This window comes from Williamsia herbipolensis (genome assembly GCF_036153515.1).
Taxonomy (GTDB): Bacteria; Actinomycetota; Actinomycetes; order Mycobacteriales; family Mycobacteriaceae; genus Williamsia_A; species Williamsia_A herbipolensis.
In genome coordinates, this window is record NZ_CP108021.1 from 3668897 (window position 1) to 4126007 (window position 457111).

The 457111-nt window shown below is 68.6% G+C and carries 448 protein-coding genes, 4 tRNA genes, 2 pseudogenes and 1 riboswitch (2 of these 455 cut by a window edge); of the genes and pseudogenes, 267 read left to right on the forward strand and 187 right to left on the reverse strand.

Translation table 11 applies throughout. From position 1 onward, the window contains the following. Window positions 1-164, reverse strand: the 5' end (the start) of a protein-coding gene (locus tag OG579_RS16960; protein WP_328856885.1) for a hypothetical protein. Its footprint begins 172 nt before the window's first position; 164 of the gene's 336 nt are visible here — the first part of the coding sequence; the start codon lies at window positions 162-164; its stop codon lies beyond the left edge, outside the window. Then, window positions 161-634 (reverse strand): hypothetical protein, encoded by a 474-nt coding sequence (locus OG579_RS16965; RefSeq protein ID WP_328856886.1) that lies wholly within the window; start codon window positions 632-634, stop codon window positions 161-163. Before OG579_RS16965 ends, OG579_RS16960 begins: the two co-directional genes overlap by 4 nt. Before the next feature lie 117 nt (window positions 635-751). Between OG579_RS16965 and OG579_RS16970 the strand changes: the two genes are divergently transcribed. From OG579_RS16970 to OG579_RS17085, 24 genes are all read left to right on the forward strand, one after another. Continuing rightward, window positions 752-1237: a hypothetical protein gene (locus OG579_RS16970; RefSeq protein WP_328856887.1), complete on the forward strand. Its 486-nt coding sequence runs from the start codon at window positions 752-754 to the stop codon at window positions 1235-1237. Next, window positions 1234-2817: a terminase large subunit domain-containing protein gene (locus OG579_RS16975; protein ID WP_328856888.1), complete on the forward strand. Its 1584-nt coding sequence runs from the start codon at window positions 1234-1236 to the stop codon at window positions 2815-2817. Before OG579_RS16970 ends, OG579_RS16975 begins: the two co-directional genes overlap by 4 nt. A gap of 93 nt (window positions 2818-2910) precedes the next feature. Next, window positions 2911-3039, forward strand: a complete 129-nt coding sequence (locus OG579_RS16980) for a hypothetical protein (RefSeq protein WP_328856889.1) — start codon at window positions 2911-2913, stop codon at window positions 3037-3039. Between the two features lie 8 nt (window positions 3040-3047). Further along, window positions 3048-3515: a hypothetical protein gene (locus OG579_RS16985; RefSeq protein WP_328856890.1), complete on the forward strand. Its 468-nt coding sequence runs from the start codon at window positions 3048-3050 to the stop codon at window positions 3513-3515. A gap of 85 nt (window positions 3516-3600) precedes the next feature. Continuing rightward, entirely contained in the window at window positions 3601-3732 is a 132-nt protein-coding gene (locus OG579_RS16990; protein WP_328856891.1) for a hypothetical protein, read from the forward strand. Then, window positions 3729-3890, forward strand: coding sequence for a hypothetical protein (locus tag OG579_RS16995; protein WP_328856892.1), 162 nt, complete (start codon window positions 3729-3731; stop codon window positions 3888-3890). The genes OG579_RS16990 and OG579_RS16995 overlap by 4 nt, the downstream gene beginning before the upstream one ends. 127 nt (window positions 3891-4017) lie before the next feature. Next, a complete protein-coding gene (locus OG579_RS17000) occupies window positions 4018-4392 on the forward strand; it encodes a hypothetical protein (protein WP_328856893.1) in 375 nt (124 codons plus the stop codon). 6 nt (window positions 4393-4398) lie between these two features. Beyond that, complete coding sequence (locus OG579_RS17005; protein WP_328856894.1) at window positions 4399-5277, forward strand: DUF2303 family protein; 879 nt, start codon at window positions 4399-4401, stop codon at window positions 5275-5277. Beyond that, complete coding sequence (locus OG579_RS17010; RefSeq protein WP_328856895.1) at window positions 5274-5480, forward strand: hypothetical protein; 207 nt, start codon at window positions 5274-5276, stop codon at window positions 5478-5480. Before OG579_RS17005 ends, OG579_RS17010 begins: the two co-directional genes overlap by 4 nt. Before the next feature lie 5 nt (window positions 5481-5485). Next, the gene (locus OG579_RS17015; protein ID WP_328856896.1) at window positions 5486-5878 is read left to right on the forward strand and encodes a hypothetical protein; all 393 of its coding nucleotides are present in this window, start codon (window positions 5486-5488) and stop codon (window positions 5876-5878) included. Beyond that, window positions 5875-6150 carry a hypothetical protein gene (locus OG579_RS17020; RefSeq protein WP_328856897.1) on the forward strand — a complete coding sequence of 92 codons (276 nt, stop codon included), beginning with the start codon at window positions 5875-5877 and terminating at the stop codon, window positions 6148-6150. The genes OG579_RS17015 and OG579_RS17020 overlap by 4 nt, the downstream gene beginning before the upstream one ends. Window positions 6151-6169: 19 nt before the next feature. Further along, window positions 6170-6583 carry a hypothetical protein gene (locus OG579_RS17025; RefSeq protein WP_328856898.1) on the forward strand — a complete coding sequence of 138 codons (414 nt, stop codon included), beginning with the start codon at window positions 6170-6172 and terminating at the stop codon, window positions 6581-6583. Window positions 6584-6801: 218 nt separating this feature from the next. Further along, window positions 6802-7110: a hypothetical protein gene (locus tag OG579_RS17030; RefSeq protein WP_328856899.1), complete on the forward strand. Its 309-nt coding sequence runs from the start codon at window positions 6802-6804 to the stop codon at window positions 7108-7110. After that, complete coding sequence (locus OG579_RS17035) at window positions 7110-8681, forward strand: hypothetical protein (RefSeq protein ID WP_328856900.1); 1572 nt, start codon at window positions 7110-7112, stop codon at window positions 8679-8681. The genes OG579_RS17030 and OG579_RS17035 overlap by 1 nt, the downstream gene beginning before the upstream one ends. Continuing rightward, window positions 8678-9040, forward strand: coding sequence for a hypothetical protein (locus tag OG579_RS17040; protein WP_328856901.1), 363 nt, complete (start codon window positions 8678-8680; stop codon window positions 9038-9040). The genes OG579_RS17035 and OG579_RS17040 overlap by 4 nt, the downstream gene beginning before the upstream one ends. Next, the gene (locus tag OG579_RS17045) at window positions 9027-11093 is read left to right on the forward strand and encodes a phage minor head protein (protein ID WP_328856902.1); all 2067 of its coding nucleotides are present in this window, start codon (window positions 9027-9029) and stop codon (window positions 11091-11093) included. Before OG579_RS17040 ends, OG579_RS17045 begins: the two co-directional genes overlap by 14 nt. Next, entirely contained in the window at window positions 11090-11281 is a 192-nt protein-coding gene (locus OG579_RS17050; RefSeq protein ID WP_328856903.1) for a hypothetical protein, read from the forward strand. Before OG579_RS17045 ends, OG579_RS17050 begins: the two co-directional genes overlap by 4 nt. A 93-nt stretch (window positions 11282-11374) precedes the next feature. Further along, the gene (locus OG579_RS17055) at window positions 11375-13645 is read left to right on the forward strand and encodes a 2'-5' RNA ligase family protein (RefSeq protein ID WP_328856904.1); all 2271 of its coding nucleotides are present in this window, start codon (window positions 11375-11377) and stop codon (window positions 13643-13645) included. 258 nt (window positions 13646-13903) lie between these two features. Further along, window positions 13904-15721 (forward strand): major capsid protein, encoded by a 1818-nt coding sequence (locus OG579_RS17060; RefSeq protein ID WP_328856905.1) that lies wholly within the window; start codon window positions 13904-13906, stop codon window positions 15719-15721. 87 nt (window positions 15722-15808) lie between these two features. Beyond that, window positions 15809-16639, forward strand: a complete 831-nt coding sequence (locus OG579_RS17065) for a hypothetical protein (RefSeq protein ID WP_328856906.1) — start codon at window positions 15809-15811, stop codon at window positions 16637-16639. Window positions 16640-16652: 13 nt separating this feature from the next. Then, a complete protein-coding gene (locus OG579_RS17070) occupies window positions 16653-17081 on the forward strand; it encodes a hypothetical protein (RefSeq protein WP_328856907.1) in 429 nt (142 codons plus the stop codon). A 61-nt stretch (window positions 17082-17142) separates the two neighbouring features. After that, complete coding sequence (locus OG579_RS17075; RefSeq protein WP_328856908.1) at window positions 17143-17826, forward strand: hypothetical protein; 684 nt, start codon at window positions 17143-17145, stop codon at window positions 17824-17826. A gap of 61 nt (window positions 17827-17887) precedes the next feature. Then, complete coding sequence (locus tag OG579_RS17080) at window positions 17888-18457, forward strand: hypothetical protein (RefSeq protein ID WP_328856909.1); 570 nt, start codon at window positions 17888-17890, stop codon at window positions 18455-18457. Further along, window positions 18457-20244, forward strand: coding sequence for a hypothetical protein (locus tag OG579_RS17085; RefSeq protein WP_328856910.1), 1788 nt, complete (start codon window positions 18457-18459; stop codon window positions 20242-20244). The genes OG579_RS17080 and OG579_RS17085 overlap by 1 nt, the downstream gene beginning before the upstream one ends. On the opposite strand, the gene OG579_RS17090 is transcribed toward OG579_RS17085, so the two are convergent. Together OG579_RS17090 and OG579_RS17095 are read right to left on the reverse strand one after the other, a co-directional pair. After that, complete coding sequence (locus OG579_RS17090) at window positions 20237-20887, reverse strand: CatB-related O-acetyltransferase (protein ID WP_328856911.1); 651 nt, start codon at window positions 20885-20887, stop codon at window positions 20237-20239. The genes OG579_RS17085 and OG579_RS17090 overlap by 8 nt on opposite strands. A gap of 4 nt (window positions 20888-20891) precedes the next feature. Further along, window positions 20892-21431, reverse strand: coding sequence for an SGNH/GDSL hydrolase family protein (locus OG579_RS17095; RefSeq protein ID WP_328856912.1), 540 nt, complete (start codon window positions 21429-21431; stop codon window positions 20892-20894). Window positions 21432-21734: 303 nt separating this feature from the next. Between OG579_RS17095 and OG579_RS17100 the strand changes: the two genes are divergently transcribed. The 20 genes from OG579_RS17100 (at window position 21735) to OG579_RS17195 (ending at window position 39373) form a co-directional block, all read left to right on the forward strand. Further along, window positions 21735-21866 (forward strand): hypothetical protein, encoded by a 132-nt coding sequence (locus OG579_RS17100; protein WP_328856913.1) that lies wholly within the window; start codon window positions 21735-21737, stop codon window positions 21864-21866. Between the two features lie 267 nt (window positions 21867-22133). Further along, window positions 22134-22874 (forward strand): hypothetical protein, encoded by a 741-nt coding sequence (locus OG579_RS17105; protein WP_328856914.1) that lies wholly within the window; start codon window positions 22134-22136, stop codon window positions 22872-22874. Then, window positions 22871-23425 (forward strand): hypothetical protein, encoded by a 555-nt coding sequence (locus OG579_RS17110; RefSeq protein WP_328856915.1) that lies wholly within the window; start codon window positions 22871-22873, stop codon window positions 23423-23425. Before OG579_RS17105 ends, OG579_RS17110 begins: the two co-directional genes overlap by 4 nt. 31 nt (window positions 23426-23456) lie before the next feature. Beyond that, on the forward strand, window positions 23457-23801 hold the full coding sequence (locus OG579_RS17115) for a hypothetical protein (RefSeq protein ID WP_328856916.1): 345 nt from the start codon (window positions 23457-23459) through the stop codon (window positions 23799-23801). 18 nt (window positions 23802-23819) lie between these two features. After that, the gene (locus OG579_RS17120; protein ID WP_328856917.1) at window positions 23820-24275 is read left to right on the forward strand and encodes a hypothetical protein; all 456 of its coding nucleotides are present in this window, start codon (window positions 23820-23822) and stop codon (window positions 24273-24275) included. A gap of 11 nt (window positions 24276-24286) precedes the next feature. Next, entirely contained in the window at window positions 24287-24937 is a 651-nt protein-coding gene (locus OG579_RS17125) for a hypothetical protein (protein ID WP_328856918.1), read from the forward strand. A gap of 72 nt (window positions 24938-25009) precedes the next feature. Further along, the gene (locus OG579_RS17130) at window positions 25010-25564 is read left to right on the forward strand and encodes a hypothetical protein (RefSeq protein WP_328856919.1); all 555 of its coding nucleotides are present in this window, start codon (window positions 25010-25012) and stop codon (window positions 25562-25564) included. A 72-nt stretch (window positions 25565-25636) separates the two neighbouring features. Continuing rightward, on the forward strand, window positions 25637-29929 hold the full coding sequence (locus tag OG579_RS17135; RefSeq protein WP_328856920.1) for a phage tail protein: 4293 nt from the start codon (window positions 25637-25639) through the stop codon (window positions 29927-29929). Window positions 29930-29932: 3 nt separating this feature from the next. Then, entirely contained in the window at window positions 29933-30991 is a 1059-nt protein-coding gene (locus OG579_RS17140) for a hypothetical protein (RefSeq protein ID WP_328856921.1), read from the forward strand. Further along, entirely contained in the window at window positions 30988-32697 is a 1710-nt protein-coding gene (locus OG579_RS17145; RefSeq protein ID WP_328856922.1) for a Gp37-like protein, read from the forward strand. Before OG579_RS17140 ends, OG579_RS17145 begins: the two co-directional genes overlap by 4 nt. An 88-nt stretch (window positions 32698-32785) precedes the next feature. Continuing rightward, entirely contained in the window at window positions 32786-33376 is a 591-nt protein-coding gene (locus tag OG579_RS17150) for a hypothetical protein (protein ID WP_328856923.1), read from the forward strand. Continuing rightward, window positions 33373-34599 carry a hypothetical protein gene (locus OG579_RS17155; protein WP_328856924.1) on the forward strand — a complete coding sequence of 409 codons (1227 nt, stop codon included), beginning with the start codon at window positions 33373-33375 and terminating at the stop codon, window positions 34597-34599. Before OG579_RS17150 ends, OG579_RS17155 begins: the two co-directional genes overlap by 4 nt. Beyond that, entirely contained in the window at window positions 34596-34913 is a 318-nt protein-coding gene (locus OG579_RS17160) for a hypothetical protein (RefSeq protein ID WP_328856925.1), read from the forward strand. The genes OG579_RS17155 and OG579_RS17160 overlap by 4 nt, the downstream gene beginning before the upstream one ends. Then, entirely contained in the window at window positions 34910-35095 is a 186-nt protein-coding gene (locus OG579_RS17165) for a hypothetical protein (protein ID WP_328856926.1), read from the forward strand. The genes OG579_RS17160 and OG579_RS17165 overlap by 4 nt, the downstream gene beginning before the upstream one ends. Before the next feature lie 70 nt (window positions 35096-35165). Beyond that, a complete protein-coding gene (locus OG579_RS17170) occupies window positions 35166-36197 on the forward strand; it encodes an LGFP repeat-containing protein (RefSeq protein WP_328856927.1) in 1032 nt (343 codons plus the stop codon). Window positions 36198-36215: 18 nt separating this feature from the next. Beyond that, window positions 36216-36782: a hypothetical protein gene (locus tag OG579_RS17175; RefSeq protein WP_328856928.1), complete on the forward strand. Its 567-nt coding sequence runs from the start codon at window positions 36216-36218 to the stop codon at window positions 36780-36782. Further along, window positions 36782-37405, forward strand: a complete 624-nt coding sequence (locus tag OG579_RS17180) for a hypothetical protein (protein WP_328856929.1) — start codon at window positions 36782-36784, stop codon at window positions 37403-37405. Before OG579_RS17175 ends, OG579_RS17180 begins: the two co-directional genes overlap by 1 nt. Next, window positions 37402-37830, forward strand: coding sequence for a hypothetical protein (locus OG579_RS17185; protein WP_328856930.1), 429 nt, complete (start codon window positions 37402-37404; stop codon window positions 37828-37830). The genes OG579_RS17180 and OG579_RS17185 overlap by 4 nt, the downstream gene beginning before the upstream one ends. Next, on the forward strand, window positions 37827-38477 hold the full coding sequence (locus OG579_RS17190) for a hypothetical protein (RefSeq protein WP_328856931.1): 651 nt from the start codon (window positions 37827-37829) through the stop codon (window positions 38475-38477). Before OG579_RS17185 ends, OG579_RS17190 begins: the two co-directional genes overlap by 4 nt. Window positions 38478-38527: 50 nt before the next feature. Continuing rightward, window positions 38528-39373 (forward strand): hypothetical protein, encoded by an 846-nt coding sequence (locus tag OG579_RS17195; RefSeq protein WP_328856932.1) that lies wholly within the window; start codon window positions 38528-38530, stop codon window positions 39371-39373. Window positions 39374-39376: 3 nt separating this feature from the next. Here OG579_RS17195 and OG579_RS17200 read toward each other — a convergent pair whose 3' ends face one another. After that, window positions 39377-39745, reverse strand: coding sequence for a DUF2510 domain-containing protein (locus tag OG579_RS17200; RefSeq protein WP_328856933.1), 369 nt, complete (start codon window positions 39743-39745; stop codon window positions 39377-39379). A 60-nt stretch (window positions 39746-39805) separates the two neighbouring features. Continuing rightward, window positions 39806-40633 carry a tyrosine-type recombinase/integrase gene (locus OG579_RS17205; protein ID WP_328856934.1) on the reverse strand — a complete coding sequence of 276 codons (828 nt, stop codon included), beginning with the start codon at window positions 40631-40633 and terminating at the stop codon, window positions 39806-39808. 481 nt (window positions 40634-41114) lie between these two features. On the opposite strand from OG579_RS17205, the gene OG579_RS17210 reads away from it, so the two are divergent. The 3 genes from OG579_RS17210 (at window position 41115) to OG579_RS17220 (ending at window position 42901) form a co-directional block, all read left to right on the forward strand. Continuing rightward, window positions 41115-42185, forward strand: coding sequence for an XdhC family protein (locus OG579_RS17210; protein WP_328856935.1), 1071 nt, complete (start codon window positions 41115-41117; stop codon window positions 42183-42185). Window positions 42186-42306: 121 nt separating this feature from the next. Next, on the forward strand, window positions 42307-42477 hold the full coding sequence (locus tag OG579_RS17215; RefSeq protein WP_045821745.1) for a CsbD family protein: 171 nt from the start codon (window positions 42307-42309) through the stop codon (window positions 42475-42477). 145 nt (window positions 42478-42622) lie between these two features. Next, window positions 42623-42901: a LapA family protein gene (locus OG579_RS17220; protein ID WP_045821746.1), complete on the forward strand. Its 279-nt coding sequence runs from the start codon at window positions 42623-42625 to the stop codon at window positions 42899-42901. A 72-nt stretch (window positions 42902-42973) separates the two neighbouring features. On the opposite strand, the gene OG579_RS17225 is transcribed toward OG579_RS17220, so the two are convergent. Beyond that, a complete protein-coding gene (locus tag OG579_RS17225; protein WP_045821747.1) occupies window positions 42974-43831 on the reverse strand; it encodes a formate/nitrite transporter family protein in 858 nt (285 codons plus the stop codon). 118 nt (window positions 43832-43949) lie between these two features. Here OG579_RS17225 and OG579_RS17230 point away from each other — a divergent pair, with 118 nt between their 5' ends. The 10 genes from OG579_RS17230 to OG579_RS17275 all read left to right on the forward strand — a co-directional run bounded on the left by OG579_RS17230 (window position 43950) and on the right by OG579_RS17275 (window position 53896). Beyond that, entirely contained in the window at window positions 43950-44351 is a 402-nt protein-coding gene (locus OG579_RS17230; RefSeq protein WP_328856936.1) for a RidA family protein, read from the forward strand. 19 nt (window positions 44352-44370) lie between these two features. After that, window positions 44371-45558, forward strand: coding sequence for a winged helix DNA-binding domain-containing protein (locus tag OG579_RS17235; protein ID WP_328856937.1), 1188 nt, complete (start codon window positions 44371-44373; stop codon window positions 45556-45558). After that, window positions 45555-46094: a methylated-DNA--[protein]-cysteine S-methyltransferase gene (locus tag OG579_RS17240; RefSeq protein WP_328856938.1), complete on the forward strand. Its 540-nt coding sequence runs from the start codon at window positions 45555-45557 to the stop codon at window positions 46092-46094. Before OG579_RS17235 ends, OG579_RS17240 begins: the two co-directional genes overlap by 4 nt. A gap of 117 nt (window positions 46095-46211) precedes the next feature. Continuing rightward, a complete protein-coding gene (locus OG579_RS17245; protein WP_045821838.1) occupies window positions 46212-46910 on the forward strand; it encodes a response regulator transcription factor in 699 nt (232 codons plus the stop codon). After that, window positions 46907-48397, forward strand: coding sequence for a sensor histidine kinase (locus OG579_RS17250; protein ID WP_328856939.1), 1491 nt, complete (start codon window positions 46907-46909; stop codon window positions 48395-48397). The genes OG579_RS17245 and OG579_RS17250 overlap by 4 nt, the downstream gene beginning before the upstream one ends. A gap of 103 nt (window positions 48398-48500) precedes the next feature. Continuing rightward, on the forward strand, window positions 48501-48926 hold the full coding sequence (locus OG579_RS17255) for an HIT family protein (RefSeq protein ID WP_328856940.1): 426 nt from the start codon (window positions 48501-48503) through the stop codon (window positions 48924-48926). Window position 48927: 1 nt separating this feature from the next. Next, complete coding sequence (locus OG579_RS17260; RefSeq protein ID WP_328856941.1) at window positions 48928-49734, forward strand: hypothetical protein; 807 nt, start codon at window positions 48928-48930, stop codon at window positions 49732-49734. Between the two features lie 78 nt (window positions 49735-49812). Beyond that, window positions 49813-51117, forward strand: coding sequence for a glycosyltransferase (locus OG579_RS17265; protein WP_408068695.1), 1305 nt, complete (start codon window positions 49813-49815; stop codon window positions 51115-51117). After that, the gene (locus OG579_RS17270) at window positions 51114-53279 is read left to right on the forward strand and encodes an ArnT family glycosyltransferase (RefSeq protein ID WP_328856942.1); all 2166 of its coding nucleotides are present in this window, start codon (window positions 51114-51116) and stop codon (window positions 53277-53279) included. Before OG579_RS17265 ends, OG579_RS17270 begins: the two co-directional genes overlap by 4 nt. A 128-nt stretch (window positions 53280-53407) precedes the next feature. Then, the gene (locus OG579_RS17275; protein WP_055786164.1) at window positions 53408-53896 is read left to right on the forward strand and encodes an FBP domain-containing protein; all 489 of its coding nucleotides are present in this window, start codon (window positions 53408-53410) and stop codon (window positions 53894-53896) included. Window positions 53897-53909: 13 nt separating this feature from the next. On the opposite strand, the gene pip is transcribed toward OG579_RS17275, so the two are convergent. Continuing rightward, window positions 53910-54881: a prolyl aminopeptidase gene (gene pip / locus OG579_RS17280; RefSeq protein WP_328856943.1), complete on the reverse strand. Its 972-nt coding sequence runs from the start codon at window positions 54879-54881 to the stop codon at window positions 53910-53912. Between the two features lie 95 nt (window positions 54882-54976). On the opposite strand from pip, the gene OG579_RS17285 reads away from it, so the two are divergent. Together OG579_RS17285 and purD are read left to right on the forward strand one after the other, a co-directional pair. Further along, window positions 54977-56257, forward strand: a complete 1281-nt coding sequence (locus OG579_RS17285; protein ID WP_328856944.1) for a low temperature requirement protein A — start codon at window positions 54977-54979, stop codon at window positions 56255-56257. Window positions 56258-56318: 61 nt separating this feature from the next. Then, a complete protein-coding gene (purD, locus tag OG579_RS17290) occupies window positions 56319-57578 on the forward strand; it encodes a phosphoribosylamine--glycine ligase (RefSeq protein ID WP_328856945.1) in 1260 nt (419 codons plus the stop codon). A gap of 11 nt (window positions 57579-57589) precedes the next feature. Here the strand turns inward: purD and OG579_RS17295 are convergent, their stop codons facing one another. Beyond that, complete coding sequence (locus OG579_RS17295; protein WP_328856946.1) at window positions 57590-58513, reverse strand: alpha/beta hydrolase; 924 nt, start codon at window positions 58511-58513, stop codon at window positions 57590-57592. Between the two features lie 120 nt (window positions 58514-58633). Here OG579_RS17295 and OG579_RS17300 point away from each other — a divergent pair, with 120 nt between their 5' ends. The 4 genes from OG579_RS17300 to purB all read left to right on the forward strand — a co-directional run bounded on the left by OG579_RS17300 (window position 58634) and on the right by purB (window position 63265). Beyond that, the gene (locus tag OG579_RS17300) at window positions 58634-59842 is read left to right on the forward strand and encodes an aminotransferase class I/II-fold pyridoxal phosphate-dependent enzyme (RefSeq protein ID WP_328856947.1); all 1209 of its coding nucleotides are present in this window, start codon (window positions 58634-58636) and stop codon (window positions 59840-59842) included. Between the two features lie 77 nt (window positions 59843-59919). Next, entirely contained in the window at window positions 59920-60540 is a 621-nt protein-coding gene (locus OG579_RS17305) for a TetR/AcrR family transcriptional regulator (protein WP_045821765.1), read from the forward strand. Between the two features lie 78 nt (window positions 60541-60618). Next, entirely contained in the window at window positions 60619-61671 is a 1053-nt protein-coding gene (locus OG579_RS17310) for a glycerophosphodiester phosphodiesterase family protein (RefSeq protein WP_408068829.1), read from the forward strand. Window positions 61672-61834: 163 nt separating this feature from the next. Next, a complete protein-coding gene (purB, locus tag OG579_RS17315) occupies window positions 61835-63265 on the forward strand; it encodes an adenylosuccinate lyase (RefSeq protein WP_408068696.1) in 1431 nt (476 codons plus the stop codon). Between the two features lie 11 nt (window positions 63266-63276). Here purB and OG579_RS17320 read toward each other — a convergent pair whose 3' ends face one another. Then, window positions 63277-64911, reverse strand: coding sequence for a GMC oxidoreductase (locus OG579_RS17320; protein ID WP_328856950.1), 1635 nt, complete (start codon window positions 64909-64911; stop codon window positions 63277-63279). 212 nt (window positions 64912-65123) lie between these two features. Continuing rightward, the gene (locus OG579_RS17325) at window positions 65124-65651 is read right to left on the reverse strand and encodes a mycothiol transferase (RefSeq protein WP_328856951.1); all 528 of its coding nucleotides are present in this window, start codon (window positions 65649-65651) and stop codon (window positions 65124-65126) included. Between the two features lie 112 nt (window positions 65652-65763). Between OG579_RS17325 and OG579_RS17330 the strand changes: the two genes are divergently transcribed. Beyond that, window positions 65764-66657, forward strand: coding sequence for a phosphoribosylaminoimidazolesuccinocarboxamide synthase (locus OG579_RS17330; RefSeq protein WP_328856952.1), 894 nt, complete (start codon window positions 65764-65766; stop codon window positions 66655-66657). Then, complete coding sequence (locus OG579_RS17335; protein WP_328856953.1) at window positions 66654-68762, forward strand: S9 family peptidase; 2109 nt, start codon at window positions 66654-66656, stop codon at window positions 68760-68762. The genes OG579_RS17330 and OG579_RS17335 overlap by 4 nt, the downstream gene beginning before the upstream one ends. Window positions 68763-68821: 59 nt before the next feature. Here OG579_RS17335 and OG579_RS17340 read toward each other — a convergent pair whose 3' ends face one another. The 3 genes from OG579_RS17340 to OG579_RS17350 form a co-directional block, all read right to left on the reverse strand. Next, the gene (locus tag OG579_RS17340) at window positions 68822-69508 is read right to left on the reverse strand and encodes a hypothetical protein (protein ID WP_328856954.1); all 687 of its coding nucleotides are present in this window, start codon (window positions 69506-69508) and stop codon (window positions 68822-68824) included. Between the two features lie 450 nt (window positions 69509-69958). Further along, on the reverse strand, window positions 69959-71434 hold the full coding sequence (locus tag OG579_RS17345) for a DHA2 family efflux MFS transporter permease subunit (protein ID WP_328856955.1): 1476 nt from the start codon (window positions 71432-71434) through the stop codon (window positions 69959-69961). Next, complete coding sequence (locus OG579_RS17350) at window positions 71434-71949, reverse strand: MarR family winged helix-turn-helix transcriptional regulator (protein ID WP_328856956.1); 516 nt, start codon at window positions 71947-71949, stop codon at window positions 71434-71436. Before OG579_RS17350 ends, OG579_RS17345 begins: the two co-directional genes overlap by 1 nt. Window positions 71950-72077: 128 nt before the next feature. Between OG579_RS17350 and OG579_RS17355 the strand changes: the two genes are divergently transcribed. The 5 genes from OG579_RS17355 to OG579_RS17375 all read left to right on the forward strand — a co-directional run bounded on the left by OG579_RS17355 (window position 72078) and on the right by OG579_RS17375 (window position 75612). After that, window positions 72078-72563, forward strand: a complete 486-nt coding sequence (locus tag OG579_RS17355) for a glutathione peroxidase (protein ID WP_045821771.1) — start codon at window positions 72078-72080, stop codon at window positions 72561-72563. Window positions 72564-72627: 64 nt separating this feature from the next. Beyond that, window positions 72628-73335 (forward strand): DUF2334 domain-containing protein, encoded by a 708-nt coding sequence (locus OG579_RS17360; protein WP_045821772.1) that lies wholly within the window; start codon window positions 72628-72630, stop codon window positions 73333-73335. A gap of 71 nt (window positions 73336-73406) precedes the next feature. Next, window positions 73407-73646: a phosphoribosylformylglycinamidine synthase subunit PurS gene (gene purS / locus OG579_RS17365; protein ID WP_045821773.1), complete on the forward strand. Its 240-nt coding sequence runs from the start codon at window positions 73407-73409 to the stop codon at window positions 73644-73646. After that, window positions 73643-74323 carry a phosphoribosylformylglycinamidine synthase subunit PurQ gene (gene purQ / locus OG579_RS17370; RefSeq protein ID WP_328856957.1) on the forward strand — a complete coding sequence of 227 codons (681 nt, stop codon included), beginning with the start codon at window positions 73643-73645 and terminating at the stop codon, window positions 74321-74323. Before purS ends, purQ begins: the two co-directional genes overlap by 4 nt. Window positions 74324-74328: 5 nt before the next feature. Continuing rightward, the gene (locus tag OG579_RS17375; protein WP_328856958.1) at window positions 74329-75612 is read left to right on the forward strand and encodes a M18 family aminopeptidase; all 1284 of its coding nucleotides are present in this window, start codon (window positions 74329-74331) and stop codon (window positions 75610-75612) included. On the opposite strand, the gene OG579_RS17380 is transcribed toward OG579_RS17375, so the two are convergent. Continuing rightward, entirely contained in the window at window positions 75601-76170 is a 570-nt protein-coding gene (locus OG579_RS17380) for a TetR/AcrR family transcriptional regulator (protein ID WP_328856959.1), read from the reverse strand. The two genes, OG579_RS17375 and OG579_RS17380, sit on opposite strands and share 12 nt — an antisense overlap. Before the next feature lie 73 nt (window positions 76171-76243). Between OG579_RS17380 and OG579_RS17385 the strand changes: the two genes are divergently transcribed. The 6 genes from OG579_RS17385 to OG579_RS17410 are packed head-to-tail and all read left to right on the forward strand — an operon-like array spanning window position 76244 to window position 80762. Next, on the forward strand, window positions 76244-76648 hold the full coding sequence (locus OG579_RS17385; RefSeq protein WP_328856960.1) for an SCP2 sterol-binding domain-containing protein: 405 nt from the start codon (window positions 76244-76246) through the stop codon (window positions 76646-76648). A gap of 38 nt (window positions 76649-76686) precedes the next feature. Then, window positions 76687-77943 (forward strand): cytochrome P450, encoded by a 1257-nt coding sequence (locus tag OG579_RS17390; protein ID WP_045821778.1) that lies wholly within the window; start codon window positions 76687-76689, stop codon window positions 77941-77943. A 2-nt stretch (window positions 77944-77945) separates the two neighbouring features. Continuing rightward, window positions 77946-78737, forward strand: a complete 792-nt coding sequence (locus OG579_RS17395) for a coniferyl-alcohol dehydrogenase (RefSeq protein WP_328859282.1) — start codon at window positions 77946-77948, stop codon at window positions 78735-78737. A gap of 12 nt (window positions 78738-78749) precedes the next feature. Beyond that, entirely contained in the window at window positions 78750-80153 is a 1404-nt protein-coding gene (locus OG579_RS17400) for an aldehyde dehydrogenase family protein (RefSeq protein WP_328856961.1), read from the forward strand. A gap of 13 nt (window positions 80154-80166) precedes the next feature. Further along, the gene (locus OG579_RS17405) at window positions 80167-80355 is read left to right on the forward strand and encodes a ferredoxin (RefSeq protein ID WP_045821780.1); all 189 of its coding nucleotides are present in this window, start codon (window positions 80167-80169) and stop codon (window positions 80353-80355) included. A gap of 38 nt (window positions 80356-80393) precedes the next feature. Further along, a complete protein-coding gene (locus OG579_RS17410; protein WP_328856962.1) occupies window positions 80394-80762 on the forward strand; it encodes a VOC family protein in 369 nt (122 codons plus the stop codon). Here the strand turns inward: OG579_RS17410 and OG579_RS17415 are convergent. Together OG579_RS17415 and OG579_RS17420 are read right to left on the reverse strand one after the other, a co-directional pair. Beyond that, a complete protein-coding gene (locus tag OG579_RS17415) occupies window positions 80759-82033 on the reverse strand; it encodes a VOC family protein (protein WP_328856963.1) in 1275 nt (424 codons plus the stop codon). The genes OG579_RS17410 and OG579_RS17415 overlap by 4 nt on opposite strands. Beyond that, window positions 82030-82542: an RNA polymerase sigma factor gene (locus OG579_RS17420; protein ID WP_328856964.1), complete on the reverse strand. Its 513-nt coding sequence runs from the start codon at window positions 82540-82542 to the stop codon at window positions 82030-82032. Before OG579_RS17420 ends, OG579_RS17415 begins: the two co-directional genes overlap by 4 nt. A 66-nt stretch (window positions 82543-82608) precedes the next feature. Between OG579_RS17420 and OG579_RS17425 the strand changes: the two genes are divergently transcribed. The 5 genes from OG579_RS17425 to OG579_RS17445 all read left to right on the forward strand — a co-directional run bounded on the left by OG579_RS17425 (window position 82609) and on the right by OG579_RS17445 (window position 87383). Next, a complete protein-coding gene (locus OG579_RS17425; RefSeq protein WP_328856965.1) occupies window positions 82609-83625 on the forward strand; it encodes an esterase/lipase family protein in 1017 nt (338 codons plus the stop codon). Continuing rightward, window positions 83595-84539: an esterase/lipase family protein gene (locus OG579_RS17430; protein WP_328856966.1), complete on the forward strand. Its 945-nt coding sequence runs from the start codon at window positions 83595-83597 to the stop codon at window positions 84537-84539. The genes OG579_RS17425 and OG579_RS17430 overlap by 31 nt, the downstream gene beginning before the upstream one ends. A gap of 37 nt (window positions 84540-84576) precedes the next feature. After that, window positions 84577-85338, forward strand: a complete 762-nt coding sequence (locus tag OG579_RS17435) for a VOC family protein (RefSeq protein ID WP_328856967.1) — start codon at window positions 84577-84579, stop codon at window positions 85336-85338. Window positions 85339-85390: 52 nt separating this feature from the next. After that, window positions 85391-86359, forward strand: a complete 969-nt coding sequence (locus OG579_RS17440; RefSeq protein ID WP_328859283.1) for an arsenic resistance protein — start codon at window positions 85391-85393, stop codon at window positions 86357-86359. A 70-nt stretch (window positions 86360-86429) separates the two neighbouring features. After that, window positions 86430-87383 (forward strand): SGNH/GDSL hydrolase family protein, encoded by a 954-nt coding sequence (locus OG579_RS17445; RefSeq protein WP_328856968.1) that lies wholly within the window; start codon window positions 86430-86432, stop codon window positions 87381-87383. Window positions 87384-87393: 10 nt separating this feature from the next. Here OG579_RS17445 and OG579_RS17450 read toward each other — a convergent pair whose 3' ends face one another. Beyond that, window positions 87394-88815 carry an acyltransferase gene (locus tag OG579_RS17450; protein ID WP_328856969.1) on the reverse strand — a complete coding sequence of 474 codons (1422 nt, stop codon included), beginning with the start codon at window positions 88813-88815 and terminating at the stop codon, window positions 87394-87396. A 53-nt stretch (window positions 88816-88868) separates the two neighbouring features. Then, window positions 88869-89810: an AraC family transcriptional regulator gene (locus tag OG579_RS17455; protein WP_328856970.1), complete on the reverse strand. Its 942-nt coding sequence runs from the start codon at window positions 89808-89810 to the stop codon at window positions 88869-88871. 72 nt (window positions 89811-89882) lie between these two features. On the opposite strand from OG579_RS17455, the gene OG579_RS17460 reads away from it, so the two are divergent. From OG579_RS17460 to OG579_RS17475, 4 genes are all read left to right on the forward strand, one after another. After that, the gene (locus OG579_RS17460) at window positions 89883-90362 is read left to right on the forward strand and encodes an anthrone oxygenase family protein (RefSeq protein ID WP_328856971.1); all 480 of its coding nucleotides are present in this window, start codon (window positions 89883-89885) and stop codon (window positions 90360-90362) included. 7 nt (window positions 90363-90369) lie between these two features. Then, entirely contained in the window at window positions 90370-91257 is an 888-nt protein-coding gene (locus tag OG579_RS17465; RefSeq protein WP_328856972.1) for an alpha/beta fold hydrolase, read from the forward strand. A gap of 5 nt (window positions 91258-91262) precedes the next feature. Beyond that, a complete protein-coding gene (locus OG579_RS17470) occupies window positions 91263-91793 on the forward strand; it encodes a hypothetical protein (protein WP_328856973.1) in 531 nt (176 codons plus the stop codon). A gap of 117 nt (window positions 91794-91910) precedes the next feature. After that, a complete protein-coding gene (locus OG579_RS17475; protein WP_328856974.1) occupies window positions 91911-93236 on the forward strand; it encodes a DUF222 domain-containing protein in 1326 nt (441 codons plus the stop codon). Between the two features lie 98 nt (window positions 93237-93334). Here OG579_RS17475 and OG579_RS17480 read toward each other — a convergent pair whose 3' ends face one another. Continuing rightward, a complete protein-coding gene (locus OG579_RS17480) occupies window positions 93335-94189 on the reverse strand; it encodes an SDR family oxidoreductase (RefSeq protein WP_328856975.1) in 855 nt (284 codons plus the stop codon). A gap of 127 nt (window positions 94190-94316) precedes the next feature. Here OG579_RS17480 and OG579_RS17485 point away from each other — a divergent pair, with 127 nt between their 5' ends. From OG579_RS17485 to OG579_RS17500, 4 genes are all read left to right on the forward strand, one after another. Continuing rightward, entirely contained in the window at window positions 94317-94709 is a 393-nt protein-coding gene (locus OG579_RS17485; protein ID WP_328856976.1) for a winged helix-turn-helix transcriptional regulator, read from the forward strand. A 216-nt stretch (window positions 94710-94925) separates the two neighbouring features. Beyond that, a complete protein-coding gene (locus OG579_RS17490; RefSeq protein ID WP_045824347.1) occupies window positions 94926-97454 on the forward strand; it encodes an ATP-dependent Clp protease ATP-binding subunit in 2529 nt (842 codons plus the stop codon). Window positions 97455-97673: 219 nt separating this feature from the next. Beyond that, window positions 97674-98666: a ferritin-like domain-containing protein gene (locus tag OG579_RS17495; RefSeq protein WP_328859284.1), complete on the forward strand. Its 993-nt coding sequence runs from the start codon at window positions 97674-97676 to the stop codon at window positions 98664-98666. Between the two features lie 64 nt (window positions 98667-98730). Further along, complete coding sequence (locus OG579_RS17500) at window positions 98731-99624, forward strand: hypothetical protein (RefSeq protein WP_328856977.1); 894 nt, start codon at window positions 98731-98733, stop codon at window positions 99622-99624. Window positions 99625-99680: 56 nt separating this feature from the next. Here the strand turns inward: OG579_RS17500 and OG579_RS17505 are convergent, their stop codons facing one another. Next, window positions 99681-101459, reverse strand: a complete 1779-nt coding sequence (locus OG579_RS17505; RefSeq protein ID WP_328856978.1) for an acyl-CoA dehydrogenase — start codon at window positions 101457-101459, stop codon at window positions 99681-99683. A 116-nt stretch (window positions 101460-101575) separates the two neighbouring features. Here OG579_RS17505 and OG579_RS17510 point away from each other — a divergent pair, with 116 nt between their 5' ends. Further along, window positions 101576-102157: a TetR/AcrR family transcriptional regulator gene (locus OG579_RS17510; RefSeq protein WP_328856979.1), complete on the forward strand. Its 582-nt coding sequence runs from the start codon at window positions 101576-101578 to the stop codon at window positions 102155-102157. Between the two features lie 28 nt (window positions 102158-102185). On the opposite strand, the gene OG579_RS17515 is transcribed toward OG579_RS17510, so the two are convergent. Genes OG579_RS17515 through kstR form a run of 3 tightly spaced genes read right to left on the reverse strand, consistent with a single transcriptional unit; the run spans window position 102186 to window position 104510 of the window. Then, the gene (locus OG579_RS17515) at window positions 102186-102599 is read right to left on the reverse strand and encodes a DUF6264 family protein (RefSeq protein ID WP_045824342.1); all 414 of its coding nucleotides are present in this window, start codon (window positions 102597-102599) and stop codon (window positions 102186-102188) included. A gap of 49 nt (window positions 102600-102648) precedes the next feature. Beyond that, the gene (locus tag OG579_RS17520; protein ID WP_328856980.1) at window positions 102649-103812 is read right to left on the reverse strand and encodes an iron-containing alcohol dehydrogenase; all 1164 of its coding nucleotides are present in this window, start codon (window positions 103810-103812) and stop codon (window positions 102649-102651) included. Then, on the reverse strand, window positions 103809-104510 hold the full coding sequence (kstR, locus tag OG579_RS17525) for a cholesterol catabolism transcriptional regulator KstR (RefSeq protein ID WP_082080422.1): 702 nt from the start codon (window positions 104508-104510) through the stop codon (window positions 103809-103811). Before kstR ends, OG579_RS17520 begins: the two co-directional genes overlap by 4 nt. Before the next feature lie 205 nt (window positions 104511-104715). Between kstR and OG579_RS17530 the strand changes: the two genes are divergently transcribed. Further along, window positions 104716-106878 (forward strand): acyl-CoA dehydrogenase, encoded by a 2163-nt coding sequence (locus tag OG579_RS17530; protein ID WP_328856981.1) that lies wholly within the window; start codon window positions 104716-104718, stop codon window positions 106876-106878. Window positions 106879-106899: 21 nt separating this feature from the next. Here the strand turns inward: OG579_RS17530 and OG579_RS17535 are convergent, their stop codons facing one another. Then, on the reverse strand, window positions 106900-109392 hold the full coding sequence (locus OG579_RS17535; RefSeq protein WP_328856982.1) for a sensor domain-containing protein: 2493 nt from the start codon (window positions 109390-109392) through the stop codon (window positions 106900-106902). A 232-nt stretch (window positions 109393-109624) separates the two neighbouring features. On the opposite strand from OG579_RS17535, the gene OG579_RS17540 reads away from it, so the two are divergent. The 7 genes from OG579_RS17540 (at window position 109625) to OG579_RS17570 (ending at window position 117487) form a co-directional block, all read left to right on the forward strand. Then, window positions 109625-110785, forward strand: a complete 1161-nt coding sequence (locus OG579_RS17540) for a beta-ketoacyl synthase N-terminal-like domain-containing protein (protein ID WP_328856983.1) — start codon at window positions 109625-109627, stop codon at window positions 110783-110785. Between the two features lie 155 nt (window positions 110786-110940). Continuing rightward, window positions 110941-112026, forward strand: a complete 1086-nt coding sequence (locus OG579_RS17545) for an acyl-CoA dehydrogenase family protein (protein WP_328856984.1) — start codon at window positions 110941-110943, stop codon at window positions 112024-112026. 1 nt (window position 112027) lies between these two features. After that, window positions 112028-113194, forward strand: coding sequence for an acyl-CoA dehydrogenase family protein (locus OG579_RS17550; RefSeq protein ID WP_328856985.1), 1167 nt, complete (start codon window positions 112028-112030; stop codon window positions 113192-113194). 6 nt (window positions 113195-113200) lie between these two features. Continuing rightward, the gene (locus OG579_RS17555) at window positions 113201-114214 is read left to right on the forward strand and encodes a bifunctional MaoC family dehydratase N-terminal/OB-fold nucleic acid binding domain-containing protein (RefSeq protein WP_328856986.1); all 1014 of its coding nucleotides are present in this window, start codon (window positions 113201-113203) and stop codon (window positions 114212-114214) included. After that, window positions 114211-114651, forward strand: a complete 441-nt coding sequence (locus OG579_RS17560; RefSeq protein ID WP_328856987.1) for a MaoC family dehydratase — start codon at window positions 114211-114213, stop codon at window positions 114649-114651. The genes OG579_RS17555 and OG579_RS17560 overlap by 4 nt, the downstream gene beginning before the upstream one ends. Next, window positions 114648-115823 carry a lipid-transfer protein gene (locus tag OG579_RS17565; RefSeq protein ID WP_328856988.1) on the forward strand — a complete coding sequence of 392 codons (1176 nt, stop codon included), beginning with the start codon at window positions 114648-114650 and terminating at the stop codon, window positions 115821-115823. The genes OG579_RS17560 and OG579_RS17565 overlap by 4 nt, the downstream gene beginning before the upstream one ends. After that, entirely contained in the window at window positions 115820-117487 is a 1668-nt protein-coding gene (locus OG579_RS17570; RefSeq protein ID WP_328856989.1) for an AMP-binding protein, read from the forward strand. Before OG579_RS17565 ends, OG579_RS17570 begins: the two co-directional genes overlap by 4 nt. On the opposite strand, the gene OG579_RS17575 is transcribed toward OG579_RS17570, so the two are convergent. Then, complete coding sequence (locus OG579_RS17575; protein ID WP_328856990.1) at window positions 117484-119166, reverse strand: MFS transporter; 1683 nt, start codon at window positions 119164-119166, stop codon at window positions 117484-117486. The two genes, OG579_RS17570 and OG579_RS17575, sit on opposite strands and share 4 nt — an antisense overlap. Window positions 119167-119336: 170 nt before the next feature. Here OG579_RS17575 and OG579_RS17580 point away from each other — a divergent pair, with 170 nt between their 5' ends. From OG579_RS17580 to OG579_RS17590, 3 genes are all read left to right on the forward strand, one after another. Beyond that, window positions 119337-119465 (forward strand): hypothetical protein, encoded by a 129-nt coding sequence (locus OG579_RS17580; protein ID WP_328856991.1) that lies wholly within the window; start codon window positions 119337-119339, stop codon window positions 119463-119465. A 95-nt stretch (window positions 119466-119560) separates the two neighbouring features. Beyond that, window positions 119561-120181: a TetR/AcrR family transcriptional regulator gene (locus OG579_RS17585; protein ID WP_328856992.1), complete on the forward strand. Its 621-nt coding sequence runs from the start codon at window positions 119561-119563 to the stop codon at window positions 120179-120181. Between the two features lie 129 nt (window positions 120182-120310). Further along, window positions 120311-121273: a ferritin-like domain-containing protein gene (locus OG579_RS17590; protein WP_328856993.1), complete on the forward strand. Its 963-nt coding sequence runs from the start codon at window positions 120311-120313 to the stop codon at window positions 121271-121273. A 10-nt stretch (window positions 121274-121283) separates the two neighbouring features. On the opposite strand, the gene OG579_RS17595 is transcribed toward OG579_RS17590, so the two are convergent. Both OG579_RS17595 and kstD read right to left on the reverse strand, forming a co-directional pair. Continuing rightward, on the reverse strand, window positions 121284-122147 hold the full coding sequence (locus OG579_RS17595) for a MaoC/PaaZ C-terminal domain-containing protein (protein ID WP_328856994.1): 864 nt from the start codon (window positions 122145-122147) through the stop codon (window positions 121284-121286). Further along, on the reverse strand, window positions 122147-123835 hold the full coding sequence (kstD, locus tag OG579_RS17600) for a 3-oxosteroid 1-dehydrogenase (RefSeq protein WP_328856995.1): 1689 nt from the start codon (window positions 123833-123835) through the stop codon (window positions 122147-122149). The genes OG579_RS17595 and kstD overlap by 1 nt, the downstream gene beginning before the upstream one ends. Before the next feature lie 172 nt (window positions 123836-124007). Here kstD and OG579_RS17605 point away from each other — a divergent pair, with 172 nt between their 5' ends. From OG579_RS17605 to dmpG, 3 genes are read left to right on the forward strand one after another with little or no spacing between them, the layout of a single operon-like run. Continuing rightward, entirely contained in the window at window positions 124008-124805 is a 798-nt protein-coding gene (locus OG579_RS17605) for a 2-keto-4-pentenoate hydratase (RefSeq protein ID WP_328856996.1), read from the forward strand. Between the two features lie 9 nt (window positions 124806-124814). Further along, the gene (locus OG579_RS17610) at window positions 124815-125714 is read left to right on the forward strand and encodes an acetaldehyde dehydrogenase (acetylating) (RefSeq protein WP_055786311.1); all 900 of its coding nucleotides are present in this window, start codon (window positions 124815-124817) and stop codon (window positions 125712-125714) included. Between the two features lies 1 nt (window position 125715). Next, window positions 125716-126780, forward strand: a complete 1065-nt coding sequence (dmpG, locus tag OG579_RS17615) for a 4-hydroxy-2-oxovalerate aldolase (RefSeq protein WP_328856997.1) — start codon at window positions 125716-125718, stop codon at window positions 126778-126780. 61 nt (window positions 126781-126841) lie between these two features. Here dmpG and OG579_RS17620 read toward each other — a convergent pair whose 3' ends face one another. The 4 genes from OG579_RS17620 to OG579_RS17635 all read right to left on the reverse strand — a co-directional run bounded on the left by OG579_RS17620 (window position 126842) and on the right by OG579_RS17635 (window position 130328). Next, window positions 126842-127783 carry a type IV toxin-antitoxin system AbiEi family antitoxin domain-containing protein gene (locus OG579_RS17620; protein WP_328856998.1) on the reverse strand — a complete coding sequence of 314 codons (942 nt, stop codon included), beginning with the start codon at window positions 127781-127783 and terminating at the stop codon, window positions 126842-126844. Between the two features lie 106 nt (window positions 127784-127889). Beyond that, entirely contained in the window at window positions 127890-128690 is an 801-nt protein-coding gene (locus OG579_RS17625; protein ID WP_328856999.1) for a VOC family protein, read from the reverse strand. Between the two features lie 68 nt (window positions 128691-128758). Beyond that, window positions 128759-129121 carry a hypothetical protein gene (locus OG579_RS17630; protein WP_328857000.1) on the reverse strand — a complete coding sequence of 121 codons (363 nt, stop codon included), beginning with the start codon at window positions 129119-129121 and terminating at the stop codon, window positions 128759-128761. A 4-nt stretch (window positions 129122-129125) separates the two neighbouring features. Further along, window positions 129126-130328: a Rieske 2Fe-2S domain-containing protein gene (locus tag OG579_RS17635; protein ID WP_328857001.1), complete on the reverse strand. Its 1203-nt coding sequence runs from the start codon at window positions 130326-130328 to the stop codon at window positions 129126-129128. Between the two features lie 181 nt (window positions 130329-130509). Between OG579_RS17635 and hsaA the strand changes: the two genes are divergently transcribed. Genes hsaA through OG579_RS17665 form a run of 6 tightly spaced genes read left to right on the forward strand, consistent with a single transcriptional unit; the run spans window position 130510 to window position 136359 of the window. Then, window positions 130510-131691: a 3-hydroxy-9,10-secoandrosta-1,3,5(10)-triene-9,17-dione monooxygenase oxygenase subunit gene (gene hsaA, locus OG579_RS17640; RefSeq protein WP_045824323.1), complete on the forward strand. Its 1182-nt coding sequence runs from the start codon at window positions 130510-130512 to the stop codon at window positions 131689-131691. A gap of 4 nt (window positions 131692-131695) precedes the next feature. Then, window positions 131696-132622: an iron-dependent extradiol dioxygenase HsaC gene (gene hsaC / locus OG579_RS17645; protein ID WP_328857002.1), complete on the forward strand. Its 927-nt coding sequence runs from the start codon at window positions 131696-131698 to the stop codon at window positions 132620-132622. A 1-nt stretch (window position 132623) separates the two neighbouring features. Next, window positions 132624-133196 (forward strand): 3-hydroxy-9,10-secoandrosta-1,3,5(10)-triene-9,17-dione monooxygenase reductase subunit, encoded by a 573-nt coding sequence (gene hsaB / locus OG579_RS17650; protein WP_328857003.1) that lies wholly within the window; start codon window positions 132624-132626, stop codon window positions 133194-133196. Continuing rightward, on the forward strand, window positions 133187-134374 hold the full coding sequence (locus OG579_RS17655) for a hypothetical protein (RefSeq protein WP_328857004.1): 1188 nt from the start codon (window positions 133187-133189) through the stop codon (window positions 134372-134374). The genes hsaB and OG579_RS17655 overlap by 10 nt, the downstream gene beginning before the upstream one ends. Window positions 134375-134381: 7 nt before the next feature. Beyond that, window positions 134382-135164: an SDR family oxidoreductase gene (locus OG579_RS17660; RefSeq protein ID WP_328857005.1), complete on the forward strand. Its 783-nt coding sequence runs from the start codon at window positions 134382-134384 to the stop codon at window positions 135162-135164. A 28-nt stretch (window positions 135165-135192) separates the two neighbouring features. Beyond that, complete coding sequence (locus OG579_RS17665) at window positions 135193-136359, forward strand: sulfotransferase family protein (protein ID WP_328857006.1); 1167 nt, start codon at window positions 135193-135195, stop codon at window positions 136357-136359. Here OG579_RS17665 and OG579_RS17670 read toward each other — a convergent pair. The 6 genes from OG579_RS17670 to OG579_RS17695 form a co-directional block, all read right to left on the reverse strand. Next, the gene (locus OG579_RS17670; RefSeq protein WP_328857007.1) at window positions 136356-137603 is read right to left on the reverse strand and encodes a sensor domain-containing phosphodiesterase; all 1248 of its coding nucleotides are present in this window, start codon (window positions 137601-137603) and stop codon (window positions 136356-136358) included. The two genes, OG579_RS17665 and OG579_RS17670, sit on opposite strands and share 4 nt — an antisense overlap. 72 nt (window positions 137604-137675) lie before the next feature. Beyond that, complete coding sequence (locus OG579_RS17675) at window positions 137676-138785, reverse strand: acyl-CoA dehydrogenase family protein (protein WP_328857008.1); 1110 nt, start codon at window positions 138783-138785, stop codon at window positions 137676-137678. Then, the gene (locus OG579_RS17680; RefSeq protein WP_328857009.1) at window positions 138782-139750 is read right to left on the reverse strand and encodes an acyl-CoA dehydrogenase family protein; all 969 of its coding nucleotides are present in this window, start codon (window positions 139748-139750) and stop codon (window positions 138782-138784) included. Before OG579_RS17680 ends, OG579_RS17675 begins: the two co-directional genes overlap by 4 nt. Beyond that, window positions 139747-140931, reverse strand: a complete 1185-nt coding sequence (locus tag OG579_RS17685) for an acyl-CoA dehydrogenase family protein (protein ID WP_328857010.1) — start codon at window positions 140929-140931, stop codon at window positions 139747-139749. The genes OG579_RS17680 and OG579_RS17685 overlap by 4 nt, the downstream gene beginning before the upstream one ends. Continuing rightward, window positions 140932-141828 carry an enoyl-CoA hydratase gene (locus OG579_RS17690; protein WP_328857011.1) on the reverse strand — a complete coding sequence of 299 codons (897 nt, stop codon included), beginning with the start codon at window positions 141826-141828 and terminating at the stop codon, window positions 140932-140934. Between the two features lie 42 nt (window positions 141829-141870). Further along, on the reverse strand, window positions 141871-142764 hold the full coding sequence (locus OG579_RS17695; protein WP_328857012.1) for a helix-turn-helix domain-containing protein: 894 nt from the start codon (window positions 142762-142764) through the stop codon (window positions 141871-141873). 58 nt (window positions 142765-142822) lie between these two features. Between OG579_RS17695 and cysD (OG579_RS17700) the strand changes: the two genes are divergently transcribed. The 5 genes from cysD (OG579_RS17700) to OG579_RS17720 are packed head-to-tail and all read left to right on the forward strand — an operon-like array spanning window position 142823 to window position 147045. Continuing rightward, window positions 142823-143737: a sulfate adenylyltransferase subunit CysD gene (cysD, locus tag OG579_RS17700; RefSeq protein WP_082501670.1), complete on the forward strand. Its 915-nt coding sequence runs from the start codon at window positions 142823-142825 to the stop codon at window positions 143735-143737. Continuing rightward, window positions 143737-145599, forward strand: coding sequence for an adenylyl-sulfate kinase (gene cysC / locus OG579_RS17705; RefSeq protein ID WP_328857013.1), 1863 nt, complete (start codon window positions 143737-143739; stop codon window positions 145597-145599). Before cysD (OG579_RS17700) ends, cysC (OG579_RS17705) begins: the two co-directional genes overlap by 1 nt. Continuing rightward, window positions 145596-146369, forward strand: a complete 774-nt coding sequence (locus OG579_RS17710; protein ID WP_328857014.1) for a 3'(2'),5'-bisphosphate nucleotidase CysQ — start codon at window positions 145596-145598, stop codon at window positions 146367-146369. Before cysC (OG579_RS17705) ends, OG579_RS17710 begins: the two co-directional genes overlap by 4 nt. Then, entirely contained in the window at window positions 146366-146728 is a 363-nt protein-coding gene (locus OG579_RS17715; protein WP_328857015.1) for a DMT family transporter, read from the forward strand. The genes OG579_RS17710 and OG579_RS17715 overlap by 4 nt, the downstream gene beginning before the upstream one ends. Beyond that, a complete protein-coding gene (locus OG579_RS17720; RefSeq protein ID WP_456243460.1) occupies window positions 146677-147045 on the forward strand; it encodes a DMT family transporter in 369 nt (122 codons plus the stop codon). The genes OG579_RS17715 and OG579_RS17720 overlap by 52 nt, the downstream gene beginning before the upstream one ends. A gap of 12 nt (window positions 147046-147057) precedes the next feature. Here OG579_RS17720 and OG579_RS17725 read toward each other — a convergent pair whose 3' ends face one another. Further along, window positions 147058-147483 (reverse strand): YbaB/EbfC family nucleoid-associated protein, encoded by a 426-nt coding sequence (locus tag OG579_RS17725; protein ID WP_328857016.1) that lies wholly within the window; start codon window positions 147481-147483, stop codon window positions 147058-147060. Further along, entirely contained in the window at window positions 147480-147941 is a 462-nt protein-coding gene (locus OG579_RS17730) for a DUF2694 family protein (RefSeq protein WP_328857017.1), read from the reverse strand. Before OG579_RS17730 ends, OG579_RS17725 begins: the two co-directional genes overlap by 4 nt. A gap of 226 nt (window positions 147942-148167) precedes the next feature. Between OG579_RS17730 and OG579_RS17735 the strand changes: the two genes are divergently transcribed. The 10 genes from OG579_RS17735 (at window position 148168) to OG579_RS17780 (ending at window position 155224) form a co-directional block, all read left to right on the forward strand. Further along, window positions 148168-148602 carry a YbaB/EbfC family nucleoid-associated protein gene (locus OG579_RS17735; RefSeq protein ID WP_328857018.1) on the forward strand — a complete coding sequence of 145 codons (435 nt, stop codon included), beginning with the start codon at window positions 148168-148170 and terminating at the stop codon, window positions 148600-148602. 34 nt (window positions 148603-148636) lie between these two features. Continuing rightward, complete coding sequence (locus OG579_RS17740; RefSeq protein ID WP_328857019.1) at window positions 148637-148960, forward strand: hypothetical protein; 324 nt, start codon at window positions 148637-148639, stop codon at window positions 148958-148960. A 5-nt stretch (window positions 148961-148965) separates the two neighbouring features. After that, entirely contained in the window at window positions 148966-150567 is a 1602-nt protein-coding gene (locus tag OG579_RS17745) for a WXG100-like domain-containing protein (RefSeq protein WP_328857020.1), read from the forward strand. Between the two features lie 131 nt (window positions 150568-150698). Continuing rightward, the gene (locus tag OG579_RS17750) at window positions 150699-151016 is read left to right on the forward strand and encodes a type VII secretion target (RefSeq protein ID WP_045824309.1); all 318 of its coding nucleotides are present in this window, start codon (window positions 150699-150701) and stop codon (window positions 151014-151016) included. Between the two features lie 59 nt (window positions 151017-151075). Next, on the forward strand, window positions 151076-152308 hold the full coding sequence (locus OG579_RS17755) for a hypothetical protein (RefSeq protein WP_328857021.1): 1233 nt from the start codon (window positions 151076-151078) through the stop codon (window positions 152306-152308). 43 nt (window positions 152309-152351) lie between these two features. Next, complete coding sequence (locus OG579_RS17760) at window positions 152352-152657, forward strand: PE domain-containing protein (protein WP_045824308.1); 306 nt, start codon at window positions 152352-152354, stop codon at window positions 152655-152657. Window positions 152658-152715: 58 nt separating this feature from the next. After that, a complete protein-coding gene (locus OG579_RS17765) occupies window positions 152716-153708 on the forward strand; it encodes a PPE domain-containing protein (protein ID WP_328857022.1) in 993 nt (330 codons plus the stop codon). Then, window positions 153705-154502, forward strand: coding sequence for an ESX secretion-associated protein EspG (locus tag OG579_RS17770; RefSeq protein WP_328857023.1), 798 nt, complete (start codon window positions 153705-153707; stop codon window positions 154500-154502). The genes OG579_RS17765 and OG579_RS17770 overlap by 4 nt, the downstream gene beginning before the upstream one ends. 87 nt (window positions 154503-154589) lie before the next feature. After that, window positions 154590-154904: a WXG100 family type VII secretion target gene (locus tag OG579_RS17775; protein ID WP_150116595.1), complete on the forward strand. Its 315-nt coding sequence runs from the start codon at window positions 154590-154592 to the stop codon at window positions 154902-154904. Window positions 154905-154933: 29 nt separating this feature from the next. Next, complete coding sequence (locus tag OG579_RS17780; RefSeq protein WP_045824306.1) at window positions 154934-155224, forward strand: WXG100 family type VII secretion target; 291 nt, start codon at window positions 154934-154936, stop codon at window positions 155222-155224. A 78-nt stretch (window positions 155225-155302) separates the two neighbouring features. Here OG579_RS17780 and eccE read toward each other — a convergent pair whose 3' ends face one another. Next, window positions 155303-157336 (reverse strand): type VII secretion protein EccE, encoded by a 2034-nt coding sequence (gene eccE, locus OG579_RS17785; RefSeq protein ID WP_328857024.1) that lies wholly within the window; start codon window positions 157334-157336, stop codon window positions 155303-155305. A 116-nt stretch (window positions 157337-157452) separates the two neighbouring features. Here eccE and eccB point away from each other — a divergent pair, with 116 nt between their 5' ends. Continuing rightward, entirely contained in the window at window positions 157453-158892 is a 1440-nt protein-coding gene (eccB, locus tag OG579_RS17790; RefSeq protein WP_328857025.1) for a type VII secretion protein EccB, read from the forward strand. 23 nt (window positions 158893-158915) lie between these two features. Beyond that, window positions 158916-159320, forward strand: a complete 405-nt coding sequence (locus OG579_RS17795) for a DUF732 domain-containing protein (RefSeq protein ID WP_328857026.1) — start codon at window positions 158916-158918, stop codon at window positions 159318-159320. Window positions 159321-159344: 24 nt separating this feature from the next. Here OG579_RS17795 and mycP read toward each other — a convergent pair whose 3' ends face one another. Next, window positions 159345-160811, reverse strand: a complete 1467-nt coding sequence (gene mycP, locus OG579_RS17800) for a type VII secretion-associated serine protease mycosin (RefSeq protein WP_328857027.1) — start codon at window positions 160809-160811, stop codon at window positions 159345-159347. Continuing rightward, window positions 160808-162376: a type VII secretion integral membrane protein EccD gene (eccD, locus tag OG579_RS17805; protein WP_328857028.1), complete on the reverse strand. Its 1569-nt coding sequence runs from the start codon at window positions 162374-162376 to the stop codon at window positions 160808-160810. The genes mycP and eccD overlap by 4 nt, the downstream gene beginning before the upstream one ends. Window positions 162377-162454: 78 nt before the next feature. On the opposite strand from eccD, the gene eccCa reads away from it, so the two are divergent. Beyond that, window positions 162455-166465 (forward strand): type VII secretion protein EccCa, encoded by a 4011-nt coding sequence (gene eccCa / locus OG579_RS17810; protein WP_328857029.1) that lies wholly within the window; start codon window positions 162455-162457, stop codon window positions 166463-166465. A 6-nt stretch (window positions 166466-166471) separates the two neighbouring features. Here eccCa and OG579_RS17815 read toward each other — a convergent pair whose 3' ends face one another. Both OG579_RS17815 and eccA read right to left on the reverse strand, forming a co-directional pair. After that, complete coding sequence (locus OG579_RS17815; protein WP_045824299.1) at window positions 166472-167224, reverse strand: SDR family oxidoreductase; 753 nt, start codon at window positions 167222-167224, stop codon at window positions 166472-166474. A gap of 98 nt (window positions 167225-167322) precedes the next feature. Continuing rightward, window positions 167323-169122, reverse strand: coding sequence for a type VII secretion AAA-ATPase EccA (gene eccA / locus OG579_RS17820; RefSeq protein WP_328857030.1), 1800 nt, complete (start codon window positions 169120-169122; stop codon window positions 167323-167325). Window positions 169123-169276: 154 nt separating this feature from the next. Between eccA and purL the strand changes: the two genes are divergently transcribed. The 4 genes from purL to OG579_RS17840 all read left to right on the forward strand — a co-directional run bounded on the left by purL (window position 169277) and on the right by OG579_RS17840 (window position 173855). Then, complete coding sequence (gene purL, locus OG579_RS17825) at window positions 169277-171562, forward strand: phosphoribosylformylglycinamidine synthase subunit PurL (RefSeq protein WP_328857031.1); 2286 nt, start codon at window positions 169277-169279, stop codon at window positions 171560-171562. Beyond that, entirely contained in the window at window positions 171559-171756 is a 198-nt protein-coding gene (locus tag OG579_RS17830; protein WP_328857032.1) for an SMR family transporter, read from the forward strand. Before purL ends, OG579_RS17830 begins: the two co-directional genes overlap by 4 nt. Before the next feature lie 129 nt (window positions 171757-171885). Continuing rightward, complete coding sequence (locus OG579_RS17835) at window positions 171886-172965, forward strand: NAD(P)H-dependent amine dehydrogenase family protein (RefSeq protein ID WP_328857033.1); 1080 nt, start codon at window positions 171886-171888, stop codon at window positions 172963-172965. 44 nt (window positions 172966-173009) lie between these two features. After that, a complete protein-coding gene (locus tag OG579_RS17840; protein ID WP_328857034.1) occupies window positions 173010-173855 on the forward strand; it encodes a phytanoyl-CoA dioxygenase family protein in 846 nt (281 codons plus the stop codon). Here the strand turns inward: OG579_RS17840 and OG579_RS17845 are convergent. From OG579_RS17845 to OG579_RS17855, 3 genes are all read right to left on the reverse strand, one after another. Then, complete coding sequence (locus OG579_RS17845; RefSeq protein ID WP_328857035.1) at window positions 173836-174333, reverse strand: Rv0361 family membrane protein; 498 nt, start codon at window positions 174331-174333, stop codon at window positions 173836-173838. The two genes, OG579_RS17840 and OG579_RS17845, sit on opposite strands and share 20 nt — an antisense overlap. Window positions 174334-174375: 42 nt before the next feature. Further along, window positions 174376-175884, reverse strand: a complete 1509-nt coding sequence (locus tag OG579_RS17850; RefSeq protein WP_328857036.1) for a glutamate--cysteine ligase — start codon at window positions 175882-175884, stop codon at window positions 174376-174378. Window positions 175885-175946: 62 nt separating this feature from the next. Then, window positions 175947-176294: a VOC family protein gene (locus OG579_RS17855; protein WP_328857037.1), complete on the reverse strand. Its 348-nt coding sequence runs from the start codon at window positions 176292-176294 to the stop codon at window positions 175947-175949. Between the two features lie 70 nt (window positions 176295-176364). On the opposite strand from OG579_RS17855, the gene OG579_RS17860 reads away from it, so the two are divergent. Continuing rightward, window positions 176365-176748, forward strand: a complete 384-nt coding sequence (locus tag OG579_RS17860; RefSeq protein ID WP_045824291.1) for a sterol carrier family protein — start codon at window positions 176365-176367, stop codon at window positions 176746-176748. A 121-nt stretch (window positions 176749-176869) separates the two neighbouring features. Further along, window positions 176870-178444, forward strand: a complete 1575-nt coding sequence (gene purF / locus OG579_RS17865) for an amidophosphoribosyltransferase (protein WP_328857038.1) — start codon at window positions 176870-176872, stop codon at window positions 178442-178444. 16 nt (window positions 178445-178460) lie between these two features. Here purF and OG579_RS17870 read toward each other — a convergent pair whose 3' ends face one another. Beyond that, window positions 178461-180452 carry an OPT family oligopeptide transporter gene (locus OG579_RS17870; RefSeq protein ID WP_328857039.1) on the reverse strand — a complete coding sequence of 664 codons (1992 nt, stop codon included), beginning with the start codon at window positions 180450-180452 and terminating at the stop codon, window positions 178461-178463. A 224-nt stretch (window positions 180453-180676) separates the two neighbouring features. Between OG579_RS17870 and OG579_RS17875 the strand changes: the two genes are divergently transcribed. From OG579_RS17875 to purM, 5 genes are all read left to right on the forward strand, one after another. After that, window positions 180677-182287 (forward strand): ABC transporter substrate-binding protein, encoded by a 1611-nt coding sequence (locus OG579_RS17875; protein WP_328857040.1) that lies wholly within the window; start codon window positions 180677-180679, stop codon window positions 182285-182287. A 115-nt stretch (window positions 182288-182402) separates the two neighbouring features. Continuing rightward, window positions 182403-183416: an ABC transporter permease gene (locus tag OG579_RS17880; RefSeq protein WP_328859286.1), complete on the forward strand. Its 1014-nt coding sequence runs from the start codon at window positions 182403-182405 to the stop codon at window positions 183414-183416. A gap of 9 nt (window positions 183417-183425) precedes the next feature. Further along, entirely contained in the window at window positions 183426-184391 is a 966-nt protein-coding gene (locus OG579_RS17885; protein WP_045824288.1) for an ABC transporter permease, read from the forward strand. Continuing rightward, on the forward strand, window positions 184388-186067 hold the full coding sequence (locus OG579_RS17890; RefSeq protein WP_328857041.1) for an ABC transporter ATP-binding protein: 1680 nt from the start codon (window positions 184388-184390) through the stop codon (window positions 186065-186067). Before OG579_RS17885 ends, OG579_RS17890 begins: the two co-directional genes overlap by 4 nt. A gap of 30 nt (window positions 186068-186097) precedes the next feature. Beyond that, window positions 186098-187207, forward strand: coding sequence for a phosphoribosylformylglycinamidine cyclo-ligase (gene purM / locus OG579_RS17895; RefSeq protein ID WP_328857042.1), 1110 nt, complete (start codon window positions 186098-186100; stop codon window positions 187205-187207). Window positions 187208-187271: 64 nt separating this feature from the next. Here the strand turns inward: purM and OG579_RS17900 are convergent, their stop codons facing one another. Continuing rightward, window positions 187272-187451, reverse strand: coding sequence for a DUF3073 domain-containing protein (locus tag OG579_RS17900; RefSeq protein WP_045824286.1), 180 nt, complete (start codon window positions 187449-187451; stop codon window positions 187272-187274). A 220-nt stretch (window positions 187452-187671) separates the two neighbouring features. Between OG579_RS17900 and OG579_RS17905 the strand changes: the two genes are divergently transcribed. After that, window positions 187672-188964 carry a glycosyltransferase family 61 protein gene (locus OG579_RS17905; RefSeq protein ID WP_045824285.1) on the forward strand — a complete coding sequence of 431 codons (1293 nt, stop codon included), beginning with the start codon at window positions 187672-187674 and terminating at the stop codon, window positions 188962-188964. 3 nt (window positions 188965-188967) lie between these two features. Here OG579_RS17905 and OG579_RS17910 read toward each other — a convergent pair whose 3' ends face one another. Together OG579_RS17910 and ygfZ are read right to left on the reverse strand one after the other, a co-directional pair. After that, window positions 188968-189654, reverse strand: a complete 687-nt coding sequence (locus OG579_RS17910) for an MOSC domain-containing protein (RefSeq protein ID WP_328857043.1) — start codon at window positions 189652-189654, stop codon at window positions 188968-188970. After that, on the reverse strand, window positions 189651-190814 hold the full coding sequence (gene ygfZ / locus OG579_RS17915) for a CAF17-like 4Fe-4S cluster assembly/insertion protein YgfZ (protein ID WP_408068697.1): 1164 nt from the start codon (window positions 190812-190814) through the stop codon (window positions 189651-189653). Before ygfZ ends, OG579_RS17910 begins: the two co-directional genes overlap by 4 nt. Before the next feature lie 36 nt (window positions 190815-190850). Here ygfZ and OG579_RS17920 point away from each other — a divergent pair, with 36 nt between their 5' ends. From OG579_RS17920 to cydC, 5 genes are all read left to right on the forward strand, one after another. Then, window positions 190851-191768, forward strand: coding sequence for an aminodeoxychorismate lyase (locus OG579_RS17920; RefSeq protein WP_328857044.1), 918 nt, complete (start codon window positions 190851-190853; stop codon window positions 191766-191768). Between the two features lie 135 nt (window positions 191769-191903). Next, window positions 191904-193409: a cytochrome ubiquinol oxidase subunit I gene (locus OG579_RS17925; protein WP_328857045.1), complete on the forward strand. Its 1506-nt coding sequence runs from the start codon at window positions 191904-191906 to the stop codon at window positions 193407-193409. Between the two features lie 9 nt (window positions 193410-193418). Continuing rightward, a complete protein-coding gene (gene cydB / locus OG579_RS17930; protein ID WP_328857046.1) occupies window positions 193419-194462 on the forward strand; it encodes a cytochrome d ubiquinol oxidase subunit II in 1044 nt (347 codons plus the stop codon). Beyond that, complete coding sequence (gene cydD, locus OG579_RS17935) at window positions 194459-196102, forward strand: thiol reductant ABC exporter subunit CydD (RefSeq protein WP_328857047.1); 1644 nt, start codon at window positions 194459-194461, stop codon at window positions 196100-196102. Before cydB ends, cydD begins: the two co-directional genes overlap by 4 nt. Continuing rightward, window positions 196095-197852 (forward strand): thiol reductant ABC exporter subunit CydC, encoded by a 1758-nt coding sequence (gene cydC / locus OG579_RS17940; RefSeq protein ID WP_328857048.1) that lies wholly within the window; start codon window positions 196095-196097, stop codon window positions 197850-197852. Before cydD ends, cydC begins: the two co-directional genes overlap by 8 nt. Window positions 197853-198023: 171 nt before the next feature. Here the strand turns inward: cydC and OG579_RS17945 are convergent, their stop codons facing one another. From OG579_RS17945 to OG579_RS17965, 5 genes are all read right to left on the reverse strand, one after another. Then, window positions 198024-198608: a DinB family protein gene (locus OG579_RS17945; protein WP_328857049.1), complete on the reverse strand. Its 585-nt coding sequence runs from the start codon at window positions 198606-198608 to the stop codon at window positions 198024-198026. A 55-nt stretch (window positions 198609-198663) separates the two neighbouring features. After that, the gene (locus OG579_RS17950; protein WP_328857050.1) at window positions 198664-199344 is read right to left on the reverse strand and encodes an FABP family protein; all 681 of its coding nucleotides are present in this window, start codon (window positions 199342-199344) and stop codon (window positions 198664-198666) included. Window positions 199345-199522: 178 nt separating this feature from the next. Further along, window positions 199523-199828, reverse strand: coding sequence for a DUF1416 domain-containing protein (locus tag OG579_RS17955; RefSeq protein WP_045824271.1), 306 nt, complete (start codon window positions 199826-199828; stop codon window positions 199523-199525). 2 nt (window positions 199829-199830) lie between these two features. Beyond that, complete coding sequence (locus OG579_RS17960; protein WP_045824270.1) at window positions 199831-200667, reverse strand: sulfurtransferase; 837 nt, start codon at window positions 200665-200667, stop codon at window positions 199831-199833. A 270-nt stretch (window positions 200668-200937) separates the two neighbouring features. Next, window positions 200938-201879, reverse strand: a complete 942-nt coding sequence (locus OG579_RS17965; protein ID WP_328857051.1) for an LmeA family phospholipid-binding protein — start codon at window positions 201877-201879, stop codon at window positions 200938-200940. A gap of 108 nt (window positions 201880-201987) precedes the next feature. Here OG579_RS17965 and OG579_RS17970 point away from each other — a divergent pair, with 108 nt between their 5' ends. The 6 genes from OG579_RS17970 to pstB all read left to right on the forward strand — a co-directional run bounded on the left by OG579_RS17970 (window position 201988) and on the right by pstB (window position 208033). Then, window positions 201988-202755 carry a winged helix-turn-helix transcriptional regulator gene (locus tag OG579_RS17970; protein ID WP_328857052.1) on the forward strand — a complete coding sequence of 256 codons (768 nt, stop codon included), beginning with the start codon at window positions 201988-201990 and terminating at the stop codon, window positions 202753-202755. Further along, window positions 202745-203674, forward strand: a complete 930-nt coding sequence (gene mshD, locus OG579_RS17975; RefSeq protein WP_328857053.1) for a mycothiol synthase — start codon at window positions 202745-202747, stop codon at window positions 203672-203674. The genes OG579_RS17970 and mshD overlap by 11 nt, the downstream gene beginning before the upstream one ends. Window positions 203675-203985: 311 nt before the next feature. Then, complete coding sequence (gene pstS / locus OG579_RS17980) at window positions 203986-205104, forward strand: phosphate ABC transporter substrate-binding protein PstS (protein WP_328857054.1); 1119 nt, start codon at window positions 203986-203988, stop codon at window positions 205102-205104. Window positions 205105-205263: 159 nt separating this feature from the next. Then, window positions 205264-206295 carry a phosphate ABC transporter permease subunit PstC gene (gene pstC, locus OG579_RS17985; RefSeq protein ID WP_328857055.1) on the forward strand — a complete coding sequence of 344 codons (1032 nt, stop codon included), beginning with the start codon at window positions 205264-205266 and terminating at the stop codon, window positions 206293-206295. After that, window positions 206292-207191, forward strand: coding sequence for a phosphate ABC transporter permease PstA (gene pstA / locus OG579_RS17990; RefSeq protein ID WP_045824266.1), 900 nt, complete (start codon window positions 206292-206294; stop codon window positions 207189-207191). Before pstC ends, pstA begins: the two co-directional genes overlap by 4 nt. A 65-nt stretch (window positions 207192-207256) precedes the next feature. Continuing rightward, window positions 207257-208033 (forward strand): phosphate ABC transporter ATP-binding protein PstB, encoded by a 777-nt coding sequence (gene pstB, locus OG579_RS17995; protein WP_045824265.1) that lies wholly within the window; start codon window positions 207257-207259, stop codon window positions 208031-208033. 89 nt (window positions 208034-208122) lie between these two features. On the opposite strand, the gene phoU is transcribed toward pstB, so the two are convergent. From phoU to OG579_RS18040, 9 genes are all read right to left on the reverse strand, one after another. Continuing rightward, the gene (phoU, locus tag OG579_RS18000; protein ID WP_045824264.1) at window positions 208123-208791 is read right to left on the reverse strand and encodes a phosphate signaling complex protein PhoU; all 669 of its coding nucleotides are present in this window, start codon (window positions 208789-208791) and stop codon (window positions 208123-208125) included. A 91-nt stretch (window positions 208792-208882) separates the two neighbouring features. Then, window positions 208883-210892: an LCP family protein gene (locus OG579_RS18005; protein ID WP_328857056.1), complete on the reverse strand. Its 2010-nt coding sequence runs from the start codon at window positions 210890-210892 to the stop codon at window positions 208883-208885. Window positions 210893-210969: 77 nt separating this feature from the next. Continuing rightward, window positions 210970-212055, reverse strand: a complete 1086-nt coding sequence (gene dusB, locus OG579_RS18010; RefSeq protein ID WP_408068830.1) for a tRNA dihydrouridine synthase DusB — start codon at window positions 212053-212055, stop codon at window positions 210970-210972. Between the two features lie 139 nt (window positions 212056-212194). Continuing rightward, window positions 212195-213187, reverse strand: a complete 993-nt coding sequence (locus OG579_RS18015) for an acyl-ACP desaturase (protein ID WP_045824220.1) — start codon at window positions 213185-213187, stop codon at window positions 212195-212197. Window positions 213188-213324: 137 nt separating this feature from the next. Beyond that, the gene (locus tag OG579_RS18020; RefSeq protein ID WP_328857057.1) at window positions 213325-213831 is read right to left on the reverse strand and encodes a nuclear transport factor 2 family protein; all 507 of its coding nucleotides are present in this window, start codon (window positions 213829-213831) and stop codon (window positions 213325-213327) included. A gap of 51 nt (window positions 213832-213882) precedes the next feature. Further along, window positions 213883-214698: an amino acid ABC transporter ATP-binding protein gene (locus tag OG579_RS18025; protein WP_328857058.1), complete on the reverse strand. Its 816-nt coding sequence runs from the start codon at window positions 214696-214698 to the stop codon at window positions 213883-213885. Next, window positions 214695-216167, reverse strand: coding sequence for an ABC transporter substrate-binding protein/permease (locus tag OG579_RS18030; protein WP_328857059.1), 1473 nt, complete (start codon window positions 216165-216167; stop codon window positions 214695-214697). The genes OG579_RS18025 and OG579_RS18030 overlap by 4 nt, the downstream gene beginning before the upstream one ends. A gap of 91 nt (window positions 216168-216258) precedes the next feature. Further along, window positions 216259-217098 carry an endo alpha-1,4 polygalactosaminidase gene (locus OG579_RS18035; protein WP_328857060.1) on the reverse strand — a complete coding sequence of 280 codons (840 nt, stop codon included), beginning with the start codon at window positions 217096-217098 and terminating at the stop codon, window positions 216259-216261. Then, on the reverse strand, window positions 217077-217985 hold the full coding sequence (locus OG579_RS18040) for an alpha/beta fold hydrolase (RefSeq protein ID WP_045824223.1): 909 nt from the start codon (window positions 217983-217985) through the stop codon (window positions 217077-217079). Before OG579_RS18040 ends, OG579_RS18035 begins: the two co-directional genes overlap by 22 nt. Window positions 217986-218170: 185 nt before the next feature. On the opposite strand from OG579_RS18040, the gene OG579_RS18045 reads away from it, so the two are divergent. The 5 genes from OG579_RS18045 to OG579_RS18065 all read left to right on the forward strand — a co-directional run bounded on the left by OG579_RS18045 (window position 218171) and on the right by OG579_RS18065 (window position 223892). After that, on the forward strand, window positions 218171-219610 hold the full coding sequence (locus OG579_RS18045; RefSeq protein ID WP_328857061.1) for a CitMHS family transporter: 1440 nt from the start codon (window positions 218171-218173) through the stop codon (window positions 219608-219610). A 65-nt stretch (window positions 219611-219675) separates the two neighbouring features. Then, complete coding sequence (locus OG579_RS18050) at window positions 219676-221343, forward strand: sensor histidine kinase (RefSeq protein ID WP_328857062.1); 1668 nt, start codon at window positions 219676-219678, stop codon at window positions 221341-221343. Continuing rightward, the gene (locus OG579_RS18055; protein ID WP_328857063.1) at window positions 221343-222014 is read left to right on the forward strand and encodes a response regulator; all 672 of its coding nucleotides are present in this window, start codon (window positions 221343-221345) and stop codon (window positions 222012-222014) included. Before OG579_RS18050 ends, OG579_RS18055 begins: the two co-directional genes overlap by 1 nt. 76 nt (window positions 222015-222090) lie before the next feature. Then, entirely contained in the window at window positions 222091-222381 is a 291-nt protein-coding gene (locus tag OG579_RS18060) for a hypothetical protein (protein WP_045824227.1), read from the forward strand. A gap of 23 nt (window positions 222382-222404) precedes the next feature. Next, entirely contained in the window at window positions 222405-223892 is a 1488-nt protein-coding gene (locus OG579_RS18065) for a glycosyltransferase family 39 protein (protein WP_328857064.1), read from the forward strand. A 14-nt stretch (window positions 223893-223906) separates the two neighbouring features. Here the strand turns inward: OG579_RS18065 and OG579_RS18070 are convergent. Beyond that, window positions 223907-223982: transfer RNA gene (locus OG579_RS18070), tRNA-Lys, on the reverse strand. A 45-nt stretch (window positions 223983-224027) separates the two neighbouring features. Continuing rightward, the gene (locus OG579_RS18075) at window positions 224028-224705 is read right to left on the reverse strand and encodes a TetR/AcrR family transcriptional regulator (protein WP_328857065.1); all 678 of its coding nucleotides are present in this window, start codon (window positions 224703-224705) and stop codon (window positions 224028-224030) included. 102 nt (window positions 224706-224807) lie between these two features. Between OG579_RS18075 and OG579_RS18080 the strand changes: the two genes are divergently transcribed. From OG579_RS18080 to OG579_RS18095, 4 genes are all read left to right on the forward strand, one after another. Next, on the forward strand, window positions 224808-226322 hold the full coding sequence (locus OG579_RS18080; RefSeq protein ID WP_328857066.1) for a DHA2 family efflux MFS transporter permease subunit: 1515 nt from the start codon (window positions 224808-224810) through the stop codon (window positions 226320-226322). A gap of 114 nt (window positions 226323-226436) precedes the next feature. Beyond that, window positions 226437-226509 (forward strand) — tRNA-Glu (locus OG579_RS18085). Between the two features lie 61 nt (window positions 226510-226570). Further along, a tRNA-Asp gene (locus OG579_RS18090) sits at window positions 226571-226644 on the forward strand. Between the two features lie 66 nt (window positions 226645-226710). After that, window positions 226711-226784, forward strand: a tRNA-Phe gene (locus tag OG579_RS18095). Window positions 226785-226845: 61 nt separating this feature from the next. On the opposite strand, the gene OG579_RS18100 is transcribed toward OG579_RS18095, so the two are convergent. Genes OG579_RS18100 through OG579_RS18110 form a run of 3 tightly spaced genes read right to left on the reverse strand, consistent with a single transcriptional unit; the run spans window position 226846 to window position 229827 of the window. After that, on the reverse strand, window positions 226846-228051 hold the full coding sequence (locus OG579_RS18100) for a Fic family protein (RefSeq protein WP_408068698.1): 1206 nt from the start codon (window positions 228049-228051) through the stop codon (window positions 226846-226848). Between the two features lie 55 nt (window positions 228052-228106). Further along, a complete protein-coding gene (locus OG579_RS18105) occupies window positions 228107-229060 on the reverse strand; it encodes a GTP pyrophosphokinase (RefSeq protein ID WP_328857068.1) in 954 nt (317 codons plus the stop codon). Beyond that, window positions 229057-229827 carry an endonuclease/exonuclease/phosphatase family protein gene (locus OG579_RS18110; RefSeq protein WP_328857069.1) on the reverse strand — a complete coding sequence of 257 codons (771 nt, stop codon included), beginning with the start codon at window positions 229825-229827 and terminating at the stop codon, window positions 229057-229059. Before OG579_RS18110 ends, OG579_RS18105 begins: the two co-directional genes overlap by 4 nt. Window positions 229828-229885: 58 nt before the next feature. Here OG579_RS18110 and OG579_RS18115 point away from each other — a divergent pair, with 58 nt between their 5' ends. Beyond that, window positions 229886-230188: a putative quinol monooxygenase gene (locus OG579_RS18115; RefSeq protein ID WP_045824236.1), complete on the forward strand. Its 303-nt coding sequence runs from the start codon at window positions 229886-229888 to the stop codon at window positions 230186-230188. Window positions 230189-230198: 10 nt separating this feature from the next. Here OG579_RS18115 and OG579_RS18120 read toward each other — a convergent pair whose 3' ends face one another. After that, the gene (locus OG579_RS18120) at window positions 230199-231755 is read right to left on the reverse strand and encodes an MFS transporter (protein ID WP_328857070.1); all 1557 of its coding nucleotides are present in this window, start codon (window positions 231753-231755) and stop codon (window positions 230199-230201) included. Between the two features lie 93 nt (window positions 231756-231848). Between OG579_RS18120 and OG579_RS18125 the strand changes: the two genes are divergently transcribed. Next, window positions 231849-232568: a TetR/AcrR family transcriptional regulator gene (locus OG579_RS18125; RefSeq protein ID WP_328857071.1), complete on the forward strand. Its 720-nt coding sequence runs from the start codon at window positions 231849-231851 to the stop codon at window positions 232566-232568. A gap of 6 nt (window positions 232569-232574) precedes the next feature. On the opposite strand, the gene OG579_RS18130 is transcribed toward OG579_RS18125, so the two are convergent. From OG579_RS18130 to OG579_RS18155, 6 genes are all read right to left on the reverse strand, one after another. After that, window positions 232575-233651 carry a GGDEF domain-containing protein gene (locus OG579_RS18130; protein WP_328857072.1) on the reverse strand — a complete coding sequence of 359 codons (1077 nt, stop codon included), beginning with the start codon at window positions 233649-233651 and terminating at the stop codon, window positions 232575-232577. A 133-nt stretch (window positions 233652-233784) separates the two neighbouring features. Then, window positions 233785-234276, reverse strand: a complete 492-nt coding sequence (locus tag OG579_RS18135; RefSeq protein ID WP_328857073.1) for a DUF2231 domain-containing protein — start codon at window positions 234274-234276, stop codon at window positions 233785-233787. Window positions 234277-234324: 48 nt separating this feature from the next. Continuing rightward, window positions 234325-235548: a sensor domain-containing diguanylate cyclase gene (locus OG579_RS18140; protein WP_328857074.1), complete on the reverse strand. Its 1224-nt coding sequence runs from the start codon at window positions 235546-235548 to the stop codon at window positions 234325-234327. Between the two features lie 80 nt (window positions 235549-235628). After that, window positions 235629-236627, reverse strand: a complete 999-nt coding sequence (locus OG579_RS18145; RefSeq protein ID WP_328857075.1) for an NADP-dependent oxidoreductase — start codon at window positions 236625-236627, stop codon at window positions 235629-235631. Further along, window positions 236624-237505, reverse strand: coding sequence for an alpha/beta fold hydrolase (locus OG579_RS18150; RefSeq protein WP_328857076.1), 882 nt, complete (start codon window positions 237503-237505; stop codon window positions 236624-236626). The genes OG579_RS18145 and OG579_RS18150 overlap by 4 nt, the downstream gene beginning before the upstream one ends. Further along, the gene (locus OG579_RS18155) at window positions 237502-238224 is read right to left on the reverse strand and encodes an SDR family oxidoreductase (protein WP_328857077.1); all 723 of its coding nucleotides are present in this window, start codon (window positions 238222-238224) and stop codon (window positions 237502-237504) included. Before OG579_RS18155 ends, OG579_RS18150 begins: the two co-directional genes overlap by 4 nt. Before the next feature lie 178 nt (window positions 238225-238402). Here OG579_RS18155 and OG579_RS18160 point away from each other — a divergent pair, with 178 nt between their 5' ends. Beyond that, window positions 238403-238981, forward strand: coding sequence for a TetR/AcrR family transcriptional regulator (locus OG579_RS18160; protein WP_328859289.1), 579 nt, complete (start codon window positions 238403-238405; stop codon window positions 238979-238981). 77 nt (window positions 238982-239058) lie between these two features. Here OG579_RS18160 and OG579_RS18165 read toward each other — a convergent pair whose 3' ends face one another. The 3 genes from OG579_RS18165 to OG579_RS18175 form a co-directional block, all read right to left on the reverse strand. Further along, entirely contained in the window at window positions 239059-240048 is a 990-nt protein-coding gene (locus OG579_RS18165) for an enoyl-CoA hydratase/isomerase family protein (RefSeq protein ID WP_328857078.1), read from the reverse strand. A gap of 40 nt (window positions 240049-240088) precedes the next feature. Beyond that, entirely contained in the window at window positions 240089-240979 is an 891-nt protein-coding gene (locus OG579_RS18170; RefSeq protein WP_328857079.1) for an alpha/beta fold hydrolase, read from the reverse strand. Window positions 240980-241100: 121 nt separating this feature from the next. Beyond that, window positions 241101-242528, reverse strand: a complete 1428-nt coding sequence (locus OG579_RS18175) for a permease (protein WP_328857080.1) — start codon at window positions 242526-242528, stop codon at window positions 241101-241103. Between the two features lie 100 nt (window positions 242529-242628). Between OG579_RS18175 and OG579_RS18180 the strand changes: the two genes are divergently transcribed. The 3 genes from OG579_RS18180 (at window position 242629) to OG579_RS18190 (ending at window position 245115) form a co-directional block, all read left to right on the forward strand. Beyond that, a complete protein-coding gene (locus OG579_RS18180; RefSeq protein ID WP_328857081.1) occupies window positions 242629-243705 on the forward strand; it encodes a spore photoproduct lyase family protein in 1077 nt (358 codons plus the stop codon). Between the two features lie 140 nt (window positions 243706-243845). Further along, a complete protein-coding gene (locus OG579_RS18185; protein WP_045824247.1) occupies window positions 243846-244295 on the forward strand; it encodes an SRPBCC family protein in 450 nt (149 codons plus the stop codon). Window positions 244296-244395: 100 nt separating this feature from the next. After that, window positions 244396-245115 (forward strand): GAF and ANTAR domain-containing protein, encoded by a 720-nt coding sequence (locus OG579_RS18190; RefSeq protein WP_328857082.1) that lies wholly within the window; start codon window positions 244396-244398, stop codon window positions 245113-245115. On the opposite strand, the gene OG579_RS18195 is transcribed toward OG579_RS18190, so the two are convergent. Next, window positions 245082-245666 (reverse strand): TetR/AcrR family transcriptional regulator, encoded by a 585-nt coding sequence (locus OG579_RS18195; RefSeq protein WP_328857083.1) that lies wholly within the window; start codon window positions 245664-245666, stop codon window positions 245082-245084. The two genes, OG579_RS18190 and OG579_RS18195, sit on opposite strands and share 34 nt — an antisense overlap. Before the next feature lie 64 nt (window positions 245667-245730). Between OG579_RS18195 and OG579_RS18200 the strand changes: the two genes are divergently transcribed. The 3 genes from OG579_RS18200 to OG579_RS18210 are packed head-to-tail and all read left to right on the forward strand — an operon-like array spanning window position 245731 to window position 248584. Next, on the forward strand, window positions 245731-246990 hold the full coding sequence (locus tag OG579_RS18200; RefSeq protein WP_328857084.1) for an acyl-CoA dehydrogenase family protein: 1260 nt from the start codon (window positions 245731-245733) through the stop codon (window positions 246988-246990). Beyond that, window positions 246987-247835: an SDR family NAD(P)-dependent oxidoreductase gene (locus OG579_RS18205; RefSeq protein WP_328857085.1), complete on the forward strand. Its 849-nt coding sequence runs from the start codon at window positions 246987-246989 to the stop codon at window positions 247833-247835. Before OG579_RS18200 ends, OG579_RS18205 begins: the two co-directional genes overlap by 4 nt. Before the next feature lie 8 nt (window positions 247836-247843). Further along, window positions 247844-248584 (forward strand): SDR family oxidoreductase, encoded by a 741-nt coding sequence (locus OG579_RS18210; RefSeq protein ID WP_328857086.1) that lies wholly within the window; start codon window positions 247844-247846, stop codon window positions 248582-248584. Window positions 248585-249007: 423 nt separating this feature from the next. Here OG579_RS18210 and OG579_RS18215 read toward each other — a convergent pair whose 3' ends face one another. After that, a complete protein-coding gene (locus OG579_RS18215) occupies window positions 249008-249379 on the reverse strand; it encodes an alpha/beta fold hydrolase (protein ID WP_328857087.1) in 372 nt (123 codons plus the stop codon). Continuing rightward, entirely contained in the window at window positions 249316-251826 is a 2511-nt protein-coding gene (locus tag OG579_RS18220) for a molybdopterin-dependent oxidoreductase (protein ID WP_328857088.1), read from the reverse strand. The genes OG579_RS18215 and OG579_RS18220 overlap by 64 nt, the downstream gene beginning before the upstream one ends. Before the next feature lie 88 nt (window positions 251827-251914). On the opposite strand from OG579_RS18220, the gene moaA (OG579_RS18225) reads away from it, so the two are divergent. After that, window positions 251915-252979 carry a GTP 3',8-cyclase MoaA gene (gene moaA / locus OG579_RS18225; RefSeq protein WP_328857089.1) on the forward strand — a complete coding sequence of 355 codons (1065 nt, stop codon included), beginning with the start codon at window positions 251915-251917 and terminating at the stop codon, window positions 252977-252979. A 2-nt stretch (window positions 252980-252981) separates the two neighbouring features. Further along, on the forward strand, window positions 252982-253239 hold the full coding sequence (locus tag OG579_RS18230) for a MoaD/ThiS family protein (RefSeq protein ID WP_328857090.1): 258 nt from the start codon (window positions 252982-252984) through the stop codon (window positions 253237-253239). 8 nt (window positions 253240-253247) lie between these two features. On the opposite strand, the gene OG579_RS18235 is transcribed toward OG579_RS18230, so the two are convergent. Genes OG579_RS18235 through fdxA form a run of 3 tightly spaced genes read right to left on the reverse strand, consistent with a single transcriptional unit; the run spans window position 253248 to window position 255252 of the window. Beyond that, complete coding sequence (locus OG579_RS18235; protein WP_328857091.1) at window positions 253248-253688, reverse strand: molybdenum cofactor biosynthesis protein MoaE; 441 nt, start codon at window positions 253686-253688, stop codon at window positions 253248-253250. Then, entirely contained in the window at window positions 253685-254902 is a 1218-nt protein-coding gene (locus OG579_RS18240; RefSeq protein WP_328857092.1) for a molybdopterin molybdotransferase MoeA, read from the reverse strand. The genes OG579_RS18235 and OG579_RS18240 overlap by 4 nt, the downstream gene beginning before the upstream one ends. A gap of 20 nt (window positions 254903-254922) precedes the next feature. Further along, window positions 254923-255252: a ferredoxin gene (gene fdxA, locus OG579_RS18245; protein ID WP_328857093.1), complete on the reverse strand. Its 330-nt coding sequence runs from the start codon at window positions 255250-255252 to the stop codon at window positions 254923-254925. Window positions 255253-255356: 104 nt separating this feature from the next. Here fdxA and OG579_RS18250 point away from each other — a divergent pair. From OG579_RS18250 to OG579_RS18290, 9 genes and pseudogenes are all read left to right on the forward strand, one after another. Next, window positions 255357-256798, forward strand: a pseudogene (locus OG579_RS18250) (FAD-dependent oxidoreductase). Window positions 256799-256824: 26 nt separating this feature from the next. Continuing rightward, window positions 256825-259089, forward strand: coding sequence for a molybdopterin-dependent oxidoreductase (locus OG579_RS18255; RefSeq protein ID WP_328857094.1), 2265 nt, complete (start codon window positions 256825-256827; stop codon window positions 259087-259089). Window positions 259090-259229: 140 nt separating this feature from the next. Continuing rightward, window positions 259230-259787, forward strand: a complete 558-nt coding sequence (locus OG579_RS18260) for a thioesterase family protein (protein ID WP_328857095.1) — start codon at window positions 259230-259232, stop codon at window positions 259785-259787. Beyond that, a complete protein-coding gene (locus tag OG579_RS18265) occupies window positions 259784-261274 on the forward strand; it encodes a flavin-containing monooxygenase (RefSeq protein ID WP_328857096.1) in 1491 nt (496 codons plus the stop codon). The genes OG579_RS18260 and OG579_RS18265 overlap by 4 nt, the downstream gene beginning before the upstream one ends. Next, window positions 261271-262137, forward strand: coding sequence for a short-chain dehydrogenase/reductase (locus OG579_RS18270; protein ID WP_328857097.1), 867 nt, complete (start codon window positions 261271-261273; stop codon window positions 262135-262137). The genes OG579_RS18265 and OG579_RS18270 overlap by 4 nt, the downstream gene beginning before the upstream one ends. Then, complete coding sequence (locus tag OG579_RS18275; protein WP_328857098.1) at window positions 262134-263891, forward strand: alpha/beta fold hydrolase; 1758 nt, start codon at window positions 262134-262136, stop codon at window positions 263889-263891. Before OG579_RS18270 ends, OG579_RS18275 begins: the two co-directional genes overlap by 4 nt. After that, window positions 263888-264712 (forward strand): SDR family NAD(P)-dependent oxidoreductase, encoded by an 825-nt coding sequence (locus OG579_RS18280; RefSeq protein ID WP_328857099.1) that lies wholly within the window; start codon window positions 263888-263890, stop codon window positions 264710-264712. Before OG579_RS18275 ends, OG579_RS18280 begins: the two co-directional genes overlap by 4 nt. A gap of 23 nt (window positions 264713-264735) precedes the next feature. Beyond that, the gene (locus OG579_RS18285) at window positions 264736-265887 is read left to right on the forward strand and encodes a PucR family transcriptional regulator (protein WP_328857100.1); all 1152 of its coding nucleotides are present in this window, start codon (window positions 264736-264738) and stop codon (window positions 265885-265887) included. Window positions 265888-266124: 237 nt separating this feature from the next. Continuing rightward, window positions 266125-267633, forward strand: coding sequence for an HNH endonuclease signature motif containing protein (locus tag OG579_RS18290; RefSeq protein ID WP_328857101.1), 1509 nt, complete (start codon window positions 266125-266127; stop codon window positions 267631-267633). Between the two features lie 15 nt (window positions 267634-267648). On the opposite strand, the gene OG579_RS18295 is transcribed toward OG579_RS18290, so the two are convergent. The 3 genes from OG579_RS18295 to OG579_RS18305 are packed head-to-tail and all read right to left on the reverse strand — an operon-like array spanning window position 267649 to window position 269497. Then, a complete protein-coding gene (locus OG579_RS18295; RefSeq protein ID WP_328857102.1) occupies window positions 267649-268056 on the reverse strand; it encodes an arsenate-mycothiol transferase ArsC in 408 nt (135 codons plus the stop codon). Beyond that, the gene (gene arsB, locus OG579_RS18300; RefSeq protein WP_328857103.1) at window positions 268053-269138 is read right to left on the reverse strand and encodes an ACR3 family arsenite efflux transporter; all 1086 of its coding nucleotides are present in this window, start codon (window positions 269136-269138) and stop codon (window positions 268053-268055) included. Before arsB ends, OG579_RS18295 begins: the two co-directional genes overlap by 4 nt. Beyond that, on the reverse strand, window positions 269135-269497 hold the full coding sequence (locus OG579_RS18305; RefSeq protein WP_328857104.1) for an ArsR/SmtB family transcription factor: 363 nt from the start codon (window positions 269495-269497) through the stop codon (window positions 269135-269137). The genes arsB and OG579_RS18305 overlap by 4 nt, the downstream gene beginning before the upstream one ends. A 454-nt stretch (window positions 269498-269951) precedes the next feature. Here OG579_RS18305 and OG579_RS18310 point away from each other — a divergent pair, with 454 nt between their 5' ends. Further along, complete coding sequence (locus tag OG579_RS18310) at window positions 269952-271433, forward strand: aminotransferase class I/II-fold pyridoxal phosphate-dependent enzyme (protein WP_328857105.1); 1482 nt, start codon at window positions 269952-269954, stop codon at window positions 271431-271433. On the opposite strand, the gene OG579_RS18315 is transcribed toward OG579_RS18310, so the two are convergent. Both OG579_RS18315 and OG579_RS18320 read right to left on the reverse strand, forming a co-directional pair. Next, window positions 271430-273667, reverse strand: a complete 2238-nt coding sequence (locus tag OG579_RS18315) for an NADP-dependent isocitrate dehydrogenase (protein WP_328857106.1) — start codon at window positions 273665-273667, stop codon at window positions 271430-271432. The two genes, OG579_RS18310 and OG579_RS18315, sit on opposite strands and share 4 nt — an antisense overlap. Window positions 273668-273780: 113 nt before the next feature. Continuing rightward, the gene (locus tag OG579_RS18320) at window positions 273781-274401 is read right to left on the reverse strand and encodes a TetR/AcrR family transcriptional regulator (protein WP_328857107.1); all 621 of its coding nucleotides are present in this window, start codon (window positions 274399-274401) and stop codon (window positions 273781-273783) included. An 86-nt stretch (window positions 274402-274487) separates the two neighbouring features. On the opposite strand from OG579_RS18320, the gene OG579_RS18325 reads away from it, so the two are divergent. Continuing rightward, window positions 274488-276203 carry an N-acyl-D-amino-acid deacylase family protein gene (locus tag OG579_RS18325; protein ID WP_328857108.1) on the forward strand — a complete coding sequence of 572 codons (1716 nt, stop codon included), beginning with the start codon at window positions 274488-274490 and terminating at the stop codon, window positions 276201-276203. 13 nt (window positions 276204-276216) lie between these two features. Here the strand turns inward: OG579_RS18325 and OG579_RS18330 are convergent, their stop codons facing one another. Continuing rightward, window positions 276217-276501: a hypothetical protein gene (locus OG579_RS18330; RefSeq protein WP_328857109.1), complete on the reverse strand. Its 285-nt coding sequence runs from the start codon at window positions 276499-276501 to the stop codon at window positions 276217-276219. A 125-nt stretch (window positions 276502-276626) separates the two neighbouring features. On the opposite strand from OG579_RS18330, the gene OG579_RS18335 reads away from it, so the two are divergent. Then, window positions 276627-276845, forward strand: coding sequence for a dodecin (locus OG579_RS18335; protein ID WP_045824212.1), 219 nt, complete (start codon window positions 276627-276629; stop codon window positions 276843-276845). 17 nt (window positions 276846-276862) lie between these two features. Here the strand turns inward: OG579_RS18335 and OG579_RS18340 are convergent, their stop codons facing one another. After that, complete coding sequence (locus tag OG579_RS18340; RefSeq protein ID WP_328857110.1) at window positions 276863-277750, reverse strand: aldo/keto reductase; 888 nt, start codon at window positions 277748-277750, stop codon at window positions 276863-276865. Window positions 277751-277869: 119 nt separating this feature from the next. On the opposite strand from OG579_RS18340, the gene OG579_RS18345 reads away from it, so the two are divergent. Genes OG579_RS18345 through OG579_RS18360 form a run of 4 tightly spaced genes read left to right on the forward strand, consistent with a single transcriptional unit; the run spans window position 277870 to window position 282976 of the window. Continuing rightward, window positions 277870-279486 carry an ABC transporter substrate-binding protein gene (locus OG579_RS18345; protein ID WP_408068699.1) on the forward strand — a complete coding sequence of 539 codons (1617 nt, stop codon included), beginning with the start codon at window positions 277870-277872 and terminating at the stop codon, window positions 279484-279486. Between the two features lie 4 nt (window positions 279487-279490). Further along, window positions 279491-280489, forward strand: a complete 999-nt coding sequence (locus tag OG579_RS18350) for an ABC transporter permease (protein ID WP_045824209.1) — start codon at window positions 279491-279493, stop codon at window positions 280487-280489. Further along, window positions 280482-281375, forward strand: coding sequence for an ABC transporter permease (locus OG579_RS18355; RefSeq protein WP_328857111.1), 894 nt, complete (start codon window positions 280482-280484; stop codon window positions 281373-281375). Before OG579_RS18350 ends, OG579_RS18355 begins: the two co-directional genes overlap by 8 nt. Next, window positions 281372-282976 (forward strand): ABC transporter ATP-binding protein, encoded by a 1605-nt coding sequence (locus OG579_RS18360; protein WP_328857112.1) that lies wholly within the window; start codon window positions 281372-281374, stop codon window positions 282974-282976. Before OG579_RS18355 ends, OG579_RS18360 begins: the two co-directional genes overlap by 4 nt. Window positions 282977-283014: 38 nt before the next feature. Here OG579_RS18360 and cysC (OG579_RS18365) read toward each other — a convergent pair whose 3' ends face one another. From cysC (OG579_RS18365) to OG579_RS18380, 4 genes are all read right to left on the reverse strand, one after another. Continuing rightward, window positions 283015-284889, reverse strand: coding sequence for an adenylyl-sulfate kinase (cysC, locus tag OG579_RS18365; protein ID WP_328857113.1), 1875 nt, complete (start codon window positions 284887-284889; stop codon window positions 283015-283017). Further along, window positions 284889-285818: a sulfate adenylyltransferase subunit CysD gene (gene cysD / locus OG579_RS18370; RefSeq protein WP_328857114.1), complete on the reverse strand. Its 930-nt coding sequence runs from the start codon at window positions 285816-285818 to the stop codon at window positions 284889-284891. Before cysD (OG579_RS18370) ends, cysC (OG579_RS18365) begins: the two co-directional genes overlap by 1 nt. Beyond that, complete coding sequence (gene stf0 / locus OG579_RS18375; protein ID WP_328857115.1) at window positions 285815-286633, reverse strand: trehalose 2-sulfotransferase; 819 nt, start codon at window positions 286631-286633, stop codon at window positions 285815-285817. The genes cysD (OG579_RS18370) and stf0 overlap by 4 nt, the downstream gene beginning before the upstream one ends. 85 nt (window positions 286634-286718) lie before the next feature. Beyond that, window positions 286719-287180 carry a DUF309 domain-containing protein gene (locus tag OG579_RS18380; RefSeq protein ID WP_328857116.1) on the reverse strand — a complete coding sequence of 154 codons (462 nt, stop codon included), beginning with the start codon at window positions 287178-287180 and terminating at the stop codon, window positions 286719-286721. Between the two features lie 109 nt (window positions 287181-287289). Here OG579_RS18380 and OG579_RS18385 point away from each other — a divergent pair, with 109 nt between their 5' ends. Then, window positions 287290-288081 (forward strand): HpcH/HpaI aldolase family protein, encoded by a 792-nt coding sequence (locus tag OG579_RS18385; RefSeq protein ID WP_328857117.1) that lies wholly within the window; start codon window positions 287290-287292, stop codon window positions 288079-288081. 7 nt (window positions 288082-288088) lie between these two features. Here OG579_RS18385 and OG579_RS18390 read toward each other — a convergent pair whose 3' ends face one another. Beyond that, window positions 288089-289300, reverse strand: coding sequence for an acyl-CoA dehydrogenase family protein (locus tag OG579_RS18390; protein WP_045824201.1), 1212 nt, complete (start codon window positions 289298-289300; stop codon window positions 288089-288091). Between the two features lie 181 nt (window positions 289301-289481). Here OG579_RS18390 and OG579_RS18395 point away from each other — a divergent pair, with 181 nt between their 5' ends. Together OG579_RS18395 and OG579_RS18400 are read left to right on the forward strand one after the other, a co-directional pair. After that, on the forward strand, window positions 289482-289844 hold the full coding sequence (locus OG579_RS18395; RefSeq protein WP_328857118.1) for a TraR/DksA family transcriptional regulator: 363 nt from the start codon (window positions 289482-289484) through the stop codon (window positions 289842-289844). 92 nt (window positions 289845-289936) lie between these two features. After that, the gene (locus OG579_RS18400) at window positions 289937-290398 is read left to right on the forward strand and encodes a DoxX family protein (protein ID WP_328857119.1); all 462 of its coding nucleotides are present in this window, start codon (window positions 289937-289939) and stop codon (window positions 290396-290398) included. Window positions 290399-290419: 21 nt separating this feature from the next. Here the strand turns inward: OG579_RS18400 and OG579_RS18405 are convergent, their stop codons facing one another. Beyond that, window positions 290420-290902 carry a MarR family winged helix-turn-helix transcriptional regulator gene (locus OG579_RS18405; protein ID WP_045824198.1) on the reverse strand — a complete coding sequence of 161 codons (483 nt, stop codon included), beginning with the start codon at window positions 290900-290902 and terminating at the stop codon, window positions 290420-290422. 166 nt (window positions 290903-291068) lie between these two features. Here OG579_RS18405 and OG579_RS18410 point away from each other — a divergent pair, with 166 nt between their 5' ends. The 4 genes from OG579_RS18410 to OG579_RS18425 all read left to right on the forward strand — a co-directional run bounded on the left by OG579_RS18410 (window position 291069) and on the right by OG579_RS18425 (window position 294412). After that, window positions 291069-292655: an AMP-binding protein gene (locus tag OG579_RS18410; RefSeq protein ID WP_328857120.1), complete on the forward strand. Its 1587-nt coding sequence runs from the start codon at window positions 291069-291071 to the stop codon at window positions 292653-292655. Between the two features lie 49 nt (window positions 292656-292704). After that, on the forward strand, window positions 292705-293343 hold the full coding sequence (locus OG579_RS18415) for an NUDIX hydrolase (protein WP_328857121.1): 639 nt from the start codon (window positions 292705-292707) through the stop codon (window positions 293341-293343). A gap of 127 nt (window positions 293344-293470) precedes the next feature. Then, window positions 293471-294022 (forward strand): YceI family protein, encoded by a 552-nt coding sequence (locus OG579_RS18420; protein WP_045824195.1) that lies wholly within the window; start codon window positions 293471-293473, stop codon window positions 294020-294022. A 192-nt stretch (window positions 294023-294214) separates the two neighbouring features. Next, entirely contained in the window at window positions 294215-294412 is a 198-nt protein-coding gene (locus OG579_RS18425) for a hypothetical protein (RefSeq protein WP_328857122.1), read from the forward strand. 4 nt (window positions 294413-294416) lie between these two features. On the opposite strand, the gene OG579_RS18430 is transcribed toward OG579_RS18425, so the two are convergent. Continuing rightward, on the reverse strand, window positions 294417-294998 hold the full coding sequence (locus OG579_RS18430; protein ID WP_328857123.1) for a TetR/AcrR family transcriptional regulator: 582 nt from the start codon (window positions 294996-294998) through the stop codon (window positions 294417-294419). Between the two features lie 95 nt (window positions 294999-295093). On the opposite strand from OG579_RS18430, the gene OG579_RS18435 reads away from it, so the two are divergent. Beyond that, on the forward strand, window positions 295094-296878 hold the full coding sequence (locus OG579_RS18435) for an adenylate/guanylate cyclase domain-containing protein (protein WP_328857124.1): 1785 nt from the start codon (window positions 295094-295096) through the stop codon (window positions 296876-296878). Between the two features lie 12 nt (window positions 296879-296890). Here OG579_RS18435 and OG579_RS18440 read toward each other — a convergent pair whose 3' ends face one another. Then, window positions 296891-297880 (reverse strand): threo-3-hydroxy-L-aspartate ammonia-lyase, encoded by a 990-nt coding sequence (locus tag OG579_RS18440; protein WP_328857125.1) that lies wholly within the window; start codon window positions 297878-297880, stop codon window positions 296891-296893. A gap of 44 nt (window positions 297881-297924) precedes the next feature. On the opposite strand from OG579_RS18440, the gene OG579_RS18445 reads away from it, so the two are divergent. From OG579_RS18445 to OG579_RS18455, 3 genes are all read left to right on the forward strand, one after another. Beyond that, window positions 297925-298797 (forward strand): oxidoreductase, encoded by an 873-nt coding sequence (locus OG579_RS18445; RefSeq protein ID WP_045824191.1) that lies wholly within the window; start codon window positions 297925-297927, stop codon window positions 298795-298797. A 102-nt stretch (window positions 298798-298899) separates the two neighbouring features. Further along, entirely contained in the window at window positions 298900-299646 is a 747-nt protein-coding gene (locus OG579_RS18450; protein ID WP_052689025.1) for an LppU/SCO3897 family protein, read from the forward strand. Window positions 299647-299942: 296 nt separating this feature from the next. After that, on the forward strand, window positions 299943-301403 hold the full coding sequence (locus tag OG579_RS18455) for a DUF222 domain-containing protein (RefSeq protein ID WP_328857126.1): 1461 nt from the start codon (window positions 299943-299945) through the stop codon (window positions 301401-301403). A gap of 15 nt (window positions 301404-301418) precedes the next feature. Here the strand turns inward: OG579_RS18455 and OG579_RS18460 are convergent, their stop codons facing one another. Further along, entirely contained in the window at window positions 301419-302051 is a 633-nt protein-coding gene (locus OG579_RS18460) for an alpha-ketoglutarate-dependent dioxygenase AlkB (protein ID WP_328857127.1), read from the reverse strand. Between the two features lie 48 nt (window positions 302052-302099). Next, a complete protein-coding gene (locus OG579_RS18465) occupies window positions 302100-303260 on the reverse strand; it encodes a pyridoxal phosphate-dependent aminotransferase (protein ID WP_328857128.1) in 1161 nt (386 codons plus the stop codon). A gap of 115 nt (window positions 303261-303375) precedes the next feature. Here OG579_RS18465 and OG579_RS18470 point away from each other — a divergent pair, with 115 nt between their 5' ends. Beyond that, window positions 303376-304191 (forward strand): LppU/SCO3897 family protein, encoded by an 816-nt coding sequence (locus OG579_RS18470; protein WP_328857129.1) that lies wholly within the window; start codon window positions 303376-303378, stop codon window positions 304189-304191. A 13-nt stretch (window positions 304192-304204) separates the two neighbouring features. After that, on the forward strand, window positions 304205-304816 hold the full coding sequence (locus tag OG579_RS18475; protein ID WP_328857130.1) for an LppU/SCO3897 family protein: 612 nt from the start codon (window positions 304205-304207) through the stop codon (window positions 304814-304816). Window positions 304817-304825: 9 nt separating this feature from the next. Here the strand turns inward: OG579_RS18475 and OG579_RS18480 are convergent, their stop codons facing one another. Beyond that, window positions 304826-306478, reverse strand: coding sequence for a DNA repair helicase XPB (locus OG579_RS18480; protein WP_055787853.1), 1653 nt, complete (start codon window positions 306476-306478; stop codon window positions 304826-304828). Window positions 306479-306692: 214 nt separating this feature from the next. On the opposite strand from OG579_RS18480, the pseudogene OG579_RS22015 reads away from it, so the two are divergent. Further along, window positions 306693-307217 (forward strand): annotated as a pseudogene (locus OG579_RS22015) (GrpB family protein); the annotation flags it as partial. Here the strand turns inward: OG579_RS22015 and OG579_RS18485 are convergent. Then, a complete protein-coding gene (locus tag OG579_RS18485) occupies window positions 307186-309549 on the reverse strand; it encodes a helicase-associated domain-containing protein (RefSeq protein WP_328857131.1) in 2364 nt (787 codons plus the stop codon). The pseudogene OG579_RS22015 and the gene OG579_RS18485 sit on opposite strands and share 32 nt — an antisense overlap. Before the next feature lie 33 nt (window positions 309550-309582). Here OG579_RS18485 and OG579_RS18490 point away from each other — a divergent pair, with 33 nt between their 5' ends. Genes OG579_RS18490 through OG579_RS18505 form a run of 4 tightly spaced genes read left to right on the forward strand, consistent with a single transcriptional unit; the run spans window position 309583 to window position 311206 of the window. Further along, a complete protein-coding gene (locus OG579_RS18490; protein ID WP_045824154.1) occupies window positions 309583-309777 on the forward strand; it encodes a hypothetical protein in 195 nt (64 codons plus the stop codon). A gap of 3 nt (window positions 309778-309780) precedes the next feature. Further along, window positions 309781-310296 (forward strand): cyclic pyranopterin monophosphate synthase MoaC, encoded by a 516-nt coding sequence (gene moaC, locus OG579_RS18495; RefSeq protein ID WP_328857132.1) that lies wholly within the window; start codon window positions 309781-309783, stop codon window positions 310294-310296. Continuing rightward, the gene (locus tag OG579_RS18500) at window positions 310293-310769 is read left to right on the forward strand and encodes a MogA/MoaB family molybdenum cofactor biosynthesis protein (RefSeq protein WP_328857133.1); all 477 of its coding nucleotides are present in this window, start codon (window positions 310293-310295) and stop codon (window positions 310767-310769) included. Before moaC ends, OG579_RS18500 begins: the two co-directional genes overlap by 4 nt. Next, a complete protein-coding gene (locus tag OG579_RS18505) occupies window positions 310769-311206 on the forward strand; it encodes a molybdenum cofactor biosynthesis protein MoaE (protein WP_328857134.1) in 438 nt (145 codons plus the stop codon). Before OG579_RS18500 ends, OG579_RS18505 begins: the two co-directional genes overlap by 1 nt. Before the next feature lie 133 nt (window positions 311207-311339). Here the strand turns inward: OG579_RS18505 and OG579_RS18510 are convergent, their stop codons facing one another. The 5 genes from OG579_RS18510 to OG579_RS18530 all read right to left on the reverse strand — a co-directional run bounded on the left by OG579_RS18510 (window position 311340) and on the right by OG579_RS18530 (window position 314721). Next, entirely contained in the window at window positions 311340-311987 is a 648-nt protein-coding gene (locus OG579_RS18510) for a transglycosylase family protein (protein ID WP_328857135.1), read from the reverse strand. Between the two features lie 9 nt (window positions 311988-311996). Beyond that, a riboswitch (cyclic di-AMP (ydaO/yuaA leader) is annotated at window positions 311997-312135 on the reverse strand. 390 nt (window positions 312136-312525) lie between these two features. Further along, the gene (locus tag OG579_RS18515) at window positions 312526-312795 is read right to left on the reverse strand and encodes a MoaD/ThiS family protein (protein ID WP_408068700.1); all 270 of its coding nucleotides are present in this window, start codon (window positions 312793-312795) and stop codon (window positions 312526-312528) included. Further along, window positions 312792-313823 carry a GTP 3',8-cyclase MoaA gene (moaA, locus tag OG579_RS18520; protein ID WP_328859291.1) on the reverse strand — a complete coding sequence of 344 codons (1032 nt, stop codon included), beginning with the start codon at window positions 313821-313823 and terminating at the stop codon, window positions 312792-312794. Before moaA (OG579_RS18520) ends, OG579_RS18515 begins: the two co-directional genes overlap by 4 nt. Window positions 313824-313962: 139 nt before the next feature. Next, window positions 313963-314472, reverse strand: a complete 510-nt coding sequence (locus tag OG579_RS18525; RefSeq protein WP_045824149.1) for a flavin reductase family protein — start codon at window positions 314470-314472, stop codon at window positions 313963-313965. Between the two features lie 39 nt (window positions 314473-314511). Further along, window positions 314512-314721 carry a hypothetical protein gene (locus OG579_RS18530; protein ID WP_045824148.1) on the reverse strand — a complete coding sequence of 70 codons (210 nt, stop codon included), beginning with the start codon at window positions 314719-314721 and terminating at the stop codon, window positions 314512-314514. Window positions 314722-314944: 223 nt separating this feature from the next. Here OG579_RS18530 and OG579_RS18535 point away from each other — a divergent pair, with 223 nt between their 5' ends. Beyond that, window positions 314945-315367, forward strand: a complete 423-nt coding sequence (locus tag OG579_RS18535) for a cold-shock protein (RefSeq protein ID WP_045824184.1) — start codon at window positions 314945-314947, stop codon at window positions 315365-315367. Here the strand turns inward: OG579_RS18535 and OG579_RS18540 are convergent. Continuing rightward, window positions 315364-315951 carry a DUF2771 family protein gene (locus tag OG579_RS18540; protein ID WP_328857136.1) on the reverse strand — a complete coding sequence of 196 codons (588 nt, stop codon included), beginning with the start codon at window positions 315949-315951 and terminating at the stop codon, window positions 315364-315366. The two genes, OG579_RS18535 and OG579_RS18540, sit on opposite strands and share 4 nt — an antisense overlap. Before the next feature lie 6 nt (window positions 315952-315957). Continuing rightward, window positions 315958-317628, reverse strand: coding sequence for an MFS transporter (locus tag OG579_RS18545; RefSeq protein WP_328859292.1), 1671 nt, complete (start codon window positions 317626-317628; stop codon window positions 315958-315960). A gap of 329 nt (window positions 317629-317957) precedes the next feature. On the opposite strand from OG579_RS18545, the gene OG579_RS18550 reads away from it, so the two are divergent. From OG579_RS18550 to OG579_RS18560, 3 genes are read left to right on the forward strand one after another with little or no spacing between them, the layout of a single operon-like run. Further along, entirely contained in the window at window positions 317958-318842 is an 885-nt protein-coding gene (locus OG579_RS18550) for a DUF3027 domain-containing protein (RefSeq protein ID WP_328859293.1), read from the forward strand. A 19-nt stretch (window positions 318843-318861) separates the two neighbouring features. Beyond that, a complete protein-coding gene (locus OG579_RS18555; RefSeq protein ID WP_328857137.1) occupies window positions 318862-321696 on the forward strand; it encodes a sacsin N-terminal ATP-binding-like domain-containing protein in 2835 nt (944 codons plus the stop codon). 9 nt (window positions 321697-321705) lie between these two features. Further along, window positions 321706-322287: a phosphatase PAP2 family protein gene (locus tag OG579_RS18560; protein ID WP_328857138.1), complete on the forward strand. Its 582-nt coding sequence runs from the start codon at window positions 321706-321708 to the stop codon at window positions 322285-322287. On the opposite strand, the gene OG579_RS18565 is transcribed toward OG579_RS18560, so the two are convergent. Next, window positions 322280-322537 (reverse strand): DUF2530 domain-containing protein, encoded by a 258-nt coding sequence (locus OG579_RS18565; protein WP_328857139.1) that lies wholly within the window; start codon window positions 322535-322537, stop codon window positions 322280-322282. The two genes, OG579_RS18560 and OG579_RS18565, sit on opposite strands and share 8 nt — an antisense overlap. Window positions 322538-322699: 162 nt before the next feature. Between OG579_RS18565 and OG579_RS18570 the strand changes: the two genes are divergently transcribed. From OG579_RS18570 to OG579_RS18580, 3 genes are all read left to right on the forward strand, one after another. Next, window positions 322700-324139, forward strand: a complete 1440-nt coding sequence (locus OG579_RS18570) for an NCS2 family permease (protein ID WP_045824181.1) — start codon at window positions 322700-322702, stop codon at window positions 324137-324139. Between the two features lie 106 nt (window positions 324140-324245). Beyond that, the gene (locus OG579_RS18575) at window positions 324246-324677 is read left to right on the forward strand and encodes an Rv0880 family HTH-type transcriptional regulator (protein WP_045824141.1); all 432 of its coding nucleotides are present in this window, start codon (window positions 324246-324248) and stop codon (window positions 324675-324677) included. A gap of 84 nt (window positions 324678-324761) precedes the next feature. Further along, a complete protein-coding gene (locus tag OG579_RS18580; RefSeq protein ID WP_328859294.1) occupies window positions 324762-326012 on the forward strand; it encodes an MFS transporter in 1251 nt (416 codons plus the stop codon). A gap of 78 nt (window positions 326013-326090) precedes the next feature. On the opposite strand, the gene OG579_RS18585 is transcribed toward OG579_RS18580, so the two are convergent. After that, window positions 326091-327314, reverse strand: coding sequence for a GNAT family N-acetyltransferase (locus OG579_RS18585; protein WP_328857140.1), 1224 nt, complete (start codon window positions 327312-327314; stop codon window positions 326091-326093). A gap of 67 nt (window positions 327315-327381) precedes the next feature. On the opposite strand from OG579_RS18585, the gene OG579_RS18590 reads away from it, so the two are divergent. Together OG579_RS18590 and OG579_RS18595 are read left to right on the forward strand one after the other, a co-directional pair. After that, complete coding sequence (locus tag OG579_RS18590; RefSeq protein WP_328857141.1) at window positions 327382-328629, forward strand: MFS transporter; 1248 nt, start codon at window positions 327382-327384, stop codon at window positions 328627-328629. A gap of 72 nt (window positions 328630-328701) precedes the next feature. Further along, a complete protein-coding gene (locus OG579_RS18595) occupies window positions 328702-329532 on the forward strand; it encodes a TrmH family RNA methyltransferase (protein WP_408068701.1) in 831 nt (276 codons plus the stop codon). Window positions 329533-329542: 10 nt separating this feature from the next. Here the strand turns inward: OG579_RS18595 and OG579_RS18600 are convergent, their stop codons facing one another. Further along, a complete protein-coding gene (locus tag OG579_RS18600; RefSeq protein WP_328857143.1) occupies window positions 329543-330952 on the reverse strand; it encodes a phytoene desaturase family protein in 1410 nt (469 codons plus the stop codon). A gap of 94 nt (window positions 330953-331046) precedes the next feature. Here OG579_RS18600 and OG579_RS18605 point away from each other — a divergent pair, with 94 nt between their 5' ends. After that, complete coding sequence (locus OG579_RS18605) at window positions 331047-331322, forward strand: DUF2537 domain-containing protein (RefSeq protein WP_328857144.1); 276 nt, start codon at window positions 331047-331049, stop codon at window positions 331320-331322. 1 nt (window position 331323) lies between these two features. On the opposite strand, the gene OG579_RS18610 is transcribed toward OG579_RS18605, so the two are convergent. From OG579_RS18610 to serC, 3 genes are all read right to left on the reverse strand, one after another. Then, window positions 331324-332106 (reverse strand): DUF6928 family protein, encoded by a 783-nt coding sequence (locus tag OG579_RS18610; protein ID WP_328857145.1) that lies wholly within the window; start codon window positions 332104-332106, stop codon window positions 331324-331326. Between the two features lie 36 nt (window positions 332107-332142). Further along, window positions 332143-333174, reverse strand: coding sequence for a septation protein SepH (gene sepH / locus OG579_RS18615; RefSeq protein WP_328857146.1), 1032 nt, complete (start codon window positions 333172-333174; stop codon window positions 332143-332145). Window positions 333175-333382: 208 nt separating this feature from the next. Continuing rightward, a complete protein-coding gene (gene serC, locus OG579_RS18620) occupies window positions 333383-334516 on the reverse strand; it encodes a phosphoserine transaminase (RefSeq protein WP_328857147.1) in 1134 nt (377 codons plus the stop codon). A 159-nt stretch (window positions 334517-334675) separates the two neighbouring features. Here serC and OG579_RS18625 point away from each other — a divergent pair, with 159 nt between their 5' ends. From OG579_RS18625 to OG579_RS18640, 4 genes are read left to right on the forward strand one after another with little or no spacing between them, the layout of a single operon-like run. After that, entirely contained in the window at window positions 334676-335308 is a 633-nt protein-coding gene (locus tag OG579_RS18625; protein ID WP_328857148.1) for a TetR/AcrR family transcriptional regulator, read from the forward strand. Next, complete coding sequence (locus OG579_RS18630; RefSeq protein WP_328857149.1) at window positions 335305-336243, forward strand: ABC transporter ATP-binding protein; 939 nt, start codon at window positions 335305-335307, stop codon at window positions 336241-336243. The genes OG579_RS18625 and OG579_RS18630 overlap by 4 nt, the downstream gene beginning before the upstream one ends. Next, entirely contained in the window at window positions 336215-337834 is a 1620-nt protein-coding gene (locus OG579_RS18635; RefSeq protein ID WP_328857150.1) for an ABC transporter permease, read from the forward strand. Before OG579_RS18630 ends, OG579_RS18635 begins: the two co-directional genes overlap by 29 nt. A gap of 24 nt (window positions 337835-337858) precedes the next feature. Then, a complete protein-coding gene (locus OG579_RS18640) occupies window positions 337859-339052 on the forward strand; it encodes a class I SAM-dependent methyltransferase (RefSeq protein WP_328857151.1) in 1194 nt (397 codons plus the stop codon). Window positions 339053-339074: 22 nt separating this feature from the next. On the opposite strand, the gene OG579_RS18645 is transcribed toward OG579_RS18640, so the two are convergent. Then, window positions 339075-340217, reverse strand: coding sequence for a citrate synthase 2 (locus OG579_RS18645; RefSeq protein WP_328857152.1), 1143 nt, complete (start codon window positions 340215-340217; stop codon window positions 339075-339077). A 105-nt stretch (window positions 340218-340322) separates the two neighbouring features. On the opposite strand from OG579_RS18645, the gene pdxH reads away from it, so the two are divergent. From pdxH to OG579_RS18665, 4 genes are all read left to right on the forward strand, one after another. Continuing rightward, the gene (gene pdxH / locus OG579_RS18650; RefSeq protein WP_328859295.1) at window positions 340323-340976 is read left to right on the forward strand and encodes a pyridoxamine 5'-phosphate oxidase; all 654 of its coding nucleotides are present in this window, start codon (window positions 340323-340325) and stop codon (window positions 340974-340976) included. After that, window positions 340976-342241: an MFS transporter gene (locus OG579_RS18655; RefSeq protein WP_328859296.1), complete on the forward strand. Its 1266-nt coding sequence runs from the start codon at window positions 340976-340978 to the stop codon at window positions 342239-342241. The genes pdxH and OG579_RS18655 overlap by 1 nt, the downstream gene beginning before the upstream one ends. Before the next feature lie 47 nt (window positions 342242-342288). Next, window positions 342289-343089 (forward strand): phosphatase PAP2 family protein, encoded by an 801-nt coding sequence (locus tag OG579_RS18660; protein WP_328857153.1) that lies wholly within the window; start codon window positions 342289-342291, stop codon window positions 343087-343089. Window positions 343090-343233: 144 nt separating this feature from the next. After that, a complete protein-coding gene (locus OG579_RS18665; RefSeq protein ID WP_328857154.1) occupies window positions 343234-346278 on the forward strand; it encodes an MMPL family transporter in 3045 nt (1014 codons plus the stop codon). A 37-nt stretch (window positions 346279-346315) separates the two neighbouring features. Here OG579_RS18665 and OG579_RS18670 read toward each other — a convergent pair whose 3' ends face one another. The 9 genes from OG579_RS18670 to OG579_RS18710 form a co-directional block, all read right to left on the reverse strand. Continuing rightward, window positions 346316-346453 (reverse strand): hypothetical protein, encoded by a 138-nt coding sequence (locus OG579_RS18670; protein WP_328857155.1) that lies wholly within the window; start codon window positions 346451-346453, stop codon window positions 346316-346318. Beyond that, complete coding sequence (locus OG579_RS18675) at window positions 346453-346698, reverse strand: hypothetical protein (protein ID WP_328857156.1); 246 nt, start codon at window positions 346696-346698, stop codon at window positions 346453-346455. Before OG579_RS18675 ends, OG579_RS18670 begins: the two co-directional genes overlap by 1 nt. Before the next feature lie 19 nt (window positions 346699-346717). Further along, window positions 346718-347017, reverse strand: a complete 300-nt coding sequence (locus tag OG579_RS18680; protein WP_045824128.1) for a DUF1540 domain-containing protein — start codon at window positions 347015-347017, stop codon at window positions 346718-346720. Between the two features lie 147 nt (window positions 347018-347164). Further along, window positions 347165-347743 (reverse strand): TetR/AcrR family transcriptional regulator, encoded by a 579-nt coding sequence (locus tag OG579_RS18685; RefSeq protein ID WP_328857157.1) that lies wholly within the window; start codon window positions 347741-347743, stop codon window positions 347165-347167. A 75-nt stretch (window positions 347744-347818) separates the two neighbouring features. Then, window positions 347819-348301: a MarR family winged helix-turn-helix transcriptional regulator gene (locus OG579_RS18690; RefSeq protein ID WP_328857158.1), complete on the reverse strand. Its 483-nt coding sequence runs from the start codon at window positions 348299-348301 to the stop codon at window positions 347819-347821. Next, on the reverse strand, window positions 348298-349377 hold the full coding sequence (locus OG579_RS18695; RefSeq protein WP_328857159.1) for an LLM class flavin-dependent oxidoreductase: 1080 nt from the start codon (window positions 349375-349377) through the stop codon (window positions 348298-348300). The genes OG579_RS18690 and OG579_RS18695 overlap by 4 nt, the downstream gene beginning before the upstream one ends. Window positions 349378-349485: 108 nt before the next feature. Beyond that, complete coding sequence (locus OG579_RS18700; protein ID WP_328857160.1) at window positions 349486-350469, reverse strand: oxygenase MpaB family protein; 984 nt, start codon at window positions 350467-350469, stop codon at window positions 349486-349488. Window positions 350470-350528: 59 nt separating this feature from the next. Next, window positions 350529-351419, reverse strand: a complete 891-nt coding sequence (locus OG579_RS18705) for a 5-oxoprolinase subunit C family protein (RefSeq protein ID WP_328857161.1) — start codon at window positions 351417-351419, stop codon at window positions 350529-350531. After that, window positions 351416-352105 carry a 5-oxoprolinase subunit B family protein gene (locus tag OG579_RS18710; RefSeq protein WP_328857162.1) on the reverse strand — a complete coding sequence of 230 codons (690 nt, stop codon included), beginning with the start codon at window positions 352103-352105 and terminating at the stop codon, window positions 351416-351418. The genes OG579_RS18705 and OG579_RS18710 overlap by 4 nt, the downstream gene beginning before the upstream one ends. A gap of 105 nt (window positions 352106-352210) precedes the next feature. Between OG579_RS18710 and OG579_RS18715 the strand changes: the two genes are divergently transcribed. The 4 genes from OG579_RS18715 (at window position 352211) to OG579_RS18730 (ending at window position 355842) form a co-directional block, all read left to right on the forward strand. Next, on the forward strand, window positions 352211-353155 hold the full coding sequence (locus tag OG579_RS18715; RefSeq protein ID WP_328857163.1) for an aldose 1-epimerase family protein: 945 nt from the start codon (window positions 352211-352213) through the stop codon (window positions 353153-353155). Continuing rightward, window positions 353152-354081, forward strand: coding sequence for a carbohydrate kinase family protein (locus OG579_RS18720; protein ID WP_328857164.1), 930 nt, complete (start codon window positions 353152-353154; stop codon window positions 354079-354081). The genes OG579_RS18715 and OG579_RS18720 overlap by 4 nt, the downstream gene beginning before the upstream one ends. A gap of 73 nt (window positions 354082-354154) precedes the next feature. After that, window positions 354155-355474 carry a citrate synthase gene (locus OG579_RS18725; protein ID WP_328857165.1) on the forward strand — a complete coding sequence of 440 codons (1320 nt, stop codon included), beginning with the start codon at window positions 354155-354157 and terminating at the stop codon, window positions 355472-355474. Continuing rightward, the gene (locus OG579_RS18730) at window positions 355474-355842 is read left to right on the forward strand and encodes an FKBP-type peptidyl-prolyl cis-trans isomerase (RefSeq protein ID WP_045824119.1); all 369 of its coding nucleotides are present in this window, start codon (window positions 355474-355476) and stop codon (window positions 355840-355842) included. The genes OG579_RS18725 and OG579_RS18730 overlap by 1 nt, the downstream gene beginning before the upstream one ends. A gap of 6 nt (window positions 355843-355848) precedes the next feature. Here the strand turns inward: OG579_RS18730 and OG579_RS18735 are convergent, their stop codons facing one another. Beyond that, window positions 355849-356331: a DUF6328 family protein gene (locus tag OG579_RS18735; RefSeq protein WP_328857166.1), complete on the reverse strand. Its 483-nt coding sequence runs from the start codon at window positions 356329-356331 to the stop codon at window positions 355849-355851. Between the two features lie 60 nt (window positions 356332-356391). Here OG579_RS18735 and OG579_RS18740 point away from each other — a divergent pair, with 60 nt between their 5' ends. Further along, window positions 356392-357354 (forward strand): ROK family protein, encoded by a 963-nt coding sequence (locus tag OG579_RS18740; protein WP_328857167.1) that lies wholly within the window; start codon window positions 356392-356394, stop codon window positions 357352-357354. Window positions 357355-357379: 25 nt separating this feature from the next. On the opposite strand, the gene OG579_RS18745 is transcribed toward OG579_RS18740, so the two are convergent. The 3 genes from OG579_RS18745 to OG579_RS18755 all read right to left on the reverse strand — a co-directional run bounded on the left by OG579_RS18745 (window position 357380) and on the right by OG579_RS18755 (window position 360031). Further along, on the reverse strand, window positions 357380-357760 hold the full coding sequence (locus tag OG579_RS18745; protein ID WP_328857168.1) for a hemophore-related protein: 381 nt from the start codon (window positions 357758-357760) through the stop codon (window positions 357380-357382). Window positions 357761-357905: 145 nt separating this feature from the next. Continuing rightward, window positions 357906-359279, reverse strand: a complete 1374-nt coding sequence (locus OG579_RS18750; protein ID WP_328857169.1) for a sensor histidine kinase — start codon at window positions 359277-359279, stop codon at window positions 357906-357908. Continuing rightward, entirely contained in the window at window positions 359276-360031 is a 756-nt protein-coding gene (locus OG579_RS18755) for a response regulator transcription factor (RefSeq protein ID WP_328857170.1), read from the reverse strand. Before OG579_RS18755 ends, OG579_RS18750 begins: the two co-directional genes overlap by 4 nt. Window positions 360032-360105: 74 nt before the next feature. On the opposite strand from OG579_RS18755, the gene OG579_RS18760 reads away from it, so the two are divergent. Beyond that, window positions 360106-361515 carry a cryptochrome/photolyase family protein gene (locus OG579_RS18760; protein ID WP_328857171.1) on the forward strand — a complete coding sequence of 470 codons (1410 nt, stop codon included), beginning with the start codon at window positions 360106-360108 and terminating at the stop codon, window positions 361513-361515. An 86-nt stretch (window positions 361516-361601) separates the two neighbouring features. Further along, window positions 361602-362894: an Nramp family divalent metal transporter gene (locus tag OG579_RS18765; RefSeq protein ID WP_328857172.1), complete on the forward strand. Its 1293-nt coding sequence runs from the start codon at window positions 361602-361604 to the stop codon at window positions 362892-362894. An 89-nt stretch (window positions 362895-362983) separates the two neighbouring features. On the opposite strand, the gene OG579_RS18770 is transcribed toward OG579_RS18765, so the two are convergent. The 23 genes from OG579_RS18770 to OG579_RS18880 form a co-directional block, all read right to left on the reverse strand. Further along, window positions 362984-364042, reverse strand: a complete 1059-nt coding sequence (locus tag OG579_RS18770) for an ABC transporter substrate-binding protein (RefSeq protein ID WP_328857173.1) — start codon at window positions 364040-364042, stop codon at window positions 362984-362986. An 8-nt stretch (window positions 364043-364050) separates the two neighbouring features. Next, window positions 364051-364851, reverse strand: coding sequence for an ABC transporter permease (locus tag OG579_RS18775; RefSeq protein ID WP_045824114.1), 801 nt, complete (start codon window positions 364849-364851; stop codon window positions 364051-364053). Then, window positions 364848-365702: an ABC transporter permease gene (locus OG579_RS18780; RefSeq protein ID WP_408068702.1), complete on the reverse strand. Its 855-nt coding sequence runs from the start codon at window positions 365700-365702 to the stop codon at window positions 364848-364850. The genes OG579_RS18775 and OG579_RS18780 overlap by 4 nt, the downstream gene beginning before the upstream one ends. Further along, a complete protein-coding gene (locus OG579_RS18785) occupies window positions 365699-366511 on the reverse strand; it encodes an ABC transporter ATP-binding protein (protein WP_045824113.1) in 813 nt (270 codons plus the stop codon). Before OG579_RS18785 ends, OG579_RS18780 begins: the two co-directional genes overlap by 4 nt. A gap of 35 nt (window positions 366512-366546) precedes the next feature. Further along, complete coding sequence (locus tag OG579_RS18790) at window positions 366547-367827, reverse strand: ABC transporter permease (RefSeq protein WP_328857174.1); 1281 nt, start codon at window positions 367825-367827, stop codon at window positions 366547-366549. Then, window positions 367824-368720 carry an ABC transporter ATP-binding protein gene (locus OG579_RS18795; protein WP_328857175.1) on the reverse strand — a complete coding sequence of 299 codons (897 nt, stop codon included), beginning with the start codon at window positions 368718-368720 and terminating at the stop codon, window positions 367824-367826. Before OG579_RS18795 ends, OG579_RS18790 begins: the two co-directional genes overlap by 4 nt. Before the next feature lie 56 nt (window positions 368721-368776). Next, a complete protein-coding gene (locus OG579_RS18800) occupies window positions 368777-369490 on the reverse strand; it encodes a hypothetical protein (protein ID WP_328857176.1) in 714 nt (237 codons plus the stop codon). Beyond that, on the reverse strand, window positions 369490-369765 hold the full coding sequence (locus tag OG579_RS18805) for a helix-turn-helix transcriptional regulator (protein ID WP_045824111.1): 276 nt from the start codon (window positions 369763-369765) through the stop codon (window positions 369490-369492). The genes OG579_RS18800 and OG579_RS18805 overlap by 1 nt, the downstream gene beginning before the upstream one ends. Window positions 369766-369888: 123 nt before the next feature. Continuing rightward, window positions 369889-370041 carry a hypothetical protein gene (locus OG579_RS18810; RefSeq protein WP_160298544.1) on the reverse strand — a complete coding sequence of 51 codons (153 nt, stop codon included), beginning with the start codon at window positions 370039-370041 and terminating at the stop codon, window positions 369889-369891. A gap of 58 nt (window positions 370042-370099) precedes the next feature. Continuing rightward, entirely contained in the window at window positions 370100-370306 is a 207-nt protein-coding gene (locus OG579_RS18815; protein WP_045824109.1) for a hypothetical protein, read from the reverse strand. A gap of 54 nt (window positions 370307-370360) precedes the next feature. After that, window positions 370361-370534, reverse strand: a complete 174-nt coding sequence (locus OG579_RS18820) for a hypothetical protein (RefSeq protein ID WP_200932733.1) — start codon at window positions 370532-370534, stop codon at window positions 370361-370363. A gap of 3 nt (window positions 370535-370537) precedes the next feature. Continuing rightward, the gene (locus OG579_RS18825; protein WP_328857177.1) at window positions 370538-371683 is read right to left on the reverse strand and encodes a glycosyltransferase family 2 protein; all 1146 of its coding nucleotides are present in this window, start codon (window positions 371681-371683) and stop codon (window positions 370538-370540) included. Then, window positions 371680-374196: a class III lanthionine synthetase LanKC gene (gene lanKC, locus OG579_RS18830; RefSeq protein ID WP_328857178.1), complete on the reverse strand. Its 2517-nt coding sequence runs from the start codon at window positions 374194-374196 to the stop codon at window positions 371680-371682. Before lanKC ends, OG579_RS18825 begins: the two co-directional genes overlap by 4 nt. Beyond that, window positions 374193-375872 (reverse strand): daptide biosynthesis intramembrane metalloprotease, encoded by a 1680-nt coding sequence (mpaP, locus tag OG579_RS18835; protein WP_328857179.1) that lies wholly within the window; start codon window positions 375870-375872, stop codon window positions 374193-374195. The genes lanKC and mpaP overlap by 4 nt, the downstream gene beginning before the upstream one ends. Continuing rightward, entirely contained in the window at window positions 375872-377101 is a 1230-nt protein-coding gene (mpaC, locus tag OG579_RS18840) for a daptide-type RiPP biosynthesis dehydogenase (RefSeq protein ID WP_328857180.1), read from the reverse strand. The genes mpaP and mpaC overlap by 1 nt, the downstream gene beginning before the upstream one ends. Then, a complete protein-coding gene (gene mpaD, locus OG579_RS18845) occupies window positions 377095-378375 on the reverse strand; it encodes a daptide-type RiPP biosynthesis aminotransferase (protein WP_328857181.1) in 1281 nt (426 codons plus the stop codon). The genes mpaC and mpaD overlap by 7 nt, the downstream gene beginning before the upstream one ends. Then, on the reverse strand, window positions 378372-379211 hold the full coding sequence (gene mpaM, locus OG579_RS18850; protein WP_328857182.1) for a daptide-type RiPP biosynthesis methyltransferase: 840 nt from the start codon (window positions 379209-379211) through the stop codon (window positions 378372-378374). Before mpaM ends, mpaD begins: the two co-directional genes overlap by 4 nt. After that, window positions 379208-380194 (reverse strand): hypothetical protein, encoded by a 987-nt coding sequence (locus tag OG579_RS18855; RefSeq protein ID WP_328857183.1) that lies wholly within the window; start codon window positions 380192-380194, stop codon window positions 379208-379210. Before OG579_RS18855 ends, mpaM begins: the two co-directional genes overlap by 4 nt. A gap of 45 nt (window positions 380195-380239) precedes the next feature. After that, complete coding sequence (locus OG579_RS18860; protein ID WP_328857184.1) at window positions 380240-381250, reverse strand: LLM class flavin-dependent oxidoreductase; 1011 nt, start codon at window positions 381248-381250, stop codon at window positions 380240-380242. 84 nt (window positions 381251-381334) lie between these two features. Continuing rightward, window positions 381335-382006 (reverse strand): GOLPH3/VPS74 family protein, encoded by a 672-nt coding sequence (locus OG579_RS18865; protein WP_328857185.1) that lies wholly within the window; start codon window positions 382004-382006, stop codon window positions 381335-381337. Window positions 382007-382048: 42 nt separating this feature from the next. Next, complete coding sequence (locus tag OG579_RS18870) at window positions 382049-383164, reverse strand: flavin-containing monooxygenase (protein ID WP_328857186.1); 1116 nt, start codon at window positions 383162-383164, stop codon at window positions 382049-382051. A 10-nt stretch (window positions 383165-383174) separates the two neighbouring features. Further along, window positions 383175-384665: an HNH endonuclease signature motif containing protein gene (locus OG579_RS18875; protein WP_328857187.1), complete on the reverse strand. Its 1491-nt coding sequence runs from the start codon at window positions 384663-384665 to the stop codon at window positions 383175-383177. Between the two features lie 103 nt (window positions 384666-384768). Then, on the reverse strand, window positions 384769-384945 hold the full coding sequence (locus OG579_RS18880; RefSeq protein ID WP_328857188.1) for a hypothetical protein: 177 nt from the start codon (window positions 384943-384945) through the stop codon (window positions 384769-384771). 231 nt (window positions 384946-385176) lie between these two features. On the opposite strand from OG579_RS18880, the gene OG579_RS18885 reads away from it, so the two are divergent. After that, entirely contained in the window at window positions 385177-385551 is a 375-nt protein-coding gene (locus OG579_RS18885; protein ID WP_328857189.1) for a VOC family protein, read from the forward strand. A gap of 87 nt (window positions 385552-385638) precedes the next feature. Continuing rightward, window positions 385639-386370, forward strand: a complete 732-nt coding sequence (locus tag OG579_RS18890) for an enoyl-CoA hydratase (protein WP_328857190.1) — start codon at window positions 385639-385641, stop codon at window positions 386368-386370. A 3-nt stretch (window positions 386371-386373) separates the two neighbouring features. Here the strand turns inward: OG579_RS18890 and OG579_RS18895 are convergent, their stop codons facing one another. Beyond that, complete coding sequence (locus OG579_RS18895) at window positions 386374-386760, reverse strand: hypothetical protein (protein ID WP_045824104.1); 387 nt, start codon at window positions 386758-386760, stop codon at window positions 386374-386376. A 225-nt stretch (window positions 386761-386985) separates the two neighbouring features. On the opposite strand from OG579_RS18895, the gene OG579_RS18900 reads away from it, so the two are divergent. Further along, window positions 386986-388659: a purine-cytosine permease family protein gene (locus OG579_RS18900; protein ID WP_045824103.1), complete on the forward strand. Its 1674-nt coding sequence runs from the start codon at window positions 386986-386988 to the stop codon at window positions 388657-388659. A gap of 54 nt (window positions 388660-388713) precedes the next feature. After that, a complete protein-coding gene (locus tag OG579_RS18905) occupies window positions 388714-390186 on the forward strand; it encodes a carboxyl transferase domain-containing protein (RefSeq protein WP_328857191.1) in 1473 nt (490 codons plus the stop codon). 27 nt (window positions 390187-390213) lie between these two features. Here OG579_RS18905 and OG579_RS18910 read toward each other — a convergent pair whose 3' ends face one another. Then, window positions 390214-390795, reverse strand: coding sequence for an LGFP repeat-containing protein (locus tag OG579_RS18910; protein ID WP_328857192.1), 582 nt, complete (start codon window positions 390793-390795; stop codon window positions 390214-390216). Window positions 390796-390954: 159 nt separating this feature from the next. Here OG579_RS18910 and OG579_RS18915 point away from each other — a divergent pair, with 159 nt between their 5' ends. The 4 genes from OG579_RS18915 to OG579_RS18930 all read left to right on the forward strand — a co-directional run bounded on the left by OG579_RS18915 (window position 390955) and on the right by OG579_RS18930 (window position 396110). Beyond that, a complete protein-coding gene (locus tag OG579_RS18915; RefSeq protein WP_328857193.1) occupies window positions 390955-392160 on the forward strand; it encodes a cytochrome P450 in 1206 nt (401 codons plus the stop codon). Next, on the forward strand, window positions 392157-392351 hold the full coding sequence (locus tag OG579_RS18920) for a ferredoxin (RefSeq protein ID WP_328857194.1): 195 nt from the start codon (window positions 392157-392159) through the stop codon (window positions 392349-392351). The genes OG579_RS18915 and OG579_RS18920 overlap by 4 nt, the downstream gene beginning before the upstream one ends. Before the next feature lie 91 nt (window positions 392352-392442). Further along, window positions 392443-394173 (forward strand): ABC transporter ATP-binding protein, encoded by a 1731-nt coding sequence (locus tag OG579_RS18925; RefSeq protein ID WP_328857195.1) that lies wholly within the window; start codon window positions 392443-392445, stop codon window positions 394171-394173. Continuing rightward, window positions 394170-396110 carry an ABC transporter ATP-binding protein gene (locus OG579_RS18930; protein ID WP_328857196.1) on the forward strand — a complete coding sequence of 647 codons (1941 nt, stop codon included), beginning with the start codon at window positions 394170-394172 and terminating at the stop codon, window positions 396108-396110. The genes OG579_RS18925 and OG579_RS18930 overlap by 4 nt, the downstream gene beginning before the upstream one ends. A gap of 3 nt (window positions 396111-396113) precedes the next feature. Here OG579_RS18930 and OG579_RS18935 read toward each other — a convergent pair whose 3' ends face one another. Continuing rightward, complete coding sequence (locus OG579_RS18935; protein ID WP_328857197.1) at window positions 396114-397775, reverse strand: YncE family protein; 1662 nt, start codon at window positions 397773-397775, stop codon at window positions 396114-396116. Between the two features lie 271 nt (window positions 397776-398046). Here OG579_RS18935 and OG579_RS18940 point away from each other — a divergent pair, with 271 nt between their 5' ends. Beyond that, the gene (locus OG579_RS18940) at window positions 398047-401598 is read left to right on the forward strand and encodes an ATP-binding protein (protein ID WP_328857198.1); all 3552 of its coding nucleotides are present in this window, start codon (window positions 398047-398049) and stop codon (window positions 401596-401598) included. Between the two features lie 25 nt (window positions 401599-401623). Here OG579_RS18940 and OG579_RS18945 read toward each other — a convergent pair whose 3' ends face one another. Beyond that, entirely contained in the window at window positions 401624-403156 is a 1533-nt protein-coding gene (locus OG579_RS18945; protein WP_328857199.1) for a hypothetical protein, read from the reverse strand. 173 nt (window positions 403157-403329) lie between these two features. On the opposite strand from OG579_RS18945, the gene OG579_RS18950 reads away from it, so the two are divergent. The 4 genes from OG579_RS18950 (at window position 403330) to kynU (ending at window position 407938) form a co-directional block, all read left to right on the forward strand. Further along, window positions 403330-404334 carry an aldo/keto reductase family protein gene (locus OG579_RS18950; RefSeq protein ID WP_328857200.1) on the forward strand — a complete coding sequence of 335 codons (1005 nt, stop codon included), beginning with the start codon at window positions 403330-403332 and terminating at the stop codon, window positions 404332-404334. A 46-nt stretch (window positions 404335-404380) separates the two neighbouring features. Next, window positions 404381-405631: an FAD-binding domain-containing protein gene (locus tag OG579_RS18955; protein WP_328857201.1), complete on the forward strand. Its 1251-nt coding sequence runs from the start codon at window positions 404381-404383 to the stop codon at window positions 405629-405631. A 92-nt stretch (window positions 405632-405723) separates the two neighbouring features. Then, window positions 405724-406590: a ParA family protein gene (locus OG579_RS18960; RefSeq protein WP_328857202.1), complete on the forward strand. Its 867-nt coding sequence runs from the start codon at window positions 405724-405726 to the stop codon at window positions 406588-406590. Window positions 406591-406702: 112 nt separating this feature from the next. Further along, window positions 406703-407938, forward strand: coding sequence for a kynureninase (kynU, locus tag OG579_RS18965; RefSeq protein WP_328857203.1), 1236 nt, complete (start codon window positions 406703-406705; stop codon window positions 407936-407938). Here kynU and OG579_RS18970 read toward each other — a convergent pair. Then, window positions 407935-408648, reverse strand: a complete 714-nt coding sequence (locus OG579_RS18970) for an alpha/beta hydrolase (protein WP_328857204.1) — start codon at window positions 408646-408648, stop codon at window positions 407935-407937. The two genes, kynU and OG579_RS18970, sit on opposite strands and share 4 nt — an antisense overlap. Before the next feature lie 76 nt (window positions 408649-408724). On the opposite strand from OG579_RS18970, the gene OG579_RS18975 reads away from it, so the two are divergent. Further along, entirely contained in the window at window positions 408725-409717 is a 993-nt protein-coding gene (locus OG579_RS18975; RefSeq protein ID WP_328857205.1) for an NAD-dependent epimerase/dehydratase family protein, read from the forward strand. 21 nt (window positions 409718-409738) lie between these two features. On the opposite strand, the gene OG579_RS18980 is transcribed toward OG579_RS18975, so the two are convergent. Next, complete coding sequence (locus OG579_RS18980) at window positions 409739-410158, reverse strand: nitroreductase/quinone reductase family protein (protein ID WP_045820795.1); 420 nt, start codon at window positions 410156-410158, stop codon at window positions 409739-409741. 85 nt (window positions 410159-410243) lie between these two features. Between OG579_RS18980 and OG579_RS18985 the strand changes: the two genes are divergently transcribed. Beyond that, complete coding sequence (locus OG579_RS18985; protein ID WP_328857206.1) at window positions 410244-411554, forward strand: uracil-xanthine permease family protein; 1311 nt, start codon at window positions 410244-410246, stop codon at window positions 411552-411554. 101 nt (window positions 411555-411655) lie between these two features. Continuing rightward, window positions 411656-412231: a GNAT family N-acetyltransferase gene (locus OG579_RS18990; protein ID WP_328857207.1), complete on the forward strand. Its 576-nt coding sequence runs from the start codon at window positions 411656-411658 to the stop codon at window positions 412229-412231. A gap of 9 nt (window positions 412232-412240) precedes the next feature. On the opposite strand, the gene OG579_RS18995 is transcribed toward OG579_RS18990, so the two are convergent. The 4 genes from OG579_RS18995 to OG579_RS19010 all read right to left on the reverse strand — a co-directional run bounded on the left by OG579_RS18995 (window position 412241) and on the right by OG579_RS19010 (window position 415907). Then, window positions 412241-412768: a hypothetical protein gene (locus OG579_RS18995; protein ID WP_328857208.1), complete on the reverse strand. Its 528-nt coding sequence runs from the start codon at window positions 412766-412768 to the stop codon at window positions 412241-412243. After that, on the reverse strand, window positions 412765-414477 hold the full coding sequence (locus OG579_RS19000; RefSeq protein WP_328857209.1) for an alpha/beta hydrolase: 1713 nt from the start codon (window positions 414475-414477) through the stop codon (window positions 412765-412767). The genes OG579_RS18995 and OG579_RS19000 overlap by 4 nt, the downstream gene beginning before the upstream one ends. Window positions 414478-414483: 6 nt before the next feature. Further along, on the reverse strand, window positions 414484-414792 hold the full coding sequence (locus tag OG579_RS19005; protein ID WP_328857210.1) for a hypothetical protein: 309 nt from the start codon (window positions 414790-414792) through the stop codon (window positions 414484-414486). Between the two features lie 134 nt (window positions 414793-414926). Beyond that, entirely contained in the window at window positions 414927-415907 is a 981-nt protein-coding gene (locus tag OG579_RS19010) for an isopenicillin N synthase family dioxygenase (RefSeq protein WP_328857211.1), read from the reverse strand. Window positions 415908-416086: 179 nt separating this feature from the next. Between OG579_RS19010 and OG579_RS19015 the strand changes: the two genes are divergently transcribed. The 5 genes from OG579_RS19015 to OG579_RS19035 all read left to right on the forward strand — a co-directional run bounded on the left by OG579_RS19015 (window position 416087) and on the right by OG579_RS19035 (window position 419104). After that, window positions 416087-416833 (forward strand): hypothetical protein, encoded by a 747-nt coding sequence (locus tag OG579_RS19015; protein WP_328857212.1) that lies wholly within the window; start codon window positions 416087-416089, stop codon window positions 416831-416833. 2 nt (window positions 416834-416835) lie between these two features. Beyond that, on the forward strand, window positions 416836-417267 hold the full coding sequence (locus OG579_RS19020; protein WP_328857213.1) for a YbaB/EbfC family nucleoid-associated protein: 432 nt from the start codon (window positions 416836-416838) through the stop codon (window positions 417265-417267). A 100-nt stretch (window positions 417268-417367) separates the two neighbouring features. Next, the gene (locus tag OG579_RS19025; RefSeq protein WP_328857214.1) at window positions 417368-417649 is read left to right on the forward strand and encodes a hypothetical protein; all 282 of its coding nucleotides are present in this window, start codon (window positions 417368-417370) and stop codon (window positions 417647-417649) included. 8 nt (window positions 417650-417657) lie between these two features. Beyond that, window positions 417658-418407 (forward strand): SIR2 family NAD-dependent protein deacylase, encoded by a 750-nt coding sequence (locus tag OG579_RS19030; RefSeq protein WP_328857215.1) that lies wholly within the window; start codon window positions 417658-417660, stop codon window positions 418405-418407. A 55-nt stretch (window positions 418408-418462) separates the two neighbouring features. Next, complete coding sequence (locus OG579_RS19035) at window positions 418463-419104, forward strand: hypothetical protein (protein ID WP_328857216.1); 642 nt, start codon at window positions 418463-418465, stop codon at window positions 419102-419104. 9 nt (window positions 419105-419113) lie between these two features. Here OG579_RS19035 and OG579_RS19040 read toward each other — a convergent pair whose 3' ends face one another. The 5 genes from OG579_RS19040 to OG579_RS19060 form a co-directional block, all read right to left on the reverse strand. Beyond that, window positions 419114-419917 (reverse strand): RsiV family protein, encoded by an 804-nt coding sequence (locus OG579_RS19040; protein WP_328857217.1) that lies wholly within the window; start codon window positions 419915-419917, stop codon window positions 419114-419116. Window positions 419918-420031: 114 nt separating this feature from the next. Further along, window positions 420032-420478, reverse strand: coding sequence for a hypothetical protein (locus tag OG579_RS19045; protein WP_328857218.1), 447 nt, complete (start codon window positions 420476-420478; stop codon window positions 420032-420034). Between the two features lie 89 nt (window positions 420479-420567). After that, window positions 420568-422268 carry an alpha/beta hydrolase gene (locus tag OG579_RS19050; protein WP_328857219.1) on the reverse strand — a complete coding sequence of 567 codons (1701 nt, stop codon included), beginning with the start codon at window positions 422266-422268 and terminating at the stop codon, window positions 420568-420570. Next, complete coding sequence (locus OG579_RS19055) at window positions 422265-422573, reverse strand: hypothetical protein (RefSeq protein ID WP_328857220.1); 309 nt, start codon at window positions 422571-422573, stop codon at window positions 422265-422267. Before OG579_RS19055 ends, OG579_RS19050 begins: the two co-directional genes overlap by 4 nt. 770 nt (window positions 422574-423343) lie before the next feature. After that, entirely contained in the window at window positions 423344-425212 is a 1869-nt protein-coding gene (locus OG579_RS19060; RefSeq protein WP_328857221.1) for a DNA/RNA helicase domain-containing protein, read from the reverse strand. 325 nt (window positions 425213-425537) lie between these two features. Here OG579_RS19060 and OG579_RS19065 point away from each other — a divergent pair, with 325 nt between their 5' ends. The 4 genes from OG579_RS19065 (at window position 425538) to OG579_RS19080 (ending at window position 431883) form a co-directional block, all read left to right on the forward strand. Then, window positions 425538-427568: an McrB family protein gene (locus OG579_RS19065; protein WP_328857222.1), complete on the forward strand. Its 2031-nt coding sequence runs from the start codon at window positions 425538-425540 to the stop codon at window positions 427566-427568. A gap of 2 nt (window positions 427569-427570) precedes the next feature. Continuing rightward, window positions 427571-429745 (forward strand): DUF2357 domain-containing protein, encoded by a 2175-nt coding sequence (locus tag OG579_RS19070; protein ID WP_328857223.1) that lies wholly within the window; start codon window positions 427571-427573, stop codon window positions 429743-429745. Between the two features lie 519 nt (window positions 429746-430264). Next, window positions 430265-431467 (forward strand): DUF3761 domain-containing protein, encoded by a 1203-nt coding sequence (locus tag OG579_RS19075; RefSeq protein ID WP_328857224.1) that lies wholly within the window; start codon window positions 430265-430267, stop codon window positions 431465-431467. Between the two features lie 224 nt (window positions 431468-431691). Beyond that, on the forward strand, window positions 431692-431883 hold the full coding sequence (locus tag OG579_RS19080; protein ID WP_328857225.1) for a hypothetical protein: 192 nt from the start codon (window positions 431692-431694) through the stop codon (window positions 431881-431883). A gap of 180 nt (window positions 431884-432063) precedes the next feature. Here OG579_RS19080 and OG579_RS19085 read toward each other — a convergent pair whose 3' ends face one another. After that, window positions 432064-433827, reverse strand: a complete 1764-nt coding sequence (locus OG579_RS19085) for a hypothetical protein (protein WP_328857226.1) — start codon at window positions 433825-433827, stop codon at window positions 432064-432066. Window positions 433828-434071: 244 nt separating this feature from the next. Here OG579_RS19085 and OG579_RS19090 point away from each other — a divergent pair, with 244 nt between their 5' ends. The 6 genes from OG579_RS19090 to OG579_RS19115 all read left to right on the forward strand — a co-directional run bounded on the left by OG579_RS19090 (window position 434072) and on the right by OG579_RS19115 (window position 438741). Next, entirely contained in the window at window positions 434072-435091 is a 1020-nt protein-coding gene (locus tag OG579_RS19090) for a nucleoid-associated protein (RefSeq protein WP_328859298.1), read from the forward strand. Next, entirely contained in the window at window positions 435084-436085 is a 1002-nt protein-coding gene (locus tag OG579_RS19095; protein ID WP_328857227.1) for a hypothetical protein, read from the forward strand. Before OG579_RS19090 ends, OG579_RS19095 begins: the two co-directional genes overlap by 8 nt. 426 nt (window positions 436086-436511) lie before the next feature. Further along, window positions 436512-436997, forward strand: coding sequence for a peptide-methionine (R)-S-oxide reductase MsrB (msrB, locus tag OG579_RS19100; protein WP_328857228.1), 486 nt, complete (start codon window positions 436512-436514; stop codon window positions 436995-436997). Then, window positions 436994-437539 carry a peptide-methionine (S)-S-oxide reductase MsrA gene (gene msrA / locus OG579_RS19105; RefSeq protein ID WP_045820840.1) on the forward strand — a complete coding sequence of 182 codons (546 nt, stop codon included), beginning with the start codon at window positions 436994-436996 and terminating at the stop codon, window positions 437537-437539. The genes msrB and msrA overlap by 4 nt, the downstream gene beginning before the upstream one ends. 190 nt (window positions 437540-437729) lie before the next feature. Beyond that, window positions 437730-438254 (forward strand): hypothetical protein, encoded by a 525-nt coding sequence (locus OG579_RS19110; protein WP_328857229.1) that lies wholly within the window; start codon window positions 437730-437732, stop codon window positions 438252-438254. 127 nt (window positions 438255-438381) lie between these two features. Beyond that, the gene (locus OG579_RS19115) at window positions 438382-438741 is read left to right on the forward strand and encodes a hemophore-related protein (protein ID WP_328857230.1); all 360 of its coding nucleotides are present in this window, start codon (window positions 438382-438384) and stop codon (window positions 438739-438741) included. A gap of 75 nt (window positions 438742-438816) precedes the next feature. Here the strand turns inward: OG579_RS19115 and OG579_RS19120 are convergent, their stop codons facing one another. Together OG579_RS19120 and OG579_RS19125 are read right to left on the reverse strand one after the other, a co-directional pair. Next, entirely contained in the window at window positions 438817-440412 is a 1596-nt protein-coding gene (locus OG579_RS19120; RefSeq protein ID WP_328857231.1) for an FMN-binding glutamate synthase family protein, read from the reverse strand. Between the two features lie 114 nt (window positions 440413-440526). Then, a complete protein-coding gene (locus OG579_RS19125) occupies window positions 440527-441564 on the reverse strand; it encodes an aliphatic amidase (protein ID WP_045820844.1) in 1038 nt (345 codons plus the stop codon). Between the two features lie 162 nt (window positions 441565-441726). Between OG579_RS19125 and OG579_RS19130 the strand changes: the two genes are divergently transcribed. Continuing rightward, the gene (locus tag OG579_RS19130; RefSeq protein ID WP_328857232.1) at window positions 441727-442797 is read left to right on the forward strand and encodes an AAA family ATPase; all 1071 of its coding nucleotides are present in this window, start codon (window positions 441727-441729) and stop codon (window positions 442795-442797) included. A 28-nt stretch (window positions 442798-442825) separates the two neighbouring features. Here OG579_RS19130 and OG579_RS19135 read toward each other — a convergent pair whose 3' ends face one another. The 8 genes from OG579_RS19135 to OG579_RS19170 all read right to left on the reverse strand — a co-directional run bounded on the left by OG579_RS19135 (window position 442826) and on the right by OG579_RS19170 (window position 449511). After that, entirely contained in the window at window positions 442826-443920 is a 1095-nt protein-coding gene (locus tag OG579_RS19135; RefSeq protein WP_328857233.1) for an alkene reductase, read from the reverse strand. A 62-nt stretch (window positions 443921-443982) separates the two neighbouring features. Beyond that, window positions 443983-444237, reverse strand: a complete 255-nt coding sequence (locus tag OG579_RS19140; RefSeq protein WP_328857234.1) for a YrhB domain-containing protein — start codon at window positions 444235-444237, stop codon at window positions 443983-443985. Continuing rightward, window positions 444234-445607, reverse strand: a complete 1374-nt coding sequence (locus OG579_RS19145; protein WP_328857235.1) for a WXG100-like domain-containing protein — start codon at window positions 445605-445607, stop codon at window positions 444234-444236. The genes OG579_RS19140 and OG579_RS19145 overlap by 4 nt, the downstream gene beginning before the upstream one ends. A 286-nt stretch (window positions 445608-445893) precedes the next feature. Further along, window positions 445894-446595, reverse strand: a complete 702-nt coding sequence (locus OG579_RS19150; protein WP_328857236.1) for a hypothetical protein — start codon at window positions 446593-446595, stop codon at window positions 445894-445896. Window positions 446596-446638: 43 nt separating this feature from the next. Next, window positions 446639-447124: a hypothetical protein gene (locus tag OG579_RS19155; protein WP_328857237.1), complete on the reverse strand. Its 486-nt coding sequence runs from the start codon at window positions 447122-447124 to the stop codon at window positions 446639-446641. 208 nt (window positions 447125-447332) lie between these two features. Then, a complete protein-coding gene (locus OG579_RS19160; protein WP_328857238.1) occupies window positions 447333-448898 on the reverse strand; it encodes a WXG100-like domain-containing protein in 1566 nt (521 codons plus the stop codon). Beyond that, window positions 448898-449188, reverse strand: coding sequence for a WXG100 family type VII secretion target (locus OG579_RS19165; protein WP_045820850.1), 291 nt, complete (start codon window positions 449186-449188; stop codon window positions 448898-448900). Before OG579_RS19165 ends, OG579_RS19160 begins: the two co-directional genes overlap by 1 nt. Next, the gene (locus tag OG579_RS19170) at window positions 449188-449511 is read right to left on the reverse strand and encodes a WXG100 family type VII secretion target (RefSeq protein WP_328857239.1); all 324 of its coding nucleotides are present in this window, start codon (window positions 449509-449511) and stop codon (window positions 449188-449190) included. The genes OG579_RS19165 and OG579_RS19170 overlap by 1 nt, the downstream gene beginning before the upstream one ends. A 144-nt stretch (window positions 449512-449655) precedes the next feature. On the opposite strand from OG579_RS19170, the gene OG579_RS19175 reads away from it, so the two are divergent. Next, the gene (locus OG579_RS19175) at window positions 449656-449997 is read left to right on the forward strand and encodes a DUF1801 domain-containing protein (protein ID WP_328857240.1); all 342 of its coding nucleotides are present in this window, start codon (window positions 449656-449658) and stop codon (window positions 449995-449997) included. A gap of 8 nt (window positions 449998-450005) precedes the next feature. Here the strand turns inward: OG579_RS19175 and OG579_RS19180 are convergent, their stop codons facing one another. Then, window positions 450006-450182 carry a hypothetical protein gene (locus tag OG579_RS19180; protein ID WP_156377983.1) on the reverse strand — a complete coding sequence of 59 codons (177 nt, stop codon included), beginning with the start codon at window positions 450180-450182 and terminating at the stop codon, window positions 450006-450008. A 163-nt stretch (window positions 450183-450345) separates the two neighbouring features. Further along, complete coding sequence (locus OG579_RS19185; protein WP_328857241.1) at window positions 450346-451365, reverse strand: hypothetical protein; 1020 nt, start codon at window positions 451363-451365, stop codon at window positions 450346-450348. A gap of 78 nt (window positions 451366-451443) precedes the next feature. Between OG579_RS19185 and OG579_RS19190 the strand changes: the two genes are divergently transcribed. After that, window positions 451444-452079: a GNAT family N-acetyltransferase gene (locus tag OG579_RS19190; protein ID WP_328859299.1), complete on the forward strand. Its 636-nt coding sequence runs from the start codon at window positions 451444-451446 to the stop codon at window positions 452077-452079. Between the two features lie 5 nt (window positions 452080-452084). On the opposite strand, the gene OG579_RS19195 is transcribed toward OG579_RS19190, so the two are convergent. After that, entirely contained in the window at window positions 452085-452876 is a 792-nt protein-coding gene (locus OG579_RS19195; protein ID WP_328857242.1) for a hypothetical protein, read from the reverse strand. A gap of 107 nt (window positions 452877-452983) precedes the next feature. Here OG579_RS19195 and OG579_RS19200 point away from each other — a divergent pair, with 107 nt between their 5' ends. Continuing rightward, on the forward strand, window positions 452984-453763 hold the full coding sequence (locus OG579_RS19200; protein WP_328857243.1) for an acyl-CoA thioesterase domain-containing protein: 780 nt from the start codon (window positions 452984-452986) through the stop codon (window positions 453761-453763). Further along, window positions 453760-454437, forward strand: coding sequence for an HAD family hydrolase (locus OG579_RS19205; RefSeq protein ID WP_328857244.1), 678 nt, complete (start codon window positions 453760-453762; stop codon window positions 454435-454437). Before OG579_RS19200 ends, OG579_RS19205 begins: the two co-directional genes overlap by 4 nt. Here OG579_RS19205 and OG579_RS19210 read toward each other — a convergent pair. Together OG579_RS19210 and OG579_RS19215 are read right to left on the reverse strand one after the other, a co-directional pair. Beyond that, the gene (locus tag OG579_RS19210; RefSeq protein ID WP_328857245.1) at window positions 454434-455597 is read right to left on the reverse strand and encodes a TY-Chap domain-containing protein; all 1164 of its coding nucleotides are present in this window, start codon (window positions 455595-455597) and stop codon (window positions 454434-454436) included. The two genes, OG579_RS19205 and OG579_RS19210, sit on opposite strands and share 4 nt — an antisense overlap. A 76-nt stretch (window positions 455598-455673) precedes the next feature. Next, window positions 455674-456870, reverse strand: a complete 1197-nt coding sequence (locus OG579_RS19215) for an FAD-dependent monooxygenase (RefSeq protein WP_328857246.1) — start codon at window positions 456868-456870, stop codon at window positions 455674-455676. A gap of 106 nt (window positions 456871-456976) precedes the next feature. On the opposite strand from OG579_RS19215, the gene OG579_RS19220 reads away from it, so the two are divergent. Then, a protein-coding gene (locus tag OG579_RS19220; RefSeq protein WP_328857247.1) for a MarR family winged helix-turn-helix transcriptional regulator crosses the window boundary here: on the forward strand, window positions 456977-457111 show its start. 339 nt of this gene lie beyond the right edge of the window; only the first 135 of its 474 coding nucleotides appear in the window; it begins with the start codon at window positions 456977-456979; the stop codon falls past the right edge of the window.

A 457111-nucleotide genomic window follows, 5' to 3' on the forward strand; every position in this document is an offset into this window, starting at 1 on the left:
CAGTGGCGGAACGCGTTGCGGTCGAGGAGTTCACGCTCGTAGCGGCGCCAGATCCGCGCGTTGCGTTTCTGCTGCGGTGTCGCGGTGAAGTGCGGGCCGTGGTCGGCGACGGCGGCCATCGCGGCGGTGACCTCGGCGGTGGTCATGTAGTCGAGGTCGATCATCGGCCGGACCAGTAGGCGGCGACCCGCTCGGCGGCGGCGTCCTCGTGCGCGCGGCGTGCGGCCTGCGACTCGCGCATCCCGCTGATGGTCTCGGTCCACCCGCACTGGTGGCAGCCCGTCACGAACGACTCGAGCCGCTCCGTGGTCGGGATGTGGTGGGTGTTGTGGTGCTCGGGGATTGCGAGCTGTGCGCGGTACCAGGCTGCTGCGCGGTCGCGCGCCTCGAGCTCGGCCGCCCAGTCGGCGAGCAGCTCGGCGCTGCGAGTGGCGACGAACGCCGGGGCCTCGACGGCGGCGAGCGCGGCGTGCATCGAGCGCAGGTTGGCGGTCGGGGTGTTGCGCAGGATCGCGGCGGTGCTGCGCGCGGCGACGGCGGTGGTCCGTAGGTCCTTGTGCATGTTCGGGCGGTAATTGGCGTCCCATCCTCGGTACTGGCCGGGGCGGATCGGGGTCGCGGTGCTGGCGGTCATCCGGCATTCCTTACGTTGTCTGACTGAGTGGAACAACGTTAACCCCGAGGTGCACCATCGCGCAAGCTGACACAATCAGACTGTGCCACCGCTACCCGAACGATCGTAGGAGCAGCCATGGGAGACGCACGCAAAAGCCGCAGAGTCCGCGGCCGCGGCACCGAACGCGAAGCCCAAGCCCTGCAGCTGTTCCTCGCCGGCTGCACCTACGAACAGATCGCCGAAAAGGTCGACGGCTACAGCTCCGCGTCCACCGTCTGCCGCGCCATCACCCGCGCACTGAAACGCCGAGCCGACGAACGCGACGAACTCGCCGACCAGGCACTGACCGTCATCCTCGAGCAGCTCGACGGCGTCCTCCGCGGCCACTACCTCCGGTCACTGCGCGGCGACACCAAGGCAGCCGACATCGTGCTCAAGGTCATCGACCGCAAGATCCGGCTCGGCGGCTACGACACCGGCCCCCACGTCGCCGTCCAGGTCAACCAGTACGGCAGCCACCTCGACCACGAACTCACCGAACTCGTCGCCGGTGTCATCGACGCCGCCGGCGACTACGGCCTCCCGGTGTCACCAGAGCTACGCGAACTCCCCGAACAGTGAGCACCGCCGCCGATGCGGCCGCGATCCTCGAGAAGATCAACCGCCGCCGGCAACTCACCGAGGCACTGATCCACGCCGGCCGATTCGACAACATCGGGCCCGCGAAGCTCGCCGAGACCATCCACCGGCCCCCGATGTTCGTGCGCCGCGCCCACATCGACCTGATCAACCGAGAACTCACACGCCTGCTCATCGACCCCGACGGCGCGCTGATGATCTTCACCCCGCCCCGCGTCGGGAAGTCGACCATGGTGTCGCGGTACTTCCCGTTCTGGTGGCTAGGGAACATCCCCACCGCGCCGATCATGCTCGGCTCCTACGGCCTGTCCCTGGCAATGCGGCACGCCGCCGCCTGCCGAGCGATGGTCGAGACCTACGGCCAGCTCTACGGGCTGTCCCTGTCACCGACGCAGGCCACCAAATCCGACTGGCAGATCGAGCACTACGGCGGCGGGATGATGGCCCGCGGCGTCGGCGGCGGCATGACCGGCCAGGACATGGCGCTCGGCATCATCGACGACCCCGTGAAAGACCGCGCCGCAGCGGAATCGGAGACCATCCGCAAGTCGGTGGTCGACTGGTATTCGGGATCGTGGACATCCCGCAAGGTCCCCGGCACCCGCGAGGTCCTCGTCATGACGAGGTGGCGGGCCGACGACCTGGCCGGCGTCCTCCTCGACCGCGACGGCCGCGTCGAGGAGGGCGGACGGTGGCGCGTCGTCCACCTGCCCGCGATCGCGATGGAACCCGACCCCGAGAAGGGCGTGCCCCCGGACCCGTTGGGCCGCGACCCGGGGCAGCCGCTGACATTCCCGACCATTGACCCCGACGACACCAAGGGGCTTCTCGCGCACTGGGCGAAGCGCCGTGCCGGCTCGTCCTCGAGGGATTGGAACGCCCTCTACCAGGGTGTCCCGTTCGACGCCGAGGGCGCGCTGCTCACCGAGCACCAGATCCGCGACCACACCGCGACACCACCCGAACCCGGCAGCGAGCACGTCGTGCGGGCCGCTGTCGGCGTCGACCCGTCCGGTGGTGGGCGAGACACCGCGGGCATTGTCGGCGGTGTCCTCGACGACGGGGGCCGCATGTGGTGGGTCGCTGACCGCACCGCCCGGATGTCCGCCGAGAAGTGGTCCCGCGAGGCGTGCCTGATGGCCGTCGAGATCCGAGCGACCCGCATCGTCGTCGAAGCGAACTACGGCGGCGACGCGACGACCACCCTCATCCGGCAGGCGTGGGACCACCTGGTCCGCGACGGCGAGATCCCCGCCGGCATGCTGTGCCCGCTGATCGTGCCGGTCCACTCGAGGCAGTCGAAGGTGTTGCGCGCCGAGCCGATCGCGCAGGCCGTCACCACCGACCGCGCATGGTTCGCGCCCGGGCTGCAGCAGTTCACCGACGAGTGGCAGCTGTGGACACCGGGGTCGAAGTACTCGCCCGGCGCTCTCGACGCCGGCGTGCACGTGGCGTGGGATCTGCTGCCGCCGATCGCGAGGGGGTCGGCGGTGACGACCGCAGCCGGTCGCTCGCGGACGGAGATCGCGCAGGGTGCGTCGCTGCTGAAACGGCGTCGATAGAAACAGGGGCACAATCGTGACTGTGCCCGCGTTACGGTGTTACATTGTTCGAGCAAACCGAACAACCATCGAAGGGGTGGACGGCAGATGCCGATGACAGCACTGGACAGTCCCAACGACACCGTTGGTTGGTGGTCGGCGATCAAAGTCGGCGCAGGAACAGCGGTTCTGTGCATCACGCCGATCTGGCTGGCCCCTCACCTCGTCAGCTGGCTGTCGTGAGCGGGGACATGCCAGAGGGCGTCGCGGCGCTGCTGTCCGCGAGCGACGTCGCGACACTTAACACGACCGTCGGCCGCGACGACGCGACGATCTCCGAGTGGATGCGTGACTGCGCCGCGATGCAGGCGACGCAGCGGCCCACCGAGGTCGTGGTGCCCGCCGACGTCGTCGGCGCCTACACGCGGTGCACGGTCGCAGCACAGAAGCTGGTGCGGCACCTCTCTGCGCTCGCGGTCGTCGACGTCGACGACCGCAACGTCGCCAAGGCCACGCTCCACGCCTGGCGCTGCGAGATCCCCGTGTGCCCCGCGCAACGCCTGTGGGACGAACGCCTCGCCCGGCTACTGCGGTTCTCCACCCTCGAGCAGCGGATGCAGCTCGCCGCGGTCTACCCGATCCACGCCCGCCTCGCCGAGATGATGACCACCGCAGCTGGTCTCGAGACGGTCCGCGCGATGGCGGGCGAGCAATGGTGACGCCCTGCGAGTGCGGCAGCGACGCATCCACCGAGCGGTGCTGCGGCTGGGTCCGCGACGTCCTCGACAACGACGGAGTCGACAAGTGATCGGGCACAAAGAGCCCGACTACGAGGCCATCACGCAGGACCGCGAGGAACGCCGCCGACCGACGATCGAGCAGATCGAGGACCGCTACGAACGCCGCGTCTACGGCGACGACAGGCGCTACCGGTGACCGGGCACCCGTTCATCGCGCTCGCGGTCATGCTGTGCCTCCTCGCTGCCGCGGTCCCGTGCGCAGCCGTCGGCGGTGCCCGCGTCCAACCCCGACTCATCGGGGCCGGCGCCGCCATGGCTGCCGGTGCGCTCGTCGTCGCGGCGGTCGCGCTGTGACCACCGAATGCGACTGCGACGCCTGCCTCGACCTCGACGTCCTCGACGAGCTCGACCCCGACTTCGGCGTCCTCACGATCACCCCGAACCCCCGCTACCTGTGACCACCACCGAAAGGAACCAGCCCATGACCGACACCCCGCAGTCCGAGGACCCGGCCAACCCGGGAGCTGACGCGAAAGAGTTCGCGTCGGTGCTCATCGCTCACGCCAAGGGCCGCGCCCACGACGAGGCGACGAAGCTCCTCGCCGAGGCCGTCGCCGCCGTCCACGACACCGGCAAGTCGGCGACCGTCACCGTGACGCTGTCGATCGCGCCGGTGAAGAACAACGACACCGTCGTCGCCATCACCGACCGCGTCGCCGCGAAGATCCCGACGTCGAAAAAGGCGTCGATGTGGTTCTCCGACAGCGACGGCGGACTGCACCGCAACGACCCCACCCAGTACCGGCTCGACTACACCGACGCCGACCGCAACCACACCCCCAACCGGAAGGACTGACACCACATGGCAATCCCGCAGAATCCCGAGATCGACATCCCCGTCGACGTCGATCTCAACGCGCTCGGTTTCGGCCGTGACCAGAACCCCGTCCTGGTCGTCGACACCAACCTCGACGACGTGACCGTCGCCGTCGGAGTGACCGCAGAGAAGGGACTGCAGGTCGAGGTCATCGACCTGCGCAACATCACGGACGCCGCTGAGGGCGCCGACCCCATCCGTGTCCGCGACACCCGTATCGTGGCCGACGTCGAGAGTTTCCTCGGCGAACTCGCCCGCCGCCCGCTCATCGAAGGCAGCTCGACCCTCTGGGGCAGCGTTGCGCAGTCCCGGATCCTCGCGATCTACGACGACCACGGCGTCACCACCCCCGGCCACCGCGCCGACCGGCTCATGCTGCAGCTCAAGCGCGACGCCGACTGGGTCGCGTGGCACGAGCTGTCCGACAAGTTCCTCGCGCAGGAGGAGTTCGGCAACCGGCTCGAGGACCTCCTGCACACCGTCACCGACCCCGAGCAGGCCGAGCTCCTCGAGATCGCCGACAGCATCCGCGCGTCGACGTCGGGGGAATTCGAGTCCAGCATCAGCCGCAGCGACGGCGCGCTGTCCGCGGTGTACCGCACCGAGGTCAACGCCCGCGCGGGTCGCAGCGGCACCCTCGAGGTCCCGCAACACATCACCCTCGAGCTGCGCCCGTGGGAAGGCCACCCCGAGACGTACACCGTTCGTGCTGCGTTCCGTCTCCGCGTGCAGGAGGGGACGCTGAAACTCGGTGTGAAGCTGCAGCCCACCCGCACCACCGAGCTGCAGGCGTGGCGTGACCTGACCACGCGCATCACCAACGAGGTCGCGGTGCCGGTCTACGCGTCGGGTGTGTCGCTGTGAGCGCCGGGAACGGGCGGACGCCCGCGGTGAAGCTGGTGCAGCTCGGCGAGCGGTCGTGGACGTGGCGCCGGCACGGCGCCAACGGTGCGGTCGTCGCGGTCGCGCCCCGCGCGTTCGGTGTCCGCAGCAACGCGCTGCGCGCCGCCCGCGCCGAGGCGAAGGTCACCGGCGCCCGCCTCGTCGACCTCACCACCGGGAAGTGAGTTCGGTGTCGACCCGCCCGGCAGTGTCGCTGCCGGGCGGGGTCACGCCGCAGACGTGGCGTAAGAAGCCCGTCGACGTGCAGGCCATCCAGTTCAGGGACTGGGGTAGTGCGCTCGCGATCATGGCGTGGGCGCCTGGCGTGTTCTACGTCCCCCGCGGCGCCGAGCACGGCCTGCGGTACCCCTCCGAGTTCGATCGCAGCCGCGGCGACGTCCTCGACACGGCGCCGGCCTACCTCGCGGTCCCCGACATGACGGTGACGTCGACCGGTGCCGCGGTCCCCGGCTACACGCGGGCCGACCATGGCGACTACATCGTGTTCGACGACGAGGGCACCCTGCGGCGTGTGCCGCAGAAGCACTTCCACGAGGCGTACGACAAGGTCCCCGCGTCGTGAGCGCCGCATCGAGCTACGGCGAACTGCCCGACGGTCTGCGAGAGACGCTGCGCGCGGCATACGGCTCCGACGAGGACGCCGCCCTCGCATTGGGTCTCGCCGCCGGCGCGGCGACCGCAGCGGCCATGGCCAAGCTCGCGGACCTTGTGGGCGCCGACCCCGACGCCCTGATCAACGCGGTCATCAACGCCGGCGGACCGCCGATGGCGACCAAGTACGCGGTGGCCACCGAGTCCGGTGCTGCCACAGCAGACGAGGAGCGAAATGCCTGACAGACAACCAGTCCCGACAGTGGGCCGCATCGTGCACTACCAGTCGTACGGAACCCCGGGCGGTGAGTACCTCCCCGAGCCGCGCGCCGCGATCATCACCGAGATTTCCTGGCCGCGCGTCGAGGTTACGCAGCCGAGCGGTGAAGCCGTGGCGTGCGTCGGGTGCGGGGAACAGTTTGTGCACGGCCGAGCGCTCGAATCCGAGCATTCGCAGGAAGAGTGCGACGAGCAGTTTCGCGAGCGGGTCGCGAGCGGCGAGGTGTCGCCGTTGGTCGGTTTGTGTGTCCTGAATCCGACGGGCCAGTTCTTCAATCGCGACGTGGCCTACGCGGAGGAACCCACGCCCGGGCACTGGAACTGGCCACCGCGCACTGAGGCAACCGAACTCCGAGACGGCGGGGGCGTCGTGTTTGGTGTCGTGACGCCGCGGTGACCGCACGGTGGACGCTGGCGGTGTCGACATCGACGTCACTGACCCGCGCTGACCGGTGGCCGTGGTGGCACCGGATCCGCCGGCACCGCATGTCCCGCGGCATGGGGTGGATGACGCCGACCAGGCGTTGCCACACCTGCGGCTGCGAGTGGTTTCTCTGCTGACCTGCGAAACGCCGATACACTCCCGATTGTGTCGTCTCTCGATTGGTGGGCCAGATGTCGGTGAGTGTGTTCCTCCTGTGCCTTGGCCTGACCGCGCGCGCCACGCGGCTCGTCACCGATGACCGCATCCTCGCCGCGGTCCGCGCCCGGCTGATCGGCCGTTACGGACCTGACGCGTTCCTGCCCTACCTCGTGGGATGCCCGTGGTGCATGTCGCCGTACATCGCCGGCGGCGTCTACTCGATCGGCTGGTGGTGGGGCGACACCACCGCGTTCGTCATCGTCGCCGCGGCCGCATCAGCGTCCTGGCTGTACGGCATCGCCGCGACGTGGGCCGACCCCCTCGACACCGGGCGGCTGTGATGCCACGTCCCGAGTCGTCGTCCCGGATCATCGCGTCCTCGGCGTTGGCGATCCCGCGGCGGCGACGTGCACGGTCGCAGCTCGCGACGTCGACCATCCCGATCGTCGACGGACTCGGCCGCGCCCGCGGCTCGATCACCGCCGCCGCGCAGGCACTGACCGGGCCGAAAGCGTCAGTCGCGTCGAAGGTCAACACCGAGCAGTGGCAGACCGAAGTGTGGGGACTGCGCCACGAGGTCCCCGAGCTGCGATTCGTCGCCGACCGGCAGGCGTCCGCGGCGTCGCAGTGCCGCCTGTTCATCGGGCAGACCCCGAAACCGGGAGACGAACCGGTTCCACTCGACGACTCCGCACCGCAGGTCCTGCGTGAGCTCAACGAATCGATGTTCGGGCAGCTCGCCCAAACCCAGCAGGCCATGTTCCGTGCCGCCCAGCAGGTCGTGAACGGCGGCGAGACCGAGCTGCTGGTGTCGGTCGACGACGACCAGCGGTGGTCGTGGTCGGCGTGGGCGCCGAACGAGGTGACCGGCTCGGCGGTCACCGGGTGGGCAATCCGCGAGGGCACCCAGTCTCGGCCGATCAACCCCGACCGCGAGCTGCTGGTGCGGTCCTGGCGCCCCGCGCCCGAACAGATCATGTTCGCCGACTCCCCGGTGCGGTCCCTGCTGCCGGTGCTCCGCGAGCTCGTGTCGCTCACCAAGTACGTGTCCGCGCAGATGGATTCCCGTCTCGCCGGCGCCGGTCTGCTCCTCGTCCCTGCGGGCATCAAACCGATGGGCGGCCAGTTCGACGAACAGAACAAGACGCTGACGTTCGCGCAGGCGCTGGCCGAGACGATGATGGTGCCCCTCGTCGACCGCGACGACGCATCGTCGATGGTGCCGCTCATCGCCGAGGTCGAGCCCGCCCTGATCGAGAAGATTAGGCACATCACGTTCGCGTCGACCCTCGACCCGCACGCCGCCGAGCTGCGATCGGAGCTGATCCGCCGCATCGGTCTCGGCATGGACACCGACCCGTCGGTCCTCCTCGGCCAGGGCGAAGCGAATCACTGGTCGGGGTGGCTCATCGCCGAGGACGAAGTGCGGTTGTCCGTCGCGCCCGTCGCGGCGATCATCTGCCACTCCCTCACCCAGTTCTGGCTGTCGTCGCTGCTCACCGAGATGGGGCTGTCGCCGGCCGACGCCGCCCGCTACCAGGTGTGGTTCGACGCGTCGCCCCTCGAGCTGCGCCCCGACCGGTCGAAGGATGCGCAGACGCTGCACACCCAGCGCATTGTGGGCGCCGCGACGGCTCGCCGCGAGTCCGGGTTCAACGACGGCGACGCCCCGACCGCGGAGGAGCTGCGGTACGCCGTGCTGCAGGACCTCCTCACCGCTCGACCCGAACTGGCCGAGGCGATCCTCCCCGCGATGGGCATCAATCTCGCGTTGCCCGAGATCGTCACGCCGACGACACCCGCGCTGCCACCGGATCGGCCGGCACCCGACCCCGCCCCGGCCCCGTCCGCAGACGACAAGTCGGTGCAGTTCGGTGCACCGGACACCCTCGACGACGGGCCCCCGCAATGACACCCACCGACCTCCTCGTCGCGACCGAGGTCGCCACCCTCAAAGCACTCGCCGCCGCCGGCCGCCGGGCACGGCTCCCGCGGTCGCAGGCAGACCGCATGCGCGGTGTCCCCGAGCACGCCGTCCACACCCGCATCCGCATCGCCGCCCACCCCGAGCAGTGCGAGCGGCTCCTCGCTGGCGCGTGGGGTGCCCTGCGGATCGCGCTGACCGGCCGCATGCCCGACGGCGACATCACCGTCGTCATCGACGTGTGCGACGGCTACGCCCGGGAACTGATCGTCGCCGGCCGCCCCCTCAACCGCGGCGAGCTGTCCGACCGAGTCCAGGCAGCTCGGCACCAGGATGCCCACATCTGAGCGCCGCGCCGGCCGTCTGCGGGTACTCGCCGAGCAGCGCATCGAATACGCCGTCGGCGTCGCGATCAGCCGGTGGCTCGAGGAACTGCAGCGCGTCATCGTCGCCGAAGCGGGCGGCCTCCTCGGCCAGTCACTCACCGCGGCGCCGTCCGGGTTCGACCCGAGTATCCAGGCCATCGAGGCTGTCACCGCGAGCTACGAACGGTGGCGCACCGACACCCAGCAGCTGATCCTGCCGTCCGTCGAGGTCGCGTTCGGTGAAGCGTTCCGGCAGGCCCGCGCCGGCTCCGAGTTCTCCACGAACCGAGCCCAAACCGAGTTCCTGGCGACGGTCAGCGACCGCCTCAAGATCTGGCCGGCCGGCGCATTCGAGGAGCTGCGGCCTGAGCTGCTCGAGGCGATCAGCGAGGGCGAGACGATCGAGCAGATCCGTGACCGTGTCGGCGAGGTCCTCGGCATCAACGCCGAGTCCCGCCGGATCCGCGCCGACATCGGTGTCGTCGACGCCGAACTCACCGACGACACGCTCACCCCGCACGAGCGGCGTGACCTGCGCGCGACCCGCCGTGATCTGTGGGAGGCGCACGCCGCGTCGCTCAAGGAGTGGGAGTGGAAGGCCCGACGTATCGCCCGCACCGAGTCGCAGGGCGCGGTGCAGGGTGGGCGGCTCGCGGCGATGTCGGCGATGGCGCAGGCGTCTGGTGACCGTTGGTACAAGCGGTGGGTCGCGACCGACGATGAGCGGGTGCGGGCCACGCACCGCGTCGCCGACGGTCAGGTCGTGCCGATCGACGGTCTGTTCCGGGTCGGCGGGTTCATGCTGCCGCACCCCGCCGCGCCTATCACCATCGCGCCGCACGAGACGATCAACTGCCGGTGCACGCTGTCGTTTTACAACCACGACCAGCTGCAGGACGCCCTGCAGGGCAAGGACGGGTCGATCGGCGTGATCCGGCCCGGCGGTGTCCGCATGGGCCCCGACGACCCCGATGACGCCGACGTCGTCATCGCAGAGGTCGCCCGGCCGGGGGAGCGGGTCGCACCCGCCCGCGGCGAGGACCACGGGCAGTCGCTGCCCGCCGAGCACGCCGAGCCCGAGGACGTCGCGCTCACCGACGAGCGTGAGGCCCCGCTGCCCGACCTCACCGAGGTGTCCAGCGACGAGCTCGTCGCGTTCATGGACCAGGCCAACGACGCCCGCGACGACCGCCTCTACGAGTGGGTGGAGGCCGAGTGGCTGCGCCGCGAGGGCCCCGACGACCCCGAGTGGGACGACCCCGTCGAACCAGACCCCGACGACCCCATCGACGACGTCGAGCTCGACGCCGACCCCGCACCAGACCTCGAGGCCGACACATCGCCCGAACCGCTCCCGGACCCGCCGAAGCCGTGGCGCCCACCCGAGGACACCTACGACGACAGCTGGCCCGACCCGTGGGCACTCGACCCCGTCGACGACACCGTGCCGCCCACCCGATTCGAGCAAGCCGAGACCGCGTTCAACGATGCGATCGCCGCCGGCGTCGATGACGACGACACGATCAACCAACTCATCGCCGCGATGGACGAGGCCGCCGCCGCGGACGCCGCCGACGCCGAAACGACCCGCCTGGCGAACGAACAGAGCGACCGCATCATCGCGCTCATCGACGGCGGCGAACACCCCGACGAGGCCGAGTCGATCGTCACCGGTGTCCCCGTCGAACGGATCCGCCGCGACCGGTTCATCGCCGAGGCCCGCGCCGACGGCCACACCGGCCGAGGGTTCGACGAGCTCGTCGCAGCGGCGTGGCGGGCCGCGGTCGCACTGGACTACCTCGCCGCCGAAAACGCCACCCGCGGCCACATGGTGAAATCCCGGTACAAGCTGACCGTCGACCCGTTTGACCTGTGGACTCTCAATGAAACGCAGGCCCGCAAGTACATGTCCGAGGAGGTGGCGGCGTGGTTTGATGAGAACGGTCGACTGACCAAATCCGAGTTCCGGCGCCGCATCCTGTCTGGCGGCACCGCGAGCGACGGCTACAACGGCCGAGGGGACTTCCTGCAGTGAGCGGACGACGTGACGCGGTGATGACCGCGCAGGCGCTCGGCGCTGACGCCGCCCGCGTCGAGACCCGCGACGCGGCGGCCACCAACCCCTACCGCGGCACAGATCCCGTCCTGGCCCGGTTCTGGCGACGCGGTCACGACGCCGCGCTCGCGCAGCGGATCACCGACACCGCCGCCCGCGACCAGTAACGTTCGACCACCCCACGCAGCTATCGTGGACGCTGCGAGAGCCGTGATGCCGCTGGCCGTGGGCCGGGCCCGATGTTCGACGGGTGCCCCACAATGGCGGACGACACCACCACCACGACCGCACCACCCACCGCGTGGCGAGGCCCCATCCTGCCGCTGAACACCGAGTCCGGTGACGGCCGCGTGTACCAGCTCGACGACGGCGCCGACATCGATGTCCGGCCGCTGCCGCTGCCGCTGTGCGCGCAGACCGAGATCAGCCCCGGCCACGACGGCGCTCGCGTGATCGGTCGCCTCGACCGCGTGTGGGCCGAGGACGGCCACGTGTGGGGCGAGGGCACATTCGACTCCGAGGACGCCGAAGCGATGCAGTGGGCCCGCAAGGTCCGCGACGGATACGCCGGGTGGGTGTCCGCCGACTTCGACCGCATCGGCTACCGGCAGGTCGCCCGCGACGCCGACGGGCAGGAGGTGACCGCCGCCGACATCGCTCGCGGCGCCGTCGCCGACGGCACCCCACAGACCCAGGTCCACACCTGGCGGATCATGGGCGCGACGCTGGTGTCCGGGCCCGCGTTCGCCGAGGCGAAGATCGCCGCCGTCGACGCCGGCACTCCCGACGCCCTGACCGCGTCGCTCACCGCCGCCGGCGTGAACTACCCGGCATCGCATTTCGCCGACCCGCAGCTGCCCGGCCCGACGGCGCTGACCGTCACCAAGGGTGGCCGCGTGTTCGGTCACCTCGCGAACTGGGACACCTGCCACATCGGCCGCGCCGACCGGTGCATCCGCCCACCGCGGTCCGCCGGCGCATACCGGTACTTCCACAACGGACTCATCGACACCGACACAGGTGAGCTGCCCGTCGGCAAGCTCACCCTCGGCACCGGCCACGCCCGCATGGGGCTCGGCGCGCACGCCGCCGTCGAGCACTACGACAACACCGGCGCCGCCGTCGCGATCATCCGCGCCGGCGAGGACCAGCACGGCATCTGGGTCGCCGGCCGGATCCTGCCCGGCGTCAGCGACGAACGCGTCGCCGAGCTCCGACGGTCCGGTGTGTCCGGCGACTGGCGCACCATCCGCGGCGCCCTCGAGCTCGTCGCCGCGCTCGCCGTGAACACCCCCGGGTTCCCGGTCCCGCGCGCTGAGGCGCTCGTCGCCGGCGCCGAATCGTCCCTCGTCGCCGCCGGTGTCGTCGTCCCCGGATGGGAAGCGCCGCGCTGCACCGACGAGGCACCCGAGCTCGAGCACGCCGCACCGCCGGTCGTGCAGGCAGCCGAGGAGATCGTCGCGTCGGTCGCGGCCCGCGTCGCCCACGACGAGAACCGGATGCGGGTCGCTGCACTCGATCGACGGATGGGCGCCGCGGTCGCCGCGCGACAGGGAGCAGTCGCCGCCCTGACGTCGCGGATCCGCGCGACATCGGCGTCACTGCTCGAGCGCCGCGCGACCCGCGCCGCCGACACCCCGGGTGGACGCATGCCGCCCGAGCTCCACCGGTACTGGACGAAGGGCGAGGGCGCCGCGAAGTGGGTCGCCACACCGCACCCGTTCACCGCGCTGGTCACTGCGCTCGAGGCGACGCCCGACATCGCCGCGGACATGTCGCCCGAACAGATCAAGGGCCTGGCCGCGAACCTCTATCACGACGTGTTCGGCAAGTGGCCCGGCCCCGACCGCGGCGACAAGGCAGACGCCGTCCCCGACGCGGCAGCGCTCGACCCCAGCGACCCGCCGACCGACCCGGCGCCCGCCGAGCCGACCGACGACGCCGAGCCCGAGCACACCGGCGGCATGGTCGCGCTCATCCCCGCAGCGAGCGACGCCGCCGACCTCGCCCTCGACGGCGCCGAGCCACCCGACGAGCTTCACGTCACCCTCGCCTACCTCGGCGACGACCTCACCGACGTCGCCGATGACCAGGTCGACGAGTGGGTCCGCATCATCACCGAAGGCGTCGCCCAAGCGCAGCCACTGTCCGGGACCTTGTTCGCTCGAGCGTCGTTCAACGACCAGAACCCGGACCGCGAGCAGTGCGCGGTGTACCTGATCGAGGCGCCGGGGCTCTCGGCCCTCCGCGCCCAGGTGTGGGACATCGCCGAGGCCCCACCGATCGAGGCGCCCGCCCCGACGTTCGACGGCTACGTCCCACACATGACGATGGGCTACGGCGTCGACGTCGGCGACCTCGCCGCCGGACAGGGCCGCGAGGTGACGTTCGACCGGATCCGTGTCGCTGTCGCCGGCCGCACCGTCGATATACCGCTCGGTACGCCACCTCCATCGTCGGATGACGTTGAGGAGCATACAGTTTCGGACGTTCCGGCCGAACCTGTCGCTGTTGCAGCAGGAGTCAGCTGATGGGGTGCCGATCCTGCGGCGAACGCGGGCCGCGTCGAACCGTGCACGAGGTCCGCAACACCGACGGCACAGTCCGCCGGTACGCGACCGAGGTCGAGGCCCGCGCAGCCGCAACGGCTTCCGGCGGCGTATACGCGCCGATCCGCGAGTGACCAGTGCGTCCTGCGCTATATTGAGTCCCGAGAGTTATGTGGTAGCCGCTGGCCGTGGGCCGGGCCGAAATTTTTCAGCCCCCGCCCCGCGGTAAGGAGACCTCCGGTGCCACAGTCCACCAAGCCCCTCGATCTCGTCCTCAATGCGCTCAAGGAGCGCGGCGCCAACGCCGAGGGATCTGTCAGCGAGTTCCTCGCCCAGCACCTCGCCGAGCAGGGCATGTCCCGCGCCGACGTGATCGCGATGCAGCACGACGCCATCGCCCGATTTGCCGAGACCCGCGAGGCGGGCCGATTCAGCGACGAGGACATGGCGCTGATGTCGCAGCTCGCCGACGTCAGCGAGGCCGCGAGCGTCGAGGTCGGCCGCCAGGACTCCGCGATCAGCGAACGCGACACCGCGCTCGACGATCTCGCCGGCCGCATGCAGCCGCTGCCCGACCCGGCCGCGGACCCCGCCACCGACACCGGTGCTCCCGCAGGCGATCCGGCGCCCACCGACGCCGCACCGGCCACGCCCGCCGCACCCGCGGCTGCACCGGCCGCCGACGCACCCGCCGCCCCCGCGCTCCCCGAGCCCGTCGCCGCGTCGGTCGCCGCCGCCGCGGTGCGCCGCATGCAGGACCAGGCGCCCCAGCCCACCGACACCCCGCGCCCGCGCGGCAACATCGTCAAGGCCGCCAGCGGTGTCCGCGGCGTCGACGGAGGCCAGGAGCTCCCCGACATCGCCGCGCTCACCGCCGCCGCGGTGTCCAAGTTCGAGTCGCTCCCGCCCAACGGCACCCTCCCCGAGGGATCGCTGCAGGCCGGCCACATCGCGCAGGTCATCGCGCAGTACCCCGCCGAGCTCGTCGCGTCCGGCGCCAACGACACCGACGTCGTCGAGTTCGCCGCCGACCAGTCCCGCCTCGAGCAGGGATCGCTCGTCGCGTCCGGCGGATGGGGAGCACCGTCGGAGGTGTTCTACGACATGTCGCCGTCGCTGGCATCGGCGACCGCCGGCCTCGTCGACATGCCCAGCATCGGCGTGACCCGCGGCGGTATCCGCACCGCACCGTCGCCGGTGTACGCCGACCTCGTCGGCCAGGACATCGCGCTCACCCAGACCGAGGTGCAGGCCCAGGCCAACACCCTCAAGCGGTTCTACCGCGTGCCGCAGGCCGGCGCGTGGAACGAGACCCGCGCCGACGTCGTCTACACCGGCATCGAGTCGGGCATCCTGCAGGACGACGCACTGCCCGAGCAGAAGCGCGCCCACATGGAGATCGCGCTCGCACTGCACGCCCACGAGGTGAACCGCATGACGATCGCCAAGGCAGTCGCCAAGGCGCTCGGCGTGTCCGCGGCTGCTCTCGGCCCGTCCGCGGTGAACGCCGCGCTCAACGCGGTCGAGTGGCTCATCGAGAACGCCCGCTACGCCTACCGCACGGACCCCAGCATGATGTTCGACGTGTGGCTGCCGCTGTGGGCGCGTGTGGTGCTGCGCGCCGACTACGCACTGCGCAACGGGATCCCGCTCGAGAACGTCACCGACGAGCAGATCACCGCCTGGTTCACCGTCCGCGGTGCCCGCGTGCAGTGGCTCTACGACTGGCAGGACCACTACTCCGGTGTCACCGGCGGTGTCGGTGCCCCGTTCCCGTCCGACGGGTCCGGGACCCTGACCTACCCGACGTCGCTGCTGATCGAGATCCACCCGGCCAACACGTTCGTCCGCGGCCGCGGTCAGATCGTGAACATCGAAGGCGTCTACGACTCGACGAACCTCGAGACCAACGACTGCCTGGCGCTGTTCATGGAGGAGAAGCTGCTCGTCCACCAGCGCGCCTACAAGGCGTGGAAGGTCACCGTCCCGATCAACGTGATGGGCGCCGCCGGCTCGGCGCGGCTGCTCGACCACAACGGGAAGATCGCCACCACCTGACCCGGGGAAGGCTCCCCGCCTGCTGACACGGGCGGGGAGCAGGGCAGGTAGGCGACCACCACAGCGACGTCGGAGAGGCACACAGCGATGGCAACACCAGCACCCAGCCGGATCGAACCGGCCGCGGTACCGCTGGATCCGCCGCGCTTCGGGCTGCTCTCGGCGGCGTCGGTTGTCGTCGGACTCGACGACCCACACGCCCGCAACGGTGTGCAGTACCCGCCGAACCCGCTCGGCGACACCGTCGGTGTCGAGCGCGTCGTAGCCGTCAACGGCCCATCGGTGCCGCGGACCATCGACGACGCCGGCATCGAGTGGGCGTCAGCGCCCGGGCTGATCGTGTTCGGCGGATTCAGCAACCCGAGTCTGCCGCTCAACGATCAGACGCTGAGGGAGCGGGCCACCGCGATCCTCGCGGCCGGCGAGTCCGCCGCCGTCGAGGCCGCGATGTGGTCGCAGCTCGGCGACGACGGCGACGCGTCGCTGATCGAGACCGCCACCGTCCTCGGCTCCGACCCCGTGTCGCTTCCGGCGGCGGTGGGGCTCATCGAGGAATGGTTCTGGCCCCGGTACGGCGGCACCCCCGTCATCCACGCCAACCGGCAGGTGGCAGCGCACGCCGCGAAGGCGGTGCAGCTCAACGTGTCCGGCGGTGTCGCCACAACGACACTGGGAACCAGGTGGTCGTTCGGCGGCTACTCCGGTGACGGCCCGACAGCACCGGCACCCGCCGGCGCTACGTGGCTGGTGGCGACCGGGCAGGTGAAGGTGCGGCGCAGCGACATCACCGTCTACGGCGGAACGATGCAGCAGGCAGTCGACCGGCACACCAACGTCGCTCGCTCCGTCGCGGCCCGCACCTACGTCGTGTCGTGGGACGACATCGCAGTAGCCATCCCGGTCACGCTGGCCGGATAGGGGAGAGGAATCCATGAGCGACACCGTCATCATCGAGATCGACACCACCGACGGCGAGAAGTACCGCGAGGTCCTCAACGACCTCCTCGACCACGCCGGCGACGCCGTTTCCGAGATCCAGTTCGACACCTCCACCGACCGGGACGGCCGCATCACCGCACCCCGCGACGTCGTCGAGAGTGCCGGCCTGACCGCCCACATCGTCACCGACACCGACGATTCCGCCACCGACGACGACAGCGACTCCGACCAGGGTGACGCCGGCGGCGACAGCGGAGACAACGGCGGCGGCACCAACACAGTCGAGGAGCCCCCGCGCAACGGCAAGCGCGAGGTCTGGGTCGCATTCCTCGACGAGCAGAACGTCGCTCACGACGCCGACGACGACCGGAACGAGCTCATCGCCCGGTGGGACGTCTACCGCGCCAACACCACCCCCTGACACCATCTGACACTTTTCTGCTGCTGGCCGTGGGCCGGGCACTATCACCGAGGTCCTCGCGATGACGAACCACCGGTCAGCAGTAATCCGCGGCAAGGTCGCCCGATTCACCCGCCTCAACGGATGCGGCGTGCCCGTCTCCAACACCAAGGGCACCCTCGCCACCGATGGGTACGTGAAGATCACGATCACCCAGCAGTGGCAGGAGGGCGTCGACACCGCCGTCAAGAACGCCAACGGCAAGCTCGACGTCACCGACAAGACCAAGGACCAGCTCAAGCGCGTCGAGGTGGTCATGGAGTTCACCCGCATCGACCCCGAGGCGATCTCGCTGGTCGACGGCAACCCGACAATCCTCAACGCCAAGGGTGACTCCGTCGGGTTCGGCATGGGCAGCAACGCCACCGACGTCTACTTCGGTCTCGAGACGTGGCAGGACATCACGAACACCGCGTGCGGCACTGCCAAGCCCTACTTCCACTACACCGTGCCGTACCTCGGTAACGGCAAGATCGACGGCGAGGTCGTGATCCAGGAGGAGACCGCGTCGTTCACGATGAAGGCCGAGTCCTACGCGCCGAACTCGTGGGGCGCGAGCCCGTACCTGGTGGACCTCAACGCCTCCGACGCCGCGGCCGGTCTGTTCACGCCGATCGATCCCAACGAGCACGTCCGCGGACAGCGGACCCTCGTCGCGCCGCCGGCCCCGACCGCCGGGCTGGTCCCGCTCGTCGTCACCCCTTAGTCGCCGCGCTGCCCGGGGACGAGGCGTTCCCGGGCAGCTCTGTCTTTCCGGGAGCGGATGAATGACTCCGATCAATTTCGTTGCCCGCCTGTGGAAAGACGGGAAGCAGGGCGGCACCCCGATCACTGCTGCGGCCCTCAACCGCCTCGAGGACGTCATTGTCGCGATCATCGCGGCGGTGTCGTCCAAGGCCGATCTCGTCGCCGGCAAGGTGCCCGTCGACCAGCTCCCCGAGCGGGCGATCGTCCGCTACCTCGGTTCCGTCGCGTCGCAGTCGGCGATGCTTGCTCTCGGCGGCGACGAGTCCGATTGGTGTGTGCGCACCGACACCGGCACCCATTGGGTAATCGTGGGTTCCAACCCGACGCAGATCGGGTCGTGGAAACAGATCCCGCTGCCACTGGACGCGATGTCGAAAGCGGTCGCGGATGCTTCATATGCCCCGGCCAATCCCGACGTCGTGATCAACCGCGACTCCGGTGGTGTGGTCACTTCCGTTGTGGAGAACGGCCTCTCGACCGTCCTCACACGCAACTCGGATGGATCACTGGCGACCGTCAAACGCGGCGACGCACCGACCAAGACAGTCACCCGCAACTCGGCGGGCCAGATCACAGGAGTGTCAGCCTGATGGCGTTCTCAGATGTCGTCCTCGCCACCGAGGAAGCCGCCGCCGATGCGGCCCGCAGGTACCCCCCGATCGGACCGTGGATTCAGGCTGGCCCCACCGAGGTGTCGATCCGTGCCGCGGCGATCGCACTCGCTGCGTACGGCGGCGGCACGATCATGCTGCCGCCGAAACAGATCACCCTCACCTCGCCGCTGCCGTACCTCCCGGGCATCACCTACCAGGGCATCCCGCCGAAGGTGCTGCAGCAGAACGTCACCGCAGGAACCTGGCTCGGCGACGGCGAGTGGGACTACGTCGGCGGAACCCGCCTCGTCGGCGACGGCACGTTCGCCGCGTTTGAGGCCAACCCCACCGACCAGGCCAGCGTGCAGTCCGACATCGGCAACACCCAGATCTCCAACGGCGGGATCTACGGCATCGGTGTCGACAACTTCACGTACGGCATCCACATCGGCGCCCAGAACATCATGGGCATGGTCTACGGGAAGATCGACAAGTTCTTCGCCAAGAACTGCTCCCAGTGGGGCGTCAAGCTGGTCAACTTCCAGCACGTCGCCATCGGCGAGATCCTCACGTGCCTCTGCCAGAACGGCCAGTACTACGGCGCGCTCATGCCCGGACTCACCCTGTACCCCGGCAACCTGGAGATCGGCGAGATCTTCAACCTGATCCCCCGTGACGGCCGCGACAACCGCAAATGCCGAGGCATCGTGTTCGAGATCGGCGGCACCAACGCAGCGCTCAACGAAGTCCTCGTCCGCCGCGCCCAGTGCAACGGCTTCAACCGCGCCAACCTGTCGACGACCGTCACCCTCACCTCGGGTAGCACCTCGGTGTCGGTCCCCGACGGCACCAACTTCCTGCCTGGGATGGTCGTCAACTTCACCACCACCAACTTCGGCTTCACCCTCGGCCAGGCCTACGTCATCCAGTCGGTGTCGGGCAACACGATCACGATCGGCAACGGCAAGACTACCGCTGCGATCTCGGCCACCGGCTCGGGCACGCTGACCATGAACACCCGAGGTTTCCCGAACATCGAGGTGTCGTCGCTCAACACAGGCGCTCAGCTGTCGAACTCGCAGTTCTTCCAGCTCGACACCGAGGGCACCGCGTCGTGTGGCCTGTGGCTCGAGAACATCACGGGCTGCACGTTCGGCCTCGCCGACATCCCGGCGACGATCGTCGCAGCGCATGTTGTCGGGCGGACGGTGAAGTTCTCGGAGATCAGGTGCCAGAACGCGGCGGTCACCGACTTCGACGCGAACTCCACGACCAGCACCTACTACGGTGCCCGCGGCGCGGCGTATCAGCGCCCGCTCAAGGGCTTCTGGGTCGACACCGTCAACGGGGTCAACGGCCTCAACATCGGCAGCGGTGGCAACAACCAAGGGACGCTCCCGGACCTGCACAACCGGTCGGGCAACTTCATCTACCCCCGCGCCGGCATGGGCAGCCAGGTGTTCTTCCGCGACACTTCAATCACCCTGGGCGGCGCAAACACCGGCCGCGTTGTGTTCGCTGGGACGGCGGTCGCCACCTACACACTGCCGACCATCGTCACCGACACCTCGCCGGCGGCGAGCCACATCGGTATGTACTTCGACATCTGCAACGTCGGCACGGCCAACCTCACGGTGGCGACGGACGGCACTCAGGTCATGAACAAGGTGTCCGGCCGCACCTCTGTCACCGTCGCGCCGGGGAATTCGGTCGTGGTCACCGCGGTGAAGGACGCCGGCGGCAACCTGTTCTGGCTCGCGAAGGCGTCGGCGCTCGTCAGCTGAAGGATTCTCCGGGGAGAGGGTGCTGATGCCAACCGTCGCCCGCGAGGACTGCGGTGCGCAGCTGCTCGTCGTCGAGGTGATCCCACCATTGGGAGGCCAGCAGCCGGTCGATCTGCGGCTGACCGAATCGGTATCGGATGTGCTTCGCGGGGACGCCACCGACGATGGAGTACGGCTCCACATCGTGGGCAACCACCGCGCCGGCCGCCACGATCGCCCCGTCGCCGATGGTCACGCCCTGCATGATCGACGCGGCGCTCCCGACCCACACGTCGTTGCCGATGACCGGCGGCGCGGCCAGTTCGTCGAGCCCGGTGCTGGCGTCAATGACGCTGTCCGGTCCGTAGGTGTACGGCGACGTCGACAGGTAGCCGACCGGGTGCTGCTCGGCACCGATCTGCGCGTAGTGGGCGATAGAGCAGAACTTCCCGATGGTGCCAGAGAAGACGATCGCTCCGCGGTTGACATAGCTGTAGTCACCGATCACCACCCCCGGGTTGATGACGACGTCCTTGCCGATGCCGACCTCGCGGCCGAGCTGGGCATCTGTGGAGACGTCGATGCTGCGGACGTACCGGGTGTGGGGGAAGGCCCGTCGTACCCGACGCCGCCGGACGGCGTCCCGAATGAACTGCGGCACCATAGCGTTAACGCCCATCGTCGATGATCTCCAAGATGCGGTCGGCAATTTCTGAGTGTCCGAAGTCGTTAGGCTTCTCGTCGTCGCTGATTCCGCCGGCGGCAGGGCGGCCAGCTGGTCCGCGAGTCTCGACGCCGTCGTAGATGTTCCCAATCGCCCGATACTTCCCGCCGCGCGTCGCGCATGAATCGGCGATCGCGGATCGGTAGTCGGCGCCGAACCGCACCGGGCGCCAGATGCCGACGCAGATCAGTGCCGCGCTCGGTGACGTCGACCTGATCTTGTCGAGCAGTTGGCCGTAGCTGGTCTTGAACGTCGACGCGGGTACGTTGCCCTCGAAGTCATTGGTGCCCAGTTCGACGATGGCGACCTGGAAACCGCCGTCGAACTTCGCCTCGGCGAGCGCCTGTGCTGTAGATCCGTTGCCCTGGAACGGTGCAGTGACGCCGACAGCCCCACGCTTCTGCAACTCCGTGGTGATCCTGGCCCGGTACGTCCGGTCTGGTGATGAGGCGTAGCTGCCGCGCAGGATCGTGTCGCCGATCATGAGAACTTTCAGCGTCTGGCCTCGGGGTCGGGGTATGACGAATGGGATGTTGCTCGAGTCCGAGGGGTCGTCCAGCGCCACAGTCGGCGCCGGCTCCGAGGCGCGGGAGTCGGGCCGCTCGGAGATGTACACCCCGACGACGAGGACTACCGCCATCGCGACGACTACGACGATCCCGATCGTCGTCCGGGTGGGTCTCCAACGGGAGGCTCGCATGACGGTCGATCTTTCCCTATGGGCGCGAAACGTGCTCGTCACCCGATCGCTCTACAGAGATCGCGGCCCCCGCCCATAACGAGAGCTATGCCCCGGGTGGAACCGCCGCCCGCCGGGACGCGTCTGAGGTGGATGGACCCGATCACCGCATTGCTGCTGACCATCGCCGCCGTGAGCGCGGCGTTCCTCTGGGCGGGTAATCAGAACCGCTCGCGGTAGACCCGGTGGTCGCAGTGACGGCACGTGTACATCCGACACGGCGTCTCGCGCTGGTTCGCCCAGCCGACGAGATACCGGTTCGCGACCCACCGCTCCCCGCACGCGGGGCAGTGGGTAGGCGGGATCTCGTACAGCGGTGCCACGGCAATTCCTCGGCCCGCGACGAGTGACCCAACGATACGACCGCGCACCGACCCGTCGGCGAGCAGCTCCACCCCGCGCCGTGAGTGAACGGTGGCACCGTTGAACTGTGCCTACGATGTCGGCATGGAATGGGAACCGCTGATCCCGCAGGACTCGCAGGCCACGTGGTCCGCCGCGTCCGACGCCGATCGGGCAGCGGCAAAGGCCACCGCGGTGACTGTGCTGCACTCGCTCAGCGGCAGCGTCATCGGGTTGACCATCCGCACCGTCCGCCCACTGCCCGACCTCGACCGGCCCTCGACGTACCGCGGCACCGGACACCAGGCGGGCTACGTCACCGGGCTGGTCCCCTCTATCTCGGCCATCGTCGACGGCCGGCGCGTACCGACCTCGACGAGCATCACCCTCGACGGCCCCGTCCATTCGATCGAGTCCGTGACCGTCGGCGGCGACGTCCTCGACGCCAACGCGTACCGAATCGATGACGGCGCCCGCCTCGTCCGCATCGACGGGGACACCTGGCCCGAACAGGACCTCACCCTCGCCGACGACGCCGGCGGCGCACTGCTCGTCACCTACAAGCACGGCATCCCCGCCGATCCTGCAGCGCAACTCGCCGCCGGCATCCTGGCCCTCGAGGTCCTCCGCGGCGCCAAGGGCGACGGCGCGTGCCGGCTGCCGCCGATGGCGAAGAACATCGCCCGCCAAGGCATCACCGTCGACATCGACCCGGTCGCGTTTCTCGAGGCCGGGCTCACCGGCCTCCCGTACGTCGACCAGTGGATCCGGCAGATCAACCCCAGCGGCCTGCGCGCGCAACCGTCCATCGTCATCCCCGAACGCCGGCGAGGTGTCCGACGGTGACCGACCCGCAGATGGTCAACCCCGGCAACGTCGAGTGCAGCGAGTACGCGATCGCCGGGCAGCTGCTGGCGCTGTTCGTCGACGAGCTCGCCACCACCCGCGGCGGACCACCCGACATCGCCGTCGTCCACCCCGGCGCCCAGGTCCCTCACTACGGCTGCGACATCGCGACCGTCACCATCCCGCGCGTCGGGCAGGCGCCCGGCGGCAACCAGCTCGGCCGAACGAAACTGGCGCGCGAACGGCTCGTGCTGTGCGCGATGTCGATGATCCGCTGCTACCGCAGCACCGACCGCAACGACATGCCGCCACCCGCTGTCCTCGACTCCGCGACACGCGACGTCCTCGACGACCTCCACGCGATGCGGACCGCGGTGCGCGAGTTCTCGACACTGACCGGGCTCACGGTGATCGTCGGCGACTGGCGAGCAGTCGGCCCGCAGGGCGGTCTGCACGGCGGCGAGCTCTCAGTGCAGATCGCCGCCGGCATGGAGGACGCGCCACCCGACGCCATCGTGCCGATGCTCGACGGCGACCCCCGCAAGCAGTAGGGGACACAGTAAACCGTTGTATCGTCGTTTCATGGCGAACACCGAGGTGACAATCGAATGGCAGATGACCACGCAGGGCTACCAGGTCGGCGATGTGTGCACGGTGGAACGCACCGAGTTCATCGACGACCTGATCGAACGCCAGGTCGTGGTGGTCGTCGAGCGTGAGCTCGACGAAGCGGTATACCCGGGTGGTGACACCGTTCCCGGCTCGACCCCGCACGCCGAGCAGCAGCTCACCGACGCACCGAACCGCAACGCCAAGCGCGACGAATGGGCCGAGTTCCTGACCGCCGCGAGCGTCGCGTTCACCGAGAACGACAGCCGCGACGACCTCGTCGCGCTGTGGGACGCCCACCTCACAGCGACTGCCTGATCGGCCATGCCCGTCCGCATGCACGACGCGACGATCGAGGCCGCGCTCGATCGCGCATCGATGCGATGGGCACACGGCGTCGGCACCGAGGTGACGAACGCGGCCCGCGAGATCATCACCGAGGACGGTCACGTCGACGAGGGTCGCATGCGCGCCGCCGTCGACTACGCCGTCCGCCGCGGCAACAAGTCGGTCACCACCATCGTCGGCTGCGACGTCGACTACGCAGTGTTCTTCCACACCGGCACCGGCATCCACGGCCCCCACGGCACGCCGATCGTGCCGGTGTCAGCGAAGGCACTGCGATTCGAGCCGCGGCCCGCCGCGGTCCGCCGCAAAACACCCCGGGGCGGCGTCGACGCCCGCTACATCTTCCGCCGCTCCGTGCAAGGCATGGAGCGGTCACCGTTCATGGTCAAGGCCCTGCACCGAGTCATCGGCGACGACAGCCTCATCCGCGACCGCACCCCCTGAGAGGACCACCCGTGACCACACCCGTAGACCCGGCCACCGCCAAGCGCGACGCGCTGCTCGAGCTCTCCGACGCGCAACGCGAACTCGCGATGTCCACCCCCGACACGTTCGTCCGTGCGCAGCTCCGCGTCGACCAGGCGCAGCTGGCGGTCGACCGCCTCGCCGTCGACGCGACGCAGGCCGCGCGCACCGTCGACGACTTCATGCCCGAACCCGCCGACACCGACCTCGAGGGCGAGACGATCGCGGTCGACGCCGGTCTCGATTTCGGTGACGGGCTCCTCGACGACTCGATCGACGCCGACGACCCCCTCAACGAGGCCATCCCGATCCGGCTCGGTGGGCTCGTGTTCAAGCTGCAGCGGCCCTCGGACTCCGCGCTCGCGCTCAGCGCCGCCGAGCTGTACGCCGCGCCGACCCTGATGGAGCAGTACCTCGCGATGCTCAAGGTGATCCAGACGTCGCTCGAGCACGCCGGCATGCAGCTCCTGCGACAGAAAGCGATGGGTCCCCGCGTCGCCGGGAAGCAGTTCGACGATCAGATCGTCGGCACCATCTGCGCAACGATCTTCGAGCGGTGGGGACAGGGCCGGAAACTGCCGGAGAGCGTCCAGCAGGGCAACCGCGTCCAGCGCCGGCAAGCTGCCCGCGACAACCGCTGACCGCCCATGCCGGGGCCACTGTGGTCGCCTCGCAACGCATGGGCATGGGGCGGCGGAACGTACCGCATCCGCGTGCCGTCGACACCGGACCTGCTGCGCGCGGTGTTGCACGACGACCCCGTCCTCGCTGCGACACTCACGATGGTCGCCGTCACCCATCCCGACGACCACGCGAAGCTCCTCACGCGGATCCTGCGGCCAGGCCGCGGGCGACTCTCGGCAGCGAAGGCGGACCGCATCGCCGACACCCTGACGCTGGCAATCACCGGCACCAACAGGTGGACGTTCGCCGCGATCTGGCAGCGGTCGATGGACACATGGCCGATCATCGACGGCACCCTGCAGGCCAGCGGGGTCGCCGTGCTCGAGCTCCCACCAGAGGCGGCCACCAACGCGGTCACGGCGATCTGGTGGCAGATCCTCACTCGCGGCGACGGGTCGCAGTGGGAGAAGTGGATGGACCAGGTGACCGCGCAGCCGGCGCGCGCCATCGAACGGGAAGTCGTCGAGATGACGACAGCAGACGCCGAGGCCGAGTTCGCGGCGGTCGCCGCGTTCGCCGCAAGCGCCGGCGGATCGACCGGCACCACCATCACCGTGCAGGGACAGACCCAGTCGCCGGGATAACCTAGACCTGCTCTACACGCAATACCGACAGCTGCTGGCCGTGGGCCGGGCCCAACCGGGGGTCCAGCAGCTGTGTCGTCGCCGTGGTCAGAGGCCGAAGTTGAGGCCACCCTCAACTTCGGGAACATCGGCCCCGAGCTGCGCGCGAACCTCGAGCGGGCCGTCGCGATCGCGACCCGCGCCTGCGAAAACCACTTCAAGCGTCTCGAACGCACCGCCCGCCAGTCCGCCGAGCGCGCCGGCCAGCACTGGGACCGCGCAGCCGACCGCGCCGAACGCGCCGGCAGCCGCATGGAAACCCGCCTCGGCCGGTCATTCGCGGCGACCGCCCTCGACGCACAACGCTCAGCCGCACGGGTAGCCGACAGCTACGACCAGGCGTTCGACAGGACCGCTCGGCAGGCATCGGTGCTGCGTGAACGCATCAACCAGGCGCTCCGCGGAATCGACCGCGCCGAGGTGCGGCTCACGATCGACGCCCGCGACGCTCTGGCCAACCTCCGCGCCGTGCACCGGCAGATGCAGTCGTACCTGACCGCCAACCCACTCACCGTGCGGATGCGGGTCGCCGACAACATCATCGGCGCGGCCGGCGCCAACGAGCAGCTCGACCGAATCGCCCGCAACCGCCGATCGACCATTCACGTCAACACCCGCGGCGGCACCGGCAGCAACGCCGCGATGCGCGGCGTGTCCGAGATGGCCTCAGGTCTCGGCGGCATGTCAAGCGGTGTGCTGTCGGCGGTGTCGTCGGTGGCGAAGCTGTCGGCGATCGCCGGCACCGCGACTATCGCGATCGGCGCTGCCGTGCCGGCCGCGGCCGCGTTGGCGTCGGCGCTGGTGTCCGTCGGCGTCGCCGGCGGCGGTATCGCCGCGGCCGGATTGACCGCGGCGCTCGTCGGCGCCGGCGCCCTCAAGACCGGCCTCTCAGGGGTCAGTGACGCCCTCGGCGCGATCGGCGCGACGTCGAGCGGCGGCGGTGGTGCGGCCGCGGTCGACACCGCTCGCCAGGTCGAGCAGGCGCAGAAGGCTCTCACCCGCGCGGTCCGCGACGAGCAGAAAGCGCAGCGCGACGTCGCGATCGCCCGCAAGGACGCCCAGGAGAAGCTCGAGGATCTTCACCTCGAGATGCGCGGCGCAACGCTGTCCGAGCGCGACGCGGTGCTCTCCCTCAAGGAAGCGCAGTCCGATCTCGCCAAGGGGGGCTTCGCTGACCAGAACGAGCGTGAGCGCGCGATCCTGCGCGTCGACGAAGCCGAGCAGCGGCTCCTCGAGGTCCGGGAACGCAACAACGATCTGGCGAAAGAGACCGCCGACGCCGACCGCAAGGGCATCGAGAACTCCGACGAGGTCGTCGCGGCCAAGGAGAAGCTCGCCGACGCGACCGACGCCGTCAAGGACGCCCGCCTCGCCGTCGCAGACGCCCAGAAGGGCAGCGGCGGTGGGGGTGGCGGTGGCATCGACAAGCTCGGCGACGCCATGGCGAAGCTGGCGCCCAACGCACGCGAGTTCGTGCAGACCCTCATCGATCTACAGCCGGCGTGGAACGCGGTCCAGCAGCGCGTCCAGAACCGCCTGTTTGCGGGCTTGTCGGGTGAGGTGCGCGAGCTCGCCGGCAACTATCTCCCGCAGCTGACGACGTCCCTGTCGAACGCGGTCGGCGGGTTCAACGACGGGGCCCTGTCGGCGCTGCGGTTCACCAACAGCGCGACCGGCATGTCCGTCGTCAACCAGCTTCTCGCCAAGTCCAGCGACATCGCTGGCAACTTCGGTCGGACCCTCGGCAACCTGGTGCCCGGGTTCGCGGCGATCGGTGCGTCGGCGTCGAACGTGTTTGCGCCGATGTCGAAGGGCATGGCCGAGGCGGCGTCTCGGATGTCGGAGAGCCTTGTGCAGGCCCAGCAGTCGGGGAAGCTCGACGAGACATTCCAGCGCGCGCTGGTCGTTGCGAAGCAGCTCGGCGCAGTCCTCGGCGAGCTCGGATCGATCATCGGCGGCGTGTTCCGCGCGGCGTCCGCCGCGGGCAACGGCAACGGGCTGGCCAACATCACCAACAGCCTCAAGTCCATCAGCGACTGGGTCAACGGTCCCGTCGGGCAGGGCGCGCTCACCTCGTTTTTCCAGTCCGTCGGCGCCGCGGTGTCGGCCATCATGCCGTTGTTCCTGCAGGTCGCGGGCATCATCGGTGGCCAGGTGGCCCCGATGATCGCCAACCTCATCACCACCCTGGCGCCGGCAATCGAGCCGGTCATATCCGCAATCGGGATGGCCGTCGCGGCGCTCGCACCGGCCATCGGTCCACTGGCGACCGCGTTCGGATCCATCCTGACCGCGGTCGCGCCGCTGGTGCCCGTCATCGCGCAGCTGGTGTCCGCGTTCGTCCAGATCGCCGGCCCGATCATCACCCAGCTGGCCAATGCCCTGGCGCCGATCCTGGCGTCCCTCGGACCGATCCTCGGCGACGTGCTTTCGGCCATTGCGCCGGTGCTTGCCGAGGTGGCCGGCGCGGTGGTGCAGCTGCTCGACGCGGTCGGCCCTCTGCTGCCCGTGCTCGGCGACGCGTTCGTGACCGTGCTCGGGGCCGTGCTCCCGATCCTGGGCCAGCTCGCCTCGATCCTGGGGCCGATCCTCGCGACCGCCGTCACCGCGCTGGTGCCGGTGATCAGCACCATCGCCACCACGTTCGCGCAGGTCCTCGAGGCGGTGTCGCCGCTGCTGCCGGTCCTCGGCGACGCGCTCACCCAGATCCTCGCCGCAGTCATGCCGCTCATCCAGCAGATGGCCGGCCTGTGGTCTCAGATGGTGATGGCGCTGCTGCCGCTCGTGCCGCCGCTCATCCAGATCGTCGAGGCGCTACTCCCGCCTCTGCTGCAGGTCGTCATCGCTCTGCTCCCGGTCATGTTCACCATGGCCACAGCGTTCGTGAACATCATGACCGCGATCGCGCCGGTCATCGTCGTCGTCGCCCAGCTCGCAGCGGGATTCGCTGGCCTCCTCGGAACCATCATCGGGTGGGGCGCCGACGCCCTCGGCGCGGTCACCAACTTCGCGAACAACGTCGTCACGTTCGTCTCCCAGCTCCCAGGCCGGATCACCGGTGCGCTCGGCGGCATGTGGGACGGACTCGTCTCCGGGTTCAAGACCGCCCTCAACGCGCTCATCGGGCTGTGGAACAACTTCTCGCTCGGCGTCGATTTCACGATCCCGATCATCAACAAGCGGGTGCAGTTCTCCATCGACACCCCGAACATTCCGCTGTTCGCTCAGGGCGGCCGAGTGCCGATGATGGCCGGTGCCGTGCGGGGCCAGGACAGCATCCTCGCCGGCATCGCCCCCGACGAGTACATCGAACCGGCGAACCGGGTCACCCCGCAGACGCTGCCGCTGCTCGACGCGATCCGAGCCGGGTGGACGCCGTCACCTGACCAGCTGCGGATGCTGCTCGCGACCGGGTCACTGCCCGGGTTCGCCGCCGGCGGAAAGGTCCCCGGCAAGGCCGCCGCCGAGGCGATCGACCCCGCGTCGTACCTCATGGGCGGATTCTCTATGTCGGCGATCGACTGCTCCGGGCTGGTGTCCTACGAGGTCAACGACATCGTCGGACTCGACCGATTCGACTCCCGCATGTCGACCGTCTCCGAAGGTTCGTGGCTGGCGAACAAGGGGTTCGTTCAGGGCAAGGGCGGACCCGGTGACGTGACCGTCGGTTGGTACGACCACGGTGGCGGCGCGTTCGGTCACACCGCCATCACCCTCTCCGACGGCACCAACGTCGAATCGAACGGATCCGAGGGCGTCGTCGTCGGCGGCCCGGTCGGCGGGTTCGACGACATGTTTGAGCAGTTCATGCACCTCCCCGCGGCGAACATCCGCGGCGGGGACGCGGGCGCGCAGACATCGATGGGCACCGACCTCACCGCACCCGGCGCGGCCGGCGGCGGCGGTGCACCCGCTGCACCTGGCTCCGCTGGTGGGGCTGGCGGTACCGGCGGCAGCGGCGGATCCGGCGGCACGTCAGGAGGCGGCATCCCGTCGCTGCCACCGGTAGGCACCGGCGGCGCAGGTGTCGGCGTGACGTCCTCGTCGACGATGCCGTTCGGGCAGGCCCGCGCCGACACCTGGCTGCGCGAACAGGACTTCGGGTCGCAGGCACGCGGGTGGGGGACCGACGCCATCAAGGAGATCGGCAGCGACTTCCTCGCGCCGACCGGCCTCGAATCGATCTACGGCTCGATCATCGACCGCGTCGTCGAGGCCATCGAGAAGGCCCAACCGCCCGCCGCGAACGTGTCGGTGACCGACAAGACCCGCGGCGGCGTCCAGGTCACCGGTACCCCCAACACCCGCACCACATACAGGGGCTGACCCGTGACGTCACCAGCGAACTGCATCCGCAACGAGGCCCGCGTCGCGCAGCTGATCCTCCGCGACGCCGCCGGCAACGATGCCATCGTCATCGACGTCCTCGGCCCGGGTGCCGGCGACCAAGGCATCCAGGTACTGCAGGGAATCAAGAACCTCTACCACGTCCCCCGCGAGGTGCTGATCGAGTCCGGCGCCTACGAGGAGGGCGGGCAGATCGGTGACTACCCGCGGGTGCTGCCGAGGAAAGCGGAGATGACGATCCGCAGCCGCGCCCGCACACAGGCCGACCTCGAGCTCGTCGAGACGCTGCTGTGGTCGACGCTGTCGACGAGGTGGCACTGCTACTGGCGGCAGTTCGACTCGGCAGGCGACTGGCGCGAAACCAAGGTGCAGCTCGCCAAGACACCGGACCACCTCGGCGACAACATCATCGGCCAGGACTGCCACGCCGACTGGAAAGTGGAGCTCCTGTCCGGGGACCCATTCTGGTACTCCGAGACCCTCGAGCACGAGATCATCCGCGGCCGCGACATGACGAAGGTCGCCGGAACCACCAACACGTGGACCTGTGACATCCCGTGGGCCAACCCGGCCGACGAGCGGTGCTACCCGCAGTGGGCGTCGCGGCTCATGACGACGCTCGAGCGGTGGACGCTGCCCGACGCTGACGGCGTCTACTCGACGTACAACGCGCCGACCGCCGCGCTGATCGGGAAACCAGTCCGCCACACCCTGCCGGACATGGACGCGGCCGTCGCACGGTTCCTCGTCGACACCTACCCGACGCGGCCATTGCTGCGCGTGCAGAACCGATCTCAGCAGTGGGCCCGGATGAAGGCCGAGGACTTCGCGTTCTGGCTCGAGCCGTCGACACCCGTCGAGCGCACGGTCACCGTCACCCTCGTCGGCGGCACAGACGACTCCGGGATCACCGCGTTCCTGCCGCAGCGGTGGGACCGCCCCATGGGTGGCCAGGTGCTGCCGCTCCCGATCCGCCCGCAGTACCCGTCGGCGTCGCTGTACCCCGGCGCGAACCTGTTCCCGGGAGGGGTCGACGCGTGATCACCGCAACCCGCTTCACCACACCGATGCCGCCCATCGAGCCCGTCGACGGGTTCAACGAGTGCGCACCGATCACCGACCTCGGCGACCCCAACGGTGCCCGCGCGACCCGCGCGATGATGCTCGCCGACTGGGCGGACGAGATGATGCGCGCCCGCATGCGCCCGATCGTCGAACTGTGGGACAAGAACTGGGAGACCTACGTCCCGATCATCGGTGAGACCGCGTGCGACTTCGTCGAGAAGTTCAACGAGACGGGCGAGGCGAAACTGCAGCTACTGGGCAGCCACCCCGAGCGGTCGTGGATCGTCGAGGAGCTCGGCGAGTGGGAGGACCTCCACGTCCGCATCCAGTCGGGCTACCTGCAGTGGACCGGCAAGGCCACGACCATCTCAGACGAGGGCTCCGACAACGGGTTCGAGTACATCGAGCTCGAGTTCGTCGCCGAATATGAGCACGTCAAGGGCATCACGGTGTACTGCAACCCAATCAGCCCGGCCGAGTTCCAATACCCCAAAATTTTCGCGCTCATCGGCCCGACGGTGTTCAACGCCGCTCTGACCGCGTTCCTCAACCTGCTCCGACGGTTCGGTCTGCCATGGACATTCGGCGACAACTTCTGGAACCCGACGACCTGGCTCGCGAACTTCAACCCGGCGAACTGGCCGATCGTCGTTGTGCCCAAACCGTTCTTCTCCGACACCAGCATGTGGACGGTCATCGCATCGCGCATGGGCAACCTCCACGACGTCCTCGCGCCGTCGCTGCACCAGGCCGGTGTGCACCTCAAGGTGTACCGGTGGTTCCCGGGCATGCCGCAGCCGGCGCCCGAGTGGTACACGCTCACCAAGCCCACGCTGGTGTTCGACGTCATCGACAAGAGCGGGTGGGTCGGTCCGACGGGCACCGTCCTCGATGGCCTGCTGACGCTCGTCACCGAGGTCGCCGACGACCTGATCAACGAGGTGGCGCAGGCAGTCTCACCGGTCGACCCACCGGAATATTCGATCGGCGGTCTGCTCGGCACCCACAAGGAGGCGACGTGGGTCAACTGGCGCAACGCCCAGTCGTCGGGCGGAATCTCCGGTGTCCAGAAGTGGAAGATGGTGCGGCACAAAGCGACGGCCGTGGCGATCGTCACCGGTGGTCGATCACCGGACTGGGTGAACTCGGGGATCAAGCTGCTACTCAACGGCGTCCTGGGGTACCTCGGTGCGCTGATCGGGAATCCCGGTCTCGCCCTGGGCATCTTCGACAGCCAAGTCGAGGACGTCGTCCTCGCGTTCAACCGGATAGGTAACCCGATTCTGGTTGACAAGGTGGGTCGAAACGGGCCACCGCTAGGCGAGAAATTCGAGTCGGCCGGTGGAACGGGCAGCAGCTTCTCGGCGATTCAGGCCATCCGGCAGGGGTTCTACAAGAACCGCGCGTACACCTCCTTCGAGGTCGAGACCCTCGCCGGCCAGCCCTACTGGCCCGGCGCGCACTACGAGGTCGGCGACCGCGGCAGCGTCGAGGTCGGCCGCACCGGCAAGCTCCACGTCGAACGGATCTACCAAGTCGGCGGGTCGTGGAGCCGCACACAGGATCTCCGCTACCGGACGATCCTCGGTGACAGCCGCATCGAGAACGACCCGTCGAGCGTGTTCGACACCCAGGTCGGGCAGATCAAGGCCATCATCCAAGCGCAAGGCGTGGCGGTGTAGGAGCGGCGGTACAGTCACAACTGTGTCGACTAGACGACGTGCCACAGCACGCAACCGGGGAGTCATCCGAAACGAGCAGGGCGTCGTCATGGCCCGCACTCGAGAACACCCGGGCGCGTTCGTGTTCGACTCCGTGCCCGGGTGGAATCCCGAGACAATGGCGCAGGTCGGGCCGTTCCAGATGCCGCCCGAGATGCAGCAGATCCTCGCGATCCACGTGTTCGACAACCTCGGCGTGCCGCTGCCCACCGAGGAATCGATGCGACTGCGGCTGGTGCAGCGCGGCGAAAACGCGCGCGAGTGGGTGCCTGCGTCGGAGGTCGCTGCCGACGATGTCGACCCGGCCGCTGACGAGGACGTCGTCGAGCCCGTCGACATCAACGTCGACGACCTCAGCCTCGCCCAGCTCAACCACCTCGAGGACCTCATCGCGCAGAAGCGCGTCGACGAATCGATCCGCCTGTCGGCCGACGCACCCGTCGAGACCGACACCCCCGAATGGTTGGCCTACCGCGAGCGCCGCATGGAGGAGCTCGCCGCCAACGCAGCACCCAAAGCCGAGTCCGACGTCGCGACGCAGATCGGTGTCGACGCCGCGACAGCGCCGGCCGATGTCGACCCGACCGACGTCGCACGCGATGTCGACCGAACAGATGACACCGAGGTCGACGGGCCGTGACCCAACCGAGTCCCGACCACTTCCAGACGAACGACCCGCGGTTCGTCACACCATCGACGGTCGATCGGCTCTACGAGGGCAACCAGCTCCCCAACGGTGACGTCCAGGCCCAGCTCGAGTGGGTCCGAAACAACCTGTTCACCAAGCTGCTCGGCGGGTTCGGGTCGGTCGTCGCGGCAGTCGGGGCCGGCATCAACGGCATCGTCATGGCGATCACCGGCGTCGTCAACGGCGGACTCGCCACGCTGCAGTCGTGGGTCGAGCAGCTACTGCAGGCCGGCCAGGGCATCCCGATCATCGGCCCCGTCGCGTCCGGTCTGCTCGACTTCTTTTTCCACCAGTCAGCTGTTGCGAACACAGCGTCCGGTGCGGCGTCATCGTTCACCTCACTCGCAACAGGCATCTTCAACGGATGGTTCGGCAGCGGCGGAACCGGAAAGGTCGCCGAGGTCGAGGAAACAATCTCGGCGATCAAGTCAGCCGTCTACGGCTCAGAGACCATGTTCACCCTCACCGGTACCGGCAACTTCGTCGTCCCGCAGGGATTCATCGACGGCGTCGTGTCAGCGATCAACGGCGGCGACGGCGGCATGGCGGGAAACGGTCAAGCGGCCACGAACTCCGGCGGTGCAGCCGGGGGAATTGACGGCGGCTACATCTCGCGCACCTTCACGGCCGCGCAACTCGGCGGCGTCGGGGCAGTGGTGCCCTACAAGTGCGGCGCCGCAGGCGGCGGCGGATTCGGCGCAACCTACGCCGCAGGCGGGGTCGGCGGCAAAACCACCTTTGGGCCGACATCGACCCCCTTCGTCGAGGGTTCAAGCGGCACCAGTGGCGTCCGCGCCCGCGAGGGGTACCTGCCGTCTGCATCCCGACCAGGCGCGGGTGGCAACGGCGGCATGACTCAGCAACCAGGCGGCGCCGGATCACGTTCGGTGCTCGCGCCAGGCGGCGGCGGTGGCGGTCCCGGCGGACGAGGCGGCGATGGAGCGGCAGCGAACGTCACTGACACCGGGTGTGGCGGCGGTGGCGGCGGCGGTGGCGGCGGGGCCCCCGGCACCAACCTCGGATCACCCGGTGGTGCCGGCGGAAACGGCGGCAACTACGGATCCGGCGGCGGCGCGGGCGGCAACGGATACGACTTCGCACCCAAGCCCGGCGGCAACGGGACGTCCGGGGTGCTCTACATCAACGCCAGCGTCGCAACAACGACGACGACATGACCACGAAAGGACAACCGATGCAGTCCACCGAACTAACCGACCGTCACATCAACGGCACCATGGCCGTGACGCTCACCGGCACCATCACCGGATTCGTGCGCTACCCCGGATGGACCGAGGTGCAGCTGGACCCCGGGCTGCCCGGCGGGACGATCGTGGCGTTGCGGCTCGCCGACGACGACCCCCTCGAGCTCGAGGCCACCGAGGGCGCGCCGACCGTCATCGAGCCCACCGGCGAGGTCCTCGACCCCGAGGTCGTGCTCCGGGAACGCGCCGAGCGTGAGGCCAGCAACGACGGCGGGTTCACCGCATGAGCGGACAGCGCTTCACCACGACCCCCGCCGGCCGGTACGTGTTGCTGGTCGACGGCGAGACCGGCGCGCAGTGGCCCTACCTCAACCAGGCCGCGGCCGACGCCGCAGCGGACGCAGCGAACGCCGACCCGACGCATCTCCGCGACAGCGGAGCGACAGCAGTCCCACCCGACGTCGGCTGATCACCCGTTATTCTGAACTCATCGCCGCTGGCCGTGGGCCGGGCATGAAGCAGTCCAGGAGGACCGCGCCATGTCCATCAAGGTCACACCCGCGACATACCGCGAGTTCGACGCCTTCTGCCGTGCACGCGACCGGCTCTACTACGGCTACGGCCAAGCCTTCACCCGCGACCCTCGCCAGTCGACCGACTGCTCCGGGCTGGTGCTGCAGTCCGCCGCGTTCCTCGGCGGACGCACCGACTGGGTCGGAAACCGCTACGGCTCAACCGAATCGTTCCGACTCGACTACGACATCGTCTACAAGCTCGGGTTCAAGCGGATGCCCCGCGGCGGCGCACCCATCGACGCGCTCATGCTTGTCGGTCTGCAGCACGGCGGCGGCGGCGAGTACTCCCACACCGCGTGCACAGTCCGCGGCAACGACCGTCCCGGCGGTGCCGTCGCGTTCTCGTCGCGAGGTGTCGACTGGGAATCGATGGGCGACGGAGTCCGCTACTACGACGGCGCCCGCGCGTGGAACGACCCGCTGTTCCACGATTTCTGGTACCTCGACGCGGTTCTCGGTGACGTCGCCCCACCGCGGCCGGTGATCAACGAAATCGACGCCGAGTACAAGCGCGCCGCGAGCTGGCTCGGAAGGCGCCTCGACGGCCGCGAGCTACCGCTCCCCGACAGGGAGGGCCGCATGGTCCGCTGCGAGCACGGAGTCATCTACTGGCACCCCAAGGTCCGGGCAAACAAGGCGGTTGGCGACCGGGCTGTCGCGGTGCCCGGCGACGTGATGGACGTCTGGCGTCGCGTCAACTACGAGACCGGCCCCCTGGGCTACCCGATCGAGCGGCACTACACCGATCCCGGAACCGGCACCATCCAGGCATTCCAGGGCGGCGCGGTGTACCGCAAGTTCGGCACCGACGGCGGGGTGATGACCGGGAAGATCCTGCAGCGCTACGCGTCGGAGAAGGCCGAGAAGTCCCGCCTGGGTTACCCGCTCGGCGACGAGCAGTTCCACGACGGAGGCCGCTCGCAGAAGTTCGAGCACGGGACCGCCGTCTTCCACCCGTCGATGGTTGTCGAGATCCTCGACGCCCCCACCGCCTGACCACCCGGGAGACATCGCATGTCCACATACTTCGCTGCCGCCCTGGCGTGGCTGCGGGCCAGCACCAACACCCTCACCCGAGAGCAGATCTACGGCGTCGCGGTCGTTGTGATCGGCGGGTCCGGGATCGTCAGCGGCGTCGACGGCCGCATCGAAGCTGCACTGATCACGACCGTCACCGCCGCCACCGTGCTTGTCCTCGCCGCCATCAACTCCCGTCCACTCATGGCGCTCGTCTACGTGCTCCTCGGATCGATCACCGGCCTGGGCCAGATCGTCGCCGTGGTCTACGACGGCGCCGGCTGGGCCGTATGGGTCGGATACGGCGCTGGCCTCGCGGGCACCGTTCTCGCGTTCTTCCGAGTCCCCACCCGTACCGCATCCACGCTCCCGCAGATCGTGCATATCGACCCCGCCAACTACACAGCGATCGCCACAACCGCACTCGATGACGTCACCGACGGCCTCGAACTCGCCGTGCAAAAAGGATTGCCATGGGACAGCTCCTACGCTGACCCCCTCAGCGACCTCGCGCACGCTGCGGGGTCTGCGATCGCCCGACACCGCGCCACCTACCGCGGCTGATGATCCCCGGCCGCCTCCACCTCGCGGTACCGCGCCGGGGAACGTGGACACCGTCGCTGCCGGTGTCGGCGCGTTGGGCGCTGCTCGGGCTGTGGTGCGCTGAGCCGCTCACCCGCGGCATCGACTACCTCCGGGGCGACTCCGCGTTGCTGTCAGTGAACCTGACCGTCATCGAACAGGCCATGCCGCTGTGGGCGTGGGGCCTTTTCCACGTGCTCGCCGCGTCGCTCCTCGCGGTAGGTCTCATCCAACGATGGCGCCGCGTCGCGATCGCAGGCCTGCACCCACTCGGCGCGATCTACACCACCCAAGCCATCGGGCTGACCTACCAAACGCTGCAACGCCGATCCCTGCAATTCGAGGAAGTCGAGACCGTCATGGTCGGCGCTGTCCTCGTCCTCATCGCCGCGATCACCTGGTGCGCATGGCGCCAGACCGACGCCGTGCGCGTGCTGCAGTACACCGGCGCCATCGCACTCGCTGCCCTGTTCTACGAACTCCTGCTCATCGACGGCATCCGAACACCGGTCCTGTTCTTCGTGATCGGGCTCTGCTACTGGATCGCCGCGATCGGCTACTCCGACGAGCGGCGGCTCGTCGTAGCCGCATCCGCGAGGACGTGACCACAGACATGCCGATACCGCACACCGACAACTGGTGGCTCGCGGTGATCCTGTTCGTGCTGTTCGGATCGCCCGCCCTGTTCTCCAAGGCCGCGGCCCGGCTGCCGTCGGTGCTCGGCGCGGCCGCGCGGTGGTGGCAGGGTCGACTCGACCGGACGGCGTCATCGACGGTCGAGGCGCTCAGCGCACGCCAGATGGAGGACCTCGTCGACAAGGCCGTCGACGAGCGCACCGAGGACCTCGTCACCGAGCTCGCCGACAAATCGTCGTGGATCGCCCATATCAGCAGGTGGTGGCGGCAGGCTGAGATCACGTTGGCCGAGGCGAACATCGAGCTGACGCCGCCCACCAGCTACACCCAGTGGGAAGCCGACCGCAAGCGGATCCGCGAGTACCACGGCCAACCCGACCACCCGATCCAGTGACCCGCCCACGCCTGATCCTGTTCCGCGGCACCGGTGAACCACTGCACGGCGGGATGCTCGGCCCCCTCACCCACGGCCTACCCGCCGGCGTCGACGTCGTCGAGGCCGCCTACCGCGCCGAGATCCCGCCACTAGGAACACAACCCCTGCCGGCGTCCGTCGCCCAGGGCCGCCGCATGGCCGTCGACCTCGACCGCCACGGGCCGTGGGTCGGCGCCGGCTACTCACTCGGCGCCTACCTCCTCGGGCACGCCGTCGCCGCGGACCATCTGCAGAACTGTCTCGGCGTCGTCCTCCTCGCCGACCCGCTACGCGACCGCCGCCAGGTCAGCAACAACGGCGTCGGCCGCGACCGGTGGGGCATCGCCGGTGAGCGGTGGGTGCCCGGACGGGTCCGGTCGTACGCCATCCCCGACGACCCGATCACCGCGCTGTCGCGGAGCAACCCGATGCGGTTCGTGTCCGACCTCGTCACCGGACGTCGTCAACCGTTCGGTGGTCTTTGGCCCGCGGGTGCGGGCGCGTCGGCGGTGTGGCGGTACGCGGCCACCGGCCGGCACACCGCCTACGGCGTTGAACGGATGCCGGGCGATCACCGCACCTATGTTGAGGCCGCGCGTGACGACGTCCTGGCCATGCTCAGCTGACGGGGTAGTGTCGCCACCATGAAACGGTGGCACAGTGCGGCAGGCACAGTGTGAGGGCGTATGGCTGGCAGACGGGCAGCGTCGTCGACGAGGCCGAGGCCAAACAGATCCGCGAATGGGCCGCGGCGATCAAGGACGGGGCGTCACTGCGGAGCCTGGCAGCCGCTGCGAACGAGACCGGACTGGCCACTGCGAGCGGGTCCGGGAAGTGGGCGCCGCTGACGATCAAGCGGGCACTGTTGTCCACCCGCAACGCCGGCACCATCCTCGAGCAGGACGTCGCCGACGACCTCGGCGAGCTGCTGCAGGCACCCGAGCGGGCGCGGTTTGCGTCGACGAACACCGGCACACCGTCCTGGCTGCTGCGGCTGGTGATGTGCGGTATCTGCGGTGAGCCGATGTGGATGCAACGGTTCTCCGACCGAGCGCCGGACATGAAGTGCACCGCCGGCGGGTGCGGGCGCGTCGCGGTCCGCCAGTCCCACATCGAGGCCGACGCCGAGGCCCGCATCGTGGCGCGGCTGTCGGACGCCCGGTGGCGGTCGGCGCTGGCCGCGGCGACGTCGATGCCACCGGAACACTGGGAGTCGCAGCGCGACCTGGCACACGAGCGGATGGTTCATCTCGCCGAGACGTTCGGTGGTCTCGAGTCGACGCGTGTCGCGTTTGATCGGGGAGTGGCCGCTGCCCGCGAGGTCGTCACCGAGGCCGAACGGGCTCTCGACCACATCTCGGTGACCGCCGACCTACCCGAGGTCGACGACGTCGTCGAGTGGTGGGAGCAGCTGCCGACCGATCGCCGCGCCGACATCGCGCGCATCATGATCGACCACATCACGGTGATGTCGAGGTCGGCCGGACCGGACCGTCTGCGCTACTTCTGGATCGGCGACTGACAGCTACTGCGGTGGGGGCGGTGCGCTGGCCGGCGCGGTGTGCTCGGTCCACGACGTGCCGTCGAAGTAGCGGAGCACCGACGGGTCGCTCTGGTCGGGGAACCATCCCGACCCGGCGGGCGCGGTGCTCGGCGCCGCGGCCGGCGGCTGAGGGATCGCGGTTCCCGGCGGTGGCCAGGTGCCGCCGTGTGTCGGGGCGGGCTGCGCGACATAGGTGGGGCCGGGGTTGGCGGCCTGGTTCTTCATGATCTTGGTCTGTTTCCGGGCCTGCTTGCGGACACCTCGGGTGTAGGCCGCGGTGCGCTCCTTGTCGGACCGGTAGTCGACCAGCCCCATCGAGGTGACCGACATCAGCTTGCGTGTGAATCCCACTCGGACCTCCGTGCTCGTGTGGGTCCGACGGTAGGTCAGTTAACCGGTTCGCGTGGTCGTTCACATCACATCAACGTCGACACTCGAGGGCAGCGTTCGGATGGCAGTCCGCTTCCGGCCGTCGGTGATCTCGGTGTAGCCCGCTGTCGTTTCGAGGTTCGCGTGACGCATCAACCCCTGCACCACTCGTAGATCAGCGCCGCCCCGCACCAGCTCCGTCCCGAACGTGTGGCGCAGCTGATGCGGGGTACCGAACACACCGCACGACAGAAGATGCAACCGCATTCGTTCCCACACCGTCCTCCCCCCGATGTGTCGATGGCCGGGATGACTGGACGGGAACCAATACCCCCGCGGCATCCTGCGGGCAATGAACAGCAGATCGGGGTGCGCGTCGACAATCTCGGTGTTCCCGCCCTTACCCGTCACCTCGATGATCTCCCCGGAGATGTCGATGTGCCGAGACTGGAACCGCGCGATCTCCGCGTCCCGCAAACCGGCCAATGTGATGAGCATCAGCATCGCCCGCATCTCGAGGCCAGCGGCATCGCGGGCGCGCTCGTAGTCCGCGACGGCAATTGGTCGGGGCTTCCGCTTCGGGCGCCGCGCCGGCTTAATCTTCGCCAGCGGGTTGTCGTCCCGCAGCTCCTGGTCGACGGCCCACAGGTAGAACGCGTTGATATTCGAGTGGTAGACACTCCGCGTCGACTGCCCAATCTCGGGCGAGGCCAGCCAGTCCCGCAGTTGCTCGCGCGTCGCCGCCAACGCCGGGGTCCCGAGGTCGCGCTCGAGCTTCGCGAGCAGGATCATCCGCTCTCGCACTGTGCGATTGGCGCGGCCCTCAGCGTGCATGTGATTGGCCCAGTCGTTCAGTAGTGGCGACGTCATCCATATTTGATTACCCATGGATGCCCTGCCTGCCCGTAGTCTGATCGACCGTATTCGGGCGTTTGAGCGGGTTCGTTATTGGCGCGGAATCGTTGCGCGACCGCTGCGAGATCAACCTCACGACGTGGCACTGTGAGACCTCACCGACGACTCGATCGACGCAGGTGAACGGGCACAGATGACCTGCAATGGTTCTCCGCCCTGCCAGGCGACTCATGCCGCGATCCGCTCGTCGTCGGTGTCGCGCGGCCCCGGGAACGAGATGACGCTGGCCACCGGGCGGACCTTGTAAGCGAAAGGTCGTCGGTTCAATCCCGACAGGGGGCTCCACCGCGGGCGATCGCCACACCGCACATCGCCACCGCAGACTACCCACGCACGGCGGCGCGAACACCCCCGGAAACCGCTCGTGTCCAACGTTCCTGGGCACAGCGTTCGCGCCCCGGTTGCCGCGCCCGGTCGGGGCGACGACGATGACGTGATGCGCGAGATCCTCGACGAACTGTGCGCCGCCGCCGCTCGGGGTCCGGTCGCGCTCGCGCGGATCATCGCCGCCCACGGATCCTCGCCCCGACCGGTCGGTTCGGCGATGGTCCTCACCTCCGACGGCACGATCGTCGGCTCGGTCTCCGCCGGCTGCGTGGAGGCCGCGGTGCTCGCCGCCGCGCGCGACGTCCTCGCGACCGGCGCCGCTGTCGTCGAGCGGTACGGCCCCGACGCGACCGATGCGCTCGGACTCAAGGTCGGGCTCACCTGCGGCGGCGAGATCGAGGTGCTCGTCGAGCGGGTCGACGACGCCTCGATCCTCGTCGACCTCGCGGGGCGTCTCGCGGCGGGCGAGGCCTGCGCTCTGCTGACCACCGTAGGGACCGACACCCGGCGCGCGCTCATGTCGGCCACCGGATCGACCGAAACCACGTGGGATCGGGTCGATGCCGACGCCCGGGCCATGGTCGCCGCGGGGGCGTCGGGAGTGGTCGGCGGGGAGGTCGCCGGCGACCGTGCGCCGGTCTTCGTGCACGTCTTCGGCACCCGGCCGCGCATGGTGGTGGCCGGCGCCAACGACTTCGTGCGAGCACTGGCCGAGGTCGCCTGTCTGCTCGGGTACCGCGTGACCGTGGTCGATGCGCGGGCCACCTTCGCCGTCGCCCACCGATTCCCCGCAGCGCACGAGGTGGTGGTCGACCGCCCCGATCGCTATCTGCGCGCCGAGTACGAGGCAGGGCGACTCGATCACCGCACCGTGGTGTGCGTGATGACCCACGACGATGCGTTCGACGTCCCGGCGATCGCGGCCGCGCTCACCCTCGACCATTTCGCCTTCGTGGGGGCGCTCGGCTCGCGCCGCACCCACACCGAACGCCTCGCCCGACTCGTCGACGCCGGCGTGCCGGCGACCGACCTGGCGCGTCTGCACAGTCCCGTCGGCCTGGACCTCGGGGCGCACACCGTGCACGAGACCGCGGTGTCCATCGCGGCCGCGATCGTCGCCGCCCGCAGCGGCGGATCGGGCCGTCCGCTGGCCGAGCTGGACGGACCGATACACCGCTGACCTGCGCGTTTAGGACATGTGTCGACCGTCACACCCGTGGCCGAGTGCAAACCTCGGAGCCCGCCCGACTCCACTCCTGACACCGCGACACCCCGTTGCGGCACCGAGAAGAGGAGTCATCATGGGAATCGTCGACAAGGCCAAGAACGCCGCCGAAGATGCGATCGGCAAGGCCAAGGAGGTCGTCGGTGACGTCACCGACAACAAGGATCTCGAGGCCGAGGGCAAGAAGGATCAGGGTTCGGCCGGCGTGAAGAAGGTCGGCGAGAACATCAAGGACAAGCTCTCCTGATCCGTTCGTGACCGATCGATCAGTGCACGACAGCCCCACGGTGGGCCGCCCCCGGATCGGCGGCGGCCCACCGGGTCGGGGCGTGATCGCCCACCGCGAACCGCCCTGACCACCACCACTTTTCCCACCGAGAGAAGGCAACGTCATGACCGCCACCACCACCCGCACCCCGTCGACCACCACCGAGCGCCCCGCCCGCCGCGGATTCGGCGCCGCATCGAAGATGCTGCTCGCCGTCGCGACCGTCCTCGTCGCCGCGCTCGTCGTGTTCGTCCTGCAGAACACGGTGCACACCACCATCTCGTTCGTCGCGTGGGACTTCGACCTCGGTGTCGGTGTGGCGCTGCTCGGTTCGGCCGTCGTCGGTGCCGTGGTGGCACTGACCGTCAGTGGAGCGATCCGCGCCCGTCGCGCGCTGCGCTGACCGAACCCTCTCGATCAGCCCGAAACCCCGGCCAGGACATGGTGTCCCGCCGGGGTTTCGGCGTTCTCAGGGTCAGCCGTCCGCCGGTGACGGGTCGTCGCGTTCGGCGTTCACCAACTCCTTCGTGCGGAGTAGGCGCAGGGTCGTGACGAGGACGATCCCGCCGATGATGTTGAACGCGGTGGTGTACCAGAACCAGTTCAGCCAGTCGACATAGGTGACGCCGCCGCCGGTCGTGATGGCGCCGAAGATGATGAGCGAGTCGAGCACCGAGTGGAACAGCTGGAGGCCGGCGAGGAGGAACGCCGCCCCGACCGCCGCGACGATCTTCGCCACGTCGGAGGTGGTGCCCTGCTGCATGCGGGTGAGCAGCGTCATCGTGGCCCCGCCGAGCACGGCGAGACAGATCGACTGCAGCGACAGCGGCGCGTCGACGAAATGATGGGCCGACTCGGCGAGAACGGTGTCCCATTCCGGGAAGGCCCGGGTGACGATCCACATCATCACCCAGCCGCCGACCAGGTTCGCCAGCAGCGTGCCGACCCACAACCGCGCGAGCTGCAGCACCGACCCGTTGCGGGTGACGACCGCGGCCACCGGCATGAGGAAGTCCTCGGTGAACAGTTCGCTGTGCGCGAGGAAGATCGCGATCAGTCCGATCGAGAACGCCAACCCCGCCAACAGGTGGTCGCCCGTCTCGTGGAGCACAGCGAGCATCGCCATGATGCCCAGCGACACCTCGATGCCACCGAAGAATCCGGTGATCACCACGGTGCGGACGGTGCGGTGCAGGCGTTCGGCGCCCTCGGTCACCACGGTGACGAAGCTGTCCTCGAGCTCGCTCTCGAGCGGTCCGTCGTTGCGGCCGATCTCGCGTCGTTCGTCCTCGCGACGTCGTTTCGGGCTGCGCTGTTCGTCGTGTCCGGCCATCGTCGGTCCTGACGTCGGTTGGTGGGGTCGCGAAGGCGACACACCCCGACGGCTACAGGCGATCCGCCGACCCTACGCCCGCCCCTGTCCGGTCGGTGCCGGTCGTAGGATGACGCGCATGTCGCAGATACGCGTGAACGGTTCCGATTCCCTCCACGACGGTGGGTTCTCCTACAGCGCGGTCGCAGCGCCGGGGTCGACGGTGTTCACGGCCGGGATCGCACCGCTCGACGTCGACGGCGCCACCATCGCGCCCGGCGACGTACAGGCGCAGGCGCGTGCGTGCATGGACAACCTGACCACCGTGTTGACCGAGGCCGGTGCGTCGCTCGCCGATGTGGCGAAGGTGACCGTCTTCGTCGCCGAGGGACTGCAGGCCGACCTGTCGGTGGCGTGGGACGCCGTGGTCGCGGCGTTCGGTGACCACAAGCCGGCGGCCTCGCTGCTCGGCGTCACCGTCCTCGCCCACGACGATCAACTCGTCGAGATCGAGGCCGTCGCGGTCGTCGCCGCACACTGACGTCGTCGCCGATCGACCGATGAGCGCCCGGCCCCGCATCGACGACGCGCAGCGTCGTGCCCGCCTGCAGCGGCGCCACCTGCTCACCGACGATGTGCCACAGGCGTTCTCGGTGACCGATGCGGTCTCGTCGATCGTCGGGTTGCACGCCACGTGCCCGCCCACGATGTACCTGTCGCTCTGGGCCCGACTCCCGGGTTTCGTGCGCGAGCAGCTCGATTCCGCACTCTACGACGAGCGTTCGCTGGTCAAACAGCTCGCGATGCGCCGGACCATGTTCGTCCTCGACCGCGCCGGCCTCGCCGACGCCGTCGGTGCGGTGGGTCCGCGCGTCGCCGCGTCGGAACGCACCAACATGCTGCGGGACCTCCGACGCAGCAACGACTTCGACGACCCCGAGGGGTGGATCGACACCGCGCGGGCCGCCGTCGTCGACGCGCTGGCCGATGGTTCGGTGGCGTCATCGACCGAGCTGCGCAAGCGACTGCCCGAACTCGACGGACACGTGCAGATCGCCCCCGACCGATCGTGGGGCGGTACCGCGCCGATGGGTCCGCGCGTGCTGAACATGATGAGCGCGGCCGGCGACATCGTCCGCGGCCCCAACGCCGCGGGGTGGCATCTGTCCCGTCCGCAGTGGTCGTCGATGCAGCGTTGGCTCGGCGAGCCGCTCCCGCAGCTGTCGGTCGCCGAGGGCCACCGGGCGATGGTCGCGCGATGGCTGCGCACCTTCGGGCCGGGCACCGAGACCGACATCGTGTGGTGGCTCGGGTCGACGAAGGCGTCGGTGCGGGCGGCGCTGGCCGACCTCGCCGCCGTGGAGGTCGATCTCGACGGGGGAGGTGTCGGGTACGTACTCCCCGACGATCTCGACGATGTCGAACCCGTGGCGCCGCGCGGATTCCTGCTCCCCGAACTCGACCCGGCGACGATGGGGTGGAAGGACCGTGGCTGGTATCTCGGCGACCACGGCGAGCACATGTTCGACCGCAACGGCAACGGGGGACAGACGATCTGGTGGGACGGCCGCATCGTCGGCGGATGGTTCCACCGACCCGACGGCAGCGTCGGACTGCACCCGCTGGAGAAGCTTCCGCGCGCCGCGACGACCGAGTTGTCGGCCCGCGCCGACGAGCTCTCCGCCTGGCTCGGCGACGCACGTCCGAAACCGGGGTACCCGGCGCCGTTCATGAAGGCCGTGCGGTGACCTCGACGCGGCGGTTCGCGTTGTTCGACACCGCACTCGGGGTGTGCGGGGTGTGCTGGGACGTCGCCGGCGCCATCGTCGCGGTGGCACTCCCGGAGGACGACCGAGCCGACATCGAGCGATATCTGGCCTCGTTCGACGCCGCGCCCGGAGACCCCGATCCCGGTGTGGCCGACACGATCGATCGGATCCGGGGATTGATGGCCGGCGACGACGTCGACCTGTCGGCGGTGGCCGTCGACATCGACGCCCTGCCCGACTTCGACCGCCGCGTCTACGCGATCACCCGCGACATCCCCCGCGGCCGGGTCCTGACCTACGGAGCGGTCGCATCCCGACTCGGGCAACCCGGCGCCGCGCAGGCGGTCGGCCGCGCGCTGGGCCGCAACCCGATCCCGGTGATCATCCCGTGCCACCGCGTCGTCGGCGCCGGAACCGAGGTGGGTGGGTTCTCCGCGCCCGGCGGTGCGGCCACGAAGAGTCGTATCCTCGCGGCGGAGAGGGTGGCGGGGTTCGGCGAACCCACCCTGTTCTGACCGCTCGCGCCGTTGCGACCTGCGACGATCTCCGTCGTGAGAGGGTGGGATCGGCTCACAGGAACCTGCCAGGGTTCTGCCAGCCCCATGTCAGCGCGTACACGGAAGGTGGGCACCATGACTGATCCCGGTGCCCGCGTGCTCGTCGTCGACGACGAGCCGAACATCCTCGAACTGTTGTCGGTGTCGTTGAAGTTCCAGAACTTCGACGTCGCGACGGCCGCCAACGGCCCCGCCGCCCTCGACAAGGCACGCACCTTCCGCCCCGACGCCCTGGTGCTCGACGTGATGATGCCCGGCATGGACGGCTTCGGACTGCTGCGTCGGCTGCGCGCCGACGGGATCGAGGCCCCCGCACTGTTCCTCACCGCGCGGGATTCGATGGAGGACAAGATCAACGGGCTCACCATCGGCGGCGATGACTACGTCACCAAGCCGTTCAGCCTCGAGGAGGTCGTCGCCCGACTGCGGGTGATCCTGCGTCGTAACGGCTTCGGGGAGAAGCCCGCCGAGCCGACGCGGATCTCCTTCGCCGACATCGAACTCGACGACGACACCCACGAGGTGTGGAAGGACGGCGAGCTGGTGTCGCTGTCGCCCACCGAGTTCACCCTGCTGCGCTACTTCATGATCAACGCGGGGACCGTGCTGTCGAAGCCGCGGATCCTCGATCACGTGTGGAACTACGATTTCGGTGGTGAGGTCAACGTCGTCGAGTCCTACGTGTCGTATCTGCGTCGCAAGGTCGACACCGGCGACAAACGCCTCATCCACACCCTGCGGGGCGTGGGGTACGTGATGCGCGAACCTCGATGACCGACCCCGCACCGGTCGCGCCCGAGTCGCCGATCCCGCGCCGTAAACGCGGTGTCCCGCTCCGGGTCTCGCTGGTCGGGCTCATGTTGGTGCTGGTCGCGCTCGGCCTCGTGGTGTCGGGGGTGTCGGTCACGTCGGCGTTGGAGAACCGCCTGATCGACCGCACCGACAACGGTCTGCGCGGTGCCGCCGAGGGGTGGGCCCGTCCGCGTGACGGCGACGACCGCGGCCCGTTCGGTCCCTTCGGCCAGAGCGGACAGAGCGGCAGCCCTACCACCGAACGTCGGCCGCCCTCGCCCTACTACGTGATGCTGATCCGTTCCGACGGGACGACGTTCACCGTCAACGACGTCGGCGGCAGCCCCGACCTGTCCGACCTCTCACGCTTCTCCACCGACCCGGTCACCGTCGCCAGCGCGACCGGATCCGACGTGCGCTGGCGCGTGGTGAAGGTGACCGCGACCAATCCGTCGGGCGTGTCCATCACCTCGGTCGTCGCGATCAAGCTCAACGACGTCGACGACACCGTCACCCGCCTCATCTGGCTGCAACTCGGTGTCGGGCTCGGTGTGGTGGTCGTCGTCGGCGGCCTCGGGTACCTCCTGGTGCGGACCAGTCTGCGACCCCTGCGGCGCGTCGAGGAGACCGCGGAGAAGATCGCCGGCGGGGACCTCGACCAGCGCGTCCCGACGTCGCCACCGAACACCGAGGTCGGCAGGCTCGCCACCTCACTGAACGTGATGCTGCACCAGATCCAGAACGCCTTCGCCGCCACGGCCGCGTCGGAGGAGCAGGCGCGCAGCTCCGAGGACAAGATGCGGCGGTTCATCGCCGACGCGAGCCACGAACTGCGCACCCCGCTGACCTCGATCCGCGGGTTCTCCGAGCTCTACCGCCAGGGCGCGATGACCGACACCGGGCAGTTGATGGCGCGGATCGAGACCGAGGCCGGCCGGATGGGACTGCTCGTGGAGGAGCTGTTGATGCTCGCGCGGCTCGACGCCCAGCGGCCCCTCGAGCGCGCACAGGTCGACCTGTTGTCGCTGGCGTCGGACTCGGTGCACAGCGCCCGCGCGATGGCGCCCGAGCGGGAGATCGCGCTGCAGGTGCTCGGCGGGCCCGGCATCCCCGCGGTGATGGGCGATGCGGCGCGGTTGTCGCAGGTGCTGAGCAACCTGATCACCAACGTGATCCGACACACCCCCGACGACGCGACGATCACCGTGCAGATCGGCACCGACGACCGCGACGCGATCATCTCCGTCGTCGACACCGGTCCCGGCCTGGCCCCGGCCGACCGCGCCCGCGTCTTCGAGCGATTCTTCCGCGGAGACTCGTCACGACACCGGGACGGCGGCGTCGGGGGCAGTGGTCTCGGGTTGTCGATCGTGGCCGCGCTGGTCGACGCCCACGGCGGCACCGTCGGCGTCGACGACACCCCCGGCGGCGGCGCCACCTTCCGCGTCCGCATCCCCCGCGCGGAGTAGCTGCCGAGATCGTCCCCGTGACGGGTGTCCGACGGCGATCTGCCCTCGGGTGGCGCCCAGGGGGACGATCTCAGCAGCCGATGGCCGCGCCTACGATCGAGCCATGGCAACCGTGTTCAGCATGATCATCAACGGCGACATCCCCGGACGCTTCGTCTGGAAGGACGACACGGCCGTCGCGTTCCTCACCATCAACCCCGTCACCCCGGGCCACGTGCTGGTGGTACCGCGGGAGGAGATCGACCACTGGGAGCAGGTCGATCCGAGTGTGTTCGCGCATCTCACGGCGGTGTCGCAGACCATCGGCGCGGCCACGCGCGACGCGTTCGACGCCCCGCGCATGGGTCTGCTGATCGCCGGCCTCGAGGTGCCGCACCTGCACATCCATGTGTTCCCCGCGCACTCGCTCGAGACCTTCGATCTCGCGCTGGCCGAGAAGGACCCCGATCCGGCCGCCCTCGACGACGCCGCGGCGAGGATCCGCGCCGCGCTGCGGGCGGCGGGGCACACCGAGCACGTCGCCGACTGACGTGGCGCACGCGGTCGACGCCAGGCGTCGCGGAGCCGGCGGCTCGGCTCCGGTGTGGGCGGCCGTCGCGGCAGCGGCGGGCGTGGGTTTCGTCATCGCCCCGAGTTTCGTGGTGGGAGACCCGTATGGCGCCGGGATCACCGGTGGGCGCCGGCTCGCGGTCGCGGCGACCGGTGCTGTCGACGGGTTCCTCGGGAGCCACGCGGCGACCGTGTCCGGCCCGCTCGCCGACCTCACCGACTACTGGTCGCAGTACCACTGGGTGAAGGTCGTCTTCGCGATCGCCGCGGTTGTGGCTCTGGTGGCACTGGGCCGCCGACTCGTCGCCACGGCCGCACCCACCTCGACCCGTGCTGCACGAGTGTGGTGGGCGGTGGTCGGCGGGGCGCTCAGCCTCGCCGTGGTCGCCGCCTCGTTGCTCGCCGTCGCCAACGTGCAGGGCGCTCTCGCACCGCTGTCCTCGGCACTGAGCCTGCTGCCCGACGAGTCGACCCGAGCCGCTGCCGGCGGTGTGATGTCGCGCGGGGCAACCGATCCCGCGGTGGCGACCCTCATCAGCGACTTCGGTCGGTACCACGCGGTTCTCGCGGTGAGCCTCGGTGTGGTGGTCGCCGCGTTCGCGGCGGTCGCCGTCGTGGCCACCCGACGCGTCCGGAGGGCCGACCGCGGCGGACGGCGGCGTCCGATGGTGGGCGCGTCGGCCGTGGTGTTCGCGGTGGCCACACTCGCACTCGGAGTGGTGGTCGCGGCCAACATCGGAACCGCGGTGGACCCCGAACCGGCGTTGCGCCTGTTCTTCACCGGCTGATCGGGAAACCCCTCGCTCACAGGAAGCTGACAGGTCGGCCGCAGAATCGAGCCAGCCGACTCGATCAGAGTCTCCTGTATGACAGCAGACACCATCGATCGGTCGGGCGACGCGACGTCTCCCGAGCCGACTCGCGCCCCCGAGATGACCGTCGTGGTCGACCGAACCCACCCGACCCCCGAGCTCGACGTGGTGGTGCCGGTCTACAACGAGGAAGCCGACCTCGAGACCTGCATCGTGCGGCTCGCCGAGCACCTGCGGACCCGGGTGCCGTACTCCGCGCGGATCACGATCGCCGACAACGCCAGCACCGACTCGACCCTGGCCGTCGGTGTGGAGCTCGCGCAGACGATGGACAACGTCCGGATCGTCCACCTCGACGCCAAGGGGCGCGGCCGGGCACTGAACGCGGTGTGGAGCGAGAGCGACGCGGCCGTCGTCGCCTACTGCGATGTCGACCTGTCGACCGACCTCAACGCGCTGATGCCGTTGGTGGCGCCACTGCTGTCGGGTCATTCCGACGTCGCCATCGGGTCACGGCTGTCGCGGTCGTCGCGGGTGGTCCGCGGAGCGAAGCGTGAGTTCATCTCGCGCAGTTACAACCTCATCCTGCGGACCACCATGGGCGCGAAGTTCTCCGATGCCCAGTGCGGCTTCAAGGCCATGCGGGCCGACGTCGCGCGGGCGGTCCTGCCCTACGTCGCCGACACCGGCTGGTTCTTCGACACCGAGCTGCTGGTGCTGGCCGAGCGCATCGGGCTGCGCATCGCCGAGGTGCCCGTCGACTGGATCGACGACCCCAACTCGAAGGTCGACATCGTCAAGACCGCGACCGAGGACCTCAAGGGTTGCTGGCGGGTCGGCCGCGCGCTGGCCCAGGGTGAACTCCCGGTCGCGGAGCTGCGACGCAGCCTCGGCCGCAACCGTTTCGACGACCCGCAGGTGACCGGTGTGCCGCGAGGCATGGTCGGTCAGTTGGTCCGCTTCGCGGTGATCGGCGTGATCTCGACCGTCGCCTACGCCGTGCTGTACCTCCTGCTGCACTCGCTGATCGGCGCACAGGCGGCCAACTTCACCGCCCTGCTGATCACCGCGGTGTTCAACACCGCCGCCAATCGCGCGTTCACCTTCGGCATCAAGGGACGCGACGGCGCCGCACGACACCACATGCAGGGCATCGCGGTGTTCGTGTTCGGGTGGGCACTCACCGCCGGATCGCTGTGGGCGCTGCACGCATTCGCCCCCGACGCCGGCAAGCACATCGAGTTGCTCGTCCTCATCGTCGCCAATCTCGTTGCCACGCTGACCCGTTTCGTCGCGTTGCGCTGGGTGTTCCGCTCCGCGCACCCGACCACCGAACTCGAGAGTGCAGCCACCGCATGAGCACCCTGTCCGACATCCCCTCGGCCCACGCCGACGACGTCACCGACGCCCCCCGCACCGACGGGGGGCGTCGGCCCACGTCGGTGGTGCGCGACCGTATCGGTCTCGCCGTCCTGCTCGTCGGCACGGCCGTGCTGTACCTGTCGAACCTGGCCGCCAACGGCTACGCCAACTCCTTCTACTCCGCCGCCATCCAGGCCGGGTCGGTGTCGTGGAAGGCGTGGCTCTTCGGGTCGTCCGACGCCGCCAACTCCATCACCGTCGACAAACCGCCCATGTCGCTGTGGATCCCGGGTATCGCGGTCCGGATCTTCGGCCTGAACTCGTGGTCCATCCTGGTGCCCCAGGTTCTCATGGGGGTGGCCTCGGTCGCCCTGCTGTACCTGATCGTGAAGAAATACGTGGGAGCCACGGCCGGCCTCCTCGCCGGTGCCACCCTGGCGCTGACACCCGTTGCAGCCCTGATGTTCCGCTTCAACAACCCCGACGCACTTCTGGTGCTGCTGATGATCGCCGCGGTGTGGGCGACGCTCAAGGCCATCGAGGACGGCCGCATCCGCTGGATGATCCTCACCGGTGTGTTCGTCGGATTCGGGTTCCTCACCAAGCAGCTGCAGGTGTTCCTGGTGATCCCGCCGCTGGCCCTGACCTACCTCGCGTTCGGACAGCACACGTGGATCAAGCGACTCGGCCACCTGGTCGCCGCACTGGCCGCAATGGCTGTCAGTGCCGGCTGGTGGGTTCTCGCGGTCACCCTGTGGCCGAAGGACTCGCGGCCCTACATCGGTGGCTCGCAACACAATTCGATCCTCGAGCTGACGTTCGGGTACAACGGCTTCGGCCGACTCACCGGCAACGAGACCGGCTCCACCGGCGGCGGCGGCGCACGGCGCGCGACGTCGGAGGCCGCCCAGGGTGCGTTCGGTGCCGGGTTCCCCGGCGGCGCGGGCGGCCCGGGTGGCCGCGGCGGCATCTGGGGCGAGACCGGGTTCTTCCGCATGTTCCAGCCCGAACAGGGTGGAGAGATCGGGTGGCTGATCCCCACCGCGCTGATCCTCGGTGTCGCCGCCCTCGTGCTGGCGGGACGCGCGGCGCGCACGAACACCACGCGGGCCCTGGTGGCGGTCATGCTGCTCTGGCTGCTCACGACAGCGGTCACGTTCAGCTACATGTCGGGCATCTTCCACTCGTACTACACGGTCGCGCTCGCTCCGGCGATCGCCGGACTCATCGGCGCCGGGGGAGTGCTCTGCTGGCGTGAACGCGACCGACTCTGGGTGCGACTGGTGCTCGCCGCCGCAGTGGTCGTCACCGGCGTCATGTCCTTCGTGCTGCTCAACCGCTCGCCGGCCTTCGTGCCGTGGCTCAAGGTCGTCGTGGTGGTTCTCGCGGTGCTCGCCGCGCTCGGGGTGCTCGTCACGCGCATCCCGCGGATCGCGGCGGTGGTCGCCGCGGTGGCGATCGTCATGGGTCTCGCGGGACCGACGGCGTACGCGATCGACACCGTCGCGACCGCGAAGAGCGGCTCCATCATCAGTGCCGGCCCGCAGGTCAAGGGCGGGTTCGGGCCGGGCGGCATGGGCGGACGTCGCGGCGGCCAACGCGGCGCATTCGGCCCCGGCGCCTTCGGTGGCTTCGGTGGTCAGGGCCAGGGCCAGGGCCCCGGCGGTCAGACTCCGGGAGGTCAGGTGCGGGGTGGTCAGACGCCGCCCGGCATGACCCCCGGCGCGGCGAACCAGGGCGGCGGCACGGCCGCGCGCGCCGAGGCCTTCGGCGGCATGGGCGGTCCCGGTGGCGGTCTGCTCGAGGGCTCGAAGCCGACGGCCGAGATGGTCGAGCTGCTCGAGAACCACGCCTCGGACTACACCTGGGTCGCGGCGGCCACCGGGTCCAACTCCGCGTCGGGGTATCAGCTCGCCACGCAGAAGCCGGTCATGCCGATCGGCGGGTTCAACGGCAGCGATCCGTCGCCCACGCTCGCGCAGTTCCAGCAGTACGTGCGCGACGGGAAGATCCACTACTTCATCGGTGGTGGCCGGATGGGTGGCGGCATGAACGCCGAGGGGACGGCCACGGCCATCAGCGAGTGGGTCACCGCGCACTACACCGCGAAGACGGTCGGCTCGGTGACGCTCTACGACCTCACCGCACCGAAGGGCTGACCAGTGTCGAACGCGGGTCGACCAGGCCGACGCGGGTGCCCCGGCACCTGCGTCCGCCCACTCGGCCCGCGTCGGCGGTACCGAAATCCCGTTGCCCGGCGGTCGGGCCTCGCATACGGTGCCTCTCCGTGGAACCCGTGACCGACTCCGACATCCGTGCCTCGTTCGTCAACGCGACGAAGGGCGAGATGAAGCGGATCGTGCTGCCTCGCGATCTGTCCGAGACCCGCTGGGAGGACATCGATTTCCTCGGCTGGGTCGATCCCACATACGCCGGACGCTCGTATGTGGTGACCCCCGGCGACGACGGCCTGGTCGGGGTGGCGCTGCGGTACGAGACCGGGGGCTCGCGCAAGGCGCAGATGTGCAAGATCTGCCTGACCACCCATCCCTCGGGCGGGGTGTCGCTGATGACCGCGCGCAAGGCGGGCGAGGCCGGACGCAAGGGCAACACCGTGGGCACCTACATCTGCAGCGACCTCGACTGCTCGCTCTACGCGCGCGGCAAGAAGACGCCGGCACTGGGCAAGCAGTACCGCGAGGATCTCGACGTCGAGTCGAAGATCGACCGCGTCCGTCAGAACCTGGCCGCGTTCGTGGCGCGCGTCTCCGACTGAGCCGCATCCGACCTCACATCGAGGCGAACCGGTCGAGCGCCTCCACGAGGTGCCGGCCCAATTGTTCCGAGCCGGTGTGGCCGCCGTCGTCGACGACGTGCAGCACGCATCCCGGCCACGCGGCGGCGAGGTCGAAGGCGGTGTCGACGGGGCTCCCCAGATCGTGACGACCGTGCACCAGCACGCCGGGGATCCCGGCGAGCTTCCCGGCGTCGCGGATGAGGGCGCCCTCGGCGAGCCAGCCGTAGTGGGAGAAGAAGTGCGCGCAGATGCGCACCAGAGCGATCCGGGCATCCGACGGCCTGCCGCGGAACTGGTTGCCGGAGGTGTTCGGTTCCAGCGAGAGGACGGTGTCCTCCCAGCGACACCATGCGTCGACGGCCGCGAGGCGCACACCCTCGTCGGGGTCGTTGACGAGGCGGTCGTAGATCGGCACGAGATCGACTCGCGCAGTGCCGGGTTCGCGGGTCGGCACCCCCGCCGAGGCGCGGAAGCGATCCCATTCCTCGGGGAAGTATCGCGCGACACCGCCGTAGAGCCAGTCGATCTCGCGCTTGCGGGTGGTGGTGACGGCCGGGATCACGATCTGCGTGACCCGATCGGGGTGGGTCTGCGCGTAGGCGAGGATCAGCGTCGACCCCCACGATCCGCCGTGCAGCAGCCACCGTTCGATGCCGAGATGCGCACGCACGCGCTCCATGTCGGCGACCAGATGCCAGGTGGTGTTGGTCTCCAGCGACGTCGACGGGTCGCTCGCGTGCGGTCGACTCCGGCCGCAGCCGCGCTGATCGACGTTGATGATCCGGTACCTCGACGGGTCGAGACTGCGCCCGGCCCCCGGTGCGGAGCCCGACCCCGGCCCACCGTGGACCGTCAGCGCCGGCTTGCCGTCGGGGTTGCCGCAGCTCTCCCAGTAGACGAGCTGGCCGTCGCCGACGTCGAGCATGCCGTGGTCGTGGGGAACGGTCGGCGGGTACGCAGGCATGTAGCCAACCTAACGGTCCCTCGCCGTCGCGCACGGGGAATGGCCGGTACGTACCATTCCACCCGTCTCGTCCCCGATCGCGCGAAGAGGTCGCCATGACTGCCACCGACGCGGGCTCGTCCGCGCGCAACCCGCTGGCCCACCGGGTCACGCGCATGACCGGCCGCTCCCACGACGAGGAAGGCCGCACCGCCACCAACCTCGAGTTGTTCTTCGACCTCACGTTCGTTGTCGCGTTCTCGCTGGCCGGCACCGAGCTCGCCCACTATCTCGCCGAGGGCGACTACACGACCGCCCTCATCGGATTCCTGTTCGCGACCTTCGCCAGCATCTGGGCGTGGATCAACTTCACCTGGTTCGCCTCGGCCTTCGACACCGACGACTGGGTGTTCCGCGTGGTCACGATGCTGCAGATGGGTGGCGTCCTCATCCTCGCCCTCGGCATCGAGCCGGTGTTCACCTCGGTCGCCGAGGGGCGGACCATCGACAACCGGGTGGCCGTCCTCGGCTATGTCGTGATGCGCGTCGCCATGATGTTCCAGTGGGTCCGGGCGGCGCTGCAGAGCCCGCAGTACCGGCGGACATGCCTCACCTACGCCGCAGCGATCCTCATCGCGCAGATCGGTTGGGTGCTGGTGATCGTGCTGGAGATGACCCTGGTCCCGACGCTGATCGCCACCGTGGGCCTCGTCGTCCTGGAACTCGCGGGGCCGTTCGTCGCCGAGACCCGCAACTCCGAGCCGGCCACCCCGTGGCACCCCCACCACATCGCCGAGCGTTACGGCCTGCTGGCGATCATCACCCTCGGCGAGGGTATCGTCGGCACGGTCGTCGCGCTGCAGGCGGTGGTCCACTCGCACGGCTGGGATGTCGAGACCGCGGTGCTCGGTCTGGCCGGTGTCGCCACCACCTTCGCCATGTGGTGGATCTACTTCGTGGTGCCGACCGGTGACGCGCTGGAACTGCGGCGCAGCAAGTGTTTCGGTTGGGGCTACTCGCACATCGTCGTCTTCATGGCCATCGCGGCCGTCGGTGCCGGTCTGCACGTGGCGGCGCTCTATCTCGAACACGAGGCCACCGTGTCGGCCGCCGTCGTGGTCGCGTGCGTGGCGGTCCCGCTGGGTGTCTACCTCGCGGGCATCGCCGCCACGTACTCCTATCTCGTCGAGTTCGACGTCCTCAACGTGCTGCTCGCGATCGGGGCGGTCGCGGTCCTCGGAGGCTCGGTCGCGCTGGCCGCGGCCGGTGTCGAGGTGGTCTACGCACTGATCGTCACCGCGATCGCCCCGGTGGGCGTGGTCGTGCTCGACGAGCTGATCGGCACCCGGCATCGTGCGGAGGCCCTCGACCGGCTGCGTGCCCGCGTGGCCGGGTGAGCGCGTACCGGACGCGTCGGCCCGGGGCCCCTCCACGGTGCGGCCGGTAGAGTCACCGCTCGTGCGAGTACTGGTGATCGGATCCGGCGGCCGCGAACACGCGCTTCTGGTGGGACTCTCGGCCGACCCGTCGGTGACGTCGTTGCACGTGGCACCCGGTAACGCCGGGACCGCGGCACTCGCCACCAACCACGCGGTCGATGTCGCCTCGAGCGAGGCCGTGGTCTCCCTCGCCGCGGAGGTCGACGCCGAACTGGTGGTCATCGGACCCGAGGTGCCGCTGGTCCTGGGGGTCGCCGATGCGCTGCGTACCGCCGGCTTCGCGACGTTCGGTCCCTCGGCTGCCGCCGCGCAGATCGAGGGCTCGAAGGCGTTCGCGAAGGACGTCATGGCGGCGGCCGGGGTACGCACCGCCTACAGCGAGATCGTCGACACCCCCGCCCACCTCGATGCCGCGCTCGACCGCTTCGGTCCCACCTGGGTGGTCAAGGACGACGGTCTGGCCGCCGGCAAGGGCGTCGTCGTCTCGCCCGACCGCGATGCCGCCCGCGCCCACGCCGCCGATCTCCTCGAACTCGGCCACCCGGTGCTGCTCGAATCGTTCCTCGACGGCCCCGAGGTGTCGCTGTTCTGTCTCGTCGACGGCACCGACGTGGTGCCGCTGCTGCCCGCGCAGGACCACAAGCGCGTCGGCGACGGCGACCGCGGCCCCAACACCGGGGGGATGGGTGCCTACACCCCGCTGCCGTGGTTGCCCGACGGCGTGGTGGAGCAGATCGTCGACGAGGTGGTCCGGCCTGTGGCGGCCGAGATGGCCACGCGGGGAACGCCGTTCAGCGGGCTGCTCTACGCGGGCCTTGCGATCGGGCCCGACGGTCCCGCTGTCGTCGAGTTCAACTGTCGCTTCGGCGATCCCGAGACCCAGGCCGTCCTCGCGCTGCTCGATTCGCCGCTGGGTGAGGCCCTGCACGCGACCGCGACGGGTGCGCTGGCCTCACTCGCGCCCCTGCGGTGGCGCGACGGTGCGGCGGTCACCGTGGTCGTCGCCGCCGAGCACTACCCCGCGTCGCCGCGCACCGGCGACCCGATCACCGGCAGCGACGCCGAGGGAGTCCTCCACGCGGGCACCGCGTTCGGCGCCGACGGTGCGGTGATCTCCAGCGGGGGACGTGTGCTGAGCGTGGTGGGCACCGGCGCCGACCTCGGCGAGGCGCGCAAGCAGGCCTATGAACGACTCGCGGGTGTGAAACTGGCCGGGGCACATCACCGTTCCGACATCGGGCTGGCGGCGCTCGAGGGTCGCATCACCATCCCCACCTGAACCTCCGGGGATCAGGCCGCGAGGTTGCGGCCGAGGAACGCCAACTGGTCGGGTAAAACACTGCGCCAGAAGCGATTGTTGTGCCCGCCGGGCGCGGTGGTGAACGCCGCAGGCGGGTGGAGGCCGGCCATCCACTGGCGTGTGTAGAGGTAGAACTGGTCGCTCGCGCCGATGTCGATGAGCAGCGGGATCTTCGCGAACGCGTTCTGCGCACCGAACATCGAGTTCGCCTGGTAGTCCTGCGGGTTGTCGAACGCGCGTGGCGGGAACGTGCGCGGATCACCCCACAGCGCAGGCGAACTCGCGGCGATCGCGGCCACCCGCTGCGGGCCGAGGATGGCGCCGATCCGCAGTGCGCCGTAGCCACCCATCGACCATCCGTAGAGGCCGATCCGGTCGGTGCGCAGGCCCAGCGAGGTGTCGGAGGTGAGCATCGGGAGGAACTCGTCGATGATCATCGCCGCGGAATCGGCCCCGTCGAGGCGAGGGTGGTAGTAGTTGCGCCCGGTGTCGGGAGCGGCCAGCGCGAACGGCGCCGTCCCCGCCGCCACCGACTGCGCGAGATAGCGGTGCATCTGCAGACTCGAGTCGAACGCGGTGCGCTCGTCGGTGTTGAGCGCGTGCAGCACCAGCACCACCGGCAACAGACCGGTGACGCCGGGCGGCCGCGCCACCACCCAGCGGGTGTCGCGGCCGGCCATCTTCACCGAACGAAAACTGCCGGTGATCAGCGTCGGATCGTTCGGGGCGACCGATGTCGGCACCGTCGACTCCGGTGAGACCTCGTCCTCCCGTTGCGGTTGGGCCGCGCGACGCGGGTCCATCCGGCCACGGTCGTCGTCGGCGCAGGCCGCGAGCACCGGAGCACCACCGACGGCCAACGCCGACATCCCCAGCGCGGCACGCAGCACCGTACGACGATCGAGTGCGGTCATGAACCCGGTCGTCCCCTTCTGCTCTACCTCTGGTCTGTCTCGGCCCCCGCGCCGACATCGTGGTGTCGGCGAACGACTCCACAGGCTACCGGTGAACCCGCGCGACGTTAGTGTCGAGCCATGTCCGCACCAGGCAGTTCTCGAGCGGGGAGTGCGCGAGCCGGGGGTTCGCAGCGCTCCGACATCGCGATGTTCCACGTGATGGACGTCCTCGCCGCCAGCGCCGCCCGTCGCGCGGCAGGACTCGAGGTGGTGTCGCTGGCGGCAGGACAGCCGTCCACACCCGCCCCCGCGCCGGTGCTGCGGGCGGTGCGCTCGGCGCTGGCCACCGACGTGCTCGGGTACACCGAGTCGGCCGGCATCGCGCCGCTGCGCACCGCGATCGCCGGGCACTACCGGACGCGGTACGGCCTCGAGGTCGACCCGGCCGACGTCGTCGTCACCACCGGCTCGTCGGGTGCCTTCACGCTGATCTTCCTGGCCGCGTTCGATGTCGGGGACCGCGTCGCGATGGCCCGCCCGGGATATCCGGCCTACCGCAACTCCCTGCGTGCCCTGGGGTGCGAGGTGGTCGAACTCGACTGCGGTGCCGCGACCGGGTTCGTGCCCACCGTCGAGATGCTCGACGCCCTCGACTCCCCACCCGCGGGACTCATCGTGGCCAGCCCCGCCAACCCGACCGGTACCGTCATCACCCCGCACGATCTGGCCGCGCTGGCCACCTGGTGCGCCGACCACGGCACGCTGCTGATCTCCGACGAGATCTATCACGGCATCGAGTACGCCGGCCCCACGTCCTGCGCCTGGGCGACGTCGCGGGAGTCGGTGGTGATGGGGTCGGTGTCGAAGTACTTCTCGATGACCGGATGGCGCCTGGGATGGATGCTGGTGCCGCAGCGCTACCGGCGCGGGGTCGAACGCCTCACCGCGAACCTCACCATCTGCCCGCCGGCGGTGTCGCAGGCGGCGGCCGTCGCCGCCTTCGACCCGGAGTCGATCGCCGAATGCGACTCGCACGTCGAGAGATACGCCGCCAACCGTGCGGTCCTGCTCGACGGTCTCGCCACCCTCGGCGTCACCGACATCGCCCCACCCGACGGCGCGTTCTACGTCTACGCCGACATCGGCGACGTCACCGACGACTCCCTGTCGTGGTGCGCGCGGGTGCTGGCCGACACCGGCGTCGCGATGGCGCCCGGCGCCGACTTCGACACCCGCTCGGGCAACCGGACCGTGCGGCTGAGCTTCGCCGGCACCACCGCCGAGATCGAACGTGGCCTGGAGTTGCTCACCCCGGTGTTCGAGACCTCGCGCCTGCACGCGGGCTGATCGCAGCACCGCCCGGGGGTGGGGCCGTTTCGGCCAAAACACGGTGACGTGCACCACACATTTGGCAGCATGATCGGATGACGTCGGCAGCCACGCCCAAGGGAATGCGACGGCGTGCCCGATTGATCTCCGCCGCAGCAGAACTCCTGCTCGAGGGCGGCTTCGACGCGGTGCGCCATCGCGCCGTCGCCGACCGTGCGGGGCTGCCGCTGGCGTCGACGACGTACTACTTCGAGTCCCTCGAAGACCTCATCGTGGAAGCCGTCACGTTCGCCTGTCACCACGACGAGGAGGCGATCCGGCTGCGGTCGGAGATGCTGACCCGCCGCCGGCGCGGACACGAGGCGACCGCCGAGGCGCTGGCCGACGTGTTCGTCGGCGACGGCACCACCCGCGACGAGCTGACGACGCGATACGAGATGATCGTGCTCTGCGCGCGGTTCCCGCGGCTGCGGCCGGTGCTCGCCAACCGCCGCAAACTCCTCGCCGGCCTGCACTGCGAGGTGCTCGAGAAGTCCGGCCGGGTGGGCAGTCCCGAGCGGGTCCACCAGCTGATGGCCGTGGTCGACGGCGCCGTCGTGGGGGCGCTCGCCGATTCGGTCGACGACGTCATGGAGGTCACGCGCATCGCGCTGTGCGACGTCGTCGACGTGTTGGCGCCGGTCCACGCCGACGACCGTCGACTGAACAGTCGGTGAACTCGACCCCCGCCGTTCGGTGAACGCCGCCGGCCGGCCCTACCGTGAGGTCCCGTGATGACCTCTCGACGCCGCAGACTGCGCCCCCTCGCCGCCGCCCTCGCCCTCGCTGCCGTCGCCGCGGTCGGTCTGGCCGGGTGCGGGTCGGATTCCCCCGACGCCTCGTCGGCGGCGTCGTCGTCGGCCTCGAGTGCCGCGCGGACGGTCGACCTACAGGCACATCGGGGTGGTCGCGGCGAGCACACCGAGGAGTCGCTGTACGGCTTCGAGCAGTCGATCAAGCTCGGTGTGACCACCCTCGAGCTCGACATCGTCCTCACCAAGGACCTCGCGCCGATCATCTGGCACGACCCCACCATCGACGCCACCAAGTGTTCGGACACGGCGCCGGTGACCGCGGGCGACCCGCAGTTCCCCTATGTCGGGAAGGTCGTCCACGATCTCACCTACGCCCAGATCGAGACGCTCGACTGCGGCAAGAAGCTGGCCGCCTACCCCGACGCGAAGGTGGTCGAGGGCAACAAGATCGCCACGCTGCCACAGCTGTTCGCACTCGCCGACAAGTACGGCGCCGGTGTCCGCTACAACGTGGAGACCAAGATCGAGGGCGAGAAGCGCACCGAGTCGGCCACCCCGCAGCAGTACGTGGACGTGATCCTCGGCGCGGTGAAGGCGGCGAACAAGACCGACAAGGTCGAGATCCAGAGCTTCGACTGGCGCACCCTGCCGCTGGTGAAGCAGGCCGCACCGTCGATCCCGCTGGTCGCGCTGTGGGACGAGACGACCTGGAAGCCGAACTCGATGTGGACCGGGTCGGTCGACTACGCCTCGGTGGGCGGTGACGTGATCGCAGGCGCGCAGAAGCTGGGTGTGCAGGTGCTCTCGCCGGGCTACTCGGTGCCCTACGGCCAGACCACGAAGGACAAGGACTTCGCGTTGGTCGCCGACAAGGCATTCGTGGAGCGCGCGCACGCGATGGGCTTCACGGTGGTGCCGTGGACCATCGACGACGTCGACGTGATGAACGCCCAGATCGACGCCGGCGCCGACGGCATCATCACCGACTACCCGATGCGGTTGCGCCAGGTCCTCGCCGACCGCGGCCTGCCGCTGCCGAAGGCCTACTCCTGACCCCACCCGCTGACGACCGCAGTTGGGCAACCAACGCCCGCAGTTGGGCACGTAACGCCCGCAGTTGGGCAGGTGACGCCCGCAGTTGGGCAGGTAACGCCCGCGGTTGGGCACGTGACGACCGCGGTTGGGCGGCTGCGCCGGTCAGGGCACAATGAGCGCCGTGTCGGAAAAGCCTCGGATCTCCAATGTCCTCGCCGGTCGGTACGCCTCGGCAGATCTGGTGGCGCTGTGGTCGCCGGAACACAAGATCGCCCTCGAGCGGCAACTGTGGATCGCGGTTCTCTCTGCGCAGCGTGATCTGGGTGTCGACGTCCCCGACGGCGTCATCGACGACTACACCCACGTGATCGACCGGATCGACCTGGCCTCCATAGCCGATCGCGAGCGCGTCACCCGTCACGACGTGAAGGCCCGCATCGAGGAGTTCAACGCCCTCGCCGGCCACGAGCACATCCACAAGGGGATGACGAGCCGCGATCTCACCGAGAACGTCGAGCAGCTGCAGATCCTGCGCTCGCTCGAGTTCGTGCACGCCCACGGGGTCGCGGTCGCGGCACGGCTGGCCGATCGCGCCGCGGAGTACTCGTCGATCGTGATGGCCGGGCGCAGCCACAACGTCGCCGCGCAGGCCACCACGTTGGGCAAGCGATTCGCCTCGGCCGCAGACGAACTCCTCGTGGCGTTGACCCGACTGCGGGAACTCATCGACCGATACCCGTTGCGCGGCATCAAGGGTCCGATGGGTACCTCGCAGGACATGCTCGACCTCCTCGACGGCGACGCCGCCAAGCTCTCCGAGCTGGAGTCGAAGATCGCTGCACACCTGGGGTTCTCGCACTCGCTGACCTCGGTCGGTCAGGTGTACCCGCGCTCGCTCGACCACGACGTCGTCTCCGCGCTGGTGCAGGTGGCGGCCGGCCCGTCGTCGCTGGCGCACACCATCCGCCTGATGGCGGGCCATGAACTGGTGACCGAGGGCTTCCAGCCCGGGCAGGTCGGCAGTTCGGCGATGCCGCACAAGATGAACACCCGCAGCTGCGAACGGGTCAACGGGCTCACGGTGATCCTGCGGGGCTACGGATCGATGGCCGCCGAACTCGCAGGCGCGCAGTGGAACGAGGGTGACGTGTTCTGCTCGGTGGTGCGTCGCGTCGCACTGCCCGACGCGTTCTTCGCCATCGACGGGCTGATGGAGACGTTCCTGACCGTGCTCGCCGAGTTCGGTGCATATCCGGCGGTGATCGAGAAGGAGCTGGCCCGCTACCTGCCGTTCCTCGCGACCACGAAGGTGCTGATCGCGGCGGTGCGCGCCGGGGTGGGCCGCGAGACCGCACACGAGGCGATCAAGGAGAACGCGGTCGCCGTCGCGCTGGCCATGCGCGAGGAGGGCCGCGAGCCCGACCTGCTCGACCGCCTCGCCGCCGACGAACGACTTCCGCTCGACCGCGCGGCACTCGACGCCGCCCTCGCCGACAAGCATGCGTTCATCGGCGCTGCCGAGGCACAGGTCGCCGACGTCGTCGCCGCGGTCGGCCGTCTCGTGGAGCAGTACCCCGACGCCGCCGCGTACGCGCCGGCGCCGATCCTCTGACCGACCGCCGCTCAGCCGCCGGCGGCGATGACGGCCTCGATGTTGCGCTCGGCGAGGGCGGTGATCGTCAACGACGGGTTCGCCGTCCCGGTGGAACCCGGGATGAGCGCGCCGTCGACGACGTACAGGTCGCGATAGCCGTCGACACGACCATGGGTGTCGGTGGCGCGGCCGAGCACGACACCGCCGAGCGGGTGGGCGGTGAAGCGGGTGTTCACGTCCTTCGCCAACGGCCCTGCGCCGACACCGATCCCGCTGCGTTCGGCGATGCGGGAGTGCACCGCGCGCAACGCGTTCTCGACGTCGCGGTTGCCACCCCGCGGCCACCGCAGGTCGACCTGTCCCGTGGAGCGGTCGAGCACGAATCGCCCACGGGTGCCGTCGAGCACCATGCCGAGTGAGCCGATCAGCGACAGGTCGACGGGGTTCCCGGGTACGTACCAGTTCTCCAGCGACACAGCGGTTCCGGTGGATTCGTCGACGATCCGCGTGGCCGACGGTGACGCCTGGACGAGACCGTTCGCGCGGAGATCGGGCCCGCGCACCAGGGCGGCGTCACCGTTGGTGCCCCAGCCCTCGCCGACCGCACCGCTCAGGTCCGGCAGGGTGCCGGTGTCGCGGGCGCGGACCAGCAGGGCCGAGGTCCCCATCGATCCGGCGCCGAGGAACAGGCGCCGACAGCCGATGGTGCGGCGACGGATCACGGTGGCGTCGGGGGCGAGCTCGGCCATGGTGAGCACGAATCCAGCTGCGTCACGGCCGATGTCGATGACCTCGTGGCGGGGGTGGATGCGTACCCGTCCGGTGGCCTCGGCCTGTCGGAGGTAGGTCGATCGGAGGTCGTTCTTGCTGCCGTCGGCGTTGCCGAGGTTCGATTCACCGATGATCGCCGAAGGCCGCACGGCGCCGCGGAGTTCGGCGCGAACGATGTCCCAGTTCCAGATGCCGTCGATGCGCTGCAGAGCGTGTCCGGCGCGACGGGCCTCGGCGTCCCACACCCGCGCGTGTGTGAAGGGTCCCGATGCCAGCACGTCGCCGGGCATCGGCGATCCGCCCAGACCTCGAAGCGCCCGGGCGTAGTACGGGGTCATCGCGTCGTGATCGAGGGTGGAGCCGAACACCGCCTCGAAGAAGCGACGTTCCGGGCGTACGAGGGCGCCGGTGAACACCAGTGATCCGCCGCCGACGCCCGCACCCCGCCACACCTCGAGGTCGCCGTGCTCGGTGGCCTCGAGCACTCCGCCGAAGGAGTCGACGGGGACCTGGGGCAGTCCGGTGAGCGGGACGGGGTTGACGGTGCGGCGCCAGTAGCCGCGCCCGTCGGGCAGCACGTCGTTGGCGAAGATCGCGCGGTGCGGGTCGATCGGCCAGCGGGAGCCGCGTTCGAGCACGGTGACGTCGAGTCCGGCCTGTCCCAGACGTGATGCGGTGACGGCGGCCCCGAACCCGGTGCCCACCACGATGGTGTCGCTGAACGCGGGCGCCGGCGGCACCCGGCGGTAGATCTCGGGGACCAGCGCACGGTAGGCGGGCTCGCCGACGGGCGAGGCGACGGCTCGGGCAGCCACTGAACCCACGGCTGCGGTGGCAGCGACACCGGCGGCGGCCCGCGTCGCCCCGGTGATGAACGCCCGTCTGTCGAGCACTGATGGACCCCCCGGCCGCTGATGGGTGCGGCGGTTCCGCACTCGTGTCCGCGGCCGCCACGGCGGGGCTCGTCACCTCCGGTGTGACCGCGTGGACACATCCTCACCATGAATCTGACATGCCGCCAATTCAGATGGGTAGAAAGGACGAGTCGGTGGTCGGGGCCCGGATGTGACGCCGGTCGGTCGGCATCGGTGAGTGTGGTCGGCGTCTACCCCGCGACCCCAGCGCGATCGGCGACGCCGGCGATGAACTGGGCCTGTCCGATGTGCAGCGTGATGTCGTTGACGACGCTCACCAGTCGGACCCCGGCGGTGACCGGCGGGTCCCAGTTCTCGTCGACGACCCGCTCGATCTCGTCGGCATCGACCCCGCGGACGTAGTCCAGCGTGGCGGAGTGCACGGCATGGAAGTACCCGGCCAACGTGGCGCCGTCGCCGGGCACCGCGGCGACCTCGTCGCTGGACTGTCCGTAGCCGGTGGCCCAGTCGTCGAAGGGGAGGTCGAACCGGTCGCGCCACTGCGGCCACACCTGATCGCGGCCCGACAGCCCGGTGATGTGATCGTCGACGACCCGCGCCGAGTGCCAGATGAGCCAGGCGATGGTGTTCGCGTCGGCGTCGATCCGGTGTGTGAGCACCGCGGGATCGGCGTCGTCGGTCAGGGAGGCGACGGCGTCGTCGACACGGGTCAACGCGTCGACGAGGACGTCGTGCAGGGCAGTGGCGTCGTCGGCCATGGTGGCTCCTCACGGGTCGGTGTCGAGATCGGGTGACAAGTGCAACGCGCTGCCGGCGCCCCGCCATCCCCGCGCGAGCGACCGACCACGGCGCGGCCACTAGCCTGAGGGGATGCGTCCCACCCTCGAGTCCTACCGCCACGTGGCGTCGGGCAAGGTCCGCGAGCTCTACGAGATCGATGACGACACGCTGCTGATGGTGTCGTCGGACCGGATCTCCGCCTTCGACCACATCCTCACCACCCCCATCCCCGACAAGGGGCGGGTGCTGACCGCGATGTCGTTCTTCTGGTTCGACACCCTCGGCGTGCCCAACCACCTGGCCGGCGACGCCACCGACGAACGCATCCCGGGATCGGTCCTCGGGCGCTCGATGGTGGTGCGCAGGCTGCCGATGTTGCCCGTGGAATGCGTTGCCCGCGGTTACCTCACCGGATCGGGGCTCCTCGACTACCGGGCGACCGGCGCGGTCTGCGGCATCGCACTGCCCACCGGTCTCGACGAGGCGTCGCAGCTGCCCGAACCGATCTTCACGCCCGCGAGCAAGGCCGACATCGGCGACCACGATGAGAACATCGACTTCGACGCCGTGGTCGCGAAGGTCGGGCCCGACGTGGCGCAGGCGGCCCGGGCGCTGACGCTCGACATCTACACACGCGGTGTCGACCTGGCGCGGGAGCGCGGGATCATTCTGGCCGACACCAAGTTCGAGTTCGGCACCGACGCCGACGGCGGTCTCGTGCTGGCCGACGAGGTGATGACGCCGGACAGTTCCCGCTACTGGGACGCGCAGACCTACACCCCAGGACAGGTGCAGCCGAGTTTCGACAAGCAGATCGTGCGCAACTGGCTCACCGGCCCCGACTCCGGGTGGGACAAGGCCGCCGACGGTCCGCCACCGCCACTGCCCGACGATGTCGCCGAGCGCACCCGTCGCCGGTACATCGATGCCTACGAACGTATCTCGGGTCTGTCGTTCGACGACTGGCCGAAGGAGGAACAATGACCACCGCACCGCAGGTTCCCGCCGCGAAGAAGGTCCCGGTCACCCGCGTCCACCACGGCGACGAGGTGGTCGACCACTACGAGTGGCTGCGCGAGAAGGAGGACCCCGAGGTCATCGCCTTCCTCGAGGCGCAGAACGCGCTGACCGAGGCCGACACCGCGGAGCTGGCCGACCTGCGCACGGCGATCTACGGCGAGATCAAGGCGCGCACACAGGAAACCGACATGTCGGTGCCATCGCGCCGCGGGAGGTACTGGTACTACGCGCGGACGGTCGAGGGCAAGCAGTACCCACTGCGGTGTCGTGCGCCGATCGCCGGCGAGGACGACTGGGATCCGCCGACGGTGTCGGGCGACGACCCGCTCCCCGGCGAACAGGTGCTGCTCGACTCCAACCTCGACGCCGAGGGGACCGACTTCTACAGCCTCGGTGCGTTCTCGGTGACCGACGACGGCGATCTGCTCGCCTACAGCGTCGACGTCAAGGGCGACGAGCGGTACACGTTGCGGTTCAAGGATCTTCGCACCGGTGAGATGCTGGCCGAGACGGTCGAGAACACCGCGCCTGGGGCGACGTGGTCGCACGACGGCAGGCACATCTTCTACCTCACCGTCGACGACGCGTGGCGGCCCGACACCGTGTGGCGCCACGATCTCGGCGCCGGTACCGACGACGTGAAGGTCTTCCACGAGCCCGACGAACGGTTCTGGGTCGGCATCGGCGGCACCCGCAGCGACAAGTACCTGATGATCGGGCTCGGCTCCAAGATTACCTCCGAGGTGCACGTCCTCTCGGCCGACGACCCGACCGGCGAGTTCCGCGTCGTCTGGCCGCGTCGCGACGGCGTCGAATACGACGTCGAGCACGCCGTCATCGGAGGTGAGGACCGGTTCCTCATCACCCACAACGAGAACGCCGAGAACTTCGAACTGCTCGACGCCCCGGCCGACGATCCCACCGACACCCGCGTCCTCGTCCCGCACTCCGATGAGATGCGCATCGAGGGTGTCGACGCGTTCGCCGACCAGCTGGTGCTCAGCTACCGACGCGGCGCGACCCCGCGGATCTCCATCGCCGACATCCGCGACGCCTCGAGCGCGACCGAGGTCTCGTTCGAGGAGGTGACCTTCGACGAGCCGCTGTCGACGACGGGCCTCGCGGGCAACCCCGAGTGGGCGGCGCCGCGCCTGCGCATCGGGTACTCCAGCTTCATCGAGCCCAGCGAGGTCATCGACCTCGATGTGCGCACCGGCGAGCGGATCCTGCTCAAACGGCAAGTGGTGCTGGGGGAGTACGACGCCGGTGACTACGAGCAGCGACGCGAGTGGGTCACCGCCGCCGACGGCACGCAGATCCCGTTGTCGATCGTGAGCCGCAAGGATGTGTCGCGGCCGGCGCCCACGCTGCTCTACGGGTACGGCTCCTACGAGGCGAGCATGGATCCCGGCTTCTCGATCGCCCGGCTGTCGCTGCTCGACCGCGGTGTCGTGTTCGTCATCGCCCACGTCCGCGGCGGCGGCGAGATGGGGCGGCACTGGTACGAGAACGGCAAGACGCTCACCAAGAAGAACACCTTCACCGACTTCGTCGACGCCGCACAACATCTCGTCGACACCGGCGCCACGACGCCGTCGCAGCTGGTGGGGGAGGGCGGCTCGGCCGGTGGACTGCTCATCGGCGCCGTCGCCAACCTCGCGCCCGAGCTGTTCAGCGGGATCCTCGCCGTCGTCCCGTTCGTGGACCCTTTGACGTCGATCCTCGATCCGTCGCTGCCGCTGACCGTCATCGAGTGGGACGAGTGGGGCAACCCGCTCGAGAACGCCGAGGTCTACGAGTACATGAAGTCGTACTCGCCGTATGAGAACGTCGCGGCCGTCGCGTACCCCTCGATCCTGGCGATCACCTCGCTCAACGACACCCGCGTGATGTACACCGAGGCCGCGAAATGGGTTGCGCGTCTGCAGGACACCACCACGTCCGACAACCCCATCCTGTTGAAGACGGAGATGAGCGCCGGACACGGAGGCGTCAGCGGTCGCTACAAGCAGTGGGAGGAAGTCGCCTTCGAACACGCCTGGGTCCTCCGCCAGACCCGAGCCATCTGACCCCACCCCACCCCCACCAGTTGGGCACGTAACGACCGCAGTTGGGCACGTGACGACGGTCAGGCGGGTCGAGCCGCCCGGGTGGACGATTCGAATCCCCGGATCGCGAGCTCTTCGGCGATCCGATCGGTGACACCGTGGGGGTCGGCGGACAGCCGCTCGCCGGTCACGCGCAAGGGTTCCCAGCCCAGATCGCGCGTCCTCATGTCGCGCCGCGAATCATGTGCCCGGTCCGCCGGGGAGGTGTGAAAGTCGACGCCGTCGTAGTCGATGCCGATCTTGTAGCGACGGTAGCCCAGGTCGAATCGTGCGATCTCGTGGCCGCGGTGATCAGTGATCACGATCTGTGACTCCGGGCGGGGGAGGCCATGGCGGATCATCAAGAGGCGCAGCCAACTCTCCCCGGGTGACTCCGCCTTGGGATCGATCAGGGCGGACAGCTCTCGCAGCTGACGTATTCCCTTGGTTCGTGGATGATCTCGCGCGTATACCCACAGCTGTCGGAGGTCGAGATCGGTCTGCCTGGCGAGGTCGTCGAGGCGGCCGAGGGCACGCCAATCCGGGGTGCGACGCCCCAGGTCGTACGCGGTTCGTACGGGATTGGTGACCGCCAGACCGTCGATCATCATGACGTCGGCCGAATCGAGCTGGTCGGTACGGGTGACGCGGACGGAGTCGAACCTTCGGCCCTGTCCGTTCAGATCGCGGATCAACTCGATGTCGGGATCATGATCCACGTAGGTCACCCCGTGAAGAATGGCCGCACTGATCCCGGCGACCACGGCTCCCGGTCCGGCCCGTAACGCCGCGGCCCTGATCAGGTCCCTCGCGTCTACCGCCACGGTCGGGTCCACGTAGACGCCGCGTTGGAGCCTGCGGAATTCACGTCGGACCGCCTTCGCGGCGGAGTCGGTGCGGATCAATGCGGATTCTGTGCCCCAGAAAGGGTGCTGCGTCTGTTCCATGGGTTGTTGGACGTCGGCGGGCGCGGGGTGGTTTCACCGATCTCGACGACGACTCAGACGCGTCGAATCCCCAACTGGGTCGCCAAGTGCCCAACTGCGGTCGTTAGGTGCCCAACTGCGGTCGTTACGTGCCCAACTGGCGGGGTGTCGGGCGGTTGGGTACCGGGGTGCGGAGATGACACGAGCCCCGCCGGGGTCCGGCGGGGCTCGTGGGTCGAACGGGTCGTGCGATCAGTGCATCATCACCGGGGCGGCCTTGACGGGCTCGCCGTTCTCGTCGACCGGGGTGGCGACGGCGATCTTCTTGCGGGGCAGGAAGAATGCCGGGACCAGACAGATCACGATGAGCACCACGGCGACGACGAAGGTGTCGCCGAACGCGCTGGCCGAGGCGCTCGGTGTCGGTGCGGCCAGGCCCTTGAGGTTGGTCGCGAGGATCACCGAGATGACCGCGGTGCCGATGGAGGCAGCGGTCTGCTGGACGACGTTGACCAGGGTCGAGCCGTCGGCGACGCTCTCGGCCTTCAGTGTGGCCAGTGCGGCCGACATCATCGGCATCATCGACATGCCCATGCCGAGACCCTGCACGAACAGCGCTCCGCCGAGCAGCCAGTACGAGGTGTCCGCTCCGAGGAACATGAACACGCCGAGACCGATCGCGATGAGCACGATGCCGGTGAGCACGAACTTGCCGGGGCCGATCTTGTCGGTCATGCGACCGGCGATCGGCATCGTCAGCATTGCGCCGAGACCCTGCGGTGCGACCAGCAGGCCGGCCATCAGCGTCGACTCACCGCGCACACCGATGAAGTACTGCGGGAACAGCAGCGACGCACCGAAGAACGCGATCAGGAAGAACGTGAACGTCACGACGGTGATGCTCAGCGTGCGGTTGCGGAACAAGCGGAGATCGAGCAGCGGGGTCTTGCCGCGCAGGGCGTGGACCACGAACGAGACGATCAGCGCCGCACCGATCACCATCGGGATGAGCACCTTGGCCGACATGAACGTGCCCTCGGAGTTCGACGACGAGACGCCGTAGAGGAACACCGCGAGACCGGGGGACAGCAGCAGCAGCCCGACGAAGTCGAACGGGGGCTTGGACTTCTCCTCCTCGCCGTCGAGGATCCACGCCGAGTAGGCGATGGCGAGGATGCCGATCGGGACGTTGATGAGGAAGATCCAGTGCCACGACACGAACTCGATGAGCACACCGCCGAGGATCGGGCCGGCGATGGGTCCGAGCAGCATGGGGATACCGAGAACGGCCATGATCGAGCCGACGCGCTCGGGACCCGCTGCGCGCGTGAGGATCATCATGCCGACGGGCATCAGCATGCCGCCGCCGGCGCCCTGCAGCATGCGGAACGCGACGAGCGATCCGATGTTCCATGCGAAGGCACAGAGGATGGAACCGAGCACGAACAGCACCAGCGAGGTGAGGTAGACGTTCTTGGTGCCGAAACGTGCTGTGGCCCAGCTCGAGAGCGGGATCACCGCGGCGAGCGCGAGGGTGTAGCCGGTGGCCGTCCAGGCGGCGTTGGCGGCGGAGGTGTTGAACACGTCCTGGAAGGTGTTCTGTGCCACGGCCACGACCGTGGTGTCGAGGATCGACATGATCGCGCCGAGCACGACCACGGCGGCGACCTTCAGGGTCCGGGCGTCGAGCCCCGATCCCTGATCGGTCGATGGTGTCGAGGAGGTCATCAGTCCACTTTCTGATGGTGCCGGTGAGCGAACACCGGATCGGATTCGGACAGGTAGTCGCCGCTGACTATCGAGTGCAGAGCGTCGTACAGGTTGGTGCGCAGTTCGGCGGGCAGCCGACCGACGAAGTGCCGGAACTGCTCCTCCTTGCTGTCGAGATGGGCGTTGACGACGGTGTGGCCCTCGTCGGTGAGGGACACCCGCTTGATGCGGCGGTCGTGGCTGTCCTCGCGTCGATCGACGAGTCCCAGGCCCACGAGCTTGTCCACGTTGCGACCGGTGGCCGCGACGGACAGGTGCAACGCCTCACCGAGTTCGTTCACCGACAACGCCCGCCCGCGGCCCGCGAGGACCATGAGGGTGCGGAAGTGCGAGAACGAGATCTCGGTGTTGAACAGGCTGTCGAGCGCATCGACCTCGGCCGTGGTCATGAGGCGCCCGAGGAACTCGACGAGGACGTCGAACGTCTGTTCCGTGGACGCCGCGGTGTCCGCGGAGGGGTCGGTGATGGTCACCGAAAAAAGGTAATGCCCGCGCAACTATTGCCGCCACCGCAATTGTTGTGACATGGCGCACGTCAGCCGGAAATCGCATGTGAGACGCGTCACGGACGTCGGCTGGGACCCGTGACTACGCTCGTCGCATGACCTCCATCAAGTCCATCCCGCTCACCACCCTCCAGGGTTCCGACACCAGCCTCGCGGAGTTCGACGGTCCCGTCCTCGTCGTCAACGTGGCCAGCAAATGCGGCCTCACGCCGCAGTACACGGGGCTGGAGAAGATCGCCGAGGACTACCGCGATCGCGGGCTCACCGTCGTCGGCGTGCCCTGCAACCAGTTCATGGGTCAGGAACCCGGAACCGCGGAGGAGATCGAGACGTTCTGCTCGACCACCTACGGCGTGACCTTCCCGCTGCTGGAGAAGGTCGACGTCAACGGCGACAACCGCCATCCGCTCTACGCCGAGCTCACCCAGGCGTCCGATGATTCCGGCGAGGCCGGCGACGTGCAATGGAATTTCGAGAAGTTCCTGCTCGACGCCGACGGCACCGTGGTGAAGCGTTTCCGCCCGCGCACCGAGCCCGACGCCCCCGAGGTCATCGAGGCCATCGAATCCGTTCTCTCCTGAGAGTTGGCACGCCGTACACGGCGACATAACCGACGGCTCACCTGCCGAACGGACACTCGGGGACATGGCAGGACAGTTGTATGTGTCGGTCTCGGGGATCCGTGCCGACACCCTCACCGACACGCAGGCCTTCGTCGACGACCTCGCCCGCCGCGAGGTGCCCACCTCGCTGCTAGTGTCACCGCGGCTCAAGCACGGTTATCGCCTGGGCGACGATGCAGAGACCGTCGACTGGCTGCGCGAGCGCCGATCGGGTGACGACGCGATCGTGCTGCACGGCTACGACCAGGCGGCGACGAAGCGACGTCGCGCCGAGTTCGCGGTGATCGACACCCACGAGGCCGCGCTACGCCTCGCCGCCGCCGACCGGGTGCTCGAGGCGGCCGGTCTGCGGACACGCCTGTTCGCCGCGCCCCGGTGGACGGCGTCGGCGGGCGCGACGGCCGCGCTGCCCGCCGCCGGGTTCCGGGTGAACCTGGGTTTCACGGGGTGGGACGACCTGGTCACCGGCCAGTTCACCCGCGCCCGCGTCCTCGGGTTCGGCGACGGCTTCCGCGCCGACGCGTGGTGGGCGCGGATGGTCGTGGTCTCGACCAACCGGACGGCCCGACGCGGCGGGGTGGTGCGGCTGTCGATCGCCGCCAAGCACCTGCAGACCCCGATCGCGCGGCAGACGCTCCTCGACTGCGTCGACCTGTCGCGTCACCACGGGTTGACGCCGGTCACCTACCGCCGTCTCACCGGGGTCGCCGCCGGGCGCGGCGCCGCCTGACCGGTAAAGTCGTCTCGACCGAGAACCCTCAGGATCGAGTACCGGCCGATCGGAATCAGGAGCGCACTCTCATGGCACGTGTGGTGGTCGATGTGATGCCCAAGACGGAGATCCTCGACCCGCAGGGTCAGGCCATCGTGGGGGCACTGGGACGGCTGGGCTTCTCCGGCATCTCCGATGTCCGCCAGGGCAAGCGGTTCGAACTCGAGGTCGACGGCACCGTCGACGACGTCGCACTCGACCGCATCGCGGCGGAGTTGCTGGCCAACACCGTGATCGAGAACTTCACCGTCTCCCGGGCCGAGCAGTGACCGCACGCATCGGCGTCATCACCTTCCCGGGCACCCTCGACGACGTCGACGCCTCGCGGGCGGTCCGGCTCGCCGGTGCCACGCCGGTCGAACTGTGGCACGCCGACACCGACCTGCACGGGGTCGACGCGGTCGTCGTGCCCGGCGGGTTCTCCTACGGCGACTACCTGCGTGCCGGCGCCATCGCGCGGTTCGCGCCCATGATGGGTTCGGTCGTGGAGGCCGCCACCCGTGGCGTCCCGATCCTGGGTATCTGCAACGGTTTCCAGGTGCTGTGCGAGGCCGGTCTGCTGCCCGGTGCGCTCACCCGCAACATCGGCCTGCACTTCGTGTGCCGTGACCAGTGGCTCGAGGTCGCCTCCACCACCTCGGCGTGGAGCAGCCGTTTCGAGCCCGGCGCCGAGATCCTGGTGCCGCTCAAATCCGGTGAGGGACGCTACGTCGCGTCCGAGGAGGTCCTCGACGAACTCGAGGGCGAGGGCCGCGTCGTGTTCCGCTACGCCGGGGACAACCCGAACGGTTCGATGCGCTCGATCGCCGGCATCTCCAGCGCCGACGGCCGCGTCGTCGGGCTCATGCCACACCCCGAACATGCCACCGAGCCGCTCACCGGACCCAGCGACGACGGGCTCGGGTTGTTCTACTCGGCACTCGACGCCGTGCTGGCCACCGCCTGATCCCCATGGCCGACACCGCGATCACCACCACGGCGACCGCGCAGGGGCTGTGTGATTTCGTCGACGCCTCCCCGTCGCCGTTCCACGTGTGTGCCACGGCGGCAACGTATCTGCGCGACGCCGGCTTCACCGAACTCCACGAAGCGCAGGCCTGGCCCACCGAACCCGGTGCGCACTTCGTGATCCGCGGCGGGTCGCTGATCGCCTGGGACGCCCGCGACGCCGGCACCGCGTTCCGCATCATCGGCGGTCACACCGACAGCCCCAACCTGCGCCTCAAGCAGCACCCCGAACTGCGCTCGGCGGGCCTGCGGATGGTCGGTCTCGAGCCCTACGGCGGGGCGTGGCTGAACTCCTGGCTCGACCGCGACCTGGGTCTGTCCGGGCGCGTGGCGATCCGCCGCGGCAGCACGATCGAGCAGCGACTCATCCGCGTCGACGACCCGATCCTGCGGGTGCCGCAGCTCGCCATCCACCTGTCCGAGGACCGCAAGGGCGTCACCCTCGACCCGCAGCGACACGTCAACGCGGTGTGGGGCGTCGACACCGGCGACAGCCGCACGTTCCTCGAGACCGTCTGTGCGCGAGCCGATGTCGATGCCGCCGAGGTCCTCGGCTGGGAGTTGATGACCCACGATCTGGCGCCGAGCACGGTCGTCGGCGCCGACGGCGACCTGATCAGTGCCCCCCGATTGGACAACCAGGGCACCTGCTACGCCGGTCTGCGCGCCCTGCTCGACGGCGCGACCGGTGCGGCCCACACCCGCGTGCTCGCGCTGTTCGACCACGAGGAGGTCGGCAGCGCGTCGGATCGCGGGGCGGCATCGGACCTCCTGATCTCGACGCTGGAACGGATCGTGGCCGGGCGCGGCGGCGACCGTTCGGAGTTCCTCCGCACGATGGCATCGAGCGTGTGTGTCTCCGGCGACATGGCCCACGCCACGCATCCGAACTACCCCGACCGTCACGAGCCCGCCCACCGCATCGCGGTCAACGGTGGCCCCGTGCTGAAGGTGAACCAGAACCTGCGCTACGCCAGCGACGCCGGCGGCGAGGCCCTGTTCGCGCTGGCGTGTGAACAGGCCGGTGTGCCGCTGCAGCGGTACGTGCACCGCGCCGACCTGCCGTGCGGATCGACGATCGGGCCGATCACCGCGACGCGGACCGGTCTGTCGACCGTCGACGTCGGCGCCCCGCAGCTCGCCATGCACAGCGCGCGTGAACTCATGGGTGCCGCCGACATCACCTCGTATTCGGCTGCGCTGCAGGCGTTCCTGTCACCCGTCTGACGCGTCGATCCCGCGGAGCTCGCCGCCGATCAGGGCCTGCTCGGCGCGGCTGAACAGCCACGCGAGGGCATCGGGATCGTCGGGGAGGGTGATCTGCTCGTAGCCGATGAGCAGGTACAACGACCACTTCGCGAACATGTCCGCGCCACGGCGGTCGCCGAGGATGTCGAACGCGGCGTCCGACAGGGCGGCGATGCGCTGCGCGTCGACCTCCTGCTGCACGGCCCGCACCTCGGGGTCGAGGCTGCTCCACGTGCGGATCGCGGCCTCCGCGCGGTACGGCAGCGACAGTCCGATCGCCCGCAGCGCATCGATCCGCGCGCGTGGATCCGACTGGGCGCGAACACCTTCCACCAGCAGCGTGGTGCTCTCGGTGTGCCAGTGCGTGATGAGCTCGCCGGTGTAGGTGCCCCAGTTGGCGAAGAAGTGATAGAAGCTGCCCGAGGTCACCCCGAGGCGGCGACAGACCTCGGCGAGCTTGAGTCCGCCGTAGCCCTGGTCGGCCAGGACCCCCAATCCGGTCTCCAGGTACGCCTGGCGCGAGGTCGTCGATACCACCCACTCAGCTTAGACGCCATAAGTTGACTTATGTTAGTGTGACCCACGCCACCACAACCAACCGGAGGTCGACGTGAGTTTCCGCAGTTCCGACGAGGTCGCCACCTACATCGGGGGCATCTTCGAGACCGCCTTCGCCGACGCCGAGCTGGGCCCCAAGCTGGCCGAGACCGGCATCGTGCTCGAGTTCGACTTCAGCGAGCCCGAGACGCATCTGGTCATCGACACCACCACGGGGTCGGTTCACAACGGACGCGACGGCGCCCCGCAACCGGTCGCGACGATGTCGATGACCGCCGACGTCGGCAACGCCTACTGGCAGGGGAAGGTGAACCTCCCGATGGCCATGGCGAAGAAGAAGATCAAGGTCGAGGGCAACGTCGCGTCGCTGCTGAAGATCGCACCGCTGTCGAAGAAGTTGTTCCCCACCTACATCGAGCGCCTCACCGCTGACGGCCGCGACGACCTGCTCGTCTGACGGCCACCTCCGTCCGACCCCACCACCGGGAGACCACCATGAGCGCACCCACCGCCGATCGCACCTTCCATCCCGACACCATCTCGCCGCTGTCGTTCTGGGCCGGCACCGCCGCCGACCGCGAGGCGACCTTCGCCCGCCTGCGGGCCGAGGCGCCCGTGAGCTGGCATCCGCCGGTCGAGGGTGCGCTCATCCCACCCGAGCAGCCGGGTATCTGGGCGGTCGCGCGTCACGCCGACATCGCCTACGTGTCCAAGCACCCCGAACTGTTCACCTCTGGACAGGGCGTGATGGTCGAGGAGGTGCCCGAGGAGATGCTCGAGGCGGCGATGTCGTTCCTCGCCATGGACGGCAAGCGGCATTCGCTGCTGCGGCGGCTGGTGAGTGCGGCGTTCACCCCTCGTCGTGTCGCGGCGATCACCGAGCAGATCGAGAACCAGGCCCGCACCATCGTCGACGATCTCCTGGCCACCGACTCGGGTGACTTCGTGGCCCAGGTGTCCAAGCGACTGCCCATGTGGACCATCTACGAGATGATGGGCCTGCCCGCCGAGCACCGCGAGGAGGCCGCGCACCACGCCGACGGCATGGTCTCGTGGAACGATCCCGACGTCGCCGCGGGCCGCGAACCCGGCGAGGTCCTCAACGAGTCGCTGGTCGCCCTCCTCGGACTGGCCCTCGATCTCGCCGAGGCGCGCCGCGCCGATCCCCGCGACGACCTGATGACCAACCTGGTGGAGGCCGAGGTCGACGGCGAGCACCTCACCGACGAGGAGATCGCGGCGTTCTTCGTGCTCCTGTCGGTCGCCGGCAACGACACCACCCGCAACACCATCAGCCTCGTGGCCCGTGCGCTGCAGGACAATCCGGACCAACGTGCACTGCTCGCCGACGACTTCGAGGGCACCGCCGCCACCGCGCTCGAGGAGTTCGTGCGGTACGCGACGCCGGTGATGACGTTCCGGCGCACCGCCGTCGTCGACACCGAACTCGGAGGGCAGCAGATCAAGGCCGGCGAGTGGCTGCTGCTGCTCTACCCCTCGGGCAACCGCGACGACGAGGTCTTCGACTCCCCGGACTCGTTCGACCTCACACGGTCGCCCAACCCGCATCTCGGGTTCGGCGGTGGTGGACCGCACTACTGCATGGGTGCCTTCCTCGCGAAGACGCAGCTGCGAGAACTGTTCGGCCAGTTGCTGTCCCGTGCACCCGGGCTCACCCTCGGCGACCCCGAGTACCTCGTGGGCAACTTCGTCCACGCCGTCCGATCCCTGCCCTACACCCTGGAGAAGTGATCGTGATCGACCTGGCCGGAAAGAGTTTCGTCGTCACCGGGACGGCATCGGGCATCGGTCACGTGGTGGCCACCAAGCTCCTCGACGCGGGCGCGCTCGTGCACAGCCTCGACCGCAACACCCCCACCGCGGCGGTCACCTCGCACATCGAGGTCGATCTCGCGAACCCGCGCAGCATCGACGCCGCGGTCGAACAGCTCGACGGCGAGTTCGACGGTCTGATCAACGTCGCGGGCATCCCCGGCACCGCACCGGGTGACCTCGTCCTCGCGGTGAACGCACTCGCGGTGCGGCACCTCACCGAGGCGATGTTCGAGCGTCTGCGGTCGGGCGGCTCCATCGTGGTGGTCTCGTCGATCGCCGGGTCGAACTGGCCGCTGCGCCTCGAGGCCGTGCGCGACCTGCTGGCCACCGACACCTTCGACGAGGGTGCCGCCTGGTTCAAGGACCACCCGCAGGAGGGCAACGCCTACAACTTCTCGAAGGAGGTCGCCACGGTCTACGCGATGTCGATGTCGTTGGCCCTGGTGGAGATGGGGCTGCGCATCAATGCGGTGCTGCCCGGACCTGTGGAAACGCCGATTCTGCCCGACTTCGAGGAGTCGATGGGCAAAGATAATCTCGACGGCGTCCGGGGTCTGCTGGGCCGACACGCCCAGCCCGACGACATCGCCGACGCGATCATCTTCCTGGTCACCGACTCCGCACGCTGGATCAACGGCCACGGGTTGGTCGTCGACGGCGGTCTCAGCGGGGGCATCCTGACCGGCGTCGTACCGGCACCCGAGATCTGAGAAGGACCCACCATGGCTGCACCCACCCTCCCCACCACACCCGTCGTCGAGCCGGTCGACCCGACGGTGCTCTCCGAGCTACGCCGGTACCACGCCTCCGGGGTGACCCGAGACATCGCTTGGCGCACAGGGCAGTTGGAAGCCCTCGAGCGGATGCTCGACGAGTGTGAATCCGACATCGTCGCCGCGCTGGACGCCGACCTCGGTCGCGCCGGGTTCGACGCGTGGCTCGGCGACATCGCCTCGACCAAGGGCGAGGCCACCTACGCCCGCAAGAATCTGAAGAAGTGGATGAAGCGACAGAAGCAGTCGCTGCCCCTGGCGCAGCTGCCCGCGAGGGGCTGGGTGCAGTACGAGCCGCTCGGCGTGGTGCTCGTGATCGGCCCGTGGAACTACCCCGTGTACCTCACCCTCGGCCCCCTGGTCGCGGCGATCGCGGCCGGCAACTGTGCGGTGCTCAAGCCCTCGGAGATGGCGCCCGCGTCGTCAGAGCTGCTGGCGCGCATCGTGCCGCAGTACCTCGACACGAAGGCCTTCCGGGTGATCGAGGGTGATGCGTCGACCACACAGGACCTCCTCGCCATGGGCTTCGACCACGCCGTGTTCACCGGTGGCACCGAGGTCGGCAAGAAGATCATGGCCGCCGCGGCCCCCACGCTCACCCCGGTGACCCTCGAACTCGGCGGCAAGAGCCCCGTCTACGTCGCCGCCGACGCCGACCTCGGCGTCACCGCACGTCGGATCGCCTGGACCAAGCTGCTGAACTCCGGCCAGACCTGCATCGCGCCCGACTACGTGCTGGCCGACCGATCGGTGGTCGACGAGCTGGTACGCAAGATCGGCGACACCATCGCCGAGTTCCGTGCCGACAAGACCGAGCCGACGGTCAAGATCGTCAACGCCCGCCAATTCGACCGGCTGTCGGCCTATCTCGACGCCACGACGGGTCGCATCGCGCTCGGTGGCGGCGTCGACCGCGAGAACCTCCGCATCGAGCCGACCGTGGTCGTCGACCCCGACCCCGACGACGCCGTGATGGAGAACGAGATCTTCGGGCCCATCCTGCCGATCCTCACCGTCGACTCACCCGACGCTGCGATCGCCTTCGTCAACGCACGCCCGAAGCCGCTCGCGAGCTACGTCTTCACGTCGTCGAAGGCGCTGGGGCAGAAGATGATCGACGCCATCCCGTCGGGTGGCGCGGTGGTCAACCACATCGCGATGCACTGCCTGATCCCCAGTCTCCCGTTCGGCGGTGTCGGCGCGAGCGGCATGGGCGCCTACCACGGCCGATGGGGTTTCGAGGCGCTCAGTCACCGCAAGGCGGTGCTGGCCAAGCCGACGAAACCCGATCTGTCGCTCATCTATCCGCCGTACAGCGACCGCGCGGTCAAGCTGCTGCGCCGGATGCTCTGAGAGGGGAACGGTCGTGCACGTGACGGTCGATCGGGACATCTGCTGTGCGTCGGGCAACTGCGAGATGGCGGCGCCGGCGGTGTTCGAGCTCGCGGATTCCGGCGAGGTGCAGGTCGACGACGCCGCTGTCGAGGCGAACGTCGACAGCGTGCGCCGGGCGATCAGCGAATGCCCCACCCAGGCGTTGACGTTGATCGAGTGATCCGCCACCGCGGCGGCGCGGTCTCGTATCCTGCCGACATGAACCTCGCCGGCGCGGTGATCTACGTGTCCGATCTGGACGGTATGCAGCGGTTCTACGCCGACTGCCTGGGCTGGACCGACGTCGACCACGGCGAGGGCTACCGCGGTATGGCGTCGTCGGCGGGTCTCGTCACGCTCGTCCGTTCAGCTGATGCGACACCATCCGCCGTGCCCGCCGCGCGTCGCAGCGAGACGGCGATCAAGCTGACCGTCGAGGTGGACTCCCTCGTCACGGCACGCGAGCGCATCACCGCCGCCGGCGGCACGGTCGAGCCCGCGTCGACCCAGTGGTCGTTCCGTGGGGCCACGCACTGCGACGCGGTGGATCCCGAGGGCAACGTGATCGGGTTGATCGAACCCGACTAGTACTGCCCCAGGTAGAACCGCAAGCCCTGATCGTCGCGGCATTCCGCGACGGTCGCGTACGGCATCCGTTCGGGTTCCGAGATCACCTCGCCACCGGCCTGTCGGACGCGGGCGACGGCACCGTCGATGTCGTCGACCGCCCACATCGCGACGGCCGCGTGCGTCCGTGCACCTCCCGCGATCCCGATCTGCGGTCGGGCGTCGTCGACCTCCCAGCCGTCGTCGATGCGACCCGCGGTGAACTCCCACCCGAGGACCGACCCGTAGAAATCGCGGAGCACACCGCTGTCGGGGGTCTCGACGGTGAGGTAGGTGAGCTCGCCGTGTCCCGACGGGTGCAGCGCGCCCCGCGGCTCGTCGACGTCGGGGACGTACACCGCGAACCGGGTGCCCTGATCGTCGACGGCGTCGAGCGACCCGGGGTGCCCGCCGGGCTCGGTGACATCACGGCCCCCGGCCGCGACGATCGCCGCACGGGCGGTGTCGAGATCGTCGACGGCGTACACGCAGAACACGGTGCGCACGTCACCCAGGCTCGAGATACCGAGCCGGTGACCCAGATTCGTGACCTGACGGGTCTCGGGGTCGTACCGCCAGCCGAGCACCGACCCGTAGAAGCGCACCGCGGCCTCGACGTCGGGCACGCACAGCGACGGGTAGATCAGGTCGCCGCGGCGCGCCCGCGAGACGGCCTGCGATCGTGTCGGGCCCGTGAGCATCCACCGATGTCCGAACGGGTCGATGATCGCCCCGGTGCGGGATCCGTGGCCCTCGTAGGGTTCCCGCTGCACCGTCGCCCCACCCGCCCGGGCCGCGGCGACCGCCCGATCGGTGTCGGGCACCGCGAGCATCAGGCTCACCGACACCGCTCCCGGCGCCGGCGCGGCCAACCCGAGATCGGGGGAGGTCTCGGCGAGATACACCACGCCACCGCCGATCTCGATCTCGGCGTGGCCCACCGACCCGTCGTCCATCGTGATCGGCTTTCCGCGCAGGCGACCACCGAGGACGCCGGTGTACCACTCGATCGCGGCACGTCCGTCGCCGACGGTGAGGTACGGCAGCGCGCCCGGTCGCTCCACGACAGGGGAACCGGCTGTGGCCGAGGGGGTCTCGTCGAGGGTGATGGACATGTCGATTCCTTCCGGGAGGGCGGCGCCCTGTTCGAGGCGGCTTCGCAACCGGCGGCGGAAGTCCGTCGACGGGTCGAGCGGTGTGTCGCCGGCGCGCAGGACGGCGAACGGATCACGGCCCTCGAAATGGGTGGTCACGACACGCCTCCTCTCGCGGTCGGGGCGCCCGGATAGTGGGCGCGGAAGTCGCGCTTCGCGCGGGTCAGCAGGGCCTCGGTCGCCGACACGGTCCGGCCCAGGTGCTCGGCGCAGTCGGCGACCGTCAGGTCGTCGACGTAGCGCAGGGTGAGCACCGCCCGGTGCAGCGGCGTGAGGCGGGCGAGCACGTGTTCGGCGACCAGACGATCGAGTTCGGCGTCCCAGCCGTCGTGGACGGTCTCGGGTACGTCGGCGACCGGTGTCGCGGTCCGCGCGGCGCGACGCCAGTGATCGGCGAGCTTGTGGCGGGCGACGCCGACCAACCACGCGGTGCCCGCCGAGGGCATCGCACCCCGTCGGGCGGCGTCCATCGCGGCGAGGAACGTCTCCGAGGTGAGGTCCTCGGCCACGGCGGTGTCACGACACCGCCGCAGGAGGTATCCGTAGACGACCGGCACCGCGTCGTCGTAGATCTCGAGGAGCGCGCCCGCGCCCGATCCGACACTCACATCCCCATAGTCGTCGGGCGGCGCGGAAATCCGGCGGAATCAGAGGCGACCCGTAACCTGGGCCGCGTGGCGCACGGTCCGTTGATCCGACTGCTCGGCGACGCGATGACCATCCCACTGCGGGTCGGCGGGCTGCTCACGCGTTCCACCGACGACGTCGGCGTGCTGGCCCCCGATCAGGAGATCGACAACCCGGCGCCGCCGAACAGCGCCCACGAGCGGCAGAAGATCGCCTACAACTTCTTCTCGGGCATCGGCCCCGAGATCGCCAACCCCGGCGGCGCGCTGCCGGGAGCGAACCGGTGGGACGACCCCGTCGACCCCGCCCACCCGAACCCGGTGATCCTCGTCCACGGCACCGGCGGGGGCGGCCAGACCAACTGGGGCACCTATGTCCCCCTGCTCACCGCCGAGCGCTATGCGGTGTTCACCCTCACCTACGGCGCGCTACCCCATCTGCCGTGGCCGCTGTCGGCGATGGGTGGGATGACGGCGATGGAGGACAGCGCCGCCGAACTCGGTGACTTCATCGACCGGGTGCTGGCCTCGACCGGTGCCGACAAGGTCGACATCGTCGGTCACTCGCAGGGCACGCTCGTGCCGAACCACTACGCGAAGTTCCTCGGCGGGGCCGACAAGATCGACAGGTATGTGTCACTCGCACCGCTGTGGGAGGGCACGAGTGCCTTCGGGGCCGGTCTGCTGCACACGGTCGACCTGCGTCTGGGCATCGAGCCGCTCAAGGTGTTGCCGTGCCGCGCGGTGTCGCAGATGACGATCGGGTCGGCCTTCCTGGCCCACATGAACGCCGACGGCGGGCCCTACGTCCCGGGGATCCGCTACACCAACATCTCGACGCGCTTCGACGAGTTCGTCCGCCCGTACACCAGCGGCCAGCTGCCGGCGACGGCCGACGACCAGGACGTCACCAACATCGTGGTCCAGAGCAACTGCACCCAGGATTTCTGCGACCATCTCGGCATATGCGGGTCGCCCCGGTCGGCGCGACACGTCCTCAACGCACTCGATCCCGACCACACCGAGGAGGTGCCATGCGTGTTCGTCCCGCCGTTCTTCGGCTGACCGCTCTCGCGACCCTGCTGACCGCCCTCGCAGGCGTCGCCACACCGGCGACCGCCGCCCCGCTCCCGGTCACCTACGACTTCTTCGCCGGTGCCCGCGCGGAACTCGCGAACCCCGGCGGCTCGTTGCCCGGTACCAACGACTTCGGCTGTCGGCCGACTGCGGCGCACCCCGAACCGGTGATCCTGGTGCACGGCACCGGCGGCAACCGCCAGACCAACTGGGCGACGCTCGGGCCGGTGCTGCACAACGCCGGATATTGCGTGTTCGCGCTGACCTACGGAGCGCTGCCGGGCACGCCCTATCCGCTGAACCAGTTGGGCGGGCTCACCAGCATGATCCCCAGCGCGCGGCAGCTCGCCTCGTTCGTCGACAGGGTGCGGTCGGCCACCGGTGCGGCGAAAGTCGACCTCGTCGGTCACTCCGAGGGAACGCTCATGCCCGAGTGGTACGTGCGGTACCTCGGTGGCGCGCAGTTCGTGAACCGGTACGTCTCGCTCGCCCCGTACTGGAAGGGTCAGGACCAGACGCCCTACCTGCATCTCGAATCGGCAACGCGCGCACTGGGACTGAATCCGAAGACGGTCCTGCCGTGCCCGGAGTGCGCCGAGGAGCAGTACGGCAGCCCGTTCATGCGACAGATCAACGCCGGCGGCACCCCGTACGCGCCGGGGGTCACCTACACCAACATCATGACCCGCTTCGACGGCATCGTGGAGCCCTGGACCGACGGCTTCGTCCCCGGACCGCGCACCACCAACATCGTGGTGCAGGACACCTGCGCCGCCGACCACTCCGACCATCTGTCGCTGGTGTCGTCCCCGCGGACCGCGGCCCTCGTGCGCACCGCACTCGATCCCGCCCACCCGGTGCCGGTCCCGTGCGTGCCGGTGGCCCCGGGCCTGCCCGGTTGACCGATGAGTTCGGCCCGCCCGCCGAGTCAGTACCGGTATGGCCACAGCAACGATCTCCAGCGCACTGCTCTCCAGCGACGACCCCGCCCGACTCCGTGACTGGTACGCGTCGGTGTTCGACGCCGCCGTCGAGCACGTCGGGGACGAGCCCGGATATGACGTGGTCGATCTGGACGGCTTCTACCTGATGATCGACGCCCGCGACGACGTCACCGGCCCGGCGCGCGAACCCGCGCGCCTCATCCTCAATCTCGAGGTCGATGACATCCACGCGACGGCGGCCCGCGTCGACGAGCTCGGCCACGGGTGGCTCGCCCCCGTCGAGGACCGGAGCGGCAGCTGGTTCGGGACCGCGACCGACCCCGACGGCAATCTCGTCCAGATCATCGCGCTGAGCGAGGCCATGGTGCGCGACGCGCAGGAGGCGTCGATGACGCCCTTCAGCGGGTTCGCCGTCCGCGACGTCGACGCGGCCGCGGTGTTCTACGGCGACGTCCTCGGGCTCCGTGTGGCGCGATCGGACTCCGGGATGCTGACGCTGCACCTCGACCGCCGCACACGCGTGCTGGTGTACCCGAGCGACGATCACCGTCCCGCCTCGCACACCGTGCTGAACATCCCGGTGGCCGACATCGATTCCGCCGTCGACGATCTCGTGGGCCGCGGTGTCGCCATCCTGCGCTACCCGGGCATGCCGTGCGACGACAAAGGCATCATGCGCGGTCGGCAGGTGGGCATGGGCCCCGACATCGTGTGGTTCGCCGACCCTTCCGGCAACGTGGTGTCGATGCTGCACTGAGCGGAGGTCGACCCCGCGCTCGCTATCCTCGGCGTCCGTGACGGTCGCAGCGATGGAGCGGTTCCAGATCCCGCTCTATCTCGCCGCACTCGCCTGCGGCGCGGTGGTGGGCCTGGCCGTCCCCGGCGTCGGCCCGGTGGCGGGTCACGCCGTGACACCGGTGCTGATCGTCCTGCTCTACGCCACGTTTCTCGCCGTCCCGTTCGGACGGATCGGCGCCGCGGTCCGCGACGGCCGCTTCCTGCTCGGGGTGGTCGTCCTCAACTTCGTGGTGGTGCCCGCGGTCGTGTTCGCGCTGACCCGCGTGGTGGCCGACGACCGACCGGTCCTGATCGGCGCGCTGCTGGTGTTGCTCACGCCGTGCATCGACTACGTCATCGTCTTCAGCGGGCTGGCCGGCGGCGCGTCCGACCGTCTGCTCGCCGCGGCACCGCTGCTGATGCTGCTCCAGCTGTTGCTGTTGCCGCTGTACCTCTGGGCCTTCGTCGGGTCCGACATCGTCGACGTGATCGACATCGCCCCGTTCGCCGAGGCGTTCGTGCTGCTCATCGTGGTGCCGCTGGTGCTCGCCGGCATCACCCAGTCGGTCGCCCGCAGCCGGCGGGCGGGTCGGGTCGTCACATCGGCGGTGGCGGCGGCGATGGTGCCGATCATGATGGTCACCCTCGCGGTCGTGGTCGTCTCGCAGATCGATGCCGTCGCCGACCGGTGGTCGTCGCTGGTGCCTGCGGCGCTGCTGTTCGTCGCCTTCCTGGTCGTGATGCCGTTCCTCGGCGCCGGTGTCGCCCGGATCGCCCGATACGACGTGGCCGCGAGCCGTGCGCTGGTGTTCTCGGGAGCGACCCGCAACTCGCTGGTGGTCCTGCCGCTCGCCGTCGCGTTGCCGGCCGACCTCGATCTGACGCCTGCGGTCGTGGTCACCCAGACACTCGTGGAACTGCTCGGGATGGTGATCTACGTGCGGATCGTCCCCCTGCTGATCGGCGGCTCGGCGAAGCACGCTGCCGTCATCGGCGCATGAGAAGATGTTCCGCGTTCGTGATGTGGACGCCCGGTCATCCGGGTGCGGGAGAAGGGGAGGAGACATCGACGTGGGTCCGGGAACGCGACGGCGCTGGCTGCGCACAGCGGCCTCGCTGACGGCGATCGTGGGGGTGGCCGCGCTGGTGGCGACCGCGGTCGGATGGTCGACGTCGGATTCGACGACCGACGACGAGGCGATGTCACCGATGCCGCGCAGCGTCACCGCCGAGGGCCCGCTGCGCTACGTCGCCCTGGGAAGCTCCTACGCCGCGGGACCCGATGTCGGCGACCTGATCGACGCCCGCTGCCTGCGCAGCCGCGACGACTACCCGCACCGGGTCGCCGCCGATTGGCGCGCCGACCTGACCGACGTGACGTGCTCCGGTTCGACCATCCCCGACATCCTCGATCGAGCGCAGCCCGGCCGTGCGTCGGAGCCGCAGATCGACGCCGTGCACCCCGACACCGAGCTGGTCACCATCACCACCGGCGGCAACGACCTGCGCTACATCGGACGTCTCACCGAGATCAGCTGCACGAACGCGCTGGCCGAGCCGGTCAAGCTCGACGGCAAGAGGTGTCGGCCCGGACGGCCGGCGCCACCACCGACGCCCGGCGACTACGACCGCCTGCGCGCGTCGATAATCCGACTGGTCGACGCCGTGCGGGCCCGTGCCCCGCGCGCGGTGATCATGATCGTCGATTATCTGCCGGTGCTCGACGCGCAGGCGACGACCTGCCCGGTGATCCCCCTCGACCCGCTGCAGGCGCGCCAGACCGCCGACACCTTCGCCGCCCTGACCGCGACGACGCGTGCCGCTGCGGAGGCGTCGGGTGCGACCCTCGTCAACGCCGCGGCCGCCGGCGCCGATCACACGGCGTGTTCGGCGTCGCCCTGGGTGTACGGCTTCCGCCTGCCCCTGCCGTACCACCCGAACGCCGAGGGACGCGAGGCGATGGCCTCGCTGGTTCTCGACGCGCTCGAGACCTCGGGGCTCCGTCGCGCCACGATGCCGAGTTGACCGATCGCGGTCAGGCCGCCGCAGGGATGTCGTCCGAGCGGCGCTGCTTGAGCAGCACCCACGCCGACGACGCCGTGAGCAGCAGGCCGGTCCCGAACAGGGCCGACCCCGCCAGCGGCGAGAAGGTGTAGTGCACGGCGAGGCCCGCGGCCATCGTCAGCACGCCCACCGGCAGTGATTTGGCCGGCGTCTGGGTGCGCCAGTCGAGGGTGCTGCGCCCGGTGGTGATGAGGCTGATCGGACTGCGACGCAACACCTCGACGATGGCGATCGTCATCGCGACGACCGCGGCGTAGGCCAGCACGATCTCGAGGCCCGTGGGTGCATGGATGTCCTCGAGCACCGTCGGCTGCACCACGCTCAACGCCACCGCGTGGGCGAGATAGATGCCGAACGAGCGGTCGGCGGCGGTGCGCATGAACCGCGCCGCGATCGACCCTGCCCGGCGTCGTTCCTGCCAGATGGTGCCGATGCAATAGAGCATCGCGATGATCGCGATGTAGGCGAACGTGTTGTGCAGCATGAACACGTTGGTCGCGCGGAACATCGACTCGCCGCGGTCGATCAGCTCCAGGAAGTAGATCAGCGTGGCCGCGATGACGATCGCGCCGACGCCGAGCACCGCCCACCGGAACCGCTTCGCGAATCGGCTGAACGCCTCGAAGTGCATCGCGGCGAGAGCGCCCGAGAGGATGAAGAACTGGTAGGGGAGCAGGGTGATCTCGAGGTGCCGCCACAGCACACCGACGGGTCCCTCGACCAGGAAACCGTGCTGCGGTCGCACCATCAGGTAGAGCAGAACCGAGTGGAACGCGAAGCTCGCAACCAGCAAATAGCGGTGGTAGCCCCAGGTCTTGCGCATCACCCACAGCAGCGCCGGGAAGATCGCGTAGATCTGCATGCTCACCGACAGGAAGTACAGGTGGTACCAGGCGCTACCGGTGATGAGGTCGTAGACGAGGCTCTTGGCCGCCAGCCGGGCCGCGTCCAGCGATGCCACGGTGTCGGCGATCCCGGTGAGCCCGCCCCCGAGGTAGTGACCGTAGAGCCAGTACAGGAGGCTCCACACCAGGAACGGCAGACCGATCAGCTTGTAGCGCCGACGCCAGAACGGCCACACGTTCAGTTCGCGGTTGCGGTACTGGTAGGTCAGCACGAAGCCGGTGAGCGCGAAGAAGCCGTACCGGGTGTAGCGGAGCAGCGTCTCGATGGCTCCGGCCGCGACGTTGGCCGGTGCCGCGACGCCGAGCATGACGTGGTCGAGGATGACGCCACCGAAGGTGACCAGCCGGACCAGGTCGATCTGGTGGAGATGCTTGTCCCGCGTGACCGGCGGTGCCGCGACCTCCACCGGTTCCGCGGGGTCAGCGGCGGTCGTCGGGTCCGCGTCGGGGGATGTGCGACCCGACGGGACGTCAGTGGGAGAAGCCATGATGAACCGAGACGATACTGCGCGTTCCTGTGTATGCCCTGCCGAGCCACGCCTCAGGGGCGCAGGTGCCGCCGGAATTCGCGGGGACTGACGCCCCGGTGCCTGGTGAACGCGGCGCTCAGCGCGAACGCGCTCCCGTAACCGATCTCGTGTGCCACCGACTCGAGCGTCCGCGCGGGGTCGGCGAACAGATCGGCGGCCAGCGTGAGTCGCCACTGCGTCACATAGGTCATGGGTGCCGTCCCGACGAGCTCGGTGAACCGGCGCGAGAACGCCGACCGCGACATCCCGGCCGCGGCGGCGAGTGTCGTGACCGTCCACGGGTGAGCGACGTTGTGATGGACCAGTCGTAACGCCACTCCTACAACAGGATCGGACTGCGCGGCGTACCACCGCGGGGTCGGTGCGTCGGGCCGGTCGAACCACGATCGCAGACCCGTCACCAACACGAGGTCGAGCAGCCGGTTGAGCACCGCCTCCTGGCCGGGTGCCTCGCGGCCCATCTCGGCGTCGAGGACCGCGGTCAGCGGGTTGTCGGCGCCCGGGATCACCGTCGCGCGGTCGACCGCACCGAGCAGCCGCGCGCTGACCTCGCCCTCCACGGCGTAGATGCCGATGAGCATCTCGGCGTCGGGGTGGTGCCCGGGTTGTGCATTTCCCCACGTCCGGACACCCAGGGACATGTGGTCGGGCAGGGTGGCGCCGTTCTCGGTACGGCAGACGCCGTCGGGATGGATGACCGCGGTGATGTCGGCGCGGTCGGTGTCCGCGAACACGTACGGGTCCGGTCCACGCAGGATCACGATGTCGCCGGCTGCTGCCTGGAGTCGTGTCCCGTCGTCGTAGGTGATGGTCACCGCGCCGGTGGTCATCACCACGACCGTCAGGGGCGCCTCGTCGCGCACCCGCAGCGCCCACGGCGAGGTCATCACCACCCGCAGCAGGAACGCGCTCTGGGCACGAGGGCCGTCCAGCAGCCCCGACATCGAGTCCATGAGGACGATTGAACATGTTCACGGCTCGTCTGACCATGTTCTGTGCCATCCGGGTCGGGTGGAATCGATGCCATGGCCACCTCAGCACGCGTCACCGACGCACTCCTCGTCCTCGGCGTCACGACCTCCGGGCTCGTCGCCGGCCTGTTCTGCGCCTTCGCCTACGCGGTCATGCCCGGTCTGCATCGCACCGACGACCGCACACTGGTGACGGCGATGCAGAAGATCAACGTCGCGATCGTCAACCCGGTGTTCCTGCTGCTCTTCTTCGGGGGACTGGTGGTCGCCGCGGCGGCGGCGTGGCTGAGTCGTGGGCAGTCGATCGGGCCCTGGGCGATCGCCGCGGCGGTGCTCTATCTCGCGGGGCTGATCATCACCATCGCGGCGAACATCCCCCTCAACGACCGGTTGGCGGCGGCGTCCGGCATCGACGCGGACAGTGCACGTGCGGCCTTCGAGACGGCCTGGGTGCGGTGGAACATCGTGCGTGCGGTGCTCCACACCGCGGGGTTCGTCGTGCTCGCAACAGGACTGGTGGCCGGCCGGGCATAGTGGGGTCATGCCCACCGAACAGATCAGGGCCGGTGTCCTCGATGTCGCCTACGAACGACACGGTGCCCCCGGAGGCCGCGCAGTCGTTCTCGCCCATGGCTTCCCGTACAGCCCGCGCAGCTTCGACGATGTCATCGAACGCCTCACCGACGTCGGCGCCGATGTCGTGGTGCCCTACCTGCGGGGATACGGCCCCACGCGGTTCGTGTCGCCGGACGTCGTCCGCTCGGGTCAGCAGGCGGCGCTGGCGCACGATCTGCACGACCTCATCGGCGCCCTCGAGCTGGAGCGGCCGCTGGTCGCGGGCTACGACTGGGGAGGACGCGCCGCATGTCTGGTGTCGCTGCTGTGGCCCGAGTCGGTGTCGGGTCTCATCACGGTCGGCGGCTACAACGTCCAGGACATCGCGACCGCCGCGACGACCCCGGCGCCGCCGGCTCTCGAGCGCCGCGCCTGGTACCAGTACTACCTGCACTCCGAACGCGGTCGGGCAGGGCTCGCCGAGTACCGGTCGGAGATCGCGCAGCTCCTGTGGACCGAATGGTCGCCGACGTGGCGGTTCGGCGACTCCGAATTCGCCTCATCTGCTGAGGCTTTCGACAACCCCGACTTCGTCGAGGTCGTGGTGCACTCCTACCGCCATCGCTATGGCCTCGTCGACGGTGACCCCGCCTACGACGCCACCGAGGCCGAGATCGCCCGTCTCGGAACGATCGACGTACCGACCGTCGTCGTCGAGGCCACCGAGGATCCCATCGAGGCCCTCTCCGCCGCCTCTCGCGACCACGCCGCGCATTTCACCGACCTCCGCGACGTCCGCCGCCTCGACTGCGGACACAACCCACCCCAGGAACTGCCCAGCCTCTTCGCCGATGCGGTGCGCGTCTTGCTGTGAGTGAGATGTCGTCAGGCAAGGCGGAGACCCTCCGCTCCGATATGGCGCGGAGGGTCAACGCCGCCCTCGACCTCCCTGCCGCCCTGGAGGGCGATATCGGCTCCGTCGACAAGTACTCGATCCACGCCGACCCCGTCACCCTTCGCGGCGTGGCGGCGTTGCTGGCGGATCAGTTGCCCGATGACATCGAGGTTCTCGTCGGTGTCGAAGTCGGTGGGATCGCCGTCGCCGCGGCCCTGGCTCTGCACACCGGGTTGCCGTGGGCGGTCGGTCGCCGCATGCACGGTGAACGTGTCATCACGCGAACCGTCGGCACCGACATCGCCGGCTGTCGTGTGGCGATGGTGAAAGATGCTGCGATCGGGGGTGGTTCGTTACCCGACATGGCCCGGTCGTTGTCCTTGCTGAATGCAGATGTCTCGGCGGTGGCCGTGGGGGTGTCGTGGACGGATGACCTCGCCGCGCGTTTCGCGGGCAGTGACGTGAGCCTTGCCGTGGCGCTGTCGATGTCTGACCTCCGTCGTCATTGGGCCTGAGTATCGATCGGAGTTTTCGGAAGTGCCTGTGGACAACGGGTATTCGAATTCTTTCGCTTGTCCACAGATGTCGGGCGTCTGTGGTCGTTGTCGGTGGCGGCGGGTAGTATCGAACACATGAGCGACGGGGATGGGGAAGCGACAACAGCTGCGCTGCAATCCTTCCTGTCCTCGCTGTCTGATCTCCCCGCTGCCGGTGACGAGACAGAATCGATCGATCGCATCGCCGTTCTCGAGGCGATCAAGGCGGGATGCGCTGCGGCGCAGGCGGTCGAGACGATGCGACTGGAAGAACTTCGCCGTGAGGCCGAGTCCGCAGCGGGTGTGCCCGTTGCGCGACAGGGGCGCGGGTTGGCCGCCGAGGTGGCGTTGGCACGTAAGGCATCGGGGTCCGCCGGTGGTCGGCATCTCGGGTTCGCGCGGGCACTGATGCGCGAGATGCCGCATACACGCGCCGCATTGGCCTCAGGCGCGCTCACCGAGTGGCGGGCGACGATCCTGGTCCGCGAGACCGCACACCTCACCCCACACGACCGCGCCGAGATCGACCGTCGTCTTTGCGCTGACGTGTCGGCGTTGGAGGGTGTCGGCGACCGGGCGTTGGACGCCGAGGTGAAACGCCTCGCCTACGAACTCGACCCGCAGGCCGTGGTGGACCGGCACGCCCAGGCAGCGAAAGACCGCCGCGTGTCGACCCGACCCGCGCCCGACGGGATGGTGCGCCTGTCGGCGTTGCTGCCGCTGGTGTCGGGGATCTCGGTGTACGCGGCCTTGAAAAGGCACGCCGACGCCACCGTCGGTGCCGATGACCGCACGCACGCGCAGGTGATGGCCGATGCTCTCGTCGAGCGGGTCACCGGTGCCGCGACGGTCGATGCCTTGCCGGTGGCGGTGAACGTCGTGATGTCCGACGAGTTGCTCCTCGGAAACGGCGATGCGGCAGCGCACGTCACCGGGTACGGACCGATACCCGCCGACACCGCGCGGGCGATGGTGGCCACCAGCCTCGACGCCGATGCGGCCACCACGTTGCGGCGGATCTTCAAGGCTCCGTCGAGCGGGGCCTTGGTGGCGATGGAGTCCACCGCGAGACTGTTCCCTGCCGGGCTCAAGCAGTTCTTCGATTTCCGCGATCAATCGTGTGGGATCCCGTACTGCGACGCCCCGATCGCCGAATACGACCATGCCGATCCCTACGCGAACGGCGGCGCCACCTCAGCGGCCAATGGTGGCGGGATGTGTCTGGCCCACAACCGCGCCAAACAGAACCCCGGCTGGCGAATGACCACCGCCGACCACACCGACACCACCCGGCACACCGCGACCGTCACCACACCCACCGGGCACGCCCACGTCTCCCAAGCGCCGGCGCCCCCGGGTCACCACGATCCGATCCTCAGCCACGTCGAACGGCAACTGCGCGCCCTGCTCGACGCCGCCTGACGTGGTTGCCCGAGTGCCACACGACTCGCTGCGCGAACAACTCATCACCACGAGACTCCCGACGCGGGTTCGAAGGGGTCCGGCGGGCGCCGAAAGGGTCAGCTCAGCGCGGCCCGGATGACCTCGATGAACGGTGTGCTGGGACGGCCGAGGAGATCGGCGAGATCGGTCGACGACGTGTCGAGGTCGCCCCGGGCGATACCGGCGTCGGAATCGGCGAGGACCGCCGGCATCGGTTCGGGTACCCCCGCCGAGGTGAGGGCCGCGGCGTAGTCGGCCTCCGGGAGATCCTGGTAGCGAACGGGTTTCCCCGACACCTCGGCCAGCACCGCGGCGATGTCGGCGTAGGTGAGGTGCTCGGAACCGCCGAGTTCGTAGACCTTGGGCTCGCCGGCGATCAACGCGGCGGCACTCGCGCCCGCATAGTCGGCCCGGGTCGCCGGCGCGACCTTGCCGTCACCGGCTGCTCCGTAGAGCACGCCGCCCTCGAGCGTCGGCTGCAGCGACGCGGTGTAGTTCTCCGAGTACCAGCCGTTGCGCAGCAGGATGTGGGCGAGACCGCTGTCGGCGAGGACCTTCTCCGTGGCGATGTGCTCATGCGCCAGCTGCAGTCCACTCGTGTCCGCCTTGAGCACGCTCGTGTACGCCACCAGCCCGACCTTCGCGGCCACGGCGGCCTCGACGACCGTGGTGTGCTGCGCGATGCGCGACCCCACCTCGGATCCGGAGACGAACAGCAGGCGGTCGACCCCGGCGAACGCCGTGGTGAGCGCCGCGCGGTCGGAGTAGTCGGCGACGCGGACGGTGGCACCGCGATCGGCCAGGGGCGAGGCCTTCGCCGCGTCGCGCACCACCGCGACGATGTCGCCGGCTGCGACACCCCGCTCGAGGAGGGCCTCGATGGACAACGATCCGAGCTGACCGGTCGCTCCGGTCACCGCATAGGTGGTCATGACTTCTCTTCTCCGACTGGTGGTGGCATCGCCGGACGTCCCGGCGCTGACGTCAGTGATAGCACTAACTAATCCGCAGTGCAAACATAGATGCATGCACACCACGATCGGGGGTATGCTCTCTTCCATGTCAGCGCCCGACGTCTCCGACGCCTCTCTCGAGGCCGATGTCTTCGCGCGCAACTGCGGATCCCGCGACGTCCTCCAGAACCTCACCGGCCGCTGGGGTCTGCTCGCGCTGCTGGCGTTGAGCGAGGGCGACTACCGGTTCAACGCCCTGAGGCGCCGGGTCGACGGGGTCAGCGAACGCATGCTGTCGCAGACGCTGCAGACCCTGGAGCGCGACGGGTTCGTCACGCGCACGGTGCTGCAGAGCATCCCGCCCCGCGTTGAGTACTCGCTCACCGACCTGGGCCGCGCGGTGTCGGTGTCGGTGCGATCGCTGGTCGAGCAGGTCGAGGGCGCGGTCCCACAGGTGATGGCCGCCCGCGACCGCTACGACACCGATCCGGATCGGTGAGACGCTAGTTCGCTGTCGGCGTATCGCCTGCCGAAACACCCGCCTCACCTGCGGCGTTGATTCAGCAGACACCACTTTCGCCGAGGGGCTGTCCACGCCCTCGGCGACACATCCCCGGTGGCACCGACAGGCGCCCACTACAGTGGTGACAAGGCTTCCGACGGGTGAGTTGTATCCGCATCACACCTGGTCGGCCGAGGTACGTAAGGGAGAACAATGTTCGAACGGTTCACCGACCGCGCTCGCAGGGTTGTCGTCCTCGCCCAAGAAGAGGCGCGGATGCTCAATCACAACTACATCGGCACCGAGCACATCCTGCTCGGTCTGATCCACGAGGGCGAGGGCGTCGCCGCCAAGTCCCTCGAGTCGCTCGGCATCTCGCTCGAAGGTGTCCGCAGCCAGGTCGAGGAGATCATCGGCCAGGGCCAGCAGGCGCCCTCGGGACACATCCCGTTCACGCCGCGCGCCAAGAAGGTGCTCGAGTTGTCGCTGCGTGAGGCGCTGCAGCTCGGCCACAACTACATCGGCACCGAGCACATCCTGCTCGGCCTGATCCGCGAGGGTGAGGGCGTCGCCGCCCAGGTCCTCGTGAAGCTGGGCGCCGACCTCAACCGGGTCCGCCAGCAGGTCATCCAGCTGCTCTCGGGTTACCAGGGCAAGGAGCCGCAGGAGGCCGGGACCGGCGGACGCAGCTCCGAGTCGGGCACCCCGTCGACCTCGCTGGTCCTCGACCAGTTCGGTCGCAACCTCACCGCGGCCGCCGCCGACGCCAAGCTCGACCCGGTCATCGGGCGCGAGAAGGAGATCGAGCGGGTCATGCAGGTGCTCTCGCGACGCACCAAGAACAACCCTGTCCTCATCGGTGAGCCCGGCGTCGGCAAGACCGCCGTCGTCGAGGGGCTCGCGCAGGCCATCGTGTCGGGCAACGTCCCCGAGACGCTCAAGGACAAGCAGCTCTACACCCTCGACCTCGGGTCGCTGGTCGCCGGCAGCCGCTACCGCGGTGACTTCGAGGAACGCCTGAAGAAGGTGCTCAAGGAGATCAACACCCGCGGCGACATCATCCTGTTCATCGACGAGCTGCACACGCTCGTCGGCGCAGGTGCCGCCGAGGGCGCGATCGACGCCGCCTCGATCCTCAAGCCGAAGCTGGCCCGTGGCGAGCTGCAGACCATCGGTGCCACCACGCTCGACGAGTACCGCAAGTACATCGAGAAGGACGCCGCGCTCGAGCGTCGCTTCCAGCCGGTCCAGGTCGGCGAGCCCTCGGTGGAGCACACCATCGAGATCCTCAAGGGTCTGCGGGACCGGTACGAGTCGCACCACCGCGTCTCCATCACCGACGGTGCGCTGGTGGCCGCGGCAACCCTGGCCGACCGGTACATCAACGACCGCTTCCTGCCGGACAAGGCGATCGACCTCATCGACGAGGCGGGCGCGCGCATGCGCATCCGTCGGATGACCGCGCCGCCGGACCTCCGCGAGTTCGACGACAAGATCGCCGGCGCGCGCAAGGAGAAGGAATCGGCGATCGATGCCCAGGACTTCGAGAAGGCCGCGAACCTGCGCGACAAGGAGAAGCAGCTCGTCACCGAGCGCGCCGAGCGTGAGAAGCAGTGGCGCAGCGGTGACATGGACGTCGTGGCCGAGGTCGACGACGAGCAGATCGCCGAGGTGCTGGGCAACTGGACCGGTATCCCCGTCTTCAAGCTCACCGAGGAGGAGACCACGCGTCTGCTCCGCATGGAGGACGAGCTGCACAAGCGGATCATCGGCCAGGTCGAGGCGGTCAAGGCCGTGTCGAAGGCGATCCGTCGTACCCGCGCAGGTCTGAAGGACCCCAAGCGTCCGTCGGGCTCGTTCATCTTCGCCGGCCCGTCCGGTGTCGGTAAGACCGAGCTCTCGAAGGCGCTGGCCAACTTCCTGTTCGGCGAGGACGACGCGCTCATCCAGATCGACATGGGCGAGTTCCACGACCGCTTCACCGCATCGCGTCTGTTCGGTGCCCCTCCCGGCTACGTCGGATACGAGGAGGGTGGCCAGCTGACCGAGAAGGTCCGGCGCAAGCCGTTCTCGGTGGTGCTGTTCGACGAGATCGAGAAGGCGCACTCGGAGATCTACAACACGCTGCTGCAGGTGTTGGAGGACGGGCGTCTCACCGACGGTCAGGGTCGCACGGTCGACTTCAAGAACACCGTGCTGATCTTCACCTCGAATCTCGGTACCGCCGACATCTCCAAGGCCGTGGGCCTCGGGTTCTCCTCCGGCGACGGAACCGGCTCGAACTACGAGCGGATGAAGCAGAAGGTCAACGACGAGCTGAAGAAGCATTTCCGCCCGGAGTTCCTCAACCGCATCGACGACATCGTCGTGTTCCACCAGCTCACCCAGGAGGAGATCATCACGATGGTCGACCTCATGCTCAACCGCGTCGAGGGTGCGCTGAAGAACAAGGACATGGCGCTCGAGGTCACCGACAAGGCCAAGAGCCTGCTGTCGAAGCGTGGATTCGACCCGGTGCTCGGTGCGCGGCCGTTGCGTCGCACCATCCAGCGTGAGATCGAGGATCAGCTGTCGGAGAAGATCCTCTTCAACGAGATCACCCCCGGACAGATCGTCCTGGTCGACATCGACGAGTGGGACGGCGAAGGCGACGGAGACGGCGTGAAGTTCACCTTCAAGGGTGAGAAGAAGCCCGTCGAACTGCCCGAGTCGCCGGTGGAGCTGACGAAGGCCGCCGACTGATTCACGGCTGACCGACAACCCGACAAGGGGCGCAACCGTTTCGGTTGCGCCCCTTGTCGCGTTTGGCGGCCCTGTCGGTGCCCGTGGTGCCGAAGGTGCCGCTGATGGCCGTGAGCGATGACCTTGCCCACTATCGGACGCGAGGTGGTGGTGTATCGGCGCCCGAGACGTTGTCCTGGATGAGACAGGTATTCACACCGACTTGAAGGAGGCATGACCATGGCAGTCTCGACCACGCCGGTTCGTACCCAACTGAGCACATTGCTGACACTGACCCACACCGAGATCCAGATCGCCCAGACGCGGGTGGTGCAGGCCCGCACCGAAGCCGTCGCCACCGAACTGCGCGAGAACGCCGAGAACGGCAAGCTCCGCGCCGTCGCCATCGAGAAGGTCCTCCGTGAACTCGGTGGGATCCCCGAGATCACCCGGCCCCTGGTCGGACGCGGTGTCGCACTGGGTAAGACCGTCCTCGAGCAGGCCCAGCCTCTCGACGAGGCACTTCTCGGCGACCTCGCCCTCGAGCAGCAGCTGCTCGGGCGCGCCAAGTACGTCAAGGCGTTGGGCACCGCCCACGACCTCCCCTCGGTCGTCGACCTCGCCGACACGCTCATCGACGCGCACACGGCGACCGTCGACTGGCTCACCACCGTCCTCGCCGAAGAGGCCATCGGTGGCCCCGCGGCGCTGCGTCGCACACCCACCCAGTGGGCCAGCGGCGTCCTCGCCACCGCGGTCACCCTGCCCGGATCGGTCATCGCCCGTGGCGCGGACCGCGTGATCGACTCCGTGAGCCGCGTACCGCAGCGGATCGGCGGTCTCCGGTCGTCAGCGAAGGAGACCACCGAGAACCTGCGGTCAGCGGCGAAGGAGACCACGGAGACCGTTGCGGTCACGCTCACCGCGGGACGTGACGCGGCGCTCGAGGCCGCCGAGGAGGCCGCACGTGAGACCGGCGCGACCGGTATCGCCGAGACCATCCACTCTGCGCGCGTCGCCACCGGCACAATCACCGCCGACGACCTGCCCATCGACGGCTACGACGATCTCACCGTCGGTTCGGCCGTGTCGGCGATCAAGGAACTCGACAAGCCGTCCGACATCCGCCTCGTCGTCGACTACGAAGAGGCACACAAGGATCGACAGGGTGTCGTCTCTGCGGCGCAGACCCAGCTCGCCTCGATCGCCAAGGAGATCGCCGGCACCAACTGACCGGATCGCCCCTGCTCGCGCTTGATACCGTACGCACGTCAAGCGAGAGCAGGGAGTCGGTCACGTGAGTCATCCGAACCACGAATGGGATCGGGGCACGCCGTATGGCGGCCCACCGCTGCCACCGCCACCTTCCGGCGGTGGCAGCGGTCGTTCGCTGCTCATCCTCACCGTCGTGCTGACGGTTCTGCTCGCTGTCATCGCCGCCGTGGGTGTGGTGGCCTATCAGCAGTTCGGTCCGGGCGAGGACACGTCCACGGCCGCGGCCACCACGACCACGTCGCCGGCCGGTCCGAGCGACACTCCGCCGTCTGCAGCCGAGTCGTCCTCGGCGGACCCGTCGTCACCCGAGTCCGACGCCGGTGAGCAGTGCCCGACCCCGTCTGCCGGCCCGGCCACCCCGGCCGGCTGGAAGTCGGTCACCGGGAAACGCGGTCTGGCCTACGACGTCCCGCCCAGCTGGACCGTGAAGCCCTGCGGCACCGTCATCGGTTGGGAGAAGAAGTGCACCGACGGCCCGTTCGGCTTCTGCCCGATCCGCACGATGAGCGGCGCAGCGACGCTCGAGTCCACCACGTGCCCGAAGAGCACGCTCGCCGACGCCGGTCTCCCGGGCGCGTCGAATACAGGCGACATCATGCAGGCGGTGCGCGCTGAGTCGGCCCTGGTGGCCGACATCTACACCTCTGATTCGGGCCGGGTTCCCCGCGTACAACTGAGCCCGCCACGGCGATTCACCGTCGGCGGTGCCGAGGCGGTCCAGGTGGTCGCATCGGTGACCGGCATCGAGACGTCGACCTGCCAGGGCCCCACCGCGCTGCACAGCATGGTGGCCACCACCGTTCCCGGACAACCGGGTTCGGTCATGTTCGTGATCTCCTTGCCGCAGGGCATGGCCGGCGCGGTCGCGCCCTCGATCGGCGACCAGATGGTCGCGACGCTGCGCCGCATCGGCTGAACCGACAGTCAGCACGAACAGCACACTCGACAGCCGTCAGCAGTACCAGCGAGAACTCAGAGCCAGGCGGGCTCCAGGTCGAGGGTGGTGCGATCCAGGGAGGCCAGGAGATCGAACTGGGGTCCGGTCTTGGGGAGCTCGTAGCGGAAGAAGTACTGCGCCGCCGCTCGTTTGCCGTCGTAGAAATCGCCGGTCTTCTCGCCGACGGCGAGGAGCTGCTCGAGCCAGATCCAACTGATCACCACGTGTCCGGCGGCCTCGAGGTAGACCGTCGAGTTCGCGAGCGACACCGACACGTCGCCGGCCGACCACAGCGCGACCGTCACCTCGGCAAGACGGTCGGCCGCGGCCTTGAGCTGCGTCGCGTAGTCGGCGGCCGGCCCGCCCGCGGCGGCCCCGCGCTCGACGGTCTCGGTGATGGTCCCGACGAGCAGCTGTAAACCCTTGCCGCCGTTCATCACTACCTTGCGGCCGAGGAGGTCGAGACCGTGGATGCCGTGGGCGCCCTCGTGGATCGGGTTGAGCCGGTTGTCGCGGTAGAACTGCTCGACGTCGAATTCCTTGGTGTAGCCGTAGCCGCCGTGCACCTGGATGGCCAGGCTGTTGGCCTCGAGGCACCACTGCGACGGCCAGCTCTTCACGATGGGCGTGAGCACCTCGAGCAGCGTGTGGGCGTTCTCGGCCGCCTCGCCCTCGGTGGTCTGCTCCTCGTCGACGAGCTTGGAGGCGTAGAGCCCCAGGGCGAGAGCACCCTCCACGTACGACTTCTGCGCCAACAGCATCCGGCGGACGTCGGCGTGGTCGATGATGGGGATGGCGGGTGAGCTGGGGTCCTTGTTGTCGAGCGGGCGCCCCTGGGTGCGCACCTTCGCGTACTCGAGCGAGGCGAGGTATCCCGCGTAACCGATTGCGGTGGCGAGGAATCCGACACCGATGCGGGCCTCGTTCATCATGTGGAACATGTACATGAGTCCGTGGTGCTCCTCGCCCACGAGATAGGCGACCGCGCCCTTCTCGTCGGCGGGGGAGTGGGTGCCGTCGCCGAAGTTCAGCAGGCAGTTGGTGGTGCCGCGGTTGCCCATCTTGTGGTTGAGACCCACCAGGGCGATGTCGTTGCGGGTGCCGTCGGGCAGGTACTTCGGGGCGATGAACAGCGAGATGCCCTTCACGCCCGCAGGCGCGCCCGGGGTCTTCGCCAACACCAGGTGGACGATGTTCTCGCTCAGCTCGTGCTCGCCGGCCGAGATCCACATCTTGGTGCCGGTCAGTCGCCAGCTGCCGTCGTCGGCGGGAACCGCCTTGGTGGTGATGTCGGCCAGCGTCGATCCGGCCTGCGGCTCCGAGAGGCACATCGTGCCGTAGAAGCGACCCTCCACCATCGGGCGCACCCAGGTGTCGATCTGCTCGGGCGTGCCGTACTCGGCCAGCAGGTTCGCGTTGCCGACGGTGAGGAACGGGTACGTCGACGACGACGGGTTCGCGGCCTGGAACCACGCCAGCGACGCCTTGCTCACCACCGACGGGAGCTGTAGACCGCCGACGGACTCGTCGAACGACCCGGCGATGAGACCCGACTTGGTGAACTCGGCCAATGCGGTGCGCACCTCGTCGATGAGGACGACCTTGCCGTCCTCGCCGACGTACGGCTCGTTCTGGTCGCCCTTCTTGTTGTGCGTCGCGAACAGCTCGATCGCCATGTCGGCGCTCAGTGACAACACGTCGTCGAACGTCTCGCGCGAGTGCTCGGAGAAGCGCTCGCGCTCGGTGAGCGCGGTGACGTCGAGCCACTCGTGGAGCAGGAAGTCGATGTCGCGACGGGACAACGGGTCGGCCATGAGTTCTCCTCGATATGAGCACTCGCTAATAAATGAGCGCCCGCTTATGATGCTCTCCGGGTGCGCCGATCGTCAATGGTCGGCGCCCGCCACACCCCCTGACGAGTCGAGAGTCCATGAGCATCACCGCCGGTCGCGCCGGGGCCGCTGACCGCATTCGGCGCGCGGCGATCGACGCCTTCGCCGAGTCGGGATACGCCGGCACGTCCACCCGCGAGATCACCCGCCGACTCAACATGAGTGCGACCGCGATGTACCCGCACTTCGACTCCAAGGAGGAGCTGCTCTTCGACATCGCGCTCGAGGGGCACCGCAGCGTGTTGGGGGCGATGCGCGACGCCGACGACCCCGCGGCCTCGCCGACGAAGCGCCTCGAGGCCGTCGTCGCGGCGTTCGCGCGGTGGCAGGCCGAGTTCTCGAGCCTTGCCCGGGTGGTGCAGTACGAACTCGGAGCCCTGACGCCGGCCCACTACCGCGAGATCGTGGCCATCCGCCGCGAGACGATGGGTGTGATCGCGGCGATCGCGCACGCGGGCCGCGCGGCAGGCGATTTCGACATCGACGACGTCGACGGGATCGTGCTGGCGATCTCGTCGCTGTGTGTCGACGTGTGCCGGTGGTTCCCGTCGGGGGCCTATCGGGACCCGGTCGATCTCGGTGCCGCGTACGCGCGCATCGCACTGCGCATGGTGCGCTGACCCGCGTTCGGGAACACGACACGACGGCTCACGGGACGACCGAGCCCATGAGCCCGAACCAGGCCGCCACCAACAGGCACTGGACCGCGATGCCGGCCAGGGGCACCCAGAAGGCGATGCGGCGTCGGGCCATCAGCACGATCGCGACGACCGACGCGGCGAGCAACACGAGCCCGCCGACCCCGTCCAACAGGATGTAGGCGAGGTTCATGTTCCCGTAGTTGCAGTCGTTGTAGCCGCACGAGTCGGTGATCATGATCCCGAACAGACTGAAGAACGCCACGAACGCGAAGCCGGCCCAGTACAGGACCAGCAGGATCGAGGTCACGATCACGTCGGCGGTCCGCGACGGTCGCTGCGGGGCGAGGTACGGATACGCCGCCGACGACCCCGGTCCGGGCGGTGGTGGCGGGGGCGGGAAGAAGCCGACGTCGTCTCTCATGCCGGGAACAGTAGGTGACCTGCGGCGGGTCCGATAAGGGGGAAACTACCTACTGGTAGATCTCGCGGTAGAGGCCGACGATCTCGTCGGCGTCGGGCACCCGCGGGTTGTTCGCCGGCGACCCCGAGGCGAGAGCCTGCTCGGCCATCACCGACAGCCGCGACGACCAGTCGTCGGCGTCGATGCCGTAGGTCGCAGGCGTGGGGACCTCGACGTCGGCACACAGTCGGGTGAGCTCGTCGACGAGCGCGTGGGCGGCGGTACGGTCGTCGGCACTGTCCCCGACCACGCGCATGGCGCGGGCGCAATCGGCGTAGCGGTCGAGCGCCGCATCGACCGAGAACCGTGTGACCGCGGGCAGCAACATCGCGTTCGACAACCCGTGGGCGACGTGGAAGTGCCCGCCGATCGGGCGGCTCATACCGTGCACCAGCGCCACCGACGCGTTCGAGAACGCCATCCCCGCCTGGGTCGAGGCGACCATCATCGCCGCCCGTGCCTCACGGTCGGAGCCGTCGGCGTACACCCGGCGCAGGGCTCCGACGACGGTGCGCATCGCGGCCAGGGCGAGGCCGTCGCTGAAGGGGTTGGCCTTGCGGCTGACGTAGGCCTCGATGGCGTGGGTGAGCGCGTCGACGCCGGTGTCGGCGGACAGCCGCGCGGGCATCGACATCGTCAGGTCGACGTCGACGATGGTGGCGATCGGCAGGAACGACAGCCCCGGGCACAGCATCTTCTCGTCGGTGTCGCTGTCGGTGATGACCGTGAACTGCGTTGCCTCCGAACCCGATCCGGCCGTGGTCGGGATCGCGATGATCGGCAGTGCCGGACCGGTGTAGGGGCCGGGTGCGCGGTAGTCGCCCATGGTGCCACCGTGGGCGAACAGCACCGACAGCGCCTTCGCGGTGTCCATGGGGGAGCCGCCGCCGAGTCCGATGACCGCGTCGGCGTCGGCCGCGCGCACCGCCTCCAGTCCCGGGCCCAACGACGCGGTCGTCGGATCGGGCACGGTGCCGTCGAACAGGGTCGGGGTGGTCCCGGCGTCGCTGAGCAGGTCGAGCACCCGCTGCGCCACGCCGGCGGTGACCATGAACGAGTCGGTGACGACCACCGGGCGCTGCACCCCGAGGGTCTCGACCACCGACCCGAGGCGGTCGAGGGCACCGGCCCCGATGTACGCCAACCGCGGCAGCGCGATCGCCGCGACGGTCACGAGCGCGACTCGCGCCCGGCCAGCAGCAGCTCGATGGTGAGTTCGAGGCGGTTGGTGACGTCGGCCGCCGTGGCCCGCCGCGTCAGCCACTGCACGAGGTTCGACATCCACACGTCGGAGATGACGCGGGCGATCTTGAGGTCCTCGTCGGTCGGCGTGCCGGTCACCATCGCGTTGGCGAGCAGGCGATCGATGACCGCGCCGACCGCGTCGACCTCGGCGGCGGCCGAGGCGTCGGCGAACATGAACGCGCGAGTCATGGCCTCGGTGAGCAACGGATCGCGCTGCATCGCCAGCGTGATCAGGTCCAGGACGTGGCGCAGACGCTCGAGCGCGGTGTCGCCCTGCAGTTTGCTGCGGTCGGCGCGGCCCTCCACACGTTCGAGCTCGCGCGCGAGGGCGGTCACCAGCAGGTGGACCTTCGAGGGGAAGTACCGGTAGAGCGTCCCGACCGCGACGTCGGCGCGATCGGCCACCGCGCGCATCTGCACGGCGTCGTAGCCGCCCTTCGAGGCCAGCGCGAGGGTGGAGTCGAGGATTCGGCGGCGTCGTTCGCGCTGCGCGGTGGAGCCGAGGTCGGTGTCGGCGCCGCTCTGCGGCGTGGGGGCGGGCCGACGGGCGTCGGCCGCGCTCTCGCTCTGCTCAGCTGGGCTGTCGGTCGTGGGCGCGATTCCGCCCGGTGTCGCCGGCGTGGCCATGGGTCACATCCTCACTTCGCCCGCTTCGCGGCGGGCGAACCGGTTCTCGAATGGATCAACGATATGCCGCGCTCGTCGAAGTCGACGACTTGCCGCACCGTTCCCACCACACGACGTCCTCCCGGGCTTTCTGCTCGAACCGACGCCTGGCATGATTAGAACACGTTCTAGTTTCGTGATCGGTGAGATGAGTGAGGGCGGACCCATGGCGATTGCCGACACCAGCGAGCACGCGTCGTTCACCGACGCCGTCCACCGATGGGCCGAGCACGTCGACACCGTCGCGCTGGTCCGCGCCGAGATCGACCACACCGATCCCCGCGGCGGCACCGACACATGGACCGGCGTCTGGTCGCAGGTCGCCGACCTCGGCCTGTTCGCGGTCACGGTGCCCGAACACCTCGACGGCCTCGGGGCGACCTCCGTCGATCTCGCTGTGATGCTCGAGCAGTGTGGGCGCGATCTCGTCCCCGGTCCGCTCGTGGCGACCGCGGTGGCCGCCGAGTTGCTCGCCGGATCCGACCTCGGGGCCACTCTGCTCACCGGCGACCGCGGCGTCGCCCTCGCACCCGCCGGTGTCGCGCCCGGTGCGGACGTCGGGGCCGTGATCCGCGACAGCGCGCAGGGCGTGCTCGTCGACGCCGACACCGTCACGGTGGTCGGCGCGAGCACCGGCGGGCTGGTGCTGCTCGCCGCCGACGGTGGGGAGCGCCGATGGCTCGTCGTCGACCTGGCCGCACCCGGAGTCGACCTGAAGACGGCCACCGCGCTCGACGGCCGCGCCGGGGTGGCGACGATGTCGCTGCGCGGGGTCGCCGCGGTCGCGGTGATCGACGCCCCCGCCGAGGTGGTCGCGGCCCGGCTTGTCGCCGGCCTCGCCGCCCTGGCCTCGGGCATCACGCGGTGGGCGCTCGACACCGCCGTCGACTACGCGAAGGTCCGCACCCAGTTCGGTGCTCCGATCGGGTCGTTCCAGGCCGTCAAACACCTGTGCGCCGAGATGCTGTGCCGCAGTGAGCAGATGACCGCAGCCGCCTGGGATGTCGCGCACGCCGTCGCCGATGGCGCCGCCCCCGATCAACTGGCCCTGTCGACCGCGGTCGCCGCGGCCGCCGCCGCCGACCTCCCGGTGGCGACCACGCAGGACTGCATCCAGGTCCTCGGCGGTATCGGCTTCACCTTCGACCATCCCGCACATCTGCATCTCCGTGCGGCGCTGTCGATCCGGACGATGCTGGGCGGCAGCGAGGCGTGGCGGGCGCACTGTGCCGACGCTGCGCTGTCGGGGACCCGCCGGCGGGTCGACATCGATCTCTCCGCGGTCGAGGATCGGCGAGCCGAGGTCCGTGCGACCTGTGAGCGCATCGCGTCCTCCGCCGACACCCGTCGCGCGCTGGCCGAGACCGGCTACCTCATGCCGAACTGGCCGGCCCCGTACGGTCTCGGTGCCGGGGCGGCCGAACAGATCCTCCTCGACGACGAACTCGACCGCGCCGGGGTCGTCCGGCCCGACATCGTCATCGCCGGATGGGCGATCCCGACGATCCTCGAACACGGCACCGACGCGCAGCGTGAGCGGTTCGTCGCACCGACCCTCGCCGGCGACATCGTGTGGTGCCAGCTGTTCTCCGAACCCGAGGCGGGATCCGACCTCGCGTCGCTGCGCACCCGCGCCACCCGCACCGAGGGTGGGTGGCGCCTGCAGGGGCAGAAGATCTGGACCTCGGAGGCCCACACCGCCGACTGGGCGATCTGCCTCGCCCGCACCGACGCCGACGTCCCGAAGCACAAGGGCATCAGCTATTTCCTCGTCGACATGCGCAGCCCCGGCATCGATGTCCGACCGCTGCGGGAGATCACCGGCAACGCCCTGTTCAACGAGGTCTTCCTCGACGACGTGTTCGTGGGCGACGACTGCCTCGTCGGCGAGGTGAACGGCGGCTGGCGGCTCGCGCGCACCACGCTGGCCAACGAACGTGTGGCGATGGGCGGCTCCGGTCTGGGCAAGGAGATGGAATCGCTCCTCGAGCAGCTCGGTGATTCGCCGCCGCTGTCGCCGGTGGGTCGCGACACCCTCGGCGCACTGTGCGTCGACGCGCAGATCGGTCGGGTGCTCGACGCGCGGTCGGTGCTGGCGAGTATCGCCGGGATGGATCCCGGTGCGATCTCCAGCGTCCGCAAGCTGATCGGCGCGCGCCACCGTCAGGCGGTGCCCGAGTTCGCGGTCACCGCACTCGGCCAGGCCGGACTCTCCACCTCCGACGCCGCCGACCTGTACCTGCGCAACCGGTGTCTGACCATCGCCGGCGGCACGTCGCAGGTCCTCGCCTCGGCCGCGGCCGAACGGATCCTGGGGCTGCCACGCTGACGGCGTGACACCCCGGCGCGTTCAGTGCGTGGGGCGGTCGGTGTCGTCGCGCGTCACCAGTGGCGCGATCGCGTCCAGCGACGTCGGCGTCGCGTAGTAGTAGCCCTGCGCGAAGTCGCAGTCGACGCCGCTCACCTTGGCGGCCTGGCTCGAGGTCTCGACACCCTCGGCCACCACACGCATCCCGGTGGTGTGCGCCATCGCGACGATGCTCGAGAGGATCGCGCGGGCCTCGACGCTCTCGTCGAGGGCGTCGACGAACGGCTTGGCCGTCTTGAGGATGCTGATCGGCAGGCGGTAGAGCTGGTTCAACGATGATGCGCCGGTGCCGAAGTCGTCGATCGCGACCTGGATGCCGAGTTCGCGGATCGCGGCGAGGGTGACCGGCGCGCGCGAATCGCCCTCGGCGAGTGCACTCTCGGTGATCTCCACGCAGAGTCGCCCCGGATCCATGCCCGACTCCTCGATGGCGGCGGTGAGCCGCGACAGCAACCGGCGGTCGGTGAGCTCGCGGCGGGACATGTTGACGCACAGGGTGAGTCCCGAGGTCCACGGGGCGGCGGTGAACTCGGTGGTGGCCGTGCGCACCACGTGGTCGCCGATCAGGTCGATGAGGTCGGTCATCTCGGCGATGGGGATGAACTCGGTGGGGGAGACGCGGCCCAGTGTCGGGTGGTCCCAGCGCAACAGGGCCTCGACCGCCACGACCCGGTGGTCGCCGGTCGCCACGATCGGCTGGTACTCCATGAACAGTCCGCGCGCCCCCGAGTGCAGGGCTTCACGAAGATCCTGTTCGATCGACTGGCGGCGCTGCAGGTCCTCGCGCTGCTCGACCCGGAAGTGGACATACGGTGTGCGGGAGCTGGATTCGAGCTTGGCCTGGTAGAGGGCGATGTCGGCGTCGCGGAGCAGGTCGGTCGGCGACCGTCCATCGCCCAGGCCCGCGACGGCCACGCCGATGCTGATGGTGAGCCGTTCGCTGCGTGTCCCCAACGCGATCGCGGCGCCCATCGCGGCGTGCACCGCCTGGCTCTGTGCCTCGATCCGGTCGGCGAAGTCGTCCGACAGCGGTGTGACGATGACGAACTCGTCGCCCCCGATCCGGCCGATCGCACTGCCGGCCGGGGTGATCGCGTCGAGTCGCCGCGCGATGGTCTGCAGCACCTCGTCGCCGACAGAGTGCCCCAGGGAGTCGTTGACGAGCTTGAAGTTGTCGAGGTCGAGGTAGTAGACCGCGACACGGTCGTCGGGCGCGGCCATGCCGTCGAGTTCCCGTGCGAGTCTGCGGAGTGTGCCGCCCCGGTTCAGCAGTCCCGTGAGGTGGTCGTGGTTGGCCTCCCACGCGAGTTGTGAGGTGCGCTCGTGTCGGTCGGTGATGTCGACGATCGACACCAGCGCCGCCGCCCCGTTCGCGTCGTCGTCGATGATGCGGGCGCTGCACGACAACCAGCGTCGACCGTCGCGGGTCGTCAGCTTCGCGGTGCGGTCGGCCACCGGGAGTCCGGTGCGCAGGCACCCGGCGATCGGCGACTCGACATCGTCGGGGAAATCGAGTGCGAGCGAGTCGATGTCGACACCGGGCACCGCGGTGGGATGCAGTTCGAGCATGGCCACCGCCGCCGGGTTGGCCAGCTCGATGCGGCCTCCCTCGCGCACCACGATGACCGCCTGGTGCAGCGACATGAGGATCGCCCCGAGCCGCTCGATGAGCGGGCGGCGGGTCGCGGCGCAGACGAGCAGGTAGCCGTCGCCCATCGCCGTCGCCGACACCCGCGTGAGCAGCGACCGCCCGTTGTCGTACCGGTGGTGCAGTTCGTCGACCACGCCGCCCATCGCGACGATCGCGCTCGGGTCGGTGCCGGCGCCGACGACCGTCCGCAGCGAGCGGCCGATCGCGTCGAGCGCACTGAGGCCGTACATCCGTGACGCGCCGCGGTTCCACGACCGCACATGCAGATCGCGGTCGACCGACACCACCGCGTCGCTGACGTGGTCGATCAGGGCGGCCTGGTGGCGCAGCGCCGTCTCGGCGGCCCGGATGGCGGCGACGTCGCGCAGGATCACCTGGTAGGCGGGTGCGTCTTCCCAGATGGTCCGGACCGAGGTGACCTCCATCGGCCGCGTCTCCCCGGTGGCGTTGCGCATCAACACCTCTTCGGGCATGGTCGCCGCGCCCGGCTCGTCGCCCATGTCGGTGAAGCGCTCGAGCATGCGCGGCAACGAGTCGGGATGGACGAAATCGGTGATCGGCAGACCGAGCAGGTCCTCGCGGGTCTCGACGCGACCGAAGCGCACCGCGGCGGAGTTCACGTAGACCACGAGGCCGTTCTGGTGGACCACGATGGGGTCCGGACTGAGCTCGAGCAGCAACCGGTAGCGCTCGGCGACCGGTGAGACGGCCGACGGTGTCATCGGGGCCGCGGCGGGTGCCACGACGTCGCCGAGAACAGCCCCCGGGACGTCGTCGACGACACCGCTGGCCACCTCCCCGTCCGACGTTCCCCCGACTGGCACGACCACTCCCGATTCCTCGTCTGCGGCCGACTCGTCGCGAACCGACGGACCCCATTCTCCCGCACATCGTTAGCGCATGTGCCAGGTGAGGCGGAAGTGCATCCGCGAGGTCTGTGAAATCTCACGGACTCGCCATTCGGCACGAAAGTACGGGATCGTGGGAAGTGCCGTCTGACCTGGGCGGATTCACGATATGCGACTGCTTATCGTGCCAAACGACAAGGAGTTCACCATGACAAAGAACTTGCACTCTCGCGTGTCCGGTGTCGGCGCGGTCACCGGCTATGGATGGGGTCGTGAACGCCTGTGGGAGGGGCTGGCGTCGGGCAAACCGGCGGCGGGTCTGCACGCGGGCTTCGGTTCGACCCCCGACGAGGCGGGCTGGATCGTGACGGTGCCCGACGGCGGCGAGCCCACCGACGGTGCGACACGTTTCGCGCGGGCGATGCGGTGGGCGGCCCGTGAGGCGATCGAGGACGCGCTGGCGCACGGGTGGACGCCCGGACGTCGCGTCGGACTGGTCCACGCGACCGTCATGAACGACACCGCCATGCACCCGATGTTCTCGTGCACGCCAGGTGCGTTCAGCCCGCGCCAGTACGTGGCCGTCACCCCCTCGACGCCCATCACCCTGCTGATGCGCGAGTACGGGTTCCACGGACCGGCGATCAGCGTGTCGGCGATGTGCACCTCGGGGTCGGCGGCGGTCATCACCGCCAAGACGTGGCTCGACGCCGGCATGGTCGACGACGTCGTCGTGGTCGCGACCGACCTCTCGGCCACGCCGGAGATCGTCAACATGTTCATGCGCCTCGGGGTCGCCATCACCGATGACGAGCCGCTCTCGGCGTGCCGCCCGTTCCAGGAGGGCAGCCGCGGGTTCACCTTCGGCGAGGCCGCCGTCGGGTACGTGATGACCAACCGGCGCGACGTCGACGGATACGCCGACGTCCTGGGCGGCGCGATGGCGCACGACGGTTTCCACCCGACGTCGATCGACCCCGAGCTCACACACGTGCTCGGGTGCGTCGACGAGGCCCTGGAGAACTCCGGCGTGTCCGGTGGCGACATCGCGTTCCTCAACGCCCACGGACCCGGCACCGCGCAGTGCGATGCCGCCGAGGGCGTGATCGCGACGACGCGCGTACCCGACGCGGGGGTGTTCTCGGTCAAGCCGTTGGCCGGTCACTGCCAGGCCGCGGCGGGCGCGGTCGAGCTGGCCGCCTCGCTGCTCGGGTTCACCCACGGCGAGGTGCCCGCGACACCGCAGGTGTCCCGCGCGGCGATCGGGAACCTGCTCGACGGCCTCACCTCCGCCGAGCCGGGTCTCACCCTCAAGACGTCGCTGGGGATGGGTGGTTACACCTCGGCGCTGGTGGTGTCGCCCGTGTGACCACTCACCCGAACACTCCGGGGGTGTTCGGCTGATCGGGGGCGGTCGACGCGTGCGGCCGCCCCGGACGGTCGGTTGGTCGACGCCCCTGGGGTCTGGGGTCCATCTCTGCTACAACTAGAACAGGTTCTAGTTGGAGATGAGGTGTTCGCCCCGTGGACTTCACCGTCGATTCCACCGCGACCGCGGTGGGCGATGTGGTGTCGGACCTGCTGCGCCGTCACACGCCGGTCTGGGACGCCGAATTCGTCGACCCCGGCGGATTCGACACCGACCTCTACGCGTCGGTGCACCGCGCCGGCCTTCTCGCCCTCGCGCTGCCCACCGACCACGGTGGCGACGACGTCGGTCTGATCGGCCTGCACCCGTTGCTCCGCGCGCTGGGCACCGCGGCCGCGGTGACACCGACCCTCGGGACCGTGGTCGCCGGCGCGGTCGCGACGGGCCCGGGGGCCGCGTCGGTCGTGGCGGGCATCGTCGAGGGCGGCGGTCACGTCGCGGTCGCGGTGTCCGAGCCGGGTTCGCCGCTCACCACCACCCCGCAGACGTCGCTGTCGAACGGTCGTCTGCGCGGCACCAAGACCGCCGTCTTGCACGCCCAGGGCAGCGCGGCCCTGCTCGTCACCACCGACTCCGGTGCGGTCCTCGTCGACACCGACGCACCCGGGGTCACCCTGACCGCGACGCCCTCGTCGACGGGATGGGGCGAGTACACCGTGCGCTTCGACGACGTCGCCGTCCCCGACGGCCGCGTGGTGGCCCGCGACGCGCGCCTGGTCCGCGACGCCCACCGCTTCGCGCTGTCGGCCTACGCCGACGGCGTGCTCGCCGGCGCGCTGCGCATCACCGCCGACCACGTCACGAACCGCGTGCAGTTCGGCAAGCCGATCGCGACGTTCCAGGCGGTCACCCAACAGCTCGCCGACATCTACGTCATCGGCCGCTCGATGAACCTCGCCGTCACCTCCGCGGTCTGGCGGATGTCGGAGGGCCTCGACGCCGACCGCGACCTGTCGATCGCCGCCTACTGGCTCGCCGCGGAGATGCCGTCGACGCTGCGGACCATGACCCACCTGCACGGGGGTGTCGGTGTCGACATCACCTACCCGCTGCATCGCTACGCCTCCATCGTCAAGGACCTCGCACGGCTCGTCGGCGGCCCCACCGCACGGCTCGACGAGCTCGCGGAGTCGTCAATGCTCGCAGCCGAGCTCGCGGAGTCGGTGGAAGAGGGGATCTGACGTGTTCATCGACCTGACACCCGAACAGAAGGCGCTCAAAGCCGAGCTGCGCGAGTACTTCTCGTCGCTCATCTCGCCCGAGGACGCGGCGACCATGCGCACCGAACGCCACGGGCCCACCTACCGGAAGGTGATCCGGCAGATGGGCTCCGACGGCTGGCTCGGTGTGGGCTGGCCGACGGAATACGGCGGCAAGGGTTTCGGCGAGATCGAGCAGCAGATCTTCGTCAACGAGGCCGCTCGCGCCGACGTCCCGCTGCCCGCGGTGACGTTGCAGACCGTGGGTCCCACCCTGCAGGTCCACGGCACCGAGGAGCAGAAGGCGCGATTTCTGCCCGCGATCCTCGCCGGGGAGGTGCATTTCGCCGTCGGCTACAGCGAGCCGGGCGCGGGCACCGATCTGGCGTCGCTGACGACCGCCGCGGTCCGCGATGGCGACGAGTACGTGGTGAACGGCCAGAAGCTCTGGACCACAGGCGGTCACGACGCCGACTACGTGTGGCTCGCGGTGCGAACCGACAAGAACGTGGCCAAGCACAAGGGCATCTCGATCCTCATCGTCGACACCCGCGACCCGGGCTACAGCTTCACCCCGATCATCACCGCCGACCGCGCCCACCACGTCAACGCCACCTACTACTCCGACGTCCGCGTCCCGGCGAGCATGCTCGTCGGTGAGGAGAACGGCGGTTGGAAGTTGTTGACCACACAGCTCAACCACGAACGGGTCATGCTCGGCCCGGCCGGTCGGATGGACGGCCTGCTGGCGCGGATCACCGCGTGGTCGCACCGGCCGGCCGCCGACGGCGCCGTCCCGGCGAAGAACCCGGACGTGCGGCGCGCACTGGCCGAGATCGCCGCCTACACCCGCATCAACGAGCTGCTCAACTGGCAGATCGCGTCGTCGGGTGACGAGTCCATCTCGATGGCCGACGCCGCCGCGACGAAGGTCTTCGCCACCGAACGGGTGCAGCGGATCGGGCGGTTGATCGACGAGATCGTCGGTCGCTACGGCGATCTCACCGATCCGGCCACCGCGGAACTGCTCGAGTGGTTCGACGCGCAGGCCAAGCGCAACGTAGTGATCACCTTCGGCGGTGGGGTGAACGAGGTGATGCGCGACATGATCGCGACCGCGGGCCTCGGTCTGCCGCGAGCAGCGCGGTAGCCGCCCGTGACCCTCGAAGACACCATCCGCGACGCCACCGACACCGTGCGCGCCGCGGGGTCGAGCGCGCCCGTTCCCGGCCGCGATCCGATCAACACACCGATGATCGCGAACTGGGTCGAGGCCATCGGCGACGCCAACCCGATCCACACCGACGACGCCGCGGCCCGCGCCGCCGGGTGGGACGGCCTCGTCGCCCCGCCCGCGATGGCGCAGGTGTGGACGATGCGGGGACTGCACGGAGCGCGTCCGGCCGACGACCCGCTCTCGGCGGTGTCGCAGATCTTCGACGACGCCGGTTACACCTCGGTGGTCGCGACCAACTGCGACTCGACCTATCACCGCTACACGCGTCCCGGTGAGGAGGTGGCGATCTCCTCGGCGTTGACCGACGTGGTCGGACCGAAGCAGACCGGGCTGGGTGAGGGCTGGTTCTTCACCACCCACAGCGTGTGGACGGTCGGTGACGAGGTGGTCGCCGAGATGGACTTCCGGATCCTCAAGTTCCGGCCCGTCGACCGGCAGACGTCGGACTCCTCGTCCCCGGTCACCTCGTCGGTGGGGGCCGACACGGCCGACCTCGACGCGGCGACGATGATGCGGCCCAGCGCCTCCCGCGACACCGCGTTCTTCTGGGACGGGGTGGCACGTCACGAACTGCGGATCCAGCGGCTGCCCGACGGCGCCCTGACCCACCCCCCGGTTCCCGCGCTGTGGAAGGACCACACCGAGCCGACCGACTATCAGGTCGCGGCGGGCACCGGCACCGTCTACAGCTTCGTCGTACACCACGCGCCGAGGGTTCCCGGCCGCGCGTTGCCGTTCGTCATCGCGCTCGTCGAACTCGAGGAGGGGGTGCGCATGCTCGGCCAACTGCGCGGCGTCGACCCGTCCGAGGTCGCCATCGGGATGGACGTGACCGTCGAGTTCCTCGACGTCCCCGCGCAGGCCGGTGTGGCCGACGACTCTCCCTGGAGTCTCTACGCCTGGCGACCCCTTGACCCCCAGGAGCGATCATGACCGCCCCGACCGTCCCCGCCCACCCGCCGACGGTGGATGTCGGTGACACGTTGCCGCCGTTGACGATCGAGGCCACCCCGACGTTCATCGTCTCCACGGCGCTGGCGACGCGTGACTTCCAGGACGTCCACCACGACCGGGATCTCGCCCACGCCAAGGGGTCGAAGGACATCTTCGTCAACATCCTCACCGACACCGGCCTCGTCGGCCGCTACGTCGCCGCGTGGGCCGGGCAACGGGCGCAGATCCGGTCGATCACCCTGCGCCTGGGTGTGCCCTGGTACGCCTACGACACGCTCACCTTCTCCGGCACCGTCGCCGCACTCGACGCGGGAACGGCCACGGTCGAGGTCGTCGGGACCAACTCGCTGGGCAAGCACGTGACCTCCCGGGTCACCGTGGCGCTCGATCACACTGCCGGGGAGGGTCGTTCGTGACGAGCACGCTGTCCGGTGCGGCCGCCATCGTCGGCATCGGCGCCACCGACTTCTCCAAGGACTCCGGTCGCAGTGAGCTGAGGTTGGCCGCCGAGGCCGTGCGGGCCGCGGTCGCCGATGCCGGCCTGTCGCCGTCCGACGTCGACGGCCTGGTCTCGTTCACGATGGACACCAACACCGAGATCGCCGTGGCCCGCGCCGCCGGCATCGGAGAGCTGACCTACTTCTCGCGCATCCACTACGGCGGTGGCGCAGCATGTTCCACCGTCCAGCAGGCTGCGATGGCGGTGGCCACCGGTGTCGCCGACGTCGTCGTCGCCTACCGCGCCTTCAACGAGCGCTCGGGTATGCGCTTCGGTCAGGTCAACGCCGGTCTCGCCGCGCAGGACAACTCCTCGGGCACCGACAACGCCTTCAGTTACCCGCACGGCCTGTCGACACCCGCGGCGTTCGTGGCGATGGTCGCCCAGCGATACATGCACGAATACGGCGCGACCAGTGCTGATTTCGGTGCCGTGGCGGTGGTCGACCGCAAGCACGCCGCGGTGAACCCGAACGCCTTCTTCCACGGCAAACCGATCACCATCGACGACCACCAGAACTCCCGCTACATCGCCGAGCCGCTGCACCTGCTCGACTGCTGTCAGGAGTCCGACGGCGGTGTAGCGCTGGTGATCGTCTCCGCCGAGCGGGCGAAGGACATGCCGCACACCCCGGCCGTCATCGCCGGTGCCGCCTCGGGCAGCGGTACCGACCAATACATCATGACGAGCTACTACCGTGACGATCTGGCCGGCCTGCCCGAGATGGGACTCGTCGGACGACAGCTGTGGGAGCAGTCGGGTCTGGGCCCCGGTGACATGGACGCGGCCATCCTCTACGACCACTTCACCCCGTACACGTTGATGCAGCTCGAGGAGCTCGGGTTCTGCGGGCGTGGCGAGGCCAAGGATTTCGTGCGTGTCCCCGGGGTGCTGGAGCTGGGTGGCGCGCTGCCGCTCAACACCCACGGCGGTCAGCTCGGCGAGGCCTACATCCACGGCATGAACGGCATCGCCGAGGGCGTCCGGCAGCTGCGGGGCGACTCGGTCAATCAGGTCGACGGCGCGGCACGCGTCGTCGTGACGGCGGGGACCGGTGTTCCCACGAGCGGATTGGTGCTGACCCGATGACAGATCCCACCTCGACCGACTTCAACCTGGGCGACATCTTCGAGACGATCGCCGACGCGGTGCCCGACCGCATCGCGATCGGCTACGAGGGCGTCGACGTGAGCTACCGCGAACTCGACGAACGGTCGAACGCGATGGGTCACCTGTTGCGCGACCACGGGATCGGTGCCGGAGATCACGTGGCGCTGTACCTGAAGAACAGCCTCGAGCACGTGTACGCGATCGTGGCCCTGCTGAAGATCGGCGCCACGGCGATCAACATCAACTACCGCTACACCGCGACCGAGCTCACCTACATCCTCGACAACTCCGACGCCGTCGCGGTCCTCGTCGAGCTGCCCGAACACCAACGCACCCTGGCCGGGGTGTTACCGCAGACGTCGGTGCACACGGTGCTCGTGATCGGCGAAGTCGCGCCTGAACTGTCTGCGGCACAAAGTGATCGGGTGACGGTCGGATCCATCGACCTGAGCGCGCACAGCACGGCGCGCGATTTCCCGACCCGCTCGGGGGACCAGCACTACATCCTCTACACCGGCGGCACCACCGGCTACCCGAAAGGCGTGGTGTGGCGCCACGACGACTTCTTCCACAAGCCGCTCTCGGGTGGGAACCCCTATGGCCCGGAGCCGCTGGCCGATCACGCCGCGATCGCCCACAACGCGAGCACCTTCGCGCCGATCTCGTTCCTGCTGGCCGCGCCTCTGATGCACGGTGCCGCCATCTATTCGCTGTTCATGTTCTTCATCAACGGCGGGCGCCTCGTCCTGCAACGTGATTTCGTGCCCTCGGCCGTCCTCGACTCGATCGAGCACTACGGTGTGCAGATCGTGCTGATCGTCGGAGACGGCATGGGTGCGCCGCTGGTGGAGGAGATGGAACATCGTGCTGCGCAGGGCACGTTGGACGTGAGCGGCCTGCTGTCGGTGACCAACGGCGGGGCCATCTGGTCGAGTGCGGTGCGCGAGCGGATGCGGGCGGTCAAACCCGACCTGTGGTTCCGTGACAACTTCGGTGCCTCGGAGACCGGCAACGACGGCGAGCTGATCATGGGGGAGGACGGGCTGCTGCGGTCGACCTCGAACCCGGCGTTGACCGTGCTCGACGAGACGCTCGCACCGATCGAGCCCGGATCCGATGAGATCGGGTACATCGCCCGCGTCGGCCGCGTTCCGGTCGGCTATCACAAGGACCCCGAGAAGTCGGCCCGCACGTTCGTCACGTTGCCCGACGGGCGTCGTGCGGCGATCCTCGGCGACATGGGTCGTCTCGACGCCGACGGCGGCGTCGTGTTCCTCGGGCGTGGCTCGGGATGCATCAACACCGGCGGCGAGAAGGTGTTCGCCGAGGAGGTCGAGGCCGCGGTGCAGGCGCACCCGGCGGTGCACGACGTCCTCGTCGTCGGAATTCCCGACGAGCGCTTCGGACAGCGGGTCGCCGCGGTGGTGTCGGTGGTGGAGGGGTCGCCGACCCCGACACTCGCCGACGTCCAGACCGTCTGCCGCGAGCACATCGCGGGCTACAAGATCCCGCGGGCGCTCACCGTCGTCGATGCCGTCAAGCGATCGCCCGCAGGCAAGGCCGACTACAAGTGGGCGTCGTCCGCTGCTCTGGGGTCGACGGCCGGGAAATCGGTTGCGGCACCGAAAGCCGCCTCGGTCTAGGGGACCGGATCGGTCTCACGATCGGCGGGCGCCGAGACGACCGTCGTTCCGGTGGCCTTCTCGTCCAGTCGGTTCGGCGCCCAGAAACCCAGCGCGATCGAGCCGACGATCACCAACGAGCCCAGCACGATGTAGGCCTGGTTCGACGGGTCGAGGAACGCCCGTTGCGCGCCGTCGAAGATGTCGGCTCCGAGACGACCGGGGATGTTCTGGCCGATCTGTTCCGACACCGCGCGGGCCTCGGCCAGTGACCGACCGATGGTGTCGCGCACGGTGTCGCTCTGGCCGACCAACATCTGACCACGCGCCGCGTCCCCGCCCGCGGTGACCTGGGCACCGAGCGCACGCAACTGGTCGCGCGCGGCGTCGGCGGTGGACCCGATGCGCGCGGTGTAGCCGGCGGCGACGATGCTGCCCGCCAGTGCCATCCCGATGGCGGCACCGAGCTCGCGCGCGGTGTCGTTGACGGCCGAACCGACGCCCTGGTTCTCCACCGGGGTCGACACCATGATCGCGGTGGTGGCCGGGGCGGTGGCGATACCGAGTCCGAAGGCCATGACCGACAACAGGATCGCGATGGTCGAGTACTCGGTGTAGGTCAGCGCCCCGAGCAGCACGATGCCGATGCCGAAGATGCACATCCCGGGTGCCAGCACCGCGCGGAAGTTGAACCGGACCGCGAGCCAGTTGCCCAGCAGCGACATCACCATCACGACGACCACGAGTGGGAACATCGCCACGGCCGATTTCAGGGGCGAGTAGCCCATCACCAGTTGCAGGCGCTGCAGGATGAGGAAGAACGTGCCGAACGAGCCCAGGAACTGCAACGCGATCGCGAACGCACCCGAGCCGAACGCGCGACGGCGGAACAGCCGGACGTCGAGCAGCGGGTGCGTGCGATGGGTCTCGAGGTACACGAACACCCCTGCGAGGCCGAGTCCGATAATCAGGGCCGCGAGCACCAGTGGATCGTCCCACCCCCGGACCGGCCCCTCGATGAGCCCGAACACGAACGCGGCGATGGCGACGGCGGATGTCATCGACCCCGGCAGATCGAACGGCGGCGGGTTGCTGTCGCGCGACGTCCCGATGGTGAGTGAGAGCGCCACGATGAGCACCGACGCCCCGGCGAAGGTGATGAAGATCGAGTGCCAGCTGAAGAACTCGAGCAGGATGCCGGTCACGAAAAACCCGCCGATGGCCCCGGCGCCGGCCACACCGGCCCAGATGCTCACGGCGATCGGTCGTTTCGACTCGGGTACCCCGGAGGTGATGAGCGACAGTGTCGCCGGCATGACCAGCGCGGCGCCCGCCCCGGCGAGGCAGCGGGTGGCGATGATGAGGTTCGGGTCACCGAGGAACACCGGCAGCGCCGAGGCCACGCCGAAGACGACCATGCCGCCGATGAGCATCCCGCGTCGCCCGAACCGGTCACCGAGCGCGCCCGCCGGCAGCAGCAGGGCCGCGAGCGTCAGGGTGTAGCCGTCGACCAGCCAGGTGATCTGAGCGGAGTCGGCGGAGATGTCCGGCGCGATCTCGGCGAGCGCGGTGTTCAGTGCGGCCATCGCCGCGACCACCGCGGAGAGAGCCGCGCACGCGACGACGATCAGCCAGACGTCGCGCGCGGTCAGCGCGTCGCGGCGCCGGGCGGCGTCGACGGACGCGGCGCGGTCGGTCATGTCCACGATCCCGACGTCGCGGAGAAGGCTGCCCTGTTGCGCAATCGTGACGTCGCGATGCGGCGTCGTTTCGTGGCCACGAGTGTTACTTCTGTCACTCTTTTCACACGAGCACCACACGGCTCGCCCGACCGGGTCATCGCTGCCCCGGGGTGAAAGGAACCGATCCCATGTCCGTCACCATGCACAATCGTCATCACTCACCCGCATCCATCCGCCTGTGGCGCGTCGTCGCGATGATCGCGCCGCTCGCCGCACTCGTCATCGGCATGCTGCTCGTGGTCGGCTCGATGGGCTGACCCCCGCTCGACCCCCTGAGGTCGTCGAGATTTTTGAGACTAACAGTCTTGTGTAGTCTCGTCTTCGATTCGCCCGCAGTGGAGGTGATGTACCGGTGCGCCGTCGCGACCCCCGCCCGGCACAGTCGCGCGCCAAACTGATCGATGCCGCCGCCGACCTCCTCCGCGAGGCGGGACCGTCGGCGGTCACCGTCGACGCCGTCGTGGCCGCCGCCGACGTCTCGCGAGCCACCTTCTATCGCCACTTCGCCGGAACAGCCGAACTCGTCGCCGCCGCGTTCCACGTCGTCATCCCGCCCGCACCGGCACCGCCGGAATCCGGCTCGGTCCGTGAGCAACTCCTCGCCCTCACCCTGAGTCAGGCTCGGCTCATCGCCGCGGTGCCGGCGACCACCACCTTCCTCGCGTGGCTCTCCCTCGGTGCCGACCTCGGCGCCGGTTTCCGCGCCGGCGGTCCAGACGAGCTCGTCGAACAGCGCACGCTTCGCGAACGTGTCGCCGAGCAGTACCTCCGACCGTTCGACGAGGTGCTCGGCAGTCCCGAGGCTGTGGCCCAGCTCGGCCACGTCGATCGCATCACCGCAATGGCGTTGCTGGTGGGGCCGCTCGCGATGGGCCGCCTGAGCACCCTGACTACCTTCGACTACGAGGCCGTCGCCCGCGCCGCGGTCGACGGATTCTGGGCTGCGCGGGTCCCGCGCGACGCGCAAACCTGAGAATGCGGGTGATGGATGCCTCGTCAGCCCCGAACTGTGCTTAGGTCAATTCACGATCCCTAGCTCCTGGGAACGCGTACTTCGTCGGGGCCGCGTGCCGGTCATCAGTTGTGAACCAAAGGACCATTCATGTTCGATCGTCACTTCCTCGCGTCCGCGATCGCCCGGAGTTCGGAGAACTCCGTCGACCGCCGTCGTTTCATGCGCGCAGCCGGCCTGACCGGACTCGGCGCCGGCGCCGCGATGGTCGCGGGTACCGGTATCGCCGCGGCCGACAACAGCCCGTCGATCCCGCCGGGCGTGGGCAACCTGATCCCCGCGCCCGCGGCCCCCATCACCGACGGCGCGATCCTCAACTTCGCCCTCAACCTGGAGTACCTGGAGGCGGAGTTCTACCAGCGCGCCGTCAACGGTGTCGGCCTCCCGAACAACCTGCTCGGCGGCAAGGGCCGCCTGGGCGGAGTGAAGGGCGGCCGCAAGGTGACCTTCACCTCGCCGGCCGTGCGCGCCTACGCCCAGGAGATCGCCGCCGACGAACTCGCGCACGTCGCGTTCCTGCGTAAGGCGCTCGGTGGTGCCGCCGTGGCCCGCCCGGCCATCGATCTCGACGCGAGCTTCACCGCCGCGGCCAAGGCCGCCGGTCTGATCAGCGGCAACCAGACGTTCGACGTCTTCGCCAACGAGGACAATTTCCTCCTCGGCGCCTTCATCTTCGAGGACGTGGGCGTCACCGCGTACAAGGGGGCGGCACCGCTGGTGCAGAACAAGACCTATCTCGACGCCGCCGCCGGCATCCTCGCCGTTGAGGCGTACCACGCGGGCATCGTCCGGTCGAGCCTGTACAACAAGGGACTCGTCAAGGAGGCCAACGCGATCTCCGACGCCCGCGACAGCCTCGACGGTTCGTCCGATCTCGACCAGGGCATCACCAAGGGCGGCGCGGCCAACCTGGTGCCGACCGACGGCAACGCGATCGCGTTCGGACGCACGCCTTTCCAGGTCCTCAACATCGTGTACCTCAACCCGAAGCCGGTCACCCGTGGCGGCTTCTACCCCGCGGGTGTGAACGGCGCGCTCAACATCAGCGGCTAGACACCGTTCGTCACCGCCGCCGCTCGAGGACCACGTTTCCCAGTACGGGGGCGTCGTCCCGGTCGGCGGCGGTCGCGGTGGCGAGAATCTGGGTGCCGGTGTCCCACACCGATATCCGGAACGTCTCGCCGGGGAAGAAGACACCGGCGAACTTCGCGCCGAACGAACCGACCGCGTCGGTGTCGCCCCCGAGGACCTCGTCGACCAGCGCCCGGCACACCGTTCCGTAACTGCACAGCCCGTGCAGGATCGGAGCGGGAAAGCCCGCCCCGGCGGCGAACGCGGGATCGGAGTGCAGGGGGTTACGGTCGCCGCAGAGCCGGTACAGCAATGCCTGATCGGGTCGCGTCGGCACCGTCAGCACGGTGTCGGGTGCGCGGTCGGGGTACTCGATGCGGTCCGACGTGCCGCGCTCGCCGCCGAACCCGCCCTCCCCCTTGGCGAAGATGGACGACCGCGCGCTCCAGAGCAGCTCGCCGTCGCTGCCGAAGGTCTGCGACTCGGTGAACACCACCGCGGCCGACCCCTTGTCCTGGACCTCGGCGAGGCGGGAACGGGTCGTCGCCTTGCCGCTCGCCGGGATCGGTCGATGCATCGTGACCTGCTGGCTGCCGTGGACCACCTTGGCGAGGTCGATGTCGATGCCGGGAAACGACACCGTCGGCGCCGCGGTCGCGTGGAAGTTCTCGGCGACGGTCGCGAACGTCGGCAGTACCGCCGGGGCGGTGTCGTCGACGTAGCGCAGTCCGCGGGTGTCCAACGGATCGGCCGCCGCACCCACGCCGAGGTTGTAGAGCGCGACATCCGATGCGCTCCACTCGAACGACGTCTCCCCGAGGTCGGCACCGACGGCGACGGACGGATCGATCGGCATCAGGCGGCCTGCTGTGCGGCGATGTCCATGGCGGCGAGATAGCCGAACACCATGGCCGGGCCGATCGTGGCGCCCGGGCCGGCGTAGGTGTGACCCATCACCGGGCTGCTGGTGTTGCCCGCGGCGTAGAGGCCGTCGATGACCGAACCGTCCTCGCGCAGAGCGCGTCCGGCGACATCGGTGTTGATACCGCCCTTGGTGCCGAGGTCGCCGGGGTACATCTTCACCGCGTAGAACGGGGCCTTCGTCAGCTCACCGAGACTCGGGTTGGGCTTGTTGGTGATGTCGCCGTAGTAGTGGTCGTAGCGGCTGACGCCGCGTCCGAAGTCGTCGTCGGACCCGCTGCGCGCGAACCCGTTGAAGCGTTCGGCGGTCGCGACGAGGGCATCGGCGGGCACCTCCATCTTCTCGGCCAGACTCTCCAGTGACTCGGCCTTCAGGACAGCGCCGGACTTGAACCACTTGCCGGGCAACGGCTGTCGGCCCGACACCGAGGCGAACATGTAGCGGTCGCGGTAGGTCTGGTCGAACACGAGCCATGCCGGGATGTTCTCACCGGGACCCTCGCCCTGTCCGTACTCGCCGCCGAACATCTGGTGCACGGCCTCGACGTAGGGCAGCGACTCGTTCATGAACCGCTTGCCGCGGGTGTTGACCATGAACGAACACGGCAGCGAGCGCTCGGCCAGGGCGAACCACGGGCCACGGGGCAGCATGATCGTCGGACCCCACCAGGAGTCCTCCATGAAGCTCACCGCGGCACCGATCTTGATGCCCGCGTTGATGCCGTCGCCGGTGTTGCTCGGCGCGCCGGTGGTCCACTCGGTGCCGATCGGCTCGCGCTGGTATTTCTTGCGCATCTCCTCGTTGTGCTCGAAACCGCCGCAGGCGAGGATGACGCCCTTGCGCGCGCGGATGGTTTTCGGTGTCCCGTCGGCGTCGACGGTGACCCCGACGACGCGACCGTTCTCGGTGACCAGATCGGTGAGACCGGTGTTGAGCAGCAGTGGCACACCGAGTTTGCGGACGCCGAGCAGCAGTTCGCCCATCAGGGCGGCACCCATACCGATGAGGTGCTTGCGGGTGACGCGACCCCAGATCATGCGCAGACCCACCTGCATGATCTTCAGCGGTCCGCGCCAGTGGCGCAGTCCGGTCGAGAGCCAGCGGTAGTCCGACTGCTTCACCACGACACCGAGCGGGGCCTTCGTGTACTGCGGGTGGAGGTTCGCGAAATCGGCGCCCAGCTTCTTGGCGTTGAACGGTCGCGGCTCGCAGGAGCGTCCGCCGACCCGCCCGCCGGGGGCCTCGGGGTAGTAGTCGGAGTAGTTCTTCACCCACTCGAGATCGAGCGGGGCGTGCTCGGAGAGGAAGTCGAGGACCTTCGGGCCGTTGTCGATGTAGGCGTCGATGCGCTCGGGGGCGACCACGTCGCCGACGATCGACCGGACATAGGTGCGCGCGGCCTCGGGATCGTCCTTCACCCCGTCACGCTCGAGGACGGAGTTGTTCGGGATCCACACGCCGCCGCCCGAACGGGACGTCGACCCACCCCAGTACGCGGACTTCTCGATGATGACGGTCTTCAGGCCCTGCGACGCCGCGGTGATCGCGGCGCTCATCCCTGCCCCACCCGCGCCCACGACGACGACGTCGTATTCCGCTTCGAGGTGGTCTCTGCTGGTCATGGCCGGCCCTTTCGCCTGTCTCGGGGGCGGTGTCCAGGGGACACCGGCCTCCCGCAAATCTAGAACACGTTATAGAATTGGTCTCCGTGCAGGCTATACCAGGTGGACGATGGTTCACCACCGACGTTTGTCGGCGAAACGGCAACACGTTCCTACGAAAGAGGGCGCAGACGTGACGGTTCCCGACGACGTGCGCGATCACATCGCGCACACCCTCGCCGACGCCGAGGCCCGTGCGCAGGCCATCGAGCCGCCGACCGCGTCGCATCCCGACCTCGACGTGGTCGACGCCTACGAGATCCAGCTGCGCAACATCGCCCGGCGGGTGGCCGGTGGCGCCCGCGTGGTTGGCCACAAAGTGGGCCTGGCGTCGGAGGCGATGCAGCAGATGATGGGCGTCGACGAGCCCGATTACGGCCACCTCCTCGACACGATGGGATACCGCCAGGACGTGCCCATCGATGCCCACCGCTTCTGCTTCCCCCGTGTGGAGGTCGAGGTCGGGTTCATCCTCGGTAGGGACCTCCCCGGCGCGGGGTGCACCAACGACGACGTGATCGACGCGGTCGAGTGGGTGGTGCCCGCGATCGAGCTCATCGATTCCCGGATCCGCGACTGGCGGATCACCCTGTGCGACACGATCGCCGACAACGCGTCGTCGTGTGGCTGGATCCTGGGTGACGAGCGAGTCGCGATCGCCGACATCGACACCGGCGACATCGACGCCGAACTCACCCGCAACGGCGAGGTCATCGCGAAGGGCAATTCGGCGGCGGTGCTCGGCCACCCGCTCACCGCGGTGTCGTGGCTGGCGCGCAAGGTCGACGGTTTCGGGGTGCGGCTGCGGGCGGGCGACGTGATCCTGCCCGGCACGGCGACGCGCGCGATCGATGTGCGGCCCGGCGATCGGTTCCGTGCCGAGTTCGTCGGCCTGGGTTCGGTGACCGCAGATTTTTCGAACGAGAACTGAGGAGACGACGTGACAGCCAAGGTCACCGCCGCGATCATCGGATCGGGCAACATCGGGACCGATCTGATGTACAAACTCGAACGCTCCGAGGTGATCTCGCCGCGGTGGATGGTCGGGATCGACTCCGATTCCGAGGGCATGAAACGGGCCGCCGACCACGGGTTGATCACGATGTCCGGTGGCGCCGAGGAGTTGTTGGGTTCGTCGGAGAAGCCCGACCTCATCTTCGAGGCGACCTCGGCGTACGTCCATCGCGAGTACGCGCCGCGATACGAGGCGGCCGGCATCACCGCGATCGACCTCACCCCGGCCGCCGTCGGACCGGCGGTGGTGCCGCCGGCGAATCTGCGTGAGCACCTCGACAAGCCGAACACGAACATGATCACCTGCGGTGGTCAGGCGACGATCCCGATGGTGCACGCGGTGTCGTCGGTGGTGCCGGTGGCCTACGCCGAGATCGTGGCCTCGGTGGCGTCGGTGTCGGCCGGTCCGGGTACCCGGGCGAACATCGACGAGTTCACCAAGACCACCTCGCGGGGAATCGAGACGATCGGTGGCGCGACGCGGGGTAAGGCGATCATCATCCTCAACCCCGCCGATCCGCCGATGATCATGCGCGACACCATCTTCTGTGCGATACCAGAGGATGCGGACACCGACGCGATCGCCGAGTCGATCCACCGCCGCGAGAAAGAGATCCAGTCGTATGTGCCGGGATACCGACTGCTGCAGGACCCGCAGTTCGATCCGCCGAGCGCCATCAACGGCGGTATGGCCCGGGTGTCGATCTTCGTGGAGGTCGAAGGCGCCGGCGACTTCCTGCCGCCCTATGCGGGCAACCTCGACATCATGACCGCCGCCGCCACGAAGGTCGGCGAAGAACTGGCCAAGCAGAAGCTGGGGATCTGACATGACTCGTACACAGATGAGTGGAATCGCGTACTCCGACACCCTCGACATCCGGGTCACCGACTCGTCGCTGCGTGACGGCAGCCATCACATGCGCCACCAGTTCACCGAACAGAACGTCCGCGACATCGTCGGTGCGCTCGACGGTGCCGGCGTGCCGGTCATCGAGGTCACCCACGGCGACGGTCTGGGCGGGTCGTCGTTCAACTACGGGTTCTCGAAAACGCCCGAGCAGCAGCTGATCCGTGCCGCGGTCGAGACCGCGCAGAACGCGAAGATCGCGTTCCTCATGCTGCCGGGCCTCGGTGTGAAGGACGACATCCGCGCCGCGCAGGACAACGGCGCGCAGATCTGTCGTATCGCCACCCACTGCACCGAGGCCGACGTCTCCATCCAGCATTTCGGTCTCGCGCGTGAACTCGGGCTCGAGACGGTCGGGTTCCTCATGATGAGCCACAGCCAACCGCCCGAGGTGCTCGCCGCCCAGGCCCGCATCCAGGTCGACGCCGGCTGCCAGTGCGTCTACGTCGTCGACTCCGCCGGTGCCCTGGTGCTCGAGCAGGTGTCGGATCGGGTGTCGGCGTTGGTCGCCGAGCTCGGCGACGACGCCCAGGTCGGGTTCCACGGTCACGAGAACCTCGACATCGCCGTGGCGAACTCGATCGCCGCCGTGCGGGCCGGTGCCCGACAGATCGACGGGTCGGTGCGGCGTTTCGGTGCCGGTGCCGGCAACACCCCGGTCGAGGCGTTCGTCGGCGTGTGCGACAAGCTCGGCATCCGCACCGGCATCGACTTCATGAAGATCGCCGACGCCGCACAGGATGTCGTTGCGCCGATCATGCCCAGCGAGTGCCTCGTCGACCGCGCCGCGATGATGATGGGCTACGCGGGCTGTTACAGCTCGTTCCTCAAACACGCCGAGGGCCACGCCGCCAAGTACGACGTCTCGGTCGCCGAGATCCTCCTCGAGGCCGGCGCCCGCAAACTCGTCGGCGGCCAGGAGGACCAACTCATCGACATCGCCCTCGAACTCCGCAAGAAACAGGACGCCAACGCCGGAGTGTGAACGCGGGCCGTCTCGGCGAACGCGAGGGTCGGGGCGCCCGCGTTTGCCGACTCCGCACGCGTTACGCGGCCATCAGGTCGAGTCGGACGAGCCACTCGCGGATCATCGGTAGCAACCGACCCGACACGAGGTCACTCCAGGTCCATCGGATGACCATGATCCCGAGTCGGCGTAGTGCGTCCTCTCGGAGCTTTTCTCGCTTCATCGCGTCGAACGGCGTCTCGCCGGGTCGCAGATACTTCTGATACTTGACGTCACCGTCGAATTCGCCGACCAACCGGCCCGACCAGTCGAAGTCGGTGCGCGCGATGACATTCCCGTCTGCGTCTCGGAACTCGTGCTGCAGGCGCGGTGTCGGGAGTCCCGACTCGATCATCACCGCACGGCTCCACGATTCCCCGGGATTCTCCGCCTTGCAGTCGGCGAGGGAGAACGCGCGGCGCGCCGGTCCGACTCCGCGGCGGGTTGCCGCGAGACCGTCGGCCATCGGCTCGCGGTCGGCGCCGAGGCGAAGTGCGGAATCGAAGACGGACAGCGCCGCGGCGAACCCGCCACGCGCCGTACGGGCGACGTCGACCGCAGTCCGTTCCAGCGAGGTGACGCGCACCCCGTCGATGGCCGTGACCTCGCCGTCGGCGAGTGAACCCACGTGATCTTGACGAATCGATGTCCGCCAGCCACCCGTGAGGCGCCCGTTCGTCGTGTGGATCCGTTGCAGATCCGGCCTCAGCAGCGACAGTCCGTGCACCGTGGCCGCAGACTGGTGGCTCAGAACCGAACGGTCGCCCGAGATCTCGGCCGACGCGACCGCGGCCAGTCGGTGAACGGCCTCGGGCGATCGCAGAGCGGGGGCGACGTACACGCCTCGGTGCACGCGACTCAGACGACCGTCGCGCAGCTCGCGTCTGATCTCGTCGTCGGTGAACCCCGCCGCCAAGGCGATCTCTCGGTGGACGAGTCCGTGACGATCGGTCGGGAAGGTGATCATCCTGTTCTGACTCACGCCGTGACCGTCCGGTTCCAGGCGCGACGAACGCGGGCCGATCCGTGTAACGCCGGTGCCGTGGCACCCGCGTTCCCCGATTCGACCCGCGTTCGCAAGCCGCGGGCTACATGCCTTCGGGGGGTGAGGCGTAGCAGAAGACGGCGCCCATGGGGTCCTTGGCGGAGGCGAGGGTGCCGAAGGGGGTCACCTCGCCGCCCATGAGGACCTCGCCTCCTTGTCGGGAGACCTCGGCGGTGGCCGCGGCGACGTCGTCGACGGTGACGTAGAACTGCCAGAAGGACGGCACCTCGGGCGGGAACACCTTCACCGCGTCCATGATCCCGGCGTAGCCCAGTTCGCCGTACATCAACTGCGAGTAGTGCTCCGGGCCCTGGGCGTCCTCGGCGCCCCCGGTGCCGACCTCGAGCAGGCTCGCCCCCGTCACCGTCGAGTAGAAGGCGGTCGATGCGGCGTAGTCCTTCGACTGGCTCTCGAACCAGTAGGGTGCGCCGTGCTCGCCCCAGGTGGTGAACCCGACATGGTCGGCGGGCTGCCAGAAGCCGATCGCGGCACCGGCCGGATCGGCGACCATCGCCATCGTGCCCTCGGTGCCGACGGCCATCGGCGGGACGATCACGGTGGCCCCGGCCTTCTCGGCGGCCGCGACGGTGGCGGCGGCGTCGGGGGCGTGCAGGTACACCGACCAGATGTCGGCGGGCCCGCCCGCCTGCTCCATCCACGGGCTCAGTCCCGCGACGCGGGCTCCGGCACGGGTGAAGTTCTGGTATCCGCCGAACTCTTCGCGCGGCGGTCCCTCGACCTCCCAGCCGAACACCGCACCATAGAACTCCGCGGCACGTGCGGGGTCGGAGCTCATCAGGTCGAACCAGATGGGTGCGCCGGCGGGCGCGGAGTACTCGGTCATCGTCAGATCCTCTCGCGGGTGGATGTCACCGGTACAGACCGGCGACGTCGCGAGAAATCATCGCCGATTCACTGGTGCGGCGGGATGATCCCCTCGATGACACCGTGGTCGATGCTGGCCGACAGCCGTGAACACGTGGGGGTCATCGCCGGGTTGCCGCCGCTGTCGCGGACCCTGGTCAGCTCCGAGCACTGCGCCCGGGCCTCGCCCGACCACTGCACGCTGGTCTGGAACTCGCTGATCTTCTTCACCATCACGCAGGCATGGCACGCCCGACACTCGATCTCGCGCAAACCGTCGCGCAGGTAGTGCGCCCGATCGCGGTCGGTGGCCGAGGCGATCTCGGCACGCCGGTGCGGGTCGTCGGCGAAGTCGGGGGCCTTCGCCCACGCACCCACCGACCCGGTCGGTCGGTCGACGGCCCGCGTCATCGCGTCACACCTTCGCGGCGTCGTTGGTCGCCGAGAGCTTCTGCTGCTCGGCCCGGATGTCGGACTCGGTGTCCTCGCCCGCGGCCTTGCGGCGCAGGTTGTCCTCGACCTCGACACCCCAGTTCTCCAGGGCCTTGGTGGTGTCGATCTCGTACTCGTAGCGTGCCGTCATCTCCTCGGTGACGTCGGCGGCGTCGACATAGAACTGCTCGTACCACCGGCGGAGCTGGTACACAGGCCCGTCCTCCTCGACGAGGAGGGGATTGTCGATGCGGCTCTTGTGCTTCCAGATCTCGACGTCCTGCAGGAACCCGACCTCGACGCCCTCGGAGATCTTGCGCGCCATGCCCTGCGCCTGCTCCTCGGACAAGCCGTCGGGCTTCTTGGCCATCACGCCGAACATCAACACGAACGAGTTGTTGTCGATGGGGTAGTGACAGTTGGTCAGGATCGTCTCGATCGCGTAGCCGCCGTAGGTCTGGTGCATCGGGTTCAGCATGTAGGCCGGACCGTAGTACGCCGCAATCGATTTCAGATAGCTGTCGCCATAGGCCGACGTCATCTCGATGTCGGGCCGGCCACGGGAGTTCATGTACTGCGCCGCGGTCTCGCCCTCGAAGACGTTCTTGAAGTAGTCGGGGAGCGCGTAGTGGATGTAGAAGAAGTGCGCCATGTCGACGACGTTGTCGATGATCTCCCGGCAGTTGGAGCCCTCGATGACGATCCGGTTCCACGTCCAGTCGGTCCACTCGCCGGTACCGAACTCCTCGATCTCGGGGATCACGACGTCGGCGGGCGGCGGGTTGCCCTCGGGATCGTTGTAGACGAACAGCTGTCCGTTGCGGATCATCGTCGGCCAGGCGCGGGTCTTCGCGAGCTTGGGTGTGCGCTTGGCGTAGGGGACGCCGGCGCAGCGGCCGTTGCCCTTCCAGCGCCAGTCGTGGAACGGACACGCGATGTTGCCGTCCTTGACGCTGCCCTTCGACAGGTCGCCGCCCATGTGGCGGCAGTACGCGTCGAGGATGCTCACCTCCCCGTCGGCATCGGACCAGACGACGAGTTTGGTGCCGAAGGCCTCGATGGAGTGCGGGACGCCGTCGGTGAACTCCGAGGCCAGACCCAGGCAGTGCCATCCCCGGGCGAAGCGGGTGGGCGGGGTCCCGGTGTCGATCTCGCGGATGGCGACATCGTTCTGCAGATCAGTCATCTCAACGCTCCTCGCGAACGGCCACACGCGGCGTGTACCCGCGGCATCATCAGTAGAACACGTTACAGAAATGCCCTTCGAGACGCCACTGTACCGGCGCAAACGCGCAGGCCTCGACATAAATGAGAACGTGTTCTAGTCTTGGATCCGAGATTGTTCACCATGAGTTGGGAGTGCGCGCATGACACAGCGGAGTGAGATCGGCACCGAGGTGCTGAACAAGATCGATTCCCTGCTGCCCGAGATCGAGAAGCGTGCCCAGGAGTGCGAGGATCAGCGCCGCATTCCCACCGAGACCATCGACAGCCTCGACGAGGTGGGCTTCTTCAAGCTCGTCCAGCCCTCGCAGTGGGGCGGCTACGAGGTCGACCCGGTCACCTACTACGAGGCTGTCCGACGTCTGGCCACCGCCTGCGGCTCCACCGGCTGGGTCTCGTCGATCCTCGGCATCCACAACTGGCACCTCGCGCTGTTCCCCCAGCAGGCGCAGGAGGAGGTGTGGGGCGACGACCCGACCACACGCATCGGTTCCTCCTACGCCCCGATGGGCATGGGTGAGGTCGTCGACGGCGGCTACAAGGTGAACGGCGAGTGGCACTGGTCGTCGGGGTGTGACCACGCGCAGTGGACCTTCGTGGGTGGCCCGGTGTTCAAGAACGGCAAGCCCGTCGACTTCGTCAGCTACCTGCTGCCCCGCAGCGACTACGAGATCCGCGACGTCTGGCACGTCGCAGGACTCAAGGGCACCGGATCGAACACGCTGGTCGTCAAGGACGCCTTCGTGCCCTCGCACCGCATGCTCAGCTTCCGTGCCATGGCCACCGGCACCGCGCCGGGCCTCGAGACCAACACCGCACCGGTCTACAAGATGCCCTGGGGCACCATCCATCCGACCGTGATCTCGACCCCGGTGGTCGGCATGGGCTACGGCGCGTACGCCGCACACGTCGAGGCCCAGGGCAAGCGTGTCCGCGCGGCCTACGCCGGTGAGAAGGCGAAGGACGACCCGTTCGGCAAGGTCCGTATCGCCGAGGCCGCCAGCGACATCGACGCCGCGTGGCGTCAGCTCTCCGGCAACGTCCAGGACGAATACGACCTCATCGTGGCCGGCGAGGAGGTCCCGATGGAGCTGCGGCTGCGTGCCCGTCGCGACCAGGTCCGCGCGTCGTCGCGCTCGATCTCCGCGATCGACCGCCTCTTCGAGGCCGCCGGCGCCCGGGCACTCGACAGCGATCAACCGCTGCAACGCTTCTGGCGGGACGCCCACGCCGGCCGTGTGCACGCCGCCAACGACGCCGAGCGTGCCTACCAGGCCTTCGCCAACGGGGAGTACGGCATCCCCATCGGCGACACGATGGTCTGATCGCATGGTCTCGGCAACCACCGACTCCGGACCGATCCGCTCGCTCGGATATATGCGCATCGAGGCCACCGACATGGCGGCCTGGCGCGACTACGGACTCAAGGTCCTCGGCATGGTGGAGGGCAAGGGCACCACCGAAGGCGCTCTCTACCTGCGCATGGACGACTTCCCGGCGCGACTGGTCATCGTCCCCGGCGACCAGGACCGCCTCGCCTCCTCGGGGTGGGAATGTGCGAATGCCGCAGGGCTGCAGGAGGTGCGGGACCGCCTCTCGGCGGCGGGCATCGTCTATCGCGAGGCGAAGGACTCCGAGCTCGTCGACCGTCAGGTCGTCGAGATGATCGTGTTCTCCGATCCCACCGGCAACGTCCTCGAGGCGTTTCACGGTGTGGCGCTGCAGCACCGACGGGTGGTGAGTCCGTACGGGCACACCTTCGTCACCGGTGAGCAGGGTCTCGGGCACGTGGTGCTCACCACCGACGACGACGAGGCCTCGCTCGAGTTCTATCGCGACGTCCTCGGCTTCCGTCTGCGCGACTCGATGCGCCTGCCCCCGCAGGTGGTCGGGCGCAACGAGGGCGACCCGACCCCGTGGCTGCGGTTCTTCGGATGCAATCCGCGCCACCACAGCCTCGCGTTCCTGCCGATCCCGAACACCACGGGGATCGTGCACCTCATGGTCGAGGTGGGCTCCACCGACGATGTCGGCCTCGCCCACGACCGGGCGCTGCGCAAGAAGGTGCCGATGTCGGCGACCCTGGGCCGCCACGTCAACGACCTCATGTACTCCTTCTACATGAAGACCCCCGGTGGGTTCGACATCGAATTCGGTTGCGAGGGGCGCACTGTCGACGATCACGAATGGGTGGCGCGCGAGAGCACCGCGGTGAGTCTCTGGGGCCACGACTTCTCCATCGGGTTCGCGAACTGACATGAGCCACGCCTCGCGAGGCACCACCGATTTCGACCCGCGCCAGTTCCGCACCGCGATGGGGCAGTTCTGCACCGGGGTCACCGTGATCACCACCCTCGACGCCGAGGGATCACCGGCCGGGTTCGCCTGCCAGTCGTTCGCCGCGCTGTCGCTCGACCCGCCGCTCGTGCTGTTCTGTCCGCAGAAGACCTCGCGCAGTTGGAAGGTCATCGAGACGGCCGGTCGGTTCTGCGTGAACATCCTGTCCAACCACCAGCAGGACGTCAGCGCCACCTTCGGCGCGCCGGGCACCGACAAGTTCGCGCACATCGACTGGGACCGGTCACCCGGGGGCCTGCCGGTGATCCGCCACTGCATCACCTGGGCGCAGTGCGACATCGAACGCGTCGACGACGGTGGCGACCACTTCATCGTGATCGGCAGGGTCACCGTGCTCGGCGAGATGCTGCAGGACAAGCCGTTGCTGTTCTACCGCGGCGGCTATCTGTCGACCGAACATCCGCGGGTGACGCCGGCGCAGGCCGAGCTCGAGAACTTCCTCACCTGGACCGGAGGCGACACATGGTTGTGACGGGCGACATCACCGCACCGCTGACCGAGGCGATCGCCGAGGCCGAGGAGTTGATCCGCGGAGCCGATTTCATCCGCACCGACATCGACCTCGCTGAGGGGTACAGCTATCTCGGGCAGAGCATCCACGCGGTGATGCAGCTCGCATGGTCGCGGGCGCTGACCCACCCGTTCTTCGTCACCTCCACCGGCCCCTACACGAAGATGGGTCTCGACAACCCCGACACCCTCTACTACAGCGCCGATCTCGTGGCGGGCGCCGAGTACCGGGTCACCGGGACGCGGGGCACCACGACCGATCTCAGTTTCCAGGTGATCACCGGCAACTACGACCCCGACCGGGTTCCCGGTGGCGACGACGCGTTCGACGACCGACGACTCGACATCGCCGCCGACGGTTCCTTCGAGTTGTGGTTCGGCCCCTACGGTTCCGACGAGACACGACCGAACCACTTCACCCTCGCAGACGGGGCCACCACGCTCGCGGTGCGCGAGGTGTTCGGCGACTGGCTCGCCGAGCAGAAGGGGACCATCGCGATCGAGCGCGTCGACACCGTGGGTACCCCGGCCGACGAACCCGACATCGCGGTTCTCACCAAGCGGTATCGGGTGGCGGGCAAGATGTTGCTCTCGCGGATCAACACATGGTTCAACTTCCCGAAATGGTTCTATCTCGACCTGCCGGTGAACACCTTCACCGAGCCCCGCCTCACCCCCGGCGGACTGTCGACACAGTTCTCCTCCGTCGGGCACTACGACCTCGCCGACGACGAGGCCATGATCATCACGGTCCCGAGATCCGATGCGCCGTACCAGGGTTTCCAGTTGGGGAGCATGTGGTACATCTCGCTCGACTACATCGGCCATCAGACCAGCCTCAACAGCGCCCAGGCGCAGACCGACCCCGACGGCATGATCCGCATGGTGGTCTCCCGCCGCGATCCCGGTGTCGCGAACTGGATCGAGACCACCGGCCGCAGCCACGGCATCCTGCAGATCCGGTGGCAACGCACCTCGGCGCCCATCCCCGCGTGCGCGGGCCCCACCGCGCAGGTCATCGCGTTCGACGATGTCGCACAACACCTCCCGTTCCACTCCCACAACGTGATCGACGCCGACGGTTGGCGGGAGCGGATCGCCGCCCGACAGCGCGGCATCGCGAGCAGGATGCTGGGGTGAGGGCGAGATGACCGGACTGTTGGACGGCAAGGTCGTCGTGGTCGGTGGCGTGGGTCCCGGACTGGGCCGGTCGATCTGCCTGCAGGCCGCCGCGGCCGGGGCATCGGTCGTGCTCGCGGCACGTACCCCCGAACGTCTGCACGCGGTGGTCGACGAGATCGCCACCGCCGGTGGTGTCGCGCACGCGGTACCGACCGACATCACCTCCGACGAGGCGGTCGACGCCCTCGTCACGGCGACGGTGGAGCGGTTCGGCCGCGTCGACGCGCTCGTCAACAACGCCTTCGCCCTGCCCTCGATGAAGTCGTTGGCCCGTACCGACTTCGACGCCATCACCTCCAGCCTCGACCTCACCGTCCTCGGCGGTCTGCGCATGACGAAGGCGTTCACCGAGGCCCTGGGCGCGACGTCCGGTGCGGTGGTGATGATCAATTCGATGGTGCTGCGCCACAGCGAACCCCGTTACGGCAGCTACAAGCTCGCCAAGGCCGCGCTCCTGGCGATGTCGCAGACCCTGGCCACCGAACTGGGGGACAACGGCATCCGGGTGAACAGCGTGGCGCCCGGGTACATCTGGGACGATCAACTCCGGTGGTACTTCGGCGAGGTCGCGAAGAAGTACGACATCAGCCCCGACGACGTCTACCGCGAGACGGCCTCGAAGTCGGACCTCAAACGACTGCCCGAACCCGACGAGATCGCCCGGGCGGTGGTGTTCCTGGCCTCGGACTGGGCCAGCGCGATCACCGGGCAGACCCTCGACGTCAACTGCGGCCAGTTCCATTGTTGATGCGAGATCACTCCTGAGAGGACCGACGATGACCGGACGTACCGGTGTGGGCACCGTCGAGGATCTGCACGCCTCGGCGATCAAGGCCTGCGGGCTCGACGATTTCGGTACCGACGAGCCGGGCGGTGACGACTACCGCGAGGGCCTGTCGGTGCTGCTGGAGAGTTACCAGCGAGACGCAGGCCTGACCGAACTGGGCAGCAAGATGTCCCGGTTCTTCCTCCGCGGCGCACTGGTGGCGCGGCTGGTCAGTCAGGCGTCGTTCACGGCGAACCCCGGGTTGTCCTCGACCCCGATCACCCGGCCGATCTTCGTCACCGGGCTACCGCGGACGGGCACCACGGCACTGCACCGCCTGCTGACCGCCGATCCCGCGCACCAGGGTCTCGAGATGTGGTTGGCGGAGTTCCCCCAACCGCGCCCGCCGCGCGACACGTGGGCCGCGAATCCGGTGTTCCAACAGATCAATGCCGGCCTCGAGCAACACCACGTGGAGAACCCGGAGTTCATGGGCCTGCACTACATGAGTGCCGACGACGTCGAGGAGTGCTGGCAACTCCTGCGGCAGACCATGATGTCGATCTCGTACGAGTCGCTGGCGCATCTGCCGACCTACTCACGCTGGCTCGACGGTCGTGACTGGACGCCCGCCTACGAACGCCACCGTCGCAACCTGGCACTGATCGGTGCGAACGAGCCCGAGAAGCGGTGGGTGCTCAAGAATCCGAGCCACCTGTTCGCTCTCGACGAACTCCTCGCCGTCTATCCCGACGCCCTCGTGGTCCAGACCCACCGGCCGCCGCGCACGATCATCGGATCGATGTGTTCGTTGGCCGCCAGCGCCACCGACGGGTGGTCGACGACGTTCGTCGGCGACACCATCGGTGCGACCCAACTCGAACTGTGGTCGCGGGGTCTGCAGCGATTCACGCAGGCGCGGGCACGACACGATCCGGCGTCGTTCGTCGACATCGACTTCGCCGACCTCCGTGACGATCCCCTCGGCGCGGTCGAGACGATCTACACCGCACTGGGCACGCCTCTCGGCGACGAGGCACGCGCGGCGATGGTCGCGATGGACGCCGAGAGCAAGAGCGGCGATCGCAAACCGGTGCACCGCTATTCGCTCGAGGACTTCGGACTCACCGAGGCCGCCGTCGACGACGCGTTCGACGGCCTGGTCGCCCGCCGCTAGATGCGCTCGGTCACGTCCCCGGCACGCAGGGCGATCGGATAGGGCTGCGGCACCTGGAAGTGGTAGCCCTGCGCCAGCGGGCAGTGCAGCGCGACGAGCGAGGTGACCTGCTCGGGCGTCTCGATCCCCTCGGCGATCACGCTGAGATTGTTGGCCGCGGCGTGGCTGATGAGTCCGCTGAGCAGGTGGTCGACGACGTCGGTGCCGAGGCCGGCGGTGAGGGACGCGTCGATCTTGAAACCGTCGATGGGCCAGGTGATCATGCGGCTGAGCGACGACCATCCGCGGCCCACGTCGTCGATCACGATGTGGGTGCCGAGAGCGCGCAGCGCGGAGATCGCCTCGATGGCCTCGGTGTCGTCGAGGGTGGCCGATTCGACGAGCTCGAGGCACAGGCGTTCGGGGGGCAGCGCGCCCTCGGCGACGGCGTCGAGCAGGAGGTGCAGTCGCGCCGGTCGGATCAGATGCGCGCCGTCGACGTTGACGTGCAGCACGGTGTCCGACGACCCGGCCATCACCGTCATCGCGATGCGCATCACCGACAGGTCGATGTCGAGCATGATGTCGGTGTCGCGGACCGCGGGCAGGAAACGGCTCGGTGGGAGAAGACCGTCGGTGGGGTGCATCCAGCGGCACAGCGCCTCGTACCCGTGCATGCGGCGGGTGCGCGGATCGACGATCGCCTGGAAGTACGGGCGGATCTCGCCGCGCTGGAGCCCGGTGATGATCTCGTCGAGCGGGTAGACCCCGGCGGTGACCTCCCGGTCGCGCTGCAACTCGAGTTGCTCCTCGAGGACGCGGGCGTACTTCTGCAGCAGGGTGAGGTCGTCGACGTCGAGTTCACGCACTTCCGTGTCGGTGAGGCACAGCGTCCCGATCGCGGTGTGCTCGCGACTGAACAGGGGTACACCGACGTACGTCCGCAGACCGGCCTTGCGCAGCGGATCGAGCAGGGACTCGTTGATCGTCGAGTTGGTGGCGTCGGCGATGACGAGCGGACGTCCGGTGTCGACGACCTCACGGCAGGTGGTGTTCTGGCGCGGCGTGACCGTGCCGATGGCTCCGTGGACGCCGTGCGCGGCCAGCACGTACTGGTTCTCGTCGTCGAGGATGTGCAGGATCGCCATCGAGAAGTCCACCGCACGCGCCGCGAGTTCGAGAGTGGTGGTCAGAGCAGCGCTGACCGCCTTCGGGTCCACATAATTCGTCGCGTTCCCGCCGCGCGAACTCGAGCGGTCGTTCATCATCGCGATGGTAATACGGTGATCGCGACGACGGACTGATGTGGACGCAAGTCGGTCGAACGGCTGAACTTTTTACAGTCCGAGGGTCTTCGCGAGACCGTCGGACGCCGTCTGCGTGCGTCCGAACAGCTGCGCGTCGGTGTGGGCGCGTTTGAAGTAGAGCTGGACGTCGTGCTCCCAGGTGATGCCGATCCCGCCGTGCATCTGCATCGCCTCTCCGGCGACGGCCGCCGCGGCGCGCGAGCAGTGGATGCGGGCCGCGGCGATGGTGGGCTCGGCGCCGTCCGGTCCGGAGTCGTGCGCCACCGCGTGGGCGGCGGCGTACGAGATCGATCGTGCCGACTCGACCGCGACGAACATGTCGGCCATGCGGTGTTTGAGGGCCTGGAACGAGCCGATCGGGCGGCCGAACTGGGTACGTGCGGCCGTGTGGGCGACCGTGCGGTCGAGCAGTTCTGCGGCCACCCCGACCTGCTCGGCGCTGAGGGCGACCGCGGCGACGGCCTGGAGTCGACCGATGAGGTCACCGGGTGCGGCGATCGTCTGAGCGGGTGTGTCGTCGAAGGTCACCCGGGTCAGCGGTCGTGTCGGGTCGAGCACGGGCAGCGGTGTCCGGGACACCCCGTCGGCGTCGGGGGAGACCTCGTGCAGGGTCGTGTGCGTCCCCGAGCGGGCGATCACCAGGAACACGTCGGCGTACTCGCCGTCGAGCACGTAGTGCGCCGTCCCGGTCAGTAGTCCACCATCGGCGACGACACCGGGGGTGTCCCAACCCGATTCGCCGGCCCAGCACAGTGCGGCGACCGACGACCCCTCGGCGATGCCGGGGAGCAATCGTGCGCAGGCGTCGTCGTCGCGGGTGAACAGCAGGGCCTGCGTGGCGAGAACCGAGCCGAGCATCGGCACGGGGTGCAGCGACCGCCCGAGTTCCTCGAGGACGATGTGGCTCTCCACCAGCGTGGCGCCGACCCCGCCGAACCGTTCGGGCACGGCGAGCGCGGCCACCCCCACCTGCTCGGCCAGCGTTCTCCACAGGTAGCCGTCGAACCGGGGGGTCGCGGCCATGGCCGCGCGCAGCGACGCCGATCCACCCTGGCGGGCCAGCACGGTGCGCACCGAGTCGCGCAGCGCGGACTGTTCGGCGGTGTCGACCCCGGGTGCGGCGAACACGGTGTCGCTCATGCGGTGATCGCCGACAACACCGTGCGGCGGTGTCGCGCCGCGGTGCCCCACGCCGACTGCAGCGCACGGGTCTTGGTCAGGTAGAGCGACAGGTCGTGTTCGGCGGTGTAGCCGATCGCGCCCAGGGTCTGCAGGGCGGTGCGTGCCGCGAGATCGGCGGCGCGACCGCAGGCGACCTTCGCGGCGGAGACGTCGCGTCCGGTCGTCACGGCGCCGGAGTCGATCGCCAGCGCGGCCCCGTGCACCAGGGGGCGTGCCATCTCCACGGCGATCGCGACGTCGGCGAGGTGGTGCTTCACGGCCTGGAACGATCCGATCGGGCGCCCGAACTGGGTCCGGTTGCGCGCATGATCGCTCGCCGTCGACAGCATCGCCGACGCCAGACCCACCAGCTGTGCCGCGGTGGCCAACGCGCCGATCTCGAGGGCCCGCTGCGTGTCGATGTCGGTCGCCACCGACTCGCGGGCGACGACGGTGGAGATGTGCCGCGACCGGTCGACCGAGGCGTGGGTGACGTCGGGTTCGGCGACGTGCAGTGTCGAATCCTGCAGGAGCAGAACGAGGTCGGCGGCCACCGCGTCGGCGGCGTAGGGCACCTCGTCGGGCACCGCGATCGTCGCCAGGTCCCCCGCGAACAGTGGTTCGGCGAGGTCGGCCCGTCCGGCCGCGGACAGCACGACCGGGACGACGGCGACGGTCTCGGCGACCGGGCCGGGTACGCAGTGGCGTCCGAGTTGTTCGGCCGCGACGACCATCTCGACCGCGCCCGCCCCGACGCCGCCCGCCTCCTCCGAGGCGAGTAGCGCGGTGACGCCGGTGTCGGCGAGCCTGCGCCACACCGCTCGCCCCGGGGCGTGATCGCCGTCGTTCCACGCCCGCACCACCGCGGGCATGTCGGCGCGGGCGAGCATCGCGTCGATGCTGCCCGCGAGATCGAGGTGTTCGGTGTCGAGCAGGAATCTCATCGGTCGCCTCTCGGGAGTCCCAGCAGCCGCTCGGCGATCACGTTGCGCTGGATCTCGTTGGTGCCGGCGTAGATCGGGCCCGACAGGGAGAACAGATGACCGCCCATCCAGTCGTGGTCACCGCCGGGGGAGTCGGCGCGTTCGGCGTCCACACCGAGGAGATCGAGTGCGGTCTCGTGGGTCGCGATGTCCCACTCGGACCAGAACACCTTGGTGATCGACGACTCCATCCCCAGCTGCCCGCCCTCGGCGAGACGACTGACCGTCGCGTACGTCGACAGCTCGTAGGCTCGGGCGCCGATCCAGGCGTCGGCGACACGCGCGCCGAGCGCTGCGGCGTCGGGGTCCGTGGGATCCCGGTGCCCCCAGAGTTCGAGCAGCCGGTCGGTGGTCGCCAGGAACCGGCCCGGTGACCGCAGTGACAGACCGCGTTCGTTGGCCGCCGTGCTCATCGCGATCTTCCACCCGTTGCCGGCCTCGCCGATGACCCCCGATTCCCCGGGGTTGTCGGGGTCGTCGGGCACGAAGACGTCGTCGAGGAACAATTCGGCGAAACCCGGTTCGCCGTCGAGCTGGGCGATGGGCCGCACCGTGACGCCCTCGGCACGGAGATCGAACATGAAGTAGGTCAGCCCCCGGTGGCGGCTGGAATCGGCGTCGGTGCGGAACAATCCGAACCCGCGGTCGGCGAAACTCGACCGGGAACTCCACGTCTTCTGGCCCCGCAGCAGCCAGCCGCCGTCGGTGCGGACCGCGCTCGACCGCAGCGATGCGAGGTCGCTGCCCGACTCCGGCTCACTCCACGCCTGTCCCCAGATGTCCTCTGCTCGCGCCATTCTCGGCATGATGCGGGCGAGCTGTTCGGGGTGTGCGTGATCGAAGAGGGTCGGGGCGAGCAGGAAGATGCCGTTCTGGCTCACGCGGCCCGGGGCCCGGGAACGGTAGTACTCCTCCTCGAAGACCACCCAGTGCAGAAGGCTCGCGTCGCGACCACCGAACTCCTGCGGCCAGCTCACCACCGACATCCGCGCGTCGGCCATGGTGGCCTCCCACGCGCGGTGTGCCTCGAATCCCTCGGCGGTGTCCATCGAGGGCAGGGGTGTGGTCGGTACGTTGGCCTGCAGCCAGTCCCGCACCTCGAGGCGGAAGGCCTCGACGTCGCTGTCGAATTCGAGATCCATCTACGACGCCCCGCTCGCCTTCATCGACCGGGCGTCCATGCCGCCCAACGCATCCCCGCCGGACGCCTCGGCGTTCGCGCTGTGGGCGAAGTGGTGCCAGCCGAACACGGAGTCCATCGAGTTCCGCAGGCCCATCTGGTCCTCGCAGATGTTGACGGCCTTCTTGCACAGCGCCAGACCCAGCGGGGGCATCTCGGTGATCGACGCCGCGATCTCGGCGACCTTCGTCGACAGTTCGTCACGCGGGACGACGTGATTGACCATGCCCCAGTCGAGCGCCTCGGCTGCGGTGAAGCGGCGGCCGGTGAACAGGATCTCCTTCGCGCGCCGGGGGCCGAGCACGAAGGCGTGGGCGAAGTACTCGACACCCGGGATACCCATGCGGGCAACCGGATCGGAGAAGAAGGCATCGTCGGACGCGACGATGAAGTCGCAGATCCACGCCAACATGAGACCGCCCGCGATGCACGCGCCGTGTACCTGCGCGATCATCGGCTTGGGGATGTCCCGCCAGCGGCGGCACATCCCGACGTAGACCTCCATCTCGCGTGCGAGGCGCTGATCGCCACCGGTGCGGTCGGTGTGGTCCCAGTAGATGGTCGCGGTGTTGGGGTACTCGACGTGGAAGTCACGTTCGGGGGTGCCGATGTCGTGGCCCGCGGAGAAGTGTTTGCCGTGGGCGCGCAGCACGATCACCGATACTCCGCGGTCGTCGACCGCCTTCACGAATGCGGCGTCGAGCGAATAAGTCATCACCGAGTTCTGCGCGTTGCGGTAGTCGGGACGGTTGAGCGTCACGTACGCGACACCGTCGACCACCTCGTAGGCGACCGGCGTGGAGTCCGCGGTCAGCTCGGCGCCGGTGAGAGGTGCCGGGATCTGCGGTGGTGAGGTCATGGCCCGACCATACCTAGCAAGTGCTTGGTTGGTAAAGCGACCTCAGGGGGTCGTCGCGCCGTCTGTCGTGGTGACGGCCTCGCGCAGGCGCTCCACGATGTGGTCGATCCGGCGTGCATCCACCGTCGCGCCCGGACAGGCGACCAGCGATGCGGTCACCCGGTACGACCCGTCGGACTCGATCCGATCCGGGGTGACGACGGGTACCGCGACCGACATGGTCGGGACCCTCCCGGACAGATCCTCCGGTCGGTAATCCGACGTCATCAGGTCGATCAGCAGGTCGGCGATGCGGCGTTGCACCGCCGGGGCCGAATCGGCGCGGTGCACCGAGTGCAGCGTCGCCATCACCTCGGTCGCCTCGCGCCCCAGGTTCTCCACGCTGAAACCGCGATCGCCGACGGTGCGGATCACGTCGGTGATCGCGTCGCGCGCCGCCTCGGGCACGGTGTCGAGCCACTGCGCGCGCTCGGTGGATCGTTCCCACGCGATGAACTCCCGACACAGGGGGGCCCAGATCGGGATGCGCATGCCGGTCTGCGCCCACGCGATGTCGCCGGCGATGTCGGCCACGGTGATGGACGCGTCCTCGCGTTCGGCGAGGAAGACCGGCATGGCGAGGTCGCGTGCGGCAGCACGTATCGACGGGCCGAAGGTCACCACCAGGGGGCGTGTGCGCACCGATGCGGCCATCCGTCCGAGGAACGCCGGCGCCAGCGCGAAACGGTTGTCCTCGCCACGGTCGACCCACCGCTCCGCGCACAACTGGGTGAGCACGGCGTGCGCGGTCGCACGGGTCATCCCGACTGCGCGCACGATCTCGGCGAGCGACGGCCGCCGGGACGGATCCGAGGCGAGGAACTCGACGACGGCGACCACGCGGTGCGTCGGCGCCGACACCGGTTGACGCTCCGATGTCGTGGTGTTTACTGTCACATAGTCGAACGCTACTGTCGAATAATCGACATCACAAGCGCTGAGTCGGAGGAGTCACATGCTCGACGGCGGTTACGAGCTGTCGCACCTGGCCGCCCTCGAGGCGGAATCGGTGCACATCATCCGGGAGGTCGCGGCCACCGCGCAGCGTCCCGGTCTGCTGTTCTCGGGCGGCAAGGACTCGGTGGTGATGTTCCACCTGGCGCGCAAGGCGTTCTGGCCCGCGCCCGTCCCGTTCCCGCTGATGCACGTCGACACCGGGCACAACTTCGACGAGGTGATCGAGTTCCGCGACCGGATCGTCGCCGAGACCGGCGTGCGACTGCTCGTCTCCAGCGTGCAGGACGACATCGACGCGGGGCGGGTCGTCGAACAGACCGGCCCCGGCGCGAGTCGCAACCGGCTCCAGACCGCTGCGCTGCTGCGCGGTATCACCGAGAACCGCTTCGACGCGGTGTTCGGCGGAGCCCGCCGTGACGAGGAGAAGGCCCGCGCGAAGGAACGCGTCTTCAGCTTCCGTGACCGGTTCGGCGCCTGGGATCCCCGGGCGCAACGTCCCGAACTCTGGAACCTCTACAACGGCAGACACGCACCGGGCGAACACATCCGGGTGTTCCCGCTGAGCAACTGGACCGAACTCGACATCTGGCAGTACATCGCCGCGGAGTCCATCGACCTGCCGCCGATCTACTACGCCCACGACCGCGAGGTCGTCGAGCGTGACGGGATGCTGTTGGCGCGCACCCGTTTCCTCGAGACCGCAGAGCACGAGACGGCACGTACCGAGACCGTGCGCTTCCGGACCGTCGGCGACGCGACCTGCACGGGCTGCGTGCTCAGTGCGGCCACGACGGTCGCCGAGGTGATCGCCGAGGTCGCCGCCACCCGACTCACCGAGCGTGGTGCCACCCGTGCCGACGATCGGATCTCCGAATCGGGGATGGAAGACCGCAAGAAGGAGGGCTACTTCTGATGGCGCTGCCGATCGCGGCCGAGAGCCGAAAAGAACTGCTGCGCCTGGCGACCGCAGGAAGTGTCGACGACGGGAAGTCGACCCTCATCGGGCGACTGCTCTACGACTCGAAGTCGATCTTCACCGATCAGATGGAGTCGATCGAGCGGACCAGCGCCGAACGCGGCGACGAGTACGCGAACCTCGCCCTGCTCACCGACGGTCTGCGTGCCGAGCGCGAACAGGGCATCACCATCGACGTCGCCTACCGCTACTTCGCCACGCCGCGGCGCAAGTTCATCATCGCCGACACCCCGGGACACGTGCAGTACACGCGGAACATGGTGACCGGGGCATCGACGGCCGACCTCGCCATCGTGCTGATCGACGCACGCAAGGGAGTGCTCGAACAGACCCGACGCCACGCGTTCCTGTCGTCGCTGCTGGGCATCCCGCACCTCGTGCTCGCGGTCAACAAGATGGACCTCGTCGACTATTCGCAGGCCCGGTTCGACGAGATCCGTGACGAGTTCGCCTCGTTCGCCTCGAAACTGACCGTCACCGACCTCACCTTCATCCCGGTGTCGGCGCTGCTCGGCGACAACGTCGTGACCCCGTCGGCGAACATGGACTGGTATCACGGTGCGCCACTCCTCGACCATCTCGAGGAGGTGCACATCGCGTCGGACCGCAATCTGATCGACGCCCGACTACCCGTGCAGTACGTGATCCGACCGCAGCGCGGCGACGGCTCCGATCACCGCAGCTACGCCGGGACCGTCGCCGGCGGCACCTTCGCACCCGGCGACGAGGTCGTGGTGCTCCCCGGCGGCTTCACCACCACCATCGATCGCATCTGGGCGCCCGGGGGTGTCGAGGTGGCGCAGGCGTTTCCGCCGATGGCGGTGTCGGTGTCGTTGCGCGACGAGATCGACATCACCCGCGGGGAGATGATCGCGCGACCCAACAATCGTCCGTGGGTGGGGCGCGACGTCGACGCGATGGTGTGCTGGTTCTCCGACGACTCCACGTTGAGGCCGGGCAACCGCTACGTCGTCTCGGCGACGACGGCGTCGGTACGCGCGCAGATCACCACCCTCAACTACCGGCTCGACATCAACACGCTGCACCGCGACGAGACCGCGGAGGCCCTGTCGGTCAACCAGATCGGCCGTGTCACGCTGCACGCGCAGCAGCCGCTGATGTTCGACGCCTACCGTCGCAATCGCGACACCGGCAGCTTCATCCTCGTCGACGAGGCGACCAACACGACCGTCGCCGCGGGGATGATCAGCGGCCCGGTCGACCATCAGAGCACCATCGTGTGGCACGGGTCGAAGGTGTCACCCGATCAGCGCCCGTATCGTGGTGCCACGATCTGGCTCACCGGACTGTCCGGATCGGGAAAGAGCTCGATCGCGGTGGAGGTGGAGCGTCGCCTCGTCGCGGCCGGGCGCCCCGCCTACCTGATGGATGGTGACAACTTGCGCCACGGACTCAACTCCGACCTCGGCTTCGGTGACGACGACCGACGCGAGAACATCCGACGCACCTCCGAGGTCGCGTCGTTGTTCGCCGACTCGGGCTCGGTCGCGATCGTCTCGTTGATCAGCCCGTTCGCCGCCGAACGTCGACGGGCGCGCGAGATCCATGCCGCCGCGGGACTGCCGTTCTTCGAGGTGTTCGTCGACACCCCGCTCGCCGAGTGCGAACGACGCGACCCCAAGGGGCTCTATGCCCGCGCACGTCGGGGAGAGGTGAAGCAGTTCACCGGGATCGACTCGCCCTACGAGCGCCCCACCGACGCCGAGATCGTCGTGACCCCCGACCACGGGTCACCCACCGACATCGCCGACGCCATCATCCGGGATCTCGGGCTGTGACCGGCGGCGCGTCGGTGGACGCACGCCTGGCCGCCGACCTGGCCGCCGCGGCCGGAGAGTTGCTGGTGGCGCTGCGGGCAGAAGGGGGACTGAGCGGCACCGAGCTCGGTGACGCCGGGGACCAGCAGGCCAACGACCTGCTGCTGGAACGGTTGCGGGCGGAGCGCCCCGACGATGCGGTGTTGTCGGAGGAGTCCGCCGACGACCGCCGACGGCTCGCCGCCGACCGCGTCTGGATCGTCGATCCCCTCGACGGCACCCGCGAGTACCGCACGGAAGGTCGGCGCGACTGGGCCGTCCACGTGGCGCTGTGGTTCGCCGGTACCGGCCTCGTCGCCGGCGCCGTCGCCCTTCCCGCGCTGGGGGTTACCTATGACACCGGCTCGATGCCGGTGGAACCCGTTGCCGGACTGCTCGATCCGCGCGCGGACGACACCCCGCGCGTGGTGGTGAGCGGATCGCGGCCGCCGACGTTCTCCGACGCCGTCGCCGACGCCGTCGGTGGGGTCGTCACCCCGCTGGGCTCGGCCGGGGCGAAGGCGATGGCCGTGGTCCGCGGCGAGGCCGACGCGTACGTCCACGCCGGCGGGCAGTACGAATGGGACTCCGCCGCACCGGTTGCCGTCGCCGAGGCGGCAGGACTCTTCTGCAGCCGCATCGACGGGTCGCCCCTGCGCTACAACTCCGACGACGTGTACCTGCCCGACCTCGTGATCTGCCGACCGGAACTGTCCGACACCATCCTCGCGGCGCTGCGCCGGGCGCGGTGACACAGGCGGTGGTCCCGCGGACCTGGGGGCTGCTCGGGTGCGCGATCGGCGCCGAGGTCGCGGGGTCGCTCGCCCTGAAAGGCGCACTCGATCACCCCGGCCTCTATGTCGTGGTCGCGGTCGGCTATCTCGGCGCGTTCGTGCTGCTCGACCGCGTTCTGCGCGCCGGTCTGGGACTCGGTGTCGCGTACGGGATCTGGGGTGCGCTCGGCGTCGCCGCCACGGCCGTGTTGTCGGCGGTCATCTTCGGTGAGGCGTTCACCGCACTGATGATCGTCGGCATCGTCCTCGTGATCGGCGGGGTGCTGTGCATCGAGTTCGGCTCACCCGCACGCCGCTCGCCGGACGCGGGCGACTGATGGGCTGGCTGTACCTGGCGATCGCCGTGCTCGCCGAGGTGTCGGGCACGGTGTCGTTGCGGGTCGCCGCGGGCGGGCGGCGGGCGTTCTACCTGGCCGTCGCCGTCGGTTACGCGATGTCGTTCGTCGCGCTCTCGGCCACTCTGGCAGCAGGCGTCGGACTCGGTGTCGCCTACGGGATCTGGGCTGCGACCGGCGTCGCACTCACCGCGCTCGCCGGGCGCGTCCTGTTCGGGGAGGCGCTCACCCGGGTGATGGTGCTCGGCATCGTGGCGGTGATGGCCGGCGTCGTACTCATCGAGGTCGGTGCGGCCTGAACCGGGGGAGGTTCACGCCTCCCGGTCGGGCGGCGGTGGCGCCCCGGGCAGTGTGTCCTCGGCGCTGAGGGTGTTGAACTCGGTGATGCGTTCGCCCATCTGACCGAACGCCTTGCCCGCCGCGGCGGTCGCGGTGGCGACGATCAGGTCGCCGAGCTCGCGTGGGTCCATCGACATGGCGTCGTCGTGGATGCGCAGTGCCGTCAGAGATCCCATCGCATCGACCCGCACACTGATGTTCTCGTCCTCGGAGGTCTCGTCGACCGCGATCGCCGCGATGGACTCGCCGATCGACTGCATGCGTTCGAGGGCCCGACGGGCCGAGGCCTCGAGGTCGTCGAAGGTGATGCCGAAGTTCGGTGGCATCGGTGGCGAGTCGGGCAGCGGTGCCCGCGGGGGGAACCGGCCACCTCCGGGCGTGGACGGGGTGTCGGTCATACGCGGCGCATCCAGGTGTCGGGCTCGGAGTCGCCGAGCTGGGAATCGACGTACAGATCGAAATCGGCGGCATCACGGTCGGTCGGCAGGTTGAGGTACGACACGGCCTCGAGGGGATGGCCGTCGGCGAGCAACTGGGCGCGGTGGGCGGCGGCCGCGCGTTTACCGGCCTGCTGGCACAGCAGCAGGATCGTCCGCGCGAGCGTGTCGGCCGGCTTGTCCATCTCCGACCGCTCTATCCGGATCGAGGTGGGCAGGCCCTGCTCGGTGGTGCGCACCTCGATCGACCCCGACGGTGTCGCCGCACGACCGACGGTCGGCAACGAGTGCTCGGTGGACGTCGCGGTGGCCTCGTCCTCATCCTCGGCCTGCGCCTGGTCGACCTCGTCGGCGGCGTCGCGGTCGTACTCGTCGTACTCCTCGTAGACGTACGGATCATGGTCGCGGTACCCGGTCACCGCACCATGATGACACCGACAGTTCGGCGGGGCGCGCCCCGACGGCGGGTTGTCCACAGGTCGTGCCGACCCCACGGGTGCCGTCTACTCTCACACCGGACGTTTGATCAGTTCTCCTCGTGGGGTGATGCGATGGACTCGGCCGGAACCCGATGGAACCGACAGCCGGGTCGCCGCGTCCTAGAACCATCGACGACACGAACGGGCGAGACGAGAGGTGGTGGTGATGGATCTCGATGCGATTCGGCGCTCCGCACAACAGGAGGTCGCCGAGCGACTGGCGGGTCTCGCCGAGACGATGGCCGAGGCCACGCGACTGCGTGAGCAGGCGATGTCGTCGACCGCGTCGGCCGCCTCGCGCGACGGCATGATCGAGATCTGGGTGAACGCGACCGGCACCGTGATCCGCACCGACCTCGATCCGGACACCTTCCGCGATCGCCGCCCCGACGAGCTCGCCGCGGAGATCACCGAGGTGGCGCAGGCCGCCGCGTCGATCGTGCGCGGCCAGGTCGAGGCGACGCTCGCGGAGATCAGGGCGCTGGCCGACCCCGGGGATCTCATGGGCAAGGCGGCGGCCCTGCCCGGCTTCGATTCCCTGACGACCGCTCCCACACCCTCGACGGACCCGCCGGAGTCCGATCGCCGTCGATTCCGGTGAGCGTCGTTCCCATCCCCACGTCCAGGAGCCACCGATGAGTACAGATCCGTTGTCGACGGACATCGCCGGCCTGCGCGCGGCTGCGCGACGCTTCGCCGACGCGGCCGACGAGGTGCAGGCAGCGCTCGACAAGGTCTCGGCCGAGGTCGACGGCCGTGACGCGAGCGTCTGGGGCGGCGACGAGCCCGGAGGCGTCTTCGGCGAGGGTTACGAACCCGCGCACCAGGATGCGATGGCGACGCTGCGCGACATCCACCAACGCCTGTCCGCCGCAGCCGTGGGCGTCGCCGAATCGGCGCGGATCATCTCCGACCAGGACGATGCGAACGCGACGTCGTTCGGCGAATCGGGTTCCTGATGGGTATGGCACTGCCCGGATACCTGGGGGACGTTCTCGGATTCATCGGGGGCGGTTTCACCTATCCCGAGGGCGACGAGGACGCGTTGGGCGCCATGAGTGACGCCTACGCCGCGGCGGCCGACGCGCTGGAGGCGGCGGGCCTGGACGTCGCAGCCGGATCGGCCGGACTGCAGAGTGTCATCGCCGGTCAGGTGCACGACGCGATGGCCGCCTACTTCGACCAGATATCGGGATCGGAGGGTCTCGCGGGGGTCGCCGACAACTTCTCCCGATGCTCGACGCTGTGCCGCCTCACCGCGGGGTCGGTCGCGGTCGCCAAAGGGGCGTACATCGGCACGCTCGCGCTGTTCGCGATCGAGTTGTACGCCGCACTGGCCGCGGCCCCGTTCACCTTCGGGGCGTCGATGGGTGTGGCCGCCGGCGAAGCGGTGATCACCGGTGCCATGCTGCGCGCGATCATCACCGAACTCATCGAGAACATCGTCGAACACATCGCCGCCACGGGCCTGAAGGTCATCGTGAGGGAGGTCGGGATCGAGATCGCCACCGAGGCGGGTAAGGAAGCCGCCATCGGTGCGACGAAGGAACTCTCCGAGGCACTCATCGCGAGCCGGTTCTTCGGCGACGGTGTCGATCCCGGGAAGGTCCTCGGCGCAGCGGTGTCGTCGGGTGCGCAGGGTGCGGTGTCCGGAGCCGTCGACGGTGTCGGCAAGCGTGGTCTCACCGGTCCGTCGGCCCACCCTGACGGGTCGGGACGCGGCGGCGGTTCCGGTGACAACGGGGGTTCGGGAGACACCGGCGGATCCGGCCACGGCGACAGCGGTTCCGGTCGCGTGGCGAACCACGGCGCAGGTTCGGACGGGAACACCTCGTCCGCGCGCCCACCCGCACCCGATTCCGCCAGTGGCACCTCTCCTCGCGGCGACCACCACGACGCCACAGCAGGCGGCGCGCCCGGTCCGGCCGCCGTCCCGCCCGCGAGCACGGGAGGGGACAGCCGGGGGGCCTCGACACCACGACCGTCGTCGACGCCTTCGTCTCCCGACGGCCGTTCACCGTCGGTCTCCACGACCTCGGGACATCCCGGGCCACCGGAATCGGCGACGACTCGGCCACCGTCCGAGACCCGCCCCGCCCCGTCCGAGCCGTCGCGTGCGGCACCGTCCCAGGGCGGTGCGGGCGGGCGCGATGGCGCGCCGCACACCGATACGCGATCCGCTCCGGTCCGACCGGAGGTCCAGACCGACACACCCGAGGACGTGATGTCCGGCGCCTCCGGCGATGTCGCCGGTGAACAGGTCGCGGAGACCTGGGCGGATGATCCGTCGCAGCCGCCCGTGGGCGTCTCGAGCCTCCCGACGGCCGCGATCGACAGCACCGACATCACCGGTGCGGTCATCGAGGGCCATTCGCCTGACCTGCCGCTGTCGGGGTCGCCGCCGCTGCGCACCGACGGATTGGCGCCGTTCGTGCAATCGATCGGGCCCTCCGCGGAGGCGTCGGGGTCCGGGCCTGATCCCGGTGCATCGGCGGAGCTCCTCCCGCCGTCGGAATCGTCGGGCCTCAATCTGGACACCTCGGACGACCCCGGAAGCGGCAGATGACGGCTCCTCTGTCGGCGCACATCGTCATGACCGTCACTAACGATCACGTGGAAATATGTCCTCAGCTGCGATAAAGTTCAGGCCGATCGACACCGGACATGCGTCCAGCTGGACTCAACAGGGGAGACTCGATGACTGACTTCGTTGCGGATCCGAACGCGATCCGCGGATACGGCGCCGCCTCGTCTGCCATCGGCGGTGTGATCGACAGTGCCTCGGCCATGGATCTGGCGGCCAACGTCGCGGTGATGGTCCCGGTTTTCGGGCTCATCGGACAGGACTTCCTGGCCAGCTTCGGTGTGTCGCAGTTCGCCAACGCAGTGTCGACCGCCTCCCTGGTCGCGGTGCATCAGGGCACAGCCGTGTCGGCCATGTCGACCGCCGCGAAATACGAGGGCACCGACGGTGACACCTCGGCCGCGCTGAACACCGCGGCCTCCTCGCTGTGACCCAGGGTGCGGGCCACGGGCCGGCACCCGCATCAGGATCCGGTCCCAGCGGGATGGACATGCTGGACCACAGCGCAGTGGCGCCGTTGTTGCACATGCCGGTCAACGACGTCCTGAAGCAGATGGGCCTCCCACCCCTTCCGCAGCTGCCCCCGATGCCGCCCCTCCCGCAGCTGCCGCCGCTGCCGACGATCGACATCGCCGCCCTGCTCAAGCCACTCACCGATCTGATGAGCGGTTTCGGATCGGGCGACATGTCGTCGGCGCCGTTCAACCCGATGCAGCTGTTCGAGGGCCTGATGCAGGCGTTCCAGAGCGTGGTGCAGATGGGCGGTCAGGCCATGTCGGCGCTGACCCCGCTGTGGACCGGACCGGCGGCCGCACAGGCGATGGCCTCCGGTACCGCCGCGCAGGCCAACGGCACGGCGACCGGCGCACAGAGCGGCGACATCTCCACCGTCGTGGCGACCGCCACCGCGACCGTCGCCAAGGGTGTGGCAATGCTGCAGGGCATCATCGCGAGCTTCGTCGCGACGCTGCCCGCGGCGATCGGTCTCGCCTTCACCCCGGGTGGGCAGGCCGCGATCATCGCCTCGGCGACCGTCCACCTCAACGAGGGCCTCGCGGTCGTCGCCGAGACACGTGGAGAACTGTTCGCCCACACCGCGAACATGACCCGCGCGGGCGCGCCGGTGGCGATCACGGCTGTCCCGCAGGTCGCCTCGCAGATCCCCGGCATGGCCATGACCACGGTGCAGACGATCAGCCAGCCCATCCAGTCGCTCATCAAGGCGGGCGGTGGCGCCGGTGGTCTCGGCGGCCGTCACAGCGCAGACCTCGGGGGACGGGACGGCGACGATCTGGAGCTCGGCGCACGCGGTGAGGGCGCCTCGGCCGGAGGCGGTGGCGGTGCCGTACCGATGGGTGCCGGCGGTATCGGTGGAGTCGGATCGTCCGGTCCGGCTGCGCCTCTGAGCCCGCGCACCACACCTGACTCCCTCGGCGGGCCACGCGGCGGCATGCCCGGCGGGAAGGTCGTGGGAGACAGCGAGGAGCGCGTGGTCACCCGAGCGACCACACCGGCCGCGATGCCGATGGGTGCCGGCGGCGCCATGGGTGCCACGCCGTCGGCCGGCGGTCAGCACAACGCCGATCGTGAACAGGTCGTCGACGCCCGCCACACCGAGGAGATCGTCGGTGAGATCCCCTCGGCCAGCCCGACCGTGCTCGGTGGGGTGGAAGCCCCGGTGAGCCAGTCGATCTGGGAAGAATCCGACGAGTTGGAAGCCTGACCGTGTCCGTCCCATCCCCCATCGCCCGCGAAGGAGCATCCCGATGACCGCGAACCTGTCCGTCGACACCGAACACCTCTCCGAGGCGGTGCGACGTCTCGAGTCGATCGCCACCTCGCTGGAGAAGACGATCGGGAGCCATCGCGCCTCGCTGACCGTGGCCCCGGCCGGCTCCGATGAGGTGTCGGTCGCCGCGGCGAAATCTTTTTCCGATTCGGCGGAACTTTTCTCCGATCAGCTCGTCAAAGGAATATCGGCCATCCGTGACGTGGCCGGTGCGCTGCGGGAGCAGACCTCCGCGGTCGACAGCCACGACGAAGCGGTGGCCGGCGACCTGACGGCGCTGTAGGACCCCGCACCGCACCACCGCGACACCCACGCACGACGAACCAGGAAGGCATCGGCACATGACGGGCTTCACCGGCATCAGGTGGGATGCGCGACCGGCTGAACAGCTGAGTCGCGACCTGAGCCGCGGCGCGGGTGCCAAGCCGTTGTTCGAGGCCGGGATGTCGTGGGCGGCGATCGCTTCCGCGCTGCACGAACTCGATCGCGAGTTCGCCGGCGTCCGGAAGTTGATGGCCGAGGGCTGGCGCGGCAAGGGTGACGCCGCGATGGCGCAGTCGCTCGACAAACTCTCCACCTGGGTCTCGGAGACCGCGGACATGGCCGCGCACAACGCCACCGCGGCCGAACGTCAGGCGGTGGCGCACACCGTCGCCATGGCGGCCATGCCCGACGCCGAGGTCATCAGTGCGCTCGGACAACTCGAGGACGCGCTCAAGGCCGTTGCCGCTCCGCCGCATTCGCTCATCGCCGGTGGACTGGCCAAGCTCGACGAGCAGGCGCACGGCATGAAGGCCCAGGCCGCTCGGGTGATGGAGTCCTACGAGCTGGCGACCACTCCGGTGGCGACATCGTGGGATTCGGTGCCCGTACCCACCCACCTCGTCCACCGGGCGTCGCTCACTGCGGAGAAGGACAAGGCCGCGGCCAAGATCGCCCAGCAGCAGGCGCTGATGGGGCAGGGCGCGATGCTCGCTCAGATCGCCGCCATGAGCGCGACGCCGTTGGGCGCCTACCGGTCCGACGAATACGTGACGCAGACCCGTCGCGATCTCGCTCGCATCGACGCCGCCGCCCGGGCCGACGGAGAGGTCGTGGTGCAGGCCGCGAACTCCGGCGCCGACGGTGTGGTCGTCGACGGTCAGTCTGCCGCCCAGTCGCAGTTCGTGCCCGCCACCCCGATGTCGGCGGCGGCGGCCAGTGCGCCCGGTCATCAGGGTCAGGCCCCACTCCCCGTCACCACGAACTATGCTTCTGTACAGGAAGCGGCGTCGGCGGGGTCGCAGGTGGCCTCGCCGTCGGTCATCGGGGTACCGGACGGGGAGGGGACATGATCATGGTCGACACCTCGACCGCGTCGTTCGACCTCGAGCTGGGAGAACTCCTGGCCCTCTGCGACGCGCTCGTGATCCAGACACTGCCTGCTGTCCTACGCGTCGAGGAACGCCACGAGACCGATTCCGCGGCAATCGAGTTCCGGGCTGCAGGCCGCTCCACCCTCGCCGAGCGCGGTGTGCTCGATGCGATGGGCAACGTCCATCCCACCCTCAAGTGGATGATGCAGGCGGCCGCCGACCCGGAGTGGATGCTGGAGTTGCGACGCATCGACGTCACTCAGGTGTTTCGGATGTGCATCGTGGCCGACGGCCAACATCGCGTGCTGGTCTCGCGATCAGGTGAGCGCTTCTCCTTCGAGGAGATCAGGGCGGACGACGACGCCAAGCTGCTGGTCCGCGAGGTGACCGCCCGCATCGGGGCCACCGCTGGTGCTCCGATCACCCCGCTGCGATTTCCGAGCGACGTACTCGACGCAGCCCTGGCTCTCTGCGTCGACGAGGTCGACTACACCGCAGCCCTTTTCGGACTCGGCGTGCCCGAGCCGCAGGGCCGCGCGGTCGCGGCGACGCTGTCGCACTGCGTCGGTCAGACCGAGATCGTCGTGAACAACGCCTCTCTCACCGACCGCGCCGTGCTCGCCGTGTTCGACACCGAACGCGGTCGTGTCGTGTCGCTCGCGGCGCCGTCGCTCGGAGGCGAACGATGGACGTCCATCGCGCCCGGCGACGACTACGCCGTGGTCTCCGCGGTCCGGCAACTCGCAGAAAATCTTCCTGGAGGCGATCGATGATCGCGCAACGGGATTCGAGTGGGGCAACCGCCCCGGCTCGTATGACGGCGTTCGACTCGCGGATGCCAACGATGAAAGGAACGCACTGTGGCAACGCAGGTTGATATCGAGGGGATGAACGCGGCCATCAACAAGGCCAAGGATGTGCACCAGCAGATGGTCGGCCTGCTCGCGCGCGTCAACTCCACCGTGAGTGAGTCCAGTGGAGTCTGGAAGGGTGCCGCGCAGGCTGCCTTCATGAACGTGACCTCGGAGTACCACCAGGCCGCGACGAAGATGAACACCTCGATGGACGAGATGATCAGCATGCTCAACCAGAACATGAACCAGTACTCCTCGCAGGAGGAGCAGGCGCAGAGCTCGATCAAGTCCGCCGGCGGCGGTCTGAACACCGCAGTCTGACGCTCACCCCACCACCACAGGAGAACATCATGGGACAGATCCATTACGACTACGCCGGCATCGAAGGCCTGTTGTCGCAGGCCAAGAATGAGCAGGCCCAGCTCGTGCAGATGACCGAAGAGATGAACGGCATCCGCAACCAGACCGCGTCGCTGTGGGAGGACCCCGCATCGGCCGAGGCCTTCCAGGCCGTCTACCAGAAGTGGATTCAGGGCTCGCACGAGGTGCAGCAGGTCCTCGCCTCGATCGTCACCGCCGCGGGCTCGGGCAACTCGGACATGCAGTCCACCAACAGCTCGATCGCCAGCGGCTGGGGCTGATCGACACCGCACCGCGAACGCTCTACGGGCGGCGCTCCTCTCACGAGGTGCGTCGCCCGTTGCGTCGGGGAGCGGCGTTCAGGCGTCGTCAGGCGGATTCGAGTGACGCCCCGGGGGCGGGTTGCTGTGTCGGCCGATACGAGAGTGCCGATCGGTCGGTGGACCGTCGTCGCGCGGCTCGGGCCGCACGGGTGCGGGCATGTCCCGTGTCGGCGGCATCTGCTGCGGCCGGTCGAAACCGGGACCCGGCGCGTACGGGCCCTGCGGACGAAGGCCGGGACCACCCGGGCCAGGGCCGTTCGGACCGGGGCCACCCGGGCCGGGACCGGAGGTGAACGGCGCAGGGCGTCGAGGTCCCTGATCCCCGTGCGGCGGAACGGATCCGCTGCGGGGGTCGTCGAAACGATCCTGTGGCCGTTGCGGTGTCGCGGAGACCGGTACGGGCGGCCGGGGAGCACGCAATCCCTCGATGAGGTGGTTCTCGGCCGGTACCGACACCAACGTCAGCGCCATCGCCCCCGAGGAGGTGACGAGGTAGATGCGGCTCGTCGACGAGGCATCCTGGTAGACGGCGACGTCTGCGGTCTCGCCCAGGGGCGTCACCTCACCGGTCTCACGGTGCACCCGGATGTGGGTGGTGATGGTCTGATCCTCGGTGGCCTGCCTGCTGTCGAGAAGGCAGACGGTGTAGGTGTTCGTCGGGTATCGCTGGTCGGTGGCGTTGGCCGAGATGAACAGGGTGCGGGCGTCGTTGACCCCTTCGGACAGCGCGCGCCACGTCTCGGGTCGGTCGGTGCGGACGAGGATCCGCGCCCCCAGGGCGATCGCACGCACCGCGATCTGCAGCATGAGATACGGGTCGCCGTAGAGGTCGACGCGTCGCACGTCGGGGCCGAAGAGGGGTACGGCCACCGCCGACCCCGCCTGATCGGCGCCGATAAGTTGTCCGCAGCCGCCGTCGGGCACCACGGTGGCGTCGAGCGCGGCGAGATCTCCGACGGAGACGGGCATCCGTCGCACCCGGGGTCGGTGCGCGGGAACCGATGCGGAGATCGCCGGCTCCTGTTGCCCGGCCAGCGATTCGAGGCCGTCGGGAACGGCGAGCTGCAGGTCGCCGACCGAGCCGTAGCGGACGACGGTGGACAGCTCGAACTCGTCGGGGCCGTCGTGGGTGATCGTCGTCGAGGTCGTCGTCGACAGCGCGGTGGTCGACCAGATGTCGGTGAGGATCTGTGCGTCGAGTGCTCCCGGGACCGCCCAGGCGCTTGCTCTGTACGACCCGTATCGCACCTCGTCCCAATCCTCCTCGGCGGAATCGACCGGCGCGCCGTCGAGCAGACGACCGGTCATGGCGGTGATCTCGCCGGCGGTGAGAATGCGGGTGCGGTAGCCCTCGCGGGCCAGGTGGTTCCCGACCCGCCGTGTGGCCGTGATCGCAGTGCGGATCACACCGGTCGACCCGCCGCCGCGCGAGGCGATCGCATCGGGGCACTGCAACGGGTTGAGCCGCAACACGATCCACACATCCTGTTCGGGGACGGCGGGCAGGCTACCGGTGAGGCTCTGGTACGGCCCGGCGACGTGCGATGCGCTGCGGGTGCGCCAGCCGTGGGCGACGACGTCGATCGACTCGAGCTCGATGTCGAACTGCCGCAGGGCCCGCGCGACGACGCCGAGCTTGAGCCCGGAGCCGCTGACGACGGTCTGGGTGGGGCTCAGGATGCTCGGTGCGACGGGTCGGGAGAGGCGGATGACGGAGATGAGCCGTCCGTCGACCCAACGCAGTCCCATCAGGGTGCGGTCGGTCGTCGGGACATCGAACGGCATCGGTGGGTCGTCGGACTCGCCGACGCGGCGACGAACGAAACGGATGCGGCGGCGCAGCCGACCCCACACCGAGATGAACCCGCGCGTCGAGGTCGCCAACGCCGCGCCGATGACCCCGACCGCGAGAGCCGCGGCCGCGGAGGGCATCTGGGCGACGCCGACCACGCGGAGCACCGCGTAGAGAGCTATCGCGACGATCTCGGTGACGACGATCGATGACAGGGGTAACGCGGAGGTGAGCCCCCCGCTCCGTGGCCGGGTACCCGGCCCAGCCGATTCCACCACGTCGAGTACCTTAACAGCAGTAATTTCTCGACTTGATGACTGTACGAATGCCGGTATCGGCGCACGCCACGGCGCGCGACGAGCATCGACACCGATTGCGGGGGTGGCAGCCGATCATGGCCCAGAGGACCACGAAGTCCCAGGTCAGTGGTTACCGATTCCTGCTGCGTCGTCTCGAGCACGCCCTGGTGCGGCGCGATGTGCGGATGATCCACGACCCGATGAGCGGTCACGTCAAGGCACTCGTCGTCGGCCTCGTGCTGACGTTGGTGGTGCTCGGTGGCGCGGTGGCGCTCTCGTTCTTCAAGCCCCAGGGATCCGTCGGTGATTCGAAGGTGCTCATCAGCAAGCAGTCCGGTCAGCTCTACGTCCTCCTCGGCGACCAACTGCATCCCGCGCTGAACCTCGCCTCCGCGCGTCTGGCGGCCGGCGTCGACGAGAACCCCAACTCGGTGAGCGACAAGATCCTGTCGAAGTACACCCGCGGGCCGCAGCTGGGCATCGCGGGCGCGCCGAGCAGCCTGGCGGCGAAGGGGGCGCCGGGCCGGTCGATCTGGACGGTCTGCGACCGCCTCGACGAGCCGCGGAACCCCGACGGCCGACCGACTGTCGGTGTCGTGGCCGGGCCCCCGACCGGCTCGTCGACCACCCGGGGCATCGGTCCCGACGACGCGATGCTGGTCCGCAACGGCGAGGACGCCTACCTCATCTACCGCAACACCCGCGCCGCCATCGATCCCGCCGACAGCGCGGTGCGCCAGACGTTCGGGCTGCAGGACGCATCGGCCCGGTCGGTGAGCAACGCGGTGCTCGACGCGATCCCTCCGTCGCGGCCGATCGTCGCGCCGACCATCGCCGACGCCGGACGGCCGAGTTCCTTCACTCTCAACGGGGCACGGATCGGATCCATCGTCACCGCAACGAGCCTCGACAACTCCGGCGGCACCACCTCGAAGCTCTACGTGGTGCTCAAAGACGGTGTGCAACAGATCTCGCCGCTGGTGGGTGATCTGATCCGTGCGAAGCAGGCGATCAGCGACAGGCCCATCGAGGTGCCGCTCAACGCGCTGACCACGGTCCCGACGGTCGACGAGCTGGCCGTGTCCGGATACCCCGACACCGCTCCCCGGCTCGTCGACGGAACCGCCGACAAGGCGCTGTGCCTGGGGTGGACGAAGAACGACGACGCCGCCGCCTCGATCGGCCTGTCGCTCGGGCCGGACTTCCCGGTCGCCGACCCCACCTCGATGGTCCCGACGGTCGGCGCGGCCGGTGACGGACTCAGCGCCGACGTCGCCTACATCCCGCCCGGCAGCGGCTATTTCGTGCGCACCACCGGCGTCGACGCGAACAGCACACGCTCCGCCTCGGACTTCCTCGTCACCGACACCGGTGTGCGATACGGGGTACCCGCGTCGTCGGCGGGGCCCCTGGGCATGCCCGATCCGCTCGCCGCGCCCTACGCGATCGTCGCGCTGCTGCCGCCGGGACCCACATTGGCCCAGAACGCGGCGCTCACGGCGCGCGACGACCTCGCCCCCACCGGCGGCAGTTGATGACCCGCGGTCGGCTCGCAGCGGTGACAGGCGTCGCCGCCGCCCTCGTCGTATCGGTCGCGGCGTGCGGTTCGACGGCCGCACCCTCGGCCACCGGGTCATCGTCGTCGTCGGTGTCGCCGCCGTCCTCGGCATCGCGGACGCCGAGTCCCGCCGAGCAGTCCGCGGCCGCGGAGCTGGAGAAGGCGATCGGCGCGACCCGCGATCAGGCGTTCCTGGGCATCCTGCAGATCTCGTCGCTGCAGTACGGCGACCTGAAGTTCGCCGACGACGCGACCCTCGTCGCCACCGCACAGAAGACCTGCACCGATCTGGCGTCCGGTGCGCCGCGGCAATCGGTCGTCACCGAGGTCGCGCAGAACTACGGCGGCGACACCCGGCGCGCCGACTTCTTCGTCACCCAGGCGACGTCGACGTTCTGTCCCTAGGTCAGGCCCGCGCTGACGCTGCCGTCAGTAGTCGGTGCCCTCACGGAGTCGACGACGGTCGCCATTGCGGTTGCGCATGAGCGCCCACGACGCCACCGCGAGCGCGAGCGCCAGCAACGACACCCCGATCGCGATGGTGCGCGGAGTGTGGTCGGGTGCGGGCGCGGCGGCCGGAGGGGTGATCTTCTCGGCGGCATAGATGTTGCGGGTGTCGCCGGTACGGGGATCGGCGACGTCGGCGCCGGCGACGGTGGTGTCGGGTGTCGTGGTGGTCAACGCGGTCACCGGATCGATGAGTCCGTAGCCGACGGCGTTGTCGCGACCGTCCGACGGATGGTGTGCGGTCCGAGTGATGCGGTCGATCACCTGCGCTGCGGTCAGCTGCGGGAAGCGCGCCTTGATCAACGCGGCCAGACCGGCCACATAGGGTGCGGCGTAACTGGTGCCGTTGATCGGCTGCGACTTCCCCTGGAGTTGGATCGCGTCGATGACCGGAGGGTTGGTCGAGATGTTCAACGACACCTGGTCGGTGCCGGGTGCGGCCACCGTCACCCAGGGCCCGGCGAGGGAGAAGTTCGACGGACGGCCGTCGGGGTCGACCGACGCCACCGACACGACGTACGGCGAGAAGTACGCCGGCGACGACTGGGTGAGCACCGATGCCCACGGGTTGGCCAGTCGCGCCCCGTTGGCGCCGGGGTTCTGGGTCGTGCAGTTCTGGTCCTGGGTCGAGAGGTTGCCGGCCGCGGCGACCACGACCACGTTGCGACTGAAGGCGTATTTGACGGCGGCACCGAGGGATTGGTCGCGCATCGGCACGTTCACCGGGAAGCAGGCGGTCTCGGAGATGTTGATGACGTCGGCCCCGAGGTTCACCGCGCGGATCACGGCGCGCGCCAGGGTGGTGACGTTGCCGTACCCGGTGGCGTTGATCGGGGTATCGGAGCCGGCCTCGCGTGCGTCGGCGGGGGCGTAGGACTCCGACGTCTGTCGGATCGCGATGACCTGCGCGTCGGGCGCGACACCGGCGAATCCGTCACCCGACGACTGCTTGCCCGCAGCGATCCCGGCCACGATGGTGCCGTGTCCGTCGCAGTCACGGGTGCCGTCGCCGGTGGACACGTAGTCGCCGCCGGGGATCACCGACAGGCGCGGGTGGCGGAACACGCCGGTGTCGATGACCGCGATCTTCTGTCCGGCACCCTTCGAGAACTCCCAGGCCTTGGCGATGTCGAGGGAGACCAGACCGGCAGGGGGAGAGACGAAGTCGCCGCGCGTCGCGATCTCGGTGGCACACACCGCGGTCTGCTTGGTCGCCACGAGCGGCGCGACGGGACCCTCGCGTGGGATCGGTCCGGTGATGACCGGCGGGAGTTCTCGGGCGATGCCGGGCAGGGCCTGGGCCGGCGCGACGGCGACCAACGGTGCACCGACACCGAGGGCGGCCACCAGCACGAGACGCGCGAGACGTCCCGCGGGACCGATCGTCACAAGCCTCGGGCCAGCGAGTACACGCCGATCACCCACGCCGCCAACGGAACCGTGACCGCGATGATGAGGTACTCGATGAACTCGCCGATCCGCCGCAGCACCGGGGAGAACTCCATCGACGGGGTGACCACGCCGAACGCGAACGCCGCCAGTGCGACGAGCATGCCCAGGCCGATGGCCCACACGGTCCACTCGCCACCCGCGACGGTCTGCACGCCGAGCACCGCGAGCAGTCCGACCGCGCCGAGCGAGATCAGCCCGGTGGCCTGCACGAGGTCGGAATGCGAGCGTCCGCGCAGGACCAACGCCATCGACACCAGCAGTCCGAGGACCGTGCTCTGCCAGGAGAAGTCGGGGTGCGGGACGGCGCCGAGGACGGCGGCACCGACGACGACGGCGCCGGCACCGATCATCATCCCGGACATGTGTGCGTTGGCGGCCTTGGCGCGGACCTCCAGGGCGGTGGCCTCGGGCAGTGCGACCGCACCGATCGCCGCGACACCGGCGTTGACGTTCGCGGTGGCCGGGGAATCGATCGCGTCGAGCGAGGCGCCCGCGGCGGGCACCGCCGGGATGGGCAGGCGCACCAGCAGGATCGTCAGGCGCGGGGCCAACAGCGCGACCATCAGCGCGATCACGGTCACGATGGCGGCGGTCTCGCGGGCGCTCTCGCCCGAGAGCACCGCGATGAGCCCGCCGATCGTGACGAGCAGCGAGGTGGTGGCCAGGGCGAGGTGGGTGAACGGTTCGCCGGTGGTGGTGCGCATCGCAACGATCGCGACGAGCGTCGAGACCCCGGCGCCCAGCAGGATGTTGGCGGCGTTGTCGTCCCCGGGGAGGACGGCGAAGCACCCGACGAACACCGCGAGGCAGGAACCGGTGGTGAGCGCAGCGCCCACGAGTCGGTCGGGATGGGACGAGTTCCCGGCGATGAGTCCGGCGACGGCGAAGAGGAGGAAGGCGACGAAACCGATCGCGGCGACGTCGTAGCGGTGGTCGCTCCACGTGGCGGCGATCGCGAGGCCGCTCGCCGTCGTCGCGGCGACGAGGAACGCGATCACACCGAGCCATCGTGCGGCAGCGGGTGTCCAGGAATGGAACTCGCGGCGGGTGATGCCCGCGACGGCGTCGATGACGTCGTCGTAGACCGTGGCGAGCTCGGTCGTCGAGTCCGACCGCAACACCAGCAGATCGCCGTCGAGCACGCCGGACTCGGCCAGCGAGAGACCGTCGTCGAGCGGATCGTGGCCGACCTTGCCCAGCGTCCAGCGGACGGTGAGGTCGTCGGGGACCCGTTCGGGCTCACCGAATTGGTTGCGCAGCAACAGACCTGCGAGCTCGGGGAGGAGCGACGCGACGGGGACGTCGGCGGGCAGGGCGACGTCGACCTGGGTGCGACCGGACAACACCGACACGCGACACAGTTCGGGTTCCACGGCGCGGGCGATACCCGCGGCGGCCGAGGGTGACAGTGAACTCGATGTGCGCGGCCCGGCCAGCACACCACCCGAACCGGCCGGGATGATGCCGCCCGCTGGAGCGGATCCCGGCGTCGATGTGGTCATGGAAGACCGCCCCTCCCTGTCATCTGTGCGAAACGTACGATAGCCGACGTCACGATTTCGTACACAGGGAGGGCGTCGATGACGACCGAGGGTTTTGTCCGTCGACCACGTCCGCCCCGCCCCCGTCTGCCCGGCGGTGAGCTGGCCGTTCAGCCGCCACCGGAGATCCCCCGCAACATCCCGGCGAGCATCCTCACGCGGCTGCTGCCGGTGGTGATGGTGGTCGCGATGGTCGGCATGATGGCCCTGTTCTTCACCGCCGGTTCCTCGGCACTGCGCAACCCGGTGACCCTGCTGTTCCCGATGATGATGCTGATGTCGATGGTCGGCATGTTCGCGACGGGCGGCAGCCGCGGTGGCGGCCAGCGGTCGGCCGAGCTGAACGAGGAACGCAAGGACTACCTGCGCTATCTCGGTCGCACCCGCGACGACGTCGAGGAGACCTCGCGCAATCAGCTCAAGGCCCTGCTGTGGTCGCATCCCGAGCCGGGGTCGATCCTGCCGGCCATCGGATCGCGGCGGATGTGGGAACGTCGCACCGACGACAACGACTTCTGCCACGTCCGCCTCGGCATCGGTGCGCAGCGACTGGCCACGCGTCTCGCGCCGCCCGAGACCGGCCCGCTCGAGGACCTCGAGCCGGTGTCGATGATGGCGTTGCGACGCTTCGTCCGCATGCACTCGGTGGTGCGCGGGCTGCCCACGGCGATCTCGCTGCGCGCGTTCCCGGCCATCAACCTCGAGGGCGAGACCGCGAAGGTCAACGACCTGGTGCGATCGATCCTCCTGCAACTGACCACCTTCCACGGACCCGACCTGGTCCGCGTCGCGGTCATCTGCGCCGACCCCGACAGCAGCGAGTGGTCGTGGGCGAAGTGGCTGCCGCACGTCGGACACCCCGAACGCCGCGACGGCGTGGGCAAGGTCCGCATGCTCTACCAGTCGCTGCGCGAGTTCGAATCCGACCACGACCTCGATCTGCAGGAGCGTCCGCGGTTCTCGCGCAACGCGACGCCGGTCGCCGGTCGCGCCCAGTGGCTGATCGTGATCGCCGACGGTTACGTCGCCGGCGACGAACGCGTCATCAACGACGGCGGTCTCGACTCGGTGACCGTGCTCGACCTGACCGCGCCGAAGTTCGGGCTCGCCGCACGCAAGGGCACGCAGCTCGTCATCGAGGGACCGTCGGTCGGCGCGAAGTCCGCGTTCGGGGTCGAGAACTTCGCCGTGCACGACAGGGTGTCGGTGCCGATGGCCGAGGCCGTCGCACGACGCATGGCCCGCTACTCGCTCGCCACCGCCGCGCAGCTGGTGAACCTCGAACCCGACAGCGGCCCCCGCGACCCGGGCCTGATGCGCCTGCTGCACATCGGCGACGCCGCGACCATCGAACCCGACACCGTCTGGCGGACACGCAGTTCGCGCGAGCGCCTGCGGGTACCGGTCGGGGTCACGCAGGACGGTCAGCCCCTCGAGATCGACATCAAGGAGGCCGCCGAGAACGGCATGGGCCCGCACGGGCTGTGCATCGGCGCGACCGGATCGGGCAAGTCGGAGTTCCTGCGCACGCTCGTGCTGTCGATGGTGACCACGCACTCTCCCGATGCCTTGAACCTGGTCCTCGTCGACTTCAAGGGTGGTGCCACCTTCCTCGGTCTCGACGACCTGCCGCATGTCGCGGCGGTCATCACCAACCTCGAGGACGAGCTGGCGATGGTCGACCGCATGCGCGACGCGCTCGCGGGCGAGATGAACCGGCGACAGGAGGTGCTGCGCGCGTCGGGCAACTTCGCCAACGTCGCCGAGTACGAGAAGGCCCGCCTCAACGGCGCGCCGCTGCCGCCCCTGCCCGCCCTGTTCATCGTCGTCGACGAGTTCTCCGAACTCCTCGCGCAGAAGCCCGATTTCGCCGAGCTGTTCGTGATGATCGGCCGCCTGGGTCGATCCCTGCAGATGCACCTGCTGCTCGCCTCGCAACGCCTCGAGGAGGGCAAGCTCCGCGGACTCGACTCGCACCTGTCGTACCGGATCGGTCTGAAAACCTTCTCGGCCAGCGAATCCCGCACCGTGCTCGGCGTGCCCGATGCCTACCACCTGCCGGCCATCCCCGGCTCGGCGTACCTCAAGTGCGACTCGTCGGATCCGGTGCGGTTCAACGCCTCCTACGTGTCGGGGCCCTACGTCGCGAGCCGCGCCGCGCGCACCCGCCGGGGAACCGCGGGACGCGGACCGGTGGTGCCCGTGCGGGCCTTCTCGGCCACCTCGGTCGCCGAGATCGCACCCCCGCCGGTGGTCGAGGAGATCGCCGCACCGGTCGAGGAGTCGGGTCCGATCCTGCGTGACGGTCGCACCGTCACCGAGCTGGACATGGTCGTGTCGCGACTCGAGGGTCACGGCCGCGCCGCCCACGAGGTGTGGCTGCCGCCGTTGGAGGACTCGACCCCGGTCGATCAGCTCGTCCCCGTGCAGGACTGGCGTGCGGCGGCCTCGAAGGAACACTCCTCGCTGCGACTGCCGATCGGCATCGTCGACCGCCCCTACGACCAGCGTCGCGACGTCCTCTTCGTCGACCTCGCCGGCGCGCAGGGCCACGTCGCGGTCATCGGTGGACCGCAGGCGGGCAAGTCGACGGCACTGCGCACGCTGATCGTCTCCGCGGCGGTGACCCACAGCCCGCTGCAGGTGCAGTTCTACTGTCTCGACTTCGGTGGCGGCACGCTCGCCGCACTGACCGGACTGCCCCATGTCGGGTCGGTGGCGACGCGACTCGAAGAGGACCGGGTGCGCCGCACCGTCGCCGAGGTCATGACCATCCTGCGTCGCCGGGAGAGTCGCTTCCGCGAACTCGGCATCGACTCCATGCAGGAGTTCCGTCGTCGCCGCGCCGCAGGCGATCCCGGGCTCGACGCCGACCAGTTCGGCGACGTGTTCCTCGTGGTCGACGGATGGGCCACCATCCGCGGCGAGTTCGAGTCGATCGAGGACCAGTTCAACGCGATCGCCACCCAGGGCCTCGCGTTCGGCGTGCACCTGGTGCTCGGTGCGTCGCGCTGGATGGAGATCCGCCCGGTCATCAAAGACCTGATCGGCACGAGAATCGAACTGCGACTGGGTGATCCGGCCGATTCCGAGGTGGACCGCAAGGTCGCCGCCACCGTCCCCATCGGCCGTCCGGGCCGCGGGTTGAGCCCCGACAAGCTGCACATGCTCATCGGTATCCCCCGCCTCGACGGATCCTCGAGCACCGAGGACCTCTCGGTCGGTGTCGCGGCGGCGGTCGAGCAGGTCGCGGCGTTCTACCCCGACCAGGGTGCGCCCGCGGTGCGGATGCTGCCGGAGACGATCGACCGCGGCGCTCTTCTCGACGCCGCCTACGCCGGTCGCGACCGACGACCCTCGCAGGTGTTGCTCGGTGTCGACGAGGCCGAACTCGCCCCGGTGTTCGTCGATTTCGCGGCTCAGCCGCACTTCCTGCTGTTCGCCGACACCGAGAGCGGCAAGACCAATGCGATCCGCACCATCGTGCGGGGGCTGGTCGAGAACGGTCGCCCGGCCGACAACAAGATCGTGATGGTCGACTACCGGCGGTCGCTGCTCGGCGAGGTCGAGGGCAATCATCTCGCCGCCTACGCCACCTCGGCGCAGGCCCTCGGGCCGCTGGTGGCCGAGATCGCGACGCTGATGGAGTCGCGCGCCCCCGGACCCGACGTCACCCCGGCGCAACTGCGCGACCGTTCGTGGTGGCAGGGCCCCGATTTCTACATCGTGGTCGACGACTACGACATGGTCGCCGTCGCGACCGGTAACCCGTTGCTGCCGTTGCTCGATCTGCTCTCGCAGGCCCGCGACATCGGTCTGCACCTCATCGTCGCGCGTCGTTCCGGTGGTGCGTCGCGGGCCATGTTCGACCCGATCCTCGCTCGCCTGCGCGACCTGTCGGCCGACGGCCTGGTGATGAGCGCCTCGAAGGACGAGGGCGTGCTGCTCGGCACCACGAAGTGCGCGCCGCGCCCACCCGGCCGCGGCATGTTGGTGTCGCGTCGCGGAGAGGGACTCGTCCAGGTGGCCTGGACTTCTCCCAAGGAGTGACGCGCGTCAGCGTTCCTGTTCGGTCGGACGGATCAGGATCTCGTTGACCGCGACGTGATCGGGCCGGGTCACCATGTAGACGATCGCGTCGGCGATGTCCTCGGCATGCAGTGGATCGCCCGTCGTGGCGTCGGGAGCCCCCTTGCCGCCACCGGTCGTCATCTCACTGCGCACCACCCCGGGCTCGACGACGCCGACACGGACCCGCTCGCCGACCAGCTCGCGGCGCAGTGCCTCGGAGAACGCGTTGACGGCGTGTTTGGTCGCGGAGTAGACGTTGCTCTCCGCGGTCGGCACGCGACGGCCCGCGAGCGAGCTGACCGTCACGATGTCGGCGACACCGCGCACATCGCCGGCCGCGGCCACCACGTGCGGCAGCGCCGCGTGGGTCGTGTTGAGCACGCCGCCGACGTTCACGTCGAGCATGCGGTGCCAGTCGTCGAGGTCGGCGTCGCGCGCGAGGCTGTTGGCGAGGAAACCGGCGTTGTTCACCAGGATGTCGATGCGGCCGAACTGCTCCGCGAGAGACGTCATCACCTCGGCGACGGCCGACGCGTCGGTCACGTCGACCTCGTGGGCGTGAGCGGTGCCGCCGTCGGATCCGATGGTGGCGACCAGCTCGTCGAGCCGGTCACGACGGCGTGCGAGCAGGACCACGGTCGCACCCTCGGCGGCGAGCGCCCGGGCGGTGGCCTCGCCGATCCCGCTCGAGGCGCCGGTCACCACGGCCACCGTCTCGCCCAATCGTGCTGATGCCATGCCGTCTGCCTCCTGAGTTCACGAACGCGGTCGTACTCAACGACGGTCAGCCGACGCATTTCATTCCCGAGGGAAACGACCTCGCAGGTGGGGAGGGTTCAGCGCACGCGGGCGTCGAGGTTCATCGACGCGATGATGCCGTCGACGGCGGTCTGGATGTCCTGCGGCTCGATGCGCATGAGAGCGTCGGCGTCGAGCTCGGTGATGTCGATGTCGCCGGAACTGAGGCGGAACTCGCGTTCCTCCTCGGCGCTCTCGATCACGTTGCGGACGAAACGACCGTTGCCGGCGAGGTCGATCAGACGGACCTGCTGACCGCTCTGGTCGGTCACGACGGTGTCGTAGAGCGGGATGCACGCGCGGTGCAGCACCGACGCCGACGCCGCGGGCAGCACCGAGTCGCGGGCGCCCGCGATGACCTCGGCGATCTCGGCGAGTTCCTCGGGACGGTAGGAGTCGAAGCGGATGCGGCGGGCGAAGCGCGACGCGAGACCGTCGTTCGACGACAGCAGGCGGTCGATCTCACCGTCGTACCCGGCGATGATGACGACGAGCCGATCGCGGTTGTCCTCCATGCGGGCCAGCAGCGTGTCGACCGCCTCGCGACCGAACGCGTCGCCACCGGACAGGCCGGTCTGGATGAGTGTGTAGGCCTCGTCGATGAAGAGCACGCCGTCGAGCGCGCGGTCGATGACCGCCGAGGTCTTGGGTGCGGTGGAACCGAGGTGCTCACCGACGAGGTCGCGCCGACTGGCCTCGACGATCGAGTCTGTCTTGAGCAGCCCGAGCCCGCAGTAGGTCTTGGCGATGATGCGCGCGATCGTGGTCTTGCCGGTACCGGGAGGGCCCGTGAACGCCAGGTGCAGGCTGCGCGACTGGCTCGCGAGCCCTTTGTCGGCACGCACCTTCGCCAGCGCCACCGCCGACGACAGTTTCGCCACCTGGCTCTTCACCGAGGCGAGACCGACCTGGCGTTCGAGTTCGGCCTTGGCCGCGGCGAGCTGATCGGTCTGCGCGCCGGTCACCGGGTCGGTGATCGACGCCGGCGTCTCCTCGGGCACCGACGCCGGGTCCCATCGATCGGTACGACGTGCAATGCGGTCGGGTTCGACGACCACGAGCCGGTAGCGCTGGTCGGCCAGGGCGCTGGCGTTGGCGGTGAAGCTGGGGTCGCGGGAGTAGACCTGCTCGAACAGGGCGCGGGCCTTGTCCTCCTGGCCCTCCTCGCGGAGCACGAGACCATGGGTGAACATCGCCGCGGTCGACGCGGCCGGGATGGGACCGGTCTCGGCCTCGGACAGGCGCCGGTTCGCCTCGGCGAACATGCCCAGCTGCGCGCACGCCGAACCGGCCATCACGTTCGCGCCCGCCTGCATGTACTCGTCGGTCCACGACCCCGAGCCGGACAGGATCGTCAGCACGTCGGGCCACCGCTGGGTGCGGAAGTGCATGATCGCCCGGACGTAGGTGGCGATGGGGGCGTCGGTGCCGGTGGGGATCTCGTCGAGGACCTCTTCGGCGCCGGTGTAGTCGAGTCCACCGATGAGCGACGCGGCGTAGGCGGCGATGATCTCGACGGTGTCGGTGATGGGGTAGTCGATGTAGAGCCCGGTCGCGAACCGTCCGACGAGGGTCCGCGGGGGCAGACCGAGCCGCCGCAGCTCGGCGTTGACCGCGCCGCGGGAGCGGTAGAGGTTCATGATCGCGTCGGGGGCGTCGTCGCCGCAGGCGAGGCGGCCGAGCCAGGCGTCGCACATCTCCGGCGCGTACTCGGTGGCGCGCTGGAAGGCCAGCATCGCCTGACGCGGATCGCGGGCGGCCTCCTGGCCGTCGACGGGGATGCCCAGCGACAGCACGCCGAGATCGAACAGCTGCCGTGCCTGACGGATATCGACCACGACCACGACCCCCGGGCATGTCTGGAGCGGATGCGGTACGAACGCTCCCGCACATTCCTACGATTGCGCCCGTCAGACTATCCCGTGCCGGTGACGGCGACACCGGTCGGGCGCGAGGAGGCGGCGCGGCGACCCGACCACATACGATGTCGCTGTGAGCGCACAGGTAGATACCGTTTCCGTCGCCGCCGACACCCCCGACGTCCCGCAGCCCTTCGCCGAGCTCGGCCTCAAGGACGACGAGTACGCGCGGATCCGCGAGATCCTCGGCCGGCGTCCCACCGACGCCGAGCTGGCGATGTACTCGGTGATGTGGTCGGAGCACTGCAGCTACAAGTCGTCGAAGGTCCACCTGAAGTACTTCGGTGAGACCACGACCGACGAGATGCGCTCGTCGATGCTCGCGGGCATCGGCGAGAACGCGGGCGTCGTCGACATCGGTGACGGCTGGGCGGTCACCTTCAAGGTCGAGTCGCACAACCACCCGTCCTACGTCGAGCCCTACCAGGGCGCGGCGACAGGCGTCGGCGGCATCGTCCGCGACATCATGGCCATGGGTGCGCGTCCGATCGCGGTGATGGACCAGCTGCGCTTCGGTGCGGCCGACGCCCCCGACACCCGTCGTGTCGTCGACGGTGTCGTGCGCGGTGTGGGTGGCTACGGCAACTCCCTGGGTCTGCCCAACGTCGGCGGCGAGACCGTCTTCGACGCGAGCTACGCGGGGAACCCGCTCGTCAACGCGCTGTGTGCCGGCGTGCTCCGCGTCGAGGACCTGCAGCTCGCCTTCGCCTCGGGTGCCGGTAACAAGATCATCCTGTTCGGTGCGCGCACCGGTCTCGACGGCATCGGCGGCGTGTCGGTGCTGGCGTCGGAGACCTTCGACGACACCGGGGAATCCGGCCCGAATCGCAAGAAGTTGCCGGCCGTCCAGGTCGGCGACCCGTTCACCGAGAAGGTGCTCATCGAGTGCTGCCTCGAGCTCTACCACGCAGGCCTCGTCGTCGGCATCCAGGATCTCGGCGGCGCCGGACTGTCCTGTGCCACGTCGGAGTTGGCGTCCGCGGGCGACGGCGGCATGAGCATCCAGCTCGACGCGGTGCCGATGCGCGCCGAGGGCATGACCCCGGCCGAGGTGCTCTCCAGCGAGTCGCAGGAGCGCATGTGCGCGGTGGTCACGCCGGAGAACGTCGACGCGTTCCTCGCCGTCTGCAAGAAGTGGGACGTGCTCGCGACCGTGATCGGTGAGGTCACCGACGGCGACAACCTCGAGATCACCTGGCACGGCGAGACCGTCGTCGACGTGCCGCCGCGCACCGTCGCCCACGAGGGTCCGGTGTACCAGCGCCCGGTGGAGCGTCCGGAGTGGCAGGACGGTGTGATCGCTTCGCGCAGCGCCGATCTCGCGCGCCCGTCGTCGGACGACGAGCTGCGTTCGACACTGCTGACCATGATCGCCTCGCCGGCGCTGTGCAGCCGGAAGTTCATCACCGAGCAGTACGACCGGTATGTCCGCGGCAACACCGTGCTGGCCGAGAACGCCGACGGTGGTGTGATCCGTATCGACGAGAACACCGGTCGCGGAATCGCTCTCGCGACCGATGCCTCGGGCCGCTACACCTTCCTCGACCCGTACCGCGGTGCGCAGCTCGCGCTGGCCGAGGCCTACCGCAACGTCGTCGTCACCGGCGCCACTCCGAAGGCGGTCACCAACTGCCTCAACTTCGGCTCGCCCGAGGACCCGGCCGTGATGTGGCAGTTCTCGCAGGCGGTCCAGGGTCTGGCCGACGGCTGTGCGCAGTTGGGCATCCCGGTGTGCGGCGGCAACGTCAGCTTCTACAACCAGACGGGTTCGACCCCGATCCTCCCGACCCCCGTGGTCGGCGTGCTCGGTGTCATCGACGACGTCCACCGACGCATCCCGACCGGATTCGGCACCGAACCCGGCGAGACGCTGATCCTCATGGGCGACACGCGAGACGAACTCGACGGGTCGATCTGGGCGCAAGTCGCCCACGACCACCTCGGTGGCGTCCCCCCGGAGGTCGACCTCGAGCGCGAACGCCTGCTCGGGTCGATCCTCACCGCGGCATCGCGTGACGGACTGATCTCCGCGGCGCACGACCTGTCCGAGGGCGGGCTCGCGCAGACCGTCGTCGAATCGGCGCTCGCGGGCGAGACCGGTTGCCGCATCATCCTTCCCGAGGGTGCCGACCCGTTCGTATGGCTGTTCTCCGAATCAGCCGGTCGGGTGCTCGTCGCGGTGCCGCGCACCGAGGAGACCCGGTTCTGCTCGATGCTCACCGCGCGCGAGATGCCCTGGACGCGGATCGGCGTGGTCGATCAGGGCAGCGACTCGGTCGAGATCCAGGACCACTTCTCGGTCACCCTCGCCGAGCTGCGTGAGGTCCACGAGGCGACGTTGCCCGCTCTGTTCGGATGACACCGGCGGCGGCGCTGCTGCTGTGCGGCGCCATCGGGTACGCGCTGTGGTCGGCCGCCGGCACGACACTCGTCGCGATCGCCGGTGCCGTGTTCTTCCGGGAACGACTCGGACTCGTCGCGCTGGTGGGCATCGCGTTCATCGTGGTGGGCGTGATCCTGGTCAACCTCGGCACCGCACACATCGACGCGTAGAACTCGTCCCGGGCCCAGATCGGGGGAGCGCTCAGTTCAGCGGTCCCCGGCGATGCGCAAAGCGGCCTGCAAAACTAGAACCTGTTCTACTCTGGGGTGGTCGGTGACGGTCGGACACGGAGGTCTCGCGTGGTGCTCAGGGTTGTCGAATGGTCCACGGGAACGGTGGGACGGCACGCGATCGCCGGCATCGACGCCCGCCCCGACCTGGAGCTCGTCGGCGTGTGGGTGTCCAACCCGGAGAAGGTCGGCAGGGATGCGGGAGAGCTCGCCGACCTCGGCCGCGACCTCGGGGTGCTCGCCACGAACGATCGCGACGCGCTCATCGCCCTGAAGCCCGACTGCATCGTGCACACCGCGATGGTCGACGACCGGATCTTCGAGGCCCTCGAAGACCTCATCTACTTCATCGAGCACGGCATCAACGTCGTGTCGTCGGGTCCGGTGCTGCTGCAGTTCCCGACCGGCGTGGTGCCCGCCGATCTCGTCGAGAGGGTCGACGCCGCGGGCAAGAAGGGCAACGCCAGCCTGCACGTGAACGGCATCGATCCGGGTTTCGCCAACGATGTTCTCCCCCTGGCCATGACGAGCCTCTCGCAGCGGATCGACCAGGTCCGCTGTTACGAGATCGCCGACTATTCGACCTACTACCAACCGGTGGTGATGAGCGACATCTTCGGCTTCGGCAAGTCCCTCGACGAGACCCCGATGCTGTTCACGCCGGGAGTCCTGTCGATGGCGTGGGGGAGTGTGGTGCGCCAGATCGCCGCCGGTCTCGATCTCACCCTCGACGAGCCGTTGGTGGAGAAGGTGGAACGCGTCCCTGCCGAGCGCGCCATCTCGACCGTGTCGTGCGACATCGCCGAGGGCACGATGGCCGCCGTCCGCTTCCAGGTGATCGGCACCGTCGACGGGGTCGAACGTGTAGTTCTCGACCACATCACCCGTACCGACCCGACACAGCGACCCGACTGGCCGACACCCCACACCGGCGACGGCTGCTACCGGATCGAGATCACCGGCGAACCGATGATGACCGTCGACTTCACCCATCACGGCGAGCACGGCGACCACAACGTCTCGGGCATGATCGTCACCGCCATGCGGCTGGTGAACGCCGTCGAGGCCGTCGTCGCCGCCGAGCCCGGCCTCGTCACCGCTCTCGACCTCCCGCTCATCACCGGCCGGGGCCTGATCCCGCCGGCGTGATCGCTCGACGCGCGGACACCCGCCTGCGGTCGTAACCTCGGCCCATGGGAGCCCACCACAGCATCGGCGTCTTCGGTACCGACGAGATCGAGGACCTGCTGTGGTTCTACGACATGCACGGGTACGCGATCCTGCGTGGACTCGTCGACGAGACGCGGCTGGCGCGGATCGAAGCGGAGTGCATCGAGGCCCAGGAGAGGGTCCGGTCGGGCGACCTCGGCGACCGGTACGGTTCCACGGTGTTCCTCGACGAGGACACGGAGACACAAGGATTCGTCAACTACGTCGAATACGTCTCGGAGGTCTCGCCCGCCGTGGCCGACGCGGTGTCCGACCCGGTGCTGCGGTCGGTCATGTCCTCGCTGTTGGGCGAGAACTGTTGGCTGCGTGCCCACGAGCAGTTCGGTGTGGTCTACCAGGACGCCCGTCCTGGGAAGGAGTCCGGCTACGCACGCATCGGTTGGCACACCGACTGGCAGGCCGGCCCGAGCCTCGACGTCTGGCCCAGCACCGCGTTCACCATCCACGTCGACGGCACGAGTCCGGCCAACGGATTCCTGAGAGTGGTTCCGGGAAGCCATCTCTGGGCGACACCGGCGCCCTTCCGGAACGCGAACGGGGTCACGGTTCCCGACGGCGCCCGCGCCGCCCGCGGTCGCACCGACCGGACGCCGCCCTTCGACATGCCGCTGCGTTTCGAGAAGGTGCGCGGCGAGGTCGCGGTCTACGCCGACGCCGGCGACGTCATCCTCCACGACGCCTATCTCTGGCACTCCGCGGCCCGGGCGACGGACGACGCCGAACGGCGCCGACACGTGCGGGGAGGCTATTTCGGCGGTGTCCGACCGCCTGCCGGCGTCGAGGAGTTCGTCAAGAACGCGGCCCGGTAGTCCGCCGCCCGGTGGCGAACCGTCCACAGCCGGAGAACTTCGCCTTCGACGACGGGCAGAGCTTCCAGTCCGCGCCGTCCTTGTGGAAGTAGATCGCGCCGTCGGGCTGGCCGGTGGTCTTCACCGTGCCGGTCGCGTCGTCGCCGGCGAATGTCACGTCGACCAGGGTGAACGCGGGCAGGGCCTGGGGGAGCGGACGTGTCGACAGGTTCGAGTACCGGCTCTTGTCCGCGGTGCACACCGCGTCGCGCGCGGTGGTCGCGTCACCTTTGCTGGCGGCGTCGGTGAACTGGTGCGCTACATCGCTGACCTGCTGGGTGTCGGTGCGGCCACCCTTCGCGTCGTCGCTGCCGTCGGAGAAGTAGGCGACCAGTCCGACGGCCAGTGCCGCGATGGCGACCACCACCACGACGGCCACGATGACGAACCCGCGGCGGTTGGAGCGGTCGGGTGCTGTCGGATCGGGTGCGGCGGTCATGGACGCAACGGTAGCCGTGCGTCCGTCGGGTAGGTGGTGGGACTACAGATCCCAGGTGTGCACGGCCTCTCCCTCGTGCATCCGGTCGACGTACTCGCGCAACATGCCCGACAGCGCGCGGTCGCGGGAGTCGCCCGCGCGCTCGCGTGCGGCCACCGATTCGCGCTGCCACACCGCGCCGGTCTGTCGGCGCAGGCATCGCCCCTCGATCACCGACAGGTAGCGCCGGCGCGCCCGCTCGGACACCCCGAAAGCCGCGAGACCGCGGTCGGCGAGAGGGAGCAGTCGTCGCAGCACCAGCTCGTCGGGCGACACCCAGCCGACGGCGGGCCAGTACAGCTGGGCGTCGAGACCGTCGCGTGCGCCGGAGTGCAGGTTCTCGGTGGCGGCGTCGAACGACATCTGCGACCACAGCGGCCGGTCGGCGTCGACGAGAGCGCGGACCACGCCGTAGTAGAACGCCGAGTCGGCCATGGTGTCGAGCACCGTCGGCCCGGCCGGCAGCACCCGGTTCTCGATGCGCAGGTGCGCGTGGCCGTCGACGACGTCGTAGATGGGACGGTTCCAGCGATACACCGTCCCGTTGTGGAGTTTCAGTTCGTTCAGCTCGGGGATCCGACCCGACGCGAGGGTCGCCAGCGGATCGTCGTCGCTGCAGACGGGCAGCAGCGCCGGGAAGTATCGGGTGTTCTCCTCGAACAGATCGAAGATGGTGGTGATCCACCGTTCGCCGAACCACACCCGCGGACGTACGCCCTGGTTCTTCAGTTCCAGCGGTCGGGTGTCGGTTGCCTGTTCGAAGACCGGGATCCGACTCTCGTGCCACAGCGCCTTGCCGGCGAAGAACGGGGAGTTGCCGGCGACGGCCACCTGGACACCGGCAATCGCCTGCGCGGCGTTCCAATGTGCGGCAAAGGTTTCCGGCGCCACACGGAGGTGCAGCTGCACCGATGTGCACGCCGCCTCGGGGAGGATCGAATCGCTGGTGGTGACCAGACGCTCGCCGATGCGTTCGTCGCCGAGCGGGATCCCGTCGATGTCGAGGGCGATGTCCTCGCCGCGCGCGGCGAAGATCTGCTCGTTCAGCAGACCGTAGCGGGGGTTGGCCGAGATCCACTGGTGGCGCAGGTGGTCGGTGCGCAGCGTGGGCAGCATGCCGATCATCACGATGTGGTTGTCGGTGGCCGCGGCGCGCTGTTCGGCCCGGTTCAGCGACGCGCGTAGGGCCTGCTCGAGGGCGATGGTGCTGTCGTCGGTCAACGGTCGCGGCGCGACGTTGATCTCGATGTTGAACTGCCCCAACTCGGTCTGGAACTCGGGGTCGGCGATCGCCTGCAGCACAGTCGCATTCGACATGGCGGGGTTCATCGCCCGGTCGATCAGGTTGAGTTCGACCTCCATGCCCAGCAGCGGCTCCACCTGCCGTCCGGCGTCGGTGAACAGGCCGTCGGCCAGCATCCGGGCGATGGCGTCGGTACCGCGGCCGACCTGCTCGCGAAAACGGCGCCGGTCCTCCCGGGTGAACTCACGCGTGGAGACCTCGGCGCCCATCGGCCCATCGTGTCATCGACAAGGGGTGCGCGCCCGCATATCGGACACGTCGACGGTCGGAGCTACAGGTGTTGGAGCACGTTGACCACGGTGCCGTCGGCGTCGCGGTAGAAGAACCGCCGTACGCCCCACTCCTCGGGCTGCAGTTCGTGCACGATCTCCGCCCCGGAGGCGAGGGCTCGCGCATAGGCGGCGTCGACGTCGTCGACCTCGACCGAGATCGCCGGGTTGCACGGTGCCGTGAGGTCGGTGGTCATCAGGCTGAGCTGGAGTCCCGAGCCCGGATCGGCGAACGTCGCGATCCACCCGTGGTTCATCACCTCGGTGAGCCCCAGGATGTCGGTGTGGTGCCGACTCGCCGTCGCGATGTCGGCGACGGTGACGATCGGCATGATCCTTCTCACGGTCATTTCGGGAATTCCTCCGTCGGTGTCCGGGGGTGCGGGTCGGTGCGCGCCGCTGCTGTCATCATCGGTGCTCATGGCCCCCAAGTCCGTCGATCCCGCGCAGATGCGCGCATCGGTGCTCGCCGTGGCGGCGTGGTTGCGTGACGACACGCTGCCGACGCCGGCCCGCGCCGATCTGGCCGCCGCGGTCCGGATGTCCGCACGCACCGTCGCCCAACTCGCTCCGGGGGCGTCGGTCGAGGTCAGGGTGCCCCCGTTCGTGGCGGTGCAGTGCATCCAGGGCCCGCGGCACACCCGGGGTACGCCTCCGAATGTCGTCGAGACCGACCCGCGCACCTGGCTGTTGCTCGCCACCGGTCTGCTCGACCTCGACGACGCGGTGGCCGCGGGAGCGGTGTCGGCCTCGGGGAGCCGTGCGGTCGAGGTCGCGGCGTACCTGCCCGTGGTAGCGATCTGAACCGTTGGTGCCCGAGGGGCGCACGGGAGAGACGCGCACTCACATGATTCGCCCAGGTCGGCGCAGGGGCCCTAGACTCACTCCTACGCCCTCCACACCGCCCACCTTTGGGAGCGTCACTGTGACCGAGCTGTCGATCCACAGCCCGAATCTTCTCGCCGGCCTCACGCCGGATGCCGAGCTCGACATCGACGAGAACGACCCCCGGGAAGAGTGCGGCGTCTTCGGCGTCTGGGCGCCCGGCGAGGATGTCGCCAAACTCAGCTACTACGGGCTCTACGCCCTGCAGCACCGCGGCCAGGAGGCCGCCGGCATCGCCGTCGGTGACGGCTCGCAGGTGCTGGTGTTCAAGGATCTCGGTCTGGTGAGCCAGGTGTTCGACGAGCAGACGCTCGCCTCGATGCCCGGCCACGTCGCCATCGGGCACTGCCGCTACTCGACCACCGGATCGACCACCTGGGAGAACTCGCAGCCCATCTTCCGCACGACAGCCGCGGGAACCGGTGTCGCACTGGGCCACAACGGCAACCTCGTCAACACCGCCGACCTCGCGAGCACCGCCCGCGCCGCGGGCCTGATGGAGTCGCGGTTGCACGGCGGGGCGACGTCGGACTCCGATGTCGTCGGTGCGCTGCTCGCACACGGTGCGGCCGACCGCACCATCGAACAGGCCGCGATGGAACTGCTGCCCACGCTCAAGGGCGCCTTCTGCCTGACCTTCATGGACGAGCACACCCTCTACGCCGCGCGTGACGCCCACGGCGTCCGCCCGTTGTGCCTCGGCCGCCTCGACCGCGGGTGGGTCGTCGCCTCGGAGACCGCCGCGCTCGACATCGTCGGTGCCTCGTTCGTCCGCGACATCGAGCCCGGCGAACTGCTCGCCATCGACGCCGACGGCGTCCGGAGCTCGCGGTTCGCCCAGCCCACCCCCAAGGCGTGCGTGTTCGAGTACGTCTACCTCGCCCGCCCCGACAGCGTCATCAACGGTCGCTCGGTGCACTCCTCGCGGGTCGAGATCGGTCGTCGCCTGGCGCGCGAGTTCCCCGCCGAGGGCGATCTGGTGATCCCGGTACCCGAGTCGGGCACACCGGCGGCCACCGGGTTCGCGCAGGAATCGGGGATCCCGTACGGCCAGGGCCTGATGAAGAACGCGTACGTGGGTCGCACCTTCATCCAGCCCTCGCAGACGATCCGCCAGCTCGGGATCCGTCTCAAGCTCAACCCGCTCAAAGAGGTCATCCGCGGCAAGAGGCTCGTGGTGGTGGACGATTCGATCGTCCGCGGCAACACCCAGCGCGCCCTGATCCGCATGCTGCGCGAGGCCGGTGCCGCCGAGATCCATGTGCGCATCGCGTCGAGCCCCGTGCGGTGGCCGTGTTTCTACGGCATCGACTTCGCCTCTCCCGCCGAGCTCATCGCCAACGGCATGGAGTCCGAGGAGGGCATGGTCGAGGGTGTGCGTCAGGCCATCGGCGCCGACTCGCTGGGGTACATCAGCATCGACGAGATGATCGCCGCCACCGATCAGCCGCGAGACCAGTTGTGCGCGGCCTGTTTCGACGGCAAGTACCCGATCGATCTGCCGACCGAGACCTCGATGGGCAAGGCCGTCCTCGAGACGATGCTCTCGAACGCGGTCGGCTCCGATCCGCTGGGTGCGGTCAACGACAACGCCAGCGCGCTGCGTCGTCCCTGACCGCCACCGCGGTCGATCAGACCGGGGCCTCCGGTGTCACGGCGGCGGTCTCCGACACCTTCTGGGTGCGCTTGTAGAGCCAGCCCACCACGAGGACGAACGCCAGGATCCCCACGATCTGGGCCCAGTTGTCCCAGCCCTCGCCGACGATGCGCAGCGGATCGTCGTCGCCCGACGCCGCGACGATGCCGGCGAACACCACGCCGAACAGGCTCTCGCCCACGATGAGTCCACACGCGAGCAGCACACCGAGGCGCTTGGTCCGTTCGACATTGGTCGCGTTCCGGTCGGCCCAGCGGTTGTAGAAGAAGCCCAGCACCGCGCCGATCGGGATGACGAGTGTGAGTGAGATCGGCAGGTACATGCCGAGTCCCACGGCGAGCGGGGGCAGCCGGAACCGTGTGGTGCGGCTCATCGTCTCGTCGATCGCGATGACACCGAGGCCGATGAGCGCGCCCAGCCCGATCAGTGCCCAGTCGAGCGAGCTGCCGAACACGCCGCTGACGAGCGAGGAGATCAGCGAGGCCTGCGGAGCGGCGAGCGCGTCGTCGCCGGCGCCGGGTGCACCGGCGAACCCGAACGCGGTCTGCATCAGCTGCAGGATCGGCGGGATCACGGCCGAACCGAACAGCACACCGATCACCAGGGCCAGCTGCTGCTTCCACGGGGTGGACCCGACCAGCTGACCGGTCTTGAGGTCCTGCAGGTTGTCGTTGGAGATCGTCGCGACGCCGAACACCACCGCCGTGGTGAACAGCGTGTAGGCGACGAGTGCTGTCATCTGTGAGCTGTTCGCGTCACCGAAGGTGACCTTGATGAGCAGCGCCGCGCTGATGGCGACGAGGATGCCGACGCCCGACAGCGGGCTGTTCGACGAGCCGATGAGGCCGGCCATGTAGCCGCACACCGCGGCGATCACGAGACCGAACACGAGCAGGTACACCAGGCTGACGGTGATGATCCCGGCGACACCGCCGTTGAGTGCGGTGCTGCTGGTGAAGTCCCACAGCAGCCAGCCGATCGGGATGAGCATGAACACCGTGACGCCCGCGACGATCTGGATGGGGATGTCGCGTTCCACGACGTCGACCTCGGTGCCCCCACGGCGCAGGCGGGCCGAGCGTGCCGACTCGATGATGCCGGTGACGATGGGACGCAGGATGGTCGCCAACGTCCAGACCGCGGCGACCGCGATCGCACCGGCGCCGATGAAGCGCACGTCGGAGGAGAACGTCGACGAGACGGTGTCGGCGAGCGCCTCGGAGCCCGACAGGTTGCCCGAGGTGCGGATGGGCAGCAGGATGCCGAAGGAGATGACGAGACCGACCACCATCGCGATGGCGACGGTGAGACCGACGAGGTGGCCGACGCCGATGAGCGCCATCGACAGGCTCGCGCCGACCATCGTGCCGCCCGAGCCGACCTTGAACGACGTCGACACCGCGTTGCTGATCACCTTGAGCGACGACACGAGCGAGAACCCCGCGGCCACGACCGCGGCCACCGACAGCATCCGCAGTCCGGTCTTGTTGTCGGCGGCGGCTTGTGCGGAGTCCGACGTGCCGACCTTGAGGACCTCGGCGCCCGCGACACCCTCGGGGAAGGGAAGGTCGGAGCCGGTCACCAGCGCGCGGCGCAGGGGGATGGAGAACGCGACGCCCAGGATGCCGCCGGTCGCACAGACCGCAGCGGTCGTCCAGTAGGGGAACCCGGTCCACCAGCCGACCATGATCAGGCCGGGCAGCACGAAGATGATCGCCGAGAGCGTGCCGGCCGCCGAGGCGATGGTCTGCACGATGTTGTTCTCGACGAGAGAGTGGTTGCGGAAGTACCGCAGCACGCTCATGGAGATGACCGCCGCGGGGATCGAGGTGGCGAACGTCAGGCCCACCTTGAGGCCGAGATAGACGTTGGCGGCGGTGAAGACGAGCGTGATGATCCCGCCGAGGATCACACCGCGCACGGTCAGTTCACGCACGGCACCACGGGGTCTGCTGTCGACGGACATCGCCGGTCCTCACTCTCGTCGCTCGAACTCGCATCCGAGTATGGCCGCGGTGTCGCACGCTCATGTCGGATGGGGCCGATCCGGCCATTTTTACCCCGACGCAACACGGCGTGGGTAACGTCCCCCGTCGTATCTCGCTGCGGTACCGCCGTGCCACGCCTGCGGGTGTGGCTGCGAGCACGACGAGACCCCCGATCGGGGTCGGATGAAGAGGATCGATGAACATGTCTGCACCACAGGCGAATTCCCCCCGCACCGCCCGCGCGGTCACCGCCGCGCTCGTCACGGTCACCGCCGGGGCGCTGGTTCTCACCGCGTGCGGTTCGGGCCGCACCGACTCCGGGGGATCCGGTGACGTCGTCACCGTCGGCACCACCGATCAGGTCTACGCCCTCGACCCGGCCGCCTCCTACGACAACGGCTCGATGGCCGTGATGAAGAACGTCTACCCGTTCCTCCTCGACTCCGCACCGAACACCGGCGCACTCACCCCGTCCGCAGCGGAGAAATGCGACTTCACCGCGCCGACGGTCTACAGCTGCACGCTGAAATCGGGACTGACCTTCGCCAACGGCGACCCCCTGACCGCGACCAGCGTGAAGTTCACCTTCGACCGGATGCTGGGCATCAACGACCCCAACGGACCCGCCTCGTTGCTGGCGAACCTGTCGAAGACCGACGCGCCGAACGCGACGACGGTCAACTTCACCCTCAAGGAGCCGAACGACCAGACGTTCCCGCAGGTCCTCACGACCAATGTCGGGCCGATCGTCGACGAGAAGGTCTTCCCGGCCGACAAGATCCTGGACGACGACGCGATCGTGAAGTCCAACGCCTTCGGCGGTCAGTACAAGATCACGAGCTACCAGAAGAACCAGCTCGTCGAGTACCGGAAGAACGACAGCTACAACGGCATGCTGGGCACGCCGAAGACCGACACGATCCGGGTGAAGTACTACGCGCAGCCGACGAATCTCAAGCTCGACATCCAGCAGAAACAGATCGACGTCGCCTACCGGTCGCTGACCCCGACCGACATCGCTGCCCTGCGGTCGGACAGCGGGCTGACCGTGCATGAGGGCCCCGGCGGCGAGCTGCGCTACATCGTGTTCAACTTCGACACGATGGCGGGCGCCAACCCTGCGCAGAAGTTGGCCGTGCGCAAGGCGATCGCCTCCTCGGTCGACCGCGAGGCCATCGCCAAGGACGTCTACCAGGACACGTACTCGCCGGCGTACAGCATGGTCGCGGGTGGGCTGCCCGGTGCGGTGGACTCCTACAAGATCTACGGGGAGAAGCCCGATGCCGCCAAGGCGCGTGGCTTCCTGGCCGCGGCCGGCGTCACCGCGCCCGTCGACATCAACCTCTGGTACAACCCGGATCACTACGGCTCCAACTCCGCCGACGAGTACGCCAAGGTCAAGGCCCAACTCGAGGCCACCGGGCTCTTCCGGGTGACGCTGAACTCGGCGAACTGGGAGACCTACAACAAGGCCCGGGTGAAGGACAACTACCCGACCTACCAGCTCGGCTGGTTCCCGGACTTCCCCGACGCCGACAACTACCTCACGCCGTTCCTCGACCAGAACAACTTCCTGCAGTCGAACTTCTCGAACCCGCAGATCTCGCAGATGCTCAGTGCCGAACGGACAGAAGCGGATCCGACCAAGCGTGCGGCGATCCTCGCCGACATCCAGAACACCGTCGCCGAGGACTTCGTCACCACGTTGCCGCTGCTGCAGGGCAAGCAGGTCGCGATCGGGGTGAAGTCGCTGCAGGGCGTGACCCTCGACAAGTCGTTCACGTTCCGCTACGGCATGTTGGCGAAGAGCTGACGTGACCGAATCGCTTGCCGCCGAGGCAGGCAACGCCACCGCAGGCGACACCGCGTCGTCCGCCCCCGCACCCGCGGGCGGACGGCGCGACCTGTTCGCCTCCCGCAAGGGCGCCCTGGCGAAGTACCTCGGCATCCGTCTGCTGCTGATCGTCCCGACGATCTGGATCCTCGTCACCGTCGTCTTCTTCGTGCTGCGCATCGCCGGAGACCCGATCTCGGCGAAGCTCGGCGGGATCCTGCCGCCGGAGCAGATCGCCGAACGTCGCCGCGCGGCCGGCCTCGACCGCCCGATCCTGGTGCAGTACTGGGAGTACCTCAAAGGACTGCTGACCGGTGATCTCGGTCGCGCCAGCGTGGACGGCGAGAAGATCTCCAGCGTGATCGTCACCTACGGGGCGGCGACCCTGGAACTAGTGTTCTGGTCGTTGATCGTGGCGTTCGCGGTGGGAATCCCGTTGGGGCGCTTCGCCGCCACCCATCGTGACCGTCTGTCCGACGTCACGCTGCGGGTGATGGCGATCCTGTTCTACGCGGCGCCGGTGTTCTTCGTCGGCATGCTGTTCAAGTTGATCTTCTCCGCTGAACTGGGATGGCTGCCGTCGAACGGACGGGCCGACGTCTCCACCGAGTTGGCCATCCAGAACGTGTCGCCGAAGACCAACATCTACATCGTCGACGCGCTGCTCTACGGCGACTCCGGCTACATCTGGGACGTGCTCAAGCACGCGATCCTTCCCGCCCTGGCCCTCGGACTGATGACCGCGGGGGTGTTCCTGCGCCTGGTGCGTGTGAACCTGCTGCAGACCCTGCGGTCGGGGTACGTCGAGGCCGCCCGCGCGCGCGGCCTGAACGAACGAAAAGTGGTCGGACGCCACGCCTTCCGTAACTCGATGGTGCCCGTGGTCACCGTGATCGGCATGCAGATCGCGATGATGCTCGGCGGTGCGGTGCTCACCGAGACGACCTTCGAGTGGAAGGGCCTCGGCTATCAACTCGCGCGATATCTGCAGGACAGCGACTACATCGCGGTCCAGGGCATCGTCGCTTTCATCGCGGTGATCATCGCGGTCATCAGCTTCGTGATCGACGCGGTGGTCGCCATGATCGATCCACGGATCCGGTTCTAGGGGAACACGATGACCGAATCACTCGTCGACGTCGCACACGTCCCGCCACCACCCGGCCGTCGGCAGTTCCCCGGCGTCGGTCTGCTGCGGTCGACGTCGGGACTGCAGCGCGCGACCCTCGTCGCCGGCCTGGTGCTGGTGGCGTTCTTCGTCCTCGTCGCGCTCTTCGCGCCGCTGATCGCGCCGTACGGTTTCAGTCAACAGAGTTCGGGCGGCCAGGATTTCCCGGCACTGCAGGGACCGTCGGCCGATCACTGGTTCGGCACCACCGTGGGTCAGCTCGATGTGTTCTCCCGCGTCGCCTACGGCGCCCGCACCGCCCTGATCGTCATCGTGTTGGCCCTGGCGTTCTCCATCGTCGTCGGGATCGCACTCGGACTGGTGTCGGGCTTCGTCGGACGTTGGGTCGACCGCGTGCTGGTCCTGTTCATGGACGCGATGTACGGGTTCCCCTCGCTGCTGCTCGCGATCGTCGTGTCCGCCTCTCTCGGAGCGCATCTCAGCGGCGGCTTCGGCGGGATCATGGCCGCGTCGATCTCCATCACGGTCGTGTTCATCCCGCAGTACTTCCGGCTGGTGCGCAATGCCACGGTGTCGGTGAAGGCCGAACCGTTCGTCGACGCCGCACGCGTCACCGGTGCCGGATCGGGCCGGATCATGTTCCGCCACATCCTCCCCAACGTGACCTCGACGCTCCCGGTCATCCTCACGCTGAACTGTTCGGAGGCGATCCTGACCCTCGCCGGTCTCGGATTCCTCGGCCTCGGCATCGAGCCGACGTCGGCCTCGGAGTGGGGGTACGACCTCAACCGCGCACTGCCGGATGTCTCGAACGGCATCTGGTGGACCAGTGTGTTCCCCGGTCTGGCGATCGTGTTCGTGGTGTTGGGACTCACCATGGTCGGCGAGAGCATCAATGAGGCCACCAACCCGCTGCTGCGGACGCGCCGCGGCCGCTCGAAGGACGCGTCGTGACCACCACCGGAACACCCGCCCCGGCAATTCGGGCCTCGGCAGGTCCAGCCCTGTCGATCGAAGGGCTGTCGGTGTCGTTCCGCACCGACGCCGGTGTCGTCGACGCCGTCAGCGACGTGAGCTTCTCCGTGCAGCCCGGCGAGGTGCTCGCCGTGGTCGGCGAGTCGGGCTCGGGCAAATCGGTCAGCTCCCGGACCGCGATCGGATTGCTGCCGGAGACGGCGATGGTCTCGGGCAGCGTCCGCCTCGGCGACCGCGAGGTCACCGCGATGGGTGCGCGGGAGCTGACGGCCATCCGCGGCAAGGACATCGCGATGGTGTTCCAGGAACCCGGCGCGGTCCTCGACCCGCTGTTCACCGTGGGATCGCAACTCGCCGAGGCGATCACCGCGCACCCCTCCGCGGTCGCGAAGCTCACCCGCAAGCAGGTGCGGGCCCGCGCCGTCGAGTTGTTGACGATGGTGCAACTGCCCGATCCCGAGAAACGTGTCGACTACTACCCGCACGAACTGTCGGGCGGTCAGAAGCAGCGCGTGGTGATCGCGATCGCCATCGCCTGCGACCCGGCTGTGATCATCGCCGACGAACCGACGACCGCCCTCGACGTCACGGTCCAGGCGGAGATCCTCGATCTGCTGCGTGACCTCAAGGACCGGCTCGGGTCGGCGATCGTGTTGATCACCCACAACATGGGCGTCGTCGCCGACATGGCCGATCGGGTGGTCGTGATGAACGCCGGCCGTGTGGTCGAGGTGGCTCCCGTGCGCGAGCTCTTCGCCTCCCCGAAAGACGATTACACCGCGATGCTGCTCGGTGCGGTGCCGCACCTGGGCACCGACTCGTCCGCCCCGGAGGTGCCCGACGACGCCGAGACCGTGCTCGAGGTCGCGCACCTCACCGTGGAGTTCCCACTCGGCATCGCCGGCGGGGTGTTCCGTGCGGTGGACGACGTGTCGTTCACCATCGCCCGCGGCGAGACGCTCGGGCTCGTCGGTGAGTCGGGATCGGGCAAGTCGACGATCGGTCGATGCGTCGCCGGACTCCAGAAGTCCAGCGCCGGCCGTGTGACAGTCCTGGGCACCGACATCGCCGGGCTCTCGGGTCGGGCGATGAAGCCCATCCGCAAGCGATTCGGATTCGTCTTCCAGGACCCGGCGACATCGCTGAACCCGCGGATGACGGTCGGTGACTGTGTCGCCGAACCGCTGGTGGTGCACAGGTTCGGCGACCGCGCCGCCATCGACGCCCGCGTGCGCCACCTGCTCGACGCGGTGCGCCTGCCCGCGGGCACCGAGAAGCGCTACCCGCACGAGTTGTCCGGAGGCCAGCGGCAACGGGCGAACCTCGCCCGCGCCCTGGCTCTGAAGCCCGACTTGCTGGTGGCCGACGAACCGACCAGCGCACTCGACGTGTCGGTGCAGGCATCGGTGCTCGAACTGTTCGCCGACCTGCAACAGGAGAACGGCTTCGGGGCACTGTTCATCAGCCACGACCTCGCTGTCGTCGAGCAGGTCGCACAGCGCGTCGCGGTGCTCAAGGACGGTGTCGTGGTGGAACTCGACCGGGGTTCGACGATCCTGCGTTCCCCCACGGCCGAGTACACCAAGCGACTGCTCGCCGCGGTTCCTGTTCCGGATCCGGTGGTCCAGCAGCGCAGGCGGGAGCAAGGGCGATGAGCGCGCACCTGCTCCGGTAGCGTGTGGCGCGTGACCAATCAGGACTCCGATCCCGCAGGCGACAGCACTCCAGTCCGGCGGGGGGCGTCCTACGCCGATGCCGGCGTCGACATCGACGCAGGTGATCTGGCCGTGCGACTGTTCGCCCCCCACGCCAAACGCGCGTCGCGTCCGGAGGTGCTCGGCGGCATCGGGGGGTTCGCCGGCCTGTTCGCCCTCAAGGGCACCTACCGCGAGCCGGTCCTGGCCTCCTCGACAGACGGTGTCGGAACGAAGCTGGCCATCGCCCAGGCCATGGACAAGCACGACACGGTGGGTCGCGATCTCGTCGCCATGGTCGTCGACGACCTCGTCGTGTGCGGCGCCGAGCCGCTGTTCCTCCAGGACTACATCGCCGTCGGCAAGGTGGTGCCGGAGACCGTCGCGGAGTTGGTCAAGGGCATCGCCGACGGATGCGTCGAGGCGGGGTGCGCCCTGCTGGGCGGCGAGACCGCCGAGCACCCCGGACTGATGGAGGACGCGCACTACGACCTGTCGGCCACCGGAGTCGGTGTGGTGGAGGCGGATTCGGTGCTGTCACCGGACCGCGTGCGCCCCGGCGACGTGGTGATCGCGATGGGGTCCTCGGGTCTGCACTCCAACGGGTACTCGCTCGCCCGCAAGGTGCTGCTCGAGTGGGGCCACATGGATCTCGGCGGACACGTCGAGGAGTTCGGTCGCACGCTGGGTGAGGAACTGCTCGAACCCACCCGCATCTACGCAAAGGACTGCCTCGCGTTGGCGGCGGAGACCGATGTCCGTACGTTCTGCCACGTCACCGGCGGTGGACTCGCCGAGAACCTGGCACGTGTCATCCCCGACGGTCTGCTCGCCGAACTCGATCGCGGCACATGGACGCCCGACCCCGTGTTCGCGATGATCGCCCAGCGCGGACGCGTCGAGCGCCTCGAGATGGAACGCACCTTCAACATGGGGATCGGCATGGTCGCGATCGTGGCCCCCGAGGACACCGATCGCGCGTTGGCCGTGCTGACCGCCCGGCACCTGAACAGCTGGGTGCTCGGGTCGATCACCAAGTCACACGACGGAAAAGACCATGCGGGAGCCGCTGCACTGAAGGGTGAACATCCGCGATTCTGATCCGACCGCGGCCCTCGCGGGCCGTGCGGTGGTCAGTGCGGTACGTCGGTGATGACGGAGCCCGTCAGGCCCGACGCCACTCGTCCTCGTCGGCCCACGCGTCAGCGGGGTCCGGTCGATCGGAGGGGCGTTCGGGTTCGTTCGCCAGCTCTCGCTGCAGGCTGGAGAGGTCCATGTTCGGGGAGCTGTACTTCAACTCCCGAGCGACCTTCGTCTGCTTCGCTTTTGCTCTGCCGCGGCCCATAGGGGGACCCCCTCGCACAATGACGGGGCGGCCAATCAAGACTGGCGGCCCCATTCTGAGTTTATAAATCTTGTCGTGTGCAACAGTCTAGCGCGCTCCGGGCCCCGATGCGGACCAGCCCGCACCGCGCGAGGGCGGGTCGTGGCGCGTCGGCCGTTCAGCGGCTCCCACCAGGGAAATTGTACGGTTGTGCATCACGTCGAGAAAGGTGTGCTGTCACGTGGCCGACCTCATACGCGCGTCGATCGACAACTACGGGACCCGGCGGTTGCTCGCCGACAACGGCCAACGGTTGCGGTGGATGGTCGCCGATCTCGTCGCCCGCGTGCTGCGGCGTCATCCGACCGACCTGTCCGACCATGACGTCGAGGACTTCTCCCGCACCGCGCTGTCGATGCACCCGCCGATGTACGACGACGAGACCCTCCACGAGGACGAGTCGTTCGTTTTGGGAGACGCCGCCGTCGCCACGACCGAGGTGTTCGGGCGACACACCTACGACGGTCCCGAGCTGCATCTCTACGGCGAGCCGCTCGACGCCGCCGAGATCTACCAGGAGACGCGGCGGGTGCATCCGGCCGGCGTCGAGGTCCGCGAGGCGCGATTCGACGAGGTGATCCTCTACCGCAACGCGGTCTACCTGCGGCGGGATGGCACGATCCGTGCTCTGTACGAGAGCGCGCGGTCACACGACCGGGTGGCGTTGCAGCAGCCGACCCCGGCCGATCTCCGCCTGGCGCGGACCCTGCCCGATCATCCCGACACCGTCTACCTCGGCTCGCCCGGCAGCAGCAACTTCGGCCACTGGCTCACCGATGACCTCTCCCGAGCGGTCGCCGCGGCCAGGAGCACGGCACCGGGCACCCGGCCACGGTGGGTCATGACCGACCGCGGCACACTCATCAACCTGCGCCGACAGGAGTCGCTGGGCCTCGCGCTCGGCGATCCGGACGTCGAGGTGACGCTCGTCCCGTTCGAGCGGCCCGTCGTGGTCCGCGACGTCCGGTACATGTCGCAACCGACGCTGCACCCGGTGCGGAAGTCACCCGACGCGATCGCGGCGTCTCGCGAGGCCGTCGTCGCCGGGTTGGAACGGCCCGACGGTCCCGGCACACGTCTGCACATCCTCCGCCGCGGTGGGGCGGCGGGTCGGAAGATCATCAACGGCGCCGAGATCGAGGACCTGTTGTCTCGGCGTGGATTCGTGACCCTCGACCCGATCACGGCATCGGCCCGGGAGCAGGCGGAGGCGTGCCTGCGCGCCGACGTGATCGTCGGCGTGATGGGCGCGGCCATGGTCAACAGCATCTTCGCCCCGCGGGGGACATCGGTGATCCACCTGGCCGCGAGTGGGTGGACCGAGCCGTACTACGCCGATCTGGCCGCGGCCTGCGGTCACCGCTACGCGAGCGTGTACGGGCCGACGGTGGGGACCGGGTCGCCGTGGTTGTTGCCGTTCACCATCGACGTCGGGGAGGTCGAACGCGCGCTCGATGACGTCGGCGCCGTGTGACGGTCATTCCGGCGCGACGCTCGCACGGGCTGTCCGAGCCGCCTCGCGGGTCTGTCTGCGCAGCACCTTCGACGCCTCGCGATGCACCTTGCCGGCGTAACGGGGGTCGGTGGCCAGGTGCTCGAGCGCGGCGGTGGTCACGTCGCCGGTGAACAGGGCGCGGGCGGTGACGCCGTGGTCCGGACGGTCGAGCACGACGATGTCGTCACCGGCAGCGATCGGGCCCGGGACCAGCACCTTCAGGTAGGCGCCGACGTCGGCGCGATCGGCGAACCGCGCAACCCAGCGGTCCTCCTCGGCCCACGCCGCGAACGTCCGGCACGGGACGCGCGGGATCGTCACCTCGAGTTCGACGGTGTCGCCGACCCGCCAGCGTTCGCCGATGACGGCATCGCTGACCGCGACCCCGTCGACGCGCAGGTTCTCGCCGAACCAGCCCGGCGCCAGGTCACGATCGAGTTCGTCGGCCCACCGACGGGCCTCGGTGTCGCTGTAGGCGTAGACGGCCTGATCGATGCCGCCGTGATGTTTGGTGTCGCAGATGAGGTCGCCCACGACACCCTCGGCGGTCACCGAGACCGCGCCGGTGAACGGGGTCTTGGCGATGCCGCTGTCGCCGATGCGGTCGAGCGCGACGGGACGGTCGGCGCCACAGACCGCGAGAACCGAGCCCGCGTCGGACAGAGTCATCGCCCGCGCAAGCCTTCGATCGCGGCACGTCCGGCCTGCACGCGGTCGTCGTCACGCAGCGACGACGGGTCGATGGCGGCCGCGGTGCCGCCGGCGAGGAGTGCGGTCCCGGCCGGCACGCTGCGCTTGACCAGCGCCAGGGCGACGGGTCCGTACTCGTAGTGGTCGACCACGGTGCCGATCCGGCCGACCGCACGGCCGTCGGCGGTGACGGCGTCGCCTGTCACCGGGCGGGTGTCGGAGCTGCCGTCGAGTTGCAGAAGCACCAGTCGCCGCGGCGGCTTGCCCAGGTTGTGCACCCGCGCCACGGTCTCCTGTCCGCGGTAGCAGCCCTTCTCGAGGTGGACCGCGCCGAATTCCGCGGGGCCGCCGATCCATTCGACCTCGTGGGGGATGGTGCGGTCGTCGGTGTCGACACCCAGTCGCGGCGACACCGAGACCACCCGCGACGCCTCGTAGGCCCATGAGCCCGCAGGTCGGGCGCCGGCCTCGACCAGGGCGTCCCACCATCGGCCCAGTTCGCTCCTCGGGACGAGGACGTCGACGCGGGGGATGGTCGGTCGGCCATCGGGGCCGCGCTCACCCAGCGGGGGCATGACGCGCCAGAAGCCGACCGGCTCGGCGTCGTGGTGTTGCTCGGGGATGCTGCCCGCCTGGTAGACCGCCGCATCCGCGGGGATCTCGAGCAGCGCCGCGACGGGTCCCGACATCGCGTCGGGGCCCAGCAGTGTGAGCACGGCGAGGTCGTCGCGGAGAACCGGTTCGGCCTTCGCCCAGAACACCATTCGCTGCAGGAACCCCAACAGCGGCTGCGTCCGTTCAGCTTCGGTGTCGATGAGGGTGAGCCCGTCGATGTCGGTGACGACGAAATGCTCCTCCACGCGACCGTTCACGTCGAGGCTGAGGTTCTCGGCCGACTGCCGGTCGGGGAGGTTGCTGACGAACTGGCTGGTGATGGTGTGCAGCCAGCTCAACCGCTCGTCGCCACTGATCTCGATCACGCCACGGTGCGACCGATCGACCACCACCACCGACTCGGCCGCGCTGCGTTGTTCGCCCAGCGGGTCGCCGTGGTGCCATGCGACACCGGCGTCGGGGGAGTCATCGGGGGCGGGGATGGGGGTCGAGGTGACGGGGGCGTCACCGTTGCGGTCGGTCACGGTTCCATCGTACGAGCACCCGCTACTCTGATCGCCATGCCGCATCCGATCCTGGTGACCTATGACGGTGCAGTTCTCGACCCGGACGTGCCCTACCTGCACGCCGACGACCTCGCCGCGGTGCGCGGCGACGGGGTGTTCGAGACGCTGCTGGTGCGGTCGGGGACCGCCCGGTTGGTGGGACTGCACCTCGAGCGGCTGGCCCGCAGCGCATCGCTGCTCGATCTGCCCGAGCCCGACGCGGGCCAGTGGCGGTCGGCGATCACGACCGGCGCGCGGGTGTGGGCGGAGGAGAACGGGAAAGACACCGAGGGCGTGATGCGCCTGGTCTACTCCCGCGGCCGCGAGAGCGCCCCGGTGGGTGCCCCGGGACCACGCGACGGCGCCGAGACGGGCATCAGCCGTGAATCCAACGAGGCGACCGCGTATCTCACCGTCGGCCCGGTGGCCGACCGCGTCGCCTCGGCGCGCGAGAACGGGACGTCGGTGATCACCCTCGACCGCGGCTACTCCATCGACCTGGCCTCCTACGCGCCGTGGCAGCTGATCGGCGCGAAGACGCTGAGTTACGCCACCAACATGGCGGCGCAGCGGCACGCCGCGGCCCAGGGCGCCGAGGACGTCATCTACGTCAGCAGCGAGGGCGAGGTGTTGGAGAGCCCGCGGTCGACCGTGATCGCGCTCTTCGGCGACACCCTCGTGACGGTGCCCCCGGAGTACGGCATCCTGCACGGCACCACCCAGCAGGCGCTGTTCACGTTGGCCGAGAAGGAGGGTTTCGTCACCGAGACCCGCTCCCTGCGCACCGCGGATCTCATCGCGGCCGACGGTGTGTGGCTGCTGTCGTCGATCACCCTCGCGGCCCGTGTCGTCACCCTCAACGGCTACGACATGCCCGTGCCGGCCCGCGCCGCGGAGTTCGCCGCGCTCGTCGATCGCGCCATCGAGGACTGACCTCACCGGAGGGTCTCCGTCGGCGCCGTGTGGCGCACGAGACACCGCTGACCTCTCGCCTACCTGTCCGATTCGGTCTACTTTCGGCAGTAGTACTACGAACAGTAGTAGTGCTAGACGACAGCGAGGTCGACCATGAACGCCCTGGACATCTCCCGATGGCAGTTCGGCATCACGACCGTCTATCACTTCATCCTCGTACCGCTCACCATCGGACTCGCGCCGATGATCGCGGTGATGCAGACGGTGTGGACCGTCACCGGCAACGAGCAGTGGTACCGCGCCACCAAGTTCTTCGGGAAGCTCTTCCTCATCAACTTCGCACTGGGCATCGCGACGGGCATCGTGCAGGAGTTCCAGTTCGGGATGAACTGGAGCGAATACAGCCGCTACGTCGGCGACGTCTTCGGCGCACCTCTCGCGCTGGAGGGACTCGTCGCGTTCTTCCTCGAGTCGACGTTCCTCGGACTCTGGATCTTCGGGTGGCAAAGGCTGCCGAAGAAGGTGCACCTCGCATGCATCTGGCTGGTCGCGATCGGCGTCAACGCCTCGGCCTACTTCATCATCGCGGCGAACTCGTGGATGCAGCACCCGGTCGGCGCCCGGCTCAACCCGGAGACCAAACGCCCTGAGCTGACCGACTTCTGGGCGGTGATGACCAACAACACCACGCTGGCCGCCTTCCCACACGCCGTCGCCGGATCGTTTCTCACCGCGGGCACCTTCGTCGCAGGCATCGGGCTGTGGTGGATGATCCGCAACCGGCGGCGCGCCACCGCGACCAGCGATGTAGAGCTCGCGGCCACCCTGGACCGCGACGCACGCACCCTGTACCGACCCGTCACGCGGTTCGCCCTGTGGGTCATCGTCGTGTCCGGTGTGGCCCTGGCGATCACCGGCGACGTCCAGGGCAAGCTCATGTTCGAACAGCAGCCCATGAAAATGGCCTCGGCCGAATCGTTGTGCCACACCGAGACCGGCGCCTCGTTCTCCGTGCTCACCATCGGCACCCACAACAACTGCGACTCCATCACCCGCGTGATCGAGCTGCCGAACCTGACGTCGTTCCTCGCCACCAACACCTTCGACGCGACACTGCCCGGCGTCGCCGAGATGCAGCAGCACTACGCCGAAACCGTGGGGCCCGGGGACTACCGACCCAACCTGTTCGTGACCTACTGGGCCTTCCGCGCGATGATCGGTTGGGCGGGCGGATCAGCGCTGCTGGCGCTGGCCGGACTGTGGTTCACCCGCAAGGGCCGAGTCCCCGACGCGCGCTGGTTGGGCCGCCTCGCGATCGCCGCGATCCCGACGCCGTTCCTGGCCAACAGTTCCGGCTGGGTGTTCACCGAGATGGGTCGTCAACCGTGGGTGGTGGTGCCCAACCCGACCGGCGACCCCGGCATCCACCTCACCGTCGCCCAGGGCGTGTCGGCGAACAGTGTGGGTGCGGTGCTCACCTCGCTCATCACGTTCACGGTGATCTACGGCGTCCTCGCCGTGGTGTGGTTCGGGCTCATCCGCCGATACGTGATCGAGGGGCCGCTCGACCACGACGCCCACCCGCCGGGCACCGACGATGACACCCACGACGACAGCGCGGATCACGCCGCCTCCGAACTACTCTCGTTCGCCTACTAGGAGATCGCCATGACTCTCCCCGAGATCTGGTTCATCGTCATCGCGGTGCTGTTCGCCGGCTACTTCCTGCTCGAAGGATTCGACTTCGGCGTCGGCATGCTCATGCCTGTCCTCGGACGACGCCGCGGCGAGACCCCGGCCGACGCCGACACCCGACGTCGCGTGCTGCTCAACACCATCGGCCCGGTGTGGGACGGCAACGAGGTCTGGATCATCACCGCGGTCGGCGCGCTGTTCGCCGCGTTCCCGGGGTGGTACGCCACCATGCTCAGCGCGATGTACCTCCCGATGCTGCTGCTGCTCGTGGGCCTCATCGCCCGCGTGGTGGCCATCGAATGGCGCGGCAAGATCGACGACCCGCGGTGGCGTCGGTGGTGCGACGTCGGCATCGGGCTGGGGTCGTGGCTGCCGGCCTTCCTGTGGGGCATGGCGTTGGCGAACCTGGTGCACGGCCTGCCGATCGGCGCCGATGCACGCTTCGTCGGCGGTGTCGCGGACCTGCTGCACCCCTACGCATTGCTCGGGGGCGTGGCCACGACTGCGCTGTTCGCCACCCACGGTGCGGTGTTCCTGTCGCTGAAGACCGCGGGCCCCATGCGCGGCGACGCGATGCGCGCCGCGCGTCGGCTCGCCGTCCCCGCCGCCGCGATCACCATCGCGTTCGGGTTGTGGACGTGGATCGACCACGGCACGCCGGTGGTCGTCGCGGTGCTCGCCCTGGCCACCCTCGCCACCGTCGCGGCCACCACGGCCGGTCGCGAGTGGACAGCGTTCGCGACGACGAGCGTCGCCATCGTCGCGCACGTGGTGATGCTGTTCTCGGCGCTGTGGTCGGCCGTCATCCCCTCGACCGTCGGTCCCGCCTTCGATCTCACGATCGCCAACGCCGCGTCGAGCCACTACACGCTCACCGTCATCAGCTGGGCGTCGCTGGCCGTGCTCCCGGTCGTCATCGGCTACCAGGCATGGACCTACTGGGTGTTCCGACAACGCATCTCGACCGCGCACATCCCCGCGCCCATCGGGCTCGCACTGCGCACACCGGGCCGATGACCGCCGCCCGGCGCGGTCCGATCGACCCACGGTTGCTCCGGCGGTCGCCCGCCGCCCGCGCCCACATCGCGGTGACGTCGGCGATGGGCATCGTGACCGCCGCGACCGTCATCGTCGGTGCGGTGATGATCGCGACGATCCTCGCCGAGGTGGTCACCGACCCGGCGGCGCGGTCGTTGCACGCCCAGGGCGGTCACATCGCGGTCCTGGCGGCGGCCGTCGGGGTCAGGGTCGTCGCGACCGTCCTCGGCGACCGGTACGCGCACCGCGCGTCGGACGAGGTCATCGCGCAACTGCGGGATGCGGGGCTGCGCGCGGCCACCGATCCCGCGCAGACCACGCCGCGCACCCTGCACCGGATGCGTGGCGAACTGATCACCACCCTCACCACCGGACTCGACGCCCTCGGTCCGTACCTGACCTCGTTCGTGCCCGCCCTGGTGCTGTCGGCGACGGTCACGCCCGCGGTCATCGTCGTGATGGCACTGACCGACCTGACCTCGTCGATCGTGGTGATCGTGACGCTGCCGCTCATCCCGGTCTTCATGATCCTGATCGGACTGATGACCCGCGAGCGGACCCGTGCCCGCCTCGACGCTACCGCCGCTCAGGGCGCGCAGATGCTCGACCTCGTCGCCGGCATCGGGACCCTGCGTGCGCTGCACCGTGCGTCGGAACCGGTGGGACGCGTTGCCGCACTGGGCCAGCGGAGCCGTCGCAGCACCATGGCCGCCCTGCGGATCGCATTCCTCTCCGGCAGTGTCCTCGAACTCCTCGCGACGCTGTGCGTGGCGCTCGTCGCCGTCGGTGTCGGGTTGCGTCTCGTCTTCGGCGACATGTCCTTACAGGCGGGCGTCCTCGCGCTGATTCTCGCGCCCGAGGTCTATCTGCCGCTGCGGTCGGTCGGTGCGCAGTTCCACAACTCCGAGGCCGGCCGCGCCGCCGCCGACGACGTGCTCGACCTCATCGACACACCATCGGTACGAATGACGGCCCCATCGACGGAAGCGACGGCCCAGGCGGCGGGGGTGGAGGTGCGCGACGTCGGTGTCGTCGACCGCGACGGCTGGGCACCCCGCCATCTCGACGCCCATTGCGCTCCCGGGACCGTCACCGTGCTGACCGGACCCAACGGATCGGGGAAGACGACGGCGCTGGAGGTGATCGCGGGACTCGTCGAGCCCGCCGAGGGCGTCGTGCGCACGGCCGGCGAGGTGGCCTGGCTGGCCGAGCCGCCGGTGATGGTGCCCGGAACCGTCGCGGAGAACCTCGCGCTGTTCGGGACCCGGTCCGACGACACCATCACGCGTACCGCCGCCGCGGTCGGCTTCGACACCGTGCTCGCCGAGATCGGGGGTCTCGAGGCGAGGATCGGCAACGGCGGCGCCGGACTGTCGGCGGGTCAGCGTCAACGGCTCGCGCTGACGCGGGTGCTGGCGTCACCGGCGCCGGTCCTGCTGCTCGACGAACCGACCGCCCACCTCGACGCCGGGTCGGAGGCGACGGTGATGCGCGCCGTGCGTGCACGGGCCCGGGAGGGTGCGACGGTGATCGTGGTGAGCCACCGCCCCGCCGTGCTCGCCGCCGCCGACACCGTCGTCGATCTCGGCGTGGACTCGAGAGGCCGAGTCGATGCGTGACCCCCTCGTGTGGTCGATGCGTCTGCTCGGTGTGCGACCCCGCCCGGTCGCCCGGTCGCTGCTGCTCGGCGCCGGCGCATCGCTCAGCGCCCTCGCGCTCGCCGCGCTCTCGGCGTGGCTGATCACGCGCGCATGGCAGATGCCGCCGGTGCTGGCGTTGTCGATCGCGGTCACATCGGTGCGGTCCCTGGGTATCTCACGCGCGTTGCTGCGCTACCTCGAACGCCTCGCCACCCACGACCTCGCGCTCGACGCCATGGCGACCGCACGCGCCCGCATGTTCGGTGCGCTGGCGACCGGCGACGCCGCGCATCCACTGTCGGTGAAGCGGTCGGAGATCGTGGGCCGCGCCGGCGACGACATCGACGAGATCGGCAACGCGCTGATCCGTGGGCTCATCCCCATCGGCTCGGCTGCGGTGACCGGGCTGATCGCGGTGGTGGTGATGGCACTGGTGTCGCCCTGGGCGGGCCTCGCCACCGCGATCGCGTGGCTGCTGGTCGCGGTGGTGGCCCCGCGGGCGGCAGCGGCCGGGACGGCACGCGCCGACGCCGACGACCGCGCCGCGCGCGGCGAGGTGCTCGACATCACCGCGACGGTGCTGTGGCACGCGCCCGAACTCGAGGTCGCGGGCCGTCGCGATCAACTCCTCGCCGATGCCCGTGCCGCGGCGCGTCGGGCGACCGCGGCTGCCGACCGGGGTATGCGCGTGCAGGCCTGGGCCGCGGGGGTGATGCCCGCGGCGACCGGCGCGGTCGCGGTGATCGCGTGCCTGCTGGCGATCGGGCTGAGCGGCCGCGTCGACGCGACCACCCTCGGTGTGTTGATCCTTCTGCCGCTCAGCGCATTCGAGGCCGCGGGTGGTCTGCTCGATGCCGCCCGGCAACTGCAACGCAGCCGCGGTGCCGCCCGGCGGGTGCTCACACTCCTCGACGGAACCGGGATCGACGCGACGGTCGCCACGCCCCCGTCCACGACGGAGGAGCAGCGCGCAGCGATGCCGACCCGTGCCGACCTCGTTGTGGACGGACTGCGCTGGGGACACACCGACGCGTCCGCGCGCGGTCCGGTCGATGCCCTGGCCGCGATCAGGGCGGGGGAGCGGATCGCCGTCGTCGGGGCCAGCGGATCGGGCAAGACCGCGTTGCTGCTGACCCTCGCGGGGCTTCTGCCGCCGCGGGCGGGCGAGGTGCGCATCTCTGGGGCGGCGACCCCGGCGCAGGCCGTGCGCTACTTCGGCGAGGATGCGCACCTGTTCGCGACAACGGTGCGCGAGAACCTGCTGGTGTCGCGCGGCGACGCCGACGACACGGAGATCACCGCCGCGCTGGCGTCGGTCGGCCTGCGCGACTGGGTCGGCGGCCTCCCCGAGGGACTCGACACCGTCCTCGACAGCGGCGTCGACGCGGTCAGCGCCGGGCAACGACGGCGCCTGCTGCTCGCGCGTGCGCTGATCAACGCCGCGCCGATCGTGCTGCTCGACGAACCGTGTGAGCACCTCGACCGCGACGAGTCCGATCGCCTGCACCGCGAGTTGCTCGACCGACGCAGCGGCCTTCTCGATCCGGACCGCACCGTGATCGTCGCGACCCACACACTGCCCGTCGACACCGCGGCCGACCGCGTCATCGACCTCGATCGGTTAATCCGTTGCACACCCTGCGATCCCGGCGTAACTTCGGCTGTACACGAGGAAGGAGGTGGTCTGCAGTTGAATGACATATGGACACGTGAGGTGACCATCAGCTAGGTGGTGTGCTGCCCGGGTTTGCCCAGCGGCGCCGCTGCTCAGCGAATCCACGGTGGTCACCCGGCCCCCGCACCCCTGTCACGTCCTGACAGGCCAGGCTCTCATCGAGCGGTGCGGGGGTCGTTCCATGTCTGGGGTGTGAATGAGCCGGGGCAGATACGAGCCGGGGTGTCAGCCGTGTTCGAAGCTGCGAATGGCGTCGCGCGCCATCGTCGCGGTGGTGCTCTGACCGTCGATCGCCTCGCGGATGAGGTCGGCGTGCCCGCTGTGGTGTGCCGTCTCGCGGAACAGGTGCAGCAGGATGCGCCGCACGGTGTGGTGTTGGCGCACCGGCGCCCACGGCGCGGTCGGGATCGGGATGAGCGCATCGAGATCGGCGACGGTCGCGATGAACTCGTCGGTGAGCTGCGCCTGCTTGCGGTAGGCGTCGACCCAGTCGGCGAAGGACTCGTCGTCGGTGAGGCGGTAGGCGTCGGCGGCGGCGTCGACATCGAACTCGGCGTCCGGATCGGCCTCGGTCACCGTGGTGATCCAGTACTGCTCCATGATCGTCAGGTGCTTCACGAGCCCGCCGAGGGTGAGCTCACCGACGGCGGCGGCACGGCGCGCGTCGGCCTCGGAGACGCCGTCGATGGCGATCAGGAGATTGGTGCGTTGGTCGCCGTAGATCTCGATGAGCGTTTCTCGCTCTCCCGGGATGTTGGCGCTGGCGATCATCATGGACAACAGCTTCGCACCAGCCGCCCGTTCGCGCATCCATCCATGGTCGGACACGCGGGCAGATGCACACATCGCGCGCGCGACGGCGCGGTCAGCCGATGTGGCGACTGAGCTTCGCCGACAGCCGCGGCACCAGGTCGCCGTCGGCGTCGACGCGCTCCTCGACGTAGGCGAGATCGCCGTCCTCGACGAGACCGTAGAGCCGCTTCGCGCCGCCGATCTTCAGACCGTTCTCGGTACCCGACGCCGAGGTGATGACGACGTCGGTGACGAGCTCCCACGAGGTCTGGTTCAGCGGTTTGCCGTAGAACAGCTCGATCCAGCCCTCGGCGTGGGTGAGCAGGAACTCGATGGTCTCGTCGGAGTCGGGGCCGCTGATCCGCCAGTAGCCGGTCTCACGCAGACCCGGTTCGAGGTAGCGGGCATCGGGGTCGACGATCCACGACCGCGACTCCCACATCAGGAAGTTCTCGCCACTGTGGCTGATGACGACCTGCTGACCGAAGTGGAAGTCGCCGTGGACGGGGTCGTTGCCCTCACCGAGGCCGCGCCACACACCCACGAGGGGGAGCAGACCGAGCAGTCCGGGATGCAGGTCGGGACCCTGGCGCAGATTCGCGGTGTCCTCGGGGAGAGGGAGTCCCGGCAGGGTGGAGATGTTCTTGTCGGCGGTGCGCGCCGCGCGTTCCTCGGCGTGCGCTATCGCCTCGTTGCCCGCGATGGTGCTCTTCCCGGGCTCGTCGGGGGTGGGTTCGGGGGCGCCCGAGGTCACGACTCGTCGTTGATCAGGCGGTACAGGGTGTACAGGCCGAACCAGACGATCGCGATCGTCGCCAGAACCAGGAGTATCTCGAAGAAGATGACCACGGAATCGATTCTACGTGCGCGGCTCCGAGACGACGATCGCCCCCACCGAAACCTCGGCGGGGGCGATCGCGGACCGGTCGGGACTACGACGCGATGGTCACGTCCTGATCGAAGATGCCGGTGCCGTCGGGGCTGATGGTGGCCTCGCCGTTGCCCTGCGACGAGAGCGCACGCAGCGTCCAGGTGCCCGGTGCGGCGAAGAACCGGAAGTCACCGGTTCCGCTGGACACGACCTCGGCGGTGAACTCGCCGGTGCCGTCGAGCAGACGCACGTAGGCGCCGCCCACCGGCGATCCGTCGGCGCCGAGGACCTGACCGGTGATCACGGTCTCCTTCTCGACATCGACGCCGGCCGGCAACTTCTGACCCTGTTTCGGTGCGGAACACATGCTTACTGCTCTCCCAGCTCGATCGGGGCGCCGACCAACGAGCCGTACTCGGTCCAGCTGCCGTCGTAGTTCTTGACGTTGTCGTAGCCGAGCAGCTGGGTCAGTGCGAACCAGCTGTGCGACGAGCGCTCGCCGATGCGGCAGTACGCGATGGTGCCCTTCGACGGGTCGATGCCGACACCGTCGTACAGCTCCTTCAGTTCCTCGTCGGACTTGAAGGTGCCGTCCTCGTTGGCCGCCTTGCTCCACGGGACGTTGACCGCGCCGGGGATGTGGCCGGGACGCTGGCTCTGCTCCTGCGGGAGGTGTGCCGGCGCGAGGATCTTGCCCGAGTACTCGTCAGGCGAACGGATGTCGAGGAGGTTCTTGGTGCCGATGGCGTCGAGGACCTCGTCGCGGAAGGCGCGGATCGACAGGTCGGGGGACTCCGCCTTGTAGGAGGTGGCCTCACGCGACACGGCGTCGGTGCTCAGCGGGCGACCGTCGAGCTCCCACTTCTTGCGACCACCGTCGAGCAGGCGAACGTCCTTGTGCCCATACAGCTTGAAGTACCAGAACGCGTACGCGGCGAACCAGTTGTTGTTGCCGCCGTAGAGGATGACGGTGTCGTCGTTGGCGACGCCGCGCGCCGACAGCAGGTCGGAGAACTGCTCCTGGTTGAGGAAGTCGCGACGGACCTGATCCTGCAGGTCGGCTTTCCAGTCGAGCTTGATCGCGCCGGCGATGTGCCCGCCGTCGTAGGCGGTGGCGTCCTCGTCGACCTCGATGAAGACGGTCTTGTCGGCGTTCAGGTTCTGCTCAGCCCAGTCGGCGCTGACCAGGACATCGGAGCGAGCCATGGTGTTCCTTTCGTTGGAGAACGTGATGCGGGGTGTCGTGATGAGGGGTCGCAGCACACAGGCAGAGATGAAGGGTGCGTGCGGCGGGAGGTGCGAATGCGGACGCGTCGAGACGCCGGGGACGCGCGGGAGCGCGACGGACCCGACTATCGACAGCGGCAGGTGGCGGAACGACAGAAGTCGATCGCACGGCGGCGGGTGAGCAGGAACTCACGACGCGTCAACATGGGCCGAGGGTAACAAAGCTTTCCCGACCACCTGACCGACGGCTCAGCAGGGCTTACCGCCGCACGTGAACATCCAGTGGACGCTCTCCGCGTCCAGGAACAGCAGCGGGGAGTAGATCTGCGGGTGCGGGGTGCCCTCGATCATGAGGTCGCTTCCGCTGCTTCGGGCCGATGTCGCCTCTGTGCCCCAGGCCATGGGCAGCGAGGACAGCGTCGCGGTGAACTGATCGAGCACGCTGCGTTCGTATTCTGGGGCTACGCGAGTGGCCGAATGCTCCTCGGGACCGTCGTAGAAACCGGTTGCCTCCAGATGGAGCTCGCCGCTGCGTATCGACAGGTCGACGGTGACGCTGACCTTCACTTCCCGATCGTCGGGGCCGCGGACGGTTCCTGTCATCAGCACTCCCGACGTCCGCGACAGCAAGCCGTCCTGTGGGCCACCTCCGCCGGCTGTGCCAACTGGCGCCGGGGTGTTGACGGTGAGGTCGTCGATACCGAGGAACCGACCTACTGTCACCGAATCGAGGGTGGTCGATGCGGTGGCCGAGCGGACGGCAAGGGTGCTCGACGGCGGGAACGGCCGCGTCAGCGAGTGCGGTCCCGCAACCTCGACGTCTGAGAGTCTCGACCGGACGTCCACTCGGCACGGCGCGCCGGATCGGCACTCGCGGCGGTGATGCGGCTGTCGATTGTGCGGGAACGTGGCCGTGCCGGTGGCGGCGACACCGCGGGCGGTGATGCCGATGGCCGGGTAGTGCCCGTCGAGGATGTGCGGTATCGCGGGCAAGCCGGAAATGGTGACTTCGGGCTCGTAACGCAGGGCCGGCGATTCGCCGTCACCCGCACGGGACTGCATCAGAGCGCGGGCGAAGCTACGTTCGGTCGCGATGGCGAAACCGGTGTCGACGGCGAGCGCTCCGACCGCGAGGACGACGAGCGCAACCGCCAGACAGACGAGCGCCTTGCGCATCACGGTCCCCCGCATCAACGGCTGATCACAGGCTGCGGCCTGTTTGCGGTTATTCTGTCATCTGACTCGCACACGCCCGTAAAGCGGCGTACACATCTGAACCCGTCTCGATCGGAGCGTTTAGTGGATCTCCTGCTGCTGACCGCCGATCCCACCCCTGAGTCCGTTCTGCCGTCGTTGTCGCTGTTGGCGCACACCGTCCGCGTGGTGCCGACCGAGGTCTCGTCGTTGATGGAGGCCGGTAACGCCGACGTCGCCATCGTCGACGCCCGCACCGATCTCGCCGCCGCGCGGGGCCTGTGTCGACTGCTGGGCAGCACCGGGTCGTCGGTTCCCGTGGTGGCCGTGCTCAACGAGGGCGGTCTGGTCGCGGTCAATGCGGAATGGGGGCTCGACGAATTCCTGCTGCCGGGAACCGGTCCGGCCGAACTCGACACCCGACTGCGCCTGCTGGTGGTGCGTACCCGCGGCGTGGCGGCCGAGGAGTCGAGCGGCAAGGTGTCGCTGGGTGAGCTCGTCATCGACGAGGGCACCTACACCGCGCGCCTGCGGGGTCGCCCACTCGACTTGACCTACAAGGAATTCGAGCTCCTGAAGTACCTCGCCCAGAACGCCGGTCGGGTGTTCACCAGAGCGCAACTGCTGCAAGAGGTCTGGGGCTACGACTTCTTCGGTGGCACGCGCACCGTCGACGTGCACGTGCGCCGTCTGCGCGCAAAACTCGGTACCGAACACGAGTCGCTGATCGGCACCGTCCGCAACGTCGGGTACAAGGCGGTGCGCCCCAGCAGTCGCGGCCGTGGCGAGGCCGCCGACGATGTCGAGGACCTCGAGAACCTCACCGAGGACACCGATCTCGACGATCAGGAGTTCGTCGACAATGGTGCGTGAGCCGGGCGCGACGGTCGTCCACGGCGCACTCGACGACGAAACCGCCCGAGCGGCACGGCGAATCGCGGAGAAGGCCGAGGCGGTCGATGATGTCGCCGGACTGTCGGAGCAGGCGTTCGCCGCCATCGGCACCGACCGCGTCACGCACGTGGTCTCGTCTGACGGCGGTTCGCTCGTCGGCTACGCCAACATCACGCCCGGCCGCGACGACGAACCCGCGATGGTCGAGGCCGTCGTCGACCCGCCCGGTCGCGGGCAGGGTGTCGGTGACGAGTTGATCGCCGCCGCCCTCGAGGAGGCCGGTCCGGGCTCGCGTGCCTGGGCACACGGCGACCTTCCGGCCGCGCAGGCGGTGGCACGCTCGCGCGGCCTCGTGTCGTTGCGCGAACTGCTGTCGATGCGACGCCCCCTGGGCGACCCGCAGAATCCTCTGCCGCCGTTGACCGTTCCCGATGACCTGGTGCTGCGTACGTACGCCGGTTCCGGTGACGATGCCGAGATCCTGCGCGTGAACAACGCCGCGTTCGACTGGCATCCCGAGCAGGGCGGCTGGTCGATCGACGAGATCACTGCGCGGACCGGGTCGGACTGGTTCGATCCCGAGGGTCTGTTCCTGGTGTTCGACCGCGCCGATCCCGACATCCTGCTCGGGTTCCACTGGACCAAGGTGCACCCCGCGACCGACACCGAGCCCAGCATCGGCGAGGTGTACATCGTCGGCGTCGACACCGGGACGCAGGGCCGCGGGCTCGGCAAGCTGCTCACCCTCGCGGGGTTGATCCATCTCGAGGAACGCGGACTGCCGATCGTGGAGCTCTATGTCGAGGGTGACAACGCTGCGGCACTCCACACCTACGAGAAATTGGGCTTCACGCGGCACTCGATCGACGTGGCCTACGGGCGACCGATCACTCCCTGAACCGCCCTCGTCGACCCCGCGTCTGTGGGCACTGTCACGCGGCTGCGTCACACCCCGCGAAATAGTTGCTCACCTCGACTAATGAGTTACGCCGAGCGTTCGCCCGGCGACCATGTGGACCGGTGATCTATTCACCGTCCGTTCACCCACCGTCGGCTGCTCGTCCACCACCGAGCCCTAGCTTTCCAGGTGACCGCGGCATTCGAAGCGGGTCGACTCGACGGATTCGAGTGCGGAGCGGTTGGACCGTGCGCGCGGACGTCCCTCGGGCAGCCACACACATTTGTCACATCACAACGGAGGACCCTGGAGTGAAATTCAATCGGAGCTCGGCTGTTCGCAGCGGCACCGCGGCCGTCGGTATCGCGGTCGCGGCCACGCTGACCCTGTCGGCGTGCAGCGGCGGCGGCAGCGATTCGGGCAGCGGCAGCAGCGGCGCCAGCTCGGACAACAGCTTCAGTGGCCAGTCGGTGAGCGGCGAGGGATCGACCGCCCAGCAGAAGGCCGTCGAGAAGTTCCAGGACGTGCTCGCCTCCAACGGCGGCATCGTCCTCAACTACACCGGCAGCGGCTCCGGTGACGGCGTGAAGAAGTTCATCAGCGGCGACGTCGACTTCGCCGGCTCGGACTCGGCGCTGAAGACCGACGAGGCCGCCTCGGCCAAGACCCGCTGCGCCGGCAATGACGCATGGCACATCCCGCTCGTCGCGGGCCCGGTCTCGATCGCCTACAACCTGTCCGGCGTCGACGACCTGATCCTCAACCCGAGCACGCTCGCGAAGATCTTCGACTCGAAGATCACCACCTGGAACGACCCGGCCATCGCCGCGCTCAACCCGGGCAAGAGCCTGCCGTCGGAGAAGATCGTCCCGGTCCACCGCAGCGACAGCTCGGGCACCACCGACAACTTCCAGCGCTTCCTCGGCGACACCGCCAAGTCGGACTGGCCCTACGCCCACGACAAGACCTTCAAGGGTCAGGGCGGCTCGGCCGCGGCCAAGTCGACCGGCGTCGGCGACACCGTGAAGAAGACCCCCGGTTCGGTCACCTACGTCGAGTGGGGCTTCGCCGAGCAGAACAAGCTCAGCCTGGCGCAGCTCGACTTCGGTTCGGGTGCGACCAAGCTCGACGCCGACACCGCCGGCAAGGCGCTCGAGAGCGTGCAGTTCAAGACCCCGGGTTCGAAGGACCTGCAGGTCGACACGGACAAGCTGTTCGAGACCAAGACCGCGGGCGCGTGGCCGCTGCTGCTGACGACCTACGAGATCGTCTGCTCGAAGGGCTACACCGGCAACAAGGGCGCCATCCTGAAGTCGGCGTTCACCACCATCCTGAACAACGGTCAGGAAGGCCTGTCGGATCTCGGCTACGTCGCCCTGCCCGACAGCTACAAGAACACCCTGATGGGGACGGTCAACGCACTCAGCTGACCGCTGCCACGCCCGATCGGGCCGGCATCGATGACCCGGTGTCGCGGGGCCGCGCAATTGCGGCCCCGCGACGTTGGTTGAGAGACTTGGGAGACATTGCTCATGACCGAAGTGCACGGCGAACTGCGCGCCGGCCAGACGGCTGATTCAGAAGGATCCATGACCTCCTCGCTCAGCGGCCCGGACCCGATGGCCGGAACGATTCCCGGTCCCCCTCCCACCGGCGACAACGCCGACAAGTCGGGATCGGCGACCGCGGGCACGGTCACCCGTCTCGGCGACCAGATCTTCCGCACCCTCTCGGTCGGTTCGGGCATCTTCATCTCGGTGCTCATCGCCCTGATCGCGGTGTTCCTCGTCATCCAGGCCGTCCCGGCGCTGCTGAAGAACTCCGAGAACTTCTTCACCTACTCCGGCGACTGGGTCACCTCCGGTGACACCCTGCAGTTCGGCATCCTGAACCTGCTCTACGCCACCGTCGTGGTCTCGGTGATCGCACTGATCCTCGCCATGCCGGTCGCCCTGGGCATCTCGATCTTCCTCACGCAGTACGCCCCGCGCCGCCTCGTCGGTCCCATCACCTACCTGGTGGACCTGCTGGCCGCCGTGCCGTCGATCGTCTACGGCCTCTGGGGCATCCTCGTGCTCGGTCCCGCGCTGGTCCCGCTCGACAACTGGCTGGTGAACAACCTCTCGTTCCTGCCGTTCTTCAAGGAACCGACCCAGGTCGCCAACCTCTCGACCGGTGGCACCCTGCTGACCGCGGGCATCGTGCTCGCGGTGATGATCCTGCCGATCATCACTGCCGTCACCCGCGAGGTCTTCGTGCAGACCCCCATCGGACATCGTGAGGCCGCACTGGCCCTCGGTGCCACCAAGTGGGAGGTCGTGAAGGTCTCGGTCCTGCCCTTCGGCTTCTCCGGCTACATCAGCGGCTCGATGCTCGGCCTCGGTCGCGCGCTCGGCGAGACCATGGCGCTGCTGCTCATCATCTCGACCGCCGGTCCGCTGAACTTCAACCTGATGGAGAGCGGTGAGACGTTCGCCACCAAGATCGCGAACAACGCCGCCGAGTTCGATTCGCCCATCAAGACCGGCGCCTACATCTCGGCCGGCCTCACCCTGTTCGTGCTGACCTTCATCGTCAACGCCGCGGCCCGCTCGGTCGTCGCAGGAAAGGCGAAGTCATGACCGCCACCCTCGAGAGTCCCAGCGTAGGCCCGGTCAAGCGGGACCCGTCGGGCTTCACCCCCGTCATCGCCCGCCGCAAGGTCACCGACAAGGTGGCCCTGGTGCTGGTGTCGGCGGCACTGCTGATCGCCCTCGCGCCGCTGGTGTGGCTGCTGGTCACGCTGATCGTTCGGGGCATCAGCCCGATCCTGTCGGCCGACTGGTGGCAGTTCGACGAGCTGCATGGCGGCGCGTTCAACGCGATCATCGGCACCCTGCAGCAGACGCTGCTCGCCGCGGTCATCTCGATCCCGGTGGGCATCTTCGTCGCGATCTACCTCGTCGAGTACGGCAACAAGTCGGTGCTGGCCCGCTTCACCACCTTCATGGTCGACATCCTCTCCGGTGTGCCGTCCATCGTCGCGGCCCTGTTCATCTACGCCGTGTGGCGCACCACCCTGGGTCTGCCCCGGTCGGGCTTCGTGGTCGCGCTCGCGTTGGTGCTGCTGATGATCCCGATCGTCGTGCGCTCCACTGAGGAGATGCTGAAGATCGTCCCGCAGGATCTGCGTGAGGCGTCCTACGCACTCGGTGTCCCCAAGTGGCGCACCATCGTCAGCATCGTGCTGCCGACGGCGTTGTCGGGCATCGTCACCGGCGTCATGCTCGCCGTCGCCCGCGTGATGGGTGAATCCGCTCCGGTGCTCATCCTCGTCGGCTCGACGAGAGCGATCAACAACAACCCGTTCGAGGGCAACCAGCAGTCGCTGCCCCTGATGATGGTGCAGCAGTACAACAACGGCCCCGACGCACTCGACAAGGTGTGGGGCGCGGCCCTCACCCTGGTGCTGATCGTCGCGGTGATCTACTTCGGCGCCAAGCTCGTCTCGCGCCTGTTCGCACCCAAGAAGGCCTGAGGCGTCCCCGCCGGATCACCTGCGCCCACACAGACATTCGCACGACCCGAACGAAAGAGCCCGACATGGCAAAGCGTCTCGACATCAAAGACCTGAACATCTACTACAGCGCGTTCCACGCGGTGAAGGACGTCTCGCTCGAGGTGCCGCCGCGCTGCATCACCGCCTTCATCGGCCCGTCGGGCTGTGGCAAGTCGACGGTGCTCCGCACGCTCAACCGCATGCACGAGGTCACCCCCGGCGCCCGCGTCGAGGGCAAGGTCCTGCTCGACGGTGAGGACATCTACGGCCGTTCGGTGGACCCGGTGAGCGTGCGCTCCACCATCGGCATGGTGTTCCAGCGCCCGAACCCGTTCCCCACCATGTCGATCCGCGACAACGTCGTGGCCGGCCTGAAGCTGCAGGGCATGCGGAACAAGAAGGAGCTCGACGAGGTCGCCGAGCGCAGCCTGCGCGGGGCGAACCTGTGGGAAGAGGTCAAGGACCGTCTGGGCAAGCCCGGCGGCGGCCTCTCCGGTGGTCAGCAGCAGCGTCTGTGCATCGCGCGCGCCATCGCGGTGTCGCCCGAGGTCCTGCTGATGGACGAGCCGTGTTCGGCGCTCGACCCCATCTCCACCCTCGCGATCGAGGACCTCATCACCGAGCTGAAGAAGGATTACACGATCGTCATCGTCACCCACAACATGCAGCAGGCTGCACGTGTGAGCGACCAGACGGCGTTCTTCAACCTCGCCGGCGTCGGCCAGGCCGGACAGCTCATCGAGATCAACGACACCGAGACCATGTTCTCCAACCCCGAGCAGAAGGCCACGGAGGACTACATCTCCGGCCGCTTCGGCTAGATCGACAGCGCTCCACGACAGACACGAAGCCCCGGTCCTCCGCAGAGGACCGGGGCTTCGTGGATGTCGGGGTGGGGAGCAGGTGACGACTAGTGCGGCTGCGCCTCGACGAACTGCTCCGGGGTCTTGCCGGTCGACTGGAACACGACACGACGGCCGATGAGCACGGCGTGGTCGGCGAAGCGCTCGTAGTAGCGGCCGAGGAGGGTGACGTCGACGGCCGCGGCGACGCCGTGCTTCCAGTCGCGGTCCATGAGAACCGTGAAGAGGTGACGGTGCAGGTCGTCCATGGCGTCGTCGTCACTCTGCAGACGCAGCGCGTCGGTCGGCTCCTGGCTGTTGAGCACCTCGCGGGCCGAGAGCGCCATCTGTACGGCGAGGCGACCCATCTCGGCGAAGTAGCCGTTGACCTCTTCGGGCAGGGCCTTGCTCGGATGGCGGCGGCGCGCGACCTTCGCGACGTGGAGGGCGAGAGCGCCCATACGGTCGACGTCGGCGACGATCTGGAATCCGGAGACGATGGCGCGCAGATCACCGGCGACCGGGGCCTGCAGCGCGAGCAGCGCGAACGCCTGCTCCTCGGCCTGTGCGGAGAGCCGCACGATCTGCTCGTGGTCGGAGATGACCGACTCGGCGACCGCCAGGTCGGCCTGGAGAAGTGCCTGTGTGGCGCGCTCCATGGCGACGCCGGCGAGCTCTGACATGTGGCCGAGGATGCCGTTCAGTTCGGCCATCTGCTCGTGGTACGCATTCCGCATGTGCCAAGGGTACTGGCAGACCCGGATCGGACGGTTGTCTCGCGGTGAACGCGCGGTGAACGCGCAGGAAGATCGCGGATCTGCCGGTCGGTCAGCCGCTGCAGGATGTGTCGGCGGCGTTGGTCACCGACAGATCGCTGGGTAGGTCGACGGCCTCGTCGGATCGCGGATTCTCGGTCACCCGCAGCGATTCGCCGGCGGTGGGTACCGCGCCGATCTCCCCGGGGTAGTCGCTGCCCAGGAGGACCTCGACCCCGGACTTCACGGTCCGGTCGGGCTGGATCACGGCGCCGGTGATCATCGACGCGACCGTCGCGGCCGCGGCCTGCTCACCGGGTCCGTAGCGGACCACGGTCTGCGTCTGGTTCTGCGAGGCGTCGGCCACGCCGCGCACGTCGAAGCCCAGCTGCGACATCTGATCCGACACCCGCGTCGCGAGCCCGGTGGTGCCGGTCCCGTTGAGGACCCGTACGCCGACCGCCGACGGCGCCAACGCCGACGCGGTGATGACCTGGGGTGCGGCGGGCGTCGTGCTCGGCGCAGACGACGACGGCGCCTTCGACGACGAGGAGGACGACGACGGGGCCGACGCCTTCTGCTCGCCGGGCAGGGGATCGTCGTTGATGATGGCGTCGAAGATCGCGTTGATGTCGTCGGTGCGGGGGATCTCGTTGTTCGACCCGTCGGTGGTGGTACCCGAGGTCGGTATCGTCAGGAACGTCACGCGACCCGCCTGCAGACCCTCGAGGGACTGTGCGAGGTTCACGAGGCTGTCGGTGTCGATGCCGTCGACGTAGCTGTACTTCGTGAAGGTGTTGATGATCCCGTTGAGTCGTGCCGGGTTCGACAACACCTGGCCCGAGAGCATCCCGCGCAGCAGCGCCGACATGAACAGCTGCTGGCGTTTGATGCGGCCGTAGTCGCCGTTGCCCTCGGTGTCGATCGTGCGGGCGCGCACGTAGTTCAATGCCCGCTGGCCTTTCACCGTCTGCTTGCCCGGGCGCGACAGGATCTGGCCGAGCTCGTAGTCGTAGAGCGGCGTGGGCGAACACACCTGCACGCCGCCGAGCTTGTTCACCACCTGCTCGAACCCGAAGAAGTCCATCGCGATGAAGTGGTTGATGTTGAGCCCCGAGAGCTGCTGGATCACCTTCACAGCGCACTTGGGGCCGCCGTCGCCGTAGGCGGTGTTGAGCTTGGCGCCGGTCTCGGCGGGGACGATCGTGTTCGGGTCGTAGGTGGCGGTGTTGTTGTCCCAGCTCTCGCAGTCGGGTCGGTCGATCTGCAGGTCACGCGGGAACGACACGGCCACCACGCGGCTCCGGTTGGCCGGGACGTTGACGAGGATGACGGTGTCCGAGCGGGCGCCCTCGGCGTCGGCGGTGGTGCCCGCACCGACCTTGCCGTTGTTCCCCACGCGGGTGTCGGTGCCGACGATCAGGTAGGTCTGGTCGCCGTACTGGGCGCCCTTGTTGCGGATGTTCTTGTCGTTGGAGTCGACGGCCTCGATGGTGCGGAAGCCGCCGTTGGTGACCCGGAGGTACCCCCACACGGTGCCGGTGCCGACCAGGGCCAGCACCGCTCCGACCACGATCACGACCCGGGCGGCGGTCCGGGCGGTGCGCACCCGACCGCTGCGTCTCGCGGCCTGGGCGACCCGGTCGCTTCGCGGCGGGAGGACCTCGGGTGCCGCCGCGGTACGGGGCGCAGGGGATCGAGGAGGGGCCGCCGGTCGGGAGGGAGCGGGCGGGGCGGGGGTGTCGTCGACGACCGGCGGGATGTTCTCGGTGCGGTCGTCGTCGGTGTCGCCCACGGGCGATCGAGTCGGCGGCGGGGGAGTCGGCGGCGACGGGGTCGTGGGAGGGGGCGTTGCTGCGGAGGGCGACGACGCGGACGGGTCGTTCATCTGCGCGAGCAGTTCGGCGACGGTCAGACGTCCGGTGGAGCCGCGCCGCAGTCGTTCCCGGTCAGGGGGTTCGCGCAGCACGTCGTCGGACGGCTGGTCGAGGCGACGACGGATGTCGTCACGTCGGGAACCGGGGGCGGGACGGCGCGAGGGATCACCCGGATCTGCTGATCCGGGAGTGGGGTCGTCGCTCACCGGACTCCTCTGCCGTTATGGGAACGTGACCAATGGTACGTGCCGCTACGGCCGGATGAACACGTCATGGAATCGACTCAGCCCCCGGAGTGCATGACGTCGGCGCCGGCGGGCACGGCGTCGTCGTCGGGATCGTCGAGCCACCCCTGGGGCAGGGCTACGGCGGCGGGCGATCCCTGGCGTCCGCGCGGACCGTGTCCGTCGCGGGGGAACGGGGCGTCGGCGTCGAGGGTGCCGACGAGGTCGACGAGTTGATCGACGCTGGTGACCAGCGCCAGGTCACGGCGCAGATCCGAGCCGACGGGGAACCCTCGCAGGTACCACGCGACGTGCTTGCGGATCTCACGCATGCCCTTGTCCTCGCCGTGGTGGTCGGCGAGCAGACGTCCGTGCCGGACGATGATCTGTGCGACCTCGCCGAGCGTCGGCGGGGTCGGTGCAGGCAGGCCGTTGAGTTCTGCGCTGAGTTCGGCGAACAGCCACGGGCGACCGAGGCAGCCGCGGCCGATCACGACGCCGTCGCACCCGGTCTGCTCCATCATCGCCACCGCGTCCGGCGGCTCGAAGATGTCGCCGTTGCCGAGCACGGGAACCTCGGTCACGTGCTCCTTGAGCCGTGCGATCTCCGACCAGTCGGCCTCGCCCGAGTATCGCTGCGACGCGGTACGGGCATGCAGTGCAACGGCTTTCGCGCCCTCGGCGGCGGCGATGCGGCCGGCGTCGAGGTGGGTGTGGTGATCGTCGTCGATCCCGATGCGGAACTTCACGGTGACCGGGATGTCGGTGCCCTCGGTCGCGCGGACCGCCGCGGCGACGATCTGGGCGAACAGCCGCCGCTTGAACGGGATCGCCGCGCCGCCACCCTTGCGGGTCACCTTCGGCACCGGGCAACCGAAGTTCATGTCGATGTGGTCGGCGAGATCCTCGTCGACGATCATCTTCGCCGCGGCGTAGGTGTACTCGGGGTCGACGGTGTAGAGCTGCATCGACCGCGGGTTCTCGTCGGGACCGAAGGTGGTCATGTGCATCGTCGACTCGTGGCGTTCGACGAGTGCGCGGGCGGTCACCATCTCGCACACGTAGAGACCCGAGACGGTGCCGGTGCGCTCGAGTTCGAGCTCACGACACAGCGTGCGGAACGCGATGTTGGTGACGCCGGCCATCGGCGCCAGCACCACGGGACTGCCGAGCGCGAAACGACCGATGGACAGCGCGGGACGGGTCGATCCCGATGCCGAAACCGCCGCACCCGAGGAATCGGGGGCGGCGGTTGCCGGGTCCAGGAGCGTGGTCAAGGGCTGCCTACGACGCGCGGGCCTCGCGCTTGGCCGCCTCGCGGGCCAGCGCGCGATCACGCATCTCCTCGAACTTCAGGGTGTCCTCGCCGAGCTTCTCGACGAACTCGCCGAGCCGCTCGCGGTCGGCCTCGCCCTGCGCGCCGAAGTCGTCGCGGTCGAAGACGTTGAGCTTGCGGAGGATCGGGAGCACGACCTCCTCGTGGTGCTGGCGCAGGTCGTAGATCCCGTGCTTGGCCATCAGCACACCGTGGCGACGGAAGTTGGGCATACCGGCGCCGGGCATCTGGAAGTTGCAGATCACGTCGGTGATCGCGCGCATGGTCTGATCCGGCGTGAGATCCATCGCCGCGGAGACGATGTTGCGGTAGAAGATCATGTGCAGGTTCTCGTCGGCGGCGATGCGCTGCAGCATCTTGTCGGCGATGGGGTCGTTGCACGCGCGGCCGGTGTTGCGGTGGCTGACTCGGGTCGCGAGCTCCTGGAACGTGACGTACGCGACCGTGTACAGCAGGCCCAGTTCGCCGCCGTGGGCCTCGACCTCGTCGGCGCGGTCGCCACCGACACCGACGGAGGTGAACCCGTTGGTCATGTGGATCATGCGGGCCTCTTCGAGGGCCACGGGATCGACACCGCGGGTGACCACGAGGTAGTCACGCATCGCGAGTCCGTGGCGGTTCTCCTCGGCGGTCCAGCGACCCACCCAGTGGCCCCAGGCGTCGTCGGTCGAGAAGTTGTTGGCGATCTCGCGGTGGTACGAGGGGAGGTTGTCCTCGGTGAGGAGGTTGGTGATCATGGCCGCCTTGGCGACGTCACCGAGCTCGGACTGCTCCGGCGACCAGTCCTGGCCGCCGAGCATCGCGAAGTTGCTTCCCTCGTCCCACGGCACGTAGTCGTGCGGGTTCCAGTCCTTGGCCACGGCGAGGTGACGGTTGACGTTCTCCTCGGCCGCCGGAGACAGCTCCTGGAGGAGTTCGAGTTGGGTCATCTCGCGTGCCATGTGTTTCAGCCCCTCTTCGACGTGCGTGGATCCACTCTCAACAGTGTTTCAGAGTACGGGTTCTCCCTGTGCGACCCAAGTTTCCGCAACACGGTCGTGACGAATAACAGACACGGTCTCCTGCGGTGCGGCTGACCTCAGGGGAAGAAGGCGCCCGTTGTGTCGAGCCACCGCTGCGCCTCGGGGGTGATGGTGCCGGACTCTTTCGCCCGCACACACCATGTTTTCGCGGCCAGGCCGAACTCCATCGGGTTGTAGACGTCCTCCTCGCACGACCACAGCCCGTCGCCGGCGTAGGTGAGGATCGTGATGTTCGTCGCCGACACCACCGAACCGTCCCCCGGATCGCGCATCGGGTTGTCGATCTCGCAGATCACCCGGGCCGTCGCCGGATCGGTGACGTGCCACAGCGACGGGAACGCCACCATGTGGTTGCCGGGGAAGGTGCCCATGGTCTTCGCGATCCACGGACGGATCTGCTCGCGCCCCTTCAGGGTCCCCATCGCGTGCTCGATGTAGTCGGCATCGACGGTGAACTGCTCGGCCCACGGGTTCCAGTCGCCACTCGCCGCGCACGCCTCGGTGGTCGCCTCGAATTGAGCGAACGCAGCGCTGAGTTCCTCGGCAGTGAAGCGTGCGGACATGACCGCACCCTAGGCGATCAAGCGCTCGCTTGGTGCGTGATCGCGCCGGCGTCAGGCCGGGTCGAGGATGCGCTTGAGGAAGGTCTTCGTGCGGTCGTTGCTCGGTGCACCGATCACGTCGGCCGGCGCTCCGCGTTCGACGATCGCGCCACCGTCGATGAACAGCACCTGGTTGGCGACCTGCTGGGCGAAACGGATCTCGTGGGTGACGATCACCATCGTGGTGCCCGCGGTCGCGAGGTCCTTGATCACGCCGAGGACGTCGCCGACCAACTCCGGATCGAGCGCCGAGGTGGGCTCGTCGAACAGCACGACCGTGGGTTTCATCGCCAGTGCTCGAGCGATCCCGACACGCTGCTGCTGTCCGCCCGAGAGTTGGTGGGGGAGTTGCTCGGCCTGCGCGGCCAGGCCGACCTGGTCGAGGAGTTCATGGGCCTCGGCGCGGGCCTGCTCGGCATCGCGCTTCTGCACGATGACCGGGCCCTCGGTGATGTTCGCCAGCACCGTCTTGTTCGGGAACAGGTTGTGCGACTGGAACACCATGCCGCTCTGCAGGCGGTAGCGCGCGAGGAGTGCGTTGTCGGCGCGGCTGAACTTGCGTCCCGATCCGAGACCGGGCCGCGGCTTCCCGACAGTCGCGAAATCGACGCTCACCTCCCCGATGCGGATGACGCCCGCGTCGGGGATGTCGAGGGCGTTCAACGAACGCAACATCGTCGTCTTGCCCGACCCGGAGGGGCCGATGATCACGGTCACCGAACCGTGGTCGACCGTGAAGTCGTTGTCGTGCAGGACCGGGATCGTCGCACCTTTGGGTCCGCGGAAGGATTTGGTCAGGCCGGTCGCCTCGATCACGGGTGTGCTCATGTGGCCACGTACTTTCGCAGTCGGGTCTCGAGGGTGGATTGACCGAAGGACAACACCAGGCAGATCACCAGGTAGTAGGCCGCCGCGGTGCTGTAGAGCGCGAGGTAGTCGAAGCTGGCCGCCGAGGCGTTCTGGGCCTGGCGGAAGAGCTCGGTCACGAGGATCGTCGAGGCGAGCGAGGTGTCCTTCACGAGCGAGATCAGTGTGTTCGACAGCGGTGGGACCGCGGTGCGCGCGGCCTGCGGCAGGATGATGCGCCGCAGTGTCGTCGTGTAGTTCATGCCGATCGTCGACGCCGCCTCCCATTGGCCCTTGGGGATCGACTCGATCGCCGCACGGATGATCTCCGCGGCATAGCCGCCGACGTTGAGACTGAAGGCGACGATCGCCGCCGGGAACGGACTCACCACGATGTTCAGCTCGGGCAGCGCGTAGAAGATGATGAACAGCTGCACGAGCAGCGGGGTCCCGCGAATGATCGAGATGTAGATCTGGGCCACGCCGCTGATGATCCGGCGGCTCGACATACGGGCCAGTGCCACCCCGAGTGCGATCGCCAGACCGATGACGAAGCTGATGGCGGTCAGGGGGATGGTTCCGGTGATCGCGGACTTCAGCAGTGGCACCAGGTTGCTGCGGACCACATCCCACGAGCTCGGCGACTTCGCCGTCGCGTCGAAGTACTTCGCGTAGGTCTTGTCGAGCGTGCCCTCGTCGCGCAGCGCCGAGATCTCGGTGTTGATCGCCGGCATGAGACCGGAGTTCTTGCGGGCGGCGAACACCTGCCTGCTGACGTCGGGTGTCGTCGCCGCGATCTTCACCTTCGTGTCCCCGGTGGAGGTGAGGTAGTTCTTCGCGGTCAGTTCGTCGTTGACCGTCGCCTGTACGCGGCCCTGGTCGAGCAGTCGGATCGCGGTCGAGAACCCGTCGACGGGCTCGATCACCGCGCCGGCGGCCTTGGCGATCTCGGCGTAGTTGCTCGTCAGCGACTGCGCCGCGGTCTTGCCGCGGAGATCGTCGACCGACCGGATCGAGGTGTCATCCGACCGGGCGATGATCACGCTCGCCGTCTGAACGTAGGGATCCGACAGGTCGTACTTCGCGGCGCGCTCGGCGGAGTACGAGATCTGGTTGGCGATGAGATCGAAGCGTCCGGCCTCGAGGGCGGGGAACAGGCTGTCGAAATTGGCCTCCACGAATTTCACTCGCAGGCCGAGCTTCTTCGCGATGTCGGTGATGATGTCGACGTCGAAACCGGTCAGCGGCCCGGTCCCGTTCTCGTGGTAGGTGAACGGCGCGTAGGTGCCCTCGGTGCCGACGGTGAGGACCCCGGGTTCGACGGTGGTCAATGTCGGTGCGGCGTGGGCACGTGGTGTCGACGGGCTGCCGAGCAGCAGGGTCGCGGTCGCCGCCAGCACGATCAGCGCCAGTCCGACGGCGCGCCGGAACAGCGACGGTGAGCAGGTCATGGCTCATCCAACCACCGGTTGCTGCCGAGAACTGCCCCCTGAGCGTGCGCCGAGGGCATATTCCCCTCGGCCCTTCGCAGCGGGGCAGTTTTCAGCAGCGCGCGTATCGGTACGCCGGGTCGCCTCGCGGGACCAGGTCGCGGTCGCGCACCACGGTCATGGCCGGGGTCGCCGACCGGGCACAGATATCGGCGACGCTGCCGCGCAGATCGTCGGTGTACTCGATGTCGAACACCCGTGGTCCGTACACCTCGGTCGCGGCCGCGCACTCGTCGAAACGGTCGCACTCCTCGGTGACGGCGAAGTCGAAGCCGACCTCGTCGCGGCCGCGGCTCTCGAGATCGGCGGTGTTCTTCTGCGCCACGGCCAGACGCGCACGGTGGGCCCTGGTGGTGAGATCGGTCGCGAAGGCGACGGCGTCGTCGAGGGTGAACGCCCCGCGTGAGCGTGAGTACGAGTCGAGGTTGTCGAACTCGACGGCACGGAATCCCTTGCGCGCACACTCGTCGATGGTGTTCTGCTGGCGAGCGGCGGCTGCGTCGCGCTGGGCCGGCGTCGACAGGTCGAGCAGGTGTTCGTCGGGCCAACCGGGGTCGACGAGCGGGTTCCCGTCGTCGCCGGGCACCAGCAGGTCCCGCGGCCAGTCGACGCCGGGTTGGGTCTGGAAGCCGTTGACGTAACAGATCGAGTAGGTGCCGGCGACGGGATCGGCCGTGCTGTCGCGTTCGACGACGGTCGTCCCGTCCGGCGGCGGGTATGCGCCGCCCAGTTGGTAGTCGAAGCCGCCGTCCGTCGGGGGCAGGGTGACGGCCGAGACGGTGGAGGGGGTCGAATCGATCGGCCGTTCGGCGGTGTCGTCGGAACCGCACGCGCTGAGGGTGACCAGGACGAGTACCCCCTGCAGCGCCCTCAGCGACCGGTGCTGTCCCACACCGACATCAGTTCCGTGAGGATGTCGGTGGCCATTCCCAGGCCGCCGAGATGACTGTCGCCGGGCATCGGGTAGAGCTTCGCGTCGGGGAGCAGATCGACGACGTGCTGTCCGTGGCGGAACGGGATGATGTGGTCGCGGTCGCCGTGCCACCAGCGCACCGGGACCGTGACGTCACCGATGCGGAAACCCCAGTCGCGCGAGAACACGACGACGTCGGCGAACGGGGCCTCCATGCGGTGCTTGCCGCCGTTGAGCAGGTCGTCGAGGAACATCGCCTTGAACTCGGGTCGCGCCAACAGTTGCCGGTCGGCGCGTGGGGAGAGCAGCCCGTAGAGGCCGATGGCGGGGCTCGCGATGGGTCGTGCCACCCGGATGAACGAACTGACCGTCCGCCCGATCGGGGCGCCGGCCACCTCGAGCACCCCCGCGGCGTACTTGCCCAGTCCCATCGCGCCGCCGTCGATGGCGTCGGGTCCGACCGTCGGCGCGACGCCGCCGAGGACGCCGGCCACCACCACCCGCTCGGGCAGCGCGTAGGCGGTGCCGAGGGTGTACGGACCGCCGCCCGACAGGCCGATCACGGCCATCTGGTCGACACCGAGCGCATCGGCCACGATGCGGAGGTCGTCGGCGAAGCCGAGCACCGACGGATAGCGGTACGGCGTCGACGAGCCCACTCCGGGACGGTCGAGACCGATCACCCGTACGTTGTTCTCGCCTGCCCACCGTCGGGCTTCGAGCGGGATCTGCCGTCGCGCCCCCGGGGTGCCGTGGAGCCAGATCACCGCACGTCCGTGGGGGGAACCGAATTCGGCGAAGCCGATCCGGCGGCCCTGGCGCACGGCGACGGAACCCTCGATCTGCGGGCGGTCGATGTCGATCACCTCTCGAATATGCCACCGGCCCCGTATCGGTCGTCGGCGTTCCGCCACGGCGACACCATCCGGCCGCGCGAAATGCGCAGAACGTGCCTTACGCGCTCAAGCGTGACTGTGATCTGCGTGACCCCGAGACTCCAGATGTAGCGGAGATCACTCCGCGCCAGCCCGGTGAGAAAGCGGTAGACGCCATGCTCGTAGTACTCGGCCTCCTGATGGTGGTCACGTTCATGTTCCTGATCATCACCAAACGCGCCACCCCGGTGGTCGCGCTGATCCTGGTCCCCGTCGCGTTCGGTCTGTTCGCCGGCGCCGGGCTCGGCATCAGCGACATGATCAGCGACGGCATCAAGGATCTCGCGCCGACGGCCGCGATGCTGTTCTTCGCGATCGTGTTCTTCGGGATCATGATCGATGTCGGACTGTTCGACCCGGTGGTCCGCCTCGTGGTCCGCCTCGTGCGCGACGATCCGGCCAAACTCGTTGTCGGAACAGCGGTTCTGGCCATGATCGTGTCGCTCGACGGAGACGGGTCGACCACCTTCATCATCACCACCTCGGCGCTGCTGCCGCTGTACCTCAAGCTCGGCGTCAGCCCGGTCGTCCTCACCGTGGTCGCGGGCCTGGCCAACGGCACCATGAACATCCTCCCGTGGGGCGGGCCCACCACCCGCGCCGCCGCCGCTCTCGGCGTCTCCCCGTCGGATGTGTTCGTCCCGATGATCCCCTCGTTGGTGGTCGGCCTGATCGTGGTCATGATCTTCAGCTACCACCTCGGCATCATGGAGCGTCGTCGCATCGGCAAGATCGAGATTCGCGAATCCGTCCTCGCCCGTTCGGGTTCCGGCGGCGACTCCTCGGTCGCCGTCCTCGACGGCCCCGGTACCGGCAACGGCACCACCCCGCCGGCCCGGCCCTCGATGGGCACCGGCGACGGCCCCGACGACATCGACGAGACCCCCGCCTCGAACTCGGGCTTCACCGGCGGCGCACTCGACGAGAACCGCCCCACCCTGCGCCCGAAGCTGCTGTGGGTCAACGCCGGTCTCACCGTCGCCCTGCTCGCCGTGCTCGGCATGGACGTCATCTCGATCCCGGTGCTGTTCATGATCGCCGCCGGCATCGCGCTGGTCATCAACTTCCCTCGCGTGGCCGAGCAGCAGGCCGCGATCACCCGGCACTCGTCGTCGATCGTCTCCGTGGTCGCGATGGTCCTGGCCGCAGCGGTCCTCACCGGCGTGATGTCGGGAACCGGCATGGTCGAGGCGATCGCACAGTGGCTCACCGGCGTGCTGCCGACGTTCCTCGGGCCGCACATGGCAATCGTGATCGGCGTCCTGTCGATCCCGTTCACCTTCTTCATGTCGAACGACGCGTTCTACTTCGGCGTGCTGCCGGTGCTGTCGGAGACCGCCGGCAAGTACGGGATCGATCCCTCCGAGGTCGCCCGCGCCTCCATCACCGGACAGCCGTTCCACATGCAGAGCCCGCTCGTCCCCGCGATCCTGCTGCTCGTCGCCCTGGCCGGGGTGTCGCTGGCCGATCACCACAAGAAGGTGTTGTGGCGGGCGGGCCTGGTGTCGCTGTCGATGCTCGGGGTCGGCGTCCTCGTGGGAGTCATCCCGTTCTGATCGAGGAGATACCGAGTTCGACCAAGGTGGGCACCCGTCGCAGGACGGGTGCCTACCCTTTTCGGATGAAACTGCGCAACCAGGTGCTGGTGCTGCAGATCGTCGTCATCGTGCTGAGTCTCGGAGTCGGCTTCGGCGTACTCATCTCCGGTTCCGGTGACCGCCTGCGCGACGAGTACGCCCAACGCGCGCTCGCCATCGCGCGGTCGGTCGCCAGCGATCAACAGGTCCGCTCCGAGGTCACCCGCTACTCGCGGCTGATTCCCGGTGCGCTCGACCCGACACGTGCCGCCCTGGAGGACGGGCCGCTCGAACAGCAGGCGCTGGCCGTCGCAGCCCGCACCGGAGCACTGTTCGTCGTGATCGCCGACGACCGCGGCATCCGCCTCGCCCACCCCGAGGTCGACAAGCTCGGACAACCGTTGTCCACCGACCCCTTCCGAGCGCTGTCGGGATCCGACGACCTCGCCACCGAACGCGGCACCCTCGGCGAATCGGTGCGGGCGAAGACCCCGATCCGGGCGTCCGACGGCCGCATCGTCGGGCTCGTCAGTGTCGGCATCTCCACCGAACAGGTCCGGCAGGACATCCGCGGCGACATCGTCACCACCACCGCACTCGCCGCGGCCGCGTTGCTCGTCGGCATCGTCGGATCGGTGCTGCTGTCGCGACGGTGGCGTCGGCTCACCCTCGGCCTCGAACCCGATCAGCTCTCCGAGCTGGTGCGCGAGCAGGAGGCGGTGCTGCACTCGATCGGGGACGGCGTGGTGGCCGCCGATGCGCGCGGCATCGTGCGGGTCATCAACGACAGGGCGCGCGACCTTCTCGCGATCACCGGTGACGTCGGTGACCGCATCGACGACATCGGGCTCACGCCACGGGTTCTCGAGGTCGCCCACGACCCGGTCGAGACACCCCGCGCCGCGGCGGTCGGCGACCGCATCGTGTTGGTCAGCTCGCGACAGGTGCGGCGCGACGGCCGGGACCTCGGCCTGGTGGTGTCGGTGATCGACCGCACCGACGTCGAGGGACTCACCCAGGAGGTCGCCTCGATCAAGGCGATGACCGACGCGTTGCGGGCCCAACGACACGAGTCGGCGAACCGGATCCACGTGGTGGCCGGCCTCATCCGTCAGGGCCATGCCGACGCCGCGCTCGAGTACCTCGACGAGGTCGCCGGCACCGGACGTTTCGCGATCGAGACGCCCGGGCTCGACAACGTCGCCGAACCACATCTCCGGGCGTTTCTCGACGCCAAGGCCGCCTCGGCGCGTGAGCACGGGGTGACGCTGGTGCTCGGGCCGCAGACGTGGATCGACGGCGAGCTCACCTCGCCGGTCGATGTCATCACCATCGTCGGCAACCTCGTCGACAACGCGATCGACGCCGCGTCGACCGGTGCTCGTGAGCCGCGGACCGTCGAGGTCGAGGTGGTCGCCGACGGTGACACCGTGCACGTCACGGTGAACGACAGCGGCGACGGCATCGCGTTCGACGACCGCGACGACGTGTTCGTCGAGGGCGTCACCAGCCACCGCGACTCGACGGTCCCCGGGGGCCGCGGCATGGGTCTGGCACTGTCACGTCAGTCGGCGCGCGGCCACGGCGGTGACGTGACCATCGGCGACCCCGGTGGTGAGGTCTCGGGGGAGAACCCGTTGGGTGGAGCGGTGATGGTGGCGCGCATACCGGGCGTGCTTCGGGCGGCGCGAACCATGTCAGGGGGAGTGTGATGGCGAGGACCGAGCTGTCGTTGCTGGTGGTCGACGACGACTTCCGCGTCGCGGCCCTGCACGCCTCCATCGCCGACGCGATGATCGGCTTCACCACCACCGCTCGTGTCGGGAGCGTGGCCGAGGCGCGCACTGCGCTGACCGACCATCCCGAGATCGATCTCGCCCTGGTCGACGTCCACCTGCCCGACGGATCGGGTATCGAGCTGATCCGTGAGATGCGTTGCGACGCTTTCGTGGTGACCGCGGAGGACAGTGCGACCGCCGTGCGTCACGCGCTGACCGCCGGCGCGCTGGCCTACCTCATCAAGCCGTTCGAGAACACCGAACTCGCGCGCCGCCTCGCCGGGTACGCGCAGTACCGCAGGATCGTCGAGGCGTCGAATCTGGTCCAGTCGCAGGTGGATTCGGCGATCGCCACGATGCGCGGCGAACGGATGGCCGCACCCCGCTCGGAGGAGATGTCACAGACCGAGCAGTCGATCCTGGCGGCGGTCACCGAGGCCGACGGGCCCGTGTTCGCCGACGAGATCTCGGCGTCCGTGGGCATCTCGCCGCCGACGGCGCGACGCCACCTCGCGACGCTGGTCGCCGATGGTCGTCTGTCGATGAGACTGCGGTACGGAACCACCGGCCGTCCGAAGCAGGAGTACAGGCTACCGGAGGGGTGATTGCAGATGTCGCATGTTCGTATGCTTTCTCAAATGTTCCGTACAAAAGCGCGGCAGATTGGGACATAATCCGCATGTGTCCCTGATCACGCTCGGAAAGCCCTCGACGTCCGATGTCGAGGTCTGCCCGCTCTGCGAGCACCGCGTGCATCGTGACCATTCGGCCCTCATCGACCGGCCGATCCTGCGCACTCTCTACCGCTGGAATCGCGCCGTCGACGACGCTGTCGAGTGGGTGACCGACTGGCTGGCCTTCCACGGCGCCACCCACATGTCGTGCTACTTCTGCGACGAGATCTCGGCCGGTCGCGGTTTCGGCTGGAGCGGTGAGCTCTGCGACTGCTGCCATCCCAGCCACGCGCACTGAGTCATCTGTTGTCACCATGAACCATGCGCACCGTGGTCGCGACACGATCGGGTTTCGCCGCTGTCCCGGTGGTCGCCATCGGTGCTGCACTGGGAGTGGTTCTGCTCGCCTGCGCGAGTCGCTACGGCTATCACCGCGATGAGCTCTACTTCCGCGTGGCCGGCCACCACCTCGCCTGGGGCTATGTCGATCAGCCGCCACTGACCCCAGTACTCGCTCGGGTGGGCGTCGCGGTGTTCGGGGATTCGGCTCTCGGACTGAGGGTCATCCCCGCTCTGGTCGCGGCGTGCACGGTGGTGGTGGCCGGCCTCCTCGCGCGGGAATTGCGGTCGGGACGTGGCGGGCAGGTCCTCGCGGCTGCGGCAGTTGCTGTCACCGCGATGATCCTGCAGGCCGGTCACTCGTTGTCCACCCCGACGACCGACATACTGCTGTGGCTGGTCATCGCGACGATCCTGGCGCGGCTTCTCGCCGAGGAGAACCCGCGGTGGTTCCTGCCCCTCGGGGTGGTCGTGGGAGTGGCGATGCTGAACAAGTACACCGTGCTGCTCCTGGTGGTGTCGGTGACGATCGCGCTCGGTCCCGTCGGCCCGCGGGCGGTCCTCCGCAGCTCGTGGGTTGCGGCGGGGGCGGTCGTGGCACTCGGGGTCGCATCCCCGAATCTGTTGTGGCAGTGGCACCATGACTTCCCGATGCTGTCGGTCGCCTCCGGGATCGGCGGTGACGACGGTGTGCAGAACCGACTGGTGCTCGTGCCGATGCAATTCCTCATCGTCGGCCCACCCATGGCGGTGATCTGCGCGGTCGGTCTTCATCGGCTGGTGCGCGATCCCGCACTCGGATTCGCCCGGTGCCTCGGGCTCGCCTACCCGATGGCGGTGTGCCTGCTGCTGATCGTCGGCGGGAAGTTCTACTACGCCTTCGGCCTGTTGGCGGTTCTGCTCGTCGCGGGTGCGCAGCCCGTCGTCGACTGGGCGCGTGGCCGCCTGCGGACCGGCGTCGTGGTGGCGGCAGTGGTGCTGACCGGAGTCGTGGACGGTCTTCTCATGCTCCCGCTGTTGCCGGTGGAGTCCGCGACGGTGTCGAACGCGGTGAATCCGGAACAGGGCGCGCAGATCGGGTGGCCCGAGCTGGTGGCGGCGGTGAGGGTCGGGTGGGATGCCGTCCCTGCCGTGCAGCGTGGCACGGCGACGATCGTCACCGCGAACTACGGCGAGGCCGGCGCGATCGACCGATTCGGTCCGGAAGTCGATCTGCCGCGGGCGTATTCGGGACATATGAGCTTCTACGAATGGGGTCCGCCGCCCGATTCGCACACCGGCCCGGTCCTGCTCGTGACCGGTTCCGACCAGCACGGTCTGACGCGGACCTTCCACGGCTGCCGTGTGGTCGTGAGTATCGACAACGGCGTCGGGATCGACACCGACGAGCAGGGAGGTGCGGTGTGGCTGTGCGATCCGACGGACCTGTCGTGGTCGCGGTTGTGGCCGACACTGCGCCGGTTCTCGTGACGCACCGGGTCCCGTGGTGCCCCCAGTAGGGCTCGAACCTACGACCTGCGGATTAAAAGTCCGTAGCTCTACCAACTGAGCTATAGGGGCTGATGCCTGCGGCGGACCGCGGCACGACAGGAGTTTACAGACGCATCAACGGGTCCGGCACCGCGCGGCCTGAGCGGCGCGGATCTGTTCATCGGTCATGGCCGGGACGGTCAGCGGGTGGCGCGTCCCGTCGGCGCGGATGCTGTCGAGCATGAGCTCGAGGTAGCGCCGCCACGTGCCCGGCGCGGTCGATTCGGTGACCTCGGCGATGGACGAGAGCATGGTGAAGAAGGCGAAAAAATCGGTGCGTTCGATCTCCGGCCGGAGGACACCCTCGCTCACGCCGCGTTGGTGCACCTGCTCGATCAGCGACGTCATCGACAGCTTCGCGGTCTCGATCGCCGGTGCGGTGTGGTCGATCCGCATCATCACCGACGCCAGCCCGCGGTCGCCGGCCATCGATTCGCCGACGTAGGTGAACAGCGTCACCACACCGTTCCAGGTGTCCGGCGATTCCAGGGCGGCGGTCAGTCGCGTCGCGACCTCGTGGAGATGCTCGACGAACACGCCCTCGATCAGCTGATCGCGATTGTCGAAGCGGCGGTAGACCGTTCCCACGCCGACGCCGGCGTGGGCGGCGACGTCGTCGAGGGTCACCTCCAGCCCACGCTGGGCGAACAGGTCGCGTGCGGCGGCGATGATCCGCAGCCGATTGCGCTCGGCGTCGGCGCGCAACGGGCGTGCCTCTGTCCGTTCTGTCCGGACCTGATCAGCAGTGGTCATGATCACAGCATATCAAGTGGAGCCAGAATCTCCACTTAGTGCTAGCGTGATCTCAGTAACCGGAGGCCATGCCTCCGCCTAGCTCAGAACATGGAGTACGTCATGACCACGTTGACCAAGAACCTCGACCCGCAGGGTCTCGAGGAGAACGCAGGGGAGCGCCACCACCGGCTTCGCTGGGTGATCCTCGGGGTCCTCGCCCTCGCACAGCTGATGGTGGTTCTCGACGCCACCATCGTGAACATCGCTCTTCCGCACGCCCAGGCGTCGCTCGGCTTCGACAACGCCGATCGCCAGTGGATCGTCACCGCATACGCCCTCGCCTTCGGCAGCCTTCTGCTGCTCGGCGGCCGCCTCTCCGACATCTTCGGTCGGCGCATGACGCTGATGGTCGGCCTCGTCGGCTTCGCCGTGATGTCCGCCGTCGGAGGCGCCGCGGTGAACTTCGAGATGCTGGTGTTCGCTCGTGCCGGCCAGGGCGTCTTCGGCGCGCTGCTCGCACCCGCGGCCCTCTCTCTGCTGACCACCACGTTCGTCGACCCCAAGGAGCGCGGTAAGGCGTTCGGTATCTTCGGCGCGATCGCCGGCGGTGGCGGTGCCATCGGCCTGCTGCTCGGCGGCATGCTCACCGAGTGGGCCGACTGGCGCTGGTGCCTCTACGTGAACCTCGCGATCGCCGCGATCGCTCTCGTCGGCGCGCTGCTGTTCATCGGCAAGCAGAAGTCCGCGGTCCGTCCGCGCCTCGACATGCCCGGCGTCGTCACCGTCTCGGCCGCGTTGTTCTCGATCGTCTACGGCTTCTCGAACGCCGAGACCAACGGTTGGGCCGACTGGGCCACCATCACCTGGCTGGTCGCCGGAGCTGTACTGCTCGCGGTGTTCGTCACCCTGCAGGCCCGCACCGCCCACGCCCTGCTGCCGCTGCGCATCGTCCTCGACCGCACCCGCGGTGGTTCGTACCTGGTGGTGTTCATCGCCGGCATCGGGATGTTCGGCATCTTCCTGTTCCTCACCTACTACCTGCAGCAGAACCTCGGCTTCAGCCCCATCAGCACCGGACTCGCGTTCCTGCCGATGATCGGCGCCCTGGTGCTCACCGCGACCCTGTCGACGTCGGTGCTGCTGCCGCGCTTCGGACCGCGCTGGCTGATGACCGTCGGCATGCTCGTCGCCGCCGGCGGCATGCTCTACCTGACGCAGCTGACCGAGACGAGCTCGTACGCCTCGGACATCCTGCCCGGGCTGATCGTGATGGGCCTCGGCATCGGTTCGTCGATGGCGCCGGCCATGCAGGGCGCGATCTCGGGTGTCTCTGCCGACGACGCGGGCGTCGCATCGGCCACGGTCAACACGATGCAGCAGGTCGGTGGCTCGGTCGGTACCGCGCTGCTCAGCACCATCGCCTCGAGTGCCGTCGCGAGCTACCTCACCGACCACGCGTCGGCGGTGGCCTCCAACCCGGCGTACGCAGGTCAGCTCGCCGCCGTGCACAGCTACACCACGGCGTTCGGATGGGCTGCGGGCATCTTCGCCATCGGCGGCGTCATCGCCGCGGCGCTGGTCCGCAGCGGCAAGCTGCCGGCCACGCCCGAGGGTGCGGCCGTCGTCCACGCCTGATCAGTTGCTCCACGGCCCGGGGTCGCCACGGCGGCCCCGGGCGCTGACGGTCAGCGGATTTGAGAAAATTCCGACCGATGTCCTAAGCTCATCTAGCTCCCCACGGAGAGACTGGCCCCCTTCGTTTAGCGGCCTAGGACGCCGCCCTTTCAAGGCGGTAGCGCGGGTTCGAATCCCGTAGGGGGTACGCTGACCTGGCGTTCGAGGTGACAACTCGAGATACGCCGGAGCACGTGTAGTACAAGCAAGGCCCTGTGGCGCAGTTGGTTAGCGCGCCGCCCTGTCACGGCGGAGGTCGCGGGTTCGAGTCCCGTCAGGGTCGCTTTGGTTTTCTCTCGAGAAGACCGCAAGCGGCGAAGTAGCCCGGTCCACTGGGTGCAAGCCGTACGGCCAGGTAGCTCAGTTGGTACGAGCGTCCGCCTGAAAAGCGGAAGGTCGTCGGTTCGATCCCGACTCTGGCCACACATTTTCTCCTTCGATCCCGGTTCCAAATTTTTCCACGGTGTCTGGATACGCCCCTCACTCACGTGGCCAGGGTGCGACGTCCCGCTCGTTCAGCGAATGCATCGAGGGCTTCCAGTACCTCTGGCGCTCGCCAGGCGCGATTGCGTGCGCGATCGGTGAACTCGACGATGACACCGGCCGCCACGAGTGGGTCGACGTATCGGCGGGCGTTGCCGGTGGTGATGCCGAGTTCGCGCTGCAGGGATACCGCGCTGACCACTGGTTGTCTGATGAGTAGATCAGCGACGCGGTGAACGGCGGAGTCGCTGCGCGCTGTGATCTCCGAGTTCCACCGAGTTCGTATATCCCGGAGATCACCGACGAGCTGCCGACCGTTGATGACGGCGAGAATCGATGCCTCGGAAAACTTCTCGACGATGGATGCGGGATCGCCCTGCCGATAAGATCCGAGCGCCTCGAAGTAGCTGTCGGTGTCGGCCAGGAGACCCGCAGAGACGGGGACGGTGATCTGTCGGGTGAGCCGCTTGTTGTGCAGCATGGCCTGAACGAGTGCGCGCCCGGTACGACCGTTGCCGTCGGTGAACGGGTGGATTGTCTCGAATTGCGCGTGGGCGACGGCGACCTGCGGCAGCGTGGGGATGTCGCCGCGTTGCGCGAAGGCCAGCAGGTCGGCGATGGCGGGCTGGACTCGTTCGTGATGGGGTGCAACGAAGTCGGCGCCACGAGGACCGAAAGCGCCACCGCCGATCCACACCTGCTCGGTGCGCCATCGCCCCGCCGTCTCTGGATCGCTTGGCCTCATCAACGCGGAGTGCATGGCCAGGATCGCGTCCTCATCGATCTGATCTGCCAGCGCAACAGCTGCTCTCATCGCTTCGGTGTTGCCGACGATCAGTGCGGCGTTACGACGTCCGGTGGTGCCGAGTGCCTCCGCCTCGGCGATGGCGCGCGCGGATGCGGTGAGGTTCTCGATCGTGGAGCTGGCCGCGGACTCCGATCGGAGCAGGACCGAAGCGAACGGTGCGATCTCGGCTCCGAGCTCGGCATCGAACCTCGCGACTTCACGGCTGGCCTCGTCGGCGTCGGCGAGCACGTGTGCCGGCAGGTGAACCTCGAGGTCGGCGATGGTCGCCGGTATCGCGGCTCGGTACTCGCCCGCCTGGCGTCGGGCAGCGCGCAGATCGGCCAGGCTGTAGCCCGCGGCGACAGGTATCGGCCACTGCAGGGCCTCGTATCCGACCGCGGTACCCGTAAGTGATGCCACCACGCGACAGTAGCATCACTTAGACTCTAAGTGATGCTATGAACAGGACCTGGCATCACTTCGGTGGATGTTGAGGGGTGAGCCGCCCGAGCCGGTAGCGGAGCTTCGGTTCGCGATCCCTGTCCGAGGTCATGCCGGCCGTCCGCTCGATGTGGTCGTCGCCGAACCGTGCGAGCAGGAGATCGTCGACCAATCGCACGTGCGTGGGCGCGAATTTGTAGTCCATCGCGGCGATGACGGCCTCGACGTCGGCGGTGGCGAGGAACTCGTCGAGATCCTCGCGCACCACGATGCCGTTCGCGGCGAGCAGCGTGACGAGCCACTCGTAGGCGTTGGCGCGGGCCGGATTGATGTGGGGTAGAGCACTTGTCAGCACCTCCTGCAGCGTGCCGATCTCGATTTCCTCCGTCGCGCGGGCGTGCGCCAAGTCGCGCTTGTGAAGCGCGTCGACCTCGGCGAACTGCGCGTCGGCCAATTCGATCAGGCCGGCGGCGAGGGTGAAGGCCCGGTCGATCGGGGCCGACTGCCCGGCGCGCGAACCCTTGTAGCGGATGCCGTGCTCGATCTCCGCCCACGCGTGCTGCAGCACGGTGCGGATCTGCACCTCGAAATCGAGTTCGTCGTCGGCGCGGAGGATCAGATGCCTGCCCGCGTAGCCGAAGGTGCCCGCACTCTGTGTGACAGAGGTCTTGTCGACCCGCTGCCGCACCTCGAAGGTGGAGGTCAGTGCTTGCTCGACGCGATCGATGTCGGACGTGAGGTAAGTGATCACCCGAACACCCACGAGGTCGGTGACCTCGTGGAGCGGGTCGGTGAAGATCGGGACCCCCGACTCGTCGAGTCGGGCGAACTTGCCCGCCGCGGAATCGGGCTCCTTGGTGCGGGACTGGACCGCGTGGACCGCGATGAAGGACTCGGTGAGTCGCGCCGTCACGGCACGCTCCATGTCCGCGGTGACGGCCTGGAACCTGCCGAAGTCACGAAGGTAGCGATCGATCGCCGAGGTCATTCGTGCTCCCTTCCACCGACCAACCGAGTGTAGGAGACGCCGCGCTCCGCGGAGCGTGGCGCCCGCGCCAGGGTGCAGACGACGCCCGAGTGGTCGCTGAGGCGTACATCTGCCGATTGACCAGGCCAGGTGCGGAGTCCGGTGCAGGTGAGGTCGGAAGCGACGTGGTCGATCAGCGGGCCGTGTTCGACGTCGCCCGCCGTGTGGACGGTCCATCGGTCCATCACCTCGCCGAGGCGGGACGCGACACGGACAGGTTGTCGAACGCGAGGGACGCGTTGGTTGAAATCCCCGGCGATCACGATCGGGACATCTCCGTCGAAGCCTGCCAGCAGTGTGTCGAGGTGATCGAGGTACTCGAGATGTTCGGACCACACCGTGGCATCTCCGCGCCCGGTGCTGACGTGGGCGTGGCTCCACGGAATACAGACGGCGACAACGCGAATCTGCCCCACGGGGGTGGTGGTCAGGGCGGTGCCGAGTCGTCCGGACCCGGCGCCGATCGTGAGGCGATCGATGTCGACGAGAGGCTGACGAGACCACACCAGCACCTTGCGGCGTTCACGCTCGCGGCCGTACCCCCAGTCGTCACCACCGTCGGCGACGTGGCCGCCCTCGGGGAGCAGCCCCCGGCGTCCTTCGGTCACGACGAGAACGTCTGCGTCGACATCGGCCATGCGTCGCCGGATCAGCTGTCCTCGTCGACTTCCGGTGGTCGCCCACGCGGTGTTCCACGTCGCGACGGTGACCTCCGAGTCGCTCTGCATGACGCGACCCTAGGACGCCACCGCGCTCCGCTGAGTGCGATGGGGGCACCATGGAGGCATGACCATCCTCGTCCTGCTCGAACTGCACCTCGATCCCGCCCAGCGTGACGCCGCGCCGGACATCATCGACGAGACCCTCGTCGCGACCCGGGCCTGGCCCGGCAACGAGGGGATCGAGGTCCATGTCGACGATGATGACCCGTGCCATGTGATGGTCGTCGAGCGATGGGCCACCACCGCCGATCACGCTGCCTACGCGCAGTGGCGGACGACTCCCGACGGTGCGAGCCGGCTGCGGGAGATCGTCGCCGCCGCACCGGTGAAGACCATCTGGTCGACGACGATCCCGTTGCGCGACTGACGGCCGAGCCTCACGCCAGCGGCTGCTTCGCCGATTCCGACGGCTGATCCGCGGCGTCGGTGGCCTGGTCTTCGGACTCGGGGTCGCCGGGATGGGCCGGGAGGAAGACGAGCGTGAGGACCGCGGCGACCGCGGTGACACAACCGGCGACGATGCATCCGGTGGCGAAGCCGTCGACGAATCCGGCGCGGGCGATACCGGCGAGTTGCTCACCGGCACGAGCGCCGGCCTCACCGAAACGCTCCGCGGCGATCCGCGAGGCCTCGAGCGCGGCGCCGATGGAATCGCGTGCGGGATCGGTCAGTTGGCTGGGTAGTGCGAGTCCGTCGAGCTTCTCCCGGTAGACCGACAGCGCGACCGATCCGATCACCGCGACGCCCAGCGTCCCCCCGAGTTCCCGCGTCGCGTCGTTGACCGCCGATCCCATGCCGGCCTTCTCCGGGGCGACCACGCCCATGATGGCCTCGGTCGCGGGCGCGCTGGTGAGGCCGATGCCGGCGCCGAGGAAGATCATCTGTCCGACGACCACGAGGTAGCTGGTGTCGGTCCCCACCGTCGATGCCCAGACGAACGCGACGCTGAGCGAGAGCAACCCGAACGCCACCACCAGCTTCGAGCCGACGAAGACGGCTATCCGGGGGCCGAGCAGAGCGGCCACCGCGAGCGAGCTCGCCACCGGCAGCATGCGGAGTCCCGTCTCCAGAGCGCCGTAACCGCGAACGGACTGGAAGTACTGGGTGACCAGGAAGATGAAGCCGAACAGTGCGAAGAAGGCCGCGGTCACCGCGCCGCTCGCGGCCGTGAAGCGCATGTTGGCGAACAGGCGCACATCGAGCATCGGGTGCTCCACGCGTATCTCCTGCAGGACGAACGCTGCGAGAAGAACCGCTGCACAACCGAATCCGACAAGCGTGGCCGTCGAGGTCCATCCGTGATCCGGCGCCTCGATGATCGTGTAGACCAGGACGCCCAACGCGACGGTCGACAGAACGAGACCCACAAGATCGAGAGGGGGCGTCGACGGGTCCCGGGAATCCGGGACGAACAGGAAGGTCAGCACGATCGTCACCCCGGCCGCCACCGCGCCGAACAGCAGAATCGAGCCCCACCAGAACGATTCGAGCAAGGCCCCGCCCACGACGGGGCCGACCGCGACCGACATCCCCGTCGCGGCACCCCAGATGCCGATGGCCATGACCCGTTCGGATCGCGCGGTGAAGACGTTGGTCAGGATCGACAGCGTGACCGGGTAGACGACCGCGGCCGCCACGCCGGCCACCGCGCGCCAGGCGATCAGCATGTCGGGGGTCTGGCTCCACGCCCCCGCCAGCGAGGCGATCAACGACACGGTGAGTCCGAGGAGCAGGAAGCGTCGCCGCCCGAAGCGGTCACTCAACGATCCGGCGGCGAGTACCAGGGCCGCGAACGCCAGGTTGAACGCATCGACGATCCACAACAGGTCGCGCGTCGTGGCGCCGAGTTCGGTCACCAGCGATGGCAACGCGATGTTGACGATCGTCGTCGAGACGTTGACGACGAACACCGCGAAACACAGTGCGATCAGCACGGCGGTCTTGTTCGTCGTCCGAACGGAAGGTCCCCCGAGGAGTGGCATAACGAAGTTCTATCACGGTCACAGAGGCCGTGTCATCATTGTTTTGTGACCGAACAGCCCGACGCCGCGACCGACGCCCGGCCGCAGACCGTCCCCGAGCGACTGGTCGCCGCGACGATCGAGCTGCTGGCCCAGGTGGGTCCGTCAGAGATCAAGGTGCGTCGGATCACCGAGGCCGCCGGCCTGTCGACGATCACCGTCTACCACCACTTCGGCGGCGTCGCCGAGCTGTTGAACGCCGTTGTCGCCGAAGGGTATCGGGCACTCACCGCGGCGATGGAGGACGCGGTGCGGTGCGACGACGATCCCGGTGCGCAGCTCTTCGGCATCGCTCTCTCGAATCGACATCTCGCACAGCGCAACCCGCATCTCTACGACATGATGTTCGGGCTCTCCACGCGCGGGACGTACCGGTCAGTGACGCCCGCGGCCGAGAACATGGTCGCCGAGCGGTTCGCGACCGCCTACGACGTCCTCGCCGGGGCATGCCACCGGCTGGTCGAGACCGGCCGCATCTCGGTCACCGACGGCCACCAGGTCGCCGCCGAACTGTGGAGCTTCGTCCACGGGTTCGTGACGCTCGAGGGTGCCGGGCACTTCGCCCGCTTCGCCAACCCGGTTTTCGAGGTGCTCGCCCCGATGGCGGTCCACCAGTTCGTGGGCATGGGCGACGAGCGGGCGCGCGCCGAGACGTCGGCGGCCACCGCCCTGCGGTGGTGGAACAGCGAGGGGCCCGGCGCCTCGGGGACCTACGCGATCACCTGACCGTCATCACCCGGCGCTGTGGACGGCGGCGCGCGCGCCACCGCGGCGCTTCGCGTCGTACATCAAGCGGTCGGCCTCGGTGAGGGCATGGGCGAGTGCGAACCTGTCGGCGCCCCGGAATTCGAGCGGGACGACCCCCGCACTCAGAGTGACCGACGGCCCGTCGCGTCCGACCGTGGTCAGCGGAAGTCGACCGCCCACGTCGGTGAGCGGCGTATCGGGAGAGGCGGGCATCATCAGCGTGAACTCCTCGCCGCCCGTGCGCGCCACCACTCCTCGTCCCGACGTGGCGAATCGCCGCAGTGTCATGGCGACCTCGCGGATCACCCGGTCGCCCACCACGTGGCCGTGGCTGTCGTTGACCGACTTGAAGTCGTCGATGTCGAGGACCGCGAGCACCTGTGGATCGATGCCGCCGGATCGGGCCTGTTCGAGCAGGCGCTGATGCGCGTGATCGAGGCCGGCCCGGTTCAGCAGCCCCGTGAGAGGGTCGATGCGCGACCGTGCGGCGTAGACCAGCAATCGGGTCCACACGATCCGGGCACCCCACGGCGTGAGGATGGAGGAGACCGCGAGAACGTACGCAGCCAGTGCCGCCGCCGTCGGTGTCAACGCATCGAGCTCCACCAGGCGGAACGAGGTCACGCCGATCACGAGTGCAGCGGCCGCCAGGTGGAGGAAAAGCCACCTGCTCGCCATCAGCAGCGTGAACTGTGCGCCCAGGACCGCGAGCAGTGCGCAGCCCACCAGACCGTTGCGGGGATCGGGGATGGCGAGCACGACCAGTGCCGTGCCGATCTCCGCGAAGACGCCGAACAGCGTGCAGGGCAGTCGGTTCAGCATGCGGTCGGTCGCGGCCCACAGCACTCCGGTCGCGACGGCCAACACCGCGGACAGTCCCACGAGCAGGCGAAGCGGTGTCGAGGTCGGTCCGATGGAGGTGTCCAGCGCGACCCACGCCGCGATGATCCCGAAGTTGGCCGATCCGAATCCGACACTCCGGCGCAGCACCCTGCCCGTGGCCGTTCCCGCGATGAGGTCGGACAGGTCCGGAACGCGATCGTCGGTGGTTCCAGGGGTCACGGTGGTCCGGGTTCTCGGTGGCACGTACTCGTAGCGGAGGCCAAAGATAACAAAGCCCGCACGTCTGCCGACACCGAATCGGCGAGACCGCGACCGGTCGATCAGCCGGCCGTGATCTCCTGGTGCGCCTCGCTCAGCCGCCCCACACCGAACGTGCACCGGCGTCGCCGATGCGGTACACCCAGACGACCGCGCCGACGGCGTCAACCACGAGGAGGACGGCGAGTACTCCGGTGATGACGGTCTGCGAGCGGCCTCGCGTCAGGGCCGGAACGCGCCCGGCGACCCACTCGTTCTCGCGGAACCATGCACTGGTGTGGACCCACCAGAGCGCGGCGAGCACGAACAGGGGGGCCGCGAAGTAGATCATCTGGTCGCCGAGTTCGGTGTGCCGCTCCAACACCGCGCTCGGCGGGGTCTTCTTCTCCAACGACTCTCCCGCGCTGGTCGCGATGGGCGTCGCGGCCAGTGCGATCGCCGCGACGATCGGTGTGACGATGCCGAGCTTGCGTCGGGCCGCAGGCCACACGACGCCGAGGACGGCGAACACCGCGGCCAAGGGGACCATCACCACGACGATGTGCACGACGAGCGGATGTAGGGGTAAGCCGTTGACGCTGTCCATGAGCGGCGACGGTAGCGACGCCCCGTTGAGAGGACGCTGAGAACGAACCTACGAAGCGCCGGATTTGTCGGCGTACATGTGCTCGTCCGCCGCGCGCAACAGGGCGCTGTGGCCGCCGTCGGCCGACCAACTCGACCCGACCGACGCCGTGACGGTGATGGGGCCCGGCACGGAGGGAAGGCGATAGACACCGGTGACCGCGGCTTTGAGTGACGATCGATACCGCTCGATGTCGGCGTTCGAGGTCGCCGACCGAACCAGCACCACGAACTCGTCGCCGCCGATCCGACACGCCAGATCTGCGGGGTCGATGCCGTCGGCGATACGCCGCGCCACCGCGACGAGGAGTTCGTCGCCGGCGCCGTGTCCGTGGGTGTCGTTGACACGCTTGAACCCGTCGAGATCGAGGAACAGCAGGCCGAGCGGACCGGTTGTGTGGCTGTCGATCTCGGTCATGAGCAGGTGTCGGTTACCCAGGTCCGTCAGCGCGTCGGTGACGGCGAGCCGCGCGAGTTCGTTCTCCGCCACTTTACGGCGGGTGATGTCCTGTATCTGCGCGATGATGATGCCTTCGATGCCGGTACCCCGCACGACGACGGCGTTGCGTTGTACCCACACCACGCTGCCGTCCTTGCGGAGATAGCGCTTCTCGGACTGGATGTGGGTTCGGCTGCCGTCGAGCAACTGGGCCAGGTGACGATCGGCGGCCGCCACGTCGTCGGGGTGGGTGATGTCGCGAAACGACAGCTCCTGCAGTTCTTCTGCGGTGTACCCGGTGAGTTCGCAGAGGGCCTGGTTCACCTGTAGCCATCGACCGTCGGTGCCGACCACCGCCTGGCCGATCGCGGCGTGGTGCATCGACGTCTCGAACAGCGAGATGGCCTCGTCGCGCTCGCGCTCGGCTTCCACTCGCCGCGAGACCTCCGCGACGTGTACGAAGAAGCCCCGCACCCGGCCGTCGACGATCTCGGGAACGTAGGTGGCCTGGGTGTGCCGCACCGTGCCGTGCACGTCGATCAGCGTCCGGTCGAACTGCTGCGGTGTGCCGGCGAGTGCGGCCTCGATGTACGGCCGGTTGAGCTCGTACACCTCGGGCCCCAGGACATCGCGGATGTGCATCCCGCGGGCTTTCTCGGGCGTCAGGCCGAAGTAGTCGACGTAGGCCTGGTTCGCAGCGAGGTTGCGCAGGTCCGCGTCCCAGTAGCCGATCAACGCGGGGACGTTGTCGATGACCCGCCGCAGGATGTCGGCGTCGGAACCGGTCTCGTCCACCTGCACCCCCACCCGTCAGCGTCGCTCGGGCGATGATCCCACAGCGCGCCGTCAGGTGGCCGAAGTGGCGAGCACCCGCATCACTCGTGCGTGATCACGACCTTGCCGCCGCGCGCTCGGCCGGCGTCGACATAGGCGATCGCGTCGACGGTGTCGTCGAAGGAGAAGGTCGTGTCCACCACCGGGCGCAGATGTCCCGCCTCGTAGAGGGCGGCCAGTGTCGCGAGCGTGGCCCCGTCGGCGTGCATGTAGAAGAACGCGTAGGTGACGCCGCGCTTCTTCGCGGCCGCCCGTACCTTCCTGCTGAGCAACGACAGCACGAACTCGAACGGCTTGGGCGCGCCGAGCTGTTTCGCGAAGCCCGCGTCGGGTGGTCCGGTCACCCCGAGGGCGAGTCCGCCCGGTTTCAGGACGGTCAGCGTTCTCGAGAGGTTGTCGCCGCCGACGGCGTCGATCGCCAGGTCGTAGCCGGAGAGCACCTCGGCGAAGTCGTCCGTGCGGTAGTCGACGACGTCGTCGGCACCCAGGGCCGTGACGAGATCGACCGAACTCGTCCCGGCGGTGGTCGCGACGTGCGCTCCGAGGTACTTCGCGAGCTGGATGACGGTGGACCCCAGGCCGCCCGCGCCGGCGTGCACCAGGACCTTCGACCCGGTACCGACGCGGCCCTTCTCGACGAGCATCTGCCATGCCGCGAGAGCCACGAGGGGTACTGCCGCCGCCTCGGCGAACGACAGGTTCGACGGTTTCAGGGCGACGTCACGGTGATCGATCGCGATGTGTTCGGCGAACGTGCCGATCCGTAGATCGCGAGGGCGCGAGAAGATCTCGTCGCCGACGGCGAAGCCGGTCACGGCGCTGCCGACCTCGGTCACGGTTCCGGCGACGTCGTGTCCCAGGATCGTGGGCATCGGGTACTTCAGCAGCTGCTTGAACTCGCCGGTGCGGATGAGCGTGTCGAGCGGGTTGACACTCGCCGCAGCCACTTTCACCATGACGTCGTGTGGTCCCACAGTGGGCGTGGGGATCTCGGTCGCGTGGACCGGTTCCTTGTACCCGTCGATCACGAACGCCTTCACCGGTCGTGGTCCTCTCGCGCAGAAGTGGTCAGGTGGCTCGAGACGGAGTCGCCGAGAAAGTCCAGCACCTCGGGGACGAATTCCTCGTGATACTGGAAGATGCCGCCGTGACCGGAGCGGGGATAGATGATGACTCGCGCGTCGGGGATGCGCTCGGCGAGTTCCACCGAGTGCGCACTGGCGACCATCACATCGTTGTCTCCGTTCGCGACGAGTGCGGGTTGGGTGATCACCGACAGATCGTCGGGGGTTGCCCGGCCGCCGGCCACGATCGCTCGCAACTGCGCGAGCCGCGCCTGCAGGGAGATCGTCCGGACGCGATCGCCACGTCGCTCGGCGAGCCGGCCGAAATATGCCTCGGCCGCCTTCTTTCCCTCGGCGGTCCGCGGGAAGAACAAGAAGTGCCTGGGGTCCTTCCGACTCAGCGCCGCCTTCAGGTAGGCGCCACCGACGATGCCGGCCATCTTGTCGATACCGCCTCCGCCTCGCGGCCCGGTACCCGTCAGCACGATCCGCCGGACGAGTTCCGGGGCCTGCAGCGCCACGACCTGCGCCACGCCGCCACCGAGTGAGAACCCGAACAGGTCGACCTGTGTGAGACCGAGCGCGCGGATGAACGCGATCGCATCGGCTGCCATCTGGTCGAGGGTGGCGGGGACTCTTCCGCCGGATCCGCCCACACCGCGGTTGTCGAAGGCGATCACGTGGTGTGCCGAGGCGAGTCCGTCGATGATGCGGGGATCCCAGTCGTCGAGGGTGGCGGTGAAGTGGTGAAGGAACACGACCGGGACTCCGCCGGTCGGGCCGAGTTCGCGGTAGGCGAAGCGCACGCCGTGGACGTCGACGGTCGCCGTGGGGGTGTCGGTCCAGGTGGTCATGAGGTTGCTCCGGCGGGGGTGGGGAGATCGGTGTAGAGCGATTCGATGGGGCCGCTCAACGCGGATTTCACAGAGGTGGTGAGGTCATCGCCGATGACCTCGTACCCACCCTCGGCGAGGGTGTCGTACACCGCGCCGACGAGGTCTTCGGGCCGAAGTTTCGGCCCGTGGGCGCCGGCCGCCATCGGCGTGTCGACATACCCCATGTGGACTCCGACCACGTGGACGCCATCGGGAGCGAGTTCGAGGCGTAGCGCGTTGGTCGCCGACCAGAGCGCGGCCTTCGAGGCGCTGTAGACGCCGCCGAACGCGCTCCAGCTGGCCACCGAATGCACGTCGACGAGGGCGGCGTTCTCCGCAGCTCGCAGGATCGGCGCGAAGGCTTTGGCCAGCAGGACCGGCGCGAAGAAGTTGGTCTCCATGGTCGATCGCAGGTCGGTCTCGTCGAGCTCGACGTAGCTGGCGGTGGGCGGCACCACTCCCGCGTTGTTGATCAGGACGGACACGTCGGACGCGGCCTCAGCGGCAGCGGTCCGCGACGCGGCGTCGGTGACATCCAGCGCCAGAGGGACCACGCGGTCGTCGCCCCATTCGCGCGGAGTCCGCGCGGCCGCGTAGACCTTGCGCGCACCGCGTGCGAGGGCCTGGTGCACGAACTGCTCGCCGAGGCCGCCGTTGGCGCCGGTGATGAGCACGACCGCATGGGTCAGGTTTGTCATGGTGGAGACCTCTTCTCGGGGTGGACCGACGGTGTAAACAGATCGGTGTACCTGCTCACTGTAGACGACGGACGCCGCGAAGTACACCGATCTGTTTATCGATTGGGTCGACCGCGTAAACAGGTCGGTGTACCTTGAATGGGACAGGTGAAGATCACGAATGAACCGGGTGAGAACGATGACTTCTACGGCAACGGAAACGGGCGCCGTCCCCAGTGCCTCGTGGGGGGTGCGCGACAAGATCCTTGCTGCCGCGATGGGGCTCTTCTATGTGGAGGGGATCAACGCCACGGGCGTCGACCTGGTCGCGGAGAAGGCGGGTGTGTCGAAAAGGACTCTCTACAAATACTTTCCGAGCAAGGTCAATCTCGTAGAGCAGTATCTCACCAGCATGTTCGACATGTTCCTCGCGATGCGCGAAGCGGATACGACTGGTCCCCGAGAGCAGATCATGTCGTTGTTCACGGTCCCCGTCGCCGACGGGGGCCTCATGCGCGGATGTCCGTTTCACAATGCGGCGGTGGAGGCTGCGGCCGTGATGCCCGAGGTGGCGGAGTTCGTGCATCGACAGAAGGAGGCCTTCGCCACCTCCATCGTCGACCTCTGTCGTGATCTCGGTGCCGACGACGCCGATCTGTTGGGCCGACGTATCGCTCTGGTCTACGAGGGCGCCGCCGCGCTGTCGACGTCTCTCGATGCGGTGGAGCCGTGGGCGCGCGCGCGGGCGATGGTGGAGATGCTCCTCGACCTGGAGTGACAGGCCAGGCGGCGATCGGGGTGAGGGCGACGGTCACCACCGCGATCGCAGTGCGGTGCAGTGTCTCTCGGTGCGACCTACTCGCCGTAGGAACCGCCGATGCGACCGTCGCGCAGTGCCTGGGCGTAGGTCTCCTTGTTCAACAGCGGGAGTTCGCCCGTCGCGGTGCTCGTGTCGATGTACTCGAGCATCCGCTTCTGGGCCACCTTCGACTGGTCGCGCACCAGGAACTCGGCGTGTTCGAACTGCAGGCCCTGTTCGAGCGACAACGTACTGCCGAAGTACAGCGACCGTTTGACGGCTCCCAGCGACTTCTTTGCCCGCCTGCTCAGGTATTCGGCGCGCTCGATCCCGCGTGCCACCACCTCATCCTGTGGGACGACCTCGTCGACCGCACCGAGTTCGAGCGCCTCGCCCGGCGAGAATGCCCTGCCCTCGAGGATGGCGATCAGTGCCTGCTGCCGACCGATGAGACGCGGCAGTCGTTGTGAGCCACCGCCGCCCGGTGTGAGGGCGAGCAGCACCTCCGACAATCCGATCACGTGGTCGCCGTCGGCCATGATGCGGATGTCGCAGGCCCAGGCGAGTTCCGCCCCGACGGCGAGGGCGGAACCGTTGATCGCCGCGACGAAGATGGTCCCGCTCGCGTTCATCTTCAGGAACGTCGCGTGGAAGCTGTCGAGCTGCAACAGCGTCTCGAGACGAGTCATCGACGCCAGCGTCCTGATGCCCGGAAGCCGGTTGATCAGCCGCGCAGAACCTGCCGCGAGCCGGGCGAGACGAGTGTTGATCGGCGGGAATCCGGTGCCGCCCTTCTGCAGCCAGGCGACGTCGGAGTGGCTCAGGAACCGGTCCGGGTGGGTGCTGGTGAAGACGACCGCGCGAATGTCGGGATCCTTGTCGGCCCGATCGACGAGCTTCTTGAGTTCCCTGGTGAGCGCCGCGTCGAACAACGCGTTGGGGCCACCGTCGATGCGGGCCACGAGAACCCCGCTGTCTCCCTCGACGATGATGCGTCCCTGGGGTGCTGCCGCGTGTGCGGGCGCCTGCCTGGATTTCTGGTTCATGACTTCTTCCTGTTCGAAGGGGGATTGCGGCGTTGCTCGGTCAGGAGTCGAGGAACTCGACCGCGGTGGCCACGAGTTGTCGGTGCTCCTGGAAGATCCCGCCGTGTCCCGCGTCCTGGTAGATCCGAAGGGTCGCGTTCGGGAGCCGTTCCACGAGATCGTGCGAGTTGCTGGTCGGCACCATCCGGTCGTCCTCGCCGTTGGCGACCAGGACCGGGTGCGTGATCGTGCCGAGGTCTGCAGGCGGTTGGGTGCCCCACTTGTGGATCGCACGCAACTGTGTGCGGAAGGTCGTCACCGTCACGGCCTTGTCCCGGTTCTCGGTGCGTTCCTTCAGCCGCGTGATGAACGCCTTCGCCTGGGACTTCCCGTTCGCGCTGCGGGTGAAGAACAGGTTCTGCTTGGGGTCCTTGCCCGTCAGCGCGGCTTTGATCGAGTCGCTGTAGGACACCCGTGTCACCTTGTCGATCCCGGCGCCCCCGGCGGGGCCGGTCCCGGCGAGGATGACCCGGCGAATCAGTTCCGGTCGCTCTGCGACGACCACCTGGGCGATGAACCCGCCCATCGAGAAGCCCAGAAGATCGACCTCGGTGAGTCCCATCGCGTCGATGAACGCGATCGCGTCGGCCGCCATGGCCTCGATGGTGTCGGGAGTGGTTCCCCCGGATGCCCCGACGCCGCGGTTGTCGAACGCGATGACGTGGTGGCCGGCGGCGATGCCGTCGATGACGCGCGGGTCCCAGTTGTCCAGGTTCGCGGCGAGGTGATGCAGGAACACCACCGGAACGCCGCCGGGATGCCCGTAGCTGCGGTACGCGAACTCGGTGTCGCCGACGGCGATCGTGCGGGTCGGGACCACGCGCCACGATGATCCCGGGCTGGGCGCAGACGGTGATCCGGAGCGGTTGTTCTGGGATGCGTGGCCGTTCATGGCGGGTCTCCTCGAGTAAACAGATCGGTGTACCCGCCGAACGTAGCGCATCGATCGCCGCGTGTAAACAGATCTGTGTACTGCGGGCTCGTGTCAGTGATGAGCCACAGGAACCGCGTCGCTAACTCGTGCCGAGGTAGATCATCGCGGTGTAGAGGATCACGGCGGGTACGAGCACCGCCCAGCCGGTGATCAGGATGTTCCGGACGTTCGCCGACCGGCACAGTCCCATCACCCCGAGCATGTTCACGTTGGGGAGGGGGCCGTAGGTGTCGGCCTTCGACGAGAAGAGCAGCACCACCACCCAGACCCCCGCGCCGATCCCGGCCGCGGCGGCCAGCTCGCCGAACACCTTGTCCACCAACACGACCTGCGCGGCCGAGGCGCCGGGGATGCCGACCCAACCGATGAGGGCGACGGTCATCGCGAGCAGGAACGGTGACAGGTGCGCGATGTCGGTGCCGTAGGAGCCGAGCACCACCGAGAACGGGTTGATGCGGGCGATCGCGGTGAACAGCACGGCGAGGAGAAAGAACAGGACGAACAGCCACGCGAGGGCGGACGCACCTCGGAACGCGCTCGCGGCGAACGACGTCGGCGACATGCCGCCCCCGAGAGCGGTGGCCGCGGCCATGAGCGGGAGCGCGACGATCGGCAACACGATGCCCGCCGTGGTGAGGGTCTCGACGACGAGGACAGCGCCGAGGGTGACGGTGAACGCGACCGCGGCCCGGCGCGCGCGGCGGTTGGTCGGGGCGTCGTCGTCGGTGGCCGTCGCCACGAGTTCCTCGGGTGCGTAGTGGTCATCGAGGTCGCGGGTACGGCGCTGCATCCACGGCACCACCAGCATCCCGACGACGAGGGACACCGCGGCGAGCGGGCCGCCGCCGTGAAGCAGATAGCCGAGGTAGCCGATGTCGGCGGCGCCCATGATCGCGATGTTGCCCGACGCGAAGGGAGCGACCGCGAAACCTGCGCAGCCGCCGATGAATATCGCCGACGCGGTGGCCGAGCGAGTCAGTCCGGCCCGCGCCGCGATGGGCAGCAGCACCGGGACCGCGACCGCGAGTGCGCCGGCGAGCGTTCCCAGCGCGCCCACCAAAAGCAGACAGGTCACCATGATCCCCGCCGCCACGGCGGTGGTGTTGGAGGTGCCGGCGAACCGCATGGCGGCGCCGACGATGCTCGCCGCTGCGCCGGTCGCGCGGAGGATCTCCGCGAGCGCCCCACCGAGCAGGATCACGACACCGATGACCGTCACCTGATCGGTGGCGGCCTCGCCGGCCATGTCGAGCGCCATCCGAGCCCCGGGCAGGAGGATCAGCAGTCCCGAGACGACCGAGACGATGGTCGCCCGCAGGATTGGCATCCCCACTGCGGCGAGGAGTCCATAGAGCACGATCGGTCCGAACCCCCACAGCGTGGATGTCTCGACGGTCACCCCGACGACCAGAGAGACGATCAGGCCCGTCGTCGCCACAAGGGTGGCAACAGGGGGCATTCGTCGCAGTTCAGACCGCGGTGTCGAGCCGGTGAGGGTGTTCTGCACGCGAGGACGATATCCCCCGAATCGGTCATGGGCGTGGCAGTCGGCGTTTCCCACCAGGAAGGATCCACCGCCGACCGGCGTTGCGGAAGGGGAGATGCTTGTGACCCCCACCCGGATCTGGACCCCGTCGCGTGTCGTCGTGACCCGTTCGGCGTCCGAACTGCCGCACACCGCCGAGATACTCCGGCGGTGTGTGGCCGCGGGTGTGTCCGACATCGACGTGTTGTCCGGCGACCGGCTGACCGGCCTGCGCGGTCAGTCCGAACGCGAGACGTACGCGATCGCGAAGAAGACCCTGGCCGTGGTCGTCGCGCCGCCGAGTGTGCTTCGGCCCCAACCCATCCCCCCGAGCGCCGACTGGCGGATCGACCTCGCGAAGGGCTGTCCGGCGCACTGTCAGTACTGCTATCTGGCGGGTTCGCTCTCCGGACCGCCTGTCACTCGGGTCTTCGCCAACCTCGACGAGGTGCTGGCCGGCATCGGCACGCACGCCGGTCGCGGCAGCATCACCTCGGGCACGGCCGAGCGCGGCCACGAGGGCACGACCTTCGAACTGTCCTGCTACACCGACCCCCTGGGGATCGAGCACGTGACCGGCTCGCTGGCCGAGGCCATCACGCGCGTGGGGGCGGGGGAGTACGGCGACGGCGTGTCGGTGCGGTTCACCACGAAGTTCGACGACGTCGCCGACCTCGTCGCGCTCGATCACCGTCGGCGCACCCGAGTGCGGTTGTCGGTCAACGCCGACGACATCGCGCACCGATTCGAGGGCGGCACGGCGCGGATGCCCGCGCGCATCGACGCCCTCCGACGGCTCGCGCAGGCCGGGTATCGGGTGGGACTGACGATCGCGCCGATCATGCCCATCCCCGGATGGCGTGAGCAGTACGCCCGCCTGCTCGCCGACGTCGCAGACGCCGTCGGCGACGTGGACGACCTCGACCTCACCGCCGAGATCATCACCCACCGGTTCACTGCGTCGAGCAAGGACGTCCTCCTGAGCTGGTACCCCGGTACGAAGCTGGAGATGGACGAAGACCTTCGAACGGTCAAGCGCACGAAGTTCGGTGGCGCGAAATACGTCTACCCCCGCGAGACGATGTCGGAGATGAAGTCCTGGTTCACCCGCGAACTCGACGCGGTGCTGCCCCAGGCGCACCTTCTCTACTGGACATGACGACGACCATCGAACTCCGCGGCAACTGACGCCGAGGATCCGCGTCCGTACTGTGGACGGTGGTCCACCGGTGGGTTCAGCGAATCAGCCCGCTCCCGGCGATCGGCTGATCGCCGACCCACCTCTCATCGGAGTGCACCATGCCCACGGTCTCACGCACCTTCACCGTCACCGCCCCGCCCGCCCGCGTCGTCGAGTACCTGTCCGACTTCGGCAACGCGCCGGAGTGGGATCCCGGCACCCAGACCTGCACCCGCAACGACGACGGTCCGATCCGCGTCGGGTCGAACTGGCACAACGAGTCCAAGATCGCCGGTGTGAGTACCGAATTGACGTACGAGCTGACGACTCTCACCGACGACACCATCGTGCTGGTCGGTACCAACGACACCGCCACCTCGACCGAGACCATCACCGTCCACCCTGACGGCAGTGGCAGTGAGGTCACCTACACCAACGAGATCGAGCTGCAGGGGATCGCCAAGATCGGCGCCCCCGCGATGAAGCTGGTCTTCGAGAAGGTCGGTGTCGACACCGAGAAGCAGCTCACCGAGGTGCTCAACGGATTGGCCGGTGCCGAGAAGGGTTGATCGGGGAGACCCACCCGGTCCAACGGTGGGATGCCCACCCCCTGACCCGCACCGGTCGATACAGTTCGCTGCAGCGAGCTGTATCGACAGAGGATGTGGGATGGGCGAGGAAACGACAACGAACGTGCACGTGGCGATCGCCGAGCTCGCTCGGCGTCTCCACGCGGGGGACGATCGGCCGGCGGAGGCGGTTCTCGGCGACGTCGTCGGTGGGGCCATCGACCACGTACCGGGGGCCGAGGCCGCGAGCATCTCCATCACGCACGGCCGCAATGCGCTGACGACGGAGTTCTCCACCGACCCGCTGGCGACGCGGCACAACGAGATCCAGACCGCGCACGGTGAGGGACCCTGCCTGGCCGCGGCATGGGACGAGGCCGTGGTCCGCATCGACGACCTCTGGGAGGACGACCGCTGGCCCGGGTATGCCGTCGACGCGCGCAGCGCGGTGCCGTTCCGGTCCATCCTGTCGTTCCGGCTCTACACCGCCGACGAGAAGTTGGGGACGCTCACGCTGTACTCCCGCACCCCCGGCAACTTCGGCACGGACGTGGAGGAGATCGGCCTGGTGTACGCGGCCCACGTCGCCAACGCGTGGATGGCGCGGGAGCGCAAGAGCCAGTTCACCAGTGCGCTGGCCAGTCGCGACATCATCGGCCAGGCCAAGGGCATGATCATGGAGCGCTTCGGCATCGACGCCGTGCAGGCGTTCGAGCTGCTGCGCCGACTGTCCCAGGACGGCAACGTCAAACTCGCCGAGCTCGCCCGGCAACTGGTCGAGACCGATCATCCCGCCCGTGAGGAATCGTCCCGCTCCTGAGTGGCGATGCCTCGCAGGGCGGTGAGCGCGGCGACACAGTGGGCGACCTCGTCGTCGATCACGACTCTGTCGGTGCGATCGGGATCCGACCACTGCAGTGCCCGGTCCTCCACGTAGGCCGTCCAGGCGTGGATCAGCGGGATCTCGGTATCGGGTGCGCCGACCGACTCGGCGATCTGCCGCGCGAAGGTGAGGCGCAGGCTCACCACGCGGTCCCCGCCGAGCGCCACCGAGGCCGTTCCGTAGACCAGCGCGAGGTAGAAGTCGCGGCGGCGCTGGATCTGTTCCAGGAACCGTCGCACGAACTGTGTCGGCGCCTCCTCGGCGGTGGCGTCCGGGTCGGGCGCGGTGTTGCGGAGAACGCGACGGGTCGCGGCCTCGATGACGGCGTCGTAGTAGGCACTCTTGCTGGGGAAGTAGTGGAAAAGCAGTCCGCGAGAGATGCCGGCCTCGGCCGCGACCGCGTCGATCGACAATTCGTGGATCGGTCGTTCGACGAGCATGCGGAGGCCCAGCCCGAGCAGTTGACGGCGGCGGTCCTCGGGGGACATCCGGCTCCGTGAAGGTGTCGACACGCTATTGAGCATCGCTCAACAAGTCGCTAGTGTGCAACCCATGGACCTCAGCCACTCACCACGGGCCACCGATCTCCGCGATCGTGTCCGCTCCTTCATCGAGACCCACATAGAGCCCGTGGAGCACGATCATCACCGGGAGATCGCCCGTCTCCGCAACGGTGGTGGCGACCCGTGGCAGCCCCTGCCCCTGATGGGCGAACTGCAGACGAAGGCGCGCGCCGAGGGATTGTGGAACCTCTTCCTGCCCGCCGGCCACGAGATGCACTACGCGGAGAAGTACGGGACCGACGGCGGCGTGGGGCTGAGCAACATCGACTACGCGCCGGTCGCCGAGGCCATGGGTCGGTCGTTCCTCGCCCCGCAGGTGTTCAACTGCAACGCCCCCGACACCGGCAACATGGAGGTGTTGCTGCGTTACGGCACCGATTCCCAGCGCGAGGAGTGGCTCGACCCGTTGCTCGACGGCCGGATCCGCAGCGCCTTCTGTATGACCGAGCCCGATGTCGCCTCCAGCGACGCCACGACCATGGAACTCACCGCCGTCGCCGACGGCGAGGACATCATCCTCAACGGGCGCAAGTGGTGGTCGACCGGCGTGGGCAGCCCGGAATGCGAGATCCTCATCGTCATGGGCCTCACCGCCCCCGACGCCGATCGACACCACCGGCACTCGATGGTGCTGGTGCCGCGCAACACACCGGGCGTCGAGGTGGCACGGATGCTTCCCACGATGGGCTTCTTCGACGAGCCCGGCGGCCACGGCGAGGTCACCTTCACCGACGTCCGCGTCCCGCGGGAGAACTTCATCTCCGGTCCGGGGCAGGCGTTCGAGATCGCCCAGGGACGCCTCGGTCCCGGTCGAGTGCACCACGCGATGCGGGTCGTCGGACTCGCCGAGAAGGCGCTGGAACTGGCGTGTCGTCGTGGCAGCGAGCGGCTCGCCTTCGGCAAGCCGATCGTGAACCTCGGCGGCAACCGCGAGCGGATCGCCCAGGCGCGCATCGCGATCAACTCCACCCGGCTGCTCATCCTCGACGCCGCATACAAACTCGACACCGGCGGCCCGTTCAACGCATTGAGCGAGGTCGCCCAGATCAAGGTCGCCGCGCCGAGGATGGCGCAAGAGGTCATCGACTTCGCGATGCAGATGCACGGCGGCGCAGGCCTCTCCGACGATTTCCCGCTGGCCGCGGCCTGGACGAACGCCCGTGCCCTACGGCTCGCCGACGGTCCCGACGAGGTGCACCTCGGCATGGTCGCCCGCATCGAGCTGGGTTCGTACGGGATGAAGCGATGAGCCGGCGCGTCATCGTGACCGGCGGCGCCTCGGGGCTGGGTGCAGCCCTGGTGGAGCGCTTCGCCGCCCGCGGCGATCGGGTTCTCGTCACCGACCTCGCCGAGGAGTACTCGGGTCCGCAGGGCACCACCTACCGGCGTCTCGACGTGGTCGACGCCGACGACTGGGCCGACGCCCGCGACCACGTGATGGCCACCTGGGGTGGTGTCGACATCGTCGTCAACAACGCCGGGATCGCCGCGGGCGGACGGATCGACGTGGTGACCCTCGAGGAGTGGCGCCGCATCATCGACATCAACCTGCTCGGCGTGGTCCGCGGGTGCCAGACGTTCGTCCCGGTGCTCAAAGACCAGGCCCACAGGAATGCAGCCCAGAAGGGTTCGCCTGCAGGGCAGATCGTCAACATCGCGTCGATGGCGGGTCTCGTGCACCCGCCCGCGATGGCCTCGTACAACGTGGTGAAGGCAGGGGTGGTGGCGCTCAGCGAGACGCTGTCGTTCGAACTGGAACCGTGGGGGATCACCACCTCGGTGGTGTGCCCGTCGTTCTTCCGCACCAACCTGTCGTCGTCGCTGGCGGGCAGTGACGGCATGCTCGACCAGATCGCGGCCCGCCTCATCGATCGCTCCGACACCGGAGCCGACGAGGTGGCCGACGCGGTGATCGCCGGCGTCGACGCCCGACGCCCGGTGATCCTCACCGACCGCGCGGGCCGGAAAGCGTTCTTCGCGAAGCGATTCGCCCGCCCGCTCTACACTCGCCAGATGCTGGGCATGTCCCGACGTATCCACGGAGCCACCGCATCGGCACCCGCCGCTGCCGACCACGGGGAGAACAAGCAGTGAGCTCGTCGATGACCACGCTCATCACCGGTGCCAGTTCGGGGCTGGGCGCGGAGATGGCCCGCCAGTTCGCTGCGCTCGGGCACGATCTCGCGCTGTGCGCGCGCCGCACCGACCGGCTCGAGGAGCTGCGTGCGGAGATCCTCGCCGCCCACCCCGGCCGTCGGATCGAGTTGGCCGCACTGGACGTCACCGACGACGCGGCGGTGTTCACCGTGTTCGATGACCTCGCCGAGCGTCTCGGCGGCATCGACCGGGTGATCGTCAACGCCGGATCGGGTTCGGGCGCGGCACTGGGGACGGGCAAGCAGCACGCGAACCGACGCACCGCGATGACCAACTTCGTCGGGGCACTCTCCCAGACCGAGGCCGCCCTCGAACTGTTCCGCGCGCAGGGACACGGACATCTGGTCATGATCTCGTCGGTGTCGGCCCTGCGCGGTATGCGCAAGGCGATGACCACCTATGCGGCGACCAAAGCGGGTGTCGCGGCCATCGCCGAGGGTGTGCGGTCGGAGAACATCCGCGGCGTGGATGTGTCGGTGATCTACCCCGGCTACATCCGCTCGGAGATGAACGACCACGTGGAGCAGAAGACAAAGCTCATGGTCGACACCGAGACCGGTGTGAAGGCCATGGTGTCGGCCATCGAGAAGCGCAAGCACAAGGCGTACGTGCCGACGCTGCCGTGGCTCCCGGTGTCGATGGCCCTGAAGGTGCTACCGCTGTCGGTGGTGCGGAGGATGGTCTGACCGCCGTTCCGGCGACCGCCGGACGCGCTCGGCTCTGACGAGACCGAGCACCCGGCGTACCGTCACCGTCTGTTGACGAGCCACGGCGCCGTTGATCGCCGGCGGTAGAAGGTGATCCCTCTCGGCCCAGGCGATCGTGATGGGGCAGGGCAACACCACCATCGGGGTCACCTGCTCGGTCGCGGTGAACAGGTCGTCGGCCGCGGGGCAGTCGACGAGATCCCGCATGGCGGAGACAGCTTCACCGTGGGTCATCCGATCTGCGTGCTCGGCGATGTCGCGGATCGCGAGCCTCCGCACCCTGCCGAGACGGAGGAACGGCGCGGCTATGTGTCGGGTTGTCCACACCAGCGTGCGGATTCGCGCCACCTGCGAGTTCGCGTCCTTGTCGTCGGCGGCACCGATCGTCCAGAACCCCGACGGCTAGATCGCGCACACCGAACTGGCCCGCCCCCGACGGGCCAGTTCGATCGCCATCCATCCGCCCAGCGAGTTCCCTGCCTTGTGCGCGGTCTCGATGCCTCGGCCGTCGAGGAATCGCTCGGTCTCGTCGGTCAGATGGCGGACGGTGCCGAACTCCCGCAGCGGTGGGCCGCCACGGTGTCCCGCCGCCGTCGGTGCCAGCACCTCGAACGAGGCCTCGAGATGCGCTGCGACGCTGTCCCACACGGCTCCCGACATTCCCACCCCGTGCAGCAGGACGATCAGCGGTTTCTCGGCGACATCAGTGCCTAACTGTCGGGCGTGGCCGTCGCATCGACCAGCTCGATGCGGACCGGGACGTTCTTGTGCCACGGGTTCCCGAAGAACTTGTCACGCCGGGTGACCGTGGTCAGGGTGTTGAGCGGTACCCCGACCACGGTGTCGCCGTTCTCGCCCGGGTACGTCACGCCCATGCCGTTGGGCAGCGACACATGTCCGGGCTGCATCATATCGCTGATCTCCACAGTTGTTGTTGCGGTACCGCTTTCCGTGGTGAGCCGCACCAATCCACCGTCGTCGACAGCGAGGCCGGCGGCATCCTGCGGGCTCATGCGCAGAGAGCCGCCCTTGTCTCGCCGCCGCCACTCGGGGTCGCGGATGATCACGTTGGCAGTGAACGCCCGTCGTTCACCCGCCGACAGGATGAACGGGAACTCGTCGCTGGTGTAGCAGGGCTCCTCGGTGTCGAGCAGTCGGATCTCCTCGATGAGTTCCGGGATCGCGATGTGGAATTTCTTGTCCTCGTGGCGGATGTAGTTCCACGCATCGGAGTATCTGTCCTCGGTGAACACCACGCCCTCGGGTCGGTCACGGATGGCCTCGAAGAGCTGATCGCCCTGCCCGTTGCCGTCGTCAGTGAAACCCGCCCGCCGTGCCGCGTCGGGTTGGGCGATGGTCGCGAGCTGCGCGAAACTCCAGATCAGCGACTGTGCTTCATCGCCCGGAGCGAACGTCGCACCCAGGGTGCGGTAGACGACGTAAGGCAGCAGCCCGGCGAGTTCGGGCTTCTGCTCGATGGTCGCGAACAGTGCCAGACCAAATGCCGACCGTCCGATCCGAGCTGCGGCTGTCAGCGACTCGATGATGGTCGGGTCTACCAGGTGGAGCCGGTCGATCACCGCGGCGTAGATCTCGGGCTCCGGACGCGTGCCCGGCATCGGCGACATCAGCGGCCGACGCATCTGGAACGTGTTGTGCGGGAAGTGCAGCGTGAACAGTGATGCCTCGTACTTCTCGAACTGACTGGCGGCGGGTAGCACGTAATCGGCCTCCCGGGCGGTCTCGGTCAGAGCGACGTCGACGACGACGGTCAGCTCGAGACTGCGCATGGCTTGTCGAAAGCGGTCCGAGCCGGCCAGTGAATGCAGCGGATTCGACGACTCGATCCACATCGCGCGAAAGCGATCGGGGTGGTCGGTGAGGATCTCGTCGGCAATGGAATTGCCCGGGATCAGTCCGGCGATGATGCGGGCACCGGTGACCGGGGTGAACCCCTCCTGCTCGATGTTGCCGGCCAGGCGGGCTATCGGGTCGGCCGCGGCCACCGAGACCGACGCGAAGAACATCCGCTGCGTCGTTCGCGCGATCGTCTCGGCGATCCGGCCCGAGGTCGTCTCGCCGTCGAGGCGCGACAGGATCGCGCGCATCGCGGCGGCCCCGTGTCGCATCGACTGCAATCCGACGGCGCGCCGGGCCCGGAAGAACGGAACCGGATTCTCCCGCTCGATCGGGAACCACGGCCCGGCGAGCGGGAAGATCCACGAATGCATGTGCATGCCGCCCGGTTTGGCGAAGCTGCCGGTCAGCACCCACAGCATCTTCTGCAGATACGAGCAGACGGTGCTGTTCGGTGACTGCTGGATACCGAGATCCTCATAGGTCGCCACACTCTTCGCGCGTCCGATGCGCCGCGCGGCCGCGCGTATGTCCTCCTCGGGCACGCCGCACCGTCGTGCGTAGTCGGTGATGTCGATGCTGCGGAACAGCTCGAGCACCTCTTCGACACCGACCGTGTGGGTGCTCAACCACTCCGAGGCGATCAGGTTCTCCTGCACGAGGGTGGCGTCGAGGGCGCCGAGGCACCACACGTCGGTACCGGGTTTGATCTGCAGGTGGTGGTCGGCCAGTGCCGCCGTCTCGCTCCTGCGGGGATCGATGACGATGATCGAGCGCTCGGGGTCGCGGGCGATCTCCTTGAGCGTCGGCCGTGCGCGGGCCATGCCGTGGGACTGCCACGGGTTCTTGCCGATGAACACGGCGACCTCGGAATGCTCGAAATCGCCCGACGTGTGGCCGCCGTACATGAGTTTGTCGACGAAGGCCTCGCTGGTCTTCTCCTGGGCCAGGGCATTCGACATGTACTTGCCGCCCACCGCGTTGAACAGCGCGCGACCGTATCCCCCGCCGAGGTGATTGCCCTGGCCGCCACCGCCGTAGAAGAAGATCCGCTCGCCGCCGTGGGTGTCGCGGATGGCGGCGAGGCGCTCGGCGATCTCGTCGAGCGCGGTGTCCCAGCTGATCTCCTCGAAAGTGCCGTCCGGGCGGCGGCGCAGTGGGCTGTCGATGCGATGCGCACCGTTCTGGTAGCGATCCAGACGTAGCGGCTTCTCACAGCTGTAGCCCTGCGAGTTGGGATGGTCCTTGTCGCCGCGGATCTTCGTCAGCGCCCTGTCCTTGAGCATGACCTCGATACCGCAATTGCATTCGCACAGAATGCATGCGGTCTTCTGCCACTCGGCCTGCTGAGTTTCCTGCGTCATGCCGGTCCTCCACTCGTATTGTGTAAGCTATATTACATATAGCGAGGCGGACGGAGCGCCGAACCGAGTTGCGACCGAGAGGGAAGCGATGAGCGCGGTGTCCCTGGGTATCCCGACAACTCGTGACCTGTCGGTCGGTCGGCCCGATGTGGCCGGTCTCGTCGACCGATTCGGCCGTGTGGCCACCGACCTCCGCGTCTCGGTGACCGATCGATGCAATCTCCGCTGCACCTACTGCATGCCGGCGGGGGGCTTGGACTGGATGCCTGATGCCGAACTGCTCTCGACGACGGAGATGAGTCGGCTCATCGGTATCGCTGTGGCCCACCTCGGCATCGAGGAGATCCGCTTCACGGGGGGTGAACCTCTTCTGTTCCACGGCCTCGAGGAGCTCATCGGTCGGGCGGCCGATCTCGTTCCGCGGCCTCAGATCTCGCTGACCACCAACGCGCTCGGGCTTGAACGACGTGCGCAGGCGCTCGCGGTCGCCGGCCTCGACCGGGTGAACATCTCGCTCGACACGGTCGACCGCACCGCGTACGCGGCGATCACACGTCGCGATCGATTGCCCGCAGTGCTCGCCGGTATCGATGCCTGCCGCACCGCGGGGATCGGTCCGATCAAGGTCAACGCGGTGCTGCTGCGTGGCGTCAACGACGACGGCGCATGTGATCTGCTCCGGTACTGCATGGACGGCGACATCGAACTCCGCTTCATCGAGCAGATGCCCATCGACTCCGACAACGCATGGGCCGCACAGGAGATGATGACGGCCGAGGAGATCCTCGCGATCCTGCAGTCGGAGTTCTCGCTGCGTCCCGCGTCGGAACCGCGCGGTTCGGCACCCGCCGAGCTGTGGACCGTGGACGGCAGCCGTCACCGGGTGGGTGTCATCGCGTCGGTGACCCGACCGTTCTGCGGTGACTGCGATCGAGTTCGTCTCACGGCCGACGGGAGTGTCCGCAGTTGCCTGTTCGGCGCCGAGGAGTTCGACCTGCGTGGACTGCTCCGGTCGTCGGAACCGATCGAGGCGGTCGACCTGGCGATCGCACAGAAGTGGCGAGAGGCCATGTGGCGCAAACAACCGGGGCACGGTATCAACGACCCCGGTTTCCTGCACCCGACCCGACCCATGAGCGCGATCGGAGGCTGACCGTGGATGTCACACTGGAGATCCGCTATTTCGCGGCGGCACAGGCCGCTGCCGGTACCGCATCCGAACGGTTCGACTGCTCCTCGACCGACCGCATCTCGGATCTACTGGGGGCGCTCGAGAACGCTCACCCTGGGCTCGGCGCCGTTCTGCCGCGGTGCTCGGTACTGCTCGACGCCGTGGCCGTGGCCGTGACCACCGACCGACAGGTGGGTTCGGCCTCGACAGTGGACGTCCTACCCCCGTTTGCCGGGGGCTAGGCGACGGGTCAGGCGCAGTTGACCCACTCCGAGGTCCCGTCGGCGAAGTGTTGCGACTTCCATACGGGTAGTTCGGCTTTCACCGTCTCGACCAGGTCGAAGCATGCCGAGAAGGCGACACCGCGGTGCGCCGAGGCCACGACGGCCACGAACGCGGCCTCGCCGATCGCGAGTACCCCGGTGCGGTGTGCCACGGCCAGGACACAGTCGGGGTGGGACACCGAGCATTCCGCTGCGAGCCGGGCGATCACGTCCGAGGCGCTCGGGTGGGCCACATACTCGAGCGTGGTCACCTCTCGGTCGTGATCGTGATCGCGCACGACGCCCTCGAAGGAGAACACGGCGCCAAATCCGGGTTGCCGCACCATGGCGGTGAGTTGGGCGATCGACACCGGTTCAGCGGTCACCCCGGCGTGAAGAACTCGCGAACCGTTGTGATGGAACGTCACCCCGGTACCCCTCCCTCGGCGGTGACGACGACCAGGTCGCCGGCGGCGAGGCGCGAACGGTCGGCGTCGAGGAATGCGAAGCAGTTGGTGTCGATCACGGCGGAAAGGCCTCGTCGTCCCACGGCGAGTTCGACCACGGGCACCGATCTCGGTGGTGTGAGGGTGACGAGACCGAGGACGAATTGCACTGTACCCGGACGTGGTTGGATGGAATGACCCAATTGTGCGTGCACGGTGCGGCGCTCATCGCCGGTGTATTCCATGGCCGCACGGAGGGAGGGCCGGACGAATGCCTCGAACGACGCCAACGCGGCCATGGGGTTACCGGGCAATGTCACGACCGCGGCGCCTCCGAACCGACCGGCGCCCTGCGGGCGACCCGGTCGCATGTTCACGGTGCACATGTCGACACCGCGACTCCGCAGTGTCGACTTGACGACGTCGCGATCACCGAAACCGATTCCGCCCGAGGTGATCACGACGTCGGCCAGCGCGCTCGCGCGAGTCATCGCGGCGAGGAACTCCTGCGGATCGTCGGACACCATGGCCGTGTGGACCACCGTTGCCCCGCATCCGGCAATCGCGTGGGTCAGCATGATCGCATTCGATGCGAAGACCTCTCCGGGCCCCGGTTCGCGGCGCGAGGCCCCCGGCGTCGCCTCCACGAGCTCGGTTCCCGTGGACAGCACCGCGACCCGGAGGGGTGCGTGGACCTCGACGGCAGTCACCCCCAGAGCCGCGCACAGGCCGACCAGGCCCGCGGTCATCAAGGTGCCGCGGCGAGCGATCACATCACCGTCCCGTACTTCTTCTCCCGCCACGCGGATGTTCAGACCTGCGGAGATGTCCCCGGCGACGCAGATCCGATCGCCGTCGCGCGCGACGTACTCCTGCGCGACAACCGCGTCCACGCCGTCGGGAACGGGCGCACCGGTCATGATGCGGAGCGCCGAACCCGCCGTGAGCGCCTGATTCTCGCCCGCGCCGGCGTTGATCTGGCCCACGAGCTCGAGATCCCGGTGATCGCTGACGGCCCGGACGCGATCGGCCCCGGTGATCGCGAAACCGTCCACCGCGGAATTGTCGAAGCGTGGCAGGCGGGTGGGGGCGGTGATGGTGGCCGCCACCACCGCCCCCCGCGAATCCGACAGCGGAACGGTCACCGCCGCTGTCGGGCAGATCAATTCGGCGACCACCGCCGCATGCTCAGCCACCGATCGGGTGGTCTGGACGCTCACTCCGACAAGACCTGGCCGCGGGGGAGCCGCGCGATCGCCTCGACGTCGTTCGGGTAGGGCCCCACCTTGGCAGCCCCTCCGGGGGAACCGACCTCGGCGAAGAAGTCGGCGTTGGCCGCGGTGTACAGAGCCCACTCCTCGGGGACGTCCTCTTCGTAGAAGATGGCCTCCACCGGGCAGACCGGTTCGCACGCGCCGCAATCGACGCACTCGTCGGGGTGGATGTAGAGCATTCTCGGTGCCTCGTAGATGCAGTCGACGGGACATTCTTCGACGCAGGCGCGGTCGAGGACATCGACGCACGGAGACGCGATCACGTAGGTCATGCGGCGACTATGACACATACCAGAACGCATACTCAACAGTTGCCGGCTACCCGGAGAAGATCGCGAAATGTCCCGCGAATCAATCACATATGTATTATGGCTGTATGCATAACAGGGGTGGCGAGTCACGTCCGTTGCGAGTCGCCATCGTCGGCGCCGGTCCCGCGGGGATCTACGCGGCTGACGCGCTGATGAAATCCGACATAGCCTGTGAGCGGCCGGCGCCGGGAGCGCAGCGAGCGGGCCGATTCTCCACCGTGTCGATCGACTTGTTCGAGCGGATGCCGGCCCCGTTCGGTTTGATCCGGTACGGGGTGGCTCCGGATCATCCGCGGATCAAGGGCATCATCACCGCCCTGCACAAGGTGCTCGACAAGCCGCAGGTCCGACTGTTGGGCAACGTCGACTACGGCACCGACATCACCCTCGACGACCTGCGCAGCTTCTATGACGCGGTGATCTTCTCCACCGGCGCCACCGACGACCGTGGGATGCAGATCCCCGGCATCGACCTCGACGGTTCCTACGGTGCCGCGCAGTTCGTCGCCTGGTACGACGGACACCCCGACTTCTCCCGCACCTGGCCGCTGGACGCCGAGAAGGTCGCCGTCATCGGCGTCGGCAACGTCGCCCTCGATGTCGCGCGAGTCTTGGCCAAGACCGGTGACGAGTTGTTGCCGACGGAGATCCCGCCGAACGTCTACGAGAGGCTCAAGGCGAACAAGGCGGTCGAGGTGCACGTGTTCGGGCGCCGCGGACCCGCCCAGGCCAAGTTCACGCCGCTGGAGCTCAAAGAACTCGACCATTCCCCCAACATCGAGGTCATCGTCGACCCCGAGGACATCGACTACGACGAAGGCTCGGCCGTCGCCCGGCGCGGGTCGAAGATCACCGACCAGGTCGCCACGATCATCGAGAACTACGCCATCCGCGAACCCGGTGACCGCCCCCACAAACTGTTCCTGCACTTCTTCGAGAGCCCCGTCGAGATATTGGGCGAGGACGGCAAGGTCGTCGGGCTGCGGACCGAACGCACCCAACTCGATGGCACCGGGAACGTGAAGCCGACCGGGCGCACCACCGACTGGGAGATCGGCGCGGTCTATCGCGCCGTCGGTATCTGTCGGACAACCTGCCCGCGATCCCGTTCGACGACCAGGCCGGGGTCATCCCCAACGAATCAGGCCGCATCTTCGACGAAGGCGCCCATCTGACCGGGCTCTACACCACCGGGTGGGTCAAACGCGGACCCATCGGCCTGATCGGACACACCAAGGGTGACGCGAACGAGACCGTCGACTGCATCCTCGACGACATGAAGTCAGGCGCGCTCAACACCCCGGCCAGCCCCACCGAGGCCTCCGTCGTCGAGCTCCTCGAATCCCGCAACGTGCCGTTCACCACGTGGGACGGCTGGTACCGACTCGACGAACACGAACGCAAACTCGGCGAAGCCGAAGGCCGCGAACGCATCAAAGTCGTCGAACGCGAAGACATGCTCGCCGCCGCCGAACCCGACAAGGTGCTCTCCGCACGTCGCCCGTGACCGACAACCGCACACAGAGGACAACGATGGCCGACATCACGAAGAGCGAGACGGGTAACTGGCACAAGACCGCGTGCATCCTGTGCGAGAACAATTGCGGGATCCAGATCCTGACCGACCCGGAGACCAGTGGTCGCACATTTCTGAAGATCCGCGGCGACAAGGATCACGTGTCGACGCAGGGTTACACGTGCAACAAGGCGCTGCGACTCGATCACTATCAGAACGGCGCCGACCGTCTCACCTCGCCGTTGCGCCGCGAGGCCGACGGCTCGTTCACCGAGATCGACTGGGACACAGCGATTCGTGAGATCGCCCAGAAGTTCGCGGCGGTGCGAGACACGCACGGCGGCGACAAGATCTTCTACTACGGCGGCGGCGGCCAGGGCAATCATCTGGGTGGCGCCTACGCCGGTCCGTTCCTGCGAGCGATCGGATCGCGGTACCACTCCAGTGCCCTCGCCCAGGAGAAGGCCGGCGAGGCGTGGGTCGACGCACACTTCACGGGCGGTCACACACACGGTGACTTCGAGCACGCGGAGGTGTCGATCTTCTTCGGCAAGAATCCGTATCAGAGCCACGGCGTCTCGCGCGCCCGCACCGTTCTCAAGGAGATCTCGAAGGACCCGGCGCGCAGCATGATCGTCGTCGACCCGGTACGTACCGAGACGGCCGATCTCGCCGACTTCCACCTCCAGGTCAAACCCGGCACCGATGCGTGGTGCGTGATCGCACTCATCGCGATTCTCATCGAGGAGAACCTCGTCGACGAGGACTTCATCGCCGAGCACACCCGCGATTACGACGAACTCCAGCGTCACTTCCGGGCGGTCGACATCGCCGAGTACGCGGCGATCTGCGGCATAGACGACGACCTGCTGCGTCGTGCGGCGCGGCGGATCGGTGCGGCGTCGAGCGTGTCGACGTATGAGGATCTCGGCGTCCAGCAGAGTCTCAACAGCACGCTGATGTCGTACCTGAACAAGCTTGTCTGGTTGCTCACCGGGAACTTCGGCAAGCAGGGTGGGATGCACCCGCATTCGTCGTTCGCGCCGCTCGCGCGGTACTCGACCGAGTTCCGGTACACCCCGGTGACCGGTTCACGCATCGCGCTGGGCATGGTTCCCGCCAATGTGATCGCCGAGGAGATCCTCACCGACCACCCTGATCGCTTCCGGGCCATGCTGATCGAGTCGTCGAATCCGGCTCACTCCCTGGCCGATTCGGCGACCTTCCGAGAGGCGCTGGACGCACTCGAGTTGGTGGTGGTGATCGACGTGGTGCTCACCGAGACGGCGAAGCGAGCCGACTACGTGCTCCCCGCCGCGTCGCAGTACGAGAAGTGGGAGTCGACGTTCTTCAACTTCCACTTCCCGAAGAACTCTTTTCACCTGCGCGAACCGATTCTGGAGCCGTTGCCCGGGACGTTGCCCGAACCCGAGATCTACGCCCGACTGCTCCGAGAGATCGGAGTCGGCAAGAAGCGCACGCTCACCGCGCTGCGTGCCGCCGCAACACTGGGACGGAAGCCGTTCCGATACACCTTCGCCGCGTGTGCGCTTCTCGACAAGGAGACCATCGGCCTCACGCCGTACCTGCTCTACGAGACCCTCGGGGCGACTCTCCCGGCGAGGGACCGGTCGACGTCCGTGATCTGGGCTCTGGCCGAGATCACCGCGCGCAGTTACCCGAAAGCCATGAAGGCCGCAGGCCACCGCGATGCCGACGCACTGTTCGACGCGGTGATCGCGGGGCGATCAGGCGTGGTGTTCACCGAGGAATCCGAGGACGACGCGTGGAACTACATCCCTCACGATGACAAGAAGTTCCCGCTGCTCATCCCGGAGCTGTTGGCCATGCTCCACGAACTCGACCCGGCGAGCGCAGTGCAGACCAGTGACGAGTTCCCGTTGGTTCTCTCGGCCGGTCAGCGTCGCCAATTCACCGCCAACACGATCTTCCACGACCCGAGTTGGCGTCTGAAAGACAAGAACGGCGCCCTGCGCATGGCGCCGGCCGACGCCGACGCCCTGTCGCTGGCGGCCGGTGACGTCGCGCGCGTCGTGACCAACCGCGGCGCTGCGTTGGCCGAGGTCGAGATCGACGCCCGCATGCAGACCGGACACGCGGCGCTACCGAACGGCTTCGGACTCAACCTGACCGACGAGGCCACCGATCCGGCGCTCGTCGGTGTCGCCCTCAACGAACTCACCGACGCGCAACGGCGCGATCCCATCGTCGGGACGCCCTGGCACAAGAACGTGCCGGCCCGGATCGAACCCGTAGGCTGACCCGCGTCGTCGAGAGCGTGTGCACGGTGCACACGTGAGCGCTCCATTCGGTGTCCACCGGGCTCTGTCGTCGCAACGATCAGTGCGTGACGATGAACTGGTCCGAGAGACGGGCATCGTGGGCGGGAGTGGACGTGTTGATGACCGTGCGATGGATCATCGCGATGAAGCTGCTGAGTGCGAGCGGCACGAAGCCGGTCGGAGCGGTCTGCGAGGCAGCCTTCCGTGTGCTCCCGTCCGACCTCGACATGCTCATGCACATGACGAACGGGCGGTATCTGTCGATTCTCGACGCCGCCCGTATCGCGTACATGTCCGACACCGGCCTGTGGCGGAAGCTGCGCACCCGAGGGTGGCATCCGGTCGTCGTCGCGCAGACCATCACCTACCGACGGCCGCTGACACTCGGGACCCGGTACGAGGTGCGGACCGCCATGATCGGCGTCGACGCACGCAACGTCTACTTCGAGCAGGAGTTCCATGTGGGCGCCACGACGTACGCGTTCGCCGTGGTCGCCGTGCGCTATCTGGACCGATCAGGTGAATCGGTGCCGCCGGCGCGGCTGCTCGCCCTCGATGTCGATGTCGCTCTGCCGCAGTCACTCCCGGAGTGGGTGGTGGAGTGGTCCGAGGCGATCAGAACGCAGTCCGCCGGCGATGCGGTGCTCACCGATTCCGCGAGAGGAACCCACGCATGACACCGATCGACAACCACTCCGACGACCACCACGTCCTGGCCATCGTCGGGTCGGGCTTTGCAGGCGTCGGCGCCGCGATCCGCCTGGCCCACCATCACGAGGGCAGCGTGGTGATCTTCGAACGCGCCGCATCGTTGGGTGGCGTGTGGCGCGACAACGACTACCCGGGTGCCGCCTGCGACGTGCAGAGCGTCCTCTACTCCTTCTCGTTCGCGCCGAGTGCGGACTGGCGCACCGTGTTCGCCCGCCAGTCGGAGATCCGCGCCTACCTCGAACGCGTCGCCCGCGACCACGGACTGATGCCGCGGTTGCGCACCCGGTGCGCGGTCGAATCCATCACCTGGGACACCGCGCGCTCACGGTGGATCCTGCAGACCGAGCGGGGTACGTCGACCGCCGATCACGTGGTCCTCGCCACCGGTGCACTCGCCGACCCGGCCATCCCCGACATCGCCGACCTCCACACCTTCTCCGGCCCGGTCTTCCACTCCGCGCAGTGGGACCACTCGGTGGATCTCACGAACCGGCGGGTGGCGGTCGTCGGGACCGGCGCCTCGGCCATCCAGTTCGTCCCGCAGATCCAGCCCCTGGTGTCGTCGCTGATACTCTTCCAACGCACGGCACCCTGGGTGATGCCGCGCAACGACGCTCCCATCTCCCGGCGGACCCGCGCCGCGACCCGATGGATCCCGGGCGTGCAGAAGCTGCGCCGCGCCAAAGTGTTCGCGCTCCGAGAACTGAAGCTGGCCGCGTTCCGACATCCGCGCCTGATGGCGATCGGTGAGAAGGAGGCGCGCGCGCACCTGGCGCATGCGGTCGCGGACCCTGCGTTGCGTGCGAAGCTCACCCCCGACTACCGCATGGGATGCAAGCGAATCCTCATCTCCGACAACTACTACCCGGCGCTCGCACAGCCGAACGTCGACGTGAACACGACCGGGATCGCCCGCGCCACGTCGCGCGGACTCATCGACACCGACGGGGTGGAGCACAGCGTCGACGCCATCATCTTCGGTACCGGTTTCGACACGAGTCGTCTGCCGTTGACCGACGTGGTCACCGGCCCTGCGGGGTCCACGTTGTCCGAGCACTGGGGTGACAGTCAGCGCGCCTACATGGGAACCTCCGTGGCGGGCTTCCCGAACCTGTACCTGATGCATGGACCCAACATCGGTCTGGGCCACACGTCGGTGATCATGATGCTCGAGTCACAACTGCGCTACATCGACGCCGCGATGACGCTGCAAGACGACCGCGGCGCGACCACCGTCGAACCGACCGTGGCCGCCGAGGACGACTTCGTCCGCGACGTGGACGATCTCACCGACGGCACGGTCTGGACCAGCGGAGGCTGTTCGAGCTGGTACCTCGACTCCACCGGACGCAACAGCAACCTCTGGCCGGCGAGCATCGCCGGATACCGCAGGCGCGCTTCGGTGTTCCGCGCCGACGACCACCTCACCCGCACAGCGGGAGGACAGTCATGAGCCGCAGGATCTCGGTCGAGGGAAAGGTCGCCGTCATCACCGGTGGCGCGTCGGGGATCGGAGCCGCGACAGCGCGGGCCCTCGCCTCGAAGGGTGCGCACGTGGTGCTCCTCGATCGCGCCGACACCGTGGCGGACGCCGCACTCGCCCTTTCCCGCTCGAAGGGCAACCGTCACCTCGGACTGCGCGCCGACGTCACCGACAGCGCATCGCTCACAGCTGCGATCGCCACGGTGATCGACAACTACGGATGCATCGACATCCTCGTGGCCAATGCCGGTGTGGCGGAGGCGGGAACGGTCGTGGTCACGCCGATCGACGCACTGGTGCGGACGGTCGAGGTCAACCTCATCGGCGTCATGCGGACCGTGCACGCGGCGTTGCCGCATGTCATCGACCAGCGCGGCCACATCCTGATCGTGTCGTCGGCCGCCGCACTGAAGAACGTCCCCGGCGGATCGGCCTACGCCGCGTCGAAGGCGGGCGTCGAATGGTTCGGCGGCTCATTGAGACTCGAGGTGGCGCACAAGGGCGTGTCGGTCGGGGTCGCCCACCCGGCGTGGATCCGGACCCCCATGTACGAGGCGCAGGACAAGATCGACGCGGTACGCGAGGCGATCACGAAATTGCCGTGGCCGTTCAGCGTCGTCACCGATGTCGACGAGTGCGCCGCCGCATTCGTCGCGGGTGTCGAGAACCGGAGCCGCAAGGTCTACGTGCCGGCCGCCCTCGCCGCCGTCGACAAGGTGCGAGGCGTGTTCACCGGTCGCCTCTGGGATCTCGCCGTCGGTCTGCGCGCATCGACGACGGTTCCCGAACTGGAGCGCGAGGTGTCGGCACTGCGCGCGGCGCAGAACGCATGAGCCGCCCGAACGTCGTCCTGCTGCACGGTCTCGGCGGCTCTCCGGCGACCTGGACCCGGGTCATCGACCTCCTCGACGACTCCGTCGACACCCTCGTCCCACATCTCGTCGGTGGCGCCTCGATCCCCGACGACGCGCTGACGGTGGCCCGATTGATTCGCCAGAACGGGACCACACCCGTGACGGTCGTCGGGCACTCACGGGGTGGCCTGGTCGCCACGGCCCTGGCCGAGCAGTTCGGATCGCTCGTGGAGCGCGTGATCCTGATCGCCACGCCGGCGACCGTCGCCAGTCGCCTCACCGCGAGCAGCATCTCCGAACGCGTTCTGCGGCTGCCCCTGCTCGGTAGCGCGATCTGGTCGGTGCTCCCGCCCGCGCGGTTGCGGCGCGGTCTGGGTACGGCGTTCGCGCCGAGTACGCGGGTCCCGCAGTTCGCGGTGGACGACCTCGCCGCGCGGACGCTGCGCGAGTTCGTCGACGAGAGCAATGCCATCGACCACTACCTCGACGATGCGACCCTCGGCGACCGGTTGGCGACGGTGTCGTGCCCGGTCGACGTCGTCTACGGACTGGCCGATCACCGGGTTGATCCGGGAGCGATGGCGATCTCGGCGTCCGGCCCCGGTCGCACTGCGTACCCGCTGGCGCACGAGGGGCACGGCGCGCCGTGGTCATCGGCCGGAGCGGTCACGGCCGTCATCCGCGGCGACGCCACTCCCGGCGCGCCCATCACCGCCCCGCACCGACCGGCACCGCGGTTACGACCCCGGCGCTGGTCTCCGATGCCGTATCCGTCCAGGGCACGCGAGACCGAGAGCGCCACGCCGATGGGATCGCTGCAGCGCGTGGAGCTCCCGGGCCGGGGACCCGAGGATGTCCGCGTCGACTCGGTGGGTCGCATTCTCACCGGAGTCGAGGACGGTCGGATCCTGCGGGTCACCACACACGCCGACAGGCCCGCGACGATCGAGACGATCGCGAACACCGGCGGACGCCCGCTGGGCATCGCGGTCGTCGACGACGACACCCTGCTCGTCTGCGACAGCGAGCGCGGACTGCTGCAGATCGACGTCGACAGGGGCGAGGTCACGGTGCTCGTCGCCGAGATCGACGGCGTGCCTGTCAATTTCGCGTCGAACGTGGTTCGTGCCCCGTCGGGGAGGATCTATTTCACCACCTCCACGCGACGATTCGGTCTCGAGGACTACCTCGCCGACCTGCTCGAACACTCGGGCACGGGTCGACTCGTGGTGCGGGAGACCGACGGTTCGATACGCACCGTCGTCGACGGTCTCGACTTCGCGAACGGCGTCGCGGTCGACGACGACGAGTCGTGGATCGCGGTCGCCGAATCCGGCAGCTTCCGACTCGGCCTGCACCGCAACGGTGCCGGCGATGCTCTGATCGACAACCTGCCGGGATTCCCCGACAACATCTCGGTCGACGGCGACCTGGTGTGGATCTCGATCGCCAACCCGCGGGATCGTCGGTTCGATGCGCTCGCATCCCTTCCCGGCGTTCTCCGACAGCTCATCTATGCACTGCCGGAGAAGCTCCGCGAAGGGACGAACACCACCTGGGTCATGGCCGTGGATCGTGACGGTCACGTGGTGCACGACCTGCAGTCGTCGACCGCGGACTACTCGATGGTGACGTCGGTGGTGCGGCGCGGCTCGCAATTGATCCTGGGAAGCATCGCCGAATCGGCCCTCGGGGTCATCGACCTTCCTGCGCGTACCGAGGAGACGCGATGACCGCACAGCCGCTACACGGACAGGTCATCGTGATCACCGGTGGCGCGGGTGGACTCGGCGTCGCGACCGCGCGGGTGTGCGCCGAGCACGGCGCCATGGTGGTGCTGCTCGATCGCGACGCCGACGCACTGGCACGGGCGGAGTCGAGCATCCCCGGACTCGGGAGCACCCACGTGCTCGACGTGACCGACCGCGCGGCGTGCGTGCGGGTGATCGACGAGGTCGTCGCCCGGCACGGACGCATCGACGTCGTGTGGGCGAACGCCGGGGTGTCGGTCTTCGGTCCCATCGACGCGCTCGCCGACGGTGAGTGGCAGCGCGTCATCGACATCAACCTCATCGGCGCCCACAACATCGTGCGTGCCGGCCTGCGCCCGATACTCGCGTCGCGCGGCTACATCGCGATGACCTGTTCGTGGGCGTCGTTCGCCCACCAGCCCGGACACAGCGCGTACGCCGCGGCCAAGGCCGGCCTCGAGGCCTTCGCCGACTCGCTGCGTCTGGAACTCGCGGGCACCGGTGTCGCGGTGGGTGCGTTCCACCCCGGGTGGATCGACACGGCCATGGTCACCGGCAAGCTGGAACAGCCGGCGTTCGCGGCGTTGCTGCGAGCGCTGCCCGCCCCGTTCGGCACCGTGAGCACGGTCGACGCCATCACGCCCCACCTGGTCTCGGCGATCGAACGGCGCGTGGCGCGCATGATCTACCCTCGGGTCGGATGGGCGTTGCTCGCCGGACGCGCGGTCCTGCAGACCTCGGTGTTCACGCGACGCAGCAGGACGGTCGCGCCGGAGATCCGACGTCTCAGCGAACACAGATGACGGAACGGTCGAAGGTGACACGGGTGCACGACGACACATCGGATCGCCGGGAACGCGAGGCGGCGGCGCGCATCGCCTCGCTCATCGACGACGCCGAGGTCGAGGCCGAGATCGACGGGATGGCGGCGGAGCTCACCGCGATCTACCGCGAGCGAATACCGGTGTACGACCTCATCGCCCGCGACGAGATCGAGCGGAACACCCGCGCCGTGCTCGAGATGGTGCTGCGTCAGGTGCGCAGTGACTCGCCGCAGATCAACACCGTCGAACTCACCGAACTCGCGCGTCTGTGGTCGACCCAGCAGATCCCGCTCGAGCTGGTGGCGCACAGCATCCAGGTCGGTGCACGCACGCTCGCCAAGGTGATGCGCGAGCGCGCCACCGCCCGTGGCATCGGACCCGAGGTCATCGATGATCTCCAGGACATCATGTGGCACTGGGCGACATCGTATTCCGCGGTGATCAACACGGTGCTGCAGGAGGACGCGGTGTCCCTGGCCGCCCGACGGAGCACCTTTCTGCGGCGTCTGGTCGAGGGCGAGTTCGCGGCGTCGGCGCTCCCCGCGCGTCTGGCCGAACACGGCCTCCGGCCCGACGTGCACTACTCCGTCGCGTGCGCCGATCACGACGATCCGCGGTTCGGGTCCGATATCCGTGCGGCGGTGCGACTCCGGTGCGCGGTGCGCGACATCCCGGTGGTCGATGCGGTGGTCGACGCCCACTATCTGGCGCTGCTCCCGCACATCCCCGACGATCTCGCCGTCGACGCGCTGGTCGCCGTCGGACCGGCAGAGTTGCCGGCGAACGCGGGATCGTCCTACCGCCGCGCGCGGCACACACTGGACATCGCAGCACGATTCGGACGCACCGGCATCGTGGAGCTCGCCGACCTCGGTGCGCTGCCCCTCCTCGCGATCGACACCGACACCGCCGATCACCTCGCCGACGTGCACCTCGCTTCGTTGCGTGCGCGCGGTGTGGCCGGCACCGAGATCATCGACACCGTGACTGCGTTCCTGCGCAACAACTGTCGTGTCGACGAGACCGCCACAGCGCTGTTCCTGCACCGCAACACCGTGCGCAATCGCGTGGGCCGGTTCACCGACATCACCGGACTCGACCTGGATCGCACCGACGATCTGGTGCTCACCTGGTGGCTCCTAGGCCGCCGATAGGTGCTGGTTCTGCTGACTGTGTGGAAACGGTCGTCGAGTGTGCTGGCAGTGTGACGCGTGCCGACGACGAGACAACGCACACTCGGCGTCCGGCTTCCGCACCGTCAGCGGCAGTAGAACCCAACCACCCACCCGAAATACACTCACGTTCAACACTATTCACTGAAATCAATCCTCCACATCTCGAACACGCGTGCTAGAATTGACGTACAGTCATACCTGGGGAGGGGGCAGTCCGTGAGCAATCTCGTGGCGAAATACGCTGCCCTACAAGCCCTGGTGAAGGAGATCGCCGAAGGGGCCGCAGACGCCCACGACGACGAGACCGTCGCGCAACTGGCCATCGACCACCAGACCGTTGTCCGGCAGCTCGAGTCCATCGGCAACCAGCGGATCTTGGAGGTCTCCGACCGCGACGCCCACCGGACCGTGGGATGCGTGACCGTCACCGAATTCCTCCAGACGAAACTCCGCATCACCCGGCCGAAGAAGCGGTTGCAGGCGGTGCAGGCGTTGGAACCCATGCACGCGATGACCGGTGAGAAACTGCCGCCCGTCTGCCCGAACACCGCCCGCGAGTTGGCGGCCGGGACGATCGGACCCGACCATGTCCACGCGGTTCTCGACGTGCTGAAGAAGATCCCGTCAGTTGTCGATGCCGAGCGTCGTGCGTTCGCCGAGCAGACCCTCGCCGAGTTCGCCACGACGTTGACGCCGAGAGAAATCGGCGCCGCCGGCGTCCGGATCCTCGCCCATCTCGACCCCGACGGCACCCTCACCGACGACCGCGATCGAGCACGCAACCGGAAACTGAACCTCGGCTGCCAAGACAGCCAGTTGATGTCGAAACTCACCGCCACACTCGATCCGATCGCGCGGGCCCTGTTCGACGTCGTCCTCGCCAAGTGGGCGGCGCCCGGCATGAACAATCCCGACGAAGAACTGTCCCCGATCGGTGACGGCGGTGACATCGACGCCGACCTGCTCCGCGAAGCGGCGGATCGGGACCATCGATCGCAGAGCCAACGCAACCATGACGCCTTCAAGGCTCTCTTGGATGCCGCTGTCAACGGTGGTCTCCTCGGCGGCTCGCATCGTGGGTTGCCGCCCCAGATCATCGTCTCCATCACCGACGCCCAACTGCGCGAGCACGCCGGCGTCGCGCGCACTGCCGCCGGTAGCGATCTCCCGATGTCTGACGTGATCAAGCTGGCTGCCGACGCACAAACCCATCTCGCGGTGTTCAGCGACGTCACCAGCGAGCCGTTGTTCTTCGGCCGCGGCCGCCGTCTCGCGTCGCAGGCGCAACGGCTGATGGCGTTCGCCCAGTACAAGGGCTGCAGCAAGGATGACTGCACGACACCGTTCGCCCACACCGAGATGCATCACGCCGAAGCGGATTGGGCCGACGGTGGACTGACCGATTCCACTGACATGGCACCGGCGTGCGGACGCCACAACCGGGCTGTCGGACCTGAACCCCACCAATGGTCGACCGAGAAGATCACCGACGGCCCCGACAAGGGCCGCTACGGCTGGCGACGCAACACCGACCCGCCAGACAAGCTCCGCGCCAACCACCTACACCGCATCGACGAACTGGTGCAACACTATTCGGACATCGACAAACCACCGCCGACTGATGTCGAACACCAGCTCGCAGGCGAGGGGCTACCTCGTGCCCCGGCGCAAGCTCAGCGATTCGACATCACCTGGCCAGACATGGTCATCGACGACGCAGCGTGAGATGTCGCCCCTGGGCTAGACGAGACGGCGAACGAGGTCGTCCACGCGCGCGGCGATGTCGTTGCGGATCAGCCGCATCCGCTCCATGCCCTCGATCCCGCGGGTCGACGGTTCGTCAGTGTCCCAGTTCTCGAACACCGGCCCCGGCACGGAATCGACCGTGGCCTCACGGCCCAGGGTGATGACGACGTCCATCCGCGCCAGCAGGTCGGGGTCGATGGCCCGCGGACGCTCGGCCGAGATGTCGACACCGACCTCGAGCAGGGCCTCGGCGGACTGGTCATTGACCACCGAGCCGGGTCTCGTCCCCGCCGAGTGGACGTCGACGGTCTCGCCGGCGACCTTGCGCATGAGCCCGGCCGCCATCTGCGACTTGCCGCCGTTCTTCACGCACACGAACAGGACGCTCGGCGTCGTGCTCATAGCTGCGATCCCGCTGTCGTCGCGTCGGCACGGAACCGTTTCCGCAGGGCCAGCGACAGATACACCAGACCGACGAGCACGGGCACCTCGATCAACGGGCCGACGACGCCGGCCAACGCCTGACCCGACGTAGCGCCGTACGTGGCGATCGCGACGGCGATGGCGAGTTCGAAGTTGTTGCCGGCCGCGGTGAACGCCAACGTGGTGGTGCGTTCGTAACCGAGTCCGATGGCCGCACCGAACGCGTATCCACCGCCCCACATGACCGCGAAGTACACCAGCAGCGGCAGCGCGATGCGCACGACATCGATTGGGTGTGAGGTGATCTGATCGCCCTGGAGCGCGAAGAGGATCACGATCGTGAACAGCAATCCGTACAGCGCCCATGGACCGATACGCGGGATGAACGCCCGCTCGTACCACTCGCGCCCCTTGGTCTTCTCGCCGATTCGTCGCGAGAGGTAGCCGGCGACGAGGGGGATGCCGAGGAAGATCAGCACCGATTTCGCGATCTGCCAGGCCGAGGTCGAGATCGTGGTCTGCTCCAGGCCCAGCCATCCGGGCAGCACCGACAGGTAGAACCAGCCGAGCACCGCGAACATCACGACCTGGAACACCGAGTTGATCGCCACCAGGACCGCGGCGGCCTCGCGGTCACCGCACGCGAGATCGTTCCAGATGATGACCATCGCGATGCAGCGCGCCAGACCGACGATGATCAGCCCGGTGCGGTACTCGGGCAGGTCGGGCAGGAACAACCAGGCGAGCGCGAACATCAACGCGGGACCGAGGATCCAGTTGAGGGCCAGCGAACCGAGCAGCAGTCGCCGGTCGCCGGTCACCGAGTCGAGTCGGTCGTAGCGCACCTTCGCCAGAACCGGATACATCATGATCAGCAACCCGATCGCGATCGGCAGCGAGACGCCGTCGACGGAGATGGTCGACAGGGCGTCGTCGAGGCCGGGGATGCCGCGGCCCAGGAGGATGCCGCCGACCATCGCCACGCCGATCCACACCGGGAGGAAACGGTCGAGAACCGAGAGTTTCGCGACGACCGCGGGGGAGGCCTCGACAGTGCTCACGCGGACACCGCGACTCGGCCGACGGTGTCGACGGCGGCCGACAGCTTCTCCCACGCGACGGGTATCGCGCGGTAGTAGACCCAGGTGCCACGTCGTTCGCAGTCCAGGAGTCCGGCGTCGCGCAACACCCTGAGGTGGTGAGAGATCGTCGGCTGCGACAGGTCGAAGGTGTCGGAGATGTCGCAGACGCAGGCCTCGCCGTTGTCGTGGCTCGCGATGAGGCTCACCAATCGCAACCGCACGGGGTCGCCGATGGCCTTGAACATCCGTGCGAGCTCTGCGGACTCGTTCTCGCTCAGCGGCTCACGGATCAGCTGCCCGTCGCACCCGTCGGCGCCGCGCGCCTGTTGCTTCGACATCTGTCTATATTGACGGCTGTCGATGCAGCGGTCAAGCGATCAGGGTGTGTCTCGACGGCGCCGACGAAGGATGACGATCGCCGAACCCGCCAGTGCGACCAGGACGATCACCCCGACGATCGGAGGCCACGGGACGACAACGGTGTCGCCGTCAGGGTCCTCGATTGGCACCGGTTGGGTCGTCGTGGGCTCCACACCGGTTGCCGGTTGCGCACTGACTATGTCGGCGCGGGCCGATGCGCCCGAGGACACCCCGACCCCGGCGGCACATGCGATCGTGATGACCCCGAGAAGGGTCGCGAGGGCGGTGCGAATCCAGTTCACTCTCACCGACGTGCCCCCGCTCCGGATGTCACCACCCCATCGTAGGGATGCCGCGACGGGGTTCAGGGTGATGCCAACCGGTCTAATGGCGGCCTGTCGGTTGGTCCGGTTGCACGGATACCATCCCGCCATGGTTCCCGAACCGCAGCACAGTTCGCCGTATCTCGACGCGGTGGTCGCCTACGCGTTCCGTGGTCCGGCGCGCTATCACGTCCCCGGCCACAAGGGCGGTCCCGGAGCAGATCCCGCGCTACGAAAGGCGATCGGAGTCGATGCTCTGGCGGCCGACGTCCCCCAGGACATCCACGGCATCGACATCGGTCAGTCGCCGTCGGCGTACGAACGAGCGGAGACGCTGGCGGCCGATGCGTTCGGCGCCGCCCGGTCGTTCTTTCTCACCAACGGGGCCACCCAGGGCAACCACGCCCTGTGCCTCGCGCTGGCCGGACCCGACGTACATGTGGTCGCGCAACGTAATTCGCACGGATCGATCGTCGACGGACTGGTGCTCTCCGGAGGGATCCCGACGTTCGTCGCGCCGGAGTACGACGAGGATCTGGGCATCGCCCACTGTGTGACGCCGGAGTCACTCGACGCGGCGCTGGCCGCGGACCCCGACGCGCAGGCGGTGTTCCTGGTGTCGCCGACCTACTACGGGATGACCGCCGACATCGCCGCACTGGCCGAGGTGGCGCACGCCCGCCACATCCCGCTCGTCGTCGATCAGTCGTGGGGGCCGCACTTCGGCTTCCACCCGGCTCTGCCGACGACTGCGCTCGCGTCGGGAGCCGACGCCATGCTCACCAGCACCCACAAGATCGCCGGCTCGTTGACCCAGAGCGCCATGCTGCACGTCGGGAACTCCGGCCGGGTCGACGCCGACGCACTGGCCCGGGTGTTGCGACTGCTGCGCAGCACCAGCCCGTCGTCGCTGCTGATCGCCTCTCTCGACAGCGCCCGGCGGCAACTGTCGATGCACGGCGAGCAGCTGCTGCACGAGACGCTCGAGGCGATCGAACTCGCCCACGCGAAACTGCGCACGATCCCGGGTGTCGACCTGGTGGACCAGCGACTGGTCGGGCGGATGGGGGTGCATGCCTACGATCCGCTGCGCATCGTGCTCGACGTCCGCGGAACCGGTTGCACCGGATACGAGATCGCCGATGAACTGCGCCGCAGCTACGACGTCCACGTCGAGCTGCCGATGCAGGCGACCATCGTGCTGGTGGTGGGACTCGGCGACTCGGCACCCGCCTTGCGGCGACTGGCCGGCGACATCGAGGAGGCGGTCACCCGTCTGGCGCGGCCGGGGGTGACGACGCGCCCCCTGTCCGCGGGGACGGGGATCTTCGGTCACGGGGTGTCGGTCTCGCCGCGCGCCGCGTTCCTGGGGGCGTCGGAGCGGGTCGCGATCGCCGACGCCATCGGCCGCATCTCCTGCGAGGCGGTCGCCGCGTACCCGCCGGGGGTGCCGACGCTCCTACCCGGTGAAGAGATCACCGCCGACGCCGTCGCCTACCTCCAGCAGGTGGTCGAGGGCGGAGCACGCCTGCACGGCGCGAGCGATCCCGGCTTCGCGACCGTCGTCGTGCTCCGCTCGGCCCGGACCTAGTCCCGCGCGTCGGCGAGCGCGGCGTTGAACGTCGGGCTCGGACGCATCACCTCGGCGGTCTTGTCCCAATCGGGGTAGTAGTAGCCGCCGATGTCGACCTTCTCGCCCTGGACCTTCGCCAGCTCCTCGACGATGGTGTCCTCGTTGCTCTTCAGCGTCTCGGCGAGCTCGCCGAAGTGCTTGGCGAGGCCCTCGTCCTCGGTCTGCGCGGCGAGTTCCTGCGCCCAGTAGAGCGCGAGGTAGAAGTGGCTGCCGCGGTTGTCGAGTTCGCCGGTCTTGCGTGAGGGACCCTTGTCGTCCTCGAGCAGCCGACCGGTCGCGGAGTCGAGCGCCTTGCCGAGGATCGTCGCGCGCTTGTCGCCGGTCTTCTTGCCGAGATCCTCGAGGCTGACCGCCAACGCGAGGTACTCGCCCAGCGAGTCCCACCGCAGGTGGTTCTCCTCGAGCAGCTGCTTGACGTGCTTGGGGGCCGAGCCACCCGCGCCGGTCTCGTACAGCCCGCCGCCGGCCATGAGCGGCACGATCGACAGCATCTTCGCGCTGGTGCCCAGCTCGAGGATGGGGAACAGGTCGGTCAGGTAGTCGCGCAGGATGTTGCCGGTCGCGGAGATGGTGTCGAGTCCGCGGATCAGGCGCTCCATCGTGTACCGGATGGCACGTACCTGCGACATGATCTGGATGTCGAGCCCGTCGGTGTCCTCCTCGGCGAGGTACGTGCGGACCTTGGTGATCAGCTCGTTCTCGTGCGGGCGGTACGGGTCGAGCCAGAACACGACCGGCATGCCCGAGTCGCGCGCCCGCGTGACGGCGAGCTTCACCCAGTCGCGGATCGGGGCGTCCTTGACGATGCACAGTCGCCAGATGTCGCCCTCTTCGACGGTCTGGGTGAGCAGCACCTCGCCGGTCGCGTTGTCGACGATGTCGGCGACACCGGCCGCGGGGACCTCGAAGGTCTTGTCGTGTGAGCCGTACTCCTCGGCCTTCTGCGCCATGAGGCCGACGTTGGGGACGGTGCCCATGGTGGTGGGATCGAACTGTCCGTTGGTCTTACAGAAGTTGACCATCTCCTGGTAGATCCGCGAGAACGTCGACTCGGGGTTGACGGCCTTGGTGTCCTTCTGACGGCCGTCGGCGCCGTACATCTTGCCGCCGGAGCGGATCATCGCCGGCATCGACGCGTCGACGATGACGTCGCTGGGGGAGTGGAAGTTCGTGATGCCGCGCGCCGAGTCGACCATCGCCAGCTCGGGGCGATGCTCGTGGCACTTGTGCAGGTCGTCGACGATCTCCTCGCGCTTGGTCGCGGGCAGCGAATCGATCTTGCTGTACAGATCTGACAGACCGTTGTTGACGTTGACGCCGAGTTCGTCGAACAGCTCGCCGTGCTTGGCGAACGCCTCCTTGTAGAACACGCGCACCGCGTGGCCGAACACGATGGGGTGCGACACCCGCATCATCGTCGCCTTGACGTGCAGCGAGAACATGACGCCGGTCTCGTAGGCGTCCTGCATCTGCTCCTCGTAGAACTCGATGAGCGCCTTCCTCGACATGTACATGCTGTCGATGACGTCGCCGTCGGTGAGCGAGACCTTCGGCTTGAGCACGTGGGTCTCGCCGTCGGCGGTGGTGAGTTCCATGCGGACCTCGCGGTCGCCGTCGACGGTCATCGACTTCTCGCCGTGGTAGAAGTCGCCCTCCTCCATGTGCGCGACGTGGGTGCGCGACGCCATCGACCACGTGCCCATGCTGTGCGGATGCTTGCGCGCGTACTCCTTGACCGCCTTGGGTGCGCGTCGGTCGGAATTACCCTCGCGCAGAACGGGGTTCACCGCGCTGCCCAGGCACTTGGTGTACTTGTCGCGGATCGCGGCTTCCTCGTCGTTCTTGGGGTTGCCGGGGTACTCGGGGAGGTCGTACCCCTTGTCCTGCAGCTCTTTGATCGCGGCGCGCAGCTGGGGAACCGAGGCGCTGATGTTGGGGAGCTTGATGATGTTGGTCTCGGGCAACTGCGTCAGCCGACCCAGCTCGCCCAGGTTGTCGGGCACCCGCTGATCCTCGGGCAGCGTGTCGCTGAACTCGGCGAGGATTCGACTCGCCACCGAGATGTCGCTCGAGGTGACCGAGATGTCGGCCGCATCGGCGAAGGCGCGCACCACAGGCAGGAATGCGTGTGTCGCCAGCATGGGCGCCTCGTCGGTGAGGGTGTAGATGATGGTCGGCTGCTTCGCGTTCATGTTTCGCCTTCGCCTCGTAGTACGTGGACTGTTCCGGGGGTCTGCCCGTGTCCGCCTACACCAGTATCACGGACGCGCCCTGCTGCCGAGCGATGGCTCGGTCGCGCGGAGGGTCAGCCGTCGCGCGGGGGCCGTGTGAGCAGCCCGCGGATCACCTCGCCGAGCAGGGTGGCCGGCACCGCCTCGTCGTCGGCGAGGGCCTCGACCGAGAGCCCGTTGGTGAGGGCGAGGATCACCAACGCCATCTGGTCGACCGGGATCTCGAGCCGTACCGAGGTCTGGGCCAGCGCGAATTCGACGCGCTCGGTGATCTGCGCGCGTACCGCCCGGCGGTGCTCGGCGAACGCGGCGCGTCGCTGCGGGTCGCGCATCGCCCGCACCCAGTACTCGAAGAACAGCATCTGCCACTCACGGTTGCGGCCGATCGACGCCGTCAGGCGGGCGCCGAGTTCGGCGATCGCGGCGTCGACGGTCGGGGGCAGGTCGGCCAGCACCGCGACCGCAAGATCGGTGCGGGAGTCGATCTGCTGGTGCAGCAGCGCGTAGAAGAGGTCGTCTTTTCCGCCGAAGTTCGAGTAGACGGCGCCCTTGGTGAAACCCGCCGCCTCCGCGATCGCGTCGACGCGTGCGTCGGCGAAGCCCTTCGCTGCGAACTCGTCGCTCGCGGCATCGAGGATCCGCGTGCGCACGTCGTCGCGTGACGGCCGCACCGGCACCGTTCTGTTCCTCGACATGGGGTGACACTATCGGTCCCGTTCGATACTGTCGGTATCCGATACTGAAAGTATTGAAAGAGCACCGCCTGAGATCAGGAGAACCCATGACCCACTTCGACGTCCTCATCGTCAACGGAACCGTGTTCAGCGGAGACGACTCCGACCCGGTCCGCGCCGACGTCGGCATCTCCGGCGACACCGTGACCGCGATCGACGATCTGTCGGCGGCGACGGCGTCGCGGACCATCGACGCCGACGGCAAGTGGGTGATCCCGGGCATCCTCGACGTGCACACCCACTACGACGCCGAGGTGCTGGGCAATCCCGGACTGGGGGAGTCGACCCGACACGGGGTGACGACCGTGGTGATGGGCAACTGCTCGCTGTCGACGGTGCACGGTGAACCCGACGACATCGCCGACTGCTTCGCCCGCGTCGAGGCGCTTCCCTGGGACGTGGTCGCGGGAGCGGTCAAAGAGCACAAGGTGTGGCACGACGCGGGTAGCTACATCGACCACATCGACTCGCTCCCGCTGGGAGCCAACGTCGCGGCCTTCATCGGCCACTCTGACATCCGCACCACCGTGATGGGGATGGACCGATCGACACGCGAGGCGGCGACGCCTGCCGAGATCGAGCAGATGAGCACTCTGGTGGCCGACGCCCTCGACGAGGGATTCGTCGGGCTGTCGACCATCCGCAGTTCGTTCTCCAAGCTCGAGGGCACCCGATGGCCGGCGCGCCAACTGCCGTCGACGTTCGGCACCTGGCGCGAGTTCCGCCGTCTCAACCGCGAGGTCCGCTCGCGCGGACGCGTGCACCAGAGCACCCCCAACCTCACGCGCCGCCTGGAGATCGCGAAGTACTTCGCGCAGTCGATCCCGTTCCGCGGGCGCCCGGCGATGCGCACGAGCCTCATCTCCGCCGCCGACATCAAGGCCGACCGCACGGTCATCAAGGCCGCCACCATCAGCGCGCGGATCATCAACCGCGTGTTCGGAGGCGACTTCCGCTGGCAGCACCTGCCGGTGCCCTTCGAGGTGTACGCCGACGGTGTCGACCTCGTGGTGTTCGAGGAATTCGGTTCGGGGACCCTGGCTCTCGACATCCGTGACGTCATGGAACGCACCGAGCTCCTCCGGGACGAGAGCTATCGACGGGCGTTCCGCAAGGACATCGGCAAGCGGTTCGGTCAGCGTGTGTGGCATCGCGACCTCGGTGACGCCTTCATCGTGGCGTGCCCCGACGCCTCGGTGGTGGGCCGTTCATTCGCCGACGTCGCCGCCGACCGCGGGATCGAGCCGGCCGACGCCCTGCTCGACCTCGCCATCGAACACGGGGCCGACCTGCGGTGGCGGACGGTGATCGCCAACGACCGCGACGACGAACTCGACTCCATCGCACGCAGCGACGAGGTTCAGGTCGGCTTCTCCGATTCCGGCGCGCATCTGCGGAACATGGCGTTCTACAACTTCGGCGTCCGCTTCCTCGAACGGTGCCACGAGCGCGGGTTCATGCCGGTCCACTCGGCAGTGCATCGGCTCACCGGCGAGCTCGCCGACTGGTACGGGCTCGACGCCGGTCACCTGCAGGTGGGGAAACGGGCCGATGTCGCGATCGTCGATCCCGCCGGTTTCGACGGATCGTCGGCGCAGTACGCCGAAGCCGAACTCCCGGGGACGGGGGTGTCGCGGATGGTCAACCGCAACGACGCCGCCGTCGCGGCGACCGTCGTCGGTGGTCAGATCGTGGCCGAATACGGGGCGCTCACCCCGGTGACCGCTCGCGCCGGTCGCTTCCTGCGGGCGCGCACACGCTGACGCATCGCCGCGGTCACTTCGGGCGGGGGACGTCGGTCTCCCAGCGGGCGCGCCGTTCGTCGAGCGTCTGGTCCCACCACGGTGTGCCGCGCTCGCCCAGGGCGACCTTCGCTGCCTGCACGCCGGCCCGCGACTCCGGCGACCCGTCGGTGCGTTTCACCTCGCGGCGCCACGCCATCAGGATCGACCGCAACTCGGCGTCGCGCTCGTCGGGTATCTCGGGGTCGGTCGCCCGCCACCGACGCCCCTTCACCACGATGTAGCGCCCGTCGTCGGTGCGTTCCGGTCCGTCGCTCATGGGCCCACGGTGCCAGGTTTGCTTCCGCGTGGGTCGAACCGTCCCGACGACGGTCGGTGCAGCCCTAGGGTGACGGTGTTCCTACCCCGTTCCACCACAGGCATTTTGACCCCAGGAGAATCAGCATGAGCGACAGCGTCTACCGCATCACCGAGATCGTCGGATCGTCGGAGAGCAGCATCGACGACGCCATCAAGGGCGCGATCGCACGGGCGAACAAGACCGTCCGCAATCTCGAGTGGTTCGAGGTCGTCGAGACCCGTGGGCACATCGAGAACGGCCAGGTCGCCCACTTCCAGGTGACCCTGAAGGTCGGCTTCCGCCTGGCCGAGGACGGTGAGTAGAGCCCTCCAGCGCGAGCTCAGGCGCCGATCTTCGAGAGCTCGGCGAACTCGTCGTCGGTGAGTTCCACGGACGCGCCGGCGAGGTTGTCCTCGAGGTGGTCGATGCTCGAGGTGCCGGGGATCGGCAGCACGACCGGCGACCGCTTGAGAAGCCAGGCGAGCGCCAGCTGAGACGGGGTGGCGTCGTGCTGCTTCGCGAGTTCGGTGAGGGGGCTGCCCTCGGCGCTGAGCTTGCCGGTGGCCAGCGGGAACCACGGGATGAACCCGATGTTCTGTTCGGTCGACCAGTCGAGCAGCTCCTCCGACGACCGGTCGGTGAGATTGAACAGGTTCTGCACCGACACGATCTCGGCGATCCCCTGCGCCTGCTTCACCTCGTCGATCGACACCTGACTCAGTCCGATGTGGCGGATCTTGCCCTCGTCCTGCAGCTTCTTCAGCTCGCCCACCTGGTCCTCGACGGGGATGTCGGGGTCGATACGGTGCAGCTGGAACAGGTCGATGCGGTCGACCTCGAGCTTGCGCAGGCTCAGCTCGGCCTGTTGACGCAGGTACGCCGGACGACCGACCGGCGTCCACTCGCCCGGACCCTGACGGGTGAGACCCGCCTTCGTGGCCACGACGACGCCGTCCGCGGACGAGTCGCTGCGGAAGGGCCGCAGTGCCTCCGCGAGCAGCCCCTCGGCGACATCAGGGCCGTAGCTGTCGGCGGTGTCGAAGAAGTTCACGCCCAACTCGACGGCACGACGGATCACCGCGACCGCGGAATCGCGGTCCTTCGGTTCGCCCCACACGCCTTCACCGGGCAGCTGCATGGTGCCGTAACCGAGTCGGTTGATCTCGAGGTCGCCGCCGAGGCGAAAGGTGCCGGAGGCTGCTGCGGGGCGTGCGGTGTCGGTGGTCATGCCACCTAGGACGTCGTGAGGGGCCGAGGATATTCCGCGTCCCGTCCTCCCCGGCGCCATACCGTCAGCGTGGGCACAACCCTGTCGGGTACGGCGGGGCGGCCCGAAGATCGTCCACGATGCGTATCGTCTTCTCCTTGCTGAAACCCGTGCTGGCGACGGCACTCGTGGTCGTCGTCGCAGGGTGTGCGGGAACCGGCGTCGGCGGCGACGACAGCGGTCCGCCGCACCGCGGCGGCACCCTCAAGTACGGACTCTCCCTCGCACCGACGTGCGCCGATCCGGCGCAGTCGTCGAGCAACCAGACCATCTACGTCACCCGTCAGGTCGTCGACTCGCTCACCGACCAGAACCCTCGGACCGGCCAGATCGTGCCGTGGCTCGCGCAGAGCTGGCAGGTCGATCCCACCTCGCGCGACTTCACCTTCCGTCTGCGTCCCGGCGTGACGTTCAGCGACGGCACACCGGTCGACGCCACCGCGGTCAAGCGCACCTTCGACGCGATCGTGACGACCCTCGGCGGGGTGAAGGCGCCGCTGCCGGCGAGTTACCTCGCCGGGTACACCGGGACCACCGTCGTCGATCCGCTCACCGCGCGGGTCACGTTCTCCTCCCCGAACGCGCAGTTCCTGCAGGCGTCGGCGACACCGCAGCTCGGCATCCTCGCAGCGTCGACGAACGCCGAGTCGGCCGAGACGCGATGCCAGTCGGGGATCGTGGGATCCGGGCCGTTCACCTACGCCGACTATCAGCAGGACCGGTCGGCGAAACTGGTCCGCCGTACCGGATACGCCTGGGGTTCGGCGGCGTTCGGACACACCGGTGAGACCTATCTCGACGCCATCCAGTTCACCGTCGTCCCGGAGTCGGGGGTGCGCACCGGCAGCGTGTCCTCGGGTCAACTCGACGCCGTCAGCGACGCGCTGCCGCAGGACGCCCCGCTGATCGAGAACACCGGTGGCGTCATCCGGACCACGCCGAACCCCGGCCTGACGTTCGGGATCCAACCCAACGTCTCCCGCGGCGTCCTCGCCGACCCTGCCGTGCGGCGGGCCCTGATCCCGGCCATCGACCGGCAGGAACTCGTCGACACCGTGCTCGGCAAGGACTTCCTGCCCGCGACCGGTGTGCTGTCGGTCAAGACGCCGGGCTACCAGCGGTCCGATGCGGTGACCTTCGATCTCGAGCGGGCGAGATCGATACTGCAGCAGGCGGGCTGGACGCCGGGATCGGACGGTATCCGGACCAAGAACGGCGCGCGGTTGAGCTTCTCGATCCTGTTCAGCGCGGTGTTCGCCGGCAACCAGACGATCCTCGAACTCGTGCAGCAGCAACTGCGCAAGGTCGGGGTGGACGCGCGGCTCGACTTGGTGTCGCTCCCCGAGTCGACGTCGCGGCAGAACAGCGGCGACTTCGATGCCACGTACTACAACTCGACCCGCGGCGACGGAGACATCCTGCGGACCGCGTTCTCGGTGACGCAGCGGAACCTCAACCAGCAGCGCGTACCGAACGCGGCGCTCGAGCAGGCGTTCGTCGGCGAACTCTCGACCACCGACGTGGCCGCACGCAACCGGTTCTTCGCGCAGGCGCAGCAACAGATCCTCGACAACGGTCTGTGGATCCCGACCATCGAGCTGTCCCAGGCGATCGGTGTCGGACCCCGGGCGCATGCCGTCACCTTCGACGCCTCGGCCCGGCTGCAGTTCTACGACACCTGGGTGAACGGAGGCTGATGGCATGGCCCGATATCTGACTCTGCGCGTGCTGCAGGCAATCGGTGTTCTCTGGGCGGCGTTCACGGTGTCGTTCATCGTGCTGTTCCTGCTGCCGTCGGATCCGGTCAGCCTGGCCGCAGAGGGTGGCGGCGCGGGCACGCCGGTCGACAAGGCCGCGATCGCCGAGCTGCAGGCCCGCTACGGACTCGACAAGCCGGTGCTGGAACAGTATTGGACCGCGCTCTCCCACGCCGTTCGCGGCGATCTCGGCGTCTCCATCTCCACCGGACAGACGGTGACCGGAGCCATCGCCGCCGCGATCCCGAGCACCCTGGCGCTCGCCGCGACGGCCCTGGCCCTGGCCGTCGGCGGTGGCGGGCTCCTCGCCTTCCTCGGCGTCTACACCCGCGCCCGCCGGCTGCGCACCCTGCTGCTGTCGCTCCCGCCGCTCGGCGTCGCCGTACCGACCTTCTGGGTGGGACTCATCCTGCTGCAATGTTTCTCGTTCGGACTCCCGGTGTTCCCGGCGTTCGGCGACCGCACCCCGGCCGCCGTCGTCCTCCCGGCCATCACGCTGGCCATCCCCACGGGAGCCGTCATCGCACAGGTGCTGGCGAACTCGTTGGCCTCGACGTGGCGCGAGCCGTTCGTCGAGGTCGCCGCGACCAAAGGGGCGTCGCGGTGGTACATCCACACCCGCCACGTGTTCCGCCTCGCGACCGTCCCGGCGCTGACCATCGCGGGTGTGCTCGTCGGGGAGCTGTTGGCCGGATCGGTGGTCGTCGAGACCGTGTTCGCGCGAGCCGGTGTCGGGCGGCTGACGCAGACGTCGGTGCTGTCCCAGGACATCCCGGTGGTCCAGGGCGTCGTCGTGCTCACGTCACTGGTGTACGTCGTGGTGACCCTGGCCGTCGACATCGTCTACCCGTTCATCGATCCCCGGATCGTCGAGGGCAGACGCGGTCGATCCGAATCCGCCACCACCACGACCGAGGCGACGACGGAGGAGGCCCATGTCTGACCAACTGGTCATCGACACACCCCGGCTCGACGAGTCGACCGGCGCACGAGCGACGTCGCGCCCCGTTCGACGCCGGTTCTCCCCGTCGCGATGGGGCGGTCGGGCATCGGTCGCTGTGTCCGGAGTGGTGGTCCTCCTCGTGATCGGCTGGGCGGCTGTGCCGTCTCTGTTCGCGAGCGGCGACCCGCTCACCGGAACCCCACGGGACAAGTTGCAGCCACCGAGTGCATCCCACTGGTTCGGGACCGACAACATCGGCCGCGACGTCTACACCCGCGTCGTGCACGGGGCGCAGCTGTCGTTGACCGCCACGCTGCTCGCCGTCGGCCTCGCGCTCGTCGTGGGGTCGTTCATCGGGCTGCTGGCCGGCGCGATCGGCGGAGCCGTGGACGCGCTGCTGATGCGCATCGTCGATGTACTGCTGTCGATCCCGCTGCTGCTGATGTCCCTCGCTCTGGTCACCGCACTCGGATTCGGGACCGTCAACGTCGCCATCGCGGTCGGCGTGACGATGGTCGCCAGTTTCGCGAGGGTCATGCGATCGGAGGTCCTGCGGGTGCGACGCGCGCCGTATGTCGAGGCGGCGTTCGCCGTCGGGTCGCGGTGGCCGCGCGTGCTGGTGCAGCACATCCTGCGCAACGCCTCTGCACCCGTGATCGGGCTCGCCGCGGTCCAGTTCGGGTTGGCCGTGCTCGCGGTGTCGGCCCTGAGCTTCCTGGGCTACGGCGCGAAACCACCCACACCGGAATGGGGTTCACTGGTGTCGGAGGGGCGCAACTATCTCGCGACGGCGTGGTGGCTGACCACCGTGCCCGGTCTGGTCATCGTCGCGGTGGTCCTCAGTGCCCATCGACTGGGTCATGCCGTCGGGGAGCGTCGATCGTGACGCGCGGACCGCTGCTCGCGCTCCGCGGGCTCCGGATCGCCTACGGCGACACCGAGGTGGTGCACGGTGTGGACCTCACCGTCGACCGGGGCGAGGTCGTCGCGCTGGTCGGCGAATCCGGCTCGGGCAAGACCACACTGGCGCACGCGGTGGTCGGACTGTTGCCCGCCGGCGGGCGCGTCACCGACGGTGAGATCCGGTTCGACGGCGAGCGCATCGACTCGGCGCCGGCACGTCGCCTCGAGAAGCTGCGTGGAGCGCACATCGGTGTCGTGCCCCAGGACCCGACGTCGTCGCTGAACCCGGTGCGGCGCATCGGCGACCAGGTGGCCGAGATCCTGCGCATCCATGGGCGGGCGAACCGCCGCACCGCCGCCCTCGAGGCGGTCCGCATCCTCGACGAGGCGGGTATCGACCGCCCCGAGGTCCGTGCCCGACAGCACCCGGCTGAGCTGTCCGGTGGGCAACGACAACGCGTCCTCATCGGCATCGCGCTGGCGTGCTCTCCGGAGTTGGTGATCGCCGACGAGCCCACCAGCGCACTCGATGTCACCGTCCAGAAGCGGATCCTCGATCACCTCGACGACCGTGTCGACTCCACCGGCGCCGCGGTTCTCTTCATCACCCACGACCTGGGCGTCGCCGCCGATCGGGCCGACCGGATCGTCGTGTTGCGTGACGGCGTCGTCGTCGAGGACGGGCCGACCGCGCAGGTTCTCGCCTCCCCCGAGCACGAGTACACCGCGCACCTCGTCGCCGCGGCGCCGAGCCTGTCGCGGGCACGGACGCGCCGGACACCGGTGCGGGTCGACGGGCCCCCGCTGCTGTCGCTGCGCGAGCTGGGCAAGACCTTCCGTGCCGGCGATGAGAAGCTCGTCGCCGTCGATGGTGTGTCCCTCGAGATCCGCCGTGGACAGACCGTGTCGCTGGTGGGGGAGAGCGGTTCGGGGAAATCGACCACCGCCCGCATCGCCGCACGACTCGAGACGCCCACCAGCGGGTCGGTGCATTTCGACGGCGCCGACGTCACCTCCGCACGCGGCAGATCGCTGCGAGACTTCCGTCGCCGTGTCCAGTTCGTCCACCAGAATCCGTTTCTGTCGCTCGATCCGAGCGTGTCGGTCGGTGACACGATCGCCGAACCGTTGCGGGCCTTCGGGATCGGTGACCGATCCGGTCGTCGGACGCGGGTGGCCGAACTGCTGGCGAGCGTGTCGTTGCCGACCGACGTCGCCGACCGACGGCCTGCCCGTCTATCCGGAGGCCAGCGTCAGCGGGTCGCGATCGCGCGGGCACTGGCCCTCGAGCCCGACCTGGTGATCCTCGACGAGCCCGTCTCCGCGCTCGACGTGTCGGTGCAGGCGACGATTCTCGAACTGCTCGACGACCTGCAGCGCGATCTCGGTCTGACCTACCTGTTCATCTCCCACGACCTCGCGGTCGTGCGACAGATCAGCGACGAGGTCGCCGTCATGCGGTCGGGGCGCATCGTCGAGCACGGGGCTGCGGAGTCGGTGTTCGACTCCCCGTCACATCCCTACACGGCCGAACTCCGTGATGCGGTCCCCGGGCGGGACCATGTGCCCGATCGACGGGGGTAGCTGCCCGATCGACGGAGTTAGCTGCCCGATCGGGGTGGTCAGGGGCGCGGGGCGACCTCGTCGAGGACGGTGAGGATCTGGCGCACGAGGTCGTCGATGTCGGCGTCGGTGGTGTCGATGGTGATGTCCGGGTTCGCCGGCGCCTCGTAGGGCGCGTCGATGCCGGTGAGGCCCTTGAGCTCCCCGGCGCGGGCCCGGGCGTAGAGGCCCTTGGGATCGCGGCGCTCGCACTCGGCGAGCGGTGTGGCCACCGCGACCTCGACGAAGGGCAGGTCGGCGGCGTCGTTGAGGGCGCGGGCGATGGCCCGATCGGATTCCAGCGGCGACACCAGCGACGCGATGGCGACCACGCCCGCGTCGGCGAGCAGTCGCGTGAGGTGCCCGACCCGACGGATGTTCTCGGCCCGGTCACCCGGGGTGAATCCGAGATCGTCGGACAGACCGTGACGCACGTTGTCGCCGTCGAGCAGGTATGCGGTGCGGCCGGATTCGACGAGTGCGCGCTCGAGCGCCACCGCGACCGTCGACTTGCCCGAGGCGGGCAGGCCGGTGAGCCACACCGTCGCGCCCGACTGACCCGTCGCGCCCCAGCGGTGCGTCCGGTTGAGCGCCGAGGGATGCCACTTGACGTCCTTGCGGACCTGGGCGCCGGGCTTCACCTCGCGGGCGTCGAGGATGGTGCCCGCGCCCACGGTGTCGTTTGTGGTCTCGTCGATGAGGATGAACGCGCCCGCGTCACGGTTGCCGATGTACGGGTCGGCCACCACGATGGAACTGGTGCGCAGCGTCACGACGCCGATGTCGTTGAGCGCCAACTCGACCGGACCGTCCTGCTCGTCGAGCGTCTCGGGGTCCAGCCGCGACGACAGGGCCTGCACGGTGGCGCGCACGGTGGTGGCGGTGTGCTTGAGCGACAGTCGATCTCCGGCCCGCAGCGGTGTCTCGCCGAACCAGCAGACCGTGGCGTCGAGCTCGCGGGCGAGGACGGGCACGTGGGCCGCGTCGTCACCGCTGACGAGTACGTCGCCGCGGCCGATGTCGATGTCGTCGGCGAGTTGGACCGCCACCGACAGCGGGGCGACCGCGACGTCGCGGTCGTCGTCGAGGGTGTCGAGCGCGGTGACGGTGCTGCGCGAACCCGACGGCAGGGCCACGATCGGGTCGCCGACGGCGAGGGTGCCCGCCGACAACCGACCCGTGTAGCGACGACGCTCGGTGCCCACCGGCCGCGACACCCACTGCACCGGCAGTCGGAGCTCGGTCGCCTGTGCCGAGGGGGCGACGAGTTCGATCGACTCGAGGTACTCGAGCAGGGTCGGTCCGTTGTACCAGGGCGTGTTCTCCGACCGGTGCACCACGTTGTCGCCGTCCTTGGCGGCCAACGGGATCACCGTCAGCTCGGCGCCGCCGAGACGTTCTGCGAGCGTGGCGAGTTCGGTCTCGACCGCACGGAATTTCTGCTCGTCGTATCCGATGAGGTCGATCTTGTTCACCGCGGCGACGAGGTGTCTGACGTTGAGCAGCGTCGCGATCCGGGCATGGCGACGGGTCTGGCGAAGGACGCCGGCGCTCGCGTCGACCAGCAGGATCGCCACGTGCGCGGTGGACGCGCCCGTGAACATGTTGCGCGTGTAGCGCTCGTGTCCCGGGGTGTCGGCGAGGATGTAGTTGCGGGTCTCGGTGGAGAAGAAGCGGTAGGCGACATCGATGGTGATGCCCTGCTCCTGCTCGGCGCGCAGACCGTCCGACAACGCCGCGAGGTCGGGGACACCGTCTTTGAGCACCGCCTCGATGTGGTCGAGGGGCAGGCTGTCGGTGTCGAACATGAGACGTCCGATGAGCGTGGACTTGCCGTCGTCGACCGAACCGGCCGTGGCCAGTCGCAGCAGTTGGCGGTGGGCGTGGGTCGTCATCAGAAGTATCCTTCGCGTTTACGGTCTTCCATCGCCGCGATCGACGTGCGGTCGTCGGCGCGGGTCTCGCCGCGTTCGGACACCGTGGCGGCCGAGATCTCGGCGATGACGCCGGCGATGTCGGTGGCGTGCGAGCGCACGGCACCGGTGATGGTGAGGTCACCGACGGTGCGGTAGCGTACCCACTCGACCGCGGCACTCTCCGACTCACTCGGCGACGTGAACTCCGATGTCGCCAGCAGGATCCCGTCACGCTCGAACACCTCGCGCTCGTGCGCGAAGTAGATCGACGGCAGCTCGAGCTCCTCGAGTTCGATGTAGCGCCAGATGTCGAGCTCGGTCCAGTTGCTCAGCGGGAACACCCGCACCTGCTCGCCCCGGCGGATGCGGCCGTTGTACAACGACCACGGTTCGGGTCGCTGAGCGCGCGGGTCCCACTGCCCGAACTCGTCGCGGAAGCTCAGCACCCGCTCCTTCGCGCGGGCACGTTCCTCGTCGCGACGGGCGCCGCCGAACGCGGCGTCGTAGCGGCCGGCCTCCAGCGCGTCGAGCAGCGTGCGGGTCTGCAGGCGGTTGCGAGATGCGTTGGGGCCGCCGATCTCCTGGGCGCGCCCGGAGTCGATCGACTCCTGCACCGAACCGACCACCAGGGTGTGGCCGGCGTCGCCGAGGCGGCGGTCGCGGAACTCGATGACCTCCGGGAAGTTGTGGCCGGTGTCGACATGGAGCACCGGGAAGGGCAGCGGCGAGGGCCGGAAGGCCTTCTCGGCCAACCGCAGCAGCACGATGGAGTCCTTGCCGGCGGAGAAGAGCAGCACGGGCCGTTCGAGTTCGGCCACCACCTCGCGGATGATGTGCACCGACTCGGCCTCGAGGGCCCGCAGTTCGTCGACGTGGGTGGTGTCGTCGGTGAGCGTGGGCACGGTCATGCGGACGCTCCTTTCTCGAGGGGTTCGGTGCCGTGACTGTCGCGCAGGTATCGGGCGATCCAGTCCGACGATCGCGCATTGGCCTGGCGCTGCAGCACCGGCGGCGGGGCGAGGCCGGGGTCGAGGTCCAGGGCCTCGAGCACCCTTGCCACCTCGGCGGTGGTGTCGGAGGCCAGTTGTCGGTAGTCGATCTCGATGGGGGAGACGTCGGCTTCGGCGAACCAGCGTCGCCAGCTGCGTTCCTGCTCGGCGAGGATCCGGTGCAGGTGGGCGATGCCGCCCGCGTGGTACTCGGCGCGGGCATCGACCTCGGGGTCGGCGGCACCACGCCACACACGGGTCTGCACTGCCCGCCACATCGAGACGGCCTGCGCCGCGATGTCGTCGCGGTACACGTGGACGTAGAGGACGTCGGGACCGAGCAGATCGGCGATCGCCGAGCGCAGGTCCGTGCCCGAGCGGTTCGGCAGGCCCGCGGCGTGCGCGGTGAGCAGCGGCGTCTGGTTCCACATCAACTTGCCGCCCCACACGCCGTTGTCGGTGGCGCCGACACTCCGGATGCGCGCCGCCCACTCCTGCGCGGTCTCGGTCTGCGGGGTCCCGGGTTCGAGGGGGTCGAGCAGACGCAGGATCGACTCGTCGGTGACACCGGCGAACCACTCGCGCGGTTGCGGGGCGAGGTCACTGTGGGGCAGGTACTGGAAGAACTCCTCGGGGTGCCCGGCCTGGCCGGTGGCGCGCAGCGACTCCACGAGCAGCGTGCTGCCGCTGCGTTGGGTCGCGAGCACCAGGTAGGCGCGCGGTCGGCTCGTCATCTGCGGAATACTAGTCACCCTGCAGCTCGACTGCGCACCAGCGGTTTTCGTTCACCGTGGGCCTAAATCTCGACGCCGGCGACGGTCACCGCAGGCGGGGCGGATCGGTGGTGTCGGGTAGCGCCGCCCAGGCGATGAGACCCACCACGTCGAGTCCGTGCGGGGGGTCGGCGGCGAACGGCCGCAACCCCTGCGCTCCGCGACGCAGCAACCGGTCGGCGCCCTCGGGTCGTTCGCGCAGACGGTGGGTGAGACCGACCGCCAGCTGCGCCAGGGACTTCCACAGCTCGGCGTCGTCAGATCCTCGATCGCGCGCGGACTTCCATGCGTCCTCGAACACCTCGTGGGCGTGAAAGGGCCGACCCGAGTCCAGGAGTTCCTGCGCCTGCTCGATCGTCTCGGAGACACTGCGCACGACGCCCTCGGGCGCGCGGGGCACGCCCTCGGCCCCGCGCGGCAACGGTCGGCCCAGTCCGTCACGGGGTCGGGCGTTGCGTGGGCGACCGTCGGGATCCCGGTCCCGTCGCTCGTCGCCCACACCTGTCATCGGTCCACCCTGTCACGGCACTAAGTTGCATTATTTTCGGTCACATCGCCGTTGACGCCCCCGGCGCCACGACAGCAGGGTGAGAGCCAGGCAACAGAAGGGCTCACACATGGATGCCATCACATTCGCACGCACCATCCGAGAACGTCGCGAGTCGGTCGGATACTGGGTGACGCTCGATGCGCCGCCTGCCACCGAACGCATCGCACGCGTCGGCTACGACTTCGTCTGCCTCGACGAGCAGCACGGGATGATGGGGTACGCGGGCATCCTCAACGGGATGATGGCGATCGACGCCGGCCGCACCGCCGTCGGGCTCGTCCGCGTCGGCGAGAACTCCGAACGCCTCATCGAGCGCGCCCTCGACGCCGGCGCCGTGGGCGTCATCGTGCCGATGGTCAACACCGCCGCCGACGCGGTGCACGCGGTCGCCGCGACCCGCTACGCCCCGCTCGGTGTGCGCTCCTACGGACCGGCACGGTCGGCGCTGCGCATCGGTCCGCGCCCCGCCGAGGCCAACGAGGCGACCGTCGTGATCGCGATGATCGAGACCCTCGAGGCGCTCGAGAACATCGAATCCATCTGTGCCGTGGACGGACTCGACGGCGTGTACGTCGGGCCGTCGGATCTGTCGATCGCGCTGGGCGGCGCGTATCCCTACGACCCGTCGATCGGTGAGGTGTACGAGCAGGCCTTGGCCACCGTCGCCGACACCGCCCGCCGCCACGGCGTCGCCGCGGGGATCCACGCCCCCGACGGGGCCACCGCGGCCCTGCGGATCGACCGCGGTTACACCTTCGTCTGCATCGCCAACGACCTCGCGCACCTCGAGGTGGCCGCGGCCACCCACCTGCACGCCGCGCGTGTCGGTGTACCGAACGCCGAGACCGTCTCGCGCTGAGCCGTTCTCAGGTCAGTCGCACACCCGAGATGGCGCGCGCGATGACGAGCTGCTGGATCTGCTCGGTGCCCTCGAAGATGTCGAAGATCTTGGCGTCACGGTGCATCCGCTCCACCGGGTACTCGCGGGTGTAGCCGACACCGCCGAGGATCTGGATCGCGCGCTCGGTCGACCACACCGCGACGCGACCGGCCTTGAGCTTGCTCATCGACCCCTCGGCCGCGGCGAACGGCTGCTTCGCCGCACCCATCCAGGCGGCGCGACGCACCAGCAGTCGTGCCGCGTCGATCTCGGTGGCCATGTCGGCGAGCATGAACGAGATCGCCTGGTTCTCGATGATCGGCTTGCCGAACACCACCCGATCCTTGGCGTAGTCGAGGGCGTACTCGTAGGCGGCCCGCGCGACGCCGATGGCCATCGCACCGACGGTGGGTCGGGTGGTCTCGAAGGTCGCCATCGCGGCCTGCGCACCGGTCTTGCGGCCCTCCTTGGCGCGGGCGATCTTGGCGTCGAGCTTCTCCTTGCCGCCGAGCAGGGCGCTGCCGGGGACACGGACGTCGTCGAAGAAGATGTCGGCGGTGTTCGAGGCGTGCAACCCGTGCTTGCGCAGCTTCTTCGGCGACGCGATGCCCGCGGTGTCGGACTTCAGCACGAACGCGGCCTGTCCCCGCGAGCCGAGACCGGGTTCGACGACGGCCTGCACCACCAGCACATCGGCGATGCCGCCGTTGGTCACCCACGCCTTCTGGCCCGAGATCACCCACTCGTCGGAGGCCTCGTCGTACTTGGCCGTGGTGCGCATGTTCGCCACGTCGGAACCGGCTTCGGGCTCCGAGGAGCAGAAACCGGCGACCTTCACGTCGTCGGCCGAGCCGTAGCACTGGGGAACCCACTCGATGATCTGCTCGAGCGTTCCCGCGGCGGCGATCCCGGCGGCGGCCAGGCCGGTGCCCATGATGGCCAGACCGATGCCACCGTCACCCCAGAACAGTTCCTCGGTGAGGATCGGGAAACTCTGGCCGGTTTCGTCCTCGCGCAGGTTCGACATGATCTCGAAGCCGTAGAGACCCGCCTTCGCGGCCTCCTGCAGCACCGGCCACGGCGTCTCCTCGCTCTCGTCGTACTCCGCCGCGGCGGGCCGGATCGTCTTCTCGGCGAACTCGTGCGCCCAGTCGCGCAACGTGATGTGGTCGTCGGTCAGAGCCAGCGAGAACGTCATCGAACGCCTTTCTTGCGGGTGAGGATCGGCGCGGGTGACGCGATCTCCTCGACTCTAGGGGCGGGGGTCGTGCTGTGCCGAGGGATCGGGCCCAAGACCGGTCATCGCCCGTCGGAAGGTGCGGGTGCTCTGTGATCTTCTCCCATCGACCGGTGTCGGAGGCGGGCCGTACCGTGCGCACATGGACCCCGACATCGCGCGTGGTCGACTCGCCGCCGAACGTGCGGACGCGTCGGCGCTCATCGGGTCGATGCGCGCCCGGCTCTCGGCGGTCGTCGACGCCGCGGTCGATGAACACGCCGACGACGAACACGACCCCGAGGGCTCGACGCTCGCGTTCGAGCGGGGACAGCTCGTCGCACAGATCGAACGGTCGACCGAGCGTGTCGCCGAGGTGGACGCCGCACTCGCACGTCTCGGGGACGGCACCTACGGACGGTGCCTGGACTGCGGGGGCGACATCGCGGAGGTCCGACTCGAGGCCCTGCCCGCGACCGGGGTGTGCATCACCTGCGCGTCACGCCGTCATCGATCGCGCTGGTGACCTCGAATACTTGCAGCGTGAAGTAATCGACTGCTACTTTTTCACTTCACGTATGAAGTGAAAATCGCTTCGTTCCCACTGCTGGAGGACCCATGAACACCACTGTCCCGCGCGACATCGCCCTGCTTCTCGCCCGCGTCGGGGTGGGGGTCGTCTTCCTCGCCCACGGACTGCAGAAACTCGACGTGTGGGGATACGCGGGAACCAAGACCGCGTTCGCGGGGATGGGCGCGCCGGTCCCCGGGGTCTCGGCGTTCCTCGCCACCTGGGTGGAGATCCTCGGCGGGATCGCGCTCATCGCAGGGCTTCTCACGCCGATCTTCGCGATCCTGCTCGTCGCGGACATGATCGGGGCCTACTTCATCGCTCACATCGGCAACGGGATCTGGATCTCCGACGGTGGCTACGAGCTGGTGCTCGGCCTCGGTGCCGCGGCGCTGGTCATCGCGGCCGTCGGTGCCGGCCGGTTCAGTGTCGACGGAGCCCTGGGCACGCGCCTGCCCTGGACGCGCCGAACGGTCGCCGCCGAGCGTGAGCGGGTCACCGCGGCCTGAGCGACCCTGGCGGTCGGCGCGTCAGCGGTCCTCGTCGTCGAGCGAGGACCGCAGGCGCCTGCCGATCTCGCGGAGCTGTCGGATCTGTGCGGAGGTCAGGGGATCGAAGACCAACCGCCGCACGGCCTCGACGTGTCCGGGTGCGGCATCGACGAGGACCTGCATGCCGTCGTCGGTGAGCGAGGCCAACGTGAAGCGGCCGTCGGAGGGGTCGGTGGCGCGGGTCAGCCATCCCCGCTTCTCCATGCGTGCGGTCACCTGCGACAGCCGCGGGAGCTGACCCTCGGTCACCACGGCGAGATCGCTCATCCGCAGCGTGCGGTCGGGGGCCTGCGACAACCCCGCCAGCACCTGGTATTCGAAGTGGGTGAGGCCCGAGTCCCGCTGCAGCTGTCGACCGAGGGCGGCGGGCAGCCGGATCATCACCGTGGTCAGCGCCATCCACGACTCGAGCTCGTCGGTGTCGAGCCAGCGCGTGGGGTCCTCCGGTGTGGGGTCGGCCATGTCGGGAGCGTACTGCAGGCGCGAAAACCCCGGTGCCAGAACCGACTTGCGTCGGCGGGGACGGTCTGTCGTGAGGCCGGAGCGGATCGCGGTGTCCGATTCCGCGGAACCGGAGTGTGATCGCCGTTACACTCGCGATCACTCGACGCCAGGCAGAGGAGTTCCGATGACCGCCGATCTCGACCCGGGTCCACAGACCGTCACCGACGGTCGGGGGCTGCTCCCGGACTTCGTCACGCGGTGGGCGCAGGACCGCCCCGACGCGACCGCCATCACCTACGGCGACACCTCGTGGACGTGGGAGCATTGGGATCTGCGGATCCGACGCCTCACCGGCGCGCTGCGCTCGGCGGGTATCGGGCGCGGGGACACCGTCGCCTTCGTCGACAAGAACCACCCCGCATGCCTCGAGGTCACCTTCGCCGTCGCCGCCCTCGGTGCCGCTGTCGCCATCGTCAACTGGCGCCAGGCCGGCGACGAGCTCGTCCACGTCCTCGTCGACAGCGGCTCGACCATGGTGTTCGCCGGTGCCGAGTTCGCCGAGTCGGTCGAGGCGGTGGCCGACCGCACCCCGGCGGTCACGCGGACGCTGGTGGTCGGCGGCGAGGGCGCCGACGACTATGAGTCCTTCCTGGCCGCGGGCGAGCCGACGTCGGCCGCCGCCGATGTCGTCGACACCGATGCACTGCTGGTCATCTACAGCTCCGGCACCACCGGTCGCCCCAAGGGCGTCGTCCTCGATCAGCGTGCGCTGATCACCCACACCGTCGACAACGGCGACGTGTTCCCCTACGCCGCAGGCGACATCAGCCTCGTCGCGATGCCGCTGTTCCACGTCGGCGGGATCTCGTATGCGTTCATCGGGATCCGTGCCGGGGTGCCGAGCATCATGACCCGCGAACCCGACGCGGCGTCGCTGGTGGGGGCCTTCGTGGCCGGCGCCACGCACGCCTTCTTCGTACCGCCGGTGCTCGCCGGTTTCCTCGCCGCGGGTGAGGGCGCGATCGGCGCGTTCGCCAAGCTCAAGTTCGTGGGCTACGGCGCCGCACCGATGCCGCTGCCACTGCTGCAACGGGCGCTGAACGCCTGGCCGCACATCGATTTCGTCCAGGTCTACGGGCAGACCGAGATCGCGGGCGTGGCCACCGTTCTGCGTCCGGAGGTGCATCGCGATCCCGCTCGCGAACACCTGCTGGTGTCGGTCGGCACCGCACTGCCCGGTGTCGAGATCCGCGTGGTCGACGTGGTGTCGGGCGAGGACGTGGCCGCGGGCGAGGAGGGTGAGATCTGGCTGCGCACAGTGCATGCCATGACCGGGTACCTCAACCGGCCCGACGCCACGGCCGAGACCATCACCCCCGAGGGCTGGTTGCGCACCGGCGACATCGGGCGCATGGACTCCGACGGATACGTCTTCGTCGACGACCGGATCAAGGACATGATCATCACCGGTGGCGAGAACGTGTACGGACCCGAGGTGGAGCGCGTGCTCATGGAACACCCCTCGGTCACCGACGCCGCGGTGATCGGCGTCCCCGACGAGCGGTGGGGTGAATCGGTGAAGGCGGTGGTCGCGGTGTCGGCCCCCATCGAGGCCGACGAGGTCATCGCGTTCTGCCGCACCCGCCTGGCCGGATACAAGTGCCCGCGCACGGTCGACGTGATCGATGCGCTGCCGCGCAACCCCAGCGGCAAGATCCTCAAACGCGAGCTGCGTGCCCCGTTCTGGGAGGGCCAGGGTCGCCGCGTCTGAAACGCACCCCGCGCGTGCGCGGTGGGCGGTGTCGTTGGACAGTGGGGTGATGGACAGCAGCGGGGCCACCATCGACCTCACCGGTGACGACCCGAGCGTGCGTGCCCGCATCGCCGACCGCCTCGCGGCGTTTCCCTTCACCCGTGTCGACCCGCCGGACACCCGGCGCGCCGCGGTGGTCATCGCGGTCACCTCCGTCGACGGTGTCCACGGGATCTGGCTGACCAAGCGACCCGATCGCATGCGGGAACATCCCGGCCAGTACGCGCTGCCCGGAGGACGTCTCGATCCGGGTGAGGACGACATCGACGCCGGGTTGCGGGAACTGCACGAGGAGATCGGCGTGACCACCGGCCGCGACGACGTCATCGGTCGGCTCGACGACTACCCGACACGCTCGGGCTATGTGATGGCGCCCATCGTGGTGTGGGCCGGACCCGACCGCGTGACCGCGCTGAACGAGGACGAGGTCGCCACCCTCTTCTTCATCCCGATGGACGAGGTCGCGGTCGAACCGCGATTCATCTCGATACCGGAGTCGCCCCGACCGGTGATCCAGCTGCCGATCGTGGGTGCGCTGGTGCACGCTCCGACCGCCGCGGTGATCTACCAGTTCGCCGAAGTGGTCCTCGCGGGGCGGGCGACGCGGGTGGACGAGCTCGAACAGCCGGTGTTCGCCTGGCGCTGACCTGCGCGAACCAACTGTTCACCGCGAATGTGCGCCCCGGTGGAATACATCCGGACCGCGGTCCGGTTGAATGGATGTCAGCAACGCGAACCGCCCCGGTTCACACCATCCCTGTAGGAGAAACCTCATGGCCGACACCATCACCACCACCGATCTTGCCGCGGGCACCTGGAACATCGATCCGGTCCACTCGGCGATCGCCTTCTCGGTCCGCCACCTCGTCGTCAGCAAGGTGCGGGGCACGTTCGACACCTTCAGCGGCGCGATCACCATCGCCGCCGACGGCACCCCCTCGGTCACCGCCGAGATCGACGTCACCTCGATCAACACCAAGAACGAGCAGCGCGACGGCCACATCAAGTCCGCCGATTTCTTCGACGCCGACACCCACCCCACCGCCACCTTCGTCTCGAAGTCGGTGACCAAGTCCGGCAGCGACTACGTCCTCACCGGCGACTTCACCCTCAAGGGCGTCACCAAGTCGGTCGATCTGGACCTCGAGTTCAACGGCGTCAACCCCGGCATGGGCCACGGCGAGGTCGCGGGCTTCGAGGCCTCGGTCGAGCTGAACCGCAAGGACTTCGGCATCGACATCGACATGCCGCTCGAGACCGGCGGCGCCGTGGTCGGCGACAAGATCACCATCACCCTCGAGATCGAGGCACTCAAAGCTTCCTGACAGCCGGAACAACGCGAGGCCCGGAGCGAGAGCGGGCCCGGCGAATGAGAATGGCGCGGCCATCCTCGCAGACGCGAGGGTGGCCGCGCCAATCCTTTTCCGGGGCAATAAATTCAGTCGACGTGCCTGGACGACACGTCTACGTTCGTCGGTGAAATGTGTTGCAGGAACACACCGATCGGAGGAGAGACGATGAGTACATCGCACGTTGTGTGGGCATCCCGCGGCCTCGACCTGCGGTCGGTGTGGACGCGTCTGCGTCCGCGGCGCGAGCCGGTGGAGCTGAGCGATGAGGAACGGCTGCAACGACATCTGCGTCGACAGAACCGGCGTGAGATCGAGCGCGCCGCGTACCGCGCTGCCTACCAGCAGCTTGTGCTGCGCCGCTGACCGTTCAGCGGGGCGCGATGCCGTGCACCAGCAGGTCGACGAGGCCGGTCAGATACTCCTCGTCGACCTGTTGGTGTGTGAGGAGCAGCCGGGCGTAGATCGGCGCGTAGAGCGACTCGAGCGCGAGTCGGTGATCGACGGTCTCGGTGATCTCGCCGCGGGCCAGGGCGCGTTCCAGGATCACGCCGACGGTGGTCATCCGGTCGTCGACGAGTCGCCGCCGGGCCTCGTCGAGCCGGTCGAAGTCGAGAGACATGGTCGCCAGGCGCAGCAGGGCCTTGCTCTGGGGCGACGAGAGCGAGTCGCGGAGCCCGATCGTGAGCTCGACCAGGTCGCTGCGGAGGTCGCCGGTGTCGGGGACGGTCACCGAACCGATGTCGATGTGGCTCAGCAGTGCATCGGTGATGAGTTGTTCCTTGGTTTTCCAGCGCCGGTAGACCGATGTCACATGTACGCCCGCGGCTTCGGCCACCGATGCGATCGTGACGCCGTCGAAACCGGTGTTGAGCAGCTCGTTCACCGCAGCATTGAGCACCCCGTCGACGACCGCTTTACCGCGTCGGTGGGTCTTCTGGGGCGTGGCCACGCGGCCGAGCCTAACGCAATGTCGGTTGCGTTATGTACGATTTCGCAAAAGGTGTTGCGTTAGGTGGCGCGGATTCGGGGAAGGCGGTGACGGAGATGACAGGACGTGCGACAGCACGGGTCCGCAGACTCGGTGGCCGCAGCACTCGCGAGCGTCTCCTCAACCCGTCGCGACTCCCGGGCTTCGGCCTGGTGCGGTCGGTCGCCGGCGACTATCCCTTCGCCGGGCGCGACTGGGAATCGATCGACCCGGCCGAGCGACGGACCGTGGCACGCCGACTCATGACGATCGCGGTGCTCGGCATCGTGGTCGCCAACGTCGCGGTCGGCATCGAGACCGTCATCCTCGTCGCCCTGGTCACCAGCGGCGGCGATCTGTCGTTGATCTCCGAGGCGAAGACCTCGATCGTCGCGGTCACCCTCGCGTTGATCGTCGGTGTGGTCGTCGACCTCATCGCCGGCGTGTCGATGGTGCGCCCGCAGACCGCATGGTTCACCAGTGGTGAGCCCGCCGACGCCCATCGCCGGCGTTCGGTGCAACGGATGCCCATGCACGGCGTCGTCGCGACCGCGATGGGCTGGGCCGCCGGTGTCCTGACCTATGCGGTGGTCAGCGCCGACGCCTCGCCCATCCAGATGCTGATCGTCAGCTGCGCCTTCGCGCTGGCCGGGGCGTCCTCGGGTTGTGTCACCTACATGGTGCTCGAGCGCGCGGGCCGTCCCATGGTCGCCGCGGCGATGCGCGACGCACCGCCGCGTCGGCCCATGCTCGGTGTCCGCGAACGCATGATCGTGCTCTGGGTGGTGTGCAGCGGCGTGCCCCTGGTCGGGATGCTGATGATGAACATCGGCCGTGCGATCGGCTGGGTGCCGCCGAGCCACACCGCACTCGACGTCCCCACCGTGGTCCTCGCCGCGGTCTGTCTCCTCAGCGGTGCCCGCGCGATCGCACTGGTGTCGAAGTCGATCACCGACCCCCTGCGCGGTATGCGGCGTGCTGTCGACCGCGTGGGTGAGGGCGAATACGACACGAAGGTCGACGTCTACGACTCCTCCGAGCTCGGCGTGCTGCAGCACGGCTTCAACGAGATGGTGGACGGCCTCACCGAACGTGAACGCCTGCGCGACCTGTTCGCGCGCCACGTCGGCAGCGAGGTCGCCGCACAGGCCCTGTCGCACGACGTCGGCATGCACGGGGTCAACACCGACGTCGGTGTGCTGTTCGTCGACATCGAGGGCTCCACGCGCTTCGCCGAGTCGGCCGACCCCACCGTCGTCGCCGAGATGCTCAACCGCTTCTTCACGATCGTCGCCGAGGTCGTCGAACGCCACCACGGCTTCATCAACAAGTTCGAGGGTGACGCCGCCCTCGCGGTGTTCGGTGCACCGAACCCCATGGAGGACCCGTCGGCCGCGGCCCTGCGCGCGGCCCGCGAACTGGGCGCCGAACTCGAGGCCCTGCACCCGTTGCGGGTGGGCATCGGTGTGTCCGCCGGGCGCGTGTTCGCCGGCAACATCGGCGCGGAGACCCGGTACGAGTACACCGTGATCGGCGATCCGGTGAACGAGTGCGCGCGTCTCGCCGAGGTGGCGAAGAGCGCCAAGTCGAACGTGCTCGCCGGTGGCGCGGCCGTCGCGGATCTGCTGGGTGACGCGCCCGCGACCGACGACGAGGCCGACGACGACGCCGGGTCCGAGATCGTGGCGCACGACGAGATGTGGGAATGGGTGTCGATGGGTGCGATCACCCTGCGCGGCCGCGGTGCGGCAACCGAGCTGTACGCCCCGATCGACCTCCTGCCCAACGGGGAGTCGCCGATCACCGATCTCGTCGACGGACTGATCCGCAAGCCCCTGTCGATCCTGCGCGGCCGCCGCTGAAACCTGGGGGTTCTACGGTGTCGGGGCCGCCAGGCGCGCGAGATCGACGTTGCCGCCGGACAGGATCACGCCGATGCGCAGACCGCTGAACCCGTGTCGGGCGTCGAGTGCCGCGGCCACCCCCAGCGCCGCGGTCGGTTCAATGACCACTTTGGCGCGTGTCGCCACGAACTGCATCGCGGTGATCAGTTCGGAATCCTCGACGGTGAGGATGTCGGTGACCCGCTCGGCGATGACACGGAACGTGTGGTCGCCGAGGTGGGTGGTCTGGGCGCCGTCGGCGATGGTGCGCGGCGGGTCGATCGTGACGATCGATCCCGACCGCAGCGAACGCAGGCCGTCGTCACCGGCCGCCGGCTCCACCCCGTAGACGCGGGTGTCGGGGGCCAGACCGCCCGCGGCGAGCAGTGAGCCGCTGAGCAACCCGCCCCCGCCCAACGGCACCAGCAGCACGTCGAGATCGGGCACGTCGGTGAGCAGTTCGAGCGCCGCGGTGCCCTGGCCGGCGATCACGTCGGGATGGTCGTACGGCGGGATCACCGTCGCCCCGGTCCGCTCGGCGATCTCCGTGGCGATCGCGGTGCGGTCCTCGGTGTAGCGGTCGTACCGCACGATGGTCCCGCCGTATCCCTGCGTCGCGGCGACCTTGGATGCGGGTGCGTCGTGCGGCATCACGATGGTCGCGTCGATGCCGTGCAGTCGCGCGGCCAGCGACAACGCCTGCGCATGATTGCCCGAGGAATAGGTCACGACACCGCGCCGACGCACCTGAGGGTCGAGACGTGCAACCGCGGTGTAGGCGCCGCGAAACTTGAAGGCGCCCATGCGCTGCAGGTTCTCGCATTTGCAGAACAGGTGCGCGCCGGCGGCGTCGTCGATCGCGGTGGAGGTGAGCACCGGGGTCCGGTGGGCGACACCGGCGAGCGTGGACGCGGCGTCGTCGACATCGGCGAACGTCAACGGCTCCGGGGTCGGTGGCTCCGGGGTCACGGGGTCGGCCATGCTCGCGACCCTACCCATGCGCGGCGCCCGGGTAGCATCGGCGCGTGAGCACATGGTCGACGAACGACATCCCGGATCAGACCGGCCGCACGGTGGTCATCACCGGCGCCAACAGCGGTCTCGGCGCCCAGGCGGCGAAGGCTCTCGGTGCCGCGGGGGCGACGGTGATCCTCGCCTGCCGCACGGTGTCGAAAGCCGAGCCTGTCGCCGCCGAGATCGGACCGAACGCCTCGGTGGCCGCGCTCGATCTCGCCGACCTGTCGTCGGTGCGGGCGTTCGCCGAAGGCATCGACCACCTGGACGTGCTGATCAACAACGCCGGCGTGATGGCCGTCCCGAAGTCGCGCACCGCCGACGGCTTCGAGATGCAGTTCGGTACAAATCATCTCGGCCACTTCGCGCTGACCGGGCTGCTGCTGCCGAAGATCACCGATCGGGTGGTCACGGTGTCGTCGTTCGCCCACGCGATCGGCAAGATCGATCTCGACGACCTCAACTACGACCACCGTCGCTACGAGCGGTGGTCGGCCTACGGTCAGTCGAAGCTCGCGAACCTCATGTTCGCGTTCGAACTGGCGCGCAAGCTCGGCCGGTCGGGGTCGGCGGTGTCGTCGATGTGCGCCCATCCCGGCTACGCCAGCACGAATCTGCAGTCGCACACCGAGTCGTTCTACGACCGGTTCATGAAGCTGAGCAATCTCGTCGCCCAGTCGGCGGCCGACGGCGCGCTGCCCGAGCTCTACGCGGCGACCTCGCCCGAGGCGGCGTCGGGTGCCTTCTACGGTCCCCGTGGCCTCGGTGGTCTGCGCGGCGCGCCGACGCTCACCAAACCGTTGCCCAAGGCGCGCAACGAGAGTGTGGCGCAGTCGTTGTGGGTCGCGTCTGAGAAGCTGACGGGCGTCACCTTCGACCTCTGACGGTCACGAGGACACTTTCGCTCCCGTCGGTAACAGTCGCTTTCGACCGGAAGGCGCTGTAACTTCTCTCCGATCACCGCCCGCGATGATCGGAGAACAGTTGTGACCAGTCCTGATGATCCGAAGCCGGACGAGTCGTCACCGTCGATTCCCGCGGGTGAGCCCCCGACGTCTCCGCCGACCTACCCGCAGGCAGGGCCGCCGCCTGGATCGGCGCCGATCCCTCCCGGTGGGGTTCCGCCGCAGCCTGGTGGCCCCGGCGCCGCGCCCTACGGTGCGCCTCCGCCCTACGGTGCCGCGCCCTACGGCGCACCGCCGAAGAAGTCGCGCAAGAAGTTGTTCGCCATCATCGGCGGCGTCGTGGTGTTGCTTCTCGTGGTGGTCGTGATCATCGGCGTGGTCGCCTCCAAGGACACCATCACCGACATCAACGACGCGAAGGCCGGCGACTGCATCACCGTGAGCGGCAGCAGTACTGCCGCCAAGCCGAAGACGGTCGACTGCGGCAGCGACACATTCAACTTCGTGGTCGCCGAGAAGATCGACGGTGGTGCGAACTGCGCCAACGAGCAGTACTCCCAGCTGACGCAGGAGGACAAGGGCAAGTTGTGCCTGGTGCCGAACATGCAGGTGGACAAGTGCTATCAGCTCGCCGGTCCGGGCGGATCGATCACCGACTTCACCGAGGTCGAGTGCGGTGCCGAGCCGGCCGAGGGTGGAGCCCAGGTGGTCACGGTGAAGAATCGTGAGGACGCCACCGAGATCGACTGCACCGACGGCATCCCCATCACGTTCGAGAAGCCCACTCCACTGGGCTACTGCCTCGCGGTCAACAACTCCACCGGCTAGCCACCCAGTTGCTGACTGTGTGGAAACGGCCGTAGGTACTGCTGACTGTGTGGAAACGGCCGTAGGTACTGCTGACTGTGTGGAAACGGCCGTCGAGTGTGCTGACAACGTCGCGCCTGCCGACGACGAGACAACGCACACTCGGCGTCCGGCTTCCGCACCGTCAGCGGCAGTAGAACCCAACCTCCCACACGAAATACGTTCACAGTGAACAACATTCACTGAATTCAATCCTCCACACCTCGAACACACGTGCTAGAATAGACGTACAGTCACACCTGGGGAGGGGGCAGTCAGTGAGCGATCTCGTGGCGAAATACGCTGCCCTGCAAGCCCTGGTGAAGGAGATCGCGAAAGAGACCGCAGACGCCCACGACGACGAGACCGTCGCGCAACTGGCGATCGACCACCACAGCGTTGTGCGTCAATTCGAGTCCATCGGTAACCAGCGCATCCTCGAGGTCTCCGATCGTGACGCCCACCGCACCGTGGGGTGCGTGACCGTCACCGAGTTCCTGCAGACCAAACTGCGGATCACTCATCCCAAGAAACGTTTGCAGGCGGTCCAGGCGCTGGAACCGATGCACGCGATGACCGGCGAGAAACTGCCACCGGCGTGCCCGAACACCGCGCGCGAGTTGGCCGCCGGAACGATCGGACTCGATCACGTGCACGCGGTTCTCGACGTGCTGAAGAAGATCCCCTCGGCCGTCGGCGTGGAACAGCGGGCGCGGGCAGAGGAAGTCCTGGCCGAATTCGCAACCACACTCACGCCGAAAGAGATCGGCGCCGCCGGAGTCCGGATCCTGGCGCATCTCGACCCCGACGGAACACTGACCGACGACCACGACCGCGCCAGGAACCGGAAACTGAACCTCGGGTGCCAGGACTCGCAGTTGATGTCGAAACTCACCGCCACACTCGATCCGATCACCCGCGCCCTGTTCGACGTGGTGCTCGCCAAGTGGGCGGCGCCGGGGATGAACAATCCCGACGACGACCAGTCACCCAAAGGTGACCATGAGGACGCGAACCCCGAGCTGCTGAAGGAAGCAGCCGACCGCGACTGCCGCTCGCAGAGTCAGCGGAACCATGACGCATTCAAAGCTTTGCTCGATGCTGCGGTCAACGGCGGACTCCTCGGCAACTCCCATCGGGGTTTGCCGCCGCAGATCATCGTCTCGATCACCGACGCACAGCTGCGTGAGCATGCCGGTGTAGCACGCACCGCCACGGGCAGTGACCTGCCGATCAGCGACGTCGTGAAGCTCGCGGCCGAAGCGCAGCCCCACCTGGCCGTCTTCAGCGACGTCACCAACGAACCGTTGTTCTTCGGCCGGTCCCAACGTTTGGCGTCGCAGGCGCAACGGTTCATGGCCTTCACCCAGTACGGCGGCTGCAGCAAGGACGACTGCACGACACCGTTCGCGCACACCGAAATGCATCACGCCGAAGCTGATTGGGCTGACGGTGGTCTCACAGATTCCCCGCACCTGGCTCCGGCGTGTGGACCCCACAACCGGGCCGTCGGCGCAGAACCGCACCAATGGGTCACCGAAAAGATCACCGACGGACCCGACAAGGGCCGCTACGGATGGCGCCGCAACACCGACCCACCTGATCAACTCCGCGCCAACCACCTTCACCGCATCGACGAACTCTTCGAGCGACATCGGAACCGGTCCGACACCACTCCGGTGGTGAACGGGCGGTTCGACATCACCTGGCCGCGGGTGCACCTGTACCCGGCTGCGTAGCGGGGCGACGCTACGTCACCACACTCCGGTGGGCCGGAACTGCACGCTGATCCTCTGGCCCACACCGGTGACCTTGGGTATCGCGTGCTCCCAGGTGCGTTGGCAGCTCCCGCCCATGACGAGCAGATCGCCCTGCGCGACAAAGAACTTCAACGAAGCACCGCCGCCGCGCGGACGCAGCATCAACGGGCGGGGCGCGCCGAGAGACACGATCGCCACCATCGTGTCCTCGGTGCTGCCGCGTCCGATGGTGTCGCCGTGCCAGGCCACACTGTCGGATCCGTCGCGATAGAGGCACAAGCCGGCGGTCGCGAAACCCTCGGGCAGTTCGCCGCGGTAGTGCTCGGACAGTGCGTCGCGCATCGTCACGAGCAGTGGATGGGGGAGCGCGACACCCTCGCCGTACTGGCACAGCAACCGGGGCACGTCCACGACGCGGTCGTACATGGCGCGTCGCTCGGCCCGCCACGGCACATCGTCGGTGAGGCGCTCGTGCAGCTGCGCCGCACCGGCGACCCATCCCGGCGCGACATCGACCCACGCGCCGTCGGTGAGGGTGCGCCTCGTGACGATCGGCGCCAGGTCGGCGCAGGAGGGCTCATCGGTCACCTCGTCGAACAGGGAACCCTGCAACCCGGCCGTACTCATGCACCCAGTCTAGCGGCGATCGAACACCTGTGCGAGGGGGTTTGCGGATCACCGTCGCAGCGCGCGCAGGCGCTCTGCCCCCTCGACCAGTACCTCGTCGCGCTTGGCGAACGCGAATCGGACCAGGTGCGACCAATTGTCACGCCGGTCGACGAACGCGCTGACCGGCACCGCAGCGACCCCGATCCGTGCGGGCAGGTCCCGGCACAGCTGTTCGCCATCGGTGTAGCCGAGGGGCCGCGGATCGGCGCAGACGAAGAACGTGCCCTCGGTCCGGTGGACGTCGAAACCCACCTCGCGCAGCGCGCCCGACAGCAGATCGCGCTTGCGCTCCAGCGCGGCACACGACGCGTCGACCCACTCCATCTCGTGATCCAGCGCGTGCGCGATCGCCGGTTGGAAGGGGCCGCTGCCGACATAGGACATGAACTGCTTGGCCGTGCGCGCCGCGGCGATGAGACGCGCGGGACCGGAGATCCAGCCGACCTTCCACCCGGTGACGTTGAACGTCTTGGCCGCGCTCGACACGCGCAACGTCCGTTCGGCCATCCCCGGCAACGCGGCGATCGTCGCGTGGGGGCGCCCGTCGAAGACGAGGTGTTCGTAGACCTCGTCGCTGAGCACGATCACGTCATGGCGGATGCAGGCGTCGGCGATCGCCGCGAGGTCGTCGTCGGAGAGGACCGTCCCGGTGGGGTTGTGCGGGCTGTTGACGATGACCATGGCGGTGCTGTCGGTGATGGTCGTCGCAAGGGCATCGCGGTCGAGGACGAAACCGTCGCCGTCGGCGACGAGCGGGACGGTGGACCGGAATGCGCCCGCCATCGCGGTCGCCGCGGCGTAGGCGTCGTAGAACGGTTCGATGAGGACCACCTCGTGCCCGGGTTCCACCAGCCCGACGACCGCCGCCGCGATCGCCTCGGTGGCCCCGACGGTGATGAGGACCTCGGTGTCCGGGTCATAATCGATTCCGAGACGGCGTGATTGGTGATCGGCGACGGCCTGACGGAGCGCCGGGATGCCGGGACCGGGTGGGTACTGGTTCTGGCCGTCGGCGATCGCGGCACGAGCGGCGTCGAGCATGGACTGCGGACCGTCGGTGTCGGGGAAACCCTGACCGAGGTTGATGGCGTCGTGCTCGACGGCCAGCTGCGACATCTCGGCGAAGATCGTGGTCGCGAACGGCGCCAGGCGGGCAACGGTCGTCATGCACTCCAGGCTGTCACACCCTCCTCGAGCTGCCCGACGATGGCAGTAGTCTCGACTCCAGTACCGATGAGGGCAGCCCCATTCGGCGCAGACCCGAGGAAGCGGAGAGAGTGTGATGACCGGTCCCGAGGACTCGACGCCGCCCGGATGGACCCCGGCCGACGGAGGTCCGCCGGTCCCGCCGCCCCCGCACGATCCGGTCCCACACGATCCGCCGCCGTATCACCCGCCTCCCCGGTACCCGCCCGTCGGCGCCCCGAACCCGGCACCGCAGATGCCGTACTACCCGCCACCGGGACAACCCACCCCGTTCCCGGCGGCACCCGGCCCGTACGGTCCCGGCGTCCCGTCGGCCGCGATGGGCTACGGGATGAACCCGTACGGCACACCACCGCCGCGGCGTTCCCGCCTGAAGTGGGTCCTGCTCGCCGTCGGGGTGATCATCGCGCTGATCGGCGCGATCGTGGTGGCCGCCGCCGTGCTGACGCGCGACACCATCACCCGCATCGACGACGTGTCGGTGGGAAGCTGCATCACCGTGACCGGCGAGAAGAACGACGCGACACCGAAGAAGACATCGTGCGACGCGCAGTCCTTCAGCTTCATCGTCGCGCAGAAGACCGACAGTGAGTTCAGTGTCTGTGGCGATCCCCTCGACGCCCAACTGACCCAGGATGACCGCGGGAAGCTCTGCCTGGTCCCGAATCTGCGGACCGGCAAGTGCTACGTCTTCCCGACCGCGAACGGTTCGATCGTCGACTTCGCCGAGATCAGTTGTGCGACAGCCTCTCCGAATGCGGGCAACCTCGCCATCAAGGTGGTCGACCGGATCGAGTCCGCATCGGTGAACGTCTGCACGCAGGGGACACCGCTGCAGTTCACCCGACCGACACCGCTCACCTACTGCGCATCCCTGCTGACCCCGCAATGACAGGAACGAGTCCGTGACCCACCCCGGCTTCGGGCCGCCGCCTCTCGGCCCCCCATCGCCCTACGGCGGGTACCCGCCGCTGCCGTCGGCGCGACGACGCGCGGTGCCCCCGATCCTCTGGGTCGCGCTGGTCGTCATCCTCGGTCTCGTGATCGCCGTCGCGGTGTTCGCGTTCACGAACATCCACAACCGCGTCGACTCGACGGACGACGTCGCCGTGGGGGACTGCGTCTCGGTGCGCAACGCCGACAACGACGAGGTCAGCGTCCGGCGGGCCAGTTGTGGCCGCGACGAGGTCACCTATTACGTCGCGAGTACGTCGGACCTGTCACGGTCGCAGTGCCCGGGCCCGGCCTACGACCAGGTCTCGCTGTCCGGAGACGGATCACTGTGTCTGTCACCGAATCTCCGCGAAGGTCGGTGCTACGAGATCGGCTCACGATCGGCGTTCGTCGACCGTGCATGCACCGCGATCGCCCGCGGATCGAACACCATCGTGCAGGTCGCCCGCCGGACCGCGGGCGACATCACGCCGGATTGTCCGGACGGCAGTCGGGCCGTCGGGTTCGCGCTGCCGCGCCCCGTCGGCTACTGCCTCGCGCCGCCGTCGGGCACACCCACCTGAACGGCCTGCTCAGCCGATCGCCGGTCCGAGCAGGTCGTCGGCGTCGGTGATGCGGTAGGCGTAGCCCTGCTCGGCGAGGAAACGCTGCCGGTGCGCGGCGTAGTCGGCATCGAGGGTGTCGCGGGAGACCACCGAGTAGAAGTGGGCCTGACCGCCGTCCTTCTTCGGTCGCAGCAGCCGGCCGAGGCGTTGCGCCTCCTCCTGACGTGACCCGAACGTTCCCGAGACCTGCACGGCTACAGACGCTTCGGGCAGATCGATGGAGAAGTTGGCGACCTTGCTGACCACCAGAGTCGAGACCTCGCCGCGCCGGAACTGCTCGAACAGGATCTCGCGGTCCTTGTTCTTGGTCGACCCCTGGATCACCGGCGCGTCGAGCGCGGCACCGAGTTCCTCGAGCTGATCGATGTAGGCGCCGATGATCAGTGTGGGCGCATCCTCGTGGCGGGCCAGGATCGACTTCACCACGTTGACCTTGGTGTGCGCGGTCGAGCAGAGCTTGTACTTCTCCTCCGGCTCGGCCACGGCGTACTGCAGCCGCTCCTCGTCGGTGAGTGTGACCCGGACCTCGATGCAGTCCGCGGGCGCGATCCAGCCCTGTGCCTCGATGTCCTTCCACGGCGCGTCATAGCGTTTCGGCCCGATCAGGCTGAACACGTCGCCCTCGCGACCGTCCTCGCGGACCAACGTCGCGGTGAGGCCGAGGCGGCGGCGCGACTGCAGGTCGGCGGTCATCCGGAACACCGGCGCGGGCAGCAGGTGCACCTCGTCGTAGATGATGAGTCCCCAGTCGCGGGAGTCGAACAGCTCCAGATTGCGGTACTCGCCCTTGGAACGACGGGTCATCACCTGATACGTCGCGATGGTGACCGGACGGATCTCCTTGCGCTCACCGGAGTACTCGCCGATCTCCTCCTCGGTCAGCGACGTGCGGGCGATGAGCTCGCGTTTCCACTGCCGTCCGGCGACGGTGTTCGTCACCAGGATCAGGGTCGTGGCACCGGCCTTGGCCATCGCCGCGGCACCGACCATGGTCTTGCCCGCGCCACATGGCAGCACGACGACGCCCGAGCCGCCGGCCCAGAACGAATCGGCCGCCATCTGCTGGTAATCGCGGAGCTCCCAGTCGGTCTCGGCGAGCTCGATCGGATGTGCTTCCCCGTCGACGTATCCCGCGAGATCCTCGGCAGGCCAACCGATCTTGAGCAGCAGCTGCTTGATATGACCGCGCTCGGACGGATGCACCACGACGGTGTCGTCGTCGAGCCGCGCGCCGAGCATCGGCGCGATCTTCTTGTGTCGCATCACCTCTTCGAGCACTGCGCGATCGAGGCTGACCAGCGTGAGGCCGTGCACCGGGCTCTTCACCAGCTGCAGACGGCCGAAGCGGCCCATGGTGTCGACGATGTCCATCAGCAGCGGCTGGGGCACCGCGTAGCGGGAGAAGCTGACCAGGGCGTCGACCACCTGCTCGGCGTCGTGACCGGCGGCGCGCGCGTTCCACAGCGCCAACGGGGTGATGCGATAGGTGTGCACGTGCTCGGGGGCACGTTCGAGCTCGGCGAACGGCGCGATCGCGCCACGCGCGGCGGGCGCATCGGGGTGGTCGACCTCGAGGAGCAGGGTCTTGTCGGACTGGACGATCAAAGGGCCTTCGGTCACCGATCCATTGTCCACGGTTTTCGCAGACCGTGTCGCGGGCTTCTCCGCAGGGTCGTTCGTGAGCGGGGTCAAGGGCGACGGCGTACACAGAATGCACCGATGAGCGGCGTCGTGCGGAATATCCACACGCCTGGTCGCATGCGTGTGATCTGTGTACGTCGGCTCGTCACGCCTTCCAGCGGACCCGATACGGTGAAATCGTGTTGCGCGGTACGACTCCAACTGGCCGTCATCGTTCGATCGTGCTGCAGCCCACCTTCGGCGGTATGGCAACCCTCACTGGCTCGTCGAGCACATCGGTTCGACCGCGATCCCGGGAATGATGGCCAAGCCGATCATCGATCTGGCCGTACGCTTGGCGACCGACAACGAACTGGACGGCTATCGCGCGCGTCTGGAGATGCACGGATGGCGAGCGGGCAGCGGCGTGACGTCCCACGAAGTTCTCTTGTTCGAGGTCAACGGAGTGAGGGAACGGATTGCGCACTTCTTCCGACCCGACGCATGGGCAACCGCTCATCAGCGGGTGTTCAGGGATTGGCTCTTGTCTCATCCCGCTGATGCGGAGCTGTATCAGCGGGCGAAAGTCCGCGCATCGGCAATGCCGAACTACAACGCCGCGAAGTCCGCGACCGTCCAGAGCATCATGAACCGCGCAAGGGCTCCCGATCGTAGATGTCAACGACAAGTAGTTGACGCTGTCGGCGCTAGGAGCCCTCGAGCAGTTCCACCGAGGTGATGCGGTGCAGGGCGTAGCGTTCGTCGGCGCCGTCGGCATCGTTCACGACGAGCTGACCTGCACCGACGAGCTTCGGGACGACCACGTGTTTGCTCGCCGAGCCGTGCGCGTCGACGTAGCCGATCCGCACCTCGCGGCCCACGCGCATCGCCAGTTGCAACAGGGCGGTGGCCGGCTCGCCACCGCCGGCACGGACCGCGCTCGTCGAGTGCGCCGGGACCGCGGAGACGGCGGTGTCCTGCATCCGCATGCGGGTGACCACCGTCGCCAGCTGGTCGGCGTTCGGGGTGGGTGGTCGGCGGGCCGATCGACGTTGATTGCGCTGGATGGGCACACGCGCGCCGCGCTCACGCAGGTCGACCAGATCGCCCGCACTGTCCTCGCCCGCGGGTGCGAATCCGGCCGCGCGCAGTTCGTCGAGCACCTGCCGCAACGGTGCCTGCGACACCGCGACCGTGGGGGCGAGGGCCCGGAGCGCCAGCGCCTCGGTGACCGGCGAGGACAGCACAGCCGCCAGCGTCGTCGCGTCCTCGCACCGGATGAACGACGAGGCGACACCGACGCGCAGTTGACCGTGGCGCCGCGCGACGTCGTCGATCAGGTACTCGAGCGATTGTGGCACCGGGGTCTTGGAGTGCGCGGTGAAGAATCCGAGCAGTTCGGTGCCGGTGCGCCCGGTGTCGAGGGCGCGGCGCACCGAGGTGTCGGTGACGCGATACACCGATGCGGCGCCGCCGGATTCGAGGTCGGCGACGAGCGCGAGTTCGGCCGACAGTTCTGCGGTGAGCGGTCCGGGCGCGGTGACCGTGAGGTCGGCCTGGGTGAGGAAGAAGTCGATCGGGTCAGGCAGCGCCTTGGCCATCGCGGCCACGACCGGCTTGTCGACGTCGACCGCGGTGACGTCGCGCTCGGCCATCGTCAGCAGGGCGCGGCCCGACGCCGTCAGGGCACCGTGCGCGACGAGACCCAGTGCGCGCGCCTCCTCCAGGGTGGCATCGACGAGCCGCCGGGACAGTCGTCGTTGCCACCGGGGGTGTCGCCAGGCGATCAGGGCCATCAACGCGTCGGGGTCGATCGACTTGCCGGTCGCGCCGGCGGCCAACGCGGTCAACACCATTCGCCGTTCGACCACCGCCGAGACGTCGTAGAGGTCACCGGCGAGCGAGGGGATCGGTGCGCCCTCGGTGCTCGCCTCGCCGATCTGCCAGGGCCGTCGTGGCAACGTCAGCCAGGCGTCGGCGATGGCGAACCAGCGCCGCTCGGGCGGTTGGTGGAGCCACGGGTCGGCCGACACCGTCGGCGCCCACGCCGGCTCGCCGCTCTCCAGGGGCGGATCGGGGAATCCGCTGTCGATGAATCGGGCGCCGGCGAGCAGCTCCACCACGAAACCCTGTCGGGTGGCGTCGATCCCGGTCGTCTTGCTCAGCTTGCGCAGCTCCCGGACGCCGAGGCCGCCCGCCCGCAACACCAGTGCCGGCGTGGTGCCCAGCGCGTCGACGGTGTCGGTGAGGTGGCGTAGCAGTTCCAGGGCCTCGCCACCGGCGGCCGCCTCGACGTCGGCGACGGTGAACTTCCGTGCCCCGGTCACCGGGACCAGGGCGGGCTCGCGCAGATCGTGTGGCTCGCTGGGCTTCTCGCCACGCAGCAACTGTCCGAGGACAGGTGGGAGCTCGACGGTCTGGTCGTCGACGCGGGCCAGCAGACCCAGCGACACCAGCCGCGGCACGGGGCGCTGCGGGTCGGCGTCGGGCGCGGCGTCGCGGGTGCGACCCAGCGGCGACCCTGTTGCCAGGGTGTCCAACAGTTCCCGCTCGCGTTCACTCACCGACGACAGCGTCTCGGCGATGTCGGCGAGGGTCCGATCGGCCAACGGGCCGGTGAGATGCAGTGCCCGGGTGGGCAGCAGCGCGGGGGTGTGGGCGCCGGTCATCAGCTCGGTGTCGGTGCCCCACACGAGCGCGCGGGTGCGCAGCAGATCGAGTCGCGCGACGATGTCGTCTTTCTCGGCCCGCCCGTCGAGCGCCCCGACGACCGCGTCGACCGACGTGGGGACACCGATGCGTCGGCGATCGGTGTCGGTGCCGAGGCGGATCGTCTGCTCGGCCACGGCCACCGTGAGCAGATCGAGGTCGTCGGCCGCGAGGTTGATCGACGGTCCGGCCAGGGCGCGCTGAGCGAGGACCGCGGTGCCCGCGGGTGGGGGACTGGCGAGGTCGGGGCGCGCCGCCATCAACGCGACGAGCTGGTCGTCGGTGCGTGCGCCGAGGTCGGCCGCGAGCCCGCCGGGACCTGCGGCATCGATCGAGCCGTCGCGTCGATCCCCAGAACTCATCCCACCGATGATAGGGACCGCTCCCATGGCAGAATGATCGCCGTGGCTGAAAAGAAGAGATACGTCGACAACGGCTGGCCCCAGTCGGACGAGGGTGATCACGAGCACGCCGTGTCGGAGTTCGCCGCCAGCATCTCCGGAGCGCTGTCGCCCTTCGGTGACGTCGAGTTCCCGCTGCCGGTCGACCAGCTGCCGTACACGCACGCCAAGACCACGCCCAACCGCTGATCGGTGTCTGATCCGCGATCACCGGGTGACGACCTCCCCGGGGATCCCGTCGCCTCCGGTCTGACGCACATCGATGCGACCGGTGCCGCGCGCATGGTCGATGTCGGGGGAAAGTCGGTCAGCGACCGTGTCGCCGTCGCCGGTGGGACGTTCCGCACCACCGCCCAGGTGATCGACGCCCTGTCCGACGGCGCGCTCGCCAAGGGCGACGCCCTCGCGACTGCGCGCATCGCGGCCATCATGGGCGCCAAACGCACTCCCGACCTGATCCCGCTGTGCCACCAGGTGGCGCTCTCGTCGGTGACGGTCGACTTCACGATCGCGGCCGAGAGCATCGACGTCACCGCGACCGCCGCGACGTCGGATCGCACCGGTGTCGAGATGGAGGCGCTGACCGCCGTCGCCGTCGCCGGTCTGACTCTGCACGACATGGTCAAGGCACTCGATCCGTGGGCGAGCATGACCGATATCCGACTGCTCACCAAGTCCGGCGGCAAACGCGGCACCTGGTCGCGATGACCGCCCACACCGCGCGCGTCGTCGTCTCCTCGACCCGCGCCGCGGCCGGTGTCTACGCCGACCGGACCGGGCCCGTGATCGCCGCTTGGCTCTCCGAGCGGTCCATCGAGGTCGACGACGTCGTCGTGGTGGCCGACGGGGACGGTGTCGGCGACGCGCTCCGCGCCGCCGTCGGGGCGCAGGTGTCGCTGATCATCACCACCGGCGGCACCGGACTGCACCCCACCGACCTGACGCCCGAACAGACCCGGGCCGTCCTCGACCGCGAGATCCCCGGATTGGCCGACGCCGTGCGCGCCGCGGGTGTCGACAAGGTGCCCACCGCGATCCTCTCGCGTGGAACCGCGGGTATCGCCGGCTCGACCCTGATCGTCAACCTCCCCGGCTCCACCGGCGGCGTGAAGGACGGTCTCGCGGTCCTCGACCCGGTGCTCGCCCACGCCCTCGATCAGATCCGCGGCGGCGACCACTGATGGCCGCGGTCGTCGCACGCGCTGTCGTGACCGACGCGCCCATCGACCTCGCCGACCACGAGCGTGCCGTGGTCGACGCCGCCGGCGGTGCCGCGGGCGCGGTCGTCGGGTTCATCGGCGCGGTCCGCAACCACGACGGGGGTCGCGATGTGCGCGCACTGCACTACTCGGCGCACCCCACCGCCGGCGACGTGGTCGCCGAGGTCGTCGCGAAGGTCGCCGCGGAATCGGACGGGGTCCGCGCGATCGCGGTCTCGCATCGCGTCGGTGATCTCGTGATCGGCGACGCGGCTCTGGTTGTCGCGGTCGCGGCCGACCACCGTCGCGCCGCCTTCGACACCTGTGCCCGCCTCGTCGACGACGTCAAAGAGGCATTGCCCGTCTGGAAGCACCAGGTCTTCGCCGACGGCACCGACGAATGGGTCGGCTCGGCCTGACGTCTCGGCACGTTCGGCGGACATCTTCGGCCCGCTCGGCGGGAGTTTCGGCACGGTCTGGGAATGGAAAAGGGCCCCGCACGGACGGCGAGGTCACGTGCGGGGCCCTTCGACTGCGAGCCGTGTCAGGAGATCACGGCAGGGGGAGAAGTCCCTTGTTCTGGTTGAACAGAGCGATCTGTCCGGCGTCGAGCTGGAAGCCGCTGCGCTTGGCCTGCTCCCAGAACGCGGCGATGGCCGGGTTCACGCCGGGCTTGGCGACAGCCTCGTCGACCTGCTTCTTGACGTCGGCGGTGGTCTTGGCCGGTGCGGCCTCCTCCAGCGACTTCACGGGGGCCGAGGCCTTGCCGTTGAAGTCGGGTGCCTTGAACTCGGGGAGCTTCGGCACGTCGGTCGGGGCGGTACGCGGGGTCGGGGCGCCGAGGCCGGTGCCGCAGACGGGCCATGCGCCCTTGCCCTGGCCGGCGAGCACGCGCTCGGCGACAGCGATCTGCTGCTCCTTGGTGGCCTCGTTGGCCGTGGGTGCGTACTGGGTGCCGCCGTGGCCGGCCCAGGTGCTCTGGCTGAACTGCAGCCCGCCCTGGTAGCCGTTGCCGGTGTTGATTCCCCAGTTGCCGCCCGACTCACACTGTGCGACCTGGTTCCACTCTGCATCAGTGGCGGCCGAGGCGTTGCCCACTCCCATGAGGAGGGTGGCGCCACCGCCGAGAACGGCGGAGGTCACGGCCACTCGGGCGACGGTACGGGTGGCGGATGACTGCTTGCGATGACGTCCGGACATAGAGCTGTTGTTTCCTCTCTCCACGCGCCGACGAAGTCAGCTGTCGGGTTCGGGCTGAGAGGTTGCCCGGCTCCGCGAGGCGGAGCTTCACCCCGAGGGACTCGTCATTGATGACGAGCTCCGTTTCCGATGCCGGCGGTCGTGACCGTCGATGTCGGAGGTGGGTCCCCCGCCCTCGTTCCTGAAGTGTGTCTCTGGAGGCTCTGTCCACGGAACGAGGTTTGGCGCGGCAGACAGAACATGTTGTTTCGGGTGTGGCCACAGGTGCAGCCGAACGAGACGCTACGTGGTCGTCTCAGGTGTGTCATACCTTCGCATGACGAACGAGTGGACGTGTCGCCATGTATGACGAACGCGTTTCGGTCGTCATCGCAGGCCACAGCGCTGATAGCCGGTCCGTGTCCGATCCGTTATCGCCCCGTGATGTGAACAAGGTCACAGCGCGGATCGGGCATGGATTCACGTGGGTGGGAATGGTTCCGTCGACACTCGAAAAGTGGTCGCGCAGTCGGGATCTCACAGATACGCAGTTGTGACCTCAGCCACCGGCGAACGGTGGTAGAACCTCGATCACGGCGCACGGGGCGACCGGCAGGGAACGGTCGCGTACGGCGACGGAGTCGCGCAGGTAGGTGCATCGCCGCAGGACCTGCGCCAACGCCGGGTTCTCGCGCCCCAGAGCGGACTCCAGGTCGCCCACGGTCGCCGACGACCCGATCTCGACGGTCTCCTCGTCGTGACCGGCGGCTGCGCGTGCCGCCGCGAAGTAGCGCACCTGCACCGCCACGGTGCCGCGGTCGACGCTCATCCGCCGATCGCGGACATCGGACGGGTGGGCTGGAGGAACCCGGGGTCGTTGATGGCGTGCCCGGGCAATTTGCCCCAGGTCGCGCCACGCCAGGCCAGTGCGATCGCGGCGTCGTCGGCGCCGGTGCGCAGGAGTGCGCGCAGATCGGTCTCGGTGGTCGAGAACAGGCAGGTGCGCAGCTGACCGTCGGCGGTGAGGCGCGTGCGGTCGCAGTCGCCGCAGAACGGGCGGGTCACCGAGGCGATGATCCCGACCCGCGCGGGCGTGACGGTGCCGTCGGCATGGGTGACGTGGTGGCCGTCGACGATCCACGTCTGCGCCGGTGCCGATCCGCGTGGCGCGGTGTCGGCCACGAGAACGTAGTCGCGCGAGAGCCGCTCGACGACCTGATCGGCGGTGATCATGTCCGCCCGCGACCACTGGTGCTCGGCGTCGAGCGGCATCTGCTCGATGATCCGCAGCGAGAAGCCGTGCTCGAGGCACATGGCCAGCAGGGCCGGGGCGTCGTCGAGACCGCCGTCGGGATGGAGCACCGCGTTCACCTTGACCGGCGTGAGGCCGGCCTCGGCGGCCGCGGCGAGACCGTCGAGCACGTCGGCGATGCGGTCGCGGCGGGTGATGGCCGCGAAGCGATCGCGGTCGAGGGTGTCGAGGGAGACGTTCACCCGGCTCAACCCCGCGTCGGCCAGTGCCCTCGCGTGACGACGCAGTCCCAGGCCGTTCGTGGTCACCGAGGTCTCTGGGTGCCCGGGCAGTGCCGAGACGGCCTCGACGATGCGTGGCAGGTCCTTGCGGAGCAGCGGCTCACCGCCGGTGAACCGGACGGCCTCGATGCCCAGCTCGGTGACACCGATGGTGATGAGCCGGATGATCTCGTCGGCCGAGAGAACGGCGTCGCCGGGGAGCCAGTCGAGGCCCTCGGCCGGCATGCAGTAGGTGCAGCGCAGATTGCAGCGATCGGTCAGCGAGACGCGCAGGTCACGGGCGGCACGACCGAAGGTGTCGATCATCGGACCCTCGGTGGGCATGCCCTCGGTGTCGACCGCCGCGCCCGAGACGCCGGGCACGGCGAGCGGGATGCCCAGGGCGATGGCTGTCATGACACCAGCGTAGCCAGCTCCGACCGCGAGTGACGGTCACGTCGACGGCCGCGAGGTCGCGCGGGGGTCAGGCGCGGGCCTCGAGGGCCCGGAACGTGCTCGCGTGGAACACCAGCGGCTCGATGTCGGGGTCGGCGTCGAGCGCGGTGATCTCGAGCAGCACCAGATTGTGGTCGCCGGCGGGGATCTCGTTGTAGAGGGTGCACGAGAGGATCGCGGCGGCGTCGGGGACGAACAGTGCGCCCGAGTCGGTGACCGCGGGGGTGACGCCGTCGAAGCGGTGATCGGCCGCGCCGGCGAGCTGGCGGCATAGCGCGTCCTGGCCGGCGGAGAAGACACTGACCCCGATCGACGGGGCGTCGCGCAGCTTCGGCCAGGTGCTCGAGGTGTGCTGCACGCACAGCGACACCAGCGGGGGATCGAGCGACACCGTGGCGAACGAGCTCGCGGCCATGCCCACCGCGACGCCGTCGATCTCGGCGCACACCGCCACGACCCCCGACGGGAAACAGCTGTATGCGCTGCGTAGGGCGTCGCCGTCGGCGGCGGGACGCAGATCGGTCACGGTCACGGTCATCGGTATCCCCTCATTCGTGCCCCCTCGTCGGTGTCCTCGTCATCGGTGCCGTCGCCCGGAACGCAGGGCGAACACGAGCGCGAGAACGAAGCCGATCGGCAGGCCGAGGGTCAGCAGGTACACCAGGGCGGGCGCGCGCGTGCCGTCGTCGAGTGCGGGGACGGCGAACATCGTCACGGTGGCCGCGAAGCCGATCGCGAAGAAGATCAGCGCTGCGTAGAGCAGCCGGTTCCGGGAAGCCGATGGCATACCCACGACGGTAGAGCAGCGCGCCGGTCGGGCGCGCATCGGCGCCCGCCGTCGGTGGTGATGGAGTCCGTGCGGGCAAATCAGTCGACGACGAGGGCATAGAATGGTGGAGTAGCGCGTCGGTGAGTGGGACTGATGTCTCCACCTCGGTGCGCTTTCGTCGTGCCAGGGCATTCCCCGGGCCGACGACTCGAGACGCTACGACGATGTGAAGGTGAGCACGGTGCCTACCGGCAAGGTGAAATGGTACGACGCAGAAAAGGGCTTCGGCTTCCTGTCCCAGGAGGGTGGGGAGGACGTCTACGTGCGGTCGAGTGCGCTGCCCTCGGGCGTCGAGGGCCTCAAACCGGGCCAGAAGGTCGAGTTCGGCATGGCTGCGGGACGTCGCGGCCCGCAGGCGCTGTCGGTGACCGTGCTGGAACCGGCCCCGAGCGTCGCGAAGAACGCCCGCGAGGCCGCCGCCGCGCGTGAGCCTGCCGCCAAGCGTCATTCACCCGACGAGCTGCACGGCATGGTCGCCGATCTCATCACCCTGCTCGAGGGCAAGGTGCAGCCCGACCTCCGTCACGGCCGCTACCCGGATCGCAAGACCGCACAGCGCATCTCCGAGGTCGTCCGCGCCGTCGCCCGGGAGCTCGAGCACTAGCTCCCGATGGTGTTCTGGTAGGAATCGCCCGCGCCAGCCCCGGTTGATTGCGCCTCGCGGGGCATCGGAGTGTTCGGGGGCAGGGTCTTGAGCGACCAGAAGCCGCGGGTGATGGGTGCGCCGCCGGCGTCGGTGCGACCCGAGGGCAGGCGTACCTCCACGTTCGACACGATCTTGTCCTTCGTCGACGACACGGTGAACGTGAACCGCTCGTTGGGCGCGTAGAACACCGGCGGCTCCTGCTCGAAGCCCTTCGGGGTCAGGTACTCGATCGTGAGTGCCCACGGGGCGTCGGCGATGCCCTGCGACACCGAGATGATGGCCTGCTCACCGACCGGCACGGGCAGCTCGCGCGCGAAGGTGCCCTCGGCGCCCTTGCGACAGTTCGAGAGGTCGATGTCGCACAGGATCGTCGGCTGCACCTTCACCAGTGTCTTGCCGGTGGTGGCCTGCAGGTAGGGCGCCTCCTCCTCGTGGCCGGAGGTCAGCGCGAACACGCCGCCCGCGACCACCGCCACGAAGACGACACCGATGATCGCGATGATGGCGACGAACTTCTTCTCGCCGGAGCTCAGTCTGAACACGGGGCTCTACAGTCCGTTCTTCTCGTGTGACTCGACGCGCACGCGGCGGGTGGCCAGGCGGTCGAGGTCGATGGCGCCTGTGGGTTGGGTCTGCGCCGGGCGCCGTCCACCGAACCCGGGGACCAGGGTGGCGCCGCGGTAGGTGAAGAACGTCTGCGACATCCCCAGCGCCAGCAGCACCGACACCACCGTGAAACCGATCCACAGCGTCGAGGGCAGCAGCACGCCGAGTGCGGCCCCGATCACCCAGCACAGCTGCAGAACCGATTCCGATCGGCCGAACGCCGAGGCGCGCGACTCGTCGGGCAGGTCGTCCTGGATCGACGAGTCGAGACACACCTTGCCGATGGCGCTCGTCCCCGAGGCGACGAGTGCGGCCAGGGCGGCGAACAGGATGGATCCGAACACCGCGGCCAGCACGGCGGCGGCGAGGCTCGCGCCGGTCACCGCGACCACGATCTTCTGTGGGTTCCGCAGCTCGAGTCGCGTACCGGTCGCGTTGCCCACGAAGTTGCCGACACCCGCGGCCGCACCGACCGCACCGAGCAACGCCAACTGCATCCAGCCGGTGTGGGAGTTCTGGTTCGATTTCGCCCAGAACGCGATGTACAGGGTGAGGAAGCCGGTGAGGACGCGGATGGTGCCGTTGCCCCACAGGCCGGTGAGCACGTTGCGTCCCAACGGCTGTCGCATCTTTGCGGCGAGTGCCGCGGGCGTGAAGCTGCGTTCCTTGCGGTCGGTGCCGGGGCGGGCGGGCGGCTCGCCGTGGTAGGCCAGCGTCGCGGGGATCTCGCCCGCGGTCACCTCCACCCACGCCGGGATGCGCATGCAGAACACCGCGCCCGCGATGGCGAGCAAGGCCAGACACACCATGGCGCCCGGCACGTGCAGGGGCAACACCTGGCCGAGCATGGTCTCGAACAGTGCGGCGGTGGCGCCGCCGATGACCGTGCCGGCCACAAGTCCCCACGTGGTCAGGCGGGAGTTCACGCGCACGAGGTCGATGCTCGGCGGCAGAACACGCGGTGTGACAGCGGATTTGAGCACACCGAACGATTTCGACAGCACCAGCAGACCCAGCGCACAGGGATAGAGCACCCACGGGTCGTAGGTCAACTGGTCCTTCACCGGGTCCCACCCGGCGTTGGTCATGATGAGCAGGGCCAGCAGGACCCGGATCCCGAACGTGGTGGCCATCGCGATGCGACGCCCGCGCTGCAGTTTGTCGAGCGCGGGACCGATGAGCGGCGCGATGAGTGCGAACGGGGCGATGGTCAGCGCGAGGTACAGCGCCACCTTGCCCTTCGACTCGGCGCTCGCCGCGGCGAAGAACAGGGTGTTGGCGAGAGCGACGGTCATCGCGGCGTCGACGGCGTTGTTCAGGATCACCGGGAACGTGAGCGCGGTGAGGCCCGATCGATCGGCGCCGTCGGCGGTGGCGGCGCGGTGGAGTTTGTCGATGCCCTTGGAGGTGAGCTCGCGCCCGCGCAGGGCGGCGACCCGGGTGACGGTGAGCTTGCGCGGCATCGCGCGCGAACCGTCCCTCGTCGTGCCGCGCTCGGGCTCCGGCGGGTGGTCGCGCTCCACGCGGTCGTCGAGCGGGTCGAGGTGCGGATTGTGCGTGGGCGGCGGCCGGTAGGCCGAGGTACGGGGTGCGGTCGAGGGGCGTGGCGGCATCGGGACGCGACGACGCCCGTCGACGGGATAGTTCGCAGCGCCCGGATGTTCGCCGGCGGGCCGGTCGCCGGGCCCCACGAAGCGGTCGGTGGGAGCCGCCGGATCGGCCTGCGCGCGCCGCACACGCGGACGTACTCCGCGACGCTCTCCGGGCCGGTTCACCGTGCCGATTCTTCCCTATCGCTCCGATCGCGACCAACCCGCAACGCGGGTGTCGGCGTCCGATGCGGCAGAATGACGGTGTGAATACTGTGGTGGACGGTGCTGACGCCGCGTTCGAGGACTCGCCGACCGACCGGTCGACGTCGACAGCCGATCTCGAGGCGCGCCTGATCGCCGCCGTCGACATCGCGCGTGAGGCCGTCGAGGCCTCCGGCGAGGGCGCGGTGGGCGAGCACATCGAAGCTGTCGTCGAGGGCGACTGCACCGTGTCGCACTACTTCGCCGCCGACATCACCGGCTACCGCGGCTGGGTCTGGTGCTCGGTGCTCGCGACCTGTCCGCCGGTCGACGCCGGCGACGACATCGACATCACCGTCAGCGAGATCGCACTGCTGCCCGGCTCCGATGCGCTCACCGCGCCGCAGTGGGTGCCGTGGTCGCAGCGGATCGCCCCCGGGGATCTCGGGCCCGGCGACGTCCTGGCCGCCCCGGCCGACGACCCGCGTCTCGTCCCGAACCACATCGACTCCGATTCGCTGCAGTCGGAGTCCGACCTCGACGATGTGTCCGCAGTCATGCTCGAACTCGGACTCGGACGCACCCGCGTGCTCTCACGCGAAGGCCGTGACGATGCCGCGACCCGCTGGTTCGAGGGCGCCCACGGACCCGACAGCGACATGGCCGGAGCCAGCAAACTGCACTGCGGGAGTTGCGGCTTCTATCTCCCGGTCGCCGGCGCCCTCCGAGTCGCGTTCGGTGTCTGCGCCAACGAGTACGCCGCCGACGGCACCGTCGTCTCCGCCGAATACGGTTGCGGCGCGCACTCCGACGCGGTCGCGCCCTCGGGCGAGGGATCGCCCGCCTACGACGCCTACGACGACGGCGCCATCGAGATCGTGCCCGCCGCACCCGCCGAGAATGCACCCACCGACAACGCGCCTGTCGTTGCCGAGTCGGACACGGTGCCGTCGGACACGGTCGCGTCGGTCGACGCACCCACCGAGGCGGAGGTCGCGCCCGTGGCCGACGAATCCGCCTCCGCCGACAGCTGATCCGTCTCCGCGGCCGGCGATGACCACCGTCGTTCCGCCGGACCACGACCCGTTCGACACCGCATCGATCCGGTCGTCGACACTGCGGTCGTGGGAATCGTCGGCCACCCGGCTCGCCGAGGACGTCGCGGCCGAATCCGAACTCGTCGAGTTCGGATACCGCGATCGACTGCTGACCGAACTCGCGGCCAACGCCGCCGATGCCGCCCACGCCGCCGGTGGTGGAGCGCTCGCGGTGTGGCTCGAACCCGACACCGTCCTCCACGTCGCGAACACCGGCTCCCCGTTGCACGCCGAGGGCGTGCGCTCGCTGGCGGCGCTGCGGGTGTCGGCCAAGGCCGGGTCGGATCCGGGATCGGGACAGGTCGGACGGTTCGGCGTGGGCTTCAACGCCGTCGCCTCGATCGGGGTCGAGGTGTCCGTCCGATCGACGACCGGCGGCGTCGTGTTCGGACTGGATCGCACCCGGGAAGCGTTGAGCGACAGCGATGTCGCCGTCGCGGAGTCGACCGTCCCCATGCTCCGGTTGCCGTGGCCGGACCCGATTCCACCCGCCGACGGCTACGACACCGAGGTCGTCATCACGCTGCGCGACGACGTCGACGGACCGGCGCTTCTCGCGTCGATGGCCGGTGAGGTCACCACCCTGTTGCTGGAACTGCCTTCGCTGCAGACGATCCGCTGCGGTGACACGTCGGTGCGACGACACGACAGCACCGTCGACGACGTCGACACCATCACCATCGGCGACGCGACCTGGACGCAGATCCGCACCGCACACGCGCGGTGGCTGATGCCCGGGCCCGCGGATGCGCCTGTGCCACACGGCGCCGACGTCCTGCACGCCCCCACCCGCACCGACCTGGCCCTGACCCTGCCCGCGATGTGCGTCGCCGACGTCGCGGTCACGCCGGATCGGCGTGCGCTGCACCCCGACACCGACATCCGCGTCGTCGCCGACGGATACCACCGACTCGCCCTGGCGCTGCACCCCGCGCACCGACTCGCGGTCCTCCCTTCGGCGGGTTTCCCGGCGAGCGCCACCGACGGTGTGCTGCGCGACGCCGTGATCGCCGACCTCAGCGATCACCGTTGGTTGCCCACCGCCGACGGCGAACTGGTCGCCCCCGCTCGCGCCGTCGTGATCGCCGACGCCACAGACCGTGTCACCGACATGGTGGCCGAGTTCCTCGACGGTGTCGTCGTCGCCGCGCTGTCCGACACGACGTCGCTGCGCCGCCTCGCCGCGGTCGGTGCCACCGAGACGTCCCTCGTCGAGGTGTGCGAACGACTCTCCGGCGTGACGCGCCCGCCGCGGTGGTGGCACGACCTCTACGAGGCCATCTCGCCGATGATCGCCGACGACAGGGTCCGAGGGGAGATCGCGACGATCCCGGTGCCCCGAGCCGACGGCCGGATGTCGATCGGGGCCCGCGGCCTGGTGCTGGCCGATGTCGGCGCGAGAGCCAACAGCGCCGACGACACCGCGCCGCCGTCGATCTCGTGGGTCGCCACGGTGCACCCCGAGGCCGAGCACCCGCTGCTCGAACGGCTCGGCGCGCAGCGACGATCGGTGAGCGAGCTGCTCGCCGACCCCGCACTGCGGTCGGCCATCACCGAGACCCACGAGTCCGACTCGTGGGCGTCCGACGGAATCCCCGGCGACGACCCGGCGGAGCGGTTGGCACACGAGGTGCTCGGTCTCGTGGCCGCCGACCCCGAGGCCGACATCCCACCCTGGTTGGGGCAGTTGCTCATCCCGACCCGGACCGACTCACCCGATGACGACCCGCTGCGGCCCGCCGACGAACTCCTGCTGCCCGACAGTCCGATCGCGTCGGTGCTCGTGGCCGACGCGCCGTTCGGTCGTGTCGCCGCCGATGTCGTGACGAGGCACGGCGTCGACGCACTGCGTCGGATCGGTGTCGGGTGGGGTTTCACCGTCGTCGCCGACGAGTTGCCCACAGGCCCCGACCACGACCTCCCCGACGAGGCGCAGTGGTGGGACCACCTCGATGCCGAGCCGCAACGACTCGTCGCGGTGCGCGATCTCGATCTCGTCGACCCCGACCGATGGCCCGCCGCACTGTCGCTCCTCGCGACCGACCCGACGACGGTTGCCACACTGACCGATCCGGCCGGCTACACCGCCTGGTGGCTGCGGACCTATGCGGAGATCGACGACACGCCGCTGGGGTGGTTCCGCGCACCCGACGACGCCACCTTCGCCGGTGTTCTCGACCCGCTCGATCATCCGCACGCCGCTCTGCTCGCCGGTGCGCTCGCCGGCGCCGAGGTCACCTCGACCGATCTGGCCGCGGTGGTGCTGCGTCGCCTCGGTGACCCCGACCGCGCAATCGCCCCCGGTGTCGCCGCGATGGCCCACGCCGCGTTGGTGCGCGCACATCGTCGGGGTGTGCTCGACCTCGACGACCTGGATCCGCCGGTCGGGGTGCGCACCCTCGCGGGCACCGTCTGCGAGACCGCCGTCGTCATCGACGCGCCGTGGATGCTGCAGATCGTCGACCCGGGCGAGGCCGTGGTGCTGCCACCGCCGCTGGTGTCGGCCGACGCGTCGCACCTGGCCACGATCCTCGACATCGCGACCGCGGGGGAGGACATCGCGGTCACCGTCGTCGAACCGGGTGAGCCGTCGACGTGGGCGCAGAGCGCGGTGGCGCTGACCTTCGCGCTGGCCACCGGCATCGCCTCGCCCGGCGGCGAGGTGCGCCTGCACGACACCGTGCGACTCGATGTGCGGCGGGGCAGCGACACCCGCCGCGTCGAGGTCGACTGGTGGGTCGACGACGCGGGGATCCACCACCTGGGCCGACCGGTGGGACACAGCCGGTAGAAAGGTGACATGCAGTTGACGACACCGGGTGTCGACCACGACGTCACCGAGTGGGTCGCCGACCACCGGACCGCGTGGCTCACCGATGTCTTCCGCGTCATCACCACCGTCGGCAACACCGCCGCCATGACCCTGATCGCGATCGTCGCGGCGATCGTCCTGTGGCGCATCGGCTCCCGCGACAGGGCGGTGACCGTGCTGATCGGATCGGCCTCGGGGTGGCTGCTGATGCAGGCGCTCAAACACCTCGTCGCGCGCCCGCGTCCCGAACCGCGGTTCCGGGTGATCGCCATCGACACCTACTCGTTCCCCTCGGGGCACGCCATGATGTCGGCGGTCGTCCTCGGCCTGGTCGCGGTCGCGGCGTGGCAGACCTCGGTCTGGGTTCGAGCGCACGCCCCGGTCCTCGCGATCGCCCCCATCGCGTCGCTGCTGATCGGGGCCAGCCGGATCTACCTCGGCGTGCACTGGACCACCGACGTCGTCGCGGGATGGCTGATCGGCGCGATCTGGGTGGTGCTCGCCGTCGCGGTCGCGCGGGCGGTGGGTCAGCGACGACGGGCGACCGTCAGCGCCGACGACGTCAGCTGAGGCCGCGCTGCGCCGCGCGGTCGCCGCGACGGCTCGCGCGCCGTTGCACCGTGAAGATGGTGGTGCCGAAGACACCCACCACCAGGCCGATGATCGCGCTCACCAGTGTCGACGTGGACCCGATGCCGGTCGCCGCGATCACGATCGTCGCGATGAGCCACGCGGCCATCCCGACGTAGACGACGTTGTCGGGCGTCATCAGCCATCGCGGCGGTTGGGGAAGGGCCTGCGCATCGCCCGCATCGGTCATGGGTGCCAGCGTAGGGTCTCCTCCGGGCAGGGGACAGCCCACGGGCCATCGGCCCGCGAGAACTCGACACACCAGGAGGCGGGCGTGCCGCGCACCCCCAGTGAGAAGACCGATCCCGAGAACACCGGTGCGCAGGGGTCGACCCCCGTCACATCCGGCGCCGTGCGCGGTCGGCTCGACCGATATTTCCATGTCTCCGAACGCGACTCGACGATCTCCCGCGAGATGCGCGGCGGGCTGGTCACCTTCTTCACGATGGCCTACATCGTGGTCCTCAACCCGATCATCATCGGCGGGGTCGCCGGTAGCGACCGCAACGCCGACGTGCTGGGCAACGTGCTGCCGATCGCCGCCGTCGCCGCGGTGACCGCGCTCGTCGCCGGACTCATGTCGATCGCCTTCGGCGTGATCGCGAACTACCCGTTCGCCATCGCCACCGGCCTCGGCATCAACAGCCTGCTGGCGGTCAGCATCGCGCCCGACGTCACCTGGCCCGAGGCCATGGGCCTCGTCGTCATCGACGGCATCATCATCGTCCTCCTCGCGGTGACCGGACTCCGCAGTCGCGTGTTCGCGGCCATCCCCGCCGAACTCAAGGCCGCCATCGCCGCCGGCATCGGCTGCTTCATCGCGTTCATCGGCCTCGTCGACGCCGGGTTCGTCACCCGCACCCCCGATGCTGCGGGCACCACCGTCCCCGTCGGCCTCGGTGTCGGCAACTCGATCACCACCCTGCCCACGCTCGTGTTCGCGATCGGCGTGCTCGTGATGGGTGTGCTCGTGGTGCGCAAGGTGCGTGGGGGACTGCTCATCGGCATCGTCGTGACCACGCTGATCGCGGTCGTGGTGCAGGCCTTCGCCGACCTGCCCGCCTCGGGCAACGGCCGCAGCGGATGGAGCCTCAACATCCCGACGTGGCCGGGGACCATCGGTGACCTGCCCGATCTCAGCCTCGTCGGCGACGTCGACATCTTCGGCGCCTTCGTCCGCATCGGCGTCCTCTCGGCGTCGATCTTCGTGTTCACCCTCGTGCTGTCGAACTTCTTCGACGCCATGGGCACCATGACCGGGCTGGGCAAGGAGGCCGGACTCGTCGACGCCGACGGCAACCTGCCGAACGTGGGGCGCGCGCTGGTCGTCGAAGGGGTCGGGGCCATCGCCGGCGGTACCGCGTCGGCGTCGTCGAACACGGTGTTCGTCGAATCGGCGTCGGGCATCGCCGAGGGGGCGCGCACCGGCCTCGCCAACGTGGTCACCGGGCTGCTGTTCCTGGTCGCGATGTTCTTCACGCCGCTCTATCAGATCGTGCCGCTCGAGGCCGCTGCCCCGGCGCTGGTGGTGGTGGGCGCGCTGATGATCGCCCAGATCCGGTCGATCGACCTGACGCGGTTCGAGTACGCGCTCCCGTGCTTCCTGACCGTCGTCGTGATGCCGTTCACCTACTCGATCGCCAACGGCATCGGCGTCGGGTTCATCAGCTGGGTGGTTCTCGCCGCGGCTCGCGGGAGAGCGCGCTCGGTGCACCCGCTGCTGTGGATCATCGCGGTGCTGTTCGTGGTCTATTTCGCCAAGGGCCCCATCGAGACGCTGATCGATCGTTGACCACGCATTTCATACCGATGACCGATGCGCAGTCGTGCACATGAGTTGGCGCGTCACATTGGTAGTTCGGCGTGCATTCGGTATCACGTGACCTATTGTTGAGCCCGTGAATGCCAAAGACGACAAGCTGGCCAGCGATCTGGCCCTTGCGGTTGTGCGCCTGGCGCGGCACCTGCGCGGGCGGCGGCAGTCCTCCACGGTGTCGTTGACGCAGCTGTCGGCCTTGTCGACCCTCGATCGCGAGGGACCCATGACCCCGGGCGCGATGGCCGCCCAGGAGCGTGTCCAGCCGCCGTCGATGACACGCGTGATCGCCTCACTCGCCGATCTCGGCATGGTCAAGCGCGATCCGCACCCCACCGACGGTCGCCAGATCATCGTCACGCTGTCCGATCTCGGCAACGAGGTCGTCCGCGACGAGACCAACGCCCGCGAGGCATGGCTCCGCGGGCAACTCGAGAAGCTCGACGGCTCCGAGCAGGCCGTCCTCCGCCAGGCCGTCGAGATCATGTCGACGATGGTGTCGAGCAGCGACTAGCTCGACGACGAGCACCGACCGGTCGGTTCGTCTGATCTGAGCTGTTTTTAGCGGCGGTAACATGGTCGGGTGCCGTTGCCCCTGATGTTCTCGTCCCTGGGGGTACGGAACTATCGCCTGTGGGCCGGCGGCCAGGTGGTGTCGTTGGTGGGCACCTGGATGCAGCGCATCGCCCAGGACTGGTTGGTCCTGCACCTGTCCGGCAACAGCGGTCTCGCCGTCGGCATCGTGATGGCCCTGCAGTTCGGACCCACCGCCGTGCTCTCCATGCCCGCCGGCGCGCTGGCCGACCGCTTCGACAAACGCCGCCTGCTGATGGCGACCCAGATCGGGATGGCGCTCTGTGCGCTGTTCCTCGGCGTCTCCGACACCCTCGGCATGGCCACCCTGGGGCAGGTCTACGCGTTGTCGCTCATCCTGGGGTGCATCTCGGCGATCGACGCACCGATCCGCCAGTCGTTCACCGTCGAGATGGTCGGCCCCGAACACCTGCCCAACGCCGTCGCGCTGAACTCGATGACCTTCAACCTCGCGCGCATCATCGGCCCGGCCGTCGCCGGCGTCCTGATCACCCTGATCGGCACCGGCCCGGTGTTCCTCGTCAACGTGGTGAGCTTCGTCGCCGTGCTCATCGGGTTGACGTTGATGCGGCCCGGCGACCTGCTGCGCAGCGAACGGTCCACCGGACGGTCGTCGGTGCGGGCCGGCCTCGCCTACGTGCGCGCCCGACCACACCTCGTCGTCGTGTTCGCCACCGTGTTCATGGTGTCGACGTTCGGCATGAACTTCCCGCTGTCGCTGGCCCTGTTGACCGCCAACACCTTTGCCGGGTCGGCGGGCGGTTACGGCTTCCTGTCGACCATGCTCGCCGTCGGGACGTTGGCCGGTGCGACCCTCGCCGCGCGGCGTCGCAACCCGGCGCGCCTGCGTCACTTCCTGGCTGCGGCGACCGCGTTCGGGGTCCTCGAGGTGGTCGTCGGTCTCATGCCGAACTTCGCGTGGGTCGCGGTGATGCTCGTCCCCGCCGGTGCGGCGGTGCTCACCTTCAGCACGTCGGCGATGAACATCGTGCAGCTGTCGGTCGACTCGTCGATGCGTGGTCGCGTGATGGGCGTCTACATGCTGTGCTTCCTCGGCGGCACGCCGCTCGGGAGCCCGTTGCTCGGGTGGATCGCCCAGGTCACCGACCCGCGTGCGCCCCTGATTCTCGGTGGCGCCATCAGCGTCGTGGCCACCGTCACGTGCATCGTCGTCCTCATGCGCGTCCGCCGCATCAGGCCCCACGTCGACCACGGCAAACTCGTGCTCACCCCGGTTCCCGCCGCCGGCGGCTGAGATCGTCCCCGTGGTGGACGTTCGAGGGGGATATGCCCTCGGCGGGCGCTCAGGGGGACGATCTCGGCAGCGCGACGGTCAGAAGAAGGTGCCCGAGAACGGTTTCCGGTCGGTGAGGAACGCCTGATCGAGGTCGCACAGGGTGGTGTGGTCGGCGGCCCAGAGCCGGTCGGCGGCGGCGAACTCGGTGGCGCGATAGCCGCCGAGGTAGATACTGCCCAGCACCGACACGTCCATGCGCACCGTCGCGGGCTCCTCGGTCGGTGTCGCGGTCGCCTGACCGTCGCGCACCGACAACGCGAAACGACCGCCGTTGCCGCGGAAGGTGTCGGTGACCTCGAGCACCGCGTCGAAGTCCTCGGAGTACGTCCGCGCCTCGAGCGCGGCGGGGATGTCGATGATGCGCAACCACATCGAGTCCTTGATCGCCGTCACCGTCGGCGCCCGCAGGTTGGTGAGCTTCATCGGCAGCGGGTCGTCAACCGGGATCGACGCGGTGACCGTCGGCGTCAGGTCGAGGCCGAGCAGAACGCGCCACAGATCGGTGTGCGCGGTGTCGGTGATCGCGACGAACTCCGACACCTCCGCACGCGACTCCCCGTCGACGTGGTTGATCCGGTAGCTCGCGTACCCGTCGGGGTGCACGAGGTAGTGCAGCGCAGAACGGCCGTCGCGCAACATCTCCCGATCGGCGAAGATCATGTTCCACCACACCCGCGACCGCACGATCGCGCCCGGGTTCATCGACGCCCACCGGTCGTGCAGGTCGGGCACCAGCTCACGGACCTGCTCGTCGGTCGCGAACCGCACCGGGGAGTACGACGGCGGCGGGTCACGCAACTCCGCCTTGGTCAGATCTATCGACGCGCTCTGCTCGAAGCAGGCGGGGCCGTAGCCGAACCGTTCGTAGATCGTCGCCTCACTGGCGGTGAGGATCGAGAAGACGCTCTCCTCGCGTTCCCACTGGTCGAACAGCTCGGTGATCATCATGCGCAGGATGCCGCGACGACGATGCGTGGCCGCCACCGACACCCACGACAGGCCCGGTAGATCGGCCCGCGTGCCGCCCGGCAGGGTGAGGGTCATCCGGTAGAACATCGCGACACCGGCGAGCACCGACCCGTGCGGACCGGAGTCGTCGTAGACCACCACCACATCCGAGTCGCGCAGCTTGCTGCGGATGTCGGCCTCGGCCTCGGCGTCGAGAGGGTGGATGAACGCGAACGCGCGGGCGTCGGCCGCGATGATCGCCGGCCAGTCGGCGTCGGTGGCCCGCCGCAGGGTCAGATCGGTGTCGGTCACACCTTCTACGTTTTCACACAGGCCGGCCCCGGAAATATCGGGACTCGATCCTGCCTTGACTGTGGTCATGAGCCACTCGAACAGTTCCGCCTCGGACGAGCGGGTCGGCACGCGCGCTCTGCCCACCGCTGGTCTCGCCGTCGTGCTCGGCGCGGTGATGCTGGGCACCACCATGCCGACCCCGCTGTACTCCACCTACGAGCGCGAGTTCGGGTTCTCGCTGCTGACGGTGACCATCGTCTACGCGATGTACGCCGTCGGCGTGCTCGCGGCGCTCATCGGGCTGGGCACCTGGTCCGACGTGCTGGGTCGTCGCCCGATCCTCGCGCTGGGTGTCGTGTTCTCCGCGGCCAGCGACGTCGTCTTCCTGCTCGCCGATGACACCGCCGTCCTGTTGGTGGCCCGGGTGGTCTCGGGGCTGTCGGCGGGTGTGTTCGTGGGCACCGCGTCGGTGTCGATCATCGAGATGGCCCGTGGACGGCTGGCCGGACGCGCCCCGGTGATCGCCTCGCTGGCCACGATCGGCGGGCTCGGACTCGGACCGGTTCTCGCATCCATGCTCATCACGTGGGCTCCGGCGCCCCTGCACACCACCTATTGGGTCCACCTGGGCCTCATGGCCGTCGCCCTGGCCATCATCGTGGCCGTCCCCGAGACCCGCGGTCGCCACCGCGAGCGGTCGCTCGGCCTGATGCCGGTGCGCGTGCCCGAGGAGATCCGCGCCTTCTTCCTGCGGGCGGCACTGCTCGGATTCGCGGGCTTCGCGGTGATGGGCCTCTTCACCGCCCTCGCTCCCACCATCTCCGCCACGATCGTCGGCGTGCACTCGGCGATCGGCGCGGCGCTGCTGACGGTGTCGGTGATGGCGGGGTCGCTGCTGGGCCAGCTCGCCGGCCGCGCACTCGCCCGCGAGGCCGCCGACATCCTCGCGATCGTCGCGATGATCGCCGGTATGGCCGTCCTCGTCATCACCCTCGTCGTCGGACGGTGGGAGCTGCTCGCCGTCGCCGGGATCGTGGGCGGGGCCGGCCAGGGCATCGCGTTCGCGCGCGGTCTGCAGGGCATCGCGACCGGCGCACCGGCCGACGAGAAGGCCGCGGTGACCTCGGCGTACTTCGTGATCACCTACATCGCGATCAGTCTGCCGGTCGTCGCCGAGGGGTTCCTCTCGCGCGCGGTGGGGGTGAAGACCGCGGGCATCACGTTCGCCGCCGTGGTGATCGGTCTCGTCGCCATCGCCTCGCTGCTGCTGGTCCGCGAGCGCCGCGCGGAGGCCGCTCGCCCGACACCCACGACCGCGGACGCCCCCGCCTGAGCACGCGACCGTCCGACCACGCCCCTGCCATCCAGACGACGTCGTGACGGATCGGTCGGGTTGGATGGGCGGATGTCCGTAGACGTCATCGACATCGTCGATCCCGACGACCCGCGCGTCGACGATTTCCGAGACCTGAACTCCGTCGACCGCCGTCCCGACCTCCCCGTGCTGCCCGGAGGACGTCCGGGACGCGGGCTCGTCGTCGCCGAGGGCGTCCTGGTGGTGCAGCGGATGATCGCCTCCCGGTTCACCCCGCACGCGTTCCTCGGGGTCGACAAACGCCTCGACGAACTCGCCGACGACCTCGCGCAGCCCACGATCGAGGGGCTGCCGTTCTACCGCGCCACCGCCGAGGTGATGGCCGAGATCGTCGGATTCCATCTGAACCGCGGCGTCCTCGGTGTCGCGCGTCGACCCGAACGTCTCACCGTCGACGACGTCGTCGCGCAGGCCCGCACCGTCGTCGTGCTCGAGGGCGTCAACGACCACGAGAACATCGGCAGCATCTTCCGCAACGCCGCGGGGCTCGCGGTCGACGCCGTCGTCTTCGGTCGCGGGTGCGCCGACCCCCTCTACCGCCGCGCCGTGCGCGTCTCGATGGGACACGCGCTGCTCGTGCCGTTCGCGGCCGCGGAGAACTGGCCCGGCGATCTCCACGACCTCCGTGACCGCGGGTTCACGGTGGTGTCGCTGACCCCCGACGCCGACGCGGTACCGCTCGCCGACGCCGTCGGCGCCGATCGCGTCGCGTTCATGGTGGGCGCCGAGGGACCGGGCCTGTCGGAGACCGCGATGCGGGCCGGCGATGTGCGGGCACGGATCCCGATGGCCCGGGGCACCGACTCGCTGAATGTCGCCACCGCCGCGGCGATCTCGTTCTACGCCCGCGTCGCGCGGTAGCTGCTCGCCGTCAGAGGTGTCGCAGCGCCGAGGTGGCCGCGTTGAAGCCACCCATCCCGTGGGCGCCCGCACCCGGGGGAGTCGACGCCGAACAGAGGTACACACCCTCGATCCCGGTGGCGTAGGGGTCGATCGCCGGTCGCGGGCGGAATACCACCTGCAGCCCCCCGTTGGAGCCGCCGATCACGTCGCCTCCCGCGTAATTGGGGTTGCCGGAGGCGAAGTCGGCGGTGCTGGTCACCGAGGTCGTACGGATGCGGGATCGGAAACCGGGTGCGAACCGTTCGATCTGGGCAGTGATCGCCTCGGTCGCATCGCCGGAGAACCCGTGAGGCACATGGGCGTAGGCGTACAGCGGGTTCAGCTCGCCGTGAGAGCGGGACGGGTCGGCGACGTACTGCTGTCCCACGATGAGGAACGGCCGGTCGGGCATCTCGCCCCGGGCCACCTGGCGCTCGGCAGCGAACACCTCGTCGGCGTCGCCGCAGACGTGGACCGTGCCCGCCGAGGCGACGCCCGGCGCGGTCCACGGCACGGTGCCCTCGATCGCGTAGTCGACCTTGAAGGCGCCCGGTGCGCGGCGGAACCGTCGGTAGGCGCGCTGCACCCGACGGGGGAGGGCGTCGCCGTAGATGTCGACCGCCACCTGCGGCGAGGTGTCGAGGAGCACGATGTCGGACGGCGGCAGGTCGGCGGTGCTCGTCACCCGGTGTCCGGTCTCGATCGTGCCGCCCAGGTCGACGAGCATCGCGGCGAGCGCGGAGGTGATCGCGGCCGAGCCGCCCCGGGCGACCGGCCACCCGAAGCGGTGACCCGACGCGGCGAGCATGAGTCCGACCGCGGAGGTGAGTGGTCGGTCGAGTCGGGTGTAGGCGTGCGCGGCGGCACCGGCGAACGCGGCGCGGCCCTGCGGGGTCGCGAACAGACGCGCGGTGATCGTCGCCGGGGGGAGGGCCCGGGGGCCGAGGGTCGCCAGGGCGAGCAGGTGTCGGGGCAGATGCACGATCGGCTGCATGACCTCGGTGGCGAGATCGTCGAATCGCGCCGCCAGCGGACCCACCAGTGCGCGCCACCGCGGGCCGTCGCGGCCCAGGCCCTCGACCGTGGTGTCGATCGACCGGTGGATCAGCGCCGCGGTGCCGTCGTCGAGGGGGTGCGCACAGTCGATCGGCGCGTGATCCCACTGCAGGCCGTAGCGGGCCAGGTCGAGACGCGACAGGAACGGCGATCCGACGCCCAGCGGATGGAATGCCGAACAGTGGTCGTGGGTGAGTCCGGGGAGGGTCAGTTCGCCGGATCGGGTGCCGCCGCCGATGGTGTCGGCGGCCTCGAGCACGGTGACCGCGACGCCCGAGCGCGCGAGGTGCACGGCGCCGGCGAGACCGTTCGGACCCGACCCGACCACCACGGCGGTCGTCATCGGAGCGCCACCACCGGATGACGAACCTGCGACACGACGTTGCGACCCATGGGTTCGACGCTACCCACTCGCGCCCGCGGGGAGACAATGAGTCATGTCGTCCGCCGAGCCGACGCCCTGGGCGCTGGGCCTCACGCTGGCCGCGGTCTCGGCGGTGGTCGTGACCGGGGCGGTACTCGGCGTCTACAGCGTCATCGCGGAAACCAGCCGTCTGCTCGCCGTGCTCGGAGTCGTCGTCGTGTGCGGCGGCATCGCCCCGTCGGCATGGGTGTGGCGGCGTCGCCCGGTGTTGCGGTGGATGGGCGGGGGTGCGCTCATCGGCCTCGTCATCGGTCTGCTGGTCGCGGTCGGCTACGCCGCGACCCGGTGAGTCAGCGTTTGCCGAATCCGAACCACCGCGCCACCTTGACCACCGGTGGTGCGTCGTCCTCGTCGGGCCCGGCGTCGGTGTCGGTGGTGGGGGGAGCCGAGGTGACCTGCGCGTGGTCGTCGTCGGTCGGCTGGTGGCCCGGGGGGCGGATCGCAAAGCGCGACACGGGAAGACGGGAGATGGGGAAGTCCGAACCGGTGTCGTCCGGAGACGCCGACGCCGCGTCGAGACGCAACCCCAACCAGTTGTGCGCGGCGCAGGCGGCGAACTCGACCGGGTGGAACGGCAGTGCCTGAGGGTCGTGGGCCACGCCGTCGACGTACTGCAGCGGGTGCTCCCCGGCCCAGAAGGGACGTTCGAAGAGGAAGGGCAGGCCCTCGTTCTCGACGATGTCGACCGGGTCGGCGGCGAACGAACGACGAAGACGCCCTTGATCCCATTGCGCGAACACGCCGTAGGCGGCGTCGGTGTCGGTGTGGACGAGGTAGGCGTGTGCGGTGGGTCGCGCGGTGACGAGCTCGGTCGGCAGTTGCGAGGGGGCCGTCGCGGCGAGGCGCGGGCCGGCGATGACCGCGAGTCGTCCGTAGACGGCCACGCCGATCTCGTCGTCGGCACCCGAGGCGACACGATCCAGGGTGGTCTCGCCACGCGGCACGAGCACCGAATCGCCGATGACGTTGCGTGCCAACGTCTCCGCGGTGACCTGGTCGTTGACGACACCGACCCGGAGGTCGGCGATGGGGTCATCGCTGTCGATCAACCAGAGCATCGATGTCGTCGCCACGACAGGCACCCTTTCGGTCACTAACGCCTCAACCCGCTACTGGTGTCCGTTGCTTCGGACTCCGAGAAGAACATCTTCCCACGCCGGAACCGCGGGTTTGCGTGCGGCCTTGCGACGACGAGGAGTCGGGGCCTCGTCCGATGTGGGTGCGCTGCTGCGCATGTCGAGCGGATCGGCCACGGGCCTCGCCGGTTCGGTGTCGCTTGCCGCAGGCGGTTGCGACTCGGCCGTTGTCTCCCTGTCGATCTCGGCTGGCTCCCTGTCGATCTCGGCAGGGGGCACGTCGTCGAGATCGAGATCGTCGATGTCGTCGATGTCCTCGACCGGCTCGACGTGGTGGTCGACGAGCGTGGGCTGCAGCAGATCGGGGGTGTCGGCGGCGACCACCCGCGCACGCTGGCGACCGATGAGATCGTCGGCGCCGACGGTGTACTGCTCACCCGCCGAGGCGAGGGAGACGACCGAGGTCAGCCCGCGCAGTGGACGACTCAGGTCGGGATCGGTGATCTCGTCGGCGGTCTCGTCGAGCGGTTCGGTGGTGCCGCCACCCGAGCCCGGCTGGTATCGCCAGTGGGCATGGTTCTCCGACCGTCCGACGCGCCAGCTGACCTGGACGATCCAGCGACCGTCCTCGCTCTTCCAGGCGTCCCAGTCGGTGTCCTCGGGATTGTGGCCCCGCGCGCCGAGCGCGGACGCGACGACCTCGGCCAGCGTGGACAACGCCGGTCCGTCGATGCGGATGGGGTGCGACGACGACGCCAACTCGGCGGCACGCGACCGCTCGAGCAGCACGGGGTGGGCGAAGCGCGACACCTTCTCGGGCGTCACGCCAGCGGCCGAGGCGACCTGCGCGACGCTGGCCCCGGCCCGGATGCGGGCCTGGATCTCGCGCGGTCGCAGGGTGGACTCCATCTCGATCTCGATCTGACCGAGTCGGGAGATGTCACCGCGTGCGGCGGCGCGGAGCCGATCGTCGGCCGGGACCTGGAACTTCTCACCGGAGTCGGGATCCTGGCAGATCACCGATCCGCCGTCGGTGTCCAGACCGATGACACGCAGTTCACGCATCTGCCCCTCCTCCTCGAGTGAGAGCGGGTGGTACCGATCTGCCATGACCGATGTTCATCCGAGCGACTGTTCACTCGACCCTAGTGCAGCGACGGCGTGTCGGGTCGATGACACACCGGGAAACGCCAGCTCAGCAGGGCTGTGATCGATCGTCCCACGGGCCACATGCGTCACGTTCGCCTCCGCCGGAACGACGGCAGAACCGGGGTCAGAGGGCCGCGACCACGTGGTCGATGCACTTCGTGAGCTGCGTGATGTCGTCGGGCTCGATGGCCGGGAACATGCCGATGCGCAGCTGGTTGCGACCGAGCTTGCGGTACGGCTCGGTGTCGACGACGCCGTTGGCGCGCAGCGTCTTGGCGACCGCGGCGGCGTCGACCGAGTCGTCGAAGTCGATGGTGCCGACCACCTGGCTGCGGTGCTCCGGCGCGGCGAACGGGGTCGCGAACTCGCTCGCGTCGGCCCAGTCGTAGAGGCGGCTCGAGCTGTCCGCGGTGCGCTTGGTCGCCCAGTCGAGTCCGCCCTGGGCGTTCATCCACTCGAGCTGGTTGGCCAGCAGCAGCAGCGACCCGACGGCAGGGGTGTTGTAGGTCTGGTTCTTCGAGCTGTTGTCGACGGCGGTCGGCAGCGACAGGAAGTCGGGGCACCAGCGGCCCGAGGCCTCGATCTTGGCGATCCGCTCGAGTGCGGCGGGGCTCATCAGCGCCAACCAGATGCCGCCGTCGGAGGCGAAGCTCTTCTGCGGCGCGAAGTAGTAGACGTCGGCGTCGGCCGCGTTCACCGGTAGGCCACCGGCACCCGAGGTCGCGTCGATCACGATCAGCGCGTCACCGGCGGCCGACGGACGCGATACCGGCACGGCGACACCGGTCGAGGTCTCGTTGTGCGCCCAGCCGATGAGGTCGACGTCGCCGGTCTGCTCGGCGGTGATGTCGGCCGGGTTCGGCGCGGTACCCGGGTCGGTGGAGATCACGGTCGGGTTGTCGATGAACGGCGCCTTCTTCGCGACGCTGGCGAACTTCGACGAGAACTCGCCGTAGGTGAGGTGCAGCGACTTCTTCTCGATGAGGCCGAACGACGCGGCATCCCAGAACGCGGTCGAACCGCCGTTGGACAGGACCACCTCGTAGCCGTCGGGCAGCGAGAAGAAGGTGTGCAGACCGTCGCGGATGGCGCCGACGACGTCCTTCACCGGTGCCTGGCGGTGACTGGTCCCGAACACCGACGCGCCGGTGTCGACGAGCGACTGCAGCTGCTCAGGGCGGACCTTGGACGGGCCGCAACCGAAGCGGCCGTCGGCGGGGAGGAGGTCGGCGGGGATCGTGATCGCGGAATCGCTCATGGCCGCAATCGTAGTTGCCGCATCCGAGGTCACCGACGGCGCATGTTGCCCCACCCGCGCGGCCGCGGCGGCCTGCCCCTTGCGCACGGCTGAACAACTGTTTAATGTCCTGAACGCGCGTTCAATTGACGTGCGGCCCGACCGAGTGGAGGAGACCCGATGAGCGACCTCACGGCGCGTGCGACGGTGCGTGACAGCGCCATCGCCGTGTTCGCCCGCGACGGGTTCTCCGCGTCGGTGCGAACGATCGCCGAGGCGGCCGGGGTGAGTCCCGGCCTGGTCATCCACCACTTCGGGTCGAAGGACGGTCTGCGCGCCGAGTGCGACACCCACGTGCTCGAGCAGACGAGGAACCGCAACCTCGCGTCGCTGCGGGAACCCGTCGGAGACGATGTGTCGCTCGACCACCGACTCGCCGACCTCGCCGACGCCGGTCCGTCGCTGATGTACCTGCTGCGCAGCGTGCAGCAGGGCGGTGACCTCGCGTGCACGTTCATCGAACGGCTCGTGGCCGATACCGAGCGATCGATGGCCGTCGGCGTCGCCGCCGGCCGCATCCGTCCCTCGCTCGACGAGGCGGCCCGGGCGCGCTACCTGGTGGCGCAGTCGATCGGGGCGATGCTCGTCGACCTCGCCGTGCACCCGCCGCCCGACCACGCCGACAGCGCCGCCATCGTCGCCGCGTACGCGCAGCGCACGATGCTGCCCGCCGCGGAATACGCGACCCACGGTGTCCTCACCGACACCACCGTCCTCGACGCCGTCGTCGCCTACCGCGGGAGAGGGCGATGAGCGAATCAGAAGCGGTCGTCGCCGTGTCGGGTCTCCGGAAACGCTTCGGCCGCACCCAGGTTCTCGACGGCCTCGATCTCACCGTCGAGAAAGGTTCCGTCGCGGGCTTTCTCGGCCCGAACGGCGCCGGGAAGTCGACCACCATCCGAGTGCTGCTCGGGACCTACCGGCGCGACGGCGGGTCGGTCAGCGTCCTCGGCGGTGATCCGGTGCGTGACGCCGTCGCCATCCATCGTCGGATCGCCTACGTCCCCGGCGATGTGAACCTCTGGCCGCAGATGACCGGCGGCGAGTGCATCGACGCCCTGCTCGCGTTGCGTGGGGCGACACCGCGCCCGGCCGATCGCGCGGCCATGATCGACCGCTTCGATCTCGACCCGACGAAACGGATCTCGGCGTACTCGAAGGGCAACCGGCAGAAGGTCGTGCTCGTCGCCGCGTTCGCCTCCCGCGCCGATCTGTTGATCCTCGACGAACCCACCTCGGGACTCGACCCGCTGATGGAGGACGTCTTCGGTCGCTGCGTGCGCGAGGCGGCCGAGGCGGGCACGTCGGTCCTGCTGTCGAGTCACATCCTCGGTGAGGTGGAACGCCTCTGCGACACCGTGACCATCATCCGGGCCGGGCGCACCGTCGAGAGCGGCACGCTCGCGCAGATGCGTCATCTCACCAGGACGCGGGTGACCGCCGAGGTCGTCGGATCGACCGACGGCCTGGCCGAGCTCCCGGGCGTCGCCGACCTCGAGACGACGCCATCGACCACCGACGGCACCGCGGTGACCCTGTCCGTCGCGCCGGCGGGTCTGTCGGCGCTGCTCACCGCACTCGGCACCCGTGGTGTGCGGTCACTGCAGATCGCACCGCCGTCGCTGGAGGAGTTGTTCCTCGGCTACTACGGACACCACGGTGACGGGCCCGACCGCGATGAGCACTGACGCCGCGGGCGCGGGGGTGCTGGCCGGTGTCACGCTGCGGCGAGAACGGATCCGCTCGTCGCTGGGCATCGTCGCGTTGCCGATTCTGGTGGTGGTCACCGGTGCGGCCATGGCCTCGCTGTACCCCGATGTGGCCGCGCGCGAGGCGTTGCGGTCGGGTGCCGCGGACAACCCCGCGTTCCGGCTGCTGCTCGGCCCGCTGGGCGAGGACACCTCGGCCGCGGCGATCGCGACGTGGCGAATCGGACTGTTCCTCGTGCTCGTCGCCGGAATCCTTCTCGCCCTCACCGTCATCCGCAATTCCCGCGCCGAGGAGGACGCCGGGCGCGGCGAACTCGTGCGCGCCGGTGTCGTCGCGCCGGCGGCCCCGGTGCTCGTCGCCGCCGCGGCCGCGATGATCGTCGGCGCCGCCTTCGGCGTCGTGATGGCCTGTGCGACAGCACTTGTCGGAGCGTCGGCGGCGTCGGCGGTGATGGTCGGGGTCGGCTATGGGACGGTCGGCGCCGCGGCCGTCGGGATCGCCGCGGTCGCCGATCAGGTGTTCGGTACCGCACGCGGGGCGAATGTCGCCGTGGTGACGGTCCTCGCCGGTGGTTACGTCCTGCGCGGCATCGGTGATCTCGTCGACGGGGTCACCTGGTTGAGGTGGGCCTCGCCGGTGGGGTGGGCCGAGCTGATCGACCCGTTCGGACATCGTCGGGTGCTGCCCGTCGTCGCCGGCGTGGCGGTGGGTGTCGTCGGGGTCGCGGTGGCGGCGACCATCGCGCGTCGCCGCGACCTCGGGGAGGGCCTGCTGGTGCGGCGACCCGGCCCCGCGGGATCGCGCCGACTGCGCTCGGTGGGGGTGGTGGTGGCGCGGGTGTCGGCGCCGACGATCGCGCCGTGGGTGTCGGCGACCGCCGCGTACTGCCTGCTGCTGGGGTTCCTGCTGTCGTCGGTGAACGATCTCGTGCCGTCGGGCGGTGGGGTGACCGACATCGTTCGCGACCTGGGCGGTGGTGGCGCGCTCGCCGAATCGGTGATGGCCGCGGTCCTCGGGTTCGTCGGGGTGATCGCCGGCCTCGCGGGTGTCGCGGTGGTGGTGCGGGCCCGCGCCGACGAGACCGCGGGCCGCACCGAGCAGGTCCTCGCCACCGCGACGTCACGCACGCGGTGGTTCGTGAGCACCGCGTGTGCCGCGCTCGGGGCATCGATCGTCGTGATCGTGGCGGCATCGGTCGCCATCGCGGTCGCCCACGTCATCAGCGCCGGGACGTCGGCGGCACCCGACATCGGGACCGTCCTCGCCGCCGGCGCCGTGCAGATCCCCGGAACCCTGGCCGTCGTCGCGGTCGGCGTCGCCGCCTGGGGCCTACGACCACGACTCGTCGCGGTGGGGTGGGCCGCGGTACTGGCCGACATGCTGCTCGCGCAGTTCGGCGAGTTGTTCGGACTGCCCATGGGGGTGCGCGATCTCGCACCCCACACCCACGTGTCGGGCATGCCGCCCGGCGACGTCGGCCTCGTCGCACCGATCCTGAGCCTGGTGGTTGCGGCGGTGCTTCTCGGCCTCGGCGGATGGGGGTTCGGTCGCCGCGACATCCCCCGCTGATCGGTCAGGTGACACGATGCGGTCGTGGATGTCGAGACGTTTCGCCGACTGCTGACCGAACCCGGGCAGGCGCTGCTCGCCGAGATCGCGCAGCGGGCCGGCGTCGAGTCCGACCACGCGCTGGGCAGCCGGTTGCGCACCGTTCACGACGGCGACTTCGTGGCCGCCGCGGTCACCCAGAACCATCTGCGCGGGCTGGCGCGGACCAAGTTCGGCGACGACGCCGCACGCATGTACTTCACCCACGACGCCCTCGAGCAGGCCACCCGCGCCTCGGTCGCGACCCATCGTGCGCAGACGCTGCGGTCGCTCGGCGCGGATGCGGTGGTCGACCTCGGGTGCGGCATAGGGTCGGATCTCATCGCCTTCGCGCGGGCCGGCATCGCGGTGCGGGGCGTCGACATCGACCCGGTGCGCGTCGAGATCGCGCGCGCCAACCTCGCGGCCCTGGCTCTGCCGGGCACCGTCGAGGTCGGCGACGCCACCACCGCGACCGTTGCCGAGAACGAGGTCGCGTTCTTCGATCCCGCCCGACGCTCCGCACGGGGCCGGGTGTTCCGGCTCGACGGCCTCACGCCGCCATGGGATCTCGTGGCGCAGCGGCTGGCGGGGCGCGCGGTCGCGAAGGTGATGCCCGGCATCGGCCACGACGACATCGGCGACGGCGTGCGCGCCGAATGGGTCTCCGAGCGCGGCAAGCTCGTCGAATGTTGTCTGTGGGGAGCGGGATTCGCCCACCCCGACGCCGGTACCCGAGTCGCGACGGTGCTGCCGTCGGGGGCCACGATGAGCGGCGGCGGGCGCCCCGAGCCCGATGGGGCCGACACCGGTGAGGCGGGCCCGGTGGGGCGCTATCTCTTCGAGCCCGACGACGCCGTGATCCGCGCCGGTCTCGTCGCCGACCTGGCCGAGCAGATCGACGGGTGGTTGCCCGACCGGCACATCGCCTACATCACCACCGACGAGCCCGCCGACACCCCGTTCGCCCGCGGGTATCTCGTGCTCGACGAACTGCCCTACCGGACCAAGCAGCTACGGGCGGCTCTGCAGGATCTCGACGTCGGCACGCTGACCGTGAAAAAGCGTGGCGTGCAGGTGGTCCCGGAAGATCTCATCGCCAAGCTCCGGCTCACCGGCAGTGGCTCGGCGCTCATCGTGCTCACCCGGGTCGCCGGTGCGGGCCGCGCCTTTCTCGTCGAACCGCTCGCTCGTCCGTGAGAACGATGCTCGCGCAGCGTGATCAGGCGATCTCGGCCCATCCGTCGACGTCCTCGGGGCGGCGCGGGCCGGGTCCGGTGTAGATCGCCGCCGGCCGCACCAGCTTGCCCAGGCGCTTCTGCTCCATGATGTGGGCGCACCATCCCGCGGTCCGTCCGCAGGTGAACATCGCCGGCATCATGTGCGTGGGCACCTCGGCGAAATCGAGGATCACCGCGGCCCAGAACTCCACGTTGGTCTCGATGGCGCGGTCGGGGCGCCGTTCGCGCAATTCGGTCAGCGCCGCCTGCTCCAGTGCGGCGGCGACCTCGAAACGCGGCACCCCCAGCTCCTTTGCGGTGCGCCGCAGCACCCGTGCCCGCGGGTCCTCGGCCCGGTAGACCCGGTGCCCGAAGCCCATCAGCTTCTCCTTGCGGTCGAGGATGCCCTTGACCAGGCCGCGGGCGTCGTCGGAGCGTTCGACCTCTTCGATCATCGGCAGCACGCGTGCCGGCGCGCCACCGTGCAGCGGTCCGCTCATGGCGCCGACCGCCCCCGACAACGATGCGGCGACATCGGCGCCGGTCGAGGCGATCACGCGGGCGGTGAACGTCGAGGCGTTCATGCCGTGTTCGGCCGCGCTGACCCAGTAGGCGTCGATCGCGCGGATGTGCGCCGGATCCGGCTCGCCCCGCCACCGGGTCATGAAACGTGCGGTGACGGTGTCGCATCCGTCGACCTGGGCCTGGGGCACGGCGGGCTGGTGGATGCCGCGCGCCGACTGCGCCACGTACGACAGCGCCATCACCGACGCCCGGGCGAGGTTGTCGCGAGCGGTGGCGTCATCGATGTCGAGCAGCGGCTGGTAGCCCCAGATGGGAGCGAGCATGGCCAGCGCGGCTTGCACGTCAACACGGACGTCGCCGGTGTGGACGGGTAGCGGGAACGGCTCGGCGGGCGGGAGTCCGTCACCGAAGCGACCGTCGACGAGCAGGGCCCACACGTCGCCGAAGGTGACCCGGTTCTCGACGAGGTCCTCGATGTCGACACCGCGGTAGCGCAGGTTGCCGCCGGCCTTGTCGGGTTCGGCGATGTCGGTGGTGAAGGCGGTGACACCTTCGAGCCCGGGAACGAAGTCGTCGGGCACGTGTGCGGTGTCCGAGGGGGTCGGTGAGCTCTCTGCCATCGTGTCGACTCCTTCGTCGCCCGTGCGCACTGCTGACGACGTGAACTCTAATGCCCGCGAGTAGCGTCGTCTCGCGTGGATGGTGAGGCAGTGAACGTGTCCGATATGCGCGTCGGCTACGGGTCGGCCGGGGGCGGCGGACTGGGGCCGGAGTCGCTGACCGGCGAGCCGGTGTGGCTCGACCTGTTCGAGCGGTGGTTGGCCGAGGGCGTCGCCCGCGCCATCCCCGAACCCAACGCGATGGTGGTCGCCACCGTCGACGCCGCGGGTGTACCCGCGACCCGCACGGTGCTGTGCAAGGCGGTCGACGACCGCGGAATCGTGTTCTACACCAACCACGATTCGGACAAGGGGCGGCATCTGGCGACGCAACCCGTCGCCTCGGCGACGTTCCCGTGGATCGCGATGGAACGGCAGGTCCACTTCCGTGGTCCGGTGGTGCAGATCGAGCGTGCCGAGACGCAGGCGTACTGGGCCAGTCGCCCCCGCGGGTCACAGCTCGGTGCGCTGGCCTCGACCCAGTCGCACCCCATCGCGTCGCGGGCCGATCTCGAGGCCCAGGCACGCGCGGTGGCCGATCGCTTCGGTGGCGTCGACGGCGACGAGCCGGTGCCCCTGCCCGACAACTGGGGTGGCTACCGCATCCAACCGACGACCGTCGAGTTCTGGCAGGGCGGTGCCGACCGCCTGCACGATCGGGTGCGCGTCGTCCGCGACCCGGACACGGGCGTGTGGGACGCCCGCAGGCTGCAGCCCTGATGGCGGGACTGCTCGCCGACACCGCGCCCCTGCGCAGTCCGCACTTCCGTCGACTCTGGTCGGCGAACATCGTCACCGTCATCGGCGCCCAGCTCACCGTCGTGGTGGTGCCGGCGCAGATCTTCTTCATCACCGGCAGCTCGGCCTACGTCGGTCTCGCCGGTCTGTTCGGCCTCGTCCCGCTGGTCGTGTTCGGGCTGTGGGGCGGCGCCGTGGCCGACATCGTCGACCGCAGGCTGCTGCTGATCATCACCACGATCGGCCTGATCGGGTGCAGCGCCCTGTTCTGGCTGCAGGCCGCCGCGGGGATCGACAACGTGTGGGTCATCCTGTCGCTGTTCGCCGTGCAGCAGGGTTTCTTCGCGGTCAACCAGCCGACCAAGTCGGCGATCCTGCCGAAGATCGTCGACATCAAGGACCTGCCCGCCGCGAACTCGTTGAACATGACGGTGATGCAGGCCGGCGCCATCGCCGGACCGGTCATCGGCGGCGCCCTCATCCCGAAGCTGGGGTACTCCACCCTCTACCTCGTCGACACGATCTTCCTGTTCGCGACGCTGTGGGCGGTGATCCGGCTGCCCTCGCTGACACCCGAACGCAGCGACGACGCGCCACGGGTCGCCGGACTGCGATCGGTGATCGACGGGTTCGTCTACCTGCGCGGACACAAGGTGCTGATGATGTCGTTCGTCGTCGACCTCATCGCGATGGTGTTCGGCATGCCGCGCGCACTGTTCCCGCAGATGGCCCACGAGAACTTCGGCGGTCCCGACGGCGGTGGCCTCGCCTTCGCGCTGCTGTTCGCCGCGATCGGGGCGGGCGCGGTCGTCGGCGGCGTGTTCTCCGGGTGGGTGTCGCGCGTCCAGCGACAGGGCCTGGCGGTGATCGTCTGCATCGTCATCTGGGGTGCGTCGATCGCCGGGCTCGGCGTGGTGGTGGCGTTCGCCGGGGGAGCGACGCTGCCGATGCTGCCGATCGCGGTGGCGCTGCTGATGATCGGCGGTGCGGCCGACATGGCGTCGGCGGCCTTCCGGCAGTCGATGCTGCAGTCGGCGGCCAACGACGACGTGCGCGGCCGCCTGCAGGGTGTGTTCACGGTGGTCGTCGCCGGCGGTCCCCGTATCGCCGACGTCGCGCACGGCGGCGTCGCGGCCACCGCCGGGGTGGCCGTGACCACCGCGGGCGGCGGTGTCGCGGTCATCGTCTTCACGGTCGTCGCGGCACTCGCGGTGCCGGCGTTCGTCCGGTATCGCCTGGTCCACTGACCCAGCGGGTTCTCCCGCCGCGTCGGTACCCTGAGCCGGTGAAGGAGATGACCGGACGCATTGTCGGCAGCGTCGTGCTGCTGGCCGCGATGACGGTCGTCTATCTCGTCACCGTGTGGACCACGGCAGGTCAACGTGTCGACCAACGGGTCTATGAGGCGATGTACGGCGCCGACTCGTGGCGGGACCTGTTGCACCGGGTCGGTTTCCAACGCGTCACCGATCCGCGGTTGTGGCTCATCGCCGCGGTCGTCGTGATCGTGTTGGGCCTGCTGGCACGTCGCCGGGGGAGCATCATCGCGCTGCTCGTCCTGCCGGCGCTCGGTGTGGTGGTCGCCCGGATGCTGCGGACCGAGATCCTCCCGCGGCCCGAGCTGTTGGACATCGCCCGCGCCGCGTTCAACACCTTCCCCAGCGGTCACACCGCGGCCGCCGCCGGTTGTGTCGCGGCGGCGATCCGCGCGGCGCCCCGTGTGGTCGCGCCGGTCGTCGCGGTCGTCGGCGCCATGTGGACCACCGTGGTCGGGCAGGGGCTCATGGAGGTCGGCGCCCATCGGCCCAGCGACATCGTCGGGTCCCTGTTCATGGTGGGCGCCGCGATGATCCTCGTGCCCGATTCGACGCGCTCGGGCGTACCGCCGGGCGTCGCGGCGCTGACCGGTGTCGTCGCCGCGATCGGCCCCGTCGTGTGGGCCGTGCACACGGGGCACCTGGTGCTCGCCGCCATCGGCGTCGTCGCCGCCGGCGTGTTCGCGCTGCTCACCGCGGGTATCGGAACACCTGCGCGCAGGGGCGTTCCGCTCGCGGAACCGTTCGTCCCGCAATCGTGGTGGGTCGTCGGTCGCTGACCGCGGCCCGGCGTCGCCCCCTCTCCCTCCTCCTCGACCCTCGTGTGTCGCTCGTCACTCGGGGTGGGCAAACGACCCACCGCTGTGTCCTACTATGCATTCCGACATAACAATGTCGGTTGGTAAGGAATGCAAGGGAGCAGGATGTCGCACGGGCACAGTTCGGTCCTCGGTCGCACCGGCGAATTCGTGGCCCGCCGCCGATGGTGGGTCATCGGCTTCTGGCTGATCGCCGTCGCGGGCCTCAACCTGGCGGTGCCCCAGATCGAACACACCGCCGCGGAGAAGTCCGCGGCGTTCCTGCCCCACCACATGCCCTCGGTGGACGCACTGCGGGACATGTCGACCGATTTCGGGTCACCGGCCTCGACGGCCGTCGGCAACGTGGTGCTCGCGACCGACCGAGATATCGGACCGGCGGAGACGACGTTCTACGGCGAACTGGTCCGCAGGCTCGCCGCCGACACCGACAACGTCGCCTACGTGCTCGACATGTACGGCAACCCCGCGACGCGGGACTCCGCGCGCAGCCCCGACGGCAAGGCCGTCACCGCGATGGTCGTCGCCCAGGGTGATGTCGGCAGCACACGCGCGCACCACAGCACCGTCGAGATCCGTTCGCAGATCGACGCGATCCCGCGACCGCCCGGGTTGGACGTGTACTACACCGGCGCCTCGCCGACGCTCGCCGATCTGTTCTCGTCGATCGACGTCTCGCTGCTCATCATCACGGTGGTGTCGCTGCTGCTGATCACCGTGATGCTGCTCATCGCCTACCGCTCGCTGGTGGCGGCGCTGGTCCCGCTGATCACCATCGGGGTCGGTCTCGGGGTCGCGCGGCCGATCATCTCCGCGCTCGGCGCCGGTGAGGTGGTGTCGATCTCCAACTTCACCATCGCGATCATGACCGCGTTGTTGCTCGGCGCGGGAACCGATTACGCGATCTTCCTGATCGCGGGCTACCACGATGCGCGTCGCGCCGGGGAAGATCCGAGCACGGCGATAGCCACGGCGAGCGGACGGGTGTCGCCGATCCTGGTCGCCTCGGCCCTCACCATCGCCGCGGCCGCCGCCGCGATGGGTTTCGCGAAGGTGGGCATGTTCGCCACCTCCGGTCCACCCACCGCGATCGGGGTGCTGGTCATCCTGGCGGTGTCGCTGACGCTGACCCCGGCGCTGATGGCGGTGGCGGCCGGACGAGGGCACCTCGAACCCCGCGCCGACACCGAGCGTCGCTGGCGACGGCGCGGCGCGCAGGTGATCCGACATCGTGGACCGCTCGCCGCGGCCTCGCTGGTGGTGCTGATCGCGTTGGCGATGGTGATCCCCACGATGCGGGTGAGTTTCGACGAGGAGTCGGTGCAGCTCTACGCCAACGACTCCACGCGCGGATACGACGCGGTCCTGAAACACTTCGGGGTCAACGAGATCCTCCCCGAATACCTCGTGGTGCGTGCCGATCACGACATGCGCAACACGAATGACCTCGCGGCCCTGGAGATGATGGCGATGGCGGTGTCGAAACTGCCCGATATCGCCCACGTCCGCTCGATCACGCGACCCGACGGCGCGCCGATCCCGGAGGCGTCCACCGGCTATCAGGTCGGCCAGGTCGGTGGCCGACTCGACGACGCCCACCGTCAGGTGCTCGATGCGACACCACAACTGCGCCAGTTGGCCTCGGGTGTCACCGATCTGCGGGACGGCGCCGATTCGGCGGCCGCCCGGCTGCCCGATCTCGTCGCCGGCACCGATCAGGTGGTGTCGCTGGCCGACGGGGTGCTCGGTGCCGCCGGCACCGCCGACCGGATCGTCGCCGCGGCGTCCGGGGGATCGCTGAACCTGCCGCAGGGCGTGCGCGCGCTCTCGGTGCTCGCCGACGTGCTCGGAGACCTCATCCGTGATGTGTCGCAGAGCAATTCGTCGACCCTCGCCGCGGCGGCGCGGTTGCAGGACGTCTTCGGTCCGATGCTCACCGCCGCCCCCGACGCGACCTGCCGGACCGATCCGCGCTGCCTCGCCGCCCGCGCGGCGTTCGGGATGTTCGATCAGGCCACCGCCGGACGCGCCTCGAGGGCGCTGCGCGAGGTGTCGGCGATCGCCGGGGTACCCGCTGAGGTGGTGGCCCGCGCCACCGCCGCGCTGCCTGAGATCCGCACCGGACTGCGCCAGATACAGGCTCTGCTCGACGGACTCGGCGGGCGCAGCATCGAACAGATGCGCGGCGACCTCGGTCGACTGACCGCGGGGATGAGCGAGCTCACGGGCGGGATGAACCGTCTGGCCGACGGATTACGTCAGGTGAAGGACGGAACCGACAAGACCGTCGCCCTCACCGCGCGGCTGACCGCCGGACTCGGGCAGGCCGGTGGCTACCTGCAGACGATGGCCCGCGACACCACCTCGGGCCCCGGCGCCGGCTTCTATCTCCCCGCGCAGGGGTTGAGCGATCCACGCTTCGTCGCCGGGTCGAGACTGCTGCTCTCGCCGACGGGTCACACCGCACGCATGTTGGTGATCCGCAGCGACAACCCTTACGGATACAGAGCACTTCGTGACGTCGGCCGGATCGCCGACACCGCGCGTACTGCCGCAGCCGGCACCGTGCTCGAGCGGGCCGAGGTGTCGTCGACCGGACTGGCGTCGCTGTCGGCCGACATGAGCGACCAGGTCGACCGCGACTTCGCGCTCTACGCCATCGTGGCGATCCTCGCGGTGTTCGCGATCCTGTGTGTGCTGCTGCGGAGCCTGCTGGCGCCCGCGCTGCTCGTGCTGGCGGTCGTCCTGTCGTTCTCCGCGACCGTCGGCGTGAGTGTGCTGGTGTGGCAACACCTTCTGGGCATCGATCTCGACTGGTCGGTGATCCCGATCGCGTTCATGGCGCTGGTGGCCGTGGGCGCCGACTACAGCATGCTGTTCGCGTCACGGATCCGCGAACACTCCTCGACCGGGATGATCGGCGGGATCGTGCGCGGGTTCGGCTCCACCGGGGGCGTGATCACCACGGCGGGAATCGTGTTCGCGGTCACCATGTTCGCGCTCATGAGCGCCACGGTCATCAACCTGTTGCAGCTGGGGTTCACCATCGGCGTCGGGTTGATCCTCGACGTGGTGATCGTGCGCACCGTTCTGGTGCCGGCGGCGATGGCCGTCATCGGCAACCGCGTGTGGTGGCCGGCCCGCGTGTGACCGCGTGACGCATCCGCGTCGGGTCGGCGCCGGGCGATCAGTCGGTCGGCGGCCGATATGTGGTCATCAGGATCCCGGTCGGTGTCGACGCGGTGTCGACGAGCCGTAGGCGGCTCGGTGCATCACCCGGGCCGAAGAGACGGGTACCCGATCCCAGGACGACCGGATGCACCATCAGCAGCATCTCGTCGACGAGTCCGGCGCCCAGCAGGACACGACGTACTTCGTGGTGGCGTTGAGTCCTTCACGGAAGGGGCCGCCGGCCGCGTTCCAGTGGGCCAGCATGTCGTCGTGGCTCCGACGACCGAACAACCAGGCGAAGTCGGTGCCCATCGCCGCGCCCATCGCGGCGCCGGTGCCCGGGTCGGCCGCCGCCAGCGCCCATCCGCCGTGCTCGAAACCGCCGCGGGGCGTTCTCATCGATGGAGCAGTGCCTGCGTCAGGCCTTCGAGTAGGTGAGGCAGTTGGCGGTGTCCGAGGACTCGCCCGCGCCGATGCGTACGGCCGCGGCCGTGCACTCGAGGTCGGCGTTGTGCGTGCAGTCGGCTCGTTGGCAGGCACCGACCTGGGGCGAGACGACGTCGAGGCCGCCCTTGGTCGACAGGGGGATGAAGGTGGCGCAGTCGGCGGTGCCGTTGTCACCGCTGACGTTGATGGCGAATGCGTGGCATCCGTCGTGGTTGTAGGAGCACGCGCTCACCGAACACTCGGTGACGTGCGGCATCTCGAGAGTGGCCATGGGAACCTCCGGGGTGATCGTGGGGCACGGCGACCGCGGGGCGTCGAGATCGCCTGGCACGCATCACGCTACGACCGTGTGAGCGATTGCACCAGCAAGGTCAGGCTCTCCTACGCGGGCCGCGGGGAGGTGAGGCGCGACGCCGTCTCAGGCCGTGAGGTCGAGCGAGTCGATCACGTGCCGGATCTCGTCGGCCACGTCGTCGAGCGGTGCGAGCGAGCGCTCGACACGGGCGAGGATCAACGCCCCCTCGGTGGCGGCGACGAGCATGATCGCCACGGACTGCGCACGGGCGGCCGGCGCCCCGGCTGCGACGAGGGCGTCGCGGATGATCATGTGCCACTCGGCGAAGATCGCGGCCACCTGATCGTGCAGAGCGGGGTCGCTCTCGGCGCCGCCGACCGCCGCGCCGGCGATGGGGCAGCCGGCGCGGTAGTCGCTCGTGGTCAACAGGTGTCGCCAGAACTCGAGAAAAGTGTCGATCGCCTCGGGGATCGGCTTGTCGACACTCTCTCTGATCATCGACGTCATCAGGTCCCCCGCGCTACGCAGCGCATCGCCGACGAGCTGATCGCGACCACCGGGGAAGTGGTGGTACACCGATCCGCGGGGGGTGTCGCTGTCGGCGAGGACGGCGTCGACGGTCACCGCGGCGGCGCCGTTGCGCTGCATGAGCCCGATGGCGCTGCGCACCATGCGGGCGCGTGTGTCACCGCGTCGTGCCATCACTGCCCACCTCTCGCCTCAGCCGTGTCGTCGGACTATGCAGCACAGCATACATCGGTCATGGTGGGCGTCCGGTCATCCGCGTTGTTCGTGCGGGTCGATCACCAGCAGACACAGGTCGCGCAACTGCGTCATCTGGCCCGGTGTCAGCCGAGTGCGCATCGCCCGCGACACCTCGCGGGCGTGCGCGGACCCCGCCCGCCGTGCCAGCTCGCGACCGGTGGCGGTGAGGGTGACGACGACCGCACGTCCGTCACCGTCGTCGCGGCTGCGCGCGATGAGGCCGCGGGCCTCCATGCGAGCGATGAGGCGCGACAGGCCCGGCTGGGTCAGCAACACGTCCTCGGCGAGCTCGGTGATCCGCCGGCCCTGGCCCGCTCCGCGGTTGCCGGCCGACAGTGCGTGCAGCACGCCGTACTCATTGGGGTGCACCTCGTCCCACACGGCGCTGTCGGCGAGGTCGCGGGCGATCGTCGCCTGCGCCCGGTACAGCGCCTCCCAGGCCTCGTTGGCCGGCGCCCTCCCGGCTGCGGCGACACCGACGCCGGTCTCGATCACGCCCGGTCCGTGGCCGTCGGGTTCGCGGCCGGCGTCGTCGCCCTCATCAGTTGTGCCACCGCGGGCTTCACCGACCCGCCGAGCAACTCGATACCGCGCAGCATCGCGTCGTGCGGCAGCTTGGTGTTCGTCATCTGCACGGTGAGGCGCGCGAGGCCGCCGAGATCGTCGGAGACCCGTGCGATCTTCTCCGCGACGGTGTCGGGCGAGCCGACGAACATCGCCCCGTGGGGTCCGGCCATGGCGTCGAACTCCGCGCGGCCCGGTGCGCCGAAGCCGCGTTCGCGCCCGATGCGTCCGAACAGATCGGCCCAGCCCGGATAGGCGGCCGCCACCGCGGCGTCGTCGGTGTCGGCGACCAGCCCGGGCGCGTGGATGCCGACGGGCAGCTGTTCCGGGGTGAAGCCCGACCGCGACCCGGCCTCGCGGTACAGATCGATCAGCGGACGGAATCGTCGCGGCTCACCGCCGATGATCGCGACCATCAGCGGCAGCCCGAGACGGCCTGCGCGCACGAATGATTCGGGACTCCCGCCCACGCCGAGCCACATCGGTATCGCGCCCTGCACCGGCTTCGGGTACACACCCTGCCCGCGGAGCGCGGGACGGTGGGGGCCGCTCCAGGTGACCGACGCCGGGTTCTCCCGGATGCGCAGCAGCAGATCGAGTTTCGCGGCGAAGAGCGAGTCGTAGTCGGCGAGTTCGAGTCCGAACAGCGGGAACGCCTCGGTGAACGACCCGCGACCGACGACCATCTCCGCGCGACCGTTCGAGATGAGGTCGATGGTGGCGAACTGCTGGTGCAGGCGTACCGGGTCGTCGGCCGAGAGCACCGACACCGCGCTGGTGAGCCGGATGTCACGCGTGCGGGCTGCGGCGGCCGCGAGCAACACCGTCGGCGCCGAATCGTAGAACTCGGGGCGATGGTGCTCGCCGATGCCGTACACGTCGACCCCGGACCGGTCGGCGACCTCGACCTCCTCGAGCAGATGCCCGATGCGGGTCCGACCGTCGATCTCGCGCCCGGTGTCGTACTCGACGACCGAGGAGACGAAGTTGTCGATACCGATCTGCATGGCGCACCGTTTCTGTTGGTGCGGGCGTCGGTGGTCGCGCCCGCTTCCCCTCGGACAACAACATGCGCGGTCATGTATTCCGCGTCGCGACGCCCGGACGCGGCGCGGTCAGCGCTGCCAGGGCAGATCGGCCCGCCGCGCAGCGCTCACCGGGCAGTAGTGCTCGGGCAGACCGCGGCGGTCGGGCGGCGGGAGATTGCGGATCGGGGTCTCCACGAGGGGGGCGTCGGCGGCAACGCGACCGGACACCCGGTCCCACGCGTCGCGGGGACGCGGATGCAGGCGATACCGGGGCGGCACGAGGCGCATCGTCAGGTCGACGGCGCGACCGAACCGGCGGAACCGTCGCTCGTCGCGGGCCGACCACGACAGGCCGAGCAGCTCGCGGACCGGCTCGTCGTAGAGACCCGTCGTGACCCACACGAAGCCCCGCGCGACGACCTTCGCGGCGGGGCGCCACAGCACGCCGGGCATCCACGACATCCACGGCGGCGGGGGCAACTCGGCGATGTCGAGAACCGTGCGCACGGCGGGATGGTCTTCGAGGACGGTGCGGCACATGTGATCCCAGTACGCGAGGAAGTCCTCATAGGTGTCCGGGCACGGGCGCAAGCTCAGCCCGTACATCGAGTACCAGACCCGCGACTCGTCGAACATCGCGCGCTTGTCGGCCTCGGAGATCGGGGGCCCGAACGCCTCTGCGCACCGCACCGCGCCGTACCAGAACGTGGCGTGCGCCCAGTAGAAGACGTCGGGGTCGAGGGCGTGGTACCGACTGCCGTCGGGCATCGTCCCGGAGATCGTGCGGTGATGGTCGCGCACCTCGCGACCGGTGGCGGCCGTGCGGTCGAACACCACACCCGAGATCGGGTACAGCGACCGCATCAACCGCTGCCATCGCTCACCGAAGAAGTCCGAGTGCTCCCACACCGCGGCACCGAGTTTCGGGTGCATGTTCTGCATCGACCCCGACCACAGGCCCATGAGCATCCCGCGCCACCCGCCGAAGTACCGCCACGTCACCGAGTCGGGACCGAGCATCGGGATCTCGTCGTCGGTGCGCGGGGCCCGGTCGGGGTGGGTGGCCGTCATGAGACGAAACAGTAATTCCGTCTCACCGTGCTCGTCAATGGGGTCCGCGGCGGGCCTGATCACCGAGCCGTCGGGACGAACCGCACCCGCTCGCCCGCGACGAGTTGGGCGGCGGCGTCGATCGCTTCGGCGGTGAGCACCGCGACGACGGGGTAGCCGCCGGTCACCGGATGATCGACGCCGAAGAGCACCGGTTGCCCGCTCGGCGGCACCTGCACCGACCCGAGTGCCACACCCTCCGAGGCGCGTTCGGTGCTCGCCGGGTGGACGGCCGCCGGGGGATCGGTGCGACGGGGGTCGCGGTCGAGTCGCACGCCGACGCGATCGCTCGCGGGGTTGACGATCCAGATGCCCGTGGTGAGCGCGTCGTGGTCGACGAGGGCGTCGGCGCGCGGTCCCGGCGAGATCGCCAGGGTGACCGGGCCGTGGTGCGCGGCGGCGGCGGTGAACGATTCGGTGGCGGTCGGCCACGCCGCGGCGTCGGACCCGATCGGTAGGCGGTGCCCGGTCGCCACGATCGGCGGTCCGAGTCCCGAGAGGGTGTCGGTGGCGCGCGATCCGAGCACGGCGGGGACGTCGAGGCCGCCACGGACGGCGAGGTACGAACGCAGCCCGACGGTCGGGGAGCCCAGGGTGATCACGTCCCCGGCGTGCACCGCGAACGCGGCACCGTGGCCCATCGGGGTGTCGCCGCGGGTCACCGCGCACGGCGCCCCGGTCACCACCACGAACGCGTCGCCGCCCACACGCAACCGCAACCCACCGAGGGTCACCTCGAGCGTCGCCGCCGTCTCGGCGTTGCCCACCAGGCGGTTGGCGAGCCGGTGGGCTCCCCGGTCGGCCGCCCCCGACAGCGGCACCCCGAGATGGGCGTGCCCCGGTCGGCCGAGGTCCTGCACCGTCGTGAGCGGTCCCGTCGCGAGCACCTCGAGGATGGTCGGCCCGGTCATGTCGCGCGGAACCGGACCGTGGCGCCGGGCGCCAGCACGGCGGGCGGGGTGCGGTCGACATCCCACAGGTCGATCCCGCTCGTGCCCAGCAGGTTCCAGCCGCCGGGGCTCGAGCGCGGGTAGACGGCGCTGTAGCCCGCGGCGATCGCGACCGATCCCGCCGGCACCGACGACCTCGACTCCGCGCGCCGGCCGAGCCCGCACAGGGCGTCGAGGGTCGGTCCGTGCGCGGCGTCCGGTGATCGGCTCGAGTCGGGCACGAGGTAGCCGAAACCCGGGGCGAAACCCATGAACTGCACCCGCCACACCGTGTCGGTGTGGGCGGCGACGACCTGCTCGGGGTCGACGCCGATCGCCGCGGCGACGTCGGCGAGGTCCGCGCCGTCGTAGCGGACGTCGACCGTGATCGACGGGGCTGTCGGCGCGGTGACGTCGGCGGTGTCGGGTCGGGCGGAGCCCGCGGCGCGCAGCACGCGACGGATGCCGAGACGGTCGAGGCCGGCCCCGGGGGTCCCCTGGACCAGTACCGTCTCCGCGGTCGGGACGACGTCGAGGACACCGGTGAGGACACCGTCGGCGGCCGCCGCGCGCACGGCGTCGGCGGCGAGGAGAGCGTGGCGCCAGGGGGCCTCGGCGTCGGCGAAATCGAGCAGCACGGCGTCGATTCCGGCAGGCAACTCCCGCATCGGCCAACCGTACGTCGCGTCCGCCGTGGCGCACCACCGCGACGGCGTCGATCGCTGTTCCCGAGCCCGGTCGTCGGCCGGTCCCGGTGTGCCAGACTCGACGGCGTGGGCGAATTCAGGATCGCGGCGGGCGACTACAGCGCGGACATCGTGGCCCGCGGGGCCGGCCTTCGGGCGGTACGGCACGGCGACCGACTGCTGACCGAGACGTGGGACGCGGCGCAGGTGCTGGCCACCGAGGGCGGCAAACCGCCGCTGTCGGCGGGGCTGGTGCTGGCGCCATGGCCCAACCGCACCGCCGACGGCCGCTACACGTTCGACGGCGTCGACCACCAGCTGGAGATCACCGAGACCGCCCGCAACAACGCCAACCACGGTTTCGTCCGCACCGTCGAGTGGAACCTGCACGAGGTCACCGACCGGTCGGTGACCCTCGGCGTCCCGATCGGTCGGCATCCGGGCTGGCCGTTCGATCTCACCCTCGTCGCCGAGTACGCCCTCGACGCCGACACCGGCCTCACGGTGACGGTCACCGTCACCAACGTCGGTGACACCACCGCACCGTTCGCACTGGGCCACCACACGTTCGTGCGTGCCGGCGACGCCGACATCGACGACTGCACGCTGCAACTCGCCGGCGCCTCGACGCTGCCGCTCGACCCCGAGCGCCAGCTCCCCGCCGGTGATCCGACACCCGTCGCGGGCACCGACCTCGACTTCTCCTCGCCCCGACGTGTCGACGGGGTGTGGATGGACACCCCGTTCACCGACCTCGTCGAGGCCGACGGCCGCCACCGCAACCGACTCACCGCACCCGACGGCGGGTCCACCGAACTGTGGACCGACCTCGGCTTCGGGTGGGCGCAGGTGTTCACCGCCGACCCGGCCCACGATCAGGCGTTCCCCGGCCGCGGACGCGCGCTGGCGATCGAGCCGATGACCGCGCCGCCGAACGCCCTGGCCTCGGGCACCGACCTCATCGTCTGCGCTCCCGGCCAGATGTGGTCGGGCAGTTGGGGACTGGCCCATCACGAGGCCGGTGCGACGTGAAGGAGATCGTGGTCTGCGGGGAGTCGCTCGTCGACCTCGTCGCACACACCGGCGGGCTCGCGCCCCTGCGCCCGGCGCTGGGCGGTGGGCCGTTCAACGTCGCCGTCGCGCTCGGTCGGCTCGGGTCGGCGGTGTCGTTCTGCTCGCGCGTGTCCACCGATCACTTCGGCGACGAACTCGTGGCGTCGCTGCGTGCGGCGGGGGTGAACCTGTCTCTGCTGCAACGTGACCCCGACGCCCCCACCTCGCTGGCGCTGGCGTCGCTCGGCGACGACGGCGCGGCGAGCTACACCTTCTACGTCGAGGGCACCGCCGATCGTCGGGTCGTCGATCCCGGGCCGCTGCCGGGCACCGTCGGCGCGCTCGCCTTCGGCACGCTGTCTCTGGTGCTCGAACCCGGCGCCTCGGTCTACGAGCAGATGATGCACATCCATCACGCCCAGGGACGCCTGATCCTGCTCGACCCCAACATCCGGACACCGGTCATCGCCGACGCCGACGCCTACCGCCGTCGGTTCCTGAGCTGGCTGCCGTCGGTCGACGTGGTGAAGGTGTCCGACGACGACGCCGACTGGCTCGCCGCCGGATCCGACGGTTCCCGTCCCGCCGATTGGCTCGACGCCGGTGTCGGTGCGGTTGTCACCACCCGCGGCGGTGCCGGACTCGCCGTCACCACCGGCGACTTCACCGCAGAGGTCGCCGCCCCGGTCGTGGTCACCGCAGACACCATCGGTGCCGGTGACACCGTCGTCGGGGCCCTGCTGCACTGGCTCGGCGCCCACGGGTCGCTCGGGGCGCAGGCCGTGCGCGACCTCGACCGCGAGGCCTGGCAGGCGGCGCTGTCGTTCGCCGCGCGTGCCGCGGCGATCACGGTGTCGCGACCCGGCGCCGACCCTCCGTGGGCGGGGGAGCTGGCGAGCGACTAGGTTGAGCGGAAGGCATACGCACACCCTGGAAACGGCCCACGAGGCCCTCCAGCCAGTCGAAAAGGGGCCTCCAGTGTCCGCGGAAACAGTCTCGTCCAACGGGGCAGAAGCCCAGACCGCCAAGTTCGAGTACCCCGGGGGCGAACTCGACCTCCCGATCATCGAGGCCACCGAGGGTGCCGCCGGTGTGGGGCTCGGCAAATTCCTCGCCCAGACCGGCATGACCACGTTCGACGGCGGGTTCGTCAACACCGCGTCGACGAAGTCGGCCATCACCTACATCGACGGTGACGCGGGCATCCTGCGCTACCGCGGGTACCCGATCGACCAGCTCGCGAAGCAGTCGACGTTCATCGAGGTCAGCTACCTGCTGATCTACGGCGAGCTGCCGAGCGCGAGCGAACTCGACGACTTCACCAACCGCATCCAGCGGCACACTCTGCTCCACGAGGACCTCAAGCGGTTCTTCGACGGGTTCCCCCGCAACGCACACCCGATGCCGGTGCTCTCCAGTGCCGTCAACGCGCTGAGTGCCTACTACCAGGACTCGCTCGATCCGAAGGATCCCGAGCAGGTCGAGCTGTCGACGATCCGTCTGCTCGCCAAGCTGCCGACCATCGCGGCCTACGCGTACAAGAAGTCGGTCGGTCAGCCGTTCCTGTACCCGGACAACTCGCTGAGCCTGGTCGAGAACTTCCTGCGCATGACCTTCGGGTTCCCCGCCGAGCCCTACGAGGTCGATCCCGAGGTCGCCAAGGCCCTCGACATGCTCTTCATCCTCCACGCCGATCACGAGCAGAACTGTTCGACCTCGACGGTCCGTCTCGTCGGGTCGTCGCAGGCCAACCTGTTCACCTCGATCTCCGGCGGCATCAACGCCCTCTGGGGTCCGCTGCACGGTGGCGCCAACCAGGCCGTCCTCGAGATGCTCGACGACATCCGCGCCGGTGGTGGCGACACCAAGGAGTTCATGAACCGGGTGAAGAACAAGGAGGCCGGGGTCAAGCTCATGGGCTTCGGACACCGGGTCTACAAGAACTACGACCCGCGCGCGGCCATCGTGAAGGAGACCGCCGACACGATCCTCAAGACCCTCGGTGTCACCGACGACCTGCTCGACATCGCCAAGGGACTCGAGGACGTCGCTCTGCACGACGACTACTTCATCGAGCGCAAGCTGTACCCAAACGTCGACTTCTACACCGGCCTCATCTACCGCGCGATGGGCTTCCCGACGCGCATGTTCACCGTGCTGTTCGCCCTCGGCCGTCTGCCGGGATGGATCGCGCACTGGCAGGAGATGAACGCCGACCCGAGCACGAAGATCGGCCGCCCGCGCCAGATCTACACCGGGTACACCGAGCGTGACTTCACCGAGATGGGACAGCGCTGATGGCCGACCAGACCAAACCAGAGGTCGATTTCCCGGAGGGCCCCGCGCCCACCGAGCTCGTCACCGAGGATCTCGTGGTCGGTGACGGCGCCGAGGCCGTTCCGCACGGCATGGTCGACGTGCACTACGTCGGCGTCGAGTACGAGACCGGCGAGGAGTTCGATTCCTCGTGGGACCGTGGGCAATCCGCGAACTTCCCCCTCGACCGCCTCATCCCGGGCTGGCAGCAGGGCATCCCCGGCATGAAGGTCGGCGGTCGCCGCAAGCTCATCGCTCCGCCGGAGCTGGCCTACGGACCCGCGGGTGCGGGACACCGACTCTCGGGCAAGACGCTCGTGTTCGTCATCGACCTGCTGGGCGTGGGATAGCCCCACTCACGGCGTGTGCCGCCTGATCGACAGGGGCAGCACCGCCCATAATGCGATAGCGGCCACCGCGACCGCGACACCCACCACCAGTCCGGCGGTTTCGTCGACGACGACGTCGAAGATCAGCGTCACCACGCCGATCACCGCGACCCCGAGCAGGACGAGTCCGGCGACCGCGAGCCGGTTGGCCCATCGCACCACCGAGGCGATGGCGTGCCGACGGAACAGCACGCGATGCATGGCGACGGGTGTCACGAGGAACACCGTCGCCAGCGCCGACGCGGTCAACGTCACCAGGTAGATCGTGAGATCCCGGTCGGACAGACCGGTGAACCGCGACTGGAACGGCAACGTCAGCAGGAACCCGGTGAGGAGCTGGATCCCGGTCTGGATCACGCGCATCTCCTGCAGCAGGAACGACCAGTTGCGGTCGAGGCGTTCGATCGGGGTCTCGCCGCGGACGTTCTCGTTCCATACGTCGTCGTTCATGCACTCTCACCGTTCACCCGTTGATCTCAGCACGGCGCGGCCGCGTGACAGACTTTGACGGTGAAACAGCATCGCGGGTCGGGACTGGTCGCAGGCGTCGACGTCGGCGGCACCAACATCGAGGTCGGGTTGGTGAACGCCGATCACGAGGTGGTCGACCGCGCGAAGGCGTCGACACCGACCGAGGGACCCGACGCCGTGCTGTCGACCATCGCCGACCTCGTCGGATCGCTGGAGCACCGCCCCGCGGCGGTCGGGGTGGGCATCCCCGGCGTCGTGCACGACGGTGAGGTGCTCACCGTCCCCAATCTCGAGAACTGGCACGAGCGGGTCGCGATCGACGACGACCTCGGCGACCGTCTCGATCTGCCTGTCGCACTGGGCAACGACGTCAACGTCGGGTTGCGTGGCGAGTGGCGTGCCGGTGCGGCGCGCGATGTCGCGAACGTTCTCGGTGTGTGGCTCGGTACGGGTATCGGCGGCGCGTTGATCCTCGACGGTGCCTTCTTCTCCGGTTCCCGCGGCGCGGCCGGCGAGATCGGCCACGTGGTGGTGCGGGAGGGCGGCGCGCTGTGTGGCTGTGGGCGTCGCGGTTGCGTCGAGGCCTACGCGGGACGTCGATCGATGGAGACGACTGCGCAGGCGATGGTCGACGCGGGCCGTGAGACCCGCCTGTTCGAGATCCGCGACGAGGTCGGCAAGACGAAGGTGACCTCGAAGGTGTGGAAGAAGGCTCTCGACTCGGGCGACGACCTGGCGACATCGCTGTTCGACACCGCCGTCGAGACCCTGGGCGTCGCCATCGGTTCGACGCTCAACCTGCTCGATCTCGACCTCGTGGTGATCGGCGGCGGGCTGGCCGAGAAGCTCGGCGGCGCACTGGCCGACCGGATCGCCGACGCCGCCGCCCCGTGGGTGCTGCAACCGAATCCCGATCGGGAGTTCGTGGTGTCGGCACTGGGCGACGACGCCGGGATCGTAGGTGCGGCCGATCTGGGGCGCGCGCTGCTCGCGCAACGCTGAGTCCCGGTCGGTCAGAGCGGGTCGGTCAGAACCGGTCGCAGGTGGCGATCACCCGGGCGACGCCGCGGTCGATCTGCGGCCGGTAGCGGTCGACCTGGGCGGCGACGTCGGGGTTGCGGTCGAGGTAGCGCTGTACCTCGGCACGCCGCTGCGGCTCGGGGAGCACCACGATGCGCTCGAACTCGGCGCGGATCTGCGGGTTGCGGAGGTAGCCGCCGATCGCGGGGGACACCGCGGTGGTGGCGCGCTCGACCTGGCCGACGGTGCACGACGTGCCGGGGACGGCGCGATCGGCCGGTGCGGCCGACGCGGTGGCGGGCATGAGGGCGATCGCGCCGACACCGGCGGCTGCGATCGCGACGCCGACGGTGCGGGAGATACGGGTGCGAGAGATGTGCTGGGCCATGGAGTCTCCTCGTGGAGTGTCACGGTGGAGGCCGCGCAGGTACCGGCGGTTCTGCAGCGTCGCGACCTGTCCTCCACCGTAGCGTGACAAATCGGACACGCTCTGCGCTCGCGCTCTGACCAGCCCGGAGAACCGCGCCGTGGGGTCAGGCGCCGATGGTGATGGTGAGCCGCGTCCCGCCCGACGGGCTGTCGGTGAGTGTCGCGGTGCCGTGGTGCAGTGCCGCCTGCTGGGCGATCAACGCCAGCCCGAGGCCTGAACCGGAGTGCTTGCTGGCGCCGCGCTCGAACCGTCGGAACAGACGGTCGCGGTCGGCGACGGGGATGCCCCGCCCGTTGTCGTCGACGACGACGGCCGCACCGGTCGGCGCGGGGTGCGCGGCGACGACGACCTCGGTCGCCTCGCCGTGGCGGATCGCGTTGAGGACTGCGTTGTCGACCGCCATTCGCAGACCGGTCTCGACGACGGGGGCGATCACCGACCGCGCGCCGGCGAGGGTGATCCGCACCCCCGGATGGCGTGCGTTCGCCTCGGTCACCACGCGGTCGAGGAGGTCGACGACGTCGAGGGTCTCGCGGTGCCGCCCGCCGAGCTCGCCCTGGGCGAGACTCTCCAGCGCCGCGAGGGTCTCCTGGATCCGCGCGTGGGCGCGCCGCAGGTCACCGACGATCTCGGCCCGCGCGGCGGCGTCGGGTGCGAAGGTGTCGAGCACCTCGAGGTCGGTGCGCATCGCCGTCAGCGGGGTCCGCAGTTCGTGGGCCGAGACCGACGCGAAGTCGCGCGCGGTGGCCAGCGCCTCCTGGGTACGTGTGCGTTCGTCGTCCACCCGGTGCAGCAGGGCGTCCATGGCCTCGGCGAGGTCCTCGGCCTCCCGGGCGCCGCGAACCGACTGCAGCGCAGTGCGTTCGGGGGATTCGGGACCGGCGTCGACCCCGATGGCCGCGGTCTGTCGGGCCAGTCGACGCAGGGGACGCACGGCGAGGCCGCCGAGCAGCCACGCCAACACCGCCGCCGCCACGACCGCACCCGCCGCGATGAACAGCAGTGCGCGGCGCTGGTCGTCGATGCGATTCTCGGTGTCGCGCAACGGGATCGCGACCGACACCGTCGCCAACCCGTTGAGGACCGTCGAGTCCAGCACCGACACCGTCTTCACGCGGTAGTCGGTGCCGTTGATCGTCTGGTCGCGCACACCCACCGACTGCGACGGGACCGGCGGTGTCGTCGACGCGACCGAGAGGGTGCCGAGCCGGATGGTGGCGAGCGCGCCGGCGGCCACGCCGGTGGCCACGGTCGTCGCGTTGGGATTCGAGATGCTGGGTTGCATCGCCGCCGAGAGCGTGTCGACGCGGGCGTCGAGTTCGCGGTAGGCGCTGGTGTGCACCTGGGTCCAGGCGACCGCGCCGACGATCGCGACGATGACCACGGTGGCCGCGGTGGCGGCCAGGGTGACGCGGGTGCGCAGCGACGGTGTGCGTGCGCGTCGGGACCGCACTCGGGCTGTGGCCGCGCGCGTCATGGCGTCGTCCGGACCACGAAACCCACGCCGCGGACGGTCTGGACGATGCGCGGCTGACCGTGGGCCTCGAGCTTGCGGCGGAGGTAACCGACGAACACGTCGACGACGTTGGTGTCGGCGGCGAAGTCGTATCCCCACACCTGGCTGAGCAGCTGCACCCGGCTGAGCACCATCCCGGGGTGCTCCATCAGCACCGCGAGGAGTTCGAACTCGCGTCGCGTCAGGTCGACGAGGTGGCCGTCGCTGTAGACCCGACGCGCACCGGGGTCGAGGTCGACGTGGGCGACGCTGCGCACCGCGACGGCGGTCCCGTCGCGCTCCGCGCCACCCGCCGCGGCGGTGACCGGGGCCGGGGCGTCGGCGGGGCGTCGGCGGAGCAGTGCCTTGATCCGTGCCACCAGCTCGCCGAGGTCGAACGGTTTGGTGAGGTAGTCGTCGGCGCCGGCCTCGAGTCCGGCGATGCGGTCGTCGACCGACGTCCGCGCCGACAACACGCACACCGGGATGTCGTCGCCGATCGCGCGCAGGGCCGTCACCACGCCGACACCGTCGAGTCCGGGCATGTTGATGTCGAGCACGAGCAGTGCGGGTCGGCGGACCTGCATCGCGCGCAGCGCCTCGGCGCCGCCGGTGGCGGTGTCGACGGAGAACCCGGCCAGGCGCAGCCCGCGTTGCAGCGAGTGGAGGACGTCGGCGTCGTCGTCGACGACGAGGACACTGACGTCGGTGGCGGAGGTCGACTCGTCGGGCATGGGTTCCATTGTGCCCAGCGCGCCGGGCCGGGCACGTGGTCGGCCGGGCGCGGTGTCGTGGTTGCATGGAGGAGATGACCGACACCGCGCTGCTCTGGTTCCGCCGCGACCTCCGTCTCGCCGACCTGCCGTCGTTGCTGGCGGCCGCCGACGCCGCCGACGAGGTGCTCGCGTGCTTCGTGCTCGACCCGACGCTCATCGCGAGCTCCGGCGAGCGTCGCCTGAAGTTCCTCTACGACTCGCTCCGCGATCTCGACGAGCAGCTCGACGGCCGACTCCTGGTGGTGCGCGGCAAGCCCGAGAACCGGATCCCGCTGATCGCGAAGGCGGTCGGCGCGAACTCGGTCCACATCTCCGCCGACCACACCCCGTACGGCGTGGCCCGTGACGAACGTGTCGAGGCGGCGCTGTCGAAGGTGGGCGATGATGTCGAACTGCACGCCACCGGTTCGTCGTTCGCGGTGACGCCGGGCCGCGTCACGAAGTCCGACGGTGAGCCGTACAAGGTGTTCACGCCGTACTTCCGTGCGTGGCGCGATCATGGCTGGCACACGCCGGCGAAGTCCGGACCGACGTCGGCGACGTGGGTCGACCCCGCCGACGTGACGTCGTCGGAGATCCACGCCCACGACATCCCCGACCTCGACGTCGACCTGTCGATCCCCGCCGGCGAGCGCGCGGCCCTCAAGCGGTGGAAGCAGTTCCGGGGCGGCACCGGCGACTACAGCGACCACGCCGTCGGCGACTACGACGACGAGCGCGACCGTCCCGACCACGACGCGACCAGCCGGATGTCGGCCTACCTCAAGTACGGCAACATCCATCCGCGCACCATGCTGGCCGACCTCACCCGCCTCGAGTCCGACGCTGAGACGAAGACCGGCGCCACCTCGTACCTGCGCGAACTGTGCTTCCGCGACTTCTACGCCTCGGTCCTCAAGCAGTGGCCGCACAGCGCCTGGCAGAACTGGAACCGTGACTTCGACGCGATCGAGGTCGACGAGGGCACCGACGCTGACGCCGCGTTCGAGGCGTGGAAGGCAGGCAAGACGGGTTTCCCGATCGTCGACGCGGGCATGCGGCAGCTGTCGGGGTCGGGGTTCATGCACAACCGTCTGCGCATGATCGTCGCCTCGTTCCTGGTGAAGGATCTCCACGTCCCGTGGCAGTGGGGCGCACGCTGGTTCCTTGACCAGCTGATCGACGGCGACCTCGCGAGCAACCAGCACGGCTGGCAGTGGACCGCGGGCTGCGGCACCGACGCCTCGCCGTACTTCCGCGTGTTCAACCCGACCACCCAGGGCCTCAAGTTCGACCCGACGGGCGACTACGTCCGCCGGTGGGTGCCCGAGCTCGCCGACATCGAGGGCAAGGCCGTCCACGAGCTGAAGGACGGTCGGCCGTCGGACTACCCCGACCCCATCGTCGACCACAAGGCCGAACGCGAAGAGGCGCTGCGCAGATATCAGGCGCTGTCCAAGTAGTGACCAGCGGCCTGCTGAGTTAGGTAAGCCGAAACTTTTTCTTCGCCCGAGTTGAACTCGGCGTCGGGGTGTGTCAGATTGGTCCGATGGCCACCCCTCCCGTCGACTCGCCGACCTCGGATCCCGAGGCCGACCCGACCTCGACCGACGGTGCCGGCCGACGCACCCGTCGCTTCGCCGGCGTGGCGCTGCTCGGGCCGGCGTTCGTCGCGGCCATCGCCTACGTCGACCCCGGCAATGTCGCGGCCAACGTCACCGCCGGCGCCCGGTACGGCTTCCTGCTCGTCTGGGTTCTCGTCGTGGCCTGCGCGATGGCCGTAATCATCCAGTACCAGTCGGCCAAACTCGGGATCGTCACCGGCAAGACGCTGCCCGCGCTGCTCGGTGAGCGGCTCCCGCGTCGCCGGCGCCTCGCGTTCTGGGGGCAGGCCGAGATCGTGGCCGCGGCCACCGACATCGCCGAGGTCGTCGGTGGCGCCATCGCGTTGCAGTTGCTGTTCGACCTCCCCCTCGTCGTGGGCGGCGCCATCGTCGGCGTCATCTCGATGGCACTGTTGGGATTCCAGTCCCGCAACCGGCAGCGCACCTTCGAGTCGATCATCGCCGGGCTGCTGCTGATCATCGTCGTCGGGTTCCTGGCGGGTCTCGTCATCAACCCGCCGTCGGCGGGCAACGTGTTCAGCGGTCTCGTGCCCCGTCTCCAGGGCACCGACACCGTGCTGCTGGCGACCAGCATGCTCGGGGCCACCGTGATGCCCCACGCCATCTACCTGCACTCGGCGCTCGTCGTCGACCGGCACGGGCCCAGCACGACCGACGCCCGTCGTCGTCGCCTGGTACGGGCGACGCGCTGGGATGTGGTGTGCGCGTTGGTGGTCGCCGGTGCGGTGAACATCTCGCTGCTTTTGCTGGCGGCGCAGAACCTGCAGGGCAAAGACGGCACCGACACCATCGAGGGCGCGCAGCGCGCGGTCGGCGACGCCATGGGACCGGTGATGGCGACCGTCTTCGCCGTCGGCCTACTCGCCTCGGGACTCGCCTCGACCTCGGTCGGGTGCTACGCCGGGGCGTCGATCATGCAGGGCCTGTTGCGGATCCGGCTGTCGATGGTGGTGCGGCGGTTGGTGACGCTCGTCCCCGCGTTGGTGGTGCTCGGCAGCGGTGTCGACCCGACGTGGGCCCTGGTGATCAGCCAGGTGGTGCTCAGCTTCGGTATCCCGTTCGCCATCATCCCGCTGGGCCGCCTCACCCGTGACCGGGCGCTGATGGGCGAGTTCGCCGACTCCCGCAGCCTGCGCGGCGTCGCGATCGCCATCGCCGTGGTGGTCGTCGCCCTCAACGTCGCCCTGATCGCCCTCACGGTCACCGGAACCGGCTGACCCTCACGGACAACGCGCGCCCCCCGTTCGCACGCGCGCCGAGCTTCCTGCGCGGATGAACGGTGGACGCGCGTCGGCGTCGCGTCGGGTCAGGCCTTCTTCAGGTCGGGGTTCTCGGCGTAGACCTCCTTCAGCACCGACATGTCGAAGATGTCGGTGGCGGAGATGGTGTAGCCGGCCTTGGCCAGCGCCTCGATGTTCTTGGCGATGAGCTCGTCGGTCATCGTGAGCAATCCGTTGGCCTTCGTGTCGGCGGAGACCACGAGTTCGTTCTGCGCCTGCGCCTCCTTCACCTGCTCGTTGAGCTTGAGGCCCAACGACTTCCCGTACACGTTGACCGCGAGCTCGGCGGATTTCTGCGGGTCGGCGACGGCATCGTTCCAGCCCTGCACCTCCGCCTTGAGGAACTTCTTGAGCTTGTCGCGCTCGGTGTCGATGGTCTCCTGACGCACCACGAGAGTCTCGGCGACTAGCGGCAGGTTGAAGTCGGCGAACAGCAGGGTCTCGGTGGGGAACCCTTTCGCGGCCAGCGTGATCGGCTCGTTGGTGCTGTAGGCGACCCAGCCGTCGACGTCACCGGTGGTGAGCGGTGTCGGGTCGTACTGCACCGTGATCTTCTGGATGTCGCTCTCACTGAGGTTGTTCGCGGTCAGCAGGGCCTTGAAGACGTTCTCGTTGGAGGCCTGCACCCCGATCTTCTTGCCCTTCATGTCCGCCGGCGTCGAGATGGGCTTCTTCGCGGACGACATGATGCAGAACGGGTTCTTCTGATAGGTCGCGGCAACGGTTTTCAGCTTGGCGCCCTGCAGGATGACCGGTGCGGTGAGCTGCGGTGCGGTCGTGCCGATCCACACCTTGTTCGAGGTGAGGCCGGTCTCGACGCCGGTTCCCGCGCCGCCACCGGTGATGAGTTCGGGGTCGGCGGACAGGCCCGCGGCCTTGTAGTACCCCTTGTCGAGCGCGTGGTACTCGCCCGCGAACTCGATGTTCTTGATCCACGACAGCTGCATCTTGATCGTGTCGGAGCTCGACGACGAGGATCCCGAACTGCACGCGGCGAGCAGCCCCGAGCCGCCGACGGCGGTCGCGGCGCCCCCGGCGATCAGCGAATAGCGCAGGAAGGAACGACGATCGAAGGTGGGACTCATGATTCTCCTCAGGTGGGTTCGGTGCCCATGCGGGCGAGCACGATGTTCTCGATGACGCCGACGATGGCGTAGAGGACGATGGAACTGACGGTGATGACGACGACCGACGCCCACAGTTCGTCGTAGGCGGCGGCGGGAAGCGCCTGTTGCAGGCTGGCGCCGAGACCCTTGTTGGTGCCCAGCCACTCGCTGACCGTCGCACCGATCATCGCGCCGGGCACCGACACCTTCGCCGCGGCGAACAGCGCGGGCACGGCCGAGGGCAGCGACGCCATCCGCATGGTCGTGAACCGGGTTCCGCCGTACGCGGTGATGACGTCGCTGATCTGCCGCGGCGCGTTGTTCAGTCCGGTCATGATCATCACCAGGGCGGGGAAGAACACGATGATGCCGCCCATCACGGCCACACACGCCGGTCCGCGACCGACGATCATGGTGATCAGCGGCGTCATCGCGACCAGCGGGACCGATCGCAGCAACATCGCGAGCGGCATGAACGTCTGCGCCGCGGGGCGGAACATCACGAACACCGCGGCGACCACGATGGCCGCCACCATGCCGGTCACGAACCCGATCCCGGTGTCACCGAGCGTGATCCACAGGTCGTCGAAGATCGCCGACCGCTGCGACGCGGCGTCCGAACCGGAGACGAGGAACTCGAACACGTCGATCGGGGTGCGACCGATGATGGGCCCGATATCGGGGAACGCCAGGAGGAACAGCGACCAGATGACGACGATCAGCACCAGCGAGCCGACGAGCGCGCCGAGGAAGCGGGTGGTCGTGGAGAAGACGGAGGAGCGGGTCATCGGCCCACACCCGATCCGGACCGCACCGATTCCCCGGTGGCCCAGCGGGTCACGAAGATCGACACCACCGCGACGATCGCGTAGCCGATGCCGGCCACGGCGCCGGCGATGAGGGCGATCGCCCACACCTGCGGTATCGCGGCACTCTGCTGGGCGAGGATCATCGCCGGGCCGATGCCCTGTTCGGGCATCGACAGGAACTCGCCGAGCACCGCGCCCAGCACGGCGGCCGGGGCGGCGATCTTCAATGCGCCGAGGATGTTCGGCAGGGCCGCGACGATACGCACCCGCACCAGCTGCGCGAACACCCCGCCTCCGTGCACGCGCACCAGGTCGAGCCCGGCCTGCGGAGGCGACCGCAGACCGGTCAGTGTGCCGATCATCGTCGTGAAGAAGACCGAGATCGCGGCCAGGAACACGATCATCGTCTGCACCTCCGCGAACGCGACCTGGATGATCGGCGCCACCGCGATCAGGGGCGTGCAGTAGCTGATGATGGCGAGCTGCGTCGCCAGGCCCTCGATCAGCGGGATCACGACCACCAGCAGCGCCACGACGATCGCGAGCAGGTTGCCCCACAGGAATCCGCGCAGCGCCAGCTCGACGGTGGGTGTGACGTTGGTGGAGTAGAACTGCGAGCCCTGCTCGCCGAGCGCGTCGATCACCGCCAACGGTGTCGGGATGGTGCCGGAGAACCATCGCGCGACACCGGCGATGGTCCACACGGCGATGACGGCGATGAGTCCGGCGACGCCTGCGCCCCAGCGTGATCCGGCGCTCCGCAGTCCTCCCCAGCGCGCCCCCGGAACGGGGACGCCCTCGATCGCGGTGCTCGTGTCGATCGAACTCATGTCTGGGCCGGGGCGGCAGCGCCGAACAGCAGTCCGCTCAGGTGATCGTGGAGGGCGTGGAACTCCGGTGTGCGCATCATCTCCGGCACGCGGGGTCGCGGCAGGTCGATGGGCAACACCTCGATGACGCGTCCCGGGCGTGGGCTCATCACCGCGACCTCGTCGGAGAGGAACACCGCCTCGGCGATACCGTGCGTGACCATCAGGGTGGTCGCAGGCTTCTCGGTCCAGATGCGGAGCAGCTCGATGTTGAGGCGCTGGCGTGTCATGTCGTCGAGCGCACCGAACGGTTCGTCGAGGAGCAGCGCGGTCGGCCGTACGACGAGGGCACGGGCGATCGAGACCCGCTGACGCATACCGCCCGAGAGGGTGGCGGGCTTCGCCTTCTCGAAGCCGGTCAGCCCGACCAGGTCGATGAGCTCCGCGACGAGACCGTCGTCGACAGGTAGTCCCGCGACCTGCAGCGGAAGCTTGATGTTGGCGGCGACACTACGCCACGGCAGCAGGGCCGAGTCCTGGAAGGCGATCCCCAGACCGTGGTCGCGCTGCAGGTCGCGCGGGGACTTCCCGTTCATCAGCGCCGTGCCGCCGCTGGCCTGTTCGAGGCCCGCGAGGATGCGCAGCACGGTCGATTTGCCGCAGCCCGAGGGGCCGAGCAGGGCGAGGAAGGAACCCTCGGGGGTCTGCAGGGTCACGTCGTCGAGCGCGGTCACCGTCGACGATCGCGACCCGAACACCTTGGTGAGCCCGGAGACGTCGATACCCGTCCCAGGGGGACGGGTACCGACGGACGGGTGGGGAGCAACCATGGGGGCGACGCTAGGTGCCGGTGGTTGCTGTGCTGTTAACCCTGTGTAACGCCGACCTTCTCGGGCGCCGGCGCCGAACCCGCCGATCCCTTGAGGGCGTCGGCCCACCGCACCTTCGAGCCGGTCTGCAGAATCGACCGCTGGTAGATGCGCGATGCGGCCCAGACCGCGGCGAGGCACGCGACGACCATGATCACGACGGTGCCGATCACCTGGACGGTGTCGGTCTCACCGGCGGCGATCCGCATCGGCATGAGCGACGCCGAGAACGGCGGGATCCAGCTGAGCACCTTGATGAAGGTGGAGTCGAGCGCGTTGATGCCGAAGATGCCGGCGTAGAGCACGCCCAGCGACAGGATGGTCAGTGGTGCCGCCGTCGAGCCGAGTTCCTCCTGTCGCGACACCATCGCGCCGGTCGCGGCGTAGAGGGTCGCGAAGAACAGGAAGCCGAGCAGGAACCACACCACGACCGCTGCCAGCATCGACACCGCCGCGCCGGGCACGGTGAGCAGACCGGTCACCGATGCGGTGATCAACCCGGCGCCACCGAGGACCACGAGCTGTCCGAAGGTGATCGCGCCGATGCCGAGGATCTTGCCCCACAGCAGGTGGAGCGGACGGATGGTGGCGAGCAGCAGCTCCACCACACGCGAGGTCTTCTCCTCCACGACACCGGCCGACACCATGCCGCCACCGGTCATGATCGCGAACAGCAGCAGGATCACGCCCACGTAGGCGATGGCCAGGCGCTGTCCCTCGTCGGCCTTGGCCGGTGTGGTCTCGGTGACGTCCAGACGGTTGCCGGCCTGCTGGGCCGCGGCGAACGCCGCGGGGTCGATGTTGTTGCGCGCCAGCGCCTGCTGCTGGGCGAGCTGGGCGATCGCGGTCCGCACGACCGTCTCCGAGGTGCCCGAGAGACCGTCCTTGGTGACGGCGGTGAACGCGGCCCCGCCGGCCTGTCCGGGGGCCACGGCCACCGACACGTCACCCGCGTCGACCTGGGTGCGTGCCTGCGCGGCATCGGCGAGGGGGACGATCTCGACCTTCGTGCCGGTGACCTGTCCGGCTGCGGTGATCGACTGCGACAGCGCGGTGTTGGTGCCGACGACGCCGATCTTCTCGGGCTTGTCGTCACCCCCGGTGAAGATCGACGCGACGATGAGTCCGCCGATGATCACCACGAGGAGCAGTGCGTTGGTGATGAGGAACGAGCGGGCGCGTACGCGGGTGCTGATCTCGCGACGCGCGATCAGCGACACCGCGCGGGAGGCGCCGAGCCGGGTGGAGGCGGGGGCGTTCTGGCCTGTGGTGCTCATGCGGATACAACCTCTCGGAACAGATCGGTCAGGTGGGGAAGGCTGGTGGCGAAGCGGTGCACCGGCCCGCGGGACATGGCCGCGGCCAGGATCTGCTGGTCGTCGGCGCCTGCGTCGAGCGTGAGGAAGCTGTCGGCGCCGCGGTAGTCGACGTCGATGACACCGGGCAGGCCGTCGGCCCACCGCGTGGAGGTGTCGGGGCCGGTGACGTGGAGGGTCACGCCGCCGCGGCCGCGGAGGTCGTCGACGGTGCCCAGCGCGCGCATGCTGCCCTTGGTGATGATGCCGACGCGGTCGCACAGCCGCTGCACCAGATCGAGCTGATGACTCGAGAACACCACGGGCACACCCTCGGCCGCCTTCTCCTTGAGCACGTCGCTCATCACGTCGACCGCGACCGGGTCGAGTCCGGAGAACGGCTCGTCGAGCACCAGCACCGACGGCTCGTGCACGAGTGCCGCGGCCAACTGTGCGCGCTGCTGGTTGCCGAGGCTCAGGTCGCCGACGTTGTCGTCGATGCGTTCGGCGATGCCGAGCCGTGCGACCCACCGTTCGACGTTGTCGCGGGCGTCGGCGGTCGACAGCCCGTGCAGCTCGGCGAGGAACCGGAGTTGTTCTCCCACCTTCATCTTCGGGTACAGGCCGCGCTCCTCGGGCATGTACCCGATCTGGCGACGCATCTCCAGGTCGATGGGTCGGTCACCGAGCAGCACCCGTCCGGAGTCGGCGGCGAGCACACCGAGGATGATGCGCATCGTGGTCGACTTGCCGGCACCGTTGCTGCCCACGAAGCCGAAGATCTCGCCGGGGTGCACGGTGAAGGTCATGTCGGCCAGGGCGACGAGATCGCCGTATCTCTTGGTCAGGCCGTCGATGATGAGCGGGTGGGTCATGATCGTCCTCTCTCGGTCGAGCGCGGATGGTCGTGGTCGGTGCACCGCGGCGGGCGTCACCATGTCGCCGGTGTGGGTGGGTCGTCGTGTGCGGTCGGATGCGGTTGCGTCGCAGCGGGAGTCGGTGGGCCCGGCGGATCAGCGGGGCCGGGCTGCTCCTCGACGGTCGGGGCCGAGGTCTCGCCGAACTCGTCGAGCTGGTCGAAGTCCTCGGGGTCGGGATCGGCCATCCACCACGAGGTCAGCATGGTGGGGGTACAGGTCCCGATGAGTGTGGTGGTGATGAGCAGGACGCCGATGCCGTACACGTTGCGCCCGGAGACCAGCGTGAACGCCGAACCCATGACGATCAGCATCATGAACGGGATGAACGACAGCGTGAACAGTACGAGATAGCCGATCGACCGGGCCGAGTTGCGTTGCGCCAGTTGGATCTCGTCGAGTGCCGACACCGGTGCGTCGGCCACCGAACCGGTCACCGTCTTGAGCAGCACCAAGGTCGCGAGGATGCCCGACAGCGAGACCAGGTACGGGATGAAGAACAACCACTCGTTGGTGAAGAACGCGATGACCGCGGCCACCAGCAGCAGGAGGAGGAACATCGCGAGAAGAACCACCAACCGCCGGAACCAGCGACGGTTCCGCAGCCGCGGCCACCTGGTCGCGTTCTTGGCGAGCAGACGTTCGTACCGTCGCGCGCGCCAGTTCTCGTAGCGTCGCCAGCTCTGTGGCTGCGCGTGCTCCGGGATCGCCGAGTGCGGATCGGTCATCAGTGTGCTCCGTTTCGGTTCGAGTAGAGCTCGGCCGACATCGCGGTGAACTCGGTGCGGCTGAAGACGGCCTCCACGGGCAGCTCGAACACGGCGCAGATCCGGAACGCCAGATCGAGGCTGGGGTAGTTGTCACCGCGTTCGAGTGCGCCCACCGACTGCACGTTGATCCCCACGAGATCGGCGAGCGCCGCGCGGGTCATACGCCGCTCGGCGCGCAACACGCCGATGCGGTTGTAGATGGGGAGCTGCGCTCCGCGACGTACTGGGCTCACGCAACTGAGTATTAGGAAAACACAACACGATGTCAATGCTCGACAACAAAATGGTGGAAAAGACGTCAGGGGCGGGTGTGCGTGACACCCGCCCCTGACGCCGTACAACGCGTCGGGATCGACCTAGGTCAGAGCGGCGATCGAGATCGCGGCGCTGACCGCGGCGCCGGCGCCCAGGCTCGTCGCGAAGCTGGTTCCCCAGTCCATGGCGTCGAGGTCCTCGAGCTGTTCGACGTCGAACTCCTGCAGGGCGAGCTCGGTGGTCTTGCTGGTCATGGTGTTCTCCTGTTGCCGACGACGGGTCACACCCGTCGATGATGTGGTGCGGTGGTCGTCACGAACGCGATCGGCGCGCCCGGACGTAGAACAGTGCCGTGAAGACGAGTGCGATCACGGCGACGTCGACGACGATCATGACCGGCAACGCGATCGTCGACCCGGCCGACAGTGCGTAGGTCACCGAGACCGCGGCACCGACGACGAGGGCGAGGACGAGAGCGACAACTGCCGGTTGTGATCCTGACGAATCCGGTTTCGACATGGCGAATCCTTTTCTCGACGGTGGGTGCAGCGCGGGATGCGCTGCACCGGGGCATCACGTCAGGATCGACACGGCCGCCGAGTAGCTGATCGCTCCGCCGACGCTGAGGCCGCCGATCGCGCTCAGGGCGTCACTCCAACCGGGGGCGTCCAGATCGTCGAGCTGTTCGACCTCGAACTCCTGCAGAGCGAGCTCGATCGACTTCGGGTTTCCGTGCGGTGACTTCATCTCCTACCTTTCCTTCGTTATCGAACCGACTGCGGGCTGCAGCCGTCGCCCGGGATGGACGTGTGTGGCGCGGTGCGGCGCAGGCCGTACCGCGGGTTCGGGTGTCGTCGTGTCGAGATCGCCGCAGAGGTCGGCGATGACACGACGGTGGTGGGTCCGGATGGTCTGTGCCGCAGCGGTGATCCGCGAGGCGTGGTGGGCGGTCACGCAGGCCACCGGCTGGGCCACGCTGTAGCGGCCCTCATCGGCGACGACCGCGAGCGGTCCGAGGTCGACGGGGTCGTGGCGCGTGCGACGCCACTCCTCGACGGCGAGTTCTGCGTCGGCGTCGAGTGGCAGCACGAGTCGGGGGTCGTCACGCAGACGGTCGAACCACGCGGTGACGTCGGCGGTGTAGGCGGCGCGCAGCGAGGCGACCGCGCCGGGCGCGGTGAGCCGGTCGGCCGCCGTCCGCGCGAGGCGGGCCGTGGCGAACGTCGCCAGCGGCACGTGGTGGCGCAGACGGATGCGGCCGCGCCGAGCCGAGGTCGAGGTCAGCATGTCGACGGTGCGTGCGGCGAGGGTGGCGAACCGAGCGTCGGCATCGGACATGCGCAGCAACAGATCCCAGTCCTCCACGCCGGGGCCGCTCCTCCACGGGCCGCTGCGCGCGAGCAGCTCGCGGCGGTGGGCGAAGCGTGACGGCTCGAACATCGGTCCCAGCAGCTGCATCTCGGGATGCCACACCGCGTTGCCCGCGGAGGTCGCGAACGTCGTCGCCCCGGTGGTGTCGACGTACCGGCCGCCGGTCGCCACGAGATCCGCTCCGCCGGTGACGACGTCGACCACACGCTGCAGGTGCTCGGGGTGCCATCGGTCGTCGTGGTCGAGGTAGGCGACGATCGGCCCGTCGGTGAGGTCGATGCCCGCGTTGCGGGCCGGTGACGGATGGCCGTGGTGATCGATGCGGGCGACCACCACGCGGTGGTCGGCGTGGGCGATCTCGGCGACCACGGAGTCGGTGTCGTCGGTGCTGCCGTCGGACACCACGACGAGCTGCCAGTCGCGAAACGTCTGGGCGCGCACCGATGCGATGGTCGGGATGATCGCCGTCGACCGGTTGTGGGTCGGGCAGATCACCGAGACCGTCGGTGCGCCGGTCGCGGTCACCACCGTGCCCCCGGTGCGGTGTCGAGGCCGGGGAGGCCGACCGCCCCCGACCGCAGTCCGGTGAGCGCGGCGATCACCCCGGCGGTCCCGGTCGCGAGATCGTCGGACAACCGCAGATTCGCCGATCCCAGCACCGCGACCCCGGTGTCGATGCGGACGGAATAGGCGCGCAGGACGTCGGTGCCGTACAGGGGCCGCAGGCGCTCGGCGTCGGCGATGTCGTGTGCGTGTGCCGCACCCAGTACGGTCGCGGCACCCGCCCACCCGTGGAAGAGTCCGGCGCCGCCGGCGATGTGATGAGCGGGCACACGGGCGAGCAGCGCGTCGAGTCGGTCCCGGATGGGTTGTGGCGCTGTCGGAGTCGAGAGCAGGCCCAGCAGGGGCAGCGCGACACCGAGGTCGGCGGCGAGCGTCGGGCGCATGATCCGTCCGTCGAGTCCGTCGAGATCGCGGTCGATCCACTCCACGGCGAGGTCGAGGAGTTCGGGGTCGCGGGATCGGCACGCGAGAGCGGTCGCGAACAGCGCCGCACCGCTCGCGCCCTGCATCAGCCCGTGTGCGCGGGGCCCGGCGCCGGGCCCGATCTCGCGGATTCGGGCCAGGATCTGGTGGGCGCGATCGCGCAGTTCGGCGGTGGGCGTGCTCCTCTCGGCGCGCAGGATCGTGAGCCCGATCCCCGCGAGGCCCCCGTAGAGCGCTCCGGTCAGCGGGGCCGTCGCGTGGTCGACGGCGAGAAGGTGTGTGGTGAGGGCCGAGGCGGCGACGCGGCTGCGCGGGTCGTCGTGGGTGTCGGCGTGTTCGAGCAGCGTCCACAACACACCTCCGAGTCCGTTGTAGAGCCCCCACCCCAGGTCGCCGGGTGCACGGGTGAGGGCGCGCTCGACCCTCTCGACGAGCCAGTCGACGTGGTCGGTGGTGTCGACACCGGCGCGGTCCAGTGCGCCGATCACCCCGGCGGCACCGTGCGCGAGCGACAGCGGTCCCTCCGGGGTCGCGTCGGCGCCGGGATCGGCCGGGAATCGGCGATCGTCGCCGGAGTCGCGGGCCCGGGCGACGACACCGCGTGCCAGACCGGCGATGTCGGTGCACGCCGTGGCGTCGGGGGCGGTGTCGGACGGTCGGCTCGGCACTGCGGTCGGGCGGGTGGTACCCAGGCGGTCGTGCACGGTGCGCAGGTCGTCGTCGCCGACGCCGAAGCGCGCGGTGAGGACGTCGCCGATGACGTCGGCGGCGTCGGTGTTCCACGCGAGGGTCGCGGGCAGTCCGGGCGCGAACACCGAGATGGCGAGGCAGGCCAGCGCGTAATGGTCGATGGCGGGGCCCATACGGTCGGCGGGGGCGACGAATCCGATCGCGGCCTGGATCTGGGCGGCGTCGGGTGCGGTCGAGGCCGTCTCGAGGTCGATGATCTGCAGCCGGCCGTCGGTGTCGAGGAGCAGGTTGCCCGGGTGCAGGTCGCCGACGGTGATCGAGCGGGCGGTGATCTGGCCGACGAGCGACTCGACGGCGAACAGTGTCGACCGTGCCCAGGCGGTGAAATCGTCGGCGTCGCAATCGGCCCGACGTCGCGCGGCCACCGCCTCCACCGTCTCGCCGTCGATGTACTCACGGATCAGGTAGTGGTGCTCGGCACCCATCCGGTGGTCGAGGACCGCGGGGACGCCGTCGATGTCGGACAGTGCGGTCAGTGCGGCGTGTTCGGCGTGCAACCGGTCGACGGCGTCGTTGCCGCCGAGATCGATCCCGGCGAGGGGACGCGCCTCCCGGATCAGCACCGGTGTCCCGGTGCGGTCGTCGGTACCCCGGTATACGCCACCGCCGTTGGAGTAGTGCAGCGCGGAGGTCACGGTGTAGGGGAAGTCGCCGAGGGTGGCGCGATCGCGGTCGGCGACGGCGCGGGCGACGACCTCGGGAACCGGAACCCCCTCCGGGACACGGAAGAACGGACGCCGGGAATCGGGTACCCATCGTCCGGTGCCGTCCTGGATGAGGTGGCGCACCTGCCCGTCGACGCCGCGGGCCGTCGGCGGCGCGATCCCGCCGTAGCGGACGTAGAGCGGGCCCGAGCGCCAACGCACGTCGGTGAGGATGTAGGGACCGTCGACACCCTCGAGCATGCCGCCGAGGTCGGTCAGCACGTCGTCGAGACGCTCGGCCGGCGGATAGATGGTCACGAACTTGCCGCTGCCCGAACGCGATCCGTACTTCCCGTTGCGGCGCAGCAGCACCTCGGGTGAGCGGATGTACTTGAACGGGATCGCCTCGGCGAGGCAGTACTTCGCCGCGACCCCGACCACCTGGGTGGCGTTCGCGGGTGTCGCCGAGACGTGGACCTTCCATCCCTGCGGCGGGAGCACGGCGTCGGGGTGGGTGACCATGGTCCAGTCGGGACCCACGCCCACCGTCCAGGGCGACGGGATCGACAGTCCCTCGCCGTAGGTGTCGTGCAGGGGCCGCGTGCCCGGTGCCTCGAAGAAGACCGAATCGGGGTGGCAGTACTCGACGGGGATCATCGGGTCATCCACCGCCACAGGTCGGTCGCGCCGCCGCGCACCGACGCCGGCCAGAGGTACCGGTCGACCAGGTCGCGGCCCAGCGACGTCCGACCGACCTCGACACGCGCGAGGCCCGACGACGGTGCCGACGGATCGAGCGATGCCTCGACGACGACGGCGTAGCCGGGCGTGATCAGGTCGGGCGATCGGGTCGGCAGCACCGCCGACAGCGGGAAGCGGGCCGATTCCACCCCGGCGCCGGTCTCCGCGCGGCCCACGCGACGGTGGAGCACGACCCCGTTGGTGAGGAGCGTGACCTCGCGGCCCGCCCCGATCCGCGCCAGCGTCGCGCGGTCGGTGGAGACGAGAAGTGTCGTGTCGACGGTGCGCAGGTAACTCACCGATGCGGTGCGGGTGACGTCGATGCCGCCGAGGACCCCGATCACGACGGCCGCACCGAGCACGCCGACGACCGCGGTGCGCATCAGTCCGGCGCCGTCCGCGCGGGCCCGGACGACGGCTCGCCGGATCACGGCCACGACGATGAGCAGCAGGTAGCAGGTCAGCAGCATCACGATGGTGTCGCCGACCGCGCCGGTCGCCGCGAGGGCGCCCGACCAGTTCGACACCGCGAGGTACACCAGGCCCACCGGGACGAGAGCGCAGGCCCCGCCGAACCACGGCAGCCACCGTCGCAGCGGCGCCGGGGCGGGCGTACCGAAGAGCACCGCGCGCACGCGGTCGGCGAACGCGGCGAGGGACTTGTCGCGGAGGTTCGGGATGTCGGTGGCGCTCATGAGGGCGATGTAGCCGTCGAGTTTCACGAACGGGACGAGGTTGACGACCACCATCACGATGCTGGTGGCCGACACCAGCGCCAGCGTCGCGACGACGTCGTCGCCGGCGCCGCCCTGGCGGGCGCACACTCCGGCGATCGCCGTGGCCGCGAACACCACGGCCTGCACGCTGCCCCCGGCGAGGGCGACCACGACACGACGCCGCCGCGAGTCCAGTGTCCAGGCGTCGGAGATGTCGCAGAAGAAGGCGGGGACGAGGTAGAAGAGCATGACGCCCATGCGGTTGACGCGTCCGCCGTACCGGCTCAGCGCCCACGCGTGCATGTACTCGTGCACCGCGGTCGCCACCAGCGACACGGCGATCACGGTTGCGAGGACGCGGAGGTCGATCTTCGTGGCCAGTGCATCGATCGTCGTCGGGACCAGCGTCGCGAAACATCCCACTGCGACCGCGGCGACCACCGCGGCGGTGAGGGCGGACAGTCGTCGAGCCGCCGTGCCCACCCGTCGGGTCGACGGGCCGGGCAGGATCCGATGGACCGCGGTGCCGATCAGCGAGATCTGGACGGTCAGCGGCGGGATGAGCCGGATGCGGCTCTGTCGGGTCGGGGGGCTCGCGCCGTCGTCGTCGGTGAGCACCTGCATCGTCTCGAGCACGCCGAGTCCGCCCAGGACCCGGTCGCGGTCCCACCGGTCACCGAGGGTCGCGCACAGGTCGTCGACGCCTCGGGTGCCGTCGAGCGCGCGGGCGAGCTCGGCGAGGTCGGCGCCCACCCGGAAGTAGCGGTCGGTCCCGGCGCTGATGACCCACCGGATCGGCTGGGAGTCGGGCATCTCGCGCATGCGGACGTTGTCGGCGAGCTCGGGTGCGCGCAGACGTTCGTCGACCATCGCCATCACGACACCGCCCCGACGGCGAGGTCGACCGCGCATGCCGACGCACCGACACCGGGCGCGGCGTCGGTGACGATGTCGGCCAGCTCGCTGCGGGTGAATCCGCCCAGCGCGGGTTGTCCACGCCCCCACCGCCGATCGCATGCGGCTGCCACCGCCTCGGTCTGCGAGGCGGTCATGGGGTCGAGAGGCGCCACACCCCATCGGTCGAGCAGGATTCGCAGGCCATCGGCCGGTGCGTGCGGCAGACCCGGACTCGCGTCGCGAACCCGATCCCACACGAGGCGCAGGCGCTGCGGCGATCCGAGGCGGAGGTCGCCGGCCTGCAGACGCGCCCACAGTGCGGCGGTCACACCACCGAACGCCGACACCTTCGTCGCGCCCGTCGCCGTCGACAGCTCGTTGGCGATGTACCACCCCTTCGCGGCGAAGGGGTCGCGGCCGACGCGGTGGAACTCCGGTGCCTGGCTCCAGGCGCTCGCCTTCGCCAGGGCCAGTCGCACATCACCCGAGACCGGGCCCTGTGCGGCCGCGGCGCGGTCGGCGTGTTCCACCGTGTGCGCCAACAGTTCCAGCGACAGTCGGTCCTCGAGACCGTCGGCCCACGCCGCCACGTCGCCGGTGAGCACCCCCGCGAGGCGGAGGAACGCCTCGGCCGCGCCGAAGGTGACCAGGTGGTGCGGGAGGTCGCGGGTGGCGCGCTCGTCGAGAACCGCCGCGTCGGGGGCGAGTCCACCGCCCACGAGGAGGCGCTTGTGGCCGTCGAGCGACAGGCACGCGCGCGGGCTGCGTTCGGCGCCGGTGCCCAGGGTGGTCGGGATCGCGATGTGCCGTGGCCGGTTCGGGGCGTCGTCGCCGAGGTGGATGAGCCCGGCCCGACCGCACCGGGCGAGGTGGTCGCCGAGGCCGGGGACGGCGCCGAGGTGCAGGCCGATCTTCACCAGGTCGAGGGTGGAACCGCCGCCGAGCGACAGCACCTGCGACGCCCGGCCCAACGTCGCGGCGGCACCGCGCACGGCGTCGAGATCGACGACCGGTGGGGTCGGCACGATCTCGTGGTCGATGGCGCACCACGTCAGCAGCGAGGTCAGCTCGGCGAGGGCTGCCGATCCCACCAGAGCCGGGTCGACGGCCACGATCGCCCGGGCACCGGGGTCGCGCGACGCGGTCGGATCCCTCAGCAGCGTCTGCAGTGACGCCAGACCGTGCAGGACCGGCGTGGTGGTCAGCATGGTGCACCGACCGAGACGGTGGTGTGGTCGTCGGCGAGCACATCGGTGAGACCCGTGGAGATCGCGGCGAACAGCTCGTCGAGTTCGGCCTCGGAGTAGACCAGCGCCGGCAGCAGCTGCACTCCCGAGGGTCCGGGATGGACCACCGCGCCCGCGTCACGGATCCGTGCGACGAGCTCGGGCACCCTTGCGTTGTCGAGGGGCTCGCCGTGCGGTGCGAAGGCCAGCGCGTGCATGGCGCCGATCCCTTTGTGGTGCACTGCGATCGGAGAGTCGGCGACGAACGACGCGACGCGATCGATGATCCCCGTGGCGAGGGTCGGCGCGCGCCCGGCGATGTCGAGGCGATCGATCTCGGCGAGGGTGGCGCTGATGGCCGCGCAGGTGATCGGTGTGCCGGCCTGGGTCTCGCCGTGGACGAACAGGGCTCCGGTCTCGGCGAACACGGTGTCGATCCGCTCGCCGACGAGGACCGCCGCACCCGCGCACGTGCCGTTGGTGAGGGCCTTGGAGGTGATGAGCACGTCGGGTGCGCTGCTCCACGCATCGCTGGCGAATCGTCGGCCGGTCCGCCAGAACCCGGTGGCCACCTCGTCGGCCACGAGCAGGAACCCGTACAGCTCGCGCAGGTCGAGCAGGGTGTCGATGAACTCGTCGTCGAGTACCACCGCGCCGGTGCCCAGAACCGGTTCGACGACCACCGCGGCGACCCGGTTGCCGAAGCGACGCATCGCGTCGGTGATCGCCTGCGGGTCGTTGGGTGGGACGTGGCGGATGGTGCGGGTGTCCACGCCGTAGGTCGCCTGGCCCAGATCCTCACCGGTGAGCGCGAATCCACCGAACGTGAGTCCGTGGAAGCTCCCGTCGAGGGAGACGAACAGGTCCCGGTTGCGGGCGGGGGACACCGCGTGGAACTGGCGGGCGAGTTTCATCGCGAGGTCGTTCGCGGCGCCGCCCGACGTCGAGAACATCACCCGCGGGTATCGGCCGCCGGCGTAGGCGACGAGGTCCTCGGCCGCCCGCCGTGCGTAGGCGTTCTCGTGGCGGAACACCGACAGGTACGAGGCGTCTTGGGCGGCATGGGTGATCGCCTCGGCGATCACCTCGTTCCCGTATCCGAGGTTGACGTTCCACAGTCCGCTGGTGCCGCACAACTTCCATCCCGAGTCGAACTCGATGCGCGTGCCGCGGGCGGAGAGCGTCCGGATGGCCGTGTCGCCGTGGCGGCTGTGGTCGATCAGGGCGGGCCACAGCGCGTCCCGCGAGGCGGTCATCGCAGTGCCGCCTCGAGGAGCACATACCGGTGTCGGGTCCCCGCGGTGTCGCGGATCGCGCGCTCGCGGCGCACCTCGAACCCAGTCGACCGCAGCTCGTCGGTCAGTGTCGCCACCGGCACCACCCCGACCCGCGAGAGGTGGACCTCGGTGTCGTCGCGGGGTTCGCCCGTGGCGGGGTCGATCTCGACGACCGCGAGGTGGCGGGCGTCGGCGTGTGCGGGCCACAGTTCGTGCATGCGGTAGGTGGTCCCGCTGCTGCCGGTGACGGTCGAGATGTCGAGGTCGTCGGCCTCGTTGTGACCGTCGTCCGAGTCGACGGTGGAGATCAGCAGGATGCCGTCGTCGGTGAGCGCGCGGGCGATCCCGGTGAACATCTCGGCTCGCTGCTCCGGGGTCAGTAACGACGCCGAGGTGGTCGCGATGACGACCGAGTCGAACGTGCCGGGGGCACAGTCGATGTCGACCATGTCGGCGCAACGGAGGTCGCAGGACCCCGCCGACGAACCCAGCGCGGCGATACGGTCGGCGAGGATCGCGAGCATGTCCGCCGCGAGGTCCACGGCGGTCACCGTGTGGTGGGCGCGCAGCAGGGGGATGGTGATGCGTCCGCTGCCCGCGGCCAGTTCGAGCACCGGGCCGGGCCGCTTGCGCAGGGCGCTGAGGATCTCATAGATCTCGGCGGTGTTGGAGAACCCGATGTCGTCGTAGAGCGCCGCGCCGCGGGGGTCGCCGTAGAGGTCGACGAACCGCGCGCGATCGCCGAACAGCTCCCGCAGTGCGGCGGGGACCTGTGAGGGCGCCACGGACCTGTCGTCGGCGATGTCGGTGCTCACGCGACCACCGCCTCGGAACGGGTGCCGACGGAGATGCCCTGCGACGCCAGGGCGTCGAGCAGTCGGCGCAGGGATTCCCCGGTGTCGGTCGTTTCCGTGACGTCGTCGTCGGCGAGCAGGGGTTCGAGGAGGGTCCCGGCCTCGAGTGAACAGGTGACGAGCGCGCCGCCCTGGGCGACGAACGCCCGCTCGCGGCTGAAGGCGAGGATCGGCCGGTGCGCGTCGGACACGTCGGCGCCCGTGGGCGCGACACGGCTGTCCAACCGGGCGCCGAAGCCCGAGACCCGCACCCCCTCATGGCCATTGGCCCCGATTCGACGTACCGCGCGGATGGCGCGCAGGTACCGCGGCAGCCACGGGCGCCGCGACCACTCGTCGTCCCCGATCGCCGCGGCGAGCATCGGGACGGTCGACTCCGCGGTCGTCGGTACGAACGGGGAGACGGAGAGGTGACCGCCGGGGTGGACGCACAGGCGGGTCGCAGGGCCGTCGATCTCACCGGAGTCGGCGATCTCCACCGCGGGGTGGATCGTGAACGGCGCGAACACGCCGTCGTCGTGGGCGGCGTCGGCATCGGCGAGGAACGCCTCGACGTCGTCGTCGGAATCGAGCCGCACGAGGGTGGTCCCGAGAATGGAGACATACGGGCTCGAGGCGTAGTCCTGGATCCGCACGGCGATCGGTTCGACCTGCGTCCACTCCGCGCCGCCGTGGGCGTCGAGGTACAGATCGTCGAAAGCGTCGATGTCGCCGTCGATCCCGACGACCGGCGATCGGTCGAATGCGGCCGCGATGGTGTCGACGTGATCGGCGGGGGTGAACACGGCCGCCGGGACGTGGTCGATCGCCGCTCGCGCGACGGCGACACCCTCGGGGGCGGCCACGTAGAGCTGCACCCCGGGCCGACCCGATGTGCCCGATGCCGTGTCACCCACCAGCAGCGTCCTGGTGGCGGCGGCGATGTCGAACGGTGACGCGGTCATCCGGTACTCCTTCGATCCAGCGGTCAGGGCGGCGAGGTCGGGAGGTCAGGGGTGCGGCACCGAGAGGATGTCGCCGAGGTCGGCCAGTGCCGCCCCGATACCGCTCACGGCGCAGACGCCGACGGTGTTGAGCACGACCTCGTCGACGCCGGCCCGACCGAAGTCGAGCAGGGCCTCGTGCACCTCGTCGGCGTCGCCGAACACGAAAGCGCCTCCCTTTACGAGCTGTTCGGTGTCGGCCCGCTCGGTGCCGGAGATGGCGATCCCCGCGCGATCGAGCATGTCGCGGTAGTGCGGCGCGGCCATGTGGCGCCCGCTCGATGCGACGACGACGTCGTGTCGGTCACGGCCCGGGCGATCGAGGGCGACCGGAACCATCGCGACCACACGGGGGCGCGACGGTACGTCGGTCGCGGTGATCGGCGTGGACTCCGCGGTGCGCTGTGCGCGACCGGCCTCGAGCCCGGGGACGATCACCTCATCGAGGTAGCTCGGCGGGGTGAGCCAGGTGATGGCGGTGTCCGCGCTGCGCCCGGCGAGCTGCGCCATGGCCGGACGCAGGACGCCGAGTCCGACCTCGATGTCGGGCACCGGTTCCGCGGGAAGGGCTGTGTGACAGGAGAAGTACTCGCCCGTGGTGTCGACGGTCTCACCGTGCAGCAGGCGCGCGACGATGTCGACGTACTCACCGACCGCGCCGATCTGACTGCGATACGGCTCCCCGAGCAGGGCCCGTTGGAAGTCGCGGCCGCCGGGGCCGATACCTAGGCACACGGGGTGCTGCGTGGTTTTCGCCAACGATCGCGCCTGATGGGCGATGTCGAGCGGATGACGTAGCGGCATGAGCGTGACCCCGACGCCCACGGGAACCCGGAATCCTGCGCCCGCGGTTGCCGCGAACGTCCCGAAGGTGTCCATCGTGGCTCCATGGCCCTGCCACAACCGGGCGGCCTGGGTCCACTGGACCAGGGAGGAGAACGGGTGCACCTGTTCGGGTCGTCGTGGCACGAACGGCAGCAACACCGACAGTTCGGGTGGCGACGCGTAAGCGGACACGCCGATCAAAATAGCATTGTTAAGTAAAAGGTTCAGGGCAACGATCAGGCTGAACGGAAGGCCACCAGGTCATCGAGCATGTGTTCAGTTGGACGTGATTGCCGCCGTGGTCGCTGCGGTGGTGGCGGCCGTGAGCGCGACCATCACCGCCAGTTGGATCTGTTCTGTCGCCGATCGGACCGCGGATTGCGCCCAGGCGCCGGTGCGCGCCGCCTTGATCTGCTCCGGGTCGGCGCCGGGGAAGCGACGGGTGGCGATCTGGGCGGCGTCGAGTACCGCGATGAGGGCGCCGATCTCCGGCGTCATCGAGACACCGGGGGAGGTGATGGCGCGCTCGACCTCCGCGAACAGGTGGACCAGCGACGATCCGGCGACGGGCTTGTACCGATGCGTCGTGTAGAGCCACAGGTGTCGCCGGGTCAGGTGCTCCACGAGGCCGGCCTGTTCCGCCTCGACGAACACCTCGTCGCGTCGGCGATGGGCGATCGGGCAGAACGCGGTGATCAGTGCGCCGGCATCGCGGGGCTTCTCGCCGATCGTGGTGATGCAGGCGTCGAGTGCGGTGCTGCCGGTGGGGGAATCGTCGGTCACGACGACGCTGTCGTCGGAGATCGCGATCCGATCCCGGAGCGAGAGGTCGGCGAGGAACGCCCCGGCGATCGCCACGTCGGCGAAACCGGCCTGCGTCAGCGGCTCGCCGGTGGACGGATCGAGGGCCAGCAGGATGAATCGCTCGGCGACACCGTTCATGTCCATAGTCCGGCTAAGCATACGCGTGTTCGACCTCGAGGGCGTCGGTCACGTCCCGATCGTCTCGGCCACGACGCGCGCGGCCTCGCGACCGGCGCGATTGGCGCCGATGGTGGAGGCGGACGGGCCGTACCCGAGCAGTTGGACTCGCGGTTGCGCGGCGACCACCGTCGCCAGGCGGCCGGTCATGGTGATCCCACCGCCTGCGCTGCGCAGCCGCAACGGTGCGAGATGGTCGAGCGCACTGCGGAATCCGGTGTTGTAGAAGATGACGTCGACGTCGAGATGCGTTCCATCGGCGAAGTCGACGCCGGTGTCGGTGATGCGGGTGAACATCGGCCGCCACGCGAGGATCCCGTCGGCCTGGGCCGCGGCGATCGCGGGGGTGCGCCGGAGGCCGGTCACCGACACCACCGATGTCGGTGGCAGTCCAGCGCGCACCCGCCGTTCCACCCGGGCGACGGCTTCGCGGCCCTGCTCGGGGGTGAAGGGGCCGTCGGCGAACACCGGCTCGGTACGAGAGCACCAGAAGGTCTCCACATCGGTTGCGGTACGGGCGATCTCGATGAGGAGTTGGATGGCCGAGATCCCCGCGCCGACCACGAGCACGCGCAGTCCGTCGAACGTGTGCGGCCCGGTGTAGTCGTGGGTGTGCAGGGTGCGGCCGGTGAAGCGTTCGGCGCCGGGGATGTGCGGCACGAAGGGGCGATCCCACGTGCCGGTCGCGTTGATCACGGTCGCGGCCTCGAGCGTGGTCTCCCGCGTCCCGGGGCCGGCACCGGACGTCACCGTGAACCGGGGGTCGTCGGGGTCGCGTCCGGGTGCGAGGCGCACCGCGCTCACATGGACCGGTCGGCGGACGGGGAGGTCGAATCGTCGTTCGTAGCGCCCGAAGTAGTCGGCGACGGCTGTCGACGCTGGCCACTCGTCGCAGTCGACGCCGAGGGCCTCGGCGAGGCCGTATCCGGGGAGGTCGTGGACGTGGTTCGCGCCGGCGAGGGTGAGTGTGGGCCACCGGAACTGCCACGCCCCGCCCGACGACGGCGCGTGGTCGAGGATGGCGAACCGGCCGTCCAGGCCACGGCGTTGCAGGAAGTAGCCCGCCGAGAGTCCGGCCTGGCCGCCACCGATCACGACGCAGTCGAGCTGCTCGTCGGTGGACACGACGAGAACTCTACTCAGCGAGTACGGCCTGCCGGTGGACACGGGGGAGCCTGATGCTCTCGGTGATGAGGAACTGCAACCGTCGTTGAACCGTCTCCGAAACGGGGTCCGGTGGCACGTGGTCGGCGACGATCTGCGCGGGTCGGTGCAGGTGGTTGGCGCGTGGTGGGCCGGTGCTGCCGTTGGGTATCCAGCCGTAGCGTCCGCGGTCGGGCCCGGAGTCGATCTTGACGGTCGTGAACTGGCCCGGGCCGTCGCCGACAGCGCGGTTGTGGGGTCCACACGCGGGGGCGAGGTCGGTGACGTCGGTGACACCGCCATCGGCCCAGTCGTTTTCGGCATGGTGGATCTCCGCGTGTGCGAAGGGTGCCGGACATCCCGCCTTGCCGCATCCGCCGTATTGGGAGAACAGGACGAATCGCTGGGCCTGGGTCGCCAACCGCTTGGCGCGACCGTAGAACAGCGGTTCACCGGTGGCGTCCTCGAACACCGACAGGTGCATCTGTGCTGTGGCGGCCATCGCGACGACGTCCGTCATGGGAAGGTCGGCGCCGGTGGCGGTGTGGGCGATCCCCGCGTGCTCTCGCAGCTGCGTGTCGGTGATGGACACGATGATGTGGGGCGGCAGACCTCGATGGGAGCTGCCGAGAAGCCCGCCGTCGACGGCTGCCTGCAGCAGCGCCTTCAGTGCGTCGTGATTGCGCTGGGACTGCGAGCGGTGGTCGCGATCGGCGGCCTCGCGCAGGAGGGCGGGGTCGATGCCGTCGTCGTCGTTGCCGCCGTGCGGTGAGTGCTCGTCGTCGGGTTTGTTCATGCCCGGCGCGGCCCACGCTGCGAGGACGACGTCGAACAGTGCTCGTGTCACCGGGTCGAGATGTCCGGTGAGCTTCGACATCAGCAGGGAGTCCTGGGTGCCGATACCCACGCCGCGGTTGCGGGCGCGATCGCGGTCCGACGGTAGGTCGCCGTCGGGGTCGAGATGGGCGAGGATGCGGGCGCCGGCGCGGGCGATCTCGCGCGGACCGAAGTCGCGGGCGATGTCGGCGAGCTGCGCCTCGGCGTCCTCGCGCATGACCGAAGGTGTTGCGGCAGGCACCTTGTCGAGGACGTCGAGCACTGCGATGACGTGCTCATGGGAAAGATCGCCGTCGGCCATGGCGGCCGCGGTCTCGGGGCAGCGCGGGGGCAACGGTTCGCCGGTCATCGACAGCATCGACGACAGTTCGGCGACCTCGCGCAGTCTCTTCCTGGGAGCTGCGACCCGCAGACGTTCGCCGACGAACTCGATCAGGGTGCGGCACTGCACCGTTCGGTAGGCCTCGCGACCGGACACGTCGGCGATTCGCCGAAGTCCGGTGGACCCCATGGTGTGCGTGAGTCGTTGGTGGGTGATCGCGATCTCTGCGATCTCCGACTCCGTCAACGCGTCGGTGGACTCGTCGGCGATCTCGCCCAGGAGTGATTCCAGCGCAGCATATTTGGCGATCAGAGTGTTCCCCACCGCGCAGCTTCCCCCCGGATGCATCGACTGCCACGAGTCTAGTTCAGGAGTACGACATTCGCAAGTGTGTTCGAGCGCGAATTCCCCTGCGCGACCTGCCGGCTCACTCGATACGGAAGGTCCCGACCATCCGATACTGCGAGTCCATCAGGTCGTGCGACACGGCCCGGTCGAGGGGTAGTTGGGCGGCCGCACCGGCCCAGTACCGCAGGATGCGTCCCACCTCCGCGGCGGCATCGCCATCGAGGGCGTCGAGATCCACGTCGAGAATCAGTCGCATGTCCGGCAGCCTAAGCCGCGTTCGCTCATCCCGGTGGAGTGTCATCGTTTCCCGTGCTAATTTCCCGGGATGACATCCGGGATGGCATCGCGCCGTACACGGGAAGGCTTCCCGGACACGCAGTGAATCGGTACGGGCGACCGCGCGCCCGTACCGCTGTCTCTCCTCGTTCGCCACCGGTCGGCGGAAACTCCTCGCCCACCCCATCGGCACTCAGATCGCAAAAGAGACATGACCGCACGGTTCAACCACACCATCATCGCCGCGAACGATCCCGAGACATCTGCCCGGTTCTACCGGGATGTCATGGAAGCAGACGACGCACCCCATTGGGGGCCCTTCATCAACCTGACTCTCGACGGGGGAGTGCTGCTGCAGTTCGCAGCACCGCCCAGCGACTTCTCGCCGCAGCACTATGCGTTCCTGGTGAGCGACGACCACTTCGATCGAGCACTCGACTATCTGCGACATCACGAACTCGACTACTGGGCCGACCCGCAACGGCAATCACTCCACAGCACGAACACCGAGCACGGCGGACGAGGCGTCTACTTCCTGGATCCCGCCGGCCACTACCTCGAACTCACGACGCAGCCATACGTCTGACCCGGCGACGACGATGGCTCACGGCGACGCCGTACCCCGTCTCGGGTGACGGCCGCGGGGGACACGCCTCGCGATACGCTGACGACCATGATCGGGAGCACGTCGAACGGGTCCGTCACCACCATCGAGTTGCAGCGATCGGACAAGCGCAACGCGCTCGATCACGCCATGGTGGACGACTTGGTGGCCGCGGTCGACTCCGCTGTCGAGGCCGGTGCACGCGCCATCGTCCTCACCGGCGAGGGTCGGGTGTTCTGCGCCGGGGCCGACCTGTCGGGTCCGGTCTACGACCCCGAGTTCCTGACCAAGCTGGTGTCGGCCCTGCAGCGGATCGAAGCGGTGCCGGTGCCGGTGATCGCGGCGCTGAACGGTAGCGCGCTCGGCGCCGGCCTGCAGCTGGCGATGGTCGCCGATCTGCGGGTGATGGCGCCCGACGCACTGTGCGGGATACCGGCGGCCAAGATCGGTGTCGCGGTCGACGAGTGGACGATTCGTCGCCTCATCTCGCTGGTTGGATCGGGCACCGCGCGCGGGATGCTCATCGGATGTGACCCGCTCACCGCCGAGCACGCCCTGTCGGTGGGTTTCGCCAATCGCATCGGCGATCTGGCGATGGCGCAGGAGTGGGCGGCGAGCATCGCCGAACTCGCGCCGCTCACGCTCGCCCACTACAAGCTGGTGTTCGCCGGCGACGGCGCCCGCGACGAGGTGCCGACCGATCGAGCGGCCGCGATGATGCGCGCCTGGGAGAGCGAGGATCTCGCCGAGGGGCGGGCCGCACGAACCGAGAACCGCAGCCCTCGGTTCACCGGGCGCTGAGCACTACGTCAGGCGCTTGACCGACGATCCCGGTCGGTAGACGAGTCGCTTCACCGATGCCGGCGGCGGCGCGATGCCGGGACCGCCCGCGCGCATCCAGTCGCCCACCTCGGCCATCGCCGACGCGGTCAACACCTTCTGCAGCCAGACCGGGCGCCCGCCCTTCACCCGACCGGCCCGTGAGGGCGACACCACGATGACGTTCGATCGCGCGCAGTCGTCGAGGCAATCGCTGGTGCGCACCCGCGCGGCGTCGCTCGCCGACGCGCGCAGGGCGTCGAGATGCTCGTCGTGGTCGATGTCGGGGTGTTTGCGCGCGGTGCCACAGCAGCAACCACGACACACGGTGGCCGTCGGCAGGGTGGTGGCGGACTTCTTGCCGGACAGCATGGGCTCCGATGTTCGGGGGACCTGCGCGGCCCGGTGATCCCGACGAGCCTACGACATTTGCGATGACTTGCCTTACGCTACCCGGCTTTCATGCGCAAGGCTAAGGGGTGCGAGTTTTCGTGCTCGAAACGTGCTGGAACCGTTCGGGATACACGTCGCCTCTAGCGTCGCGATATTGCCCGCCAGGGGGTGGACATCACTGCGACGCGCGATCGAGGAGAACGCATGACCCAGGAAGTAGTGGAGCCGAATCCGGCTCTCACCGGACCGCAGGCCGCGGCGACACGAGAGACGCTGGAGGACTACACCCTTCGGTTCGCGCCACGGAGCTACCGCAAATGGGGGCCGGGTGTCGTCTCGATCTCGGCGCTCGGCGGCATCGCCTATCTGGCCGACTTCGCGATCGGCGCGAACATCGGTATCGCCAACGGCACCGGTAATGCGTTGTGGGGCATCCTGTTCTTCGCCGTCGTCATCGTACTGACCGGCTACCCGTTGGCCTACTACGCCGCGCGCTACAACATCGACCTCGACCTCATCACCCGCGGTAGCGGTTTCGGCTACTACGGCTCGGTGCTGACCAACGTCATCTTCGCGTCGTTCACCTTCATCTTCTTCGCCCTCGAGGGCTCGATCATGGCCCAGGGTCTCAAGCTCGGCCTCGGGATCCCCCTGTGGCTGGGCTATCTCGTGTCGTCGGTGCTGGTGATCCCACTGGTCATCTACGGCATGAACACCCTGGCCAAGCTGCAGGTGTGGACCACCCCGCTGTGGCTGGTCATGATGGTGCTCCCGTTCCTCTACCTGCTCATCAGCCACCCGAGCGCCGTCGGCGACTTCCTTTCCTACAGCGGTGGTATCGACGCCAAGGGTGGTCAGGGGGTGTCGTTCGCCGGCACCATGCTCGCCGCGGGCGTCTGCCTGTCGCTCATCGCCCAGATCGCCGAGCAGATCGACTACCTGCGCTTCATGCCGCCCAAGACCCCCGAGAACAACCGCCGCTGGTGGGCCGCGGTCCTCACCGCCGGTCCGGGCTGGGTGTTCTTCGGCGCGATCAAGCAGGTCGTCGGCCTGTTCCTCGCGGTGTACCTCATCCTCAACTTCGCCGACCAGGCCGGCGTGGCCAACCAGCCCGTCGAGCAGTTCCTCGCCATCTACGAGGACTTCATGCCGCACTGGCTGGCGCTCACCCTCGCGGTGATCCTCGTGGTCATCAGCCAGATCAAGATCAACGTCACCAACGCCTACTCCGGTTCGCTGGCGTGGACCAACAGCTTCACCCGCGTCACCAAGACCTACCCGGGTCGACTGGTGTTCCTGGTGTTCAACGTCGCCATCGCCATCGTGCTGATGGAGGCCGACATGTTCAGCTTCCTCAACAACCTGCTGAACTTCTACGCCAACTGCGGTATCGCGTGGATCGCCACCGTCGCCTCCGACATCGCGATCAACAAGTTCCTGCTGAAGCTCTCGCCCAAGCAGCCCGAGTTCCGTCGCGGGATGCTCTACAGCGTGAACCCGGTCGGGTTCGGCAGTGTCGTGATCGCCGGCGGGCTGTCGATCATGACCTACTTCCACGTGTTCGGCGACGCCATCCAGCCGTACTCGCCGATCGTCGCCCTGGTCCTCGCGGTGGTGCTGCCGCCGATCTTCGCCGTCGCGACGAAGGGCAAGTACTACCTGCGTCGCACCGACGACGGGATCGACCTGCCGATGCTCGACGAGAACGGCAACCCGTCCGACGCCCGCCTGATGTGCTGCGTCACCGGCATCGAGTTCGAGCGGCCCGACATGATCGCCTCGGCCAAGCCCGGCCCGAACGGCGAGAAGCAGTACATCTCGTCGCTGGCGCTGTCGTGTGACAAGACCGGCGAACACGTTCTGCCCGAACAGAAGTAGATCGGACCGGGCTTTTCGCCCGGGCGCTGCGGGGAGCATTGACATAATCGGTCGATGACTCCCCGCAGTGCTGCGCAGGTCCTCGCCGTCGTCGTCGACGAGGACACGTGGGTGTCGTGGGACGCTCCGTCCGTCGACGAGACCGACGATCCGCGGTACGCGGCCGATCTCGCCCGGGCGCGTGAGACGAGCGGGGTCGACGAATCCCTGCTCACCGGTACGGGACTCGTGCGGGGTCACCGTGTCGCCGTCGTGGTCAGCGAATTCGGCTTCCTCGCCGGGTCGATTGGCCGCGCCGCCGGCCGCCGTATGGTCGCCGCCGTTCGCCGCGCCACGGCCGAGGGGCTGCCACTGCTGGCGCTGCCCGCCTCGGGAGGGACCCGCATGCAGGAGGGGACCCCGGCGTTCCTGCAGATGGTGGCCATCGCCGCGGCCGTGGTCGACCACAAGGCGGCCCGACTGCCCTACCTCGTCCATCTGCGACACCCCACCACCGGCGGCGTGTTCGCCTCCTGGGGATCGCTCGGGCACGTCACCCTCGCCGAACCCGACGCACTCATCGGGTTCCTCGGGCCGCGGGTGTACGAGGGTCTGACCGGTGAACCGTTTCCCGAGAGCGTCCAGCGCGCCGAGAACCTGCGTGCCCACGGTCTCGTCGACATCGTGGCGCCGGTCGCCGACCTGCCGCGGTACGTCGACGCGCTGCTGCGCATCCACCGATCCCGGACCGTCACGGCCCGATCCGCGGACGCCCCTGTCGCAGCGCCCGCGGCGCCCGACGCCTGGGACGCCGTCCTCGCCTCACGCCACCCGAACCGGCCCGGCGTGCGGGATCTGCTGCGGCACATCGCGACCGACGTCGTCGCGCTGAGCGGCACCGGCGAGGGGGAGAGCGACCGCGGACTGCTGCTGGCGATGGCGCGGATCGGTGGTCGGGGAGTGGTGGTGATCGGTCAGGACCGTCGGCTGCAGCGGCCCGGATCGCTGTTGGGCCCCGCGGCGCTCCGGGTCGCCCGGCGGGGCATGGCCCTGGCCGCCGACCTCGACCTGCCGCTGGTGACTGTTGTCGACACCCCGGGGGCCGACCTGTCCCGCGACTCCGAGGAGGGCGGACTGGCCGGTGAGATCGCTCGCTGCCTGGCCGATCTCATCGCGCTGCCGGTGGCCACGGTGTCGGTGGTGCTCGGTCAGGGCGCGGGTGGCGCCGCGTTGGCGCTGTATCCCGCCGACCGGGTGATCGCCGCCGGCAGCGGCTGGCTCTCGCCGCTACCGCCCGAGGGGGCCAGTGTCATCGTTCACCGCGACACCGACCACGCGCCAAAACTGGCACGTGCGCAGTCGATCTCGGCGGCAGATCTGCTGGCCCACGGCTTCGTCGACGTCGTCGTGGCCGAGGCCACCGATCCCGCGGACGACCCGATCGCGTTCTGTCGCGACATCGGCGACGCCGTCGCCACGGCGCTGGCCGAACTCGCGGAGGTGGACCCGGCGCGGCGAACCGACGCACGGATGCGCCGGTTCGCCTGAGCCGCAATCGGGCTCACGGGGTGGGGATCAGGGGAAGAACAGCGTTCCGCCGTTGAAGTCCTGCGCCCAGCCCCGACCGTTGCGGTACTCGTCGCTCACCGGGAAGCCGAAGAAGCCGGTCGATCCACCTTTCGCGGACCAGCGCGCGAGGATGCCGCCCCACACCGTGCGGGTCCCGCCGGCCGAGGAGTAGTAGACGTTGCCGCCCTGAAAGTTCTGGCGCTTCCCGCGACCGGGGACGTCGATCTCGTTCGTGAGAGGCCAGCCGAGCACGCCGCGCTCGTAACGCAACGACGCCCACTTGCCGCGGATCGCGCCACCCACGAAGTGTGCGGTGCCGCCGGCGACGTTCGCCTTCCAGTAGAACGAGACGTTCTTCTCGAATGTCTGGAACCGCCCACCCTGGAGCGCAGGGGACTCCGCGATCAACGGGTTGCCCCACTTGTCGGGTCCGCCGGTGGCCGTGTAGGCCTCCTCGATCTTCCCGCCCACGGTGTACTCGCCGTAGACGTCGTCGGCGCTCGCCACTCCGGCGAGCTGCGTCGACGCCAGCGTCAGCACGGTCACGGCCGCGACGGTCAGTGCCGTCACTCGTTCTCTGATGCGCATGGATGTCACTTTCTGCTTCATGAGGTCACCGACCCGGGTCGATTGTTCCCTCATGGCAACGGTTCGCACCAACCCTCGACGTCGGATGGTGACGTGATCGACGCGTTCCCGCCGCCGTTTCCGATATGGTTGGTGAGTACACGTAATTAGGGAGGCTAGATGTCTGACGTGATCCCGGATTATCCGATGACCCGGACCTGTCCGTTCGACCCACCCGCCGAGCAGACCGAGAACGGCCCGGTCTCGAAGGTGCGGATCGAGACCGGCGCCACCGCATGGCTGGTCACCGGATACGACGAGCAGCGCGAGGCCCTCGTCGACCCGCGCCTGAGCTCCGACTTCCGCAGGCCCGGCTATCCCGCGCGGGTGCTGGCACGGCGGACGCGGTCGTTCATCTCGATGGACAACCCCGAACATCAGCAGCAGCGACGGATGCTGATCAAGCACTTCACCGTCAAGCGGATCGCGTCGATGCGTCCGGCCATCGAGGGGTTGGTCGACACGTTGCTCGCGCAGATGCTGACCAAGGACGGCCACGCCGATCTCGTCGCCGACTTCGCCCTGCCGCTGCCATCGCTGGTCATTTGCGACCTCCTCGGCGTGCCCTACGCCGATCACGACTTCTTCCAGCGGTGCAGCAGCGTGCAGCTCACCCTGAGCGCGCCCATCGCCGAGCGTGAGGCCGCCCGCGACGATCTCGCCGACTATCTGCGGGACCTGGTCGACAAGGCCGTGGAGAACCCCGGCGACGACCTCATCGGCGACCTCGTGGTGAACCAGGTGCGTCCCGGTCACCTCACGACCGCCGAGGTCGCCGACATGTGCAGCCTGCTGCTCATCGCCGGACACGAGACGACCGCGAACATGATCGCCCTGGGAACGCTGGCGCTGCTGCGTCATCCTGACCAGCTCGCCGAGCTCCGCGCGAGTGACGACCCCGCGCTGATGACCTCCGCGGTCGAGGAGCTCCTGCGTTATCTGACGATCGTGCACCAGGGCCTGCGGCGCGTGGCCACCGACGACATCGAGATCGCCGGCACCACCATCGCGGCCGGGGAGGGCGTCATCATCTCCGCCGACGCCGGCAACCGCGCCGAGGATGCCTTCGACGGCGATCCCGACACCCTCGACATCCACCGAGCCGCACGACACCACGTCGCGTTCGGTTTCGGGGTCCACCAGTGCCTGGGTCAGGCGCTGGCCCGCCTGGAACTCGAGATCGCCTACCGCGCCCTCGTGACGCGTGTCCCCGGTCTCGCCGTGGCCGCCGAGCTCGACGACATCGACTTCAAGGACGACATGTTCGTCTACGGCGTCCGGTCGCTCCCCATCACCTTCGACACCCCGACCGTCGAGGCGTCATGAGCATCGAGATCGACCGCGACGCCTGCGTGGGCGCAGGCCAGTGCGTGCTCGCGGCACCGGATGTGTTCGACCAGACCGACGACGAGGGGATCTCCTACGTCCTCCCCGACGCACCCGTCACGGAGCGGACATCTCAGATCGCCGACGCCGTCGACCGCTGTCCCGCGAGGGCCATCTCGACGACCGTGTGACGCACTTTCGGCTGACGCGCGCGCGGTCGGACGTTGATAGCCTCAGCCGGGTGAATGGCCCTCGCTGTCAGATGTCCGGATCGTCGCGCCGATGCTGATCCGGCTGCTGCGTACCTATCTCGCGACCTACCGTCGAGAACTGCTCGCCGTGGTGGTGCTGCAGCTCGTCGCCACCATCGCGATGCTCTACCTGCCGACGCTCAACGCCGACATCATCGACTCCGGTGTCGCACGCGGCGACACCGACTACATCGTCGACATCGGCATGTGGATGCTCGGCATCTCGCTGGTGCAGGTGCTGTGCAGCATCGCCTCGAGCTATTTCGGTGCGCGTGCGTCGCTCGGTGCGGGCCGCGACATCCGCCGCGACCTCATGGGGCGGGTCAGCACGTTCTCGGCGCGGGAGGTCGGCCAGTTCGGCGCGCCGTCGCTGATCACCCGCACCACCAACGACGTCCAGCAGGTGCAGATGCTCGCGGTGATGGCGTGCACGATCCTCGTCACCGCGCCGATCATGTGCATCGGCGGCATCGTCCTGGGCCTCCACGTCGGCAGCTCGCTGGCCTGGGTGCTCGTCGTCGCCGTCCCCGTCCTCGGCGGCAGCATGGCGCTCATCATCGCCCGCATGATCCCCGGGTTCCGGGCCATGCAGAGCCGCATCGACACCGTCAACCGAGTTCTGCGCGAACAGATCACCGGTATCCGCGTGGTGCGTGCGTTCGTGCGCGAGCCCTACGAGCGCGAGCGGTTCGACCGCGCCAACGACGACCTCACCGACTCGGCGCTGCGCGTGGGTCGCCTCATGGCGCTGATGTTCCCCGTCGTCATGCTCATCACCAACGTCACGATGGTGGCCATCGTGTGGTTCGGCGGCTACAAGATCGCCGACGGGACCGTCGAGATCGGTTCGCTCACCGCGATGATCAGCTACGTCATGCAGATCATGATGGCGGTGATGATGGCGTCGTTCCTCGCGATGATGGCCCCGCGCGCCACGGTCTGCGCCGAACGCATCTCCGAGGTCCTCGACACCGAGACCTCGGTGTCACCGCCGGCGAAGCCCGCGCCGTTCGTCGCCGACCCCGGCACCGTCGAGTTCCGCGGTGCCGAGTTCCGCTATCCCGGCGCAGATGCGCCTGTGCTGTGCGACATCTCGTTCACCGCCACCCCCGGCACCACCACCGCCGTGGTGGGCTCCACCGGCTCGGGCAAGACCACCCTGCTGGGTCTCATCCCGAGGCTGGTCGACGTGACCGGCGGCGCGGTGTCGGTCGGCGGGACCGACGTGCGGACGCTCGACCCCGAGGAGTTGCGCCGCGTCATCGGGTTGGTGCCGCAGAAGCCCTACCTGTTCTCCGGCACCATCGCAACCAACATGCGCTACGGACGGCCCGACGCCACCGACGACGAGATCTGGGAGGCGTTGACCGTCGCCCAGGCCGCGGACTTCGTGCGGGACATGCCCGATGGGCTCGACACCGCCGTCGCGCAGGGCGGGACGACGGTCTCCGGCGGGCAACGACAACGCCTCGCTATCGCCCGGGCCCTCATCCGGCGACCCAACATCTACCTCTTCGACGACTCGTTCTCCGCGCTCGATCTCGCCACCGACGCCCGCCTGCGCGCGGCGCTGCGGCCGGCGACCACCGAGGCGTACGTCATCATCGTCGCCCAACGCATCTCGACGATCATCGACGCCGATCAGATCGTCGTCCTCGAGCACGGTCGGGTGGTCGGCGTGGGCCGACACCACGACCTCGTCGACACCTGCCCCACCTACACCGAGATCGTCGAATCGCAGATGGCGGTGGACGCCCGATGACGCGCCCCGGTGGCGGCGGCCCCGGCATCCCGATGGGCGGGGTGCCGGGGGAGAAGGCGCGCTCGTTCAAGCCGTCGGTGAAACGCCTCGGCGGCAGGCTCGCGACCCGGCGGCTGTCGCTGGTGGTGATCTTCGCGGCCGCGGTCGGATCGGTGGTCCTCACCGCGCTGTCGCCGCGGATCCTCGGCCACGCGACGGACATCATCTTCTCGGGCGTGATCGGGAAGTCGTTGCCCGACGGTGTCTCCAAGGCCCAGGCCGTGGCGGGTCTGCGCGAGCGCGGCGACGGAACCTTCGCCGACATGGTGTCGTCGATGAACGTCACGCCGGGCACCGGAGTCGACTTCGGTGCGCTCGGGTCGACGCTCACGCTCGTGCTGGTGCTCTACGTCGCCTCGGCGCTGCTGGCGTGGTTGATGAGCCTGCTGCTCAACGTCACCGTGCAGTCGACGGTGCGCGAACTGCGCACCGAGGTCGAGGACAAGATCCACCGACTGCCGCTGCGCTACTTCGACACCACCCCGCGCGGGGAGCTGCTCAGTCGCGTCACCAACGACATCGACAACGTCTCGCAGTCGTTGCAGCAGACCATCTCCCAGCTGCTGAACTCGCTGCTGATGGTCATCGCGATCCTGGTGATGATGCTCATCATCTCGCCGCTGCTGTCGCTGATCGCGATCATCACCGTGCCGCTGGCGGTGCTCGCGACCGCGATGGTCGCCAAGCGGTCGAAGCCCCACTTCCTGGCGCAGTGGAAGAGCACCGGCGCGCTCAACGCGCAGGTCGAGGAGGCCTTCACCGGCCACGAGGTCATCAAGGTGTTCGGGCGCGCCCAGGAGGTCGCCGACCGCTTCGACGAGCGCAACGAATCGCTCTACGCGTCGAGCTGGCGGGCACAGTTCATCTCCGGGATCATCATGCCCACCATCATGTTCCTGGGGAACCTCAACTACGTGGCGATCGCGGTGGTCGGCGGTCTGCGGGTGGCGTCGGGAAGCCTGAGTCTCGGTGAGGTGCAGGCGTTCATCCAGTACTCCCGCCAGTTCACCCAGCCGCTCACCCAGATCGGGTCGATGTTCAACCTGATGCAGAGCGGTGTCGCCTCGGCCGAGCGCATCTTCGACATCCTCGACGCCGAGGTCGAGGACGCCGACCCGGAGTCACCGAAGGTCCCCGTCGGGGATGCCGGAGAGGTGACGGTGGACGACGTGTCGTTCAGCTACCGCGACGACGCCCCGCTCATCGAGGCCCTGTCGCTGACGGCGCGGCCGGGTCACATGGTCGCCATCGTCGGCCCGACCGGCGCCGGCAAGACCACGGTGGTGAACCTGCTCATGCGGTTCTACGACGTGGATTCGGGCACCATCTCGCTCGACGGGGTCGAGACGCGCGACATGACGCGAGCGGACCTGCGGGAGCGAACGGGCATGGTGCTGCAGGATTCCTGGCTGTTCGGCGGCACGATCCGCGAGAACATCGCCTACGGCGACCCCGATGCCGACGACGCCGCGGTGATGGCCGCCGCACGGGCAGGCCACGTCGACCACTTCGTGTCGATCCTCCCCGACGGCTACGACACCGTGATCGACGAGGAGGGTGGCGGTGTCAGCGCCGGCGAGAAACAGCTCATCACCATCGCGCGGGCGTTCCTCGCCCAACCGCGACTGCTGATCCTCGACGAGGCCACCAGCTCGGTCGACACCCGCACCGAGCTGCTCATCCAGAAGGCGATGCAGGCGTTGCGTGCCGACCGCACGAGTTTCGTCATCGCGCACCGACTCTCGACGGTCCGCGACGCCGACACCATCCTCGTGATGGAGGGCGGCAAGATCGTCGAGCAGGGCTCGCACGACGAGCTCATCGATGCCCGCGGCGCCTACTTCCGGCTCTACAACAGCCAGTTCGCCGGGACGGTCACCGCCGACACCGACGGCTGAGGCTCAGGCCGTGACGGGCGGGGCGGCGCAGAGGGAGATGACGGCGGTGCCCGCGGTGCGCAGGCCGTCGTCGACGAGCACGCGGAACTCGTCGTTCTCCACGAACGGCAGATCCGAGGTGTAGACGAAGCTGCCGTCGGCCTCGATGCGGACCGAGCCGTGGCGCGGACCACCGGCGACGGTGTAGACCCGCCCGATGCCGTCGTCGGGGCCCACGATCGCGCCCGGCACCGACCGGGTGAGCACGGTGACGGCGTCGGCGGTCGCCGCGTAGACGCGGGTGCCGTCGGGACTGCACACGAGGTGGCGGGGGAACTCGCCGGCGGGTGCCGCGGCGACCACCGTTCCGGTGCGCAGATCGACCGCCGAGACGGCGTCGCCGAATGATGTTGCGACGTAGACGATGTGCCCGTCGGGTGCGGCGGCGACGCCGGTGTGGAAGCCCCCGAGATCGATGGCCGACTGGACGATGAGGGTGCGGGTGTCGACGGTGAGGAGGGTGCGCGCGCTCGCCGAGATGAGATGCAGCCGTGTGTCGTTCGCGCCGAGGGTCATGTCGAGGACGAAGCCGTCGGCACGGATCGCGCCGACCCTGCGCGGTGCGCCCGTCGCCGCGTCGTGCAGCGCGAGGACATGGACGACGGCGTCGGGGCCCGATTCGTCGAGCACGTAGACGCGCCGGTCGTCGGCACTGGTCAGCAGGGAGCGGATCCGGCCCAGTCCGTCGACGCGCCCGAGCTCGCGGCCGGACACATCGAGGATGCGCAGGGATCCGTCGGCGCCGGCGACGATGAGCGTCGCGTCGGGAGCCATCGCGATCACCACCGGGGACGCGACGCGGATGGCTCCGGTCACCGTCGCCGAGGCGGTGTCGACGACGGCGATCGTGTCGTCATCGGTGAGGGCGACGAACAGGCGCGTGCCGGTCGGGTCGACACACAGCGCCGCCGGGACGCCCGCGAGATCGACCACCGCGATGACGCTCGATGAGGCGGTATCGATCACCGTCAGGGTCGATGCTTCCGAGCTGATGACGTACAGGCGGGTGCCGGTGGCGTCGAGGGCCGTGGTCCGCGGGGTCGCGCCCAGGTCGATCGACGCGCTGCCGGTCGCGTTCGCGGTGAACTGTACCGGCGTGCGCGTGGGGTCCGCGGACACGATCGGGGTGATCGCGAGGGTGTGACGTCGGCCCGCGTCGTCGGACACGACGACGCGGAAGCGGTCGGCGATCGGGCCGGCCGTGCGGCTCATGCGGTGCACCGCCGTTCCCGGCAGGTAGTCGAAGGATCCATCGGCGCGCACGGTCACCCGACCGTGCTGCGGTGCCGATTCCAGGATGTGACGACAGGTGGTGTCGCCGGCGTCCGTCCGTCCGGTCTCGACGACCGAGGCGCGACCGAGGATCCGTCGGACGCCGGTGTCGCCGACGGGTGATGTCGGGGTGTGGAACACGCGTCGCCGCAGTGAGGTCTTCCACCGCGGTGTCGCCGGTACGGGTGCGGTCGGGACGGCCGGGACTCCGGGATGGAGCCGCGGCGCGACGGGGTCGAGGTGGGTCGGCAGATGTGCCGGACCGCCACGGGCTCGCGGCGCGGTCGCCGTCGGCCCGTCGATCCCGCTCTCGTCCCGTGCACCGTCGAGCGACGCGACCCGTCTCTGGATCACGCCCGTCTCGATCGGACCGTTCTCGTCCACCCCGTGCATGTCGCGCCCCCGCTGGTTCGTATCAGATGTTCATCGTCTCGACCTCGCGCGTTGCCTTCCCCGCCGCCACGAGATCACCTGTGTGATGCCGACACCCATAGTGCTCCCGAAGCGCGAAAAAAGTGCAAAAACCGCAGTTCACAGATGGTTGAGTCGCGATTTGCGGACGTGGATCGGGCCGGGCGCTCGCCTCGGCACGGTCGGCGTCGGGACATCGGCATATCGTCGTCGGATGGACACCGGGGCTCCGATCACGATTCGCCTGATCGGCGTCGTGTCGGTCGGGGTCGTGTCGGCGGTCCAGAGCGAACGCGTCGTCGATCCGCGCGTGGTCGGTGGACCGCGGTGTGTCGAGATCCTGGCCTACCTCGCCCTGCACCGTCAGCGTGAGGTGAGCACCACCGAACTGGCCGACCTCATCTGGCCCGACGGGCGGCCCCGATCGTGGACCTCGGCACTGCGGGGACTCATCTCGAAGGTCCGCGACGCGGTCGAGGCCGCCGGCATCGCGGGCGAGTGCGTGCGGTCGCGCGGCGGCAACGTCCGGCTGCTGCTCCCCGACACCGCCACCGTCGACCTCGAGACGGCGCGGGCGAACTGTCGGCCGGCGGTCCCCGACGCCCGGGGCGAGATCGATCACCGGGCGGTGGCCGAACGAGCGCGTGCGGCGTTGGCGCTGTTGTCCGACGAGGCGCTCGTCGGTGTGACGGGGGACTGGGCCGACCCGATTCGCGCCGAATGCGTGACCCTGCGGTTGCGCGCCCTCGACCTCGACGCCGGATCCTCGCTGGAAACAGGCGAATACGAGCAGGCCGTGGCATCAGCCGAGGCGCTGCTCGCCGCCGATCCCCTGCGCGAGGTCGGCTACCGGATGGCCATGCGTGCCTACGCCGCGCTCGGCGACCGCGCCCAGGCCCTGTCGGTGGCGGCACGGTGTCGTCGGGTGCTCGCCGACACCCTCGGCGTCAGCCCCTCCGCCGACACCGACGCCGTGTTCACGGGCCTCCTGCGTGACGACGCGGCGACCCACATCTCGGCGGCTGTCGACGTCGCTGACGAGCCGGTGCCCGTCGGCTGGTCGACCTATCCGTGGCTGCACATCGTCGGTCGCGGCGAGCAGCTGCGTGAACTCGACACCGCGATCGAGGCCGCCGTCGGTGGGCACGGGCGGTTCGTGGTGGTGTCCGGCGAGAGCGGCACGGGCAAGACGACGGTGGTGACCGAGGCCGCGCGCCGGGCGCGTGCGGCCGGTGTCGAGGTCGTCGTCGGCCGGTGCAGCGAGAACGCCGCCACCCCGTACGAACCCTTCGTCGAGGCGGTCACCCACGAGATCGACCGCCGCGACACCGCCGACACCCGCGCGTGGCTGACCCGCCACGGCGCCGACATCCTGCGGCTGACGCCCCGTGCGGCGCGACGATTCGGAGACCTCGCGCCGGCGTCGGTGTCCGACGACAGGCCGCTGGTGATGGAGGCGGTGGCGACGTGGCTCACCGGTGATCCCGGCACGATCACGATGTTGGTCATCGACGACCTGCAGTGGGCGTCGGCGGCGACGTTGGCGGTGCTGCGCTACGTCGTCGGGGCGTCCGCGCAGTCGAATCTGTGCGTGGTGGCCACGGTCCGTGACGATTTCGCCCCGCACCCCGAACTCCTCGCAACGATGCACGCCGCCGAGTCCGCGGGCCGCCTGCACCGCATCCCGCTCGGACTGCTCACCCCGACCGACGTGAAGGAACTCGTCGAGCTCGCGGGTTTCGACATCGACGCCGACGCGTTGCACCAGCGCTCCAACGGGTTGCCCATGTTCATCGCATCGCTGATGGCCGCGCACTGGCGGATGCCCGAGGAGGCCCTGCCCTCCTCGGTCGCCGATGCCGTCGCCCAGCTCGAACGACGCCTGTCCGACGCCACCGTCGGGTTGCTGCACCTGTGCGCGGTGATCGGGATGTCGGTGTCGCGCAGCGTGCTCCGGCAGGCCGCCCGCTCGTTCGATCCCGACGCCTTCGACGACGACACCCGGTTCGCCGAGGCGATCGACGAGTTGATGCTGCGGCGCTTCCTGCTGTCCGACGACGACTCCGACGACGCCATGCGACTGCGACACCCGCTCGTGCGGGAGACGCTGTACGCGACCACCGCCGGCGCGGTCCGCGCCCGCATGCACTCGTCGGTGGCGCGCGCACTCGAGACGATCGGTGCGTCGGTCGACACCGACGATTTCGTGCGGCTGGCCTATCACTTCAGTCGCGCACTCGACGCCGATCGGCCTGCCGCGGCGATGTATTCGCGCCGCGCAGGGGAGAGCGCCCATCGCGTCGCCGCCTACGAGGACGCGATCGAGTACTTCGGCGACGCGCTGGAGCGGATGGTCCCGCGGGGCGACTCGGTGGCCCGCTGTGAAGTGCTGATCGCCCGGGGTCGGTCGATGCGACGAATCCGCGATCCGCAGGCCCGCCCGACCCTGTTCGAGGCGGCGGCGATGGCGCGTCGCCTCGGTGAACTCGACCTGCAGATCGCCGCGACGCTGGCGAATGCGCTCGAGGGCATCCTGTTCGTCCAGATCCAGGGCATCGACCACGAGCGGGTCGACAGTCTCGGTGAGGCGCTCGCGGCGCAGGAGGCCGCCGGTGTCGCCGACGACGCCGACACGGCTCGTCTGCTGTCGCAGTTGGTGATCGAGCTCGGGTGGGAGAACGACTGGGAGGCGCGCCGCGGATTCGCGTTGCGCGCGTTGGCCGCCGCCCGCGCCACCGGTGCCCGCCACGCACTCGCCGCGGTCATGCTCTCGGTGCTGATCGGTCTGCGGGTGCCCGAATGCGCCGATCTGCGTGAGCTGGCGCGGACCGAGCTGTCGGACCTGATGTCGCTCGCGACCCGTCGTGTCCGCGACCCCGCGGTGGCGATCTGGTCGTCACGCGCGGAGGTCGAGCACGGCGATCCCGATGTCGCGCTGCGGATCCTGGACCGGATCACCGAGGCCCAGACATCACGCAACCCGGAGCTGGCGGCGCTGGTGCAGTACGGGCTCGTCGGCATCGACGTCACCGTCGGCCGTCTCGCGCAGGCCGAGGAACGGATCGCGATGCTCAACGCCTTGCCCACCGCGCCCGGCGATCACGGCAAGTGGGGGCGGCTGCAACTGTCGCTGCTGGCGGTGAACTCCCTGCGGGGTGATTTCTCCGTACAGGTCGCCGAACGCGACACGTTCGCCGAGCTCGCGCGCGTCGTGCCGATGTTCCGACCGATCCTGGCACTCGCCCTCGACGACATCGGACACACCGACGTCGAGGGTGCGGCGGCCCTGCGGGCCGAGGCCGTCGAGGTGATGGACTACTACACCGTCGAACGCGTCGCCGAGATCCCGACGTCGGTGCTGTCGTCGCTGTACCTCGCGGCGCTCGCCCGCGCCGCGGCGGTGACGCACAATCTCGAGGCGTGCCGTGCGGTGTACGCGCGACTGCTGCCGTTCGCCGATCAGACGGTCATGGTGTGGGCGGCGGTGTTCGGTGTGGTGCACCACCATCTGGCGCACCTCGCCGTCACCCTCGGCGACCACACATGTGCGGCCGTGCATCTCGCCGACGCCCGTCGCGAGCATCGACGTCGCGGCTACGTGGCGTGGGAGATCGAGACCGAGCACCTTGCCCTGATGCTCGCGGCCGAGACCGGCGCCGGCGTCGAGCCGGGGGAGCTGCAGGCGGTGTCGGCGCGCGCCGAACGCATCGGTGCGACCGCGATCGTGCGTCGTGTCGCCCTGCTCGCCGACGCGCTCGGCGTCTGACGATCGAGCACGCGTCCGTCGGTGCTCAGTGGACGCCGACGACCACCACGTCGGCATCGACGGGAGCATTGCGTCGGTAGAGATCGGTGATCCGGACCGCGAAACGATCGTCGGTCACGAACGGACCGTCGGCGGTGTAGACGAACGAACCGTCCTCGCACACCGACACCGTGCCGTGTCGAGGGTCGCGCGACAGCTCGTGATGGACGCCGGAGTCGAGCAGGCCGCCGAGCACGGTGCCCGTCACCGTCCGCGTCAGCACCGTCACGCCGTCGGCCCCCGCGCAGTAGAGGGTGTCGCCGTCGGGGGCGACGACCACACATCGGGGCCGTGCGCCGGCGCGCACCGTCACCGCACCGGTGCGCTCGCCATCGATGTCGATCACGGTGACGGTCTCGTCGAGGGCGTTGACGATGACCACCGATCGCTGATCGGCGGCGAACGCCGGGGCGCCGTGTCCGGGTGCGATCGCGACGATGTTCCGCGTCATGAGGGTCGCGGCGTCGAGGACGACGAGCCGGTCGCCGTTCCCGCGGTGATCGGAGCCGACGTCGAGGAGCGCGAGGCGGCGACCGTCGGCCGACATGGCGACACCGCCGATCACGCCGCGCGCGCTGAAGCGGTGGGTCGGTAGCGGCGCGTGCATCGGCGACTCGATGAGCTGCACGGTGCACGCCGCACCGTCGTGGGCGATCACGTACAGCCGGGAGTCGTCGGGCGAGAGCAGGACATCGCGCACCGCCCCGAGCTCGTCGAGGTTCACCAGGGTGCGGGTCGTCGCGGTGTCGATCACCTCGATCTCCCCTCCGCCGGTCGCGACGACGAGACGCGATCCGTCCGACGACACCGCGAGCCGGATGGGATCGTCGATCCACAGCGAATCGAGGATCTCGCCGGAGCGCGTGTCCAGAACGTCGACACAGTTGCTCCCGGCGATCGCGGCGTACAGCCGTGGCCGGAGGGGATCGACGACGATGGCGGCGGCCGGACCGGTGAGGTCGAACGTCTCCACGACGCGACACGACATCGCGTCGACGACCATCGCGACGGCGGCGTCGGGCGAGATCGCATACAGCCGTTCGCGGTCGGGACTCGACACGAGGGCGCACGGGGTGTGCGGCAGGGGGATCGTCGCGCTCGAGGTGTTCGCGCTGGTCGCCACCTCCGGCGCAGACGACCCGGTGCCGACGGGGACCACCACGGCGATTCGGCGCGCGGTGCCGCTGCGCTCGCTGCCGGTCACCACGAAGGTGTCGTGGGTCGGTCCGCCGGTCGCCGCGGCCCGGAGTGCGGCGCGAGTCGGGGCGTAGCGGAACTCCGTGGCCCCGATGACGGTCGCCCGGCCGTGACGGGGCAGTACCGTCATCCGGTGTCGCACCGAGACGGGATCGGTGTCGTCGATGTAGAGGTGCCCGCTGATCGCCGCACCGCCCGCGGTCAGCGGGTGGCCGACCCGCAACGCGCGCCCGGCCCACCGTCGCAGCGTGTCGCTCTGCTCATCACGGTCCACAGGTCGGCGGCCACCGACCTCGCTGTCCTGCATCTCCCGCTGGCTCATCCCCACCACCTCGCTCTCGAGGCCCGATGGTCGCGAACGAGTGCAAATATTTTGTAAGAGTCGCAGGTCACACCCATGCCCTCGGGCTCTCCGGGCCGCGCGCCTACAGTCGTGTGGACGGCGAACCGTGTCAGGAGACCGGTGGGCACGAACGACGAGGAGTGTGTGGAGCGATGGCGTATCGGTACCTGGGCAACAGCGGCCTGAAGATCTCCGAGATCACCTACGGCAACTGGCTGACCCACGGTTCGCAGGTGGAGAACGACATGGCCGAGAAGTGTGTGCGCGCCGCACTCGACGCCGGCATCACCACCTTCGACACCGCCGACGTCTATGCCAACGGTGCCGCGGAGACGGTGCTCGGTCAGGCGCTGGCCGGGGAGCGTCGCGAGGGGCTGGAGATCTTCACCAAGGTCTACTTCCCGGTGGGCGAACGCGGTCCCAACGACACCGGTCTCTCGCGCAAGCACATCTCCGAGGGCATCGACGCGTCCCTGCGTCGCCTCGGCACCGACTACGTCGACCTCTACCAGGCCCACCGGTACGACCACGAGACGCCGCTCGAGGAGACGATCCAGGCGTTCGCCGACGTCGTCCGGTCGGGCAAGGCCCTCTACATCGGGGTGTCGGAGTGGACCGCAGAGCAGCTGCGGGAAGGCCAGCGGCTCGCCCGCGAGGCCGGCTTCTCGATCATCTCCAACCAGCCGCAGTACTCCGCGCTGTGGCGCGTCATCGAGGAGAAGGTGGTGCCGACGTCGGAGGAGCTCGGCATCTCGCAGATCGTGTGGTCGCCGATCGCCCAGGGCGTGCTCACCGGCAAGTACAAGCCGGGCCAGGCCCCGCCGGCCGGGTCGCGCGCCACCGACGACAAGGGTGGCGATCAGATGATCAAGCGCTACCTCGACGACTCGGTGCTGACCGACGTCGCGAAGCTCGAACCGATCGCCGCCGATCTCGGCATCACGATGGCGCAGCTCGCCGTCGCGTGGGTGCTGGCCAACGACAACGTCGCCGCGGCCCTCGTCGGCGCCTCGAGGCCCGAGCAGATCAGCGAGAACGTGAAGGCATCCGAGGTCACCCTCGACGCCGATGTGCTCACGAAGATCGACGAGGCGTTGTCGGGCAGCATCATCCGCGACGCGTCGCTGACCAAGAGCCCCGAGAAGCGCCTCGTCTGACGTCACCGCCGAGGCGGTGTCGGCGGCCGTGGCTACTGTCGATGACATGGCCCTGATACCGACTCCGCCGGCGCCCACGGGCACCGACGACCACAGCGCGACGATCGCCTGGGTCGCCGAGCATCTCGGTGATCTGGCCCGTGAGGACCCGACCGACATCGCCGCCGGCGCGTTCACCGGAGGCCAGACCGCGGCCGACGTCGCGCTGGCGTCGCTCGACATCACAGGCTACGCGCGCGACCGCAACACCGTGCTGCCCGTGGGGCGTCGAGGTGCGAGCCGGATGTCGCCCTACATCCGCCACGGGCTGTTGTCGCTGCGCGAGGTGTGGGACGCGGTGTCCGACGCATCGGGCCGCGACAAGAGCAAGTACCGCGACGAACTCCTGTGGCAGGAGTACGCCCGACACCTCTACGCCCGCGTCGGAACCGAGCTGGGGGAGTCGCTGCGCTACGAGCAACCCCGACGCCCGGTGGCGCCGGAGGATCGGCCGTTCGGCGGGGACCCCTGGCCCACCGAGATGAACTGCATGTCGGCGACGCTCGACGAGCTGCACGACGACGGCTGGCTGGTGAACCAGACCCGCATGTGGATGGCGTCGCAGTGGACGGTGCGGGTCGGGGCGACGTGGCGCGAGGGTGAGGACGAGATGTTCGCCCACCTGCTCGACGGGTCGCGCGCGGCCAACCGGCTCGGCTGGCAGTGGACCGTCGGGACCGGTTCGGGCAAGCCCTACGGGTTCAGTCGCTGGCAGGTGCAGAAACGATCGCCGTCGCTGTGCGGCGAGTGCGCGCTGAACGCCGACTGTCCCATCGAGGACTGGCCGCCGAGCGACCACGGTGCACCTCTCGACGGGCCGTATCTCGGTGCCTCCGACATCCCCACCGGACCCACCGAGGTCGACGGTGCGGGCGCCGACCAGGTCTGGTTGACCGCGGAATCGTTGGGACACAACGACCCCGCTCTCGCCGCCGACCCCGACCGGCCCGCGGTGTTCGTGTTCGACGAGCCCCTGCTCCGACGGTTGCGGCTGTCCGGGAAGCGGCTGGTCTTCCTCGCCGAATGCCTCGGCGACATCGCTGCCGGCCGCGAGGTGGAGGTGCGCCGAGGTGTCGTCGCCGACGAACTCGACGGTCGCTCGCTGGCCGCCACGTGGGCGCCCGTACCCGGCTTCGGCCGCATCTCCGCGCAGGTCACGCCGGTGGAGCTGCACCCGTGGCCGTGGCTGGTGACGCCGCGGCGGGCGCCGGTCCGGTCGTTCAGCGCGTGGCGCAAGGCGGTCGGCACGCCGCGGTGAATTCGCGCGTCCGGTCGCCGTGGTGGCGATCTGCTCCCTAGTCTCATCGGTATGCGCGCACCGCGGACACCGGCCCCGGCTGGGGTGCGCGCGTGACCGCGGTGATCGCGACCATCAGCCTCAAGGGCGGGGTCGGCAAGACGACTGTGACCGCCGGGGTCGCGGAGTTCCTGGCCGGTGAGTTCGGACGCAGCGTGTTGCTCGTCGATCTCGACTCGCAGATCAACCTCACCACCATGTTCCTCGGCGACGCGCGGTGGCTCGCACTGAACTCCGCCGGGCACACCCTGGCGACCCTGTTCGCCGACGCCGTCGACGGCACCGCCGAGTTCTCGCTCGAGAACACCCGCCAGCGAGGAGTGTCCACGGTCCGCGGGGTCGGCGGCATCGACCTCATCCCGTCGTCCCTCGACCTCATCGAGGTGACCGAGGAGGTCAGCGCGATGCGGGTGCGTACCGACGACACCCTGGCCGGGGTGTCGGCGTTGCGGGATGCCCTGGCGCCCATCACGAATGACTACGACATCGTCCTCATCGACTGTCCGCCCAACATGGGGCCGATCACCCTCAACGGCCTCGCCATGGCCGATGCCTACATCATCCCGACCATCCCGGATGTGCTGTCCACCTACGGTATCCCGCAGGTGCAGACCTACATCGGCCGTTTCGGCGACGAGATCGGCCGTCGCCTCGTCGAACTCGGTGTCGTGATCACGAAGTACAAGGCCAACTCCGCGGTCCATCGCGACACGGTGACGCGGCTGCGTCGCGACCCGTCGATCCAGAACGTGCTGCCCGGCTACCTCGGCGAGGCCAATGCGATCGCCGCGGCGGCGGCGTTCGCCGAGTACCCGACCCTGCGCGCGAAGTACGGCCGCACCCAGTTCGACCAATTCCGCGAACTCGCCGGCACCATCCTCATCGAGGCGACCGCCAAGATCCCCGCAGCCACACCCTGACCCGCCCCACCCCACCCCACCCCGCCAGTTGGGCACGTAACGACCGCAGTTGGGCACGTAACGACCGCAGTTGGGCAGATACACCCCGCAGTTGGGCACGTAACCTCGTCGGGTGGGCACCACATCACGATCGACCGCGCAGAATCAAGCCGCCGACCTCGATGCTGCGGACTCGCTGCGCCCGCATCTCGATCGATTCGTCACCGGCGGCGACGTGCAGGCCTACCTCGACGGCAACTCGCTGGGACGCCCCCTGCGGGTGACGGCCGAACGGATGCGCGCCTTCGTCGACGAGGCGTGGGGCACCCGACTCATCCGGGGCTGGGACGAGGGGTGGTTCGATCTGCCGCTGCGACTGGGTGATCGGATCGGCGCGGTCACCCTCGGTGCGGCTGCGGGACAGACCGTCGTCGCGGATTCGACGACCGTCCTGCTCTACAAACTGATCCGCGCGGCCCTGGCGCTGCGTCCCGGCCGCACCGAGATCGTCGTCGACCGCGGCAACTTCCCCACCGACCGCTACCTCGCCGAGGGCATCGCCGCCGAGACCGGCGCGACACTGCGCTGGATCGACCCGGACCACGACGCCGGGGTCACCGTCGACCTCCTCGCGCCGGTGCTCGGCGATCAGACGGCGTTGGTCCTGCTCAGCCACGTCGCCTACCGTTCGGGGCACCTCCTCGACGCCGCGGCGATCACTGATGCCGCGCACGCCCATGGAGCGCTGGTCCTGCTCGATGTCTGCCACTCCGCCGGGGCCCTGCCGATCCACCTCGACAAGTGGGGCGTCGATCTCGCCGTGGGCTGCACCTACAAGTACCTCAACGGTGGGCCGGGCTCGCCGGCCTTCGCCTATGTCGCGCACCGACACCTCGCCGACATCACCCAGCCCATCTGGGGATGGATGGGTGCGGCCGCATCGTTTGAGATGGGACAGGGTTACGTTGCCGCGCAGGGTGTTCGACGCCTCCTGAGCGGGACACCGCCGGTAGTCGCGATGCAGCCGATGATCGACATGCTCGACCTCATCGACGAGGCCGGTGTCGATGCGATCCGCGAGAAGTCGACGGCGCTCACCGGATTCGCGATCGCCCTCGTCGACGAACGCCTCACCGACCACGGCGTCACCGTCGCGACACCACGCGACCCCGACCGTCGCGGCGGCCACGTCACCATCGACCACCCCGAGTCGCAACACATCACGGCACGACTGTGGGAGCAGGGCATCATCCCGGACTTCCGACGCCCCAGCGGGATCCGACTCGGACTGAGTCCGCTCAGCACCTCGTTCACCGATGTGGTGACCGGCGTCGAGGCGATCGTCGCGGAGCTCGAGAAGCCGGCCTAGCGCGGTAGCGCCCGCTCGATCGCGGCCAGGGTCATCGCCCAGAGGCGCGTGGTCGGGTCGATGATCGCGAAGTGGTCACCGGGCGCGGTCACGGCCGTCACCTCGTCGCCGGCGGCGGTCGCCGCCTGCACGTAGTCGGCGCTGATGTCGATCAGGTTCGGGTCGTCGTCGGTGCCGCACGCGACCACCTGTGTCACCCCGAGCGGGAGTCGGTGCCGCGGCGACGACGCCACGTCGTCGGCGGCCTTCGGATCGAAGCGATGCCCCAGCGCGTTCTGCACCGCGCCGTCACCCATCCGCCGCTCGTCGGCCGTCTCCAGGTCGATCACCCCGGCCAACGACACCCCGAGCACCGGGCGATCGGTGTCGGCGGCGACCCGCAGGGCCAGCTGGCCGCCGGCCGAATGTCCGATCACCGCGACCGGACCGGTGGCCTCGACGGCATCGAGCGCGGCCGCGACATCAGCGGTGGTCGCCGCCCACCCGTTCTCGTCGGGCCGGCGGTATTCGATGTTCCACACCGCCACCCCCGTGTCGGCGAGCGCATCGGCCAGGGGATCCATGAGGTCGAGCCGGTACTTCGAACGCCAGTAGCCGCCGTGGATCAACACCGCGGTCCAGCGGGGATCGGCCGGGGGCGTGCGGACCGCGATGTGCTGGTCGGCGTGATCGCCGTAGGAGACGGTGCGGTGGGTGACGTCGGTGCTCATGGGTTCGAGTGTGCCCGAGCCGGGCGTTCGACCGAAGTGCCCCGGGCCCCCGGGTCATCCGTGCCACGATGGGCGAATGGGATTGACGGTGGCGGTGACAGGTCCGACAGGTGAGATCGGTATCTCGGCGGTGACGGCTCTCGAGGCCGATCCGAAGGTCGACCGGATCCTCGGGATGGCGCGACGACCGTTCGACCCGGCCGAGCACGGATGGACGAAAACCGAGTACCGACAGGGCGACATCCTCGATCGCGACGCCGTCGACGCGCTCGTCGCCGACGCCGACGTCGTGATCCATCTGGCGTTCATCGTCATCGGTTCGCGCGAGGAGGCCGAGCGCATCAACCTCGCGGGCACGCGCGCCGTGTTCTCGGCGACCATCGACGCGAAGCGCCCGACGCGGATGGTCTACACCTCCTCGGTCGCGGCGTACGGCTATCACGCCGACAACCCGTTGCCGCTCACCGAGGAGACCCCGATCCGGGGGACCAAGGAGCACTACTACTCCGCGCAGAAGGCGCAGTGCGAGGAGGCGATCGCCGATCTCGTGGCCGGCACCGACCTCGAGCTGTTCATGCTGCGGCCCTGCATCGTCGCGGGCCCGAAGGCGCCCGCGCTCGCGAACGCGATGCCGTGGAACATGTTGCCGGGCATAGCGACCTCGGCGATCAACGCCGTTCCCGGACTGAAGGTTCCGTTCCCCGATCACGGTGTGCCGGTGCAGCTGGTCCACCACGACGACGTGGCCGCCGCGATCGCGTTGAGCGCCACCACCGACGCACCGGCCGGCGCCTACAACATCGCCGGTGACGGCACGGTCAGCCTCACCGAGATCGTCGACGCGCTCGGCGGCCGACCGGTCCCGGTGCCGTCGTCGGCGGTGAAGATCGCGGCCGAGGCGGTCAAACGCCTGCCGTTCATGCCGTCGTTCTTCGAGTGGATCCACATCGGTCGCACGTCGGTCGTCATGGACACCAGCAAGGCCCGCGACGTCCTTGGCTGGACCCCGCAGTTCTCGGCGAAGGACACCCTCGAGGCGCTGGCCTACGCCCGCAAGTCCGCGGAGTAACCGAGGCGAGCTCGATGCGCCTCAGGCGCGGGTGATGCGGAAGATCGGGAACTTCCGGCCCTCGGCGGTCTTGGTGTAGTCGGCGAAGCCCGACGAGGCGTCGGTGAACTTCTTCCAGTCGGCGTCCCATTCGTCGTCTCCGACCTCGGTGACGTCGACGGTGATGGTGGCGACCTTCCCGTCGGCCGGGATCTCCATCTCGATCCGCGGGTTCGCCCGCAGGTTGTGCACCCACGCCGGGTGCTTCACCGCGCCGGCGGCGGAACCGACGATGAGCCAGCTGTCGTTCTCGCTCAGCGCGAACAGCGGGTTGAGGCGGATGTCGCCGCTCTTGGCGCCGATGGAGTGCAGCACCACGAGGTTGTCGCCGAACCCGGCGGTCTCGACGTGCCCGTTGTTCTCGCGGAATTCGTTGATGATCATCTCGTTGAAGTCGGTCATGAACTCATCATGACAACTGCGGGTGCCCGCGGGTGGGCGTTCGCTTTACGCGCGGATGACCGGCCGATGGCCCAGACTGTTCGTCATGTCAGACTCAGATCCCTCGTTCGCGTCGTCCTTCCGGTGGACGAAGGTCGCGGGCACCGACGCCGTCGTCGCCCCCGGTGACCGGCTCACCTGGCCGCGCACGGTGAGCATCGGCCTACAGCACGTGGTCGCGATGTTCGGTGCCACGTTCCTCGTGCCCGTCCTCACCGGGTTCCCGCCGGCCACCACGCTGCTGTTCTCCGGCATCGGCACGATCCTGTTCCTGCTGATCACCCGCAACCGCCTGCCGAGTTACCTCGGGTCGAGCTTCGCGATCATCGCGCCGGTCACCGCGGCGACGGCGTCGGACGGCAAGGGATCGGCACTCGGCGGCCTGGTGATGGTCGGCATCCTGCTGGTCGTGATCGGCGTCATCGTGCACGTCGCGGGTATCCGCTGGATCGAGATGCTGATGCCGCCGATCATCACCGGCACCATCGTCGCGGTCATCGGCCTCAACCTCGCGCCCACCGCGAAGACGAACTACGAGAAGGACGCGCTCACCGCGACCGTGGTGCTGGTCCTCCTGATCGCGGTGCTCGTCTTGTTCAAGGGCCTCGTGGGTCGTCTCGCCATCTTCGCGTGCGTGGTGCTCGGCTACCTGTTGGCGCTGGCGCGCGGCAAGGTCGAGACCGATGCTATCGGCGCCGCGAGCTGGGTCGGTTTCCCCGACTTCACCACCCCCACACTGCATCTGACGGTGCTGCCGTTGTTCATCCCGGTCGTGCTGGTGCTCGTGGTGGAGAACATCGGTCACGTGAAGTCGATCCAGACGATGACCGGGATCGACTACGACAAGCAGATCGGTCGCGCGCTCGCCGCCGACGGCATCGCCACCGTCCTCGCCGGCAGCGGCGGCGGTTCGGCGACCACCACCTACGCCGAGAACATCGGCGTGATGGCCGCGACGAAGGTCTACTCGACGGCCGCATACTGGATCGCCGGCATCGCCGCGGTGCTGCTCGGACTGTCGCCGAAGGTGGGCGCGGTCATCGCGTCGATCCCGCCGGGCGTGCTCGGCGGCGTCACCACCGCGCTCTACGGCCTCGTCGGCATCCTCGGTGTCAACATCTGGGTCAGCAACCGCGTCGACTTCTCCAAGCCGATCAACCAGTTCACCGCGGCCATCCCGCTGGTCATCGGTATCGCCGACTTCAGCTGGACCATCGGCGATCTCAGCTTCGGCGGCATCGCCCTCGGTGCCGTCGCCGCATTGGTCATCTTCCACGCCATGCGCATCATCGGCGGCTGGCGTGGAACGGTCATCGGGCACGACGAACCGGCCGCCTCAGAGCGCGCCGCCCACTAGCCCGGTCACCAGCACGACGACCGGCGGGACGAGAAGGAACCCGCAGACCGGATGCGCGGAAACCACTCGCCCGGGATGCCGGCATCGCCGATCCTGGATGCATGACATGGGAGACGCATCCGGTCACGCCCGATCGGTTCGAGGATTTCGCCGACGTGATCAACCCGAATCGGCGCGCGAATCACTGTTGGTGTCTGTCGCATCGGATCCGGTTGCGCGAGATCGAGGAGCTCGGCGAGGGTAGTCGTGAACAGGCGATGCGGCGGCTCACCGAACGCGAGCATCCGCCCGGCGTGGTCGCCTATCGCAACGGGGTCCCCGTGGGGTGGTGCAACATCGGGCCCCGGTCGGAGATCACGCGGCTGGTGAACAGCAAGCTCATCCGGCCGGTCGACGACGTCCCGGTGTGGAGCATCGTGTGCGTCGTGGTGCGGGGTGGTCACCGCAAGCAGGGGGTGTCGGGCCAGGTGATCGACGGTGCCGTCGAGTACGCACGACGGTCGGGAGCCCCTGCGGTGGAGGCCTATCCGGTCGATCCTTCCGGTCGGATGGACACGACGATGGCGTTCGTCGGCACGCGGACGATGTTCGCGGCCGCCGGTTTCGAGGTGATCGGCGAGACCGATGCGGTGGCGTCGAAGATGCCGCGGCTCGTCATGCGCCGCGACCTCACCTGAGGCGGGCGCTCAGGGCTGACCGGTGATCGTTCGCGGCCACTGCATCGTGCGATCGAGCTGCGTCTTGGGGAAGCAGGGCGAGCTGATCGACACCGGGACCGTGTCGGGGTTGGCGAGCACGTTCACGGTGTAACCGTCGAATCCGGTGCCGTCGATGACGCCGCGGCCACTGCTGGTGACCGTCCATCCCGCGGCGGTCAGCGCGTCGGCGGTCGCGGTACGTGCGCGTGCGGCATCGGTGTCGGCGGGCAGCAGCACCCACATCGCGAACTGCCAGCGGTAGGGCTGGTCGGGATCGTCGTCGTTTCCGTTGCAGGGCGCCGGATTCGGGGTCTGCTCGGAGTCGGGGAGACCGGGCAGCTCCACGGTGAGCGTGGCGCCCGGCCACGACAGCCCGTCGGCGAGTTCCTGGAATCGCGTGATGATCTGCTGGTGTGCCTCGTCGTTGGTGACCATCGGGGAGTTCCCTTCGTCGGTGCATGCGGTGAGCGTGCCGAGACACACGACCAGCGAGGCGATGCTGCGCCACAGCGTCATTCGGTCTCGTCTCCTCGCCCGGTCATGATGAGCGCCATGTTCGTCAGGGCCTGGTTCTGGGTGCCGTCGGGGTGGGTGTCCCAGTAGGCGCTGTGGTCGCTCAGGCGCGGGTGGTTGCTGTGGTCGGAGGTGAATCGCTGGGCACCGAACTCGGGGTTGTTCGGACTGATGCCGTGGATGCCCTCGGTGAGCCCGATCGGGTCGGTGGTCGCGGTGCTCGCGTACACGTGCTGCGCCATGTCCGATCGCGCGACACCGGTCAGCGACAGGTCGTCGGGCGAGTTCGGGCCGCCGATGCCGGGACTGGCGAGGAACACCAGGTCGTCAGCGTCGAGGGTGTGTCCCTCCGACGAGGCCTCGCCCACCACCACGGTGCCGTAGCTGTGGCCCAGCACCGTGTTGTGCGAGGCGGTGGCGCCCTCGTGGGTGGCGCGCAGCCCGTCCTGGAAGGAGTCGAGGGGCCCGGCCGCGCCGGCGGCCGACGCCGGACCCGCCGCGGCGCCGAGTCCCTGGGGTGCGTCGTAGCCGTACCAGGCGACCACCGAGGTCGCAGCGCGCGGATCGGCGCGTTCGGCCGCACCCACCATGGTCTGCGCGCGGTCGATGCCGCCGCCGATGTTGCCCAGGTTCGAGCCGGTGCCCGGAACGTAGGTGGTCACATTCGCGGCGGTGTCGGGGTTGTTGACCGCCACCGCGCCGCGTCCGCGATCGTCGACCTGCAGCAGGAACCGCGGGTTCGAGCCGGTCGGGTCGTCGAGTGCCGTCTCCAGACCGGTGAGGGCCCGGTACCTCGCGGTGACCTTCGCGTACTCGTCCTCACGTCGACCGTCGGTGACGTAGCCGCCGGGACCGGGTGCGGCGGTCACCTTCCCGTCCTTGATGTAGGGGTGCGCAGCGATATAGTCGTCGACCTTCGCGCGCTCGGCGATCTCCATCTCGGCGAGGTGGCGGCGGTTGAAGTGGTCGCGATCGGCCGCCGGTATCCCGTCCCGATTGCCCACCGATCGATCGGCGTTCCACAGCGCCGCCTTCTCGTTCGCGGTCAACGTGTCCCAGAAGGCGTTGAGCGCCTTCGGGGCCGACGGCAGCGACGCGCGGCCGTCGACGATCGCCGAGACCTCCGGGCGCACCGGCACCGACGTCGTCGCACGGTCGGCGGCCTGACCGAGCGCGGCGAGTGCGGCCTCGACCTGTCGTGCCAGGTCGGCGTCGGCCTGCCCGGCGGTCGCGAGCGCCGCCATCAGATCCTGCTGGTGCACAGCGGCATTCGTCGAAGCGATGGTCGCCGCCACGGTATCGTCGGAGCCGGCCGGCACGTCGACGGGACGCCCCGGACGGGCATCGGCGGGCGGGGTCACCGTCCCGTTGTCGGCGACCAGATAACCGCCACCGGTGATCGAGTCGGCGAGCGACCGGGCAACCTCACACGAGCGGACGAACGTGGGGCCGAGGCGATGGATGTCGTCGGCGATGTCGAGGATCGCGATCCCGAGTCGGTTGCTGAACTGTTTCTCCGCATCGGCCTGCGCCGATGACGCGCGCGCCGCGTCGCCCTGCCAGCTCTGCGACACCGCGTCGACGTCGCGCAGGAGGTTGTTCATCACGGCGTCGAAGGCGTCGACCGTCGCATCGATCTGTGCGGCCGTGTCGGTGAGTGCCGAACCCTGCGTGCTCCACGCGCGCACCTGCGACACCGTCGGACTGCTCATCGGTGGCTAAGGCTCCATGTTCAGCGTTGCGCGGATACTGGCCGCATACGTGTCGTCGGCGAGGCCCACCGTTTCGGCCGCCGTGCGGTTGGCGTCGGCCAGCGCGTCGACCCGTGCCGCCACCTCGGCCAACGCGGCCTCCACGGCCGTCTCGGCGCGAGCACACACCGCCTCGACGTCCGACCCGGCCAACCCGGAGATCGTTGCGCTGAAGGCCTTTCCGACGTCGAGACCACGAATCGTCGAGGCGCTGTCGTGTTGCTTGCCCGCCAGCGCGCGGATGGCGTCGAGGTCGGCCTTCATCACGTCGGACACGGGGCGCACTCCTCGCTGACGGTCGGGCCGATGGTGGTGTGGCCACACTATCTGTCCGGTATGTCCGAGGCGGCGAGCTCGGTGCTCTCGGTGCACAGGCCCAGTCGGGCCCGAGGTATCTGGGGAGAAGCCGGTCAGTGGGCGGCGAACGCCTCGTCGGGATACCAGCGGCGGTACACGTCGGGGTGCGCGCGGGTACGGCTCTTCCAGGTGTTCTCGCCGTAGGTCGCGAACAGCGGGTTCGCCGGATCGGCGGTGATGCCGGGGGCCTGCGCGCCGTCGGGGGCGCCGATGGTGGGGATCACCGCGTCGAGCGACGGGGCGAAGAAGTAGGGGATCGACAGGCGTTCGGGGGCGTGCGGCGCGGTCAGCACGCGATGGCGCGTGGCCTTGAGGTAGCCGTCGGTGGCGACCTCGAGCATCTCGCCGATGTTGACGATGAAGGCGCCCTCGACCGCGGGTGCGTCGATCCACGTGCCGTCGGCGCGTTCGACCTGCAACCCGCGGGAGTCGTTCTCCAGCAACAGGATGGTGAGCACGCCGGAGTCCTTGTGCGCGCCGACGCCCTGGTCGTCGACCGCGCGATCGTCGGTGCGCGCCGGGTAGCGGATGAGCTTGATCAGGGTCGCGGGCAGGGCGAACGACTCGGTGAAGGTGTCGGCCGATGCGCCCAGTGCCACCGCCCACCGCGACAGCAGGTCACGCGACACCCGCGCCAACTCGGTGTCGTAGGCGGCGACGGCCTCGCGCAGTTCGGGTAGAGCGGCCGGCCACTGGTTGGGGCCCTGCAGCCGCATCGGGCCGCGGGCGTCGGGCAGCGGTTGCCGTTCGGGTCCGATGTCGATCTGTTCGCGCCGGTCGACCGAACCGTTCGTCAGCTCGCCGCCCAGCTGGTTGTAGCCCCGGAAGTGGGGGCTGTTGACCATCGCGATGGCCTGCTTGTCGGCATCGGGCAGGGCGAAGAAGGCGCGCGCGGCGTCGCGGATGCGGTCTATCGCCGAGTCCGGGACACCGTGGTCGACGAGATGGAAGAACCCGACTTCGCTGCTCACCCGGGCGAGACGGCTGCGTCCGGCGGCGGTGTCGAGGTCGGGAAGAGAGATGACCGGCAGCATGGGTTCCACGATAGGTCCGACGGTCGCAGAACCGCCGTCGGCGAGGAGTTCCGCGCATCGCTGGGCCCAACCCCGGTCCTGAGGGCTGAGAACTCGGCAACCGCCGACGAGATCATGCGCTCGGGTAACCTCACCTCGAATTCGTCCCGTACCTTCGACCGGCAGCCTCAGGAGTCACGATGAACACGAAGACCATCGGTGCCATCGCCGGTGTCGCGGCCTGTGTGGGGGTGTTGGCGGGATGTTCGTCCGACGGCACCACGGCCCTGCCGTCCGGCGCCGGCGAGGGTGGCGCTACCGCCGCCGGCGCGAGCGCGCAGAGCAACGGCAAACCGCTGTCGAGCTACCTGCTGCAGCAGTCCGACGTGCCCGCCGGTTTCACCGAGTTGCAGGTGCCGTCGGGTGCGGGTGACCTGAGCGGGTCGGTGATCAACGCGACGAAGAACGCCACGATCACCCCGGCATCGTGCCAGCCCGATCTGTCCGGCCTGTCGACCGATGACGCCGAGAACGCACCGAAGGCGTTGTTCACCAATGCTTCTGCGGGCACATCGATCATCTCGGCGGTCAATCCGGCGTCGAACTCGACCGCGTCGGTGAGCAGCTTCAGGAAGTACAACCTGGGGGACTGCTCGAGTTACCAGCTCACGTCGTCGGTGAGCGGGCAGTCGTTCACCGCGACCGTGCAGACCGAGGACGCCGGCGTCGAGGTGCCCGGTGTCGACAACTCCGTGACCGTGCAGCAGACCACCCAGACGCAGATCCAAGGTGTGGGTCCGCGCACCTCGGTGGTGCTGATCGCGCTCATCCCGGTGCCCGGCGGCACCATGACCGTCCAGGTCGGCAACGTCCTCGGTGGCAGCGCACCCGACAAGTCGCTGTTCGCCGGCGTTGTCGATGCAGCAGCAAAGCGCGTGACGGGCTGAGCATGACGAACCCCGAGAACGTCGACCCCTACGCCCATCTCGGCGAGATGATCGAGCGCGTCGGTGTCCTGCAGAAAGAGGCGTTGGCCATCACCGCCAGCGCGCTGTCGCACGACCGCCTCGTCGAGGTGTGGGTCAACGCGACCGGTGTGGTGATCAAGATCGAGATCGACCCCGAGGCCCACGCCGAACTCGGTGCCCGCGGTCTCGCCGCGACGATCACCGAGACCACGCAGGAGGCCGCCGCCATCGCGCAGCGCGAGGTCGCGGTGATGACCGCGCAGATCCGCGAGGTGACCGGCATCGCGAAGGTGACAGCCGAGCTGGCACAGGTACCCGGGCTCGCCGATCTCACCACGCCGGTCACGGCCTCGACGACCGATCCCGATTCGGAGGAACGCACGAAGTCGCGCGCCGACCGCGGCGGTTGGTGATGCATCGCCCGCACAGGGCTTCTCGTCGGTGGGCACGGTCGCTGGCCTGCGGCGTCTGAACGCGAGACAATCGAGGAACCCCGAACGAGGAGGATCGATCATGGTGGTGGCGATTCTGGTGCTCGGCGCGTTCGTGCTCGCGGTGGCCTTGATGGCGAAGCACACGAAGGGTGAGCAATCTTCGGGGCGACCCGGCCGAGCGGGCATCACGCCGATCTACGAGCGCTCCTCGGGGACGGGCATCGGTGGCGGAGTGGGCTTCATCGGGGGTGTCGGCGACGGCGGCGGGTGGTCGGACGGCGGATTCGGTGGGCACCATAATGGTTCGTGCGGCTCCGGCGACAGTGGTTCAGGTGGCGGCGATTCCGGCGGGAGTTGTTGAGCAGCCCCATGAGTGATTCGCCCGACGTGCAGCCCGTGGTCGACGCACTCGCCGAGGCGCGGACGGTGACCGTGCTGACCGGTGCCGGGATGTCCGCGGAGAGCGGGGTGCCGACCTTTCGTGACGTTCAGACCGGACTGTGGGCACGGTACGACCCGATGACGCTCGCGACCCCGGAGGCGTGGGAGGACGATCCGGCGCTGGTGTGGGCCTGGTACCAGCGGCGGCGCGCGATGGTCACCGCCGTCGAGCCCAACGCCGGACATCAGGCGCTGGCCTCATGGGCGCGTGACGCCGACGTGCGGGTCGTGACCCAGAACGTCGACGACCTTCACGAGCGGGCGGGCAGCGCGGACGTGGTCCATGTCCACGGCAGCCTGTTCGCCTGCCGGTGTGATACCTGTGGACGGGCGCACGAGGCCGAGGTGGTCGACCTCGACACCGACTCTCTCGACCCACCCGAATGCGAGTGCGGCGGACTCGTCCGGCCCGGTGTCGTGTGGTTCGGGGAATCGTTGCCGCAGAACGCGTTCGCCGAGGCCACCGCGCGTGCCGAGGCCGCTAACGTGTTCGTTCTCGTCGGGACCTCGGGTGTGGTCTACCCCGCGGCGGGACTGCCGCACATCGCCCGCGCGGCCGGCGCGACCATCGTCGAGATCAACCCCCACGAGACCGACCTCTCCGACGCGTGTGACATCCGCGTCCGCTCCACCGCCGCTGTCGCCCTGCCTGCGATCGTCGAGGCGGTGGCGCGCTGACGACTACCGTGGACGCCGGTGCCGAGATGGGCACGGTGCACGGGAGGGACACATCATGACGCCGCGTCGCATGCGATTCGCGTTGATCGTCACCGTGATCATCGCCGCGGCGGCTGTGGCGACGGCGATCTGGGGTCGCAGCGACAGTGCGCCGGTGTCCGACGGTCCCTTTCTCACCGCTGACGACTTCCCCTCCGGCTACCAGGTGTCGCGACTGTCGAACACGGCACCGTCCGGTATCGGCGGTGCGACCACGCCAGCGGAGTGCGGTCCCGTTGTCGCCGACCAGGCTGCGCGTGAATTGCGTTCCACGACAGTCGGTGTGCTCGCCGTACCGAAGGACGCCGCGTTGCCCACGTTCGCGCAGGCGATCGTGACCGGCGGCGAGTCGGTGTCCGACACCGTCGGAGTGGTCCGGAGGTGCTCCTCCTACCGGCAGCAGACTGACACCGAGATGCTCGAGTCGGTGTCGTCGATCCTCCCGACACCAGCCGGTTGTCCGCGGGATGCCGTGGTGATTCGGGTGCGGACCCGGTTCGGCTCGCCGACAGGCAATTCCGACTCCACGTCGGTGCGCGCCTACGTCCAGGGGCGCGCCACGATGGGCATCCTCACCGCGTCGCTCACGCAGCCCGAGCAGCCGCTACCCGACGACTTCTGCCGACTGGCGTCTCTTGTCGCCGACCGGCTCGACTAGCGCTACGTGTCAGCTGCTCAGCACGTCCTGCATGCCGGGGGCCAGCACATCCGACAGCGCCGACCACGGGACGGTGATGGTGATGAGGCCTGCGGCGTAGGCGCCCACCTGGTAGTCGCCGAAGTGGATGCGCATGCCGTCGGGTGACGCGGTCCAGTTGGCGTAGTTGGTGAGCGTGGGTGCCATCCCCTCACGCTGGTATTCAGGGCCGGCATTGGTGGTCGGCAGGATCTTTGCGGCCTCCGACGACAGTCGCTGCAGGCCGGCGTCGAGGTTGCCGAACGCATCTTGCAGGGTGATGGGCTTGGCGTTGTCGGCGTCGATGGTGACCGTCGAGATCAGCGAGTCGCCATGTGCGCCGGGTGGGTTGGCGATCCAGCCGGTGATCTGCTCGGCACTGATGACGCGTTGGCCGATGTGGAAAGGCCCCTTCGAGTACCCGTTGCTGAGCGTGAAGCCGGAGTGCGGGTCGTACTGCGCGTCGATCTGGTCCTGTAGTGCCGCCCGCATGGACTGGTTGAATTCGGCGGTGACGGCAGGCGTGCCGCCGGAGAGCTGCGGGATGGTGACGTCCCAGGCGGCGCGCTGGTTCGCGCCGGTGATGCGTGCTGTGGTCGCGGTATAGGCACTGCTGGTGGCCGTGGTGGTGGAGGGCGCAGCCGAGCTGGCTGACGCGCTGGGCGACGCCGTGACCGTGACCACCCGCGTCGACGGTGCCGGGGTCGCGGTGCCGTCGGTACTGGAACACGACGCCAGACTCATCGCCAGCAGCGCCGCGACGGTGAGACAACCGGATAGTCGAACCACTCTCATGGATCGAGTGTGCGCGCTCTTCGCGCGCTGTGGTCGGATTTGCCTGGGGACGGTCATTGGCTGGCCCGTGTCGAGATTCCTCAAAAGTGCAAAACATGTACGCCGTGTCCGACCCTAAGTATCGGACTCGATCCGATCGGGCCACAAAAATGAGCGGTTGAGTTGCGATTTAGGGAAGCAGGGTGACTCGATCGATAGCGATAGGTAACCCTGCGCCGATGTCTGCGCTCCAAACACATACCCCTCCCGGTCGGCGGCTGTTACCGTGCCGGACTCGCGCTCGCTCACCTGGAAATTTTGTGTACGCCAGTTCTGGTTGAGCGCCGACTTCACCTCACCTGCAGTGATCCCCTGTGGCAGCAGCACCCACATCGGATAGCTCCACGAGTACGGCTGATCTGGGTTCGCATCGTCGCCGTCTGCGGGCGTGGGGCCCGGCGAAAGTTTTCCTGACTGAAGACCTGGCAATTGCTTGGAGAAGACGACCGGCCAAGGCAGGGAGTCAGCTGTCTGCTGCATACGCTGGACAAGGCCCTGCTGCGCGCCGTCGTTGGTGGTCATACATTTCCTCGAATCGTCGTCATTACCGCCACAAGCTGCCACGGCGAGGACAACCATCATCAGAACAGCCGCCCACGAAACAAGAGCCCTCACGGACGCGTCACCGCCTCTGTTCTATCGGAAATGATCCGCCCGATGTTTTCCAGGGCCGGGTTGTTGTCGCTCACGAGGGCTGGGTCATTGTCGTTCCAATAGTCGGAGTGTCCTCCAGACGGATCTGAGGAGAAGAGACTCGCGCCATAGGCTTCCGACCAGGGCTTGTCACCGAGCACGACACCAGGTGTCCAACGTATCGGATCGTTATCCGCCACGGTCGCCCAGACATGGTTTCCGTTGTCTGAGCTGGGAACCCCCGTCAGGTGAAGGTCATTCACGTTACCCAGATCAGCCAACCCGGGACTCGCGACAAGTATGACGTCGTCCGTGTTCAGGGTGTGCGGATCGAGTGCGGCTTGGCCGACAACGGTTGTGCCGTAGCTGTGGCCGAGGACGCTGGTGTGGGGGTTATCGGCTCCAACGTGTGTCGCCGCGATTCCGTTCTGGAATCTATCGAGAGAGCCCGACGCATCCTCGGCATAGTGAGGTTGCCACGCATCCCTTTTGATGTCCTGGGGTGCCTGATAATCCTGCCATGCAACAACGGCTGTCGTTGCGGTCGGATCAGCTCGAGACGCCGACGCGACCATCTTCTCCGACCGGTCGATATCCCCATTGAGCGTTCCGATGTTCGTTCCGGTACCCGGCACGTACGTCGACACGTTGTCCGCAGTGTCAGGGTTATTTACTGAGACAACTGCCTGCCCGTTGTCCTTGACGGCTAAAAGGTAGAGGGGTGGGTCGGATTGGCTGGTTAGCCTGTCGTCCAGTGCCTTGAGGCCGTCCAGTTGCTGTTGCGCGGCATCATGGTCCTTCTTCCACGCTCGGTATCCCGGAGAGTCTTCCTTGTGGGACCAGCGTGGCGAGGGCCTGAATTCAGGTTCAGGTTTGTCGAGCTGCTGCTGCGCATGACGTTGCAGGTCAACAAGATTTCGCCGATTGAAGTGGTCTCGGTCGGCTGCGGGTACGCCGTCCAGGTTGCCGGCGTTGCGATCGTGGTTCCAGAGTTCAGCCTTTTCGTTGGCCGTCAGGCTGTTCCAGAAGGCGTTGAGCGCCTTCGGATCAGCTGGCAGTTCGGCCTTGTCATCAAGGATCGCTCGTACCTGTGGCGAAACCGGGACGGACGCGGTCGCTCGGTCGGCCGCCTGACCCAGTGCGTCCGCAGCGTTCGCCACTACGGCGGCAAGCGCAGCGTCCGCCTCACCCGCGGCAGCCAATGCTCTCGAGAGGTCAGACTGATGGGTCGCGGCGTTAGCGGTCGCGATAGGCAGAGCGTCCTCCGGCGCGAGACCAGATGGGACATCGGCTGGGAAGCCCCCAGTTACTGCCGGCGGCGGGGAGACTGTGCCGTTATCGGCCACGACGTATCCGAGCGCGCTCACGTGCTCAGCTGCGAGCTTTGCGCTCTCGCAGGCGTGTACGAAGTCTGCACCCTGGGTGGTGAGGGCATCCGCGATTTGCAGGATGCCCATTCCAAGGCGGCTGCTGATCTGCTTCTCTGAGTTAGTCGCGGCCTGGGAGGCGGCAGCAGCATCACCCTTCCAGCTGTCCATGACTGCATCGACGTCCCTGATGAGGCTGTTCATCACTCGATCGAATTCGTCGACTTTGCCGTCGATCGCCGACGCCGCGTCGGCGATGACATGGCTATTAAGGGACCACGTCTTCACCTGCGAGACGGAGGGAGCACTCACGGCGCGAGATTCAACGTCGCCGAGATGCTCTTTGCATACGTTTCGTCGGCCAAACCGATCGTGTCCGCGGCCTGCCGGTTGGTCTGGGCTAGTACATCAATTCGACCCGCTACCTCCGTAAGCGCGTCAGCAATTTTTGTCGCCGCCTCACCACAGCGCAAGGCTGTGTCAGACCCCGGCAAACCGCTGCCCAGCGGCGCCAGCGCTGGGGCCGAATCGATCCCTCGAACATCGGACGCAGACCCATGCTGACGGTCCGCCAGCGCCCGAATCGCGTCCAGGTCGGCTTTCAGTACTTCGCCCAAAATCGCCCCCTCGTTCGGTCTGACCGAACACTACCGAACGTTCGTCCGGCCGACACGCCCGCCCGGTGCCGGTAAATCGAGTGAGGACCCGCATATGAATAGACCATCTCTTGCCGACACCGCCGCTCCATCCGATCGAGGTTCATCAGGAGAAATTCCGCAACGCGAACGGAGTGGCTCGAAAGACTGTAGACACCGCGACACAGCATCCTGACTACGCGAAGAAGGCGACCAAGGGGAACGCTTTGGACCGCATTGTGCTGGCCGAGTTCTTGGACGATCCCGTACGTATGGGCACAGTCGCAGCGGCCATCCGTCGTTCAATCGAGAACGACCATCTGGTCAATAAAGTGCAGGTAGCGTTCGAGGACGAAGTACTAAGGGGCCGCCTCCAGCGCGTGCACTTCGAGCTATCAATGGTCGCGGTGCGCCGTTCGCGTGATTCAAACCGGTACTGGTATCCGCCGGTCGTCGCGTCGCGCCAGTGGGCGGCCGTATCACCGGCACGAAGCTCTCGCAGGTCTGAGGTGTCACGTCGATCCACGCGGCGAGGCCGGTACCTGACAACCAGAAGAAGACCTCGTCGCCGGCTCGAATGTCTCGCCGACGACGGGTGTCCCAGAACCCGTCGGCGAGTCCGTATTGAACGTGGTCGGGGAAGTCCTCGCCAACGGTCACAATCCATGCGTCGCTACGCGTCTCTTAGAGGTCGCAGCGGGTGGAGGCATGTCCGAGGGGAAGCCTGTCGGGCCGATGCTGAAATCGGTTAGTTATTCAGTTATGAGCTTGTGCAGTGCTTCTCGCGTTTCGCGGTCGGTTGAGTAAATAACTGTGCCGACCATGCCGCGGGTCAGCAGCACTTTGTAAACGTTGCGGACGAGTACGTCGAAACGGTCGTCGGGAACCTTGACGGTGTTCTTGAAATCGGGGTCGCGATTCGCGCGCCTCACCGACGCGAAGCGGCCGTCGCGCCACAGCAGATCGGGGCCGATGATGACGCCGTTCCAGTCGTATTCGAAGCCCTGTGCGGTGTAGACACATCCGACCTGTCCGAATCCACCGTCGTCTGTCGCCCACAGTGGTGCGGGCGGTGCATTGCCAAGCCGGCGATCGCTTTTGCTGTTCCATGGCCTCGACCAGTCGTCGATGACGACGTCCTCGACGAGGGTTCCGTCGTCGCTAGCGTTGCTCCAGGGCCAGCAGTAGCCGGCAGTCATGCGTGCTGAGTAGCCGTCGTGGGTCTTGTTTCGCAAGATCGCTTCTAGCTCTGCGGGGCTGTCGGCGACTAGGACTTCGAATTGGGGATCGCCCTGCCACGCAACGGGCGGTTCGTCGCGGAGTCCGAGTATCCGCGCGACCCACAGCATGTATTCCTCGCTGCCGCCGCAGCGGAACTGCTCGCCGAGCTCCACGTGATGGGTCGCGACTCCTACGTGTGCGGCGTACGCCTCAATCTGCTCGCGCGTCCCCATCTCACCGGGCCGCACAACCTGGTGCTGATCAAGCAGGAAGACGGGGACCCGAGCCGCGGAGATCAGCTCGTCCACTTGCGGACGACCGGTACGCAGCGCCGCTCGGGTGTAGCGGTCCACCGAAGTTTCTCGTATGCGGTGGGCTTCGTCGAGTATCAGGACGTCGAGATCGTTAGTGCCGGCGTCCATGAACTGGTTGAAGTACTTGAACATGGACTGGACTCGTTTGTCGCGATGGCCCGCCACTTTGCGCAGGGTCTGCGTGAACGAGCGGGAGCCCGTGGCGTGCAGCACGGTTCGCCCTTGCCGGGACAGCTCACCGAGCAACGACAGCGCGATCACGCTTTTACCGCTGCCGGGACCACCCGTAACCACGACGATGCGCTTCGAGTTCGCGCGCCGTGCCTGCTCTACAGCATGCATCACGAGGTCGACTGCGAGCTGCTGGTTGCCGAGCAGGTGAAACTGTTCGCGGTTGCGTACTTCGTCGGCAGCGACCTTCAACAACTGCTGCGACGGTGCGACAGCGGAGTTGAGCAGGATATCTGCGGCCGCTCGGCCAGGGTGGGGCGCCAGACGTGTTCGCAAGAAGTCGATCATCGCACCGCGCGTGACCCCAGTGAACAACCGTCCGGTCGTCGAAACCGGGACCGCCGTCAGGTCCGCGACTGCTGCGGAGTCGGTGGCGTTGTGGAGGTAAGCCATGCCTGCGAGCGAGTCGGGCTGATGCTCGAGTGCCCGGGCGAAGTCGGCGATGTAGTTGCAGTAGCCGCGAACCTGAAGCACGGGATGGAGCTTTGGCCCGCCCGGCATTCCGGGGACAGACACCAGATCCGGGTTTCCCTCGAAGGAGGTTGCTGCTGACCATTGCTTCAGCTCAACGACCACGTACGAAGGCTCTCCGGAGTTCGGGTGTGTGCCGGCGAGGACGACGTCGGCTCTCTGCGACGTCAGTGGTAGGTGGTACTCGACGAGCATCTCGACCTCGCCGAGTCCCGCATCGCGCAGGTCGGCGGCCAATACGGGGAGCGAGCGGCGCCACGACTGCTGCTCAGCCGGGGCCGGCTTGTACCCGCGTTGGTGCAGCATCTGTTCCAAGAGTTGCTCCACTAGAGAGTCCGGGTCGGCGATCGCCACACGATCGGCGGTGGTCCGCAGCAAAGTCACGTAGATGTCCCCAAGGCAGCACGAAAGGATTCGTGCGGTGGGGGACATGTCCGCTGGTGGTGATTCCCGAGGAAGTCCGTCGGTCCGCATAGTCAGGTTAGCTATAGACGCTCACCTTCTGTGTTAGGACCTCTCGGCGTTGGTGACAGACATCCGGGCCGACCCATCCTTGGGGGTAACCGACTAGCGAAGTCGCCCGGGTCGGATGCGATAACTCGTGTTGCCACCTCGTCTACGCGGCGACCAGCAGGCGCGTGTCGCAGTCGCACCGATCTTGCGTCCGCCTGCCTAAGGTGGTTTACATGTGCTGGATGGGATGGATTTGATGGCCCTCGGCGTGCTGTCCCGTGAGGGCATTGAGCGTGCGCTTCGCGAGTACGACGACCTCGGCCGGGACGCGTTTCTGAGCAAGTACGGGTTTGGGCGTGCGACGGCTTACGCCCTAATGGTCGACGGCCGAGAATACGACCCAAAGGCTATCGCTGGGGTCGCGTACGGATTTGACCATCCGGACGAGGGCACGTTGAAGAACACTCAGTTCAACGGCGGGTTGCAGTTGCGCGCCGCCTACAGACCTGCTGGTTTCGACGTAATTCTCCGAACCAACCCCGGCGATTCGGTAATCCAGACGCTTCTTGAAAAGTTCATGGCTGAGTATCACGACGCGCGCGCGGGAAGCTTCAGTGGCTCGCACCCGGTCATGACTACCCTGCGATCGCTAGAAGAGCGCATTGGGCAAAGCGGACCGCTCTTGGCCAGGCCGCATGTGAAGGTAAAGGGATCCGTCGGTCTAGGGAACTGGGCGGCGGCGCCCTGGATCGCTCTGCTTGATGGACGGGTCACTACTTCCACCCAGAGCGGCGTTTACCCGGTTCTGCTTTTTCGCGAGGACATGTCGGGTGTGTACGTGACCGTTGCGCAAGGAACGCAAGAGCTGAAGAAGCTTGGACGAGATCACATGCTGACGCAGCTAGAGTTAACCGCCTCGCGGGTACGGAGTTTGGCATCTGGTGAGCTTAGTGGTCGCTCTTTCGTCGCGGACAACGCGATATCGCTGGGACCTGGAAATCTTGCACGCGACTACGCGGCTAGCATAATCGTCCACAAATTCTACGCCCGTGAATCCGTGCCTGAAGATGCCGAGATCCTTCGCGATCTCGACGCAGTACTTGACTTGTCGGACAGCGTTATCGACCGCTTCCACTACCCGGACGATGAACGAACGACTGTCTCGTCGCTCTCGGAGATAGCAACGGCATTTCGACAGGCGGTGGACTCGTCGGGCCTTCGAGTCCGTAGTGGGCATGGGGATTTAGTTGTCGCGCTACTTGCGGCGTTGGTGACTAAGCCGTTCGTAATACTGGCCGGAATGTCTGGGAGCGGGAAGACTCAGCTGGCTCTTCGGCTCGGGGAGTGGTTTGGTTCCGGTCCGAACGGCCGACGCTTCCTGCCCGTCGCTGTCCGCCCAGATTGGACCGGTCCCGAGGCGCTATTTGGCTACGAAGACGCCTTGCGTCCGCCGCTGAATGGCCGAGCCGCCTGGTTCGTGCCCGACACTCTGCGTTTCCTCCTGTCTGCAGTGGAAGAGCCCGATATGCCGCATCTTTTGTTGCTCGACGAGATGAACTTGGCGCACGTCGAAAGGTACTTTTCCGACTTCCTCTCCGGCTTCGAGTCCCGTGACGCAGTTCTCCCCAACCTCGCAATGGGTCCCGATGGTGAATGGCGTCTAAAGAGTACGGCGGAGCGGCTTATCGCGTTGCCTCGCAACGTCTTTGTAGTTGGAACCGTAAACGTCGACGAGACGACTTACCAGTTTTCGCCCAAGGTGCTTGATCGTGCGACGACCTTCGAGGTTCGAACGGCCACGCAGGACTTGTCTGATGAGGTCGTTCGGCCCAGCGCCGTCCCTTCCGCTGAGGTCGCTCATCTCCGCGGGATGGTCGAGCTCGTTCGGGACGACACATGGCAGGTACGAAGTGCGAGAAGGCCGGCGGTGTCGGCTGCGCTACGCGATCTGCACCATCGTCTTACGGAGACAGACGATGAGTTTGGCCACCGGGTGTTCTATGAAGCTCTGAGATATGCAGCAGCGCTCGAACACCTCGGGGTGGCTGAACGCGATCAGATCCTCGACCACATAGTCCTTTTGAAGGTGTTGCCCAAGATTCATGGTTCGCGCCGACGCGCCGAGCCAGTGCTCAAAGCGTTGGCAGCCTTTGCGAATGCCCCAGATGGGGATCCGAACCGATCCACGATCGAACCAAGCACAGCAGCCCTACCGCTCAGTGCAGCGAAGCTACGGCGGATGCTGCGTTCTGCTGAGATAAATCAATTCGTGAGCTTTACGGATTAATAATGGACTCAGCCGTGGTGGTGCTAGCGGGGGCTGATGGTGCGCGGGGCGGGCTCGTCATCTCGAGTTTGCCGAGGGCAACTCAGTTTCGTCCCGAAGTTGGTGGGAGCGATAACTCCGTGACCCTCAGGGAGGGCGGTGTCTACCGCTTCAAATTCGATGTGGACGAGGGTATTCGAGGTTTAGAGCCCTCCGAGTTGTTCGACTGCGATGACGATTCGTGCACTGGCGGTCGCCTGATCCCCGGAGAGTCGGTTGGCGTTGTGTCCGTTCTAGTCACAACCGACGCTGGTGCGGTTCTGCGGGGGAGATTCGACGTGCGCAGCGCGAAGTTCTCCGATGAACAAGCGTTTGGCCGGATGTTGGCAGATTTGGCAGAGCTTTCGATAGAGGCAATGCATTTGGGGTTTGCGCCAAGCTCCGGGGCGTACGGAAGTGCGGCCGGCGACTCTCCGCGCCTACTTTACCAACAGTTCGCCGTCTTGCAGTCGCTGCTCGTTGGCTCTGATCTTTCCTGGGCCATTACTCAGATCCTCGCGGATCCACACCGGGAGTGGGAGTCCAATCATGAGCCGCGGCCCCCCGGACGTCCATTGCGCGGATCCTCCAGGTTAGGAAGTCAGCTCGGCAAGGCTGGGGCCCGGGTTAGAACACCGCGCGGGCCCGTTTCGTCTATGCCCCGTACTCTGCTCGTTGAGCGGACAGAGGAATCGGTTGACACAATCGCGAACCGCTTCGTTCGGTTCGTGCTTGAGCGCTGGCGAGCGCTCGCGGTTGAGGTGGTGCTCAAGGCGGATGCGCTTGGCGGCGCGGCTAAACGCCGTGGCGTGGAGCAGGCTGGCGACCTCGTAGTTCTTCTCGATGAGTTCCTCGCCCTGCCGTTATTCCAAGAAGTCGCCCGTCTTTCAGTGTTCCCGGGTGACAACCCAGTCCTGCGTCGCCGTGAAGGGTATCGGCAGCTTTACGCTGCGTGGGCGTTGGTCGAGGGTACCGTCGGGCTCGAGGTCGATCTCGAGGATCCACTCCTTGTGTCGCGCAGAAGCATTGCCTCCTTGTACGAGTACTGGACCTTTACTCGGCTCGCCGAAGCCGTTGCGCAAACCTGCGGTGGCCACAGTGTTGCGGAGGAGCTATTCCAGGCGTCAGCCACAGGGATGTCTCTGGTACTAAGGGCTGATGCCACGACGCGGCTGAAGTTCGAAACCGTCGAAGCTGGTCAATCGATACTTATCGATCTCTTCTACAACAAGGTATTTCGCGACACCAGCTGGACCCGTCCGATGAGGCCCGACGCAAGCCTTTTAGTGCGCGCCCCGGGCGGGCAAGAGATATGGCTCCATTTTGACGCGAAGTATCGAGTTGATTGGTCGGTCCCGTTTCAAACAGGTGAGGTGGGTGAGGAGGAAGAGTCGGAACGCCGCAGCGGCGCGAGCAAGCGAACAGATCTCTTGAAGATGCATGCCTATCGGGACGCGATCCGAGCCTCCGCCGGTTCGTACGTTCTATTTCCCGGCTCAACAACTGCCGAGTTCGCCTTCGCGGAGGATGAGTTCTTGCCTGGACTCGGCGCATTTCCTCTACGGCCCGATGAGAGTCGACAGGACACGAACAGGCTGGCTGAGTTTGTAGCTCGCTCGATACGGCACGTCGCGGCATCAGGAACCCGGCATCGACGGGCGACTTATTGGTCGGCGCTCGCTTATGCGGGCGACGGGACAGACAACCCAATGGCTCAACCACCAATCGGCGAACTTCCTCCGGCCGACACAGGTGTGCTTCTCGGTTACGTGCGTTCGGATGCGCACTGGCGATGGATTCGTCACTCAGGCCTCTACAACGTTCGGAGCGGCGACCGTCGAGGGGCGGTGGCTCGGGGCGAGCGAGCGTTGGACGGCCCACTGATGTTGTTGTACGGACCGACAGTTGAAGGGTCGCGTTTGGCTCTGTGTGCTCGCGTCGGTGAGTGGGAAGGTGCCACTCGTCTGTCGTTGGAGCGGCTAGGGTACCCAGCGCCGAAAGGTGACGCCTACCTGGTCACGGGCCTAAAGGAGTTGAATGCTCCGGCATGGCTGCACCAAGTCGACATGTCGCGATTGCTGCCAGGGGGTTGGATGCGAGGCCGGCCGTACTCCACCACCTGGCTCGACGTCGTGCTCTCCACGCAAGATAACAAGTGACCTGATCCGCTCACACAGAGTTCGACCCAAGTCGAATCCCTACCGGCGACACCACTACTTTGAACGGCACGACAGTCCGATTATGCGTGCCGCCCGCCGAATGCTGAACCATCCTGAGTCGATTGCCAGAGAGTGGTTCGTAGCTCCTTAAGGCCTCATCGCCAAGCCTGGCCTTCGTCAAGGCGGGTGGATGTCAGCGAGCGCCCGCGCCGGTTATGCAGATTCCGCTCAAATGGTTAAAGGACTTCGAGACACTTTGCGGCGTGTTTCGTACATAGTGCGCGGTAGCTCGCCTGCAGGTGCCGGCTCAGTTCCGAGTGGCGAGGCTTACAGGCCTGACCTTTAGCGTTCCCGGTCAGCCTGGGACCTGTCGCAGGTGCATCGTCGGCAGCTGGAGAGGTCCGGCGCTCGCGCGAGTGACCTGGATCAGTTTGATGTAACGGCGTGTGCGGCGTCACGTATACAAGTGTTCGGGACACCTCGCGTCCCGCCTCCCTCGTGCCAGAAAGCCAACGAATCGTGTCTGCGCCTCCGCCGGATCTGTCCGGATTCAACTTCGACCGCCCCGGCGATCTCCCCAGCTGGCTTCCGCCGCAGCCGCCAAAAAAGCGCCGTAAGTGGCCGTTCATCGTGGCCGCGGTGTTCGCGGCGTTCCTGGTCATTGGGATTGTCGCCCCGAAGCAGGATGCAGACACCAGCAGCAAGACCGCGTCGGTGGCCGCCGTCAGCACCTCGAGCACGCCCTTGGCGGTGACCACATCGGCGACACCAACACCGGAGCCGACCTTGGCGGTGGCTTCGGTCGCCACGACTGTGAACTCCGCAGAGTCTGCGAACGCCGCACTTCTCAAGCTCGAGGCGCTGCCGGTGAAGGGCCGGGCACCGAAGACCGGCTACGGCCAAGACATGTTCGGCCAAGCCTGGACCGATGACGTCGACGTCGATTCCGGCCACAACGGCTGCGACACCCGCAACGACATCCTGCGCCGCGACCTCACCGCGACCGTGATGAAGCCAGGCTCGCACGGGTGCACCGTCCTTACCGGGTCGCTCGCCGACCCGTATACCGGGCGGGCAATCGCATTGACACGAGGAACTGCTTCGTCAGCGGTTCAGATTGATCACGTGGTGACGCTGTCGGATGCGTGGCAAACAGGAGCGCAACGGCTTTCGATCACCCAGCGCCAGGACTTCGCAAACGATCCGCGGAACCTGCAGGCGACCGATGGTCCTACGGATGAGCGGAAGGGTGACGGTGACGCGGCGACATGGCTGCCGGCGAATACGTCGTATCGGTGCACCTATGTCTCGCGTCAGATAGACGTTAAGGCGGTCTACAAGCTCTGGGTGACCCAGCCCGAGAAGGACGCTATGGTCCGCGTCCTGACCGGTTGCGGCGCGACACCGCCGGTGACGTCAACCATCCCGTCGCCGGTTGCACCGCCCACAACCCAGTCTCGGCCGGCGCCTCCGCCGGTGCAGGCGTACGTCCCGCCGCCCACAACGACGTATCAGGCACCGCCGGCCGCCGGCAATGACTCCGGCTCAGGTTGCGGCGGCGACTCGTATGTCAACTCCGACGGCAACTGCATTCACAGCCCGGTTGCCGGCAACTCGGCACCCGATGGCGCGACCGCGCAGTGCGAGGACGGCACCTACTCGTTCAGCCAGCACCGGCGGGGTACCTGCTCTGGACACGGCGGGGTAGGGGCCTGGCTTTAGGCGCGGCTCGCTGCGTCGTGAGCGGCTCCAAGTGAGAGCTCGATGGTTTGCGTCCGCACGTGTTGTGCGCTTCGCCTAGGACTGACGAACTGTTGCAGAGATCGAGCGTGCGTTCTGGAGGATCGCCCAATGCGGGGGATTCCCTCGTCGCGGCGCCTACGATCGGACGCCATCGGGCGTATCGGGCAAACTGCCCTTCTTGCACTACAACGTTTGGAGTTGACATGGCAGAACGAGTCATCATCGAGCGCGCCGATTGCACCTGGGGATGGCCGCTAATTGTCAACGGGAACATCGTCGCGACTGATGGCGACCAGGGTTACGAGAACGAAGATTTTTGTCGCACGATGGCGGACCGCATCATTGGCGAGGAATTCTCAGATGCCGACAAGAAAATCCGACGGCAGAAGAAGTAATCGCTTCATGAGATCGGTCGTGTATGTGGCCTTGTAGTCAGATGCGACTATCAAAATAGTCTGATAGGCCTATCTTAGTTGTGCTTGCGCAATGCGATAGCACTTGTGTAAGCATTCGGTCCGTCCTTGTACGCCCGCGAGGCTGTCAACGTTTCATTGTCTGAATTAGCGTTCGTGCTTCTACCCGTATAGAAGTTCGTGCGCGGCGAAGTCCGGGTCGTGATCACCGGACAACATTCGCTGTTCCCACGCGAGTAAGGCCACATTGCCTGGTAATTCCTCGACGGCGTGAGCGGCCAATACTACCGCCTCCTCGTGTCGGCCAGCTGCCTCCATTTGATCGGCGGCCTCCAGCTGCAGCAGTGAGTCGATGGCAGCCGGAAGTGGGTCTTCCTTACCCGTGCACCGAGCGGCGTGGCGGCTCAGAGCAAGTCTTGACCACTGGTCAGCAGTCCAAGATGGAAGGATTCGATGGTCGCAAAGAACGCCGACAGTGAAGGCTATCGGGGTAGGCGAGTCGAGGCAATGCCCGTACTCCTCGATGAACTCGACCGAAATGGTGCTGCGGTCTTGCGGGTGCAGCAAATCATGCCAGAGCACGTACAGCGCCACCATTGTGGTCTTAGCGTCGCCGTCTGGTAATCGTGGCACTGTGTTCTCGATTTTTTCGATCACGGCTGAGAGGTTGAAGCCGTCGTCGTTCTTGCCCGAACGCCACGACAACAAGGCCTCGACTGCACCATTAAACCACCTCGCGATGCTCATCTTGCTAAAGGCTTCTGCATTGCCGATCCAGTACTGAGGTGCTAGTTGCACACGAACTTGACCCGGCAACGCGTCCCAATAGTCCCAGGCTTCGGGCTCTTTCACTGGCGCATCGGCAACGAAACGCATCAGGACGTGGCGGGTCAGTCTCCACAGACCGGCCAGGGTGAGAATCCGGTCGAACTTGACTTCAAAAGTCGTCTCCGCGCCGTCGGCGAGAAGCCAGGCCTCCGCTCCAAGATCCTGCAGGACATGGCTTCGCCGCGATCGAATGTCATACGCAATCCCCAACATTCGCCCAAGATCGACCGCCCGCGGCGGCCGAACCGCGTTGCAAGCCTCCTCCCGATAATAGGCGGGGGAGATCCGGGCGAGGGTAGACGCGACGAACCGTCGTTTAAGACCCGCGCGATCCGCTTCTAAGATTGCAGTTTGTACTTGCGCGGCGTCGGCGGCGTCGAGGTGGCTCAGCGCAGAGTCAATAATTTTACGTTTCGTTGAATCGTAGCGATCCCATGTCGCCGGAGTGCTCAGGTGGTCGTCGCCGAGTGATTCCAATGCCGCGACAATATCGGTATATGCGCCAGTCGGGTCATCGATGGCGCGTCGCGTCGCATCCACACTGGTCCGGATGACCCTCATGCAACGCGCGAAGTCCTGGCGTCCGAGCGAGATCAGATCGGTCATGAACGTCCGGACGCCATCCCATTCGGTCCCGCCAACGGCCTGCGCTTCGTCGAACAAACCGGGAAACATGCTGGCAGCGCTGTGGTGTTGACCAGCTGAGTCGGACGCCCCGACCAAGCGATGAACCTGATCAGCGTTGCGGCTGAGCGTGCGATTTAGCGCGAACGACGTGACATATGCAACATCGTCGATCAGCTCATCGCCGCCTGTCGCGATTAGTAGCGAAGCGCTGCCATCGAATTTTTGCGCTTCGAGCCGGTCAACCGCTTCAATCATCACCGTAGAAACGGAAGCGAACTCGGTCGACCCCGTAATGGTGCCGACTGGCAGACTTACGGACAGGGGATCCGGTAGCCACACGTTGGTATATAGCGTGCGTCGGTGAAGGCTTTGTCGTACCTCCATATCGGGCCGAAAGTAGCGGCCAGCAGAAATTTGCAGCATCAGTTGTCCACGAAGTTGGAACGGTGTCGGCGGCTTATTCTTGGTCATGTCAGCGTCTATGGATCTCGTGGTCGTTTAGTCGGGCCGACACGTGTGCGGCCCGCTGGATGTCGCAGGTCCGCCTCGAACTGAGCCCAACCAGTCGGATGTTGCAGTTCACTTTCGTAGCCTGCTTCGGCGCGCCTGCCTCGTATGGCCTGGATTTAGTGCAATCATCGTGCCAAGAATACTTGATGCAGGAGGGCAAGTGGTCAAGTTCGAAGCGGGAACGTTCCGGCCAACTGAAGTAATAATGCATCCTATCCCAAAAGGTAGGGCTACCGAGGCGTCCGAAGCAATTCTGTACTCTGAAGCGCCAATTTCGCTGAACGAAGATGATCGGACCTTTATTCAGAGACGCCTTCGCCAGAGTCTTGCGGGATATTCGCGACCCGTCGTGGAGGACCCTCACCTCGCGTCCGGAGTCCCGGCGATGATTAAGGAACTACTGACTTCGTCAGAGAATCTAGTAGCGCACAGCTGCAAAATCGCAGAAAGCTTGTATAAAGAGCAAAAAGCGGTCAGTCCCGGGGGCCTAGTGATGACCGTGGTCGGAACGGTTAGCTCGCGACGGTGTTTAGTGATAGCAAAAATGGAACACCAAGAGGGAATGCGAGTCGAGCAAGCTACCAACGACGACGGTCAGCGAACCTACAAAGCCGAGCATCTCCGTGACCTTATTCTTGGCGATGGTACACGAGTGTTTAAGGTCGGCGCCTTCTCGGCGAGAGATGCAGATTCGTTCGATGGCTACGTGGTGGATGATCAGCAGCGCTTTGGCGGCGTGGCAGAATATTTCGTATCTTTTCTTGGGTGCCAGTTCCGTGAGCAAGCCGACGTGCAGACGGAGACATTCTTGACTGCTGCACAGAAATTCATTACTCAGAGGACTCGGAATGATCCTGAAGCAAATGCTCAGTATGAGATTGCGTTGCTAGCAGAAATGCAAAGCGGAAGCAAAATGATTCGTTCAGAAGACTTCGCAGCCGCTCATCTGCGCGCGGAGGATCAGGATCTGTTTCTGGGCGTCCTACGTGATGAAGGGTTGCCTACTAAGTCGTTCTCCAAAGACACAGCCTTAATAAAAGCAAAAATTCGTCGTCTCCGAATTACCACTGAACGAGGCGCAGATGTGTACGCTCCCCCGGAAATGTTTCAAGATGGGTCTCTTTCTGTTGAACGCCAGGACGGAGATACGTCGCTTATTCAGTTGCGAGATACGGTCAAACAAATGGGCGGAGCGAGCGGCAAGCGTCAAGCGCAAGATGACTGAGCCGTCCGCTCATGAGCAAGCCAGGCTCAGGTATATCCAGGAGCGCCCAAGGTTCGTTGTAGCCGAACAAAAGTTGAGACACGCGCTGACCAGCTTGGTCGCGGAGCACGGGGTAGCCCACACTCGTATTAAGGTTCGGACGAAAGAAATCGGTAGCTTTGTTAAGAAAATTCGTAAATATGGCGACGATTGCTGGGAAAAAACGACCGACAAGGTTGGCGCACAAATTACCGTTCAAACCCTGGCCGATGTCCGTCAAATAGTAGCGGTACTCGAGGCGAGTCCGCTCGATCTAATCCATTTAGCTACGGATGCCAAGTCCCCGTATACGGGCGACCCGCGAAAATTGCAGTATTCCGGGGTGCACGTCCAGGTTGGACTCGCGGACACCACGACCAGCGACGGCGAGTCAATCCAGTGCGAAATCCAGATCCGCACTCAGGCGCAGGACGTCTGGTCTCACCTGGAGCATGGTCTCATCTACAAGCCTGTCCTCGACCCATCCCCAGCTATCGCTCGCAAGATCGCTCGCCTGTCGGTGCTCGTTGAGATGTTCGACGAGGAGGTGGACGACGCCATGAACGAACTCATTGCAGACCCCCGGTACCGTAACGCTCTCTTCCTGAGAGAAGCCGAACGGTGGTACCTGACGTTCTCTCCAGAATTCGGTGAGCGCGACTTGTCGATGCATGTACTGAATCAGATCGAAGCTGCTCTGGCTGATGTGGAAACAGGTACCTACACCGAGGTGCTCCGGGCGTTCGTGGAAGCTCATCGGGATCAGATCGCGCATGCGCTAACGGACTACGGCCCGGGCTCCGAGTACGAAAAAGACTTCACCTATTTTCTCTTCACGCAGCCCGAGGCTCTGATTGTCTGGGAGCGGCTAGAGAGTCACCGGCTCACGGTAGCAGCCTCAGTAAGAGGGACGGAGCTCGAATCGGCGGTCGCGGCGCTGGCTGACGTCTGGGGAGACCCACTACCGACAGTCTAGGCGTGGCGAGAGTGCCTGGCCACGCGCGACCGCGGGTTTGCTTCAAGCGCCGCTTGGTGCGAAATGCGCGGGGGAGCCTCTGCTAAACACGCACGCTAGCATTACTCGCAGCCCGATCGGTCGAGTGCGCACGTTCGCAACCCTGAGATTGCGCAGAACTGTGGATTTTCCGAGCCCAACGCGTTCCGAAACATCTCGTGCGCTAAGTCCGGAAGTGTAGAGCCGAACTACGTCGTTTCGGTGCCGGTCTGCCACACGCGATCGGATTGGCATGCGCGCGCGCTGCCCGTGGTCAAGCCTGTCCTTGCCGGGGCTTGGGGTGTTGGTAATGGCGCCGGCTAGGACTTCCGCAGCTCGGGACCAAAACCTGCGCCTCGTACGTTGAGTCAGAGGACGCCGCAGCCAGCGGCTTCGTAGGAGGCAATTGTGACCACTAGTTATCGGAAGACCGACGACGCCGTGAGCGGTTTGACGCCCGATCAGTACCGCGTGACCCAGAAGGACGGCACCGAGCCGGCGTTCGCCAACGAGTACTGGGACAACCACGAGCCCGGGATCTACGTCGACGTCGTGTCGGGTGAGCCCTTGTTCTCCTCGACCGACAAGTACGACAGTGGAACGGGCTGGCCGAGCTTCACCAAGCCCATCGACGACGCCGCGGTCACCACCAAGAGCGACCGCAAGCTGCTCATGAAGCGCACCGAGGTCCGCTCGGCCAACGCCGACAGTCATCTGGGCCACGTCTTCGGCGACGGCCCGCGCAACGCCGGCGGCCAGCGGTACTGCATGAACTCCGCGGCGCTGCGGTTCGTCGGAGTCGACGATCTCGAGGCCCAGGGCTATGGCGAGTACCGCGCACTGTTCACCACCGACACCACGTCCGACTCGAGCACAGAGGAGCACACACGATGACCACCGACACCGGAGCACTCACCACCGCCACCGGCACCGAGACCGCCGTTCTGGCGGGCGGCTGCTTCTGGGGCATGGAAGACCTCATCCGTCGCCGCCCCGGCGTGATCTCCACGCGCGTCGGCTACACCGGCGGCACCAACGACCACGCCACCTACCGCAAGCACCCCGGCCACGCCGAGGCCGTCGAGATCGTGTTCGACCCGTCGCAGACCACCTACCGCGACATCCTGGCGTTCTTCTTCCAGGCGCACGACCCGACGACCAAGGACCGTCAGGGCAACGACCGCGGCTCGAGCTACCGCTCGGCGATCTTCCCGGTCACCCCCGAGCAGGAGAAGGTGGCGCGCGAGACCATCGCCGACGTCGACGCCTCGGGGCTGTGGCCCGGCAAGGCCGTCACCACGATCGAGCCCAGCGGCCCGTTCTGGCAGGCCGAGCCCGAGCACCAGGACTACCTGATCCGCAACCCCGGCGGGTACACCTGCCACTACGTGCGACCGGGTTGGGTCCTCCCCAAGCGCGACGAGGCCAACGCCTGACAGCCACGCCCAAACGCGACGCCCTCGCTCCTCTCGGAGCGGGGGCGTTGTCGTGTGAGCACCTTCGAGAGTGACTGCCGGACCCGGCAAAGCGCGCAGACGCACCCGCAATCTGGGCGTCTCGTGGCAAACACCTGTCGATATCGGTCGCAGAGGCCGTAGAGGGCTCACTCGGTGGAACCGTGCAGGTATGCCTCGCATCGTGTCGTCGAAGAGAATTGCCGCCGTCGTGACCGCCGTCGGTGCGGTCATGGCCATCACCTGCGCGGTCGCACCCGCGGCGCAGGCCGACAGCCCCATCAGCGACGCCGTGGCGATCGCGAACGGGGGAGTGGCGCTGGTCCGCGGCGCGACGTTGTTGCACAGCAACGACTTCGGCGAGTACGGCTGCGAGGACTTCGTCGACGCCGCATTCGGGAAGACCACCGCGAACGGCATCCCGCATGACGCCGCCCTCGCGTTCTACAACGGACTCGCGGCGGCAGGTCAGGGTCACACCACGCTCCCCGCGCCACCCGGCGCGCTGGTGTTCTCGCAGGGCGAAGACGGCGGCCACGTCGACATCTCGATCGGCAACGGCGACTACGAGAGTGGTGGAGTGCAGGGCTTCGCCCCCGGATATGGCGACGGCACCGACAACCAGATCCTGCCGTCGGCGAACCTGGGCGCGTGGACGTTCGTGGGCTGGGCCTACGCGCCGTGGAGTGCGGTCTGACCCCTACAGACTCGTCACCTGAAGGACCTCTGAAGACCTTCACGACATTTCCGACGTTCTCAGGCTCAGCACAGGATTCCGGGCGAGATTCGACCGTGCATCACAGCGATGACACCTGAGGAGAACCATGACAGCCACCGGACACACAACTCTCTGGACCCGACGGGTGGGTGCGGCGGCAGCCGTCGCACTCGGCGTGGGTCTGGCCGCGGGGATTCCCGCCGCCACCGCCTCGGCCGCCCCGGCGCAGTGCACACCGCAGGCTCGCGCGGCTGCCGTCGCACAGGCTGCACCGGCGATCGCGGGTGTGCTCGCACGTCATCCCGACCTCGCCGCCGAGCTCGCTCATGTGCGCACCCTGCCGAAGGATCAGCGACGCTCCGAGATCCGCGCCTTCCGCAAGACCCACCGCGAGGAGTTCAAGGAACTGCGTGCGGCTCGCACGCCGATCCGCGACCACCACAGGGAGTGCCACCCGAAGCGGTGACACGCCATCGCTGTGCCCGGCTGATCACTCTCAGCCGGGCACAGTGCTATTCGCGACAGCTCGAACCCGCCGCGGTCAGCGGCTGAACGCGGCCGGGGTGAAGGTGTCCGGATCGGCGAGGAGCCAGTCCTCGGCCCAGCTCGCCGGGGTGTCGGCGACGAGTTCGCCGGGCTCGAGCCACTCGTAGATCTCCGAATACGCCTGCTGCGACACCGGGCCGAGGCGTTTGCGCAGCATCGACGGGTGGAGCGCGGCGGGATCGGTGACACCCATCGACGCCATGATCCGCATCGCCTCGGCGACGGTGGCCTGCTGGTATCGGAACACCCGGTGGCCCTTGTCGGTGACGTCGAGCGCGCGGGCACGAGCCGGATCCTGCGTCGCCACGCCGACGGGGCAGTGATTCGTGTGGCACCGCTGCGACTGGATGCAGCCGATCGCCATCATCATCGCGCGGGCGGAGTTGGTGTAATCGGCTCCCTGAATGAGGCGTTTCACGATGTCGGAGCCCGTCGCGACCTTGCCGCTGGCACCGACACGGATCCGGTCGCGCAGACCGACACCGACGAGGGCGTTGTGGACGGTCATCAGGCCGTCGGTCAGCGGGAGCCCGACGTGATCCTCGTACTCCAACGGCGCTGCGGCAGTGCCGCCCTCGGATCCGTCGACGATGATGAAGTCGGGTGTGACGCTCTCGACCAGCATCGCCTTGCAGATCGCGAGGAGTTCGACGCGCGACCCGACACACAGCTTGAACCCGACAGGCTTGCCATCGGCGAGCTCCCGCATCCGGGCGATGAACTGCACCAGGCCGCGGGGGGTGGAGAACTCGGCGTGACCGGCCGGGCTGACGCACTTCTGGCCCTCCGGGACACCGCGATAGCGGGCGATCTCCGCGGTGACCTTGGCGGCCGGCAGCACCCCGCCGATGCCGGGCTTGGCGCCCTGACTCAGCTTCAGCGACAGGCACTTCACCGCCTCGTGCGCGGCCTTCTCCGCGAACTGTGCCGCGTCGAAACGCCCCTCCGACGTTCGGCAGCCGAAGTAGCCCGATCCGATCTCCCACACCACGTCACCACCACCGAGGTGGTACGGCGTGAGTCCGCCCTCGCCCGTGTCGTGTGCGAAGCCACCGCTTGCGGCCCCGGAGTTCAACGCCCGCAACGCGTTACCCGACAGTGACCCGAAGCTCATCGACGACACGTTCAACAGCGACATGTCGTACGGCCGCGTGCAGTCGGGACCGCCGATCCGTACGCGCGGAGGATCGTCGGGCGGGTCGACCGGCGCGATCGAGTGGACCAGGTACTCGTACCCGTCGGCGTCGAGATCGCGTTCGGTGCCGAACGACTGCTCCGCCGCGGTCCCCTTCGCTCGCTCGTAGATCAGGGACCGGACATCGCGGTCGAACGGACGACCGTCGACATTGCGCTCGATGAAGTACTGCTGCAGTTCGGGCCGGACCGCTTCGAGGAGATAGCGCATGTGCCCGAGCACGGGATAGTTGCGCAGTACCGAATGTCGGGTTTGTGCGAGATCGTAGACACCGACTGCCGCAACACATCCGAGCACCGCCGCGACGACGAACCATCCCCACGGGCCGAGAACACCTCCGACCACCGCGCCGACGGTGAGCAGGACCAGTGTTCCGACGAGCGCGATGCGGGTCACCCTCGGACGATATCGCGCGCCGGCAGGAGGAGCTGCCCGATGCGGGGGAATCGTGGTGACCGGCGTCGGTCCGCCCGTCGCCCGGACCTCGCCGCCAAGAGTTCGAGGACTACGTCAGGCCTCCATCACCTTCTCGGTGGGGAGCTCTCCGACCGGGCACTCGGCGACGCCGATGGTGTCGCGGGTGATGGCCTCCACGGCCCGCTGTGTGGCCTCGGCGTCGGTGACCCAGTTGCGATAGAAATCGAACGGGCACTCCGCGACCCCCTTGTCGCCGTCACCGCCGGCGAACACTCCGGTGTAGCCGCGGTGCAGGAGCTTGAAGAGGTGGTTCTGCGACTGGTCGTACCGCCGCGCGTCGCGAATCGTCGACAGCGACAGCTGGGCGTATTGGATCCCGTACTCCTCCTCGCCGCATTCGCCGAGCGTGCGGCCGTCGAACCCGATGATCGAACTGTGGCCGAAGTACGAGTAGACGCCGTCGAAGCCGGTCGCGTTGGCAACGGCGACGTAACAGTTGTTCGCCCACGCCATCGCTTTCGCCATCAGCACCTGCTGATCCTTGGCCGGGTACATGTAGCCCTGCGGGCGCACGATCAACTCGGCGCCCTTCATCGCGCAATCCCGCCAGATCTCCGGATAGTTGCCGTCGTCGCAGATGATCAGAGAGATCTTCAGCCCTTTCGGGCCGTCGCTGACGTAGGTCTGACCGCCCGGATACCATCCCTCGATCGGCGTCCAAGGCAGTATCTTTCGATACTTCTGCACGATCTCGCCCTGATCGTTGATCAGCACCAACGTGTTGTACGGCGGCTTGTTGGGATGGTCTTCGTGCCGCTCGCCGGTGATCGAGAAGACGCCCCATGTCTTCGCCTCCCGGCAGGCCGCGGAGAAGATGTCGGTTTCATCGCCGGGGATCACCGATGCGGTCTCGTACATCTCGTCGGAGTCGTACATGATGCCCTGCGTCGAATACTCAGGGAACACAACGAGATCCATCCCCGGCAGGCCGCTCTTCATGCCGACGACCATCTGTGCGATGGCCTGCGCGTTCGCCAGTACCTCGGCGCGGGTGTGCAACCGCGGCATCTTGTAGTTCACCACCGCCACTCCGACGGTGTCCGGGCTGGAGGAGATGTCTCCGTGTCGCATGTGCGCTCCTGACGGGGCCGTGGGTGGGCGTGCACCCTCACGCTAGAGCGGCTGTGGTGTCGGCACTGTTACCGCGAGGTTCGCGGTGGATGAAGGACTTTCGGCGCTGCGCGACCTCATCGGGTGCTCTAGGTTCGCACAGGAGGGAACGGAGGGCGCGCGATGTCGGGCTACATGAACGAGCGTTTCCGTGCCCTCGACCCCACCGCCGGGTTCCGCCTCGGCGATCTGCGATCGCCTGGTGCGCTGGCCGACGGGCTGCGGAATTCGATCATCGGCCAGGACGATGCTGTCGACGCGGTGGTGAGGGCGATGACCATCGCGGCCGTCGGACTCCGCGATCCGCGACGTCCGATCGCCTCACTCCTGCTGGTCGGCCCCACCGGTGTCGGCAAGACCGAACTCGCCCGCCAGGTCGCCCGTCATGTGCGTGGCGATGCCGACAACATGTGCCGCATCGACATGAACTCTCTTGCCCAGGAGCATTACGCGGCGTCGCTGTCGGGTGCGCCACCCGGGTACGCCGGGTCGAAGGAACAGTTCTCGCTGTTCGACCGCGAGACGGTCGAGGGCACCGTGTCGCGGCCCGGAATTGTGCTGTTCGACGAGGTGGAGAAGGCGCACCCGACCGTGTTGCGGGCGCTCCTGCAGATCCTCGACACCGGCACGCTGCGCCTGGCGTCGGGGACGTCGACGATCGACTTCCGCAACGCAATCATCCTTCTGACGTCGAATCTCGGGTCGCGAGAGGTGCACGACATGCGGCGGCCGGGGGCCCGCGGGCCGGCACAGTGGGCCGCCTCGGTCATGCGTCGGATGAGTGGGCGCGGTGCGCGGTCGGAACGTGACGTGGTGCTCGACGCGGTACGCGACTTCTTCGACCCCGAGCTGCTCAACCGCTTCGACGAGGTCGTCACCTTCACATCGCTCGACGACGCGCACGCGCGCCGCGTCGTCGATGCCGAGATCGATCACCTCGTGGAGGCCCTCGCCGCCCGCGGTGTGCGCGCGACGGTGACCGATGCCGCCCGATCGACGCTCGTCGATGCGGGTTTCGACCCCCGGTACGGCGCCCGCGCGTTGCACCGCGTGATTCGCGCCGAGCTGCACGCGCCGATCGCCGCGCTGCTCACCGCCGCTGACGGACAGTGCTCGACACACCTGATCGCGGATGCGGACGCGACCGGACTGATGGTGACCGCGTCACCGGCGCTGGTTCTTCCGCCGGACTGATACACGTCACCGGTGGATCTGATCGGTGTCAGGCGTTCTGGGTCTCCAGCGACGGGTAGTCGGTGTAGCCCTCGGCGCCCGGCGCGTAGAAGGTGGCCTGGTTGGGCTCGGTGAGCTCGGCGCCCTTCTTGAGACGCTCCACCAAGTCGGGGTTGGAGATGTACCAACGGCCCACGATGACCGCATCGGCGGTGCCGTCGGCGACGAGCTTCTCGAGCTGCGCGAAATCGGACTCGATGGCGAAGCCGGTGTTGAGCAGGAACGGCACGGTGATCTCGGGACGCAGCGTCGCGAGCACGGGATCGGTGGGCTCGATGAGGAAGTGCACGTATGCCAACGGGATGTCGGCGATGGCGCGAAGCAGTTCCTGGTGCACGGGCACGGTGTCGGACTCGTTCATGCCGTTGGCCTTGTGACCGGGGCTCAGGCGGATACCGACCTTGTCGGCGCCGATCTCGTCGACGACGGCCTTCACGATCTCGATGACGATGCGCGCGCGGTTGGCAGGCGAGCCGCCGTATTCGTCGGTGCGCTGGTTGGTGTCGTCGCCGAGGAACTGGTGCAGCAGGTAGCCGTTGGCGCCGTGGATCTCCACGCCGTCGAGCCCGGCGTCGATGGCGCGGCGAGCCGAGGTGCGGAAGGCGTCGACGATGCCGGGGATCTCGCTGGTCTCCAACGCGCGGGGGGTGACGAGGGGGACGCTGCCGTTCGGGCCGTGGGCCTTGCCGTCGGCGGCGATGGCCGACGGGGCGACCGGGTCGCCGCCGGGGAGATCGGGATGCGCGACGCGACCCACGTGCCACGTCTGCACGAAGATCTGGCCACCCTCGTTGTGGACGGCCTCGGCGATCTCGGCCCATTTGGCCTGCTGGGCGTCGTTGTGGATGCCCGGGGTGTTCATGTACGCGCCACCGGCCGAGGCGCTGGACTGCGTGGCCTCGGTGATGATGAGGCCGGCGCCCGCACGCTGGCGGTAGTACTCGGTCTGCAGGTCGGTGGGGGTGCCGTCGGACTCCGCGCGCAGGCGGGTCAGCGGTGCCATGAACACGCGGTGGGGCGTGTGGATGACGCCGGAGTCGAAGGGCTTCAGCAGCGGGGAGTCATCGTTGAGCGTGTAAGTCATGCTCGGGTCAACACGGCGACAGGCCGAGGTCAATCCCCGATGCGACGCACGTCACGTTTGGACTATGCACCTTCTGGCGGGGATTCCAATCTCACGTCACCGTCAGCCTTCGAGACCCGGACGGGATGGTTTCCCGCCAGCGCTGCTGAGAAGTTCCCATTCTCTACGAAGTCGCGCCCGTCGTAGGGGAAGTACCAAGCGTCGTCGGTCTCGCGAATGTGCGGTTCGAGTATCACGATCTCGAACTCCGATCCCGATGCAATCCGTGCAACCCTTGCGAGTGCCTTCTGGTGCGCATCGTCGTAGCTGATCATCATCGATACCTCATGAAAAAGAAGTGGTCGAAGCCGTCGAACGAAGCTTCGCTGCCAATTTGTCCGTCCAAGTAGCGGACGATACCGCCCTGGTTCACGGCGTTGAAGACGTGCCCCACCCCGCCATTGCGGCCACCATATACGACCCCTCGGGCGCCGTCCCCGGCCGATTGCATGACCGAATCGATGTCCGCTTTACCGGAGGATGGAGTGAATTTTGATCCAAACATTTTCTCCAGCACGGACGGGTGTTGCGGCTCGCTGAGCACCGCTGAGACCTTCTCGCCGTCCAGCACTTTATCGGTGGTGGCAACGCAATTGACGCAATTGTTCATGCCGCCGCCTGGGTTGACGTTCCTTATGGAGCCCGCATCCCCGACTGCGGCGTGCTCGGTTTTGGTCGCCGCTGACGCAGCGCGCTTGACTGCGGCTTCTTCTATCGGCTTCAGCTTGGCGAGTACCTCAAATGCCCTTGCAGCACGAGGTTTCGCTGCAGCGGCGATCCCGCGCGCCGCATCGATGAGGACTTCGATGATTCGGCGGATCTTCGCTGCGGCGGTGGCTATACGGGCGGCTACTGCAGCTTGGGCTGCGATCTCGTCCAGGCCCGCGGTGAAGAACGCGAGGGCGGCGCCGGCGGCTTCGATGGCCGCCGTCTCGATGATGAGTTCCTTGAGTGTCGAGATGATCTCGTGGTGGGCCTCATCGAGATGTGCCGCATATTCCGAGCACGATGAGCCGATCTGCGTGAACACCGATGACAGCTCGCGAAGGTGGTTGCCGGTGTCGGTGCAGGCCTGTGCGGCGGCCGCGGATTCAGGACTCTTCTGCGCCGATGCGGCCGAGGCGGCGGCGCTCGTCGGCCCTGCTGCGCTGTCGAGTTGGGCTGCTGCGGCCTTCCACGCACCGTCGGCGGCGTGAAGTCGGTCCTGGTGACCGTTCGGCCAGATGTAGCCGACCAGACCCTCGACGAGTGACCACCCGGGCGGCCCGCCGCCACTTCCGCCCGCGGCCGGCGGTGGTGATGGTGCGGAGAGCGTCGGCGGCGTGGGGGGTCCCGCAAGCGACGCGCCGCCGCCGCCGATGGTTGCCGATGCATCGGCGTGCGAGTGGTTCTCGCCTGTCGCGTGGAGGCGGAGGGCGACGTTGCCGGCTGCGCCGACGGCCGAGGCCGCGGCCTTCAGCGCGGCTTGCGCGCCCTCGTCGTAGCTGTTCGACCACTCGACTCCAGCGTTGTCGGAGCCGCCCATGCCCGACGAGCCGCCCAGTTCACCTGCCAGCAAGGAGACTGCGCCGTGAGCGGCCTCGGCGACGCTGGACATACCCGAGGCGGCCTCGGCGTACTGCGCCGGATCGACGACGAGCGTGGGCACCGCCTAGCCTCCATTTCCTTCGCTGAAGCCGGGTTGTTCTCGTCTTAGTTCGAATGTCGCAGTGCCGCTGAGGCCGTGAGGCGGTCGGTCTCGGCGCAATGACGCGAAGGTTGAGCGGCTACTCGATGTCCGTTTGCCACCCTTCGTATCAGTGGTCACTTCATAACCCTGTACGGCGGTGCTCACCCCGAGGCAAGCTCGTTGTCCTCCAGGGGAAGTGGGGCGTCGGCGCGGAACTGCCGAACGCGTGCCCGGTGGTGACGAACGGCTGCGGGGTAACCACGATTCACCTCATCCGTTGGACGATCGCGAGTGCAGCCATCGCGAGGGTGTCCTCTCGCAGGGGATACGGCGTGTCGTACAGGTAGAGGCAGAAGTCTTCGCGGGGTCGGTTACCCGTCGAGCAGAAGGTGAGGAGGCCGATCTCATTGTCGTCTCGGTCCGTGATCCGCATTCTCAGCGGAGGCTTGAGCATTGCCGGCGAGAACAACAACAGGACGACGAGCCCGATCATTTCCCATGCAGGATCGCGCAGTTTGGTGAACGGGGCAACAGATCGGCGCCACAGACCATCTCGCCGCCGCTCGGTGAGTGTGTACGCCGACGAGCGGTCCGGAGTGTTGATGGTCCACGACGAACGCAACCATCTCTTTTCCGGTATCGCGCTCACGCAAACCTTGCCCGCCGTGTTCTCGACAATGCTCGCTTCGCGAGCGCCGTCTCCGGGGCTGATCCGGTACTCGTGATCGGCAAGAGTTCGAGCCGCCGAGACCGTCACAGGGAGGCGTCGCGGCTCAGCGGGGTGGCCGACCCAAAATAGTTCTCGCAGATCAGTTGCGCCATCGTGTCCCAGCGCCGGAAGGAACTCGGCTTTGTCGCCGAGGCACATGACACGAAGATGCGGTGGCTGCGTCTCGCGACGCAGTCGCGATCCACCGCGCTTGCCGCGCCGCGCACGCTCGAGGTGCCTGGGCAGTTGATCGGTCACGGTCGCTCGGCGTCGTTCTCGGCGACTGTGGTTGCTTCGCTACTCACACGGTCCGCTGCATCGCGGCGAGGATTCCTGCTGTGAGCTCGGGGTTGTCGAGCGGGAAAGGAGCATCCCCCAGATAGATCGAAAAGTCTTCGCGTGGTTTGAACAGGCCCGGACTGAACGTGACGACTCCAGCTTTGTTGCGGCGACCGTCCCTGATTGTCATCTGCACCGGTCCCTTGAAGAAGCTGAGGGCCATTCCCGGGATCGCGAGAATGAACGCATCGCCATCAAGCCGGCTGGCAACGCCAATCGTTCGTCTCCACAAAGCATCTCGAAAGCGCTCGGAGATCGAAAAAAGCTTAGTCCCGTTCGCGGAATGGACTGTCCAGTGCGTCTGCACCACGCAGCGGAAGCGATGTGCTCTGACGGATACAAGCACCTGTCCGTGTGGGTCCTTGGCCTCGGTGATCCGACTCCCGAAACGCGGTCGGGTCAGAACGTAGAGAGGTTGATCGGTGGTCTGAGTCGCCGAGACCGTCACCGGTTGTCGTCTTGGTCGATCAGGGTGGTTGATCCATAACAAAGGAATGAGACGTCCGGTTGCGTCCGCACCTCGTGCGGCTAGTCGAAAGTGAGCCTTTTCGGGGCGAACCACCCGCAGGTGCGGTGGCCGCTCCGTGTTCTTCAGTAGGGATGAACCACGTTCTCGCTTGACCGGTTCAGAGCGTCCTGATGCCTGCACGGTCAAGTCATTGCCCCAACTTCTGCCGTGCGGCGTCGACGGCATCGTCCAACTTCTCGCGGCCCTGGTCGATTGCTGCTGGGGCGTTGTCCCATGCCTCGGGGAGGTCCCGTGCAGTCTGCACCAATGACGTTCCCCCTACCACGTCCGCCGTGTCCGGGCTGATCGTGGCATGCAGTTCCTGCTGAGTCGCGTTGAGCGATGCCGACGTTGCAGTTGTCACGACTTGCCGAGCGCCTTTGGTGACCACCGACTCCTTTGCCTCCTCGCCGAGCTGAGTGACCGCCTTGGGAATGGTGCGTTCACCGACCGCCTTGCCAACCGGTCCGGTGAGCATGCTGAATGCGCTTTGAGATGCGATTTTGGTGGGATCCAGTTTGTTCTCACCGGTCGCAATCGACTCGACACCTTCCTTCGCGAACTCCATCCCCGCCCCGGCGGAAGCGTTCTTGAGTGCACCCTCGGCAACAGCGTTCGCCGCAGTCTTCGCGCCATTACTGATCGCCGACGGAGCGGCACGAGCAGCGCTGCTTGCGGCGGAAGCTCCCGTCCGGCCTGCGTCGGCGACCGCGGAGGCTCCCGCGCGCCCGGCTTTCGCGGCCGCTGTCGCCGCGGTCTTGACCGCGCCCGTGGCCAGTGGTTCGAGCTTCGAGAGGACTTCTGCTGCGCGCCCGGCGAAGCCCTTCACCGCGGCGGCGACGGCTCGTGCCGCGTCGATGAGCGCCTCGATGACCCGGCGGATCTTCGCGGCAGCGGTGGCGATGCGGGCCGCGACAAGGGCCTGGGCGGCGATCTCGTCGAGGCCTGCGGTGAAGAACGCCAACACCGCTCCGCCGGCCTCGATGGCGGCGGTCTCGATGATGAGTTCCTTGAGCGTGGAGATGATCTCGTGATGGGCCTGGTCGAGGTGTGCCGCGTACTCGGAGCAGGAACTCCCCAGTTCGGTGCACACCGACGCGAGATCGCTCAGGTGCGCGCCGGTCTCGGTGCATGCTGTGGCCGCGGCACCGCACTCGGGGCTCTGCTGCGCCGACACCGCAGAGGCGGCACCGGCGACCGGGCTCGCTGCGGCCTGCAGTTGGGCAGCGGTGGCCTGCCACGCAGCGTCTGCGGCGTGCAGGCGGTCCTGGTGGCCGTTGGGCCACACGTACCCGACCAGTCCCTCGACCAACGACCACCCGGGCGGCCCACCGCCGCTGCCGCCAGCGGCTGACGGGGGCGAGGGCGCTGCCATGGTCGGGGGAGTGGGCGCTGCCGGGAGCGCGGCGTCCCCGCTGCCGCCAATGGTGGCTGCGGCATCGGCGTGGGCGTGGTTGACGCCGGTGGCGTGTAGCCGGGTCGCGACGTTGCCTGCCGCGCCGACAGCGGACGCGACCGCGCTCATTGCTGCCCGAGCGCCTTCGTCGTAGCTGTTCGACCACTCGACGCCGGCATGGTCAGAACCGCCCATCCCACCGGATCCGCTCAGCGCGGCGGCCAGGCTGCTCGCGGCCGATTGTGTCGACCGCGCAACCTCGGTCATGCCGGTCGCGGCGCGGGCGAACTGGACGGGATCGACGACGAGGGTCGGCATCAGCCCCACATCTCCGTGTTCGCGGTGACCGCCGCGGTGTAGTTCGTGTGCGCGGTGTCGCCGGCCTTGCGCAGATCGGCCACGGCCGAACGCATCTCGGCCGCTCCCTTGGTCCAGCGATCGTGGGCTGCGCGCTGCGCGTCGGCCGCCTCACCGGTCCATGTGGTGTGCAGCGAGGCGACGGTCTTGTCGACGTCGGAACAGACCGACTCGGCGTCGGAATCGAAACGGGCCATGGCTGAGACGATGTCGGCGAGTTCCTCGGTGTTGATCGTGAATTGCCGTGCCATCAGAGGTCCATGTTCAACAGGCCGGAACCGCTGCTGCCGACCGAGGAGGCGTTCGACGACTCCCGGTCGGAGTACGTGCTCGCGTTCGAGGCCAGCAAAGACGACGTCGAGTCGAGGCCACCGACCACCTCTTTCGCGCCGTGCAGCCACTGTTCCCAGTCTTTGCGGAATGCGTCGGCGGCCTGGCCTTTCCATCCGCCGTTCAGCAGTCCGTCGACGCGTTCGGTCAGCGAGCGCACGCGATCATCGAGGCTGTCCGCCGCGGCGCGAACGCTCTGCGATGCGCGACTGACCTCGTCGGTCGACACCTTGAGTTCGGACATCGGGCCTCTTCTCGCGTCTGCTGGGCATACGTGCGAATCGAGTCGCCAGAATACGTTATGCAAAGCGAAGTAGCGCCACTGACCTGCTGAGATTCGGACAAAAGGGTCACAGGGCGAGCTCCGCGGCGGGTAACCTCCTACCCCGTGACGACAGACTGGCGAGCGGACACCGTGGCGACCATCCGCGACCTCATCCTCGGGGCCGAGGACGGGATCACCGAAGAGGTCAAATGGCGCAAACCCTCGAATCCCGATGGCGTGCCCACGTTCTCGCGCGACGGACTCATCTGCACCTTGGAGACCTACAAGGACAAGGTGAAGGTCACGTTCGCCAAGGGCGCGTCACTTCCCGATCCGCAGTCGGTGTTCAACGCCAGCCTCGACGCAGGCACGCGGCGTGCCGTCGACATCAAGGCCGCTGATGAGCTCGATCGCGCGGCGTTCACGGCGCTCATCCAGGCGGCGGTCGCGCTCAACCAGAGCTGACGAAAGGCCTAGAGGAGCTTCGAGACGATGCGCCCCGCCTCGAGCGACAGCGGGTCGTCGTAGAGCGCGGCCAGGGCGTCACGCAGACGGACGACATACTCGGTGGTCGCCTCGTCGGAGCCGTCGTAGGGCGCGTCGACGGCCGAACGGTCAGGACCACCGGTCTCGGTGCTCGTCACAGTCATGGTCGGACCTCGAATCGCGCGTCGAACGTCACCGGCGAGAAGGAACCGGCGACGCGAGTGGGCAGATCGTTTCCGTCCGACGCCGTCGAGGACTGGCATCGGGAATGTTGATGACGGTAACGAAGTCCAGGTCAGGCCGCAAAGCAGAATTCCACAGGGCCTCTCACAGGCCCGGGTGACCGGTGTCGTCGGGCGGCACCGGGTCGGGCTCGTCGGACACCCCGCGCGCCACCATCTGGATGATCACCAGCGGTGGATCGGACCCGTCGACGATCTCGCCGGCGGCGTCGACCACCAGCCATCCGCCCTCGAGGCGTCGCAAACGGATCCCGTCGAGCGCGGCCCGGCGTTCCTCCCCGGTGAACACATCGCTCGCAACCCGGAAGATCCGGCGGACGTCGTCGGGGTGCGGGGTGTCGCGGTTGTCGCGGCGCCCCTTCCATGCGATCCCGCTCGGGGGATCGGTGAGCCACCGCAGCACCCGCATCTTCGCCACGTCCACCACGACGACATGGATGTTCGACACCTGTGCCATCGAGCTCATCGCCAGCGATTCGACCCGCCGGGTGACCGGGAGCGTCGGTGCCTCGAACACCACCCCCGACAACGCCGACGGTCCCGTCGGCAACAGACTCACCGACACCCGCATCGATGCACTCGACCCCGGGCGCAGGGTGGCGGTGCCCGTCCACGGCCCGCGATCGGGGACCAGCATCGCCTGCACGAGTCCGATGGTGTCGTCGACCTCGACGAACCGCAGCGCATCGGCGCTGAGCACCGACGCCGGGTTCTCGCCGACGGCGCGACGACCGACCAGTGCTGCCGATTCCGGCGGCACACAGAACCTGCGCTCGGTGGAATCCCAGGTGAACGCGGCGGCCGCGGGCGGATCGGTGGTGTCGACGGATTCCGCTGCGATCCATGCCGCCGCGACGTCGGCCGTCGTACCGGGGACCGGAACACAGCGGATGCCCTCGATGGCGAACGCCGAAGGCTTCTCGGTCCGCGGCGCGCGGGCCCATCGGTCGAGCTCGGCGGCGACCGACCGGGCGCGGCGGGCACCGAACGGATCGGTGAGTGCGCGACTGAGTGACGTCCGTGCCCGCGGCACGCCTTCGCGGCTCAGGACAGTCGGCCGTCCGGGTTCGCGGAGATCCGCGAGCACCCACTCGACACGCGCCATGAGTAGAAGTTACGTGAGTCTCGGCAACGAGTTGGCCGTGAGCGGCGGATCGGTGGGTACGGCACAATCCGACCCGTGATGTCGGATGCGCCACCCGAGGTGCGGACCGCGGCGGTGCGACAGGAATTCGACGCCTGCGCCACCACGCTGGCAGCGGCCTTCGCCGACGACCCGCTCATGTCGTTCCTCTGGCCCGACGCCCACCGCAGGCACGCTGCGCTGCCGCGCTACTTCACCGCGAGTCTGCGATTCGAACACGGTCGGATCGGTGTCGTCGATTACCTCGCCGACCACATCGGTCGCCCGCTCGCCGTCGCGGCGTGGGACGGCCCCGACCGCGGAGGCCCGATCTCCGGCCTGGGTCGCACCCTGCGCGCGGCACCGCGAACGCTGACCGCGCTCGGTGGTCGGGTGGGTGCGGGCCTCGACGTTCGGCGTCGCCTCGACGCCCACGAATCGTCGGATCGGCACTGGACGCTGGTGAACCTCGGCGTCACGCCGACGGCCCAGAAACGCGGGCTCGCCCGCATCCTGATCGATCACCGCCTCGCCACGGTGGACGCGCGTGGGTACCCGGCCCACCTGGTGTGCACCCGCGCCGAGAACGTCGCCCTGTACCGACGCTTCGGGTTCGCTCTCAGCGACGAGTTCACGCTCGCCGACGGGACACCGCTGTGGTCGATGGATCGTCCACCCGCGCGAACCGATCGGTGACGCCGTCACCACTCGTGCCCGCAGGCCCCGCAACGACGGGTCGGGTTGTCGCCCATGACGACACATCCCGCGCCCACGGTGCCGTACGGCGGCGGCGACGCCGGCATACCCCACAGCACCCGGAACGTGCGGTGCTCGTTGCACGCCGGGCAGGCGGGCCGGTTGCCGAACATCAGCTCGTCGACGCTCGGCCCGAGTGGCTGGTGCACGATGTCGTGGCAGCTGGGGCACAGCGCGACCCAGCCGATGTCGTCGTAGGGAACCTCGACCGTCGTATGTCGTTGCAGACGCGGGCTGGTCTTGCCCGCCCAGCGTCGGCCGCAGCCGGTGCATCCCCAAGAACTCTCGACCGCGCTCACGCCCATCGTGTCGACGTCGGCGCAGGGGGAGGGGAGCGCGAACCAGGGGGTGGGGGCGTCGCACTCGCCCTCGATCGCAGCGATGACGGCGGCGCCCTCGGTGTGATGCAGCGACCGGGGGTCGACGGTGACCGCGGTACCGGCGCGTCGCGAGATCGCGGCTGCGGAGAGTGGTTCGGACGCGATGGGATCGGCGGGCTCGAGATCCCAGTCGTCGGGATCGGTCCCCATGCGCAGCACCGACACCCCCAGGACCGCGGCCTCGCGTCCCTGCACGACCGTCACGACGGTGTCGCCGTCGGCGACGTCGTCGGGGAACGTCCACCAGGTCTCGTCGGTCGTGCGGCCGGGCCCGTGACGGTCGATCGACTGCCACGGCGCGGCGAACACGACATGCACCGGGCGGTGCGGGTCGACGGTGGGACGATCGATGATCACGAGCTCCTCGGATGGTCGGTGGGTCTGGGAGTCTGGGGTCGTCGACGATACGGCCGGGGTCCGACAGTGGGCGCGGTTCGGCAGCGGTGCTGTGAGAGTGTGAATCGATGAAGCCGTTCTTCGAGGTCGTCTCCCACGATGGTGAGGTCGCCTACCGCGCCAACGAGCACGCACAGAGCGCCTGGGGCGACGACCACGTCGCCGGGCCCGCGGTGGTCGGTCTCCTCGCCCAGGTCCTCGAGGACGAACAGCACGTCGAGGGGTTCATGCCGGCGCGCACCACCTTCGAACTGCTGCGTGCGTTCAAGACCGTGCCCACCATCGTGCGCACCGAGACGATCCGCACCGGTTCGCGTATCAAGGTCGCCCGTGCCGACGCGTTCCAGAACGACACCCTCGTCGCCACGGCGATGCACGTGCAGTACCGGATGTCGGAGAACGCACCCGGCGACCGCTGGCGTCCCGACGCCACCGTTCCCGCGCCGCCCGTCGACACCGATCCGAGCGCGGTCACCTGGTACCACTCCGACCGCGTCGGGTGGACCAGCGAACTCGAGAAGCACCTCAACGCCGACCGCAGCACCGCGTGGTGGAACGTGCTCCCGATGACCGCCGACCGGCCGCCGAGCCCCTACGTGCGGGCCGTCACCACCGCCGAGTGGACCAGCCTCGTCACCAACCTCGGCACCGAGTGGGTCGGGTACATCAACGGCGATCTCACCGTCGCGCTGTCGCGTCTGCCCGAGGGTGACTGGGTGGGCGTGCGGGAGGACTCCCACATCGACACCGAGGGAATCGCCGTCGGCACCACCACTCTGTACGACGTGCACGGGCCCATCGGTTCGGGAATGGTGACCGCTCTCAACAACACGCGGGCGTTCTCGTGACCGGGCGACCCGTCGCGGCGTTCCTCGATGTGAACGACACCCTCTCCGATCTAGGGTCGGTGGGCGGCGCGTTCGTCGATGCGGGCCTGCGCGCGGAGGACGTTCGCGCCTGGTATCTCTCGGTGCTCCGTGACGGTTTCGCGGCGACGGTGTTGGGCGACAATGCCTCCTACGCCGCCATCGGCACCGATGTCGCGCGGTCGATGGTCCGTGCAGCCCATCCCGACCGGTCCGACGCTGATCTCGACGCGGCGGCACAGTCGATCATGACGGCGATGGTTGCCGCGCAACCGCATCCCGATGTCGTGCCCGGGATCGTTGCGCTGAACGAGGTCGGCGTGCGCGTCATCACGCTGAGCAACGGGTCGACCGACGTTGCACGAAGACTGCTGGGCGACACTCCGGCCGCCGCGGCGATGGATTCGTATCTGTCGGCCAACGACGCCGGCGGCTGGAAGCCGTCACCGGCCGCCTACCGACACGGACTGCGCTTGGCCGGCGTCGCCGGTGTCGAGGCGCTGATGGTCGCGGTGCACCCCTGGGATCTCGAGGGTGCCCGCCGCGTCGGTATGCGCACGGCGTGGATCAACCGCACCGGCGCAACGTATCCCGCGCATTTCGGCGCACCCGACATCGAGGTCACATCGCTGGTGGATCTCGCCGATCGCCTCTAGTCCGGGGTGTCGCGGCGCGACCTCTCACGGCGCAGGGCCACCCGCAGCGACTGGGTGATCAGCTTCATGGTCGCGCGCCACTGCCTCGCCTCGTCACGACAGGCTCTCGCCTCATCGATGTCGCCCTCGGCGGTGGCCCGCTCCGCCGAAGCGTTCAGGGACTTCACCTGCTCCAACGAGGCCCTGATGTAGTTCATGGCCGTCCGCCGGTTGTCTCCACACAGCCCCATCACGGTCAGCGGACCCGGCGGCGGGCCGTACCGCGACAGGTGATGCACCCGCTCCAGGGCGGCCGGGATCGACCCGTCGCGAACGACGGGCGGTGTCGCTGAGAGCGCGGCCTCGATCGCCGGCACGTCGTTGATGAGGAACTCGGTCCAGGTACGCAGCGCGGCAACGAGATTCGCGCTGTGAAAGGTCGTGCACCCCAGTCGCAGGGTCGCGTACAAGTGGGTGTCGATGAGGCGGAGACCCACACTCGGCCAGCGGGCAGCATGGGTGGCGAGGTAGACCGCCGCGCCCGCGACGTCGGGCACCTCGTCGACGATGCACGCGAAGAACTCGAGGTGCGGTTCGTCGTCGCACACCCGCAGCCACGATCCGATGCTTCCCGCGGGGACCTGGATGTCGCCGTCGGAATCGACCACCACCTCGAACTCGGCCGCCTCGGTGAGTGCCTCGACGGCCAGGGCGCGCAGCTGGTCCACGGTGCGGACCACCACGCCGATCGCGACCTCAAATTCCCTGGGTGTCGGGGTGCGGTCGCCCTCGAGGAAGTCGGGGTGCAGCACCTCCCAGATCTCCCGCAACGCCGTCTGTGCCTGCAGGGCAAGGGCATCGACCCCGCGGCGACCGCATTCGACGACATGTCGACCGTGGGAACCACGCAGCCACTGCCACCCGGCCGCCTCGAGTCGGTGCACCTGGTCGAGGTGGCATTCGGGAGTGGTGTGCAGATCGGCGGCATCGATGGTGCACCGAATGCGACGCCGGGTGGCCGTGAACGTGAGGCGACCGTGGGGTCCGTCGGGCAGCTCGCGCGTCGACTGCGCGATCTGCAGTTCGTCGCCCGACTCCAGCCGGGCCAGCCGATCGGCGAGGTCGATGCGGAACGCGCGCCACGCGGACTCGACGGCGGAGTCGAAGTCGATGTCGTCCACGCCTGCCTCCTCCCGTCGCGCCCGCCGCCGCATGGCGGCCGCTCGTCGGAGAAGGGTACGACCGACGTCCGACAGGTCAGCCGGGACGCACCGGTGACGGGTAGTCGGGCAGATCGATCGCGTCGGCGGGCGGTGAGGAGAACCTCGAGGCGATCGACTGGACCGGTCGCGAGGCGGCGACCCCGGCGGCGGCGTTGAGGACACGCACACCGAGGCGTGTCTTCGGGTTCGCGATGCGCGGCGTGCCGGGCGGTAGCTTCTGTGCCTGCGCGACGTACGGCCGCAGGATCGATTCGTAGCGGCGCAGCGCGTCGCCGCCGGCGATCATCTCGCTGGCCAGGACGTAGGCGCCGACCAACGACAGGCTCGTCCCCATACCGCTGACCGGTGACGCGCAGTAGGCCGCATCGCCCAGCAGGACGACGCGTCCGTACCCCCAGGTGGGCAGCGTCACCTGACCGATGCCCTCTAAGTAGAAGTCGGTCGAGGCGTCCATGCCGTCGAGAACCCGTGGGATCTCCCACCCGGCGTCGCCGTAGCGGGCGCGCAGCTGCGCCTTCTGCCCGGCGGTGTCGAGCGCGTCGAGACCCTTCTCGCGACTGATGAACGACAGTGCTGCGCGGGTGGTCCCGTGGGTGTCGGGGCGGATCAGCGCCGAGCGGCTGCCCGGGAACGAACACCAGGAGGCCCATTGCGTGTCGGATGCGGCGCGCGGGATCGTGAAGTACGAGGTGTACATGCCCAGCGACCGGATGGCGTCGGTGTCGTCGACCACGAGTCGCCGTGTCCGCGAACGCATCCCCTCGGCGATGATGACCTGGTCGAAACTGCGGGTCGCGCCGCTCGCGAACGTGACGTGCACGGCGGTGCCGTCGTCGTCGAGGTCGGTGATGGTGTCGCCGAAGACGGTCTCGGCGCCGGCGTCGGTGGCCGCGTCGAACACGATGCGCGCGAGGTCGCCGCGCAGGATCTCCAGTTCGGCGGTCGGTCCGTTGCCGTCGGCGAAATCCGATGCCTCGAACGCGGCCTTGACCTTTCCGTGGGTGTCGACGAACTGCAGGCCCTTCTCGCCGGTCCCGGCCGCGCGGATGGCGTCCTCGACGCCCATGCGACGCGCCACCTCCCGACCGGCGCCGCGCACGTCGACCGACTGCCCACCGGGCCGCAGCTCGGAGAAGCGCTCGACCATCGTCACCTCGACGCCGGCGCGCGCCAGCCAGTAGGCCGCGGTGGGTCCGGCGATGCTGGCGCCGGAGATCAATACAGTGGTCATCGCCATCGTCCTGTCATCGCGTAGTAGGCTTGCCTGTGAAGTAACTTGATGATCAAGGTATTGACGGATGGCGCGGTTGTCAACGCCGGTGGACGAAAGGTGCGCTGTGACGAACGATGCGAGCGGTCACCGCGAGCGCCTGCTCGACGGATTACAGAGGTACGGAGCCGATTTCAACCAGTTCGGTCGCCGCTTCGCCGATTCGCTGGGTCTGCACACCACCGACGCCGAGGCGCTCATC

What these genes read in the sequence shown, in the direction of transcription:
- OG579_RS16965 (WP_328856886.1), bottom strand. Translation starts at nt 634, where the DNA reads ATGACCGCCAGCACCGCGACCCCGATCCGCCCCGGCCAGTACCGAGGA.
- OG579_RS16970 (WP_328856887.1), top strand. Translation starts at nt 752, where the DNA reads ATGGGAGACGCACGCAAAAGCCGCAGAGTCCGCGGCCGCGGCACCGAA.
- OG579_RS16980 (WP_328856889.1), top strand. Translation starts at nt 2,911, where the DNA reads ATGACAGCACTGGACAGTCCCAACGACACCGTTGGTTGGTGGTCGGCG.
- OG579_RS16985 (WP_328856890.1), top strand. Translation starts at nt 3,048, where the DNA reads ATGCCAGAGGGCGTCGCGGCGCTGCTGTCCGCGAGCGACGTCGCGACA.
- OG579_RS17000 (WP_328856893.1), top strand. Translation starts at nt 4,018, where the DNA reads ATGACCGACACCCCGCAGTCCGAGGACCCGGCCAACCCGGGAGCTGAC.
- OG579_RS17005 (WP_328856894.1), top strand. Translation starts at nt 4,399, where the DNA reads ATGGCAATCCCGCAGAATCCCGAGATCGACATCCCCGTCGACGTCGAT.
- OG579_RS17030 (WP_328856899.1), top strand. Translation starts at nt 6,802, where the DNA reads ATGTCGGTGAGTGTGTTCCTCCTGTGCCTTGGCCTGACCGCGCGCGCC.
- OG579_RS17035 (WP_328856900.1), top strand. Translation starts at nt 7,110, where the DNA reads ATGCCACGTCCCGAGTCGTCGTCCCGGATCATCGCGTCCTCGGCGTTG.
- OG579_RS17040 (WP_328856901.1), top strand. Translation starts at nt 8,678, where the DNA reads ATGACACCCACCGACCTCCTCGTCGCGACCGAGGTCGCCACCCTCAAA.
- OG579_RS17045 (WP_328856902.1), top strand. Translation starts at nt 9,027, where the DNA reads ATGCCCACATCTGAGCGCCGCGCCGGCCGTCTGCGGGTACTCGCCGAG.
- OG579_RS17055 (WP_328856904.1), top strand. Translation starts at nt 11,375, where the DNA reads ATGGCGGACGACACCACCACCACGACCGCACCACCCACCGCGTGGCGA.
- OG579_RS17065 (WP_328856906.1), top strand. Translation starts at nt 15,809, where the DNA reads ATGGCAACACCAGCACCCAGCCGGATCGAACCGGCCGCGGTACCGCTG.
- OG579_RS17070 (WP_328856907.1), top strand. Translation starts at nt 16,653, where the DNA reads ATGAGCGACACCGTCATCATCGAGATCGACACCACCGACGGCGAGAAG.
- OG579_RS17075 (WP_328856908.1), top strand. Translation starts at nt 17,143, where the DNA reads ATGACGAACCACCGGTCAGCAGTAATCCGCGGCAAGGTCGCCCGATTC.
- OG579_RS17080 (WP_328856909.1), top strand. Translation starts at nt 17,888, where the DNA reads ATGACTCCGATCAATTTCGTTGCCCGCCTGTGGAAAGACGGGAAGCAG.
- OG579_RS17085 (WP_328856910.1), top strand. Translation starts at nt 18,457, where the DNA reads ATGGCGTTCTCAGATGTCGTCCTCGCCACCGAGGAAGCCGCCGCCGAT.
- OG579_RS17090 (WP_328856911.1), bottom strand. Translation starts at nt 20,887, where the DNA reads ATGGTGCCGCAGTTCATTCGGGACGCCGTCCGGCGGCGTCGGGTACGA.
- OG579_RS17095 (WP_328856912.1), bottom strand. Translation starts at nt 21,431, where the DNA reads ATGATCGGCGACACGATCCTGCGCGGCAGCTACGCCTCATCACCAGAC.
- OG579_RS17100 (WP_328856913.1), top strand. Translation starts at nt 21,735, where the DNA reads ATGCCCCGGGTGGAACCGCCGCCCGCCGGGACGCGTCTGAGGTGGATG.
- OG579_RS17105 (WP_328856914.1), top strand. Translation starts at nt 22,134, where the DNA reads ATGGAATGGGAACCGCTGATCCCGCAGGACTCGCAGGCCACGTGGTCC.
- OG579_RS17115 (WP_328856916.1), top strand. Translation starts at nt 23,457, where the DNA reads ATGGCGAACACCGAGGTGACAATCGAATGGCAGATGACCACGCAGGGC.
- OG579_RS17120 (WP_328856917.1), top strand. Translation starts at nt 23,820, where the DNA reads ATGCACGACGCGACGATCGAGGCCGCGCTCGATCGCGCATCGATGCGA.
- OG579_RS17150 (WP_328856923.1), top strand. Translation starts at nt 32,786, where the DNA reads ATGGCCCGCACTCGAGAACACCCGGGCGCGTTCGTGTTCGACTCCGTG.
- OG579_RS17160 (WP_328856925.1), top strand. Translation starts at nt 34,596, where the DNA reads ATGACCACGAAAGGACAACCGATGCAGTCCACCGAACTAACCGACCGT.
- OG579_RS17165 (WP_328856926.1), top strand. Translation starts at nt 34,910, where the DNA reads ATGAGCGGACAGCGCTTCACCACGACCCCCGCCGGCCGGTACGTGTTG.
- OG579_RS17170 (WP_328856927.1), top strand. Translation starts at nt 35,166, where the DNA reads ATGTCCATCAAGGTCACACCCGCGACATACCGCGAGTTCGACGCCTTC.
- OG579_RS17175 (WP_328856928.1), top strand. Translation starts at nt 36,216, where the DNA reads ATGTCCACATACTTCGCTGCCGCCCTGGCGTGGCTGCGGGCCAGCACC.
- OG579_RS17180 (WP_328856929.1), top strand. Translation starts at nt 36,782, where the DNA reads ATGATCCCCGGCCGCCTCCACCTCGCGGTACCGCGCCGGGGAACGTGG.
- OG579_RS17205 (WP_328856934.1), bottom strand. Translation starts at nt 40,633, where the DNA reads ATGACGTCGCCACTACTGAACGACTGGGCCAATCACATGCACGCTGAG.
- OG579_RS17210 (WP_328856935.1), top strand. Translation starts at nt 41,115, where the DNA reads ATGCGCGAGATCCTCGACGAACTGTGCGCCGCCGCCGCTCGGGGTCCG.
- OG579_RS17215 (WP_045821745.1), top strand. Translation starts at nt 42,307, where the DNA reads ATGGGAATCGTCGACAAGGCCAAGAACGCCGCCGAAGATGCGATCGGC.
- OG579_RS17220 (WP_045821746.1), top strand. Translation starts at nt 42,623, where the DNA reads ATGACCGCCACCACCACCCGCACCCCGTCGACCACCACCGAGCGCCCC.
- OG579_RS17225 (WP_045821747.1), bottom strand. Translation starts at nt 43,831, where the DNA reads ATGGCCGGACACGACGAACAGCGCAGCCCGAAACGACGTCGCGAGGAC.
- OG579_RS17230 (WP_328856936.1), top strand. Translation starts at nt 43,950, where the DNA reads ATGTCGCAGATACGCGTGAACGGTTCCGATTCCCTCCACGACGGTGGG.
- OG579_RS17235 (WP_328856937.1), top strand. Translation starts at nt 44,371, where the DNA reads ATGAGCGCCCGGCCCCGCATCGACGACGCGCAGCGTCGTGCCCGCCTG.
- OG579_RS17245 (WP_045821838.1), top strand. Translation starts at nt 46,212, where the DNA reads ATGACTGATCCCGGTGCCCGCGTGCTCGTCGTCGACGACGAGCCGAAC.
- OG579_RS17250 (WP_328856939.1), top strand. Translation starts at nt 46,907, where the DNA reads ATGACCGACCCCGCACCGGTCGCGCCCGAGTCGCCGATCCCGCGCCGT.
- OG579_RS17255 (WP_328856940.1), top strand. Translation starts at nt 48,501, where the DNA reads ATGGCAACCGTGTTCAGCATGATCATCAACGGCGACATCCCCGGACGC.
- OG579_RS17265 (WP_408068695.1), top strand. Translation starts at nt 49,813, where the DNA reads ATGACAGCAGACACCATCGATCGGTCGGGCGACGCGACGTCTCCCGAG.
- OG579_RS17270 (WP_328856942.1), top strand. Translation starts at nt 51,114, where the DNA reads ATGAGCACCCTGTCCGACATCCCCTCGGCCCACGCCGACGACGTCACC.
- pip (WP_328856943.1), bottom strand. Translation starts at nt 54,881, where the DNA reads ATGCCTGCGTACCCGCCGACCGTTCCCCACGACCACGGCATGCTCGAC.
- OG579_RS17285 (WP_328856944.1), top strand. Translation starts at nt 54,977, where the DNA reads ATGACTGCCACCGACGCGGGCTCGTCCGCGCGCAACCCGCTGGCCCAC.
- OG579_RS17295 (WP_328856946.1), bottom strand. Translation starts at nt 58,513, where the DNA reads ATGACCGCACTCGATCGTCGTACGGTGCTGCGTGCCGCGCTGGGGATG.
- OG579_RS17300 (WP_328856947.1), top strand. Translation starts at nt 58,634, where the DNA reads ATGTCCGCACCAGGCAGTTCTCGAGCGGGGAGTGCGCGAGCCGGGGGT.
- OG579_RS17305 (WP_045821765.1), top strand. Translation starts at nt 59,920, where the DNA reads ATGACGTCGGCAGCCACGCCCAAGGGAATGCGACGGCGTGCCCGATTG.
- OG579_RS17325 (WP_328856951.1), bottom strand. Translation starts at nt 65,651, where the DNA reads ATGGCCGACGACGCCACTGCCCTGCACGACGTCCTCGTCGACGCGTTG.
- OG579_RS17330 (WP_328856952.1), top strand. Translation starts at nt 65,764, where the DNA reads ATGCGTCCCACCCTCGAGTCCTACCGCCACGTGGCGTCGGGCAAGGTC.
- OG579_RS17335 (WP_328856953.1), top strand. Translation starts at nt 66,654, where the DNA reads ATGACCACCGCACCGCAGGTTCCCGCCGCGAAGAAGGTCCCGGTCACC.
- OG579_RS17345 (WP_328856955.1), bottom strand. Translation starts at nt 71,434, where the DNA reads ATGACCTCCTCGACACCATCGACCGATCAGGGATCGGGGCTCGACGCC.
- OG579_RS17355 (WP_045821771.1), top strand. Translation starts at nt 72,078, where the DNA reads ATGACCTCCATCAAGTCCATCCCGCTCACCACCCTCCAGGGTTCCGAC.
- OG579_RS17360 (WP_045821772.1), top strand. Translation starts at nt 72,628, where the DNA reads ATGGCAGGACAGTTGTATGTGTCGGTCTCGGGGATCCGTGCCGACACC.
- purS (WP_045821773.1), top strand. Translation starts at nt 73,407, where the DNA reads ATGGCACGTGTGGTGGTCGATGTGATGCCCAAGACGGAGATCCTCGAC.
- OG579_RS17375 (WP_328856958.1), top strand. Translation starts at nt 74,329, where the DNA reads ATGGCCGACACCGCGATCACCACCACGGCGACCGCGCAGGGGCTGTGT.
- OG579_RS17390 (WP_045821778.1), top strand. Translation starts at nt 76,687, where the DNA reads ATGAGCGCACCCACCGCCGATCGCACCTTCCATCCCGACACCATCTCG.
- OG579_RS17400 (WP_328856961.1), top strand. Translation starts at nt 78,750, where the DNA reads ATGGCTGCACCCACCCTCCCCACCACACCCGTCGTCGAGCCGGTCGAC.
- OG579_RS17410 (WP_328856962.1), top strand. Translation starts at nt 80,394, where the DNA reads ATGAACCTCGCCGGCGCGGTGATCTACGTGTCCGATCTGGACGGTATG.
- OG579_RS17430 (WP_328856966.1), top strand. Translation starts at nt 83,595, where the DNA reads ATGCGTGTTCGTCCCGCCGTTCTTCGGCTGACCGCTCTCGCGACCCTG.
- OG579_RS17435 (WP_328856967.1), top strand. Translation starts at nt 84,577, where the DNA reads ATGGCCACAGCAACGATCTCCAGCGCACTGCTCTCCAGCGACGACCCC.
- OG579_RS17440 (WP_328859283.1), top strand. Translation starts at nt 85,391, where the DNA reads ATGGAGCGGTTCCAGATCCCGCTCTATCTCGCCGCACTCGCCTGCGGC.
- OG579_RS17450 (WP_328856969.1), bottom strand. Translation starts at nt 88,815, where the DNA reads ATGGCTTCTCCCACTGACGTCCCGTCGGGTCGCACATCCCCCGACGCG.
- OG579_RS17455 (WP_328856970.1), bottom strand. Translation starts at nt 89,810, where the DNA reads ATGGACTCGATGTCGGGGCTGCTGGACGGCCCTCGTGCCCAGAGCGCG.
- OG579_RS17460 (WP_328856971.1), top strand. Translation starts at nt 89,883, where the DNA reads ATGGCCACCTCAGCACGCGTCACCGACGCACTCCTCGTCCTCGGCGTC.
- OG579_RS17465 (WP_328856972.1), top strand. Translation starts at nt 90,370, where the DNA reads ATGCCCACCGAACAGATCAGGGCCGGTGTCCTCGATGTCGCCTACGAA.
- OG579_RS17470 (WP_328856973.1), top strand. Translation starts at nt 91,263, where the DNA reads ATGTCGTCAGGCAAGGCGGAGACCCTCCGCTCCGATATGGCGCGGAGG.
- OG579_RS17475 (WP_328856974.1), top strand. Translation starts at nt 91,911, where the DNA reads ATGAGCGACGGGGATGGGGAAGCGACAACAGCTGCGCTGCAATCCTTC.
- OG579_RS17480 (WP_328856975.1), bottom strand. Translation starts at nt 94,189, where the DNA reads ATGACCACCTATGCGGTGACCGGAGCGACCGGTCAGCTCGGATCGTTG.
- OG579_RS17485 (WP_328856976.1), top strand. Translation starts at nt 94,317, where the DNA reads ATGTCAGCGCCCGACGTCTCCGACGCCTCTCTCGAGGCCGATGTCTTC.
- OG579_RS17490 (WP_045824347.1), top strand. Translation starts at nt 94,926, where the DNA reads ATGTTCGAACGGTTCACCGACCGCGCTCGCAGGGTTGTCGTCCTCGCC.
- OG579_RS17495 (WP_328859284.1), top strand. Translation starts at nt 97,674, where the DNA reads ATGGCAGTCTCGACCACGCCGGTTCGTACCCAACTGAGCACATTGCTG.
- OG579_RS17505 (WP_328856978.1), bottom strand. Translation starts at nt 101,459, where the DNA reads ATGGCCGACCCGTTGTCCCGTCGCGACATCGACTTCCTGCTCCACGAG.
- OG579_RS17510 (WP_328856979.1), top strand. Translation starts at nt 101,576, where the DNA reads ATGAGCATCACCGCCGGTCGCGCCGGGGCCGCTGACCGCATTCGGCGC.
- OG579_RS17515 (WP_045824342.1), bottom strand. Translation starts at nt 102,599, where the DNA reads ATGAGAGACGACGTCGGCTTCTTCCCGCCCCCGCCACCACCGCCCGGA.
- kstR (WP_082080422.1), bottom strand. Translation starts at nt 104,510, where the DNA reads ATGGCCACGCCGGCGACACCGGGCGGAATCGCGCCCACGACCGACAGC.
- OG579_RS17530 (WP_328856981.1), top strand. Translation starts at nt 104,716, where the DNA reads ATGGCGATTGCCGACACCAGCGAGCACGCGTCGTTCACCGACGCCGTC.
- OG579_RS17540 (WP_328856983.1), top strand. Translation starts at nt 109,625, where the DNA reads ATGACAAAGAACTTGCACTCTCGCGTGTCCGGTGTCGGCGCGGTCACC.
- OG579_RS17560 (WP_328856987.1), top strand. Translation starts at nt 114,211, where the DNA reads ATGACCGCCCCGACCGTCCCCGCCCACCCGCCGACGGTGGATGTCGGT.
- OG579_RS17570 (WP_328856989.1), top strand. Translation starts at nt 115,820, where the DNA reads ATGACAGATCCCACCTCGACCGACTTCAACCTGGGCGACATCTTCGAG.
- OG579_RS17575 (WP_328856990.1), bottom strand. Translation starts at nt 119,166, where the DNA reads ATGACCGACCGCGCCGCGTCCGTCGACGCCGCCCGGCGCCGCGACGCG.
- OG579_RS17580 (WP_328856991.1), top strand. Translation starts at nt 119,337, where the DNA reads ATGTCCGTCACCATGCACAATCGTCATCACTCACCCGCATCCATCCGC.
- OG579_RS17590 (WP_328856993.1), top strand. Translation starts at nt 120,311, where the DNA reads ATGTTCGATCGTCACTTCCTCGCGTCCGCGATCGCCCGGAGTTCGGAG.
- OG579_RS17595 (WP_328856994.1), bottom strand. Translation starts at nt 122,147, where the DNA reads ATGCCGATCGATCCGTCCGTCGCCGTCGGTGCCGACCTCGGGGAGACG.
- kstD (WP_328856995.1), bottom strand. Translation starts at nt 123,835, where the DNA reads ATGACCAGCAGAGACCACCTCGAAGCGGAATACGACGTCGTCGTCGTG.
- dmpG (WP_328856997.1), top strand. Translation starts at nt 125,716, where the DNA reads ATGACTCGTACACAGATGAGTGGAATCGCGTACTCCGACACCCTCGAC.
- OG579_RS17625 (WP_328856999.1), bottom strand. Translation starts at nt 128,690, where the DNA reads ATGACCGAGTACTCCGCGCCCGCCGGCGCACCCATCTGGTTCGACCTG.
- OG579_RS17630 (WP_328857000.1), bottom strand. Translation starts at nt 129,121, where the DNA reads ATGACGCGGGCCGTCGACCGACCGACCGGGTCGGTGGGTGCGTGGGCG.
- OG579_RS17635 (WP_328857001.1), bottom strand. Translation starts at nt 130,328, where the DNA reads ATGACTGATCTGCAGAACGATGTCGCCATCCGCGAGATCGACACCGGG.
- hsaA (WP_045824323.1), top strand. Translation starts at nt 130,510, where the DNA reads ATGACACAGCGGAGTGAGATCGGCACCGAGGTGCTGAACAAGATCGAT.
- hsaC (WP_328857002.1), top strand. Translation starts at nt 131,696, where the DNA reads ATGGTCTCGGCAACCACCGACTCCGGACCGATCCGCTCGCTCGGATAT.
- hsaB (WP_328857003.1), top strand. Translation starts at nt 132,624, where the DNA reads ATGAGCCACGCCTCGCGAGGCACCACCGATTTCGACCCGCGCCAGTTC.
- OG579_RS17655 (WP_328857004.1), top strand. Translation starts at nt 133,187, where the DNA reads ATGGTTGTGACGGGCGACATCACCGCACCGCTGACCGAGGCGATCGCC.
- OG579_RS17660 (WP_328857005.1), top strand. Translation starts at nt 134,382, where the DNA reads ATGACCGGACTGTTGGACGGCAAGGTCGTCGTGGTCGGTGGCGTGGGT.
- OG579_RS17665 (WP_328857006.1), top strand. Translation starts at nt 135,193, where the DNA reads ATGACCGGACGTACCGGTGTGGGCACCGTCGAGGATCTGCACGCCTCG.
- OG579_RS17670 (WP_328857007.1), bottom strand. Translation starts at nt 137,603, where the DNA reads ATGAACGACCGCTCGAGTTCGCGCGGCGGGAACGCGACGAATTATGTG.
- OG579_RS17675 (WP_328857008.1), bottom strand. Translation starts at nt 138,785, where the DNA reads ATGAGCGACACCGTGTTCGCCGCACCCGGGGTCGACACCGCCGAACAG.
- OG579_RS17680 (WP_328857009.1), bottom strand. Translation starts at nt 139,750, where the DNA reads ATGAGATTCCTGCTCGACACCGAACACCTCGATCTCGCGGGCAGCATC.
- OG579_RS17685 (WP_328857010.1), bottom strand. Translation starts at nt 140,931, where the DNA reads ATGGATCTCGAATTCGACAGCGACGTCGAGGCCTTCCGCCTCGAGGTG.
- OG579_RS17690 (WP_328857011.1), bottom strand. Translation starts at nt 141,828, where the DNA reads ATGACCTCACCACCGCAGATCCCGGCACCTCTCACCGGCGCCGAGCTG.
- cysD (WP_082501670.1), top strand. Translation starts at nt 142,823, where the DNA reads ATGCTCGACGGCGGTTACGAGCTGTCGCACCTGGCCGCCCTCGAGGCG.
- cysC (WP_328857013.1), top strand. Translation starts at nt 143,737, where the DNA reads ATGGCGCTGCCGATCGCGGCCGAGAGCCGAAAAGAACTGCTGCGCCTG.
- OG579_RS17725 (WP_328857016.1), bottom strand. Translation starts at nt 147,483, where the DNA reads ATGACCGACACCCCGTCCACGCCCGGAGGTGGCCGGTTCCCCCCGCGG.
- OG579_RS17735 (WP_328857018.1), top strand. Translation starts at nt 148,168, where the DNA reads ATGGATCTCGATGCGATTCGGCGCTCCGCACAACAGGAGGTCGCCGAG.
- OG579_RS17740 (WP_328857019.1), top strand. Translation starts at nt 148,637, where the DNA reads ATGAGTACAGATCCGTTGTCGACGGACATCGCCGGCCTGCGCGCGGCT.
- OG579_RS17745 (WP_328857020.1), top strand. Translation starts at nt 148,966, where the DNA reads ATGGCACTGCCCGGATACCTGGGGGACGTTCTCGGATTCATCGGGGGC.
- OG579_RS17750 (WP_045824309.1), top strand. Translation starts at nt 150,699, where the DNA reads ATGACTGACTTCGTTGCGGATCCGAACGCGATCCGCGGATACGGCGCC.
- OG579_RS17755 (WP_328857021.1), top strand. Translation starts at nt 151,076, where the DNA reads ATGCTGGACCACAGCGCAGTGGCGCCGTTGTTGCACATGCCGGTCAAC.
- OG579_RS17760 (WP_045824308.1), top strand. Translation starts at nt 152,352, where the DNA reads ATGACCGCGAACCTGTCCGTCGACACCGAACACCTCTCCGAGGCGGTG.
- OG579_RS17765 (WP_328857022.1), top strand. Translation starts at nt 152,716, where the DNA reads ATGACGGGCTTCACCGGCATCAGGTGGGATGCGCGACCGGCTGAACAG.
- OG579_RS17770 (WP_328857023.1), top strand. Translation starts at nt 153,705, where the DNA reads ATGATCATGGTCGACACCTCGACCGCGTCGTTCGACCTCGAGCTGGGA.
- OG579_RS17780 (WP_045824306.1), top strand. Translation starts at nt 154,934, where the DNA reads ATGGGACAGATCCATTACGACTACGCCGGCATCGAAGGCCTGTTGTCG.
- eccB (WP_328857025.1), top strand. Translation starts at nt 157,453, where the DNA reads ATGGCCCAGAGGACCACGAAGTCCCAGGTCAGTGGTTACCGATTCCTG.
- eccD (WP_328857028.1), bottom strand. Translation starts at nt 162,376, where the DNA reads ATGACCACATCGACGCCGGGATCCGCTCCAGCGGGCGGCATCATCCCG.
- eccCa (WP_328857029.1), top strand. Translation starts at nt 162,455, where the DNA reads ATGACGACCGAGGGTTTTGTCCGTCGACCACGTCCGCCCCGCCCCCGT.
- OG579_RS17815 (WP_045824299.1), bottom strand. Translation starts at nt 167,224, where the DNA reads ATGGCATCAGCACGATTGGGCGAGACGGTGGCCGTGGTGACCGGCGCC.
- OG579_RS17830 (WP_328857032.1), top strand. Translation starts at nt 171,559, where the DNA reads ATGACACCGGCGGCGGCGCTGCTGCTGTGCGGCGCCATCGGGTACGCG.
- OG579_RS17840 (WP_328857034.1), top strand. Translation starts at nt 173,010, where the DNA reads ATGGGAGCCCACCACAGCATCGGCGTCTTCGGTACCGACGAGATCGAG.
- OG579_RS17845 (WP_328857035.1), bottom strand. Translation starts at nt 174,333, where the DNA reads ATGACCGCCGCACCCGATCCGACAGCACCCGACCGCTCCAACCGCCGC.
- OG579_RS17850 (WP_328857036.1), bottom strand. Translation starts at nt 175,884, where the DNA reads ATGGGCGCCGAGGTCTCCACGCGTGAGTTCACCCGGGAGGACCGGCGC.
- OG579_RS17855 (WP_328857037.1), bottom strand. Translation starts at nt 176,294, where the DNA reads ATGACCGTGAGAAGGATCATGCCGATCGTCACCGTCGCCGACATCGCG.
- OG579_RS17860 (WP_045824291.1), top strand. Translation starts at nt 176,365, where the DNA reads ATGGCCCCCAAGTCCGTCGATCCCGCGCAGATGCGCGCATCGGTGCTC.
- OG579_RS17870 (WP_328857039.1), bottom strand. Translation starts at nt 180,452, where the DNA reads ATGTCCGTCGACAGCAGACCCCGTGGTGCCGTGCGTGAACTGACCGTG.
- OG579_RS17875 (WP_328857040.1), top strand. Translation starts at nt 180,677, where the DNA reads ATGTCTGCACCACAGGCGAATTCCCCCCGCACCGCCCGCGCGGTCACC.
- OG579_RS17885 (WP_045824288.1), top strand. Translation starts at nt 183,426, where the DNA reads ATGACCGAATCACTCGTCGACGTCGCACACGTCCCGCCACCACCCGGC.
- OG579_RS17900 (WP_045824286.1), bottom strand. Translation starts at nt 187,451, where the DNA reads ATGGGCCGCGGCAGAGCAAAAGCGAAGCAGACGAAGGTCGCTCGGGAG.
- OG579_RS17910 (WP_328857043.1), bottom strand. Translation starts at nt 189,654, where the DNA reads ATGACTCTGTCCGACGCGGGCTCGGTTCTCGCGGTCTGTGGCGCCGAC.
- OG579_RS17920 (WP_328857044.1), top strand. Translation starts at nt 190,851, where the DNA reads ATGCCGCATCCGATCCTGGTGACCTATGACGGTGCAGTTCTCGACCCG.
- OG579_RS17925 (WP_328857045.1), top strand. Translation starts at nt 191,904, where the DNA reads ATGAACGCCCTGGACATCTCCCGATGGCAGTTCGGCATCACGACCGTC.
- cydB (WP_328857046.1), top strand. Translation starts at nt 193,419, where the DNA reads ATGACTCTCCCCGAGATCTGGTTCATCGTCATCGCGGTGCTGTTCGCC.
- cydD (WP_328857047.1), top strand. Translation starts at nt 194,459, where the DNA reads ATGACCGCCGCCCGGCGCGGTCCGATCGACCCACGGTTGCTCCGGCGG.
- cydC (WP_328857048.1), top strand. Translation starts at nt 196,095, where the DNA reads ATGCGTGACCCCCTCGTGTGGTCGATGCGTCTGCTCGGTGTGCGACCC.
- OG579_RS17945 (WP_328857049.1), bottom strand. Translation starts at nt 198,608, where the DNA reads ATGCGCGAACGGGCGGCTGGTGCGAAGCTGTTGTCCATGATGATCGCC.
- OG579_RS17955 (WP_045824271.1), bottom strand. Translation starts at nt 199,828, where the DNA reads ATGTGTTCCGCACCGAAACAGGGTCAGAAGTTGCCGGCCGGCGTCGAT.
- OG579_RS17960 (WP_045824270.1), bottom strand. Translation starts at nt 200,667, where the DNA reads ATGGCTCGCTCCGATGTCCTGGTCAGCGCCGACTGGGCTGAGCAGAAC.
- OG579_RS17965 (WP_328857051.1), bottom strand. Translation starts at nt 201,879, where the DNA reads ATGCGGGGGACCGTGATGCGCAAGGCGCTCGTCTGTCTGGCGGTTGCG.
- mshD (WP_328857053.1), top strand. Translation starts at nt 202,745, where the DNA reads ATGGTGCGTGAGCCGGGCGCGACGGTCGTCCACGGCGCACTCGACGAC.
- pstC (WP_328857055.1), top strand. Translation starts at nt 205,264, where the DNA reads ATGACCTCCTCGCTCAGCGGCCCGGACCCGATGGCCGGAACGATTCCC.
- pstA (WP_045824266.1), top strand. Translation starts at nt 206,292, where the DNA reads ATGACCGCCACCCTCGAGAGTCCCAGCGTAGGCCCGGTCAAGCGGGAC.
- pstB (WP_045824265.1), top strand. Translation starts at nt 207,257, where the DNA reads ATGGCAAAGCGTCTCGACATCAAAGACCTGAACATCTACTACAGCGCG.
- phoU (WP_045824264.1), bottom strand. Translation starts at nt 208,791, where the DNA reads ATGCGGAATGCGTACCACGAGCAGATGGCCGAACTGAACGGCATCCTC.
- dusB (WP_408068830.1), bottom strand. Translation starts at nt 212,055, where the DNA reads ATGGCCGGCGTCACCAACATCGCGTTCCGCACGCTGTGTCGTGAGCTC.
- OG579_RS18015 (WP_045824220.1), bottom strand. Translation starts at nt 213,187, where the DNA reads ATGGCACGCGAGATGACCCAACTCGAACTCCTCCAGGAGCTGTCTCCG.
- OG579_RS18020 (WP_328857057.1), bottom strand. Translation starts at nt 213,831, where the DNA reads ATGTCCGCACGCTTCACTGCCGAGGAACTCAGCGCTGCGTTCGCTCAA.
- OG579_RS18025 (WP_328857058.1), bottom strand. Translation starts at nt 214,698, where the DNA reads ATGAGCACACCCGTGATCGAGGCGACCGGCCTGACCAAATCCTTCCGC.
- OG579_RS18030 (WP_328857059.1), bottom strand. Translation starts at nt 216,167, where the DNA reads ATGACCTGCTCACCGTCGCTGTTCCGGCGCGCCGTCGGACTGGCGCTG.
- OG579_RS18045 (WP_328857061.1), top strand. Translation starts at nt 218,171, where the DNA reads ATGCTCGTAGTACTCGGCCTCCTGATGGTGGTCACGTTCATGTTCCTG.
- OG579_RS18050 (WP_328857062.1), top strand. Translation starts at nt 219,676, where the DNA reads ATGAAACTGCGCAACCAGGTGCTGGTGCTGCAGATCGTCGTCATCGTG.
- OG579_RS18055 (WP_328857063.1), top strand. Translation starts at nt 221,343, where the DNA reads ATGGCGAGGACCGAGCTGTCGTTGCTGGTGGTCGACGACGACTTCCGC.
- OG579_RS18065 (WP_328857064.1), top strand. Translation starts at nt 222,405, where the DNA reads ATGCGCACCGTGGTCGCGACACGATCGGGTTTCGCCGCTGTCCCGGTG.
- OG579_RS18075 (WP_328857065.1), bottom strand. Translation starts at nt 224,705, where the DNA reads ATGACCACTGCTGATCAGGTCCGGACAGAACGGACAGAGGCACGCCCG.
- OG579_RS18080 (WP_328857066.1), top strand. Translation starts at nt 224,808, where the DNA reads ATGACCACGTTGACCAAGAACCTCGACCCGCAGGGTCTCGAGGAGAAC.
- OG579_RS18105 (WP_328857068.1), bottom strand. Translation starts at nt 229,060, where the DNA reads ATGACCTCGGCGATCGATCGCTACCTTCGTGACTTCGGCAGGTTCCAG.
- OG579_RS18110 (WP_328857069.1), bottom strand. Translation starts at nt 229,827, where the DNA reads ATGCAGAGCGACTCGGAGGTCACCGTCGCGACGTGGAACACCGCGTGG.
- OG579_RS18115 (WP_045824236.1), top strand. Translation starts at nt 229,886, where the DNA reads ATGACCATCCTCGTCCTGCTCGAACTGCACCTCGATCCCGCCCAGCGT.
- OG579_RS18135 (WP_328857073.1), bottom strand. Translation starts at nt 234,276, where the DNA reads ATGGACAGCGTCAACGGCTTACCCCTACATCCGCTCGTCGTGCACATC.
- OG579_RS18150 (WP_328857076.1), bottom strand. Translation starts at nt 237,505, where the DNA reads ATGACCACCTGGACCGACACCCCCACGGCGACCGTCGACGTCCACGGC.
- OG579_RS18155 (WP_328857077.1), bottom strand. Translation starts at nt 238,224, where the DNA reads ATGACAAACCTGACCCATGCGGTCGTGCTCATCACCGGCGCCAACGGC.
- OG579_RS18160 (WP_328859289.1), top strand. Translation starts at nt 238,403, where the DNA reads ATGACTTCTACGGCAACGGAAACGGGCGCCGTCCCCAGTGCCTCGTGG.
- OG579_RS18165 (WP_328857078.1), bottom strand. Translation starts at nt 240,048, where the DNA reads ATGAACCAGAAATCCAGGCAGGCGCCCGCACACGCGGCAGCACCCCAG.
- OG579_RS18170 (WP_328857079.1), bottom strand. Translation starts at nt 240,979, where the DNA reads ATGAACGGCCACGCATCCCAGAACAACCGCTCCGGATCACCGTCTGCG.
- OG579_RS18185 (WP_045824247.1), top strand. Translation starts at nt 243,846, where the DNA reads ATGCCCACGGTCTCACGCACCTTCACCGTCACCGCCCCGCCCGCCCGC.
- OG579_RS18190 (WP_328857082.1), top strand. Translation starts at nt 244,396, where the DNA reads ATGGGCGAGGAAACGACAACGAACGTGCACGTGGCGATCGCCGAGCTC.
- OG579_RS18195 (WP_328857083.1), bottom strand. Translation starts at nt 245,666, where the DNA reads ATGTCCCCCGAGGACCGCCGCCGTCAACTGCTCGGGCTGGGCCTCCGC.
- OG579_RS18200 (WP_328857084.1), top strand. Translation starts at nt 245,731, where the DNA reads ATGGACCTCAGCCACTCACCACGGGCCACCGATCTCCGCGATCGTGTC.
- OG579_RS18205 (WP_328857085.1), top strand. Translation starts at nt 246,987, where the DNA reads ATGAGCCGGCGCGTCATCGTGACCGGCGGCGCCTCGGGGCTGGGTGCA.
- OG579_RS18210 (WP_328857086.1), top strand. Translation starts at nt 247,844, where the DNA reads ATGACCACGCTCATCACCGGTGCCAGTTCGGGGCTGGGCGCGGAGATG.
- OG579_RS18220 (WP_328857088.1), bottom strand. Translation starts at nt 251,826, where the DNA reads ATGACGCAGGAAACTCAGCAGGCCGAGTGGCAGAAGACCGCATGCATT.
- moaA (WP_328857089.1), top strand. Translation starts at nt 251,915, where the DNA reads ATGAGCGCGGTGTCCCTGGGTATCCCGACAACTCGTGACCTGTCGGTC.
- fdxA (WP_328857093.1), bottom strand. Translation starts at nt 255,252, where the DNA reads ATGACCTACGTGATCGCGTCTCCGTGCGTCGATGTCCTCGACCGCGCC.
- OG579_RS18255 (WP_328857094.1), top strand. Translation starts at nt 256,825, where the DNA reads ATGGCCGACATCACGAAGAGCGAGACGGGTAACTGGCACAAGACCGCG.
- OG579_RS18260 (WP_328857095.1), top strand. Translation starts at nt 259,230, where the DNA reads ATGACCGTGCGATGGATCATCGCGATGAAGCTGCTGAGTGCGAGCGGC.
- OG579_RS18265 (WP_328857096.1), top strand. Translation starts at nt 259,784, where the DNA reads ATGACACCGATCGACAACCACTCCGACGACCACCACGTCCTGGCCATC.
- OG579_RS18270 (WP_328857097.1), top strand. Translation starts at nt 261,271, where the DNA reads ATGAGCCGCAGGATCTCGGTCGAGGGAAAGGTCGCCGTCATCACCGGT.
- OG579_RS18275 (WP_328857098.1), top strand. Translation starts at nt 262,134, where the DNA reads ATGAGCCGCCCGAACGTCGTCCTGCTGCACGGTCTCGGCGGCTCTCCG.
- OG579_RS18280 (WP_328857099.1), top strand. Translation starts at nt 263,888, where the DNA reads ATGACCGCACAGCCGCTACACGGACAGGTCATCGTGATCACCGGTGGC.
- OG579_RS18295 (WP_328857102.1), bottom strand. Translation starts at nt 268,056, where the DNA reads ATGAGCACGACGCCGAGCGTCCTGTTCGTGTGCGTGAAGAACGGCGGC.
- OG579_RS18305 (WP_328857104.1), bottom strand. Translation starts at nt 269,497, where the DNA reads ATGTCGAAGCAACAGGCGCGCGGCGCCGACGGGTGCGACGGGCAGCTG.
- OG579_RS18310 (WP_328857105.1), top strand. Translation starts at nt 269,952, where the DNA reads ATGGTTCCCGAACCGCAGCACAGTTCGCCGTATCTCGACGCGGTGGTC.
- OG579_RS18315 (WP_328857106.1), bottom strand. Translation starts at nt 273,667, where the DNA reads ATGAACGCGAAGCAGCCGACCATCATCTACACCCTCACCGACGAGGCG.
- OG579_RS18320 (WP_328857107.1), bottom strand. Translation starts at nt 274,401, where the DNA reads ATGTCGAGGAACAGAACGGTGCCGGTGCGGCCGTCACGCGACGACGTG.
- OG579_RS18325 (WP_328857108.1), top strand. Translation starts at nt 274,488, where the DNA reads ATGACCCACTTCGACGTCCTCATCGTCAACGGAACCGTGTTCAGCGGA.
- OG579_RS18330 (WP_328857109.1), bottom strand. Translation starts at nt 276,501, where the DNA reads ATGAGCGACGGACCGGAACGCACCGACGACGGGCGCTACATCGTGGTG.
- OG579_RS18335 (WP_045824212.1), top strand. Translation starts at nt 276,627, where the DNA reads ATGAGCGACAGCGTCTACCGCATCACCGAGATCGTCGGATCGTCGGAG.
- OG579_RS18340 (WP_328857110.1), bottom strand. Translation starts at nt 277,750, where the DNA reads ATGACCACCGACACCGCACGCCCCGCAGCAGCCTCCGGCACCTTTCGC.
- OG579_RS18345 (WP_408068699.1), top strand. Translation starts at nt 277,870, where the DNA reads ATGCGTATCGTCTTCTCCTTGCTGAAACCCGTGCTGGCGACGGCACTC.
- OG579_RS18350 (WP_045824209.1), top strand. Translation starts at nt 279,491, where the DNA reads ATGGCCCGATATCTGACTCTGCGCGTGCTGCAGGCAATCGGTGTTCTC.
- OG579_RS18355 (WP_328857111.1), top strand. Translation starts at nt 280,482, where the DNA reads ATGTCTGACCAACTGGTCATCGACACACCCCGGCTCGACGAGTCGACC.
- cysC (WP_328857113.1), bottom strand. Translation starts at nt 284,889, where the DNA reads ATGACGACCCACGCCCACCGCCAACTGCTGCGACTGGCCACGGCCGGT.
- cysD (WP_328857114.1), bottom strand. Translation starts at nt 285,818, where the DNA reads ATGACCGTGCCCACGCTCACCGACGACACCACCCACGTCGACGAACTG.
- stf0 (WP_328857115.1), bottom strand. Translation starts at nt 286,633, where the DNA reads ATGACGAGCCGACCGCGCGCCTACCTGGTGCTCGCGACCCAACGCAGC.
- OG579_RS18380 (WP_328857116.1), bottom strand. Translation starts at nt 287,180, where the DNA reads ATGACAGGTGTGGGCGACGAGCGACGGGACCGGGATCCCGACGGTCGC.
- OG579_RS18385 (WP_328857117.1), top strand. Translation starts at nt 287,290, where the DNA reads ATGGATGCCATCACATTCGCACGCACCATCCGAGAACGTCGCGAGTCG.
- OG579_RS18390 (WP_045824201.1), bottom strand. Translation starts at nt 289,300, where the DNA reads ATGACGTTCTCGCTGGCTCTGACCGACGACCACATCACGTTGCGCGAC.
- OG579_RS18395 (WP_328857118.1), top strand. Translation starts at nt 289,482, where the DNA reads ATGGACCCCGACATCGCGCGTGGTCGACTCGCCGCCGAACGTGCGGAC.
- OG579_RS18400 (WP_328857119.1), top strand. Translation starts at nt 289,937, where the DNA reads ATGAACACCACTGTCCCGCGCGACATCGCCCTGCTTCTCGCCCGCGTC.
- OG579_RS18405 (WP_045824198.1), bottom strand. Translation starts at nt 290,902, where the DNA reads ATGGCCGACCCCACACCGGAGGACCCCACGCGCTGGCTCGACACCGAC.
- OG579_RS18410 (WP_328857120.1), top strand. Translation starts at nt 291,069, where the DNA reads ATGACCGCCGATCTCGACCCGGGTCCACAGACCGTCACCGACGGTCGG.
- OG579_RS18415 (WP_328857121.1), top strand. Translation starts at nt 292,705, where the DNA reads ATGGACAGCAGCGGGGCCACCATCGACCTCACCGGTGACGACCCGAGC.
- OG579_RS18420 (WP_045824195.1), top strand. Translation starts at nt 293,471, where the DNA reads ATGGCCGACACCATCACCACCACCGATCTTGCCGCGGGCACCTGGAAC.
- OG579_RS18425 (WP_328857122.1), top strand. Translation starts at nt 294,215, where the DNA reads ATGAGTACATCGCACGTTGTGTGGGCATCCCGCGGCCTCGACCTGCGG.
- OG579_RS18435 (WP_328857124.1), top strand. Translation starts at nt 295,094, where the DNA reads ATGACAGGACGTGCGACAGCACGGGTCCGCAGACTCGGTGGCCGCAGC.
- OG579_RS18440 (WP_328857125.1), bottom strand. Translation starts at nt 297,880, where the DNA reads ATGGCCGACCCCGTGACCCCGGAGCCACCGACCCCGGAGCCGTTGACG.
- OG579_RS18460 (WP_328857127.1), bottom strand. Translation starts at nt 302,051, where the DNA reads ATGAGTACGGCCGGGTTGCAGGGTTCCCTGTTCGACGAGGTGACCGAT.
- OG579_RS18465 (WP_328857128.1), bottom strand. Translation starts at nt 303,260, where the DNA reads ATGACGACCGTTGCCCGCCTGGCGCCGTTCGCGACCACGATCTTCGCC.
- OG579_RS18470 (WP_328857129.1), top strand. Translation starts at nt 303,376, where the DNA reads ATGACCGGTCCCGAGGACTCGACGCCGCCCGGATGGACCCCGGCCGAC.
- OG579_RS18485 (WP_328857131.1), bottom strand. Translation starts at nt 309,549, where the DNA reads ATGAGTTCTGGGGATCGACGCGACGGCTCGATCGATGCCGCAGGTCCC.
- OG579_RS18490 (WP_045824154.1), top strand. Translation starts at nt 309,583, where the DNA reads ATGATCGCCGTGGCTGAAAAGAAGAGATACGTCGACAACGGCTGGCCC.
- OG579_RS18500 (WP_328857133.1), top strand. Translation starts at nt 310,293, where the DNA reads ATGACCGCCCACACCGCGCGCGTCGTCGTCTCCTCGACCCGCGCCGCG.
- OG579_RS18505 (WP_328857134.1), top strand. Translation starts at nt 310,769, where the DNA reads ATGGCCGCGGTCGTCGCACGCGCTGTCGTGACCGACGCGCCCATCGAC.
- OG579_RS18510 (WP_328857135.1), bottom strand. Translation starts at nt 311,987, where the DNA reads ATGTCCGGACGTCATCGCAAGCAGTCATCCGCCACCCGTACCGTCGCC.
- OG579_RS18515 (WP_408068700.1), bottom strand. Translation starts at nt 312,795, where the DNA reads ATGAGCGTCGACCGCGGCACCGTGGCGGTGCAGGTGCGCTACTTCGCG.
- moaA (WP_328859291.1), bottom strand. Translation starts at nt 313,823, where the DNA reads ATGCCCACCGAGGGTCCGATGATCGACACCTTCGGTCGTGCCGCCCGT.
- OG579_RS18525 (WP_045824149.1), bottom strand. Translation starts at nt 314,472, where the DNA reads ATGACCGTGACCGTGACCGATCTGCGTCCCGCCGCCGACGGCGACGCC.
- OG579_RS18530 (WP_045824148.1), bottom strand. Translation starts at nt 314,721, where the DNA reads ATGCCATCGGCTTCCCGGAACCGGCTGCTCTACGCAGCGCTGATCTTC.
- OG579_RS18545 (WP_328859292.1), bottom strand. Translation starts at nt 317,628, where the DNA reads ATGCCGCCACGCCCCTCGACCGCACCCCGTACCTCGGCCTACCGGCCG.
- OG579_RS18555 (WP_328857137.1), top strand. Translation starts at nt 318,862, where the DNA reads ATGACCACCGTCGTTCCGCCGGACCACGACCCGTTCGACACCGCATCG.
- OG579_RS18560 (WP_328857138.1), top strand. Translation starts at nt 321,706, where the DNA reads ATGCAGTTGACGACACCGGGTGTCGACCACGACGTCACCGAGTGGGTC.
- OG579_RS18565 (WP_328857139.1), bottom strand. Translation starts at nt 322,537, where the DNA reads ATGACCGATGCGGGCGATGCGCAGGCCCTTCCCCAACCGCCGCGATGG.
- OG579_RS18580 (WP_328859294.1), top strand. Translation starts at nt 324,762, where the DNA reads ATGTTCTCGTCCCTGGGGGTACGGAACTATCGCCTGTGGGCCGGCGGC.
- OG579_RS18590 (WP_328857141.1), top strand. Translation starts at nt 327,382, where the DNA reads ATGAGCCACTCGAACAGTTCCGCCTCGGACGAGCGGGTCGGCACGCGC.
- OG579_RS18595 (WP_408068701.1), top strand. Translation starts at nt 328,702, where the DNA reads ATGTCCGTAGACGTCATCGACATCGTCGATCCCGACGACCCGCGCGTC.
- OG579_RS18600 (WP_328857143.1), bottom strand. Translation starts at nt 330,952, where the DNA reads ATGACGACCGCCGTGGTGGTCGGGTCGGGTCCGAACGGTCTCGCCGGC.
- OG579_RS18605 (WP_328857144.1), top strand. Translation starts at nt 331,047, where the DNA reads ATGTCGTCCGCCGAGCCGACGCCCTGGGCGCTGGGCCTCACGCTGGCC.
- sepH (WP_328857146.1), bottom strand. Translation starts at nt 333,174, where the DNA reads ATGCGTGAACTGCGTGTCATCGGTCTGGACACCGACGGCGGATCGGTG.
- serC (WP_328857147.1), bottom strand. Translation starts at nt 334,516, where the DNA reads ATGAGCGATTCCGCGATCACGATCCCCGCCGACCTCCTCCCCGCCGAC.
- OG579_RS18625 (WP_328857148.1), top strand. Translation starts at nt 334,676, where the DNA reads ATGAGCGACCTCACGGCGCGTGCGACGGTGCGTGACAGCGCCATCGCC.
- OG579_RS18630 (WP_328857149.1), top strand. Translation starts at nt 335,305, where the DNA reads ATGAGCGAATCAGAAGCGGTCGTCGCCGTGTCGGGTCTCCGGAAACGC.
- OG579_RS18645 (WP_328857152.1), bottom strand. Translation starts at nt 340,217, where the DNA reads ATGGCAGAGAGCTCACCGACCCCCTCGGACACCGCACACGTGCCCGAC.
- pdxH (WP_328859295.1), top strand. Translation starts at nt 340,323, where the DNA reads ATGCGCGTCGGCTACGGGTCGGCCGGGGGCGGCGGACTGGGGCCGGAG.
- OG579_RS18655 (WP_328859296.1), top strand. Translation starts at nt 340,976, where the DNA reads ATGGCGGGACTGCTCGCCGACACCGCGCCCCTGCGCAGTCCGCACTTC.
- OG579_RS18660 (WP_328857153.1), top strand. Translation starts at nt 342,289, where the DNA reads ATGACCGGACGCATTGTCGGCAGCGTCGTGCTGCTGGCCGCGATGACG.
- OG579_RS18665 (WP_328857154.1), top strand. Translation starts at nt 343,234, where the DNA reads ATGTCGCACGGGCACAGTTCGGTCCTCGGTCGCACCGGCGAATTCGTG.
- OG579_RS18670 (WP_328857155.1), bottom strand. Translation starts at nt 346,453, where the DNA reads ATGGTGCATCCGGTCGTCCTGGGATCGGGTACCCGTCTCTTCGGCCCG.
- OG579_RS18675 (WP_328857156.1), bottom strand. Translation starts at nt 346,698, where the DNA reads ATGAGAACGCCCCGCGGCGGTTTCGAGCACGGCGGATGGGCGCTGGCG.
- OG579_RS18680 (WP_045824128.1), bottom strand. Translation starts at nt 347,017, where the DNA reads ATGGCCACTCTCGAGATGCCGCACGTCACCGAGTGTTCGGTGAGCGCG.
- OG579_RS18685 (WP_328857157.1), bottom strand. Translation starts at nt 347,743, where the DNA reads ATGGCACGACGCGGTGACACACGCGCCCGCATGGTGCGCAGCGCCATC.
- OG579_RS18695 (WP_328857159.1), bottom strand. Translation starts at nt 349,377, where the DNA reads ATGCAGATCGGTATCGACAACTTCGTCTCCTCGGTCGTCGAGTACGAC.
- OG579_RS18700 (WP_328857160.1), bottom strand. Translation starts at nt 350,469, where the DNA reads ATGACGGCCACCCACCCCGACCGGGCCCCGCGCACCGACGACGAGATC.
- OG579_RS18705 (WP_328857161.1), bottom strand. Translation starts at nt 351,419, where the DNA reads ATGACCGGGCCGACCATCCTCGAGGTGCTCGCGACGGGACCGCTCACG.
- OG579_RS18710 (WP_328857162.1), bottom strand. Translation starts at nt 352,105, where the DNA reads ATGCGGGAGTTGCCTGCCGGAATCGACGCCGTGCTGCTCGATTTCGCC.
- OG579_RS18730 (WP_045824119.1), top strand. Translation starts at nt 355,474, where the DNA reads ATGGCCGACCAGACCAAACCAGAGGTCGATTTCCCGGAGGGCCCCGCG.
- OG579_RS18735 (WP_328857166.1), bottom strand. Translation starts at nt 356,331, where the DNA reads ATGAACGACGACGTATGGAACGAGAACGTCCGCGGCGAGACCCCGATC.
- OG579_RS18745 (WP_328857168.1), bottom strand. Translation starts at nt 357,760, where the DNA reads ATGGCCCAGCACATCTCTCGCACCCGTATCTCCCGCACCGTCGGCGTC.
- OG579_RS18750 (WP_328857169.1), bottom strand. Translation starts at nt 359,279, where the DNA reads ATGACGCGCGCGGCCACAGCCCGAGTGCGGTCCCGACGCGCACGCACA.
- OG579_RS18755 (WP_328857170.1), bottom strand. Translation starts at nt 360,031, where the DNA reads ATGCCCGACGAGTCGACCTCCGCCACCGACGTCAGTGTCCTCGTCGTC.
- OG579_RS18760 (WP_328857171.1), top strand. Translation starts at nt 360,106, where the DNA reads ATGACCGACACCGCGCTGCTCTGGTTCCGCCGCGACCTCCGTCTCGCC.
- OG579_RS18765 (WP_328857172.1), top strand. Translation starts at nt 361,602, where the DNA reads ATGGCCACCCCTCCCGTCGACTCGCCGACCTCGGATCCCGAGGCCGAC.
- OG579_RS18770 (WP_328857173.1), bottom strand. Translation starts at nt 364,042, where the DNA reads ATGAGTCCCACCTTCGATCGTCGTTCCTTCCTGCGCTATTCGCTGATC.
- OG579_RS18775 (WP_045824114.1), bottom strand. Translation starts at nt 364,851, where the DNA reads ATGACCCGCTCCTCCGTCTTCTCCACGACCACCCGCTTCCTCGGCGCG.
- OG579_RS18780 (WP_408068702.1), bottom strand. Translation starts at nt 365,702, where the DNA reads ATGAGTTCGATCGACACGAGCACCGCGATCGAGGGCGTCCCCGTTCCG.
- OG579_RS18785 (WP_045824113.1), bottom strand. Translation starts at nt 366,511, where the DNA reads ATGGTTGCTCCCCACCCGTCCGTCGGTACCCGTCCCCCTGGGACGGGT.
- OG579_RS18790 (WP_328857174.1), bottom strand. Translation starts at nt 367,827, where the DNA reads ATGAGCACCACAGGCCAGAACGCCCCCGCCTCCACCCGGCTCGGCGCC.
- OG579_RS18795 (WP_328857175.1), bottom strand. Translation starts at nt 368,720, where the DNA reads ATGACCCACCCGCTCATCATCGACGGCCTGACCAAGAGATACGGCGAT.
- OG579_RS18800 (WP_328857176.1), bottom strand. Translation starts at nt 369,490, where the DNA reads ATGACCGATCCGCACTCGGCGATCCCGGAGCACGCGCAGCCACAGAGC.
- OG579_RS18810 (WP_160298544.1), bottom strand. Translation starts at nt 370,041, where the DNA reads ATGACCAGCAAGACCACCGAGCTCGCCCTGCAGGAGTTCGACGTCGAA.
- OG579_RS18815 (WP_045824109.1), bottom strand. Translation starts at nt 370,306, where the DNA reads ATGTCGAAACCGGATTCGTCAGGATCACAACCGGCAGTTGTCGCTCTC.
- OG579_RS18820 (WP_200932733.1), bottom strand. Translation starts at nt 370,534, where the DNA reads ATGAAGTCACCGCACGGAAACCCGAAGTCGATCGAGCTCGCTCTGCAG.
- lanKC (WP_328857178.1), bottom strand. Translation starts at nt 374,196, where the DNA reads ATGATCCCCGTCGAGTACTGCCACCCCGATTCGGTCTTCTTCGAGGCA.
- mpaP (WP_328857179.1), bottom strand. Translation starts at nt 375,872, where the DNA reads ATGGCGATGGTCGACGAACGTCTGCGCGCACCCGAGCTCGCCGACAAC.
- mpaC (WP_328857180.1), bottom strand. Translation starts at nt 377,101, where the DNA reads ATGCTGACCACCACGCCGGTCCTGCACGGTCTGGCGTCACTGCAGACG.
- mpaD (WP_328857181.1), bottom strand. Translation starts at nt 378,375, where the DNA reads ATGACCGCCTCGCGGGACGCGCTGTGGCCCGCCCTGATCGACCACAGC.
- OG579_RS18855 (WP_328857183.1), bottom strand. Translation starts at nt 380,194, where the DNA reads ATGACCGCGTCACCGTTCGACATCGCCGCCGCCACCAGGACGCTGCTG.
- OG579_RS18865 (WP_328857185.1), bottom strand. Translation starts at nt 382,006, where the DNA reads ATGGACATGAACGGTGTCGCCGAGCGATTCATCCTGCTGGCCCTCGAT.
- OG579_RS18880 (WP_328857188.1), bottom strand. Translation starts at nt 384,945, where the DNA reads ATGCGACTGATTCTCGACGTGGATCTCGACGCCCTCGATGGCGATGCC.
- OG579_RS18885 (WP_328857189.1), top strand. Translation starts at nt 385,177, where the DNA reads ATGACCGCACGGTTCAACCACACCATCATCGCCGCGAACGATCCCGAG.
- OG579_RS18890 (WP_328857190.1), top strand. Translation starts at nt 385,639, where the DNA reads ATGATCGGGAGCACGTCGAACGGGTCCGTCACCACCATCGAGTTGCAG.
- OG579_RS18895 (WP_045824104.1), bottom strand. Translation starts at nt 386,760, where the DNA reads ATGCTGTCCGGCAAGAAGTCCGCCACCACCCTGCCGACGGCCACCGTG.
- OG579_RS18900 (WP_045824103.1), top strand. Translation starts at nt 386,986, where the DNA reads ATGACCCAGGAAGTAGTGGAGCCGAATCCGGCTCTCACCGGACCGCAG.
- OG579_RS18905 (WP_328857191.1), top strand. Translation starts at nt 388,714, where the DNA reads ATGACTCCCCGCAGTGCTGCGCAGGTCCTCGCCGTCGTCGTCGACGAG.
- OG579_RS18910 (WP_328857192.1), bottom strand. Translation starts at nt 390,795, where the DNA reads ATGCGCATCAGAGAACGAGTGACGGCACTGACCGTCGCGGCCGTGACC.
- OG579_RS18915 (WP_328857193.1), top strand. Translation starts at nt 390,955, where the DNA reads ATGTCTGACGTGATCCCGGATTATCCGATGACCCGGACCTGTCCGTTC.
- OG579_RS18920 (WP_328857194.1), top strand. Translation starts at nt 392,157, where the DNA reads ATGAGCATCGAGATCGACCGCGACGCCTGCGTGGGCGCAGGCCAGTGC.
- OG579_RS18925 (WP_328857195.1), top strand. Translation starts at nt 392,443, where the DNA reads ATGCTGATCCGGCTGCTGCGTACCTATCTCGCGACCTACCGTCGAGAA.
- OG579_RS18930 (WP_328857196.1), top strand. Translation starts at nt 394,170, where the DNA reads ATGACGCGCCCCGGTGGCGGCGGCCCCGGCATCCCGATGGGCGGGGTG.
- OG579_RS18940 (WP_328857198.1), top strand. Translation starts at nt 398,047, where the DNA reads ATGGACACCGGGGCTCCGATCACGATTCGCCTGATCGGCGTCGTGTCG.
- OG579_RS18945 (WP_328857199.1), bottom strand. Translation starts at nt 403,156, where the DNA reads ATGAGCCAGCGGGAGATGCAGGACAGCGAGGTCGGTGGCCGCCGACCT.
- OG579_RS18950 (WP_328857200.1), top strand. Translation starts at nt 403,330, where the DNA reads ATGGCGTATCGGTACCTGGGCAACAGCGGCCTGAAGATCTCCGAGATC.
- OG579_RS18955 (WP_328857201.1), top strand. Translation starts at nt 404,381, where the DNA reads ATGGCCCTGATACCGACTCCGCCGGCGCCCACGGGCACCGACGACCAC.
- OG579_RS18970 (WP_328857204.1), bottom strand. Translation starts at nt 408,648, where the DNA reads ATGAGCACCGACGTCACCCACCGCACCGTCTCCTACGGCGATCACGCC.
- OG579_RS18975 (WP_328857205.1), top strand. Translation starts at nt 408,725, where the DNA reads ATGGGATTGACGGTGGCGGTGACAGGTCCGACAGGTGAGATCGGTATC.
- OG579_RS18980 (WP_045820795.1), bottom strand. Translation starts at nt 410,158, where the DNA reads ATGACCGACTTCAACGAGATGATCATCAACGAATTCCGCGAGAACAAC.
- OG579_RS18985 (WP_328857206.1), top strand. Translation starts at nt 410,244, where the DNA reads ATGTCAGACTCAGATCCCTCGTTCGCGTCGTCCTTCCGGTGGACGAAG.
- OG579_RS18990 (WP_328857207.1), top strand. Translation starts at nt 411,656, where the DNA reads ATGACATGGGAGACGCATCCGGTCACGCCCGATCGGTTCGAGGATTTC.
- OG579_RS18995 (WP_328857208.1), bottom strand. Translation starts at nt 412,768, where the DNA reads ATGACGCTGTGGCGCAGCATCGCCTCGCTGGTCGTGTGTCTCGGCACG.
- OG579_RS19000 (WP_328857209.1), bottom strand. Translation starts at nt 414,477, where the DNA reads ATGAGCAGTCCGACGGTGTCGCAGGTGCGCGCGTGGAGCACGCAGGGT.
- OG579_RS19010 (WP_328857211.1), bottom strand. Translation starts at nt 415,907, where the DNA reads ATGCTGCCGGTCATCTCTCTTCCCGACCTCGACACCGCCGCCGGACGC.
- OG579_RS19015 (WP_328857212.1), top strand. Translation starts at nt 416,087, where the DNA reads ATGAACACGAAGACCATCGGTGCCATCGCCGGTGTCGCGGCCTGTGTG.
- OG579_RS19020 (WP_328857213.1), top strand. Translation starts at nt 416,836, where the DNA reads ATGACGAACCCCGAGAACGTCGACCCCTACGCCCATCTCGGCGAGATG.
- OG579_RS19025 (WP_328857214.1), top strand. Translation starts at nt 417,368, where the DNA reads ATGGTGGTGGCGATTCTGGTGCTCGGCGCGTTCGTGCTCGCGGTGGCC.
- OG579_RS19030 (WP_328857215.1), top strand. Translation starts at nt 417,658, where the DNA reads ATGAGTGATTCGCCCGACGTGCAGCCCGTGGTCGACGCACTCGCCGAG.
- OG579_RS19035 (WP_328857216.1), top strand. Translation starts at nt 418,463, where the DNA reads ATGACGCCGCGTCGCATGCGATTCGCGTTGATCGTCACCGTGATCATC.
- OG579_RS19040 (WP_328857217.1), bottom strand. Translation starts at nt 419,917, where the DNA reads ATGAGAGTGGTTCGACTATCCGGTTGTCTCACCGTCGCGGCGCTGCTG.
- OG579_RS19045 (WP_328857218.1), bottom strand. Translation starts at nt 420,478, where the DNA reads ATGACCACCAACGACGGCGCGCAGCAGGGCCTTGTCCAGCGTATGCAG.
- OG579_RS19065 (WP_328857222.1), top strand. Translation starts at nt 425,538, where the DNA reads ATGGCCCTCGGCGTGCTGTCCCGTGAGGGCATTGAGCGTGCGCTTCGC.
- OG579_RS19070 (WP_328857223.1), top strand. Translation starts at nt 427,571, where the DNA reads ATGGACTCAGCCGTGGTGGTGCTAGCGGGGGCTGATGGTGCGCGGGGC.
- OG579_RS19080 (WP_328857225.1), top strand. Translation starts at nt 431,692, where the DNA reads ATGGCAGAACGAGTCATCATCGAGCGCGCCGATTGCACCTGGGGATGG.
- OG579_RS19085 (WP_328857226.1), bottom strand. Translation starts at nt 433,827, where the DNA reads ATGACCAAGAATAAGCCGCCGACACCGTTCCAACTTCGTGGACAACTG.
- OG579_RS19090 (WP_328859298.1), top strand. Translation starts at nt 434,072, where the DNA reads ATGCATCCTATCCCAAAAGGTAGGGCTACCGAGGCGTCCGAAGCAATT.
- OG579_RS19095 (WP_328857227.1), top strand. Translation starts at nt 435,084, where the DNA reads ATGACTGAGCCGTCCGCTCATGAGCAAGCCAGGCTCAGGTATATCCAG.
- msrA (WP_045820840.1), top strand. Translation starts at nt 436,994, where the DNA reads ATGACCACCGACACCGGAGCACTCACCACCGCCACCGGCACCGAGACC.
- OG579_RS19110 (WP_328857229.1), top strand. Translation starts at nt 437,730, where the DNA reads ATGCCTCGCATCGTGTCGTCGAAGAGAATTGCCGCCGTCGTGACCGCC.
- OG579_RS19115 (WP_328857230.1), top strand. Translation starts at nt 438,382, where the DNA reads ATGACAGCCACCGGACACACAACTCTCTGGACCCGACGGGTGGGTGCG.
- OG579_RS19125 (WP_045820844.1), bottom strand. Translation starts at nt 441,564, where the DNA reads ATGCGACACGGAGACATCTCCTCCAGCCCGGACACCGTCGGAGTGGCG.
- OG579_RS19130 (WP_328857232.1), top strand. Translation starts at nt 441,727, where the DNA reads ATGTCGGGCTACATGAACGAGCGTTTCCGTGCCCTCGACCCCACCGCC.
- OG579_RS19135 (WP_328857233.1), bottom strand. Translation starts at nt 443,920, where the DNA reads ATGACTTACACGCTCAACGATGACTCCCCGCTGCTGAAGCCCTTCGAC.
- OG579_RS19140 (WP_328857234.1), bottom strand. Translation starts at nt 444,237, where the DNA reads ATGATGATCAGCTACGACGATGCGCACCAGAAGGCACTCGCAAGGGTT.
- OG579_RS19160 (WP_328857238.1), bottom strand. Translation starts at nt 448,898, where the DNA reads ATGCCGACCCTCGTCGTCGATCCCGTCCAGTTCGCCCGCGCCGCGACC.
- OG579_RS19165 (WP_045820850.1), bottom strand. Translation starts at nt 449,188, where the DNA reads ATGGCACGGCAATTCACGATCAACACCGAGGAACTCGCCGACATCGTC.
- OG579_RS19170 (WP_328857239.1), bottom strand. Translation starts at nt 449,511, where the DNA reads ATGTCCGAACTCAAGGTGTCGACCGACGAGGTCAGTCGCGCATCGCAG.
- OG579_RS19180 (WP_156377983.1), bottom strand. Translation starts at nt 450,182, where the DNA reads ATGACTGTGACGAGCACCGAGACCGGTGGTCCTGACCGTTCGGCCGTC.
- OG579_RS19185 (WP_328857241.1), bottom strand. Translation starts at nt 451,365, where the DNA reads ATGGCGCGTGTCGAGTGGGTGCTCGCGGATCTCCGCGAACCCGGACGG.
- OG579_RS19190 (WP_328859299.1), top strand. Translation starts at nt 451,444, where the DNA reads ATGTCGGATGCGCCACCCGAGGTGCGGACCGCGGCGGTGCGACAGGAA.
- OG579_RS19200 (WP_328857243.1), top strand. Translation starts at nt 452,984, where the DNA reads ATGAAGCCGTTCTTCGAGGTCGTCTCCCACGATGGTGAGGTCGCCTAC.
- OG579_RS19215 (WP_328857246.1), bottom strand. Translation starts at nt 456,870, where the DNA reads ATGACCACTGTATTGATCTCCGGCGCCAGCATCGCCGGACCCACCGCG.